Origin of the sequence: Agarivorans sp. OAG1 (genome assembly GCF_037076485.1) — a bacterium.
In the GTDB taxonomy this organism is placed as follows: Bacteria; Pseudomonadota; Gammaproteobacteria; order Enterobacterales; family Celerinatantimonadaceae; genus Agarivorans; species Agarivorans albus.
Genome location: NZ_AP028990.1, coordinates 1,865,199 through 2,326,571, shown reverse-complemented (window position 1 = coordinate 2,326,571; position 461,373 = coordinate 1,865,199). Strand labels below are relative to the sequence as shown.

The 461,373-nt window shown below is 43.2% G+C and carries 366 protein-coding genes, 4 tRNA genes, 1 other RNA gene, 1 pseudogene and 1 riboswitch (1 of these 373 cut by a window edge); of the genes and pseudogenes, 110 read left to right on the top strand and 262 right to left on the bottom strand.

Going from position 1 to position 461,373, the window contains the following annotated elements; genetic code table 11:
• The 5 genes from pheS to thrS all read right to left on the bottom strand — a co-directional run.
• A protein-coding gene (gene pheS, locus OAG1_RS10615) for a phenylalanine--tRNA ligase subunit alpha (RefSeq protein ID WP_016401505.1) crosses the window boundary here: on the bottom strand, positions 1 to 482 show its 5' portion. Its footprint begins 499 nt before the window's first position; the window shows 482 of its 981 coding nt (coding positions 1–482); its start codon is at positions 480 to 482; the stop codon falls past the left edge of the window.
• Positions 483 to 741: 259 nt separating this feature from the next.
• Positions 742 to 1,095 carry a 50S ribosomal protein L20 gene (gene rplT / locus OAG1_RS10610; protein WP_016401506.1) on the bottom strand — a complete coding sequence of 118 codons (354 nt, stop codon included), beginning with the start codon at positions 1,093 to 1,095 and terminating at the stop codon, positions 742 to 744.
• Between the two features lie 18 nt (positions 1,096 to 1,113).
• Positions 1,114 to 1,311 (bottom strand): 50S ribosomal protein L35, encoded by a 198-nt coding sequence (gene rpmI / locus OAG1_RS10605; protein ID WP_016401507.1) that lies wholly within the window; start codon positions 1,309 to 1,311, stop codon positions 1,114 to 1,116.
• 100 nt (positions 1,312 to 1,411) lie between these two features.
• Complete coding sequence (infC, locus tag OAG1_RS10600) at positions 1,412 to 1,954, bottom strand: translation initiation factor IF-3 (RefSeq protein WP_084681800.1); 543 nt, start codon at positions 1,952 to 1,954, stop codon at positions 1,412 to 1,414.
• Between the two features lie 3 nt (positions 1,955 to 1,957).
• On the bottom strand, positions 1,958 to 3,883 hold the full coding sequence (thrS, locus tag OAG1_RS10595) for a threonine--tRNA ligase (protein ID WP_152784876.1): 1,926 nt from the start codon (positions 3,881 to 3,883) through the stop codon (positions 1,958 to 1,960).
• Positions 3,884 to 4,089: 206 nt separating this feature from the next.
• Here thrS and OAG1_RS10590 point away from each other — a divergent pair, with 206 nt between their 5' ends.
• Complete coding sequence (locus OAG1_RS10590; protein WP_152784874.1) at positions 4,090 to 4,293, top strand: CPXCG motif-containing cysteine-rich protein; 204 nt, start codon at positions 4,090 to 4,092, stop codon at positions 4,291 to 4,293.
• Here the strand turns inward: OAG1_RS10590 and OAG1_RS10585 are convergent.
• The gene (locus tag OAG1_RS10585) at positions 4,290 to 4,910 is read right to left on the bottom strand and encodes a riboflavin synthase subunit alpha (protein ID WP_338626372.1); all 621 of its coding nucleotides are present in this window, start codon (positions 4,908 to 4,910) and stop codon (positions 4,290 to 4,292) included. The two genes, OAG1_RS10590 and OAG1_RS10585, sit on opposite strands and share 4 nt — an antisense overlap.
• On the opposite strand from OAG1_RS10585, the gene OAG1_RS10580 reads away from it, so the two are divergent.
• The 4 genes from OAG1_RS10580 to OAG1_RS10565 all read left to right on the top strand — a co-directional run bounded on the left by OAG1_RS10580 (position 4,909) and on the right by OAG1_RS10565 (position 7,620).
• Positions 4,909 to 6,306: an MATE family efflux transporter gene (locus OAG1_RS10580; protein WP_051147601.1), complete on the top strand. Its 1,398-nt coding sequence runs from the start codon at positions 4,909 to 4,911 to the stop codon at positions 6,304 to 6,306. The two genes, OAG1_RS10585 and OAG1_RS10580, sit on opposite strands and share 2 nt — an antisense overlap.
• The gene (locus OAG1_RS10575; protein WP_338626371.1) at positions 6,303 to 7,295 is read left to right on the top strand and encodes a DUF3080 family protein; all 993 of its coding nucleotides are present in this window, start codon (positions 6,303 to 6,305) and stop codon (positions 7,293 to 7,295) included. The genes OAG1_RS10580 and OAG1_RS10575 overlap by 4 nt, the downstream gene beginning before the upstream one ends.
• 157 nt (positions 7,296 to 7,452) lie before the next feature.
• Positions 7,453 to 7,529: transfer RNA gene (locus OAG1_RS10570), tRNA-Val, on the top strand.
• 14 nt (positions 7,530 to 7,543) lie between these two features.
• Positions 7,544 to 7,620 (top strand) — tRNA-Val (locus OAG1_RS10565).
• Between the two features lie 29 nt (positions 7,621 to 7,649).
• Here OAG1_RS10565 and modC read toward each other — a convergent pair.
• The 10 genes from modC to nifL all read right to left on the bottom strand — a co-directional run bounded on the left by modC (position 7,650) and on the right by nifL (position 16,850).
• Positions 7,650 to 8,363, bottom strand: coding sequence for a molybdenum ABC transporter ATP-binding protein (gene modC, locus OAG1_RS10560; protein ID WP_338626370.1), 714 nt, complete (start codon positions 8,361 to 8,363; stop codon positions 7,650 to 7,652).
• The gene (gene modB, locus OAG1_RS10555) at positions 8,354 to 9,034 is read right to left on the bottom strand and encodes a molybdate ABC transporter permease subunit (protein WP_338626369.1); all 681 of its coding nucleotides are present in this window, start codon (positions 9,032 to 9,034) and stop codon (positions 8,354 to 8,356) included. Before modB (OAG1_RS10555) ends, modC begins: the two co-directional genes overlap by 10 nt.
• Positions 9,035 to 9,056: 22 nt before the next feature.
• Positions 9,057 to 9,824 carry a molybdate ABC transporter substrate-binding protein gene (gene modA / locus OAG1_RS10550; protein WP_338626368.1) on the bottom strand — a complete coding sequence of 256 codons (768 nt, stop codon included), beginning with the start codon at positions 9,822 to 9,824 and terminating at the stop codon, positions 9,057 to 9,059.
• 16 nt (positions 9,825 to 9,840) lie between these two features.
• Positions 9,841 to 10,677: a TOBE domain-containing protein gene (locus tag OAG1_RS10545; RefSeq protein WP_338626367.1), complete on the bottom strand. Its 837-nt coding sequence runs from the start codon at positions 10,675 to 10,677 to the stop codon at positions 9,841 to 9,843.
• 258 nt (positions 10,678 to 10,935) lie between these two features.
• Positions 10,936 to 11,562, bottom strand: coding sequence for a nitrogen fixation protein NifQ (locus OAG1_RS10540; protein ID WP_338626366.1), 627 nt, complete (start codon positions 11,560 to 11,562; stop codon positions 10,936 to 10,938).
• Between the two features lie 8 nt (positions 11,563 to 11,570).
• Positions 11,571 to 11,834: a 4Fe-4S binding protein gene (locus OAG1_RS10535; protein ID WP_338626365.1), complete on the bottom strand. Its 264-nt coding sequence runs from the start codon at positions 11,832 to 11,834 to the stop codon at positions 11,571 to 11,573.
• A complete protein-coding gene (gene nifB / locus OAG1_RS10530; protein WP_338626364.1) occupies positions 11,834 to 13,150 on the bottom strand; it encodes a nitrogenase cofactor biosynthesis protein NifB in 1,317 nt (438 codons plus the stop codon). Before nifB ends, OAG1_RS10535 begins: the two co-directional genes overlap by 1 nt.
• A 150-nt stretch (positions 13,151 to 13,300) precedes the next feature.
• Positions 13,301 to 13,762 (bottom strand): transglutaminase-like domain-containing protein, encoded by a 462-nt coding sequence (locus tag OAG1_RS10525; RefSeq protein WP_338626363.1) that lies wholly within the window; start codon positions 13,760 to 13,762, stop codon positions 13,301 to 13,303.
• A complete protein-coding gene (nifA, locus tag OAG1_RS10520) occupies positions 13,762 to 15,309 on the bottom strand; it encodes a nif-specific transcriptional activator NifA (RefSeq protein ID WP_016401524.1) in 1,548 nt (515 codons plus the stop codon). Before nifA ends, OAG1_RS10525 begins: the two co-directional genes overlap by 1 nt.
• Entirely contained in the window at positions 15,309 to 16,850 is a 1,542-nt protein-coding gene (gene nifL / locus OAG1_RS10515; RefSeq protein WP_338626362.1) for a nitrogen fixation negative regulator NifL, read from the bottom strand. Before nifL ends, nifA begins: the two co-directional genes overlap by 1 nt.
• A gap of 308 nt (positions 16,851 to 17,158) precedes the next feature.
• Here nifL and rsxA point away from each other — a divergent pair, with 308 nt between their 5' ends.
• From rsxA to OAG1_RS10475, 8 genes are all read left to right on the top strand, one after another.
• Entirely contained in the window at positions 17,159 to 17,737 is a 579-nt protein-coding gene (gene rsxA, locus OAG1_RS10510; protein WP_152784850.1) for an electron transport complex subunit RsxA, read from the top strand.
• A gap of 12 nt (positions 17,738 to 17,749) precedes the next feature.
• A complete protein-coding gene (locus tag OAG1_RS10505) occupies positions 17,750 to 18,274 on the top strand; it encodes an RnfABCDGE type electron transport complex subunit B (RefSeq protein ID WP_338626361.1) in 525 nt (174 codons plus the stop codon).
• A 9-nt stretch (positions 18,275 to 18,283) separates the two neighbouring features.
• A complete protein-coding gene (rsxC, locus tag OAG1_RS10500; RefSeq protein WP_338626360.1) occupies positions 18,284 to 19,753 on the top strand; it encodes an electron transport complex subunit RsxC in 1,470 nt (489 codons plus the stop codon).
• Positions 19,753 to 20,757, top strand: a complete 1,005-nt coding sequence (locus OAG1_RS10495) for an RnfABCDGE type electron transport complex subunit D (protein WP_338626359.1) — start codon at positions 19,753 to 19,755, stop codon at positions 20,755 to 20,757. Before rsxC ends, OAG1_RS10495 begins: the two co-directional genes overlap by 1 nt.
• A gap of 2 nt (positions 20,758 to 20,759) precedes the next feature.
• Positions 20,760 to 21,374 (top strand): electron transport complex subunit RsxG, encoded by a 615-nt coding sequence (gene rsxG, locus OAG1_RS10490; RefSeq protein WP_338626358.1) that lies wholly within the window; start codon positions 20,760 to 20,762, stop codon positions 21,372 to 21,374.
• Positions 21,371 to 22,057 (top strand): electron transport complex subunit E, encoded by a 687-nt coding sequence (locus OAG1_RS10485; protein ID WP_016401531.1) that lies wholly within the window; start codon positions 21,371 to 21,373, stop codon positions 22,055 to 22,057. The genes rsxG and OAG1_RS10485 overlap by 4 nt, the downstream gene beginning before the upstream one ends.
• A 9-nt stretch (positions 22,058 to 22,066) precedes the next feature.
• Positions 22,067 to 22,333 (top strand): RnfH family protein, encoded by a 267-nt coding sequence (locus OAG1_RS10480; protein WP_338626357.1) that lies wholly within the window; start codon positions 22,067 to 22,069, stop codon positions 22,331 to 22,333.
• A gap of 237 nt (positions 22,334 to 22,570) precedes the next feature.
• Positions 22,571 to 23,110 carry a flavodoxin gene (locus OAG1_RS10475; protein WP_016401533.1) on the top strand — a complete coding sequence of 180 codons (540 nt, stop codon included), beginning with the start codon at positions 22,571 to 22,573 and terminating at the stop codon, positions 23,108 to 23,110.
• Between the two features lie 55 nt (positions 23,111 to 23,165).
• Here the strand turns inward: OAG1_RS10475 and OAG1_RS10470 are convergent, their stop codons facing one another.
• The 7 genes from OAG1_RS10470 to OAG1_RS10440 all read right to left on the bottom strand — a co-directional run bounded on the left by OAG1_RS10470 (position 23,166) and on the right by OAG1_RS10440 (position 29,297).
• Complete coding sequence (locus OAG1_RS10470; protein WP_338626356.1) at positions 23,166 to 23,402, bottom strand: hypothetical protein; 237 nt, start codon at positions 23,400 to 23,402, stop codon at positions 23,166 to 23,168.
• 48 nt (positions 23,403 to 23,450) lie between these two features.
• Positions 23,451 to 23,858: a DUF3465 domain-containing protein gene (locus OAG1_RS10465; protein ID WP_338626355.1), complete on the bottom strand. Its 408-nt coding sequence runs from the start codon at positions 23,856 to 23,858 to the stop codon at positions 23,451 to 23,453.
• A 131-nt stretch (positions 23,859 to 23,989) separates the two neighbouring features.
• A complete protein-coding gene (gene eutC, locus OAG1_RS10460) occupies positions 23,990 to 24,874 on the bottom strand; it encodes an ethanolamine ammonia-lyase subunit EutC (protein ID WP_338626354.1) in 885 nt (294 codons plus the stop codon).
• Positions 24,871 to 26,274, bottom strand: coding sequence for an ethanolamine ammonia-lyase subunit EutB (locus tag OAG1_RS10455; RefSeq protein ID WP_338626353.1), 1,404 nt, complete (start codon positions 26,272 to 26,274; stop codon positions 24,871 to 24,873). The genes eutC and OAG1_RS10455 overlap by 4 nt, the downstream gene beginning before the upstream one ends.
• Before the next feature lie 66 nt (positions 26,275 to 26,340).
• The gene (locus OAG1_RS10450; protein WP_152784836.1) at positions 26,341 to 27,381 is read right to left on the bottom strand and encodes a TRAP transporter substrate-binding protein; all 1,041 of its coding nucleotides are present in this window, start codon (positions 27,379 to 27,381) and stop codon (positions 26,341 to 26,343) included.
• A gap of 87 nt (positions 27,382 to 27,468) precedes the next feature.
• Entirely contained in the window at positions 27,469 to 28,791 is a 1,323-nt protein-coding gene (locus OAG1_RS10445; RefSeq protein WP_338626352.1) for a TRAP transporter large permease subunit, read from the bottom strand.
• A complete protein-coding gene (locus tag OAG1_RS10440; protein WP_220721346.1) occupies positions 28,788 to 29,297 on the bottom strand; it encodes a TRAP transporter small permease subunit in 510 nt (169 codons plus the stop codon). The genes OAG1_RS10445 and OAG1_RS10440 overlap by 4 nt, the downstream gene beginning before the upstream one ends.
• Positions 29,298 to 29,703: 406 nt before the next feature.
• Between OAG1_RS10440 and OAG1_RS10435 the strand changes: the two genes are divergently transcribed.
• Complete coding sequence (locus OAG1_RS10435) at positions 29,704 to 30,663, top strand: helix-turn-helix domain-containing protein (RefSeq protein ID WP_338626351.1); 960 nt, start codon at positions 29,704 to 29,706, stop codon at positions 30,661 to 30,663.
• 66 nt (positions 30,664 to 30,729) lie between these two features.
• Here OAG1_RS10435 and OAG1_RS10430 read toward each other — a convergent pair whose 3' ends face one another.
• The 30 genes from OAG1_RS10430 to OAG1_RS10285 form a co-directional block, all read right to left on the bottom strand.
• Entirely contained in the window at positions 30,730 to 31,647 is a 918-nt protein-coding gene (locus OAG1_RS10430; protein WP_338626350.1) for a hypothetical protein, read from the bottom strand.
• 98 nt (positions 31,648 to 31,745) lie between these two features.
• Positions 31,746 to 32,141, bottom strand: coding sequence for a hypothetical protein (locus tag OAG1_RS10425; protein ID WP_338626349.1), 396 nt, complete (start codon positions 32,139 to 32,141; stop codon positions 31,746 to 31,748).
• A 102-nt stretch (positions 32,142 to 32,243) separates the two neighbouring features.
• On the bottom strand, positions 32,244 to 32,822 hold the full coding sequence (locus OAG1_RS10420) for an ankyrin repeat domain-containing protein (protein WP_338626348.1): 579 nt from the start codon (positions 32,820 to 32,822) through the stop codon (positions 32,244 to 32,246).
• Between the two features lie 107 nt (positions 32,823 to 32,929).
• Entirely contained in the window at positions 32,930 to 33,277 is a 348-nt protein-coding gene (locus OAG1_RS10415) for a hypothetical protein (RefSeq protein ID WP_338626347.1), read from the bottom strand.
• A gap of 144 nt (positions 33,278 to 33,421) precedes the next feature.
• A complete protein-coding gene (locus OAG1_RS10410) occupies positions 33,422 to 33,727 on the bottom strand; it encodes a hypothetical protein (RefSeq protein ID WP_338626346.1) in 306 nt (101 codons plus the stop codon).
• A gap of 586 nt (positions 33,728 to 34,313) precedes the next feature.
• On the bottom strand, positions 34,314 to 34,712 hold the full coding sequence (locus OAG1_RS10405) for a hypothetical protein (RefSeq protein WP_338626345.1): 399 nt from the start codon (positions 34,710 to 34,712) through the stop codon (positions 34,314 to 34,316).
• Between the two features lie 83 nt (positions 34,713 to 34,795).
• Entirely contained in the window at positions 34,796 to 35,560 is a 765-nt protein-coding gene (locus OAG1_RS10400; protein ID WP_338626344.1) for a hypothetical protein, read from the bottom strand.
• A 158-nt stretch (positions 35,561 to 35,718) separates the two neighbouring features.
• Entirely contained in the window at positions 35,719 to 36,321 is a 603-nt protein-coding gene (locus OAG1_RS10395) for a hypothetical protein (protein WP_338626343.1), read from the bottom strand.
• A gap of 103 nt (positions 36,322 to 36,424) precedes the next feature.
• Entirely contained in the window at positions 36,425 to 36,775 is a 351-nt protein-coding gene (locus OAG1_RS10390; protein ID WP_338626342.1) for a hypothetical protein, read from the bottom strand.
• Positions 36,776 to 36,865: 90 nt separating this feature from the next.
• On the bottom strand, positions 36,866 to 37,210 hold the full coding sequence (locus tag OAG1_RS10385) for a carboxypeptidase-like regulatory domain-containing protein (protein WP_338626341.1): 345 nt from the start codon (positions 37,208 to 37,210) through the stop codon (positions 36,866 to 36,868).
• Between the two features lie 59 nt (positions 37,211 to 37,269).
• Positions 37,270 to 38,430 (bottom strand): macro domain-containing protein, encoded by a 1,161-nt coding sequence (locus OAG1_RS10380; RefSeq protein WP_338626340.1) that lies wholly within the window; start codon positions 38,428 to 38,430, stop codon positions 37,270 to 37,272.
• Positions 38,427 to 39,767, bottom strand: a complete 1,341-nt coding sequence (locus OAG1_RS10375) for a DarT ssDNA thymidine ADP-ribosyltransferase family protein (RefSeq protein ID WP_338626339.1) — start codon at positions 39,765 to 39,767, stop codon at positions 38,427 to 38,429. The genes OAG1_RS10380 and OAG1_RS10375 overlap by 4 nt, the downstream gene beginning before the upstream one ends.
• A gap of 303 nt (positions 39,768 to 40,070) precedes the next feature.
• A complete protein-coding gene (locus OAG1_RS10370; RefSeq protein ID WP_338626338.1) occupies positions 40,071 to 40,466 on the bottom strand; it encodes a GFA family protein in 396 nt (131 codons plus the stop codon).
• 55 nt (positions 40,467 to 40,521) lie between these two features.
• Positions 40,522 to 40,737, bottom strand: coding sequence for a hypothetical protein (locus OAG1_RS10365; RefSeq protein WP_152784823.1), 216 nt, complete (start codon positions 40,735 to 40,737; stop codon positions 40,522 to 40,524).
• Positions 40,738 to 40,851: 114 nt separating this feature from the next.
• A complete protein-coding gene (gene tatB / locus OAG1_RS10360; RefSeq protein WP_220721329.1) occupies positions 40,852 to 41,109 on the bottom strand; it encodes a Sec-independent protein translocase protein TatB in 258 nt (85 codons plus the stop codon).
• A 2-nt stretch (positions 41,110 to 41,111) separates the two neighbouring features.
• On the bottom strand, positions 41,112 to 41,321 hold the full coding sequence (gene tatA, locus OAG1_RS10355) for a twin-arginine translocase TatA/TatE family subunit (protein WP_016401547.1): 210 nt from the start codon (positions 41,319 to 41,321) through the stop codon (positions 41,112 to 41,114).
• A 65-nt stretch (positions 41,322 to 41,386) separates the two neighbouring features.
• Positions 41,387 to 43,432 (bottom strand): PhoX family phosphatase, encoded by a 2,046-nt coding sequence (locus OAG1_RS10350; RefSeq protein ID WP_338626337.1) that lies wholly within the window; start codon positions 43,430 to 43,432, stop codon positions 41,387 to 41,389.
• Positions 43,433 to 43,736: 304 nt separating this feature from the next.
• Complete coding sequence (nifM, locus tag OAG1_RS10345) at positions 43,737 to 44,579, bottom strand: nitrogen fixation protein NifM (protein ID WP_338626336.1); 843 nt, start codon at positions 44,577 to 44,579, stop codon at positions 43,737 to 43,739.
• The gene (locus OAG1_RS10340; protein ID WP_338626335.1) at positions 44,569 to 45,033 is read right to left on the bottom strand and encodes a nitrogen fixation protein NifZ; all 465 of its coding nucleotides are present in this window, start codon (positions 45,031 to 45,033) and stop codon (positions 44,569 to 44,571) included. The genes nifM and OAG1_RS10340 overlap by 11 nt, the downstream gene beginning before the upstream one ends.
• Before the next feature lie 16 nt (positions 45,034 to 45,049).
• Positions 45,050 to 45,334, bottom strand: a complete 285-nt coding sequence (locus OAG1_RS10335; RefSeq protein WP_338626334.1) for a nitrogenase-stabilizing/protective protein NifW — start codon at positions 45,332 to 45,334, stop codon at positions 45,050 to 45,052.
• Between the two features lie 24 nt (positions 45,335 to 45,358).
• Complete coding sequence (nifV, locus tag OAG1_RS10330; protein ID WP_338626333.1) at positions 45,359 to 46,507, bottom strand: homocitrate synthase; 1,149 nt, start codon at positions 46,505 to 46,507, stop codon at positions 45,359 to 45,361.
• 23 nt (positions 46,508 to 46,530) lie between these two features.
• The gene (nifS, locus tag OAG1_RS10325; RefSeq protein ID WP_338626332.1) at positions 46,531 to 47,766 is read right to left on the bottom strand and encodes a cysteine desulfurase NifS; all 1,236 of its coding nucleotides are present in this window, start codon (positions 47,764 to 47,766) and stop codon (positions 46,531 to 46,533) included.
• Between the two features lie 11 nt (positions 47,767 to 47,777).
• A complete protein-coding gene (gene nifU / locus OAG1_RS10320) occupies positions 47,778 to 48,638 on the bottom strand; it encodes a Fe-S cluster assembly protein NifU (RefSeq protein WP_016401554.1) in 861 nt (286 codons plus the stop codon).
• A gap of 451 nt (positions 48,639 to 49,089) precedes the next feature.
• Complete coding sequence (locus OAG1_RS10315; protein WP_338626331.1) at positions 49,090 to 51,105, bottom strand: RICIN domain-containing protein; 2,016 nt, start codon at positions 51,103 to 51,105, stop codon at positions 49,090 to 49,092.
• A gap of 350 nt (positions 51,106 to 51,455) precedes the next feature.
• Positions 51,456 to 51,893, bottom strand: coding sequence for a SoxR reducing system RseC family protein (locus OAG1_RS10310; RefSeq protein ID WP_338626330.1), 438 nt, complete (start codon positions 51,891 to 51,893; stop codon positions 51,456 to 51,458).
• 13 nt (positions 51,894 to 51,906) lie between these two features.
• Positions 51,907 to 52,212 (bottom strand): ferredoxin III, nif-specific, encoded by a 306-nt coding sequence (fdxB, locus tag OAG1_RS10305; RefSeq protein WP_152784799.1) that lies wholly within the window; start codon positions 52,210 to 52,212, stop codon positions 51,907 to 51,909.
• Between the two features lie 33 nt (positions 52,213 to 52,245).
• Positions 52,246 to 52,716, bottom strand: coding sequence for a NifB/NifX family molybdenum-iron cluster-binding protein (locus OAG1_RS10300; protein ID WP_016401558.1), 471 nt, complete (start codon positions 52,714 to 52,716; stop codon positions 52,246 to 52,248).
• A 9-nt stretch (positions 52,717 to 52,725) separates the two neighbouring features.
• Complete coding sequence (gene nifN / locus OAG1_RS10295; RefSeq protein ID WP_338626329.1) at positions 52,726 to 54,111, bottom strand: nitrogenase iron-molybdenum cofactor biosynthesis protein NifN; 1,386 nt, start codon at positions 54,109 to 54,111, stop codon at positions 52,726 to 52,728.
• A gap of 1 nt (position 54,112) precedes the next feature.
• On the bottom strand, positions 54,113 to 55,510 hold the full coding sequence (gene nifE, locus OAG1_RS10290) for a nitrogenase iron-molybdenum cofactor biosynthesis protein NifE (RefSeq protein ID WP_338626328.1): 1,398 nt from the start codon (positions 55,508 to 55,510) through the stop codon (positions 54,113 to 54,115).
• A 250-nt stretch (positions 55,511 to 55,760) separates the two neighbouring features.
• On the bottom strand, positions 55,761 to 56,849 hold the full coding sequence (locus OAG1_RS10285; RefSeq protein WP_338626327.1) for a sensor domain-containing diguanylate cyclase: 1,089 nt from the start codon (positions 56,847 to 56,849) through the stop codon (positions 55,761 to 55,763).
• A 240-nt stretch (positions 56,850 to 57,089) separates the two neighbouring features.
• On the opposite strand from OAG1_RS10285, the gene OAG1_RS10280 reads away from it, so the two are divergent.
• On the top strand, positions 57,090 to 57,626 hold the full coding sequence (locus tag OAG1_RS10280; protein ID WP_338626326.1) for an N-acetyltransferase: 537 nt from the start codon (positions 57,090 to 57,092) through the stop codon (positions 57,624 to 57,626).
• Positions 57,627 to 57,725: 99 nt separating this feature from the next.
• Here OAG1_RS10280 and OAG1_RS10275 read toward each other — a convergent pair whose 3' ends face one another.
• Positions 57,726 to 58,211 (bottom strand): MarR family transcriptional regulator, encoded by a 486-nt coding sequence (locus tag OAG1_RS10275; RefSeq protein WP_338626325.1) that lies wholly within the window; start codon positions 58,209 to 58,211, stop codon positions 57,726 to 57,728.
• A 96-nt stretch (positions 58,212 to 58,307) separates the two neighbouring features.
• On the opposite strand from OAG1_RS10275, the gene OAG1_RS10270 reads away from it, so the two are divergent.
• On the top strand, positions 58,308 to 59,507 hold the full coding sequence (locus OAG1_RS10270; RefSeq protein WP_338626324.1) for a multidrug effflux MFS transporter: 1,200 nt from the start codon (positions 58,308 to 58,310) through the stop codon (positions 59,505 to 59,507).
• Between the two features lie 21 nt (positions 59,508 to 59,528).
• Here OAG1_RS10270 and cowN read toward each other — a convergent pair whose 3' ends face one another.
• From cowN to nifH, 7 genes are all read right to left on the bottom strand, one after another.
• Positions 59,529 to 59,813: a N(2)-fixation sustaining protein CowN gene (cowN, locus tag OAG1_RS10265; RefSeq protein ID WP_338626323.1), complete on the bottom strand. Its 285-nt coding sequence runs from the start codon at positions 59,811 to 59,813 to the stop codon at positions 59,529 to 59,531.
• A gap of 71 nt (positions 59,814 to 59,884) precedes the next feature.
• A complete protein-coding gene (locus tag OAG1_RS10260; RefSeq protein WP_338626322.1) occupies positions 59,885 to 60,325 on the bottom strand; it encodes a hypothetical protein in 441 nt (146 codons plus the stop codon).
• On the bottom strand, positions 60,313 to 60,987 hold the full coding sequence (locus OAG1_RS10255; RefSeq protein ID WP_338626321.1) for a NifB/NifX family molybdenum-iron cluster-binding protein: 675 nt from the start codon (positions 60,985 to 60,987) through the stop codon (positions 60,313 to 60,315). Before OAG1_RS10255 ends, OAG1_RS10260 begins: the two co-directional genes overlap by 13 nt.
• 45 nt (positions 60,988 to 61,032) lie before the next feature.
• Positions 61,033 to 61,245, bottom strand: a complete 213-nt coding sequence (gene nifT, locus OAG1_RS10250; protein WP_016403295.1) for a putative nitrogen fixation protein NifT — start codon at positions 61,243 to 61,245, stop codon at positions 61,033 to 61,035.
• Between the two features lie 56 nt (positions 61,246 to 61,301).
• Entirely contained in the window at positions 61,302 to 62,873 is a 1,572-nt protein-coding gene (nifK, locus tag OAG1_RS10245) for a nitrogenase molybdenum-iron protein subunit beta (protein WP_338626320.1), read from the bottom strand.
• Between the two features lie 90 nt (positions 62,874 to 62,963).
• Positions 62,964 to 64,409 carry a nitrogenase molybdenum-iron protein alpha chain gene (nifD, locus tag OAG1_RS10240; protein ID WP_338626319.1) on the bottom strand — a complete coding sequence of 482 codons (1,446 nt, stop codon included), beginning with the start codon at positions 64,407 to 64,409 and terminating at the stop codon, positions 62,964 to 62,966.
• A gap of 42 nt (positions 64,410 to 64,451) precedes the next feature.
• Positions 64,452 to 65,330 (bottom strand): nitrogenase iron protein, encoded by an 879-nt coding sequence (nifH, locus tag OAG1_RS10235; protein WP_016403298.1) that lies wholly within the window; start codon positions 65,328 to 65,330, stop codon positions 64,452 to 64,454.
• A 412-nt stretch (positions 65,331 to 65,742) separates the two neighbouring features.
• Here nifH and OAG1_RS10230 point away from each other — a divergent pair, with 412 nt between their 5' ends.
• From OAG1_RS10230 to OAG1_RS10205, 6 genes are read left to right on the top strand one after another with little or no spacing between them, the layout of a single operon-like run.
• Complete coding sequence (locus OAG1_RS10230) at positions 65,743 to 75,468, top strand: hypothetical protein (RefSeq protein ID WP_338626318.1); 9,726 nt, start codon at positions 65,743 to 65,745, stop codon at positions 75,466 to 75,468.
• Positions 75,469 to 75,475: 7 nt separating this feature from the next.
• Positions 75,476 to 77,599 (top strand): type I secretion system permease/ATPase, encoded by a 2,124-nt coding sequence (locus OAG1_RS10225; RefSeq protein WP_338626317.1) that lies wholly within the window; start codon positions 75,476 to 75,478, stop codon positions 77,597 to 77,599.
• Complete coding sequence (locus tag OAG1_RS10220; protein ID WP_338626316.1) at positions 77,592 to 78,911, top strand: HlyD family type I secretion periplasmic adaptor subunit; 1,320 nt, start codon at positions 77,592 to 77,594, stop codon at positions 78,909 to 78,911. The genes OAG1_RS10225 and OAG1_RS10220 overlap by 8 nt, the downstream gene beginning before the upstream one ends.
• Before the next feature lie 16 nt (positions 78,912 to 78,927).
• A complete protein-coding gene (locus OAG1_RS10215) occupies positions 78,928 to 80,244 on the top strand; it encodes a TolC family outer membrane protein (RefSeq protein WP_338626315.1) in 1,317 nt (438 codons plus the stop codon).
• Positions 80,241 to 80,846: an OmpA family protein gene (locus tag OAG1_RS10210; RefSeq protein WP_152784767.1), complete on the top strand. Its 606-nt coding sequence runs from the start codon at positions 80,241 to 80,243 to the stop codon at positions 80,844 to 80,846. Before OAG1_RS10215 ends, OAG1_RS10210 begins: the two co-directional genes overlap by 4 nt.
• Positions 80,843 to 81,754 (top strand): substrate-binding domain-containing protein, encoded by a 912-nt coding sequence (locus OAG1_RS10205; protein WP_338626314.1) that lies wholly within the window; start codon positions 80,843 to 80,845, stop codon positions 81,752 to 81,754. The genes OAG1_RS10210 and OAG1_RS10205 overlap by 4 nt, the downstream gene beginning before the upstream one ends.
• Before the next feature lie 88 nt (positions 81,755 to 81,842).
• On the opposite strand, the gene pfkB is transcribed toward OAG1_RS10205, so the two are convergent.
• From pfkB to OAG1_RS10180, 5 genes are all read right to left on the bottom strand, one after another.
• Positions 81,843 to 82,760, bottom strand: a complete 918-nt coding sequence (gene pfkB / locus OAG1_RS10200) for a 1-phosphofructokinase (RefSeq protein ID WP_338626313.1) — start codon at positions 82,758 to 82,760, stop codon at positions 81,843 to 81,845.
• Positions 82,761 to 82,769: 9 nt separating this feature from the next.
• Complete coding sequence (locus OAG1_RS10195) at positions 82,770 to 84,500, bottom strand: alcohol dehydrogenase catalytic domain-containing protein (protein WP_016403306.1); 1,731 nt, start codon at positions 84,498 to 84,500, stop codon at positions 82,770 to 82,772.
• Positions 84,501 to 84,532: 32 nt separating this feature from the next.
• Positions 84,533 to 87,157 carry a phosphoenolpyruvate--protein phosphotransferase gene (gene ptsP / locus OAG1_RS10190; protein WP_338626312.1) on the bottom strand — a complete coding sequence of 875 codons (2,625 nt, stop codon included), beginning with the start codon at positions 87,155 to 87,157 and terminating at the stop codon, positions 84,533 to 84,535.
• Positions 87,158 to 87,289: 132 nt separating this feature from the next.
• Entirely contained in the window at positions 87,290 to 88,690 is a 1,401-nt protein-coding gene (locus OAG1_RS10185; RefSeq protein ID WP_338626311.1) for a PTS mannitol transporter subunit IICBA, read from the bottom strand.
• A 12-nt stretch (positions 88,691 to 88,702) separates the two neighbouring features.
• Positions 88,703 to 89,203, bottom strand: a complete 501-nt coding sequence (locus tag OAG1_RS10180; protein WP_016403309.1) for a PTS sugar transporter subunit IIA — start codon at positions 89,201 to 89,203, stop codon at positions 88,703 to 88,705.
• Positions 89,204 to 89,444: 241 nt separating this feature from the next.
• Between OAG1_RS10180 and OAG1_RS10175 the strand changes: the two genes are divergently transcribed.
• Positions 89,445 to 90,212: a DeoR family transcriptional regulator gene (locus OAG1_RS10175; RefSeq protein ID WP_016403310.1), complete on the top strand. Its 768-nt coding sequence runs from the start codon at positions 89,445 to 89,447 to the stop codon at positions 90,210 to 90,212.
• 44 nt (positions 90,213 to 90,256) lie between these two features.
• On the opposite strand, the gene OAG1_RS10170 is transcribed toward OAG1_RS10175, so the two are convergent.
• The 3 genes from OAG1_RS10170 to OAG1_RS10160 are packed head-to-tail and all read right to left on the bottom strand — an operon-like array spanning position 90,257 to position 95,464.
• Positions 90,257 to 93,316 (bottom strand): efflux RND transporter permease subunit, encoded by a 3,060-nt coding sequence (locus OAG1_RS10170; protein WP_338626310.1) that lies wholly within the window; start codon positions 93,314 to 93,316, stop codon positions 90,257 to 90,259.
• 2 nt (positions 93,317 to 93,318) lie between these two features.
• On the bottom strand, positions 93,319 to 94,383 hold the full coding sequence (locus tag OAG1_RS10165; protein ID WP_338626309.1) for an efflux RND transporter periplasmic adaptor subunit: 1,065 nt from the start codon (positions 94,381 to 94,383) through the stop codon (positions 93,319 to 93,321).
• A 1-nt stretch (position 94,384) separates the two neighbouring features.
• On the bottom strand, positions 94,385 to 95,464 hold the full coding sequence (locus OAG1_RS10160; protein ID WP_338626308.1) for an efflux RND transporter periplasmic adaptor subunit: 1,080 nt from the start codon (positions 95,462 to 95,464) through the stop codon (positions 94,385 to 94,387).
• 165 nt (positions 95,465 to 95,629) lie between these two features.
• Here OAG1_RS10160 and OAG1_RS10155 point away from each other — a divergent pair, with 165 nt between their 5' ends.
• On the top strand, positions 95,630 to 96,364 hold the full coding sequence (locus OAG1_RS10155) for a TetR/AcrR family transcriptional regulator (protein ID WP_221073748.1): 735 nt from the start codon (positions 95,630 to 95,632) through the stop codon (positions 96,362 to 96,364).
• An 11-nt stretch (positions 96,365 to 96,375) separates the two neighbouring features.
• Here the strand turns inward: OAG1_RS10155 and OAG1_RS10150 are convergent, their stop codons facing one another.
• The 4 genes from OAG1_RS10150 to OAG1_RS10135 form a co-directional block, all read right to left on the bottom strand.
• Positions 96,376 to 96,732 (bottom strand): hypothetical protein, encoded by a 357-nt coding sequence (locus tag OAG1_RS10150; protein WP_016403316.1) that lies wholly within the window; start codon positions 96,730 to 96,732, stop codon positions 96,376 to 96,378.
• Positions 96,733 to 98,091: a voltage-gated chloride channel family protein gene (locus tag OAG1_RS10145; protein WP_152784745.1), complete on the bottom strand. Its 1,359-nt coding sequence runs from the start codon at positions 98,089 to 98,091 to the stop codon at positions 96,733 to 96,735. It lies immediately after the preceding gene.
• Positions 98,092 to 98,280: 189 nt separating this feature from the next.
• On the bottom strand, positions 98,281 to 99,561 hold the full coding sequence (gene gabT / locus OAG1_RS10140) for a 4-aminobutyrate--2-oxoglutarate transaminase (RefSeq protein ID WP_338626305.1): 1,281 nt from the start codon (positions 99,559 to 99,561) through the stop codon (positions 98,281 to 98,283).
• A 15-nt stretch (positions 99,562 to 99,576) separates the two neighbouring features.
• Positions 99,577 to 101,034 (bottom strand): NAD-dependent succinate-semialdehyde dehydrogenase, encoded by a 1,458-nt coding sequence (locus OAG1_RS10135; RefSeq protein WP_338626303.1) that lies wholly within the window; start codon positions 101,032 to 101,034, stop codon positions 99,577 to 99,579.
• A gap of 102 nt (positions 101,035 to 101,136) precedes the next feature.
• On the opposite strand from OAG1_RS10135, the gene OAG1_RS10130 reads away from it, so the two are divergent.
• The gene (locus OAG1_RS10130; RefSeq protein WP_338626301.1) at positions 101,137 to 102,060 is read left to right on the top strand and encodes a LysR family transcriptional regulator; all 924 of its coding nucleotides are present in this window, start codon (positions 101,137 to 101,139) and stop codon (positions 102,058 to 102,060) included.
• On the opposite strand, the gene OAG1_RS10125 is transcribed toward OAG1_RS10130, so the two are convergent.
• From OAG1_RS10125 to cobO, 3 genes are all read right to left on the bottom strand, one after another.
• The gene (locus tag OAG1_RS10125; RefSeq protein ID WP_338626299.1) at positions 102,057 to 102,437 is read right to left on the bottom strand and encodes a hypothetical protein; all 381 of its coding nucleotides are present in this window, start codon (positions 102,435 to 102,437) and stop codon (positions 102,057 to 102,059) included. The genes OAG1_RS10130 and OAG1_RS10125 overlap by 4 nt on opposite strands.
• A gap of 81 nt (positions 102,438 to 102,518) precedes the next feature.
• Positions 102,519 to 103,802 carry an L-serine ammonia-lyase, iron-sulfur-dependent, subunit alpha gene (locus tag OAG1_RS10120; RefSeq protein WP_338626297.1) on the bottom strand — a complete coding sequence of 428 codons (1,284 nt, stop codon included), beginning with the start codon at positions 103,800 to 103,802 and terminating at the stop codon, positions 102,519 to 102,521.
• Positions 103,803 to 103,983: 181 nt separating this feature from the next.
• Positions 103,984 to 104,580: a cob(I)yrinic acid a,c-diamide adenosyltransferase gene (gene cobO, locus OAG1_RS10115; protein WP_338626295.1), complete on the bottom strand. Its 597-nt coding sequence runs from the start codon at positions 104,578 to 104,580 to the stop codon at positions 103,984 to 103,986.
• A gap of 131 nt (positions 104,581 to 104,711) precedes the next feature.
• Between cobO and OAG1_RS10110 the strand changes: the two genes are divergently transcribed.
• Complete coding sequence (locus OAG1_RS10110) at positions 104,712 to 106,637, top strand: exoribonuclease II (RefSeq protein ID WP_338626293.1); 1,926 nt, start codon at positions 104,712 to 104,714, stop codon at positions 106,635 to 106,637.
• Between the two features lie 67 nt (positions 106,638 to 106,704).
• Here OAG1_RS10110 and prc read toward each other — a convergent pair whose 3' ends face one another.
• The 4 genes from prc to OAG1_RS10090 all read right to left on the bottom strand — a co-directional run bounded on the left by prc (position 106,705) and on the right by OAG1_RS10090 (position 110,199).
• Positions 106,705 to 108,717 (bottom strand): carboxy terminal-processing peptidase, encoded by a 2,013-nt coding sequence (prc, locus tag OAG1_RS10105; protein ID WP_016403325.1) that lies wholly within the window; start codon positions 108,715 to 108,717, stop codon positions 106,705 to 106,707.
• 26 nt (positions 108,718 to 108,743) lie between these two features.
• Positions 108,744 to 109,373: an RNA chaperone ProQ gene (gene proQ / locus OAG1_RS10100; RefSeq protein ID WP_016403326.1), complete on the bottom strand. Its 630-nt coding sequence runs from the start codon at positions 109,371 to 109,373 to the stop codon at positions 108,744 to 108,746.
• Positions 109,374 to 109,454: 81 nt separating this feature from the next.
• Positions 109,455 to 109,934: a GAF domain-containing protein gene (locus OAG1_RS10095; RefSeq protein WP_338626289.1), complete on the bottom strand. Its 480-nt coding sequence runs from the start codon at positions 109,932 to 109,934 to the stop codon at positions 109,455 to 109,457.
• Between the two features lie 4 nt (positions 109,935 to 109,938).
• Entirely contained in the window at positions 109,939 to 110,199 is a 261-nt protein-coding gene (locus tag OAG1_RS10090) for a YebG family protein (protein WP_016403328.1), read from the bottom strand.
• Positions 110,200 to 110,492: 293 nt separating this feature from the next.
• On the opposite strand from OAG1_RS10090, the gene OAG1_RS10085 reads away from it, so the two are divergent.
• From OAG1_RS10085 to rsmF, 4 genes are read left to right on the top strand one after another with little or no spacing between them, the layout of a single operon-like run.
• Positions 110,493 to 110,933: a paraquat-inducible protein A gene (locus OAG1_RS10085; protein WP_040307540.1), complete on the top strand. Its 441-nt coding sequence runs from the start codon at positions 110,493 to 110,495 to the stop codon at positions 110,931 to 110,933.
• Positions 110,917 to 111,519, top strand: a complete 603-nt coding sequence (locus OAG1_RS10080) for a paraquat-inducible protein A (protein WP_016403330.1) — start codon at positions 110,917 to 110,919, stop codon at positions 111,517 to 111,519. Before OAG1_RS10085 ends, OAG1_RS10080 begins: the two co-directional genes overlap by 17 nt.
• Positions 111,512 to 114,115: an MlaD family protein gene (locus tag OAG1_RS10075; RefSeq protein ID WP_338626284.1), complete on the top strand. Its 2,604-nt coding sequence runs from the start codon at positions 111,512 to 111,514 to the stop codon at positions 114,113 to 114,115. Before OAG1_RS10080 ends, OAG1_RS10075 begins: the two co-directional genes overlap by 8 nt.
• Before the next feature lie 12 nt (positions 114,116 to 114,127).
• Positions 114,128 to 115,555, top strand: a complete 1,428-nt coding sequence (rsmF, locus tag OAG1_RS10070; protein WP_338626282.1) for a 16S rRNA (cytosine(1407)-C(5))-methyltransferase RsmF — start codon at positions 114,128 to 114,130, stop codon at positions 115,553 to 115,555.
• Between the two features lie 110 nt (positions 115,556 to 115,665).
• On the opposite strand, the gene OAG1_RS10065 is transcribed toward rsmF, so the two are convergent.
• The 13 genes from OAG1_RS10065 to yceD form a co-directional block, all read right to left on the bottom strand.
• Entirely contained in the window at positions 115,666 to 116,445 is a 780-nt protein-coding gene (locus OAG1_RS10065) for a TatD family hydrolase (protein WP_338626279.1), read from the bottom strand.
• A gap of 5 nt (positions 116,446 to 116,450) precedes the next feature.
• The gene (locus tag OAG1_RS10060; RefSeq protein ID WP_338626277.1) at positions 116,451 to 117,374 is read right to left on the bottom strand and encodes a hypothetical protein; all 924 of its coding nucleotides are present in this window, start codon (positions 117,372 to 117,374) and stop codon (positions 116,451 to 116,453) included.
• A gap of 11 nt (positions 117,375 to 117,385) precedes the next feature.
• The gene (tmk, locus tag OAG1_RS10055; protein WP_338626275.1) at positions 117,386 to 118,015 is read right to left on the bottom strand and encodes a dTMP kinase; all 630 of its coding nucleotides are present in this window, start codon (positions 118,013 to 118,015) and stop codon (positions 117,386 to 117,388) included.
• A 5-nt stretch (positions 118,016 to 118,020) separates the two neighbouring features.
• Positions 118,021 to 119,016 (bottom strand): endolytic transglycosylase MltG, encoded by a 996-nt coding sequence (mltG, locus tag OAG1_RS10050; protein WP_338626273.1) that lies wholly within the window; start codon positions 119,014 to 119,016, stop codon positions 118,021 to 118,023.
• A complete protein-coding gene (gene pabC / locus OAG1_RS10045; RefSeq protein WP_338626271.1) occupies positions 119,006 to 119,797 on the bottom strand; it encodes an aminodeoxychorismate lyase in 792 nt (263 codons plus the stop codon). Before pabC ends, mltG begins: the two co-directional genes overlap by 11 nt.
• 73 nt (positions 119,798 to 119,870) lie before the next feature.
• On the bottom strand, positions 119,871 to 121,115 hold the full coding sequence (fabF, locus tag OAG1_RS10040) for a beta-ketoacyl-ACP synthase II (RefSeq protein ID WP_338626269.1): 1,245 nt from the start codon (positions 121,113 to 121,115) through the stop codon (positions 119,871 to 119,873).
• Positions 121,116 to 121,190: 75 nt separating this feature from the next.
• Complete coding sequence (gene acpP, locus OAG1_RS10035) at positions 121,191 to 121,427, bottom strand: acyl carrier protein (RefSeq protein ID WP_016403339.1); 237 nt, start codon at positions 121,425 to 121,427, stop codon at positions 121,191 to 121,193.
• Positions 121,428 to 121,592: 165 nt separating this feature from the next.
• Positions 121,593 to 122,327: a 3-oxoacyl-ACP reductase FabG gene (fabG, locus tag OAG1_RS10030; protein WP_016403340.1), complete on the bottom strand. Its 735-nt coding sequence runs from the start codon at positions 122,325 to 122,327 to the stop codon at positions 121,593 to 121,595.
• 13 nt (positions 122,328 to 122,340) lie between these two features.
• Positions 122,341 to 123,276, bottom strand: coding sequence for an ACP S-malonyltransferase (gene fabD / locus OAG1_RS10025; RefSeq protein WP_281422589.1), 936 nt, complete (start codon positions 123,274 to 123,276; stop codon positions 122,341 to 122,343).
• A gap of 12 nt (positions 123,277 to 123,288) precedes the next feature.
• The gene (locus OAG1_RS10020; RefSeq protein WP_016403342.1) at positions 123,289 to 124,248 is read right to left on the bottom strand and encodes a beta-ketoacyl-ACP synthase III; all 960 of its coding nucleotides are present in this window, start codon (positions 124,246 to 124,248) and stop codon (positions 123,289 to 123,291) included.
• Positions 124,249 to 124,255: 7 nt separating this feature from the next.
• Positions 124,256 to 125,281, bottom strand: a complete 1,026-nt coding sequence (plsX, locus tag OAG1_RS10015) for a phosphate acyltransferase PlsX (RefSeq protein WP_152784706.1) — start codon at positions 125,279 to 125,281, stop codon at positions 124,256 to 124,258.
• A gap of 11 nt (positions 125,282 to 125,292) precedes the next feature.
• On the bottom strand, positions 125,293 to 125,466 hold the full coding sequence (rpmF, locus tag OAG1_RS10010) for a 50S ribosomal protein L32 (protein WP_016403344.1): 174 nt from the start codon (positions 125,464 to 125,466) through the stop codon (positions 125,293 to 125,295).
• A gap of 12 nt (positions 125,467 to 125,478) precedes the next feature.
• Positions 125,479 to 126,009, bottom strand: coding sequence for a 23S rRNA accumulation protein YceD (gene yceD / locus OAG1_RS10005; RefSeq protein ID WP_016403345.1), 531 nt, complete (start codon positions 126,007 to 126,009; stop codon positions 125,479 to 125,481).
• A 130-nt stretch (positions 126,010 to 126,139) separates the two neighbouring features.
• Between yceD and OAG1_RS10000 the strand changes: the two genes are divergently transcribed.
• A complete protein-coding gene (locus tag OAG1_RS10000; protein ID WP_338626259.1) occupies positions 126,140 to 126,724 on the top strand; it encodes a nucleoside triphosphate pyrophosphatase in 585 nt (194 codons plus the stop codon).
• A gap of 42 nt (positions 126,725 to 126,766) precedes the next feature.
• On the opposite strand, the gene rluC is transcribed toward OAG1_RS10000, so the two are convergent.
• A complete protein-coding gene (rluC, locus tag OAG1_RS09995; protein ID WP_152784702.1) occupies positions 126,767 to 127,717 on the bottom strand; it encodes a 23S rRNA pseudouridine(955/2504/2580) synthase RluC in 951 nt (316 codons plus the stop codon).
• Between the two features lie 413 nt (positions 127,718 to 128,130).
• Between rluC and rne the strand changes: the two genes are divergently transcribed.
• Complete coding sequence (rne, locus tag OAG1_RS09990; protein ID WP_338626256.1) at positions 128,131 to 131,232, top strand: ribonuclease E; 3,102 nt, start codon at positions 128,131 to 128,133, stop codon at positions 131,230 to 131,232.
• Between the two features lie 74 nt (positions 131,233 to 131,306).
• Here the strand turns inward: rne and OAG1_RS09985 are convergent, their stop codons facing one another.
• From OAG1_RS09985 to udk, 3 genes are all read right to left on the bottom strand, one after another.
• A complete protein-coding gene (locus OAG1_RS09985) occupies positions 131,307 to 131,780 on the bottom strand; it encodes a low molecular weight protein-tyrosine-phosphatase (protein ID WP_338626254.1) in 474 nt (157 codons plus the stop codon).
• Positions 131,781 to 131,823: 43 nt separating this feature from the next.
• A complete protein-coding gene (locus tag OAG1_RS09980) occupies positions 131,824 to 133,692 on the bottom strand; it encodes an AsmA family protein (protein ID WP_338626252.1) in 1,869 nt (622 codons plus the stop codon).
• A gap of 115 nt (positions 133,693 to 133,807) precedes the next feature.
• Positions 133,808 to 134,455, bottom strand: coding sequence for a uridine kinase (udk, locus tag OAG1_RS09975; protein WP_016401799.1), 648 nt, complete (start codon positions 134,453 to 134,455; stop codon positions 133,808 to 133,810).
• Between the two features lie 203 nt (positions 134,456 to 134,658).
• On the opposite strand from udk, the gene metG reads away from it, so the two are divergent.
• Entirely contained in the window at positions 134,659 to 136,707 is a 2,049-nt protein-coding gene (metG, locus tag OAG1_RS09970; protein WP_338626249.1) for a methionine--tRNA ligase, read from the top strand.
• Between the two features lie 36 nt (positions 136,708 to 136,743).
• Here the strand turns inward: metG and OAG1_RS09965 are convergent, their stop codons facing one another.
• Positions 136,744 to 137,019: an acylphosphatase gene (locus tag OAG1_RS09965; protein WP_338626247.1), complete on the bottom strand. Its 276-nt coding sequence runs from the start codon at positions 137,017 to 137,019 to the stop codon at positions 136,744 to 136,746.
• Between the two features lie 6 nt (positions 137,020 to 137,025).
• Positions 137,026 to 137,625 carry a GNAT family N-acetyltransferase gene (locus tag OAG1_RS09960; protein ID WP_152784690.1) on the bottom strand — a complete coding sequence of 200 codons (600 nt, stop codon included), beginning with the start codon at positions 137,623 to 137,625 and terminating at the stop codon, positions 137,026 to 137,028.
• A gap of 335 nt (positions 137,626 to 137,960) precedes the next feature.
• Here OAG1_RS09960 and moeA point away from each other — a divergent pair, with 335 nt between their 5' ends.
• Positions 137,961 to 139,202 (top strand): molybdopterin molybdotransferase MoeA, encoded by a 1,242-nt coding sequence (gene moeA, locus OAG1_RS09955; protein WP_338626244.1) that lies wholly within the window; start codon positions 137,961 to 137,963, stop codon positions 139,200 to 139,202.
• Here moeA and OAG1_RS09950 read toward each other — a convergent pair whose 3' ends face one another.
• From OAG1_RS09950 to moaA, 15 genes are all read right to left on the bottom strand, one after another.
• Complete coding sequence (locus OAG1_RS09950; RefSeq protein ID WP_338626242.1) at positions 139,203 to 140,240, bottom strand: ATP-binding cassette domain-containing protein; 1,038 nt, start codon at positions 140,238 to 140,240, stop codon at positions 139,203 to 139,205.
• Entirely contained in the window at positions 140,227 to 140,919 is a 693-nt protein-coding gene (modB, locus tag OAG1_RS09945) for a molybdate ABC transporter permease subunit (RefSeq protein ID WP_338626239.1), read from the bottom strand. Before modB (OAG1_RS09945) ends, OAG1_RS09950 begins: the two co-directional genes overlap by 14 nt.
• Positions 140,916 to 141,641: a molybdate ABC transporter substrate-binding protein gene (gene modA, locus OAG1_RS09940; protein ID WP_338626237.1), complete on the bottom strand. Its 726-nt coding sequence runs from the start codon at positions 141,639 to 141,641 to the stop codon at positions 140,916 to 140,918. Before modA (OAG1_RS09940) ends, modB (OAG1_RS09945) begins: the two co-directional genes overlap by 4 nt.
• Positions 141,635 to 142,075 carry a molybdopterin synthase catalytic subunit MoaE gene (gene moaE / locus OAG1_RS09935; protein WP_338626235.1) on the bottom strand — a complete coding sequence of 147 codons (441 nt, stop codon included), beginning with the start codon at positions 142,073 to 142,075 and terminating at the stop codon, positions 141,635 to 141,637. The genes modA (OAG1_RS09940) and moaE overlap by 7 nt, the downstream gene beginning before the upstream one ends.
• On the bottom strand, positions 142,076 to 142,324 hold the full coding sequence (gene moaD / locus OAG1_RS09930) for a molybdopterin converting factor subunit 1 (RefSeq protein ID WP_338626232.1): 249 nt from the start codon (positions 142,322 to 142,324) through the stop codon (positions 142,076 to 142,078).
• A gap of 13 nt (positions 142,325 to 142,337) precedes the next feature.
• Positions 142,338 to 142,817, bottom strand: a complete 480-nt coding sequence (moaC, locus tag OAG1_RS09925) for a cyclic pyranopterin monophosphate synthase MoaC (protein WP_338626423.1) — start codon at positions 142,815 to 142,817, stop codon at positions 142,338 to 142,340.
• On the bottom strand, positions 142,814 to 143,332 hold the full coding sequence (gene moaB / locus OAG1_RS09920) for a molybdenum cofactor biosynthesis protein B (protein WP_338626230.1): 519 nt from the start codon (positions 143,330 to 143,332) through the stop codon (positions 142,814 to 142,816). The genes moaC and moaB overlap by 4 nt, the downstream gene beginning before the upstream one ends.
• Positions 143,332 to 143,916, bottom strand: a complete 585-nt coding sequence (locus tag OAG1_RS09915; RefSeq protein WP_338626228.1) for a molybdenum cofactor guanylyltransferase — start codon at positions 143,914 to 143,916, stop codon at positions 143,332 to 143,334. Before OAG1_RS09915 ends, moaB begins: the two co-directional genes overlap by 1 nt.
• Before the next feature lie 77 nt (positions 143,917 to 143,993).
• Entirely contained in the window at positions 143,994 to 144,125 is a 132-nt protein-coding gene (locus tag OAG1_RS09910) for a TIGR02808 family protein (RefSeq protein ID WP_016401813.1), read from the bottom strand.
• Between the two features lie 17 nt (positions 144,126 to 144,142).
• The gene (locus OAG1_RS09905) at positions 144,143 to 144,715 is read right to left on the bottom strand and encodes a NapC/NirT family cytochrome c (protein ID WP_016401814.1); all 573 of its coding nucleotides are present in this window, start codon (positions 144,713 to 144,715) and stop codon (positions 144,143 to 144,145) included.
• Between the two features lie 26 nt (positions 144,716 to 144,741).
• Entirely contained in the window at positions 144,742 to 145,197 is a 456-nt protein-coding gene (locus OAG1_RS09900) for a nitrate reductase cytochrome c-type subunit (protein ID WP_016401815.1), read from the bottom strand.
• A gap of 77 nt (positions 145,198 to 145,274) precedes the next feature.
• The gene (gene napA / locus OAG1_RS09895) at positions 145,275 to 147,764 is read right to left on the bottom strand and encodes a periplasmic nitrate reductase subunit alpha (RefSeq protein WP_016401816.1); all 2,490 of its coding nucleotides are present in this window, start codon (positions 147,762 to 147,764) and stop codon (positions 145,275 to 145,277) included.
• On the bottom strand, positions 147,761 to 148,021 hold the full coding sequence (locus OAG1_RS09890; RefSeq protein ID WP_016401817.1) for a chaperone NapD: 261 nt from the start codon (positions 148,019 to 148,021) through the stop codon (positions 147,761 to 147,763). The genes napA and OAG1_RS09890 overlap by 4 nt, the downstream gene beginning before the upstream one ends.
• Positions 148,018 to 148,506, bottom strand: coding sequence for a ferredoxin-type protein NapF (gene napF, locus OAG1_RS09885; RefSeq protein ID WP_338626223.1), 489 nt, complete (start codon positions 148,504 to 148,506; stop codon positions 148,018 to 148,020). The genes OAG1_RS09890 and napF overlap by 4 nt, the downstream gene beginning before the upstream one ends.
• Positions 148,507 to 148,675: 169 nt before the next feature.
• Positions 148,676 to 149,650, bottom strand: coding sequence for a GTP 3',8-cyclase MoaA (gene moaA, locus OAG1_RS09880; RefSeq protein ID WP_338626221.1), 975 nt, complete (start codon positions 149,648 to 149,650; stop codon positions 148,676 to 148,678).
• A riboswitch (molybdenum cofactor riboswitch) is annotated at positions 149,640 to 149,778 on the bottom strand. It overlaps the preceding gene by 11 nt.
• A gap of 98 nt (positions 149,779 to 149,876) precedes the next feature.
• Here moaA and OAG1_RS09875 point away from each other — a divergent pair.
• Genes OAG1_RS09875 through OAG1_RS09865 form a run of 3 tightly spaced genes read left to right on the top strand, consistent with a single transcriptional unit; the run spans position 149,877 to position 152,451 of the window.
• Positions 149,877 to 151,565, top strand: coding sequence for a type IV pili methyl-accepting chemotaxis transducer N-terminal domain-containing protein (locus OAG1_RS09875; protein WP_338626219.1), 1,689 nt, complete (start codon positions 149,877 to 149,879; stop codon positions 151,563 to 151,565).
• Positions 151,566 to 151,579: 14 nt separating this feature from the next.
• Entirely contained in the window at positions 151,580 to 152,215 is a 636-nt protein-coding gene (narL, locus tag OAG1_RS09870) for a two-component system response regulator NarL (protein WP_016401821.1), read from the top strand.
• Positions 152,216 to 152,220: 5 nt separating this feature from the next.
• Positions 152,221 to 152,451, top strand: coding sequence for a hypothetical protein (locus OAG1_RS09865; RefSeq protein ID WP_338626216.1), 231 nt, complete (start codon positions 152,221 to 152,223; stop codon positions 152,449 to 152,451).
• 29 nt (positions 152,452 to 152,480) lie between these two features.
• On the opposite strand, the gene OAG1_RS09860 is transcribed toward OAG1_RS09865, so the two are convergent.
• On the bottom strand, positions 152,481 to 154,619 hold the full coding sequence (locus OAG1_RS09860) for a YgiQ family radical SAM protein (protein ID WP_338626214.1): 2,139 nt from the start codon (positions 154,617 to 154,619) through the stop codon (positions 152,481 to 152,483).
• A gap of 165 nt (positions 154,620 to 154,784) precedes the next feature.
• Here OAG1_RS09860 and OAG1_RS09855 point away from each other — a divergent pair, with 165 nt between their 5' ends.
• Complete coding sequence (locus tag OAG1_RS09855; protein ID WP_338626212.1) at positions 154,785 to 156,344, top strand: phospholipase D family protein; 1,560 nt, start codon at positions 154,785 to 154,787, stop codon at positions 156,342 to 156,344.
• Between the two features lie 5 nt (positions 156,345 to 156,349).
• On the opposite strand, the gene OAG1_RS09850 is transcribed toward OAG1_RS09855, so the two are convergent.
• Both OAG1_RS09850 and OAG1_RS09845 read right to left on the bottom strand, forming a co-directional pair.
• Positions 156,350 to 156,832, bottom strand: a complete 483-nt coding sequence (locus OAG1_RS09850) for a peptidylprolyl isomerase (protein ID WP_016401824.1) — start codon at positions 156,830 to 156,832, stop codon at positions 156,350 to 156,352.
• A 340-nt stretch (positions 156,833 to 157,172) separates the two neighbouring features.
• A complete protein-coding gene (locus OAG1_RS09845) occupies positions 157,173 to 158,447 on the bottom strand; it encodes an OFA family MFS transporter (RefSeq protein WP_338626209.1) in 1,275 nt (424 codons plus the stop codon).
• A 532-nt stretch (positions 158,448 to 158,979) separates the two neighbouring features.
• Between OAG1_RS09845 and OAG1_RS09840 the strand changes: the two genes are divergently transcribed.
• Positions 158,980 to 159,600, top strand: a complete 621-nt coding sequence (locus tag OAG1_RS09840; protein ID WP_338626207.1) for a LysE family translocator — start codon at positions 158,980 to 158,982, stop codon at positions 159,598 to 159,600.
• A gap of 3 nt (positions 159,601 to 159,603) precedes the next feature.
• Here the strand turns inward: OAG1_RS09840 and OAG1_RS09835 are convergent, their stop codons facing one another.
• On the bottom strand, positions 159,604 to 160,794 hold the full coding sequence (locus OAG1_RS09835) for a BamA/TamA family outer membrane protein (protein WP_338626204.1): 1,191 nt from the start codon (positions 160,792 to 160,794) through the stop codon (positions 159,604 to 159,606).
• Between the two features lie 325 nt (positions 160,795 to 161,119).
• On the opposite strand from OAG1_RS09835, the gene OAG1_RS09830 reads away from it, so the two are divergent.
• On the top strand, positions 161,120 to 161,593 hold the full coding sequence (locus OAG1_RS09830) for an SRPBCC family protein (RefSeq protein WP_016401828.1): 474 nt from the start codon (positions 161,120 to 161,122) through the stop codon (positions 161,591 to 161,593).
• Position 161,594: 1 nt separating this feature from the next.
• On the opposite strand, the gene OAG1_RS09825 is transcribed toward OAG1_RS09830, so the two are convergent.
• The 6 genes from OAG1_RS09825 to OAG1_RS09800 form a co-directional block, all read right to left on the bottom strand.
• Entirely contained in the window at positions 161,595 to 162,980 is a 1,386-nt protein-coding gene (locus OAG1_RS09825; RefSeq protein WP_338626200.1) for a phospholipase D family protein, read from the bottom strand.
• A gap of 146 nt (positions 162,981 to 163,126) precedes the next feature.
• The gene (locus OAG1_RS09820) at positions 163,127 to 164,755 is read right to left on the bottom strand and encodes a hypothetical protein (RefSeq protein ID WP_338626197.1); all 1,629 of its coding nucleotides are present in this window, start codon (positions 164,753 to 164,755) and stop codon (positions 163,127 to 163,129) included.
• A 486-nt stretch (positions 164,756 to 165,241) separates the two neighbouring features.
• A complete protein-coding gene (locus tag OAG1_RS09815; RefSeq protein ID WP_338626195.1) occupies positions 165,242 to 166,249 on the bottom strand; it encodes an FUSC family protein in 1,008 nt (335 codons plus the stop codon).
• A complete protein-coding gene (locus OAG1_RS09810; RefSeq protein WP_338626193.1) occupies positions 166,236 to 167,117 on the bottom strand; it encodes an HlyD family secretion protein in 882 nt (293 codons plus the stop codon). The genes OAG1_RS09815 and OAG1_RS09810 overlap by 14 nt, the downstream gene beginning before the upstream one ends.
• A gap of 17 nt (positions 167,118 to 167,134) precedes the next feature.
• The gene (locus tag OAG1_RS09805; protein WP_152784646.1) at positions 167,135 to 167,353 is read right to left on the bottom strand and encodes a DUF1656 domain-containing protein; all 219 of its coding nucleotides are present in this window, start codon (positions 167,351 to 167,353) and stop codon (positions 167,135 to 167,137) included.
• 90 nt (positions 167,354 to 167,443) lie between these two features.
• Positions 167,444 to 168,772, bottom strand: coding sequence for a serine hydrolase domain-containing protein (locus tag OAG1_RS09800; protein WP_338626188.1), 1,329 nt, complete (start codon positions 168,770 to 168,772; stop codon positions 167,444 to 167,446).
• Positions 168,773 to 168,868: 96 nt separating this feature from the next.
• On the opposite strand from OAG1_RS09800, the gene OAG1_RS09795 reads away from it, so the two are divergent.
• Positions 168,869 to 169,771, top strand: coding sequence for a LysR family transcriptional regulator (locus OAG1_RS09795; RefSeq protein ID WP_338626185.1), 903 nt, complete (start codon positions 168,869 to 168,871; stop codon positions 169,769 to 169,771).
• Positions 169,772 to 169,846: 75 nt separating this feature from the next.
• On the opposite strand, the gene OAG1_RS09790 is transcribed toward OAG1_RS09795, so the two are convergent.
• The 7 genes from OAG1_RS09790 to OAG1_RS09760 form a co-directional block, all read right to left on the bottom strand.
• The gene (locus OAG1_RS09790; RefSeq protein ID WP_338626182.1) at positions 169,847 to 171,019 is read right to left on the bottom strand and encodes a patatin-like phospholipase family protein; all 1,173 of its coding nucleotides are present in this window, start codon (positions 171,017 to 171,019) and stop codon (positions 169,847 to 169,849) included.
• Positions 171,020 to 171,029: 10 nt separating this feature from the next.
• A complete protein-coding gene (gene pdxY, locus OAG1_RS09785) occupies positions 171,030 to 171,887 on the bottom strand; it encodes a pyridoxal kinase PdxY (protein ID WP_338626179.1) in 858 nt (285 codons plus the stop codon).
• Positions 171,888 to 172,194: 307 nt separating this feature from the next.
• Positions 172,195 to 172,845 carry a hypothetical protein gene (locus tag OAG1_RS09780; protein WP_338626177.1) on the bottom strand — a complete coding sequence of 217 codons (651 nt, stop codon included), beginning with the start codon at positions 172,843 to 172,845 and terminating at the stop codon, positions 172,195 to 172,197.
• Between the two features lie 93 nt (positions 172,846 to 172,938).
• A complete protein-coding gene (locus OAG1_RS09775) occupies positions 172,939 to 174,807 on the bottom strand; it encodes a transporter (protein WP_338626175.1) in 1,869 nt (622 codons plus the stop codon).
• 84 nt (positions 174,808 to 174,891) lie between these two features.
• Positions 174,892 to 176,265, bottom strand: coding sequence for a glutamate decarboxylase (locus OAG1_RS09770; RefSeq protein ID WP_016401841.1), 1,374 nt, complete (start codon positions 176,263 to 176,265; stop codon positions 174,892 to 174,894).
• 421 nt (positions 176,266 to 176,686) lie between these two features.
• Positions 176,687 to 176,774 (bottom strand) — tRNA-Ser (locus OAG1_RS09765).
• A gap of 172 nt (positions 176,775 to 176,946) precedes the next feature.
• Positions 176,947 to 177,912 (bottom strand): glucokinase, encoded by a 966-nt coding sequence (locus tag OAG1_RS09760; protein WP_220721246.1) that lies wholly within the window; start codon positions 177,910 to 177,912, stop codon positions 176,947 to 176,949.
• A 328-nt stretch (positions 177,913 to 178,240) separates the two neighbouring features.
• Here OAG1_RS09760 and OAG1_RS09755 point away from each other — a divergent pair, with 328 nt between their 5' ends.
• The gene (locus tag OAG1_RS09755; RefSeq protein ID WP_016401844.1) at positions 178,241 to 179,089 is read left to right on the top strand and encodes a MurR/RpiR family transcriptional regulator; all 849 of its coding nucleotides are present in this window, start codon (positions 178,241 to 178,243) and stop codon (positions 179,087 to 179,089) included.
• 315 nt (positions 179,090 to 179,404) lie between these two features.
• On the opposite strand, the gene OAG1_RS09750 is transcribed toward OAG1_RS09755, so the two are convergent.
• From OAG1_RS09750 to OAG1_RS09740, 3 genes are all read right to left on the bottom strand, one after another.
• Complete coding sequence (locus OAG1_RS09750) at positions 179,405 to 181,729, bottom strand: acyl-CoA dehydrogenase (protein WP_338626170.1); 2,325 nt, start codon at positions 181,727 to 181,729, stop codon at positions 179,405 to 179,407.
• A 40-nt stretch (positions 181,730 to 181,769) separates the two neighbouring features.
• On the bottom strand, positions 181,770 to 182,396 hold the full coding sequence (locus OAG1_RS09745) for a TetR/AcrR family transcriptional regulator (protein ID WP_220721244.1): 627 nt from the start codon (positions 182,394 to 182,396) through the stop codon (positions 181,770 to 181,772).
• Positions 182,397 to 182,643: 247 nt separating this feature from the next.
• A complete protein-coding gene (locus tag OAG1_RS09740) occupies positions 182,644 to 183,246 on the bottom strand; it encodes a hypothetical protein (protein ID WP_338626167.1) in 603 nt (200 codons plus the stop codon).
• 496 nt (positions 183,247 to 183,742) lie between these two features.
• On the opposite strand from OAG1_RS09740, the gene OAG1_RS09735 reads away from it, so the two are divergent.
• The 4 genes from OAG1_RS09735 (at position 183,743) to OAG1_RS09720 (ending at position 186,121) form a co-directional block, all read left to right on the top strand.
• Positions 183,743 to 183,997 (top strand): DUF2282 domain-containing protein, encoded by a 255-nt coding sequence (locus OAG1_RS09735; protein ID WP_016401848.1) that lies wholly within the window; start codon positions 183,743 to 183,745, stop codon positions 183,995 to 183,997.
• Positions 183,998 to 184,067: 70 nt separating this feature from the next.
• Entirely contained in the window at positions 184,068 to 184,910 is an 843-nt protein-coding gene (locus OAG1_RS09730) for a DUF692 domain-containing protein (RefSeq protein ID WP_338626164.1), read from the top strand.
• A complete protein-coding gene (locus OAG1_RS09725; protein WP_338626162.1) occupies positions 184,903 to 185,682 on the top strand; it encodes a DNA-binding domain-containing protein in 780 nt (259 codons plus the stop codon). The genes OAG1_RS09730 and OAG1_RS09725 overlap by 8 nt, the downstream gene beginning before the upstream one ends.
• Positions 185,666 to 186,121 (top strand): DoxX family protein, encoded by a 456-nt coding sequence (locus OAG1_RS09720; protein ID WP_221077365.1) that lies wholly within the window; start codon positions 185,666 to 185,668, stop codon positions 186,119 to 186,121. The genes OAG1_RS09725 and OAG1_RS09720 overlap by 17 nt, the downstream gene beginning before the upstream one ends.
• A gap of 82 nt (positions 186,122 to 186,203) precedes the next feature.
• Here OAG1_RS09720 and OAG1_RS09715 read toward each other — a convergent pair whose 3' ends face one another.
• Positions 186,204 to 187,730 (bottom strand): fumarate hydratase, encoded by a 1,527-nt coding sequence (locus tag OAG1_RS09715; protein WP_152780829.1) that lies wholly within the window; start codon positions 187,728 to 187,730, stop codon positions 186,204 to 186,206.
• 206 nt (positions 187,731 to 187,936) lie between these two features.
• Here OAG1_RS09715 and pabB point away from each other — a divergent pair, with 206 nt between their 5' ends.
• The 5 genes from pabB to OAG1_RS09690 all read left to right on the top strand — a co-directional run bounded on the left by pabB (position 187,937) and on the right by OAG1_RS09690 (position 195,089).
• On the top strand, positions 187,937 to 189,307 hold the full coding sequence (pabB, locus tag OAG1_RS09710; RefSeq protein ID WP_338626159.1) for an aminodeoxychorismate synthase component I: 1,371 nt from the start codon (positions 187,937 to 187,939) through the stop codon (positions 189,305 to 189,307).
• 19 nt (positions 189,308 to 189,326) lie between these two features.
• Positions 189,327 to 189,899 carry a CoA pyrophosphatase gene (locus tag OAG1_RS09705; RefSeq protein WP_338626157.1) on the top strand — a complete coding sequence of 191 codons (573 nt, stop codon included), beginning with the start codon at positions 189,327 to 189,329 and terminating at the stop codon, positions 189,897 to 189,899.
• A 66-nt stretch (positions 189,900 to 189,965) separates the two neighbouring features.
• Entirely contained in the window at positions 189,966 to 191,324 is a 1,359-nt protein-coding gene (locus OAG1_RS09700; protein ID WP_338626155.1) for an L-serine ammonia-lyase, read from the top strand.
• 419 nt (positions 191,325 to 191,743) lie between these two features.
• The gene (locus OAG1_RS09695) at positions 191,744 to 193,855 is read left to right on the top strand and encodes a di-heme-cytochrome C peroxidase (RefSeq protein WP_338626153.1); all 2,112 of its coding nucleotides are present in this window, start codon (positions 191,744 to 191,746) and stop codon (positions 193,853 to 193,855) included.
• 1 nt (position 193,856) lies between these two features.
• On the top strand, positions 193,857 to 195,089 hold the full coding sequence (locus OAG1_RS09690; RefSeq protein ID WP_152780837.1) for a catalase family protein: 1,233 nt from the start codon (positions 193,857 to 193,859) through the stop codon (positions 195,087 to 195,089).
• A 54-nt stretch (positions 195,090 to 195,143) separates the two neighbouring features.
• Here the strand turns inward: OAG1_RS09690 and OAG1_RS09685 are convergent, their stop codons facing one another.
• The 5 genes from OAG1_RS09685 to OAG1_RS09665 all read right to left on the bottom strand — a co-directional run bounded on the left by OAG1_RS09685 (position 195,144) and on the right by OAG1_RS09665 (position 202,806).
• Positions 195,144 to 196,253: a DUF1835 domain-containing protein gene (locus tag OAG1_RS09685; RefSeq protein WP_338626150.1), complete on the bottom strand. Its 1,110-nt coding sequence runs from the start codon at positions 196,251 to 196,253 to the stop codon at positions 195,144 to 195,146.
• 61 nt (positions 196,254 to 196,314) lie between these two features.
• Positions 196,315 to 199,158, bottom strand: a complete 2,844-nt coding sequence (locus OAG1_RS09680; protein WP_338626148.1) for an ABC transporter substrate-binding protein — start codon at positions 199,156 to 199,158, stop codon at positions 196,315 to 196,317.
• Positions 199,159 to 199,178: 20 nt separating this feature from the next.
• Complete coding sequence (locus OAG1_RS09675) at positions 199,179 to 200,216, bottom strand: hypothetical protein (RefSeq protein ID WP_338626146.1); 1,038 nt, start codon at positions 200,214 to 200,216, stop codon at positions 199,179 to 199,181.
• The gene (locus OAG1_RS09670; RefSeq protein WP_338626422.1) at positions 200,216 to 202,063 is read right to left on the bottom strand and encodes an SLC13 family permease; all 1,848 of its coding nucleotides are present in this window, start codon (positions 202,061 to 202,063) and stop codon (positions 200,216 to 200,218) included. The genes OAG1_RS09675 and OAG1_RS09670 overlap by 1 nt, the downstream gene beginning before the upstream one ends.
• On the bottom strand, positions 202,060 to 202,806 hold the full coding sequence (locus OAG1_RS09665) for a hypothetical protein (protein ID WP_338626144.1): 747 nt from the start codon (positions 202,804 to 202,806) through the stop codon (positions 202,060 to 202,062). The genes OAG1_RS09670 and OAG1_RS09665 overlap by 4 nt, the downstream gene beginning before the upstream one ends.
• 341 nt (positions 202,807 to 203,147) lie before the next feature.
• On the opposite strand from OAG1_RS09665, the gene OAG1_RS09660 reads away from it, so the two are divergent.
• Positions 203,148 to 203,552 carry a GFA family protein gene (locus OAG1_RS09660; RefSeq protein WP_338626142.1) on the top strand — a complete coding sequence of 135 codons (405 nt, stop codon included), beginning with the start codon at positions 203,148 to 203,150 and terminating at the stop codon, positions 203,550 to 203,552.
• On the opposite strand, the gene OAG1_RS09655 is transcribed toward OAG1_RS09660, so the two are convergent.
• The 4 genes from OAG1_RS09655 to OAG1_RS09640 form a co-directional block, all read right to left on the bottom strand.
• The gene (locus OAG1_RS09655) at positions 203,549 to 205,381 is read right to left on the bottom strand and encodes a diguanylate cyclase (RefSeq protein ID WP_338626140.1); all 1,833 of its coding nucleotides are present in this window, start codon (positions 205,379 to 205,381) and stop codon (positions 203,549 to 203,551) included. The genes OAG1_RS09660 and OAG1_RS09655 overlap by 4 nt on opposite strands.
• Positions 205,382 to 205,708: 327 nt before the next feature.
• Entirely contained in the window at positions 205,709 to 206,695 is a 987-nt protein-coding gene (cysB, locus tag OAG1_RS09650; protein ID WP_016401866.1) for an HTH-type transcriptional regulator CysB, read from the bottom strand.
• Positions 206,696 to 206,833: 138 nt separating this feature from the next.
• Positions 206,834 to 209,332, bottom strand: a complete 2,499-nt coding sequence (locus OAG1_RS09645) for an FtsX-like permease family protein (RefSeq protein ID WP_338626137.1) — start codon at positions 209,330 to 209,332, stop codon at positions 206,834 to 206,836.
• 10 nt (positions 209,333 to 209,342) lie between these two features.
• The gene (locus OAG1_RS09640; RefSeq protein ID WP_338626135.1) at positions 209,343 to 210,041 is read right to left on the bottom strand and encodes an ABC transporter ATP-binding protein; all 699 of its coding nucleotides are present in this window, start codon (positions 210,039 to 210,041) and stop codon (positions 209,343 to 209,345) included.
• A 17-nt stretch (positions 210,042 to 210,058) separates the two neighbouring features.
• Here OAG1_RS09640 and OAG1_RS09635 point away from each other — a divergent pair, with 17 nt between their 5' ends.
• A complete protein-coding gene (locus OAG1_RS09635; RefSeq protein ID WP_040307181.1) occupies positions 210,059 to 210,703 on the top strand; it encodes an arylesterase in 645 nt (214 codons plus the stop codon).
• Here OAG1_RS09635 and OAG1_RS09630 read toward each other — a convergent pair.
• From OAG1_RS09630 to OAG1_RS09590, 9 genes are all read right to left on the bottom strand, one after another.
• A complete protein-coding gene (locus OAG1_RS09630) occupies positions 210,700 to 211,251 on the bottom strand; it encodes a cell division protein ZapC domain-containing protein (RefSeq protein WP_338626129.1) in 552 nt (183 codons plus the stop codon). The two genes, OAG1_RS09635 and OAG1_RS09630, sit on opposite strands and share 4 nt — an antisense overlap.
• A 90-nt stretch (positions 211,252 to 211,341) precedes the next feature.
• Positions 211,342 to 212,352: a quinone-dependent dihydroorotate dehydrogenase gene (pyrD, locus tag OAG1_RS09625; protein ID WP_016401872.1), complete on the bottom strand. Its 1,011-nt coding sequence runs from the start codon at positions 212,350 to 212,352 to the stop codon at positions 211,342 to 211,344.
• Positions 212,353 to 212,409: 57 nt separating this feature from the next.
• On the bottom strand, positions 212,410 to 217,242 hold the full coding sequence (locus OAG1_RS09620) for an NAD-glutamate dehydrogenase (RefSeq protein WP_338626126.1): 4,833 nt from the start codon (positions 217,240 to 217,242) through the stop codon (positions 212,410 to 212,412).
• A gap of 159 nt (positions 217,243 to 217,401) precedes the next feature.
• Positions 217,402 to 217,620, bottom strand: a complete 219-nt coding sequence (locus OAG1_RS09615; protein ID WP_016401874.1) for a DUF2835 domain-containing protein — start codon at positions 217,618 to 217,620, stop codon at positions 217,402 to 217,404.
• Positions 217,621 to 217,633: 13 nt separating this feature from the next.
• Positions 217,634 to 220,258 (bottom strand): aminopeptidase N, encoded by a 2,625-nt coding sequence (gene pepN / locus OAG1_RS09610; RefSeq protein ID WP_338626123.1) that lies wholly within the window; start codon positions 220,256 to 220,258, stop codon positions 217,634 to 217,636.
• A gap of 139 nt (positions 220,259 to 220,397) precedes the next feature.
• Entirely contained in the window at positions 220,398 to 221,777 is a 1,380-nt protein-coding gene (locus OAG1_RS09605) for a sodium-dependent transporter (RefSeq protein WP_338626121.1), read from the bottom strand.
• A gap of 198 nt (positions 221,778 to 221,975) precedes the next feature.
• A complete protein-coding gene (gene dacB / locus OAG1_RS09600) occupies positions 221,976 to 223,265 on the bottom strand; it encodes a D-alanyl-D-alanine carboxypeptidase/D-alanyl-D-alanine-endopeptidase (RefSeq protein ID WP_338626119.1) in 1,290 nt (429 codons plus the stop codon).
• 172 nt (positions 223,266 to 223,437) lie between these two features.
• The gene (locus tag OAG1_RS09595; protein ID WP_338626116.1) at positions 223,438 to 225,153 is read right to left on the bottom strand and encodes a DEAD/DEAH box helicase; all 1,716 of its coding nucleotides are present in this window, start codon (positions 225,151 to 225,153) and stop codon (positions 223,438 to 223,440) included.
• 161 nt (positions 225,154 to 225,314) lie between these two features.
• On the bottom strand, positions 225,315 to 225,653 hold the full coding sequence (locus tag OAG1_RS09590) for a Grx4 family monothiol glutaredoxin (protein ID WP_040307201.1): 339 nt from the start codon (positions 225,651 to 225,653) through the stop codon (positions 225,315 to 225,317).
• 212 nt (positions 225,654 to 225,865) lie between these two features.
• Between OAG1_RS09590 and sodB the strand changes: the two genes are divergently transcribed.
• Entirely contained in the window at positions 225,866 to 226,447 is a 582-nt protein-coding gene (gene sodB, locus OAG1_RS09585) for a superoxide dismutase [Fe] (RefSeq protein ID WP_152780872.1), read from the top strand.
• A 324-nt stretch (positions 226,448 to 226,771) separates the two neighbouring features.
• On the opposite strand, the gene OAG1_RS09580 is transcribed toward sodB, so the two are convergent.
• The 6 genes from OAG1_RS09580 to OAG1_RS09555 all read right to left on the bottom strand — a co-directional run bounded on the left by OAG1_RS09580 (position 226,772) and on the right by OAG1_RS09555 (position 239,292).
• On the bottom strand, positions 226,772 to 227,065 hold the full coding sequence (locus tag OAG1_RS09580; protein ID WP_338626112.1) for a SelT/SelW/SelH family protein: 294 nt from the start codon (positions 227,063 to 227,065) through the stop codon (positions 226,772 to 226,774).
• Positions 227,066 to 227,070: 5 nt separating this feature from the next.
• A complete protein-coding gene (gene hrpA, locus OAG1_RS09575) occupies positions 227,071 to 230,931 on the bottom strand; it encodes an ATP-dependent RNA helicase HrpA (protein WP_338626110.1) in 3,861 nt (1,286 codons plus the stop codon).
• A 64-nt stretch (positions 230,932 to 230,995) separates the two neighbouring features.
• Positions 230,996 to 231,415, bottom strand: coding sequence for a CBS domain-containing protein (locus OAG1_RS09570; RefSeq protein ID WP_152780876.1), 420 nt, complete (start codon positions 231,413 to 231,415; stop codon positions 230,996 to 230,998).
• A 680-nt stretch (positions 231,416 to 232,095) separates the two neighbouring features.
• Positions 232,096 to 233,130, bottom strand: coding sequence for a dihydroorotase (gene pyrC, locus OAG1_RS09565; RefSeq protein ID WP_338626107.1), 1,035 nt, complete (start codon positions 233,128 to 233,130; stop codon positions 232,096 to 232,098).
• Between the two features lie 78 nt (positions 233,131 to 233,208).
• A complete protein-coding gene (locus OAG1_RS09560; protein WP_338626105.1) occupies positions 233,209 to 238,287 on the bottom strand; it encodes a PAS domain S-box protein in 5,079 nt (1,692 codons plus the stop codon).
• Positions 238,288 to 238,521: 234 nt separating this feature from the next.
• Entirely contained in the window at positions 238,522 to 239,292 is a 771-nt protein-coding gene (locus tag OAG1_RS09555; RefSeq protein ID WP_338626103.1) for a dienelactone hydrolase family protein, read from the bottom strand.
• 256 nt (positions 239,293 to 239,548) lie between these two features.
• Between OAG1_RS09555 and sbcB the strand changes: the two genes are divergently transcribed.
• Both sbcB and OAG1_RS09545 read left to right on the top strand, forming a co-directional pair.
• Positions 239,549 to 240,961, top strand: a complete 1,413-nt coding sequence (gene sbcB, locus OAG1_RS09550) for an exodeoxyribonuclease I (RefSeq protein ID WP_338626101.1) — start codon at positions 239,549 to 239,551, stop codon at positions 240,959 to 240,961.
• A 76-nt stretch (positions 240,962 to 241,037) separates the two neighbouring features.
• Positions 241,038 to 241,580: a hypothetical protein gene (locus OAG1_RS09545; RefSeq protein WP_016401889.1), complete on the top strand. Its 543-nt coding sequence runs from the start codon at positions 241,038 to 241,040 to the stop codon at positions 241,578 to 241,580.
• Positions 241,581 to 241,594: 14 nt separating this feature from the next.
• Here OAG1_RS09545 and OAG1_RS09540 read toward each other — a convergent pair whose 3' ends face one another.
• A complete protein-coding gene (locus OAG1_RS09540; protein WP_338626099.1) occupies positions 241,595 to 243,325 on the bottom strand; it encodes an alpha-galactosidase in 1,731 nt (576 codons plus the stop codon).
• Between the two features lie 159 nt (positions 243,326 to 243,484).
• Here OAG1_RS09540 and cdd point away from each other — a divergent pair, with 159 nt between their 5' ends.
• Genes cdd through OAG1_RS09525 form a run of 3 tightly spaced genes read left to right on the top strand, consistent with a single transcriptional unit; the run spans position 243,485 to position 246,871 of the window.
• Positions 243,485 to 244,330, top strand: coding sequence for a cytidine deaminase (cdd, locus tag OAG1_RS09535; RefSeq protein ID WP_338626097.1), 846 nt, complete (start codon positions 243,485 to 243,487; stop codon positions 244,328 to 244,330).
• A gap of 10 nt (positions 244,331 to 244,340) precedes the next feature.
• Entirely contained in the window at positions 244,341 to 245,516 is a 1,176-nt protein-coding gene (gene purT, locus OAG1_RS09530; RefSeq protein WP_338626095.1) for a formate-dependent phosphoribosylglycinamide formyltransferase, read from the top strand.
• A 2-nt stretch (positions 245,517 to 245,518) separates the two neighbouring features.
• A complete protein-coding gene (locus OAG1_RS09525) occupies positions 245,519 to 246,871 on the top strand; it encodes a hypothetical protein (RefSeq protein ID WP_016401893.1) in 1,353 nt (450 codons plus the stop codon).
• Positions 246,872 to 246,891: 20 nt separating this feature from the next.
• Here the strand turns inward: OAG1_RS09525 and OAG1_RS09520 are convergent, their stop codons facing one another.
• The 3 genes from OAG1_RS09520 to OAG1_RS09510 form a co-directional block, all read right to left on the bottom strand.
• Positions 246,892 to 247,083 (bottom strand): bacterioferritin-associated ferredoxin, encoded by a 192-nt coding sequence (locus OAG1_RS09520; protein WP_016401894.1) that lies wholly within the window; start codon positions 247,081 to 247,083, stop codon positions 246,892 to 246,894.
• Between the two features lie 71 nt (positions 247,084 to 247,154).
• On the bottom strand, positions 247,155 to 247,907 hold the full coding sequence (locus tag OAG1_RS09515; protein ID WP_016401895.1) for a Nif3-like dinuclear metal center hexameric protein: 753 nt from the start codon (positions 247,905 to 247,907) through the stop codon (positions 247,155 to 247,157).
• A gap of 66 nt (positions 247,908 to 247,973) precedes the next feature.
• Positions 247,974 to 248,177: a DUF2517 family protein gene (locus OAG1_RS09510; protein ID WP_338626090.1), complete on the bottom strand. Its 204-nt coding sequence runs from the start codon at positions 248,175 to 248,177 to the stop codon at positions 247,974 to 247,976.
• A 136-nt stretch (positions 248,178 to 248,313) separates the two neighbouring features.
• On the opposite strand from OAG1_RS09510, the gene OAG1_RS09505 reads away from it, so the two are divergent.
• Complete coding sequence (locus OAG1_RS09505) at positions 248,314 to 249,123, top strand: DUF1853 family protein (RefSeq protein WP_338626088.1); 810 nt, start codon at positions 248,314 to 248,316, stop codon at positions 249,121 to 249,123.
• Between the two features lie 2 nt (positions 249,124 to 249,125).
• Here OAG1_RS09505 and fbp read toward each other — a convergent pair whose 3' ends face one another.
• Positions 249,126 to 250,136, bottom strand: a complete 1,011-nt coding sequence (gene fbp / locus OAG1_RS09500; RefSeq protein WP_016401898.1) for a class 1 fructose-bisphosphatase — start codon at positions 250,134 to 250,136, stop codon at positions 249,126 to 249,128.
• A 221-nt stretch (positions 250,137 to 250,357) separates the two neighbouring features.
• Here fbp and imuA point away from each other — a divergent pair, with 221 nt between their 5' ends.
• The 4 genes from imuA to OAG1_RS09480 are packed head-to-tail and all read left to right on the top strand — an operon-like array spanning position 250,358 to position 256,125.
• Positions 250,358 to 250,984, top strand: a complete 627-nt coding sequence (gene imuA, locus OAG1_RS09495; RefSeq protein WP_338626086.1) for a translesion DNA synthesis-associated protein ImuA — start codon at positions 250,358 to 250,360, stop codon at positions 250,982 to 250,984.
• Between the two features lie 27 nt (positions 250,985 to 251,011).
• Positions 251,012 to 252,394 carry a DNA polymerase Y family protein gene (locus tag OAG1_RS09490; RefSeq protein WP_338626084.1) on the top strand — a complete coding sequence of 461 codons (1,383 nt, stop codon included), beginning with the start codon at positions 251,012 to 251,014 and terminating at the stop codon, positions 252,392 to 252,394.
• The gene (locus OAG1_RS09485) at positions 252,394 to 255,453 is read left to right on the top strand and encodes an error-prone DNA polymerase (protein WP_338626082.1); all 3,060 of its coding nucleotides are present in this window, start codon (positions 252,394 to 252,396) and stop codon (positions 255,451 to 255,453) included. The genes OAG1_RS09490 and OAG1_RS09485 overlap by 1 nt, the downstream gene beginning before the upstream one ends.
• Before the next feature lie 36 nt (positions 255,454 to 255,489).
• The gene (locus tag OAG1_RS09480) at positions 255,490 to 256,125 is read left to right on the top strand and encodes a CDP-alcohol phosphatidyltransferase family protein (protein ID WP_338626080.1); all 636 of its coding nucleotides are present in this window, start codon (positions 255,490 to 255,492) and stop codon (positions 256,123 to 256,125) included.
• A gap of 149 nt (positions 256,126 to 256,274) precedes the next feature.
• Here the strand turns inward: OAG1_RS09480 and OAG1_RS09475 are convergent, their stop codons facing one another.
• Both OAG1_RS09475 and OAG1_RS09470 read right to left on the bottom strand, forming a co-directional pair.
• Complete coding sequence (locus tag OAG1_RS09475; protein ID WP_016401903.1) at positions 256,275 to 257,045, bottom strand: SDR family oxidoreductase; 771 nt, start codon at positions 257,043 to 257,045, stop codon at positions 256,275 to 256,277.
• Positions 257,046 to 257,498: 453 nt separating this feature from the next.
• Complete coding sequence (locus tag OAG1_RS09470) at positions 257,499 to 258,218, bottom strand: FadR/GntR family transcriptional regulator (RefSeq protein WP_221077367.1); 720 nt, start codon at positions 258,216 to 258,218, stop codon at positions 257,499 to 257,501.
• 476 nt (positions 258,219 to 258,694) lie between these two features.
• Between OAG1_RS09470 and OAG1_RS09465 the strand changes: the two genes are divergently transcribed.
• On the top strand, positions 258,695 to 260,470 hold the full coding sequence (locus OAG1_RS09465; protein ID WP_338626063.1) for a sodium:solute symporter family protein: 1,776 nt from the start codon (positions 258,695 to 258,697) through the stop codon (positions 260,468 to 260,470).
• Between the two features lie 524 nt (positions 260,471 to 260,994).
• Positions 260,995 to 261,543, top strand: a complete 549-nt coding sequence (locus tag OAG1_RS09460) for an RICIN domain-containing protein (protein WP_338626061.1) — start codon at positions 260,995 to 260,997, stop codon at positions 261,541 to 261,543.
• Between the two features lie 218 nt (positions 261,544 to 261,761).
• Here OAG1_RS09460 and OAG1_RS09455 read toward each other — a convergent pair whose 3' ends face one another.
• The 5 genes from OAG1_RS09455 to OAG1_RS09435 form a co-directional block, all read right to left on the bottom strand.
• Positions 261,762 to 262,463: an exonuclease domain-containing protein gene (locus OAG1_RS09455; protein ID WP_338626059.1), complete on the bottom strand. Its 702-nt coding sequence runs from the start codon at positions 262,461 to 262,463 to the stop codon at positions 261,762 to 261,764.
• Positions 262,464 to 262,471: 8 nt separating this feature from the next.
• On the bottom strand, positions 262,472 to 264,337 hold the full coding sequence (locus tag OAG1_RS09450) for a putative nucleotidyltransferase substrate binding domain-containing protein (RefSeq protein ID WP_338626057.1): 1,866 nt from the start codon (positions 264,335 to 264,337) through the stop codon (positions 262,472 to 262,474).
• A 228-nt stretch (positions 264,338 to 264,565) separates the two neighbouring features.
• A complete protein-coding gene (locus tag OAG1_RS09445; protein WP_338626421.1) occupies positions 264,566 to 264,781 on the bottom strand; it encodes a luciferase family protein in 216 nt (71 codons plus the stop codon).
• Between the two features lie 36 nt (positions 264,782 to 264,817).
• Positions 264,818 to 265,858: a methylated-DNA--[protein]-cysteine S-methyltransferase gene (locus OAG1_RS09440; protein ID WP_338626055.1), complete on the bottom strand. Its 1,041-nt coding sequence runs from the start codon at positions 265,856 to 265,858 to the stop codon at positions 264,818 to 264,820.
• Between the two features lie 144 nt (positions 265,859 to 266,002).
• On the bottom strand, positions 266,003 to 266,917 hold the full coding sequence (locus OAG1_RS09435) for a dienelactone hydrolase family protein (RefSeq protein ID WP_338626053.1): 915 nt from the start codon (positions 266,915 to 266,917) through the stop codon (positions 266,003 to 266,005).
• A gap of 554 nt (positions 266,918 to 267,471) precedes the next feature.
• On the opposite strand from OAG1_RS09435, the gene OAG1_RS09430 reads away from it, so the two are divergent.
• Positions 267,472 to 268,401: a polysaccharide lyase family 7 protein gene (locus OAG1_RS09430; RefSeq protein WP_338626051.1), complete on the top strand. Its 930-nt coding sequence runs from the start codon at positions 267,472 to 267,474 to the stop codon at positions 268,399 to 268,401.
• 83 nt (positions 268,402 to 268,484) lie between these two features.
• Here OAG1_RS09430 and OAG1_RS09425 read toward each other — a convergent pair whose 3' ends face one another.
• Both OAG1_RS09425 and OAG1_RS09420 read right to left on the bottom strand, forming a co-directional pair.
• On the bottom strand, positions 268,485 to 269,507 hold the full coding sequence (locus tag OAG1_RS09425) for a hypothetical protein (protein WP_152780927.1): 1,023 nt from the start codon (positions 269,505 to 269,507) through the stop codon (positions 268,485 to 268,487).
• 156 nt (positions 269,508 to 269,663) lie between these two features.
• Complete coding sequence (locus OAG1_RS09420; protein ID WP_338626048.1) at positions 269,664 to 270,185, bottom strand: GNAT family N-acetyltransferase; 522 nt, start codon at positions 270,183 to 270,185, stop codon at positions 269,664 to 269,666.
• 42 nt (positions 270,186 to 270,227) lie between these two features.
• Here OAG1_RS09420 and mepA point away from each other — a divergent pair, with 42 nt between their 5' ends.
• Entirely contained in the window at positions 270,228 to 271,169 is a 942-nt protein-coding gene (mepA, locus tag OAG1_RS09415; protein WP_338626046.1) for a penicillin-insensitive murein endopeptidase, read from the top strand.
• Between the two features lie 47 nt (positions 271,170 to 271,216).
• Here the strand turns inward: mepA and OAG1_RS09410 are convergent, their stop codons facing one another.
• Together OAG1_RS09410 and OAG1_RS09405 are read right to left on the bottom strand one after the other, a co-directional pair.
• On the bottom strand, positions 271,217 to 272,014 hold the full coding sequence (locus tag OAG1_RS09410; protein WP_338626044.1) for an SDR family NAD(P)-dependent oxidoreductase: 798 nt from the start codon (positions 272,012 to 272,014) through the stop codon (positions 271,217 to 271,219).
• Positions 272,015 to 272,407: 393 nt separating this feature from the next.
• Positions 272,408 to 273,565 (bottom strand): Ldh family oxidoreductase, encoded by a 1,158-nt coding sequence (locus tag OAG1_RS09405; protein ID WP_338626041.1) that lies wholly within the window; start codon positions 273,563 to 273,565, stop codon positions 272,408 to 272,410.
• 301 nt (positions 273,566 to 273,866) lie between these two features.
• Here OAG1_RS09405 and OAG1_RS09400 point away from each other — a divergent pair, with 301 nt between their 5' ends.
• On the top strand, positions 273,867 to 275,486 hold the full coding sequence (locus tag OAG1_RS09400) for a transmembrane adenylate cyclase (RefSeq protein WP_338626039.1): 1,620 nt from the start codon (positions 273,867 to 273,869) through the stop codon (positions 275,484 to 275,486).
• Between the two features lie 61 nt (positions 275,487 to 275,547).
• Positions 275,548 to 276,240, top strand: a complete 693-nt coding sequence (locus OAG1_RS09395; protein WP_338626037.1) for a 16S rRNA pseudouridine(516) synthase — start codon at positions 275,548 to 275,550, stop codon at positions 276,238 to 276,240.
• A 103-nt stretch (positions 276,241 to 276,343) separates the two neighbouring features.
• Here the strand turns inward: OAG1_RS09395 and OAG1_RS09390 are convergent, their stop codons facing one another.
• On the bottom strand, positions 276,344 to 277,591 hold the full coding sequence (locus tag OAG1_RS09390; RefSeq protein WP_338626035.1) for an MFS transporter: 1,248 nt from the start codon (positions 277,589 to 277,591) through the stop codon (positions 276,344 to 276,346).
• 53 nt (positions 277,592 to 277,644) lie between these two features.
• A complete protein-coding gene (locus OAG1_RS09385) occupies positions 277,645 to 278,805 on the bottom strand; it encodes an arginase family protein (RefSeq protein ID WP_338626033.1) in 1,161 nt (386 codons plus the stop codon).
• A 423-nt stretch (positions 278,806 to 279,228) separates the two neighbouring features.
• Here OAG1_RS09385 and OAG1_RS09380 point away from each other — a divergent pair, with 423 nt between their 5' ends.
• The 4 genes from OAG1_RS09380 (at position 279,229) to OAG1_RS09365 (ending at position 283,307) form a co-directional block, all read left to right on the top strand.
• The gene (locus tag OAG1_RS09380; protein ID WP_338626031.1) at positions 279,229 to 280,155 is read left to right on the top strand and encodes a hypothetical protein; all 927 of its coding nucleotides are present in this window, start codon (positions 279,229 to 279,231) and stop codon (positions 280,153 to 280,155) included.
• Between the two features lie 203 nt (positions 280,156 to 280,358).
• Complete coding sequence (locus OAG1_RS09375) at positions 280,359 to 281,717, top strand: hypothetical protein (RefSeq protein ID WP_338626029.1); 1,359 nt, start codon at positions 280,359 to 280,361, stop codon at positions 281,715 to 281,717.
• A 17-nt stretch (positions 281,718 to 281,734) separates the two neighbouring features.
• Complete coding sequence (locus OAG1_RS09370) at positions 281,735 to 282,070, top strand: hypothetical protein (RefSeq protein ID WP_338626027.1); 336 nt, start codon at positions 281,735 to 281,737, stop codon at positions 282,068 to 282,070.
• A gap of 145 nt (positions 282,071 to 282,215) precedes the next feature.
• Complete coding sequence (locus tag OAG1_RS09365; protein WP_338626025.1) at positions 282,216 to 283,307, top strand: hypothetical protein; 1,092 nt, start codon at positions 282,216 to 282,218, stop codon at positions 283,305 to 283,307.
• 25 nt (positions 283,308 to 283,332) lie between these two features.
• On the opposite strand, the gene OAG1_RS09360 is transcribed toward OAG1_RS09365, so the two are convergent.
• From OAG1_RS09360 to OAG1_RS09350, 3 genes are read right to left on the bottom strand one after another with little or no spacing between them, the layout of a single operon-like run.
• The gene (locus tag OAG1_RS09360) at positions 283,333 to 284,259 is read right to left on the bottom strand and encodes an NAD-dependent epimerase/dehydratase family protein (protein WP_338626022.1); all 927 of its coding nucleotides are present in this window, start codon (positions 284,257 to 284,259) and stop codon (positions 283,333 to 283,335) included.
• On the bottom strand, positions 284,256 to 285,131 hold the full coding sequence (locus OAG1_RS09355) for a glycosyltransferase (protein ID WP_338626020.1): 876 nt from the start codon (positions 285,129 to 285,131) through the stop codon (positions 284,256 to 284,258). The genes OAG1_RS09360 and OAG1_RS09355 overlap by 4 nt, the downstream gene beginning before the upstream one ends.
• A gap of 18 nt (positions 285,132 to 285,149) precedes the next feature.
• Entirely contained in the window at positions 285,150 to 323,408 is a 38,259-nt protein-coding gene (locus OAG1_RS09350) for an Ig-like domain-containing protein (protein WP_338626017.1), read from the bottom strand.
• 546 nt (positions 323,409 to 323,954) lie between these two features.
• Between OAG1_RS09350 and OAG1_RS09345 the strand changes: the two genes are divergently transcribed.
• From OAG1_RS09345 to OAG1_RS09320, 6 genes are all read left to right on the top strand, one after another.
• Positions 323,955 to 324,785: a peptidylprolyl isomerase gene (locus OAG1_RS09345; RefSeq protein WP_338626015.1), complete on the top strand. Its 831-nt coding sequence runs from the start codon at positions 323,955 to 323,957 to the stop codon at positions 324,783 to 324,785.
• A gap of 3 nt (positions 324,786 to 324,788) precedes the next feature.
• Positions 324,789 to 325,664, top strand: coding sequence for a peptidylprolyl isomerase (locus tag OAG1_RS09340; protein WP_338626013.1), 876 nt, complete (start codon positions 324,789 to 324,791; stop codon positions 325,662 to 325,664).
• A 129-nt stretch (positions 325,665 to 325,793) separates the two neighbouring features.
• A complete protein-coding gene (locus OAG1_RS09335) occupies positions 325,794 to 329,651 on the top strand; it encodes a hypothetical protein (RefSeq protein WP_338626010.1) in 3,858 nt (1,285 codons plus the stop codon).
• Between the two features lie 5 nt (positions 329,652 to 329,656).
• A complete protein-coding gene (locus tag OAG1_RS09330; RefSeq protein ID WP_338626008.1) occupies positions 329,657 to 334,417 on the top strand; it encodes a hypothetical protein in 4,761 nt (1,586 codons plus the stop codon).
• Positions 334,404 to 335,321, top strand: a complete 918-nt coding sequence (locus OAG1_RS09325; RefSeq protein WP_338626006.1) for a hypothetical protein — start codon at positions 334,404 to 334,406, stop codon at positions 335,319 to 335,321. Before OAG1_RS09330 ends, OAG1_RS09325 begins: the two co-directional genes overlap by 14 nt.
• A 95-nt stretch (positions 335,322 to 335,416) precedes the next feature.
• The gene (locus tag OAG1_RS09320) at positions 335,417 to 335,806 is read left to right on the top strand and encodes a hypothetical protein (RefSeq protein ID WP_338626003.1); all 390 of its coding nucleotides are present in this window, start codon (positions 335,417 to 335,419) and stop codon (positions 335,804 to 335,806) included.
• Positions 335,807 to 336,101: 295 nt separating this feature from the next.
• Here the strand turns inward: OAG1_RS09320 and ffs are convergent.
• An RNA gene (gene ffs, locus OAG1_RS09315) (signal recognition particle sRNA small type) lies at positions 336,102 to 336,198 on the bottom strand.
• A gap of 149 nt (positions 336,199 to 336,347) precedes the next feature.
• Between ffs and OAG1_RS09310 the strand changes: the two genes are divergently transcribed.
• On the top strand, positions 336,348 to 337,049 hold the full coding sequence (locus OAG1_RS09310; RefSeq protein WP_338626001.1) for a DUF547 domain-containing protein: 702 nt from the start codon (positions 336,348 to 336,350) through the stop codon (positions 337,047 to 337,049).
• Positions 337,050 to 337,112: 63 nt separating this feature from the next.
• Here OAG1_RS09310 and pfkA read toward each other — a convergent pair whose 3' ends face one another.
• Positions 337,113 to 338,075 (bottom strand): 6-phosphofructokinase, encoded by a 963-nt coding sequence (gene pfkA / locus OAG1_RS09305; RefSeq protein WP_338626420.1) that lies wholly within the window; start codon positions 338,073 to 338,075, stop codon positions 337,113 to 337,115.
• Positions 338,076 to 338,536: 461 nt separating this feature from the next.
• Here pfkA and OAG1_RS09300 point away from each other — a divergent pair, with 461 nt between their 5' ends.
• Complete coding sequence (locus OAG1_RS09300; RefSeq protein ID WP_194164085.1) at positions 338,537 to 338,689, top strand: hypothetical protein; 153 nt, start codon at positions 338,537 to 338,539, stop codon at positions 338,687 to 338,689.
• A 50-nt stretch (positions 338,690 to 338,739) separates the two neighbouring features.
• Here OAG1_RS09300 and OAG1_RS09295 read toward each other — a convergent pair whose 3' ends face one another.
• From OAG1_RS09295 to sdhC, 9 genes are all read right to left on the bottom strand, one after another.
• On the bottom strand, positions 338,740 to 340,827 hold the full coding sequence (locus OAG1_RS09295; RefSeq protein WP_016403615.1) for a hypothetical protein: 2,088 nt from the start codon (positions 340,825 to 340,827) through the stop codon (positions 338,740 to 338,742).
• 216 nt (positions 340,828 to 341,043) lie between these two features.
• On the bottom strand, positions 341,044 to 341,916 hold the full coding sequence (gene sucD / locus OAG1_RS09290) for a succinate--CoA ligase subunit alpha (protein WP_016403616.1): 873 nt from the start codon (positions 341,914 to 341,916) through the stop codon (positions 341,044 to 341,046).
• Entirely contained in the window at positions 341,916 to 343,082 is a 1,167-nt protein-coding gene (gene sucC / locus OAG1_RS09285) for an ADP-forming succinate--CoA ligase subunit beta (RefSeq protein ID WP_016403617.1), read from the bottom strand. The genes sucD and sucC overlap by 1 nt, the downstream gene beginning before the upstream one ends.
• Positions 343,083 to 343,174: 92 nt before the next feature.
• The gene (gene odhB, locus OAG1_RS09280) at positions 343,175 to 344,362 is read right to left on the bottom strand and encodes a 2-oxoglutarate dehydrogenase complex dihydrolipoyllysine-residue succinyltransferase (protein ID WP_338625995.1); all 1,188 of its coding nucleotides are present in this window, start codon (positions 344,360 to 344,362) and stop codon (positions 343,175 to 343,177) included.
• 21 nt (positions 344,363 to 344,383) lie between these two features.
• Positions 344,384 to 347,185 carry a 2-oxoglutarate dehydrogenase E1 component gene (gene sucA, locus OAG1_RS09275; RefSeq protein ID WP_016403619.1) on the bottom strand — a complete coding sequence of 934 codons (2,802 nt, stop codon included), beginning with the start codon at positions 347,183 to 347,185 and terminating at the stop codon, positions 344,384 to 344,386.
• Between the two features lie 124 nt (positions 347,186 to 347,309).
• Complete coding sequence (locus OAG1_RS09270) at positions 347,310 to 348,023, bottom strand: succinate dehydrogenase iron-sulfur subunit (RefSeq protein ID WP_040307614.1); 714 nt, start codon at positions 348,021 to 348,023, stop codon at positions 347,310 to 347,312.
• Positions 348,024 to 348,033: 10 nt separating this feature from the next.
• Positions 348,034 to 349,803 carry a succinate dehydrogenase flavoprotein subunit gene (sdhA, locus tag OAG1_RS09265; protein ID WP_338625990.1) on the bottom strand — a complete coding sequence of 590 codons (1,770 nt, stop codon included), beginning with the start codon at positions 349,801 to 349,803 and terminating at the stop codon, positions 348,034 to 348,036.
• Positions 349,804 to 349,808: 5 nt separating this feature from the next.
• On the bottom strand, positions 349,809 to 350,150 hold the full coding sequence (sdhD, locus tag OAG1_RS09260; RefSeq protein ID WP_016402543.1) for a succinate dehydrogenase, hydrophobic membrane anchor protein: 342 nt from the start codon (positions 350,148 to 350,150) through the stop codon (positions 349,809 to 349,811).
• Positions 350,144 to 350,524, bottom strand: coding sequence for a succinate dehydrogenase cytochrome b556 subunit (sdhC, locus tag OAG1_RS09255; RefSeq protein ID WP_040307366.1), 381 nt, complete (start codon positions 350,522 to 350,524; stop codon positions 350,144 to 350,146). The genes sdhD and sdhC overlap by 7 nt, the downstream gene beginning before the upstream one ends.
• Positions 350,525 to 350,922: 398 nt before the next feature.
• Here sdhC and gltA point away from each other — a divergent pair, with 398 nt between their 5' ends.
• Positions 350,923 to 352,194 (top strand): citrate synthase, encoded by a 1,272-nt coding sequence (gene gltA, locus OAG1_RS09250; RefSeq protein WP_016402545.1) that lies wholly within the window; start codon positions 350,923 to 350,925, stop codon positions 352,192 to 352,194.
• 70 nt (positions 352,195 to 352,264) lie between these two features.
• Here the strand turns inward: gltA and OAG1_RS09245 are convergent, their stop codons facing one another.
• The 6 genes from OAG1_RS09245 to OAG1_RS09220 are packed head-to-tail and all read right to left on the bottom strand — an operon-like array spanning position 352,265 to position 358,646.
• Complete coding sequence (locus OAG1_RS09245) at positions 352,265 to 352,741, bottom strand: DUF2947 domain-containing protein (RefSeq protein WP_220718143.1); 477 nt, start codon at positions 352,739 to 352,741, stop codon at positions 352,265 to 352,267.
• A gap of 26 nt (positions 352,742 to 352,767) precedes the next feature.
• Positions 352,768 to 353,502, bottom strand: coding sequence for a 3-deoxy-manno-octulosonate cytidylyltransferase (gene kdsB, locus OAG1_RS09240; RefSeq protein ID WP_338625984.1), 735 nt, complete (start codon positions 353,500 to 353,502; stop codon positions 352,768 to 352,770).
• Entirely contained in the window at positions 353,499 to 353,687 is a 189-nt protein-coding gene (locus tag OAG1_RS09235; protein ID WP_016402548.1) for a Trm112 family protein, read from the bottom strand. Before OAG1_RS09235 ends, kdsB begins: the two co-directional genes overlap by 4 nt.
• The gene (lpxK, locus tag OAG1_RS09230) at positions 353,677 to 354,657 is read right to left on the bottom strand and encodes a tetraacyldisaccharide 4'-kinase (RefSeq protein ID WP_338625982.1); all 981 of its coding nucleotides are present in this window, start codon (positions 354,655 to 354,657) and stop codon (positions 353,677 to 353,679) included. The genes OAG1_RS09235 and lpxK overlap by 11 nt, the downstream gene beginning before the upstream one ends.
• A gap of 3 nt (positions 354,658 to 354,660) precedes the next feature.
• Positions 354,661 to 356,409: a lipid A export permease/ATP-binding protein MsbA gene (gene msbA / locus OAG1_RS09225; RefSeq protein WP_338625980.1), complete on the bottom strand. Its 1,749-nt coding sequence runs from the start codon at positions 356,407 to 356,409 to the stop codon at positions 354,661 to 354,663.
• Positions 356,410 to 356,465: 56 nt separating this feature from the next.
• Positions 356,466 to 358,646 carry a DNA internalization-related competence protein ComEC/Rec2 gene (locus OAG1_RS09220; protein WP_338625978.1) on the bottom strand — a complete coding sequence of 727 codons (2,181 nt, stop codon included), beginning with the start codon at positions 358,644 to 358,646 and terminating at the stop codon, positions 356,466 to 356,468.
• 68 nt (positions 358,647 to 358,714) lie between these two features.
• Here OAG1_RS09220 and OAG1_RS09215 point away from each other — a divergent pair, with 68 nt between their 5' ends.
• Positions 358,715 to 359,218, top strand: a complete 504-nt coding sequence (locus OAG1_RS09215) for a DUF2062 domain-containing protein (RefSeq protein ID WP_016402552.1) — start codon at positions 358,715 to 358,717, stop codon at positions 359,216 to 359,218.
• 52 nt (positions 359,219 to 359,270) lie between these two features.
• Here the strand turns inward: OAG1_RS09215 and lolE are convergent, their stop codons facing one another.
• From lolE to OAG1_RS09200, 3 genes are read right to left on the bottom strand one after another with little or no spacing between them, the layout of a single operon-like run.
• Positions 359,271 to 360,509: a lipoprotein-releasing ABC transporter permease subunit LolE gene (gene lolE, locus OAG1_RS09210; RefSeq protein WP_338625976.1), complete on the bottom strand. Its 1,239-nt coding sequence runs from the start codon at positions 360,507 to 360,509 to the stop codon at positions 359,271 to 359,273.
• Position 360,510: 1 nt separating this feature from the next.
• Positions 360,511 to 361,209 carry a lipoprotein-releasing ABC transporter ATP-binding protein LolD gene (lolD, locus tag OAG1_RS09205; RefSeq protein WP_338625973.1) on the bottom strand — a complete coding sequence of 233 codons (699 nt, stop codon included), beginning with the start codon at positions 361,207 to 361,209 and terminating at the stop codon, positions 360,511 to 360,513.
• Entirely contained in the window at positions 361,202 to 362,386 is a 1,185-nt protein-coding gene (locus OAG1_RS09200) for a lipoprotein-releasing ABC transporter permease subunit (RefSeq protein ID WP_338625970.1), read from the bottom strand. The genes lolD and OAG1_RS09200 overlap by 8 nt, the downstream gene beginning before the upstream one ends.
• A 212-nt stretch (positions 362,387 to 362,598) precedes the next feature.
• Between OAG1_RS09200 and OAG1_RS09195 the strand changes: the two genes are divergently transcribed.
• The 3 genes from OAG1_RS09195 to OAG1_RS09185 are packed head-to-tail and all read left to right on the top strand — an operon-like array spanning position 362,599 to position 367,843.
• Positions 362,599 to 363,177, top strand: coding sequence for a hypothetical protein (locus tag OAG1_RS09195; protein WP_338625968.1), 579 nt, complete (start codon positions 362,599 to 362,601; stop codon positions 363,175 to 363,177).
• Between the two features lie 9 nt (positions 363,178 to 363,186).
• Positions 363,187 to 366,642 carry a transcription-repair coupling factor gene (mfd, locus tag OAG1_RS09190; protein ID WP_338625966.1) on the top strand — a complete coding sequence of 1,152 codons (3,456 nt, stop codon included), beginning with the start codon at positions 363,187 to 363,189 and terminating at the stop codon, positions 366,640 to 366,642.
• On the top strand, positions 366,626 to 367,843 hold the full coding sequence (locus OAG1_RS09185) for a CsiV family protein (RefSeq protein ID WP_338625963.1): 1,218 nt from the start codon (positions 366,626 to 366,628) through the stop codon (positions 367,841 to 367,843). The genes mfd and OAG1_RS09185 overlap by 17 nt, the downstream gene beginning before the upstream one ends.
• 529 nt (positions 367,844 to 368,372) lie before the next feature.
• On the opposite strand, the gene OAG1_RS09180 is transcribed toward OAG1_RS09185, so the two are convergent.
• The 6 genes from OAG1_RS09180 to OAG1_RS09155 all read right to left on the bottom strand — a co-directional run bounded on the left by OAG1_RS09180 (position 368,373) and on the right by OAG1_RS09155 (position 373,951).
• Positions 368,373 to 369,668 carry an NAD(P)/FAD-dependent oxidoreductase gene (locus OAG1_RS09180; RefSeq protein WP_016402561.1) on the bottom strand — a complete coding sequence of 432 codons (1,296 nt, stop codon included), beginning with the start codon at positions 369,666 to 369,668 and terminating at the stop codon, positions 368,373 to 368,375.
• 183 nt (positions 369,669 to 369,851) lie between these two features.
• Positions 369,852 to 370,400 (bottom strand): alpha/beta hydrolase YcfP, encoded by a 549-nt coding sequence (gene ycfP / locus OAG1_RS09175; protein WP_338625961.1) that lies wholly within the window; start codon positions 370,398 to 370,400, stop codon positions 369,852 to 369,854.
• A 44-nt stretch (positions 370,401 to 370,444) separates the two neighbouring features.
• A complete protein-coding gene (gene nagZ, locus OAG1_RS09170) occupies positions 370,445 to 371,476 on the bottom strand; it encodes a beta-N-acetylhexosaminidase (protein WP_338625959.1) in 1,032 nt (343 codons plus the stop codon).
• A 6-nt stretch (positions 371,477 to 371,482) separates the two neighbouring features.
• Entirely contained in the window at positions 371,483 to 372,073 is a 591-nt protein-coding gene (gene lpoB / locus OAG1_RS09165) for a penicillin-binding protein activator LpoB (protein WP_338625957.1), read from the bottom strand.
• 14 nt (positions 372,074 to 372,087) lie between these two features.
• The gene (locus tag OAG1_RS09160; RefSeq protein ID WP_016402566.1) at positions 372,088 to 372,477 is read right to left on the bottom strand and encodes a DUF1425 domain-containing protein; all 390 of its coding nucleotides are present in this window, start codon (positions 372,475 to 372,477) and stop codon (positions 372,088 to 372,090) included.
• Positions 372,478 to 372,490: 13 nt separating this feature from the next.
• Positions 372,491 to 373,951, bottom strand: a complete 1,461-nt coding sequence (locus OAG1_RS09155; RefSeq protein WP_338625954.1) for a hypothetical protein — start codon at positions 373,949 to 373,951, stop codon at positions 372,491 to 372,493.
• Positions 373,952 to 374,265: 314 nt separating this feature from the next.
• On the opposite strand from OAG1_RS09155, the gene OAG1_RS09150 reads away from it, so the two are divergent.
• Positions 374,266 to 376,302: a methyl-accepting chemotaxis protein gene (locus tag OAG1_RS09150; protein WP_338625952.1), complete on the top strand. Its 2,037-nt coding sequence runs from the start codon at positions 374,266 to 374,268 to the stop codon at positions 376,300 to 376,302.
• Between the two features lie 42 nt (positions 376,303 to 376,344).
• Here OAG1_RS09150 and OAG1_RS09145 read toward each other — a convergent pair whose 3' ends face one another.
• Positions 376,345 to 377,217 (bottom strand): 6-carboxytetrahydropterin synthase, encoded by an 873-nt coding sequence (locus OAG1_RS09145; RefSeq protein ID WP_338625950.1) that lies wholly within the window; start codon positions 377,215 to 377,217, stop codon positions 376,345 to 376,347.
• Between the two features lie 116 nt (positions 377,218 to 377,333).
• Here OAG1_RS09145 and OAG1_RS09140 point away from each other — a divergent pair, with 116 nt between their 5' ends.
• Positions 377,334 to 378,050, top strand: a complete 717-nt coding sequence (locus OAG1_RS09140) for a PilZ domain-containing protein (protein WP_338625948.1) — start codon at positions 377,334 to 377,336, stop codon at positions 378,048 to 378,050.
• 70 nt (positions 378,051 to 378,120) lie between these two features.
• Here OAG1_RS09140 and ugpC read toward each other — a convergent pair whose 3' ends face one another.
• From ugpC to yejK, 5 genes are all read right to left on the bottom strand, one after another.
• Positions 378,121 to 379,257, bottom strand: a complete 1,137-nt coding sequence (gene ugpC / locus OAG1_RS09135) for a sn-glycerol-3-phosphate ABC transporter ATP-binding protein UgpC (RefSeq protein ID WP_016402571.1) — start codon at positions 379,255 to 379,257, stop codon at positions 378,121 to 378,123.
• An 87-nt stretch (positions 379,258 to 379,344) separates the two neighbouring features.
• Complete coding sequence (gene malG / locus OAG1_RS09130) at positions 379,345 to 380,235, bottom strand: maltose ABC transporter permease MalG (protein ID WP_016402572.1); 891 nt, start codon at positions 380,233 to 380,235, stop codon at positions 379,345 to 379,347.
• Between the two features lie 12 nt (positions 380,236 to 380,247).
• On the bottom strand, positions 380,248 to 381,879 hold the full coding sequence (malF, locus tag OAG1_RS09125; RefSeq protein WP_338625945.1) for a maltose ABC transporter permease MalF: 1,632 nt from the start codon (positions 381,877 to 381,879) through the stop codon (positions 380,248 to 380,250).
• Positions 381,880 to 381,966: 87 nt separating this feature from the next.
• On the bottom strand, positions 381,967 to 383,148 hold the full coding sequence (gene malE, locus OAG1_RS09120) for a maltose/maltodextrin ABC transporter substrate-binding protein MalE (RefSeq protein ID WP_016402574.1): 1,182 nt from the start codon (positions 383,146 to 383,148) through the stop codon (positions 381,967 to 381,969).
• A 285-nt stretch (positions 383,149 to 383,433) separates the two neighbouring features.
• A complete protein-coding gene (gene yejK / locus OAG1_RS09115; RefSeq protein WP_338625942.1) occupies positions 383,434 to 384,438 on the bottom strand; it encodes a nucleoid-associated protein YejK in 1,005 nt (334 codons plus the stop codon).
• 75 nt (positions 384,439 to 384,513) lie between these two features.
• On the opposite strand from yejK, the gene OAG1_RS09110 reads away from it, so the two are divergent.
• From OAG1_RS09110 to OAG1_RS09100, 3 genes are all read left to right on the top strand, one after another.
• On the top strand, positions 384,514 to 384,735 hold the full coding sequence (locus OAG1_RS09110) for a DUF1414 domain-containing protein (protein ID WP_040307371.1): 222 nt from the start codon (positions 384,514 to 384,516) through the stop codon (positions 384,733 to 384,735).
• A 27-nt stretch (positions 384,736 to 384,762) separates the two neighbouring features.
• Positions 384,763 to 386,577: a DUF3413 domain-containing protein gene (locus OAG1_RS09105; RefSeq protein ID WP_338625939.1), complete on the top strand. Its 1,815-nt coding sequence runs from the start codon at positions 384,763 to 384,765 to the stop codon at positions 386,575 to 386,577.
• An 87-nt stretch (positions 386,578 to 386,664) separates the two neighbouring features.
• Positions 386,665 to 386,741, top strand: a tRNA-Pro gene (locus OAG1_RS09100).
• Between the two features lie 1,779 nt (positions 386,742 to 388,520).
• On the opposite strand, the gene OAG1_RS09095 is transcribed toward OAG1_RS09100, so the two are convergent.
• The 5 genes from OAG1_RS09095 to OAG1_RS09075 all read right to left on the bottom strand — a co-directional run bounded on the left by OAG1_RS09095 (position 388,521) and on the right by OAG1_RS09075 (position 392,665).
• The gene (locus tag OAG1_RS09095) at positions 388,521 to 389,051 is read right to left on the bottom strand and encodes a hypothetical protein (RefSeq protein WP_338625937.1); all 531 of its coding nucleotides are present in this window, start codon (positions 389,049 to 389,051) and stop codon (positions 388,521 to 388,523) included.
• Positions 389,048 to 389,572: a hypothetical protein gene (locus OAG1_RS09090; protein ID WP_338625935.1), complete on the bottom strand. Its 525-nt coding sequence runs from the start codon at positions 389,570 to 389,572 to the stop codon at positions 389,048 to 389,050. The genes OAG1_RS09095 and OAG1_RS09090 overlap by 4 nt, the downstream gene beginning before the upstream one ends.
• A 119-nt stretch (positions 389,573 to 389,691) precedes the next feature.
• Entirely contained in the window at positions 389,692 to 390,072 is a 381-nt protein-coding gene (locus OAG1_RS09085; protein ID WP_338625932.1) for a DNA/RNA non-specific endonuclease, read from the bottom strand.
• A gap of 347 nt (positions 390,073 to 390,419) precedes the next feature.
• The gene (locus tag OAG1_RS09080; protein ID WP_338625930.1) at positions 390,420 to 390,959 is read right to left on the bottom strand and encodes a DNA/RNA non-specific endonuclease; all 540 of its coding nucleotides are present in this window, start codon (positions 390,957 to 390,959) and stop codon (positions 390,420 to 390,422) included.
• 167 nt (positions 390,960 to 391,126) lie between these two features.
• A complete protein-coding gene (locus tag OAG1_RS09075; protein ID WP_338625928.1) occupies positions 391,127 to 392,665 on the bottom strand; it encodes a DUF2235 domain-containing protein in 1,539 nt (512 codons plus the stop codon).
• A gap of 403 nt (positions 392,666 to 393,068) precedes the next feature.
• Between OAG1_RS09075 and OAG1_RS09070 the strand changes: the two genes are divergently transcribed.
• The gene (locus OAG1_RS09070) at positions 393,069 to 394,196 is read left to right on the top strand and encodes a hypothetical protein (protein ID WP_338625926.1); all 1,128 of its coding nucleotides are present in this window, start codon (positions 393,069 to 393,071) and stop codon (positions 394,194 to 394,196) included.
• 409 nt (positions 394,197 to 394,605) lie between these two features.
• On the opposite strand, the gene OAG1_RS09065 is transcribed toward OAG1_RS09070, so the two are convergent.
• The gene (locus tag OAG1_RS09065; RefSeq protein ID WP_338625924.1) at positions 394,606 to 395,229 is read right to left on the bottom strand and encodes a hypothetical protein; all 624 of its coding nucleotides are present in this window, start codon (positions 395,227 to 395,229) and stop codon (positions 394,606 to 394,608) included.
• Positions 395,222 to 395,935, bottom strand: a complete 714-nt coding sequence (locus OAG1_RS09060) for a hypothetical protein (protein ID WP_338625922.1) — start codon at positions 395,933 to 395,935, stop codon at positions 395,222 to 395,224. Before OAG1_RS09060 ends, OAG1_RS09065 begins: the two co-directional genes overlap by 8 nt.
• An 864-nt stretch (positions 395,936 to 396,799) precedes the next feature.
• On the opposite strand from OAG1_RS09060, the gene ltrA reads away from it, so the two are divergent.
• Positions 396,800 to 397,585 carry a group II intron reverse transcriptase/maturase gene (gene ltrA, locus OAG1_RS09055; protein ID WP_338625920.1) on the top strand — a complete coding sequence of 262 codons (786 nt, stop codon included), beginning with the start codon at positions 396,800 to 396,802 and terminating at the stop codon, positions 397,583 to 397,585.
• A gap of 318 nt (positions 397,586 to 397,903) precedes the next feature.
• On the opposite strand, the gene OAG1_RS09050 is transcribed toward ltrA, so the two are convergent.
• The 5 genes from OAG1_RS09050 to OAG1_RS09030 all read right to left on the bottom strand — a co-directional run bounded on the left by OAG1_RS09050 (position 397,904) and on the right by OAG1_RS09030 (position 403,402).
• Entirely contained in the window at positions 397,904 to 400,147 is a 2,244-nt protein-coding gene (locus OAG1_RS09050) for a hypothetical protein (RefSeq protein ID WP_338625918.1), read from the bottom strand.
• A gap of 131 nt (positions 400,148 to 400,278) precedes the next feature.
• Positions 400,279 to 401,538, bottom strand: coding sequence for a hypothetical protein (locus OAG1_RS09045; protein ID WP_338625916.1), 1,260 nt, complete (start codon positions 401,536 to 401,538; stop codon positions 400,279 to 400,281).
• Positions 401,531 to 402,202, bottom strand: a complete 672-nt coding sequence (locus OAG1_RS09040; RefSeq protein ID WP_338625914.1) for a hypothetical protein — start codon at positions 402,200 to 402,202, stop codon at positions 401,531 to 401,533. The genes OAG1_RS09045 and OAG1_RS09040 overlap by 8 nt, the downstream gene beginning before the upstream one ends.
• A 188-nt stretch (positions 402,203 to 402,390) precedes the next feature.
• Entirely contained in the window at positions 402,391 to 402,630 is a 240-nt protein-coding gene (locus OAG1_RS09035; protein WP_338625912.1) for a hypothetical protein, read from the bottom strand.
• Between the two features lie 220 nt (positions 402,631 to 402,850).
• Positions 402,851 to 403,402: a recombinase family protein gene (locus OAG1_RS09030; protein WP_338625910.1), complete on the bottom strand. Its 552-nt coding sequence runs from the start codon at positions 403,400 to 403,402 to the stop codon at positions 402,851 to 402,853.
• A 307-nt stretch (positions 403,403 to 403,709) separates the two neighbouring features.
• On the opposite strand from OAG1_RS09030, the gene OAG1_RS09025 reads away from it, so the two are divergent.
• Positions 403,710 to 403,901, top strand: a complete 192-nt coding sequence (locus OAG1_RS09025) for an AlpA family phage regulatory protein (RefSeq protein WP_338625907.1) — start codon at positions 403,710 to 403,712, stop codon at positions 403,899 to 403,901.
• Positions 403,902 to 404,146: 245 nt separating this feature from the next.
• Here OAG1_RS09025 and OAG1_RS09020 read toward each other — a convergent pair whose 3' ends face one another.
• The 11 genes and pseudogenes from OAG1_RS09020 to OAG1_RS08970 all read right to left on the bottom strand — a co-directional run bounded on the left by OAG1_RS09020 (position 404,147) and on the right by OAG1_RS08970 (position 411,138).
• Positions 404,147 to 404,635 carry an ATP-binding protein gene (locus tag OAG1_RS09020; protein WP_338625904.1) on the bottom strand — a complete coding sequence of 163 codons (489 nt, stop codon included), beginning with the start codon at positions 404,633 to 404,635 and terminating at the stop codon, positions 404,147 to 404,149.
• A 61-nt stretch (positions 404,636 to 404,696) separates the two neighbouring features.
• Complete coding sequence (locus OAG1_RS09015; RefSeq protein WP_338625902.1) at positions 404,697 to 405,182, bottom strand: GNAT family N-acetyltransferase; 486 nt, start codon at positions 405,180 to 405,182, stop codon at positions 404,697 to 404,699.
• Between the two features lie 115 nt (positions 405,183 to 405,297).
• Complete coding sequence (locus tag OAG1_RS09010; RefSeq protein ID WP_338625899.1) at positions 405,298 to 405,681, bottom strand: hypothetical protein; 384 nt, start codon at positions 405,679 to 405,681, stop codon at positions 405,298 to 405,300.
• A gap of 448 nt (positions 405,682 to 406,129) precedes the next feature.
• Positions 406,130 to 406,664 (bottom strand): annotated as a pseudogene (locus tag OAG1_RS09005) (integrase).
• A gap of 32 nt (positions 406,665 to 406,696) precedes the next feature.
• Positions 406,697 to 407,482 (bottom strand): PhzF family phenazine biosynthesis protein, encoded by a 786-nt coding sequence (locus tag OAG1_RS09000; protein WP_338625897.1) that lies wholly within the window; start codon positions 407,480 to 407,482, stop codon positions 406,697 to 406,699.
• Between the two features lie 303 nt (positions 407,483 to 407,785).
• Positions 407,786 to 408,088, bottom strand: a complete 303-nt coding sequence (locus OAG1_RS08995; protein WP_338625894.1) for a hypothetical protein — start codon at positions 408,086 to 408,088, stop codon at positions 407,786 to 407,788.
• Between the two features lie 135 nt (positions 408,089 to 408,223).
• The gene (locus OAG1_RS08990; RefSeq protein ID WP_338625891.1) at positions 408,224 to 408,484 is read right to left on the bottom strand and encodes a hypothetical protein; all 261 of its coding nucleotides are present in this window, start codon (positions 408,482 to 408,484) and stop codon (positions 408,224 to 408,226) included.
• An 86-nt stretch (positions 408,485 to 408,570) separates the two neighbouring features.
• Positions 408,571 to 408,975 carry a hypothetical protein gene (locus OAG1_RS08985; RefSeq protein WP_338625888.1) on the bottom strand — a complete coding sequence of 135 codons (405 nt, stop codon included), beginning with the start codon at positions 408,973 to 408,975 and terminating at the stop codon, positions 408,571 to 408,573.
• Positions 408,976 to 409,091: 116 nt separating this feature from the next.
• Positions 409,092 to 409,469, bottom strand: a complete 378-nt coding sequence (locus tag OAG1_RS08980) for a hypothetical protein (protein ID WP_338625886.1) — start codon at positions 409,467 to 409,469, stop codon at positions 409,092 to 409,094.
• A gap of 58 nt (positions 409,470 to 409,527) precedes the next feature.
• The gene (locus OAG1_RS08975; RefSeq protein WP_338625883.1) at positions 409,528 to 410,040 is read right to left on the bottom strand and encodes a GNAT family N-acetyltransferase; all 513 of its coding nucleotides are present in this window, start codon (positions 410,038 to 410,040) and stop codon (positions 409,528 to 409,530) included.
• Between the two features lie 333 nt (positions 410,041 to 410,373).
• Entirely contained in the window at positions 410,374 to 411,138 is a 765-nt protein-coding gene (locus OAG1_RS08970) for an SDR family oxidoreductase (RefSeq protein ID WP_338625881.1), read from the bottom strand.
• Between the two features lie 102 nt (positions 411,139 to 411,240).
• Here OAG1_RS08970 and OAG1_RS08965 point away from each other — a divergent pair, with 102 nt between their 5' ends.
• Positions 411,241 to 412,146, top strand: a complete 906-nt coding sequence (locus OAG1_RS08965; protein ID WP_338625878.1) for an AraC family transcriptional regulator — start codon at positions 411,241 to 411,243, stop codon at positions 412,144 to 412,146.
• 48 nt (positions 412,147 to 412,194) lie between these two features.
• On the opposite strand, the gene OAG1_RS08960 is transcribed toward OAG1_RS08965, so the two are convergent.
• A complete protein-coding gene (locus OAG1_RS08960) occupies positions 412,195 to 412,812 on the bottom strand; it encodes a TetR/AcrR family transcriptional regulator (protein ID WP_338625875.1) in 618 nt (205 codons plus the stop codon).
• Between the two features lie 74 nt (positions 412,813 to 412,886).
• Here OAG1_RS08960 and OAG1_RS08955 point away from each other — a divergent pair, with 74 nt between their 5' ends.
• The 4 genes from OAG1_RS08955 to map all read left to right on the top strand — a co-directional run bounded on the left by OAG1_RS08955 (position 412,887) and on the right by map (position 415,305).
• A complete protein-coding gene (locus OAG1_RS08955) occupies positions 412,887 to 413,342 on the top strand; it encodes a nuclear transport factor 2 family protein (protein ID WP_338625872.1) in 456 nt (151 codons plus the stop codon).
• On the top strand, positions 413,339 to 414,181 hold the full coding sequence (locus OAG1_RS08950; RefSeq protein WP_338625870.1) for an ergot alkaloid biosynthesis protein: 843 nt from the start codon (positions 413,339 to 413,341) through the stop codon (positions 414,179 to 414,181). The genes OAG1_RS08955 and OAG1_RS08950 overlap by 4 nt, the downstream gene beginning before the upstream one ends.
• Before the next feature lie 124 nt (positions 414,182 to 414,305).
• Positions 414,306 to 414,524 carry a ParD-like family protein gene (locus tag OAG1_RS08945; RefSeq protein WP_137672588.1) on the top strand — a complete coding sequence of 73 codons (219 nt, stop codon included), beginning with the start codon at positions 414,306 to 414,308 and terminating at the stop codon, positions 414,522 to 414,524.
• Complete coding sequence (gene map / locus OAG1_RS08940; RefSeq protein WP_338625861.1) at positions 414,517 to 415,305, top strand: type I methionyl aminopeptidase; 789 nt, start codon at positions 414,517 to 414,519, stop codon at positions 415,303 to 415,305. Before OAG1_RS08945 ends, map begins: the two co-directional genes overlap by 8 nt.
• A gap of 313 nt (positions 415,306 to 415,618) precedes the next feature.
• On the opposite strand, the gene OAG1_RS08935 is transcribed toward map, so the two are convergent.
• The 5 genes from OAG1_RS08935 to OAG1_RS08915 are packed head-to-tail and all read right to left on the bottom strand — an operon-like array spanning position 415,619 to position 421,019.
• The gene (locus OAG1_RS08935; protein WP_338625859.1) at positions 415,619 to 416,689 is read right to left on the bottom strand and encodes a hypothetical protein; all 1,071 of its coding nucleotides are present in this window, start codon (positions 416,687 to 416,689) and stop codon (positions 415,619 to 415,621) included.
• Entirely contained in the window at positions 416,677 to 417,846 is a 1,170-nt protein-coding gene (locus OAG1_RS08930; protein WP_338625857.1) for an MFS transporter, read from the bottom strand. The genes OAG1_RS08935 and OAG1_RS08930 overlap by 13 nt, the downstream gene beginning before the upstream one ends.
• Entirely contained in the window at positions 417,833 to 418,798 is a 966-nt protein-coding gene (locus OAG1_RS08925) for a hypothetical protein (protein ID WP_338625855.1), read from the bottom strand. Before OAG1_RS08925 ends, OAG1_RS08930 begins: the two co-directional genes overlap by 14 nt.
• Positions 418,795 to 419,757: a methyltransferase gene (locus tag OAG1_RS08920; RefSeq protein WP_338625853.1), complete on the bottom strand. Its 963-nt coding sequence runs from the start codon at positions 419,755 to 419,757 to the stop codon at positions 418,795 to 418,797. Before OAG1_RS08920 ends, OAG1_RS08925 begins: the two co-directional genes overlap by 4 nt.
• Positions 419,751 to 421,019 carry an aminotransferase class I/II-fold pyridoxal phosphate-dependent enzyme gene (locus OAG1_RS08915; protein ID WP_338625851.1) on the bottom strand — a complete coding sequence of 423 codons (1,269 nt, stop codon included), beginning with the start codon at positions 421,017 to 421,019 and terminating at the stop codon, positions 419,751 to 419,753. Before OAG1_RS08915 ends, OAG1_RS08920 begins: the two co-directional genes overlap by 7 nt.
• Before the next feature lie 374 nt (positions 421,020 to 421,393).
• Here OAG1_RS08915 and OAG1_RS08910 point away from each other — a divergent pair, with 374 nt between their 5' ends.
• Both OAG1_RS08910 and OAG1_RS08905 read left to right on the top strand, forming a co-directional pair.
• Positions 421,394 to 422,488, top strand: a complete 1,095-nt coding sequence (locus tag OAG1_RS08910) for a hypothetical protein (protein WP_338625848.1) — start codon at positions 421,394 to 421,396, stop codon at positions 422,486 to 422,488.
• A gap of 20 nt (positions 422,489 to 422,508) precedes the next feature.
• Entirely contained in the window at positions 422,509 to 422,964 is a 456-nt protein-coding gene (locus OAG1_RS08905) for a hypothetical protein (RefSeq protein ID WP_338625846.1), read from the top strand.
• Positions 422,965 to 423,216: 252 nt separating this feature from the next.
• On the opposite strand, the gene OAG1_RS08900 is transcribed toward OAG1_RS08905, so the two are convergent.
• The 3 genes from OAG1_RS08900 to OAG1_RS08890 form a co-directional block, all read right to left on the bottom strand.
• On the bottom strand, positions 423,217 to 427,347 hold the full coding sequence (locus OAG1_RS08900) for a helix-turn-helix domain-containing protein (protein WP_338625844.1): 4,131 nt from the start codon (positions 427,345 to 427,347) through the stop codon (positions 423,217 to 423,219).
• A gap of 419 nt (positions 427,348 to 427,766) precedes the next feature.
• On the bottom strand, positions 427,767 to 428,309 hold the full coding sequence (locus OAG1_RS08895) for a hypothetical protein (protein ID WP_338625842.1): 543 nt from the start codon (positions 428,307 to 428,309) through the stop codon (positions 427,767 to 427,769).
• A 293-nt stretch (positions 428,310 to 428,602) separates the two neighbouring features.
• Complete coding sequence (locus OAG1_RS08890; RefSeq protein ID WP_338625840.1) at positions 428,603 to 429,784, bottom strand: site-specific integrase; 1,182 nt, start codon at positions 429,782 to 429,784, stop codon at positions 428,603 to 428,605.
• Between the two features lie 486 nt (positions 429,785 to 430,270).
• Between OAG1_RS08890 and OAG1_RS08885 the strand changes: the two genes are divergently transcribed.
• On the top strand, positions 430,271 to 430,717 hold the full coding sequence (locus OAG1_RS08885) for a copper resistance protein CopD (RefSeq protein ID WP_338625838.1): 447 nt from the start codon (positions 430,271 to 430,273) through the stop codon (positions 430,715 to 430,717).
• On the opposite strand, the gene OAG1_RS08880 is transcribed toward OAG1_RS08885, so the two are convergent.
• From OAG1_RS08880 to OAG1_RS08825, 12 genes are all read right to left on the bottom strand, one after another.
• Entirely contained in the window at positions 430,714 to 431,907 is a 1,194-nt protein-coding gene (locus OAG1_RS08880; RefSeq protein ID WP_338625836.1) for a hypothetical protein, read from the bottom strand. The two genes, OAG1_RS08885 and OAG1_RS08880, sit on opposite strands and share 4 nt — an antisense overlap.
• Positions 431,900 to 432,544 carry an energy transducer TonB gene (locus tag OAG1_RS08875; RefSeq protein WP_338625834.1) on the bottom strand — a complete coding sequence of 215 codons (645 nt, stop codon included), beginning with the start codon at positions 432,542 to 432,544 and terminating at the stop codon, positions 431,900 to 431,902. The genes OAG1_RS08880 and OAG1_RS08875 overlap by 8 nt, the downstream gene beginning before the upstream one ends.
• Positions 432,544 to 432,948, bottom strand: a complete 405-nt coding sequence (locus OAG1_RS08870) for a biopolymer transporter ExbD (protein ID WP_220721177.1) — start codon at positions 432,946 to 432,948, stop codon at positions 432,544 to 432,546. The genes OAG1_RS08875 and OAG1_RS08870 overlap by 1 nt, the downstream gene beginning before the upstream one ends.
• Entirely contained in the window at positions 432,945 to 433,484 is a 540-nt protein-coding gene (locus OAG1_RS08865) for a MotA/TolQ/ExbB proton channel family protein (protein WP_338625830.1), read from the bottom strand. The genes OAG1_RS08870 and OAG1_RS08865 overlap by 4 nt, the downstream gene beginning before the upstream one ends.
• Positions 433,474 to 434,808 (bottom strand): MotA/TolQ/ExbB proton channel family protein, encoded by a 1,335-nt coding sequence (locus OAG1_RS08860; RefSeq protein ID WP_338625828.1) that lies wholly within the window; start codon positions 434,806 to 434,808, stop codon positions 433,474 to 433,476. The genes OAG1_RS08865 and OAG1_RS08860 overlap by 11 nt, the downstream gene beginning before the upstream one ends.
• Positions 434,805 to 435,584 carry a DUF3450 domain-containing protein gene (locus OAG1_RS08855; protein WP_338625826.1) on the bottom strand — a complete coding sequence of 260 codons (780 nt, stop codon included), beginning with the start codon at positions 435,582 to 435,584 and terminating at the stop codon, positions 434,805 to 434,807. Before OAG1_RS08855 ends, OAG1_RS08860 begins: the two co-directional genes overlap by 4 nt.
• A gap of 99 nt (positions 435,585 to 435,683) precedes the next feature.
• Complete coding sequence (fhuB, locus tag OAG1_RS08850; protein WP_338625824.1) at positions 435,684 to 437,654, bottom strand: Fe(3+)-hydroxamate ABC transporter permease FhuB; 1,971 nt, start codon at positions 437,652 to 437,654, stop codon at positions 435,684 to 435,686.
• Positions 437,651 to 438,562: an iron-siderophore ABC transporter substrate-binding protein gene (locus tag OAG1_RS08845; RefSeq protein WP_338625822.1), complete on the bottom strand. Its 912-nt coding sequence runs from the start codon at positions 438,560 to 438,562 to the stop codon at positions 437,651 to 437,653. Before OAG1_RS08845 ends, fhuB begins: the two co-directional genes overlap by 4 nt.
• Positions 438,553 to 439,323 (bottom strand): ABC transporter ATP-binding protein, encoded by a 771-nt coding sequence (locus OAG1_RS08840; RefSeq protein ID WP_338625820.1) that lies wholly within the window; start codon positions 439,321 to 439,323, stop codon positions 438,553 to 438,555. Before OAG1_RS08840 ends, OAG1_RS08845 begins: the two co-directional genes overlap by 10 nt.
• Positions 439,324 to 439,340: 17 nt before the next feature.
• On the bottom strand, positions 439,341 to 440,057 hold the full coding sequence (locus OAG1_RS08835) for a siderophore ferric iron reductase (RefSeq protein ID WP_338625818.1): 717 nt from the start codon (positions 440,055 to 440,057) through the stop codon (positions 439,341 to 439,343).
• Positions 440,058 to 440,102: 45 nt separating this feature from the next.
• Positions 440,103 to 442,244 carry a TonB-dependent siderophore receptor gene (locus OAG1_RS08830; RefSeq protein WP_338625816.1) on the bottom strand — a complete coding sequence of 714 codons (2,142 nt, stop codon included), beginning with the start codon at positions 442,242 to 442,244 and terminating at the stop codon, positions 440,103 to 440,105.
• 153 nt (positions 442,245 to 442,397) lie between these two features.
• Positions 442,398 to 443,261, bottom strand: a complete 864-nt coding sequence (locus OAG1_RS08825; RefSeq protein WP_016402593.1) for an AraC family transcriptional regulator — start codon at positions 443,259 to 443,261, stop codon at positions 442,398 to 442,400.
• Between the two features lie 413 nt (positions 443,262 to 443,674).
• Here OAG1_RS08825 and OAG1_RS08820 point away from each other — a divergent pair, with 413 nt between their 5' ends.
• The 3 genes from OAG1_RS08820 to OAG1_RS08810 all read left to right on the top strand — a co-directional run bounded on the left by OAG1_RS08820 (position 443,675) and on the right by OAG1_RS08810 (position 446,777).
• Positions 443,675 to 444,751 carry a DUF3179 domain-containing (seleno)protein gene (locus OAG1_RS08820; protein WP_152781021.1) on the top strand — a complete coding sequence of 359 codons (1,077 nt, stop codon included), beginning with the start codon at positions 443,675 to 443,677 and terminating at the stop codon, positions 444,749 to 444,751.
• Between the two features lie 176 nt (positions 444,752 to 444,927).
• A complete protein-coding gene (locus OAG1_RS08815; protein WP_338625810.1) occupies positions 444,928 to 445,719 on the top strand; it encodes an SDR family oxidoreductase in 792 nt (263 codons plus the stop codon).
• Between the two features lie 53 nt (positions 445,720 to 445,772).
• Complete coding sequence (locus OAG1_RS08810; protein WP_338625808.1) at positions 445,773 to 446,777, top strand: AraC family transcriptional regulator ligand-binding domain-containing protein; 1,005 nt, start codon at positions 445,773 to 445,775, stop codon at positions 446,775 to 446,777.
• Positions 446,778 to 446,791: 14 nt separating this feature from the next.
• On the opposite strand, the gene OAG1_RS08805 is transcribed toward OAG1_RS08810, so the two are convergent.
• The 3 genes from OAG1_RS08805 to pdsO form a co-directional block, all read right to left on the bottom strand.
• Complete coding sequence (locus OAG1_RS08805) at positions 446,792 to 447,412, bottom strand: class GN sortase (RefSeq protein ID WP_338625806.1); 621 nt, start codon at positions 447,410 to 447,412, stop codon at positions 446,792 to 446,794.
• Positions 447,413 to 447,496: 84 nt separating this feature from the next.
• The gene (locus tag OAG1_RS08800) at positions 447,497 to 449,680 is read right to left on the bottom strand and encodes a marine proteobacterial sortase target protein (RefSeq protein ID WP_338625804.1); all 2,184 of its coding nucleotides are present in this window, start codon (positions 449,678 to 449,680) and stop codon (positions 447,497 to 447,499) included.
• 26 nt (positions 449,681 to 449,706) lie between these two features.
• Positions 449,707 to 450,447, bottom strand: a complete 741-nt coding sequence (pdsO, locus tag OAG1_RS08795; protein WP_338625802.1) for a sortase-associated OmpA-like protein PdsO — start codon at positions 450,445 to 450,447, stop codon at positions 449,707 to 449,709.
• A gap of 220 nt (positions 450,448 to 450,667) precedes the next feature.
• Here pdsO and pdsR point away from each other — a divergent pair, with 220 nt between their 5' ends.
• The 4 genes from pdsR (at position 450,668) to OAG1_RS08775 (ending at position 457,505) form a co-directional block, all read left to right on the top strand.
• Positions 450,668 to 451,360 carry a proteobacterial dedicated sortase system response regulator gene (pdsR, locus tag OAG1_RS08790; RefSeq protein WP_016402601.1) on the top strand — a complete coding sequence of 231 codons (693 nt, stop codon included), beginning with the start codon at positions 450,668 to 450,670 and terminating at the stop codon, positions 451,358 to 451,360.
• Positions 451,360 to 453,522, top strand: a complete 2,163-nt coding sequence (gene pdsS, locus OAG1_RS08785) for a proteobacterial dedicated sortase system histidine kinase (protein ID WP_016402602.1) — start codon at positions 451,360 to 451,362, stop codon at positions 453,520 to 453,522. Before pdsR ends, pdsS begins: the two co-directional genes overlap by 1 nt.
• A 99-nt stretch (positions 453,523 to 453,621) precedes the next feature.
• Complete coding sequence (locus OAG1_RS08780; RefSeq protein WP_338625799.1) at positions 453,622 to 454,374, top strand: transporter substrate-binding domain-containing protein; 753 nt, start codon at positions 453,622 to 453,624, stop codon at positions 454,372 to 454,374.
• Between the two features lie 353 nt (positions 454,375 to 454,727).
• Positions 454,728 to 457,505, top strand: coding sequence for an EAL domain-containing protein (locus OAG1_RS08775; protein WP_338625797.1), 2,778 nt, complete (start codon positions 454,728 to 454,730; stop codon positions 457,503 to 457,505).
• Between the two features lie 88 nt (positions 457,506 to 457,593).
• Here the strand turns inward: OAG1_RS08775 and OAG1_RS08770 are convergent, their stop codons facing one another.
• From OAG1_RS08770 to leuB, 3 genes are all read right to left on the bottom strand, one after another.
• On the bottom strand, positions 457,594 to 458,673 hold the full coding sequence (locus OAG1_RS08770; protein ID WP_338625795.1) for a DM13 domain-containing protein: 1,080 nt from the start codon (positions 458,671 to 458,673) through the stop codon (positions 457,594 to 457,596).
• A gap of 146 nt (positions 458,674 to 458,819) precedes the next feature.
• Positions 458,820 to 459,998, bottom strand: coding sequence for a cystathionine beta-lyase (locus OAG1_RS08765; RefSeq protein ID WP_152781037.1), 1,179 nt, complete (start codon positions 459,996 to 459,998; stop codon positions 458,820 to 458,822).
• 115 nt (positions 459,999 to 460,113) lie between these two features.
• Positions 460,114 to 461,220 (bottom strand): 3-isopropylmalate dehydrogenase, encoded by a 1,107-nt coding sequence (leuB, locus tag OAG1_RS08760; protein WP_016402607.1) that lies wholly within the window; start codon positions 461,218 to 461,220, stop codon positions 460,114 to 460,116.
• Positions 461,221 to 461,373 lie beyond the last annotated feature (153 nt).

Sequence of the window (461,373 nt, the reverse complement as noted above, 5' to 3'; positions counted from 1 at the left end):
TTAAAGTAGAACGTATCGTGGTCAGCACGCGCTGGGTGGTGCTCAGGAATGTTTAAGGCATCAAAGTTATGGAAACCATCTTCGATCTCCGGACCAGATTTAACCTGGAAACCCAACTCGCCAAAAAACGTTTGAATACGTTCAATTGTTCGAGTTACTGGATGTAAACCACCAATTTCATCGGTACGGCCTGGTAGGGTTACATCAACAGTTTCCGCCGCCAATTTAGCGTTTAATTCTTGCTGAACCAATAATTCGCGCTTTTGATTCAATGCTTCTTGGATAGCTTGTTTAGCTTGGTTAATAAGTTGACCAGCTTGAGGACGCTCTTCAGGCGATAATTTGCCAAGTCCCTGTAGCTGTTTAGTCATTAACCCTTTTTTACCTAGGTATTCTACGCGAACGGTATCGAGTTCGTTAATCGCAGAAGCTGCTTCTATGTGAGTCTTCGCCTGATTGATTAGCGCATCAAGATCTAGCATGATTTCCTCATATTCCACCAAGGGAACGGCTGATTTTTAGTATTTAATAAGACCGGAAATAGTACTTTAATGAGTCGCTGATGGCTAGCGCGGAAGCTTGTTTGCTAAGGATTTTTATAGGAGTTTGTTGGGTATTTGAGCAGACGCTAAAATGTAATGGAAGTTGATGCTATCACTTACAGAGATTAAGGCTAAATTTGTTGAAAAAATGGTAATAAAAAAGGGAGCCTAAGCTCCCTTTTCACAAACTTGATAAAACTTATAAAGCAGCTTTTGCTTTTTCTACCAATACTGTGAATGCTGCTTTATCAAAAACAGCAATATCAGCTAGGATCTTACGATCGATTTCGATAGATGCTTTTTTAAGTCCGTCAATGAAACGGCTGTAAGACAAACCATTTTGACGAGAAGCAGCATTGATACGTGCAATCCATAATTGACGGAATTGACGTTTACGCTGACGACGGTCACGGTAAGCGTATTGACCCGCTTTAATTACCGCTTGGAAGGCTACGCGATAAACACGTGAACGTGCTCCGTAGTAACCTTTGGCTTGTTTTAAGACTTTCTTATGACGTGCACGTGCTTGTACACCGCGTTTAACTCTGGCCATTCTTAATTTCCTCTAAACTTATGCGTACGGCAACATGCGAACAATTGATGCAACATCAGATGCAGCAATCATACCCTTCGGACGAAGGTGACGTTTTACCTTAGTACGGCGCTTAGTCAGGATGTGACGAAGACCAGCTTGTTTGTATTTAAAACCACCAGAAGCAGTTTTCTTAAAGCGCTTAGCTGCGCCTTTGTTCGATTTCATTTTTGGCATTTACATGCACTCCGCATTGCGAGTTTAACAACATATAACTAAAGGCGAACAAAAACAGCTTACTCGTTAAAGTAAGCTGCTTGTTACTTGGATGCCTTAGTTACTTCTTTTTAGGGCCTAACACCATAACAGCTTGGCGACCTTCCATTTTTGGAAAAGCTTCCACAACTGCTAGTTCTTCTAAATCACCTTTAATGCGATTTAAAAGATCAAAGCCTAAGCTTTGGTGTGCCATTTCACGACCACGGAAACGTAGCGTTACTTTAGCTTTATTACCCTCTTCTAGAAAGCGAACCAGGTTGCGTAGTTTTACCTGATAGTCGCCTTCGTCAGTTCCAGGTCGGAATTTAATTTCCTTAACCTGAATCTGTTTTTGCTTCTTCTTCTGTTCTTTTACAGATTTACTCTTTTCGTAAATGAACTTACCGTAATCCATGACCCGACAAACAGGTGGTTCAGCATTCGGACTAATTTCAACTAAATCAACGCCAGATTCTTCAGCAATGTTTAGCGCTTCATTCAAACTTACAATGCCAATGGACTCGCCATCTAAGCCATTAAGGCGTACTTCTTGAGCTTGAATTTCTTCATTTATCTTATGTGCTCTTGCAGCTTGTTGCTGACCACGTCTTCCGGTTTTTATAATTTATACCTCAATACAATTATTGTCACGATTGGTGATTTCTTGCTTAACTTGCTCAACAAACTTGTCTACTGCAAATTTGCCTAAGTCATCACCCTTACGAGTTCTAACCGCAACCTCATTACTTTCGACTTCTTTATCGCCGACAACTAACAAATAAGGAATACGCTTTAGAGTATGTTCGCGGATTTTAAAGCCTATCTTCTCATTTCTCAAGTCCGCAATGGCTCTAATGCCCTGTTTATTTAATTTTTTTACTACTTGATGGACAAAATCAGCCTGTTTATCAGTAATATTCATGACAACAACTTGTCGAGGAGCTAACCAAGTTGGGAAGAAACCAGAATATTCCTCTGTCAAAATACCAATAAAGCGTTCAAGTGAACCTAAAATGGCGCGGTGAATCATTACCGGTACATGGCGTTCATTGTCTTCTCCAACAAATGAAGCAGACAAGCGACCTGGCATTGAGAAATCTAACTGAACAGTACCACATTGCCATGCTCTATCTAGGCAGTCGTGAAGAGTGAACTCAATTTTAGGGCCGTAAAACGCACCTTCTCCCGGCAAATAAGAAAATTCGATCCCTTTTGATGTTAATGCATCAGCCAAGGCTTTTTCAGATTTATCCCAAGTTTCGTCGTCACCTACTCGCTGCTCTGGACGAGTAGAGAGTTTTACTTCAATTTCTTCAAAGCCGAAGGTTTTGTATGTTTCGTAAACCATGTCGATACACGAAGCAACTTCATCTTGAATTTGGTCTTCAGTACAGAAGATGTGTGCATCATCTTGGGTAAAGCCACGCACACGCATCAAACCATGTAAAGAACCAGATGGCTCGTTACGGTGACAAGAACCAAACTCAGCCATACGCAATGGAAGGTCACGGTAAGACTTCAAACCTTGGTTAAAGATTTGAATATGACCCGGACAGTTCATCGGCTTAACAGCGTATTCACGGCTTTCTGATTGCGTAGTAAACATTGCATCTGAATACTTATCCCAGTGTCCAGATTGCTCCCACAAACTACGATCCATAATTTGCGGTGCTTTTACTTCTTGATAATCGTACTTAGTTAACTGCTCTCGTACATAAGTTTCTAACTGACGGAAAATCGTCCAACCAGAGTCATGCCAGAACACCATACCTGGTGCTTCTTCTTGCATGTGGTAAAGATCTAACTGCTTACCAATTTTACGGTGGTCGCGCTTAGCGGCTTCTTCAAGACGTTTTAAGTATGCAGCTAGTTGTTTTTTATCTGCCCATGCGGTGCCATATACACGCTGCAACATTTTGTTTTTGCTATCGCCACGCCAATATGCACCAGCTACTTTCATCAATTTAAAATGATGACAGAACTTCATGTTAGGTACGTGTGGACCGCGACACATGTCTACGTATTCTTCGTGATGGTAAAGCCCAGGAGTGGCACTTGCCTCAATACCTTCGATAATCTCGAGCTTGTATGGTTCTTCGCGTTGTTCGAATACCGCTTTTGCTTCCGCTAGAGGCACTGTCTTTTTAACTACATCGTAGTTAGTTTTAGCCAGTGCTTTCATGCGTTTTTCTAGGTTCTCAATATCTTCTTGAGTAAGCGAATGCTCTAAATCGATATCGTAGTAAAAGCCATTATCAATAGTAGGACCAATAGCCATTTTAGTTTCAGGCCACATTTGTTTAATGGCATGCCCCAATAAGTGAGCACAAGAGTGACGAATGATTTCTAAACCATCTTCGTCTTTAGCGGTGATAATCGCTACTTGAGCATCTTCAGATATAAGTTCACAGGCATCTACACGTTCACCGTTTACACGGCCAGCAATACACGCTTTAGCTAAACCTGGGCCGATATCGGCTGCGATATCCATAGTTGAAACTGGGTTTTCGAATTGACGTTGACTACCGTCAGGAAGAGTAATAACTGGCATATTTATCCTTGCTCATACAGTGGTGATGCCTACCAAACATCACATGATTTAGTCGATAAAATTGAGTACTTAATGCACTTAAAAGATGGGCAATATTAAAGGTCTGAGCAGATAACTTCAATAGCTTATGGTTTATTGATCTTGATACTCGTTGTTCTCACCGATTTGAACCATAATTAGACAGTGGACATATTGGAGTAGTTGTTATGAAAAACTATGTCGAAAAAATGATTTCTTGCCCAACCTGCGGTCACCATACTCCCCTTATTATGGATGCGAGTAACGGTGACCAAGACTTTTATGAAGACTGTCGAGTATGTTGTAACCCAATACATTGCCGTTTACAGGTTGATGAAAGCAACGATAAATTATTGGCCTTTGTAGACGCTGACGACGAACAGTACTTTTAACTTAACCACCGTTTTAAGTCACCGCTTGCCGCTAAGTTTTTGATGGTATCAATCGCTGTCTGAGTTGCGCTGTCTATTTCAATATTCACTAAATCGTCTAGTTGCTTGTCACCTAGGGTAGTAACCCGCAGGGTTTCGGGAATAATGTGCAGCCAGAACCCCTGCTCACTCAGTTTTCCAACCGTTAAACTAGCGCCGTCAACACACACAAAGCCCTTATAGATAACATAATCGCGCCACGCCTTATCTAAGGCTAGATGAATAGCTAAGTTGTTCTCTGTTGGTAACAACTCAATTATTTTAGCGGTACTATGAATATGGCCAGAGACAAGATGACCACCAATTTCGTCCCCTACCTTCGCTGCGCGTTCAATATTTACTAAATCCCCTTCTTTTATTGTACCTAAGTTTGTTAGACTTAGCGTTTCTTGAATCAAGTCGAATTGAACACCTTGTTCGCTAATGTTTACCACCGTTAAACAGGTTCCGTTTACGGCCACACTAGCGCCTATTTTCAAGCCTTCGGTATCCGCTAAATCAACCCAGAGCTGCATGAATCCTGGTGATAACTCGACTTTGACTACTTTTCTTTTATTCTGAACAATTCCGGTGAACATGAAGCATTTTTTCCTGGGTTTTAAACAACGATTTTCCAAAGAGTGTTTTGCCATACTACGGCTAGCAGGGCCAATTGTAGTTGCTCAACTTACCATAACCGGTATGAGTTTTGTTGATACGATTATGGCAGGCTCGGTAAGCCCTACCGATTTAGCCGCTGTGGCTGTTGCCGCAAGCTTTTTTAACCCAATTATTTTGTTACTACAAGGCATATTAATGGCTGTTACGCCTCTGGTTGCCTATCAAATTGGCGCTAAACAAGCACATAAGGGCGGAAACATATTTCGCCAAGCCTTAGTTATTTCAATGTTTCTTGCCGCTGCTGCTTGGGCCATTTTATGGTTTGCGCCTAATGTATTTAACATTATGGATGTCGAAGAGCAGTTAGTTGGTCTAACAAAACAATACTTGTATTTTGTTAGTTTTGGATTACCTGCTTTTGCTTTATATCAGGTATTGCGAGGGGTTAACGAGGCCTGCTCGAACATTAAAGCCATTATGATCATTGGCATAATGGGCTTGCTAATAAACATCCCGATTAACTACATCTTTATTAATGGCTTGTTTGGCATGCCAAAACTCGGTGGCGCTGGCTGTGGTGTTGCCACGGCAATGGTTAATTGGTTTATGGCTGTTGCCATGCTGATCTACGCCACCAGAAGTAAAACCTTATTACCACTTAACTTGTTTGAACGATATCAAGGGATTGATTGGCCAATCGTATCGCGAATATTCAAATTAGGTTTGCCAATTGGCGGCGCTATATTCTTTGAAGTAACGCTGTTCTCTATGATTGCTTTGCTGTTATCGCCACTTGGCGCAGACATTGTGGCTGCTCACCAGATTGCGCTTAACTTCACCTCAATGGTATTTATGTTGCCATTAAGCATTGGCATCGCGCTTACTATTCGTGTTGGCAATTTTATGGGTGAAAAGTCGCTAGATAAAGCACAAGTGTGCGCCTATAGCGGAATTATTCTTTCCATTATCATTACCTTGTTTATAGCTACTGCAACTATCGTATTTCGTCACGACATTATCGCTTGGTACACGGAAAACACCACCGTAGCTGCCATTGCAGCCCCACTATTTTTGTTAGCGGCCACCTATCAGCTATCAGATTCAATGCAGGTATGTTGCGCCGGTGCGCTTAGGGGTTATCAAGATACTCGTTTCATTTTAATCGTTACCCTAATTAGTTTTTGGCCAATTGGCTTAGGTGTTGGATCTATACTTACATTTACCGATTATTTAACCGAAGAGCCAATGGGAGTGATCGGTTTCTGGATAGCCATAGTACTAGCACTAACTGCCTGCGCTATTGGTTTGTGCTGGCGACTAATTTGGGCAAGCAATAACCCAGACAAACTTCACTTAATAAACAAGGAAGCATGAGCAAAAAACAGCTTGTTGTTTACTCATTTTTAGCACTGGGTATAGGTGCATTTTCTTATGGGCTAATTTATTGGCAAAAGCCGCTTAGTGAGCGGCTTTTTCAAGACTATAGCTCTAGGTTAAACAGAGTGCTTTCCATTTCAATAAAGGCTCCGAAACAAACCGAATCACTTCCGCAAGTTTATTGGCGTGACTACTTAAAAAAAGAGCCAGAGTTATCACTATCACTGCTAGACAGCATTACCCTTAAACACTGCGGATTAGACCAACTGGTTTTCGAGAAGAATTCGAGCTTAGGTAAACATGCTAGTGCCGACTACACGCTGGTTTGGCATATTGATTTGATAACCGGTCTACAAACTTGCTTAGCCAACAACCACCTAGATGCTCAGCTAAAAGCCTCGCTACAGCACATACTCGATACAAAACGTGCAGCAATTAATGTTTACTGGCACAACTTTTTGGTTAACGAACTAAGCATTAGGCACTTGTGGTCTAGCCAACAAGCTATTGGCAAAAATCCGCTTCCTTCCTACCGCGCGCTTGCTACAAACTTAACAGAGTTGAGCCACATACATGGTGAGCTAGTCACCAGCCACAGCATAAACAAGAAACAACTTCTGCGGTTAAGTGAAAAGCTGCAAAAAGGAGTAACTATTTTGGCTCTCCTTCAAGAGCTTAATGCAACTAGTGCTTGGCTTAACAAGGTCACCATGGCACTAAATGCTCGTCAATTTTCCTGCCAAGAAAGCAAAGCTGATTACGATATCTTACGTAATATTCTAACTAAAGTTTATGCGGTAAAGGTGCAAGACTATCTTGCCGAGCTCGATCAAAGTGCCAATGCTGTTATAAATTCTTTGATTCCACTAATGCAGCAGTCACACGCCGAACTGTTAGCACGCGCAAGCGCTATACATATAGAATTTAAACAAGCTAACCGCAAACACGTAAAACAATGGAAGCAAATACTCGATAGCTGTACGTGAGTTTAAAGCAACATCTTTTCATGCTTTTGAATTTGTTTATGCTAATTACAGAAGCACTGTTTAATCATTGAACATTCAGTTCTCATAATCATTATCAGCAGTTGACGCATGCCTGCAGTTACAGTACCTTTCTCGCCGTAGGTTAAAACCTCACAATACAACCGTAGCTCAGTTGGTTAGAGCACCACCTTGACATGGTGGGGGTCGGTGGTTCGAATCCACTCGGTTGTACCAAAATCTAAAACGATATTCGCGTAGCTCAGTTGGTTAGAGCACTACCTTGACATGGTAGGGGTCGGTGGTTCAAATCCACTCGCGAATACCACCTCTCAATCGTCCCTACTCTTTCATTTTTTATACAGCCTTTAAGTAATGTTGCTGAGTTCGCGCTTGCGGTTCTAGGTTTAAATTGCTTAAGTAAGCTTGTTGACTTACCCGCCCTTGTTCTAAAAACACCATATAATCGGCTAAACGTTTAACCTCTTCTAAGTCGTGGCTTACATATACAACTGGAATCGAAAGCTGCTGGTGTAGTCTTTCCAAATAAGGAATGATCTCTTGTTTTAAAGTGGCGTCTAATGCTGATAGCGGTTCGTCCATTAACAATAGCTTTGGTGAACTTAGCAAAGCTCTAGCAATTGCAACACGCTGGCGTTCTCCCCCCGATAAACAGCTGGGTCTGCGTGTTAATAAATGTGAAATACTCAATAATTCACAAGTATCGCTAATACTTACTTTTCGTTTTTCTGGACGTGTTAAGTGGTGACCAAACAACAAGTTTTGTTCTACATTTAGATGCGGAAATAAACTGGCTTCTTGGAATACATAGCCAATTTCTCTTTGATGAGTAGCAAGATAGATCCCTTTCTTATCATCTTGCCAAACCTCACCATTAACCGAAAAATAGCCACCACTAAAACGATCTAAACCAGCCATTGCGCGTAAACATGAGGTTTTACCAGAACCCGAAGGTCCAAACAAAGCAGATACACCGGTTTGTGGCAAAGTAAGCTCAATGTTCAACGTAAAGTCATCACGCTGGCTGTGCAATTGCAATTCTAAGCACATAGTTTAAGCCTCTGTTTAGTAAAATCGTTCAAGCTGTAGATGATTAGCAAAGCAACAAATGAAAACACCAACATTCCGCCCGCTAACCAATGCGCTTGACCATATTCTAATGCCTCAACATGGTTATATATTTCTATCGCCATCACTCGCGTTTCACCAGGAATATTGCCGCCAATCATAAGCACTACACCAAACTCTCCAATAGTGTGGCAAAAGCCCAAAATGGCAGCGGCAAAAAATCCCGGCCTAGCAAGGGGAAAAGCGACTTTCCAAAACACTCGCCAAGGACTTGCACGTAACGTCATGGCTACTTCTAAGGGTCGTTTACCTATTGCTTCAAAAGCGTTTTGCATGGGCTGCACAACAAACGGCAAGGTATGCACTACGCAGGCAATCACAATACCGGTGAAGGTGAATGGCAATCGCCCTACTCCTAGTTGCTCAGATAAGCTGCCTAAGGGGCCGTTTGGCCCAAGCAGCAGCAGTAGATAAAAACCCAATACAGTTGGCGGTAGCACTAGCGGCAACGCGAACATTGCACCTATTAGTGACTTTAAAGACGATTGAGTTTGCGACATCCACCACGCCAATGGCGTGGCAATAATCAATAACACCAAAGTAACAACACAGGCCAACTTAAGCGTTAGATAAACCACTGTTATATCGGGCATATAGCACTCCTTTGCCATTTGGCTACTTAACGCCGTATCCAAAATCTTTAATTAGCTGCTTAGATTGTTCTGTTTGCAGATAAGCTAAAAATTGTTTTGCGGCCGCATTGTTACTGCCTTGCTTAAGTAACACTGCGTCTTGTTTAATTGGTGAGTACAGTTCATTTGGCACTAACCATAGCGAGCCGCCATTTAACTGTTTATCAACGAGTACTTGGGATAAAGCAACAAAACCCAGATCAACTGCGCCAGAACTAATTTGTTGGTAGGTTTGTCCAACAGATTGCCCCTCTACAAATTTGGGCTCAAGTTCGTTGTAAACGCCAAGGTTTTTCATTGCGCTAACCGCGGCAGCCCCATAGGGAGCTGTTTTAGGGTTACAAATAGCGATATGCTTTAATTCTTCTTTTAGTATTTCACCTTTGCCGTCCACTAACTCTGGGTTGTTCGACCACAGCACCAAGGATCCTAGAGCATAGGTAAACTGACTTTTTGGCTCAGCTAATCCCTCTTTTACTAATAAACTAGGTCGTTGTTGGTCTGCGGCTAAAAATACCTCGAATGGCGCACCATTTTTAATCTGTGCATATAACTTACCTGTTGAACCAGCAGACACTTGAACGTGATGCCCGGTTTCTTTTTGGTAGTGATCGACCAAGGTCAAAACAGGTTTATAAAAATTTGCTGCAACAGCAACTTTAATTTCTGCAGCTTGAAGGCTTGTTACCTTTAGTATTGCTACAACCAGTAAAACCCAACAAACACATAACTTGCTTAATAGTTTTTTCATTACTACTTCCTAGAGTTTAATAACTACAAATAATGACTGCGGATGCACTAAAAGAGACGGCTACTTGGCACTGCTCTTTTATATCGAGTTGTTCCTCAAGTACGCTTGGAACAATAGCGGATAAGTTTTTTTGTTCGGCTAGCTGGACACTAATATCCAAGTTGTCTGGCCCCTTGTTTATACGGCTAACCCGCCCTACAAATTGGTTAGTGTTACTCTTGGCGGTATCTGCACCTTTGCGAATGCTTACTTGAGAGGCTTTAATTAAACACAATACTTCGCTGCCTAGTGTAAGATTTAGCTCTTCTACAGATTCCATAGACAGTAAGGCGTTAACGGTTAGTTGGCGGCTTATTGCCACTTTAACTAAGCAGTTAACTGATTTTTTATCAATCAATACAACTTGGCCAAGTAGTTGATTTCTTGCGCTGCAACGCAAACTCATACGGCGCATTAGTTGTCTAAATTCAACTACGTTTAGCTGCTCATCGCAGGGTTCGTTAATTTTCGGCTTCAGTTGTTCAAAAGCTTGTTGATACTCAAGCTCTAAGGCACGGTATAAACTTAACAGGCCAATTCCGTAATCGGTCAGCCGAGTTCCACCTCCATGTTTACCGCCACTTTTTTTAATAACCAAAGGATGTTCAGATAAGTTGTTAATTGCATCTAGCGCATCCCAAGCTGCTTTATAAGACATAGGAATAGACTTAGCCGCTGCACTTAGAGAACCGTATTCAGTAATGGCCTCTAAAAGCTTTATTCGTTTATCACTAAGAAATGGACCTAGCTCACTACAAAGCTTAATTTTTCCCATCAGTGGTTGGTTGGTATGATTAAGTTCTCTTAAGGTCATATTCGCACCTATACAACGCCTTTAGGCGCTCAGTTAAATTGAACAAATGCGAACTAACCGCACCGTTAGTTACCTTAGTGCAAGCACGACGCCAACCATCAAATATCGCCAGAAAGCCCGTTAACATTGGGGTTAAGCAACAAAGTAAGGTGACTAATAGCTGTAGCGAAGTTAACAAACTACGCTGTATTGTTGGGTATATAACGAAGATCTAAAACAAGAAAAAAGGGCTAACTTAATTAGCCCTTTGAAACAGTTTTAATCTACAAAGCATTCGGAATAGGAAGAACATTCCTGACAACTAGGTGCTCTGCAAACGTAGTCCCCTCCTTGTTGGCAAAGCTGACGGTAAAAGAAACGTTTCCAGCGCATATTGTTAGTATTTTGCTGATGTAATAACGGAAAGTTGTACTTAAGTAATTCACCAAGTTCACTGCGGTTGCGCAGCCCTAAGCTATGCCAAAGATGCGATTGAGATAAACAGGCAGTGGCCACAATAATTGCCATTTGAAAGGCAAAAGGCACTTTTTCGTTGCAATGAGCAAATAGCAGCGCACTCAGTTCGTTGCGCTCTTGCATGCGTAGTTCAAATACTTCTTCTAGTACTTGAGCGCGTTTACGCAAACCCGCTTTAAAAGGCTGTTTCCACAAAAGCTCTTGTTTACTAATATCGTCACTAGCAATTGCCCGTTTTAAGTCCATATAACTGGCATTATCTAAGCCAAGACCATAAGGCAGTTCGGCTTGGCCATTTAATTGGCTATGAATGATCAACTTAAACCAGTTTCTATTGTGCATAGACATTGGTGGGCAAACCCTAGATAAAGCTTGTTGCCATTCTGTACCTATAAAACTTGTGGTTTCTTGAAGAGTTTGTATTTCCATAAACGCTCCTAACTTAAGGCAATAACGTTGGCTTCTTGGGGCAATCCGGTTAACGAACCAGGAGGATTTAACGAACAACCGTTTGCATCAACAATGGCGTTTTCAACGGGGCAAATTTGAGCACATTGAGCACCATTAACATTGTTTGCACACTCATCACAGCGGTGAGCAATAACCGCAAATTGTTTATCGCCACTGGTAATCGCTTTACTGGGGCAAACTTCTTTACAGGCATAACACGCTATACATGATTTAGTAATTGATAAGGCCATTAGCTACACTCCCCCATGCTACAGTTAGATGTGCTTGAATTTGCCTGTTGCGCAGCTAATTGCTGTTGAAGGTCTTCAAGAGCAACCCGTATATCCCGCAAGGCATAATCGGTGTTTGCTTTTACGTTCATTGCAGACAATTCCTGCTGCGGAGCGTGGCCAATTCGACTACACAAAATTGTGTCGACATGTTTTAGTTGGCTTAAATCTTTGACTGCGGAGTCATCGCACTGCTCACTGCCTTGGCAATACTGCTGCCAAGAAAAGTCATCTAACTGAGTAATCTCGTCTGCGCTTACTCGATACATAGAAAACTGCGTGGCGTGGCCAAAATGCTGATCAATCAAGCTCAAACTACTACTAGCAACAGCAACCTGTATCGACCTTGCTGCTTGTGCTGGCTCACTATTCTCGAGCGCAGCCAAATCTATGTCTTGGCCTAATTTACCAACAGCGTCAGCGCGGCATTGCTGGCAATGAGTCATTTGCTGCATACTCTGACCGGCTTGCTCTCTAGCAAGGTTTAGCTCTTGCTTGGTGGGTTCTCGCTGCCCCATCAGGCCGAAGTAAGTACCGTGTGCTGGATCAGAGATTAGCGGCATTATGTTGTGGATAAAGGCTCCATATCTACCCAATTCTTTAGCCAGCGATTCAATATGAAAATCGTTGATCCCAGGGATCAATACCGTATTAACTTTTACTAGCATCCCCGCCTTAATAGCCGCTTCTAAACCCAGTAATTGGCGATCAATTAGGGTTTGCGCTGCTTCTCTGCCCCTCAAGCGACGTTGGTTGAAATACACCCAAGGGTATATACGTTGGCCAATATCAGCATCAATACAGTTAATGGTAATGGTTAAATGCCTAACGCCTGCTTCCATCAGCGACTCAAGTTGATCAGCTAAGGCCAAACCATTAGTAGAAACACACAGATGAACATCAGAATCTACTTTGTCTATGGCCTTTAAACTCGCCAAAGTCGCCTTCGGGTTGGCCAAAGGGTCTCCTGGCCCAGCAATACCTACTACTTGGGTTTCTGGAACATGCTGTTTAACTTTTACAAAACGCTTTACTGCAGCTGCTGGAGAAAGCAACTTAGAGACGACTCCGGGTCGGGTTTCATTACTGCAATCAAATTTTCGATTGCAGTAATTACATTGAATATTACAAGCAGGCGCTACAGGTAAATGTATTCGCGCATACTGATGGCCTTCTTTTGAAAAGCACGGATGTTTTGCTACTAAAGCAGCTTGTTTGCTGGCTTGTGCGCTTAACGGATTCTCTCCATTGGCTTGCTTAAGTGGTTGTATTGTCATGAAAAGCTTCCTTGTACACTACTATATAGGTAGTTTTGCAAGTGCTGTTCCAAGTATCTTTTTCTTTAAATACAGTTACTTAAAAGGAACAAACACCTTAGAAGTAAGCTTGTATGTCGTATTTGTTGTAAATACGACAGAGTGGCGGTGTTAATCGCAGATAAATTTTGCCATCTCTTTATAACTAATGTGGTAGCTAATATCCCTCAATAACAGCCATTTATATACAATGACCTGATTACTCCGAGATGCTGATTGTAGTAGTGCCGAGAAAGTAAAAGAACCTTTAAGTCGCCCATTGTCGATGCTGTAGTAGGATTTCTGGATTTTAAAGGTACAAACAAAGTGGCCTGCATTTGATTGCTTAGCAAAGTCACCCCAAACAACCAACAGAAGCTTGGCTTGGGGTAACAAAGATAAAGGCAGATTATGCAATGCAAAAGCGGCTAGGTCATAACAAAAGCCATGACCATCGCGTAAGGTTTCAGCCGGAGTTTTCCACCAGAAGCCATTTAAAGCGGCTTGCTTACGCTGTTGTTGATTTGTATAGCTAAGCCGCTGTTGCATAAACTGGCATAGGTCGGTTACATCGCTAAATGCCAGCTGTTCCATTAAAGCTGTCTAACGTTAATATTCATTACTTGAATACGATAAGCTATTTGCCTTGGTGTCATATTGAGTAGGCGAGCTGCTTTAGCTTGCACCCATCCAGCTTGCTCTAAGGCTGCAATAACTCGCTCCCTCTCGTCCATTTCCTGGCTTTCCAAGTTAACTTTTTCGATGCTTGGCCGTGGACTAATTTTAGGACCATCTAAACCATCGATAACAATTAAATCTTGATCAATTACCCCACTTTCGCTCATCACAGATGCGCGTTCGAGCAGGTTCTCCAACTGACGAACATTACCGGGCCAGTCATAAGCCATCATCATTCGAATAGCGCCATCGGTAAGTTGTAGCTTACGCCGTTGTTGTTTAGCCAGTTTTTCAATTAAAAACTCAGCTAAGTCGGGTAAGTCTTCAATTCTGTCGCGCAGCGGTGGCGGGAACATCGGCATAACATTTAGTCGGTAATACAGATCTTCACGAAAACGATCTTGTTTAACCTCTTCTTCTAGGTTTCGATTGGTTGCCGCCAAAATACGCACATCGACGTTAATGGTTTGGGTACTGCCTACCCGTTCAAACTCGCCTTCTTGAAGAACTCGCAACAGTTTTGCTTGAAACGCAGACGAGATTTCACCAATTTCATCTAAAAACAGAGTGCCACCGTCAGCCATTTCAAAACGGCCTTTGCGCTGTTTTACCGCTCCGGTGAACGCGCCCTTTTCATGACCAAACAACTCCGACTCCAACAAGTTGTCGGGTAAGGCAGCGCAGTTAAGCTTGATAAAAGGCCCAGTAGCTCTAGGCGAATTGTAGTGAATAGCATTAGCAATAAGCTCTTTACCGGTGCCCGATTCACCGCGTATAAGTACCGTGCTATCCCATTTAGACACTAAGCGAATTTGCTCAAACACTCTGCGCATTACCCGAGAATGACCAACGATGTTGTCCATACTGTAGTTGCTTCTTACTTTGCGCCTTAATCTGTCACGTTCAGCTTCTAGTTGATCGGTTTGTACGGCGACGTCTTTGGCAAGCAATACACTTTTTGCAATTAAATTTGCGGTCATCTCCAAAAACCGGGTAAACAAAGCTAGTTTTTCTGGAGCATCTATTTGTGGCTGAGCGGCTAGTACGCCTAATACTTCATTGGATTTCTTAATCGGTACTGCAATAAATGGTAAATCTAATGCGTACAAATCAAGTTTATCTGCAAAGCGTAAATCGTTAGACACTTTGCTTAAAACAATAGGCTGTTTCTGTGTTAACACCGTACCAACGATGCCCTCGCCTGGTCGATAACGAATGTTTTTAGCAACACTATCGTTGGCATGATTCGGCGTATGCACTGTATCGACGCTAAGCATTTGCTCGTTTTCGGCAATGAGCGCTAACATTGCGTGTTGTAACATGGCTTTGTCGTGCAAAACTTGCAGCACTTTGTTTACGCTTTGTTTGTAATCCAAGCTATTAGTTAATACGCTGCTTACGTCGTACAAAGCTGCCAAGTGTTGCTCGGCGATATGTGATTCGCGTTTTGTTGAATAGTCCATTATTCACCTCGCTTACGGCTACGAAGAGGAAGAACGATGCGAGCTTTACAGCCGCCTAATGAAGTTGATAAGTACTGAACGGTACCGCTGTGTTCGCTCACTACTTGCTGCACAATGCTCAAACCAACACCACGACATCCGCTGTTATTACTTGGTTTGGTACTGTAGAAGGGTTCAAACACCTTTAGCTGTAACTCTTTTTTAATGCCTGGCCCACTGTCTTCGACAGTGACTTCTATTTCGTCATCAACTAACTGGGTGCTACAAACAATTTCACGGCGTGTTTTCTTACCGTAATCGATAGCTTCTATCGCATTATCTATAAGCTGTTTTAAGGCCACTCGAATACGAGAAGGCTGTCCAGTTAACGAAGGCAAGGTACCGTTTAAACTTAGTTGCATAGTAATGCTGCGATTTAGTAAACGGTCGCTGGATAACTCGGTCACTTCATGCACCAATTGATTAATGTTTACCGACTGGCTAGCCTCGTAGGGTTTACGCGGTAAGGCGCTTTCTAGTTGGGCAATTGCAGCGTGGCCTGCTTGTAAACCCGCTTGCATTGCAGCCGTTCTGGCACAACTATTTGATACACCACAGAACATCTGTAAGGCTGAATCAATCATGTTGATTGGCCCTTGGATCTGATGAATTGCCGCATGCAGCGCCTCTTGCATACTGTGTAAGGCTTCTGACTCTTCTGTGGAACGGCGCAACTCCGATAACTGTTGCTGGGCTTGGCGGCGTCGTTCTTTGGTCACTTCACTTAAGGTAATAACCAAGTAGCGGCTAACTTTGGGTACAAAATAATCATCAACCTCAGACCCACTGATATTCACCGTAGATACGCAACAGCTAAACCAGCGTTTACGCTTGCCCTTACCTACTTCAACATTAAAAGTCTGTCCTTCGTTAAACGAGCCATCAACTTCCTGTTTCCCTTTTAACTGTTTTAAAGCAATCGTTACAGGCTCATCGCTAAAATCGCTGCGCAAGGTTTTGTAAGAAAGGTTATCTAATACAACTTGATGACTTTGGTCGAGCAAGGCGATAGCAACCGGCGCTGTATTAAGCACTGCCTCAACCATCAACTTTTGATTAGCCGCTATAGTTTGTTGCTGATGGCGTTCACTAATATCTCGATGAACACTCATATAGTGGGTAATACTGCCTTGCTGGTTACGTAAGCCGGTTATCGATAACTCTGCAAGATAGCGTTGACCATTTTTCTTCTTGTTAACTAAACGCCCTTGCCAACTCCCTCCGCTACTAATGCAAGCCCATAGTCCTTGGTAGACTTCGTTTGGCGTTGTCTTATAACTAAGTAAAGAATGGTTTTTTCCGATCAGATCCTTTTGCTCGTATCCGGTGATTTCGGCAAACCGCTTATTCACAAACATAAAGTTTGCGTTTAAATCACTTACCGACATAGCCATTGGCATTTGCTCTAACACACTAAAGCATTGCGATAGGATTTGGTTTTCACTTAATGGAGCAAGGTCTTCAAAGGCCTGCTCTAAGGTAGATTTAAGTTCATTCATCATTCAATCAATCCTTTGCATTGCTGAGTTAATCGCTGAACATACAACTACAATGCAAGCGGCATTCCTCCCTGCGACACTACGTGCCACAAGGGTCGGCTGAATAAACATTGTTTGATTTACAACAATTTTAACTAATCTATCAGTTAAAATTGTTGTATTTGTCACCCTAAAATTGCCCTTAGAAACTCTGCCCACAAGCGACTAAAGCCCCGTATTACTCGGGTTCTTTCCCCAATATGGTTCATTTCACCAACTTGGTACATGCAATGCAGTACTGCCATTAGTAGTACAACTGTGTGGAGTATTTGATGGCCGACTACCTTCTCATTTTTATTAGCACTGCCGTGGTAAATAACGTGGTGTTAGGCAAGTTTCTTGGTTTGTGTCCGTTTATGGGGGTATCGAACAAAATCGATAGCGCCTTGGGTATGGGTTTAGCAACCACCTTTGTATTGTGCTTAGCGGCTATCGCCGCTTGGCTAATAGAAGCACTGCTACTTGCTCCCTTAGGCATTCAGGTTATGCGAATTTTAGTGCTCATTTTGGTCATAGCTGCTGTGGTTCAACTTACCGAACTGATCATTCAAAAAAATAGCCCCGAGCTTTACCAGGCCTTAGGCATATTCCTGCCCCTTATCACCACCAACTGCGCCGTGTTAGGTGTTGCCTTGCTGGTTGTTCAAAACAACATGAATTTTTTACAAACCCTTTGTTATGCCTTTGGTTCTGCAGCAGGTTTTAGCTTAGTGATCGTGTTATTTGCAGGCTTACGACAACGCTTAAAGCTGGCCAAAGTACCAGCAGCGTTTGCTGGCTTACCGATAGCATTTATTACCGCTGGATTACTGTCGATGGCCTTTTTAGGTTTTAGCGGCTTAGTGAACTAATAGGAGAAAGCCATGATTTTAATATCAATCATTTTACTAATCCTACTAGGAGCAAGCCTTGGAGCATTGCTGGGTTGGGCCTCTAAAGCACTAAAAGTAGAAGGCGATCCACGAGTCGATGAACTCGAAGCCATGCTACCCGGTGGTCAATGTGGTCAATGTGGCGAACCGGGCTGTCGTCAAGCAGCAGAGGCCATGGTTAAAGGTAATTTGGCTCCTACCAGCTGCCCGCCAGGCGGAAATGGCCTTGCAGCCAGCATAGCCAACTTACTAGGCGTAGAAGTGAGTAATGATCCCGATGCAGTGCCTGTTGTGGCTTATATAGAAGAAAGCCAATGCAGCGGCTGCACTCGCTGTTTTAAAGCCTGTCCCTTTGATGCCATTGTTGGCGCCAGTAAACAGATGCACACGGTCATTAGTCAGGTTTGTACTGGTTGTCGTTTGTGCGAGAAAGCTTGCCCGCAGGGATGTTTAAGCATGCAAGCCCAGCAAGTACAGCTTAATACTTGGCAATGGCCAAAACCTCAAACGGCTTAAGGAGTGACTATGTTTAATCTAAAACCTAAACCGTTTAGCGGTGGCGTTCACCCCAAGAGCTATAAAGAGCTTACCCAGCAACAAGACATTAGCAAAGGCTTTGTGCCAGACCGGGTGTACTTAGGTATGCAACAGCGCAACGGCTCCATGCTTAACAGCCTCGTAGCTGTTGGTGACACAGTAGTTAAAGGCCAACTTATCGCCCGTGGTAGTAACGACATGACGGTGCCTTTACACTCACCAGTAAATGGCACTGTAGTAGACATAAAGCCCTACTTAAGTAGCCACCCATCTGGAATTAAAAGCCAGACCTTGGTCATTGCCAATAGCGGTGACAAACACTGGGGTATTGATTACCCGCCAAGCGACTACCAAAAACTTAGCCACGAACAAATTATTGAGCGAGTACTCGAGGCCGGCATTGTTGGCCTAGGCGGAGCAGGTTTTCCAACCGGGATAAAGCTTCGCTTAGCCCGTAAGTCTAAAGTACATACCTTACTCATTAATGGTGGTGAATGTGAACCTTACTTAACCTGTGATGATCGCCTTATGCGCGAACAAGCCGCCGAGATCATCGCCGGCATAAAGGTAATGGCAAAAGCCATCGGGGCGACTAACTCCATTATTGCGATTGAAGATAATAAACCAGAGGCAATTAACGCTATTAAAAAAGCGAGTGATGGCTTTAGTGGGATCAGCCTTAAAATTGTGCCCAGCCTTTACCCCATGGGCTCTGAGCGTCATTTAATTAAAGCAGTCACCGGTATTGCTATTGGTCCTGGGCAGTTAAGTACTGCTCAAGGCATATTGGTGCACAACGTCGCTACAGCTAAAGCAGTTTACCAAGCAGTGCGTTATCAGCGCCCCCTGATCGAACGCGTGATCACCGTATCAGGCGATGCCATCGAGGCTCCAGCCAATATTACCGTGCCCATTGGCAGCTTAGTATCACAAGTTATTGCAGAATGTGGCGGCCTAAAAGCCGAAGCGAAAAGAATGATTGCTGGTGGCCCAATGATGGGACAAGTATTGCCATCGCCCTTTGTGCCAATAGATAAAAGTGTCGGCGGTCTTTTAGCCTTAAGCGAAGAGCAAATTAACCAGCGGCAAAGCCAAGACTGCGTGCGCTGTGGTAACTGCGTAAAAGTATGCCCAATGGGCTTAATGCCCTTTCAAATGGCAGCACACAGCAATAATGATGACTGGCAAGGCGCACAAGAATTTGGCTTAGACTCCTGCCTATTGTGTGGTGCTTGCAGTTACATTTGCCCTTCTAGTATTCCTCTCGTGCAGTATTTCCAGCACGCAAAATCTAACATCAACGCGCAACGTAGCATGATGCAAAAATCAAACTTAGCCCGCCAACTTACCGAGGCACGTCAACAACGCTTAGCCCGCGAAGCAGCGGCTAAAAAAGCAGCCAAAGCAGCTAAACGTAAACGCCCTGCTCGTTCTCGCAGTACTCAAGGAGAAAGCTAATGGCTATAAACAACCCAATAGCAGCACCACATACCCACTCGGGTTTATCCACTACTAACATTATGTATTTGGTAGTGCTCGCTCTTAGTCCAGCGGCTTTATATGGGGTATGGATTTTTGGCTTGCCTGCTGCATTAGTCATTGTTAGTTGCTGCATTAGTGCATGGCTTAGCGAGGTAATTTGCCTGCAACTACAAGGTAAAAATTGGTTAAGCAGTATAGATGGTTCATCACTGCTTACCGCGCTGCTACTGGCGATGAGCTTACCTGCCAGCACCCCTTGGTGGGTGGCCAGCTTTGGTTGCATATTTGCCATTGTGATTGGCAAACATGTTTACGGTGGTCTTGGCCACAACCCTTTTAATCCCGCCATGTTAGGTCGGGTAATGCTGTTAATCTGTTTTCCAATAGAGCTGACTAACTGGCAAGCCATTAGTATCCCAAGCGTTGGTTCTGATGGCTTAATATTTAGTCAACAATGGCTAGGCATCGACGGCGTAAGCTCGGCAACCCCTCTTGCTGATTTGAATCAAGTCGTTGAATGGAAGGGGCTACTACTTGGTGAACATGCCGGCAGCTTAGGAGAAACAAGCGCCTTGCTTATAGCCTTAGGCGGGCTGTTTTTAATTTGGCGCGGCATCATTCGCCCTTATATACCCTGCGCGTTGCTGCTTGGCTTAACTATTCCTGCGAGTATTGCGCACTGGCTGCACCCTCAAGACTTTGCCTCGGGATTAGCACATTTGCTTTCTGGTGGAGCCATGTTAGCGGCCTTTTTCATTGCTACCGATCTTGTCACCTCACCCACTAGCCCTCGAGGCCAAATACTGTTTGGTGCTGGTTGTGGCTTACTTATTTGGCTAATTCGTAGCTTTGGTAGCTACCCAGAAGGCGTAGCATTTGCGGTGCTAATCATGAATGCGGGTACACCAGTAATCGACCACTATTTAAGGCCAAAAATATTTGGCAGCCAATCATTATTTAAACGCAGCAAAGGAGCTTAATCATGACCTTACCTTGCGTTGAAAAACATATTAACAGCAGTATCTACCAATCTATTTCGTTAGCCGTTGCTGTGGGCCTCTCTAGCGCACTGTTGTTGGGTTTAAACACAATTACAGCGCCAGTAATCGCCCAACGTGTAAACGAAGACAAGCTGGCGGCTATTGATTTAGTCATGCCAAGTTCTTACTACCAAAATGCCTTGTTAGCTACCGAGCACCCTTTTGAAGTAGAGCAACGAAACTACACCGTTTACAACGCGCTAGACCAACAAGGCCAAACTAGCGGCTACGTAGTGCAAGTTACAGCTAAAGGCTACGCTGGCCCAATTAACTTATTAGTTGGTGTAGACGCATCTCTCGCTATCTTAGGCGTTCGTGTATTAAGCCATAGCGAAACACCCGGTCTTGGCGACAAAATTGAAGTAGCCAAACATCCTTGGATTTTAAGTTTTAACCAAAAGAGCCTGAGCAATACTTCAAAAAAGGCATGGGCAGTAAAAAAGGACGGTGGAGAGTTTGATCAGTTTACCGGCGCTACCATCACGCCGCGCGCAGTCGTAAACGCAGTGCATCAAGCTTTAAAGGATTTAGAGTTAAAACAGGGAGAGAAGGCATGAGCAAATACAAAAACATCATTGCCGACGGTTTATGGAATAACAATGTGGTGCTTGGCCAGTGTTTAGCTCTTTGTCCGCTATTAGCGGTAACATCTAGCGCTACTAACGGTTTAGGCCTTGGCTTAGCGAGTTTGGTAGTGATGGTAATGGCAAACTTGATCAGTGCCCTAAGTAAAAACTATGTTAGCCGTGCGGTGCGCATCCCAATAAATATTTTGATGATAGCCACCTTGGTTACCATTACCGATATGTTATTGAATGCTTGGGTTCATCCTCTTCATAAAGTATTAGGCCTTTTTATTCCGCTTATTGTCACCAACTGCGCCATTTTGGGCCGAGTAGAATCCTTCGCCAGCAAACAGGCTCCAGTACCCGCAATAATAGATGGTTTCGCAATGGGCATTGGTTTTACCTGGGTATTAGTGTTTTTAGGCGGTGTACGGGAGATTATTGGCTCAGGCACCTTGTTTGCCGACGCCCACATATTGTTGGGCCCCGCTTTCAAAGCCATAGAGTTCACCATAATCCCAGATTACCGAGGGCTGCTGTTAGTAATTTTACCGCCTGGTGGATTTTTAGTTCTTGGTGGATTGCTTAGCCTGCATAGACTCATCCAGCAAAAACTAGAAAACAGAGCGAAACCAGCAGCAGTTTGCTCAGCCAAAGTTAGCGTTCAGCAATAGGAGGTTACTATGTTAGTGAGCATTGCCTACGCCACTCCTCAGCAGCAACTTTGCATTAATGTAGAAGTGGTAGAAGAAAGCAGCGTGATTAACGCCTTGCATCAATCAGGCATCTTAGATTTATGCCCGGATATACAACTGGAGAAACAAAAAGTCGGAGTATTTGGAAAGTTTGTGACCTTAGAAAGTCAGTTGGTTGCAGGGGACCGAATAGAAGTTTATCGGCCTATCACATGGAAGCCCCCGATAGAAGAAGATGAAGACGATGATGATTAAGCAACAGACCAGAGCCTAGCTCTAAATCAATTAAGCAATAAGCTAACAACTTATTGCTTATTTGCTTCTATTCATCCGCTCGCTTCGTCTTAAAACAAACAATCTTCAACAATAGCTCTGTTGTATTTATAACAAAAACAATAAGTTCTAATCATAAGTCATTGTAATTGCATAATATATTTAGTGGATTACATCTTGCAATAAGCTATATAAGCCAGCTATTTAAGGAGTACTATCATGGCAGATGTAGGAATCTTTTTTGGGACAGACACCGGAACAACACGAAAAATTGCTAAGCAAATTCATCAGCAATTAGGCGCTGATCTTAGCGACAAACCGCTTAATATTAATCGCGTTGATATCGACACCCTAAGCAGTTACAAAATGTTAATCCTAGGCACCCCAACTTTAGGCGAAGGCCAACTACCCGGTCTAGCCGCAGATTGCCAAGCAGAAAGCTGGGACGAGTTTTTACCGCAATTAGAAGTTGCAGATTTCTCCGGCATAAAAGTCGCGTTGTTTGGTTTAGGCGACCAAGTAAACTACGCTAGCGAGTTTGTAGATGGATTAGGTGAGCTTTACGACGCCATCGCAGAAACCGGCGCAGATCTCGTTGGCGAATGGCCAGCTGAGGGCTACGAATTCGATGACTCATCAGCCTTGTTAGACAACGGTAAATTTGCCGGGCTAGTGCTAGATAACGACAACCAGAGTGAGTTACATGCAGAGCGCATGGCTGGCTGGTTAGAGCAGATAAAAGCAGAGTTTGGCGTTTAGCCACTTACTTTCTTATAAGAAATTAGAGCGCTTAAGCGCTCTTTTGTTTATTGCCTTATTGAAACTCGTCGCCTTTGTTATCTAAGGTTTTGCAGCCACATTGTTGGCATACTATGTAGCGGTCTAACAAATCTAAAGAGGCGCCAACCGCACTTGCAGTACCACCAAAAAAGCCTTCCATAAACGCTTTAAACTGTTCAGTTTTGCTAGTGTCATATTTAGACGGTTTTTGCTTCATTAACTCTTTGTGATCGGTCTCTTCACCACACTTTTTACAATACTGCTTAAACATACAACGCTTTCCTTGTTTAATAATATTCAGCTCTCTATGCCAGTGGTCTTAATCGTATTGCACACCGCGATGCTTTAACCAACCGTCGACGTGCCGACCAGCGGGATCATGATGAGTCCAATGAATCACTCCCCCCTTATTGTTCCATTCGTACTCACCGAAAAACTCTACCTTATCCCCTACTCTTAAGTTTTTGAGGCGCGGGGCTAAATCGATATTGTGAGCAACCAACAGGGTTTGGCCATTGTTTAACTTAAGAATAAATCGTTGATGGCGTGAGCCCTGTTCGTCATCCGCTAATACTCTTACAACGTAACCTGAGCTATTAACCTGCAAATCACTGACTTTGTTCTTAAAAGCTGAGGCGATTTGCTGCTCACCACTTGCTAGTGCCAATAAACTAAAACACGCTAAGCTCAGCAGCACAGCGAATTGATATAAAGGTTTAAAAGACATAGAGAATCTGTTCCTAAATAACGCAAAACACTCAATTAATAATTAATATTATCAATATAACTTATTAAGTTCATCAAATAACAATCACTAATTGCTAGAAATTGGCTGACTAAGCCGAGGAATTAACTAGATTATTTATCTTTGGCAGCCGACACTAGAAATTGGCTTTTGGGATTAGATTCGAGATTTGTACTGTCTTCAACCACCAATGAACGGTCTTTTAAACCTATGCCCGTACATTTAGTTTTCATTGACTCGGTTAATAGATAAAAAGCTTTATGGCTGGCCTCTTCATAACAAAGGCCTTCTGGTCGTATGTTGGAAATGCAGTTTCTGCTTGAATCTTTAGCGCCGCGTTTAGGGTTCCAAGTAATATAAATACCCATGCTGTCAGGCGATGTAAGACCGGGACGTTCGCCAATTAAAATTAGGGTAATTTTAGCCTTTAGGCACTCACCTACATCATCTCCTACCGCCACGCGCCCCTGTGTAACAATGGTTAAAGGCGCTAAAGACCAAGAGTATTTATCATCCTTAGTTAACTTGGTCACCAAACTTTCTATCACCGGCGCAGCATGGCGTTGAATAGCGGTTGAAGAAAGCCCATCGGCTACAACAATAGCTAAGTCATACTCTTGACTACTTTTCTCTCGATGCTTTAGCAAACTTTGCCACGAGGCTTCGCAGAGTTGCCGACCAAGATCGGGGCGCTGTAGATAGGTCATTCGATCATTAGCTTTGCTGCTTACTAACATGGGAGCATGTTTTGTATACTTTTGAATAATTGATGAAGCTTGTAGTTGCTCTATAAGACTTTCTACAGCTAAGGCCTTATGCACCGCGTCTATTGCGCGTGCGTGGTCCAGTTGAAAAGGTAGCAGCTGCTGCGTTGGAATACTGGTTCCAGCGCGTCCAAGCGCAATACGCGCTGACGTAAACTGCTTTAAAGCCTGCCACGGATTTTCGGTGACTAAACCAATAGCCTTGCCGCTTGATTTTGTAGAAGGCTTACTCATAGTTCATTTTTCTCAACTAAGGAGATAGGCGAGCTAAATGCTTGGGCAAGATTTTGATTTAGTTGTACGTTATCTACATCACTAAATATATCCATGTTACTTAACCATGTCTCAAACTCTGGGGCAGGTTTTAAGCCGAGCACTTTGCGAGCATAAAGCGCATCGTGAAAGGAGGTTGTTTGATAGTTAAGCATGATATCGTCTGAACCAGGTATGCCCATTATAAATGAACAACCTGCCACCCCGAGTAAGGTAAGCAAATTGTCCATGTCATTTTGGTCGGCATAAGCATGGTTGGTGTAGCAAATATCACAGCCCATCGGAAGGCCAAGCAACTTGCCACAAAAATGATCTTCTAAACCTGCACGAATTATTTGTTTACCATCAAACAGATATTCAGGGCCAATAAAACCTACAACCGTATTCACCAAAAACGGATCGAAGTGGCGTGCTACTGCATAAGCCCTGGCTTCGCAGGTTTGCTGATCAACCCCAAAATAAGCATCTGCCGATAACGACGTTCCCTGGCCGGTTTCAAAGTACATCACGTTATTGCCAACGGTGCCGCGTTTTAACGACAATGCGGCGTTTTGAGCTTCTTGCAGTACATTTAAGTTCACACCAAAGGTGTCATTGGTGCCTTGTGTTCCGCCTATAGATTGAAAAACCAGATCAACAGGCGCTCCTTTATCTATGGTTTCTATGGTGTTTGTCACATGGGTCAATACACAAGACTGAGTTGGAATTTGATAATGCTGAATGACTTCGTCCAAAAAGTTTAGGAGCTTGATAGTTTGCGGAACATTATCTGTGGCTGGGTTAATACCTATTACGGCGTCACCATTGCCATACATTAAGCCATCAAAGATTGTCGCGGCAATGCCATCTAAAGAGTCTGTTGGGTGATTTGGCTGTAAACGAGTAGATAGCCGATTTTCTAATCCAACGGTGTTACGAAACGCCGTGATTACACGACACTTTTTTGCCACCAAGATTAAATCTTGGTTACGCATTATCTTGCTTACTGCAGCAACCATTTCGGGGCTAAGCCCAGGCCGGAGCGCCACTAATGCTTCGGCGTCGGCTTCGTCACTTAATAACCAATTACGAAAATCCCCAACTGTCATATGCGAGATAGGCGCAAATGCCACGCTGTCGTGGCTATCAATAATTAGACGGGTAATCTCGTCAGATTCATAGGGAACCAACACTTCGTTTAGAAAGGTTTTTAAAGGTAAATTAGCTAATGTCATTTGCGCTACAACACGCTGCTCGGCAGTTTCTGCACTTACACCCGCAAGAATATCGCCAGAGCGCTCTGGGGTAGCCTTTGCCATTAGCTCGGCTAGTGAGCCAAAATTGTATACGGTGTCCCCTTGTTGCCAGCGATACGCTGCCATAGCTATCCCTTTCGTTATACTTCAAATAGCAGCAACAACGACTTACGCCGTTGCTGCTCTGGTTTGTTAGCTGTAGCGGTAAGGTCTACCTGCTTTTTCCATGTCAGCGTTGTATTTCTTAAAGATTTCTACAATCTTAGCTTTAGTTGGCGATTCTTTGGCGATTTCATCCCAGAATACATGTGCCTCAGCTTCAACCGTAGCCCATTCTTCATCAGGAATGGAAGTTAGCTTCATATCACTACCCTCAACTCGCAGTTTAGCTTCACCACCCCAGTACCACCACTGACGGTAATAATGAGACGTATCTAAACATAGCCCTAGAAGCTCTTTAAGGTGATCAGGTAATGCATTGTAGCGATCCATATTGGCAAAGAATGAACCAATCCAAGCACCAGAAATATTGTTTGTTAAGAAGTAATCGGTAACCTTAGACCAACCCACGGTGTAGTCTTCGGTAATGCCCGACCAAGCAATACCGTCTAGCTCGCCGGTTTGCAGAGCCACCTCAACATCCTCCCAAGGAATAGAAACCGGCACCACACCAAACTTAGCCAAGAAGCGACCGGCAGTTGGGAAGGTAAATACTCTTAACCCTTTAAGATCTTTTAGGCTAGTAATGGGTTTTTTAGTAGCAAAATGACAAGGGTCCCAAGCACCCGCAGAAATGTGCTTAACACCTACTTTGGCGTACTCTTCTTTCCAAATTTTGTCTAAACCATATTGATTAAACAATACAGGCACATCCAATGAATAACGGCTACCAAATGGGAAGTAACCGCCAAAGGTGGTCACTTCTGTAGGCGAAGCCATAGAGTCATCATCAGATTGAACCGCATCAATAATGCCTTTTTGCATGGCGCGAAATAGCTCGCCCGTTGGCACCAGCTGATCGGCAAAATAGAGCTCAATTTGCATTTCTTCACCGGCAATGCGGTTAAAGGCTTCAATGGCCGGCTTTATTACATGCTCAGCTAAAGCTGGACCTGCATAGGTTTGCATACGCCATTTAATCTTCGGGCTTGCGGCAAAGGTTTTGGCCGGAGCCAACATGGTACCCGCGGTAAGTGCAACAGCACTTGTTAAAAACTTACGTCTTGAGTTCATTGTTATCCCTCCAGTGGATTATTGCTAGCAGACCCTTGCCCGCCTTAAGGTAAATATTGGTTAATAAGCTTTTGAATAAATTAAGTTTTACTTGCCATATACATAATCAGGAAGCCATAAAGCTAGACTTGGAAAAACCATCACTAGGATTAATGCAAAAACCATAATGCCGACAAATGGAACTACCGACCCGTAAATGTCACGCAGACTAATTTGCGGCGGAGCCATAGCCCGCATTAAAAAGAGGTTGTAGCCAAAAGGCGGCGTCATATAGGCAATTTGCGAAGTCACGGTATAAAGAACGCCGTACCAAATAAGGTCAAAACCTAGTGCATTAACCAGAGGCACATATAGCGGCGCAACAATCACCAACATGGCGGTGTCGTCTAGAAAGGTGCCCATTATCAAAAACGACAACTGCATTAAAATAAGAATCGTCCAAGGCCCAAGCCCTAGCTGCTCGGTAAACAAATGCTCAATGGATTTTACTGCTCCCAAGCCATCAAATATGGCCCCAAAACCAAGGGCAGCAAGAATGATCCACATAAACATACAAGAGATAGCCAAGGTGCTACGCACCGAGTTCTCAAATACCTGTTTGGTCATGCGCCGTTTGAGAATAGCGGCCAAGAACGCTGCCATTGCACCAATAGCCGAGCTTTCTACTAAACTTGTCCAACCGTTAACAAAAGGAATCATCATTGAGGCAAAGATGCCAAGGGGTAACAGCCCTGCCCTAAGTAGCCTTAGTTTTTCGGCCATAGGCACCTTACGTTCTTCTTCGCTTAACACCGGGCCTAAGCTGGGGTTAATCCGACAACGAACTGCAATATAGATAATGAACAGTGTTGCCATCACCAAACCTGGAATAATACCGGCTAGCCACAGTTGCCCTACAGGTTGGCGCGCAATCATCGCGTAAAGCACTAATACCACCGACGGAGGCACCAATATGCCTAAAGACGAACCGGCCTGAATAACCCCGGTGACCATTTTTTTGTCGTAGTTACGCTTTAGCAGTTCGGGTAGCGCAATGGTGGCACCTATCGCCATCCCTGCCACCGACAATCCATTCATTGCCGATACCAGCACCATAAGCCCAATGGTACCAATGGCTAATCCACCGGGCATCGGCCCCATCCAAACATGAAACATCTTGTATAGGTCGTCGGCAATTTTTGATTCCGACAGCACATAGCCCATGAAAATAAACATTGGCAGCGTAAGCATCGGATACCAATTCATTAGCTTCATGCTGGCAGTAAACGGAATTTCAGCGCCGCCAGTACCCCAAAGTAATATGGCGGCAATTGAAGCTACCGCGCCTATTGCAGCAAATACACGTTGACCCGTTGCCATTAGCAACATCATCAACGAGAACATCATTGTTGCTATCATGCCGTAACTCATTTGATCTGAACTCCTCGAATAACTGCAATATCTTTAATAAATTGGGAAATAGCCTGCAAAATCATCATCACAAAACCGGTGCACATTAGTGCTTTAATAGGCCACAACAATGGGCGCCAAGCAGAGCGAGTTCGTTGGCTATATTCAAGGGAGTAAAGTGTGCTTTCTAAGCCACCGTATAGCAGTACGATTAAATAGAAAATCAAGAAGAAGATGGTGAATGCATCAACCCAAGCGCGTTTTTTAATTGACCAATTCCCGTAAAATAAGTCCATGCGCACATTGGCATTTAGCTGCATCGCATAAGCGCCACCAATAATGTAGTAAGCAACCATCATGAATTGCGCAGACTCTAAGGTCCAAAGAGACGGCATAAAGAAAGTTTTTGATACCGATGACCACATAAGCACGCCAACAATCAAAAATATCCCATACATCATCAAGCGACCAACTCTTCGATTGAACGCATCAACATATTTGACATAGGCAATAATAAAACTCGGCATTAACTTTCCTTTTTATACGAACACATGGGTAAAACCTTTTTCCCATTTACAGCTGTTAGTTCTTAAAGCAGTACAACTGGCTATTTTTTACTCGCACCTAGGGTCCAAATATTCCAGCTATACATCGAAGAACACTTGCAAGAATTGGTCTTGTGATTCCCTGCTAGTCAAAGATTAACTAGCCATATTGTTGTCTATATTTATTAACAAATAAGGCAATAAATTCTTAACAATTTAACTGGACCAGTTTTTGCTGCTTCTTGAGCCAACTACTATAAGTAAAGTTCAGCAATAGCTATTCCGATTAACTATCAATAATTGGCAACATTAAAAATATATATAAAACAATAAGATAGTTAGCCAATCGCCCTAAATTGGTTCAGAACTTGAATCGAGGAGGATAAATATGGTGACAAATACGCAAACAAACGGTGACTCATTGTTGTGCACAATTCACTCTAATGATGCAAATCATCAAGCGGCAAACTTAGTTAATTGGCAGCAAGAGTTTGATCAACTAAGCCAAGGTCGCTTTGTTGGTCAAATAAATGAAATTAACTTCCCGAATATTCATGTATTTCGCGAAGACACAAACCAAGAGCTAAGACAGCAATGCCGAGTTGAAGAAGGAGGATTATGGATAGGTTTTAGTAGCAATCAAAAAACTTGTCGTATTAACAACCAAACCACCCGCCATAGTCAGTTTTTATGCCGACCAGGTAGCCTAGACTTTGAATTGCTCACGCCCGAACACTTTTCTATTTATGGCTTGGTATTGCACAAAAGTTTATTCAGCCAATTAGAAGAACATCAAGATGAGCCCATTATTAGCCGAAGTTTTGATAGCCTATGGCTAGATAATATCCCCGCCAATACCTTACAAACCTTTCAGCAATACCTATCACAACTGCTACAAACAGAAGGCAGTCGCTGGAGCAGCAACACCCAAGCGCTTATTTTAGAAGACGCAGTGCTTAACATCCTTAGCCAAGCACAAAAACCAGCTTTAGTTAGCGCCCCTGCTTTACATCAACGCCAGCGCATTATGCAACGGGTTAAAAGCTACCTTACAGAATCTCGTCTTAAAAACCCTATTACCATTAGCGAGCTATGTGCTGCGGTACATGTTAGTCGCCGCACCCTGCAATATACCTTTAGCCAATGCTGCGATATGACACCAAAACAATACATTCAGATAATTCGGCTAAACCAAGTTAGGCGAGCATTACTGCATTGCCAGCATCAACAAACCATTGCTGAAGTGGCTTTTGATTATGGCTTTTTTCATTTAGGACAATTTTGCCGTGATTACAAACGACTGTTTTGCGAAACACCCAGTGAAACCAGACGCCGAGAGTTTGCCTAACCTTCTGTTGTTCGAAGTAACAAGCGCAGGCGTTATTCCAGCTTTAAATTCGAAGGAGCTTGCAAACTACCAAAGTGGCATTTGGCTTATTGCATCACTTTGAACAAAGGTCCCGACAAATTGCTCTACGGTTTCTTCACCATTGGCATAGAGTACATATAGATTGTAAGTAAGCTCGCCTTCACCGTCGCCTTGGGTGGCATCACTCACTATCGGTTGAACTTGTAGCGTAGCTGTGGAACTTGGCTCGATTAAAACCGGCGAATCAAAAACTAGCTCAGAGACTGGATTTAAGTGATTTAAATTTATCGTTTGCTGGTTGTTGGAAGTATTTAGTGGTGAGCCTCCATCACTTGCCTCGCCGCCTGTCGAATATAAATGTCTAGCTTTAACTCCGTAAACAGTTACTAAGGCCTGCCCTTGGTTTTTAAACTGAATGTTTAGTTTAGGCGGTTCAATCAATCCCGTTATATAACTAATCGCGGCGCTATGCCACAGATAATCAGGCGTGGTCTCATCAAACTCAGCGTACTTCGAGATTTTTGGATCTCGTAGCATTTTAGTTTTTATAGATTCTGGTATTTGACTAGCACGCCAAGGCGACTCAGCGTTTTGATTACTTGGATATAACCACTCAAGGTTAGCGCTATCGCGTTGCCAGAAAACTTGATGAACGGCTAAGCCTTTCGCATTCACAATATAAGGAGTGTTCGAGTAAACCGACATGGATGCATCTTCTTGGTAACCCAAGTTTCTGTTGTAGTAATCTCGTAAAGGCTCCCATAAATCGTCTACAGTTAAGCCCTTAAGCTTCCATGTCCCAAATTCTGAGCTAACTTGATCATCGGGTGAAATATAGACACTGTTTAGCACCAAATTGCTTGGTGCCTCTATTGAAGGAGTTACAGTGGAAGAACACCCCAAACTCAGCCAGAACACTGCCGCAAACATAGCAACTAGAAAACCCTTAATGGTTAGATTCATCCTATCCTCTCAAATTGTAAACCTAAGAACTAACTAGAAGTAAATGGTCTACTTAACTGGCGGTAAATGAGTAAAAACCGGCAAGCAGTGGTTCTACATTATTGAATATACTCAACTAATTGGCCATGAGATAATAAGTAAAGTTCTGGGTATGGTGCTAAACCATGATCTTTCAACAGCCGATTAACATCCCTGTAGGTGCGTACTATCTGTTTCTGATCTAGCTTCGCCACTTCAACAATGTTTTGTTTAAATACCGGGTCTGTTTTATTGGGCAAATAGTCTAGATAGAAACGATCGCATGCTTTGAGATTCTCAGAAAATAATCTCGCTGTAAGGCATTGTTCGAAATCCTCGATGGCTTGGCTATCTGCTTCTTGTTGAGCTGTTATAGGGCCAAAGCTAGCAAAATAAAATAGTAAACTCGCAGCTAACAAAGCGGTACTACTTATAGTGAGCCAAGTCTTCTTACTGCTTAAAATACTCAATGCCACTTGCATGTCTCTATAGTTTATTAAGGCCGCAATAACGGGACGGAAAACCGCGTAGCTGTTTGGAGTTCCGTGCCAGCTTGCTGGCTGAAGTTGATTGCCTTGTTAGGGCTGACCATTACGCGCGATCTCCTGGATTTCTACGAAGCCTTCTTTCTCCGCTAGGTCGGCTACAGATATTCCTTCAGAATTGACGTAACCAACGTTGCCACCATAAGACTTTAAGATTCGGACGCCCTCAATGTTGTTGTTTAGAGTAGCGATTAATAACGGGGTGTTGTAGAGATAGGTGTCGTCTTCTACGACAAAGTTTGGATCACCACCTGATGCCAATAACTTTGTAATAATATAGTTTTCCGACCATTGGGCGGCCATGAAAACAGGGGTTTCACCCTGCCAGTTTACAATATTGGGATTGGCTTCCCGCTGTAGAAGGTAGTCGACCAACTCCTTGTTCCCGACAATGGTAGCGATATGAAGAAAACTGGCACCGCATGCGTTCTGGTGGTTCACATCTAGGCCGTTTTCCAGAAGTGTGAATGCTGGGGAATCATCTTTGTCTTTTACTAGTACAGCGATAGCTTTATTAAATGGGGTGTTTGCATCGTTAGCTTCATTGCATGATCGCTCGATGCAGCCAGATAAAACCAAGAGGGTTGCGACTGAAATAATTAGCTTATGCATAGGTGAGTATCAGGGCCCTAACGCCTCAAACACCGGCATGGTGAAGTTGGCGTCTTTTTTGGAACAAAAAAGGTGACAGCTTTGCTAAGTCCGCATGCTTTGACTTGTTACATTTTGACCGTGAAGCCATTGCTGATTACCTCAAGTTGCCCATTGCCATTAAAATTAATTTTATAGTGCTTGTACTCTTCTTGAGCACCGGTTTCACCTTGCTTTATATGCTCTGCTAGCCATTCTGACTCGGTAATTATATGGCTTTTATCGTATTCTTCGCCTTCTATGAAGGTTTCGATCATTTGCCATTTAAATGCAACGGTATCTGAAAAGAATACTTCGCGCTGAATTTCCTGCCAATCCCTAAATTTAAGAATTAAGTCTCCCTCATCCATATTGATGTCTGGGAAGTCGGCATCTGCGGTTGAAAATCCTGGTTCTATTATCTCTGCTCGTTCCATGTTCGATCTATTTTTGAAATGTAACGCCGGTGGCAAGGGCGAGCGAAAGCGAGTCCCGCGGCGATAGCCGCGAATTGGCCACCCTTGTTAAGTTTTTGTCTTATACGCAACGTCTAGGCACCACTTATAGATTGTTTTTGCAATTTAAATATTCTCATGTGGATCATTTGCGGCTCGATCTTTTATGACTTTCTCTAGTTCGTTTCTTGGTATTTTTAGCACCCTGGCTATTATGATGTAACTGAAAATATTTGCCATTAACAGGGCTAAAACGAAAGTTACAACCATCGCTCCGGGCACTGCTAGATCTGCAATTGAAAAGGCATTCTCGGTTTCCTGAGCACCATCTACGCCAGCCGCATCAATCAACCCGCTAACTGCATAAAACCATAAAAGTAAAACCACAACAATTATTGAAAAGTGCGTCACTTTAATTTGTGTGCCGTACATGATTCACCTTGAAACTTAACGCCTCATTAAGAGGCAAAAAAATGTTGGCTAAAATTAGCGACGAAAGAGCAAAAGCCAACTTTTTTTTGTCCTTTTAAACGACGTGTTATATGCCGCTACTCGACGGTGCGAAAAATTTAAAGAACACCATTAAAAATACCGACAATATTAAGTAACCACAAGTTGCAATACCTATTGGAATAACAACAGCTTGCCATGATTTTAAAATTAATAATTTACGAATAATGAAAACAAAAATACCAACAGATAAAATCGTGTTTGCTATACCGTCCAGCTCTAATATAAAAACTATAAGGTTACAGACTAACTAGATAGAAGCTAAAGTTGAAGCAAGAATAAAAGATCGTTTAACTCGAAACGTGTCAACTTTAAGCCACTTGAGCACTATATAAAAAATACCAGCATAGATAGGTATCATTAGTAATGGAAAAAAATATGCTAGCACCAGACTCCCTTAGGCATATAACGCTGCAAACAGGGGCAAAGGCAAGCGGCTCGCCGCGATGTGGCCTTTGTCCACGCGAGGAGCGCAGCGACGAGTGCTTGCTGATTTGCCTTGTTAGGTTTATCCGCCAAGTGTTAAGGCCCCGCTTGAGTTCCTGATAACCATAATCCCATCATCAGGGAAATCCGCTTCACCGGTATAGCAATGGTTGTAATTCACTTCGTAGTGAGCCTCTCCAGTATCTGGATAAAACCAGAGCCCCCAAACGCATAAGGGAGATTCTTCTGCTTCGCTCGCATCATGCTCTGACCAAAGAGCCGGATAGCATTGCCTAGATGCACCTTCAGCCAGTTTCTCAACGTCCGGAATCGCAGACCAGAAACCAGAAAAACACCTGCTGGCTGCTTGAACGTTTCCTTCTGCGACAGGATTACGCTTCGATACCCAAACCAGCTTGCTCCCGACCTGAAACTCGGAGTAGTCATCAGTCTCACCGAGTGGATTCGTAAGTGAATTCATAAAAAACCTAACGGTTGGCTTGAGGGGTGCGAGCGCATGCGAGCGTCCCTCTCAAAGCCCTTGTTAGGCGATGCTTGGACTGCCTACCGTGCATGCTCGGCTTCTTCGATGTTGAGAAAACGCTCTTCGGTTACGTCGTAGTATTGTTGTTGGTCACCCTTTTGTAGAATCATAATCTTCCTATCCGGAACTATAGCTCCGGTAGGCATGCTCTGAAGTTCTCGAGTCCACTCTGAAGCGGGAATTAATTTCAGAGTATTTTCGAATTCTGAAATGACGTCGCGGGATATGCCAATAACTACGAGTGACATTTCGTAACGTTGAAGAACGTCGTCCACTATGTGAGCCGTCTCATTGGGAAGTTGCTTAATCTCTCCGCGTACCCGCTCCAGTGTGTTCTCATCTAGCGGCGGCCCCATTCCTTTGATATGATCCAGTGCGTACAACGCCTCGGCACTCGTGAATACTCCGCGAAGATAGGTCTTATCGATGGCTTCTTGTTTGGCGGCCGTGTCACGTTGTAGCCGCTCTGCCTCGTCGGCGTAGTGGGCCTTCAGCTGCAGAAGCGTGCTGACCTCAATATTCAGGCTGTCTTTCTGTTGTTGTAGTGCGTCTTTCTCCCGCCTAAGCGCATCCCGTTCTGCCAGTGCCTTATAGCCTTCGTTGTATTGCTTAAGCTCTCCAACAATCCAAATGCCGAATCCGGCTAACAGTGGCAGGAGTGCGGCCAATGCCGTCGGGGTGATCCACCTCGTCTTGGCACTAGCTCGGAGCTGCCTGATTTCTTCTAGTCGCTTGTCGCGTTCGAGTTCCTTGATCTGCCGTTCGATGTCGTCTTGTGCGTCCATGGCATCTGCCGCCTTGCTTTGTATGTTCGTCTTGACTGAGTGGCCTAACGCCTTGCTAAGGTACGCCTAAGCCACTGAACCGTAGCAAAGCTGCCATAAACACTAGAATCAACCATACCAAAAATGCCGAAGGTTAGCCGTCACTCTTGAGCAACTTGTTAGTCATCCGTTACCGCTATAGCCTTACCTGCAACGTGATTAATGTATATAACCTGCCACATTAAGACCAAGGTATAAACACCAATAATTACAATGAGCCCACTGCAAATTAGCTCAAACTTTGAAACCTCAATAGAAAATCTCACTAACTCATATGCCATGTAGAAATAGCTAGTAAATATTGGGACGGTAACAAATAGATGGAATAAATGATCAATTAGCACCCACCTACCTCTAAGCATGTTCTTTCTAACTTTATGATCATCGATGAAAATTAGATGTACAGAATTAGGAACATCACCATACATCGACCTAAATAACTTGAGATAGCGTTCGTACAACAGTACTGATTTCACATAAGTAGCTGAATAATTAAGTATCGAAACTAGTGAGAGCAAAAAAAATATATAAATCGCATATATGCTCTTCAATTCGACTCCCAGCATGGCAATTTTAATCGAAGTACTGGGATCGGTAGTCGTGTATAGAATGATAGACGAGATTAAAAAAACCACCGCTGTACTATCAGATTTTTTAAGGGTTACCCTTAACTTTTCTAGATTGTCTTCGATTAAACCTAGTTCTTTTTCTTCTATATTCAAAACACCGATACTCCTAAGCATGACTAACGCCTTTAGCAGCGGCGGCCGTTAGGCCGTCCAGCCCGCAGGGCGTTGCTGCCTAAACTTGTTAAGGGCTTTTAATTCAAAGCAGTGAAGCATAACTTTTTAATACCTTCTCTATGCCATCTTGCTCAATGTGTTCGCCGTTCACTGCGTCGTGGTATATGCGATACAGAGCGCCGTTTTCACCTTCCGTTGATCTGATGTAGTAATAATCGCCACTACCTGACAAGCACATCGCAACTGGCATGTAGCTTTCCTTTGCAGCCGCGATTCCTGGGTAACATTCAGTTGCTCCAGATATGCATTGTTCAATGCTCATTATTCTAAGATCAGCACCTAACTCAGATAAATCATCGACTTCCGATATTTCAAAGTCACAGCCAATTATCTTATTTTTAGCTAAGAATTCTTTCCAATACTCTGGAATCATGAATGGCCCTTAACGCCCACATAAAAGGCGGAGCGTCAGCGACGTCCAGCGCAACGGAGTGGAGCAATTTTTGATGTGTTTGTTAAGCATTTACTCGGCCTTTAACTGAATATCTCTTACTACCGTTTCATAGCTATCAGCCTCGAAGACTACAGATTTATACCCAGGAGCTGAAACAGAAACGGTGCTTGATAGCCGGATCGCTGAAAAAGGCACCGGAGTCCAAATTCGAAGTTTACTTAATGAGTAATACCCATCTTTGTCTGTGGTTGTGCTTTCTGATTTCTTTTCCAATTGATTGTGTTGAATCAATATCGTTGCTTCAATAGGCAAACCATTCTCATTAGTAACTCGACCTTCGACGGCAGGACTTACTGCGATGTTCACGCATCCCTGAAGGAAAATAAATGTAATTGTAAGTATCAGTGCTTTCATATGCTTAACGCCGCAATAAGCGGACTAAAATTGTTGGTTATAATGTTGAGGAACGAAACTTAACCAACTGTTTTAGTTCCGTTTAATTGCCTTGTTAGGGCTTGACTAACCGATTTCGTTTCAATCTTTATTGCTGAAATTTTTCCAATAGCCAACGCATCTTTTTCTGTTAAGACTGTGGTGTCTGTATAATAAAATTTTGAACGAGATTTATTAATATTTTTTGCCTGTTTTGACACCCATTCTAATTTAGCTGTTGTAAAAATGGCTTTGTCAGTTAGAAATAAACGGCTTAATACAGATGGTATATAAGCTTTTCTATCAAATGCCTCAAAAGGATTTCCAATAGAAAGTAAGGTCAAGCTAGGTAAGTCTTGATTTGAATTTGCTTTTTGAGCTGACTTTAAAATTCCTGATGGCATAAAAACACCGACAGTAATACCTTTTTTTATTGCTTCAAATGCCATTTTTTTATCGAACGCAGAGCTACCAAATAAAATACTAAGGCGATGTTCTTCGCAGTGGTTAACAACGTTTTTTACTAACTCGACCTCTGCCAAGCAAGGTTTAGTGCTTGATATTATTGAAATATCATAGTTTTCAATACCACTGTTATTACAGTTGAAAATATATAGATCTTTTTCTGTGAGCAACCTTAAGTCTTCTGGATAATCTACCGACTTACTAGATATAGTCTTAATTTTTTCTTGCGCTAATAAATTAAGATTCTCTGCTGAGTTATGTGCAAGCTCCCCTACCTTTTTTGAGCTGCTCGGTTCAAACACATAAATTTTGTGTTGTGAATCTGCAAGGTGAACTTCAATAAGTTGTTTAACCTTTATCCAATCTAAACCTCCGTGACCACAGCCCAAAGCAGGTAAAGTAACTATTGAGTAGCTCTTTTGTTTAAGATAGTCAGATAACCATTTAAGGCCATTTTCTACATACTCATATTCCGAAGGTTTTCTCCAATGATTTTTTGTTGGAAAGTTAATAATTTCAAGTTCTTTCGTAAACATATCAGTATTCTTCCAGACTGAAGGTAAGCCAGGCTTTATCAAGCCCAACTTACAGTCTTTAGCATACTCTTTAAACATTTCAGGGTATTTATTTTTGAAAGCAAGAGCAACACCAGCTCCCATAACGCCTACACAATTGACAGTATTTATTCTTATGTCAGCGTCAAACTCAAAAAAATCGCCTTTAACAAATTCAATCATTCAAACGTTTCCATAATCTTCTTATGTGCTTTCTTCCAATCTATAACTCTATCTGTATACCATTTAGATTGTATTGACATTACATCGGCTTTTGCTAATGCGTATAGCATATTTAGATCTGACTCAGACTTCAAAACGCTATTAAGTTCTTTCAAGTAACGTCCGGAGGTTAAATGGTCACCAAAGAAATCATGATACAGAACTAAAAGTACAATCTGTCTTATTTGTTTTTTTGAAATAGAATCAATTTCTTCGACTAATATCCTTTCTATATAAATTGCTGATTTCCTCGGATGGTCATCATCAACTTTCTGCTTACCATCAGGCCAACGACTTTTAGGTCCCTTCCCAATGTCATGCAAGTATGCTGAAAATTCTACAACTAGCTTTTCTTGATCATCTAAACTTTGATACTCTGAACTTTCAAGTAAGTTTTTAACAACTGTTCTAGTGTGATCCTCAACATTTTCGCTGTGAACCCTATTATCGGTTGACAGATCAACAATACCTTTCAGTTCTTTTATACATGAAAAGTCTTTTCTAATAGCGCATAAGCTATCTTCTATGTCATCAAACTGATAAGGAGTATCAACTGATTTTCTAGCTTCATTAATACGCTTAACAAGGCTCTTGAATGTATCTTTAGTTATTTCTGGTCCATGAACTAATGATGCGTTTCTATCATAATTAAAGTCATAATAGTAATGGTGATATCCATTTTTACCGTCAAAAAACACTGGTGGACATTTTACTCCGCTTTCTTTAAATGTTTTTTCGACATACTCTTTAACACTCTCATTCCAAGCAACTATGTAGGATATATCATTGAGATCAAACTCTTTAAAATGCAAAGCCTCTGCCATTTTTTTGTGCTTTTCATTCTCATTTGGGGAACTCCATGCTTTACTTTCTATACAATTCCAACTCAATTCATTTAGGTTTGAAGGGCAGTCATAAAAAGTGGGTGGTTCATACCTTCTATTTGCAGCTTTGTTGGTAAATACAAATTTTTCATTTTCTAATTTATCAATTGAAACAGCAAAATATATAAAGTAAGGCTGATCATAATTTCTAGATTTAATAATACTCAGAAACATAGGGGTTCTAGAATTGAAATAAAAGGGTACATAATCATGGACGTGACCTTTAGGGCCACATGTAACCTCCATTTCGTGTCTTGTGCACTGTATATCGGAAGAAGCTACGTTTACATGCTCTATACTCTTATCTTGTTTTTCATTTGTACTTAACAAGCCATTAGCCAAAATATCTTCTAGATTTTCAATGTGAGTAAAATGAAAAAAATATTTCCCTGTGTATTTGTCCGCAATAGTCATCTAAATCCTTTTTTAAGTTTACTAGGCCTCGTAAGAACCCTAACAGCTTATTAATATGAAAAATTCCTTGTTTAAACTAGGAAATTTTCCTCTTATCATACATTTTATAAAATCAAGGTTATCACCTTTCCTAAGCTACATCAGCCACCTAGCTCGAAAAATAACAAAAATATCAGCATGAAAGTATGCAATCACTTGTAGAAAGTAGGAATCGCAACAGAACTGTATATAAATACAGTTTCAGTGAGTTTTTGGGGTTTACGCACCAGACAGTTAAAAAGCTAAAACTACTGGGGATTAAGACTAAGGAACTTGTTTCTTGAACTGTGGAACACCGTCGGGTATCAGTTCCCAGCTGGCTTTTGAATCTACGTAAATATGGCGGCTTAGTTTTATATTGGGGTCTCCGTTTATGCAGCCTAAGGTTACACCATGCACTTCTTCTTGATATACACCTACTAAGGTAGAACCACATTTGCTGCAAAACTGTAAACCAAAACCCTGTTCTCCAATGTATGAAGTAAGCAAGTTTTCGCCTCTTAGCCAAGAAAACTCGCCAGGTTTAACTAATGCATAAGCTGAGGCTTGGGCACTAAATGCTTTGCGGCATCGGGAACAATGGCAGGAGCGAGCATCGTGTAACTCGCCCTCTATTTGGTATTTAATTGCACCACAAAAGCATTCTCCGGTAATGGCCATGGGCGCTCCTAGATTATCGTAAAGTCTTGGTTTTTGGCATGTGCTTACTGCGCGTTTAGGCAAACAGCTCAATTAGTTTAGCGACTTGCGTTATTGCCAACAAACCACCACACACAATAAGTGTAGTGCCAGTAGACGTGTCGTTACTAGATGCTGAATTACCTGCAGAACTTTTGCGATCTCTTAATACCTTGCCCCACACAACTAAGGCAACAGCACACAAGATAATAGTAAGATGTATGGCTAAGCTAGACAAAACCTCAGTTTCCACTCGGTATCCTTAACAGCAGTTATTGGCTAAAAATTTAAAGCCGCTTTGCTTTGATGAAAACGGCAGCGCCTTAGCTTAATGCCTTAGTGGGATATAGTAAAAGCTTAGCTGGACTTACTTGCTTGTGTCTTTGTTGACCAAAGGCGCAGAGGATATTTTGGTAGGTACTTTAACTTGTTGGTTAAGCGTGTCTTTTACCTCGCCTAACTCAAGTTCTTTCTCAATTTTGGTGGATACCTCTGCCATGGTAGTTTTAGCTTTGTTGTACCATGCAAATCCAGTGCGCAAGGCATTAGGTAGGCGTTGAGGGCCCAATATAACGAGGCCCAAAACAGCAATAAGCAAAATCTCTAAGGAGCCAACATCAAACATGTTTAGCTACCAAGTTGCTTGTTGTTGTCGCCCTGCTCTGCGCTTATTGGGTTACTCACATTTTGTTGCGTATTATCTTCGCTCATCGCTTGTTTAAAACCTTTAATGGTAGAGCCTAAATCCCCACCCAAGCCTCTCAAGCGTTTGGTTCCAAACAACAAGGCAACGATTACGGCAATAATTGCCAGTTGCCACACACTAATTCCAGCCATTTCTTCTTCCTTAAACTATTAATAAAACAGGCCCGTTTGGGCCTGTTATATGTTTCTAGAGTAAATTACACACCTAGCTCGCCACCGTCGGCTTTACGAATAGCCACAACCGATGCGCGAGGACGAAGATCCATGCCTACTGGCGTTTCTTCTGCTGCATTGTTACTGTAAGGCCAGTTACCAGGATGCTGGATAGACACAAACATGGTGGTGTAATCTGGGCTAATGGTAAAACCGGTAACTTCACAGCCATTAGGGCCAACAAAGAAACGACGTAATTCGCCTTGGTTCTCGCTGTTAATGGTGTCTGCGTTACCGTCTGCGTCCTTAATCGCTGAAGGTACAACCGCTAGCATTTGGTCGTTAGTATAGCTAGTTACTTCATCGGCGCCGTTATCGGTTTGAATCCACAAAATACCGCGATTATCAAAAGCCAAGCCATCTGGGCTAGCAAACTGGTTAAACTCGCTTAGGCCAGATAAGTTTGTGGCTTCGTCACCGTCGGCTGGAGAGCCAAATACAAAGATGTCCCAGGTAAAGTCGGTAGCGGCTTCGCCTTCATCCCAACGGATAACGTGACCAAACTTGTTATTTAAGCGTGGGTTAGCAGGGTTGGTACCAGTGGTTTCATCACGGCGCGTATTGTTGGTTAGGGTTAAGTAAACAGAACCAGTAATTGGGTCTACCGCACACCACTCTGGGCGGTCCATTTGAGTGGCACCAACCATGTCTGCTGCACCGGCAGTGTTTAAAATAATAGCTGCTAAAGAATCAAAGTGGTCACCCAGCATGCCGCCATCAGTGGTAGCGCCATCTAAGGTTAAAGGTAACCAATGACCCACACCGTCGGCATCAAATTTAGCTACGTATAAGGTGCCTTCGTCCATGTACTTATCACCCATAGCTAAACGGTCGCTAGCTTCTGCGTCTGCTGCATCCCAAACTGCAGTAGATACAAATTTGTACATGTATTCAAAACGCGAATCGTGACCAGAATAAAACACAATCGGCTTGCCAACTTCAAGGGTACCAAAGGTACAACCTTCGTGACGGAAACGACCTAAAGCTGTGCGTTTAACCGCGCGCGAATTAGCTGTGTAAGGGTCAATTTCTACAATGTAACCGTGACCGTTAGCTTCGTTACGGTAGTCGTCCATGGCGCTTGCACCACTTGGTGTTACGTTAAAACGAGAGAACTCGTCTACACGCTCATCAGCGTGACCCGCTAGGGTTTCCCAACCATAACGCGCTGTGCCAGAGGTATCTAAACCAATTCGGTCTTGCTCTGCAGTGGTGGTACCTAAGTTGATGAAGTAACCAGGCCAGTTTTCTTCACACGTTAAGTAAGTGCCCCAAGGCGTGTAACCATTGCCACAGTTGTTTAAGGTACCGCGTGCTTGGCTGCCATCTGGCGAGAACGGTGTAACCAACAAGCTTGAGTTAGCTAATGGACCTGAAATATCCATAACCGTTGCACCAGTGTAACGGCGGTTTAATGGATCACTTTCCACCATCATCCATTGACCGTCTTCCTGCAACTGAATACGAATAACACTTACACCGTGAGCGGCAATTTCTTTACGTACTTGGTCAACGCTGCTGCGAATACCCGCGTCATCTCTGTCGCTGCCATTTTGATGCAAAGCATTTTGGTCGATGTACTCATGGTTTACCGCTAGTAAGCCATCTGTACCAGCGTCATTTAATGGGAAGAAATGTAAGCCATCGTGATGCATTCCCATAGCGTTGTTTTGATCGACTGCATCGTTAGTGCCGTCATCTTTCCAGGCTTCTGCCATAGCATTGATTGGCTGGCCCCATGGCGCAAGTACTTGAGCGGTGTAACCTTCTGGAACACTTACTGCGTCAATTTTTGAACCAGCAATAGAGTTGAAGTTTAAGCTAGCACTTGGGGCGGCTGCACCACCGCCATTAGTAGAGCTAGAAGAATTACAGCCAGCTAAACCAAAAGCGCCAAAGGTAGCCATAGCGCTTAGTCCAAGACCGCCTTTAAGAATTTTACGACGAGACATGCGAACATCTAATACTTCATCAAAGGTAGGGTTGTTACTTTTATTGAAGCGAGTTGGGTTAAATATTTCCTTGCTCATTTTCTTATATCCTAGTTGAGTACTCTCTTTTGTTGTGCGGATTAAGCTAAATGGCAATTGTTACATTTGAGTTAAGTTTAGATTTCAGTTTTAGTGAATTATGTAAGCATTAGGTGACCAACAAGTAGACAAAGAATGTGTAAACGGGAGACTTATACTACCTCTTAACGAGTAGGCCAAGTTAAACAACACAATAGCCAATTACGCGACTGCACAATTAGCATGATTAACTATTGCTGAGCAAATGCCTAAATTTTAATAATATTTTGATTAATAACTACGTAAGCATCTTGTCTACACAGGATTAGTTTAAATTTTCACCTTTACACGCGCGGCTTAACCAAACTCTCTGTTGCTGTTTTTGCGCATGCTCATACAAAGATTGCTTAATTTTGGCTTTTGCATCATCAAAACTCACCCGATGCTCTGGGTAATGCTGTTTACACCATAGTAAGTGGTAGCCCATGCCAGTATAGATTGGTTGACTAAAGCTCTCGCTTGTCATGTTAAACAACACCTCATCTAGTTCCGGTAGCAATTGTTGTCTAGATACTAGCCCTAAGTAACCGCCGTTCACCGCAGTTGGGCATTCGGAGTGGCGCTCTGCCAGTTTCTCAAAGTTGGCGCTAGTAACTTTATTGGCCAAGCTTTGAATACGGGCTCTAGCCTGCTTTGGCTTATTCTCTTCAAACTGTTCATTAATGGTAAGCAAAATGTGGTGAGCAGCCCGGCGCTCTACTTGTAAAAACTTGTCGGGATGGCGCTGATAAAAGGCTAAGGCCTGCTGCTCGGTAACCTCGGGAATATCTTTGCTTACGTAGGCAAGCACCGCTTCACTGCTAAGCTCGCTGCGTAGCGCCTCGCGCAAGCCCGGTTCAGAAAGCTGGTTGGCTAGCAACGCTTGCTCAAAAGCTGCCTCAGATTCAAAATTTTGTTTAATTAAGGCAATAGCTTTATCTAGTTGAGGTTCATCAACATACACCTTTTCTGCCTCTTTTGCCGCTAGCACCTTTTGTTGAATGCCAATGGTTTTGCTCACTACCCGGTTTAACTCTACTTGCTGCTCTTCACTAAGTTGATCAGTATTTAGATCAAACAAAGCAATGCTGGTTTTCATCGTTATATAAGCGTGGCTGTTATCCAACATAGGCTGGTTCCTCTTCTGTTAAAGCTGCTAGTGCTCGCTCGGGTACTTCTACATCTAACTCACCGTATTGAATCCGGTAACAAGGGTCAGTTTTTGGTTTACGGCGTACTGCTAACACATCTACCACGCTGCCTTTTTTGGCAACAACTTCGCCCTGTTGAGACAAACTGAGTGTTAACGCTGCTTTGTCGCCATACTCAAACTGATTAGGTTGCCAAACTAACTCGGCATCTATTAGCTCATGTTCTTTACAACCAATGGTTAAGCCTCGATTAATAAACTGCACTTGATAAACAATTTGGTCTTGTAAGTAATATCCCGATTGGCGTACATAGCCAGTAGCGCCACGGCGCACTAGCAAAGCGCCTTTTTTACAGCCTGGGAAACTACCGTCGTTACGAATATTTTCAACCACTCTTACTTTGCAGCCATATCCAAATTTTGCTGAATTCATCTGCTATACCTCTTTATTAACAGCCTTCACAAGCGTCGCAACTAGGCACTTGATGTGCCAACACAACGCCTTTTTCCAATAAACAATAGGCTTTGCTCACAGCGGCTTGGTACTCGCTATAACTGCTTGAAGCCTGTTTCGCTAATACTTGCTTGAGTAGGCGCATAAACAACACCCGCTTTACCCGAACTAAACCTGCTTGATAGTTAACGCCAAAGTAATTGAGAAAGTCTTCGGCACTGGCAAGCTCGTTAATGCCCGCAAGATCGGCAACTTGACTCTGGGCTGGATTCTCTAGCATCTACGCTCTCCTTAGCCTTAACGTTTAAATACACACGGCGTCTAAGTGCTGATTAATGCTCTGCCGATAAAAGCTCAATAGCTCTTTGGCATTAGGGCTACGTTTGTTAACTTCTGCCCATGCACTTAAAACCGAACGTAATGCCTGACATTGAGCAAAATTGAGGGCAATGCCTAAATCTTGATAAACCGATTTAATGGCAGCCACACCAGAGTGTTTACCTAATACAACGCTGTGTTTACGGCCGATAATCTCAGGCGCAAAAGCTTGGTAGTTATTGGGATCTTTAAGCAAGCCATCGACATGGATGCCAGACTCATGAGTAAATACCTGTTTGCCCACTATGCTCTTACTAAGCCCAAGCTTACGGCCAGAAGCCTTGGCAACTAACTGACAAATAGGGTTTAGCGATTTTAAATCTACTGCAGGTATCGCCTTATTGCCGGCTAGTTGGGTAACATTTAGCGCCATAAGCACTTCTTCTAAAGCGGCATTACCGGCCCTTTCTCCTAAACCAATTACCGTGGTATTCACCGAATCGGCGCCGGCTTTAACTGCAGCTAAAGTATTAGCTGTTGCCATGCCTAAATCGTTATGCGCATGCATTTCAATTTGTAGGTCGCTTCGTTGCTTAAGGCTGCCAATAAACACTTCTGTAGCAAAAGGGTCTAACAAGCCCAGAGTGTCGGCAAAACGTAAGCGCTGTGCACCAAAACCTTGGGCTTTCTCGGCAATAAGATATAACTCTTCTAAACTGGCGCGTGACGCGTCTTCCATGCCAACACAAACATCCAAGCCAAGCGCTAAAGCCTGTTTAATGCCCCGCTCCAATTGGACAAAAAGCTGAGCAGTAGAAAGCTGCAGCTTAGATTCGCGTTGCTGCTTAGATGCTGGAATAGAGATGTCGATCAAATCTAAACCTAGGCCTTTTGCCAGCGAGATATCATGCTGATGTAAACGGCTCCAGCCCATGGTTTTTGCATGCGTTAGTTCATCACAAAGGGCTTTAATCACTTCCCGTTCAGAGTCGCCCATTGCTGGCACGCCAACTTCAAGCTCAGTTATCCCTGCTTGCTCCAAACTGGTGGCAATGGCGAGTTTTTCTTCGCCATTAAAAGCCACCCCAGCGGTTTGCTCGCCATCACGTAAGGTGGTGTCATTGATGATCAACATAATGAGTCCTTCTGTGTTACCACCTAGGCATAAACCGGACTAAAGCTTTCGCTCGCTGGCTGATTGGTAGTCACATCCCAATACGGCGATAACATGCGAAGCTTTTCAACAATTCCGGGCAGTACTGCTAACACTTGGTCAACCATGGCCTCGGTAGTAAAGCGAGAAAGAGAGAAACGAATCGCGCCATGCGCTGCGGTATAAGGAATGTCCATTGCCCGCATTACGTGAGATGGCTCTAACGAACCTGAAGTACACGCCGAACCGGAGGATGCGGCAATACCGTGTTGATCTAACATCAACAATATCGACTCGCCCTCGACAAATTCAAAAGCAATATTGCTGGTATTTGGTACGCGATGTTTTGGGTCGCCAGTAACAAAGCAATTAGGAACTCGTGCTAACAAGCCCATTTCTAGGCGGTCACGCATCAGTTTTATACGCGCGGAGTCTTGCTCGATAGATTGCATTGCTAGTTCGGCAGCTTTGCCTAGACCTACAATTCCGCTGCTATTCTCAGTGCCCGCTCTACGCCCTCGTTCTTGGTGGCCTCCACGCAATAGCGGTCTAAACTTGGCACCGCGGCGTAAATACAAAGCACCAATGCCCTTTGGCGCATGAAACTTGTGACCAGAAATAGACAGCAAATCAATGCCACTATCGGCAACTTGGATTGGCAGCTTGCCAGCCACTTGCACTGCATCGGTATGAAAAACGATACCGTGCTGCTTAGCTAACTCCGCCATACCGCGAATAGGAAACAAACTACCGGTTTCATTGTTTGCCCACATAAAACTTGCAACGGCTACGTTTTCACTTAGTGCGGCTTTGTAGGCTTCCATATCTAAACGGCCACGTTGATCCACGCCAATCCAATGAATGGTGTAGCCTTTGCGCTCAAGCATTTGACACAACTGTAAGGTAGCGGGATGCTCGATAACTGACGTAACAATTTCTTTGCGCTTTGGGTAAGCCTCAACCGCTGAAAGAATGGCGGTTGCGCTGGCCTCTGTTGCACAAGAGGTAAAGATCACCTCACTAGAATGGCTTGCGCCAATAAGCTTTTGAACCTGCTCCCTAGCCTGTTCAATCGCTTGACCGACTTGGCTGCCGAAGCGATGTATAGAAGAAGGATTGCCATAAAACTCGCTAAGAAAAGGTAGCATTTTTTGTAACACTGCTTGGTCCACTTGCGTGGTGGCGTTGTTATCTAAATACGCTAGCTCGGTTTCGGTGGTTAAAGAGGTTAAGTTACTCATGCTAGTGCTCCTTACGCTAAGCTAGCTGCGCCAACGGGATAAACGGTGATGGTTTCGCCAAGGGCTTGGCTGATCTTTTGCTCGATCATCGCAAGTGTTCCCGCAGACAAACCGCAGCCAGAACAGGCACCAGTTAACGATACAAACACCATGTCATCATCTACATCAGATAGCTGAACATCACCGCCATCGGCTTGCAGCTGCGGGCGAACTTGCTCAAGTGCTTGTTCAATAATTCTTATTCGCGCCACAATGCTGGTAGCAGCCACTGGGCTTGCTTTTGCTACTTCAGGCTCCGCCAAGGGCGCACCAAGGCATTCTTCTAATACCCACTCAATTTTTTCGTGGCAGGCTGCACAGGCCCCGCCTGCCTTGGTGTAGTTGATAACCTCGTCTAAGGTCTCTAGTTTGTTTTGCGCAACCACCCGCTTGATAAGCGCATCGTCGATGGCAAAACACTTACAAATCAATTCACCTTCTTCGTGTTCTTCCGCTACTTCTTCGCCGCGATATTGAGCAACTGCAGCATGCAAGGCTTCCATTCCCATTACTGAACAATGCATTTTTTCTGGCGGCAAACCATCTAGGTAATCGGCAATGTCTTGATTAGAAATGCTCATTGCTTGGTCGATGGTTCGGCCGATGATCATTTCAGTTAAAGCAGACGAAGAAGCAATAGCGCTGCCACAACCAAAGGTTTGAAAACCGGCATCTTCTATCACGTCACTATCGGGATTCACTTTAAGGCTTAAACGTAAAGCGTCACCGCAGGAGATTGAACCCACATCGCCAATAGCGTTTGCATGGTCGACAGCTTTAGCATTTTTAGGTGTGAAGAAATGCTGTTTAACTTTTTCTGAATAATTCCACATACGCTACCCCACAATGTTATATAAATTGGTAGTGGCGATAACCCGTTGCTAAAGACACATGCTGCCTAAAACTGAGTGTTGATAAGCCATTGGGAACCTAGAACACAGCGTTTCTTGCTCATTGGCAGCAAACTCATCAACAACGGGTTATCTCCCAACTAAACTGTTGCAAGTGAAGTACCGGATAAGGAGTTTGTGATAAAGCATTGTATTTATTAGCTTATTTGCTTTTTCATCACCCAAAATCACTGTGAGTTACATCACATTTAGGTAGCCTTGTAAGATTTGCGACATCACATTGTTGGGTTAAACGACAATTTGTAAACCAGCGATCCGGTTTCAGGATACAAACAACTCTGGATTCGCTTTGCTTAATGCTAATTAGAAAGAAAAAGAGCTTACCGTTGCCGATAAGCTCTTTTTATTAACGCGTAATAATTACACCTATAGTTTATTCGTCAACGAGCTTCCAAGTGCGGATCCAATCAACCTTCATGGTGTTGTTGTTATCGTTAAGCAAGTCTGTTTTTTGCGGCAAACCACCTACCCAACTTGAGTCTTGGCTCCATAAGTCCCAAATAACAAACTGCTCTAGTGTAAACGGCTGTTGTGTAGTGACTTTGTTAACCGGTTCACCGTTTAGATAAAACTGTACAGTGTGTTCATCTTTCCACCATGCACCAAATACATGGTAATCATCCGTCCACAATACACCTTGCAAGGTGTTTTCGTCTGACAAATCGGTACGGTTGTCTGAGTTGCCATGGTTTCTTTCGGTTGAACCATTCTTAGCAATAAAGTACTGAGAGTTCATCTTCCACGGGAAATCTGGCTGACAATTACAGGTAGGAACCGGGTTAATTTCGATAATATCGATTTCGTCTCGATTATTTATATCGCCATTGTTTAACCAAAAAGTACTGTAGGCAGAGATATTGGCCACCTTAATGCGGCTTTCTGTGTACATAGGAAACTTAATTTTGGCAACTGAACGTACACGAGAAGTTTCGAACCACTGATTAGGGCTATCAGCATTTAAGGTTGCTTGTATCCAAAGATTACCATCCGACACACCCGAATTTTTGTTCAACATGTTTACCGGAGTATTGCCATAGTTCCAGTTGGTTTTTATCCATTTGGCGCCATTCCAAAACTCAAACTCGTCGGACAAACTTTCTACTTTTTCCCAGCGCTTGCCTAAAGGCGTTGTATTGTTAAACGATACAAAGCTTGGGAAGTTAGCATCAGCGGTATTTACATCTATTACTCCAGGAGAGTTTGGCTCGCATCCGGTGTTATCAACGGTAACGCCAGGAGGTGTATTAGGACATTGATCAACATCATTGCTGACACCGTCATTGTCATCATCAAGTTGCGATTGCGCACAGCCATCTTGATTTACAGGCTGGTTGGCTGGAGTGTTAGGGCATAAATCATTTACGTCGAGTACCCCATCGCCATCGCTATCTAGCAAAGGTGGATCAACCGGGTCTGTAGGCTCGCCTTGCCATTCCAATTTAAACGACGCTAAGTTCCACTGCCAGTCATTGCTACCCAGCGCGTGAATACGTAACTTTTGTGTGCCGGCCGCTAAAGACACTTCGTTAGCTGCGCTAAGTTCAGTAAAATTGTCCCAGCCATAAGCAGGAACCGACGCTTGAGCGTAAGACACCCAGCTGCCATTTTCTAATACTAAAAGCTCAATTCTTACGTTTGACGTAATCGCTGTTCCCACATTAAAAGTAACCTGGTACTTTCCTGCACGGTCAATATCGACGTTATAGTCTACAAAGTCGCCGCTATTAATATAATTAATCGCCGACTGCCCCGCTACGCTGTAGATGCTTACTGGGGTTTGCTGATTATCATCAAAACTGCCACCTTGACTTACAAAGTCTGCGGCTTGAACTGTAATGGTGCCACTAGGATCGCTAGCAACATTTTCATCAAAGATAAAACGAAACTCTTGGTTAGGATGGTCGGCTAAGCAGGCCCATTGGTGGAACTCTGAGCCTTTTTCAGTATATGCACCCGCTACGTCGAGGCATTTTCCAGTGGCACGGTTTTTAAGTTTAAACCAGCCATTATTCATATCTTGCAGTGACCATTGCTGATTAACACTAGCATCTGCACAAGTAAGTTGCTGAATACGCGCGCCGTTTGCAGAGTCACTATTCGCAACCTCTAAACACTTTTGGCTTGTTTTGGTTTTAATACTGTAAAAACCCTCTCCTCGCTCAACAAACTCAAGCCGTTGGTTGCTGTTGTTTTCGCCGCAAGTCCATTGGCTAAAACCAGAAAAATTAGCAGTGTTTCCCCCGGTCAAATCGATGCACATGCCGCTATGTCGAATCTCAACATTGCGAAAATCTGCATTACTTACTGTAACGGCATGCACAGCATTGCTCGCCGAAAAAGCAAACGCCAAGGCAATGCCTAGCGAAAGGTTATTTTTACGAATCATCATATATTCCATTATGTTTTGGCTAATCACATTTAGTTCAAAAACCGAACAGTAGCCTAGAAACAAAACAAATAGAAACAAAAAATTAGTCAATAAAAACAATCAATTAAATTACAAAATCACAATAATTGGTAAGCCATAAATAGTACTTAATAAAGCCATTTATAAAGTGAGGAGTAGATCATTTAAGTAAACATTTTCAAAAATATTTAGACCTAATTTAGCGTGAATAAAGAGGAAGTTTTTAAGTATTACATTAGTAATTATCTAAAAAATAATTTCGCTTGGTTGCTGATTAACAGCAAAGACCTAGCAGCGACAAGCATGCGCAAACAATAAACGGCCTGGCAGTATTACGGTGTGGGGTTAAGCGATAGTTTGTTACGTAGCTCAGAGGCTAAAACACGCGATAAGCGTCGACTTACCTGTAAACCCAATACAAAACCCAAACAAGCAAAACCGGCACAGGCAATATCAAGTAAAGATGGTGTTAGAAAAAACAGTAATTGATTAGCGATCAGCGCAAAGCTAATTAAACCAAACAATGCAGGCATTAAGGCTGCCAAAATAGCTTTGAGTAGAAAGCTATCTTGGCAATTAAGGGTAATGTTTTGACCAAGTTCTAAACCTTGAGTAGCAGAGAACTCCGCATTTAGTAGGTTTGGTGACTCTGGATTAACGGTTAAGCAACTACTCTTACTGGCGCACGAAGTACAAGCACTGGCGCGCTGCCCTTGCAACACAACCTTGCCTTTGTCGACACTAATTACCTGCATGCTTATCTGCGCCATAGCTAATACCTCTTTACACCAACGCACTGGCAGGCGTATGGGTATGGCAATTTTTGGCACAAACGGTAGAGCAAGCTGCGCAGCCGATACAGTCTCCAGCGTTGGCTAATTCCATCACCATTACTACGTCGTCTTCATAATCGTCAAACGCTTCATCGTCTTCGTCAATTTCACGCTCAACCAGGTCAAATACGTCGCGAGGACATACTTTGTAGCAACGCCCACAACCTATACAAGCATCTTGATCTAGCGCTGTTACAAATTGTGGCTCCCAGGGCGTTCCATCGCGAGTTAAGCCCATGTATGTTTTATCACTCATTATTTTTTCCTTATTTTGAAAGTTAATCTTGCCCTACCAGGGCTCGTCTAATAATTCGTTGAGACGTTGCTCTTGTTGTTGCGGGTCGAGGTTTTGTGAGTACATCCAAGGGAGGGGTTGATGCACAAACTGCAAATGAATGTCGCCTAACAACACGCTTAGCTCGGTGTCGCTATCAACCATTAAACTGCAAATCCCTTGCTGTTTAAGCAATTCATTTGCGCTATGGCCACAAGCATTGCTAAAAACAGCAGCGCAGCCAGCTAAGGCATCAATTCGTTGTTTTAAACGACCTTTGTCGTGACCTGGTTTTGCTTGGTCAAACTGTAGAGCCTCTAACAGTTGAATGTGGTGTTCGCCAAAGCCATACACCAAGAAGGTATGAGCACTGCCAAAATGCTGATCGACACAATGTTTACTTTCGCTGGCAAACGCTACTTTAAAAACATGTTCACGCTGTTGGCCATCTTCAATCACTCTTAGCTGTCTTTGCATCGCATTCATAGTTAACCCCTAACTGCTTAAGGCTGGCTGAGTGCAGCTAGATGGCTCAAAGCGATAGCTACTTTTATGGGCTGGTACCTCATCTTGATGGTTTGCTTTAAGTAAATTAGCCATTGCAAACAAGCGCTGCCGCGCACCTTCATAGCCCACTTGCAAAATATCACTGTTACCAAACCGGTCGTGACAAGGAAATCCCGCGCGTAAAACAGGCGTAAGCGGTTCGCACATGTTGGCGCAGTGGGTATTACCTACAATCAGCTCACACTCATCAACGCACGTTTCCAAATCTGACAAATCCCCGACCACTACACTGTTAGTTTTTAGCTGCGGTAAACTTGTCACATTAAGCGTGGTAACCACTCGCTCAACACTTGCTCCTACCTCAGAAAAAACCTCGCAATAACCCGCAGCAAGGTCTGGCTCTAGAGCAATGGCCACTTTGGCGTCACTTAACAAAAAGTGACTATCAAGCAAGGCATCTTGTAGCCGTTTACGCTGCCGAGTAATCCATTGAGGAACGGGCTTGTTAGACAGCTCGGTAAGTTTCATTACCAATTGGTCGGTCTGCTGCATGCCCATTCCTGTTCCCATGAATAAACTTGGTACCTGGTAATGCTTTTCTAGCACACTTGCAGCTGGCAGCATCGACTCACCAAACACCAAACTTGCTTTACTGTGAATACAACTAGCTAGCTGACTTAAACCAGTACCGCCGGTGGAAGTGACCGAAAAGTCATCATCGGCTAAGTGCCCGTCTAACGAATCGCTAAGATTGGGTACTAACACCGGGTTAAAGCCAAAGGCTTCACAATAGCGGGCTATTAACTCCAAATCGGCACTGGTTAAAGCACAGGACACAAAAACATTTAATTGCTGAATGGTTGAATCGAGTTTTGGCACACTTAGTTGCTTTTCAACTAATAGCTGCTGCATGCAGGCTTCGATGGTGCTGGCAAACCCACTTTGCATAGAACCGGTAAAATCTGGAGTATTTACGCTTACAATCCGCTTGTTCGAAAACTGAGGATGTTGCGTTTTAAACTCTCGCACAACCCTGGTTACATCGCAGCCCTGCATCTCGGTTAAACCTGTTGTCATCACTACGATAAGTGCAGCTTGGTGCTTTTCGCACAGCAGCTTAAGTGCACTTGATAAGTTGTCGTCACCGCCCATAACAGCAGCGATATGATCAATGGCGGTGTTTTGTAGCGGAATGGGTTCTCGGTAATGTTGTATCAAATACACTTTTGCGAACGCTCCACAGCCCTGCGAACCGTGCATTAAAGGAATTGAATTATCTAAACCCATGCATGCCAATGTAGCGCCAGTGGCGGCACTGGTTTTTAAAGGTTGCTCAACCAATGCGCTGCGTTTAACTGATACTTTATTTGTCATGTTACTTCTCCCCTACAGGCGCACTGCTGGTCCACGGCGGATTACTGGTCACTAAAGGCCAAATGGCACTGTCTAAGGTACGACAAAGCTCTTTAGCAAAAGTAAGCATGCCTTGATAACCCGCGTAAGCATGTTCACGTTCTTGATTAATATCTAGAAACGGCAGACGCGCTTTTAAGGCGGTATACATGTTACGCCCGCCAGCAATCATTAAATCGGCATTATGTTGTTGAGCTACATTGAGCAGATTTCGGGCGCCGCCTTCATCTAGCATCAGCGCATCTTCACCCATAATTTGCTTAATTCTTGCTTTGTCTTCTGCTGTCGATTTCTTGGTTCCGGTAGCTACAACGCTAATTCCTAGCTCTTGTAAGGCGGAAACGATAGACCAAGATTTGACTCCACCGGTATACAGCAAAGCCTTTTTGCCTTTTAGACGTTCTATGTAAGGTTGTAGTTGTAGCCGGATCAACGCTTCTTGTTGAGCAATAAGCACTTCGGTTTCTCGGCTAACTTGAGGGTCATCCAACAACTTGGCGAAACTACGCAACGAAGCAGAGGTATCCTCAATGCCATAAAAACTGCCTTCAAACCACGGAATGTTCCAGCGTTCTTGCAACATGCGCGCGACATTAATTTGCGCTCTGGAACACACCACCATGGCGACATCTGCCTGGTGCATGGTTTGTATTTCGTGAAAGCGAGTATCCCCCGACATACAACTTAATACTCGATAACCCAAACGTTCCAATAGCGGAGATACATGCCAAAATTCACCTGCAATATTGTATTCACCAATCAACACAATATCGTTCACCCGCCTTGTTGGATCGTGACGCATAAAAGGTTTCTCTGGCGGGTCTATGGTGCCCACCACCTGCTTAACCATCACTTCACCAGCTATCCGGTTACCTAGGTTTTTGCTGCCATAAAAGCCTGCAGCATCTACCGCTACAACTGGAATATTCCAACGGCTTTGAGCTAATTTACAAATAGCCTCTACATCGTTTCCTTCAAGTGCGGGTACACAAGTGACATATACAAAAACTGCTGGAGGGGAATGTTTTTCTATGACCGTTTTTATCGCGTGTAACAAACGCTTTTCGGCCCGACCCATAATCACGTCTTGCTCGTTTAAATCGGTAGTAAAACCCAAGCGAAATAAATTGCGTCCCGATGCGCGAGTGCCTCGGTTGTTCCAGCTATTTCCCGCGCATGCTATAGGCCCATGAACAATATGGGCAACATCGGCAATCGGTAACAAGGTAATTTGCGCGCCATCAAAACTACAACCGCCTGCGGTTGCCCCAGGTACTGGTCTAGCACAGCCAGATTTTTCTCCAGTGTTATGCTCGCAAGCAGGTTCATCTAATAACTCGGCTATGTCGCTTCGCTTCATGCTTACACCTCACAACAACTATTTGGATCAATGACTAATTGTTGTATTGCAAAGCGTATTCCATAGGAGAATAGCGGTATTAGGGGCTTTGAACGGCAGACTATTTGTCGTAATTGCTACAAACCATAACGACTAGAACAATATGTGGGAAATAGTGCGACTTTGTCGAACTGAGTAAGTCGCCCTTAATATTGGGCGACTATTGTAAGAAGATGTGGCAACCAGCTAATTTGTGTTACCCAAAAGAGGATTAAACAGAAAAGTCTTCAATAGAACCACTGCGCGTTACTACTTTATTGCGTCCGGTTTCTTTTGCTTCGTATAGGGCTTGATCAGCAATCGCGATCATTTTGTCCGCTAGCATTTCAAAATCACTGGGTAAACTGCTCTCATTAAAGCCGAGATAATAAGCACCAATAGATACCGTAATTGGATCTTCTGTTAACTCAATACTACCAATAGCTTTCATCACCCGACTAAATACCTTTGCACAACCGTTTAAATTACTATTGGGCAACCAAATTAGGAATTCTTCTCCACCCAAACGAGCAACAAAGTCATAGTCTCTTAAGGAATTGCTAATTTGCTTCGCGGTTTCGACTAATGCTTTGTCACCAAGCTGATGACCGTAGGTATCATTGAGTTTTTTAAAGTGATCAATATCCACAATAGCTAAAGTGCCCTCACCGCCAGTTCGGCTTAACAAGTTCATACTTTTCTTTAGCTTTTTGTACATCCCACGGCGATTTGGTATCTCGGTTAAACTGTCGTAGTTCGCTAATCGTTTTAGCTTTTGATTAAGTTTGTTTAGCTGTTCTTCTTGTTGCCTGCGAATTAGCTCTACTTCTATCCATGAAGCCATTAATTGCACCGCATCAATATCAATTTCTTGGAAATGACGAGGGTAAGGAGCAGGACTAGAAAAGTTTAAGGTTCCGTAGAGCTCACCATTTAATCGAATAGGCATACCAATGTAAGACTCTAAACCAAATGCTTTATAGGCAGGATGCCTGGCGTACATATCATGTTCACCAATGTATTCTAGGGCTACCGGTGCTTGGGCTTCACAGGTGATTCCACAGTATGTGGTATCCAAGGTAAAACGATCGCCAGCTTTGAGCTCAACAGCCTCTGGAGTGACGCAATATTGAACAACATAGTCGTTTCCCTGAATCTTGGACAAAATTGCGATATCCAAGTTAAAACGCTCTAAGCCCATTTGAAGCAGCGCCAGGATCTGCGCTTCGAAGCCTTCGTTATGTGCATTTGTCACTTGATACAAACGACGAATAACTTGTTCGCTGCTAGTGTTAGCCTGATTAAGACAGGTTGTTGACATGCATTAAGTCCTTTAAACATTGGATTAAAACAGTATTTACTAACAATAGTATAACTAGCTTATTTTCACATGAATAGCGTTAAAACTCGTTAAAAATTAACCCACTAACAGTTCTCAATTAATGTTAGACCTACCTCACTCTATATGGCCACTTAACCAATGAGGCTTAATTTGGTTTAGAGCAAACTTTTACTATTTTGCTTGTTATAAACTACTGCAAACTTTAGAAAGGATCCGGTGATGAAACTATCGCTTTTTAACGTTAGTTTAGCGAGCCCCGTAACACAGTTATTTGAACAAGTATTTGCTGACTCTGAAGGCGCAGAAGAAGGCCAGTTAATAAAAGCTTTAGTCGCTGAAATGATAGAGACTACGCCAGAGCAAGATTTAATCGGCTTTGTAGCAAGCACAAACGAAGAACTGGCGGGTTGTATCTTTTTTAGCCGTATGTTGCTCGCATCTGACGACGTGGCGTTTATATTGTCTCCGGTGGCTATAGCTACCAAGCAGCAAGGCCAAGGTGTGGGCCAAAAGCTGATTAATTACGGTGTGGAGCAATTACGCAAGCTAGATGTAGATTTGTTAATCACTTATGGCGACCCAAACTTTTATGGCAAAGTTGGCTTTAAGCAAATTACCGAGCAACAAATCAAAGCACCATGTAAGTTAAACCACCCAGAAGGATGGTTAGCGCAAAGCCTGTCCAATCAAGAAATTCCCAATATCAACGGGGCAAGCCAATGTGTTGCCGCACTTAATAAACAAAAATACTGGTAAGCCAAAACCCAAGTTGCCAACTTGGGGTTGCATTGCTACTTAGCCAATTGACAACAAAAACTAAGCCTTTAAAGTGCTTAGTTTAGCTATTTAGCTCAACTAACTACCCACAAGCTTTTCTAGTAAATGGTTTAGCTGTTTTTGCTCATCGCTACTTAATACCGACATAAACTGTTGTTCTTGATCATGTAGCTCAAGTGTTACCCGCTCAATAAGCTGCTTACCTTTGTTGCTCAACTTAACCAGCTTACTGCGTTTGTCTTCAGGATTGTCCACCCTTTCAACCAAACCTGCCTCGGTAACTCTATTCAACACTTTAGTAAGCCCGCCAGAACTAAACAACATAGCACTGTATAACTCTGTAGGTGTTAAGCAGTAAGGTGCTGGGTGTCGCCTTAAAGTGACCAAAATACCAAAATCAGCAGCTTGTAGCTGATATTGACCTATCAGCTGTTCCATTGCTTGGCTAAGCGTATGCTGGGTGCGAACCATTCGTAATATCGCAGGAGTGATAGTGCTGTAGGCTTCTGGCCAATTTTTTTGGGTGGAGCTTAAAATGCTAGCGATGCTTTCTTGATGCTTCAATATCGGTTCTCGGTTAGTAAGCTACACTTTCAATATATCTTGCCAGAAAGATAAACTCCAGATAATATCTTTCCAGAAAGATAAATAGGTAAGCTTATGCAACAGAGAATATCCAAGAAGCTCATTATTTTATTGGCATCAGTGTTTGCTATGACGCCGTACGCCATTGATAGTTATCTACCAGCTATCCCGATTATTGCTACAGACTTTGGGGTTAGTACCTCATTAGTGGCGATAACCGTAAGCATTTACGTATTTGGAATGGCTTTAGGGCAACTTATCGGCGGCCCTTTATCTGATAAATATGGTCGCAAACCAATAATGGTGATCGGTCTGCTTATCTTCGCTGTGTGTAGTGTATTTCTGGCCTTAGCAAACAATTTAGCCTTGTTTTGGTTATGGCGAATATTGCAATCAATAGGCGGTGGTATTGCTGTTGTAGGAGTGCCAGCAGTAATTAGAGACAATGCCGAGGGCAAAGAGGCTGCCAAACTGTTTTCGTTAGTTATGCTAATTATGATGATTGCCCCATCAATCGCCCCGTCTGTTGGAACTTTTATTCTGCAAGTCTCTAATTGGCATTGGATATTTATTGGTTCGGGGATATTTGCTTGTGTGGTTGCCTTATGGGCAATTGCTGTTATGCCCAAACAAGCCAACACACAACATGGCCCAAGCAATAAGGTAAGTTTTGTTGATGTATTGAAGCACAAACATGCTCTTGGATATTTGATTTCCCAAGCGTTTGCCTACGGTGTATTGATGACCTTTATTACAAATGCGCCGTTTGCATATATCGTAAAGTTTGGGATCTCAGAAGAGCTGTTTTCAATGTTGTTTATTGCAAACGTGGTAGGCGTTGTGATTGTTAACCGTTATAACTCTTATCGTTTAAATCACTCTGAGCCCGAACACATGTTAGTGAGCTTTTTGGCCTTGCAATTTGTCGGAGCGACAGTATTAGTTGCCTCTATCGTGTTCGCGCCCAACAACCTCTGGTTTGCGGCAAGTGGTTTTATTATTTGCATGGCTGCAACTGGCGGCACGATGTCTAATGCTAACGTGTGTTTTTTGAAACACTTTGGTAAAGGCGCCGGCACCGCCCAGGCAGTATTAGGCGCTATTCAGTTCTTTGCTGGCGCAGCGATTAGCGCTATAGCTGCTATGCTTTCGCACACTAGTCTGTGGCCAATGGTACTTACTATGCTTGTATCAACTACCATAGCCTTGCTTAGCGCCCATAAAGCTAACATTTTGAATCAAAAAGAAAAGGCTGAGCTTTGTTGTGCTAAATAGGTGAGACTGCAGCGATTTTGCTTAACAGCACTCTTGTTCAATTTTGTAAAGTAACTCTAAAGCCTGGGTGTCTTCACAAACTTCGAAGTACTCATACAAAGGATTAGTTTGATTACCGATAAAATTAAGGTTATCTCGCTGCATTTTTGCTTGTTCTGCGCGTTTATCATGAAAGTAAGTCAGCCATAGAGCGCCTCCCCTTTTTGCGTTTAAATGCTGTTCAAGCATGCTGATTAGGCGGTCTGCATTTTCATCACAATTGATGTTGCAAAAAGAGATATAGCGATCGGTAATATTACTGCTCATGATTAACTAACCTGTTTAAAGAAGCTGCCTAATGCTGGCACTAGGCAGGACATAAGAATCTATTAAATAACTCACTCTTCGTGTAAAGCAATTACGACTCCAATAGCTAGATCAACGCTATTGGTTAATCTGGCGCAGCTAGTGCCTTTAGCCATTAAGAATAAATCAAAATAACTGGCACTCATAAACGCTTCTCGTTCAGCCATATCATCTTCACTGCACTCGATAATACGGATGCTTGGATGATGTTTTTTAAAACAGCTAAGCTTTGCTTGGTAATCGTTTTTATCAGCCAAACTTGCCACTAACTTATCAATTAGGCTTTGGCTTAGCTCTTCGGTGACAGCGTGATCTTCATGCTTACACCCGCAGCTATGCTTAGGTTTTGTGTCTTCTGACTGGTGGCTGTTACACTGACAACTAGATGAGTGATTTGGGCTATGTAGCTGCTCCTCACCTTTGCAAGAACATTGCTTCGGCTCTGCTGTAACACCCGGCTCTATAGTAGACATGCTTCTGCCTCCTGTTTTTCTAGCAACTTAGCTAACCAACGTGGCGGACAATCCATAACTGTTTGCAAGCGTTCTAAGATGGATCTTGCGGCCTGAGGCGTAAGCTGTTTCAAAGGCAAAATATCAGCGCGGCTCACCCGAGCAGCAGCAGGCCCGCCTATCGACAAGGTGGCGAGTAATTGGCAGTCACCGATTAAGTCAATTAAGTAGCTAGTACGCGCATCGCCACTAAAGTTTTCAATTACCGGCCGAACATCTACTAACTGAAAACCCTGAGCACTCACTTGATAAATAAGAAAACGCAAACAAGAGCCAAAGTGTCCGTCGATGCGCTCCAAGTTATTAGAACTTACCGCAAGTTGCACAATCGGTCCTTTTAGCAAGGTCTGCTCCGGTACTACCGGCGCTTCCATAGGACTGATTTGCTCTGAACTTAATATTGCGTGTAATTGATTTACTTGGCTGCGCTCTGCACTGTAGCGAGAGCTTTGAAATACTTCGCGTAATACTTTAGGGCTTAAGGCTCTTAACTTTTTCTCGGTTAATGGTTCGCCGCAGTGACCCACCAGCAATGATACAAACTGCTTTAGTTCAATATCTGGAATCGCTTTAGACGCCACAGCCAATCGCAGCGCTAAGTTATCGTTAATGTTTGATTTCATCGGTACTCCTTAGCGTATCAATCTCATCACCAGGACTCGCGCATATTAAGCGCGTCTTGCACGAAAGGTTTTAGGTAAACTTGGCGCAGGATTTACTGGCTCAATATAAAATTTACTACCGTCACTAAGCTCTATTTCCCCACCCCATTGATCTTGTTGATCAAACTGCAATGAGTTAATCGGCAACTCCAAATCTTTTTTGGCAATATAGGCTTGAAGCGCGCCAGAGCTTTCTCGGCTAATAATTAGGTTTGGCATATCTCTTCCTTAAGTGGCCGGGGCTAAAGCCCCGGCCTGTCTTGTGGTGTCAGTGATTAACGTACTAGGTCGAAGCCATAGTCTGTTTTACCCATTTCACTGGTATCTTGATCAAGTTTTGCCAGCACTTCGTTCACTAAGGTGGTAAGCATGTACATGCTGCCTTCGTAGCCTAGTGTGGTGTTGCGGTGTAAATGGTGGCGATCAAAGATCGGGAAGCCTAAGCGAATTAGTGGTACTTCAAACTCTTCACCTTTTGCTTTGGTATCACGCTGAATAAACTTGGCGTAAGAGTTACCAATCATAAAGTCAGGTTTATTGGTAAATACCAACGAACGGAAGTGCCACAAGTCTTTACCTACATGGATCTCGGCATTAGCAGTGCTTGGTGACTCAGCAATAAGCGCTTCCATTTTCTTACGCCAACGTTTAGCACCGTTGTTACATAAGATGTGTTTAACTTCACAACCCAATTCTTGTAAGAATTTAGTTAAACCCATTAGGTAATCTGGATCACCATAGATAGAGAAACTCACGCCGTGTAACCAAGTGTGTGAATCGGTCATCATGTCGACTAAACGACCACGCTCTGTGGCTAAGCTTTCTGGAATTTCTTTGCCAGTTAACTCGGCAATTTTAATAAGAAATTCGTCGGTCCAATCTAAGCCCATTGGAATTTGCAATGCAGGAACTTCATGTTTCCAAGTACCTTCTACAAACTTTTTGGTTTTAGTTAGCTGATCAGGCTGCAATAACACTGTTGTAATTGCGTTAGGTGCGTCTTCAAGCTCACTTAGCGGCGTACCACCTGCATACATGCGGTACTCGCCGTCAGCAGGTGTATCCAACACTTCTGATGGGTCACTAAGTAGGCTGTAATCCACACCCATTTGTTGCATCATTTTGTGAATAACACGGTAGTTACCTAAGTAGGTTTCAAAACCTGGTATTAGGTTAATTTTGCCATTACTGCCTACCGTTTTATCGTCCATTTTGTTTAGGGTGAAATAGCGAGCAAAACCCTCAAACATCCCGTCCCAACCGGTTACATGGCTGCCTACAAAGCTCGGTGTATGAGCAAAAGGTGTAGGCAGTTCTTTAGGAATGTAGCCTTCTTCTTTGGCATTGCCGATAAAGGCGTTTAAGTCATCACCAATTACTTCTGCCATACAGGTTGTAGACACGGCAATAACTTCAGGCTTATACAATGCTAAAGAGTTTTGCAGACCATCAAACATGTTTTTCTGGCCGCCAAATACCGCTGCGTCTTCAGTCATTGAGTCTGATACACAGGCAACAGGCTCTTTGAAGTGGCGGTTAAAATAGGTTCGGAAATAGGCTACACAACCCTGAGAACCATGCACATATGGCAGGGTTTTCTCGAAACCTAGCGCACACAATACCGAACCTAATGGTTGGCAGGCTTTGGCTGGGTCTACGGTTAGGGTTTTACGAGAAAAGTTAAGATCTTGGTATTCTTGAGTGGTGGTCCACTCAAATACTTCCTTGATCTTCTCGTCGCTGACACCTTCTTCATGATCGCTACGCTTACGCGCCATCATGTCTTTGTACTCTGGCTGTTCAAACAAGGGGTAGCCAGGTTTTATATCATCTACTTGTTGACTCATTGTATCTCTCCTTTCGCGCCACTCATCTGTGAACTACGAATTGAGTTAATTTTTTAAGCGCTAATGCACTCTTCCTGATCTTGCTAGTACTTAAGCGGCTGCTTTGGCACTCTTCCATGGTGGCGTTAACTTGTCCCAACAAGGGTTGTTTAAGGTCATGTCCATGTCGCGGGCAAAAATAGCGAAGCCATCAAAACCGTGGTACGGACCTGAGTAATCCCAGCTGTGCATTTGACGGAAAGGAATACCCATTTTTTGGAATATGTATTTCTCTTTAACACCCGCACCTATCAAATCAGGCTTGAGTTTGTCGGCAAAAGCTTCTAGCTCGTAACCCGTTACGTCATCGTAGATTAGCGTGGCGTCTTTCACTTCAGGTACGGTTTTGCTGTAGTCATCGTTATGGCCAAACTCATAACCAGCACCAACAATTTCCATACCTAAGTCTTCATAAGCACCGATTACATGGCGAGGACGCAAACCACCTACATAAAGCATCACTTTCTTGCCTTCTAAACGAGGGCGATACTTATCCACCACTGCTTGCCACTGCTCTTTATATTTGGCGATAACTTCTTCAGCTTTAGCTTGAATTTTCTCGTCAAATTTAGCGGCGATAGCGCGCAATGACTCTTCACACTTGGTAGGACCGAACAAGTTGTACTCCATCCAAGGAATGCCATATTTCTCTTCCATATGACGACAGATGTAGTTCATTGAACGGTAACAGTGCACTAGGTTCATTTTCACTTTTGGCGTGTTCTCTAGCTCTGGTAAAGTACCGTCACCAGACCACTGCGCCACCACTCGAAGACCAATTTCTTCTAACAAAATACGCGAAGACCAAGCATCACCACCGATGTTGTAATCACCAATAATGGCCACATCGTAATCGCTGGTAGCAACTTCTTTGTCTTCCGATTTATCCAATACGTAATCACGTAGAGTATCGTTAGCAATGTGGTGACCAAGCGATTGACTCACGCCGCGGAAACCTTCACAACGAACTGGAACGATGGTTTTACCAATCTCGGCGCCTTTGGTTTTAGCCACGGCTTCGATGTCATCACCAATTAAACCAACCGGACATTCAGATTGAATCGAGATCCCTTTAGCTAAGGGGAATAACATCTCAATTTCGTCTACCATGGTTGCTAGCTTTTTATCGCCACCAAACACAATGTCACGCTCTTGGAAATCAGAGGTGAAGTTCATGGTGCCAAAGCTATTTACCCCGGTATAACCGGTGTAATAGTTACGACGACCAGCGCGCGAGTATTGACCACAACCCACTGGACCATGAGAGATATGCACCATATCTTTAATTGGCCCCCACACTACCCCTTTTGAACCTGCGTAGGCACAACCACGGGCAGTCATAACACCAGGAAGTGACTTACGGTTAGCAGTAATACAATTACCACCTTCGCTGTCGTTTGCACCTAGGTGTTTTTGGCGATCTTTTTTGGCTTTTTCTGGATAGACTTCTAACACTTCATCAATCAGTGCTTGAGTCTCTGCTTTTTTATCTGACATTGCTGCCTCCTATAGCATCAATTTACTCACTGAGATAAGTGATTAAGCCGTTGCTTCTTCAGCTACTTGACCAATGATTGATTCGTCTTCTTCATCCATGATGCCGAATTCCATCAACAACTCTTCTAGCTCATCCATAGTTACCGGTGTAGGCACTACAAACATTTTGTTGTCGATGATTTTCTTGGCTAAGGTGCGGTATTCGTCAGCTTGATTACATTTAGGGTTGTATTCAATTACTGTCATACGACGAATTTCAGCTTGCTGTACAACGTTGTCACGCGGCACAAAGTGAATCATTTGAGTGCCAATTTTGGCTGCTAGCGCTTCAATTAACTCATCTTCACGGTCACATTTACGTGAGTTACAAATAAGACCCGCTAAACGAACACCACCAGTAGCAGCATACTTACAGATACCTTTAGAAATGTTATTCGCTGCGTACATCGCCATCATTTCACCAGATACAACGATGTAGATTTCTTGGGCTTTGTTTTCACGAATAGGCATGGCGAAACCACCACACACCACGTCACCCAGTACGTCGTAAAATACAAAATCTAGTTCTTCTTCATAAGCGCCTTCTTCTTCTAAGAAGTTAATCGCTGTGATTACACCACGACCAGCACAACCAACACCTGGCTCCGGACCACCAGACTCAACACAACGTACACCGCCGTAGCCCACTTTAAGTACATCTTCTAATTCGATGTCTTCAACCGAACCCGCTTCCGCTGCCATTTCCATAATGGTGTTTTGCGCTTTTGCATGTAAAATTAGACGTGTTGAATCGGCTTTTGGGTCACAACCAATAATCATCACCTTTTTGCCCGCTTCCGCTAAAGCACCAACTAAATTTTGAGTAGTGGTAGATTTACCAATACCGCCTTTTCCGTAAATTGCACATTGACGAATAGCCATAACATTTCTTCCTATTAGCTTGATAAACGGTTCCCACTGTAGCTATTGCCAGAACCGTTCCAAACTCCTGCAAACATGATAAGCCGTTGTATTTTCAGTATTTACTACTATTCGACGGCAAATTATTGAGTACACAAGACAAACAATTTAGGCTGCAAATGTAGGCTTTGTCGTAAACGGTACGCACAACCTCACTGCGTTTGTTAGTTGCTTAGACACTAATTAGAGGTATAGGAGGGTCAAGAATCTGTGCTAGCAAACAGTAGATTTTTGAAATAAACATCAATCAACAGACAACAAGATGAAGCCTTCAAAGGCTTTCTTAAGTAATTAGTTTACAAATTGCTCAATGTTGAAAAATATGTGCTAAACATAATGTTAGACATATTTTGTTTACTGTAAGGGCTAAAGGATGAAGCCAGTTGTCTACGTTGACATCGAAGGTCAAATTTGGAAAGTCATGGGTGATGGACGTTGGCTCAAGGTAGAGCCAACTGAAATAATCGATAGCAGCATCCCCCTAGTCAAAAATCTAGTGAGTGATGCTGAACAAACCATAGCAGATAGCGAACTCGACTCCACTGAAACTAATAACAGCCAACAAGATAGCCCACCCTTGTACTCTGGGAATACTTCCCCCCTCAGCGGCGAGCAAGGTAGCCAAGGCGCGTCCTTTATCGTTCGTGTACAGCCCACATTAGATGAAACCCTCCCAGAAGCAGGCTTTAATACACAAGCGACAGAGAAAGCTGTAACAAATACCAATCAACAGGGTGCTCAAGCTGACCAAATTCCCCCTTTAAGTAACCAAGCGCAATTAACAGTGAATATTGTTGATGGCGGCGATGGCTACGAAAACCAGTTTGAAGTACCAGCTGTACTAATCACCGGCGAGGCACCAGATGTAGAAGATGGTCGCATCGTAGTGATTACGCTTACCGATTCTGCTGGGCAAACGCTAACTGTAGAGGCTGTAGTAAGTAACAATAGCTACAGCTACCAAGATCTCGATATTCAATCGCTAAATGAAGGACCGATTGATGTTTACGCTAGCGTGACTGATTACTTTGGGCAGTTTGTCGATGCCAACGATTCAAGCATTAAAGATGTAACGGCTGTTATTGAAGCGGAAATAGATGGCCAAGGCGACAGTTACGTAAACCAGTATGAACAAGCAATTACTCCCTTATATGGAAACATAATCGGGATAGAAGACAATCAAGTGGTACTGGTGCAAGTTGTTGATGAGTCAGGTCAACAACTCAATTTTACCAGCCAAGTGCTTAACAACAGCTGGAACATCGCCAGCGCCGATTTGACGGCCTTACAAGATGGCGTGTTAACCATTAACGTTAGCGCGGTAGACATAGCTGGAAACCCTGCATCAGCTAGCTCTACAATCATTAAAGATACTCTCGCAAGCTTAACTGCCGATATCGATGGAGTTAACGACAACTATATAAATGCTATAGAGTCCCCTTCTACTTTACTATACGGCCAAGTTGCAGCCGTTGAAGATGGCCAAATAGTTAGTGTTACGGTTACAGACAATAAAGGTGAGCAGCTAAGCTTTCAAACCACGGTTAGTAATAATAGCTGGCAAATCAGTAATGTTGATTTAACACCTTTGGCGGAAGGTAGCTTAACCATTACCGCCAACACCTCTGATATTGCGGGCAATCTAGCGAGTGCTAGCTCATCCATTGTTAAGGACACCTTTGCTAACATCAGCGCAAACTTCGATGGCCAAGGCGACAACTACGTAAATGCCGTAGAAGTACCAGCGACACGGTTGTTTGGTGAAATAACTGATGTTGAAGATGGCCAGTTAGTTAATATTCAAATTACCGATATAAATGGTGCAAGCCTTAACCTACAAACTACCATCGCCAACGGACAGTGGTTAATACCTAGCAGCAATCTGAGTAACCTAGCCGATGGGGAGCTTAACTTAACTGCATCTACAAGTGATATTGCTGGAAACTCTGTTTTCGCGACCACCAGCATCATCAAAGACACCCAAGCTTCAATTAGCGCTCGTTTTGAAGGAAATGGTGATAACGCGCTCAACCAAGCCGAAGTGGGACAAAGCCTTTTAGAAGGAGAATTGGTTGATGTTGAAGATGGCCAGCCAGTAAACATTACCGTTACCGATAGCTTAGGCACAAGTTTACAATTTACCACCACCTCTCTAAATAACCATTGGCAAGTTGTAGAAAACTTAAGTGGCTTGGCCGACGGTGAATTGCAGTTAACAGTTACAAGTAACGACATTGCCGGCAACCCGGCATCGGTTACTAACGTAATCACCCTAGACAGCAGTATCCCCACCATCGATATAGATACTCTAGATGGATTTAGTATCTCTCAATTTAAAGCTGGCGTCCTCACCAGCCTTCAAGGAACTACAAGCGGCGTTGAACCAGGCCAACAAGTAAGCATTACTATTACAGATGGCCCCCGTACTGTTATTGCCTTAGCCACCGTTGATCAAAACGGTGATTGGCTAACTAACAATATAGATACCAGTGAACTAAATAAGTTGGCTAATTGGATACTGACAACCGAGGTGAGTGATGTAGCTGGAAACAGTACGCAAGATGCCCTACCGCTGCTTGCTGAGCCCGACCCTCATAACCTATTAGAAACCGACTTATATCAAGCTGGTGTATTAGTCACAAACTCCAACGTTAATATTTTCGATGCTCAAGAGATCACTTTTTCCGAACTACAACCTGAGCTGGTAAGTATTCAATCTGGCGGAAGTAACTTAACCATCTTTAATTCAGCCGACAATAAAGTACTCGAAGGCAGAACCACAGATACTAATGAGTTGGTGTTTAGATTTAGTGTATTGGCTGACAATTCCATTCAAACTCTAATTTACAAAGCCTTAGACAATACCCTTGATACCGATGAAACGTTCTTAACACCAGTAATCTCGGCCACTCAATATGATGCAGACGGCACAAGCGAAACCGTACTTACCCCGCTAGTAATTTTGGTTAAAGACTCGGTGCCGCAGCTTTTTAACGACTATGCGCAAGTTACCGAGGGTGATAGCGTTTTTGGTAATGTTATTGCCAACGATTATAGCTTGGATGGCGAGCTCAAGGTTAACCAAGTCACAGTTGATGGTGTGACTAAAGATGTTGGAATTGTGCCTGCGGTATTCATTACTGAGCAAGGGTATCTGTTGGTTGATGACTCAGGTTATTGGTTATTTGTTGCTAACCGAAATTTAGATCATCAACAAGCACAAGAATTGCGCTTTGATTATCAAGCTATCGACAGCTCCGGTGACACAGCCTCCGCGCACAATAACATTGTGATAAGCGATGGTTCACAAGGCAGCTTTGTTAATGATTTTAAATACAATACCGAAGGTAGTCTTAGTGACTCGCCCAACGTGTTCACAGAAAGCTTTACCATTAAACCCGGTAGCGATAACCCAGATCCTGATAGCGTTAAGTTTAGTGAGACGACACTGGTTGATTTAGAATCATTAGCGCTAACTAGTGGTAATAGTTTAATAGACCTTAGCTACAGCCTGAGTGATGATGGCAAAACCATAAGCGCAGAAGTACCGTATATTGGCTTGGTTTTTACCCTTAGTTTAAGCGCAAACGCGAATGGCAATGAGGTAAATGGCACTACAACGCTAACCATGTTTGATAGCATTAATCAGTTTAGTAGCAGTGATTTAAGCTTTATTAAGCTCACTATTTTGTCTAGCGACTTAGACGGCACCGCAAACGAACCTGGCTTAATTGACTGGGTACTAGCCGACGGGAATGACCCGCAATTAACCAATAATGAAAGCCTAAACTTAAATGAAGCGGAATTAAACTTAGGCACAGTTACAGCCAGTGGCAGTATAGATTTAACTATTGGCAGTGATGCGATTGACGAGTTTTTTTTCGATAATCAGCAAACAGCAATGACCAGTGGTGGTGAAAGCCTATCATTTGCAGTAAGCCCTAGTGGCAATACCCTAACAGCCTATACAGATAACGTTAATGATCCAGTATTCACTATAGTCATTGACGATTTAACCGATGCTCATCAAAGTCAAACACTAAGCTATGAATTTTCTCTATATAAAGGGCTAGACCAAAACAACGGTAGCCATTTCCCTATTAAGATAAATGTACGGGATAGCGATAATGACACCCAATCACTAGCGCTTGATATAACTGTAACTGACAGTGATGACATTGCGGTCACTGTAGGAGACTTACAAGTAAGCGAAACACCACGTGATCCAGACACAGCGCTCACTATCAATTCAACCGCCACAACCACTGTTTCGATAACCGCTAACCAAGACCCAATAGAAAAGCTGTTCCTTGATATCACCAACGGTAGCCCAGTTTTAGATAGCTTAGGCAATACCATCAGTCAAAATGGCCAAGCCTTAAGCTGGCAAGATAATGCTAATGGCACTTACGATGCTGTTTATGGCAATACAGTAGTATTCAGCCTTAGCTTACCCGACGACTTTGAGTTAGCCGCCAATAGTTCTATTGACGTAGAGTTAACATTTAACCTGTACAGCGCTATTGATCATTTAGATTCATCGCAAGATCATGCTCTGTCGCTTAGCCTACCAATAACTGCCACCGATACTGATGGCACTAGCATTGCTGCTAGTTCAATAGTCACAATTTATGATGGTAGAGATCCCAAGATTGAAACCGCGGGGCAAATTGATGTAAATGAATCCGATTTAGCCAATGGCAACATTGCAAGTGGCATTTCTACAGTTAGCCCAACCATTAAAGTAAGCGCTGGTAGCGATGAGATCACAGACATTCTTTTAGATACAGCAGCATTTAATGCCTTAGGTATTCAATCTGGAGGAAGCCCTGTCAATCTAGCGGCTGCAAATAACGACGGTTGGTACATAGCAACAAACGATCTAGCAGAGCCAATATTTCAAATAAAAATAAATACTGATGGCAGCACCGAATTTGAGCTTTACGCAGCCTTAGATCATCCCGATGGTAACGGCGAAAACTTACTAGCGCTAGATTTTGTCGCTACTGCTATAGACGCAGATAATGATGTTAGCGCAAGTACAAACTTTAGTGTCTCTGTTACCGACGATACGCCCCAAAGTGAAAACCGCAGCTTAGATTTGGTTGAAGGCGAAAGTTTTAGCACCCAGTTACTTAATGAAACAGTTAGCGGCAGCGACGGGGCTAGTATTGTTAGCTTCAATTATATGGGCACTAACTACGCTATAGCAGCGAACAGCTCTGTGACCATAGACTTACTAAATCCAAATTTGTTGAGCGAAGTTTACGGTGAACTAACCCTACACGCCAATGGCGAACTGGTTCTAACAACAGAATCCAATGTCACTGAATCTCCAGCATTGCTTGATTCCATTTCCTACATAGTAGAAGACAATGACGGCGACCAAGTAACTAGCACAGCCACCTTAAACCTAGGCGATTCTCCAGGGGTAATTAGAACCGAAAACGCAGAAACAACAGAAGATAACAGCGTTACTTTATCTATTGAAGTTCGTCCTGGCGATACCGACCAAAATGAAGCCGTTTCCAATATTATTATCGACGAAACGTCGTTAAATGGCGGTAGCCTATTTCTTGGAAATACCCTATTGGTTGCTAGTGGTGGCTTGATTACCATCACCGATTTGCAGTTTAACGGCAATGTCGCTAAACCCAATGGAGTATTAAGCTATCAACCAGCCGAAAACGAGTCCAACACCACCAGCTCAGTATCCTTAGCGATTAGTTCTACCATTTCTACCCTTTCCGGTGACCGCGTGATCAGCAGCAATCTGGAGGTATCTGTTTTACCTGTAGCAGACACGCCAACTTGGAGTGGGTCATCACAATATACATACAACATGGTTGAAGACGACGATAGCAACCAAACCCTCGACATTACAGCTAACTTAGTCGATTCGATAGATGGTTCAGAAACACTTAGCTATCAGTTTGCAGATTTACCCGACGGGCTTCAACTTAGTTTAAATGGCAACCCGGTAACAGAAGGCAAAAGCTATAACCAAAACCAACTAGACCAAATAACAGTAAAAGCCGATAACAACTTGGCAGGCCAATTCACCTTCACTTTAATTGCCATAGCAACCGAAGCTGGCAATGCATTTGCCGCTGCAAGCGACCAAACAGCTCAAACAAGCCAAACAGTAACGATTAATGTTCAACCAGAAGCTGATTTACCTAGCCTTTCGGTGAGAAATATTAAAGGTTTAGAAGATCAAGCCATTAACCTAAGTGACGTGATAGCAGGCCAACTAAATGATACTGATGGTTCTGAGACCTTAAGCTACAAAATTGTAGTGCAAGACGGTTGGCAAGTATCTGGTGGTTCTACAGTATTGAGCAGCCCAAACACCTACCTTGTGCAAGCTAATGAACTTGATGCTGGCATAGTGAGTTTAATACCCAAGCCAGATATAAGCTCCTTTACAGAGAGTTTAACGCTGAGTGTAACCGCAATTGCTAGCGAATCTACCATCGACGGCCTCGTTCCCTCTCCTGTCACTGCAGAAAGCTCTGCTCAAATCATCACAGTATCTCTGACAGGTGTCGTTGATACCCCAACAGTAGCCGACGCAGGTGCCGGTAACTGGGCTATCGACCAAGCAAATAATGTAATAAGCAATCAAGCTAGCTTTAATGAAGATCAATTATTCGCCTTAGACTTTGAGTTCTCAACTTCAGACGATGACGCCTCAGAGAGCATCAACTTACTCATAACTAATCTGCCCGACAACATACGCTTAGTTGATAGCCTAGGTAATCCCTACTCATTAGAAGTGGTGGGGAAAGACCCAGTAACAGGGGCTATATATCAAGTAAACAATAGCATTCTGTCACAGCTATTTGTAAAAACCGATGATGACTTTAGTGGTGAATTAAGCTTCGATATTAAAGCTATTTCTACTGAGCCCGATGGCGACAGCGGTGAATTTGAATACACCGTAAACATAGAAGTATCTCCGGTGGTAGATGAAAACGATGGTGCTAGTTTATTCACCCAAGCAGTAGAAGACCGAAATGTTTCACTAAATCTAATGCCTCCTTTAAGCGCAGATAGTGATGGTAGTGAAACTATCACTGCATACACCATCACTAGTTTACCCAGTGACTTACATTTATTTATCAATGGAGTCCCAGCATTGATTCCGCCAGGCGGATTAGACTTAAGCACCTTGTTTGATCCTAACACCACTAACTTAGCCAACTTTTTGTCTAGCGGACAATTAACTATTCGAGCTAACGCTGATCTTAGTGGCGACTTTACTATTCCAATTAGTTACCAAATAGTTGATACCTCACCAACTGGCGCTACCGATACAAAAAATCTCACTGCAAATCTGCAGATAGACGTGGCAGGCAGAGTTGAACTGGATACGCGTTTAGAGGCAATCACAAGCCCCTTAGAAAGCAACGACGGAAGCGCTATCTCACTAGATGGTAGCGTGCTTTTTGTTGATTCAGATTTAGATGGTTCTGAATACTTAGACTACATAGAAATCGTAATCCCAGAAGGTGAATTTTTTCAGGTAGAACACCCTAACGGGGCAATAATGGGAGCCAACAACAATTGGATTATTCCGGCAAACGGATTAACCAGTGATTCTGTGGCAGAAACCGCGGCAGACATTTTGGCTGGCGCAAGCTTATACAGCGCGCTGAATACTGATCAAGTCACTATTACAATTAGAGCAAGGGTGATTGACGATGAAGATGCGCGCTACATTTCAGCCCCACTGCAAGTTCAAGTAAGCGGTCATTCTGGTGGAGACACAGTACCTTGTACTCCCTCAGCTCCCGGAGATTTATCCAATTCAATCGTTGATGCCAACGAAGGGCAAGACATAGACGTAAGCGGCCATTTAAATGGCGATATCGCCAATGACCCTAGCGACGTGATTTCATTTTACATATCTGTAGACGATTTACCCGAAGGCGTGGAGCTAGAAGGTGCTGAAATCTATCCCGAATACAACGCATTAGGAAACGTTACCGGCTATACAATTTCCGCTAGTGCCATCGAAACGATGACAATAACTGGCTTAGATGAAGATTACGCTGGCCAATTAGACATTCCTGTTACGGTGATCGTAACTGATACTTGTACTGGGGATAGCATCTCCGAGCAGCAAACAATCAGTATTTTAGTACAGCCCATCGTCGACGACATATCCCTCACCATTAGTAACAACGTCATCCAAGAAGATACTAGTACAAATCTCAATATGGCTTTTGTTTTGGGCGACTCGAATATACCAGGTGAAGGTATAGAAACCGTGAATAGCCTAATCTTTACTGTTCCTGCTAATAGCAGTTTTATTGGTGACTCAGCAATCATAACTAATAACGGAGACGACACGTGGACAGTAATAGATCCATCTAGGCTAAATGAAATTGAGTTTAGACCACCCAACAATTTTAGTGGCCAACTTACCATAGACGTAGCAGCCAACATCACTGATTCAGCCGATGGCCTGCTTGATACCCAAACCAAAAACACCAGCTTAACGATAGAAGTTCAACCAGTTGCCGATCTAGTTCTGCTAGCAGCCATTAACAGCAGCGGAGATGAAGACAACTATATTCAATTAGATGGTTTAGCCGCCCACCAAATAGACTTAGACGGCTCAGAAACTACGTCGTTAAGTATTCACGGCGTGCCAGAAGGAGCTGTACTCAGCTATTTTGATGGCAGTAACTATCAACTACTACAAAACAATGGTGCTGATGGTGGAAGCTTCAATGGCGCTCCAACCCATGCCTGGGGTTTAGACATTAGCCAATTATCTGAAATCTACATACTGCCACCTCTCGATTTTAGCGGCGACATTCCGCTGATATTCGAAGCCATAAGCCTAGAAACTGCAAACAATGATTTTAAAGTAAGTACTCAAGACTTTGTGGTGGGTGTTAATCCGGTCGGTGATGATAGCCAATTCTTCGAAGTGCCAGAAAGCTTAAGCTCTGACGAGGGCATAGCCATCGACATCCCACTTAATATAAGCAGTTTTGAAACTGATAGTAATGAACAGATATTGGTTGGCCTAGAGGTTAATAACAGTTCTGATGCTTCAGCTCTAACGGGGTTAGACCGCATTGTTATTAATGGCCAACAAGCGCATTTTGTTTATAACGGCTCAGGCTACATTGCTTCATTGCTTATTAATGCGGCTTCAGTGACAAGTTTACAACTGTATGCCGGAGACGCATTTGGCCAACTAGATGTAACACTTTTCTCCCAAACCAAAGATAGTGCATTTGTACTAGGTAGCGAAGTGAGTGATTTAGGCGATGTAACCACAGAAAACCTAACGATTAACATCAGCCCCCTGCCCGATCCTCCCATAGTAGAACTGCAGTATTCCCATATTTATGCTGAGCAAAGTGGCGATATTCCTCTGGGAATAAGTATGGATTTAATTAACCCAGCCGCTGGAGAGGAAGGCAAAATAACTATTTCTGGGATCCCCGACGGTATAGAAATAGCTGGCCAAGCGGGCAATAACGGCCAGCTAGAATTTATGATGAATGAAGTTGCAGATTTAGCCATTACAGGCGGCCAAAACTCAGCAACCAATTTCACATTACTAATCGACAGTTCGGCAACACTAGATGACAACAAAGCTGAGGGTATTAGCCAAGAACTCGAAATATCACTAAGCCCTGTTGGCGATAATACTTTAGATGGCGGAATTCAACAGGATCTAATTATTGGCGGTGCCGGTAACGACCTACTATCAGGCGGACTAAATAACGATGTTTTTGCTTTTAGAACAGAAGATCTTGGCAGCACCGGCAATCCAAATCTCGATACCATTAGCGATTTTAACGCAGCAGAAAAAGCAGATGCCATAGACCTGAGCAGTATTTTGCATGGCTTAGGCGTTAACAACGGAAGTAGCGCCGAAACATACATTCAGCTTAGCGAGCAATCAGGCTCTACCCTGTTAGAAATAAAACCTGACACCACAAACGTCACCCAAAGTATCCAGTTATCGGGCGTGAGTTTGGATGAACTTTACAAAGGCGACGCTAGCCTTGCAGACCAATCGGATTTACTTCAAAAAATGATTGATGACCAAAACCTAATAGTGAGTTAAAAACTACATGGATAAGCAGGATGCTTGGCTAGAGAGCATAGAGTGGCTATGCAAATATTTCGGTCTCCATTTTAATAAGTCGGTGACTGTTAGAGGCTTACCGCTTGCAAACGGCAAGCTAGAAGCTGACTACTATGCACGAGCTTGTGTACAGGCGGGGCTTTCAGCCACACCGATTAAACTTATTCAACCTAAGCAATTTACCGGACTATTGTTGGTGGTTGATAAACAGCAACAGTTACGCATTGTCTCTTCGATCACCAAAGATGTAGTTATCTATCAAAACACCAACCAGCCTAATAGCCAGCAACAAGCTGTCGCAGACTTTATGGCAGAAACAACCGAACAAGCTTGGTTGATCACCCCACTGCAAAACACCGATCAAAGGGTTGAACAATTACACCAAGGTAAAACAACGCATTGGATCTATAAGGCTCTTGAACAAGCAAAACCATGGTTTAGAGATTTACTGGTCGCGTCTATCTTCATCAATCTATTAGCCATGGTAGTTCCGTTGTTTACCATGAATGTTTACGACCGCGTGGTGCCAAACCAAGCCTTTAATACCCTATGGACACTTGCTATAGGCGTAACTATTGCACTGATATTTGATTGGTTGCTACGTAAAGCGCGTAGCAACATCACCGACATGGCAGGCAAGCAAATAGATAACACCATCTCAGCGAGCATTATGGAGAAGGTATTAGGCATGCGTTTAGAAAACAAACCACAATCAGTGGGTGCGTTTTCTAGGCAAATACAAGACTTTGATAGTGTTCGAGATTTTTTTACCTCGGTAACTTTAGTCACCTTGGTTGACCTTCCTTTTACGCTTTTTTTCTTAGCCTTGATTGCATGGCTCGGTGGTCCTATGGTGTTTGTTCCATTAGCTGTATTAAGCGGTTTAATTGTCTTTAGTTTGATAATGAAAGCTAGAATCGCTGCCAGTATGGAACAAAGTGCAAAGCTCTCTACCCAACGACAGGCAGAGCTTTTTGAAAGCCTCACTACCCTTACCGAGCTCAAGCAATTTAACGCTGAAGGCGTCAATCAGCGAAAATGGGAGCAAACAACAAGCCAAATGGGCGACTGGCAAATTCGTTCTCGCCATCTAAGCAATCTAATCAGCCACTCAATAGTTACTAGCCAACAAGTTGTCACCATTGGGCTGGTGGTTATTGGTGTTTACCGTATCTCAGAGGGATTACTGAGTATGGGCGGATTAATCGCAATTGTAATGTTAAGCGGACGAGCAGCTGGTTCAATTAATCAGTTATCTATGCTTATTTTACGTTACCAACAATGCCGAGCAGCAATACAAGGGCTCGAGCAAGTGATGGCATTACCGCAAGAACATCAAGCAGAGCATAAAGTCCAAGCAAACAACTTTGAAGGTAAAATCAGTTTTGAAAACGTGAGCTTTTGCTATCCAGAGCACAATTTCAATGCCTTAAGTGACATTAACCTACAATTAATGCCTGGTGAGCGCTTGGGGCTAATTGGCAACGCAGGCTCTGGCAAGTCTAGCCTTATTTCATTAATGGCTAATCAATATGCACCTAGCTCTGGTCAAATCAGTTACCAAGACATCGATACCACATTGTGGGCACCAACAGTATTACGCCAACACATAGGCTGGTTAGGACAAGACCCGGTATTGGTGTTTGGCACGGTAGTACAAAACATTTTGCTAGGTACCACATCGCTAGATGAAGAAAAACTAACCTGGGCGATTCAACATTCTGGCTTACAGGCCCATTTAAGCAGAATGAGTAACGGACTCGAAAGCCAAGTGGGCGAACGCGGTATGTTGCTATCAGGAGGCCAGAGGCAAGCAGTTGCTCTAGCGAGAGCTTTATACCATAAACCCAAACTACTTCTACTAGACGAGCCCGTAAGCGCCTTAGATAACAACAGCCAAAGTTTAGTGAAACACAGCTTAGCTAAACTCCCCCGCGACATGAGCATCGTCATAAGTTCGCACCAACAAAGTTTACTTAGTATTTGTGATCGGATCATCGTATTGGAAAGGGGCCATATCGTCGCCAATGATAAGGCCGATGTGATCCTAGGGCTTCAAAGTAAAAAACGTCACTCTGTTAGTGTGGTAAGGGAGGCCAAACATGACTAATCAACTTGCTTGGCAACAACAACGCTTAGCGCAACAATCTAGGCACATAATATGGCTTTGCGGATGCCTTATCATCTGCTTAGTTGTATGGGCTGCATTGGCTACTTTAGATGAAGTTATTGTGGGTAATGGCAAAGTAGTACCCTCATCTGCCATTAGCAAAATTCAAAGTTTAGAAGGCGGCATTGTTAAACAGCTATATGTAGAAGTGGGTGATCAAGTTAGCCAAGGCCAACATCTATTGTCTTTAGAAGACACACGTTTTAGAGCGGCTTTTCAAGAGAGCGAACAACAACGTAGCACCCTGCTCGCTCAAGAAACTCGCCTTATAGCCGAATTAGCCAGCGTTAGTATCAACAATGCTAGCGCCAATTGGACAAATCAAGTGTTAGTTAAACCTCTTGAGTTAAGCTTTATTAACCAAAACCAACGGGCTCAAACCAATGCTACCGCTAACTACCAACAACGGATCCGCCAACTTAACGCCCAACTAGAAGAAGCAACTTTAGCAATAGAACAACAAACCCAAGCGCTTAACGAGGCGCTTGGCAATCAGCAAACTCTGCAACACAGCTTAGCCGTAGTCGCGCAAGAAATATCAATGTTAGAAGACGTAGTTGCTAGCGGTGCTGTTGCAAAAGTCGAATTACTAAAACTACAACGCGACAAAATTCAGCTAGATGGAGATATCGCAAGCGCACAACTGATGGCCAGCAAACTAAAGGCTGCTATTAACGAAGCAATCTTAGAGCGTCGTAACATAGCCGTTGAATTTAGAACCAAAGCACAAGCACAGCTTAACGAAGTATCAGCAAAACTCGCTCAGTTAGATGAAAGCCAGCACGCAGTTGCTGATCAACTAAATAGAACCAAGCTGGTTGCTCCCATAGACGGGACCGTTAAGGATATTCTTGTTAGGTCTATCGGTGGCGTGATTCGCCCAGGTGAAGCAATAATGGAAATTGTCCCGAAAGATAGTCAATTGATAATTGAAACTAAAATTGCCCCTAAAGATATTGGCTTCATCCGGACAGGCTTGCCCGCCATGGTGAAGTTTACCGCCTTTGACTTTGTAGTGTACGGCGGCCAACAAGGAGTTGTGAGCTACGTTAGCCCAGATGCCCTTCAAGACGAAGATGGCAGCACCTATTACCAAGCCCATATTCAATTAGACCAAACAAACAACACTAACTTGCAAGTAATCCCCGGTATGCAAGCTATGGTGGACATACTAACCGGGGAGAAATCTGTATTGAGCTACTGGCTGAAACCTTTATTGCGGGCTAAAGCTAACGCTCTTCGTGAACCCTAACGGATGAGGAAAAGGAATGCGATCATCTGTAATAACCGCTGTTGCTTGCCTATTTAGCGCAAATGCCGCAGCGTTGTCACTAGAACAGTCGGTAGCTTACGCTATTGATTACAGCCCAGACATTGCTGGGCAATACGCACGCTTTCAATCTGTGTTGCGCGATGTAGACGGCGCTCAAGCAGACTATTTGCCACAACTTAATGTTTACGCCGCAGCTGGTTACGAAGACACCTACTATAACAGTGGTGTACAAATACCCAGCGACGAGCGAAACATGAACCGAACTGAGGTAGGCATTAAAGCGTCTCAATTACTATTTGACGGCTTAAAAACCAACGCCAATATATCTCGATTAAGTTTTGAGGCTGAATCAGAACGTTTATTGCTGTTATCAGACGCCGAAAACGTTGCATTAGATGTAATACGCGTTTATCTAAATACTTTAAAAGCTCAAACAGTATTAGAGTTAAGCCAGCGAAATGTTGTAGAGCATGAAGAAATTTATGACGACATTTTGGAGCGCACTCAAAAAGGCTTAAGTAGTAATTCAGACCTTGCACAAATATCCGCTCGTGTGGCCACTTCAAAAAGCTCGATGATTGCGGCAACCAATAACCTCTACGATTTGCGCACTCAATACACCCGCTTAGTCGGTAAAACTCCCGATAATCTGGTTAAACCACAATTCGATTATCAGCTTATTCCACCCAATAAAGAAATTGCCATTCAGCAAGGTATTGACGCGCACCCAGAAATCCAATCAGCAATGGCTGACATAGAAGCCGCTCACCAAGAAACTCGCCGAGAAAAAGGCAATTATTACCCAGAGTTTAATATCGAAGCAGTGGCCAATCGCAATGAAAACGTAGGTGGATTAAGAGGCCCTGATCGTGATGCTCGAATCATGCTTACAATGAGTTACGACATTTTTAGCGGTGGCAGAACCATAGCCAATACCGAAGCAGCTGCATGGCGTAGCGAACAAGCCAGAAATACCAGAATTCGCGCCCAACGCGAGGTTGTAGAAGGCACTACATTAGCTTGGCACGCCTACGAGCTTCTGGCTCAACAAAAACAGCTATTACAGGTAAATGTAGACGCAGCAAAAGCCGCAGAGCTGGGGTACATCGAGCAGTTTAATGTTGGAAGGCGCAGCTTGTTAGACGTATTAGATGCCAAGGTAGAAGTGTTTCTAGCCCGTAAAAATTATATAGAAACCGATTACGAACACACCCTAGCAGCTTATAGGATCTTAAATGCAATGGGACGATTAACATACGCGTTACGTGTTGAGTATCCCGAACAATGGCAAACAGGAGCGAACAATAAATGATTAAACTTATCGCAACTGTGTTTAGTGCCAGCTTACTAATAGCTTGCTCCCACCAACCAGATACTCGGCTAAGTCGCCACCAAATCGATGATCTACGAGATCACGACAACGACGGAGTCATCAACCAACGAGACAAGTGCCGAAACACTCAAGCTGGAACGATTGTCGACAACAATGGCTGTGCTGTTTGGCTTAGTCACCAAAACTACCTGGTTCAAAGTATTCTATTTGATCTGGATAGTGCGACTCTCAGGAGTGATCAAACAGAGACATTACAAAAAATTGCTCTTCAGCTTAAACAAAAACCCACACTACAAGTTACCTTAATTGGCGATACCAGTAGTGAAGGTAGCGAAAATTACAATCACCAACTAGCCGTAAAGCGCACCAATGCCATTAGCCAAGCGCTGTTTAATAAAGGCATAAGCCCAGACCAAATACTGGTGCAAGAGTACTACCAAGAAACTGAATACACCGCAAAACTAGAACAGCGAAAGCGACGAGTAATAGCGGTGTTTAAAGAGCAACAATTGCAAGCCCAACAACAGTGGACCATATACAGCTCAGAACAAGGTACGAACCAACAAGGAGTTAAACAATGATTCTATCTCGTAGCGTACTTGTATCTGTTTGTTTTCTGTTTAGCTTTATTGCTCAGGCTAATAATCATCATCGCGTAATTGTAGAAAATGAGCTGGTAGAGCCAGTAAAAGAGCTAGTTAAACATGCCCAACTAAGCAAGCAACTTGGCATCATCAAAACTAATAATGTTGCGCACAGTTTTATTGAAGGTAAAGGCTACGTTGGCATTAGCTCTGAACGTTGGCTAGACAGCGACATGGCCGAGTTTGTTAGGCGTTATGGTTACCAACCCACCGAACTGTTTTTCAGTTCTGATGCAGCAGCAATATTAGTTCACCCAAAGAATCCGGTTAACGCCATAGATATGCGCTCTCTAGCAAGACTATTTGCTTGTAACGACACAAACATCTCATCAAGCTGGAATGCACTAAAACTGAGCTCCAGCGAGGATCAGATACAAACTTACGCAGGCTTAAACGAACTCAAGCAACACAAGAAGTTTACCGATCTCGTTGCCTGCAAAGGCGAACAACAAAGCTCTGTAAAGCAGCTTGAAGCAGCTCAACTTTTAGCTACCCTTAACCAACAGCCCAATGCTATCGCCTATACCCTATATCAAAGCAACTTCGACCAAGCAAAAGCCCTGCAGCTAATTGATGCCAGCGGCGACTATTTTGACCTAAACCACGAAACTATTTTGTCGGGTCGTTACCCCCTCGCCAACGTCTACTATATGTACGTAAATTTGGCACCTAGCGGCAGTTACCCTGCCCCCGCATTTAAACAGTTTGTTCAATATGTTCAGACTCAAGAAGCGCAACAAAGAATGCGCAAGTACGGTTTTATTCCGCTGCCAGAAGAAGCCATACAACGCAATTTAGTTACCCTAAATCAAGTAGAACCAGAAATAGCCGGAGGATACAAATAGATGCAGCGTTTAGCTTGAAGTAAGTTTCAATTAACCCAATAAAAAAGGCTTATCTTTCGATAAGCCTTTTTGCTGTAGCTTCTAAAACTTAGTTTATTTCTTTTCTAAGTTGCTCTACTTGATCAAGTGAACCTAAATCAGTGCCCTGCCTGCTAGCGGATGCAGCGCCACAAGCCAAGCCATAAGGTAAAGCCTGAGCTAATGATTCGCCTAAACTTAGGCGCCAAACCAACCCGGCCACCATAGAATCTCCGGCCCCAATAGGGTTAGCTTCAACAATGCTCGGGCTGGTAAACTCAGCGCATTGCTGTTCATTTGCCATTAACGCACCTTTTTTACCAAGAGACACTACTAAGTTCTTAGGTCCCATGGCGAGTAAAGCTTGGGTCCAGCCTTGAGTTTGTTTTAACTCCTCGCTACTTAAACCCAATAGCTCTTGAGCTTCGTCAAGGTTAGGCTTAACTAAGCTTGGCTGAGCCAATATCCCTTCTCGCAGAGCCTCTCCACTGGTATCTAATACCGCATGTGCGCCAGCATTTTCAATCAGTGTAATAAGCTCTGCATAAAAGTTAGCTCTTACGCCCTTAGGTAAACTGCCACCTAATACCCACCAGTCACCTGCGTGCAGGTTTTGTTTAACTTGGTCGACTAAGCTTTTTAGCTCTTCTGGGCTAACTTCTGGGCCCGCTTCATTCACCTTAATATGTCGCTTATTCCCCGCTTCCACAACGGTAACGTTAGTGCGGGTTTCGCCTGCTATTTGAGTAAACTGGCTTTTAATGTCCATTTTACTCAATTCGCTTGCTAGGCGTTGACCAGTAAAGCCACCAATAAAACCCATTGCGGTGCTTGTTACACCAAGGTTTTTAAGCATCCGAGATACATTAAAGCCCTTTCCACCGCAATCTAGGCGTGAGTGATTGGCACGACTTACACTATCAAAAGCAAACTCATCTATTTGCAGCTCTAAATCAGCAGCTGGATTTAGTGTTAATGTGTAAATCATCGTCATTCCTTATAAGTAAGCTTCAAACAAGGCTTTTTCGGCTGCAATGTTCCAGGTGTTACCTTTACCTAAGGCATTTGCCACAGTAGGTAACTGTTCAGCTAGTTCATCTAACCCTAATAGCGGTAAATCTTCTAGTTGTGGAAAGATCAGGATCTTGCCTGGGTACTTAGCATCAATCATCGCTTCAATACCATCTTTAGCCACATTCATACCGCCAATAGCTGCAACACAAATGGCTGGAGCAATGTTACCTGCTACGGTGTTATCCATCACTACAGTTTGGTCTTCAATTGTTAAGCCTGATGTACCAGTATATTGGGCATTACTAAGGTAAACAGAACTAAAGTCTACCGGTGCCAAGGTGCCATTAGGAACACCAGCAAACAATACCAACATGCCGTCATCTTTCATAAAGGTAGCTGACTCGGCCATGATATCGGCATTTGGTACACACACCACTACGTCGTCAGCTAACTTGCCTTTACTATGAGACTCTACAAATTCTGGCAGGCTCACTGGGTTGTTAATTGGGTTGTAAGTCACCAATTCACAGTTGTTGCTTTCGGTTAAGCTAGCAAAACGCGCTTCAATTTCAGCTAAACGCTGGTCGTTAATGTCGGTCACAATCACTTGACGTGGACCGTCTTTAAGCTCAATTGCGCGCTGAACATGCATTTGACCCATTGGGCCACCGGCACCAACAAAAACAGCAAAGCCATCTTTTCTTAAATCACAGCGGTTGCGCTGCTCACCGTAGGAGTCGGCTACATCTACACCACTATTACCAATAAAGGCTACGTAGTCGTAATGTAAACGGCCAACATCGGCATTTACTAAACCATCTACTGGTTTCTTACCGACCATATTCATGGTGCCGCGACGGGCAACATGTTTAGCAATACTCGTTAGTTCGTCGGCTGATTGTGGTGCTAGTACCACAATGTCATCAAAGCCTACGCCATCGGTAAACTCAGCAACTGCTTGCTCTAAGTTGCCAGCGTTAATGTCGTTGCGAATCAAAACATTTTTAGCTTTGCTTTCTACCAAAAGACGAAAAGCTTCCGGTACGTTGCTAAGAATTACAGTGGCAGGTGCTTCTAGGCCTTTAGAAAAGCCATAAGCTATTTGGTCATCAGCTTGGCCAGTGATCCACATTACACCGCCTTGCTTTGGCTCTAAGCGACGACGCTGGGTATAAGACGCCCAAACACATCCCCAAGGCTCAAGTAAGGCTGCTTCAGCAAAACCTAATTCGTCAGACACTTTAAGCAAACATGAACCTGTATCAGTTTCTAATACTTCTGGGCCAATTAAGTGATACTGAGTTAACCCGCCAGGAACCGTGTAGCCGTAGGCGGTACTCTTACCATTTTGGTAAATATCTGGCTGCATCGCATAACGCTCACCCACTTTGTATTCACCACTAAGGCCTTCGCCCACTTTAACTACCGTGAGAGTGGCTTCATGGCCCAAACGCGTTGGTTCTTTGCGTAAATCTCGGTTGTACAGTTTAGGGTGCGAGCTACCTTGGTTAATTAACTTAACATCAGAAAAGCACAGGCCTACTGCGTCAACTCGCACTAGCAGTTGGTTATCTGCTGGTTCAGGTACATTGAATAGTTCTGGCTGATTATCTTTACCAATGTTTTCCACACCGGCGCCGTACATGTTCCAAGTGCTGGTGGTATTTGGTGTTGCTTGGTCTAGTTGTTGATATTTTTCGTATTGACTAGTCATCTTGATACCTACTCTTTATATTCTGTTTTCTGCTAAATAAGATCATCATGGTTTTTGTACATTGCCATGACGGCTTCGGAGCTACACATTTGCAGGGCTTTTTCTGCTTTAGCCTGCAACTTGCTGTAAGACACCGAACGAATGATGTTTTTTACTGCTGGAACATTAGCTGGACTTACCGACAGCTCTTGAACCCCCATCCCCACTAACAAACAAGCAATGTTGGGGTCGGCTGCCATGTTGCCGCACACCCCTACCCACTTACCGTTGGCAGTGGCTGCTTTAACGGTCATAGAAATTAACCTCAACAAACCTGGATGGTAACTGTCAGCTTCACAGCACAACTCTGGGTTTAGTCTATCCATCGCTAAGGTGTATTGGGTTAAATCGTTAGAACCGATAGAGAAGAAATCGACATGTTTAGCTAAGGTGTCGGCCACTAAAGCAGCAGATGGCACTTCAACCATAATGCCTAAGGGCAGTTCAGGTGCATTAAGCGACACTCGAATCTTATCGGCCATTTCTTTGGCTTTGGTCCATTCAGACATTTTGGCGATCATTGGGAACATAATGTGGATCCCTGATTTACCAAATTGCTCTACTTGCCAAATAGCTGTGCGATAGATGGCTTCTAGTTGACGTTCAAACATGTCTTGGTGTTTAAACGATAAACGTACGCCACGAACCCCTAAAAACGGGTTATCTTCGTGCGGCATATCCATCCACGACACCGGTTTGTCACCACCAATATCCGCCGTTCTCACAACAAGTTGGCGATCGCCAAGCTCTTTTGCGATGCTTTTAAGTGCGTCTATCTGTTGCTCAATGGAAGGTTCTTCGCTTGAAGCTTCAAACAAAAACTCTGTTCTAAGTAAGCCTGCGCCTTCTCCGCCATTTTCCAAGATACTTGGTGCATCTTTAGGTTTAGCGATGTTACAAACTACTTCAATATGGCGACCATCTTTAGTTACAGCAGGTTCATGTTGATGCTCTGCTTCGGCTAAACGCATTTGTAACCAAGTGTCGATGTTTCGGCTTGCTTGCTCTAGTGTTTCACTACTAGGGTTAATCACTACACTAGCACTTTGTGGGTCGACCACTGCCATTTGTTGGTCTGCCACTTCGCACAACTTGCCAGCGCCAACGCCAACCACTGCAGGAATACCCAAGCCGCGCGCTAAAATCGCCATATGACTGTTAGGTCCACCTAACTCGGTAGCAATGGCTTTTACCGCTTTGCCTTCTAAGCCAGCAGTTTGCGAAGGTGAAAGATCTTTTGCCAACAAAATGAACTCTTCATCAGGGAAACTTAGTGTTTCAGCTGAGGTAAGAATGGCGATAACACGCTGGCTTACATCATTTAGGTCGGCTATACGTGCCTTTAGTCGCTCGTCTTCAACTTTAGATAAAGCATCAATTTGTGACGTTAAGGCTTGTTGCCAAGACCAAGCAGCACTGTTGCCTTGCTCTATATATTGCAAACATTCTTGATTTATCGCTTCATCGCTTAGTAGCTGCTTTTGCGCTTTTAGAATAGCGGCTTCTTGTGGTGCTTTTTCTAATAGCTTGTTATGTAACTCGTCGCTTTGTTCAGCGGCTTTGCTTAGCGCTTCTTGCAGTGCTTGCTTTTCATTACTTTCGCCACTGCCCTGCTGCTTAATATTAATGTTTGAAGCACGCAGTACGAATATAGGTGCAGCGGCAATACCCGGTGAGGCTGCCATCCCCTGCAACACTGCATCACCAGTGGCATTAGCTAAAGCCGGCAAGCCCGCTAAAGGATTAAACTCCGCGTTAGCGTTATCTTCTTCACTGTCTAAGCCAGCTTTAATCATGTCTGATAAAAGCTGAACCGCTTGTTCGGCTTGCTCACCTTCGGCAGAAACAACGACTGAATCTCCCAATTTTGCGCCCATGGCCAATAATGCAGCCATAGATTTTGCATTGGCAGATTGCTCACCGTTTCGAATGCGGATTTGAGTATTGGCAAAACTGGCCGCTTGTTCACTAAGCAAACTTGCAGGACGAGCATGCATACCCGCTTCATCCACAATGAGAGCACTTTGGCTAATAGCAAAATCATCTTCAACCACTGCCTCTGCCGAAACTCCTGCTCCTAATGCGTTAATAATGTCGAACTTATCTTCTGTAGATGCTAGTTGAGCTGACAAAGTCTCATCCATTACAACCGTAGTTAAGGTTTGTAAAAGACTAAGATGGTCTTCGCCCTTAGCTGCAATGCCGACAACCAGCTTCACGCTATCGCCGTTGTCATTCCAACTAATGCCCTCGGGAATTTGCACAATCACCACACCACTTTGCGCAACTAGGGGCTTTGCTTCGTTAACGCCATGGGGAATAGCCACGCCGTTAATTAAATAGGTACTTACTTTGTTTTCTCTTGCTTGCAAAGCGTCAAAGTAATCGGCGTTTACTAAACCTAGTGCCAACATTTGTTCAGACACAAAACGCAATACTTGTTCTTTGCTATTAAAATTTTGATTTAGAAAGATTTGCTTAGTTTCCACCTGTAGCGAATCTGGCTCTTTTTTAGCAGCAACTGGCTGCTCAATAGTGGCTGACTGCACCAATTCTGGTTGAGAGGCAACCTCTGTCTCTTTCTCACTGGAAGCGAATAAACTTTTAAAAAAGGACATGCTTATCTCGTTTTGTTGATTTAGCAAAACACCTTGCCGCGTAGGCTGGGCAATTTGACGTAAATGGTTAATAAAGATGCGGCCTACAGCGGTACTGCTGTGCTGTAGGCGCTACCTAATGAATGACTAAGCTCAGGCTTTAAGGCTTGCGACTAATTTGTCGTAGAAGCTTGCATCCATGAAGTTTCCGATGCTCACGTGACGGGCACTAGGTAACTTCTCTTTGGCTCTGGCAGACAACTCTTGTTGAGTAATTACAATGTCGGCATCATGCAAATCGTTGATGGCTGAATTGGTGACATTGATATCTAAGCCTGCATCTTTAATCTTGCCTCTTAGCACTGTGGCGCCCATGGCTGAAGAGCCCATACCTGCATCACAAGCAACAACAATAGATTTCACTTCACCGCCGGCAGCGATTGAAGCGCTAGCACCTGCAGGGATTTGACCTTTTGATTCCGCTTTGTTGGCATCAACCGCTGCTTGCGCTGCTTCTAAGTCATCAGTCTCTGATGCGTCTCGACGAATAATCACCGATGCAACTAGGAATGAAGTTGTTGCTGCAACAGCAATAGAACCTAGGGTTAGCATGATACCCATACCACCAGTAGACATAAGCACTAAGGCAAATACCGAACCTGGAGATGGTGGACCTACTAAGGCATTACCAGTAATCATATTGAAAGCAACGCCCGCCATACCACCAGCAATTACCGCGATGATTAAGCGTGGTTTCATTAAGATGTATGGGAAGTAAATTTCGTGGATACCACCAAAGAAGTGGATAATAGATGCACCATACGCTGATTTTTGAGCAGTACCTTTACCTACAACCATGTAGGCAAGCAAAATGCCTAAACCAGGACCAGGGTTAGTTTCGATAAGATAGAAAATAGAAGCGCCAACTTCAGCAGATTGCTCAGCACCAAGTGGAGTAAATACGCCGTGGTTAATTGCATTATTCAAGAACAAGATCTTAGCTGGCTCAACAATAATCGATACTAGCGGCAATAAAGAACGGTCTACAATCCAGCCCACACCATCGCCTAACGCGGTAGTTAGCACCGAAACCACAGGGCCAATAATCACATAAGCAACCATTGCCATGATCATGCCGATGATCCCAAGCGAGAAGTTGTTTACCAACATCTCAAAACCCGGTTTAATTTTACCATGCACCCAAGTATCAAACTTAGAGATAGCAAGACCACCCAGCGGACCTACTATCATCGCGCCCATAAACATGGGGATGTCGGTTCCCACAATAACACCCATGGTGGTCACGGCACCAGCAACGGCTCCGCGATCTCCGCCGACAATTTTACCGCCGGTGTAACCAATCAGTAGAGGTAGTAAATACAAGATCATTGGTCCAACTAAGGCGGCCAAACTCTCGTTAGGTAGCCACCCTGTTGGGATGAATAAAGCTGTAATTAAACCCCACGCGATAAATGCCCCGATATTTGGCATAACCATCGCACTCAAAAAACGTCCGATTGACTGAACGCCAACCTTTAAATTGTTAGCAGACATTAGTCTAACTCCTTATTCCTTTATGCTCGTAGTTGCTTTGAAATTTGACTCAAAGGCCAAGTTCAAGCTGTCGAGTATCACTCGCTCTTCATTTGTTGTTAGCCATAGTTCTATCATCGAAGGATCTGTCATTAATTGAGCAATCGACGAAAATACATATGACTGAGACTCTCTAAGCTTTTTTAAATTTTCTTTTAGAGGTACAGCAAGCAAGAAGATGATGCGAACATCCTCATCCTCTTCATTCCAGTAAAACTCATCACTCTTTACTCGAACGAAACACAACACCGGTTCATTGATGTGTTGAGTAATTACGTGGGGAATAGCAGTATGTTGCCCAGCAAATGTACTAACAATGTTCTCGCGTTTAATAATGTCGTTATATAAGCCGGTTGGGTCTGTGGTTTTGCGTAACAAAAACAATTGAGCACATATGCTGTATAAAGCTTCATCTTTAGACTCAGCTTCAAAGTCGAGCAAAATGCTTTGTTTTGTTATCAGATCCTGATTCATTGTTATCCCTCGCATCACGTTAAACCGAGTATAGAAAGTGAAATTTATGTGTCAAAGAAGGTGATTAGATTTGACGTCATATAACGATTGGCTTTAACAAAACAGCAACACTCGCATTTTTATAGTCATAACTAATCATAGGCAATCATTTATAATCAAAAACTCTGTGATCGGGGTAAAAGTTTTCAAATCGTAATCAACTACAATCTTTTTTAATCAAGAAGATTTCAAGAGTTTTCAAATGCCAGCCAAGCTTCGTCATAATAGAATTTTAGACCACCTCCAAGAGAATACTGTGGCCAGTGTTCAACAATTAGTAGAGCTTCTAGATTGCTCTCCTGCGACAGTTCGCCGCGACATTATCGACCTAGATACTCAAGGAAAATTAAAAAAAATACGTAACGGCGCCGAGAAGATACTCTCGCCCAATGTTGTTAGTTCACCCGGTATGGTGGGGTTTTACCCAAACATATCTGACTATGAAAACTATGAAGAGTCAGACCGCATTGCGCGTAAAGCAGTCGACTTATGTGAAGTAAGAGACAACATTTTTGTTGGTGAAGGGCAGATCCCATTCTTAATGGGGAAATATTTAACTGATACTCATGTGCATGTTTACTCTAACTACCTGCCTTTGCTTACTTATTTGATTTCTCAGAGCTACCCTCACTTAGTTGTTTTGGGTGGGCAGTACATTAAAAGCCAAAGCTTATTAGTGTCTCCAGATAACCATACTTCGTATCAGGGGCGCTATTTAATAGTAAGCGGCGACGGCCTTACCGAAGCGGGTTTAACTAAGTCTGCCTTACTTACCTTTATGGAAGAAAAGAAGATGCTGCAATACGCCGACAAAGTTGTCGCGATGGTATCGGCAGATAAAGTGGGCGTATTTGGAGGGTTATCGCTGTTTAGTTTAGATGAGATAGACATTGTGATTACCGGAGAAAATGCCGATAAGGCTATGATTGAACTGCTTCAAGAGAATAATATTCAGGTGTATTTGGTCTAAATATTACTGATAGTAAAAAGGGCGCTAATTGCGCCCTTTTTCTTTTATGCTTGGCTAGGTTTTATTCGATAAAACAAGGCATACAATACCGGAACAATCACTAGAGTTAACACTGTAGCGAAACCAAGACCGAACATAATGGTTACCGCCATTGAGCCAAAGAAGGCATCAAATACTAAAGGCATCATACCCAATATCGTGGTTAATGCTGCCATACTCACCGGCCTTACCCGGCTAATTGCGCTATCAACTACTGCTTGGTAAGGGTCTTTGCCTGAGTGAGTCTCAATGTTAATTTGATCCATCAGTACAATGCCGTTTTTTAACACCATACCACTTAAACTCAACACGCCTAATAAAGCGGTAAAGCTAAATGCCGAGTTGGTTGCAAGTAGGCCAATAGCCACACCAATTACCGCCAACGGCACCGTGAGCCAAATAACAATAGGCTGGCGAATAGAGTTAAACAAAAACACCGTAATGATGAACATAAACAGATAACCCATTGGCAATGAGCTAAATAGTGCTTCCTGTGCATCGTTTGATGACTCGTACTCACCACCCCACTCTATTGAATAACCAACAGGTAAAGCAATAGCTTCAACTTGAGGACGTAAGCGACCAAACAAACTAGCCGCAGTTTCATCCCCAAGGATGTCATGGTCTGCTAATACCGTTAACGTACGCTTGCGGTCCTGGCGTTGAATAAGCGGTTCAACCCAATCTAAGCTAATGTCATCCACTACTTGCTGAATAGGCACATAAGTTTGCAGCGCCGGGCTCCAAAGCTTTAGGTTTTGCACCGTTGAAAAATCAACCCGCTCTTCTTCTGGTAAACGAACAACAATTGGCAGCATTTCGGTGCCGTCTCTAAACAAGCCGATAGCACTACCACCAAAGGCCATTTGTAAGGTGTCAGCTAAATCTTGTTTAGAAATACCTAAGCGGCGAGCTTGAGACTCATTAAACTGAGGCAGCAAGTCTTTAGTCCGTTCGCGCCAATCATGACGAATGTTTCGCGCTCCAGAGTCGGCATTAAAAATGTCCTCAACCTGAGTGGCTATATCTCTAAGTACTTGCGGATCAGAACCAATAATTCTCGCTTCAATCTTAGAGGCAGGTGATGGACCAATTTCCATTAATCGGAACTGGAAGCTGACTTGCCTAAAAGAGTCACGCAAACTGGTATCAAGCTCACGCATCAGATCTAGCATTTGTTCACGGTCAACCACTCGAACTTGCAGCTGAGCAAACGCTTCGTAGCTTTTCTCTGGGCTGTAAGTAAGGCTAAAACGTTGCAAGCCTTGGCCAGTTGTAGAAGTAACAAACTCTACTTGCTCTTTGTCTAACAAAAAGTCTTCTACTTTTTGAACTTGCTTATAGGTGTCACGAATATCGGTGCCTTCTGGCATCCACATATCAACGTAGAACATTGGCGTATTTGATGGCGGAAAGAATGAGTTCTTTACTAGGCTAAAGCCGTAAAATGCTCCAGCTAACATCATTATCATCACTGCTACTGTAAGCATTCTAAAGCGCAAACAGAACTTCAATAAACGGCCAAACACAACAAATAGAACACCTTTGTAGGGATCATCATTGTTTTGTTGTTTTTCGCTGGTTTTAGACGACAACAATAAGTCAGCAAGAAAAGGCGTTAAGGTAATTGCAGTAATCCAACTCAAAAAGAGTGAAAAACAAAGTACCCAAAACAGTGAGCCCATAAACTCACCCGTAGCATCAGGCGATAAGCCAATTGGTGCAAAGGCTACAATGGCAATCACCGTTGCGCCTAATAGCGGCCACTTAGTTTGCTCTACGATGTCTTTAGCGGCTTGGACTTTAGTTCTGCCTCGTTGCATGCCTACCAAAATACCTTCAACAACTACAATGGCATTGTCGACCAACATACCTAGCGCAATTATTAATGCGCCAAGCGAGATCCGCTGCAATTCAATGTCGTAGATACTCATCAATATGAAAGTACCCATCACTGTTAATAGCAACACGGCGCCAATGATCACTCCGCTGCGCAAACCCATGGTAAACAACAGCACCACAATCACGATACCAACTGCTTCAGCCAAACTAAGCACAAAACCGTTAACCGACTGCTCAACTTCTTTGGCTTGATTGTAAAGCGTGTGAATCTTAATCCCGGCTGGTTTGATGTTTTCAAGCTCGGCTAAACGCGCGTCAACAGCCTCTCCCACCTTAACAACGTTAACCCCAGAGGAAAACGAAATACCTAGGTTTAGAGCAGGTTCGCCATTGTAATTAAGCAAGTTACTGGGTACTTCCTGCACATCACGGGTAACGGTAGCTACGTCTTTTAAGCGAATAAGATTACCAGTATCGCGCCCATGAATAATTAGGTTTTCAAAGGTTTCGATAGAATTTAGTTCACCGGTTGGGCGTAATGTGAGCGTTTGAGAGTTAACAGTAACCTCACCTGCACTAATCACAGCATTTTGCTGGGCTAATAATCCAGCTACAGTGTTCATATCTAGGTTTAGCGCTGCCACACGTTTAAGCGACATTTCTACAAATAATTGCTCTTGTTGGTCACCCGCTAAACTAATTTTCCCCACGCCATCAACTACTTCTAGCTCACGTGTTAAGTAATCAACATAGCGCTTTAACTCAACGTAAGAATAGTTCTCACCGGTAACCATTAACATTACGCCATAAACATCACCAAAGTCGTCCATAACCTGAACAGGATTTACACCTGGCGGTAACGAGGGCTCCAGATCATTTACTTTACGTCTTAACTCGTCCCATATTTGCGGCAGTTCATCAGGACCATAGTCCATCTTCATGCTCACCATAATTTGCGACAAACCAGCTGATGAGGTGGAGGTAACCTTATCTAAATAAGGTAACTGACGAATCGCCTTTTCTAGAGGATAGGTCAGCTCTTCTTCTACTTCTGTAGATGTAGCGCCAGGGTAAGAGGTAATAACCATGGCGTCTTTAACCGTAAAGGCGGGATCTTCCAAACGCCCAAGGTCTGCAAAAGACACTACGCCACCAACCGCCAGAATGACCAAAAACATCCAGCTTATAACTTTATTTTTTATCGAGTATTCAGCAATAGTCACGCTTATTGCTCCTGAGATTTAGTGGTTACAGAAAGTCCATTTCTAAGCTTGGCTAAGCTTGAAACAATGATTTGGTCGCCTTGGCTTAAGCCTTCACTTACTAACACGCCTTTGGTATGTATTTGTGCTACTTGAACTTCAACCTTTTGGGCACGCCCTTCGGTCACTTTCCATACATAAAATTGTTGATCGTTATTGCCAGGATCTAATGCTGTCATAGGTAACAAGTATCCACTGCGCCCGACCAGGCCAGCCGCATCTAAATCAACATACATAGTGACAGAGGTTCCCGGCAAAATAGCTGGCTCAACTTGTGGCATGCTCATCCATACCTCAAACGCTTGGGTCTCGGGATTAGGCTCCGAGGTATGCTCTAAAAAGGTAATTGGATAAAGCGTATCGTTACCTGCGTATTTAGCTTTAGGTTGGTAATTATAGTTACGTTCCGTTGGGTCTATTTGAGCAAGCAAGTTATCGGGCAACTGCAAGCGAACATAAACTAAATCATCTTGGTAAATAGATACTGCGGTCTCGCCAGGCGTTACTGTTTCAAAAGACTGTTTTGGCACTTCTGCAACTAGGCCTTCAAATGGCGCGCGTAACTGGCTGTATTTAAGCTGCGCTTTAGCCAACTGATAGTCAACACCTGCCAACTCATAGTTAGCTTTAAGCACATCGTATTCTTCTTGAGACAATAAGCTTTTACCTACCAAGCCTTGGGCGCGGTTTAACTGGCGCTCGGCTAGACTAAACGTAGCTTGGGCATCGTCTACTTGTTGTTTTAGCTTTCTATCATCAAGCTGAGCTAATAGTTGACCCTTTTTAACGTGTTGACCAGGCTTGATCGACATTTGTGTCAATTCGCCGGCAATACGAAATGATAAAGGCGTCAATTCTGCTGGCTCAACGCGGGCATTAAACTCTCGTTCCGGCTGAGCTGCAGATTCATTAATACTAATTGTTAATACCGATAAGGCATTATCAGTGACGGGTTCCACTGGCTCACTGCAAGCAGTAAGCAATGTAGTAACGGTTAACGCAGCCAAGGTATGGATTCTTAACAACATTTTAAATACCTCCTTCACGTTGCCAAGGCCGTATTATCTGGCCAGCATTTAACGATTTAGCGCCTGCAACTACAATGCTATCTCCGGCATCCAAACCTTTAATAACCAAACCTTGTTGATTTAGTTGTACGTCCACTGCTTCTATTCGCATTGTTTCAGGCACCACTCGCCATACTTGTGCTTGCTGCTCATCAATTTGGATGAAAGCACCTTTAGGTAAGGCTAAACCGTTATCGGTTTCAGACTCATTACGCACATAAACCGCGCCAGACATGCCAGGTAAGATGTTTAGGTGCTCTGGCCTTATGATGGTTAAGGTAACCGTATAACTATTGGTATCGGGATCTGGTTGGGTAGAGATCTCTTTAAAACGAGCGGGTAACTCGACACCTTTAAAGTTTCCTAAGGTCACCCATAGTTTTGCTTCGCGCAGTTCGGCTAAATTCAGGCGCTCGGTAATGGTAACCGGTAAGTTAAAGACTAAGTCTAATTGCTCATCACCCAACAAACTCAACACTGGCTGTTTTGCACCGGCAAACTGGAATTGCTTTGCGTAAGTCAGTGATACAACCCCGGAGAACGGCGCATGAAGCTTGGTGTAGGCTAAATCAGTGGCCGCTTGGTCCAAATTAGCTTGTGCTTCTGTGTAGGCAGTAAGAACTTGATCGTAGTTATCCTCAGAAATCAACTTCTTAGCAAATAGCTGCTCCGATCTTGTACGGCGGGCTTTCTCTAAATCAAATTGAGCTTTACGCGCATCAACAGCCAATTGAAAATCATGAGGATCAAGAGCGGCAAGTAAATCCCCTTTATTTACAAACTGCCCCATTCTCACATTCAATTGCTGTATTTCACCTGATACTTGAAAGGCCAACTGAGCTCGGCTTGTTGCTTGAACTTGCGCCACAAAGTTGTAGTCAACAGCGTTAAACGTTTCTGGCACTTCCAATAACTTCACGGGTTTTACAATTTCAGTAACTGGCTCTGAGTGAGCGGGATCGCAAGCTTGCAAAACCAGCATCATCAGGCCTACAAAACTAAGCCGCTGCCAAACGGCCTTGTTTGTTAAATTTGTTCTCATTAGTTGCTCCAGTTGAACAAACAGTCATATATACTTTCCAGGCGGAAAGTATATTGATCACTCGCTTGCCGATCAAGCTTTACTTTCCACATGGAAAGTAAAATTTGTGATAGACTACGCTTAGTTTAAAAAGCACTGTGAATTCGAGTTAAGTAATTATAGAAGATGACTGAAAAACGCACCGGACGACAAAGCGCCAAAGTAGCAGAAGAAACCCGCACTAAGATTTTAATCGCAGCCGCAGATCTTTTTGCCAGTAAAGGCTATGCCGTTGTATCACTGCGCGCGATTAGTGAACAAGCTGGTGTGTCTCATACCCTCATCCGCCATCATTTCGGCTCTAAGCTACAGATTTGGCAACATATATGTGACTGCATGCACCAGCAATTTTTAGCCTATGTAAATTTATTGGTTGCTGAGCAAGAGCATGGCCTGTCTTGTCGTCATCAGTTGTTTGATTTGCTAATTAAGATCTTAGCTGCACTGCAGGTAGACCCTCAGCCGGTTAGGCTGCTTAATGATGCAGTAAATAACGAACAAGAATTGTTTGAGTATTTCTTAGAAGAAGATGATCAAGTACGAAAGATTCTTGAAGACCTTGTGATTGAATGCCACAAGCAAGGATATGTAAAACACTTCAACATTGGCGAACTAAAATGGTTACTAACCATTTTTGCCACCTCCTCTTCAACCTTAGCGCCATTACTAGCTAAACCCTATCCTGGCGAAACCGAAGAGTTTTGCCAATTAAAAAGCTGGCAAATGTTTAGCCGCTTGCTGGCTAGCCAACTCGATATTGATGAAAAAGATATACCAAAACCGGAGAGACTAAGTGATTTAGTCATTGATGGTTCGCCCTGCCCATTTAAAGCTCAGCGACAAGCCATGGAAATGGCTTAAGATTGCCAAGGCTAATCTGGAAAGATGACCTTATTCCACTCAGGAATGGGTGTGTTATAAGGGTTTAATCGCCAAGGCCTGGCTTTGGTTTTCTGCTCGATAATCTTGCAATACAAGCTAAGGTGATGAGTTTTATAGCCTTTGGCAAATTTAAAATTCTCTTGTTTGTCTTGAATCTCCATCCACACAATATCTGGGCCTGCAGAAAGCTGACAACGGATTGGCCGATCAGTGTTTGAGGTGACGGTTGCTTTTAACTCTTCACCTTCAAAATGGGTGGTCAAGTTGCCAGGGTAAGCAAACGCTATACTTGGCCATAACAATATGGCCAATACTAATAAAGATGAGTGACGCGTTTTAGCTTGCATTTATTTGCTTCGTTTTTTTAACCAAGACACCAAACGGTTATTGGCCGCCCTAATTTCACCCAAGGTTTTTTCGTGCGCCGCAAAGTTTGTAGACTTTGGTACTGCCACCCGTTGCGCCGAATAAATACCAGTGTGACCACTAAAGTAATAGGCAACAAAACAAGCTACAGCAAAATACAGTAAATGATCGGAGCCAAACAACTCAACACCCATAATGGTACAGGCTAAAGGCGTGTTAGTAGCTGCGGCAAACACTGCAATAAAACCAATTGCTGCAAACAAATCTACTGGTGCGCCCATTATCCACGCCAAAGTGTTACCTAAGGTAGCCCCGATGAAAAATAATGGTGTTACTTCACCGCCTTTGAACCCAGCAGCAAGCGTGATTGCCGTTAGTAATAACTTAAGCATCCAGCTGTACCACTCTGCTCCTCCTTCGTTAAAGGCACTTATTATACTTACCCCGCCTTCACGATAACTGTTAACTCCCAGGCCTATGTAATCTTGATTGCCAATTAAGCTCACAATGCCAATGACTATCAGTCCACCAATTACTGCTATCAAATAAGGGTTCTTAAATACGTGTTTAAAGATATCTTTAAGTACAAACACCGTTTCGCCAAACAGGTAACCAGTTATACCAAACGCTACAGCGGCGATAAGCACCTTACCTAACATGATCAAATCAACATGAACCACATGCTCAAACAGCATCACGTGTTCCAAAAAATCAATTTTGTATTGGGTATGAGGCGTGCCCCAAGCGGAACACACTAAGTCAGCTAATATCGCTGCAAATAAAGCAGGGATAACTGAATCGAAGCGGATCCTACCTACCGCCAAGACTTCAATCGCGAAAATAGTGGCAGCAAGAGGCGTGCTAAATAAGGCGGAGAATCCCGCTGCTACCCCTGCGCTAAGCAAAATCTGATAGTCTCGACCACTAAGTTTGAATAGTTTCCCGTATGCGGCACTACATGCTCCACCGATTTGAACGGCGGTTCCTTCGCGACCAGCAGAGCCACCAAACAGATGCGTAACTACTGTGGAAATAAGTACCAAAGGCGCCATACGAGCAGGAATACCTGCACCAGGTTGATGGATCTCATCGATGATGAGATTGTTGCCTGACTCGGAGTTTTTTCCAAAGCGGCGATAGATAAAAACCACCACTACGCCAGCTAAAGGCAAGAAGTACAACAAGTAAGGGTTATCGGCTCGGGTATGGCTAGCATAATCGAGCAAATACAAAAACAAGGCGTTTAACGAACCAACCACAAAGGCCAAGGGGATTAGCAATAACAGCCACCTCAGTAAAACAAGTAAAGTGCTCGGGCTATTGGGCAACGGGTGCGGCATTTTATTTCCTATAAAACGTTAATTACTTAAGCAATTTGGAAAGCGAGGCTATCACAAAACATTGCTTTTAATCATGACCTTAGATAACAACATAGCTAAGCAGCAAGCGCTTGTATAGCTTTAAAACAACAAAAAAAGCAGCGCTTAATGAGCGCTGCTTTAAGTTAACTTGTTTGAATTTGCTTTGAATTAACCGGCTAAAGATTTAAATAAGCGACAAAACTGCTGCATACCTTCATCAACTATCTCATCCTCAATAGTTAGTGCTGGTAGAAAGCGAATCACATTCCCATAAAAACCACAGGCTAATAGTACAAGGCCATAATTTGCGGCATTGGCAATAAGCGCTTGAGTTAATCCAGTATTGGCACGAGTTACATCGCCATCTTCGATGAGCTCCATGGCAATCATCGCCCCTGAAATTCGAATGTCGCCAATCAGGTCGGGAAATTGCTGCTGCAAGGAATGCAAGTATTCGCCAAACTGTTGGCCAATTTGATTAGCACGCACCACCAAATCTTGCTCTTCAATCACATCAAGAACCGCTAAAGCCGCGCTACACGCTACCGGTGAACCACCGTAGGTACCACCCAATCCGCCAGGTAAAGGAGCATCCATGATTGATGATTTCCCAACCACCGCCGACAATGGAAAGCCGCCAGCAATGCCTTTTGCCATGGTAATCAAATCAGGCTCAACATCAGCATACTCGCAATTAAACATTTTACCGGTTCTTCCAAAGCCAGTTTGGATTTCATCCATGATTAAAACGATACCGTGTTGGTCACAAAGCGCTCTAAGTGCCTGTAAGAATTCTTTAGGAGCAGGATAAAAACCACCCTCACCTTGGATTGGCTCAACGATTAATGCCGCTACATCTTCTGCAGCGATATCGACCTTAAAGATGTTGTTGAGAGCTTGCAGGCTTTGCTCACTGCTTATACCGTGCATTTGCATAGGGTACGGGGCGTGATAAATGTCTCCGGCAAAGGGGCCAAATTGATGTTTGTAAGGCGTAATTTTTCCGGTTAACGCCATAGTAAGATTTGTTCTACCATGAAAACCACCATTAAACGCAATAACCCCGCGACGCCCAGTAGCAGCGCGTGCGATTTTAACCGCATTTTCGACCGCTTCTGCCCCGGTGGTTACAAACATGGCCTTTTTATCGCTATCACCTGGCGCAATAGCTACAAGCTTTTCTGCTAACTCTACAGCGCTCTCGTAAGGATTAATCATTACACAAGTATGGCTAAACTTATCCAGTTGCTGTTTTGCTGCAGCCACAACTTTTGGGTGGCTATGGCCGGTATTACATACAGCAATACCAGTGGCAAAATCGATATAACGCTTACCTTCTACGTCCCACAGCTCTGCATTTAATGCTCGCTCAGCATAAACTGGATAAACATTGCCTTGGCCGCGTGCAATAACGCTTTGTTTTCTTTCTTGTAGTTGTTGGTTATTCATCCCTGTCTCCTATTGTTAGCTGTTTACGCCGCCCATACACAAATACTTAATCTCTGTGTAGTCATCTAAACCATAATGCGAGCCTTCTCGCCCATTACCCGATTGTTTAACGCCGCCAAAGGGTGCAGCCGCGTTTGAGATAATCCCTTCGTTTATGCCAACCATGCCATATTCCAACGCTTCACCAACACGCCATACTCGACCAATATCGCGAGTGTAAAAATAGGCTGCTAAGCCATACTCAGTATCATTGGCCAAGGCTATGGCTTGCTCTTCTGTATCAAACATAATTAGTGGTGCTACAGGGCCAAATATTTCATTTTTAGCAATCGGCATATCGTTGCTTACCTGAGTCATAATAGTGGGTTGATAAAACTGTTTACCCGCCTGATGAGCTTGCCCACCATAAATAACCTTTGCGCCGGCTTTCTGCGAATCAACCACCAATTCATGCACAGCTTCTTTTGCTTGCTCGCTTATCATTGGGCCTATATCAACATTTACTTGCATCCCGTCACCCACTTTGAGTTTTGCTAATGCTTCTGCCAGCTTTTCGCTAAATTGCTGATAAACGCTCTTTTGAACCAGAAAACGGTTTGCACACACACAAGTTTGCCCAGCATTTCGGTATTTTGAAGCTATCGCTCCTTGCACCGCTGCATCAATATCGGCGTCATCAAATACAATAAATGGCGCGTTTCCTCCTAACTCCATAGATACTTTTTTAACCGTACTCGCACACTGAGCTATCAGCTGTTTGCCCACCGCCGTGGAGCCAGTAAACGTAAATTTGGCCACATCAGGGCTCTCGGTTAGTAACTTGCCCATGCCCCTCGCATCTTCACCTACAACAACATTAAACACACCTGGTGGAATGCCGGCTTCTTCGGCCAATTGCGCCAATGCTAGCGCTGAGATTGGAGTGAGCTGAGCTGGGCGAACCACAAAAGTACAACCTGCCGCTAAGGCAGCTGCAGCTTTTCGTGCAATCATGGCGTTAGGAAAATTCCAAGGCGTTACTGCAGCCACTACACCCACAGCTTGCTTAAGCACAACAATACGTTTGTCACCAGCTGGCGCTGGTATTACATCGCCGTAACAGCGCTTACCTTCTTCAGCAAACCAGTCTAAGAAAGCGGCACCATAAGCTATTTCCCCCTTTGCTTCGGCTAAGGGCTTACCTTGCTCTTGGGTGAGAATGCTCGCTAAATCGTCTTGATGCTGCATAATCAGTTGATACCATTTTCTCAGCAAATTGCCCCGCTCATTGGCTGATTTAGCAGCCCAAGCCTTTTGAGCAGCCTTAGCGGCTTGAATTGCCAATTCAACACCTTGCAAGCCACAGTCGTCTACCTCAAGCAAGCATTGCTGATTAGCCGGATTGTTTACTGGAAAACGCTGCTGAGAAGCATGCCAACAGCCATTGATGTAAGACTGTGTTTTTATCAAACTTGAGTATTGAATCGCTTCCATTTGTGCTCACTTCCCTTGTAACTTGTTTTAGTCCATTGAATACCAATCTAAAACGATGTTAAATATCAAACAATAAAACTTTAGTTTGGTAATTATAAAACTATGTTAGATCCGTTATCCGGCAAACAGCTTAGTGAATATGATTTGCGCTTGTTAAGAGTATTTAAGGCAGTAGTTGAGCATGGCGGCTTCGCAGCTGCTGAACATAGTTTGGGGATCACTCGTTCAACCATTAGTGTTCATATGTCTAGCCTTGAAAGCAGAATGAACATTAAGTTATGTGTTAGAGGCAGAGCCGGTTTTGCCCTTACCGAGCGAGGCCAAACTGTTTATCAGGCATGCCTACAGCTGTTTTCATCTATTCAAGAATTTGCATCGCTGGTAGATAACTTGGGTAAACCTCTTACCGGCGAGCTTGTTATCCTTTATTCCGATCTACTTGATCGCAGGAGTATTGAAAACATAGCCAAGGCAGTGACTGCAATTAAACAGCAAGCACCAAGACTTTGTATATCACTTAACATGGAATCGGTAGCAAACATTGAGTCAGCATTGATAAACAACCAAGCTCATGTTGGGTTTTACCCCGCTTACCGAAGCATTGACGGGCTTTTGAGTGAAGTAGTGTTTAGTGAATCTATCTATTTGTGTGCCAGCAAACAATCACCGTTATTTGGCACTCTAGATGCAGATATCGATCGCGAGCGATTAGCTAAACATGCCGCGATTCACCCTAGTATTGAACTAAACCCTAAAGGACGAGCTCAACTTCAGCAACTTAACTTTGGCGCCAAGGGATACCAATTCGACAGCCGGTTAGCCCTAATACTATCTGGTGCCTACATTGGCTATTTACCCATAAGTGAAGCGCAGCCCTATATTGACCAGCAAACCATTCGCTTAATAAAACCCAATGAATACAGTTATCCCTTTGAGCTTAGTTTGGTACATAAAATTAACCCCAACGAAAAGCAGAAAGTTCAACTAGCCATGGATGCCCTGCAAACTCAATTTGTCACTCATTAAGAGTTGGCCATAGCGACAAACCAAAGTGCCCAACTAAGGCTATGCACCAGCCCGGCTATAATAGCGATAAACCAAAGCCATTTGGCGCTAACATCGGGCTGCGGAAGTGACCGAGTGAACCGATAAACAGGAAACAATACCACCACTATTAGCATTAAAGGCGGTACAATTTTGCCCATATTCGGACCAAAGCTGAAGACCATCAAGGCACTAGTCAATCCTGAGAGCAACAGAAAAACGATTAAAGGCCTACGAAGGTTTACCTTGGCAACTGCCACGAAAACTAAATAACCATAGGCAGGAATAAGCAAATACGGCATTAGCAGTATTTGCTCAATTGCTAATAATTGTTTTGGGAATAAGTGCCATAAATTCATTGTTTAAGACTAGCAAATCTTATTAGCAAAAGCGCCATCTCAAAGCAAAGCTTGGTTTCCAATTGCTTTTAACTTACAAGCTTAGCTAGCCTGCTTGTTCTGCATGGTGGCGATAATGGCTTCATCCGTAGAAAGCATGGCAGTTTTAGACATAATTCCGAGCTGAGCAATACTATCATCGGCTGATTCAAACACAATTCCTTGCTGAGCCGATACGCTACTACCCGCAACAGCAAGAATGGCAGACTTAACAGCACTACTGGCTCCAGTTGATACCTTCATTGCACAACCAGCTTTAGCGCCATCGCAAAACACCCCGGAAACATCTCCAACCATAGAGTTAATTGCACGATGAATTGCACCCAACTTACCTCCCATCAACCAAGTGAGTGCTGCACTACCCCCCATAGCTGCGGTGGTGGCAGCACACAACGCTGACAATTTGTTTTGCTTCGACTTAACGTAAATAGCAACCAAGTGGCTTAGCATTAAAGCACGAACAAAAGCATCATCATCTAGCTGCTTTATTTCTGCATAAGCCACAACCGGCATGGTGGCAGCTATGCCTTGATTCCCGCTACCTGAGTTACTCATTGCCGCTTGTTGAGCTCCGCCCATTCGAGCATCCGATGCTGCCGCACCCAAACGCATTGCACGATTTATCAAATCATCGGCAAGTAGCCCCTGCTCCACTTGCGCTTGTAAACTAGCGCCTAGCGCCAAGCCGTAGTTCCCCGACAACCCAGTCTCAGCTAACGCTCGGTTTAAGCTAGCGGCACGTTTAATAAAGGCAATCTGTGTAAGCGGCACGTTTTCAACAAAGTCTACGATCTGCTCTATTGAAAGTTTAAGGTGATTCGTTTCAGTGGTTTGAACACATTGTACAGCTTTGGCTTGCTGCACTACTGCTCCGTTCTTTACGATATATTCAAAGCGGGTATGTGACTTTGCTATGCAAACCTCAACCTTATCTTGATTGCGGCTGGCATTTACCACCGTATACAACACGTCATCATTGCTTACCATTGATACACTAACTTGGCGTTTACTCAGCATTTGATTTGCCTTGCGAAGCGCTTCTTCCGAGATTGTCGCCAGTACTTCCAAACCTTTACTCGCATCTCCAGCAGTCGCACCTACAGCAGCAGCTATAGGTAAACCAGCCTTACCAGTGCCTGGTACAAATACTCCCATGCCATTTTTGTAAAGATTTGGAGTTACCTTAACTTGAATAGAGTCTGGTAAACCACCAAGTAGTTCTGCAGCTTTAGCGCTAGCAAGCGCAACAGTAACGGGTTCGGTGCAACCTAATGCAGGTACCACTTCAGATTGAACTAAGTCTATGTATTGTTGCCACTGTTTCATGGATTATCTCAGCTAAGTGCGTTTGATACAGTGTACAAATATGTTTGTAGAAAAAGTTGGCGCAGTTTTAATAGTTAAGTCGAATATTAAATTAATTTTCTAATAAAAAGAAAAATATCAGAAAATAATTTCGTATATTTAAATATAGATGAGAAAGTGGCCCTAAAGCCACTTTAGAAATTTACCAATCAATGCCCTGGCGAGCTTTAATTCCTGATTCAAAAGCATGCTTAACATTTTTTACTTCAGAAATGGTGTCTGCAATATCAAGCACTTTGCGATGACATGCACGGCCAGTTACCACTACCGTTTGCTCTGCAGGTCGCTGCTTAATTGCTTCAACAACCTCTTCAACATCTAGGTAGTCATAACTTAACATGTAAGTAATTTCGTCCAATAACACCAAGTAGATTGATGGATCAGCTAGCCACTGCTTACAGCGTTGCCATACTTCTTGCGCAGCTTGGGTATCAAGTTCTCGGTTTTGAGTCTCCCAGGTAAACCCTGTTGCCATAGTGGCAAACTCTACCCCGTTGTTTTGCAGAAGATTGCGTTCTCCGCATTCCCAGCCGCCTTTAATAAATTGCGCCACCACTGCTTTGTAACCATGTCCAGTAGCACGCGCAACATTACCAAAACCAGCTGTCGATTTACCCTTCCCATTACCGGTAATAACCAGCACTAAGCCCTTTTCAATTTGTGCATCTTCAACTTTAGCATCCACACTTGCTTTCAACTTTTCCTGTCGTTGCTGATGCTTTTCTTGATCTTTACTCATCCCTGCTCTTTGTTCGTTACTGATTTGTTTTTAGTTTAGCTCGAGCCAAACCCAATAAACCAGTACTGTTTCTCTAGAATAGCGATAAACCTTTGGGTATAGTGCTTTCACGATAAAAAATGGAAGCCTTTATGCTTAAAGATAACCCTCTATTGGCTCAACTAAAGCAGCAAATTAGAGAGACCATTCCCACTGTTGAAGGTGTAGTAAAAGCTACTGAGAAGAACTTCGGTTTCCTTCAAACAGACAACAAAAAAAGCTATTTCATCTCACCCCCAATGATGAAAAAGCTAATTCACGGCGACCGAATTAGCGCAGCTATTCGCGAAAATAACGGTAAAGAAGCAGCAGAGCCAGAAACACTGGTGGAAGCCGCTTTAGATACCTTTGTGGCCCGTGTAAAGTTTGTTGATAAACGCACTAAGCTGCAGGTTGACCATCCATTGATCAACCAGTTGTTAAGTGCAAAAGTGATAAAAGATAGTGGATTCTCAATCAAACAAGGTGATTGGGTGTTAGCTAGACTGGTTAAACACGCACTTAAAGAACAACACTTCCAAGCCGAGATCTTCGAGTTTATCGCAGAAAGTGACGATAACTTTGCCCGATGGAAAGCTACTACTAAAAAGCACCAATTAGCTTGGGACCAGCCTGAACTCACTGAAGACCTGGCGATTATTGATCAAGAAGTTGAGCGTCGTGATCTAACCAACGAGTTGTTTTTCACTATCGACGGTGAAAATACCAAAGATATGGATGATGCAGTCTCAATCACGCGCGAAGCAGAACATTGGAAGTTAAAGGTCGCTATAGCGGATCCTAGTGCTTACATTAACAGTGAAAGCGAACTTGAAAAAGCTGCCAAACAACGAGCATTCACTTTGTACTTACCAGCACGCACTGTGCCGATGATGCCAAGTAAGTTGGCTAACGAACATTGCTCGCTAGTAGCAGATCAAGTTCGTCCAGCCTTAGTATGTGAAATGCTGATTGGACTTGATGGTGAGTTACAAGAAAATGCTGAGTTTTACTTAGCCACTGTTCAGTCCAAACATCGCCTAAACTACAATCAGGTGTCTGACTTTATAGAACAAAAGACCACTGAACTCGCAACAAACGCTGAGCTAGCTGAAGCTTTACAACAACTTAACTTGTTTAGTGAGCAACGTAATCAATGGCGCGCAGAGAACACCTCGGTGTTTGGCGATCAAGCAGACTACGAGTTTGTCTTAGATAATAAAGGTCAGGTTATCGATATTCTTCGTCAATCTCGTCGTAGTGCAAACCGTATGATTGAAGAAGCAATGGTGGCAGCCAACATTTGTGGCGGACGCTTCCTAGATGAAAAACTCGGCTTTGGAGTGTTTGCATGTCATTCTGGTTTTAAAGAAGAGAAGCTAGACGGACTAGTAGAGCTACTGGCCAAGTTTGAGTTACCGGTTGAGCGAGAAAAGCTCAATGACCTCGACTACTTCTGCCAACTAAGAAGAACCATCGCAGCGACTGGCGATAAATGCTTAGATCAGTTGGTAAAACGCCACTTTAATTTTGGTGTTTACAATGAAAAGTGCTTGCCTCACTTTGGTTTAGGTGAAGCTAAGTATGCAACTTGGACCTCTCCAATACGAAAATACAGCGATCTGTTAAATCATCGCCTTATTAAATCGGTGATTAATGGCGAAACACCTAATTCGCCATTATCTGAAGAGCTTTCTGAGCATCTAAGTGATAATCGCAAGAAGCAAAAGTTTGCTGAACGAGAAATGGCCAACTACTTGTATTGCGAGTATTTTGCAGAACAAGATCCAAATACATGTTTGTTGGCAGAAGTTAGCAATATAAACCGTGGTGGCCTTAATATTCGTCTAGTTAACAGTGGTGCCTCGGCTTTTGTACCAAAAACCAAGCTAGCTGGTAAAGATGAAGAGCTCACCATCGAAAGTGAGTTGGGCCGTTTATCCACTAAAAACAAACAATATAGCGTGGGTGATACCATCTCTGTAAAGATTGTAGAAGTGAAAAAGCTACAACAATCGATCGTTGCAGCCCCCTGTTAGTAAAGCTTCAAACCAATACAAAAAAGCCAGCGATTAGCTGGCTTTTTTTATCGATAACTAGATTTGTTTAGCTTGGATTACGAAGTTCTAAGTAATCGACTGCAATCTCTGCAGCTTCGGTTAAAAAAGCATCATCCAAATCAATATCTTTTGGCGCGTCTTCTAAGTCTTTAACAGGCTCCAGTTCAAGGCGAACTAAACGCTCATTTAAGCGAGCAAGTTGTTTCTGCTCTTTTTCATCGCGCTGAGATATCCTCGCTTTTTCATTAAGACTTACCGACTTCATATCTTTGTCTTTACGATAATCAGCTATATCACTAATGATGTATTGAAACTCTGGATCATTTGCAATGCGAGCCTGATGCTTTTTATCTAAAGCTTCAATATAAGGGCTAACATCGCCAAGCAACTTATAGTTAGCCGCTTTAATTTTATCCCAAGGCAAAGCATTATCTTCAACGCTCTCTCCCGTTTCTTCCGGCAACAAGGCAGAAGGATAAGAGATATCAGGAATTACGCCGCGATGTTGAGTACTACCACCGTTTATACGGTAAAACTTAGCAATGGTGTACTGCACATGGCCAAGTTCATTTTCGTACAAGTCGTAAATTCGACCTAAACCGCGGTGCTGCTGCACAGTGCCTTTACCGTAACTTTGCTCACCAATAACGATGGCTCTGCCATAATCTTGCAAGGCAGCGGCAAAAATTTCGGACGCTGAAGCGCTGTAACGGTCGATTAAAATAACCATTGGGCCACTGTAAGTGACTGAATTACTGGTATCGTTGTTTACCGTAATTCGACCAAGCTGATCGCGTACTTGTACAACCGGACCTTGTGGAATGAATAAACCGGTTAATGCGGTTGCTTCAGTTAATGCTCCACCGCCGTTGCCACGTAAATCAACAATCAAAGAACTGATATTCTCTTCATCTAATTTACGCAACTCTTTGCTGGCATCTTCACTCAAATTAACATAGAAACTAGGAACATTAAGCACCCCTACTTTCTTGCCTTCAATTTCAATTACTTCGCTTTTAGCAGCGCGGTCTTCTAGGCGAACCTTGTCGCGAACGATGTCTACGATTTTGGTTTTACCATCTACTTTGCCACCAGATGCAAGTATCTCAAGACGAACAGTAGTGCCTTTAGGACCTTTAATCAGATCAACTACGTCATCTAATCGCCAACCAATAATATCAACGATTTCATCTTCACCTTGAGCAACACCAACAATTTTATCTTCTGGACCTAGTTGGTTGCTCAGCGCTGCTGGTCCACCAGGAACCAAACTTCGAATCACGGTGTACTCATCTTCACCTTGCAGCACTGCACCAATGCCTTCTAATGAAAGATTCATTTCCATTTTGAAGCGTTCTGCAGTACGTGGAGATAAGTAACTAGTATGTGGTTCGATGGCGCGAGAATAAGCGTTCATTGCAGTTTGGAAAACATCTTCACTGCCGGTTTGCACTAAACGTTTAATCGCACTGTTATAGCGCTTGGCTAATACTTCGACAATTTTGTCGTGTTCGCGGCCTGCTAACTTTAAGTTTAGCGCATCGTATTTTACTTTTAAGCGCCACAGTTCTTTTATCTCAGCTTGGGTTTTAGGCCAATCAGCTTCGCTGCGATTAAACTGAAACTGTTCGTCTTTAGTAAAATCCATTGGCTCGTCGAGAACTTGTAAAGAGTAAACCAATTGTTGGTAGCGACGCTTAAGCGACAGGTCGAACATGGAATAAAGCGGTTCCAATCTACCTGCTGGTATGTCTTGATCTAGGCTGTAGCGATAACGTTCAAAGCGTAAAAAATCTTCTTCCAAAAACAAGCTACGGTTGTAGTCGAGTTGCTGAATAAACTTATCGAAGATTTCGCTAGATAATTCATCGTCGAAAGGAACACTGCGGTAGTGAGAGCGGGTATATAAAGCGCTAATTCTTTTTGCCGCTGTAGCATGTTGGCTTTGCTGGCTTAAAGTGGGTAGCGCATCTTGTCCTAATGTAGGCGTTTGAGCCAACAACAGAGTTGAGTAACTAAGCGTTAAAAAAAATAGCCACAGACGGCTCAAATATTTCATAGGCACCTATCTCACTACTAAATCAATTATGCAACGATATGTTCTGCTTTAACTTTAACTAACATACCGCTTTTAAGTGTAACAGCAATGCCATCTTTTGTTACTTCTGAGATCTGACCCGGCATTGGCGTTTTTCCAACCAATACACGAACTTCCTTCCCTGCAACTAAATCTTTACTGTCGATTTTTTCAATCGGCTTCTTCTCTGCTGCTGGTTTGCTGTCGCTAGTTTTAGGTTTACTAGTACGCTTGAAATCAGCTTTTGGTTTACGTGCAGCAGCTTTGTTTTTGTCTGCTTTTTCAGCTTGAGCCTTTTTGTTAGCAAAGGCTTTATCTTTGCTTTCTTTTAAGGTCTTTTGTGCATGTTCTACATGCTCTTGTTCAATTTCTGCGCCCTCTACACCGTCTAAGTCAACGCGTTTAGAGCCAACTTTTACGCCATGTAGGTAACGCCAGCTAGACGTATATTGACGCAGAGCAGAACGTAGTACGGTATTACTTACTTTCTCGTCTTCTTTTAGACGTTCAGCTAAGTCCTGAAAAATACCAATTTTAAGCGGCTTGGCTTCACCTTCTGTAGAAAAACAGTTTGGGAATTGTGTCGCCAAATATTGAATGACTTCTTTGCTATTTTTCAGTTTGTTAGTTTGTTCCATGATGACCTTTCTTATACATCTTTACTGGTACAGCGACAGGGCTGATTTCGGCTATTATAGTGAGCGTATATTGAAAAGCCATTAAAAATGCACATCACTTAGTTTATTTTCCAACACCTTAACTAAATACTCGATGCCAATTTGGTCACTTAGCTCGAATCGATTAAGACGTGGACTATCAATATCTACTACGCCAAACAGTTCACCATTAAGATATAAAGGCACTACGATTTCTGATTCGCTAGCACTATCACAAGCGATATGCCCCGGAAACTCATGCACATTTTCAACACGGAAGGTTTGCTGCTGCGCAAAGGCCGAACCACATACGCCTTTACCAACTTGTATTGAAGTACAGGCAGGTTTACCTTGAAACGGCCCCAAGAACAGCTGTTTTTTAGCTTTATCGGCTAAATAACACCCTACCCAGTTAATCTCTTCTAACTCGAGCCATAATAAGGCAGAAAAATTAGCTAGATTAGAAATATAAGGTAAGTCTTTATCTAACAAAGCGTCTAGTTGTTTACCTAGTGTTAAATAACGTGAAGATATATCAGTCACTGCATTATTCCTCGTCTTCAATCATCGATGCATCAAACTCCTGGCCTTTGAGCACTTGTTGCAGCGCATTTCGCTGGGAAGAAAGGTAAAAGCCTAAATTCTCGGCTTGTTGCTCGTTCATCTTAGGTTCTGCATGCTTTATCATTAATGTAAGCTGATCAGCTACGTCTAACATTTTGTCGTAATTGTCGGCTTCTTTTTTTGAACTAAAAGTCATTTTCTCTACACCGTTACGTTCGACGACATATTTAATAATTACAGCCACCGCTGCCTCCATTTACTGTTTTTATATACAGGGTAGTATGCACCATTCACTTTTAAACTACTAGTGACAAATTTTTACAGCATAGTTAGCCTGACTTAGCTAATATGTACTGTATGAAATCTTCTGAGTTATCAAAGCTATCCATCTGCCCAAGTTGTGATTTGTTGGTCGACACCCAAGCACATTGTAGGGCTGGAAACGTATTAATATGCCCACGCTGCAAACACACACTTGCGCGGGGGCGTAGAGCTCGTTTCTCTAGCCAATTTGCTTTAGCGTTAACGTGCTTGATTATGGTTACGCTTGCTAACACTTATCCGCTGTTAAGCTTTACATTTCTTGGGATCCCTAGTTCAGCCAATATTCTGCGCGGCACCGTGTTGTTACTCGAAAACGGCTATTATTTGGTGGGGTTCAGCGTGGTGCTAGCTAGTTTCATTGCGCCAATTCTGCTATTCAGCTTAATCTGTTATACCTCTTTGTCTTTAAGCAAAGGCTGGAAAGCTCCCTTTTTGGCAACAGCGCTGCATTTTCAAGACGATCTTATTCACTGGAGTATGATTGAAGTCTATATCGTTAGTTTTTTGGTAGCCTTGGTGAAACTAGTAGAATACGCAGATATCGATTTGGGCTATGGGCTTTGGTGTATCTGCATAACCTTGCTACTTTCTACCCGCCTAATTCAGCGTATAGAGCCAGCGGAATACTGGGAGCGTTATGTACACATCCGCTAAACAGTTAGGCTTAAAACAATGCAGGCACTGCAAACTGTCAATGCCCGAAGAACAAAGCCACTGTCAGCGTTGCCATATGCGAGTGCATTCACGAACCCCTCAAAGCATGCAAAAATGTTGGGCTTTTATCATTGCCGCTACTGTAGGACTGTTCCCAGCGAACTTAATGCCAATAACCGTTTTAAGTACTCGCGGTGCCCCCCAATACGAAACCATTATGTCTGGCGTGATCAGCTTAATTAAGGACGATATGGTAGGTATTGCGATAGTGGTATTTGTCGCCAGCATTGTGGTGCCTGTAATGAAACTTGTCGGCTTGGTTGTTATCTTATTGAGCCTGCAATTTAATTTGAATCTGAACAATCGACAACGAATTGTTATCTATAGAATAATTGACATTATTGGTAAGTGGTCAATGCTCGATCTTTTTGTTCTGTCTATCATGATTGCAGTATTTGAACGAAATAATTTAGTGGGCGTGGAAGCAGGACCCGGCGCCACCGCATTTGGCGCAGTAGTATTGTTAACTCTGTTCGCAGCAAAATCTTTTGATACAAGACTAATTTGGGATAAACAACTTGAATAACGCTAGTAAACCGGAACTTAAAAAAGAGAAGGTAATCTCCCCTATTTGGCTGTTGCCCATTTTGGCCGTGCTTTTAGGTGCTTGGCTACTATTCAAAGCTTGGTCTGAAGCAGGTGTGAAAATCAACATTGTGTTTGATAGCGCAAAAGGTATCACGGCCGGACAAACTCAGTTGTTTTACCAAGGTCTAGATATTGGCGTAGTGAAAACGGTAGAACTTGCACCTAATTTAGAAGGAGTAATTGTAGTTGCAGAAGTTAAACGAGAAGCAGAGCAGTTACTAAAAGAAGATAGCCAATTCTGGCTAGTTACGCCCAAAGCGTCGATTACAGAGATTAGCGGTTTAGACGCGCTAGTATCTGGTAACTACATTGAACTAAACCCCGGCAAAGGTAAATTTAGCGACGACTTTGTTGCACTTAATGAACCTCCTAATATTATTAGGGGTAACGGTTTGAATGTACGCCTTACATCAAACGATTTAGGCTCTCTAAATATTGGCTCCCCTGTTTACTTCAAAAAAATAAAAGTAGGCGAAGTACAACGTTATCAATTAAATGATCAACACCATGTAGAATTTGATATTCAAATCAAACCGCAATTCTCCCATTTAGTGAAAATTGATACTCGGTTTTGGAATGTAAGCGGCTTTGAGGCTGATATCTCTCTCGATGGGATGCAAATCTCTAGTGAAAGCCTAGCCAGCGTGATTTCCGGTGGCGTCAGTTTTGATAGCCCCGTTCAATCTGCTATTGCAGATAAAGGACAAAACTTTACCCTCTATGACAACCTTAAAGACTCACAACGTGGTAAAGCGATTCAAATCACCATGCAGCAACAACATGGTCTTGCAGCAAACCGCAGCAAGCTAGTTTATCGCGGCGCGGTAATAGGGTTTATCAATGATATTCAGAATACCGGAAGCCACGACCATTTTTTAGCGAAAGCCTTGGTCGAGCCTAAGTATGAAGATCTGTTTAACGATACAACCCAATTAGTTCTGATAAAGCCTGAAATAGGATTAAACGGAGTTAAAAATCTTGGTGCGCTAGTTGGTGCAAAACAAATCGAAGTGATTGCAGAGCAAGGTGAGCTTCAAACTGAGTTTATCCTTACTACATCACCAAAACCTCCCGTTGGAAGCAAGTCCATTAGCTTTACCACTAACAATGTTAAAGGTTTAGCAGTTAACAGTCCGATCGTTTACAACGGGCTAACCATTGGTAAAGTGACTGAAATCGACTTAATAGATCGCAGCTTTGAGCTAAAAGCTTTTATTCAGCCTCAATATACCAAACTACTTACGCAAGGCAGCCGATTTTATAACCAAAGTCCGCTAGCTGTGGAAGCAGATCTAAATGGAATAAGTGTTGAAAGCAGCGGTTTGAGTGGTTTTATAAACTCCCCAATCATATTGATGCCCGGACATAACAATACTCTCAGTAAGCAAAGTCAATATGCGCTGCATCACAACAAACAAGCAGCTCAGTTGTCTAAAGCAAAAATAGAGAGACCTTTATCGCTGCGCCTAAATACTGATTATTTAGGGTCATTAGGAGAAGGGGCGCCAGTTCTTTTCAGACGAGTACCGGTAGGAGAAGTTGAGCACTACAGCTTGTTAAAAGATGGCAGCATTGACCTAAAAATTAAAATTTTTGGCAACTATCGACACTTAGTAACGGATAACAGTCGATTCTGGCACGCATCAGGACTGGAAATTAAAGCCAGTTTAGAGGGTTTGTCGGTAAACAGTGAATCACTTAAATCATTGGTTATGGGTGGTATCAGTTTTGATCACTTCGAAGAACTGGCTAAGGAAAGTATCCGAACTGTTCATAAAACTAAACAGGATGCAACTAAGCGTCATTTAGCGATTAGCCTAACAACTAACGATAGCCACGGCCTCTACAACAACATGCCGATTAAATACCAGGGGCAGCAAATTGGTAAAGTCACCAACTTGCAATTCAATGATAGCCTTTCCGAACTACAAGCAGATGCTGAGTTGGACTTCCCCTTTTACAGAAACTTCGCCCGCAATGGCGCCTTATACTGGCAAGAAACTGCCTCTATCAGTCTATCTGAAGTAAAAAACTTAGATACCTTGGTAAAAGGCGACTTTATTAATGCCCTTCCAGGAAAAGGCAAACCCTCACAACAGTTTGTTTTACAAAAACAAGCACCAAATACTGATACAAATGCCTTACATATTTGGCTTAGCAGTAGCCACTTTGGCTCGTTAAAAGTTGGCAGCCCGGTACTTTACAAGCAGTATCAAGTAGGTTTTGTTGATGATGCAAAACTGGCTATGGATGGCTCAAAAATCTTAGCTCGCCTCAACATATACTCAGCCTATCGCCACTTGGTGCGCGAAAATAGTGTCTTTTGGAATGCCTCGGGCGTAGATGTAAAACTTGGCCTAGGTGGCGCGAACATTCGTCTTGATTCAATGGAAACACTGTTAACTGGCGGCATTGCATTTGCGACGCCCGATGAAGAACCTACAGCTAAACCAGCAAAGGATCAGGATAAGTACGAACTACAGCCCATTTATGATGAAAAATGGTTACAATGGAGCCCTTCCATTAAGCCATAGAAAATCTGCATTTTGACCAAACCAATAAATTTTCCAGCTAAATTCATAAAGCGCATTGAGAAAGATCTTCCAAGCGATTTGAGTTTAGCTGGCTTCAAAGCTATTTGTCAGCAGCCGATGCGCAAAAGCATCAGAGTAAATACGCTTAAAATAAGCCTCGAGGCATTTTTAAGCTTAGCCAAAACCAATCAATGGCAGCTTGAGCCCATACCTTGGTGCGAGACTGGCTTTTGGATTACCCGCGAAGATGAGAGCTTATCGCTTGGTAACACCGCTGAACACCAAGCAGGTTTGTTCTACATTCAAGAAGCAAGTTCTATGCTGCCGGTAAGCGCCCTATTTCACGGCTTTCAAGCCGAAGAAGACTGTTTGTTACTAGACGCAGCTTCTGCCCCGGGGTCTAAAACAACACAAATGGCAGCAATGCTTCAAGGTAAAGGTGCAATAGTTGCCAATGAGTTCTCTGCTAGCCGAGTTAAAGTACTTAGTGCCAATTTGTTACGTTGTGGTGTAACTAATGCGGCTGTAACACACTTCAGTGCTGAAATTTTTGGTACTTGGATGAGCGAGCAGTTTGACGCTATTTTGCTAGATGCCCCCTGCTCTGGTGAAGGTACCTTACGCAAAGATCCTCAAGCTCTAGATAATTGGAGTGAACAGCATGTCGATGAAATTTCTCAGCTGCAAAGTACGTTACTAGAAAGCGCGCTACAAGCCCTAAAGCCTAATGGAGTATTGATATACTCAACCTGTACCTTAAATCAGCAAGAAAACCAGCAAGTGATTAGTCGTATTGCTACCAAATACCCCGATAGCTTTTCTACCATTAATCTCGAGCAACTTTTTGAGCACAGCCACAAAGCCATAACTAAAGAAGGCTATTTACACGTTTGGCCACAATACTATGATAGCGAGGGTTTCTTCGTTGCTGCACTGCGCAAAAACACTGCAACAATCGAAACGCCAGCAATTAACAAACGAATAAAGCCGTTTGCTTATCAAACTGCGACTAAAAAGCAGCAAGCATCAATTGCGCAGCATTTTAAATCTCAATTTGGAATGACGCTCCCTAGCGACTACAGCATATTTACCAAAGCTAATGATTACTGGTTACTTCCAAACAGCTTTTTGCGTGTAAAAGATGAAATGCGATTTGAACGAGTTGGCCTCAAGTTAGCCGAAGAGTTTAAACATGGCTTTAGAACAAGCCACGATGCAATTACTGCTCTTGGACACTTAGTTGCAAAAAACTGTATTGAACTAGAGCCTGAACAAGCTCATCACTTTTATCAAGGCAAAGATATTGTCTATCCGAATAACAACAAAGGCGAAGTGGCTCTAAGCTACCAAGGTTATGTTATTGGTTTAGGCAAATGGGTAAGAAACAAGATTAAAAACTCCTACCCTAGAGAGTTAGTTAAAGACAAGGGGCTTGGCTAAGCTTGCAAAGCACGCAACTCGGTCTACACTTAACAGACTATTAGCGCAAGGCTCTAACACAGAGCCATTCCCCTACGCTCCGCTCAGGGACTAGAGTGGAGCCGTTTTTTTCAAGGCTTTGCCAAACTAAACAAATCAAAAAAGTTCTGGGTAGTTTGTTCTGCAACTTCTTCTAAACTAATGCCTTTTATTTTTGCTAAACACTCAGCTACTTGCCTTGTATAAGCAGGTTGGTTTTCTTCTCCCCTAAACGGGATCGGCGCTAGGTATGGGCTATCTGTTTCAACCAAGATCCTATCTAAAGGAATTTGTTTGAAGGTTTGCTGCAACTCTTTAGCCGAGTTAAAACTAATGATCCCTGAAGCAGATATATAAAAGCCCATTTCAATGGCTGCCTCTGCCATTTCTAAACTTTCAGTAAAGCAATGAAGTACCCCTTTACATTGCTCCGCCTTATGCTCCGACAGTAAACGCAAAGTATCTTCTCGTGCATCTCGGGTATGAATAATCAATGGTTTGTTATGCTTAACAGCTAACTTTATCTGCTCAATAAAGACTCTCTGCTGTAACTCTTTATGTTCTTTCGCATAAAAATAATCCAAACCTGTTTCACCAACGGCAACAACTTTTGGGTGAGCCAGATAAGATTCCATTTTTTCAAGGTCAAACTCTTGGTCTTGAACATAAAGTGGATGCATACCACAAGAGGCGAACACTTGATCAAAGTGTTGCACTTTCTCCATCATGCTCGGAAACTTCTCAGGAGATATAGCCACAGCAAGGCAATAATCTACGCCAGCATCTTTAGCTTTAGCTAAAGCATCCGCTACGTTTACATGCTTACCTTGATAATCAAGTCTGTCTAAATGGCAATGTGAATCTACTAACACGCGCGTTAATCCTTAAATCGTGTAAACAGCGGGTAAAGCTGTTGGCCAACATTTAGGCCCGGATATTCTTCTATCTGTTTGAGCAAATCGAGCCAGTCTTGATAGGCCAATTCAATAGTTTTGTCTTTAGTACTAACAACAGCAAACTGGGGAAAGTCATCTCTATTAGCCAGCCCTTTAGCTAAACTAAAGGATAAGGTTAAGCAATGACCTAGCCATTGTAAGTACAATGGCTGCTTGTGAACTAAATCAGCCAGTTTATTAGTTTTAGCTTGCACCATTAATTGATATTGATGAATAAACTGTTCTAGCTGAGTAAACTGCTGTTCGCGATAAAACTCTTTGATTTGTAAAGGAGAGCCGTTACAGAAACGATAAATTAGAGCAAAGTTTTCGTCTACCCTAAGCTTTTGTTTTACCAACCATTGCTTCACCCAGCTTTGCTCTGGTGTGGCGATATTTAAAACTTGGCATCGACTCATTATTGTTGGCATCGCTTTAAACGGCAAATGGTTAACCAAGATAAAGTGTGTATCTGCCACGGGTTCTTCTAAGGTTTTCAATAAAGCATTGTTTGATGCCGTATTTAGCGCGCCGATATCGCTTATAATCGCCACTTTTGAAGAACCAAAACTACTAGTCTGGTTTGCCCACAAACTTAAAGCACGAATATCATCTACTTTAGGCTTTTCTTGTTCTAGCAAAAACAAACTGCCATTAGCGCCAGAGTCTACTAGCTGGCAACTATGGCACTGATTACAAGCTTGATGTTTTTGTTCGCTACATAAAATAGTTTTAGCAACAAACTTTGCTAGCTGCAGCTTACCTAAACCTTTTTCTCCACGAAGCAGCAGGCTTTGCGGAAAGCTATCTTCACTTAATTGATGTGATAATTGTTTCCAAGCCTTACTTAACCAAGGAGAGCTCATAGTAAATACCGTTACAGTGTATTTAGGTAATTATTTAATGCAGCCTGAATATCACTAGCTACTTTGTCTATGCTTTGGCTTGCATCGATTTTCACGATATTTTCATTAGCCTCTGCTTGCGCAAGATAAACCGCTCTACTTCTTTCAAAAAAGCTTAAAGCTTGCTGCTCTATTCTGTCTAACTCGCCGCGATCAAGTGCTCGGCTTAGCCCTAATCCAGGTTCAATATCCAAGTATAAGGTTAAGTCAGGTTCAAAACTTCCAATAGCAATCTGTTTAATCGCTTGTAGTTTATCTACGCCTAACTCTCTGCCACCACCTTGATAAGCTTGTGAACTTAAATCGTGTCGGTCACCTACCACCCATTTACCTTCACTTAAAGCGGGTTTAATACGTGTTTCCACCAATTGAGCGCGAGCTGCATACATGAGTAACAACTCAGTGTTATCGCAAACCTGCTCGCCATCAACACCTTGTTTTACTATCGTTCGTAAAGATTCGGCAATTGGCGTACCGCCTGGCTCACGAGTATTTATGTACTCTATACCTTGTTGCTCTAACAAAGTTTGGATCGCGGCAACTGCGGTACTTTTTCCTGCACCCTCTAAGCCTTCAATAACTACAAATTTTCCACGCGTCATAATAACTATTTCTTAAGTATGTATTTTCTAACTGCGCGATTATGCTCAGCTAAGTTTTTAGAAAAATAATGTTCACCACCACCCTTAGCGACAAAATAATAATAATTAGATTGCTCGGGGTTTAGCGCAGCGATAATGGCATCTTCACTAGCCATAGCAATGGGTGTTGGTGGAAGAGCTCGAATAACATAGGTATTGTAAGGCGTAGCCTCGCGTAAATCTTTACGGCGAATATTTCCATCATACCGCTCTCCCATACCGTAAATTACAGTAGGGTCAGTTTGCAGGCGCATCCCCTTATTAAGGCGATTTACAAATACCGAAGCGATCCGAGGCCGTTCAAACTTAGCACCGGTTTCTTTTTCGATAATTGATGCGAGAATTAGCGCTTCATAAGGTGTTTTGAGTGGAACAGCTTGATTACGTTTATCCCATTGCTCGGCAACTACTTTATCTAATGCAAGCTTGGCGCGCTTGATGATGCTTTCAGCTGGCGTATTGTGAACAAAAAAGTAAGTTTCGGGTAACAACAACCCTTCTAACTTACTTTGCTCAACTTCAAGCCACTCAATTAACTCTTGCTCATTCTTAGTGCTAGGTTTAATCCCGTCAGTTTGGTTAAGCTTTTGCCAAAACTGGGCAAAGGTCTCACCTTCAATTAGGCTAATTTTAAACTGAACGACTTTTCCGCTCGCTAATATTTGGCTTAGCTGGGCATAACTAAGCTGATCATCTAACTGATATAAGCCCTTTTTAATTTGACTGTGGTGAGGATGAAGTTTGAACCAAACTCGCAACCACCATGCATCTTGGTCTGCGTTAGCAAATACCTCGTTGGCGACACGATAAATGTTAGTTCCCGAGCCTACCGACACTTGTTGAACTTCGGTTGCACGCGGCAATTGCCATTGTTCAACTAAGTAATTATCAAACCACTTATATGAAAGGAAACCAGCAATTAAACAAAAACCAATAAAACCAAGTATTACTTTACGAAGCATTTTTCACCAAATTTTGGAACCAACGACAAACAGGAAAGCGCTCGTAATTGCGCTCATTAAAAGTATTAACTGGGGCAAACTGCAATACCGAGTTACTGACAAATATTTCATCAGCAGCGACTACATCTTCAATTTTAAACTTACCTAAATGGATCTGATAAGGAGAATGCTTCACGTTGTCTAGCAAAAACTGGCGTTGCACACCGGCAACCCCAGCACCATCTAGATCACTTGTATATATCACTTTATTCTTAACCCAGAACAAGTTAGACGCAACCCCCTCAACCACCTGATCAAAAATATCACAACAAACCAAGTCAGCAACCCCGCTTGAGTCTGCTTCTCTTTTTAGTAGCACTTGCTCTAAGCGATTTAAGGTTTTAATTGATGAAAATGCACTACCACTTGCCAAACGTTGCTTGGCAATTCCAAGTGATATTCCACTATCTCTAAAGTTTACGTAGCTTTGCGGAAACTCGGAAATAGACATAAATACACTTGGTTTAACACATTCTGGCAAGCCGTAACCTCGACCACCTTCTCCGCGAGTAATAGTGACTTTTAGTACGGCATTGTTCGCTTTAGAAGCGTGCTTATCGGCATCTCTTTTGATAGTAACGAAATCAAGGGAAGGAAAGCCAAGCTGTTGTTGAGCGCGTTGTAAACGTTTTAGGTGGTAATCCCAAAGCGTCAACTTTCCAGACCGCACCAGCATTGTTGTGAAAAAACCATCGCCGTAGTTTAAGCCTCGATCAAGCGTTGATAAATTAGCGTCTAGCAAACTCAACAATCCTAGATATAAAAAAGCCTGATGATAACATCAGGCTTCAATTAGCTATAGCGCAATACGCAGATTAGGCATCAATTTTCTTGAATACCAGAGATCCGTTAGTACCACCAAAACCAAATGAATTCGACAATGCGTAATCAATTTTAGTTTCACGTGCTTTGCCAACTACATAATCCAAATCACAACCTTCACTTGGGTTTTCCAAGTTAATGGTTGGAGGAGCAATTTGGTCGCGAATAGCCAAAATAGACACAATCGCTTCAACGGCGCCAGCTGCACCTAAAAGGTGACCAGTCATAGATTTTGTTGAGCTAACCAATACTTCTTTAGCATGTTCGCCAAATACAGACTTAACCGCTTGCGTCTCGGCAACGTCACCTGCTGGTGTTGAAGTGCCGTGAGCATTAATGTAGTCAATTTCTGAGGCATCGATACCTGCATCTTTAATAGCAGCAGCCATAGAACGAGCAGCACCATCACCATCGGCTGGAGGCGACGTCATGTGGTAAGCATCACCACTCATACCAAATCCAACCAGCTCAGCGTAAATTTTGGCACCACGCGCTTTAGCGGCTTCGTACTCTTCTAGTACAACAACACCTGCGCCATCACCTAATACAAAACCATCTCGATCTTGATCCCAAGGTCGGCTAGCTTTTGTTGGCTCATCGTTACGAGTAGATAGTGCTTTTGCTGCGCCAAAACCACCCATACCTAAATGCGTAGAGGCTTTCTCAGCACCGCCAGCTAACATTACACTTGCGTCGCCATAGGCAATCATACGTGCTGCAAGGCCAATAGCATGAGCACCAGTAGTACAAGCAGTAGTAACGGCGATGTTAGGGCCTTTTAAACCTTTCATTATTGAAAGGTGGCCAGCAACCATGTTGATAATGGTTGATGGCACAAAAAACGGACTGATTTTACGTGGTCCATTTTTTAAATAATTTTCGTGATTCTGTTCAATTAAGCCAAGACCACCAATGCCTGAGCCAATTGACACCCCAATGCTATCTGCATTTTCCTCGGTAACTTCAATACCAGCATCATCAAAAGCCATTAGGCCAGCTGCAATTCCGTATTGAATAAACGCATCCATTTTGCGCGCGTCTTTTTTACTCATGAACTCTTCTACATTGAAGTCTTTAACCAAACCGGCAAAACGGGTTGGGAAAGCTTCGGTATCAAAGTGTTCGATAGGGCCAATGCCACTTTGACCAGCTTTAAGGGCTTGCCAAGTTAATTCAGCGGTATTACCTACTGGTGATAGTGCACCAATACCAGTAACAACGACTCTACGCTTAGTCACTGAAATGCCTCCAAGGGGGGATTTACTTATCTTAGGGGGATGCAAAATGGGCGACTGATGCCGCCCACTTTTTTATTAATCTTGATTATTTAGAACGTAATCAATTGCAGCTTGAACAGTAGTGATTTTCTCAGCTTCTTCATCAGGGATTTCAGTATCGAATTCTTCTTCTAAAGCCATAACCAATTCAACTGTATCCAAAGAGTCAGCACCTAAATCGTCAACGAATGAAGCTTCGTTTTTAACTTCGTCTTCGCTTACACCTAGTTGCTCGATGATGATTTTTTTAACACGTTCTTCAATTGCACTCATGACAATATTTTTCCTTAGTAAATACGCTTCTGCGTTGTTGCGATAGTGTATTCAAACCGAATTACTTTGCAAGTCTAACCGTAGTGGTCTAACCACGTTTTTCGTAGTTATTTTTATAAAAAACTTGCGATCTATCAATTTTTTGCACATTTTTTAAGCCGCTGCTTAAACCATGTACATCCCGCCATTAACGTGAATAGTTTCACCAGTAATATAGGCAGCATCGTCGCTTGCTAAAAAAGCAACCGTTTTGGCGATTTCTTCAGCATCACCTAAACGCGCCATAGGCACCTGCGACAAGATAGCACCACGCTGATTATCGTCAAGTGCTCGCGTCATATCTGTTTCAATAAAACCAGGAGCAATCGCATTAACTGTGATCCCACGAGAAGCAACTTCGCGCGCCAATGAACGAGTAAAACCTAATACGCCTGCTTTGGCAGCAGAATAGTTAGCTTGTCCTGCGTTGCCCATGGTGCCAACAACCGAACCAATACTAATAATACGACCATTGCGCTTTTTCATCATTGCACGCAATACCGCTTTGCTTAAACGGAAAATAGACGTTAAGTTGGTATTGATAATATCTTCCCACTCGTCGTCTTTCATACGCATTAATAAGTTGTCGCGGGTAATACCGGCATTGTTCACAAGAATATCGATATCGCCATATTTAGCTTTGATATCAGCAAACAACTGAGCAATAGAATCGCTAGACGTTACGTCTAACGCCAAACCAGTACCATTTTCGCCTAAATAAGCAGCAATGGCTTCGGCGCCCTTCTCTGAAGTAGCAGTTCCAATAACAGTGGCGCCGCGAGCAACTAAAGTTTCAGCCGTTGCTCGACCAATACCACGGCTTGCGCCAGTTACTAAGGCAACCTTACCTTGTAGAGACATTGAAAATTCCTCGTTACTTATTATCTAAAGCAGTTTTTATAGAAGTTGTATCATTAATTGCTGCTGCAACTAATGGCTTGTGGATCCGCTTAACTAAGCCACTAAGTACTTTACCTGGGCCGCACTCATAAACGGTTTCGATACCGCGAGTGGCCATTGCTTCAACGGTTTCAGTCCAACGTACTGGACTATATAGCTGCTTAATTAGTGCAAGCTTAATTGCTTTAGCATCTCGTTCTATTGCTACGTCTACGTTATTAATAACATCGAATTTTGGCTCAGAAAAAGAGATACCTTCAATGTAACCCGCTAATTCGTCAGCCGCAGGCTGCATCAAAGCACAGTGAGAAGGCACACTTACCGGCAATGGTAATGCTCGCTTAGCACCTGCTTCTTTACATAATACGTTAGCTCGGTCTACGGCTTCTTTATGGCCCGCGATAACCACTTGACCAGGTGAGTTAAAGTTAACCGCTGTTACTACTTGGTCTTGGGCAGCTTTCTCACAAGCGTCAATAATCTCTTGATTGCCTAAGCCAATAATTGCAGACATTGCACCCACTCCGGCTGGTACGGCTTTTTGCATTAACTGACCGCGATATTCCACTAACTTAAGAGCATCAGCAAACTCTAACACTCCAGCACAAGTTAATGCCGAGTATTCGCCTAAACTGTGTCCCGCTAATACTGCGGGCGCGCTGCCCCCTAGCTCGTTCCATAAACGCCATAAAGCCACAGAGGCGGTTAATAATGCGGGTTGAGTACGGCTGGTTTCGTTTAACTCTTCAGCTGGTCCGTTGGCAACTAAACCTGCCAAATCATAGCCGAGCACCTCAGAGGCTTGTTTAAAGGTATCAGCAACTACCGGATACTCACTAATAAGCTCGGCTAACATGCCAACGCTTTGTGAGCCTTGTCCTGGAAAAACAAATGCTAATTTACTCATCATCTATCCTAATAATTAAAATCTAACTAGGGCACTGCCCCACGCAAAGCCACCACCAAATGCTTCTAGTAATACTAGCTGGCCTCGTTGAATACGCCCATCTGTTACTGCTTCGTCTAAAGCAATGGGTACGGAGGCAGCCGAAGTATTGCCATGCCTGTCTAAAGTAAGCACTACTTTATCAAGTGGCATAGCGAGTTTTTTGGCTGTAGCTTTAATAATTCTGAAATTAGCTTGGTGTGGCACTAACCAATCTAATTCTGTTTTTTCAATACCGTTTGCGGCTAAGGTTTCTGTGACAATTTCACTTAAACGGGTTACCGCAACTTTAAATACCTCATTTCCACTCATCGTCATGTAAGACTCCATTTCGGTGCCCGACATTCCACGTTGTGGATGAGGTAGTTTTAACAAATCGCCATAACGGCCATCTGCATGAATATGGGTAGACAATATGCCTGGTTCTTCGCTAGCACCTAAAAGCACTGCACCGGCACCATCACCAAATAAAATAATGGTTGAGCGGTCATCTGGATCGCACATATGTGAAAGCTTATCAGCGCCAATGACTAGTGCTTTTTTAACCAAGCCACTCTTTATGTACTGGTCGGCAACACTTAAAGCATAAGTAAAGCCAGCACAGGCCGCTGCAATATCAAAAGCAGGCACACCCGGGAGCTCTAGCTTTGCTTGAACCTCACACGCAGCGGCAGGAAATGCATTCTCGCTTGAGGTGGTTGCTAGAATAATTAGGCCAATATCGTTTTTGTCGATATCTGCTCTTTTAATCGCTAACTCAGCCGCAAATGCGCCCATATCAGCAACAGACTCGTTATTACCTGCAATACGGCGTTCTTTGATACCGGTACGATCAGTAATCCATTGATCACTGGTTTCTACCATTTGCTCAAGATCTGAGTTAGTTCTTACATTTGTTGGCAGATAACTACCTGTAGATAATATTTTTGAGTACATAAAAGACTTAATGCTTATCAATTAATAAAGATTCAAGTTTGTCGGTAATACGACCTGGCACTTGCTGTTGTATCTCTGCGACGGCTTGGTGAATAGCTTGCAAAAATGCCTTTTCATCGGCATGTCCATGACTCTTAATTACAATGCCGCGCAATCCTAACAGACTCGCGCCATTATACTGGTCGGGGTTCAGTTGTTTTAGTTGAGATTTAAGACTCGGCAAAAACAGTTTGAGAATAAATCTAGCGAACCAGTTTACATCAAACTGTTTCTTTAGTTTTGCGAGTATAAGCTGGGAAACCCCTTCAGCAGTTTTGAGTGCAATATTGCCTACAAAACCATCACATACTATTACGTCAGCTTTACCACTAAATATCTGATTCCCCTCAACAAAGCCAATGTAATTAATCGCGCTTGAGTTTTCAAGAAGTTGCGCAGTTTGTTTTACAACGTCATTGCCCTTTATTTGTTCTTCACCAATATTCAACAATGCAACACGTGGTTTAGATAAGCCCCACACGCTTTCGGCTAAAGACGCTCCCATTACCGCAAACTGCATTAATACCTCTGAATCACAACTAGAGTTAGCGCCCAAATCTAGCAGCAAACTACCCTGGCCGTTTTCTTCAGGTAAATGAGTCACTAACGCTGGTCGTTCTATACCAGGCAAAAGTTTTAGTACAACTTTGGCCATAGCCATTAAGGCACCGGTATTTCCTGCACTAACACAGGCATCAGCTTGCTGTTGGTGAACAAGATCTAGGGCTAAACGCATTGATGATTGTTTACGAGAACGTAAAGCGGTAATCGGTTTGTCGTTGGCAGAGACAACTTGGCTGGAATGAACAAACTCTAAGCGCGGATGCTGAGAAATTTGATGCTCTATTAACAGGGAGTTAATAAAGTGCTTGTCGCCAATTAAGGTAACATGCAAATGAGGGTAATAGTTAAGTGCCTGCGCAACGGCAGGCACTGTAACATGGGGGCCAACATCGCCCCCCATTGCATCAACTGCAATAGTAAGTTTTTGCAAAATGCAAAAATTTACTTGTTGATTACCTTGTTACCGCGGTAGTAACCGTCAGCAGTAACATGGTGACGACGGTGAAGCTCACCTGAAGTAGCGTCAGTTGTTAATGCAACATTGTTTTCGATAGCATCGTGTGAACGACGCATGCCACGTCTTGAACGTGTAACTTTACTTTTCTGAACAGCCATTGACCCAGTCTCCTAGTCTTTCTTTTTTAAACTTTGTAACACTGCAAACGGATTTGGTTTAGATTCTTCCTCTACAACGTCGATTTCACCAAATACTTGTTCGTTTTGCTGAACCTTACAATCCTCTAAAGAATGTTTAGGTATGATTGGCAACGCTAATAACAATTCGTCTTCAATCAATTCAGCTACTAAAAAGTAGTTGTCTTCATTTAGTTGCAGTGGTTCGTAATCTTCTGGTAACTCTTCCACTTGCGATTCATCGCAGACTGGCGAGTAAGTAAACTCAACATTAATAGCATAACTAAAAGTTTCACTACAACGTTGGCACTCTAACTCCACCTCAGTTAACGCTTTGCCTTGAACGACAACTAAACCTTGCGGATCAGTTCCAAAGCGCAACCAGACGTCTACATCACTATTCACTTTCAAGGTTGCATCGCTAAAACGAGGCAATCGTTTGATCTCGAGGAAGCCCTCATAATCTAACTTTCGCTTAGCCGTCTTAAACGGGTCAATCTCTACTGGTAATTTCACTTTTTGCATAAGGCGCGCATAATATAGTTACACTCAGTGATAGTCAAAACAATTTGTGCTTTTTTCCTGCCTTTAAAGCATCGCTATCGCTAAAGATTGCGTTTAAAATCAGCAGACTGTTAATTTTGGTTAAAAAACGATGAAAAATCGACTAATTCTTGCCTCTAGCTCTGTCTACAGAAAACAACTATTAGAAAAAGTTTGCCCAACATTTGATTGCTTCAATCCAGATATCGATGAATCACCAAAACCTAAAGAAACGCCAGAGTTGTTGGTATTACGTTTAGCCGAGCAAAAAGCACTTGCAGGAAAAACTCAGTTTCCTAAAAATCTGATTATAGGTTCTGATCAAGTTTGCTGCATAAACGGAGAAATAGTTGGAAAACCCGGCAACCATCAAAATGCTGTTAAACAACTTAAAGCAGCAAGCGGACAAGCCATTACCTTTTATACAGGGCTCGCGCTATATAATAGTGAAACGAAACAGATGCAGAGTTTGGTAGACACCTTCGAAGTTGGCTTTAGAGAGCTCTCCGACAGCCTCATTGAGCGTTACCTGCAAATCGAACAACCCTACAACTGTGCTGGAAGCTTTAAAAGTGAAGGTTCTGGCATTGTGTTATTCAAGCACTTAAAAGGTGACGACCCGAACAGTTTGATTGGCCTTCCATTAATAAGACTATGCGGCTTATTAGAAAGCCAAGATTTTGAGTTATTAAGTTAGCAAACATATAAAGGAGCTAAGCTCCTTTTATCTAAAACCCTACTACAAAGGATCAAGCTGATCACAAAAGCGTTGAAGACTTTCTTCTAACGGCGCGGTTAAATGCATCTCTTTTTGCGTAGCCGGGTGTTCAAAACGAATTTGCCATGCATGTAAAAACAAACGATTCAAACCTTTCGCTTCGGTAGCGGCCAATAGTTCTTTATCTGTGTATTTGTCGTCACCAGCAATGCTATGACCTTCGTAAAGGCTGTGCACACGAATCTGATGCGTTCTACCAGTCACCGGACTGGCTTTCATCAGAGTCATGTCAGCGTATCTTCGCTCTATTCGATAACGAGTAAGCGAAGGTTTACCTTCTGCTTGATCAACAATCACCATTCTTTCACCTGACGACACAGCATTTTTACGTAATGGCGCGTCAACCGACCTAACCGATTTTGGCCATTGGCCATGCACTAAAGTTAGATAGTCTTTTTGAACAACCTTCTCTCGCAGCTGTCGATGCATGTCACGCAATGCACTGCGCTTTTTAGCAACAACCAATAATCCGGAGGTATCTCGGTCTATTCGGTGAACCAATTCTAGATAACGACAATCTTGACGTAACGAGCGCAGGGCTTCAATCACTCCAAAACTTAAACCACTGCCACCATGCACTGCCATCCCAGAAGGTTTATTCAGAACTAACAAGCAGTCGTCTTCATAAACTATTTGCTGTTCCAGTTGAACAACCTGATTGAGCTTGTTAGACGGCAAACCGGTTTCTTCGGAAACTCTAATTGGCGGAATTCTTACTACATCATCAGCCTGAACTTTGTATTCAGGTTTAACTCGCTTTTTGTTAACCCTAACCTCCCCTTTGCGCAAAATGCGATAAATACGACTTTTAGGTACCCCTTTTAGCCGTTTTAGTAGGAAGTTATCTATTCTTTGTCCAGCCTCGTCGTCACTAACCGTGACCATCTGAACTGCTTTATTTTCGGTATTCATAGCAAAAATTGTAACATGCTCATAAATAATTTGATGGAAAAATATAGCTTTGCTATATTTGTAAGGCTTAAAGTGCCCGTTTTTAAAGGTTTTCCTTATTTGGCACCGTATTCGAAGCCCATTAATTTGTAAATTTTGGTGCTATCGAAACTAAGAATTTTCATAGCAACCTGATAGGCAATCACAATTATTTGCCTTAAATCAAAGCTATATAGAATAGATTGTAAAGTTCGGCAAGCACAGTTTGCGGGACTCATATTTATACAAGCGCCAAAATGCGCCCTAAGGACTAGAGAAGCTAACCGCGAGGTTACCTAGACGCTCTGACAATAAACACAGGGTCTGGCCATTTAAGGCAGGTTAATTGCTGCCCATGAGGTTGTTTAAATCAAACAAACCCCAAGGCAACATAAATGAAAAGAATGTTAATTAATGCAATGCAGCTAGAAGAAATGCGCGTTGCATTGGTCGATGGCCAAAGGCTATACGATCTAGACATAGAAAGTCCTGGTCACGAACAGAAAAAAGCAAATATATACAAAGGCAAAATTACTCGCGTAGAGCCTAGTTTAGAAGCTGCATTTGTTGACTACGGCGCAGAGCGTCATGGCTTCCTTCCAATGAAGGAAATCGCTCGCGAATACTTCCCAGAAGGCTACGTCTATCAAGGACGTCCAAGCATCAAAGAAGTCGTTAAAGAAGGCCAAGAAGTCATCGTTCAGATCGATAAAGAAGAACGTGGCAACAAAGGCGCTGCACTAACGACTTTCATCAGCTTAGCCGGTAGTTATTTAGTATTAATGCCAAACAACCCTCGTGCAGGCGGTATTTCTCGTCGTATCGAAGGCGATGAACGCACACAGCTTAAAGAAGCGATGAATGGTCTAGAATTGCCTAACGGCATGGGCCTAATCGTTCGTACAGCTGGCGTGGGTAAATCGGCAGAAGAGCTTCAGTGGGACTTAAAAGTACTACTTAATCACTGGGGTGCAATTACCGATGCCGCAGAGTCTAAGCCAGCACCTTTCCTTATCCACCAAGAAAGCAACGTAATTGTTCGTGCAATTCGTGATTATTTACGTCGCGATGTTGGCGAGATCCTCATCGATAATAAAACTATCTATGAGCAAGCTAAAAAGCACATCGAACTGGTTCGTCCTGACTTCGTAAACCGTGTAAAACGTTACGAAGGCGAAGTGCCGATGTTCAACCACTACCAAATTGAATCGCAAATTGAATCTGCTTTCCAACGCGAAGTTCGTCTTCCATCGGGTGGTTCAATTGTTATCGATCCAACCGAAGCCTTAACTTCAATTGATATTAACTCGGCTCGCGCAACTAAGGGCGGAGACATTGAAGAAACAGCGCTTCAAACCAACCTAGAAGCATCAGACGAGATTGCTCGTCAACTTCGCTTGCGTGACTTAGGTGGTCTAGTAGTTATCGACTTCATCGATATGACGCCAGTTAAAAACCAGCGCGAAGTAGAAAACCGCTTCCGTGAAGCCGTTCGTCAAGATCGCGCTCGCGTTCAAGTTGGTCGCATTTCTCGCTTCGGGCTACTAGAAATGTCTCGTCAACGTTTACGTCCGTCATTAGGTGAGTCTAGCACTCATATTTGTCCACGTTGTAACGGACAAGGTACTATTCGTGATAACGAGTCTCTAGCATTGTCTATTCTTCGTTTATTCGAAGAAGAAGCGCTAAAAGAAAATACCTCTGAAGTTCATGCTCAAGTTCCTGTGCCGGTAGCAGCTTACTTGCTTAACGAAAAGCGTGTAGCAATCAACAAGCTTGAGAAACGCCATAACGTTCGATTAGTGATCATTCCTAACCAACATATGGAAACACCTCACTACGACGTTACTCGTATTCGAAATGGTGAAGAGACTCAAGAGACTAGCTATCAGCTTACTGCTGAAAACCCATCTCCGGTTTATCAACCTAACCAAGTGGCTAAAGAAAAAATTGAAGCTGAGCAGCCAGTGTTGCAGGGCTTTAGTGCTCCTGCTGCACCTAGCGCCCCAGCCAAAGCAGCCAAGCCTGTTAAGAGTGCTGCAGAGCCTTCTTTAATCGCACGTATTGTTGCATTCTTTAGTGCCATGTTTGCTAGCGAAGAAAAGCCAGCACCAAAGAAACAAACACGCAGCAAGAACAATCAGCGTGATAAGCGTAATAATCGTCGCAATAATCAACGTAATGACAAACGCAACGACAAGCGCCAAGAACGCCCAGAGCGAAAAGAACGCAGCGATCGCAACGAAGGTTCTAACAGCAACCGCCGCCGCAAGGATCAGCGTAACAAACCTGCTAGAGATAAAGTTGAAAATGAGACTACTCAAGAAACTAAGTCTCAAACCAAGCAACATGCTCCAAAAGAACAGCAAGTTAAAGAGCGTAGAGAACGTCGTAACTTGCGTAAAAAAGTAAGAGTAAAAGCCGAGAAAACCAACGAAGCAGTTGCAGAGCAAACTGCTGAACAGCCAGTTGCTGAAAAACCAGTATCTAAAAAAGCAGAAGTAGCTTCTCCAAAAACTGAAGCTCCAGTGGCTAAAACGAGCGATAACTCGGAAGCACCAAAGCCTAAACGTCGTCGTCGCTCATCGAGCAGCGCAGGTCGTAAACGCTTTAATGACTTGCCAAAAGCAGAGACTAACGCTCAAGAAGCAGCTATCGATTCTCGCTATCCAGAAGCAGAAGTGAAAGCTGAATCTCCTGTAGTTGAAACTAAAGCTGAAACTCCTGTTGCTGAAACTAAAGCTGAAGCTCCTGTTGCTGAAACTAAAGCTGAAGCTCCTGTTGCTGAAACTAAAGCTGAAGCTCCTGTTGCTGAAACTAAAGCAGAAGCACCTATTGCTGAAACTAAAGTAGAAGTGCCTGCAGTTGAAACTAAAGCTGAAGCACCTGCAGTTGAAACAAAAGCAGAAGCACCTGTGGTTGAAACTAAAGCTGAAGCACCTGTAGTTGAAACTAAAGCTGAAGCTCCTGTAGTTGAAACTAAAGCTGAAGCTCCTGTAGTTGAAACTAAAGCTGAAGCTCCTGTAGTTGAAACTAAATCAGAAACACCAGCAGTTGAAACTAAAGCTGAAGCACCAGCAGTTGAAACTAAAGCTGAAGCACCAGCAGTTGAAACTAAAGCTGAAGCACCAGCAGTTGAAACTAAAGCTGAAGCACCAGCAGTTGAAACTAAAGCTGAAGCACCAGCAGTTGAAACTAAAGCTGAAGCACCAGCAGTTGAAGCTAAAGCCGAAGACATTAAGCTTGATGCGGTTAAAGCCGAAGTGAAACCTAAACGCAGTAATCGCGGTAAGCTAAAACCTAGCAAAGTTGAAGGTAAAGGTAACGCTTCAGCTGCTATGGCAAAACCAGCACCTGTTGCTGCAACGCCTAGCCAGCCAGAAGAAGTAGTTAAAAAACCTTACGTACGTAAGCCCGTAACAGTTGGGTCACGACGTGTTCAATCTACTAGTTCTAGTACATCTGCGCAGAGCCCTATGAGCAAGCCAGAATTGTAGGCTGCAAATAAGTTGTACAAAAAAGGCCAGCAAATTGCTGGCCTTTTTATTTACTTAGGAATGACTAAACAAACCTAAGCTTTCACCCTTTCCACAATGCCATCACTTGCTTGCTCTATCATTGCTAAAACTTGCTTAAAGCCCTGCACACTGCCGTAATAGGGATCAGGCACTTCTTCCAGCTCTACCCCGCCAAAAGGTAAAATCAACGCCAATTTATGCGCATATTGCTCAGGACAATGCTTATGTAAATAGCTTAGGTTTTTCTTATCGGATGCCAAAATCAAATCAAACTTAGCAAAGTCTTTATCTAATACTTTGCGTGAGCGAATACCTTTAAAACTGTAGCCCTTTTCTTCAGCAATTCTTACTGCACGAGGGTCAGGTTTATCACCTTTGTGATAATCCGTTGTGCCTGCTGAATCAACTTTGATTTTCAGTTTGTGTTGTTTAAATTTAGCTCGCAGTACAGCTTCTGCAGTGGTTGAACGACAAATATTCCCCATACAAATAACCAGCACCGATTTAACACCGACAAGTTTTTTCACATATATCCCTTATAAAAAAGGCACCTAAAGTGCCTTTTACCATCTAGTTGAAGAAGCCGCCTAGGCTATCCAGTAACTTCTTACTATCTTCATTGTCGCCCAAGGCTTTTTTAAGTTCCTTGTTAACCGCTTCTTTAGCTTGACCTTCAAACAATTTTTTCATGTCTAAATTAACTTTTGGCTCAGTCCAGCTGCCTTTTACGTTAATCGGAATATCCAAGCCAGCTAAGTCATTTTTAGAACCTTGCCCTTCTAGGCTAGCAACCACTTTGGTAATAAAAGTGAAATCCAAGCTTTCATTAATCAAGTGAGTTTGACCAGTACCGTCAATGCGTAACAAAGGCGAAGACATTTGCATCTTATTTACCTTAGCTAAGGATTTACCTAAGGTGGAGTTTATCACCAACTCACTAAAATCTGTTTTTTGCTCTTGCTGCGCTTGCTGCTTATCACCGCCTTTAATAGTAGCCTTAGCAGAGCGGATCATTTGCGGAATGTTAACCCCATAGATAGCGCCATCGGTAAACGTAGCGTTTATTGGACCAGATATCTTCTTTTTAATGGCGGTAGGCGTTAAACCAGTGCCTTTAACATCAAGATCTACGTTTAGCCCGCCTGCAACAAAATCAAAGTCAGCAGCATCACTTAACAAGGGCCTTGCTTGAACCCCATTTAATTTAGCAGTCATTGAGTAACTAGCCACTGGCTTTTGGCCGTTAATCACCGCGTTACTCTCTAAGCGTCCATCGTACAAGTTTGCGCTTAACTCTTTTAAACGTAGAATTCCGTCTTTAATCTGAACTTGTTGTTTGATGTCCTCTATGTGGAGCTTCTGATGTTGTAATTTATCTATTGTAAGAGTGCCGTCTAAATTGAGCGTTTTCAAAACGGTTAAATCAGGCTCTTGTTCTTGGCCAGGCGCTTCACTTGACGAATTTGCATCATCAGTTGTATTGCTACTTGCAGACGACTCACTAATAAAGTTGGAGGTATCGAGTAATGGAATATTTAAATCAAATTTGATACTAGGTATGTTATTTAGTACTACGCTGCTGGTACCTACTAATTGCGTTTTGCCATCAATATCTACTGCCAGTTTAGAAAGCTCTGCTGTTTTGCTTGCTACTGTGTAAGACAGCGCTAAATCAGTTTGAACATTCATTGCACCATTTGGAATAGCGCTGCCTTGTAAGTTCAAGCCATTACTAACATCGCTTAAGGCAATTCGGCTAAAGTCTTCGGCTATGAAAAGCAATCCTGTTGCCTGTTGCTCTACCAACATTTCGCCATCATCAAACTTTAATGAAAGGCTAAAACCGTTATCTTCACCTAGTTCTAAACCGTCTAAAGTAAAGTTAACAGGGCCTAACTTTTGAGTTTTGTTTTGCGCTAAATCGATGAGTTCAACATTAGCATCAACAATTTCGATACCAGCTAATCGAACGTTCCACCCGGCAGCCGATGCGCCAGACGCCTCTTCAGTACTTTTAGGTTCGCTTGAAGCAGGTTCGGCTTCTTTAGACTGGGTTAAGTCGTCAAGACTGGTTGTTCCATCTGCTTTAGTTTGGTGGCGTAAGGTCAAACCTCGAACTGAGATATCCCCCACTTCAATGCTTCTACTAAACAAAGGCATCAAAGCCACTGACATTTCAGCTCCTGCAATACTAACAGTATCCCCTTCACCAAAATCAGGGTTGTCACGCAGGCGCAAGCTACCAAGTTCAAAGCCAATACTAGGGAAAAAGCGCCAAGCTAAATCCCCATCAATCACTAATTCTCTTCCGGTTGATTCTTTGGTTTTCTCTACCAAAAGCGCTTTAATATCGTCGGTATTTACCATTGATACCGCGACGACAACACCGACAACCAATAAAACAATCAGGGCTGCGACAACATAGAGCAACTTTTTCATAATCTTCCCTATTTACAAAGCTGTTGAGTAAGTATGTGCTTAATTATTAATGATAATTTAAAACTTATATTTCTATTATTTATCTAGTCTGTTTTGGCAGTGTTTAGTTAACCCGCTAATTAGAGGCCAACAAGTCACGAATTTTAGCGTTAATAATATCGATAGCGATTCGATTTTTACCGCCTCTTGGAACAATTACATCAGCATATTGCTTAGAGGGTTCTACAAATTGGAGAAACATAGGCCGAACGGTATTGTGATATTGAGACAACACCGAATCCAAAGTTCTGCCTCGTTCTTTTACGTCCCTTTGGATTCTTCTTGCTAAACAAATATCTAAAGGTGTATCTACAAAAATGCTGATATCTAACTGCTCACGAATTGCAGGATCGGTGAACAACAAAATACCCTCTAATACGATGATTTTTGTAGGTGCTACCGTCTTGGTTTCTGCCATACGGTTATTAACTTTATAACTGTATTGGGGCTGTTCGATGGACTCACCGCTTTTAAGCTGTTTTAAATGTGCTACCAATAAATCATGATCCATAGACTTAGGATGGTCATAGTTAGTTTGCTTGCGCTGCTCAGGCGTTATGTGGCTTTGATCCTTGTAGTAACTATCTTCATTAATTACTGCAATGCAGCTATCACCTAGTTCGGTGCGAATATCGTTAACAATGGTTTGAGAAAATAAACTTTTACCAGAAGCTGACGCCCCAGAGATCCCAATTACTACGATATTATGATCTTGATTTTGCATAGAAATAACCTAGTTCTTTTGCCGCAATTATAGGTGCAATATACCCATTAGTCATTATGCGAATGGCGCCTAACATTATTTTTCAACTTAATTACCTATAAGTTATTCAGGCAAGCGTTAGGATACTAGGCATCACCTGTCGCTTAAGGTAATATTGGCACCCTTGAATTACCCGTTAATTGACTGAGCTAACAGTAGATCACATGACAAACGAACAACGTAAAATTCTGGTTACCAGTGCCTTACCTTATGCAAATGGTCCTATTCATTTAGGCCACTTACTCGAATACATACAAACAGATATTTGGGTTCGTTTCCAAAAGCTACGTGGTAACACGTGTACCTATGTATGTGCAGACGACGCGCACGGTACACCGATCATGCTGAAAGCTCAGCAGATGGGCATTACCCCTGAAGAAATGATTAACCAGGTTCACGTTGAACACAGTGCAGACTTTAACGAGTTCCACATCGAGTTTGATAACTATCATTCTACCCATAGCCCAGAAAACCAAGCGCTATCGGAAGAGATTTACAACAAGCTTAATCAAGCGGGTCACATAAAAACTCGAACAATTTCTCAATTGTTTGATCCTGAGAAAAACATGTTTTTGCCAGACCGCTTCGTAAAAGGCACTTGCCCTAAATGTAAAAGCGAAGATCAAAACGGTGATAACTGTGATAACTGTGGCGCTACTTACAGCCCAACAGATTTGCTGTCGCCTAAGTCGGTAATCTCTGGTGCCGAACCTGTTCTTAAAGATTCAGAGCATTACTTCTTTGATCTACCAGCATTTCAAAACATGCTAAAAGACTGGACAATCTCTGGTTCGCTACAAGATGAAATGTCAAACAAGCTTAACGAGTGGTTTGAGCAAGGCCTACAACAGTGGGATATTAGCCGAGACGCGCCTTACTTTGGTTTTAAAATTCCAAATACAGAAGACAAATACTTTTACGTATGGCTAGATGCTCCAATTGGTTACATGGGCAGCTTTAAAAACCTATGTGACAAGCGCGACGATTTAAACTTTGACGATTACTGGAACAAAAACTCTGATGCAGAGGTTTATCACTTCATCGGCAAAGACATTATCTATTTCCACAGTCTATTTTGGCCAGCCATGCTAGAAGGCGCCGGATTCCGCAAACCAAGCAGCGTGTATGCCCACGGTTATGTAACCGTAAATGGCGCAAAAATGTCTAAGTCACGCGGCACATTTATCAAAGCCCGTACTTATCTTGACCATTTAGACCCAGAGTACTTGCGTTACTACTATGCTGCTAAGTTAAATAACAGAATTGACGACTTAGATCTAAATTTAGAAGATTTTGCACAACGCGTTAATTCAGACTTGGTAGGCAAAGTGATTAACATTGCTAGCCGTACCGCTGGGTTTATAAGTAAACGCTTTAACGCCACTTTGTCTCCAGTGGTAAGCAACCAGGCTTTGTTAGACGAATTTGTAGCAGCTGAAGCAAACATCGCTGCCTTATACGAAGGTCGAGAGTTTGGTAAAGCAATGCGAGAAATTATGGCTTTGGCCGATAAAGCAAACCAATACATTGCTGAAGAAGCACCATGGCAGTTAGCCAAAAATGAAGATACCTTAGAACGTGCCCACCAGGTATGTTCAATGGGGATTCATTTATTCCGAGTGTTAATCACTTACTTGAAGCCTGTACTGCCAAAACTAGCAGACAAAGTTGAGCAGTTCTTAAATGTAGAACTCAAGTGGGCTGATATAAATAACACTCTAGTTAATCATGAAATCCAAAGCTTTAAGGCATTAATGCAGCGCATTGATATGAAGCACGTAGAGGCAATGGTTGATGCATCTAAAGATAACTTGGTTAGCGCTACCGCGGCTCCTAAAAAAGAGAAGCCAGCCAGTAAAACTAGCAGCGAGATTGAGCCCATAGCTGATACCATCAGTTTTGATGAGTTCGCCAAAATTGATCTACGTATCGCTCGCATTGTTAAAGCAGAGCATGTGGAAAAAGCGGAGAAGCTACTTCGTCTTGAATTGGATATTGGTAGCGAAACTCGCCAAGTATTTGCAGGCATTAAGTCAGCTTACGCACCAGAAGATCTCGAAGGTAAGCTAACCGTTATGGTAGCCAACCTAGCACCTCGTAAGATGCGCTTTGGAGAATCTCAGGGAATGGTCCTTGCTGCAGGACCAGGTGGAAAAGACCTCTGGATTTTGAGCCCCGGAGAAGGTGCTCAACCGGGTATGCGAGTAATGTAAAACATAAAAAGGCGCTAACCAGCGCCTTTTTTAATTCTAGTAAGTATTAAAACTTGAATAGCTAAGCTGTTCTATTGGTAACATCTTCAGCGTTTTAACTTCTTTCACCGCCGCATAAGGAGATGCTTGATGAAGATGAGACAACAGCTCAAGAAGCTTGGCTTCGTCTCCCTCTGCGACGACTTCAACATCTCCAGAGTCTAAATTTTTTGCATAACCTACAAGATCTAATTTAAGGGCTTTAAGCTGGGTGTGATAACGGTAACCTACGCCCTGCACCTTCCCCTTAGCTAAAGCCTTTAAACAAAACACCAGCTGCTAGCCCAGCACTGGTTTTACTTCGTTTAGACCTGTAAATTCGAAGCCGATGCTCTCTACTGGCATGTTCTCTAAGGGAACGCTACAGCGATCAAGGTCTAAACAAAAATAGCGCTGCAATTGATATTGCGCGTTAAGTTGCTCAACTTCATCAAAACCAAATTGACTAAGCGTCCAGCGTAGGCGTTCATCTCTACAATTACATATAAGACTAAGTAGCGTGAATCCTTGATTTAACGCATAACAGCGGGCCCAATCAACCATTAGTTTAGCCAGCCCTTTTCCTGCAAAATCCCGGTTAACCGTAAGTTTGTGCATAAACAAGCTTTCACGCCTTACCTCGGCTTCTACCTCAATTGCACCACTACGATTATTTAGAATCATGGCTGCTACAGGTTTGCCTGCAATATATCCCATGTACATTTCATCTAAACGATGATTAGCAAGTAAAGAATGTGGAGTAATTTGATGAAATTTCCAAAGCGGTTCGCCTCTTGATTCGAACCAACTTGCTGCTTCCATCAGTAATTCGCAAAACTGATAAAGCTCAATACTTGATATAGAACGAACCACCAAATTAGGTGTCGCTTCGCTTGACATATCAACTCCCTTGATAAGTGTCTAAACTGTGACCGATGACCAGTTGTGAACAACATGTTACACAGATTACCTTTAAGTTAAAAGCATTGTTGGTAAAAACAAGCTCCTTATTTCAGCCTTACAAAGCAAGGCTTGCAGCACAAAAACTAAAATTAATCCTGTGATACAAACTTAATCACCAATATTGTGCCAACTTGCTGACAAAACTATACAAACTTCAACGAGATTAAAGAAAGTTTCGCTGCTTTATAAATTGCCAAGAATCACTGATAAACAACCATATAAATGCGATAATCTTTAACTATATTCAAACTCATTACCCTATAGGAAGATACATGGATTGCTGTAGCCAATCAGGTCTAATGCCCATTGAACAAGCAAGGTCTTTATTACGCGATAGCGCTAGCCTAAAAACCCAAATACAGACCGTGAGTTTAGAAGATGCACTAGGTAGAGTATTAGCTGAAGACATCGTGTCGCCTATTAATATTCCTCCCTTCGATAATAGCGCGATGGATGGTTACGCTATTTGTGCAGAACAACTACCTAACAATAAAACTCTTCCACTTAGTCACAAAGTGTTTGCTGGAGATACCCAGCAACTAGCCTTAGAACCTGGTCATTGCGTAAGAATTATGACCGGCGCACCACTACCTCCCGGCTGTGATGCTGTAGAAATGCAAGAAAACACTGAAATTAATGCAGACGATGAACAACAGATCACATTTAAGCAGCCAATCAACAAAGGCAAAAATGTTCGCTTAAAAGGTGAAGATGTTAAACAAGGACAAGTTGTTATCCCAGCGAAGACCCGCTTAAATTCAAGCCACATAGGTTTACTCGCCACGCTGGGCATTAACGAAATATCAGTTCAAAGCTTACTAAAAGTGGCATTGTTTTCTAGCGGTGACGAACTAATTCAACCTGGCAACCCACTAAAGCATGGTCAAATATACGATAGTAATCGTTTTGCTATTCGCGCCCTACTCGCAAAGTTACCTGTTGAAGTAATAGATTTAGGCGTTATTGCTGACGATAAACAGCTGGTTACTGAAGCTTTTATTAAAGCAGACCAAGTTGCTGACATAGTCATTTGCAGTGGCGGTGTATCGGTAGGCGAAGCCGATTACACTAAAATGGTTTTAGATGAAATTGGCGACATAAACTTTTGGAAACTAGCGATTAAGCCTGGTAAACCTTTTGCTTACGGTAATCTGCCAAATTCATGCTTTATTGGCCTGCCTGGCAACCCGGTTTCGGCTTATGTAACGTTCTACAAACTGGCAATGCTAGTAATAGCAAAAGCGTGTGGATGGGACTATAAAGAGCCACTCACAATACCGGCAAAGTCTTTACAAGATTTCAAAAAGTCACCGGGTAGAACAGACTATCAACGTGGTTTTGCAAGTATCAGTAGCAGCGGCCAACTAGAAGTAAAATCGACTGGTGCTCAAGGTAGTGCCATCTTCACCAGCTTAACTGAGGCTAACTGTTTCGTAGTACTTGAACAAGATAGAGGCCGTGTAAGCGCCGGTGAAATGGTGACTATAGAAATGTTTGCCGAGCCAATTCTTTAGTTAGAATTGATTATGTAACTTAACCGCTTTGTGCATTAAAAATATCTGCTCTCCCATTTTTAATGCCAAAGCCTGTTGCGCTTGAGGAGAGATAGGCACTTTAAAAGCCACGCCTTCTAAACTCACTTCAACATAATAGGTACCTTCCAAAGAATTAACCGATAATACTTCAGCTTGCCACTGATTTTGAGCACTACAGCTTTCTATAAATTGTTTAGACAACACAATGTTACTTGGTGAAATACTCACTAAATGAACACCTTCGTCCAGTACCTCTGGGCTCTCAGCTAATATGTATTGCTCGCCCAGCTTAAACCAACGCCATCCCTCATCAGCCAAACGCTCACTGCGCTCTACACTTAACACTATGGCTAGTTTAGCCTTACCGTTGTATTGATTAATCAACTCAAGACTATTTCCAAGCGTAAGTGTTTTACTGTCTTCCATTAACAGCACCTTATCGCTAAAAAACACTAAGTCTTCTGGATTATGAGAAATAAGCAAGCTGCAGATGCCATGTTGCTTTAGCCACTTCTTTAATATTTTCAGTAAATTGGTAGCAGCTTTTCGATCTAAAGCTGAGAACGCTTCATCTAACAGTAATACTTTTGGTTTGGTTGCTAGCGCCCTTACCAGCGCGACTCGCTGGGCTTGTCCACCAGAAAGCTGCTGGGCATTTTTATTAAGAAGGTTGTTAACACCAAAGCTCTGAACTAGATATGCTAAATCACTGGCACTCACCCTTTGTGACAATTTGATGTTTTTTGCCACCGTTAAGTGAGGAAAAAGAAAACTTCCTTGAGTGACAAAAGCTATGGGTCGTTGATATGAGGCTAAACTGCTATTGCTATCAAACCATACTTGCTCTAAGTATTTAATATCACCAGTTTGAGGGTGATCTAATCCAGAGAGTAAGCGCATTAAGCTGGTTTTACCAATTCCGGACGGTCCAAACACACCGGTAAGCAATGGTAAAGAGAGGGCTTTTACACTTAACTCAAAATCTTCTCTTTGATAATGTAGATTAAAACTTAACACCCACACTCCCTACCCGTTTCTTAGCTCCGGTCACGCCATAAGTAAGCAATAAAGCGAAAAATGAAATACCCAATAACACCAACGCTAAACGGTGGGCAGCGGCAAAATTAAGGCTCTCTACGTGATCGAATAACGCAATCGCAATCACTTGGGTTTCTCCAGGGATATTCCCCCCGATCATTAATACCACCCCAAACTCTCCTAAAGTGTGCGCAAACCCCAATACCATCGCGACAATAAAGCCACTTTTTGCCAAAGGTAACTCCACATACAGCAACTGTTTCCACCTAGGCATTCTGAGCACTTTTGCGGCATCTAATACGCCAGGTTCAATTTGTTTAAAACCACTTTGAATGGGTTGAACGACAAAAGGTAAAGAATATAAACATGAGGCGAATACCAGCCCCGAAAAGCTAAAGGCCAATTGGCTACCGGTTATAGCCTGCCACCATTGCCCCAAAAAGCTATTAGGCGCAAAACCAATCAGCAAATAGAAACCCAACACAGTAGGAGGTAGAACAATAGGTAATGCGACGACCGCTTCAACAATATGCTTTAACTTAGACTGACTGCGCGCTAACCACCAAGCTAAAGGAGTGCCTAGTAGCAATAAGATTAAGCAACTAATCGTTGCCAGTTTTACAGATAGAATAATGGCTTGGTATTCAGCATCGCTCATATTTTGGGTAACAAATATCCATTTTCAGTGATAATAGTTTGTGCGTTCTCGCTTAACAAGTAGTTATAAAAATCAATAGCTTGAGATTCATCACTAAGCAAGGCAACATGCTGAGCAACGCTCTTATGCAACCCATGCGGAACCAACCAATAAGACCCATTAAAATCAGTTTGAATTGAGCGAGCGACAAAGCCTGCAGCGACATTACCAGTAGAGATAAACTGAAACACTTGAGATACATTATTCGCTAACACTATTTTAGCATCATTATCTTTCTGTTTAGCTAACTGCTCGGCAGCCAAACCATATGGTGCTAGTTTTGGGTTAGCGTAAGCGTACATCTGTTCCCAGTTATCCCATAAACTGCTATCTGTTACCTTATCGCCATTTTTATTTAAAAAGCTTGGAGCCCAAAATACCAACTGGCCATACGCATAGGCCATTTGTTGGCGTGCTTTTCCTTCTTCAACCAGCTGTTTTGGCCGAATGTCATCAGCCGAGAAGAACAAATCGAAGGGGGCTCCGTGACTTATTTGGTTATACAAAATCCCGGTAGAAGCGCTAGATATTCTGTAGTTGAATTCAGTATGTTGGCTTTTAAAGTCTTCCGCCAATAGTTCTAAAGTTTGTTTAAAATTGGCAGCCACAGCGATGGTAACCGGCTTGGCGAGAACTATTGAGCTAACAAAAACAGCAATTAAACAAGCTAAACGGGCTACCATTTATCTTTCGCTTTAAGATCTGACTCGCGAGCATCAAGCCAAACATCACCGCCTAAAGTGCGCTCCTTTTTCCAAAAGGTAGCCTTAGTTTTAAGGTAATCCATTATGAAATGGCAGGCTTCAAAGGATGCTTCCCTATGAGCACTATTTACCCCAACAAAAACGATTTGGTCACTGACATCTAAATCCCCAACCCTATGCACAATACTTGCGTCTTGGATTGGCCAGCGCGTTTTTGCTTCAGCGACAATGTTCTCCAGCTGCACCTCGGTCATACCCGGGTAATGCTCCAGTTGAAGCCCCTTCACCTGTTGATCTAAATTCATATCTCTAACTAGACCAACAAAAAATACGATAGCGCCAGCACTGGCTCGCTCTCGCAAACGTTGGTACTCCTCTCCAACGTCAAAATCTTCTAGCTGTACTTTAATCATCTAACCACCTGTAACAGGGGGGAAAAATGCAACTTCGTCACCGTTGTTTAGAGTAGCAACTTGGCTAAGATGGTTTTGGTTAACTGCCATCAAAATCGCCTCATCATCTAAGGCCAACCATTGCTCACCTCTAGCAAGCAGCGTTTCCTTTAAGGTATTAGTATCGCTACCTTCTACTAACTCAACATTTATCGAGCTTTCGCCTAACTGCTCTTTTAAACGAGCGAAAAATAGTACTTTAATTATCATCTAAACATCCTGATTATTCGGCGCTAAACGAACCCGATTTTCCGCCATGCTTTTCTAGTAGCTTTACATCTTTAATAATGATGTCTTTTTGAATCGCTTTACACATATCATAAATGGTTAGCGCAGCTACGCTAGCAGCGGTTAACGCTTCCATCTCTACGCCGGTTTGGCCTTTTAGTTTAGCGGTGCTTACTACCGTAATAATGCCTGTTTTTTCATCTAAGCTTAAATCAACGGTGACCTTACTTAACATCAAGGGATGGCATAGAGGAATCAACTCGGATGTTTTTTTAGCAGCTTGAATTCCAGCTATACGAGCACAGGCAAACACATCACCCTTGTGCTGTTCTCCATTTAACAAGCTATCTACGGTTAGCTGATTAACTTGTACCAAAGCATGCGCTTTAGCGATACGGCTTGTCTCGGTCTTTTCTGAGACATCCACCATAATTGCTTCACCAGAAGCATTAATATGAGTAAATTCACTCATTATTTTTGACCTATGTGAGGCACAAAATTACAGGGTTTATGAGTGCTATTTAGTTGCTCTAACAAGATTTTCTGCCATGCAGTTTTACAAGCGTTGGTTGAGCCAGGAACACAAAAGATCACTGTTTTATTGGCAAACCCGCCTAATGCGCGACTTTGCACCGTAGACGTTCCAATCTCGGTATAAGAAATATGGCGGAACAATTCTCCAAAACCTTCAATGTCTTTATCAAATAATACACTTACTGCTTCTGGAGTATTATCTCGTGCAGTAAAACCAGTGCCTCCGGTAGAAATAACACAATCTATTGACGGGTCAGCAATCCAGTTACTTAATATGGCTCTAATTTGATAAACATCGTCAATAACAATTTGTTTATCAGCAAGTTTGTGGCCGGCTTCTGTTAGTGCTTCAGCCAAATAACGCCCTGAAGTATCAGTATCTTCATTACGTGTATCGGAAACGGTTAATACCGCGATGTTTAAGAAGGTTTGCGTATCGTTGGCCAGATGGCTCATTATGATTCTCCAACTTTATCTTGTATATGTTGCCACTGCTCAGGAGTATTGGTATTTACCATTGCAGATGCTAATTCTTTTGGTATTTCAATTTCAGTGGCTTGAATAAGGTTTAAAAAAGCTTTTATTGACCTTTGCTTTGCCACTGGCAAAGACAAAACATCAGCTAAACAGGACAAGTTCTTGGCATTAGCTTCAACAATTATAGGGAAAATACTATTTGAGAAATAGTAATTGCCAGGTTCAGTTTGGTGTTGATTTATAATCACATCAAGAACTTGCATATTAAGTAGGGGCATATCAACAGGGATGAACAGGCAAAACCGTTGATTAAGGGTTTGAAGGCATGAAAGTATACCGGACAATGGTCCTTTCGATTCACTAGAATCTTCAATATGACGAAACTCAGGATAGTTGCCGCTCACATAACATTCGTTATTTAATGTCTCTTCAAGCAAGCTAAGCCTAGATTTAAGTAAACTACTCCCCCGCCACTGTAGCGCTGCTTTATCGCTTCCCATTCTCTGAGATTTGCCGCCTGCGAGAACAACTCCTGTTAACTTTACGAGGGAATTTGATTGCATTTGATTACAAGCTTGAACGACTTAGTAGGCTAATAATGCCTACTAAGCGTTTAGATGAAAAGATTTATCGTGCTAACTTATTGGTCTTTATCCCATTTGGACAAAACCGCTAAAGAAACCACTGCTACACCAATGAATCCCATTACAAAAATGGTTGGCATGGCTGCATAGCCCAAAACATGCCAAAAAACTGATTCCAAAGTACTCATGTGTTTTCCTTATTTTACTACCAGCCTTCAACACCACTCATATCCGGTAACCGGTGAGCAATGCCTTTGTGACAATCAACACAGGTCTTTTCCCCGCTAGCTAACGCATCTGAGTGTTGCGCAACACTGCGAGGACGCTGCTCTGAGAAATCCATAAATTCAAACTCGTGACAGTTTCTACACTCTTGAGAATCATTTTGGCTCATACGATGCCATTCGCGCTCTGCTAAATATTTACGGCGCTCTTCAAATTTTTCTTGAGTGTTAATGGTCCCCATAGCAAAGGCTACCAGCTCTTTACTTGCCTGAACCTTGCGTACAATTTTGTCAGTCCAGTTATGTGGAACGTGGCAATCTGAACAAATAGCGCGCACACCTGAACGGTTTGAATAGTGAATAGTTTCTTGTATTTCAGCTACGATTGGCGCGTGACAACCAGAACAGAACGCTTCGGTATTAGTTGCTTCCATGCCGGTGTTAAACGCACCCCAGAATAGAATACCGCCTGTAAAACCAAGCGCTAGCACAACACCCACAGCAGCTTTGCTGGGAGTACTGAGTTTGCGCCAAAATGCCTTCAATAACTTCATAATATAGCCTCTGGTTAAACTAATGCTTAGCGTAAAGACTCTACGCGTTCGTATTCGTTTTCAATCAACGGGGCCGCTTCATTTTGAGGCACGTGGCATTGCAAACAGAAGTAACGGCGAGGAGACACATCCGCCAATACTTGCCCGTCGCGCGCTTCATAGTGAGTTACACTAATTTTAGTAGCACCACTTTCTCGGGCATTTTTCCAGCTATGACAAGATAAACACTTATTAGCGTTAAGGCTCATCTCGTAATGACGAATCTGGTGTGGGATCAACGGTGGTTGAAACACATAATCGGCATCATAGGGTTTGTCTTGTTCAACCACCGACTTTAAGCCAGCTGCTGAGTTTTGGGTATTTAGCTCGGTGTCGCCCCGCAGTGAAGCTACACCACCATTACTTACGTAGTCATTTGCGACTACTACTCCGCAAAGCAGTAAACTGCTTAATAGACCAGATAATAAAACTCGCATTTTCATAATACTCTCTCCGCCACCTTGGCAAATATTTTTAGCGAAGCATTAAAAGCGAGGGGCTTTCAATGCTTTTAATAGCGTTAAACCTTAGCTAACTTAACAGCACACTTCTTAAAGTCGGTTTCTTTAGAAAGCGGATCTGTTGCATCTAGGGTCAATTTGTTGGTGAGCTGCTTGGCATCAAACCAAGGCATGTACACTAAACCCTTAGGTGGACGGTTACGGCCACGAGTTTCAATTCGTGATTTAACTTCACCGCGGCGTGATTGAATCATCACTTCATCACCACGTTTAAAACCACGTTGTTTTGCATCTTCTGGGTGGATAAACAATACCGCATCAGGGAATGCTCGATATAGCTCTGGAACTCGACGCGTCATAGAACCAGAGTGCCAATGTTCTAATACGCGACCAGTGCTTAACCACAGATCGTATTCTTCATCCGGAGACTCAGCCGCAGGCTCGTAAGGCGTAGCAATAATTAGTGCCTTGCCATCGGGTTTACCGTAAAAGTTAACCTCTTCGCCAGCTTTTACATAAGGGTCAGAGCCTTCGCGGAAACGCCAACGCGTTTCTTCGCCATTAACCACAGGCCAGCGTAAACCACGTACTTCATGATAAGTATCAAATGGCGCTAGATCGTGTCCGTGATCGCGACCAAACTCAGCGTATTCTTCAAATAAGCCTTTTTGAACGTAGAAACCAAAATCTTTTGCTTCGTCATTAAGCTCTGCGTTTACTTGTTCAACAGGGAATTGATCAACTACGCCGTTACGGAACAAAATGTCGTATAAGGTTTTGCCTTTATATTCAGGTTTCTTAGCTAGTAACTCTGCAGGCCATACTTCTTCAACCTTAAAGCGCTTAGAAAATTCAACCAATTGCCATAAGTCTGATCTCGCTTCACCCGGCGCAGATACTTGCTGATGCCAGAACTGCGTGCGGCGTTCAGCGTTACCATAGGCACCTTCTTTCTCAACCCACATTGCTGTTGGTAAAATAAGATCGGCTGCTTGGGCAGTAACTGTTGGGTATGGGTCAGATACAACAATAAAGTTTTCAGGATTGCGGTAACCAGGCAAACCCTCTTCATTTATATTTGGCGCGGCTTGCATGTTGTTATTACACATAACCCAGTAAGCGTTCAGCTTGCCGTCTTTAAGCATACGGTTCTGCAATACCGCGTGGTAACCAGGCTTAGGCGGAATGGTTCCTTCTGGTAGCTTCCAAATGTCTTCTGCAATTTTGCGGTGTTTAGGATTAGCTACAACCATATCTGCTGGCAAGCGATGCGAGAAAGTTCCCACTTCACGGGCGGTACCACATGCAGATGGCTGTCCAGTTAGTGAGAATGGGCTGTTGCCAGGCTCTGAGATTTTGCCGGTTAACAAGTGAATGTTGTACACCGAGTTATTTGCCCATACCCCACGGGTATGTTGATTAAAGCCCATGGTCCAGTAAGAAGTTACTTTAACATTTGGATCGGCGTAATCTTTCGCTAGCGCTTCTAACTTCTCGGCAGGTACGCCAGAAAGCTTCGCCACCGCTTCTACGTTGTAGTCTTTCAAAAATTCGCGATATTCGTCGAAACTCATATCGGTCATTTTGCCTGAATCAGGGTTAGCCGCCGCTTTTTGTAATGGATGCTCTGGACGTAGTCCATAACCAATATCTGTTTCACCGCGTTTGAAGTGAGTATGTTTGTTTACAAAGTCCCAATTAACTTTGTCATTCTCGATTATGTAATGTGCGATGTAGTTAAGAATTGCCAAATCGGTTTGTGGCGTAAACACCATGCCGTTATCGGCTAATTCAAAACTGCGATGTTCAAAGGTAGACAGTACGTGAACTTTAACGTGTGGCGCAGACAAGCGGCGATCAGTTAAGCGAGACCACAAAATTGGGTGCATTTCTGCCATGTTAGAGCCCCAAAGCACAAACGAATCTGCAGCTTCAAGATCATCGTAACAGCCCATAGGCTCATCAATACCAAAGGTGCGCATAAAACCACCAACAGCCGAAGCCATACAGTGACGCGCATTAGGGTCGATATTGTTAGTTAAAAAGCCGGCTTTATGTAGTTTAGCTGCAGCGTAACCTTCCCAAACGGTCCATTGGCCAGAGCCAAACATACCTACTGAAGTTGGGCCTTTATCGGCAAGTGCTTTTTTCCACTTCTCCGCCATAATGTCAAAGGCTTGATCCCAAGAAACCGGAGCAAACTCGCCATTTTTATCAAACTTGCCATCTTTCATACGCAATAAAGGCGTGGTTAAACGATCTTTACCGTACATGATTTTTGAAAGGAAGTAGCCTTTAATACAATTAAGGCCTTTGTTTACTGGAGACTCGGGGTCGCCTTGAGTGGCAACAACTTTGCCGTTCTGAGAGCCAACTAAAACACTACAGCCAGTACCACAAAAACGACAAGGAGCTTTATCCCATTTCACTTTTGTTTCTTCTGACGAAGTAATTAAGTTGGTGGCACTTGCAGGTAAACTAATACCAGCAACGGTGGCTGCGGCACTTACCGCATTCGCTTTAACAAACTGTCGGCGAGTCCATTTCATGATACTTCCTCATTAGCTGATTCAAATTGGTGAAATACTAGGTTGCTGCTTAGTACCGCTTCCAATTTTCCGATGTCTTCTAGGGTGGTTACTATGTTATTGCGCGTCTGGCTTTCTATAGAAACAACGATTTTCCCCTCGGGGTTAAAACCGTGTACTTCTAGTCCTTCCAGATCGCTAATTTGGTCGATGACTTCTTTAATACGGTCTGGTTGGCACAACACCACCGCACTACTAATATGGTACTCTTCGTTCATCCAACTTCCTTTATTTCAATGGCTTGGCTTGGACATACTGAAATACAAGCGCCGCAACTGTTGCAGTGCTCAGAATTAATTTGTACCTCTGCTTTTCCCGCTAGTAATGGCTTAATGCTAATGGCCCTTTGCTCACAGGTGTCGCTACACGTTCGGCAATAAACACCGTTTTGTGCCAGACACTTAGAGGCATTAACGTCAACAGAATTAGACCAAGCAGGTTGCTGCTTCGGGTGAAACAAAGACTCGGGGCAAGACGTTGCACAGTCGTAACAAAATGTGCACTCACCTTTGGTGAAATCAACTGCTGGAAAACCGCCATTACCCTTAACAATAATCTGTTCAGGGCATGCTTTGACGCATTCTCCACATTGAGTACAGCCAGATTCAATAGACTGTTGTAACCAAGGTAGAGAGTGATGTTGTTTACTGCGAAGCGCTTTGGTAGTACTAAACATACGACGTTTAGACAGGTCTACAGACATCAATTTTCCTTACGAAATCAGGCTTTAACATTACTGGTAAAACCACCCTAAATTTCTTGGGTTAAGCGTAAATTTTATTAACAATCAAAAACATACCCCTTAAGGGGTGTTTGCTCAAATGATTGATTTAGATCAAGTATAGTGCGTGATTTCTATCACGCACTAAAACTTATCCGCCTATTGATGCGAGATGTGGAGTAGCGCCGGTATTACCGTCGTGGAGGAAATGACTAACTTTTTTGGTTTGTAATGCGTCTTCAATACGCTTACTTAATACGTCTATTTGAGAAGGGTTTTGCAGCAAATCGCGCAGCTCTACCCCCTCTTCACCAAACAAACATAAATGTAATTTGCCTTGTGAAGAAACCCGTAGGCGATTACAGGTAGCACAAAAATCTTTAGAGTACGGCATGATAAGGCCAATTTTGCCGGCGTAATCAGGGTGCTGAAAGACTTGAGCAGGCCCAGCGTTATGCGCTCGAATTTGCTGCTCCCAACCTTCGTTGAGTAGCAGTTGTTTAAATCCAGAGCCAGCAACATGATGTTTGTGGAAATAATCGGGCTGATCACCCATTTGCATTAACTCAATGAAACGGACTTCAACCGGGCGGTCTTTAATCCACTCCAAATACTTTCGAAAGTTTTGCTGGGCCATCTGTTTTATAAGCACAGCATTAAGTTTTACCGCAGTAAAGTCTTGCTCTAATGCCGCATCAATTCCGGCCATCACTTTAGTGAAAGTTTTGGTACCGGTGATCAACTCAAACTGACGTGGATCTAAGCTATCAACACTCACATTTACATGAGTAAGCCCCGCATCACGCCAGCGCTTAGCGTTATTCGCCAGCTTAAAGCCGTTGGTCGTCATCGCAAGTTGCTGAATGCCCTTAGTATTTGCGCATACTTCCATAATCTCGACTAAATCTTTTCTTAGGCTTGGTTCTCCGCCGGTAAGACGAATTTTGTTTGTGCCTAATTTTGCGAAGCATTCAGCAAGCTGAGCTATCTCAGATAAATTGAGATTACTATGGGGCGTTTCGCAATGATAACCATCAGGTAAGCAATAGTTACATTTGAAGTTACATTCGTCGGTAAGCGACAAACGCAAATAGAAAAATTTTCGGGAAAATGAATCCGATAACATAAATCAACCTTTCCAAATGCGGGAGGCAAAGTCATTTCTGCACTCTACCCTGCTTAGTCGATGCTAAGGGTCTAAACGCCATATCATTGTGACTTAGGTCGATTTAGACTTCGGTGATACTTTAATGCTAAGCAATAAATCTTAATTTGTTAAGTGCTTTCTTAAACGGTTACACTGGCTTTGTGATATTTGTCGGTTAACTTTATTGAATTAAAAGGACTTATTTTTGAAACGTTTTTTTGGCAAACGCTCCATAGGCACAGCGGTAATCCGCTTGTTAAGTGTGATGATGTTCCTTTTTGCCTTGGTAGCAATTGGTTCGTTGACCACCTTGGTAAACAGCCTAAATGATGCTGAAGCAATCAATATAGCTGGCTCTTTGCGTATGCAAAGTTACCGAATGGCACATGCTTTAAACGTATACGACAAAGAAGTAGAACGTAAGATTCAACAATTTGAAACCTCGTTAAACAGTGATGCTTTAACTAAAGCCGCCGAGCAAGATGATGCAATTAACCAGCGCTACCAAAAAGTTAAACAACGCTGGGTACAACTAAAACCCTTTGTGATAGAAAAGAACATTGACGAATTTGACCGCCAAATTGTGGGATTTGTCGACCTAATCGACGAATTTGTAGCAGAAACCCAATATAACTCCGAAGCCAAAGTATTCTCACTAACCCTGCTTCAATTAATTGCCTTTGCCATCATCACTTTTATTGCCGTTTACACGCTTTGGTACATTCAAAAGAATATTTCCAAGCCCATTTATCGATTAGTAGAAGCAGCCAAGCAAGTGCAACAAGGTGACTTTAAAATCTCTGTGCCAACCCGTTATGCCAGCATCGAAATGGAAACCTTGGCAAAAGGCATTATGTCTATGTCACAAGACTTGGAGCACTCTTACCAAACACTTGAAAATCAAGTTAAAGCCAAAACTAAAGAGCTTCGCCGCGCTAACCGCGATTTAAACTTCTTGTACAACCTAGAGCAAACGCTATTTAACAGCACCTTAAATGAGGAACACCTAGAGCAATCACTAAAGCTACTCTGTGAAACCTTAGGTATTAAGGGTGCCAAGCTGTACATCGATAAATTGGACATTGAGGTTGAATTACACCAACAAAATGTTCAGTTTGAAGAGCCAATATCCTTGCAGCTAAATCAAGAGCAATATGGCTCTCTGCAGCTACCTATGGTGCCCGAAGATAGAGCTGCAATTGTTACCAGTTACTGCCGCACTATCACTAAAGTGCTGCGTTTCGAACAGAGCTTATTGCAAAAGCAAAAACTGTTGTTGATGGAAGAGCGCGCTACAATTGCTCGCGAGTTACACGACTCTCTAGCACAGTCTTTATCTTACTTAAAAATTCAAACTAGCCTGTTGCAAAGGCAACTTAAACAAAGCCCTTGTGATTGCCAACAAAGCTTTGAAATTAGCGAAGAAATACAATCAGTATTAAGCGCCGCCTACATCCAGTTACGAGAGTTGCTATCCACCTTCAGATTAACCATTAAAAACGCCCTACTGGTTGAATCACTACAAGTACTGGTAGACGAATTAAATACCCAGCACTCTCAAGTCATAGAGCTTGAGACCAATATATCCAACGATATGGTGGAAGCAGATAAGCAAATTCACATAATACAAATTGTTCGAGAAGCGATCATAAACGCTCTAAAACATGCTGACTGTGATAAAATTTGGGTTAAATGTATTGGTGACTCTGAGCTTATTTCTGTTGAAATAGCGGATAATGGCTTACAGGGTGGCAAACTAAAACAAGTTAATGACCATTACGGACTGCAGATAATGCAAGAACGAGCTCAGCGACTAGATGGAGATATTCGCTTTGAGCAATCGTTGTCCGGTGGTGTTTCGGTAAAACTAACCTTTCCTAGAAAGAGTAATTAAGGATCCTGCAAGCTATGAGCGACCCAATCAACATTCTTGTTGTAGATGACCACCCTTTAATGCGTAAAGGCATTGTGCAGTTTTTAAGCATTGAACCTGAGTTTAACGTAGTTGCTGAAGCTGGCAGTGGTGCTCAAGCTGTGGAGCTTTGTAGTGAGCTAGAACCCGATGTAGTGCTATTAGATTTAAACATGAAAGGATTATCAGGTTTAGATACATTAAAACTACTTCGTGAGAAACAAGTAAGCTCTACCATCATTATCCTCACCGTATCAGATTCGAAACAAGACGTTATTAAACTTATTAACGCTGGTGCAGACGGTTACTTGCTTAAAGATATGGAACCAGAGCAACTACACGAACAATTAAAACAGGCAGCCGCAGGCAAACAGGTATTAAGTGAAGAGCTTGTCCCCTTCCTTAGCTGCTTGCACGAAACCGACGAATTTGCTGAAAAACTAGGAACAGTCACCAAGCGTGAATTACAAACGCTTAACGAAATAGCCAAAGGTGCCAGCAACCGCGAAGTAGCGTCTACTTTAAAAATTACCGAAGGTACGGTTAAAGTTCACGTGAAAAGTCTACTTCGTAAGTTGAATGCTAAATCGCGAGTTGAATTAACCGTGATGTATCTTGAACATATAGCGTAAAACGTATGAATAACACGCTACTGATGGGTGAAGCCAGTTGCCTTATTCTGGCGATGAGCTTCGCGATAAGAGCGATGTTTTTGCATGCTAAACGCCATCAAGATTGGTTCAATCCTCTGCGGATCTTCTTCAAGCCCGTCAACAATCTAAATGCCGATGAGTACTCATTAATTAGATGGGCAGTTTACGCACTAGTAGTGTGTGTAAGCTTAGATGTTGTTAGACACTTGATATAAAAAAGCGGCTTTACGCCGCTTTTCTTTGATTAACGCTTTTGCTTAAATTGCTTGTTAGTGAAGCGAGTGGCTGCAAAATTGCTGTTTTTCGCCCCTTTATAACCACGGTTTCCTGCCCCACGACTTCCTCGCTTACTGTCTGCCGGTACCAAATGGTGTAAGCCACTGCCAATTAACTTGGTAAGGCCCATATTGGTTAAGCCTTCGCGGATGATTGGCCAATTCTTCTCATCATGGTAACGAAGCAAGGCCTTATGTAAGCGACGTTGACGGCCCTTCTTGGCTACCGATACACGTTCACTAGTATGGCTAACCTTATGTAGCGGATTTCGCTCGGTGTGATACATAGTCGTTGCGTTAGCTAAAGGCGATGGATAGAAGTTCTGCACTTGGTCCAATCGAAACTTGTTCTTCTTCAACCACAATGCCAGCGTCACCATGTCTTCATCTTTAGTGCCTGGATGCGCCGAAATAAAATAAGGGATCAAGTACTGCTTTTTACCGGCCTCTTTCGAGTATTTATCAAACAGCTCTTTAAACTTATGATAAGTGCCCATACCGGGTTTCATCATCTTAGATAACGGGCCTTCCTCAGTATGCTCTGGCGCAATTTTTAGGTAACCACCAACGTGGTGTAAGGCGAGTTCCTTAACGTAACGAGGGTCTTCAATGGCAAGGTCGTAACGCACACCAGAAGCAATTAGAATCTTTTTGATCCCTTCCACCTTTCGCGCCCTACGATACAGGTCGATAGTTGGTGTATGGTCGGTATCCATGTGGTGACAAATAGTCGGATAAACACAAGACAAGCGGCGACAAGTTTCTTCGGCTTTTGGGCTTTTACAATTTAGCCGATACATATTGGCAGTTGGGCCACCTAAATCAGAAATAACGCCTGTAAATCCAGGAACTTGATCTCTGATCTGCTCGATCTCGTTGATGATGGAATCTTCTGAGCGGCTTTGAATAATTCGCCCTTCGTGCTCGGTAATTGAACAGAAAGTACAACCACCATAACAACCACGCATGATGTTAATTGAAAACTTAATCATGTCGTAGGCAGGGATCTTAGCTTTGCCGTAACTTGGGTGTGGCACACGCTGATAAGGCAAACCAAACACGCCATCCATATCTTCAGTGCTTAACGGCAATGCAGGAGGGTTAAGCCAAACAATTCTATCACCATGGCGCTGAGCTAATGCTCGGGCACAGCCTGGGTTAGTTTCTAAGTGGAAAATCCGAGATGCATGGGCGTAAAGCACTTGGTTAACTTTAACTTGCTCAAACGCTGGCAAATTAATATATACGTTTTCCCAAGGGCGTTTCTTTTCCAATTGCACAACAATCGGTTTAGCTTGCTCAGCTTCTTTGGGGTCAACTGTCTCAGTCTCTTTACTCGAACAGCTTTCCTCTATTTCGGCATACGGGCTAGGAATAGGGTCAATTTTTCCAGGCTTATCTAGATGGCTTGAATCCAAGCCACTCCAGCCGGGCAACGCTTCTTTACGAATAATCGCCGTTCCGCGAACATCATTTAGTTCGCTAATTGCCTCACCTTGGCTAAGGCGGTGTGCAACTTCTACCAAAGGACGCTCGGCATTTCCGTAGATAAGCAGCTCTGCTTTTGCATCAAACAGTACCGAACGACGCACTTTATCAGACCAGTAATCATAGTGAGCAATACGGCGTAAGCTTGCTTCTATTCCGCCAAGTACCACTGGCACATCTTTGTAGGCTTCTTTACAACGTTGTGAGTATACAATTACGGCGCGGTCGGGGCGTTTACCCCCTTCATTATTTGGCGTATAAGCATCGTCATGCCGTAGCTTTCTGTCTGCCGTGTAGCGGTTGATCATCGAATCCATGTTGCCAGCAGTTACCCCAAAAAATAAATTGGGCTTGCCTAGTTTCATAAAGGCATCTTTGCTGGTCCACTCTGGCTGAGCAATAATCCCAACTCTGAAGCCTTTGGCCTCTAACATACGGCCAATAACTGCCATGCCAAAGCTGGGGTGATCAACGTAAGCGTCACCGGTTACCAAAATAATGTCACAGCTATCCCAACCTAAGGTTTTCATTTCCTTACGTGACATAGGTAAGAATGGCGCAGCAGCACGCTGACGATTCACGCAAGTTTCAGGTTTAAATAGAGTTGGCGCAGTTTGCATAAAAATTGGTCTCGTAAAATCAAGCGCGACATTATATACGTTATTTTAGTTGCTAGGAAACGGATTAACAGCAAGTTAACAATTACAGGCTCTAGCTCTGTAAACTCGCTAGCTAAATGACCACAAATAACCTAAAATTTCTTTTAATATTTAGCGAGTTACTTATTGAAGAAGCATATGGAATTGCAGCGGCCTAGCGCTCACCTACTTTTAATATTTTTTGTAAGCCAACTGCTTTTTGCCTGTGCCCAGCGCCCATCTGACGAGCTAATTCAACAATATAAGCAGCCAAGTTACACCGTTAAGCCCGGTGTCGAGTCCGAAAATCAATTCAAAGTAAATCAAATTACCCAGTATCAACCAGGTAAAAATGGCATTGCGGTTCTGTCTGATGGCATAAGTGCCTTTGCCGCTAGAATTGCGTTAATTGAAGAAGCGCAATTAAGCATTGATGCGCAGTACTACATGATTAAAGAAGACATGACGGGGGCTATTTTTCTCGGTAACTTAATTGGGGCTGCTGACCGAGGGGTACGGGTTCGCCTGCTAATTGACGACATTAATACCTCCAATTACGACGATGTTCTCAAAGCCATGGCCTTGCATGACAATATCGAAGTAAGGGTCTTCAACCCATTTTACGACCGCACCTTTAGAGCAACAAACATGGTGGGCGACTTTGAGCGTTTAAATAGCCGCATGCACAATAAATCGCTAACTATTGATGGCCTAATTACTGTAGTAGGCGGACGCAATATCGGCGATGAATACTTTAGCGCTAAAGATGATCTAGAGTTCTCTGACATCGATGCCATTGCCTTAGGGCCGATAGTCGATGAAGTAAATCAAGCCTTTGATCTCTATTGGAATAACATTCGAAGCTACCCCATTGAATCCTTAAATACCAAGCAAATAGACATACAAGCGCAATATCGCCGTTTAGAACAACAGATTTTTAAAAATAGTGTTAAGTCTTTTGTTGTTGCCCATTTACGTTACGCAAAATTAATCGAAGATAAAACCTTTCGCGATTATCTATATTGGTGTGACGGCAGGCTACTAGTTGATCATCCCAATAAAGATGGGGACTTTGCTAGCGATGTATCTACAAATTTAGCCAGTGTACTTGAGCAGTCAGAGCAAAGTATTTTACTTAGCTCTCCGTATTTTGTGCCCGGCGAAGAAGGTACCTCAGGTTTAATAGAACTTGCCCACAAAGGCATAGACGTAAGTGTGATTACCAATTCGCTTGCAGCAACCGATGTCGCAGCCGTTCACTCTGGTTACAAAAAGTATCGCAAACGCTTGGTAGAAGGGAATGTATTTCTTTATGAAGTAAAACCGGATGCAAAGCAAAAACAACGCTTAGCCTTTTTTGGTAAAGGTGCATCTAGGGCAAGTTTACATAGCAAAGTCTTTGTAATTGATGAAGAAAAGCTCTTTATTGGCTCTTTTAATTGGGATCCTCGCTCTATCAATCTAAATACAGAAATGGGCTTGTTACTCACCTGCCCCAATTTGGCATACCTTGTGTTTAACGCAGTGCATGACGAACTGCCATTTAAAAGCTATTTGCTAGAGCTAGATGACAAGCAACAATTAGAGTGGGTAGAAACATTTAGAGAGCAAGCTGAAGTACGCTACGATAGTGAGCCTAAAGCCAGCGGATGGCGAAAGTTTCAAGCTTGGATAGTTGGTCTTCTACCAATAGAAGACCAACTTTAGCAGGCTTAGTGGTGGTGACCACAGCCACCAGCAGCGTGAACATGGCCGTGAGCTAACTCTTCTTCAGTCGCTTTACGAACTTCGGTCACTTCAATTGAGAAAGCCAAATCGATTCCGGCTAATGGGTGGTTGCCGTCAACAATTACTTCGTCTTCTTCCATACCGATAATAATTACTGATTGCTCACCTTCGTCGGTAGTAGCGCGAAACTGCATGCCTACTTCCACTTCGACATCACCAAACATACTCTTTGGCACAGCTTGAACAAGGTTATCGTTACGCTCGCCATAAGCATCTTCGGCAGCAATATCTGCATCAAACTTGTCGCCAACCTGCTTGCCAACTAGCGCTTGCTCTAAGCCAGGTACTAACTGACCATGGCCAACAATAATTGCCAAAGGCTCTTTGCCTTCGGAAGTATCAAGTTGTTCGCCATTAGCGGTTACAGTGTATTCAAAAACGGCAACGTCGTCTTTTGCAATGATCATTCAAGATTCCTTGGTTAAAAATAATGCAGAACTCTGCTAACAGGGCAATTCTAAAGCTTCAGAAACAAAATTACTATCTAGGATTCATTTAACAAAATAGTGCTAACTGGCAATTTGCGGCTCTTTGAAACCTTGTAAAAGTGTTCGGTTTGATAAGAAACAAGCTATAGGAAATTCCCACTAAAGATATAAATCCATGCCGCTTACCAAACACAGCCATGAAGTTATAGATTCAAGATCACCCAATCTGAATAAGCTCTTTTGTCTAATGGCGACCACACTCTTTAGTGACTAAAAAAGGGGCTCACAGCCCCTTTTTTATAGTTACCACAACATTTGCTTATGCGTGAGCCGTTTGCGCTGCCACATCCATTTCAGCACGCGCGCGGGTCATGTAAGACTTCATCAGCAAAGACGCGATTAAGGCAATAACAAATACACCAGCAAAAATGTAGAGCGTCATCTCGTAACTGCCAGTTGTTGTTTTAACGTAAGCTGCGATCTGTGGGCCAGCCAAACCAGCCAGTGCCCAGGCGGTAAGCACATAGCCGTGAATGGCACTCAGCTCCTTAGTACCGAATAGATCTCCAATAAAGGCTGGCAGGGTTGCAAAGCCGCCACCGTAACAAGTTAGAATGGTATATAGAACAACCTGGAACAAAATGATGCTAGTAATGTTTGGCAGCAAACAGAAAGCAACTATTTGAATTAAGAAGAAAATCATATAGGTATTTGGGCGACCAAGTACATCGGATAGTGAAGCCCAAGCAATTCGACCTAGTCCGTTAAACAGCGACATTAAGCCAACCACACCAGCGGCCTCCGCCGGGCTTAATCCAATGCTCTCTTGAGCCAAGGGTGAGGCTGCGTAAATCACCGCAATGCCACAGGAGATGTTAATAAACATCATCACCCACAAGCCATAAAAGGGACCAGTTTTAACCGCTTCGTTGGCCGTTAGTTGGGTTAAATCCTCTACAACTTTCTTTTCACCTGACTCAACCGCAGCCTTCATTGCATCTGGCATCCAACCCTGTGGTGGCCGCTCTAAATAAGACGCAGAAGCAAACATGATAACTAGATATACAACTCCGGTGATCCACCAAGTGAAAGCAATACCATTGCCCTCAACGGTAAAGGTTTCAATAATAAAGTTAAACACCGGGCCTGCTACCATAGCGCCAAAGCCAAAGCCCATAATCGCTAAGCCAGTGGCAAGACCACGACGATCTGGAAACCACTTAACTAACGTAGATACGGGAGTAATATATCCAATCCCTAATCCTATACCGCCTAACACACCATAGCCGAGCCAGATCAGATAAAGGTTTTGAATATAGGCGCCAAAACCCGCAATTAACAGGCCACCACCGAAAAACGTAGCTGCGAGCATACCCGCTTTGCGCGGACCATTCTTCTCAACGAAGTGCCCCATAATCGCTGCAGATAAGCCTAGGAAGAAAATCGCAAAACTGAAGGTCCAAGCAATTTCATTGTTGGTCGCTGACTCCAACAGCTGACCTAGGGGTTTCTTAAATACGCTGAACGCGTATACCGACCCGATAGAGGCATGTAGCCCAACGGCAGATGCAGCAATAAGCCAACGGTTTTTCATTACCTACTCCTTGTAAGAACATTAAATCCATTTATTGTCCTTATACTGTAGAACGCTAGATCTGAAGCATTTTTGACCTAAATCAGTTCAATTTACAGTCAAGTGCTTATTAAAGTCAGCTTAGTGACACAGTTCAAAAAACAGACTGCAGCAAATGATAATATCACCAACAAGATCAACCAAACCCCACATCAAGAATAAAAACCTTTATTCCACCAAACCCACGAAATAAACACGCACCACAGTTAGTGAATAATCATGCGCATAAATGACGTAGTTTTCTCTCCTTAATCTTGGCTAACTGTTTGTTCTTTTGTTAATTCTATCTAGTCTTCCACTGGGGAGAAAAAGCAGAGTTAGAACTATTTTTGTGGTCTCTAGACCAAAGCAAACCGCGTTTAACAGGCATTTATCAGCGCCGCCAAATTTTGTAGCCTTACAACTAACCAAAGACAACGAATAGTTCTGGTAACTTTTATCTAAAAATAAAAAGAGTACACTGTAGCCTTTGAAAAATGCTGTTGGTTACTCCATGGATCTGTCTACCCTACTCATCTTTATCCCTACCTTCTTCTTCGTTTCTATTACACCTGGCATGTGTATGACGCTAGCGATGACCTTAGGCATGACCATTGGGCTGCGCCGCACCTTTTGGATGATGCTAGGTGAAATGATAGGAGTAGGCATAGTTGCAGTGCTTGCTGTACTTGGTGTTGCTGCAATTATGCTACGTTACCCAGATGTGTTTACCTTGTTAAAATGGCTTGGCGGCAGCTATCTTGGTTACCTAGGGATCCAAATGTGGCGCTCTCGCGGAAAGATGGCTATACCCGAAAAAATTGAACAGCAAGCGCAAGTTAGCCCTTGGCAATTAGCCACTCAGGGGCTGGTAACAGCAATAGCAAACCCTAAAGGTTGGGCCTTTATGATTTCACTGTTACCGCCTTTTATCCAAGCGGACAAAGCCCTTCCCCTGCAACTAAGTGTATTGGTAGGCATAATTCTAATTTCTGAGTTTGTTTGTATGACTCTTTATGCAACCGGTGGAAAAACCTTACGGTTATTCTTAAACAAAAGCGGCAATGTACGCTTGTTAAATCGCATCTCCGGAACGCTCATGATTGGAGTGGGAATTTGGCTAATATCCACCTAGGGTTTAAAAACCACTCCCTACTTGGAAATACACAGCGCTTTCCTCGCCGCTGTAGGCAAAATCCATCCCTAGGCGAAGACCATATCTTCGGGCGATTTGATAACGAAAGCCTGCGCCCACAGACTGTACGCTTTCATCTGTAGCTAACTCACTTTCCTGTAGTGCTTGTCCAGCACCATAGAAAGCCGAGATAGTCCAACGGTGATCAATCGAGTAAGTAAGTTGTGATTGTAGAGTATGAATCTCGTCACCTTGATACCGATAGGCGGATACCCCTCGCAAGCCTACATAGGGTCGCGCTGTGGGTGATAAAAACAATTCATCAGAGCTAAAGAGTTGATAATTGCCAGCAAAAGCTAGGTTCCATTTTCTACCTAATGGAATATACACCTCTCCATCCACATTCAAATTTTGGTAGTCCCAATCGCTGCCCAATTTTTTATCGTAAATCATGTAATCTGCGTTTAGTTTATACCCCCTAGTTGGGTAAAAAATATTGTCTCTGGTGTCGTATTCGGCAATAAAACCTAGACCAGAAGTGATCGACTCATCCCCCCACACCTTGCCTAACAAGCCATTTAGCAGCTTATCCGCATTAGAGTTACCAGTATCAAACGTTACTTTGCTTACACCTACAATTTGCTTAGCACCCAACATCAGAGGAGTATCAGCGATACGAAACTGAAGCTTTTGCAGGGCTAGAGCGCCCTCGGTTTTAGTACCAATCTGCATGCTTTTAGTAAAATCACCTAAAGACAGATCTTTATAAATATTCAGATTAGCTTTCCCCAAGCCCATTCCACCGGTATAGCGGATTGAATCCTTCATCCATGAATGTCGATGTCCGGCAAAAGCAAACCAAGTACCATTCTCGGTGCCTGCTGCTCCCACTAAAGTAATTGCCGAGGGTATCAACTGTGCACCACCATCTAGTGATGACATCGCTAGCTTCTTACGGGCTATTTTCTCTTCTTCAGTTTCATGAAGAAATAGCCCCATAGCACCGCCACCAGCGCCAACAGCAGGTTCAGTTATTAGAATAGGAATAGGCAAAAAGCCATAGGCATTCTCTGCAAGGTGATGCCCCAAATCAAACTGTCCATCAACTTCGTCAAAATATGAGGCAGTGCTATCGGTTGAATAAACGCTAATAGACAAAACCGACAACGCCATCGCCGCCCATGTAGTTTTCATTAATAACCTTTGTTTAATTACTTAGTTGTTTGTTTAACTCTAAAACTGGCAATTTCAGCTTTTGAAGGAATTACGCTACTTTAAGCTTACTTTGGCGTAGTGCTAAATCTTGTTTGTAGGACTAAATCCGTCAAAGTAGTATCGTTATAACTTATTGGATAGACGTATTTTTTATGCTTAGTTGGAGAAAGTTGCTTCACTCGTTAACATAGGTAAAACGCAATATATCCGAACCAAACAAAAGCGAGTTACACCCTGCGCTACAATATATAAATGTAAGCTCTTTTATGTCGATATTGCTTGTTTACTCATTATGGTGAAGCGAATGTTCAAGGAAACAAAGATTAACTGGCCAGATTACTATCATCCTCGAAACGCGCAAATTCATGTTAAAAATGCGGTGCCCAGCAAAGTCCCTGCAGAGCGAGTTTGGGCATGTTTGATTAAGGCGCCGTGTTGGCCAACCTGGAAGAATAAAGCGACCTCTGTGCAGCTGTTAAACGGTAACGGCTTAGAGTTAGAAAAAGGCACGGTCTTTCTTTGGAAAACTAAAAAGCTTCAATTCGAATGCACAGTGGTCGAATTTGTGCCTAACAAAAAAATCGCTTGGAAAGGCAAATCTGGCAGTATAGATATGTATCACGCTTGGAAGTTAGACTGCCAAGCAGACGGCTGTTCAATTATTACTGAGACAACCCAACGTAATGGAATAAGCTGGCTCACTAAGTTTTTTCTTCCCAAGCAAATTAATAGCTATCATCAACATTGGCTTGAAGAACTGCAACAACAAGCCCGTTAACTTAGAGATCGTAAACTAAACCCAGCGAGCGATATATCGCATCGCTTATTTTGCTCCCTGACGCCTTAATACGCTGTTGTTTTCCTTGCTGCCAAATAGTCTCTCCTTTCTCGGTCAATCCAAGTTGCCACAAATGGGTATCGCGATCTTGGAACAAATAGTCTTCTAACTGTTCAGCAAAGCCTTCTCCGCATAGGTACAAACCAAACTCGAGATTAAGATGATCGGAGCGCGGATCAAAATTAGAGGACCCAACATAACTGCACTGCTTATTCACAACCAACGCTTTTACGTGGTAATAATGCTTAGCGTGTCCTTTCTCTTTATCTGGAGCAAACTCATAGAGTTTAACGTCTTGTTGTAATAACTGTTTTCGATAGGGTGAATAATACGCTCCTACAAATGCTGAATCACTGCCCGTTTTACCAGCAGTAATAGCCGTTACCTCTGCACCAGCTTGCTTGAATCTTTGTATATCACTTTCTCCAACGGCTTTAGGTAATAAATACGGTGTAGATATAACTAGCTGGCCAATCTGCTTATGCTTCTGCTGAATAGTTTTAGACAAACGCTCTCGATGATAAGGTTGTTTGTCTTCAAGTTTATTAAGTGAATCAAACAAAGCGGTCGCTTCAACAGAAGTGTATTCTGGTTCAGCGATAGTCAACACACTGCCCGCAATCGCAGCTAGCTGCAAGGGGTATTTGTTGGCAAGCTTGGTAAAACCCGCTAAAAAATAGTCGCGCTCTTCTGCCCTTGGTTTTCCCACTAAGGTCTGAACATCAACCGCACTCCCACTCTGAAACAACTGATTAAAGTTTATCTCAAAGGCCGCTAACACAGCTCCTTTTACCAACAAGTCCAAATCGAAAAAGTTTGCTTTTTTACTGTATTCAAAATAACTATCACCGATATTGCGCCCACCAGTAATCATTAAATCACCATCCACTAGCAGTAGCTTTTCATGTAAGCGATGATTACGTTTGTTTTTATGGATCTGAAAATCAAACATGCGGCTAAACCAGCCCAGCTGACGAGCTTCAAAAGGATTAAAAATGCGTATTTCAATGTTTTGGTGAGCGGCCAATGTTCTTAACCACATATCATTAAATTCAAGTAGGTCATCAAGAACTAACTTTACTTTTACACCTCTGTCGGCAGCCATTCTCAGCTCTCGGTATAAGTAGGCCCCACTTAGGTCGTGGTCCCAAGTAAAATACTCCAGCAATACGTAAGACTTAGCGTTTCGAACTGCCGCTATGCGATGAGCTAACGCCTCTTTCCCATTTGGTATTAAATAGACTTGAGCAGGCACAGTCTCGGGCTGCCAGTTACTGGTTAAGTCTTCAGCTATTGGCGGTGGTGCACTTGAGCACCCCGCTAACATACAAAATAATCCTAGTACCACCAACGACCTAATTTGCCAAAAGTTAGAAACTAGATTGGCTACACATTGATTAATAGAGTGCATAAGGAACCTAAATTTAAACGTGAAGATAGAGAACTTAAACGAGCATCCTTGCTCAACAATACTTAGAAACGGTAACCAACATTTAAGGTGGCAGCTGTGCGGTCTTTACCCACATTAATAATGCCAGTGACATTGAAGTTTTTGTCTAGCTCTTTATTAAAGCCAATGAGGCCAGCCCAACGTTGACTGCGAATACCTACGTTATAGTCCATTTCAATACCTTGGAAACGTACAGTACCTGTCATGTAGTCATCGTATCCTTGATATTCAGCACCAATAAACACTTGAGCTCGTTGTTGCTGAAACTGGTAACCAAGCATCGGTTGCGCGGTGAAAATACTGCCACCCCAATCATCTGCACCATTCATTTTGGTTTTCGTTACAGTGCCAGTTAACGAGGCAAACAAGTTCTTATAACCGATAGACAAGGTGGTGCCTGCGCCAAGTAAGTCATACTCAAGATGAATTGGAACATTAAAATCACCAGATGGAACGTAAATGTATTCACCTAAACACTTTTCTCCAACCACCAAACCAAAACATTGGTCGATCCCTTTAAAATGGGCTTGTACATCGGCATCTACGTTTAGCTTTCCTACCAAGCCAAATACATTCCAAAATGGCAAGATGTAGGCGTCTCCACGAAGGGTAAAGCTCTCGGTATTTACTACCGCATGAGTTTTTTCTGGGTCAAAGAAAGTTTCTAAAAGTGCTGGGCTTAAACCAAAAACACTAAAGCTGGTAAAATCGAAGTTAGTCTCTTGGCCACGGTAAGCCATAGAAAAACCATAGGGTTTTGGCAAGTCGATGCCCTTTCTACGTAACGTATCGCCAAAAAATGGAAGAACATTTTCTAATTTTACGTTTTCTTCGCGAACACGGGGATCAGACATCTCTGAAAGCAACTGCTGATCCTTAATAATGGCTCCCGCAGCATTGTCATAAAACGCGACCGGTTTGATTTCCATGTCTAATTCGCAGGCATGGCCTTTACATGTACCTGTTGCGTTTACCTCTTTGTGTTTAATAACGTACTCACCAGTATCTAGCACTTCAAGTTTAAGTACCTGGCGATACTTATTTACTCTTCCTAGATCGTGTTTGAACGGTTGATTATTGGTAATAACCATTTCTTTCACTAAACCGTTTCTTACCGTCATTTTCACTTGCATAAATCGGAAGAATGCTAAGTCTTGGGGCAACGCAAACTTTGAATAGTTAAAACTCACCGTCGCACTACCATCGTTATTCTGGTCAACCTGCAAAGAGCTTTTGTCGTAGGTACTCGCGTATTGGCGCAACTTGTATTCTGTCATCGCCAGCTTCTCGATTTCTTTTAATAAGCCCTTTCTGTGTTTTAGGTTTTCTTCTTTGTAACGAATGTTCAGATTCATGCGGCCTTTAAGGTCAGTACTATGGACCAAAAAGTACTCTGTTGTTTCGGTACCATGCTTTCCTGTAAAGCTTTTAGTTACGTGCTCAACAAAGTGCTCAGTTTGTCCTAAATCACTTAAGGCCAGGCCAGGAAGATGTTCAGGAATATTTAAATCTCGCAACTCGCTAAATTCATTTGCATTCTCTAAGTTAGAGGTGTCTTCGTGTTCCGCAAATGCGGTTGCAGAAAACATGAAACTAGATAGTAATGCTGCTTTAATCCAAGAGCGTGGTGTTGTGTTGTAAAGTGTTGTCATTACAGTTCCAAATTGAAAAACTCAAAAGGTTTATCAACGAAACGTATAAGCAAACGTCCCTATCTAACTATTACGTTAGGTCAACGAATTAATAGAGCTGGCAACGACTCCCCGCTCTGCTGATGGGCGTAGAATAAAAGAGGCAAGATTAAGGCGTTAATCAGTGATGATGGATCGAATCCTCAGTTTAATTATTAGCCTTATCCAATACCTGGCTAACTGAAAAACTTGTAGGTTTTAACAAAAGAGATAACGCCGGATAAGTAACTAGATAAAGACAAGCTCACCCAACATCCTTGTTCGGATTAGATACTCAGAAGAGCTTCGAAGAAGGCTGCAAAGACAGCACCACAAAAACGCAACCTAATAAGATTAATGCTAGCTAAGGGCCCTTTGTGGAATAGTGGTAATGAATAGAAGGTTATTGTAATGCAGTCCGTTTACCAAGTGCAGAAAAGTGCATGCCAATTAACAATTGTTGTCGGCTCATTTGGCTTCAGCCAACATGTTTGTGCTAAAAAATGTATCTACAAAGTGAATAACAAAACGAACGATAATTAAAATTAGGCTCAGGAATAACAGCATCTGCAATGAGGCATTTATATCAAATACCGGCCTTAAGTGCTGAGCGTTCATCGTTAGCAATACCAAAAACTGGCCGCCAAGGATCCTCATGGGTACTTGATTATCCTTTGGAAACAAACGCCAAACGGCAAATGTATTCACAAAGTAAAATGCCCCAAGCTGCCATGCATTGTCTAAAAGTGGTAACACAAACACATACTGAGTAAGCACAACGCAAGCCCAAACATAGACTAATCCTAATATCTTGTTGAGGTAGTGGTAAGGAAATTCGATAATGCTAAGGCCCATAGTTGCAGCAATGAGTGGAAACATAAATCCTCCAGGCATAGGCAGATATATCCATAACATCCAACTGACTAGGGTAACGACAACAAACTTAAGTGCACGTAAACGCCCCTCTGCTTGGCTAAGAAGAACTTGCTTCGGCAGTGTTTTAGGATCTTTTACCTCTGGCCACAACAAGCTAAAAACTAGCGAATAAACAACTACCCCTAATATCGTTTCTTGCACCCTAAGCACCGCAAGGCTGAAACTTAGCGATTGGCTTAAACCGCTCGCTAACGAGACGATCACTGCCACTATAAACGCCATCTTATAAACATAAGCGTATTTAGAGCGGGCAGACATGTAAGCGGCAGTGCCCCCCAATAAAAGCTCGCTTAGCAAAAACAGTTCCCGCTGCTGGCCGAATAACGCCAATAATGCAAACCCCAGCACTACACCACTAGCAGTGCCAATCACTCGCTGTCTTGCTTTATGTAATGCGTGGCTAAAGCTTTCGGTGGTTGCCATTACTACCACCGCAATAGCTGCCCAATAGGGTTTCTCCCAGCCAAAGCTTAGCGCTAGTACAATGGTTAAACTTAGGCTAATGGCAACTTTAATCGCTTTTATGCTAGCTACGCTCATTAGCGGATACCTGCTTGTTAATCATAACTGAAGCTGTAGTCCCTACTCTTAACTGAACATTAGCTGGGAGCTCGGTCACGGTAATTTTAACCGGGAGCCGCTGTGCCAAGCGTATCCATTCAAAGTTAGGGTTAACACTTGGCAGCATATGAGTACTCGTGCTGCCGTCTACTTGCGCTATGCCATAACCAATACTGCTTACTTGGCCTTTTAGTGGCGTATCGGGGTAACTCATCAAAGTGATTTTAGCCATGTTACCTTGCTGCATCGCTTCTATATCCGTTTCTTTAAAGAAGCCTTCGATCCAAAAGCTAGATTCATCAATTAACGCAACAACCGGTTGATTAGCGACTACATGTGCACCTTCAGCTAAATTGAAGTTGGTAATGTAACCATCCTTGCTGGCATACACTTTTGTAAAACTTAAATTAAGCTCAGCCCCCTTTAGCGCAGCAGACGCAGCTTTAACATTTGCCTGCGCGGATAGAACATCATTTTGCAAATTGTTTAATGTAATTACTGGTACTGAGCCTGGAGTGCGCTTTTCTAGGGCGCTCATTCTCTGTTGTTCGTTATTAGCCCTGGCTAAAACTGCTTTTGCTTGGGCTAAATTTGCATTTGCTTGCTGGCTAGCCGTTTGATAGACGCTATCATCAATTTCAAACAACAACTCACCACTTTTTACTCGTTGATTATCTGCTACATAAATTGCAACAACCGGCCCAGTAACACGGGGAGTAATCTCTACAATATTAGCTCTTACCAACGCATCACGAGTCCAAGGGTTAGCAAGATAATGCTGGTACTTTAATCCTGCCAACGTAGCGGCAACAACCACTAGCAATACAGTTAATATTTTGGTTTTCATTTAAATTCCCTAGTGTTTTATGCAGGAAAAACGTAACGGCTTAGCGCAACCGCGTATATCACCAACAGTGACAATTCAACTAACACAGGCGCATATAAATATTTCATCGCGCCTAAACGACCAATTAGCACCATGGTCAAATTTGCCGCTACATAAGCAGCACCAAACGCAATAAGTAGCGGCGGAAAATAAATTTCCCCAGCTGCAATTTCTTTAGGTAAGTATTCTTGGAACATGGTTTTGCCTTGGTGTTAGTCGATATACGCTGAGATTAAAATGTAAAAACGAAAAGAGTTAATCGCGAATGAAGGATCACATCCTCAAAACTAATAAAACTGGTTTGCAGCCGCACGTAAATACTCCATCATCTTTGAAGGGCAGCTCAAAGGTTCAAAAGCTTGTGACGAAAAATACACCGCAACATAGTCGCGCTTAGTATCTATATACATGCCTTGCCCAAAATAGCCTTGTAAGCAACGCGCCCCATCGTCATAAACCTTGTCAAAATTAAATGCATGCGACGCGCTGTTTCGCGCTAAGCCAGTTCGTTTTCTCATGTCCAGCATAAGCTTGGCAGGCAATACCGGGGTATCGGTAATAGTTGGCCAACTAGGACAAAGTAACATTGCTACGCGAGCTGCATCTTCTATCGAAGACAATATAAAGTCGTGGCTTAGAGCGGTGCCATCTGGCGCTAAGGTCACCACCATTGGCGCCTCTGCTTTAATATTTCCCCAAATTCTGTTTTCAAAAATTTGTGTCCAAGGCAGCTGTTCAATTTCTTCCGCAATATAAGCTAAAACGGCTCGTGTTATTGGGCCAACCCCTTGTTCAGTGGCAGCTGCCTCCCCTCTTTCTCTTTTAATTTGTTTTACAATGTCGAGCCAGTTTTCTTGGTAACCGGTGTATGCATTTGGCCGGCCAAATTGAGCCGCTAAGAAGCGAGACATATAGGAATTGGGGTCAAACATTGTCTGTTGAGTAGGAGTAATGTTTAAACCACTAGTACCATTAATCGCTTGACGAATGCTCACCCTGTCCCACTCGGTATTGCGAAACTCTGGTAGGTATACGCTTATAGATCTATCTATATCAATCTTCCCTTCATCAATAAACTGAGCAAACACCATACTAATTGCTAAACTCGACAGCCCCATCCATACATGGTTTTGCTCGGCTTTCATTCCAGGATAGAGCTCGAATACCACCTTACCAGCCTGAACAATAATTAAGCCTTGCACTCGGCTTTCCGGTAAAGAAACATAGTCGTTTAAACTACAAGTTTGGTTTTTACCTATTACCTCGCCTATTAATGGGTTAATTGACCGAGCAAGTCGATGATTAGATTCCGCTGGATTCACTAACGAGGACGGCAAAAAACGATTTAAATACGAGTTATAAATAAGTGCGTCGTTGCCCCCCATAACAAATTGATTAGGGCTAAAGTTTTTGTGGGCGTGACGAATTTGCTCAAGTGAAAATCCCTGCAAGCTAGCTGATACAGGCAACAAAGGTTCTGCACCTTGATTAAGTATTTGCGCATACTTCTGTTCAATGTACCGAGCATCCGGTTGTTCAGCGATACGGATCGCCGTTGCCACTGCGCCAACGTTTGCCATTATGGTGCCACGGGCAAGGCTCTGTTTAGTTTTCATGGGATAGCTCTTTTAAAACGGTAAGTGTTTATATTGCTACTTAGAATAGTGCTATGCTTTGCTCAGTGATAATCGGACTTGAAGGATCAAATCCACATGCATTTTAGTCTGGAACAACTTGCAGCATTTGTAGCGGTTTATGAAAAGGGCTCATTTAGTGAGGCAGCCGTCAAATTAAACAAACACAGAACCACCATTGGCCAAGTGATAACCAACCTAGAAGACCAACTGGCCGTTGAGCTATTTGAGCGAATTGGCAGAAGCGCTAAACCCACCAGCGAAGGGCAACTTTTATATAGCTACGCCAAGGTAACAATAGAGCAAGCTAAATCCTTTAACAAAATGGCACTTAGCCTATCTTACGGGCAATTGGAGTGCCTAAATATTGCCTATACAAGTCTAATTCCCAGTGATGTATTAGTGAGTATTCGTCAGCTTTTATTAGAAAAATACCCGGCAATGAAAGTTAACTTTCTAATTAAAACCAAAGAAGAGGTTAAAGCAGGGATCGAAGATGATTCAATACAACTGGGCTTTGTAAATGTAGATCAACGCACCCCTATCACGAGTTTCGATATTACTTTCCTTTGTTACCTTACTTTTGGTCTATACACAGCTAAAAATAGTCCTTTGGCAGAGTTACCAGACGATCAAATATTTGGTGCTTTAAAGACCAGTAAACAGCTGATACTAAAAGCTTATTTAGATGATGAGATCTCTCAAAAAATTCTATTGTCATCTAATTATGAAGTTATTGAAGACTTCTCACTATTACTTAGCTTAGTTCAGCAAGGTGTGGGATGGTCATTATTGCCAAGGGTCACAATTGAAGACCTGGGCGATTTGTTACAACTACAAAAGCTTAACTTGAACGAAGTGAGAGATGATTTTCAGTTTCCTATTGCGCTTTGGGCACCGCGCTCTAAAGCGATAATGGAAATAAAGAAAGATGTAGAGTCACTGGTTGTTGCGTACATTAACGAACGAAGAGCTAGATAACGAGAACAAGCTATCTGGTGGCAAGGGCGAAGCAAGATGAACTTGTCTTCGCCTCATATTAAGCAAGGAGCACTATTAGGGTAACTCTGTGTGCCACTGTAGCTGGTTAATTGCTTTCGTAAAACCGTAATGATAAAGCGCCAACATATAGTCTTCATCAAACATTTTTTTACTCTTTTTCTTCTCAGTAAAGTTTGCAGTAACGTAGGTGAATTTGGTGTCAAAGTTATGCTTTTCACTAAAATATAAAATTCGATACAAATCACCACGATTTTGATTAAGGGTTAAGCTTTGAACGCTGCGCCCAAGTAACTCTACACCTCTGTCCTTCAAATGTTGATAGGGTAGATCTAGTCGACCATTACGCACCACATATATATTTGGTGAGCTATCAATGCCTAAAGCCTGGGCTATGTTGTTGTAATCAAAACCTGCAGGGTCGGCAAACATTTGCGCACTAAGGCCGCCATCTACATGCATCTCTTCTAAGCTTTCGCCCTCTAGCTCAACCCCAATAAATTGAGGAGGAAATATTCCTGGAATAGATGAACTGGCACTTAGCACTTGATGAATTAGCAGCTCCTTATTGGGATGATCACTTGCCGCAATTTGCCCAAGATTCCACACCACTTGCTTACCAGAATCAAAATGAGTTGTGCCTATGAACAAGCGCTTACCACTGTTATGTGTAGCAGCAATCTTTGCGATCATTTGCTCATCAAACGTTGCAGCAATAAATTCGTTTAAGCCCTGCCCACTACTAACCCCATCTTTAAATACCGCATTTAAATAATTGCGCTTTGCCAAAATGCGCTTATCGCTAATACCTAACATGATGTTTTTCATAGTGACAATGTCGTCGCCACCTACAAATGCAAATGGCGCAATAAGAGCACCAGCACTTACCCCAGTGACCACGGAAAAATCAGGTAAGTTGCCGCTTTCATACATCCCATTAATAATGCCAGCACCATAGGCACCGTTTGCTCCTCCGCCAGATAAGGCAAGAATATTTAGCGAATTGGATGAGGTACGTAATACTGTTGTATTTGCGTCTTTGTCATATAGGAAATTTGGTGCCTCATTGCCCCAAAAGCGCAAGGGTTCACTCAATGATTGCTCGGCTATTAACGCTACTTGTTGATAGTTCCTTTCGGTTACACGCTTATCTAGCTCATGATGCGAACTACATGCACTTAACACTAAAGTAGCCAAAACAATCTGTGTTAAAGTTTTTGTATTAAACATCGTCTCTACCTCAAGCCACTTTAGAAGCAGCAAAGCTGTGATGAGGCTCGCTTAGCTGATCTTGAGCAAAAACAGTTTGCAGCTCCCACTCACCGCATTGCCGAGTAGCCTCTAACACACCGAAACTCGCGTTGTTAGCATGTTCTAAAGCCATAATGGGTGGCCAACCTTTCAATAAACCTCCGGTAAATAGCGCCGAAATCAGATCGCCCACGCCCACAGGGGCTTTATCAAACTCTAGATTAGGGCGTTTAACCAAATAGCAGCCACTTGAATCAGCCATCATCATGCAAAACTGCTGCTTTGATAAATTATGTAGATGTTTAACCAACACCACTTTGGGTCCTTTTGTTAAAGCCTTCTGACATGCTTCGATAGCTTCATTTAAGTTAGTTATTTCCATTCCTACAAAGCGGCTTAATTCAAATTGATTAGGCACTATCACATCTGCTTTTGGCATCACACGTTCAACCAAATACTCGCTAATACCTTCTGCTAAAATACAGCCTTTATCAGGATCACCCATGACAGGGTCGCAAACGTATATCGCCTTTGGATTAACCTGTTTAACCATGTCTACGGCGGCAATTAATGAGCTTGCCTGAGCGGCATCGCCCAAATAACCAGATACAATAGCTTGGCATTGTTGTAACTGCCCTATTGCATCAATTCCCTTCACTAAATCAGAGATGGCATCTGCCGGAAAGCATTGGCCAGTCCACCCTTGAGCATATTGCGTATGATTAGAAAACTGTACGGTATGAACGGGCCAAACTTCAAAACCCATACGTTGCAGTGGAAACACCGCCGAGCTGTTTCCAGCATGGCCATAAACAACATGTGATTGAACAGAAATAATGCCTTTCATGATGCGACTTCTCTAATTAGTTAAAATGGGAAGGCTATGACAACGCCTTAAACTGAACTGGAATACCCAGCCCTATTTAGATACAGGCATATTATTAGAAGTGTTCGAGCAACGTTAATCAGCATTGATGGATCAAGTCCTACCTATTCAATATAAGCCAGCAACTGGATGCCTTGTTTTAGCCAACACAAGTTACCGCACTAACGAAGGTGGCTTGTAGCGCATTTACGCGCTCACAAGACTTTAACCCTACGGCATAAGAGTTGTAGAGTGATGAAGTGATGGATTCTGTGAAAAAGACTTAAAGTCACCAAGTTAGTGGCTGTAGTAATTCATACCAATAGTTAACTTGGTCAGGTAGAGGCTTAGGTAAGTAACTAGCTTCAAATAACAGTACTTGGTGGTTAAACCAAAACAAGCCAACCAATAAAGCAAAATACCCAAATCTTAAACTTACATTAGTTTTTTTGGAAAATGGTGAGCGTAGCAACGAGACTATTGGACCAAGATATACAGCAGCAAACCACGCAATAGAACCTAGTGTAACAATGGCTAAGCGAAACATAGCCAGTTGGCTTTTCTGCATGGGCGCTTGCATTGCGATAAGCGAAAGTTGTTCAGTTAAAGGCATAAAAAAGCCGGTAATCGCGCTTGCTAGAGCTAGATACATCAGTAAATCGCCCACTACGAATAACCAATGGTCACAGGCCCCTAACTCGTCCATCGTTGATGAACCAATAAAACAAGTCAACGAAATAACCGATAAAGCGAGTGCTACAAACAAAGCCATATCAGCTCTGATATGAACACCATGATTTACGCCTGGCAGCGCTATTCCACCATCAATGTTGAATAAGGTCGAAATTTGAAAAGATACAATAGCGATGATAAAGCCCACAATCGTTAGGCGGGCTCGCATCACATTAATTGCAATACGTATACCTGTAGGTTGTGTCATTAAAGGTACCTGTAGTCTTATGAATAAAAAGCCTTAATAGCAAGCTGCTATTAAGGCTTTACAAATGATAAGTGCATGCTTAATCGGTAAGGGTTATGAGAACACCATAGCCATGTAACCTAAGATCAAGACTATTGCAGAGGTAAGCGCATAAGGTACTGGGTAAGCTACGGCAGCAATACCACTTTGCGAAATGTCCTGAATACCATTTAGCGCAGGCGTACTATTTCGTCCTCCAGCACAAGCTCCAGCTAATATGACCGGGTTCATCTTTCTAATGTAGTAACCATAGAGCCAAGCTAAGAATGGTGGCACTAAAGCGCCTAACAAACCTAGTACTGCTATCCAAAGCACGATAGTACCTTGGAATGAAGACATTATTTTAGGTCCAACTCCAGCTGCTAGAACCGCCACAAATAAGCTTAAACCAATGTCATTTAGGAAGGCTCTTGCCCCTTCACTAGTTGGGCCACCAAAATCTGGATTACGCGTACGCAACCAAGACACTAAAATCCCCATCAACATACAGCCAGCAGAAGTACCTAATGCAAATGGAATTCCGCCAATTTCAACACTAGCATGGCCAATCACAAAGCCAATAAATAAGGCCAATGACATAAATGATACTTCGGTATAAGCACTTTCAACTATTGGTGTAGCTTTAAGCGATTTAGCTGCTTGTTCTACACTCCATGCAGGACCAGCAAGACGTAATACATCGCCTTTTTCTACAATGGTTTTAGGAAGATGTGGTATTGCCACACCAGCTCTAAACAACGACTTTAGATGTAAACCAAATCCAATCTTTCGGCCCACTTCTGCCAGAGTTTTTCCTGCAAACTCTGTTTTACCTACATGAATATCCGCAACTTCAATATCTACCATTCTGGCGCGAGGTTCCGAGACTTCTTTACCAACTTTATCTTTGCCATTGAGTAATAGATTGTAATCGCCCAACACTCCAACAATATCGCCTAACTGTATAGAAGGATCTTTTTCGGCATCAATCACTTCGTCACCGCGCACTACTTTTAAAATTGCTGCATGAGGATTCATTTTGAACAATTGGCTAACGGATTTGCCAACCAACTCTGCGTGTTCAACTTTATACGAGCGGATCTGCTTATCGGTGAACCCTAAGATAGATGTACCTGCTGTACCAGGTAGAGCACCACCATCTTCACCGCCACTAAATTCTTGTTCTGCTTTTTGGGCTTCAAGCACAGCATCTTTGCCAAACATCTTAGGTAAGTATTTAATCAACAAGATAATGAATATTGAAGATAATACGTAGCTAATGGCATAGCCTGCAGCCATATTGGCACCTACCGTATCAGCTGTTACACCTTCGGGTAATTGGAAAGCTCCGCTAGTTACTGCTGATTGAGCCACACCCATTACAGCGGTCACTGTGTAACTTCCCGAAATAATACCTGCTGCATAACCTGGCCCTAGGTCTAACACTTTCACGCCAAAGAAAACGATTAAGAAGTTGGAGAAAACAACAATTAAACCAATAACTAAGAAGTCAACACCACCTCTTGCCAAGCCAGAAAAGAACTGAGGACCAACTCGCATACCTAAGGCATACATAAACAGCATCAGAAAAATATCTTCTACTAAGCCTGGGATATCATAGGTAATCCCATAAAGTGCACTAGAGGCCAGAGCAATTAATATACCTGTGACCAAAGTGCCCGCTGTAGCACCTAAATTGATTCCTCCAACGGTAATTCGGCCAATGGGGTATCCAATCGCTAAGGTTAAAAACAGATAAGCAAAAGGGTTACTCGCTAAATAACTTAAAGCCCAAGCAATACCGCTGGAAGCCTCTGATTCAATTGTTGACGCATAAGCGTTACCAACAAACAGAGTTAATAAAAAACATAAGCCCAGTATAAGGCTTAAAATGTATTTTGGAGGCGCAGCCAATACGCCCGCCAGTTTCGTTCGAACATTCATAATTAGAAACCACCTTCATTTAAGACAAAATAGAAGAAGTAAGCACTACTTCTTCTATTCCACTACTTCATAATGTGCCGATACTTAGCACTTGCCTGGCGACACTTTATGTAAGTCATGAAGTTTTGGAGGTGTAGCATTACCACCATGCTCTTCTAAATACTCGCAGGCCATTTCAATATCTTTGGCTAATATTTCCGCGGCATCGCGGTTTAAGTGAGGACGAACAACGATACGTAAACTGTTCACTTCCTGAGCATTGGCAGGCATAGAGTAAGCCGATAATATCCAGCCACGCTCACGTACTTTGTTTGAGATATCAAACTCGTTGTAGTTAGTCACTGATTCATCGAGTGTTAGCGCAACTACTGGTATACGCTGGGTTTCATTCATCACTTTAAATTTACCGGTGGCTAACAAACGGTCACGCAAATACTCTGCATTTTCAACAGTTTGCTTCATGATGCGGGTGTAGCCATCTTTGCCTAAACGAATGAAGTTGTAGTATTGAGCCATAACCGTAGCAGAGCTCTTACTAAAGTTAAGCGTTGCTGTTGCGGCCTCGCCACCAAGGTAATTTACGTAGAAAACTAAATCTTCATTGAAAACGGCGCGCTCACGAAAGATTACCCATCCTAGTCCTGGAGGCACTAAACCAAATTTATGGCCAGAGGCATTAATAGATTGCACTCGTGGCAAACGGAAATCCCATTCATATTCTGGATATAAGAAAGGATTAACAAAGCCACCAGAAGCCGCATCAATGTGCATTGGGATAGAAATACCTGTTTTTTCTTCGTAGGCATCTAACCAATCGTGAATAGCTTGAAAATCATCATCTTCACCGGTGAAAGTTTGACCAGCAATACCCACTACACAGATAGTGTTTTCATCAACGTACTCGTCAAGTTGCTCTGCAGTTAGTCGGTATTGACCAGGCTTTAAAGGAACAATACGAGGCTCTACATCGAAGTACTTAAGAAACTTTTTCCAAACAATCTGAACGTTACCGCCAGTTACCATATTTGGTCTTGAGGCATCTTTCCCCGCTTTTTCCCGAGCTTGGCGCCAGTTCCACTTGTGTGCTAATCCAGCCAACATGCATGCTTCTGATGAACCAATTGTTGCCGCTCCATAAGGTTCAACATCTTTAGGTCCATTCCATAAATCATGTAACCAATTAACACACTTTTCTTCAGTTGCTTTAGTGTGAGGATACATATCTGGATCTGCAAAGTTACGGAATGAACCGTCCTTAAAAATCTCAGCGGCTTCAGGCTCTACAAATGTAGTAACGAATGATGACAAATTAAGCATTGGGTTAGCATCGGTCCAACATTCACTTTTAACTAAAGCTGCCGCAGCACGGGCCGCCATGCCTTGTTCAGGGAACTGCTGGGGAAGCTCAACATTAAACTGTTCATAAGGGCTTAAGTCTGCGTGTTTATCGTGTGTCATGGAATATCCTAAATATGATAACAATTAAAATATGTAGAACTCAGTTGTGTTGCTTAGCGCCAATTCAAAGTTATACGACGCCAAATAATCCGTGTGAGTAATACGCTTTGCGTGTAACTGGAGCCAATCATAAAGAGGATTTAAAAAACCTATTAATCAGGTTTGAAGGATTGAATCATTCAAAAGAAGGAGGGAGGAAAGCAGCATTACAAAGTCGCACCAAATAATGGAACGATAGAGGCGTCGATTCAAAAAGCGGTGTTCGCAATTAAAGAACAATGCTTCCAAATGGTAGTGTTACAAACTTGTTTTACAGCGATATCAATCAATGCCAATGAACGATGTTGGATCGTTATCTTATTGTTTGCATTGGATATTAGAAAAGAACAAAGACGCCCTTGGACGTCTTTAAACTTGAAGATGGCGGTGACGGAGAGATTCGAACTCTCGAAGGGTTGCCCCTTACACACTTTCCAGGCGTGCTCCTTCAGCCACTCGGACACGTCACCTTATTTGATTTATTGCGCTTAGCAATAATGAGGCGCTAGATTACGGATCACTTATGTTTGGGTCAATAACTTTTTAGCCAAATACTGGCAACTGCCGAGTTCTTAAACAATTTTTGCTGACTCAAACAAAAAAAGAAGCCGAAGCTTCTTTTTCATTAAACAGCTATTAGACCTAGATACGGTAGCCGTTACTTTGACGTAAGTAAGCAGCTGCACCCTGCAAGCCTGGTTGTTCTTCAGTAATGATGTAAACAGGCACTTTTGCCACAAAATCTACAAAACGGCCTTTATCTTCAAAACGCTTGCGGAATTCGCTGTTATTAAAGAAATCCATAAAGCGTGTAATGATACCGCCAGCAATGTATACACCGCCAAAGGTAGACATGTTAAGCGCCAAGTTACCGCCAAACGAGCCTAAAGCACGACAGAATACTTCCATTGCTTCTACACACACTGGACAGCTGCCGTCTAAGCCACGAGTAGTAACGTCAGAAGGCTGGAAATCTTCTGCTGTTTTACCATGCATATCCATTAAGCCTTGGTAAATGTTTACTAGGCCGGGACCGGAAAGTAGGCGCTCTGCCGAAACATGCCCCAGACGTTTTTGCAAAAAGGCTAAAACGTGCGCTTCTTTTTCATCATTTGCGGCAAACTCTACGTGGCCGCCCTCACCCGGAATACATACATATTCACTGTCGTGGTGAATTAAGTGAGCTACTCCTAAACCAGTACCAGGACCGTATACTGCGATTGGCGCGCCTGTTTTAGCTTCGCCACCGCCCACTTGGATTTTTTGCTCATCTGTCAATGTTGGGATCGACATAGCAATACCAGTGTAATCATTAATTACGTGGAAACCTTCAAAGCCTAATTGTTCTTGTACTTCTTTCTTAGAGAAGGCCCAGCTGTGATTGGTCATCGCGATCCAATCTTTGTCGGTAGGACAAGCAATAGCAACACAAGCCTGAGTTACAGTTTCTTGCTGCTCTTTAAGGTACAGGGAAATCACATCAGCGATGCTTGGGTAGTCAGCACATAAATACTTTTTTAAACGCCCTATTTCACCTGTTTTAAGTTCAACAAGTGCTAAACGAATATTTGTACCACCTACGTCGGCAATTAAACCAAAACCGGCCATTTTGTTTTCCTTCATACCAAGTTCAAAAAATAGAAAAATATTATTACGCATCCTAACAAACTCAGATTAAGATGGCTGTACTATATTTATGTTGTCGAATTTTACCGCTTTTGTTCTGAAATTTCGTTAGTAAATTACTAATTGCATACTCATTTTCAAAGATATTAGACCTAGCTCAAACTATAAAATCCCTCTCTAGTCTATGATTGCTCATAATTCAGCTTGTTTTACTAAAGTGTCTGTGTAATTGTATGACATATAGTTTTGTTGAAAAATTATTACATTTGACAACGTCGACATAACAAATGCGCTAAAAATAACGGATATTATGAATACGCTTGAAAAAATAACTAAAAATTTAGAAAACTTCAGCAAATCAGAACGTAAGGTTGCTGAAGTGATTATCGCCTCCCCTCAAACGGCGATCCATTCAAGTATTGCTGCATTAGCAAAACTCGCTGACGTAAGTGAACCGACAGTAAACCGCTTTTGCCGGCGCTTAGACACTAAAGGTTTCCCAGACTTTAAATTGCACCTAGCTCAAAGCTTAGCTAACGGCACGCCTTACGTTAACCGCCATGTTGACGAAGAAGATGGCCCAGAAGCGTATACCTCTAAGATTTTCGAATCGTCTATGGCGAGCCTCGAAGCAGCAAAAAACAGTTTAGACCCTAATGCGGTAAATCGCGCTGTAGATTTATTGACCCAAGCCAAGAAAATCTCTTTCTTTGGTCTAGGCGCTTCTGCATCGGTTGCTCAAGACGCACTAAACAAGTTCTTCCGCTTTAATGTACCCGTTAGTTACTTTGATGATGTAGTGATGATGCGCATGAGCTGCATTGTGGCTACCGAAGAAGATGTGATTATTTTGATTTCGCATACTGGCCGCACTAAAGCGATGATTGATATCGCGGTACTTGCTCAACAAAACGACTCAACAGTGATTGGCATTACCAGTAAAGACTCTCCGCTGGCTAAAGAATGTAACCTTGTATTGTCTATGGATGTACCAGAGGACACAGACGTTTACATGCCAATGGCATCACGCATTGCGCAAATGGCGTTGATTGACGTATTGGCTACCGGCTTTACCCTACGCCGAGGCGAAAAATTCCGAGAGAATCTACGTAAAGTAAAACAAAGCCTTAAAGACTCGCGCACTGATAAATCATTGTAAAATATCTACTAAGAGCCAGCGAACGCTGGCTTTTTTGTGCCTATTTATGGGCATTTTCGTTTAACGCTCTCCAGCGCCATTAGCGTTAAACAGCTTCGTACTAAGTATTCTATTACCCTCTCGATACGTTAACTGCAGCTTCCCTTATTAGTTGTGTTCAAACCACTAGACCTAGCGCTTAAAATACACAAGATAACTCTGATAACCACCTAAGTCTTACATCTAGGCTATTGAACTTTTTCAAAGATTAACTGTTAGATATCAGGCAATAAAAAAGGATGCTTTCACATCCTTTTTCTACAAACTGCTGTAACGCTAAGCTACGTTAACTTCAGAATCTATAGGTGCATTTTTCGCTTCTAATACACCAGGTTCAAAGTGATCAACTTGAATAGCTTGGTAACGCAACTTATCTGCTTCTAGCAAGTTACTTGCTTCTTCTTTAGAAAGAATGTCTTGTGCTAGAGCTTTTTCAACAATCTCAGCTAGGGCAACTTTACGCGGTAACTGACCAGCTTTTTGCGCCTTAGCAATTTTGCGCTCTAAAGGACGAACCTTATACATAGCTAAGAATGCTTGCTCAATAATCGCTACTGCGTCACCTTCACCGCCAGTGGTTACACACAAGTGGCTTAAGCGTTCGCGTGCTGCTCCTGGCGTCATCATGGTTTCACAAATTTGATGACTTATTTGATCGTCGGCTAACTTAAAGCGATTGCCATAAGGGAATACAACTGTTTTAAGCACACGAGCCACAACACGGTTTGAGAAGTTTTGGAAGAAGCCTTCAAAAGCAACACCAATCTCATGCAAGTTACGCTCAACTGCCCACTTAACAAAAGGTAGATCTTCTGCTGGACGGCCTTGATCTTCATAATGCTTTAAGGTGGCAGAAGCTAGATAAAGATTACTTAACACATCACCTAAACGAGCAGAGATACGCTCTTTACGTTTAAGATCGCCACCTAAAATTAGCATAGACATATCGGCACATAGCGCTAAACCTCGGCTCATTCTGGTTAACTGGCGATAATAAACCGCAGTGTCGCCCGATACTGGGCTTGAGTTAAACGCAGCACCAGTTAAACCTTGGAATAAACTACCCACAAAGTTGCCAACACCAAAACCAATGTGTTTTAGAAGCAAACTATCAAATTCTGCCAAACCTGCTTCTTCATCAGGATTTGCCGCAGCCTGTAGCTCTTTAAGTACATAAGGATGACAGCGAGTTGCACCTTGACCAAAGATCATCAAGTTACGGGTTAGAATATTTGCGCCTTCTACAGTAATTGCTACAGGTACACCATTATAAGCGTGGCCAAGATAGTTCATGGCACCTAACTGAATCGCACGGCCAGAGTGAATATCCATGGCATCGTCTAATACCGTACGCGCCATTTCGGTCATGTGATATTTAGCAATAGCAGTAACAATGGCTGGGCTTTGATCTAAATCTAAAGCGCCTGCAGTTAAACGACGAGCCGCTTCTAGTTGGTAAGTCATGCCACCTATTCGAGCAAGCGCTTCTTCTACCCCTTCAAAACGACCAATTGATAAGCCAAATTGCTTACGAACGTAAGCGTATGCACTGGTTGTACGCGAGCTCATATGGCCCACAGCAGTGCCAAGGGCTGGCAAAGAAATACCGCGACCAGCAGATAAACATTCAACCAACATACGCCAGCCTTTACCCGCGTAATCAGCGCCGCCGATAATCCAATCTAGCGGGATAAATACATCTTCACCAAAAGTTGGGCCATTCATAAACGCTAAGCCCAGTGGGAAGTGACGATCACCAGTGCGAACACCAGGGTGGTCGGCAGGAATAAGCGCACAAGTAATGCCTAACTCTTCTTGATCACCTAACAGGCCTTCTGGGTCATAAAGTTTAAACGCCAAACCCACTACAGTAGCTACCGGAGCCAAGGTTATGTAACGCTTGTTCCAGTTTAAACGAATACCAACCACTTCTTCGCCGTTAAATTCACCTTTACAAATTATGCCTTTATCGGGAATAGCACCTGCATCAGAGCCAGCTTCAGGACCAGTTAACGCGAAACAAGGAACATGAGTACCGTCAGCTAATCCTGGCAACCAATGATCTTTTTGCTCTTGAGTACCATAGTGAAGCAACAACTCACCAGGGCCCAAGGAGTTAGGAACCATTACGGTTACAGCCGCAGACAAACTGCGAGTAGCGATAGTGCTTACAATGGTTGAGTTGGCGATGGCCGAGAACTCTCTGCCACCGTAAGATTTAGGAATAATAAGTGCGAAGAAGCCTTCGGCTTTTAAGTAGTCCCATACTTGCTGTGGTAGATCACGTTGATTTTGCACAATATCAAAGTCATCCAGCATGTCTAAAAGTGTGGCCACTTGAACATCCATAAAAGCTTGTTCGTCTTCACTTAAAGTAGCTTTTGGATAATTGTGCAGTTTGTTCCAATCTGGCTTGCCGCCAAACAATTCGCCATCCCACCATACAGAACCGGCTTCCATCGCCTCTTTCTCGGTTTGAGATAAGGGAGGAAGAATTTTCTTAAACACTTTAAAAGCAGGTCGAGTTACCAGCTTTTTACGCGTATCGGGTATGCACAACAGCACCACCGCTGCGGTTATTAACATTAACAAAATAGTCATGGTCAAATCCTTATTTCACGTACTTTATAGTTTTTATTGTTTAGGTTGGCGCACCCACACCGGCTGCCAAATAGGGGATTACTTTTCTGATTAATCCTTCGGTATTTAAATCTTCATTAAAGTCGGCGCTGGCAATATCTTTTAGGGCAGTGCTCGACGCCATGGTGAACACCACTGTTCCTAGGGTGAAATGCAAACGCCAAAATATATCGCTGTCAGATAACTCTGGATAAGCTAACCTCACCGCTTCTTGAAAACGGCTGAGCACTTCTCCAAAGTGATGAGTAATAAATTTACGTAGGTGCCCTTGGCTGTCGGTATACCCTCGTCCTAATAATAGTAGGAACATTGCGGTACCGTGTTTCTTCACTTGGTTCATTTCAAGCAAGGGGTCAATAAACGAAGAGAACACTTGGTCCAGATTAGGCGGTGTATCACCTTCTATATGTTCTAACATCGCTTTGTCTACCAAGGGCATAAATTGCTCTAGGTAGCGCATAAGAACGGCTTGGATAAGTTCTTTTTTAGAACCAAAATGGTAGTTTACCGAGGCAAGATTAACCTCAGCATGAGAAGTAATTAACCTCAACGAGGTATCGGCAAATCCTCGTTCAGCGAATAAACGTTCAGCTGCATCGAGGATCTTACTTTTAGTTCCTTGTCTCACTATGACACCTTAAAAATAAAACACCTGTTTAAAATCTACGTTTAAGGCCTTCAGATGTCAATCATTCGCTAGGCATAATTTGCGGGTGAAACTAAAAACGAGAACTGAGCTCGGATTTTTTTAAGAAAAAAATGAAGATTTTTGAAACTTTATCGAAAACGCTGGGTCTTAATCTATGCCACTGCAATTAAATACTTAAATTGAACGCCCAGCGCCCCCTGTAGCTGGGCTTTTTTTTGCCTGCTATTTACAACGCGTCTTTAACACTTAAATAAGCAAATACACGATTTACTGCGTAATTCACACCTTCTGGTTTAATGGCTATTTGGCGGCGTCCCATTTCGTCGGTCTCGACTTGAGCGAAGGCTTGCAGACTTACTTGCCACATTTTGTAATTAGACTGGGCGGTATACAAACTCATCATTAAGGTAGCACGTTGAAAGTCTTGGTTGCCGTCATCCGCCAATCCTGGCGATACCCCAAACAAAGTCATCAATTGTTCATCACTTAATTTTTGACTAGTAGGCAATGCAAACGCCATCCAGTAATCGCAGCTATCATCAGCTTGAGATAAATAGTGAATACCTAAGTCTTCAAATTTTTGAGCAAAGGCTTCATGAAACGCATCATAAGCATGCACATCAGAGCGTTGGGGATTTCGCAAGGCTTCTTCTAGCAATGGATGACCGCATACTGTTTGTTGCTTAAACACAGTAAAACCGGGCTCTGCACTAACAATAATGGTATCGCGATATTGTTGTTCTTTGCGCTGAGTTTGATCTTCTTCAACTACCGTTGTGCAGGCGCTAGCCAATAGTGTCAAGGCGCTAGCCAAGATAAGCTGTTTCATAAATTCAACCTGTTAAAACAATGTATTGATATAATTAACTAATTTGTAGAAAAAAGCACGTAACTGTTACAAGCGCTGTTGTAGACAAGCCACATACCAAGAAGTTTCCTTGAGCTGATAACAATATGCTGCGTAGAGTTCGTTTAAAACGTAGCAGCATAATTTTCGACCGTTACTTAAGGACAAATCTTAGTTAGTTTTGGTAAGTTGCTCGCTAGTGACTAGCGAGCTAATTTTACATAGCTGCAACCTAATCTTTCACTAAAAAAATCAAAAAAATAAGTAGCTTTTTTAAAGCTAACAAAATCAATGCCTAAGCCGCGCCATGCCTAGCACTAACAAAAAGCCACTTAATATAAAATTGTAAAAACCTTTGCTCTATTGTTGATATTTTTTCACAACTCACGAAATTTTTTCTTTAGTAATGCGGTTTCCTTAGCTACAACTAAGTGAACAAGTTGTACTTAACACGACACAATTTGATAAAGGAAATATTATGAAAGGTTCAAACATTGCAATCGCTACAGCAGTAACTGGTTTAATCGCATTGGGTACTCTTACCGCCACTCCAGCTGTTGCTGCAGGTAAAGAGAAATGTTACGGCGTAGCCAAAGCGGGCAAAAATGACTGTGCTACCAAAAATAGCTCATGTGCCGGCACAGCGACAGCTGACAACCAATCAGACGCTTTTGTTGTATTACCAAAAGGCTTATGTGACAAACTAGCTGGTGGTAGCAAACAATCTAGCTAATTTGTAACTGCCGAACCAGCTAAACTTGGTTCGGCAGCCTCCCTACTCCCTCGCTTAAACGAACACCACTATGACAAAAAAACAATACGGACTTGGTTTGCGCTCAGCTTATGCAGAACAGTTGCTAAACAAACACCAGCAATTGGATTGGCTAGAGATACACGCTGAGAACTACTTCAACCCTCACTCATACGATTATCATCTACTTAAGCAAATCGCTGAGCACAGTCCTATTAGTGTGCACGGGGTTGGTTTGTCGTTAGGGTCCTTCGATGCATTAAGCAAAACACATTTAGAGAAACTAAAAGCATTAATTGATGATGTTAATCCTTTTATCGTCTCTGAGCATTTAAGCTGGAGCAGCATCAACGGGCGCTTTTATAACGATTTACTGCCCTTACCTTACACAGAAGAGTGCTTACAGGTTTTTATAGAACACGTTAACCAAGCACAAGACTTTTTGGGGCGACAACTGCTTATCGAAAATCCTTCGGCGTATTTAGCCTATCATGAAAGCCACATTCATGAGCCGGAGTTTTTGAACCGGTTGGTTGAAGCTACTGGCTGCGGTTTGCTGTTAGACATTAACAATGTTTATGTCAGCGGACATAACCTAGGTTGGGATAACCAAGAATACTTAGAGACACTAAATCTAGCTGCAGTTAAAGAGATCCACTTAGCAGGTTATACCAAAAAACAACTCGACAACAAAACAGTGCTTATTGACAGCCACAACCAAAAAGTTAGTGAGCCAGTATGGCAACTGTATCGCCAATTTCAGCAATACTATGCCAATAGCATCCCCACCCTTATTGAATGGGACAGCGATTTTCCATCCTTAGAGGTGCTCATTGAAGAAGTGGCACAAGCTAAACATATTGATCTTGCAATATGCGAGGTGAACTGTGCTTAAGCAACTACAGCAAGAGTTTTCTCGCTCACTAAATCAAACAGATACCAGCCTTGAATCTCGCTTAGCCAATATCGCATTAAGCGCTGAAGAGTCGATACAAATCTACCAAAATAACTATGTGCTAAGCCTTAGCGAAGCTTTGAGTGCCAGTTACCCAACAGTGCAAAAGCTAGTGGGTGAAGAATACTTTAAGTTTGTCGCTAAAAACTTCATTTTACAGCATGGTCATAATCAAGGTGACCTCAACCTCTTTGGCTTAGGTTTTAATCAGTTCTTACAACAACAAGACGCACTATCTACACTACCCTATTTAGCAGATATCGCGCTGCTAGATTGGCAAATTGAACAGACGGCTGGCCAACCATTAACAAACCAGTTTTTTACTGTAGAAGTTATCCAATCGATACCAGCAGAGCAATTAGGTAATGCTGTGCTGCATTTAGCGCCTCATCAGTCTTTACTAGCCAGCCAATACCCTGTTTTTTCTATCTACCAAATGGTTCAAGCAAACCAAGTTGAAGCCATCGGGTTAGATGAACAAGATTTTGTACTATTTACTAAGCAAGCTGATTTTGAAGTTCAGCTAGAACAAATATCCCCGCTTAGTTATGCGTTTCTTAACCATTGCCAGCAACTACGTCCATTAGGTGAGTTGCCTCAACACTGTTTGGCAGAACTAGAAACCCTCCTTGGCGAATCTATTCAATTACAACGTTTATCCCATTTTAGTTTTGCATCAGAGATAGGAGAGTCAAATGATGCCACTTTATAACATCTACCTAAAAGCCGTAGAGATGATGCAGTTTCTGCTTATCCCTCTATTACTCACGTTTACTCGAATATGGGTAGCCATTGTATTTTTCCGCTCTGGTTATTTAAAACTTACCAGCTGGGATTCAACGCTTTATCTATTTGAACTTGAGTACCAAGTGCCAATTTTACCGTGGGAGCTAGCAGCCTATCTAGGAACTGCAGCCGAGCTAATTTTGCCGGTATTTCTGGTACTTGGCTTGTTTACCCGTATTTTTGCTTTGAAGCTGTTCTTCTTTAATATCATCGCTGTCGTGTCTTACCCAGTGCTTTGGCCCGGTGGTTTTTACGACCACCAGCTATGGGGCTTAATGATATTAATTAATGTTATTTGGGGAGCAGGTCCATTTTCTGCCGATTACCTGTTAAACAAAAAAATGGCACAAAAAAAAGCGGCTTAAGCCGCTTTCATTAGGGTTTGTTGATCTTCCGAGCTGATTATTGCAGCGATAAATCAACAGACCCTAAGCAAAACTAAATATATTACTTGCTTAGTTTTGCATCTAGTTCTTCAATTTTAGCCTTCCAAATTGCTGGTCCCTGCTGGTGAGCAGAGTTACCGTCGGCATCAACTGCTACAGTAACTGGCATATCTTCTACTTCAAACTCATAGATAGCTTCCATACCTAAATCTTCGAAAGCCACTACTTTGGCATTCTTAATCGCTTTAGATACTAAGTAAGCAGCACCGCCTACCGCCATTAAATAAACCGACTGATGTTTAGCAATAGAATCCACCGTTGCTGGGCCACGTTCCGCTTTACCAATCATGCCCATTAAACCCGTTTCTTCGAGCATCATGTCTGTGAACTTGTCCATACGGGTAGAGGTTGTGGGCCCCGCTGGACCAACTGCTTCGTCTCGTACCGCGTCTACCGGACCTACGTAGTAAATAAATCGACCATTAAAATCTACGCCATTAGGGAATGGTTTACCCTGCTCTAGGTATTCTTTAATGCGCTTATGGGCAGCATCGCGACCAGTAAGAATTTTGCCGTTAAGCAATACTGTTTCACCCATTTTCCAGGTGGCTACTTCTTCTTTAGTCACTTTATTTACATCTACTCGGCGAACATTATCACCAACATCCCAAGTGATCTCTGGCCAGTCTTCAAGCTTAGGTGGCGTTAATACCGCTGGGCCGCTACCGTCTAAATGAAAATGCGCATGACGTGTTGCTGCACAATTGGGGATCATTACAACCGGTTTAGAAGCCGCGTGAGTTGGGCAAGATTTAACTTTTACATCAAGCACCGTGGTTAAACCGCCAAGGCCCTGAGCACCTATACCCAGTTTGTTAATGCCGTCCATCAACTCTAAGCGTAGTTCTTCGTCGGCATTATCTGCGCCTTTAGCGATGAGGTCTTGAATATCAACCGGATCCATTAGCGATTCTTTAGCCATTACTGCAGCTTTTTCTGCAGTGCCGCCAATACCAATGCCTACCATGCCCGGTGGACACCAACCAGCACCCATTGTTGGTAAGGTTTTTAGTACCCACTCTGCAACAGAATCAGATGGATTTAGCATTACCATCTTAGATTTGTTTTCACTGCCGCCACCTTTGGCTGCAACCATAATCTCGACTTTGTCACCTGCTACTAAGTCTATGTGGACTACCGCGGGAGTATTGTCTTTGGTGTTTTTACGTGCCCCGTTAGGGTCAGCAACAATAGAAGCACGTAAAGGGTTATCTGGGTTGGTATAAGCTCTACGAACCCCTTCATCAACCATTTCTTGAACTGTGAGATCACTGTCCCATTGAACATTCATCCCTACTTTTACAAACGCAGTGATAATGCCGGTATCCTGACAGATAGGACGCAAACCTTGAGCACACATGCGTGAGTTAATTAAGATTTGGGCGATGGCATCTTTGGCAGCAATACTCTGTTCTTTTTCGTACGCTTCCGCCATTGCGGTGACAAAATCGAGGGGATGGTAGTAAGAAATGAATTGCAGCGATTCTGCGACACTGTCAATAAAGTCCTGTTTACGGATGATGGTCATAAAGTCTCCACGTTTCCTTATTATTGCCTTTTATTATCAACAGCTTTTATCGGGGCTGTTGCTACGGCTGTTAGGGTTGTTGTCGTTATCCTTCAGCGCCTATGATACCCTTGCGTCACAAAGCCTGCTATAACCTAAAGCTAAGTTTTTACAATTTATCTACATCTTCAATTCTGAATAGTGAATGGTCACGCAAAACTACCTATATGATTGTTAGTAAAACTTTTTCTATTTCTCCAGTACAACTCTTCGAGCAACTAGCACAGCAAGACTGGTGTTGTTTTTTACAATCGGCTGCCGACTCTCACGAGAATAACCAGTTTGATATTTTAGTCGCCGATCCTATCGCCACTATTTCCTATAGCGATGGCACATCCAAAGTTAGGGTTGGCGAGCAGCACTACCAAAGCGAACAAGCACCCTTTGGGTTACTTGAGTCTTTGCGCAAGCAACTGTTCCCCGAAGAGCAAGCCAGCACTCCAGTATTTCCCTTTGAAGGTGGTGCCTTAGGCTTGTGGTCCTATGATTTAGGAAGAAGCTTAGAAGTTTTACCAGAGCGCTTAGCCAAAGATTTAAGCACTCCAGATATGGCAGTAGGCTTTTATGATTGGGCGCTTATTTTTGATCATCACACAAAAAGCACAACACTAATTCAATGGCATGAGATTGGCGACGAAGAAACTGCCCTTGAACGTTTAAAGCAGCGTGAGCTCTGGCTAGGCATTCAAACAAGCCAAGAGTTACCTAAATTTGAACTAACTAGCGCCTGGCAAAGTAATATGGACCAAGCGGCCTACCATGACAAATTTGAACAGGTACAAGAGTATTTGTTGAGTGGTGATTGCTACCAAATTAACCTGGCGCAGCGTTTTAGTGCAAGCTACCTAGGAACAGAAGCCGAAGCTTACCAGCGCCTTATTGCAGCTAACCAAGCGCCTTTCTCCGCGTTTATGCGTTTACCCAGCAGCTGTATTCTTAGCGTTTCTCCAGAGCGCTTTATTAGCTTAAAGAATGGTGAAATAGAAACTAAACCAATTAAAGGTACTCGCCCAAGAAGTACGGATAAGCAGCGTGATCAACAGCTGGCCGACGAGTTACTCACTGCCGAAAAAGACCAAGCCGAAAACCTCATGATTGTTGATTTGCTGCGTAACGATATTGGCCGAGTAGCGTGCCCTGGCTCAGTAGAAGTTCCCAAACTATTTGCCATAGAATCTTTCCCCGCGGTGCATCACTTGGTGAGCACAATCCGCGCAACACTTGCTCCGAACTACTCTGCAGAACAGTTATTAGCAGCTTGTTTTCCTGGAGGTTCGATAACCGGAGCCCCAAAAATTCGGGCGATGCAAATTATTGAGGAGCTTGAAGAGAGCCGCCGCAGCGCTTATTGTGGTGCTATTGGTTATATATCAAGTAGTGGTGATATGGATACCAATATCACCATTCGCACCTTAGTATGCGAAAATCAAAAAATATACAGTTGGGCTGGTGGCGGTGTTGTCACAGATTCCAAAGTTGACGCCGAATATCAAGAAACCTTCGATAAATTAAGTCGAATTCTTCCTGTGCTCGAATAACCTAAGTTGGAGAAAACCGTTGTCCCAAAAAGAAACCACACATTTTTTACAACGCTTTCTCCTGCAACTCGCTAAACAAGATACGCCTCGCAGCGCTAAACATGCCGCGGCGGTACTGTTACCAATTATTGCTCAACCAGGGCAAGCAGAACAAATAGTGCTCACTCAACGCAGCGCCCATCTGCGCCACCACCCGTCACAAATTAGTTTACCTGGTGGCAAACACGATCCCGAAGACATTAACCTTAGCCACACTGCGCTTAGGGAAACCTACGAAGAAATTGGCATTCATCCCACTGCGTTTACTATTCATGGTCAATTGCCAAAACAAACCACAGTAAGTAATTTTTCGGTACGCCCTTTTATAGCCACCACCAACCAAGCGTTGTCGTTTAAACTTAACTACGACGAAGTGGCTCAGGTAATGGTATTGCCACTACAGCCCTTTTTGCGACTAGATAATTACCACGGCTATGCCTTCAAACGCAGAGGAAAGCTCGAGGAAGTGTACTTTATAGAAGTAGAAAAACATGTGATATGGGGAGCCACCGCTAAAATATTGCGTGATTTCGCTTCTCATTGTTGCAGATAACTAAATATACTTATAATCTCAGAATTAACAACTTAGTGGCTTAAGCAGCTTTAGCTAGGATTAAACATGGTAAGTATATTTGACCTATTCTCAATAGGTATTGGGCCTTCCAGCTCTCACACAGTTGGGCCAATGAAAGCAGCTAAGCTGTTTGCAGAGCGTTTAGACAGCAACGCTGAGCTAAATCGAGTTGATCACATTAAAGTAGAACTGTTTGGTTCATTAGGTGCAACAGGCAAAGGCCATGGCACAGGCAAGGCCGTTATTTTGGGCTTGTTGGGTGAGTCGCCCGAGTTAGTGGATGTTGATACCGTTGATCAGGTGCTGCTAAAGGTTGAGCAAACCGAAGAGTTGTCGCTGTTAGCTAAGAAGACCATTAACTTCGCTAAAACAGGTGCCATTGTATTTCATCGTCGTAAGCAGCTACCAGCCCACAGCAATGCCTTAAGTTTTCATGCCTACCTAGACAATGGCAAAAGCATCTCGGCCACCTATTACTCTATAGGCGGCGGTTACATTGTCGAAGAAGGCCAAGAAAACGATACGTCGAGTCACAATTACCCCTATCCCTTCGAGAACGCCGAGAGCTTATTACAACGCTGCAAAGAGAGCGGCAAAAGCATTGCGGCCGTGGTCTCGGCTAATGAGCAAGTTCACTGTTCCACCCGAACCATTAGCCAATACACCCAACAAATTTGGCTTACAATGCAAGCATGTGTAAAACGCGGCATTAGTGAAGAAGGCATATTACCGGGCGGCTTAAAACTGGCTAGACGGGCACCAACTTTAAATCGGCAGTTGGCTTCGCAGCGAAACTTGAGCTCTGATCCATTAAATGTGATGGATTGGGTTAACCTATATGCATTAGCGGTTAGTGAAGAAAATGCTGGCGGTGGCCGAGTAGTTACCGCACCAACCAACGGCGCCGCAGGTATTATCCCAGCGGTATTGCACTACTACCACAATCACGTTCAAGAGCTTGATCAAGATTCAATCAATCAGTTTTTTCTAACCGCTACTGCCATTGGCTCTTTATACAAAACCAACGCGTCTATATCTGGTGCAGAGGTTGGCTGCCAAGGCGAAGTGGGCGTAGCCTGCTCGATGGCTGCAGCAGGCTTGGTGGCGATATTTGGTGGTAACCCAGAACAAATTGAAAACGCCGCCGAAATTGGTATTGAACACAACCTTGGCTTAACCTGCGACCCCATCGGCGGTTTGGTTCAAGTTCCTTGCATTGAGCGTAATGCCATGGGCGCACTTAAAGCCATAAATGCCGCTCGATTAGCATTAAGAGGCAGTGGCGAGCACAAAGTTTCTTTAGATAAAGCCATCAAAACCATGTGGGAAACTGGCTGTGATATGAAGAGCAAATATAAAGAAACTGCTCGTGGTGGCTTAGCGGTAAACATTATCGAATGTTAATTCGCAGCTAAGTGTAAATATGCTGTTATTAGGGGCTGTTTATCTTTCGCGGTTAAATTTTGTTCGCGATAAAATCGCTTTAGGCTCGGCAAAGAGTGTGTAGCCTAGCATTCTAGGTAAACACACCTTAACAAAGCATAAAGCGATTTTAGCCGAACCCTTTGGGCAGCCTCTGTGGCTTATTTCTACTGCGTTATCAGCTTCTCATGTAGGCTCGCTACACATCAAAGCTTCTGCCTTGTATAAATCAGCCACAAACTGCTGCAAAAATCAGCTCGAAAGATATACAGCCCCTAGATCTATCTCTTTGTTTTAGTAATAGTTAAGTGCAATCCACTTAAAATACCTATAACATTTAACCAACATTTACGGCCTGCACGACGCAGGCCGCTTGCATTCTTACAAATGGATTTGAAACTATGCTAAAACAGCTCCTGTCTGGGCTACTTTTGCTCGTCTTAAAAATCGTCTTACTGCCTTTTAAGCTAATTATTAAGGCCACCACCCGCTTGTTAAACTGGGTTTGGGGTTTAGTGAAAGCAATTTGGCAGGTTTGGCTAGCATTAGGACCACGTTGGTTACGCTATTCTTTTCTTGGCATTGCCTTGATCACAGCTGGATATTTAGGGCTAAAAGCTTTCCTCAAACCTAACCTAACCATAGAGACAGTGAATCAAGTTCACTACCTCAACAAAGGTTGGACCGACGAACAACGCGAGCGCTTTTACTTCACCCCACAAGGTACCGAGTTACTAGGGCTAGAATATGATTGGTTCATCAACCTAGAGCTGCCGCTTTCCAAAGATTTATTAACCAGCCCCGACAACATGCGCGGCTGGGGCTTTATTGTAACCCCTGGCCAGCAGCCTACCACCTTAAACCCTGGCAACCTTCCAGTAGGTTTAGGTCGGCACATTGACCCTAAATCCGGTAAGGAGCGCTTAGATCTCACCTGTGCCATGTGTCATACCGGTGAGCTTCACTACCAAGGGAACGCGCTACGCATCGATGGTGGTCAGGCAGTGCAAAGCATTTCTAACGCCAAACGTGGCGAGTTTATTACTACCCTCGCCGCCTCTGTAGTCGCAACCCTCATTAATCCAAGTAAATGGAGCCGTTTTGCTGACCGCGTTGCAGGACAAGATCCTGCACAGCGTAAGCAACTACGCAAACAAATTTGGGGCTTCTTGGGTAATATTAAGCAATTTGTATCCGGCGCTGGAGCTCCTAAGCTCTACCCTGTTGAAGAAGGCCGGGGCCGAACAGACGCAGTAGGCCGAATTGCCAATGTGGTATTTGGCTACGATCTCGACGAACCTGCAAACTACCGTGTCGCTAATGCACCGGTTAGCTATCCCTTCCTTTGGGATATATGGCGTTTCGATTGGGTGCAATACACTGGTTTTACCAACCAAGCAATGGCACGGAATGTCGGTGAAAGCCTAGGCGTATTAGCACCAATCAAACTAGTGAATGATGAAGGTGAATTATTAACTAGTGAAGAGTTTGGTGAATCAGTCATCGATTTAGCCGGCATGCACTGCGTTGAAGGCACCTTACGCTCACTCGAGCCGCCGCGTTGGCCAGAAGCTATTCTAGGAAACATCGATACCCAGCTTGCCACCCAAGGTAAAGACTTATTCCTAGACCAATGTCAGGCTTGTCATGGACCGCATCAAGTCCAACCATACCAGTGGAAAGTAGCCAGCAAACCTGGCGAAAATCCAGACAAGCAAATAGATGTAAACTGGCAATGGGATATGGACGGAGACATTACTTTTGTTGGCCAACAAGCGGTACGCGAAGATTGGCGCGAAGTAATTTGGGCAATGCCTTGGGTTAAAACTTCGGTGATTGGCACTGATTCAACTGCTGCAGATAACTACATGGATCACCGCTACGATGGTAGCAAAATTATTCCGGGCTCGGCCCCAGTGAATGCTGGCGATGGCTTACAAATACTGCTTAATCGTTTAGTGCCAAAGCTTTACCAAGACAACAACATCGATAAAGCCTTGATTGCTGACTACGATGGTTTAAATGTACCTTTTAGAATCGCCAATATGCGTGCTTATAAACCGCGCCCATTACATGGAGTGTGGGCTACCCCACCATTTTTGCATAATGGTTCGGTGCCTACTTTGTATCACCTGTTATCGCCACTTCGCGAGCGGCCAAAGCAATTTTATATTGGTAATCGTGAATACAACCCAGACCATCTAGGATTTGTTACCGAACAACGCCCAGGTAGTTTTAAACACGATACCAGTATTAAGGGCAACGGTAACCAAGGGCATCTATTCACTGATGTTGATATGCCGGGCCGAATCGGTCGTTTGCTTAGCATGCAGGAGCGTGCTGCTTTATTAGAATACTTGAAAGTAATGGGCAACCCAGAATTTAGCGACAAGCTTGGTGGAGACCCACTTGATTGGTCTAAATACACTCAAGCGCCACAGTTTGGCTCTGAACAGCAAGCTTGTTTAGACAGCTTTAACGCCGCGAAAAACAATCCAGCAAAGGTGCACTAAGATGAAAAAACTATTTACTAAATCACCTTTAGCCCTTTGTTTGCTTGGTTTAAGTTTTAATGCTGCTAATGCTAACGACTTATATAAAGAAATGGGCATTACCAAGCCAGAGCAAGAAGCCATTATGTCGGCGATTAACTCGGCGCGCGAAATATCTAAACGTGCAGAGCAATATAACGGTCTGCCTTACCGAAGGGACGCGCATGCCAAAGCAACCGGTTGTGCCCGTGCTACTTTCTCGGTAAATCCGGACATTCCAGAGCGTTTTAAAGCTGGGCTGTTTGCACAAGAAAATCAGCAATATAAAGCTTGGATCCGTTTCTCCAATGGCGACATGCTAGTACAAGCTGATAGTAAAGGCGACGCGCGGGGAATGGCGGTAAAAGTAATGAACGTACCAGGTAAAGCCATTGCCCCCGAACTCGGCGAGAGTCATAACCAAGATTTTATTATGACCAATACGCCGGCATTTTTTAACCGCAACATTTTTGATTACGCAGACGACATGACTTACTTGGCGAAGTTTCAACGCACCAAGTGGTTTATTAGCTTGTTTCCACCACGTTTGCACCCCAAACAGTTTTATCGGGCAATTCAAACCGTGTCATCGGTTATCAATACGCCACTTGAAGCACAGTATTTTTCTATGCTGCCCTACCGTTTAGGCAACAGCACCATTAAGTTTTCTACTAAACCTTGTGCCGGAATGACCTTCCCTAGCAAGGTAGATAAATCAGATCCTGATTATTTAAGCAATCAATTAGAAACTCAATTAGCAAACGGCGGAGCATGTTTTGAGTTTATGGTACAAGAAAAACTGCCGGGCTATTACATGCCGGTAGACGATGCTACCGCTATTTGGTCAGAGCAAGCCTCGCCATTCATTAGCATTGCAACGATTAACATTCCTCCGCAGCATTTATATAGCGAGCAGCAACAGCAGTTTTGTGAAAATATATCGATGAATCCGTGGCGAGCAGTAGAAGGCTGGGAACCCTTAAGCAGCTTAAACAAAGCCCGACGTGTTGTTTATCAAGCGGTATCTAAATATCGTCATCAGCAAAACAAAGCAGCAACGCCAGAACCCAACTCATGGTGCTTAGCCAGCGAAGGAGAAGTTTGCGATCCTAACCAGGGTTTAGTGGTGAGCAAACCCACTTGGCCATTGCCGCGCTGTTTTGACGGTTACGCTAAGCCCATTGATGGAGAAAGCTTAAACAGCAACTGTAAATAAAACTTAAAACCACGCTAAGCGTGGTTTTTTTTATTGTCGCTCTTTACTTCGCTATTACCGCATCACTATCTGGCCTTGCTTGTGATCCCAGCACCAGTAATTATCTTGGCTAATGTTAACTCCACCTCGCCAAAAACTTAGCTGAGAAGAAAGCTCTGTTACTATTGCGCCCTCAAGCGCCTTAAGCCCTGTATCGGTGATAGTATAACTAGCATCCATACTCCAGTGTTTGTCATCCTTGTTGTCAATTTTTACACAAGGAGGAGTTAACTGAGACAAACAGTAAAGCTCTTTGCTTAACCACGCATCCCCAAGAAAAGGCGCATCTTCTAAGGTTTGCAAGTTTACAAACAGTCGCCCAAGTTTTATCTCAGAGTCTTCCATAATTTGTTGGTAACGCTGATCCGCAACGAACTCTTCTTCACCCTGATATTGAGCTTGCTGACGAAGATTACTCTGCAAAATAGGCAACTCTTGCATTGGTTTAGCCAAAGACTCAAGAATGTGCAATTGCGTAAGACTTAACCCCTTATCTAGCCAAGGATACTCTTGGGCAAAACGCAGCAAAGCATTCGCCATAAATGGTAGTGGTGATAATGGTTCTAGGAGTAGATGATTGAGTTGCTCAGGCGTGTTGGCTACAAGTGCCTGCCATACCCTTTTGCCTAATTCTAATTGCTCAACACTAAGCGTTTGTCTGTTTGGATAAAGCGCTTCGAGCTGGCTAATCGAAAGGTTTCCTAGGCCATGGAAATAATCAAGCTCGGGATGCTCACCAATACAAATAATTCGAAATTGCTCGGTAAGTTCGGGATGTTTGGCTAAATGAAATAAACATTCAGCCAACTGCAATTGATCATAGAGATCGTGTTCAAACCACAACACAACCTCCTTATATTGACTTAGCTTATCTAAAACCGCTTGGCGCTGAACAAAATCATCCAAGATCTGCTGTTCACTAATATCCATTGCAGGCAAAGGGCTGGGCAAACTTATTGTTTCGTGAATGAAACTAGCTCGAGCTTTTAGATAAGCTTGCCCTTCTGCAGCAACAATTGGCCCGTCATGCAATACGTCTCGCCAACACAGTATCTCACCCTGGACAATACTTGATTGCTTAAGCATTTCTCCCACGCTATCGCCGTTGGTAATGTGTAATTGCATCGGCTGTTCCCTCGTTGAGTTTGCCCCAGCTTAACAAACTTCTATAAAGGAACAAACGCCACTAAGCATCATTAAGTAACGGGGTTTCCAATTGTGGTTCTATTACCTCAAGTTCCTGCTTAATTTCAGCATCCAAGCGCCAAATAGCCTGCCAAACTAAATCAGTAGTTGTGGCGGTATCATCTACCCCATGCACCAGCTTAATTTGATAATCTACATTGTCAGAACCTATGCTAGCTACATCAATATAAACCCGATTAACGGCGTCAATAGCCATAAGGGCGGCTTCTATCCGCGGGATCACCTGCAAGGGTTCTAACTGTTTATTTACTGAGGCAGAAAAACCACCTGTCACAATCTGCCCACTGCTACTCACATTGTTTAAATTGGCATTTGCCAAAGTATTGTTAGGGATAGAATAGAGTGTATTGTCAGCCGTTTTTACCTTAGTTGTACGCCAGTTCATGTCGATCACTTCGCCTACAATTGGCCCGCCATAGCCACCTAGGCTAATCCAATCTCCAAGCTTAAACGGCTTCTCCAAGCTAATAGCAATGCCCGAGAAAATATTCACAAGGTTTGATTGCAAAGCTAAACCCAGGATCATTGCCACTAAGCCAGACGTTGCTAATAGGCTGGTTAGCTCTCGTTGGTATACAAAAGAGAGAATCGCAAATATCGCTCCAATGTAGGCCAAGCCACGTGTTAAGTGGCGCATAATTCGTGGAACTTGGCGGCCACTGCGCTTTTCTATGGGATCCCAAAGCAGTACATCAATTAACAAAGCTAAGGTCGAAGCAAACAGTAGCCACCACAATACGTCGAAACAATTGCTAGCAAACAGCTGATTAGTATTAGGATAAGCTTGCGCTAACCAATCTAAAAACAAGGGCTCAGCGGAAGCTATAAACAAGGCGTATAAAAGCTTGTTCCCTAAGCCATAAGCTCTAGATAGCTGACCCAGTATCTTAAAGTCTAAAACCAATGCGTAAAGTAACCACGCCAATACACTGCTATAAAAGATTATCTGCTGCCACTGTGCAGGAATACGCCCCCTTAGGCTTAATACATTTTCTTGTACCGGCGTTAGAGAATTAAACCGAGAGAACTCCACGGCTTGTCTGTCTGAATGTAAATACTTGGGATCACCTAAACTGCGTTTACGTAAGGTATCTTGAAAAGACAAAGTGCTGCCTTGGCGCCACTGGCTGGTGTCAAATTGAACCTTGTGCTGGTTGGCTTGGTTTTTATGTAGGCTGGTTTGGCCGAGCCCAACAATATCTGATACATAAATGAGCTCACTTCTTGGCAGCGTAGTATGCCTAAAATTTACGCCCAGTTGGTATTCTCCAAAGGCTGCTCTACCGGGTTTTGCATCTGCTAGAAAAGTGCCTTCAACCTGATAAAGCTGGTAAGTACTTTGGCTTGTAAAATTAGACTCTATTGGTTCTTGCAAGCTCAAATCACCCACCGAATTTAAAAACACGATGTCTTCTGCTTTTACCCCTGGCGTGCTTCTAAACCAAAGCTTAAATTTGGCTTTGAAGGTCATATCTATGGTGGAAAACTCACTAATGTTTTGCATTTCAATGCCGGTATACACCACATCAGTTCGGCGCACCGCAAGGTTTTCGTCATTAACATCTTGCAGCTGGATCGGCGCAGAAACAAAAGCCCCGCCACTAAACAAGCCCACTTGCATAGGGCGTAATACGTTGCCTTGTGAATCAAAATACAAAGAGTGGGTTAAACCCTGAACAGCATTATTGGGTGAATCAAAACCAGTTAAGTGGTTTTTTATCGCCGCTCTTTGGCTAGCTATATTAAGCAGGCTAAAGTCATCGGCCCCGCCAGCTTCACCGCTTGCTGCATCTATAGCGGCCGATACGATAGTTGCCGCATCATAGTATGCAGCCGAAACACCACTAGGCTCATAACCAAAACCTTTATGAAAGCTTTGATAAAACAGTTGAGTTGATTCACTAGCTACATCAAACAAGATAGGACTAACGGCGAACACCCCATTAGTATAATAACCAGATACTTCTCTCTCTTGGCTTCGATGTTTAAAACGCTCGGGGAAACTTTGCTTACCAATAGAAGAACTGCCAATAAACAGCCAATTTGGATGTTGCTGCTTTAAATGGCTAACTAGCGTTTCACCTTCTACATCATGCACCGCTAAGAACACTGCTCCGGTGTGGCCAAACTCACTGATTTTTTGGCTTATTAGCTCGGCTTGTTTAGCGATGTCTCTTTTTAGATCCACCCCTAAACTCAGCGTTTGAATCGCTAGCAGTTCAGCTCTATTAAGAAAAGAATCTGCTAACGACTCGCCAAATTTATCTTGGCTATAGATTAATACCGCTTTGCCTTTAGCTAGGCTTGCAACGTAGTCGGCAACAAACTTACCTTGTAAATGATTATCTGGAATAACCCTAAAAGCCCAATCATTATTCTGGGTGATCTCTGTTGCGGTGGCTGAGCCCCCAACCATGGGCAAACCAGCACGTTGGTAAATACTGGCGGCCTTGATCGAGGTAGCCGATGCCCGATGCCCTAATACGGCAACTACATTGTTAGTTGCAGCTAACTGCTTCGCAATTAGCTGTGCTTTGCTTTTGTCATTAGCATCATCGTATTGCTGAACAACAATGGCTACTTGGTTATCTTGCCGCTGGCTATTATGGAGATCAGCATAAAGTTGAGCACCGTGAACCATTGATAGGCCTTTGTCGGCTTCATTACCCGACATTGGCCCAACCACCGCCAGTATTACACTATTTGTTCCACTGTCGCTTATCCACCGCTGCAGGTGCTCATAACTAGTAACTAAGGCGCTTGCGACAACACATAAACAAGCAAGCGCAAGTATGCGTCTACGTAAATTCCATCTAATAGCCAAAACAGTCTTCCTTAACGGTTTTATTCAAAGTAGTTATTGGTGGCGCGGGCAAAAGCTTCTAGTACTTTTGGCACTTTGATATCGCGAGCTTCAAGTGCTTGATGACGCAGAGCTACCACGTATTGTTTCGATATTGCCACTGGCATCTGTGACAAACTAGCGGGATCTTCCACTAAGCGAATAGCCCGCTCGAAAGCTATCTCTCCCTGCTCAAAGGGTGAAGCTCCAATCGAGAGCATGACCCCGTCTTCAGAGTTAAATGCATTGATACCAACAATCGGTAGCGTTGAATTTGCTTCGGTCCATTGCGCCACTTCTTCAGCAGAGACAAAGCTTTCGCTACCGTCACTAAACAGTTTACGGTAGCCGCCAACTAGCAAAAATTGGTACTTGCCGTTAAGTGATAGAACAGCTTGCTTCCACTGCTCGAAGGTTTTAACCCCAACATGTCCTTGGTATTCAAGTGGCGCCCACTCTTGTCTTGCTAGGTAACCCGCATCAAGCTTGGCCGAAGTTGAACTATCTGAGAGGTAAACAACACTCCCTTTAAAGCTGCCAAGTCTAGGCTGGCTTTCTACCAATAACCTTAATACTTCTTTAATTGCCGACACCGATTTACGTTCGAGTATGCCGGTCACATTGTCAGCATCCTGATAACCATAGGCTTCAAGCTCGGCGTTTACGCCGGCAAACACAATCTGAATCGCTTCATTTCCAATATAATCGGTAGCAACTAAGCGCTGAGCATCGTCATCAATAACCAGTAATACATTGGGTTGGTAGTTATCGACTACCCGTTTAGCAACCGTTGCAGCGCGTTTTTTAGCGGCTTCGCTAGACTGATTTTTGGTATTCATGTAGTGATAGCGAATATCGACATTCATGTGTGCGCGTTTGGCTCTGTCGATGCCCTGGTTAACTGTACGGGTCCAGGCATAGTCGGTTTCGTAGCTATGAAGAATGAGGATTCTTGGCCTTGAAGCCCCCTCCACGACTATCACGCCGATAGTGGCAACGAGAAAGCTCAGCATAATGACGCTTAACAATAACTTTTTCATTATATAAGCCCCATGCTCTGCCAATAAGGAATGCTGAGATAAACCGCTACAAGTTTAAACAGGTATATCAGTACATTCATTTTCATCAACTTGGCTTCATCATTACTCACAATGCCGGTGGTTAAACTTAAAAACTGCATGTAATAAGAAGCCTGGAATGGCCAAAAGAAACTTTCTGAAAGGAACAATATTAGGAAACCAATCACCCAAGGATTCACCCCCACTTCTATGGAAGCAGGAATAAGTAAGGTGGCTAGAATAATCACCGTTGCATTGATTGGCAGTATTAAACGAATAAGACTCACGATAACAGCCAACAACACCACAAACAGTGCCAGGCTTTCTTGCATGTAAGCTGCTAACCAATAGATTTTTCCAGTAAGCCAAGTATCTAGCTCTACTTGATGAATGATGTCGACCACACCAATTAGCGAGCCTAAGAACACAAGAAAACTCCAATCAATTTTGGTTCTAAACTGGTTGGGATCTAAAAAGCCAAACATCATCAAATAGAACAGTATGGCTAAGGCAACCCAAGCAACTTCGATACGGTGAATATTGGCAAATAGCAGAGCTGATATAAGCACGATTAGACCAAGAATTGACGACCACTCGGCAGGGTTTAGCGAACCAAGGGTTTTAAGCTGCTGCAGGCTTGTGGTTTTTGGCAGCTTTAGACTTTGTTTATTGCGATAAACCCAGCACAAAGAAACAGCGTAAAGCGCTAACAGCACCATGCCACAAACCAAGGCCGCAAGTAGCCAATCTAGCCATTGGAAATACTGCTGAACTTGCTGTGGCAACATGCCTAGTACGATGAAGTTTACCGACTTACTACTAACAAAAATTGGCGACAGTAAGCTTGCGCCAAATAGCAGGCTGGCCTTTAACCTAGGTCCCTCTTGCTCACGCGCTTCTTTACTCGCACCACTCAACAAATCTTTTAAGAACGGCGCAACAATGGTTACCCTACCATTAACGGTAGGCACAACCGGTGTAAGCAATGCACCAACACTAAAAAAGCTGATGTTGTACCAAATTTTGGAAGCAGGACCGATTAACAGTAGATGCAACAACATGCGATAACTTAAACCCGATGAGCGGATTACCGCGCTCAAGCCAAGTATGCTCAAAGCCATAAAAAAGCTGTTGCTCGAGAAGCCGGAAAACGCCGACTCACTAGTGGTAATTCCCAGCAATACGGCACTTAAAACTGCAAATAACCCGGGCACATAATCTGGCAGCAAACGAAAGATCCACATTACCGAACAAATGCCAAGGATTGACGCAAAGTAGATTGCATCTTGGTGCAATGGTTGCTGGCTAAGTATTAAACCCCAATAAATCATTAAAGGCGTGATTATCGCAAACAGCCAACCAATGATCTGGCGATAGCCTACTTCAATGTCATGTTTAGGGCTTAAGTCGACTTCGATATGCGTTTGTCCGGCAAGGCGAGAGTGGAAGCTGTCGAGCAATGACTGCTTAAAACTACTGTAGGCCTCTAGGGTAAGTATCGCCGCCAAGGGTAAAACTACCAGCTCGGCACTCTCTACTACCTCAATATCGTAGATGTAACTGCGCATACCTAGTGCCGACTCTTCGCCGAAGAAGCCACTAATAGGTCCTTTAACCTGATCTTTATTGGTGGTTTGTAGCTCACCTTCCAATAAGTAATATAGGTTGTTCGCGTCTTCTCCCGAGCGGCAAATAACCTCACCAGGCGCTAACTTCACAACGGTAATATTTGCTAACAGTCGAGCGAGGTCTTCTTTCTGGCAGCCAGAAAAAGCAGGGTTACTTTTTAAAAACTGACTTAAAACTCGTAGCTTTTCCGGCATAATCATCGGCAATACTGCTCCGTTGAGATTACAGCATGTACCTGGTACTCTGCCCCCGGCGCAATAATGTATTCACTAGCACCTTGTTTAGATTGAAGGTTTCCCCAATCGTAGGTGTAACCTAAGCCTGTCCATGGAACACCTGTAGACTCTCGAAAACTCTTGAAGTATAAAGCTTGATAGAAGCCCGGATAATCGTTAATCCCCTTCACCTCCTCGGCTATGTGGCTGGCATCTAGCTTACAACTCTGGTCGTCAGTTTCAGGGTCGACACAAGGTCTAAATAGATCTTCTGGCGCAACATACAACTCTACAAAAGCATCGTAATCCCAGCTTGGGTCTAAACCTAAGTATTGCTTTAAACGCAGCTCAAGATCGCTTTGCGAAACAGTTGTATTATCAGACAGGTACTGACTGCAAAACTGCTGAAGTTGCGGAGCAAGGCTCACCCATATTGGATAATTTGGATTGGTAGAACTGTGGGTATTTGGCAAAATAAATTTGTCGATGGCACCCTGGCTTTTCCAAGTGAGTACCAGCAATTTGTCGCCTTGTTCATTCCATTGCAGTAGTTCGTTGTTAGCATTTACGGCAAACAAATTAGTGCTAACATCTTCAGGTTGAGGAAATGCAGCCTGCTTAACTGCTAAATCGTAGGCGGAGTTAGGTTGCTCGAGTGATTGGCTACAACCTGCCATAAGGCATACAGATAAGGTGCAAGCTAGTGCAGGAAAAGTGAATTGATTCAAAATATGTCCTTGTTTGAAAGCGGCAAATCCTTTGCCTTATAACCAAAAGCGAGATAACGCTTAAGGCTTAGCTCTTAACCAGCATTAGTTGCTAATTACTTGTTAATGACAATAAATTAGCTTTGGTAAGATTATATTGCTAATAGGAATATCACAAACATCAATAAAATACTGCTTTAAGGCTATTTTTTGTAAAGGCAAGCTGTATCGCCACATGAACACCCAGATAGACAGTTTAGCATTTTCATAACAAGGCCTTGTTTAAAGATTAAACTGGTTATACCAATATGATATAAAAGTATGGATATTTGATAGAAATACAACCTAGGAGGACTTGAAGAATGACTAACATCAACGGAAGTTGCCTATGTGAAGCTGTGCAGTTTGAAGCCCAAGACAAGTTTCAGCAATTTCATCTCTGTCATTGCGATCAGTGTAAGAAAATGTCCGGTAGCGCACATGTGTCAAACCTATTTATTAGGCCGGAATTTTTCAAGTGGCTGGCTGGTGAAAACCTGGTCGCTAGATACGATGTTCCTAAGCGCAGTATAACTAACGCTTTTTGTAAGCAATGTGGTAGTGCAGTGCCCTATTTATCGAGTACTAAGCAGTGGGTAATTGTGCCGGCTGGCGGCCTAAACAATTGCCCTAGTTTAAAACCGCAAGACCATATTTTTACCAACGAGAAAGCTGAATGGTACAAAGATATTGATGAAATAGCTCAGTATCCTCATTTTCCAGATTAAGCTACGTTTGCCACGACGGCTTTATTACGTCCACTGTCTTTAGCTTCGTATAAAGCGTGGTCGGCTAAACTCATCAATTGCTCTATATTTTCTTCTGATTGCATCAACGCAATACCAATGCTGGTGGTAAAGCGTATTTGTACGACACCGGTATTCACATAAATCCGCTCAACTGCCGAGCGTAAACGCTCTGCGGTATGTTTTGCAGTATCTAAATCGGCATATAAGGCTAAGCCAAATTCTTCACCGCCCAAACGCCCTAATACATCACCATCACGGATTTCGCTTTCTAAGGTACTGGCAAACTTCTTCAAAGCCTTATCACCAGCAGCATGGCCATGGTTATCGTTAATTCTCTTAAAGTGGTCAATATCGAACATCAACATGGTCATGGGATGCGAACGGTTACGGCAACTATCAAACATCGCCTCGGCCTTGGCCATAAAACTACGTCGATTATTTATGCCTGTTAGTGGATCGGTGCGAGCTTCACGCTCTGCCTCAGACTTAGCAACTTCAAGTGCATGAGTACGCTCAGACACCAATATTTCTAACTCTTGTTTAGCGCGTTCGAGTTGGCTGCGGTAGCGCAGTTCGGCCTGCTCTTTTAGACGGCGCAATCTAAACAGGTGAATCCCCATAGCAACCATGATCACCATCATTTCACTGTATGAGGCTACAACCGGCCAGTAGTAAGTGACAAAAGTATGTTCAACAAGGCCTAAATCACGCAAGGCTTGGCTAAATAGCCCGACTATTAATACTGTCCAACCTAAGGTGTAAACAGCGGATTCTCTAGAACCTTGGTACCAACGAATCAAACTGGCTATCGCTAACATCGGGTATAGCAATAAAGCAATGGTAATAAGCACCACCGAGAATACGGTTTCTCTGGTCAGTGCCGCCACGGCAAGTAAAGCCGCATTTAAGATCATAAAGCGTAAAACATAATCTAAACGAGGCGTATTCACTTTTGTTTGCAGGAATATGCGGGCAAAAATAACACCAGTCATTATCGACATTGCCCCAGTTAAGGACATGTAACTCCAATGGAAGTCTTCGCGAATGAAGAACATATGCGTAAAACCCAATATAGTTGGCCATGTCGCCAATTTGGTCGCCGCATAGACAAAGTATGCGTAATAGGTTTTATCATTGGTGGCAATTCCGGTCACCAAGGAAATAATCGACATTAAGGCAAGACCGCCTACCAGAAAGGCGATACTGCCTAGCTCGATACTCTGCACATAGTGCATTTTGTCTGGCTGCCAAACCCTTAAATCTGGGAATACAAAACCCTTTTCGTCAGAGCCAAAGCGAAAGTAAAACTGATGGGTTTCACCTGCTGCTAACTCTACCGGTACTACAAATCGTTGGTGACTGACTAAGCGCTCTGAAAAAGAATTATTTAAAGCGAGATCGGCAATTTCTAAAAAACTAGGATCGTTAGTATTACGTTGATAAGCATTTAAGTAGATGAGTTGGTGGTCAACGTATTCTAAATTTAGAGTAATCGGTTTATCGCTATCATTGTGCAGATAGAAAACGCTCCAAAACGCTCCTGGCTGTAAACCCGTGGAACCTTTACTCGGCAATCTAGAGAACTTATCTAAACGATAAGCAGCGATAGCATCAGCCAGATCAGCCTTGCCTTCTAAATCGTGCCATACCTGAAAATGCTCACCCAGCCTTACACCATCTTCTAAACCATTTACGTGCAACGCACTTAAGCTCTCAGCTTGAGCAACAGAGAGAGTACAAACAGAAAACAAAACCAAGGCCAAAGCGAGTTGAGTTTTGCCTAAACAGCGCAAAAAATAATTAATCATGATGGTTTTACGTAGGCCGCCTTTCCTTGCGATATCGGAGTAGTTGTTAAATCTAATGTTCGTACAGCCCTGTAACAAAACATTAACCACTTATTAGAAGCTTAAAGATAAACACTAAGGAAGTCTACGAATCTACCTCTAATTAGTGAATTATCATCAAGTTGGGTACCAAATGTTACAATTTATCTGGCATTGCTAACCAAGAGCACTACTAACTGCACTCGCGCCAGAAGGGCTTATGAATCACAATTATAGTTAATTTTATTAACAATGGTTGGGGATGCGGCAAACAAAAAAGCAGCCATCTGGCTGCTTTAGGAGGAACAACTACATAACCGGTAAATCAATATTTTTGAACAGCTCTTCCACTTCATCGAGAGACTTGGCTTGCACGGCTCTATCAACAATATCTCGGGTTAAGTGAGGCGCAAATCGTTCAATAAAATCGTACATGTAAGTACGTAAGAAAGTACCTTTTCTAAAACAAATCTTAGTGGTACTTGCTCTGAATAAATGGCTAGCATCAATTGCTACCAAGTCCTGGTCTTGTTGCTTATCGATAGCCATACTCGCCAACACACCAACGCCAATTCCCATTCGAACATAGGTTTTAATCACATCGGCATCGGTCGCAGTGAAGACAATCTTTGGCACTTTACCAGCACGGCCAAAGGCATCATCTAAATCGGAGCGACCAGTAAAACCAAAAATGTAAGTAACAATGGAATGTTTAGCCAAATCGTTAATGGTAACGACTTCACCGTTTAAATGTTTTTTCGCCAACTCATGTTCTTTGGGCACCAATATGCTGCGATTCCAATGATAACAAGGCAACATCACTAAATCGGAGAAAATATGCAGTGCCTCAGTGGCAATGGCAAAGTCTGCACTGCCCTTAGCCACTGCTTCATTTATCTGGTTAGGCGTGCCCTGATGCATGTTTAAAGAAACATTTGGGTAGCGATGGATAAAACCTTGAATAACTTCGGGCAACGCATAACGCGCTTGAGTATGCGTAGTTGAGATATTAAGCGAGCCTTGGTCTGGGTGAGTATGCTGATTAGCTACCGCTTTAATACTTTCAACTTTGGCCATAATCTCATTGCTGATGCGAATGATTTCTTTGCCAGCAGGAGTTACTTGGCTAAGGTGCTTGCCGCTACGCTTGAATATCTGAACCCCTAGCTCATCCTCCAATAAACGAATTTGTTTACTAATACCGGGCTGCGAAGTATATAAACTCTCCGCAGTAGCCGACACATTGAGGTTGTTGTTTACTACTTCGACGATATAACGTAACTGCTGCAATTTCATGTAGTTGAGTTCTCTGGCGCGAAAAAACTATAACGCTAACTATCCGGTTAACGAGTTCTTATTACATTTTTTCATAAGTATATAATCAATTACAGAGATATTGAAACGTCTTTATAACAGATATTTACTAAGCGCTAATCAGTTCAAATTTCTCACCAATTGTGCAGAGTTTTGTTTTAACAAACGCAAGGTTGCCCCAGCGCCCATTAAGGCGACTAACAGGGTGCCTAACAACGGTCCAAGTACCCATAACCCTAGGTTAATGGAAGCGCCGATATCAAACACAAACACTTGCAATAGTACCAAAATAGTTTGGGCAGCACTGGCTGCAATAAATCCGGCTAAAAAGCCGAGTATTACGAACTCATAGATCACCGCATTACGCAGTAGTTTTGCGCTAGCGCCTAAGGTTCTCAGTATCACCGTTTGCCGTCTACGTTCTTCCAAAGAGCTTTGTACTTGTGCATATAACACTAAGCTGCTGGCAAGTAGCACTACTACTAGCACAAGTCTGAGTGCTAACGCGACCTGTTCAACCACCTGAGACAGTTGTTCAATCAAGGCTTTAACATTAATTAATACCAAGGTGGGAAAACGCGCCATAGTTTGCGCCATCCAAGCCGCTTTATCTTCGGGCAGATTAAACGACGTTAAATAGCCAGTCGGGAAGTCTTGCAAAATATCGGGGCTTAGCAATACGTAAAAATTAGGCTGCATTGTGTTCCAATCGATACTGCGCAAACTTGTTACGGTAACCGTAAACCGACTAGCACCAATCATAAATTCAAGAGTGTCGTTAAGCTTAATATCTAAGCGTTCGGCAAACTCTTCATCTACCGAAGCCTCACCAGTACTGCCAGCTGTAAGCCATTCACCTGCTACCAGCTCATTACGATAAGGCAGCTCCAATACACTGCTTAAATTTAGTTCGCGACCAGCTCCTCGGCGTCGTGAAGAAGTCTTCTCTGAGTACTCCCCTTCTCGTTCTTGACTAACTGCTTCTTGGTTGATGGCAACCAGCCGACCTCGTAACATTGGGAACATAGTGGTGAGTTCGACACTTTCATCGGCAAAACGAGAAGCTAGCTGAGGCTTCTGCTGCTCGGAAATGTTATACATGAAGTGATTAGGCGCGCCTTCTGGAAGCTGTTGCTGCCACTCACTAATCAAATCTTGTTGGATAACCCACACTACCAACGCTAACTTGATGGCTACAGTAAAGCCAATAAGCTGAACCCTATTTTGCTTAGCTCTTTTATAAAGAGACGAAATCGCAATCTTCAAACTTAGGCTTTTCAGTTTCTCTGCTTGCTTCTTACTGCCCCAGAGCAGTAATTGACTCACAACCAACAACAGTGCCACCGCAATCAAGCCTACACCGAGCAAAATTGCACTCAAGGTAAATGAACCGCTATAAAGTAACAGTAAGGCAAATACACTCACTAGCATCCACAAGGCAATCCATATTGGTTTCACCACTGCATCATCACTGTTGCGGCGAATTACTCGCATAGGTGCAATGTTAAATAGCTGAGATAGTGTTGGCAGCGTAAACGCTACGCCACAAATCAAGCCACTGCCTGCAGCCATTAAGTAAGGCGCAGCGCCAGCACTCGGTAGATCAATACTAAGTAACTTTTCAACATAATGGGTCACCGGCCATTGCACCAACGTCGCCAAAGCAATACCTAATACGATAGACACCAATACCACGGTAAACAGGTGTCCTAAATAAATGGTTCTGATCTGCGGCTTACTTGCACCAAGCACTTTAAACATTGCTACAGTGTCGTAGTGACGCTGGCAATATAAGCGACTAGCTACCGCAATGGCTGCACTGGCAAGCAAAATTCCGATAAGACCAGCTAATAGCAAAAATTGCTGGGCCCTTTGCAAGGCTCCCGCTAAAGGAGAGTTGCCACTACGTACCGTTACCATGCGTTGATTATCGGCAAGCTGCGGTGTTACCCAATTTTCGAATGCATCTAGCTGGCTTTTATCTCCAGCAAACATATAGCGATAACCTAAACGACTGCCAGGCTGTACAACCTCTGTTTGTGCAACATCGCTAATATTAATGATCACTCGTGGGGCGGTCATAAATACACTGAAGGGCGCATCAGGTTCGGTAACAATACGGCCAGTCACCCGAAATTCTGCTTCACCAATTTCAATTAAATCGCCGATGTCTATATCAAGTTGATAAAACAAACGTTCTGCAATCCAAGCCTCACCCTGAGGAATGCCCTTGGCGGACTCATTTGTTAAGCCATTTTTTTCTCGGCTTATTCTTAAACGCCCTTTAAGGGGATAGTCTTGGGATACAGATTTAACACTGGCGAGTACTAAGTTTTCGTTGCCATAAACCATGGAGGGAAACAACAACTGTTCAGCATAATCAAGCTGTAAAGACTCTGCTTGAACAGCCAAAGGTAAGTCAACGGGATGAGCACTGCGAACCACTCGGTCAGCCGCAATAAAGTCACCACTTTTGTTAAAGATGGCCTGCTCCATTCGGTCTGTTATGCTGGTAAACAACCACACCGAACTCACCGCCAGCACAATGGCGGCAGAAATAATGGTTAACTCACCGCGCTTTAGCTCAGCCTTAAATAAACGCCAAATTAAACTCTTCATCCTTGGCTCCTTAAGACTGAATAATACGACCAGCTTGTAATGTGATTTGTCTTAAGCAACGTGCCGCCAGTTTTTGCTCGTGAGTTACCAGTACCAAAGTGGTGCCTGCCTGTTGGTTTAGCTCAAACAGCAGATCTTCAATGATTTGACCGTTGTTATTGTCTAAGTTTGCCGAAGGCTCATCGGCAAACAGCACCTTAGGCTGACAAATAAACGCCCGTGCAATAGCTACTCTTTGCTGTTCGCCACCGGATAGCTGATTTGGATAATGATCGTGACGTTCAGCTAAACCCACTTTAGCCAGCCACTGCTCTGCGAGTTCTTTAGCATTAGGTAAACCCTTAAGCTCCGCAGGTAACATCACGTTTTCTAGCGCAGTTAGTGCCGGCACCAACAAAAATTGCTGAAAAATAAAGCCTACATTGTCGCGACGTAAGCTGGCGCGTTGTTCTTCATCAAGCGCAGCTAAGTTCTTTGAACAAAGCTCCACACTGCCCTGACTAGCACTGTCTAAGCCAGCCAAAATACTCAACAAAGTGGTTTTACCTGAGCCAGAGGCTCCAACAATCGCTAGGGATTCGCCCTGTTGCACAGTTAACTCAATATCATTCAGCAGATTTAAATTTCCACCCGGAGTTGCAACATGATGATTGAGTCCGCTGGCGTTTATGATTATGTTAGACGCTGAATCTGAATTAGCTGTTGGCATATAGTAGGTGCTCAAAAATGATGGTTAGACACAAAAATAAAGTTTTAACGCTAGTTACACTATCTGTTTTACTCTTTTTTACATTGAGTTCAAAGGCTTTTGCCAATACCAAGTCAATTCTTATCCTAGGTGACAGTTTAAGTGCTGGATATGGCATGCCAATAGAACAGGCTTGGGTTTCATTAACCCAGCAATACTACAACGAAACAGACCAAGCTATCGATCTCATTAATGCCAGTATAAGTGGCGAAACTACAGCAGGTGGTTTAAGACGATTACCTTCGTTGATTCAACAGCATAAGATCGACTGGTTATTGATTGAACTAGGCGGTAACGATGGTTTACAAGGCCACCCTACTTCCAACATTGAAAACAATCTAAACGCAATTATTGCTTTAGCTAAACAAAACGACATCAAGATTGCGTTGATGCAAATTCGCATCCCGCCTAATTACGGCAAACGCTATCGCCAAGCCTTTGAGGGTTTGTACCCCAAAATTGCTAAACAGCAACAGATTAACTATCTACCGTTTTTTATTGAAGAAATAGCCACAAACTCGTCACTGATGCAAAACGATGGAATACATCCAAACCAACAAGCTCAACCGCTTATCAGTCAGAAAATGAGGGAACAGCTAAAAGAATTAGTGAACGCCGGCTAGCCGGTTTGGGCAAAGCCGTTAGCGTTTTGTAATAGCTGAGAAAGCGGAACAACCCGATCTTGCATCACTTTAATGGCTTCGAACTGGCTTAGCGATTTTCGCTCATCCAGTACTAAACCACCTTCAATCGTCATCAAGGTGTAAGTTTGCTCACTCACCTCTACCACCACGCAACGCGCTTGAGCGTTTTCGGTTTGCAATACTGCTAGCTCGCCGATTTGTAAGAGGTTTTGATGAGTGCTCGCAGTACTAGTAAAAAACCAGCTTTGCGGCATTAACGGTTTTAAGAATTGAGCTGACGCGACAGCATTTAGACAAATCTGCACTTTAATAGGATCAGACCAATTAAAGGGCTCTAACTGCTCGAGAAATTGATAATAGAGCTGAGTGTGCTCGGTAGTAAACGGACCATCTTCTTGAGCATGTTGAACACAACGCTTTTTACACAACTTAGACACAAACAGCATATTTTCACCTAACTCAAGAGTCATTACTCCCTTGTTAGTATCAAATACCCAGTGCCATTGTTTATTAGGTTGAATTAACATTGCTAAAAAGAAAAACTGTCCATGTTGAGTTCACTTAATAAACAAATGTACTACGAGAACTCAACAAAGACAAATTAAATTAATTAAAATTTATACAGCCTTGGCTATTTGTTTAATTAATTCTGGGCCTTTATAAATAAAGCCACTATATATTTGAACTAATTTTGCGCCGGCATCCATTTTTTCTTTAGCAGCCATCGCTGAATCAATTCCGCCAACACCGATAATTGGTATCTCAGATTTTAAGTAATGATCTAATTTTCTAATAACTTCAGTGGACTTTAATTGCAAAGGACGTCCACTTAAACCACCAGCTTCACTAGCGTGGTTCATCCCTTCTACCATTGAACGCTCTAGCGTTGTATTAGTAGCAATTACACCATCGAGCTTATATTTTAATAAAGAGTCACTAATTTGTTCTATTTCAGCTTCTGATAAATCTGGCGCTATTTTGATCAATAAAGGAACATGTTTATTATATTGCTGAGAAAGTTGATCTTTACGCTCAGTTAGATCCTTTAATAGATCTTCTAACGCTTCACCATATTGAAGTGTACGTAAACCAGGAGTATTTGGGCTAGAAATATTAACAGCAATATAAGAAGCATGTGGAAACGCTTTATTCATGCCTATTAAATAATCATCTTTACCCTTCTCTACCGGAGTATCAAAGTTTTTACCAATGTTGATCCCAAGGATCCCTTTATATTGGCTTTGCTCAACATTATTAATTAAATTGTCGATCCCTAAGTTATTAAAACCCATTCGGTTAATAATACCTTCGGCATCTAATACTCGGAAAATTCTTGGTTTATCGTTACCAGATTGCGGACGCGGTGTAACAGTACCCACCTCTACAAAACCAAAACCCATAGCATCAAAGGCTTGAATACACTCACCATTTTTATCCAAGCCTGCCGCTAAACCAACTGGATTAGGGAAAGTTAAGCCCATCAACTCTACCGGATTAGGCGCGATATTCTGGCGGTAAACACGATCTAATAAGGTTCCACCAGTGCGTTTGAACATCTCAATAGTAAGATCGTGTGCGCGTTCTGGATCAAGTTGAAAGATAAGTTTTCGAGCAAGTGGGTAATACATTTGAACTCCTAGTATAAGACCCCCGAAGATGCAGGGCTTCGGGGGCAGTATTTTATACTAATTTACGGAGCAGTTTAAATTTAATAGGTTCAATTCCCTCAATAAAACCGAAAATTTTGCAAACTCGTGGGTATTTCCGGTCTTAAAGTCAGCTAACATGTGATTCCAGCGGTCTAACAAAGGCTCGTGGGCTGCTAACCAATCATCTAAGGGATCATTGCTTTCCATTTTACTGGCCCATTTCAAGGCACTTACCGTTAACTGACGCTGTTGCCAATCAAGATCTTCTCTAAAGGAAGATCGAGCTAGTGCCTGCCAATGATTATCAACACTTTGTAGGTTGATTTGATCCAAGAACCAATGCAAACCAATGTTAGTCCCTAAGTTAAAGTACAACTTAGCTACCGCTACTATGTCTTGTTCGGCTTGCTCTGCTACTTCAGTTAAGTCTAACACTGAGTAAAGCGAGTTCATTTTAGCCATTGCACAAGCAATTTCTGCCGGTACTTGCTGGTCTTGCAGCTGTTTAGACTCATTGTTAACCAGCTTAACTTCTTCAGCGGCTAATACATCCATAAGGTTCTTTTGCAGCTGTAAATAGCTAGGCTGATAGCGTTCTATTTGTTGAGCAATGCCCAGTGAGCGGTCACGCAAGGTTAAGAAACGACGAGTCGCACGGCGAATAATTCGGCGCAAGTTATCCATCATTTTCAGCTGTAGATGAGCACTTATTTTGTTATCTAAACCTTCAATTTTTTCGTACAGTTCCCACACACCAAACACTTCGCAGGCTGTGACATAGCAGTTACAAATCTCAGCTGGAGTCGCTCCTGTTTCTTCAACTAAACGGGTAACAAAGTTAAAGCCTACATCGTCAACCACTTTGTTCGCTAAACGAGTGGCCACAATTTCTTGTTTTAGAGGGTGTTGATGCATCTCGGTTACGTAACGTTGCTGCAACAGCAATGGGAATGACGTAATGAGTGTTTGACTCAAATAGGGATCTTCAGTCACCTCTTCAACATTAAACCACTCTTTAAGTACCATCTTACCGTAGGCCACTAATACCGCTAACTCGGGACGCGTTAAGCCTTGGCCATTAGATTGGCGCTCTATTAGCTCTTCGTCGCTAGGCAAAAACTCTAGGTTTCTATCAAGCAGATTGTCGCGCTCTAGAGCATGCATAAAGCGGATAACTTCTTTAACGGTAGCGGCGCCTAATTGCTCAGAAATACTAATAGACTGGCCCTGACGATAAGCGTTATCTAAAACAATCTCGCTAACGTTCTCGGTCATGTCCACCAGTAGTTTGTTACGTTGCTTCCCGGTTAAATCACCATTGCTGACTAAGCCATTTAGCAAGATTTTGATGTTAACTTCGTTATCTGAACAATCTACGCCACCCACATTGTCAGTAAAGTCAGTATTTATTCGACCACCGTTAGATGCGATTTCAATTCGCCCTAATTGGGTGATACCCAAATTACCACCCTCACCAACAATTTTGGCTCCAAGCTGTTTACCGTTAACTCGCACCGCGTCGTTAGCTCTATCGCCAACTTCTGAGTCAGACTCTGAACTTGCTTTAACGTATGTGCCAATCCCGCCGTTCCAAAACAAGTCTACAGACGAGCACAAGATGAGTTTAATAAGCGCGTTAGGTGTAACACTCTTCTCTTTTGTATTTAGCAGTTTTTGGATTTGAGGTGTCAGTGAAATTGACTTAGCACTACGAAGGAAAATACCACCACCTTCACTAATTAAGCTCTTATCGTAATCTGCCCACGAAGATCGAGGTAACTCAAACAAACGCTTACGTTCTTTGTAAGAGGAGGCTGAATCGGGAGTTGGGTCAATAATAATGTGCATGTGGTTAAATGCTGCCACTAGGCAGGTATGTTCGGATAACAACATACCATTACCAAATACATCGCCAGCCATATCGCCCACAGCCACACAGTTAAAGTCTGTAGTTTGACAATCGATACCTATTTCACGGAAATGACGCTTAACCGACTCCCAGGCACCACGAGCGGTAATGCCCATGCCTTTATGGTCGTATCCATTGCTACCGCCGGAAGCAAAAGCATCACCCATCCAAAATTGATATTCTTCACTCAGCTTATTGGCAATATCTGAAAAAGTAGCAGTACCCTTATCTGCCGCTACAACCAAATATGGGTCGTCTTCATCACGACGAACCACTTGCTTAGGCGGAACAATCTCACCTTTTACGTTGTTGTCGGTAATATCGAGTAAACCGCGAATAAAGGTGCGGTAACACTCTTTACCCTCTTCCAACCACGCATCTCGATCACTTGGGCTTGGCAGACGTTTACATACAAACCCACCTTTTGCTCCAACGGGCACGATTACCGTATTTTTAACTTGCTGAGCTTTTACTAAGCCAAGTACCTCGGTTCTAAAATCTTCTCGTCGATCTGACCAACGCAAACCTCCGCGCGCCACTTTACCGCCCCGTAAATGCACCCCTTCTACCCGTGGAGAGTAAACAAAAATCTCAAACATAGGCACCGGTTGTGGCATGTCTGATATTGCACTCGGGTTCATTTTAAAAGAGATATAATCTTTTACCTGCTTATCTTGATTTAGCTGGTAGAAGTTAGTTCTTAAGGTGGCCTTTATCATCTCTAAGTAGCGACGAATGATTCGATCGTCATCAAGGTTTTCTACTGCGTCTAACAGCGAAATCAACTTAGCCTCAATTTTCTCTTCAGTTTTATCTGAGCGTTTAAGACTAGGATTGAAACGACGACGGAATAGCTCAAGCAGCAGAACCGATATATCTGGGTAGCTAGCAAAAGTTTCTTCAATGTAACTTTGGCTAAAGTTGCTACCAATTTGCCGCATATATTTTGCGTAAGCACGTAACAGCGCCACATCTCTACCAGACGCCTGAGCAGCCAAGACTAAACGGTTAAAGCCATCATCTTCCAAGCTACCAGACCAAATTTGTGCTAAAGCTTGCTGGAAGTTATCGCGATTTTTTTCAATATCCAGCTCTTTAGAGGCTACAAAGGTCATGGCAAAATCGAGCAGCCAATATACTTTTCCGTCGCTAGTGGTTAGTCGATAAGGTGTTTCACCTATTACTCGCAACCCCATGTTCTCTAACATGGGTAAAATATCAGACAGGTGCAAAGGCTCATTTAGGTGAAACAGCTTTAAACGAACGTGGTTGCTATCGATGTTTTCTTCCTGAGGTCGATAGAACAGCATGCCTAACTGATTTTCATCATCAAGATCTTCAAACTGAATAATATCGGCTACCGCAGAGCCCGGTAATACATTCTCTTTATAAGAACGAGGAAAAGCAGTTTGATATTTATTACTAAGCTGAATGGCTCGCTCTTCGCCAAAATTAGAAATAAGTGAATCTACTAAGCGATCTTCCCAGGTTCTTGCGGCTTCAATAAGATTGGTTTGTAGGTCGCTCAAGTCAAACTCCTGATCGTTATTTTCTACACGCACCAAGTAATGGGTTCGCGCCATTGAACCTTCGGTGAAATAAGTTGAGAACTCCACGTCTTCCTTAGACTTAAAATGCTCCTTAAGAATTTGCTGGCTATGGATCCGCAAAGCAGTGTTGTAGCGCTCTTTTGTGGTATACACCAAACAAGAATAAAAGCGTCCGTATATATCCTTACGAACAAACAACTTCACCAAATCACGTTCTTGGATTTGTTCTACGCCTAAGCCAATGTTGAGTAATTCTTCTTCAGTGGCCTGAATAAGCTCATCACGGGGATAAGTTTCCATGATGTTTAGCAAAGATTTATAAGCGTGAGAGCCGGCAGGAAGATCTGAATTAACCATTATCTTCGCTAGCTTTTGGTTAATCAGTGGAATTTCTAGAGCACTACGGTTGTAGATAGAAGAGGCATACAAACCAATGAAACGGTGCTCGCCAACCACTTTGCCATTTTTATCAAAAACTTTAACCCCAACATGGTCAATATAGGCTGGTCTATGTACCCGTGACTTGTGGTTGCTCTTATTTAACACCAAAGGGACTTGGTTGGTGGCTAAATCTCGCCCTGCGGTGGTGTAAGAAGACAATGAGACAACTTGGCTGGTTACGTATTCTCGATACAAACCTAAACTGCCAGTTTCATCAGGTATTAGCTGCAAATCGCCTTTTACTTGCTTAAGTGAATAGTGTCGATAGCCCATTAAGGTAAAGTTGTTATCCGACATCCAAGACAAAAAAGCGGTACTTTGGGCCAAAGACTGATCGTCTTTTGCGCCACTGCTATTAGCCAATTCATCCGCCACCGACTTTAACTTTTTGAGCATCGGTTGCCAGTCATTCACCACTACATTAACTTCATCCAATACCGTGTTAAGTTCTTTATTTAGGCGTCGTAAGGCTTTTTCATCACTCTGGCGGTCGATCTCAATCATGAATACTGTTTGATTGCCAAGCTGGGCATGCTCTACATCATGAACGGCCGTCACTTTGTTATTATCATCTCGATCTAAGCGCATCGGTTGATGCATTAACAAGTGAGTATTAATGCCACTACGCCCTAAAGCCATGCGGATGGAGTCAACCAGAAACGGCGAATCTGGCACCACTATCTCGATAATAGTATGGCTAGATTGCCAACCATGGCGGCTTAGTTCGGGGTTATAAACCTTAATGTGGCGTTCGCAGGTTGAAGTATGATTAAGGGCATTCCAAAGCCCTACTCCCACTCCATATAAATCACTGTCGCTGCGATTGGCTAAATCGTCACTGCCCATGCCTGAAAACAGTCGTGAGAGAAATTCTTCGGCCAAGGGAGCAGCCGTTTTATCCAGTTTTTGATTTACGATTTGATAGACTTTTTTAAGCAGTACGGAGGCATGTTGCTGCGCTCTTGTCATAACGCATTCCTTATCCTAGTAGAGTAATATTATTATTGTGTAAAACAATGGCTTATTGTTTATTTCAGTGTAGTTGGCTTTAGAAAATAATCGACAAAACAACCACTTTCACCTTACAAACAATTAAACCACGTTTTTACATATTTACAACATAGATGACTAGACTTTTTGAAGTGACAGAAATTTATTGTTGCTGTCAGTAGACAGGACAAAACGACCATTTATTCCGCTTCGGTCTAAAAAAGGCAAAAAGCGCAAAGCAGGGATCTGAATGCGCATGCCATTACTGTCGGTAGCAATAATAGAGCGGGCTGTTCCTCGGTATACCCGCTCAAACTCCTGATAAGAAATGTGAATATTAAAAAAGTACTGCTTCATTGCTCGATTGCACTTAGGCCTTAAGTTGTTGCAAGCCGTTTGTTACCTTTTCAAATAGATCTTTACTGAGGTCTTCCAGCTCAGCTAAGCGCTGCAACTGCTCGATAATGAGCGCTTTACGCTCATCATCCAGTTTAACTGTTTGGATCAGCGGGGTAATCAAACGCGATGCAACTTGCGGGTTTTGAGTATTTAGTACACACAAGATATCGGTTAAGTAGCGATAACCAGAACCATCTTTTGCGTGAAAGTGACGCGCATTGTTGTTAGCGAAGCTACCAATTAAAGAGCGTACTCGGTTAGGGTTTTCCATACTAAAACTTGGGTGTTCCGCCAAAGCTTTAACCCTGGCTAAACTGCCCTCTTTGGCATAACTGGCTTCTAAAGCAAACCACTTATCCATCACTAAGCCATCATGTTGCCAGTTTTGCTCGTAGTCTTTAAACATTGCATCACGCTTCTGGATACCGGCATTGTTAGCAGCCGACATAGCAGCCAATTTATTAGTCATAGTTGGGCTATCAAAATAGGCTGCAGAAACTAACTCTGGCTGAGTATGCGCCACATACTGTAAACATGCGGCACGTAACGAGCGCAAATTGATATCATCATGGGCCAAGCTCTGTTTATCGGCTTTTGCACAAGCTTGCTCTAAGGCTGCAAATTGCTCAGGCAATGCGACAGCTAAACTATAAATGAAAAAGTCTCGAGCTTGAGCAATTGCATCAATATCTACTTGGGCAAAACCATCAGCAATTTCATTCTCACCACTAATGGTAAGCAGCTCTGCTAATAAACCTTTATCAATTGAGGTATCTTCTAATAGCAGCTTAAAGGTATTTACAATCGCCTCTTCTAGCTGCAGATTGTTACCTGCTTGAACTTGCGCTACGGCTTGTTTCATCCACGCGCTAACTAGCTTTTGCATGCCGTCCCAGCGCGCAAAAGTATTGCTGGCATGGTTGATAATTAGCAACAATTGGTCTGTGCTGTATTCCATATCTAGTTTTACAGGGGCTGAGAACTCTTGCAGCATTACCAATGTAGGTTGCTCACTAATGCCTTCAAAGTGCCAGGTTTGTTGCTGCTGAGTAAGCTCTAATACTGTAGAAACAGCTTGCCCATTCATGCTAAGCGCTAAGGCTTCGCCATTGCTGCTTAACAACTCTACAGACACTGGAATATGTAATGCGTGTTTCTCGCTTTGTTCAGCGGTGGCTGGTGTATGCTGGTGAATGTTTAAGCTGTACTGTTGTTTTGCTTCATTGTATTCACTTTGAACTTTAAGCACCGGTGTGCCTGACTGACTGTACCAGCGTTTGAACAGGCTTAAATCTTTGCCGCTAGCATCTTGCATCGCATTCACAAAATCATCGCAAGTTACCGCTTGGCCGTCGTGGCGATCCACGTAGGTTTTCATACCCGCTTGAAAACCCTCTTCGCCTAGCAAGGTATGCAGCATACGAATAACTTCCGAGCCTTTCTCATACACTGTTAAGGTGTAAAAGTTATTCATCTCAATCACCTTATCTGGGCGAATGGGATGCGCCATAGGCCCAGCATCTTCAGCAAATTGGTGACTGCGTAATATCCGAACATTCTTAATTCGATTTACTGCTCGCGAGCCTAAATCAGAACTAAACTCTTGGTCGCGAAAAACCGTTAAACCTTCTTTTAAGGATAACTGAAACCAATCTCGACAAGTAATACGGTTGCCGGTCCAGTTATGGAAGTACTCATGACCAATTACCGCTTCAATGCCTAAAAAGTCATTGTCTGTGGCGCTCTGTTTATTAGCTAGTACGTATTTAGAGTTAAATACGTTTAGGCCTTTGTTTTCCATTGCGCCCATGTTGAAGAAATCGACGGCGACTATCATATAGATATCAAGGTCGTACTCTAAGCCAAAGCGCTCTTCATCCCAACGCATTGCCGCTTTTAGCGATGCCATAGCGTGTTCGGTACGATCTAAATTGCCTTTATCAACAAATAGCTCTAACGCAATAGTTCTGCCCGATTGGGTAACAAAACTATCTTCTAACAAGTCAAAATCACCAGCAACCAAAGCAAATAAGTAGCTTGGTTTAGGGAATGGGTCTTGCCAGCTTACCCAGTGTTTCCCATCGGCTAACTCGCCTTGATCAACCTTGTTACCGTTCGATAGTAAAAACGGATATTGGGCTTTATCGGCAATAATTTTAGTGCTGTAAGTAGCCAACACGTCCGGTCGGTCTAAAAAGTAAGTGATTCGGCGAAAGCCCTCTGCTTCACACTGAGTACAAAAAGCATCACCCGATTGATACAAACCTTCAAAGGCTTTATTTTCTTTAGGATTAACTTGAGTCACTACTTCTAACTCAAAACGCGCTGGCAATTCACTAATAACCAACTGCCCTTCACTCACTTGATAAGCGTCATGAGTTTGCTGATTAACTTTAATACTCAGCAGCTCCAGTTTTTCACCATCAAGCACTAGGTCGGTAATGTCATTTGTCTGCCTAACCACCGTTGATACAGCGATAACTTTGGTAGCGCTAGGATCTAAATCGAACTCTAAGGCAACATTTTCAATAGTGTAACCAGGCGCTTGATAATCTGAACGGTACTTGGCTGTAGGTTGAGCTGATGAGTCGGCCATGACACTTCCTTATTTGAGAAAAGAGAAATACTTGTAAGCTGTTTTTATTGTAAAAGATAATAGTATGCGCAGCTAACGCTTTGTTGCTGCTTTAAAAACAAAAAAGCCGGCCTAAGCCGGCTTTTTAGATACGTTCAGCTTAAAAAGATAATAAGCCAATCGCATTTAAGAAAACTACCGCAATGGCAATTGGTGAGATAAAGCGAACGCTCTTCGAGAACATTTGGAAGGCTTGGCTCTCTAAGCCCATGCCTTGCTTCACTTTGTCAGCTTGAACAATCCAACCAACAAATACAGCAATAAACAAACCGCCTAAAGGCAGAAGAATATTAGCAGTAATGTAATCTAAAACTTCGAAGAAGTTTTTACCCATTGGGCTCTCTTCAAACTGGAAGATTTCCCAACCAGCAAATGAGCCAATAGTACCTAAGCTTAATAGCCAAACCGCACTACCTGAAATAACCGCAGCAACGTTACGGCGGAAACCTTTACGTTCTACTAAGTAAGCAGAAGTAGATTCAAGCAACGCCAAGGCTGAAGTAAAGGCAGCAACGGTTACCATTACGAAGAATACTGTAGAGATCACGCCACCTAGTGGCATAGTACCAAAGGCAATTGGCAATGATACAAACAGTAAACCAGGACCTGCGCTTGGCTCAATACCGTTGGCAAATACAATTGGGTAAATAGCTAAACCAGCCATTAGCGCCACAACGGTATCGGCAATTGCGATGTAAATAGAGGTTTTAGCAATTGAAGCACCTTCCGGAAGGTAAGCGCCGTAAACCATCATAATGCCTGATGACAAACTCAAGGTGAAGAATGCATGACCCAGTGCCATAAGCACGCCATTAATCGTCAGCTTCGAGAAGTCAGGGCTGAACATAAAGCTAACTGCAGCGCCAAAATCACCAGTTACTGCTGCATAAATCATAATGATGGTTAGCAATACAAACAGCGCAGGCATTAGTAAAGTAACAATGCGCTCTAAACCTTTGGTTACGCCTTTAGCTAAAACAACTACAGTGCCTACAATTACCAAAGTAGCCCATAAAACAAGCTGCTTAGGATCAGAAGTTAATGCGTCGAATAAAGCGCCAATTTGTTTTGCGTCACCCGCTGCAGCGCTAATATCGCCACCCGCAGATTTGAATACATACGCAACTGCCCAACCAGCAATAACGATATAAAAGCTTAATACCAAAAAGCCCGCTAATACGCCCATGCCACCAATAAATGCCCAGTTCTTAGAACGACCATTTTCTATAGCAACTTTAGCGACCGCGTTGGCAGGAGTAGAACGACCTTGTTTACCTAAGTAAACCTCGGCCATCATCACTGGGATACCAATGAATAAAATACAAAGAAGATAGACAAGAACAAAGGCACCACCGCCGTTCTCACCCATAATATAAGGGAATTTCCAAATGTTACCGAGGCCTACAGCTGCGCCGGTGGCAGCCAAAATGTAAGCAAAGTTACTTGACCAGCGATTACTCACCGAAGTGTTATTACTCATGATTTTCTCTTTTATATTGTGTTTGCTAATTGCGTCCATGATTTTAGGGCGCCAATATAAGCATAAACAAAGGGAAAATTACAGCCAAAATGAATCTTTATGCTGAAATTATGCGGTCTGTCGGCACAAGCAATCTACAAATAGCTCAACAACAAGTTAATCCACCTGAATAGTCATTCTGAACTATTGCATTAAACATCAATTAAACGCTTGCCACTGTTGCTCTAACCATTCCTTTTCATAGCGTAGTATGGGATGTAAGGTTTGTCTTTTCTTTACTGCAGTTGCTTCTTGTTCATTTAAAGAAACCCCATTTGCCATCAATACAAATGGCCTTAACTGATCACCTTTTTCGATAAAGCCAACTAAGTTGACTACCCCATTTACATAACCACTTTTAGCCAGCACCTGCGCTTTTAAAGGCGCACGAGTAAGGCTACGGCGATACATTAAGGTGCCGGTTTGTCCAGCAATAGGCAGGCGCTTAATTAAAGCTTGTAACTGTGGATCTGATTGCCATAACTGCATAATCTGATACAGCAGGTTTGCACTAATCAAATTCTCTCTAGATAAACCTGAACCATCGCGAATTTGTGCGCGGCTTAAATCAAGCCCCAAAGCGCTTAATTGTTCAACTACAACTTTACTGGCTTGCTGATAGGTACCAGCGCGCTGCTGCTCTCTGGCTAAAGTTTTAAATACGCTATCTGCCGTTAAGTTGTCAGATTCAACCAGCATATACTCTAATAACTCAAGTAACGGCGCAGAAAGGTGATGAACGCTCTCAGAATAAGGACTAAGTTGCTGCTGGTACGAAATGTTGCCTTTAAAGCTTAAGCCTGCTCTCACCATGCTTCGCTTTAACTTCTTTGAAAAATAGCGCTGTTCATCGTTAATCGAAAAACGTAATGGCATCATGCCGCTATCCGCCTTTATACAACCTTGCAGCGAATACTGGTTATGATCACCCACACGCAGATTTTGTTCACAATCGGGATGATTTTTGCTCACAGTAATAATTTGATTGTCGATGTTGAGTAAACTTGAATCACTAATATGTAGGCGGCTTAACTGCCCTACCTTGCCCGGCTTTAAATTACCGTTAATACAGTTGTTATCAATATTTAGAGAGCTAGCTGGCGCAGCAAAACAAATACCGATGTCATTCCATACTTGCCCTTGGCTTCGGTTATGGCCTGTAAACTCGCTGTCATCAACTTGAATAGACGCGACTTTAGAACCAAAACGTGTTTTAGCTTTATTAAGCAGTGCTACTAAATCTTGGCTGGTAAAACTCGGATCGCCGCGCATGTGTAAGCGAAGATGCATGCCTTTATCACTAGGCTTAATGCTTAACTTAGTGGTATAGCGGTAATCTTTACCTAGTTGCTTAAGGGCAACGGTTGCGGTTACTACTTTAAGTGTGCTGGCAGGAGTTAACAGTAAATCTGCATGTTGTGAGCTATCAGGGCTAACAAAACTGATCAAGGCACCAGGTGGCTCAACGATCGCATGGACAAAAAATGGTGTAAGAACAATAGAAAGGAAAGCTGAAAATCTAACAATAGCCCGCATAGTTGCCAAACTCTAATAAACAATATGCCGAGTATATAAAAAAAGGTGAACCTAAGTTCACCTTTTCTTTTGCTAAGTTAATCGCTTATTGAGCAATTAACTCTAAGCGCATCGCGCGTTGGCGAACAAAGCTGCGCTTTAAGTGATTAAATGTCTTTTCAGGCATTCCACTTGGTAGCTCTACCGTTGAGTAGCTATCAAACAACTTAACACTACCAATATAATCACTGCTAATGTTTGCTTCGTTAGCAATAGCACCAACAATATGCTTGGTTTGCACACCGTGTTCTTTACCGGCATCAACACGGTAAGTATTCATTTCCACGTCTGCAGTACGGCGTTTGCGTTTAGCACCGCCTTCACCACGTTCGTTGCGCTCGCCACGTTGACCGCGATGGTTGCGCTCGCCACGCTCACCGCGTTGGCCTCGGTGACCACGCTCTTTATCTTTGCTAAAGCGCGCAGATCGAGGCTCTGGATCAGCAGGCAATTTGAACGGACGCGCAGTTTGCGCTTGGAACAACAACGCAGTAGCGAGTTCAAGTTCGCTCATGCCTAGGTTGGTCGCTAGTTCAGATGCAATGCTTTGGTAATCTTCAAGCTTGGCATTTTCTACCGCTGCAGCTAGCTTGTCTTGGAAGCTAGAAACACGCTTCTTCTCGATTTCTTCACGAGTAGGTAGCTGCATTTGCTCAATTTTATGACGAGTTACACGTTCAATATTGCGTAACAAACGTTGCTCGCGGTAACCAACAAACATGACTGCTTTGCCACTACGTCCAGCACGACCAGTACGGCCAATACGGTGAACATAGGCTTCTGCATCGTAAGGAATGTCAAAGTTAACCACTAAGCCAATGCGTTCAACATCTAAGCCACGTGCAGCTACATCAGTGGCAACAACAATGTCTAACTTGCCAGATTTCAAGCGTGTAATGGTGCGCTCACGCATGCTTTGGTTCATATCACCGTTTAATGCGGCAACACTAAAGCCTTTTGCTTCTAGGCGTTCTGCAATATCGGTGGTAGACGTTTTAGTTCGAGCAAAAATAATTGAAGCGCTATCGCAGTTAACTTCTAGAATGCGGGCCAACGCTTCTATTTTGTTTAAACCTGCAACATGCCAGTAGAACTGGTCGATATTTGAAACCGTTTGAGTCTTCGCAGCAATTTTTACTTCTTTTGGCTCAGACATGTAGTTTTTGGTGATGTTTTTAATTGCTGGCGGCATAGTTGCCGAGAACAAAGCCGTTTGGCGTTCTTTTGGCATATCACGCATAATGCGCTCAACATCATCAATAAAGCCCATACGCAGCATTTCGTCTGCTTCATCTAGTACTAAGGCTTTAAGTTGATCTAGTTTCAACTTACCGCGATCTAGGTGGTCGATAGTACGACCAGGAGTACCAACAACAATTTGCGGGCCGCGACGTAGCTCTTTAATTTGCTGACCGTAATCTGCACCGCCATAAATAGCTAATACACGTAAGCCAGGAATATTGCGGCTAAAATCTTTAATTGCATCAGCAACTTGGTTAGCTAGCTCACGCGTTGGTGCAAGAACCAACATTTGCGGAGCATTAAGCTTAGGATCAAGTTTGGCAATTAAAGGAAGAGAAAACGCGGCCGTTTTACCGGTACCAGTTTGTGCCAAGCCAAGTACATCATGTCCTTCCAGCAGTAACGGAATGGTCTTTTCCTGAATCGGAGACGGCGTCTCAAATCCAATCTCGGAAATAGCGTTTAAAATCGTTTCAGGTAGAGCGAATTGCTCAAAACTTGAACTGCTGGATTCTGTCATATTTGGCCCACAATTATTTAAAGGATGCGCACTATACGCTTTTGATCACAAAAAGTCTCATTGATTTTAGCTTTTTATAGAAAAACATTGACCATCTTGATATGGACCAATAAAAAACCGCTCTAGTGAGCGGTTTGTTTTCTTTAGTATAGAAGAAATTTCTATTCTGCTTCGGGTGCTGGGTGCTTAGCTGCAGTTTCTTTTATTAAAGGTTGTAGCTCACCGCTACGGAACATTTCCATTACGATGTCACAGCCACCGATTAACTCACCTTCAACCCATAGTTGTGGGAAGGTTGGCCAATCTGCGTAGTTTGGTAGCTCAGCGCGAATGTCTGGATTTTGTAAAATATCTACATAAGCAAAGCGCTCACCACACTGCATTACAGCTTCTACTGTTTGGGCAGAGAAACCACAGCTTGGGAATTTAGGCGAACCTTTCATGTAAAGTAGAATTGGGTTTTCAGCGATTTGCTGTTTGATTTTTTCAATCGTTTCCATTTTAAACTTCTCTAATTTTTGCACTAAGTCTATTCTAGGTGTTGGGCGTATCCTAGCAACAATAGTTGCCAATTTCACCACTTTGCTCTAGATCAATTTTTTTTAGTATTTTTGCTTTGCGTGATAAAGCACTAGTGCTAAACTCTTTTGTAAAGTTTTTACTATATAAAAGATTGCGCTAATAAAGCCAATTATTACAAGGAGAGAAACACATGGCATTTACATTACCTGAATTACCATACGCACAAGACGCACTTGAGCCACACATCTCAGCTGAGACTTTGTCTTTCCACTACAGTAAGCACCACAATACCTACGTAGTAAAACTAAACGGTTTAATTGAAGGCACTGACCTAGCAGAAAAAAGCTTAGAAGAGATCGTTAAGTCTTCTACTGGTGGCGTATTTAACAACGCAGCCCAAGTTTGGAACCACACCTTCTACTGGAACTGTTTAGCGCCAAATGCTGGTGGCCAACCAACTGGTGCTCTAGCTGCTGCTATCGAAGCAAGCTTCGGTTCTTTTGAAGAGTTCAAAGCTAAATTCACCGACAGCGCGATTAACAACTTTGGTTCTAGCTGGACTTGGTTAGTTAAAAACGCTGACGGTAGCCTAGCCATTGTTAACACCAGCAACGCTGCTACCCCACTTACAGATGAAGGCGTAACTCCGCTTCTTACCTGTGACCTATGGGAACACGCTTACTACATTGATTACCGCAATGTTCGCCCTGATTACCTAAATGCTTTCTGGGCATTAGTAAACTGGGAATTTGCGTCAGCTAACTTTGCGTAAAAGCTAGCGATGTAAAAAGGGCGCTTAATGCGCCCTTTTTTATGCTTTATGTTTAGGGCCTGTTGATCTTTGCTGATGGTTTTTACAGCAATTTATTAGCCATTTAGGCAAGGCAGTGAGAGTGAAGTTAAGTGGGCTTAATAATCACTCGCTAACGCTGAATAAATGGCTAAGAAATGCTGCCCGAAGGGTTCAGATAAGCGAACTTTACTCTTCGTTGAACACTTTTCACTTAGCCCACTAGGTTTCAAAGTGCTCGCCGCGATTAAAGCCCGCTTATCTTGAATAAAATTTCAACACCAAAGATCAACAGGCCCTAGCAACTTACTTGCTATCGCTATGACCTAAGTCCATCTCGGGTGCAATTTTGTCCCTTACCCGCTGCTTAAGAATTTTCGCCTCTGGAAATCCATTGTCGGCCTTTCGACACCAAATTAATTCACCATCCAGATAAATCTGAAAACGCCCACTTGAAGCAGGTTTAAGTGCGACTTCCGATAACTCCTGCGAGAAGGTTGTTAACAGCTCTTGACTAAGCCAGGAAGCCCTTAATAACCAACCACATAAACTGCAGTAATATATTTCAACTTTGGGTAACACTGGGTCTTGCTGTTCCACTGCTGTTACTTCCTTTTTTGCAATTCACTAATATGGTTAAGTACCCGCTTCAATGATACTGGATATTTAGTACCTAATTGCTGGGCAAACAAAGACACCCTTAGCTCTTCAATCATCCAGCGCAGTTCTTGCCCTTCTTGGCTATAAACTGGCAACGCCAACTCTAGGTAACGCTCGGTAGCGGTTTCGATTTGTTGTAGCGCCAATCTATCTTTATGAGAATCGATGGCTAGTTTTTCTAAGCGTCGCTCAATGGCTTTTAGGTACCGCTGTAAATCACTTAAACGCTGCAGGCCCACTTCACGAACAAAACCTTTATGCACCAACGCATTTAGCTGTGCTTTAATATCGGCATGTGCCAATACTCTGTCGAAACCTACTTTACCTTTTAGCTGTTTGTTTATTTGGTAGTGCAAGCTCAATATTTGCTCCACTAACACTACCGCTTCTAAGGTTTCTGTAGCCAGTTCTGCGCGAACTTTATCGCACAAGGCTTGAAATGCTTCAGCAGTGTTAACACTTTCAAGTTGAGAGTACTTGTCGATCACCGCTAAACAGCAGTCATCGAGCAATACATCCACGCGGCCAAAGGGATTAAAGTACAAGCCCAATTTGGCTTTATTGGGTAAATGTTGCTGCAAGTAACTTAAAGGTGAAGGAATATTTAGCTGTAACAATTTGCTTAAGCCGCGAGTTTGACTCCAACCCGCTTCTTCTTGTTTATCAAACAGCTTAAGTGCGACTGTTTTACCTTCATCCACCAAGGCTGGATAAGCGGTAATTTGATACCCCTGGCGCTGCTCTTCAATAAGCTCAGGCAACTCACCAAAACTCCACTCGGTTACTTTCGCCTGCTCAGCAAAAGAGCTTGGGGCAATTTCAGCAATGCTCTGCTCTACCTGATCTTGTAGTTTTTCTTGCAAGCTTTGATAAGAGCGGCCTTGCGCAACCACTTTGCCTTGGTCATTAATCACTTTAAAATTAACTTTAAGGTGATCGGCCACCGAATCTAGATTCCAAGCATCTTCAGGTATTTTTACTCCGGTCATTCTTAGCAGTTGTTTAGTCAGTACCTCTAACAAATTGCCCTCTGCATGCGGCACTGCTTGAACAAAGGCCTGCACATAGTTTGGAACCGGCACAAAATTGCGGCGAATAGGTTTAGGCAAGGATTTAATCAAGGCACTAATGAGTTCTTCGCGAAACGCTGGAATTTGCCATTCAAACCGAGTGAAGTCTAATTGATTCAGCAGCGCTAAAGGAATATGTGCACTTACGCCGTCGTCACTTTGGCCCGGTTCAAACACATAGCTTAAGGCTACAGAAACCTGTTCAAACTGCCACTGATCAGGATACTGCTTTTCAGTGATATGGCTTGCGTCATGCTGATAAAGCATTTGCTTAGTAAAGCTAAGTAAATCGGCCTGCTTGTTACTGGCCTCTTTCCACCAGCGATTAAAATGACTTGCCGAAACAATACCTTCTGGCAAACGCTCTGCATAAAAGTCATAGAGTACTTGGTCATCAACTCGCACATCTCGGCGACGTTGCTTTTGCTCTAAGGCTTCAGCATCATCAAGCAATAGCTGGTTTTGTTTGAAAAAAGCATGTTTTGATGGCCACAGCCCCTCTACTAAAGCTGAGCGGATAAATACCTCGCGGGCAACCACAGGATCAATTTTCCCATAGTTAACCAAGCGTTTGTTTACTAGCGCTACGCCGTATAAACGAACACTCTCGTAAGCCATTACAGCTTGCTGTTTAGTAGACCAATGAGGTTCGCTGTAAGACTTTTTAGTTAGATGCCCTGCTTGGTTTTCTAACCAAGCAGGCTGAATTTTAGCTACGCCTCTAGCAAATAGGCGGGACGTTTCAACGAGTTCGGCTGCAACCACCCATTTAGGTGGCTTTTTAGCCTGACTTGAGCCAGGGAACACCACAAAGCGTGCATTCCGCGCGCCTAAAAACTCTCGTTCTTTATCTTTGAAACCCAAGTGGCTGAGCAAGCCAGCCGTTATTGCTTGGTGAATAGCATCGTAGTTAGCTTCGTTTTGATTAACCGTGTAATCCAACTCTTTAACTACCGTAGATAACTGAAAAACCAAATCCTGCCATTCGCGAATGCGCATATAAGCCAGAAACTCTTGCTTACATTGTTTTCTAAACTGATTACCTGATAAGGCTTTTTGTTGCTCTTGCAAATAACGCCAAAGTAACAAATAGCTGGAGAAGTCAGAGTCTTTATCGACAAAGCGAGCATGCTTTTGGTCAGCCGCTTGCTTACGATCATTGGGCCGCTCACGCGGATCTTGAATAGATAGCGCGGCACATATCACCATCATTTCTTGCACACAATCAAACTGCTTAGCGGCGACCATCATTCTGGCTAAACGCGGGTCGATAGGAAACTTAATCACCTCGCGGCCTAAATTGCTTAGGCTTGGTTTGCCATGTTGCTGCTTTAGCGCTCCAATTTCTTCTAGCAGATTTAAGCCGTCTTTAATATTGCGCTGATCGGGCATATCAATAAACGGGAAGTCTTCTAACTTACCTAGCCTTAATCCCAACATCTGCAAAATAACTGAGGCCAAGTTAGTACGCAAAATTTCAGGATCGGTAAACTCTGCGCGCCCTGCAAAGTCTTCTTCACTATACAAGCGAATACAAATACCTTCGGCAACACGCCCACAACGGCCTTTACGTTGATTAGCACTGGCTTGAGAAATCGCCTCAATCGGTAAACGCTGTACCTTAGAGCGATAGCTGTAACGGCTAATCCGTGCTGTACCAGGGTCGATAACATAGCGAATACCAGGTACGGTTAAACTGGTTTCAGCGACGTTAGTAGCTAGTACGATTCGGCGACCGCGATGAGATGAAAAAATCTTGTTTTGCTCGGCATTAGATAAACGCGAGTAGAGTGGCAACACCTCGGTATCGCGCAGTTGGCGCTTTTGCAGATAGTCGGTAGCGTCACGAATCTCTCGCTCACCGTTCATAAAAATAAGAATGTCGCCAGGCTTTTCTCGATACAACTCATCTACTGCATCGGCTAAACCTTCCAGTATGTCTTTGGTTTGTTCGCCTTCATTTAGCGGCCTGTAACGTGTTTCTACCGGATAAGTACGTCCAGAAACTTCGATAACGGGGGCATCATTAAAGTGTTTAGAAAAACGTTGAGGATCGATGGTAGCGGAAGTAATGATGACCTTTAAATCGGGTCGCTTTGGCAATAGCTGCTTAAGTACACCTAAAATAAAATCAATGTTTAAGCTGCGCTCGTGGGCTTCATCGATAATCAATACTTCATACTGAGATAAAAACCGATCTTGCTGCATCTCTGCCAACAACATACCATCAGTCATCAGTTTGATTAGGCTGTCATTCTTGATTTGATCGTTAAAGCGGATTTTGTAACCCACTAATTCACCAACCGGAGTGTTGAGTTCTTCAGCAATTCTCGCTGCCACACTACGCGCAGCCAAGCGTCGAGGCTGGGTATGGCCAATGAAACCGCGACTTCCTAACCCTAGTTCTAAACAGATTTTGGGTATTTGGGTGGTTTTACCCGAGCCAGTTTCGCCCGCAATGATAACCACTTGATTATCGCGAACAGCTTCGTAAATAGTTTGCTTTTGCTCCGCAACCGGTAGGTGTTGAGGATATTCGATACTTGGGATTGAGGCTCGTCGGCGGCCGCTAAGCTCACTTGAGCGCTCAAGCGCTTGAGTGAACTTGAGTAACTGTGAGCTGTTGTTTTTTACATCATCTGCATTTAGCTTGCTAAGCTGGCGCTGAAGCCTAAAACGGTCTTTAGCCAATGCCTGTGATATTTGTTGTTTGTAATTTGAGAGAGCCGACTGCAAGAAAAAAGCCTCGTAGGTTGCGTACGAGGCGCAAATGCTATCAACAATCCTTAAGAAAACAAGTCTAACTCACCTGCTTATAGCAACTATGTAGATGTTTATCGATGCCAGCTAAGACCTCTTCACGAGTAATTAGGCCCAGTAGCTTGCCCTGCTCGATGACCGGATACATTTTGGGTTTTTGCATTAACATGCTTTGGGCAAGTTCTAAAATACTGGTTTCGGGGCCAACGCTTAGCACATCACTGCGCATTAAATCTTCCACCAACGAGACAGTTTCACAATGATATGTAGCTTCAAGCAAACTCTTTAAGCAGTCTTGCTCGGAGATCCAACCGATAACGTGCTTTTGTTCATCAATCACTGGAGCACCTAGCTGTTTATGCTCTAGCAAGCTATGTACAACTTCTGCGATGGGTTGTTTTGCGGTAAAGCAAACCGGGCGCATTAACATGTAATCGCGTACTTTGAGGTTCTCGGGCATAACCTTTACTCCTGCTAGTTGCCTTACTGTTAGCTTAGTTGGCGTAGTCGAATTACTCCAGCTAGCACATACAAGCTGGCATTTAAGCTATCAATGGCAAATTTCACCCATTTGGGTAATGGTGAGAATAATGGCCGAGGAGTAGTATTTATATCGACTGAGCTGCTAACTCAGTCATCGCGTTTAGTTACCTATTGCTGTGTACATCTTTACACAAATTTATGCAGGCCCTTTGTTATCCAATGCAAAGGGTCTTTTTTTGTCTTCAATTTCATAAGCTTGAGTGAAATAAGCAGCTAATTTCACCCATTTGGGGAATGGAGAGAGAGCGAGTTCAAAGATAGTATTTAACACGACTGAGTTGCTAACTTAGTCACGCGTTTAGTTACCTATTGCTGTGTACAACCTTTACACAAATTTTACGCAGGCCCTTTTACTTATGTAAAAGGGCTTTTTTTGCTTTGTTAAACAGTGAGGAGTATGCAAGGCATTAAAATATATGGGAAATTTATTAACTTTTAAATTTCACCCATTTGGGTAATAGCCTGATTGGTCCTGCGTGGTTATTATTTATCTCGACTGAGTCGCTAACTTAGTCACGCGTTTAGTTACCTATTGCTGTGTAAACATTACACGATTATGCAAGCCCTTTGCTCTAGAGCAAAGGGCTCTTTTTTTGCCTATTTAACTTGCCAGTTTAAAGTTTCGTTAGCAAAGAATGGCACTAAGTTTTCGCCGTCAACTTTTACCGAACCAGGCACCTGCCAAGCTTCTTTGGTCAAGGTAATGGTATCTGTATTTCTTGGTAGACCATAAAAATCTGGGCCATTAAAGCTAGCAAAGGCTTCAAGTTTATCCAATATACCTAGCTGCTCAAAAATTTCGGCATACAATTCAATGGCAGCAGGTGCGCTGTAACAACCCGCACATCCACAGGCACTTTCTTTAGCCCCTTGAACATGAGGAGCCGAATCCGTTCCTAAAAATATCTTTTTGGTACCGCTAGCCACTGCTTGCTGTAAAGCTTTTTGGTGAGTTTGACGCTTAAGCACCGGCAGACAGTAGTTATGAGGACGTAAACCACCCGCTAGCAGATGATTACGGTTATACATCAAATGCTGTGGCGTAATGGTTGCAGCTACATTGTCTGGTGCATTCATTACAAATTCAGCCGCTTCGGCGGTAGTGATGTGTTCAAAGACAATTTTGAGATTAGGCAGTGAATCCACCAAACCACGCATGTGAGCGTCGATAAATGCTGCTTCTCTATCAAAGATATCGATATCAGCGTGAGTCACCTCGCCATGAACTAACAGTAACAAACCATGTTCTGCCATTGCTTCAAATACTGGGCGAAGAGCAGCAACGTCAGTTACGCCATGGGCAGAGTTAGTTGTGGCATTGGCCGGATACAATTTACATGCTTTAACAATTCCGCTTGCCGCAGCTTCTGCGATTATTTCAGGGGTCGTGGCATCGGTTAAGTAAAGCGTCATCAATGGTTCAAACTGGCTTTGCTCAGGAAGCGCCTGTTTAATGCGCTGATAATAAGCTTGAGCATCAGCAACTTGAGTAACTGGTGGGGTTAGGTTAGGCATGATGATGGCACGAGAAAAATGCTTAGCGGTAGCATTTGCTGCTACCTCTAACATAGCGCCATCGCGCAAGTGAAGGTGCCAATCATCCGGTCTGGTAATGGTAAGTGTTTGAGTCACAACTATCCCCTAGGTATAAATAATTGGCGCAAAGTCTACCCGAACTTGGCGAGCAAGTCTTGCCACCCCAGATAATTACTAGGCTTTTTTAGTCACTTGTTGCTGCATCTCTTGGACAATTTCTCCAGCGGCTTCGTAATCGTATTCCTCAATAAGCATTTGTAGTTTTTTCGCCTGTGCCGGGAAGGTTTGCAAAATACAGTCGTGGCTATCGAGATAATCGTTACTCTCGCCGTCAAAGTCATCAAGTAGTTGAGCCAACTGCTGCAAGTAACTCAGTAACTCTTCTTCACTTACACTTTGTGAAGCGCCCTCTTCTGCAACTTCAGCTGTTTCAACCTGGGAGACAAACTCTTGTAAGCTTTGTTGAAGAGGTATTAGTTGCTTACCTAGCGCTTCAATACTGCTTGGCTGAACTGTATTTTCTTCGGCTTGTTGCTCTACAACCGCAGCTAAATCGGACACCGCTTGCCCACCCAGCGTAGCCGTAACACCTTTTATGGTATGAGCAATTCGCTGCAATTCATCAATACGCTCTTCAGTATAAGCAGTATTTAGATCGTCCATAGGGGTGTTTTCTTCGTTGGCAAACTTACCAATTAACTTCAAATATAAAGCTTTATTGTCAGCAGCATTCGCCAAGCCTGCTTCAGTATCTAAGCCATCAATCTCTGGTAACATTAGGTCTTGCTCATTGGCTACCTTAGCTGATTGTCCACTTTGATTAATCGCAGTTGGAGAAGCGGGCGTAATCCATTTCGCCATCGTGCTAAACAAGCTGTTCACATTAATTGGCTTAGGAATGTGGTCATTCATTCCAGCTTCAATCGCTTTCTCCCTATCCCCCGCCAGGGCATTTGCAGTAAGCGCAATAACCGGCAGCTCTTTTAGGCCTAGCTGATAACGAATTACTTTGGTTGCGGTATACCCGTCCATCACTGGCATTTGGCAGTCCATTAGAACACCATCAACCTTGTTTTCTTTTAGGTATTCAACTGCCTGTGAGCCATCATCACACACTGTGCAATTTAATCCGTTGGATCCGAGTAACTCGGTAATTAGTTCTTGGTTAACATCGTTATCTTCTGCGACCAAAATATTTGCTCCCTGTAACTGAGCAATATCTAAGTTGGCCCCCTGCTGCTGAGCTTCTCTACGTGTTTGTTCAAGCACCTCTATCTTACGAACTTGCACAATTGTATCGAACAAATGAGACGGCGTGACAGGCTTAGTTAACACCGCATCAATGTTAACTGCTTCAGCTTCTTTAGTGAGTTCGTCACGACCAAACGCAGTCACCATTATTACGTCTAGGTCAAAGCCCTGCTCCTGAATATGCTGGACAGTTTGTACGCCATCCATATCTGGCATTTTCCAATCCATGAATACCATATCAAAGGCCGACGTTTCTGCATGTTCCTTAATCAGCGCTATGGCTTCGCTACCGCTTGAGGCCGATTCAACTTGTAAGCCAAAGCTCTCTAGTACTTGTTGATTAATATCTCGAGCATTAGCATTGTCATCCACAACCAAAGCTTTGAGGCTACTAAGTTGTGCTGAATTAGTATCGCGAAGTGTTTGCGCGTTTTCTTGAATCTGCATCGGTAGTTCAAAGTAGAAGCAACTGCCTTGTCCTAACTCGCTGCTTAAGGCTATTTTCCCGCCCATTAATTCAGTCAGTTTTAAACAAATCGCTAACCCTAAACCGGTACCACCGTGTTTACGCGTGGTTGAACTATCTGCTTGTGAAAAAGGTTTAAACAACTTAGCTTGCTGCTCTGGTGTCATACCAATACCGGTATCGCTAACCGAGAAGTACAACTGAACTTGTTTGTTGTCTTGCTGTTTTGCTTCTATTTTTACTACTACTACGCCTTGTTCTGTAAACTTAACCGCGTTATTACACAAGTTAACCAGTATCTGGGTTAGACGTAAGGGGTCACCAATTAATGCTGTTGGGATGCTAGGGTCAATATCAAACAACAACTCCAAACTTTTTTGCTCTGCACGTAATCCCACTAAATTAGCTAGGTTGTCGAGAATATCCTCTAAACGAAAGTCGATCTTTTCTATGTCCAGCTTACCCGCTTCAATCTTAGAAAAATCGAGAATGTCGTTGATGATGCCTAGCAAGGCTTCTGCTGAACGGTGGACTTTGTCTATGTAATTACGTTGCTTATTGTCTAACTCTGTTTCTAGAGCCAAATAAGACATGCCAATAATGGCGTTCATTGGAGTGCGGATCTCATGCGACATATTCGCTAAGAAATCACTTTTAGCTTGGTTGGCGCTATCGGCTAAGGCTCGCGCTTCGTTAAGAGCTGCTTCTAGCTTTTTGGTTTCTTCAATATCAACATGGATACCGTTAATCCGCAGCGGCTTACCGTGCTCGTCCAACTCAGACACTCGACCAATGGTTAAAATCCAACGATACTGGCCGTTTTTACAACGCAGACGAATTTCATTTCGCAACACATCATTCTCACCCGCCAAGTGCTGCTCAAGTTTCTCATTGTTAGTAATAACATCGCTAGGATGAATCAACTTCATCCAAGTTGCGGTATCACCTTTTAGACGAGCCCAAAGGCCATCGCCATCTCGCAACTCACCTTTCGCGTAACCTAACATGCTTTCGTAAATGGCATTAACTTCAATGCGGTCTTCTTGTGGATAGTAATCCCACATGCCTAAACCCGCACCAGATGCTGCAGAATCTAGGCGTTCCTCACTTTCCCTTAGCTGCGCTTCAACCTGCTTTATTTCACTGATGTCAAAAATTGCACCATCTGAATAAGCAGGTCGCCCTTCCTCATCCATTGATACAAAGGCTTTTTGCAGCATATGTTTAACTTTTCCAGAAGCATCAATAATGCGGAACTCTTGGGAAATAGCCCCACCCTTTTGATTGAGCTCTCTAGAGCGCGCGAGGCTCTCTTCTGCGTCATCAGGATGCACCAGTTCCTTATAACGACGAACTGGATTTAAACCAACAAAATCGCTAATCGGGTAGCCCGTTTGCTCTTCAATTTGCTCGCTAATGTACAGCCATTCTGGATACTCACCTTCTTTAAGGCGAATACGGTAAACCACACACTGCAAGTTGTTGGTAAGGGTCCTAAATTGACGTTCACTATCGGCAATTTTTTGTTGAGCTTTTCGTCGGGCGGTAATGTCTCGCACAACGCCGGTAAAGTGGCGTTGCCCTTTTAAGAATACTTCTTTAACAGCCAGCTCCATGGGGAACTGCTCACCATTTTTACGTAGACCAAATACCTCTCGCTCATTACCAATGACCGAAGATTCTTTCTTGGGTTTATAGTCGGCCAGTATCCGGTCGTGCTGGTCACCAATGTCGCTTGGCATTAACATTTTTACGTTTTTGCCAATGACTTCTGCTTCGCTATAGCCAAAAATTTGCTCTGCTGCGGGACTAAAGCTGCGAACAATGCCAGATTGTTCAATCAAAATAATGCCATCGGCGATAGTATCTACAATGGTGCGGATCCGCTCTTCGTTGTCAGCCAAGGCTAAGCGCGCTTGATAACGTTCGGTCATGTCGATTAAAGAAACTTTAACCACATGAATATGCCCTTCTTCATCAAGACTAGGCACGATGTTTATACTCACCGTTTTTTTCTGGCCACTGGACGTAAAAATACTGAGCACTTCATCGTTAAAGCTGTGGCCAACAAAGGCGGCTGCTAGTAGCTCTTTAGATTTCTGACGTTGCTCTTGGTTCTCTGCAAAGTCATGGAAAGACAGTGCTTCAAACCCATCACGTTCTACTTCAATGAGTTCAGAAAAGCTTAAATTGTGTTGCAGAAAACGCCCCTCTTTATCCACCGAGGCGTAAGCAATTGGGGCAAACTCATAAAGATCCCAAAGGGTTTTTTCACGCTCTTGCAGTTCATAGGTGCGTTGCTCAACTTGCCGCTCTAACTCTTGCTTAGATTCACTAAGTCGCAAGTTAATTTTGCGCACTAAGGCAAATACCAACACAAACAAAATAATGCAGAAAGCTAGCGCTGAACCCAAAACTAACAACACCACATCACGAAACTGCAAATAACCTTGCATCACTTCTTCATGATCGATCTCAGACACCAAACCAACTTCCAGATCCTTATCCCAGTGCCACGCTCCTACTACCGATACACCTCGATAATCTAGATATCCTTGAAAGTTTGAGCCGCTAGATTTGGCAATAATCGCGTAGCCGCTTTCTGTCCAATCGGGTCGTTCACGGGTGTAACTAGGGACTTGCAATCGAATATTCAACACCGATGATTGGTCGGGCTCTAGCAAGCCCAAACGAACTAAATCATCTTCAAATTTACTCGGTGAGATCATGTAACCCGAGCGGCTAACAAGGTAGGTTTCACCCGTCTTACCAATTCGAGCTCCCTTGAGTAATTGAGCAAATTCGCGCTCTGGATCCATACGCAAAGTAAGAATGGCAACAACTAGTCCATCCCCATTTTTAATTGGAGCTGCAATAAACATGGTTGAATGGGCACTTTTAACGCTGTTTTGCAACATGCCATCTAAGACAATTTCTGGACGAATCGGCGGAATAACCACTGTTTCGCCTTCAAATACCCGGTTAAGTAAATGTGGATAGTGACGTGTAATTACATTGATTTCGCCCAGGTTTTCGTCGCGCATAGAGGCAATATTAATGCGATCGCGTGAGATGATAAAAAAGCCTAGGTCATCAAACACAGTTCGATAGTTATCTACCGATTGACGCAAACTCTCTAAAGCAGGGTTAGCAAGAAGCCCTTCTTTGCTATGTTCAGATTCAATAAGTACATAAGAAAAATGCTGGAATGCTGGGTCTAAGGCAATAGCATCAACTTTTGATTGCCAGCCTTGCTTCCACTCATCAAGCCCGGCATCTGCAGTATCAAGCACTGAGCCAATAACTTCTTCTAATTGATTGAACTGATGATGCTTAAGTTGTTTTAATCCAATACTAGTGATTGCTGCAACAACGGCAACCGCAGCGCTACAGATGGCTAATATGACAAGAATGCTTTTCCTAGAACTGAGCAGTAAACTCACGCTCTCGAGATTGGTTTTGCGGAGTCGATTTAACAGCAGCAAAATTAAGCCTAACAAGGCAAATAGTACCCACAATAACTGCTCAACCGACATAATCCATCCTTGATAAGCCCATTAGCACGAGGCTGTTTAACTGAATAAATTAACTATAATGCTCAATGCAAACTAAATACAGAACTTCACTGTAAAAGCCAAAATTCGATTAGATTCAACCCAATAACAAATATTCTCTAAACAAAAACGTCTCCACTAATGTGAAGACGTATTTAGATTAATGCTAGTTACTTTGTTTAAGAAAGCAGATTTGCCTTACTCAAATAGCGAGTGTTAATTAAATGTCTCGCTAAAAAAGCTATCCATTGCTACAAAAGAACGGGCCGCCACTTTAGGGTGGTACTCTGCTTGTCCGGCTCTTTTTGCTGCTGGATTTGTAAACGAATGTACCGCACCGCCGTAAGCAATCAGTTGCCAATCAACATTTGCGGCGTTCATTTCTTTTTCAAAATTACTTACTTGCTCGGCTGGAACAAAGGGGTCAACGGCGCCATGCAATACTAAGATGGGTGCTTGGATATTTTTAGCATCCTCAGTATTTGGGGTATCTAAATTGCCATGAAATGACACTACTCCACCAAGCTCTTCACCAGCTCGCGCAAGTTCTAACACTGCACCACCGCCAAAACAAAATCCAATGGCCGCTACCTTTGAAGCATCTGCCGATTTAGGCAGGCTACTTTTCATTGCTTCTAAAGCAGCTTTGGTTCTCTCACGCAGCAATTGGCGATCACTACGTAGAGCTGTGGCAGCTACCTTTGCTTCCTCGCCATTGGTTGGCCTAACATCGCTTCCATACACATCAGCCATCATTACCGCATAGCCCATCTCGGCAATTTTTTTCGCTTTAGTCAATGAACCTTCGGTAGGGCCCATCCAGTTAGGGACCATTAATACTGCTGGTAATCCTTGCTTGGCATCATCAAAGACCAAGGTGGACTCAAAGCTTTTGTCACCAATCGTATGAGTAACAGTTTGACTTACCATTGCCGCATGAATATTAAAAGAAAGCGCCAGGCCAGCCAGTAAAGTAAAAGTTTTCATTGTATGTCCTTATAGTCGTGGTTACCTCAAGCATTACGCTCAGTGTAGTAGAAAAGTTTTCGAACACTGAAAATATGTATCTATAGAGAAGCGCTGCTAATTTATTTGCTGCTTCAAAATTAAACTAGCAACTTACTCTGGTAATAACAACTGGCTGTAAACTAAACGTTTAAGCCTTCAACTACCAAGAAGTTCACGCATTATGTGGTATGGTTATACGGGATAACGAACAAGCTATAAAAGACTAACTATTGCGATGAGTGACAACACTTTTTTATTTCATGACTACGAAACATTTGGCGTACACCCTGGGCGAGACCGCCCTTGTCAGTTTGCTGCAATACGTACCGATTGGGACTTAAACCCAATAGGAAAGCCTATTGAGCTGTTTTGTCAGCCGCCTAATGATTACGTACCTCACCCGCAAGCTTGTTTGGTTACAGGTATTACCCCGCAATTAGCCATGAAAAAAGGCCTGATTGAAAGTGACTTCATAGAACGAATCAATAATGAGTTTAGTCAACCCGGTACCTGTGGTGTTGGCTATAACAGCATACGTTTTGATGATGAAGTTACCCGCTATACCCTGTACCGTAACTTTCTCGACCCTTATGAACGTGAATGGAAGAATGGTAATTCTCGTTGGGATTTAATCGACATGGTACGCGCGTGTTATGCGCTAAGACCAGAGGGTATTGAATGGCCAACTAATGACGATGGCTTAGTCAGCTTTAGGCTTGAATTGCTCACCGCCGCCAACGGTTTAAGCCATGCTAATGCCCACGACGCGGTATCGGATGTATATGCCACCATCGCTATGGCTAAGTTGATTAAAGATAAGCAGCCTAAGCTATTTAATTACTTGCTTAATCTTCGAAACAAAAAGTCCGTTGCTCAACAATTTGATCTACTCAACAACAAACCTTTGGTACACATATCGGGAATGTTTGGCGCAGCTCAAGGCTGTGCCTCTTGGGTGTTGCCTATTGCTTGGCATCCAATCAACAAAAACGCCATGATAGTGATCGACTTAAACAAAGACGCCAGCGTTTTACTGTCACTAAGTGCAGAGGAAATCCACCAACGGCTGTATACCGCACGTATTGAGCTGGCTGCCGATGAACTGCCGATTCCGGTAAAACTTATTCACACCAATAAATGCCCAGTTCTCGCCCCAGCTAGCACCCTAACACCGGAACGAGCGGAAGAATTAGGCTTAAACCGAGCACAATGTCGTCAAAGCTTAGATTTAGTAGCAAAAAACAAAGCTGAGGTTGAACAGAAGCTGTCGCAAGTATTTGCCATAGAGCGTGAGTTTGACCAAGACAGTAACCCCGATACTGCCTTATACAACGGATTTATTGGCAATGCCGATAAAAACCTCATGCAAGTTTTACGCTCTAGCGATCCTAACTTGATTAGCAAACAGCAGTTTCAATTTGCTGATCCAAGGCTTAACCAACTAATTCTGCGTTACAAGGCACGCAATTACCCCGAGTGTTTAAATGAAAGCGAATTGCAGCAATGGCAAGCGCATCGACAAGCCTCAATTACCGAGCAAGTTGCGCTGGTGTTTCCAGAGTTAGAAATGCTGATGAGTGAGTATCAAAATGATACTAATAAAATAAATATACTAAAAAGCCTCTATAACTACATAGAAAACCTTTAAAACGTGAGCAAAAGACTATTTTATTTGGCTGCCTAAGTTATAATCAACACTGTTCAGGGAAGGTAAAGTAATACAAATGAAAATGCGTCAACACATCAAATGGTCGATAGCTACTACAGCAAGTCTTGCTGTTGCTGCGACATTGTGTTTTTCGCCAAAGTGTTACGCCACCTATGAGTTGCAAAACCTCCGCCCTTCTTCGCTGCTGCGACTTAGTGCCGAGCAATTCGCCGTGTTAGGCGAAATCTTCGAAAAAACCTATCAAGATACCGACTTCTCGCCCACCCTAACAAATAGTTACTTTTCCGATTCAGAGCTTTACGACATGGTAGCTGTGCCAGTGGTGCAAACACCATTTAACAGCTTTAGACTAGAGTTGTTTAGCCACATCTACGATCCAAAATATTCGGTGTACAACCAGCTACATGAAGACTCTGTCTACCATAACCTTGGTCAACGCCAAATGTCCTACTTGGTTGATAAAACTGATATTGCAGTTGGCTTAGGATTTGTGGCACCACTAAACGAACAAATGTCGATGCGAACTATTATTTCTAGCCACGATATCCCTGGCTATGGCGACAGTAATTTTTCAGTGGGTTTAGAGTTTAAATACTAAACCCACCACTTCATTTACCCTTTCTTTTCGAAAACCACCGCGCTATTTGGTGCTAAGCAAATGGTTAAACCCTTGTCAGTTTGTTTACTAACAAAGCGTTTGTCTGCCCATAAAACCTGCCACTGCTGATCTAAACTTAGCTCTATATTCAAGCTATTGTGTTCGTCCCAATTAAACCAATATTGGCGAACTAGCTGCTGGTTTAGATATTGCTTAGCATGCTGCAAGCTAAAGTCAGCAAAACGGGCTGCGTCTGCTTGGTTTTTCTCTAGCACACTTAATACGCTAGCCTGCGCATCGTCTAGCTCTGTTAGGCGATCGCCAGAGAACACTAAACCGCTGCTCGCCAATAAGCTCACTCGGTGCCAGTTGTAAGCGTCGTTATCTGTCTGTTGGCTAGGAATATTATTTAAGGTCACACAGTCGGGGTCGTTATGCCATAAGCGCATATCTTGCCAATTGCGGAAGAAGGTCTCTTTAGCGATTTGCTTAAATCGCCCAATATTTCGCTCAACATCATCGGCAATACGCATCCCGTGCACAAGACCTAATGACGGCCACATTGGGGCATTACAGCCAAGAATGTAGGCCTGCCCATCACAGGCTTTATTGATGGTTTCCATACCCATTCGGTAAGCTTCAATCCGAGTTTTATTGGGATCAGCACGATAGCCTTTAGCCAATGTTCCCCAATAAATAGCGTCTAACTTAAAGTACTTCACTCCCCAGTGGTGGTACATATGGCTAAACACCTGGTGCAGATACTGATTTACTTGCACTTGGGTAGTATCCAATACATACCAAGGCGTACAGCGCCACCCGCCATAAGTTACTTCTTCTGCAGCCAAAGGCTGACCATTTTGGCCTTTCACAAACCACTCAGGATGTTGCTTAAACAAACGAGACTCTGCTTGCGCAATAAAAGGCGCAACCCAAATAGCGGGCTCTTTCCCCTGCTCTCTAATTCGTTTGCATAAGCCTTCTACGCCACCACTAAAACGATCAGACGGATACAGCCAATCCCCCATAAACTCTTGGTAGCCATCATCAATTAACAAGTAATCTAAGTGGTCATGTGGGCTGATAAGCTGTTGAAGATTTTCCTCAATATCCTCTGCAGATACATCAGCATAATAGTGATACCACGAGCACCAGCCGTTGGGCTTACTCGGCCAGCTAAGCCGAGGATGATGCTGCTGTATTGCATCGGCAAATTGTTCTAACACGGCTTCGCGGCTCTCTCCGCTAGCCACAAATAAGCTTTCACTATTGATGTAATGGTGGGCGGGAATCGCAAGAGTATCGCTATCAATACCAATGACTAAACGGCCACTAGGGTATACCTTAAAATAGCCACTGAAACGGTGGCATGAACTAAAACCCAGTAAGGTGTAACATCCGTTACTTTCAATAAGTAGCTGATTATACGCAGTAAAATGATCAGCATCTTCACTAAGCCGATACTCTCCTGCATCAGGGCAGCGACCAATCGCAGTAATGTTATTCGCAGTACCGTAGTTCTGCGCCAACATTTGAAAACCCTCACCATGAAACTTGGCGTTGTCGGGTAATTGGCCGTCGAACAAATCAATTTGCCCTAAGCTCATGCCATGAGCAGACAAATTATCTACTCTTATCACACATTCCGCCCCACTCCATTGTGGCGTGTATAAAACTTGCTCATGTGGCGAGCTTAACTGCCACTGACGAACCAACCGAAGAACAGAATCAAGCTTTGAAAACACTTATCAACACCTTTAGTTACAATAAATTACGCGCTACACAGAAACAGCTAAAACAAAGATATATTTTAACTAAACACGAATTAGGCGGATTATAATCGAAGTCTTAGCAAAGTAATCAACATTTGTTGCTAGGTTCGACAAATTAAAGGGAACGATGAAATGTCAGAAAATACCCAAGCAGACCTATCGCTAACTAACGCCCTCCAAACCGTATTGGCCAGCAAGCAACTGCCAAATATGCTCAATAGCCAACAAACCAAAACACTATGCAACATCCTAAGCTGTAACGTTATTGAGCTTGCAGAACGCATGCTACCTTTAGCAGCCAGTTTTTCATTTGCTCCCAAGTCTAATTTCCATGTAGGGGCGATTGCGGTTGATAAGCAACAACAGCTATTTTTGGGTGCTAACTATGAGTTGGAGTATGGGCCACTAACCGGCAGTTTGCATGCAGAACAAAGTGCCATATTTAACGCACTTAGCCACCAAGCAGACGAACTCACCGATTTAGTGATTAATGCAGCGCCTTGTGGCTATTGTCGCCAGTTTATTAACGAGTTAGCTAACGCTGCGCAGTTAAAGGTGCGGTTTAATCAACAAAGCTATGACTTCCCTCAATTGCTTCCTCAATCTTTTGGACCAAACGATCTAGGCGTGCAAGCTCCACTGGCTAAACTTAAGCTTAATAAGGCCAGCCAAGCTCCCGATTTTGCTAAAGCCAGTTATGCCCCTTATACCCAAGTACAAAGCGCCATGTTTGCTTATCAGGGCGACAAAGTAATCGCTTGGAGCTGTTATCTAGAAAACGTAGCGTTTAATCCTTCTCTCTCACCGCTTCTCACTTTATTATCTCAATTAACCCTTAATCACCTGAGCTTAAACAATGTTGAACGCTTCGAATTATGGGAACATAAAGACAATCGATTCAGCTTTAAGCAAGAATTACAAAATTTCGCGGAACATTCTCAAAAACCAATGGTCCATCATTACTATCCTTCAACTTAGGAGTATTTAAATGTTAGGAACTGCGCTAAGCGTTTCTGGAACTAAAGTGTTATTGCTCGGAGCAGGCGAACTTGGCAAAGAGGTTGCCATTGAATTACAACGTTATGGCGTTGAAATTATTGCGGTAGACCGTTACCCCAACGCTCCAGCGATGCACGTTGCGCATCGCAGTTATGTTATAGATATGCTAGATGGTGAGGCGCTAAAAGCCCTAATTCTTAAAGAACAACCACAGCATATTGTTCCCGAGATAGAAGCCATTGCCACCGACGCTTTGGTTGAATTAGAGCAACAAGGGTATGCGGTAACTCCAACTGCGCGCGCTACCCAACTCACCATGAATCGCGAAGGCATTCGTCGCTTAGCTGCCGAAACACTAGGTTTGCCTACTTCTGCATATCAATTTGCCGATAGCTTAGAAGAGTGCCAACAAGCCGTAGCAAACGTAGGTTTACCATGTGTACTCAAACCAGTGATGAGCTCTTCTGGTAAAGGACAATCAACCTTACGTAATAGCAACCAAGTTACCGCGGCGTGGGATTACTCGCAAGAAGGTGGCCGTGCTGGTGCGGGTCGCATTATTGTAGAAGGCTTTGTGGATTTTGATTACGAGATCACCTTGCTTACTTTAAGTGCCGTAGACGGTATTCATTTTTGTGCGCCAATTGGTCACCGCCAACAAGATGGCGATTACCGCGAATCTTGGCAGCCACAAGCGATGTCAGAGCTTGCATTAGCGAAATCACAAGAGGTTGCTCGTAAGATTGTTAGCGAGCTGGGTGGTTATGGTTTGTTCGGCGTTGAGCTATTTATTAAAGGCGACGAAGTGTTCTTTAGCGAAGTGTCGCCACGCCCGCATGATACCGGTATGGTAACCCTAATTTCTCAAGACTTATCTGAGTTCGCTTTACATGCTAAAGCCATTCTTGGTTTGCCTATCAAACAAATCCACCAATTTGGTGCTAGCGCTTCGGCAGTGATCATGGGCGATGGCAAATCTCAAGACATTCGTTTTAGTGGCTTAGCCGAAGCTTTAGATACCACCGATAGCCAACTGCGTTTGTTCTCTAAACCAGACATTAATGGTCAGCGCCGTTTAGGGGTAGCCTTAAACCGTAGCGACAGCATTGAGCAAGCCGTAAATAACGCCAAGCAAGTAGCGGCAAATGTTAAGGTGACTTACTAGTAATGACGGCAGGGTCATTTGCTTTAAATGACGAAGAATTGGCGCTTTTATTAGCGCCAAGCTCAGCCCCTGCCTCTTCAAAATTACTTCGAGTATTATGGTTTCAACAAACGCCTATTTGTAACACCTCCCCCATTGAACACATTTCTGTCCAACAAGTTGATGAATTACAGCTGCAGCTTCAGCAATCCAATGAATTTGACGCGATTGTTTTAAACTGTGCCAAATTGAACAGTGAGCAGCTAGCTTTACTCGCTGATTTACTTGAAGAGCAATCGCAGATCTCGGTATTTTTGATCGGTGAAATGCCTGCAATGTCATTTGACTTACCCGATTTTATCTACTGCTATAGCCAGCAGGAGTTAGATGAACAGTTTGCTCATTGGGGCGACAGCATTAACCAACAGTACCAACAATGGGCTAACAATAAGTTTGTTTACTTATATAACCCTCGACCTACCGAACCATTGCGGCAACAAGTGCAAGAGTTAGGTTTTAGCTTTTGTGAGTATTGGCAGCCGCAGCAGCAAGGTATTGCTCAGCAACTCCAACAGGCTAACTTAGTGATGCTGGCAGTCTACGATGATGATCCACATATCATTGATACCATAGAGCGTCTTGCGGCTATCTTGCACCGCCCTGGCTTAATACTGGTTTTTCAAGAGCAATCTAAACTGAAAAACAGCATCATTTTGCTGGCAAAGCATTATGGTTTAAACCTATATACGTCGATCACAGTTGGGCAATTCAAAACCCAAATAGGCTACTTGAGCCGTCAGTTTTTCCGCTTATATCGCCACAAATTAAATCAACTTAGTCATGCCACTAAACATAGCCAGTATCTGATTCATGCAACGACAGACAACAGCTTAGTTGGCTACTGGGATTGGCCAACAAGCATTGAACAAGATGAACAGTTTAATGCCCCTGTTAATGCAGTATATTGGCACCACTTTAAGCAAGAGCTGAATCACCGTAATTTGACGCTAACGCAAATAGCCGATCATTACTCAGAAATGATGTTGGTGTTTAGCCCTGAGCTGCCCATGGAAAACCTAACCAGCTTAGTGCGTATTAAACAACAAAACGTTCAACTAGCTTGGCAACCCAATTTAGTGGCTCAACTAATAAACAATCCCACAGTGTTGGACTTAATTGATGTGCTAGTGATTTCTTTGGATATGTGGATTTTGCTCAACGTAAATAATGACAATCGTGGATATTGGCAAACCATAAAACAGCGCTGCTTAGAGAAACAGGTGTCATTAGCGATATTAGGCGTGCAGCCTGAGCTTATTCAATATTGGCGGGATAAAGGATTTGATTTGTTAATTCACCGCGATGAAGCAGATTAAGTAGCCTAAGAAAATGCTTACTAGGCTACTTCGTAGTACTTAGGTGTAATAGATAATTCTTTATCAATGATGGTTTTTGCCATTCTGGCACATTTTCCACACTCAGAAGCAACGCCATTCTTTTTGCGTACATCAGCTAAGTTTTCACAGCCCTGTTGTACTGCTTCTTTAATTTGCTTATCAGTAATGCCGTGGCATAAACATACAAACATTGCTTCACCTCATCAATCACAATAAAGCAATTATATTGCGAACTATTATCATTCGCAATATCTTTTTAGGCTTATACCGGATTATCTACATCAATAAAGGTAACATCTAGGTCGTGGGTTTCTGCCAACCACTCCCCTAGTGCCTGCGCGCCATAACGTTCGGTAGCGTGGTGGCCAGCGGCAAAGTAATCAATGCCCATCTCACGCGCAGTATGTACGGTGTTTTCAGAAATTTCGCCACTAATAAATGCATCTAAGCCCTGCTCAGCTGCCAAACCAAGGTAGGATTGACCACCACCAGTGCAAATACCTACTTTTTGAATGCTATGGCCATTAGCAATGTGCAAAGGTTTACGCTGCAGCACCTGCTCGATACGTTTGGCAAACTCTTCACCGGAAAGCGGCTCTTCTAACTTACCCACCATGGCCACGCTACGCGGATCCCACGCTTCCAGGCCGCGCTTCAAAGTAATGCCAAGGCGCTTAGCGAGCTGTGCGTTATTACCAAGCTCAGGATGTACATCTAAGGGTAAGTGGTAGCCATAAAGGTTAATATCGTGGTTTAACAAGGCTTGCAAGCGACGACGCTTCATACCGGTAACCACTGCAGCTTCGTTCTTCCAAAAGAAGCCGTGATGAACCAAGATAGCGTCGGCTTTATGCTCAATGGCTTGGTCAATTAAAGCTTGGCAAGCTGTAACACCAGTAACAACTCGCTTAACCTCTGCACGACCTTCTACTTGTAAGCCATTGGGACAGTAGTCTTTAAACTTAAAGCTTTCTAAGTGCTGGTTTAATATGTTTTCTAATCGGGTATTTTTCATTACATTAACTCACAATGGTTTGGCACATTGTAAGTAGCAGACCCAGCTTTAAACAAGCCTTATAGATTAGAACAAAACAAACTGGTTAATTTTGTCAGCTTGCTGCATCCAACTTGGACGGTTATTGCGCTTAATCCACTGGCGGTGCAATGCGCTATAGAAAGGCGCTCTTAGGCCGGCAAGGGCAACAAAAGGGAAAGAAACCAAACCCACTAAAAATAGTGCGATACGACGAACGATGATAATGCTGGTAGAAAATTGCTTACTCATTTCGAACACCTCAACTGGTTAGACCACTAAATAGTAGCTGACATTTGGTAATAAAACTACAAAAACCGGTAAAACAGTCGAAATAAAAAGCAAAATCTTTAAATAAGTGTAAATTAATAACAAAAGGGCAACATTTGTGAGTAAAAAAGCATGGGGAAATGATCTGCACTGGTGTTTAAACGCGCCTGCTTTGCTGCCTCATGCCCTGCCTTTTATGGTTGACTCTACCTGGCAACAACAGTGGCAATGGACGCTTAAGGAGCATTTACCCCATATAGCTGAGCCACAGGCTAACTCTCGCTTAGGTTTATATTTTGAGCAATTGTGGCGGAGCTTAATTGAAGCACACCCAGAATGGCAGCTACTCGCCGATAATGTCGCTGTGCAACAACATGGGCGAACCCAAGGCGCTATCGACTTTTTGCTGGTAAACCATCAGCAGCAACAAATAGAGCACTGGGAGCTAGCGGTGAAGTTTTACCTAGCACGCAATGCTTCACCTTGCGCTTCTGATTACTTGGGGCCCAATCAACAAGACAGACTAAGCAATAAGCTCAGTAAATTACTGCTCAAGCAAATCCCTTTAGGTAAACACCCACAGATCCAAGCATTAGCCCAAAACTATGCCAACTACTCTTTTAAACAGCGCATTGTGTTGCCTGGGTATTTGTTTAAATTGGGCAATGATAGCCACCCCACTCCACAAAATTTGCATTGGTATAGCCTAACTCAATGGCAGGCAATGCAAGCTCAGGGGTGGTATATATTAGCTAAGCAGCAATGGCTTAGCCCTAACGCTTATTCACTAAGCAAAGCTGGTAATGTAGTAGATGTTTCACGAGGCCCTGTACAACTCTACTTACCAGAGCAAGCTAAGCAGCAGGAAAAGCGTATCTTTGTTTGCCCTGATGATTGGCTCATCAGGGCAAACAATATTAAGAGCTAGTTTTACTGTTCTTCAGATGAATACTCTCGCATCATCTCTTCAACGGTTTCAACCATATGTTTACTGCCACAGAAGAAGGGAACCCGCTGATGCAGCTCTTCTGGTTCAATATCCATAATACGAGTAAAGCCATCACTGGCCTTGCCCCCTGCTTGCTCAATCAAAAAGGCCATCGGATTACATTCATACAATAAACGTAACTTCCCTTTAGGTGCAGAGGCCGTTGAGGGGTAGATGTAAATTCCGCCTTTTAGCAAGTTGCGGTGAAAATCAGACACCAAAGATCCAATGTAACGCGAGGTATAAGGTCGATTGGTTTCTGGTTCAATTTCTTGGCAGTACTTTAAGTACTTCTTAACCCCAGTTGGGAACTTAAGGTAATTACCTTCATTGATTGAGTAAATTACCCCGTCATCAGGAATGGTCATATTCTCATGAGAAAGGTAAAACACGCCTAACGATGGATCACAAGTAAAACCATGTACCCCATGACCTGTGGTATACACCAACATCGTCGACGAACCATATACCACATATCCTGCAGCAACTTGGCGATGACCCGGTTGTAAAAAGTCCTCTAATACTGCTGGCGCACCACAAGGGCTGATACGCTTATAAATTGAGAAAATGGTCCCAACCGACACATTTACGTCAATATTTGAGGAACCATCTAAAGGATCCATTAGTACAACGTATTTACTGTCGATAGAACGAGCACTGTCAAAACTAACAAACTCATCTTCTTCTTCGGAGGCTACGCCACATACCTCACCACGCGCTTCAAGCGCAGCTTTAAATTTCTCGTTCGCATATAAATCTAATTTTTGTTGCACTTCTCCTTGCACATTTTCTACGCCAGTAGCGCCGATAATATCAACTAACCCTGCTTTGTTGATCTCACGGTTAACTACTTTAGCGGCTAAACGAATAGCCCCTAATAGCTGAGTAAGCTCCCCTGTGGCATCGGGAAACTGGTGTTGTTTTTCTATTATGTATTCACCAAGAGTTATCATTTTAATCCCTATTTATTAGCACGCTTCCTATGAAAACCTTTTCAGCCTTCAATGTTATTTTGCAAGTATTTACGAAAAATTACTAGCACATCAGTTTAATTGTCATACATATAAAGCAAAAAAAACATTTGCAAAATCTCCAAACAAAGAATACTGTATATGCATACACTGTATAAAAACACAGTTAAACTTCGACATTGACTTAGAGCATGGAGCGAACAATGGCACAACAAATTGAACAACTGCTACAAAGCAACAAGGTATGGCAAGGCAGCCAATGGCAACACAGTCATCTTGACGTTCATTCAAGTGGCTTTGCACAACTCGACCAACAACTACCTAACCATGGTTGGCCACAGGGCGGCATCACCGAGGTGCTGTACGAAAAACATGGCATTGGCGAGTTACAATTATTGCTTCCTGCTCTAACTAAGCTTAGTCAACAATCACGCTGGATTATTTGGGTTGCACCACCATTTATGCCTAATGCCCCTGCACTACAACAACACGGCGTAGATATTAGTAAAGTCATTGTTATTCGACCTGAGCAGTGTAGCGATGCCCTGTGGACCATTGAGCAAGCATTAAAAAGTGGCTCTTGTAGCGCAGTATTAGGCTGGTTAGACGGCTTAGATTTAAAAGCCAGCCGCCGCTTGCAGTTAGCAGCAGAACAAGGAGATTGCTTAAGTTATTTATTTAGACCGCTACAGCAACAACAGCAAAGCTCTAGCGCCAGCGTAAGAATGGCCTTGCACCCTAGCAAGTCACCAGAACACATTAACTACCATCTGCTAAAACGTCGTGGCGGCGCCCCGCTCTATGAGCAACACATTCCACGACTTAATTAATGCCGATGCCTTTTATGCAAGTGCAACATGTATTGGATTTACCTTGATTTTCCCCAGCTCGCGTTGGACCTACTACAACGCGAGCACCCCAGCCAACAAGCCTTGGCAATACATCACAACAAGCAAATTATTCAGTTAAACCAAGTTGCACATAATTTGGGGGTGTATTTAGGCTGCTCACTCAATACGGCTTATCAGCTAGCACCTCAGCTTTGCTTATACCAACAAAGCGATTTATCTTGCGATGCTTACTTTATGGGTTTAGCTCAACAGGCTTTGCACTATTGCGCTCAAGTCGCCACTCATCCCGACAATGGCTTATATATAAGTGGTGCCGGTATGCATACCATTTACCCTAAACCAGAACAGCATGTGTCTAAGTTGGTACAACACTACCAGCAACAACAGCTTAGCTTTCGTATTGCCCATGCCCATAGCGCGATAGCTGCCCGCTGGTTAGCTCGTTCGCAAGATATCAAGCAAGCAGGGTCGGGAATTACTCAGCTAGCCGATTTACCACTGAACTTTAGCGACTTACCCTCTCACCAAATCACGGCTTTACAAGCGATGGGCTTATATACCATTAAACAGCTTAATGGTTTACCTCGGCCAGAGCTGCGTAAACGTTTAGGCGAAGATAGCCTAGCGTTACTCGATCAAGCTAATGGACGATTAACGACTCCACTGCGCTTCATCACTGCACAAGCCCATTACCAACAACGTTTTCCTTTGTTAGCCGAAACCCACACAATTCAAGGCCTAATGTTTTCACTAAAACAGGCTTGCCAACATTTTCAGCAGTGGTTAAGACAACACCAGCTTTGCAGCAATATATTGGTACTGCATTTAAATTTTAGAGATAAACCCAGCGAACAGATCATCTTAAAAAGTGCTCGTTTATTACAAACCAGCCAAGATTGGCTAGCACTATTTCGTTTAAAGTTGGAATCTACTCGCCTAGCAGCTGCGGTGATTGAATTTAGCTTAGATTCCCAAGCTCTTTATCCCCTTGGTCACCAAATCACCGGTTTGTTTGAACAACAGCAACCCATTGGTGATAGCTTACTGTTTGACCAATTAAGTGTGCGCTTGGGCGAGCAAGCGATTAGCCGCTTAAGCTGCCAAGCAGATTTTCGCCCCGAATTTGCCAGCCAATATCAGCCTTTGTCTCAGCATGAGACGCTTAATTACCCTAAACAGTTTGCTCGCCCCTGCTGGTTACTGCCACAGCTAAAACCCATCAATATTGAACATTACACCCTACTCTCTGAGCCCGAACGCATCGCTAGCGGGTGGTGGGATGAACAAAGCATTAACCGAGATTACTACATGGCGCAAAGTCCCAATCAAGGCCTGGCTTGGGTATGCCAAGAAAAACAACAGTGGTATCTACATGGCTGGTTTGCCTAATGAATAACACTCTTTTCGCCGAGCTTAATGCCCAGAGTAACTTTAGTTTTTTATACGGCGCTTCACACCCAGAAGAAATGGTAGAACAAGCCCAGCGCTACGGCTATCAAGCCATTGCCATTACTGATGAATGCTCATTAAGTGGAGTTGTTCGAGCTCATCAAGCCGCTGAACCATTAGCCATTAAGCTTATTGTGGGTAGCCAATTTACCACCGATGAACAATGCCAATTGGTGGTTTTAGCTAAAAATCTTAAAGGTTATCAGCAACTTTGTCGCTTTATTACCCAAGCAAGAAAGCACAGTAAAAAAGGCAGTTATCAAGTCACACTACAACAATTTGATCAACGACTTAACCAATGCTTACTCTTGGTTAAAGCCACTCCTGCGCTACAAGCAACACACCTTAAGCTGCTGCAGCAACAATTATCTCAAAGCCTCTATTTACTGTTACATAACGACTTATCTCAACCCACTAAAGTGCTAAACAGCTATCGGCAATTAGCCAAGCAACACGCAATTCCCTGCCTTGCATCCATTAACCCACGCATGCACTTGGCTAATAGAAAGCGCTTAGCCGACATTCTTGATGCCATTCGCCAACACAGCACAGTGCAGCAAGCCGGTTTTTTATTAAGCAGTAATGCCGAACGCCGCCTATTACAGTGGCCTCATTTGCAACAGCGCTACTCTAGTGACGAGTTAGCCCTTAGCACTCAACTTGCTGCGCAATGTTGTTTTAGTCTTAATGAGATCCGCTACCAATATCCTAAAGACAATGTACCCGCAGGTTACAGCGCCCAGCAATACCTGCGAGAACTTGTTGAAACAGGCATACAACAGCGTTTTGGTGAGCAGCTTTCTGCTGAACTACGAGCGCAAATCGAACATGAGTTGAGCTTAATTAGCGAGCTCAATTACGAACACTACTTTCTCACTATTTACGATATTGTGGCCTACGCACGGCAGCAAAACATTCTCTGCCAAGGGCGAGGCTCTGCCGCCAACTCAGTAGTGTGTTATTGCTTGCATATTACCGAAGTTAACCCCAGCCAAGTGGGCTTACTGTTTGAGCGCTTTATTTCTAAAGAACGTAATGAGCCACCAGATATCGATGTCGATTTTGAACACCAGCGCCGCGAAGAAGTCATTCAATACATTTATCAAAAATACGGCCGTGAGCGCGCTGCTTTAGCTGCCAGTATTGTCACCTACCGCACCCGCAGTGCAATTAACGAAATAGGTAAAGCCTTAGCTATTCCTGCGCATATACTACATGGCCTTAACCACAATATTGACTGGCGTGATGGCAGTAACTCAACCAGCCAAAAAATTGTTCAGGCTGGCCTATTACCAGAAGCTAATGCACGTAATTTTGCTGAACTAGTGGAACAACTACGCGGCTTTCCTCGTCACTTGTCACAACATGTGGGCGGTTTTGTCATTGCCCAAGACAAGCTGTGTGACTTAGTCCCCATAGAAAATGCCGCCATGGCCGATCGCACTATCATCCAGTGGGATAAAGATGATTTAGAAGCACTACATTTAATGAAAGTAGATGTACTGGCTTTGGGAATGTTAAGCGCCATTCGCCGCTGCCTTGCCAGCTTAAGCCAACGGGAACAACGCACCATTAGCCTTAGCGATATTCCACAAGATGATAGCGCCACTTACGACATGTTATGCAAAGGCGACAGTGTGGGCATTTTCCAGGTTGAGTCACGCGCACAAATGAGCATGTTGCCACGGCTAAAACCTCGCAACTATTATGATCTAGTGATAGAAGTAGCGATTGTTCGCCCCGGCCCAATTCAAGGCGACATGGTGCACCCTTACTTGCGCCGACGTAATGGCGAAGAGCCGGTAGATTACCCTAGCCCAGAAGTAGAAGCCGTATTAGCGCGCACCCTTGGCGTGCCAATTTTTCAAGAACAAGTAATTAAGTTAGCCATGGTAGCAGCAGGATTTAGTGGCGGCGAAGCAGACCAACTGCGTCGCGCTATGGCCACTTGGAAGCGCAACGGCAAACTAGCCTACTTTCGCGATAAACTCATCAACGGCATGCAACAGCGCGGCTACCCTGTCGCATTTGCTGAGCGTTTATTTTCGCAAATTCAAGGTTTTGGTGAATACGGCTTTCCCGAGTCTCACTCAGCCAGTTTCGCCTTACTGGTTTACATTTCGTCTTGGCTAAAATGCCATGAGCCAGCGGCATTTTGCTGCGCACTGCTTAATAGCCAACCCATGGGCTTTTATAGCCCTAGCCAATTAATTCAAGATATACAACGCCACGGAGTGAGTATTCTGCCCATCGACATTAACCAAAGCGATTGGGAACATAGCCTCGACTACAGTCAAGATCCTAAGGGCGCAATTAGATTAGGATTAAAACAAGTAAAAGGACTAAACAAACAAAAGTTTGCTCGCTTATTAGCAAATCGACCGAGCCAAGGTTTTAGCCAACTCGGTGAATTAACCCAGCAACTCGACAAAACCAGCTTAGAGTCTTTAGCCACTGCCGACGCTTTTGCCTGTTTAGCTGGGCATCGCCACCAAACCCGCTGGCAAATGAGCGGTACCGAGGCCCCCTTACCACTATTTGCTATGCCCAAAGAAGCACCGGTAAACTTAACTGCACCTAGTGAAATAGAAGATATTCGCCAAGACTACCGCGCAACGCGGGTTAGTTTACGGCGACATCCACTGCATTTATTACGTGAACACCAAGCATTAAAAAATTGTTACTCACAAGCGCAATTGCATCACTGTAAACACGGTCAGTTAGTTAAGGTGGCAGGTTTAGTGGTGGGTCGGCAACGGCCAGGATCTTCAGCCGATGTCACCTTCGTCACCTTAGAAGATGAAACGGGCAACAGCAATGTGATAGTCTGGTCAGCAACGGCTAAAGCGCAGCGCCAAGCTCTTATTTCTTCTCGTCTTCTAAAAGTACACGGACGATTAGAACGCTGCGATGAAGTGATACATATTATTGCAGGGAAGCTTGAAGACTGTTCGTGGTTACTCGCCGATTTATCGGTACGCTCGCGAGACTTTCGCTAAGCATGCGATAGATAAACAACAGCAAATAGGACAACAATGTTAGACCGTTACGCCATAAAAATTATAAAAGCACCATTAGATTACAGCGCTAAACAACTCGATAATGCCGGTTTAAGCGCCAATCAAATTACCCTTATTGGTTTTTTTATTGGTTTAAGCGCCATCCCTTTTCTCGCTTTTCAGCAATACCATGTTGCCTTGGCGCTTATTTTACTCAACCGGACTTTTGATGGCTTAGATGGCGCATTAGCGCGCCGACAAGGTTGCAGTGATTTTGGCGGCTACCTCGACATTGTTTGCGACTTTATTTTTTACTCCGGCATTGTGTTAGGTTTTGCGCTAGCAGCTCCCGAGCAAAATGCCGTTGCGGCCAATGTACTTATTTGGACCTTTATGGGCACCGGTTCAAGCTTCTTAACCTTTGCGATTATGGCCGCTAAGCGCAACATTGATAACACAGTGTATCCGCATAAATCCTTGTATTATTTAGGTGGTTTAACGGAAGGAACAGAAACTATCGCCACCTTTGTACTATTTTGTTTGTTCCCACAGCACTTCGCTAAGTTGGCATTTATATTTGCCGCTTTATGCACCATTACAACGGTAACTCGAATACTGGCAGCTAAAGCCACATTTACCGACAATGGCGACACGAGTGATACCGCAGCGTAAACAAAAAACCGGTAATACTCTGTATTACCGGTGGCAACTTGCCAAACTAAGCGTCAAAACAATAACAGGCAGAAATTATTGTTCACCAAACACTTAGCGGTTTATGTAACTTAACAGCGCGAATCACTGCGCTAAGCCTTAGCGCAGCACTACTCTGCAGCTAGGCTGTTATAGGCATTAATACTCATACCCGCGGTAAAGCCACCATCTACCCCTATCGTTTGTCCGTTAACAAAGGCACAGTCGGGAGCGGCCAAAAAGTGAATAATGGCAGCAACCTCTTCCGGCTCGGCGATACGACCCAACGGCACTGCTTTATGCTCCATGCGTAGTTGAGGTTCACCACCTTCAGCTCGCGCCATTGGTGTATCCACCGAAGTTGGGCAAATGGCATTCACCCGAATATTTTGCTCACCTAATTCCAAGGCTGCGGTTTTAGTTATCCCCAATACCGCCCACTTAGAACTTACATAAGGGGCTAAGTAAGGCACACCTTGCACACCCGCAGCAGACGCAACATTTACAATGCTGCCGCCTTGGCTCATGTACTGTGTGGCGTGTTTAATGCCATATACCACACCCATGGTGTTCACATTAAAATTGAAATCAAAGTCTTCTTTTTCAGACTCAAGCAATGTGTTGTAGCCGCGATTAACCCCAGCGCAATTAACAACGATGTCGATTTTCCCGCATAAATCATTGGCGACAGCCATTAAGTTGCGAACGGAGTTCTCATCTGACACATCGGTTTTTACAAAAATGCCGCCAATACGTTCCGCAAATTCGATAGCATTTTTTCGCCCGGCAATCACTACAGTTGCACCCGCTTTTGCCATACGCTCGGCTGCTGCTGCACCAATACCAGAAGTGCCACCGGTAATTACCGCTACTTTACCGTCTAAATTAAATAGTTGATTCATCTTTTCACCTCTTATCGTTTGTGCAGCTCTATGCCGCCTTGAATAACGACAAGTTACCGAAGTTGACCGCTCTAACAGAGTTACACACTGGAACCTTAGGTAAGTTACCTAAGCAAAAAGGCTTGAATGCAAACACCGGTAAAAGTACTACAAAACCCCACGTCGCAAAGTGGATCAAACTTACCCAATCGAACAAATAACCAACTTATTCAGTAGTTTATATAAAACCTCAAATTTAAACGGAAAATTGTAGATAAATGGCCAGCAAAAACTGTGAAACATAAGCGTCAAAAAATAGCGAAATAGCTAGGATGGATTAAGCGAAAAATAAATGGCTGATTAGGCATTCAACTCTAACTCCACCTAAAAAACCTTTTCTTTTGTAATACATGAAATTTATAGATAGGCACAAAAAAGCCTCGCACTGCGAGGCTTTTTTTAGATTATTTGACCTTAAGCTACATTTTCTTCTGGCAATCGGTGGTTGCTGTTATTGAGCAATGCCAAGTTTGCTTCGCGGGCCTTTTCCGGGTCGCCAGCCATAATTGCTTGGTAAATAGCAGTATGCTCTGACATACAAGTTCCGCCTTCTTTAGAAGAATGCTGGAAAAACCCAATGAACATTACCTGCAATACATTAGCAAAAGGAATATAAAAGCTATTGCCAGTGGCTAAGTATACTGTGCGGTGAAACTGCAGATCTGTTTCTACCCATTCACTTTGGTCTTCACTCTTGGCGATTTCAACCATACGCTGATAATACTCAGACAATTTCATCCGCTGTTCAGCACTGGCATTAATAGCAGCTAACGCAGCAGCTTCTGGCTCTATAGCACGACGCAAGGCTAAAAACTCGGTGAGTGTATCGCTTGTTTCGCCCACACCAGACATCCAACTCAACAGTTGAGAATCTAACATATTCCAATGTTCACGACTTTTAACTCGTGTACCAATTTTGGGGCGAGATTCCAGCAAGCCTTTAGAGCTTAAGTGCTTAATTGCTTCACGCAAAGCAGTTCTGCTTACGCCGAATTGTTCACACAATTCCATCTCCGATGGAATAATACTGTCTTGAGGAAGCGCGCCAGACAAAATACTTTTGGCAATCTCCCTTGCTACTTGTAAGTGTAAACTGCGCGAAGCGCCTTCAATCATTGCAAATTCGTTAGCCATAGGTGTCCTTTTTACTATCCTATGAATTCATCCATTCATATTAATTTAGTGCAGCAATTTCGATGCTGCCCGACTAATGTATGCCTACGTTAACAGATTTAAAAATTTACACTACCCGAATAACGATAGTGTTTTGATATTACTGTACTTTTTTCAATACACCCTAGGCTAAAAACAGCCAAAAACTGTCGCTAATTACCGACACTTGACTATTTATCGAACAATAAATGTATTACAAATTGTGAGGTTGATTGCAGCCACCAAATTGGTATTTTGTTACATTTCGTTTATTCGAAATCCCCTCCCCTAATATTCGAACTATCATTTGAGAGTAATTTGATGGGATCCAGATAACGTTTTCAACTGGATTACATATAAAAGTGAGATCGAAATCGCAGTTAGACCTATATGTCATACAATAATGCCATAGTGCTTGTTAAGGTAAGTGCATCTACTATGGAAGAGGAATAACAGAAATGGATTTAAACGTCCTGATTGTACTCATTTACTTTTGCTTTTTGATCGCCATTGGCTGGATGTTCAGAACATTTACCAATAATACCAGCGACTACTTTCGTGGGGGCGGTAAAATGCTCTGGTGGATGGTAGGTGCAACCGCCTTTATGACCCAATTTAGCGCTTGGACTTTTACCGGCGCAGCAGGTAAAGCCTATAACGACGGTCTTGCCGTTGCCATTATCTTCGTAGCCAACGCCTTTGGTTACTTCATGAACTACGCCTACTTCGCGCCTAAGTTCCGCCAACTACGCGTAGTAACGGTTATTCAAGCAATTCGCATGCGTTTTGGTAAGTATAACGAGCAAGTATTTACTTGGTCGGGTATGCCTAACAGCGTGGTATCTGCGGGTATCTGGCTAAACGGCTTAGCCATTATTGCTTCTGGTATTTTTGGTTTTGATATGACCTGGACCATTATATTAACCGGTCTTGTCGTTCTAATTATGTCTGTTACTGGTGGTTCTTGGGCTGTAATCGCATCCGACTTTATGCAAATGGTTGTGATTATGGCAGTAACCGTAACCTGTTGTATTGTTGCTATTATTCACTCTGGTGGCGTTGGTAATATTCTAGATGAATTCCCTCGTGACTTTGTTATCGGTGACAACCTTAACTACGTAAGCATCTTAACTATTTGGGCATTCTTCATCTTTGTTAAGCAGTTTAGCATTACCAATAACATGCTTAACTCTTACCGCTACCTTGCGGCTAAAGATTCAAAGAACGCCAAAAAAGCTGCATTGCTAGCTTGTTGTTTAATGACCTTAGGTCCTGTTATTTGGTTTATTCCACCATGGTTCTTAGCAGGTCAAGGCGTTGACTTAGCCGCTATGCACCCAGAAATGGGCAGTAAAGCCGCTGATGCCGCTTACCTAGCCTTTGTTGAACTATACATGCCAGCCGGTATGGTGGGTCTGCTTATTGCCGCAATGTTTGCTGCCACCATGAGCTCTATGGACTCTGGCCTAAACCGTAACTCTGGTATCTTTGTTAAAAACTTCTACGAACCAGTACTGCGCCCACATGCTTCAGAAAAAGAACTAGTAGCAGTATCTAAAATCACCTCTACGGTATTTGGTATTCTTATTATTCTCTTCGCCCTATTCATTAACTCATTAAAAGGTTTGAGTTTATTTGATGCGATGATGTTTGCTGGTGCAATGCTAGGTTTCCCAATGACGATTCCTGCTTTCCTAGGCTTCTTTATCAAGAAAACGCCTGATTGGGCTGGCTGGGGCACCCTACTTGTTGGTGCTGGTGTGTCTTACATCGTAGGTTTTGTAATCGGACCTCAACATATTCAAGACTTGTTTGGCTTAGAACAAGAGCTTACTAACCGCGAATGGAAAGATCTTAAAGTAGCAATTGCCCTAATCGGTCACATTACTTTAACTGGCGGCTTCTTTGTAATGTCTCAACTGTTCTACAAAGGTTTGAGTGAAGAGCGTTCAAAAGACGTAGATAAATTCTTCAACAACTTGCACACGCCATTAGTTAACGAATCTGCCGAACAAGAAGTGTTAGATAACAAACAACGTAGCATGTTAGGCAAATTAATCGCAGCAGCGGGTGCCTTTGTAATGTTGTTAGTTGTTCTTCCAAACAGCCTTGGTGACCGTTTAGTGTTCATCCTTTGTGGTGCCATTATTCTTGCGGTGGGTGTACTGCTTATTAAAGCAAACACCAGCAATAAGAAGCCACCTCTTAGCCAAGCTGTAGAAACCGAGTCTTAGTAAGACCTGTAGCAACAAGGAACTGACCATTCCTTCTTTTGCAGTGTTTAGGGTGTTGGCCTAAACACTGCCTTTTTGCTTTTAGCCTCCAACAAAAACAACCGGCTTTAAGCCCTCCTCTTTTAGGTAGATAAACAAAAAAGCTAAGCAAAAAGTGCTTAGCTTTTTATTTGTAACAATTACCTTTACTCGAAGCTAAATTGCCAACTGCACACCAACAGAAAGGGATACAAAACTTAGTAATGGCGTGATTTAAAGCAGCTCTACAAGCCATTTTCTGCTGGCAATAGTCAGGTATCTAGAGTTATTTGAAGAGTTCATTTCCACAACGATCCCATCCACTGAGTCAACAAATTTACATACAAGCGTTAACAGTACTTCTAAACACTTACCGGTTTCACTTCCAGTATCATGCTACAGCGTTATTCGCATTTCGTCGCGCCACCAGCGACCAAAGAATCAGTATCATTTTCAAAACGTTTACTATAATAAATTTTGATTTCAATCATTTGTAGAGGAAAGCTATGAAAGCAAGCTTGTTAACCATAAGTGCGGCTTTACTAACAGTTACTCCATTTTTAGCTCAATCTTCTGCTGATGAGAATGTCGCTGAAATTATGTTGGTGTCAAACTTAGAAGAGGCTCGCGGCTATTGCTTGGACATTGCTGGTGGTAAAGGGGCAAATGCGCCCTTAGACAAAGGGTTACAAGCACATACTTGTTATAACTACACGGGCGAGATTTCAGAAGACCAAGGCTTTGATGTATCACTCATTTCGAAAGGCGTGTTTCGAATTCCTTACTATGATGTTTGTATGTCGGCTTCCTCACTTGAGCTGAATGCATCGATTGAATTGAAGGAATGTAACTCTTCTGAAAACCAAAAATTCTCACTGAATGATGATGGTCAGATCGTTCTCAACACAGATTCTCGCTTATGTGTAACAGTTGATGGAGATAACATTAAAGAAGGGCGTGGAGGTTCTCCTGTGCATATTATGCGACCACTCTCTCTCGAGCTATGTGATGAAAGCAAAAATGAATATCAGGTTTGGACAATTGAGCCTTTATAATCGATTTAAAACAACAACATATTCAACAGTAATTCCCATCACCTAGCGATCTTAGTTTAGCCTGAGCTTTTTAAAGTCAAAAGCTTAGCCTGAGTGGTGGCCTTGCTCACCACTTAACGCGGAGTTGCCACAAGAATTATCAAGCTTTAGCTTTGTAATGCCGATGAGATGACCAATGGGGCAGCCATTAACGCTCAAACTGTATTCCGGCAACTAACTTAGTTCTTAACTAAAGCACTTATCACTTGTGGGGTTTGCGCATAAACACGTTTGCTTTGAGCAAGTAATAATTCAGCGGTGGCTACTGCATCTGCCAGTGCATTGTGCCCTGGGTATTCTGGCAGCCCATAGCGTTTACGTACTGCGGCTAAACGATAGTCTCCGGTTTTTTGACGATTTACATTCGCTAGTAAAGACTTTTCGATGCTTAAGGTATCAATCCATAACACTGGGAAGTGGCTATCTTGATAACGCTGCTGCAAATACGCTTCTATAAACTGTTGCTCCACGCAGCGACCGTGAACCAATAAAACTTTGTTGTGCATAGCTTTGAATAGCTTATCCATTGCAGCATCTAGGCTAATGCCCTGCTCTAACATCTCTGGCACTATTTGATTAATTACAGCGGTTTCGGCTTTTACCTGGGTGCCGCTATTTACGAAATAATGCTCTGCATCCTGCATATTGATCCGCAAGTTTTTCATTGGCACAAAACCAATGCTTAAGATTTGATCTGTGCTGGGGTCTAAACCGGTGGTTTCTATATCAAAGGCTAAAAACTCTAGGTCTTTTATTAGCTCATTTTCTTTAGGTAGTTCAGACTTTAAAAGCTCAACGAGCTGCTTTGGTAACTGTGTAGAAGCTAAAGCCTTACTGCGCTGTTTAGTCAGTTTTGCTATGGGTTTAAAACGCTTAAACATAGCTAAAATTACTTCTCACTAAAACGCAGCTTGGCTGCATCTTGCAGATTACCAATAATTCTAAAGGCATCTTTTAAGTGTTCACGCTCAAAGTTACCAAAACTTTTAGGTGCGATGTAGTTGTCGGGCTGTTGCCCTTCTTTTAAGGCTTTTAGTTGATGGCGAAAGCGTAACTGGGTAATAAAGCGGTAAGCACCTAACACATCTTTAAGGGCATCATCACTTAAAATATGCTGCTTGGCCGCTTGGTTAAAGCGTTGCTCGGTGCCAGTATCATCACAGTTTACCGCCAAACCATAAATTCGGCCTAAATCGACAATCAGTAACAAAGCGTACTTTTTAATATCGAGCATTTCGCTGTGTTCGCCGCCTTTTTCTAGCACCAAATTATTGAAGATCCCCAACGGTGGGTTAACCGAAACGGAGTCTGTCACTAAGGAGTTTAAAAAGGTTTTATTGTCATTTAACAAACTGTACAAATACTGCTGCAATTGCTCAGACAAACTGCCATCACCATGAATACAACGCACTTCCATAAATACCGTGGCGTTAAGCAACATACTGTATTCTGGGTTAGAAACCCACTTACGGTAATACTCTTTCCACACATTAATGGGCTGACACCACTTAGGCGTAGCTGCCATAAATTTGCCGCTACACAATGGGTAACCACAGCTATCCATCGCATTGCACACGTACATGGCTAAGTGGGTAAAGTAGATTTTGTCTGATTTACTCACGCCTTCTGGCAAAATAATTGCGCTGTCTTGATCAGAGAGCATGTGCACTTCGTTACGGGCATGCGAGCCAGCAACCACCCAGGTATACGTACAGGGCGGCTTGCCAAGCTTTTGCTCAGCCATTTGAATAAGCCGGCGATTGTAAGCATCCATAATCATCGCCATTACGCGGCCGATTACTTCCACCCTTACTTTGCCTTCCACTAAGGCTTCAAAAATAGCTTGTCGCTCGGGAGTGAGCTTAGCTAGACCTTCTATGCTTTCGGTATATTTGATCTTTTCAATAAGGAAAATGGCTTGTACCCGATGCTTTTGCACTAGGTGCGAGGTAGTAAGCAAACCAAGCACCTGATTGTTTTCAACTACCGGTAAACTGCGAATATTGTGCTCCATCATTAACGAAGCAGCAGTAAGAATAAGGTCGTTAGGTTTGGTGGTAATGGCAGGTGTTGTCATTACCTCGCTGATAGGGCAGCTTATGTCGTAGCCCTCTGCAATTACTCGCTTGGTCATATCTCGGTCGGTAATTAAGCCACTAATCACCCCATTTTGTTTGATTACAGCAGTTGATGAACGGCATTGCTCGCGCATTTCTTTAGCCACCGCTTGAATAGACATGTCACCAGTAACAACTGCCACGGTACCGCTAGCAACTTCAGAGACTTTTTTGAAAAACAAACCTTTTTCATTGTCTGACCACACCACATTAAGCGCCGACTGCAAGCGCACTCGGGCTTTTGAAGCAAAGCTATCCGCATATTCTGGATGCTCTTCTAGTAACTGAGTGAGTTGGCTGTGTGGCACCATGTATAACAAGGTGTTTTCTATCGCCGTAGCACTGTAACCGTCTAATGCATCTTTAAGTGGCGCTAAAAAAGTAAAACCAAATAAATCTTCCTCACCTAACTTTGAGCGTAAAACTCCATTGGGTTTACGCTGCTCCATTGCGCCAGTGCGAATAATGTACAGAAAACACTCTTGTTTCTCGCTGCCAAAGTTGATTTTTTCGCCACGCGCCAAATAGGTAATTTGCACCGACTCCCCTATTTGACGCTGCAATTTAGGTGGCAACAAGTTAAAGGGATAAATTTGCGAGAGGAACTCAATAATATTTGGCAGTAGGGTTTGCGGCATGGTAATAACCTATAATCAGCAATAGTAGTATTATATTGCTATTTTGCGGAAATACTATGAGCTAACTTCAATATGTCGAGATATTAACCGCTTATAACTCACGGCCTAGAGCAACTATAGCTAAGATATTGCCAGCTTCACCAAGTCCTTTATCTTTTCTAGATCTTGCGAATCACTAAATGCTAGCTCTATCCATGCAGACCCTGCACTGCGTTTAGGATGGACAAGCTAGCGAACCGGCCTTACCAAACCCAACTTAGCAATGGTGTTTTTGCCTAGCTTTAGATCAAGTTCATCAGATTGATGAAAATGAGCAAACTCACATTCTTTATAGCGAAAACCATAAAAGCCGCCTTTGTCATTTGGCCAAAACACGCTATTCACACCTTGTTGAGCTTCTAACCAATGGTGTAACTGTTGTTTTAAGCTTGATTGCTGCGTGATAAAGCGCCCCTCCTTCTACCAGTAAAACAACAAGATTTAGCGATTTGCCTGCTCATGTTTTAACAGCCAATCTTTGCGGTGAATCCCCCCACCATAACCGGTTAATTGACCATTAGCGCCAACTACCCGATGACAGGGAATAATGATACTAATGCGATTCTGCCCATTCGCCGATGCCACAGCTCGCACGGCATTAGGAATTTGAAGATATTCGGCTTGTTGGCCGTAACTGCGCGTTTCGGCGTAAGGAATGTCCATTAAGCCTCGCCAAACTTTTTGTCTAAACTCGGTGCTTGGGGTGTCTAGCGCCACGTCAAACTGTTTGCGGCTTCCCGCAAAGTACTCTGCAATTTCCTGTTGAACTTGGTCTAAGTGCGGATTATCTCCTGGCAAAATCACCGCTTTTAATCGCTTGGTAAGATCGGCAAACTCAGTTTCTAGCATGCGTCTATCGGTAAACTCCAATAAACAAAGCCCTTTATCAGTGGCGCAGGCATACATTGGCCCAATGGGCGTGGTGAAACGAACAATGTTGATAACTGCTTTGTTTTGTTCACTAGGCGCTCCGCCAAATACTTTTTTATAGCTGTCGTTAAAGCCACTCAAAGATTCATAACCGCTATCAAAGGCGCTATTGCTTACACTATCCCCTTGTTGAATTTGGCTAAAAGCTGAGTTAATCCGCAACATCCGCTGGTAAGCGTGAAAGGTAATGCCATGATGTTTCTTAAACCAACGGCGAACTTGCGCGGGATCTAAGCCTCGCTCACGCAAGTCACCATCTTGAATTCGCGTGAAATTGTCTTGTTGAAGGTTGTCCAATAACTGCTTAATACCTAAAGGTGCAGCATCCAGCGGCTGCATCGGTTTACACACCTTGCATGCGCGATAACCGTGCTGTAATGCTTCTTGCACAGTGTCGTAGAAAACCACATTTTCAATTTTAGGTTTACGGGCCCTGCAGCTAGGGCGACAAAAAATGCCGGTGGTTTTAACCGCGGTGTAAAAGACGCCTTCATACTGAGCATCTTTGCGACTCATAGCTTGATACTTTTGCTGAAAACTTAGTGCTTTCATAAACTTTTCACTACATAGAACAGACTTGGAACTACATTAGCAAGTTTGCTGAGCAGCGCTACCGAAAACTGAACAAGTATTTTTAGCTAACGAGTAGGGCTAGCTTCGCGTGGTGAAAACTAACCCTAAACACTGTCAAGATAACTAGGCTAGATGCTGCTCAAAAAATGCAATCGTTCTGTTCCACGCCAGTTCTGCATTCTCTTCATCATAGCGGCCAGTAGAGTCATTATGGAAACCATGGTTAGCTTTTGAGTACATGTGCATTTCAAAATCAACCTTATTGGCCAATAGGTCTTGCTCATACTCTGGCCACGTTGCGTTAACCCGCTTATCAAGTTCTGCTAATTGAATTTGTAATGGTGCTTTGATGTTGGCTCTAAGCTCCTTGGCCGCCGGCGTCCCATAAAATGGCACTCCAGCGTCAAGCTCGCTACCCATTCGTGCTGCGAGCATATTTACTACATAACCTCCAAAGCAAAAGCCCACCGCGCCAAGTTTACCGTTGCTTGCATCATGTTTTTTTAGAAACTGAGCAGCAGCTAAAAAGTCCTGTTCAATTTTACTGCGGTCTAATGACTTCTGCATGCTGCGCCCTTCATCATCATTCCCTGGGTATCCGCCTAAGCTGTATAAGGCGTCCGGGGCAAAGGCTATAAAACCTTGTTTAGCTAAACGTCTTGCCACGTCTTTCACATAAGGATTAAGCCCTCGGTTTTCGTGAATAACCAATACTACGGGTGCTTTGCCCTCTAAATTTGCGGGCATAACAAGATACCCTCTACCCTCTCCGTAACCCTGGGGGGAAGCAAAAGTTGCGAAGCTTGCTTTAATATCAGGATCGTTAAACGACACTTGTTCAGCCAGCGCGTAATTAGGAAGTAAAGCCGACGATAACACCGCCATTGAAAACCCAACTGCCGCCAACTTAGACAAACGAGCTAAAAACGTTCGGCGGTCAATAAGTCCGTGTGCATATTCGTCATACCAATCAAATGCTTCTTGAGGAATAGAATAGGTTTGTTGAGTTGGTAGCGCTTCCGTTTTCGATGAATCCATATCTAGCTCCTTACCTTTACCTTAATGAATGACTTTAGACCAAATAAATTGTCTTGAACTCACTTGACTGAGTTTTTCAACCCTTGAATAACTAAACTAACTAAGCATAACAAACAGATTAGCCGCATGAGCATCATCAGTAAATTTCATGGTCTAAACCCATGACAATACTGAAAATATCTTACTTACTATATATTTAGTAACCCACCTAGCCGCTCCACACAAGTGTTATTCCTCACTTGCATAGCGCTCTTAGTTCACCTCTGTTCGTTCACACTTGGCTCTCTCATTGCGGTGTACAACAGCGAACTTCAAGGGGGACTTACAGGCTCAGCTTATAAAAACGGCATAGAGCCAATTTAAGATCAGCGCTATTTTTGTCGCCTGTCTACAAGCTTATTACTTTGTAGCCGCCCACATTTAAGAGCTTAAAATCGGGTCTAATCCAGTTTGATGTCTCAAATAATTAACGCGCTAATTGACCTTCTTTTTTTGAGAAGCATCATGAATGTATTGTAGTACAATAACTCAAAAAGCAAGCTATAGGTAAGCGAATGAAAATAAAAACTCTTGTTGTTATGATGCTAGGCGCGCTAAGCACCAGCCTATCTGCGGCCACGACTACGCCAGCAGAAGTATTAGATCTATCTTGTTGGAAAGTAACCTTACCAGTGTCTCTGGACAATGGTGACCGCCCTACAGAGTTTAGCGAGAAAGAGATTGCTAAAGGCGCAATGCATGAAGATTACTTTTACGTAAACGAAGCCAAAGATGGCGTGGTTTTTCGCTCACCGATTCAAGGTATTAAAACCTCTAAAAATACCAAGTATGTTCGCTCAGAACTTCGTGAAATGATGCGCTGTGGTGATACTAGCCATAAAACAAAAGGCGTTAATGGCAACAACTGGGTATTTAGTCATAACGAATCGGCTGAGTCATTAAAAAATGCGGCGGGTGTAGACGGTAACTTAAAAGCCACCTTATCTGTCGATCACGTCACCTCTACCGGTGAAATTTGGCAACAAGGTCGAGTAATTATTGGCCAAATTCATGCCCCAGATGATGAGCCAGTTAAAATCTACTACCGCAAACTGCCTAACCATGAAACGGGTTCGGTATGGATTAGTCATGAGCCAAATGGTGGAGACGACATAATTTTTCCGATGATTGGTCCAACTAAGCCAAATTACTGGAAGCAAAAAGATAAAGATATTCCAAAGTCATACAATGATGGTATCGCTTTAGGTGAAAAATTCTCCTACGAGATTGATATTAATGGCTCTGACATGACGGTAACGATTAGCCGCGAAGGAAAAGCTGACGTTGTACAAAAGGTTGATATGCAGAACTCAGGCTACGGCTTGAAAGATCAGTGGATGTATTTTAAAGCTGGTGTTTATAACCAAAACCGTTCTGGCAACCCAGAAGACTATGTTCAAGCAACCTTCTACAGCTTAGATGTAAGCCACGGCTCTGCTAAGTAGTAACGAACTAACCAAAACTAAAAACGCGTTGAAACAAGCTTCATCGCGTTTTTTGTACCACCTAAACAGCCCACCTTTTATCACTAAAAGCGTTTACCAACGCTAAAGCGGAATAGATCAGCATCATCTTGGTGACCCTTACGATCAATCACTCGGCTAATGCTTACACCTAAGTAGCCATCTTCAAAAAATGACCAGCTAGGATAATAGTTAGCCCCAAAGCTAATAATTCCTTTTAAGTCGTAGGCACTAGTATGCTCAACTTTATCAAGCACAAAATAACCTCCACCGCCCATTCGTCCTTCGAAACGCTTGCCTAAAGGAATCACCTTCCATAGCTGCGTTGAAATACCGCTGCGGTCGGTGGCGCCGTTGTAGCCCCCTTCGTCGATGTATCCTAGCGATAAAGCTAAATTATTATGAAAGCGTTTTGCCAAATCAAAGCTGTATCCAACCTTTGTTTCTGGGCCACCATGATTAATTTTAGTATTGATAATCGACACCCAAGCATCATCAAACCATGAGTATCGCGTTTCCTTACGCTGATAATCGGAGTTATCAATATCCCAGCCCACTCCAATCAACAGCGAGTTGCCATTGGGTCGTGCAGCCATAAGGTAGCTATTTAATTGCAAACGTAAGTGAGCGCTTTCGCTAAAGCGTTTTAAAGGATAGATAAACGCTAGAGTGCTCATCGCACCTAGCCGTTTTTCGTTTAACTCCAATCCCGTTTCATCAATAGTGGTGTCAAATGACATATACGGCCCAGCGCCAAGCTCTAAACGAAACCAGTCCGTTGGAACGTATACATAAGTGGCATGTGCGGAAAAACCATCTCGGTGGTGATTATAAGGATGCCCTTCGTTGGCATGAATTAAGTCTACCCGCCAGTTTTTATGAAAGTGCTGAGCGAAACGAATATCAAAGGAGCGAAACTGTTGCTTCTTTTGCTCGTCACTTGCGCCATCATCTAAGTGCGTAATACCACTACCGCCAGTAATCGAGAAGTAGCTGTCAGCCTCTGGTTTAAGCAAAGTTTTAGCATGCAGTGTTGGAGAGACAAACACCGCAAGAGCGAATAGAACAGCAATAGAGAATTTAAACATGGAGGCGACCAATAGCAGCTAAAGATATAAAATACAGCATCTTAGCCTACACCAAAGCTCATTATCATTGTCGCTAGAATACTGCATATATTAAACTTTGAAGCTTTTTGCTGATTTCGGTAGGTATAAGGGCAAACCACCAGATCTTAGGCTAAATCAAGAAGGAAAATTGTAATGATATATTTGTGTATTGGCATCGCTAGTTGCCTGCAAGCTAAAACCTAATTTAAGCAATAAGCGCTTTGAAGCTTGATTGTCGCCATCCAAACCTGCGACTAAACAGTGGTAAGGAGTCTGTTGTTTTGCCCAATCGATAAAACCACTTAACAATTCACTGGCAATGCCTTGTCGCCAGTAAGCCTCTCCCAATAAGTAGCCAATATGAACAGTGCTTTTGCTTTGTTCATGTACAAACAAAAAACCTATGGGTAGCGCTTGGTCTTTAAACGAAACGGCAAACAGCTGGCTTTCTGAACACACCGTGTTTAACCAGCGCAAAGCGTCCTGTTCATTGTTTATGTTCTGAAAATATGGCGGCAATGCCTCTACAACTGCTGGCCTTAGCAGTTCAACAATATGCGATAGCAAGCCAGCTTCTTGCTTGATAGCATGCTTATTGCAAACCTTGCTTACCTTCAATCGTTCAGTAGAAAAGCTCGATTCAGAACACACTTTCACCGCCCTCAATTTCCTACCTATAAATGGTGCCAAGCGTTTGTTATGCAAAACGCATTCAGCGGCATACTGCGATTAAATGTAACTGAAACCACTGGCAAAGGCGACTACACTAGCAGGTGGACGCTAAAGGGAGAGCCGGAAGGAATGAAGAGTTTATCTGCCACACTGGTGTTACTTGCATCTTGCTGCACCGCACAAGCCCAATACAATCCGTGGGAACAGGCCACCAGCACCTATCAGGCCCCAGCTGCTGCAATTGGTAGCTACGCCAACGGCTGCCTAGCCGGAGCAAAAGCGCTTCCCTTAGCTGGCGAAGGCTATCAAGTTATTCGCGCCCAACGTCATCGCTTTTATGGCCACCCAAGCCTTATCACATTCATTAGTGATTACGCCAAACAACTGCGCAGCCAAGGCATTAACAATATTTTGATAGCAGATATGTCGATGCCAAGAGGAGGCCAATTCAACTATGGGCATAGTAGCCACCAAATTGGCTTAGACGTGGACATTTGGTTACGACTAGAAGACGACTTACTGGTAACCAAACAACTAGCCAGCCCTTATGCGGTAAGTGTGGTAGACAAGAAAAATTTGGTCATCAATAAAAATACTTGGAAAGACGAGCATAAAACCATGCTAAAAGTCGCTGCTCAAGACGAGCGAGTTGCGCGTATTTTTATTAACCCAATCATTAAACAGCAACTGTGTGATGAACGTGAAACTGGTGATGACTGGCTACAAAAAATACGTCCTTGGTGGGGGCATAGCTCTCATATGCACGTGCGTCTAGTTTGCCCAACGGGCGATACACAATGTAACAATCAAAAGCCAATAGCAAAGGGCCACGGTTGCGATGAACTAAGCTGGTGGAAAGAGCAGCTCGCCAAAACACCTACTTTTAGTAAACCTCAGAAACCTAAACCGTTAAAAACAAAACCACTACCTTGCGAGCCCTTAATTAAGAGCTTGCAAGCAAAGCAATAAAACTAGCAAGCCTACTATTTGGCTTGCTGTCTTAACTTAAATGTCGTTTACAAACCAGGCAGCATTCCGCCACCTACAGGCATCGCAACACCAGTCACATAGCTGGCTGCTGGGCTGGCAAGATAACAAACGGTATCGGCAATTTCACTGGGCTCGGCTGGGCGCCCCATGGCAATAGTCGAATTTTCTAACTTTGCTGCTTCTTCGATGCTAATGCCTTCCGCTTCAGCAATGCCTTGATAAGCTTGCTGCAACATATCGGTTGCAATAGCGCCCGGGCACACCACGTTAACTCGCACACCTTTAGTGGCATATTCTAAAGCCAACTCTTTAGTCACTCCGACTAAAGCAAACTTGGTGGCGGTATAAGGATAAGGCATGCCCTGCAAGGCGCCTAAGCCCGCTAAAGAAGCAATGTTTACAACGGCACCCGAACCTTGACGTTCCATTTGTGGTAATACCGCTGCGCACATAGCCATAGTGCCTTTTACGTTTACCGCGTAGTTGGCATCCCAATCGCGGTTACTATTTTCTAGAAATACTGGCGAGCCAGCACCTATGCCGGCATTATTTACTAATATGTCTACGCTGCCGTAATGGTCAATGACCCGCTGTACTGCAGTATTAACTTCGGCTTGGTTGGCTACGTCTACTATTACCCCCATAGCCTCGGCGCCTTGCGCCTTAAGGTCGTCCACTACCTGCTGTAAACCTTCTGCTGAACTTGTTCGTCCAGTTAAGGCAATTTTAGCGCCTTGTTTAGCTAGTTTAAGTGCAATAGCACGGCCTAAACCTTTCATCTTTGTCGCGCCAGTAATAATGGCGACTTTACCCTTAAGTGTCATAGTAATCCTCTGATATCAATGTTGGTTTTGAGATAATCAATATTAGGGTCTGTTGATCTTTGCTGATGGTTTTTGCAGCAATTTATTAGCCATTTAGGCAAGGCAGTGAGTGAGCAGTTAAGTGGGCTTAATAATCACTCGCTAACGCTGAGTAAATGGCTAAGAAATGCTGCCCTAAGGGTTCGGGTAAGCGAACTTTACTCTTTGTTGAGCACTTCTTGCTTAGCCCACTAAGCTTCCAAGTGCTCGCCGCGATTAAAGCCCGCTTATCTCGAACAAAAATTCAACACCAAAGATCAACAGCCCCTAAGGACTTAAAACGAAGCGCTCCCTGCGCTCCTCAATCTATCCCTCGACTGTGCTTAAGTACTCGTACGAGATCTTGTGATTTGCTTATGCGGTCACTTCTTGCTGAGTTAACTGCGCATACTCTTCACGTAATTTCGCTTCATTTAGCCCATATTTAGCCGCGGTTTTCTCGAAGAATGGAGCCCAGTGACTAGCCAACACTTCCACTTCTTCTGTTTGAGCCTTTAAGCTGTAATAACCTTTTTGCCCAGGCATACGCGGCGCGCCCTTGCCTGGCAACGGCTTAGCCTGTTGTACTGCTTGAGTAAAGCGGTCTGCTTTAGCTAATACCTCGCCTATTGGCCCGAAATGGCTAGGGTCGATAGCAATGTAGTAAGAGCCACCTACCGATGGTTTATCGGCATCACCGCTTAGGTAATCGGTTAGCGTTGGCATCTCTGGCGCTATAACCCCCAACGGATTAATAATGGCGCTAAGAGCTTCGTTCCAAAGGTTTAATGAATACAAACGCGGGTCTGTAAGATTCTGGTAACAAGATTGATCAAACACTCGACCATAGCCTTCTACAGGGCGAGCAAATGGAGCAAGGTCATTGCCTAATTCACCCGTTTGCGGATCAATCACTGAGTCTTTCTTAACCTTAGTGCTCTGTAGTACCGACTGTGCAGTGTCTGCGTCATACCATTCACATAGTTTTACACTGGTCCAGACCGGAGCTTCGTTACCAGATGGCGCAATAGCATCGAAAGGGGGTACTGATAATACGTTAGCCATGCCACCATATGGCGAAGCCATCGGTACCGAGTTATTTGAGGTTTGAGCAAACATATTTTGCTCGTGCGCCATCCACGCATAAGAGCCGTAGCTACCTGCATCGTTATGGTTACCGCCAAATACGATAGCGATACCGTGTTTTTTAGCCTTAGCAATAGCAAGCTCGGCCATTTTAGTCACTGTCCAATAACCGCTAGAGCGCTTACCATCAACCACCGCCCAAGCATCCCCCTCACCAACCACTTCTGGCTCAGCCTTAATGTCTAACTCACCAGCTTGAAAGGTAAGGTCGATGGCCTCATAAACACCTAAACCTTGGTTTAGTTTGCCTTGGCGAATGCCGGTCATTAGTGCGCGAGATACTGCGTTTGCATGTTCTTCGCTGGCGCCGGTGGCTTGCCAAACTCGCTTCAAAGAAAACTCAATGAAGCCTGCATCTACTTTTTTGGTTTGAACTTGTGTGCTCATAATCTGTCTCTCTTATTGGCAATTAACAATGTGTATCTAGTTGACGAGAGCCAGTTTACTTAAAGCCCAAAAATCTCGAAGTTACACACCGGATCATCGGCAAAAAAGATAAATACCCAAATAAAAACAGAAACTTATGGACGAGTAGCAATGAGAGTAAATGAGTAACAATAGGTAACAAGCCGCAATATGTTAAGCAGAAACGACTAAACTACTGTTAGTGAAAGACTTTGCCAAATTAGGCGCTACTTTTGAGGCAGCATTAATGGCAGAATAAACCCAGCGTAAATAGAAATAGGTGATGAAAGTGGCCAACGGTAAAAACTTAGACCTAGATAATCAGCAGCACCAAATACTGATCCGCGAACAACTGGAGCGCATAATCGAGAGCAGTGTTTTCGAACAAAGCCCAAAAATGAAAGAACTGCTGAGCTACTTGGTCGACCAAACCTTGCAAGGCAACGGCGACCGCTTAAAGCAGTTCACTATTGCGATTGAGATTTTTGACCGTGACGCAGACTTTGACCACCAATCCGATCCCATTGTTCGCATTCAAGCAGGCCGAGTGCGTCGCTCCCTCGACACCTATTATTTTACCGAAGGTGCCAACGACGCGCTTTATATCTCGGTACCCAAAGGGCGTTATGTTCCTAGTTTTAAGTTACGCAGTGAACAAGATCTTAATCCTCAAGCCATTGCTCCTGTTACAGAATCCGCAGAGATTGAAAGCCTAAGCCCAAGCATTACCGTATTGCCATTTTTATCTTTAGCCGACGACAACCAACAGCAATTTTTTGCCGATGGTTTTGGCGAAGAGCTTGCCACCGAATTATCACGCTTTGATACGCTTAATGTGGTGTCGATGTATGCCATGGGTGATACCAGTTTTGATATAAACACTGCCGCCGACATCAACCAAATAGGCAAGCAGCTCAAGGTTTCCTTTATCACTAGCGGCACCATGCGTGCTTTAAACAATCAAATGCGGATTCATGCTCGCCTATATCGCGCCGATACAGGTCAACAAGTGTGGGCCGAGAAATACACCTGTGATATGTCAACCGATGACTTATTCGAAGCACAAGATCAGATCATTGCCGAGATAGTGGCAGAATTGGCGTCAAGTTTTGGCATTATTCACCGCGAAATTTACCAAAGCTGCAACCATAAAAAAGTTGAGCAATTATCCACCTACGAAGCCACCCTACGCTACCGCCACTATTTAATGACCTTAGGCAAAGAGCAATACCAACCGGCTTTGCAAGCCCTGCAAAAAGCAACCCAACAAGAGCCAGAATATGCACTTGCTTGGGCAATGTTAGCCATTCTTTATTTTGATGCCGATAAGCTAACCATGGCAGATATTGCTAATGCCAGTGAGCTAGGCTTTGAATGTGCCCGTAAAGCGGTAGAGCTAGATACAAATAATCAAGAATGCCAAATGGCCTTGGCCATGGGCTACTTAAGCCGCGGCGATCAAGCAGGCCTTATTGAAGCAGTAAATAAAGTTATTGCCCTTAACCCTAATGCCGCCTACCAAGTGGGCTTAGCCGGTTGGGCACTGTGTTTAGCTGGTGAGTTTAAACAAGGTAGAGAGTTGTTAGCTAATTCTAAGGCCTTAAATCCCTTTCGCCCACCTTGGTTTGCTTTGGCAGATATTCTTTACTTTTATGCAGAGCAAGACTTTGATCAGGCCTTTAAAGCCTTAGATCAATTCTCATTAAGTACCCTCTATTGGCAACCTCTACTGCGCTGTGTATTACACCTAGAAAAAGGTGAATTTGCCCAGGCTAAAGCCGCCTACCTAAAAGTACTTGAACTGTGCCCTGATTTTAAGCAACGACGCGAGCATTACTTAAGTGCTTATTTAGTTTGTCCAAATTTAAAGCAACAAGTTATTTCAGCATTAGATAAACTTTAAGAATACTCGAGCGGGGATTTCGTTATACTCCGCTCAATTTCTCCCAACACTGTAAGCATCAATGCGACTAGACAAGTTTATTTGCAAAAGCACTACGCTTGAACTTGCTCAGGCAAAATTGGCAATTAGCCAACATCAGGTACAAGTTAATCAGCAAACTGCAACAGATGCAGCAATGCAAGTACACGAGAACAACCACATAGAACTATTGGGTGAGCGCTTATTTGCTCGCCCCTCTCAGTATTTTATGATCCACAAACCTGCTGGGTGTATTTGCTCCAATAAAGACGAAGCCTATCCGTCAGTATTTAATGCAGTTGGGTTAAACCCAAATGAGCAGCTGCATATTGCCGGACGTTTAGATGCCGATACTACCGGTTTGGTATTAGCTACTGACGATGGTAGGTGGTCATTCGATATCACTCGGCCAGAGCAACGCTGCCCTAAGATTTATAAAGTTACGTTAGCTAAGCCCATTACTCACAATGCCATTGAGCAGCTCGAGCGAGGCTTAGTTCTTCAAGGAGAAGCTAAAGCCACCCTACCTGCTATGGTTAATACTTTAAGCGCCACTGAAGTTGAATTAAGTATTTATGAAGGCAAATTTCATCAAGTAAAGCGAATGTTTGCAGCCACCGGCAACCGTATTAAAGCCCTGCACCGACAACAAATTGCCGAGATTGTATTGGACATTGCACCGGGAGAATGGCGTGCACTAAACCAATCAGAAATAGATTGTTTTTCTTCAACTTAACCAAACTAGTTTCAGCTATTCAAATTAGCATAGTAATTTTGCCAATAAAAAAGGCACTTAAGCTAATAAGTGCCTTTACGTATTTAAGGTGAAGCGCTAAACCTTAAAGCTTGCTGGTTGACTCCGAGTCATTAAAAGTAGTCCGTTGAATGGCCACTTTGGGTTTGCTTACTAAGCAAGTTAAACCAACCACTAAGGCAATAGCACTAACCGCTGCCACTATGCTTGCGAGCGAGCTCCAACCAAAGCTATCGGCACTAATGCCACTGAGTACATTGCCGCCAGCATAAGCACCGGCAATGGCAAACATTAATAGGCCTTGAGTCATCCCCGCACCGGCTCGAGAAGCTTTGGCTGCAATGGCTGGCTGCACCATATCTACCGCTGTCACTCCTTGTAGATAAACCAGATACAAACCTAAAGGTAGGTATGCCACAAGTTGGCCAGCATATAAGGCAAGCCCAGCGAGACCTAGCATCACCACGACTTTAGCCACTACCGCCAGCAACCATACTTTTTCGCCACCTACTTTAGCCATGGCTTTACCCACTAAAGATAACAGCACCAAGCTAACTACCGCCGATACCGACAAGGCCATAGATGAAAGCGCGGCATCAACCTTAAATACCTCAGCCATATAGTTAGGAAACTGCCCAGTGATAACACCTTGGCCAATCGATACAAAAAAGATAGCCAGAAAAATCAAACCAAAGCGAGAAAACACCACCTGCATGATTCCCCCGGCTTCGCTTCCCTCACTTACTTGTTCTACTTTAATCCGCGCAGCGGCTTGCTTGTTGGTAGAGGCAGTCACAAACAGCGCCAACAAAGGGATGAAGAACATGACTGCAAAGCGTAGCTCAAACGACACGCCTGCTTCGGTTAATGCAGCCAAACCAATGCCACCAAGCAACGAACCCCCAATAGCAACCTGATTAAGCAAAGTAAGCTTGGAGGCTTCCTCTTCTGCTTCATAACCCCCGGAGACGATAAACGCCGGGTTAATCATAAGAAGGGAAGCGGAACCCAAACCTAAAAACACAGCCGCCAACAAATGCAGCATGAAATTGGCACCTGACAGTGCGAAAACTAGCGCAGCAATAGCAGTCGCTGCTAAACCAATTAACTGTGCAGCTCGGTGCGCGCGATATCTATCGGCAAGCCCGCCTAGCACGGGTGCCAACAAACCCGACAAGCCCAAAATACCCATAGCAATACCCACTTGAGTTGGGCTGCCGGTTTTATCAAGAATAAAAGTAGGAATTAGAATAGGGATAAATACCAACTGGATAATGCCGTAGCATAAGTGCGCGGTATACCAAGCCTCTAAACCCCAACGTGGCTTATTCATAACGTACTCCTAAAACACAAAAGCAAAAGGCGACATTGCTGTCGCCCCATTTATTACAGGCTGGCTTTGCCAAAAGCTTGTGGCCATTGTGTTTTACGTTTTTCACCATTACGTTTAGCGGTGCAATCTGCTAACCAACAAAGCAGTTTCCAGCTAATGCCTGCAGCAATGTAACCATCACGTTTTGACATATCGTGTTGCGGCGTGTATTCCACCACATCGGCACCGACTAAGTTAATGTCGCCATGTTTACGCAAGTAACGAATGATGTCCCACACCTGGCGCGACTTAAGCCCGAAGGGTTCAATGGCTGAGTTAGACGCATTGTCGGTTGCATCTAGTGCATCTAAATCAAAGCTAAAGTAACAAGGGCCATCACCTACTCGCTTCAAAATACGTTCGGCTATCTCGGTAGTGCCTAAATCAAACACATCGTCAGAGCTGTAAGTTTCTACGCCAAAGTTTTTAGCATGTCCCCCCACCAAGGCTGTCATTCGGCCACGAATACCCATGGTAATCATGCGCTCTGGATCTAAGTTCCCCTCGGCAAAGTTGCGAGTAAACTGGTTGCCCGAGTGATAGGGGTACTCAAAATCTGCGAAGGTAACTAAGTCATAATGCGCATCAAAGTGAATCAAACTTAATGGACCAAACTTTTTGCCCAAGGCCGCGATAGGTGCATAGCTAGTGGTATGGTCGCCACCCCATGTAAAGGTAACGCAATCGTCTTCTAGTACAATTTTCTCGTACTCATCAACAATTTTTTGCACTTCGTCTTTCATATCGAACTGGCCGTAGGTATCAATATTGCCATAATCGATAATACGAGCATTATCGAAAGGAATATCCCAGCCGCCGGTTGGGCTTGGCTCAATAGTTCCCATGGCATTTTTTGACAATTCACGTAAGGCTTTTGGCCCATATTTATGTGAGCTATTCATTGGAGCGGCTTTTTCTAAAGGTTGCCCAACCACTGCAATATCGGCATTTTTGGTGTCTCTAGAGAACGGGGCCATAAATGCACCCAAGTATTCTTTGTTTAGGTTACCTACCACCTCAAGACCTACACCGCCCATTTCACTAATGCGCACCAAGTGCTCCATTACTTCTTGATCAATGCCATCAATGCTTTGCGAGTTAAGCCACAAGTCTTGGTACTTTGCTAAACGCTCTGCAGGAATTGGCGGATGTTTTTTAAAAGTAGATGTAGTCATTGTTTTAGTCTCCGGTTTAAATCAGCGGCTAAGCCTTTAGCTTGGTGCTGTTTGTTTTGACGGAGCCATTGTGGATTTTTAAGCAAACCCAAAGAAGTAAGTTACTGGAGTAACTCGGTGACAAGAGGTAACACGCGGCGCTCAAACAATAGAAATGGTAAAACACGACCACCAAGCATCGCTCTTTAAATCGGGGATTTAATCGCTAACAAGATCTAGCCCTTAAAATGAACCGTTGACAGCTTAAGGCATTGTTATTATTCACATTTAACAAAGATTCATTTTGACAAATTAGATTATTAAACAGATGATGGGCACAATCACACAGAAGAAACAGCCAACGTTAAGTAAAGCGCCTACTCACTCTTTCATCCAATAATTGCTAAAAGCGACTTAAAGAACTTACCAGCAAGGAAGCTGCTAATGAGATTGACTAAACGCCTAACATTAATCCTGCTGTTGGTTAACCTCAGCGCGTGCATTGGAGACTTAACCCAAATAAAGCTTAAAGTTATCGACCAAGATGGCCAGCCAGTTAAAGGGGCAGAAGTAAGCATGAGTTTTATGCTCAGTAAAGGTAGTAATAAATTTAAAGGGACAACTGATGAAAAAGGAGAGGTAACAGCATTACGTTTTAGTCAATTTGGTGCAATTGTACGAGTAAACAAAAAAGGCTATTACCAGTCAAAAATAAAAAGAACCAGTAAAGGCCATCAAAAACTCACGATAGAACTGCGTAAAAAGAAAAACCCCACCGCCATGTATGCCAAAAAGCTAACTCTTCCTGTCCCCAAGAAACGAGAAGCAATCGGCTTTGACTTTGAGCAAAGTGATTGGGTTGCACCTTATGGAAAGGGAAACACTGCTCATATTTTCTTTTATTTAGATGGTGAGTATACTGATATACACAACAACAACAACGAGCTGCAAGTCTCTTTTGCAAATGCTGATGATGGCTTGTTTAAACTAAATAAAGCCCCAACTAATTCTGAATATCCATTTCCTTACCAAGCCCCACTGATTGGCTACACTAATAAACTTATACTTAAAAAGACACGTTCTTCGAACACTAAAACGATGACCACCTACGACAGTTCTACTTTAGGTTACACATTTCGGATCAATACTAAGCTAAACAGCGAAGGGGAAATAATAAGTGCCAATTATGGAAAGATAGCAGGTGAATTCCTCGGCTCAGCTTACACCGGCACCACCAAACGCAAAAATGTAGGTTATGTTAAATTCACCTACTACTACAACCCTACCCCCAACGACCGCAGCTTAGAATTTGATTGGCGACAAAACCTTTTTCGCGACTTAGAACATGAAGAAAAAGTCTATGAGCCATAAAAACGCCTAAGCATTACTCGCAGAGATAGCAGCTGGGCATTCGCTTCGCTGCGATAACAAACCCAAACCGCCAGCCAAAACTAAACAGCCATAATTAAACAGCAATAAGGTTTTGTTATTATTCGCAATTATCAACTTAACATTTTGACAAAAACAATAATTAGATAGATGATTGGCGCGGAATAAAGCTGAAGGAACAGCACATGCCCGCACCTAGTTTTACCCCATTGCCAGAGCCGCTCGCCAGCGAGCTGGCGCAAACCATTATTAACCCGCAATGGCAGGCTGAGCGCCAGCGCCTATGGGATATTCACTTAGAGAGCTACTTCGCAGATTTTAAACGTAGCGCCGCCAAAGCGATTAAACACTATTACTTTACTGGTGAGTTTGCCCCTAAGCATTTTGGCGAAGTATCTTTAGACATGCTGCTCGCTCTTTACCCAATCATTAGCCCGCAAAGCATCAGTTATTTATTAACGGTACTGCCTACCTTGGGCATAAAAGATTTAGTTAAACGACCTTTAGAAATTCGCAGTGATGATGTTCTGCGCTTTGCTCGTAGCTTAATGCGCTCATATTCTCCCTTTGCGCCAAAACCCCACCAAAGCCAAAGTATAGAACAGCGTTTAGCGGTGGTGGATTGGCTATTAGGCGATGAATTTGCCCCCCAACGCTGCGTAGAAAATGTTCTCGACCCTAAGCACCCCGGCTGGCAGTTAAGCATAAAGCCCTTAAACATGTGCCGTGATATATTAGGCAGTATTGTTTCATGGATGCACAGTGCAGAGTTCAACCCTTGCCCGCCCTTATGGTTAAAACGCCTCGATTATTTAGTGTCGGCCTTTAAACTGCTGCCCTTAGAAGCGCATAGCCGTAACATCCCTCACCGTAGGCAAGCAGAACACCAGTTTAAACGTTATTTATGGAGCCTAATCGACGCAGGGCTGTTTAGTGATGCGGTAACGCTTAGCCCGCGCTTGCAGGACTATAACCAAGCACGGGAGCAAGTATTAGCTTGTTTACTGCCACTGGCCAAGCACATCCCTGCTTTTAAGCAGGTTTGCCTAGACATTGAGCACCGAGACAGTTTTTTTGTTGATAGGCTACGTAGCTACCAAGCCCAAAAAATTCACTTTAAAATAAGCCCTGAATTATTTAAACAATGGCAGCAGCACTTTGTACATGAACCTATAGACAGTGAAGAAGAGGCTCCTCGTTGGTGGTCACTTACCCATAGTGATAAAAAAGACAACCAGCCAGACTTAATGCTAGCGTGGTTAGAGCAGCATGCACCTGAGCAAGCCAGGCTGTGGCCTCAATTGTGGCCTTTTAGCGTTAATGTTTCTTTAATCAACCTAGCCGCTCCTTATCATGAAGGGCTGCACTTTGAGATTAGGTACTCAATAGACTCTTACAAGGCCGGCGACCAAAGCCAAGCTGATAAGGCAGTGCAATTGATTTATCAAATTTTTAGCCAACTCCCCATCTGCGAATTAGAAAGCTGGCAATATTACGATGCGGACTTGGAAGACAGAGACGACGACGTAATCATAATAGATTAAATAGTAAGGATTATTTAATGAGCGAAACCGTACAATTACAGTTAATCAGCCCCGACTCTGCAAGCAAACTTTGGCAGCAAGTGGCGCTATTGCTGCAAGACAATAGCACTGGTGCCAAACTACAAGACTTGTTTGATGAGGTCCTCGCTGGTGCAGGTGATACCTTTGAAGAAATACTCGAACAATTTCCCGACTTATGGGTAGAACAAGCCGAATTTGAGCATGGCAAGCTAAGTGTAGAATTTTTAGCGGGTCCAGAAGCTCAAGAGCTGGCCGAAGCCCTAGGGAGCTTTTTTAAACCACTGCCAATTAAAGACTTAGATATAGCGCTTGGTTGTGATGGCGCTGATTAAACCTTTAGCCTAAAGTGAGATAATTTAGGTTATTTGGTGATTACGCCCTAATACATTCATAATTCCTTATACCTTCTGTTGTCAATTTTAACTATAACGTGATGTAATTAAAGAATTAAACGAATTAATATCTACAAGGAAATAAATGTTCACAAAAGGATTAGTACGGATCTCATTTATTACATTACTCTTTGCAATAAGTAATGGGCATGCCGCTAAGTATGAACCCCAAAAAAACTCTGTTTTAGTCTTTGTAGGACAAGACAATGATACCGTTGGCGGGCATGCTGATTACCGCAATGGCTACATAGATCATTTCGGTAAACCCGCAGGCTTAACCCACTATGTTTATTTTGGTGAGGGCGGAACCCTAAATTTTGAACTAGACAAGCATTCCTACACCTTTGCTACTGGACGTATTGACGGTCTAAATAATAAAGATGATTGGGGTGCGGGTCCTATGTGCTTAAAATGCTATCTAGAGAGTCCTGAGCTTAAAGATATGATGGTGCACGTTGCCATCTCGATGCAGTCAGATGCTGAGAAAAAAATCGCCGCCGGAGAATTAGATCATCTACTAAATGAATTCAGCACCTTTCTAGTGACCCATTCTGAACGGCAATTTTTTATACGGATAGGTTATGAATTTGATGCCCCTTGGAATAATTATGATCCCCAAGCCTTTCAGCAGGCTTTTCGTCGCATTATCGATCACCTACGTAGCCGAAACATTAGCAACTTTGCTACTGTGATGCAGTCCAGCACCATGCATATTCCAGCCCAAAAATGGAAACAGTTCTGGCCGGGCGATGACTATGTCGACTGGATAGGTTATGCACTATTTAGACCCTTGAGTGAAGAATCTAGCGCCAACCCCGTTGCACATCGCTTAGCGAGAAGCAAGCAGCTTCCGGTGTTTGTGGCCGAATGGGCTGCTCACGACTATGATACATCCGGCCCATACCCTGATAGGGTATGGCGCTTCTTTGAGTGGAGCCATGACTTCTTTGAACGCAATCAAGACATTATTAAAGCAGTCTCTTATATCAACACAAACTGGCCATCTCAGCCTATGTGGAATCCAGAGTTGTGGAAAGATCATCCATTTGGCCCTTGGCATAACTCACAAATGCAGGCAAACCCAAACTTAACGCAACGCTGGAAAGAGTTAATGGCAATGGACCGCTACTTACATAACCCAAAACAAGCTCGGGAACAAAGCTTGCGCTCAGAATAACTATAAATCTGATAAGTGCTTGGCGTTACCCAAAGAGCTTGGAGAAATACGCAATTGTATTTTGTAAGCCTTGTTGCCATGAGGTTGTTTGGTATTTTCCTAGTAAGGCGTTGGACTTTTTGAGGCAAGGTCTACGCCTTTTAGGATCAGCTTCTGGCAGTGCGAGATAGGTAAGGGGCAATTGCGAGTTGATAGTACTTTTAATATCTAAAGCTAGTTGCAAAACTGTTTTTTCTTGAGCATTACCTACGTTAACTAGGCAAAGTGACGGCGTGTTCAAGGCCATTAAACGCCGTAGAGCCGTTATCGTATCATCCACATAGATTAAAGAACGAGTTTGCTTTCCATCACCATAAATCGTTAAGGGTTGTCCTTGTAGGGCCTGATTAATAAAGTTAGCAACAACCCTTCCATCATTGGCTGACATATAAGGGCCAAAAGTATTAAAAACTCGAGCTATTTTCACCTCTAAACCCAGTGAGTAGTACTCAAAACAAAGCGTTTCAGCTACTCGTTTTCCCTCATCGTAACATGCCCTTTTGCTTAGTGGGTTGACATTGCCGTAGTATGATTCTGCTTGCGGGGACTCTAACGGATCGCCGTAAACTTCAGAGGTAGAAGTAAATACCACTTTACTGTTATGTTGCAACGCAAAGTCTAAAACTCTTTGAGTGCCTAAAAAGCAGGAGGCTAAGGTTGCTAAGGGCTGAGCCTGGTATTGCGGAGGAGAAGCGACGCATGCGAGATGATAAATTTCATCCTGCTGAGCTAAAGTGGAAAAATCAAACGAGCATACATCAGCCTCAATCAGCTTTATATCTAAACCATCTAAATTTTGCTTCGCTCCGCTCTGTAGGTTATCAATAACTGTCACCTCAAAGTCAGAACCTAGAGACCTAATAAGATTGGCCCCAATAAATCCGGCCCCCCCCGTTACCAATACCCGCTTCACTTAAGACCACCCTTGGCATAACCGGTGGCATAGGCTACATACTCAATAAAAGCTAATCCTAAATTAGGTAAAGTAAGCTTAGTGGGCAAAAAGGGGCGCGGTTTAAAATCAAGCTGATATTTATCAGCTAACTGTCGTACCCCTCGCCCATAGCGCTGAAAGCGTTTAACAAAACCATTAAAACCATCATCAAATTCATGCACAGTAACGCTATTGAACTGGTAGGCTAAGTCGCCGATTTCTAGAAGTCTAAAAGCCAAGTCAATATCTTCTCCTCCAGCTTGTTTAAACCGACTGTCGAAGCCTCCGATATGCTCAATCGCCGTTTTCTGCACCAAACAATTAGCCGTAACTAAGTAATCGGGCGCTAACCTCTCACTGTATTTAGCTTCGCGAGGAATTAAGGTTTCCTGCCCCCGATAGTAACGTGAGAGTAGATCATTGGATATGATGTCGATTCCTCCTGCGTAAGCAACAAAACGATTCTGATCAGTAGAGTAACCCGACACCATGTTGGCTGTGGGGATGCAATCAGAATCGGTAAAAAGCACCCACTCCCCTTTTGCCAAATCAACGCCCACATTTCGAGCAGCCGCAGGGCCGATAGGCATACATTGCGCCAACTTTAAGGGGAGTGGATATTCTTGTGGGAGACTGAGCGGCTGGTCGGAATTATTGTCTACAACAATCACCTCTAAAGGGCGCTGTTCAAGGGGCATTACTTTTGGCAGCAGTGACAAAAAACGAGTAATCCCCGCTTGATTATTCTTTACAGGTATAACCACACTCACCCTCTGGGGACTAATGTGGCTTGCCACTTTTATTGGTTTCTTTTTGTTCGGACGATAGCCGAAAGCACTAAGTAGGGTCATATTTACTTGATCCTGTCACTAAGTCGGTTGTGGTATAAAATAATAACGTTCTTCTCTGATGCGTATCTGTCCAACTTTTTCATAAATCACATTGCCGGTGGAATCAATCACTAAAGCTTTCAGAGAATAGATGCCCGGTGGTGCCGATGTTTGCACTGGTAATTGCACAACTAACTCCTCGTCTTGGCTATAAATGTATTGCCAGCACTCACCTCCTTTAAAGCCTCTACGCATGCACAAGCTATTTTGAACTTGATCGGCCCCAGCACTTATGTATCGAATACCACTTACTTCCCCCATCAATTCAACGCCGTCATCGACCGGAATCCCATCTATATACAAACCGACATAAATAATATTTTTACCAGCATCCTGCAGGTTTAGCTCGAAACTGCGCTGCGAGTTAGTTGTCATATCACGATAGCCAAGAGAATCAACTCGAGGAGCAGGATCATCGGCTAAGGATAAGGCTAAGTCTTCCTCAAAGTCACCACAATCACCACTGCCTTTAATGGTGAGTTGCTCACCTTCAAGGTATTGTCTAAGCCCAGCAATGCTACCATCAAATTTAAAGCGTTTAGATGATACCTGCGATAAGTTTTCACCAGAATAACTTTCTTCTTGTGGTGAGTAGAGTGCTAACTCATTAACACCAGGAGCTGTAACAAACTGCATCGGAGGTTGATTCACCTGCACCAACGTTTCCTGCTGCAAGGCCAACTGCTGCCAAATGAACGGCAAATAACGGCTCAGAGCTGTATTTCGTTGATTGTCGACGTGATAGTTGCTTCCCCAACTTAAATCCTTACTAGGTCTAGTCTCATCCAGCCAAGCAATATTTCGCTCGTCACAACTGCTGGGTTCAACAGATAACGGACCAAGGTTAAGGGTATGAGTGTCTCCTACCTTGCTGTGAATGCTTAAGCTGAGCTCTTTACCATGGTCTTCTAAGTTAAGCTCTGCGCCCATCGACGAAGTATGTCGCTCTGAGCTAGGCGTCGCATAGAAGATATCTCCAATAGCTAACCATCCCCACGACATTTGCTTAAATGAGTCGATATTTCGGGTATAGAAGTGCTCATAGACTTGCTGGTAGTTATTACACTCCATACACTCGGCTAGCCCCTTCAATAAATAGATATTGCTATCGATAGCGAGTAGGAAATCCCCATTGCCTATGTATGCAAAGTCCTCAACATCTGCGGAACTACTACCCACAGGTACATTGAAATAAGGGTAATATGTTAAATCTTCCCACGTTAGACCATCATCAAGGCTTTGATAAGAGCTGCCATTTTCAGCAATTGCATACAAGGTTTGTTCATCGTAGCGAGCAATAGAGAGGCTATATATATGAGGATTCATTGTGCTTGATAAAGGCTTCCACGTTAAACCACCATCACTAGACATCAGACCCTCATACCCTACACAGCTACTATAATAGGCAGCTAACCAAGTTTGACCTTCAAGATAGCGTATGAATCTAGGGCTAAGACTGCAACTGGCATTTAGCCCTAAGTTTTCCGGCAAGGCACTCCAAGTCATGGCTCGATCGCTGGAACGAATCACCGAACCATCGGAATACATTGCAAGAACAACGCCATTACGATCACTAGCAATACTTGCTAAGCCAACAGAGTGGCCCCACTCCATACTAAAGTCATGAGGAAGACGAGCCCAACTAGTGCCATTATCTCTAGAGATCAAGTGTGAGTCGCCAATCCAGTCGCCGCTTATTAGCCAAGTTTGTTCGCCAAGGTCAATAGGTTCGCCATAGTCTTCGCTAGGTAATGCAATTTCCTCCCAGGTCATCGCATCATCTATAGAGCGGTACACTTGTTCACCACGGCCGAGGATTAGCCAAGTACTTTTCCCATCATTAACTATCTTTTCAGAATAATAATGCCCCACTAAGGAGTAACGCTGTGAACTGCCGCTTTCAGACCAATATTTACCTGCATAAATACACGATTCAGAGCCTACACAACCTGATGAGCGAATATCCACCGTTGTTCCCGAAGCAGGGTTAATAAATTCAGTTCCATTTCCGTATCGGTCATATTGTTTAAAATACTGCCAATCCGATTCCAGCTCTTGCTTATCGAAGAACTGCTCTAGCTTATGTCCAGTATGAATGATTCCCGTATCCCACCCTTGGAAAGGATCTATGTAGAAATCATTCTCTAATAGTACTCCTTGGTACTCACCGTTTAAGGCATAGCTCACCTGGGCTACATCACTCATCGAACCAAACTCAGCAACTAAATCATTAAGCATGTCTCCTTCCGATAAGCTTGTTAAGCTATCAATGCTATATGTCTGAGTGTCCGACAACAATTTGGGTAGAGTTTTGCAGACACTACGCTCACCAGAAGCCACATAGAAATCGAAACAGACCTGATAGTCCAGTTCATCAGCTTTTTCTAAAGTAAGCCTTAACAAGTAACGGCTACCGGACTCTTCTGCATTAGCAGAGCCCCCGCGGACATAACCACCACCATAGTCAGCGGAGGTAAAGGCTTGATTGTCGATGAACACAACCCCGCTCTGATTAGAACAATAATCAGTACCAACTGCGTCTTTTTCACAGCCAGTGTAAAGGTCAAAATCGGATTCTAAACCCGAACCGTAGCTTAAATTCAGTTGGTACTTACTATTAGTTAATACATCAAAGGCTACATAATAATAACCATCGGCACTAGGTTGCACCGAATCCTGTAGCCATTTAATTGCGGCATTAAAATAATGGTTGTTATTAACAGGACTGCGACCACCACTGGCCCGCCAGCAGTGACTTGTCGGATCCATCGCAGCACCAGGCAAGCATTCCTCTACCGTTAGACTTAGTTCTCCACCTAGGAAATTAGGATCGTAACCCAGCAAAGCATCAGCAAAAGAGAGTCCCTCGGTAGCAATATAGATGGTGTATTCGCCAGGTTCAAACCACGCGTAGATGCCCGGAATGTCCCCTTCAAAGTCATCGCTGCTATAAATCAAATTACCATCGCTATCAACCACATAGAACAAAGCGTTAGCGCCTAAGTCTCCCATAGCAATCGTTAACAGACTTCGCTGAGTAACTATAAAGCTATGCTGGCCGACTTCTCCAGCCGCAAGTGTTTGGCTAAGATTGACCAATACATTGGCTTCCGCCTTAAGGATTTGGCGAGCCTGATTGTCAACAATACTCAGCTCACCAAGGCTTTGTAACTCAACACGGCCATCTGCATTTATCAATAATAGGCTAACCGTATGCTCTCCCACCGTTAGGTCGGTGAACATTGGGATAGATAGTTGCAGATCCCGACTAAAGCTAAATTGGTATTCAGACCATTGCTTCGCCAAGTCTAAGTCAAGCAAACAGCGTTCGGCTAAACCACAATTGGCTTGCCGCTCAAAATTGCTAAGCTCACCCAATAGCTGATACGGTTGATCCCCCCCTTCAATATGAGCCAACAAACCAACATAAACGGGTTGTGAACCTTGTCCTTCAAAATCAACGGTAATGCTATTGGTTGTACCTTGCTCAAGCCGCAAGTTTAGAGGGCTTGCGATGAAGTCATTAGCTCGATCCTGCAGCCTCAAATCCATTTGATAGTTAAGGCTAACCCCACACGGGCTAACACCCGCAAGCTGAATACTATTATCGACAATGGCATCCGCCAATATGCTTTTATCTTCTAGGTAGAACCGACCCAAGGCTGATTTAACTAAAGGAATTGTAGAGCTGACCCCGTCATTTTCCACCAGCAGTTGCAAAGAATCTAAACCCGTAGAGTTGATGTAGAAGCCACTGTCTTTAAAAATGCGCTCTGAACTATCACCGGAATCGACGGCCAAGCTTGCTAAGTAGTGGCTAGTCTCTAGCAGCGAGCTTCCATAGCTGTCAGTAAACGATGCCGGTAACTTAATAGCACTGGCATCACCTAGGTAAACACCATTGCTGTATTGTTCAGGGAGGCTAATACTGGCAGCCTGGCAACTTTCTTCTCCGATTCTTAGCTGACCTAAAGCAAAGTATTGTTGCTGAGCTTGATTGGCCGTTTGGGCGGTAACTCTAAGGCTAAGTTGCGCGCCCTCTAGCTCGCTATCTAACAATACCGACTGTTGTATACCTGCCGTACCAGCACAACTTGGGGTTCTTAAATCTAAACCGGTCATCACCTTCGATTTAGCCCCGTCAAGGTGAAGCCCAACTTTGTCGGAGTTAATGTAATAATCGGAATAATAGCCGCCGCTATAAAACTCGGGGAAATACAGTCTAGTGTGTTCCCAAGTGCGGCCGAGATCTGAAGACAAGTATAAACGATCATTATATAAGACAGCCCAATCTCCGGCTCCCTCTGCTAACTTGACCGCCCCACTACTACCCCAATAATCTCCATCTGAATAAAATGATACATCAACCCTTTCAAATGAAGCGCCGTTATCATATGAAGCATAAAGGCTATTATAGCGGAGGTACATCCAGTTGCCTTGTGCATCCGAAGTCAGAAATTCAAGTTGAGCCCCTACATTGGTAGCTTCCCAAGTTAGACCATTATCAGTAGAACGCAGCATGGTTGCCCCATAATAAGCCAGCCAAACATTATCAGCCCCTGCCTCAAGCGATATCGACCACTGGTCAGATAGGTCAGGCACTGCTTGCCAAGTTTGTCCATTGTCATGAGACATGGCCGCTTCTCTTGAATCAGAAAGCACCATCCATGTACCTTGACCATTGGTTTTAACCGTTTTAATTTTTCCGGTTATAACGCTGCGAATATTTGACGGTAATAACTGCCAAGTCTGACCATAATCAATAGAAATGTATCCGGTTCCGCCTACGATAAAGCGCCCTTTACCATCACTGGCAATGTCACCGTAATAATCGTCTGGACCAGGCGATACGCCAAACCAGTTTTCACCTTCATCGATAGAACGTAATAATTGCTCACCAAAGCCATCGAATTCGTGAATAGCTAGCCAGGTGTTACCCGATATCGCATAGCGGTTTAGGATGAGTCCATTATTACTTTGATTAGTCCAAGTTTGAGTTAAGTCGCAAGCACCGCCCAAATCACTCCACTGATAAGACTTTTCTCGAGTTAAGAGATCAATACTGAGCTCGGCCTTAGCAATCGTGGCTAGGGGCTCATCATCGGCTAACAATTCCACCTCAAGCGGTGCAAAGCTTGGATTAAGCACATCAAAGTCTAAGCTAAAGCTCTGCCCTTCTTGTACATCAAAGCTTCCCGTTAGCGGAGTGTGTATGATCACTTCCGGCTCAGAATTCTCTAGTACTGGGATTTGCCTAACTAATGGTAGCTCGATCAACTCGTCGGAGACACTATCTCTGACTTTAATCACCGCCATTAACAAGCCCAATGTATCCTCTGTAACACCCTGTGGCATGCTTAAGACAAAGCGGTGAGAACGTAGGTCACTATCATCTAACTGTGGGTAAGCCGAATGTTCATCACGATAAACATAGTTGGTTGTTCCATTACAGTTGTAATCTGACTCATCCATGGTGGCACAGTAAAATTCACTACGTGCAAAGTCGATGGCAACACCGTCTAACATAAAGCGTTCTATCGTAAATGGGCGATCCGAGATAATATCAAAGGCCACTTCTCCCTGCTCATTGCCTAGGTACAGACTATGTGACGGTTCTGAGCCTAATAACTGTATTCTAGGAACTTGGTTGTCTTCACTAATAGGCGGCAAGACTTTCAATTGTATAGTTTTGCTAATACTGGTGTTTTCTAACAATGCAATTTCTAACTCTACTTCACCCTCGCTATATACCTTCAACAAGGCACCTGGCTGAGTTTGATCAAATTCAGCAATGGTGGGCTCGCTACTATGTAAATACAGAAGGTCATAGGCATTGCTCAAGTTAACCCCTGAATAGGTCTTCTCATCCATCACTAAAGTGGCAGATACGCTGAACCTATATTGATTGTCTTTACCTGCTTGCATTGGGAATTCCAATACCATTGGAGAGACTTGCAGAGCCGTAATAAAGAACGGATCTACCCAAGCATCTAAGTCACTGGTGGGGTCGGTGCCAAACTGGGCTTCTAAGTAATCAGAAACCCCATCTCCATCGGTATCACCCAACAACGGATTAGTGCCATACACATAAATCTCATCATAATCAGATAAACCATCGCCATCAGAATCTGGATTAGTAAGACTGGTTCCATGCTCAACTTCATCTCGGTTACTTACACCGTCAGCATCTAAGTCATCATCGCCATCTAAAATGCCGTTGTTGTTAGAATCAGGATTAGCTGGATCTAAGCCATCTATTGCAAACTCCAATTCGTTAGATAAACCATCTAAGTCAAAATCACCACCAACTTGTAACACTCGTACTGTTACACGGTTATGCGAGTGGGCGACTACAGTGGTTTCCTGTAATGCCTGCAGGGAAACATTTAGCGCAGTACCGTCAATATAACCTGCTTTATCACTGTGAACGGGAGCGCTAAGCGTTAAATTATCTAGCGAAGCACTTTGGTAAATAGGATCATCGCCTTCAGCTTCAACAACTAAACGTAGATTTAAATCATTTTCGCTAAACGAAGTAGCATGTTCTGCAGATAACGAGAATTCTTGCCCTTCTAATACATAAGGATAACTTGGCAAGGCCATTCTCAATGCAGGAACACAGCTGCTCAATCGTTGAGGTAACAGTGCATCATTTTCAGCAGTTCCTCTCAATACAGAGCTGCTACTATTCACTTCATAACACTCCGATAGAATCAATGGTTCGTTTGGCGTAAATACCACCTGCTGTTGATTAACAGTAAATTCACCTTCAACCAACTCACCAGTAGACACTGATCTAACACCCAAAAGTTCACCATAAGATGACTGACTTACCGCTTCATTAAAACGCATAGTTAGCGGTGAAAAAACACTATTATCTACGCGGCTAACTTCTAAGTGTTCTATAGCAGGAAGCGGTTTGAGGAAATCTAGATCTAAAGCGCCTAAACCTTGTAACTTAATATCTTGGTCTAACAGCTCGACACCAGCCAGTGTTACTTTTTCTATGACTTGTGTCGTCACTTCAGCGGTAGCTATACCCGAAGACATTGTGATGGTGTAAGAATTAGCCTGATTGTTAATTAGCGCTGAACCATTTACTTCTAACAATAAATCGTAATTCGCTAAGTCTTGTTCAAAAGGCAATGCAGTTGTGACATGGTTATAGTACTGGTCACGCAAGGTAGCTTGCACCGTTACTACTTCCCCAGCTTCCAAGCGATGCGGGTGCCCCAGCGGCAAATTGGTTTGCGCAATAGCTTCTAAGGTAACCAACGCAGCGTTCGCACCTACAACGTCAATATCTATCTGGTCTCTAGCAACAAAGTGGTTATCGCCGTCTAGTTCATAGCTAGCAAATACCGCAGCGTTGTCTTGTATAGCTAACGACAAGTTATACGTACCGGCAGTTTGCGCAACCGACATGGGTACAGCCGCATAACCGTCTTTTAGGCTAATAATGGCTTGCTCGCCACCATTTACTTGTGGAGAAACCAGCACATTGTCGGCATAGCCAAAGTAGAAACCGGGTTGTTCGAATGCCACTAACACTTTTGTTTGGTTGTCCAACTCAACCATATTGTTACCGGCATCTCTAGCTATAAATCGAAGTTGAGTAGGCTCACCTGCCACTTGTGTAGGCAAATAATCGAGCTGAACTTCTACCGTTTCACCGGCTAATATTCGTACCCCCATAGCAACGTCAATATTGTTAATTCCTGGGTCGGTATCTAACCAAGCGGCATTACTTAACCGCGCACTTAGTTGGTATAAGCCAGTGCTGAGCGCTGTATCTAGGTTTAACTCTACTTCACCATTTACGTTTGACGTTTGACTACCTAACTCAATTAATTCGCCTACCGCTAAACCGTTCTCATATGGCTGTAATAGCCAATTAATAGTTTGTAAAGGTACGCGTCGTCCGGTTCTATCTAGCACCGCCACTCGATAGCTTGCAGGCTCACCAGCAGAGAGGTAGGTCTTATTCACACTCGGTTCAGCTAAAGCGTTAACAAATGCCAAGCTATTTGGGCGGAACCACAAAGGAATAGAAAATTCTTCTGACTCTCCTTGTTGACCCAGAGCATCGGTTAAACGAATCTTAAAGCGATAAACGTTCCCTGCCACCTCTTCTGTTGGCATGGCCAGTGATAGCTTCAATCTGCCCTGATTATTATCGGTAGGGTTAAAGCTTGCTCTAGTCAATGCCATAGTAGCTGGGAATGTGGGTACAATTTCTACACTCACAGGGTCATCGCCTTCGTTAGCCATATGAAATTGACTAAGAGTAAGACGAGCATGCCCACCATAAAAGCTGGCTGGATCTACTTCTACAGCCAGTTGACTCAGATCTGGAGCGTTATCTTGAAGTAGATCAACACTGATCTGCTGCTCGGTTAGCTGGCCTAAATTGTCAATAACTCGCAGAGTAAGTAATTCAGTACTATTGGCAGACAAACGTTCGGTACGCTGGTCTCGGTAATAGCCTTTATGATTTACCGCTTTTCCGCTTACCGATAACGGGTAAACAAAATCATTCCATTCCATTTCTGCAGTACGTAACTCAACGTCATCAACAAACCTAGCATTTAGAGCAAAGCGGCCTTGTTCAAATATAGCCGCGGGTATGATTTCAACGTTACTAATAACAGGGGCTGAATCTTCAACCATGGTGAATTCTTGCTGGTAAACATTGCGGTTACCTGCATTATCAACCACTTCCATCTGATAGTTATATTGTGTTCCTGCTACTGCCCCCTTCTCATTAATGACCAAATCACCATCAGAGAAACGTGCCGCAACCATTAAACCATTACGTTTCATAATCGCTGATGCTACACCACTTTCGTTATCACTAACTGCTAGCTTAATTTGGTAGGGGTGCTGCTCAATAATATCGCCATCATTACTTAAGGCACCAGTTAATTGGTAATCGCCAATGGTTGGCAAAATTGCATCTTCAGCTCGCAAAAATGATATAGGCGAAGATTCAGTAAGGTTACCAAATACATCCACCGCTCTTACTTTTAAGAATGTACCGCTTGACTCTAAACCGTAGTCTCGATAGATGACATATTCAGGACCAAAATGCTTACCTATAACTTGATATGGGCCTTCGGCCGTAGCCGCTTCCAAATATTCAACCTGATAAACCGGCACACTAGCGTCATTTACTACCGCTCGAATCTCTAAGGGCTTAGGTACATAGGTCGCGACTCCGTTGCTTGGTTTAATCAATGACACACTGAAGGCATTACCTGGCAATTCTTCACCTTGTAATAACGCTTTTACTGCTTGGCTTTGATAACGTTGACCATCTTGTAACTCAACTAAAGCCTTAACATAAAAGGGTTGGCCATTGCGTAAGCTTGGTGGCACTAAGGCATCTACAACAAATGGACTTACATCACTTCCTCCTACTTCAGCATCATTGATGAAGTAACGCACCGAAGCAACTTGCTCTTGATCATCTAAACGCAGCGCTAACCAATCGCCTTGTACAAAGCTTTGGCCTTGTACTGGTGACACTAAACCAGGCCTTGGTAAATGGTATTGATGATTAAGCTCGTAAACACTAAGGCCTTGATTAGCTAAACCTATAGCCAATATGCCTTGATCTATTGCTAACGCCGTTATCTCGTCGTTAAAACTGTCTGGCAAATGTTCGGCTACTTGCATACTAGTAGTATCAATAACCGCAACACGGCTACCTAAGTCACTTTGATAGGCTAAATAAACAAAGCCATTGGCATAGCTAAGAGCCGTAGCTTTTTGTAAGTCAACAATAGAGGTACTCGTTGTTGAATAATCTAATAACGACAATTTAAAAAGAGAGTCTCCCTGCATAAAGTAAAGCGCTTCACTAGAGTGACTTAATAGACTGATCGGTGCTTCAGCACCGTCTACGATACTTTCAATAACCGTAACAAATGGGTCGAAGGGCATATCACCTAAGCGAATGCGGTATAAACGACGGTTACTGGTGGCTACAAATAAGGTTTCGCCTACATGTTTCATGGCAATAACTGCTTCGCCCACTGGCAAGCTAACCGAATCAACTAAACGTAAATTATCTTTGTTTGCAATCGTTAGTTGGTTACCTTGCGCCGCAATAATCCGTGTAGGCGTTGCTTGCAGAACATCAGCTACCAGATTAGAAAACACCGTTTCAACTACAGGAGAAGATTTAGCAAAATCTTCTATAGCAACACGCTCTACTTTGGCGAAAGCATGGCTAGCTAAGTACGCATATTGCTCATCTATAGCCACTTTATCTGCGGCTTGAGAATAGCCTTTTTGCGGATAGCTAAATTCTTGCCATTGTTCAGTTTGGCGCTGATACAACAAGCTTCCATAGTATCCCGCCGCCACTGCGATATGACCATTTTGAAAAACCACGTCATTAGCAAGCCCTTTATTCCCTGGGGCAGAATACACCAAACTTGGTAACATAGAGTTTTCGTGCATCTGTATAATTGTGCCGTACTCTCCACCTAACCATAACTTTCCATCAAACCAAACACTGCGCGTTGAGCCAATATTTGACGGAATAGAATACGAACCCAATAATGCCAGGTGCGCTGGATTAACCGCATCAATCAAAGTTATTTGCCCCAATGAGGCATTAATGGCTAATAGATAACGGCCATATGCCCTTAGCTGCTCGGCAGGCTCAGTTAAATTAACTTCGCCAATAACGTCTTGCCCCAGCAAAGCAATAAGCTGTTGCTGGTCATTTAATACAAATTCAATTCCATTTTTAACAAGACTACCAATGGGAGCATCTACTGTAAGTTGTTGCTCTGCTAACTCATGCAACACTACCAATTGATTGACACCTAGTGGCTCAAGGTACCCATTAAATCTATGTACGCTGTTCCCCTGTAATACCGTAAATCCAGAGGAGGTAGCATTAATAGCCTTAATTTCACCTTCACCACTATAAGGCTGAGAAGTAGATTCCTTCCAACTGTTAATCGCTATTTGCTCAAGTGTATTTCCTTTCACCTGATAAGCGACTAAAGACAACTCTTGTTGAGTAAGCAAAATGTCAGCATATACAGCCATATTGGAAATTTTAGAAGAGGTACCTGTGGTACTTAACAACTGGAAGTTTTCTAGAGGGTCAACTATTTGTAAACCATGCTCGGCAACAGACAGTAATAAGCGATCGCCTAAGCGTAAAATAGCGGTAATATCACCGGCCATCTCTGTTTGCACTTCGCCTGTATGATCGAATAACTGGCGACCTATCGCATACCAAGCTTGACCTGCGTCACCCAACATCGCATCAAATGGTAATACTTGATCATCAACTTGAACCGTTAAACCACTAATTACAGCAACCTGCTGCTCACTGGTAGATTGATTCCCCTCTGAATCTCGAAGTATGGCTTGAACGCTAAGCTGTTGCGTATTAGGCACAACAAAACTAACTTGTTTAGCTCCTGCTGCAATTAGAGAACCATCGTTATCAAATACCTGTAACTCACCAACAAGCTCCAACGAGGCATTTGTAAGCTCATAGCTTACTCTCGCTCCCACCATGGCTGTTGCATATACGCCTTCCACTATTGGGCTTGGTAATTGATTTCGTGCTACCACTTTAAAAGAGACTTCTCTCTGACTATAGAAGTAGCTATCGCCGTGATAAACCCTTACCTGAACATGATAAGTGTCACCACTCAACTGTCGCGGTAACGGAATGTCTATTTCGCCATTCGTATCAGCCGTTAACCAACGCCCTAGCTGATTGCGATTAAAGTCATACAAACGAATTTCTGCAAAGCGGAAACTGTCTAATTCGTCCCCTGAAGTTTGGTACTTAACCGGAACCATTGAACCACTAGCAAAAGAACTCGCAGCAATAGGCGATAGAATGCTAACAGTTAAACCTTGCCCTTGATTGGCAATAACGTCGTAGTGAGAATCAATATTTAGCTCACCATCAATTGTAAATTGCAATTTGGCTTCATCTACGCTACCAACTTCGGCCCAAGCAATAAACTCAGCCTCACTAATTGGCGCGAATACTAATGCACGATTTTCAAATGAACCAGTAGCTAGTGCTGCACGCGAAGAGTGGCTTATAGTGCTTACCATTGGCACCGTTGCACCTTGTGCAAGACTTTGTAGCTCAGGAGGAGATTGGCTTTCCACATCGCTATAACGTTCACTCACTAAGTACACTACTTGCTCGGTAAAGCCTAAATGTGACTGAGTGATTAAGGTGACTGAGTTTCCATTTATAGCATTGCGTGGAATGCGCCAGCGATAAGCTCCCTGAGATTGTAAATTAACCGCAGCATCGGCAACAAATCGTTGGCCACTGAATACCGCAGCACTCACTTGGCCAAATGGCTTTTGCGCTAGCTCTAGTTGTAATTCAACCGTATGAGCGTGTTCGGTCACTGAGATAACTGAATTGAGCTCGGCGTTGGCAACATGAATTTGACGAGCGAACACCGTAGGCAGCTCCCCCACTTTGCCAAGCATATACATTTTTTGAGGAACAACCGTTAAACGGTCCGCCGACTTAGCTAAATAACCCAAGTGTTCTTGTTTATTTAACGCTAACCAACGCGACTGCCCATCATTAAGCTTAAGCCAGCGGATTTCTCCATCTAACACAACATCTTCAATGTTACTGGCAACAGCCAGCGAGTCTATTGCTATTAGCTGGCCATCAGGTAACAGTTGATAGTTATTAAGCTGATTTTTATGCCAAGTGGTAATGGCTCCTTGATTAACTACAAAATTAGATGCTTCATTGGCAAGAGCAATTGAATGTTCTACTGCAACAGCTGGAATTGGGGCGGTATTAACCACTAAACGTCGTAAACCAGTAGTCGATAATACTAACAAACTTCGGCCATCAGCTTTGGCAGAAAGAATGCTTTCACCCGATACTGTATGAGCAGCGACTCCCACCAAAGCGTCACCAGCATCGATGTATGCCACAATTGCTTTGCCTTGCTTGAACCACAAGAGGTCTTCTGCTACATCCAGTAACTCACCATCTACAGAAGCTGTAATTGATGGTTGGCTAACAACGCCTGTCCGCTCAATCGAGTATCTAGAAACACTTCGTTGAGCGTCTAAACGAGACACTACGTACACGCCATGCACACCCACTTTAATTGATTCTAATAGCCCTAACTCAGATTCAACTACCGTGTTTGAGCCATTACTTATGCGGTAGCCTCCGGCGCGATTAGCAAAACCTACCAATAGATCGTTATCTCCACTCATCCCCGGTAGCGCTACCATGTCAATTACCGATTCGGCGGTAGACTTGGCGGTGACTTTAGCGGCCCAATCTTCAGCCACGAAATAAGGGATCTTCTCTACGGTTTGTAAATAGCGTTTCTCGTGACCGGAACGATCTCGAAGTACAGAGCTAATACCCACAAGCTCACCAATATTGGATACGTTCACATACTGCGGATAACCTACTTCCAGTGTTTGAGCAAGCTGGCTATCACTTGGATCTTGAATTTCGATTGCGGATAGCGGAGAGTAATCCACCATGTCTAAAGGCTTACTCGCTTCAACTTTAATTTGTGTGCCGGTTAGCACTCGTTGTGGCGGCATAACATCCACAGGCATATCTTCATCAATACCATCATCATTGGCCACATTAAGGAAGGTGAAGCCTTTTAAGTTAGATTTCTGAATGCGTACTAATACCACTACATTTTCGTCTATATCCGGCATGTTTAAGGTAACAAATTGTCGTTCACTTTCGGTTTCTGAACGACTTACCTGAGTAATTGCAGCATTCGACTCTACGCCACCTATATCAAAGAAGATTTCAGCATCAAGTACATTTCGTAGCACCACTTCAAATGCCACAGGTTCACCTTCTCGGAACGTTGAACCATTTTCTGGAGACAAAAATTCAACTTTAGGTGCTCCTGCTTCTGCGTCATAGGGATAAAGCAGCACGGTAGCAATGTCGCTAACATTACCATTAGGGTCATAGGCTCTAGCCTCTAGTAAAATACCCTGGTCTAAATCATCTAAAGAAGGTGAGATACTGTATTTATTAGGATTAGCTAACTGCTGCCAAGCCCCTCCATTTTCTCTAACTTCTACTTTTTCAATACCATATTTATCAAACGACTTAATGATTACATCGGTACGCTCATCTATAGCCACAAACTCGCCATCTACTGGTGATACGAATTCAATGGTTGGTGCAGTGCGATCTAAATATAGGGTATAAGGTTGATCAAAAAGCTTGCTCGCTCCAAACCCATAAATAACGTTTAATCGAGCTCGCAATTCAACCGGAGTAACAGGAGAGGTATCAGGTAACAAATCCTTAACTTTAGGATTTAAAAACGAGCCTTTTACTAAGCCAGTCAATTTTGAGTATGAACCATACACATTAACTTCCGCGCCATTTCGTATTTTGTCGACGCTCATTGTAGTTTCGTTGACCATGTCAACATCACCAAATAAATCAAAGTACAACTCAGAACGAACTGACTCTTCTGGCTCTGCAGGATTAGTGTAGAACGACTGTAACTCGATTAGAGGATCCCTCAACGATGCTCTAAAGCTCTGTTGACTGGCATTTCCAGCTGAATCTTTGGCTGATAAACGTAACTCTAAATACTCAAACTCTTCTTTTATCTCAGCGCTTATTTCTTTAGACGCAGATATCCAGTGACTAGACGGAGCACCAAAAGCGGTCGATAAACGATAAGCGTAACTAATTGTGTCGCCATAGTTGTCGATTGCGCTTACCTCAAAGGCTTCAGCTCGACCTCTGGTTAAGAGCATATCTAAATCAACTACACGGCCATCTGAAACACGTTGAATACGTAAGTCCCTAGGTGGAAGCGTATCTTTGGCAAGAAAACTAGCACTGTAATCACCTCCAGCTACAGCGTTACCAGCGAAATCTTTAAGGCCATAAACCTCAACTTGGTATTCTGCATTATGCTCTAAGGATCCTGATTTTATCCGCAATTGAATAATGTTGTGACTAAGCGAGGTCAACTCAAAACGCTCAGAAATATCGATACTTTCAAGACCACTATAATCTTTGAAACTTTTTGTAACAGAGAAGCCACTTGCACTAACCGCCTCATTAAATAGCAAAGTAAGAGGCTGGTTATAATTTAGTGGTTCTACCTTTTCAATCCGTGGCGAAGTATCATCAATTACGCTCAACCACATCGACTCATCGGCATATACCACTTCGTTGGTGCTGCTGCGCTTTACCACTACTTGATATTGCGTGCCAGCTTGAGCTACTGGAGAACTGGCAATAATAAGTTTGTTACCCGTTAACTGATAGCCTACCGACTGTAAGTCACCAATATCCCAGCCATCGCCAACAGGTAGCAGAAATACCTCTAGTTTTCCAGCTAGACCTAGGCCTGTCAGTGTTATTTGGTCACCTCCAGAGTCACTAAGTACATTTGGCAAACCCGTTTTATTATTGGCGGTGATACTGGTTAACTCAACAGCTTGGTTAGTTAACACTGCGGCGGGCAACGTTAGTTGATTGTTACCATTTGCATAACTAGCCGTAACAGAATAAACGCCTGGGTGAGCAAGGGTTAACGAAAAGCTAATCTCTGTTGCTGACTGGTTAATGCTAAACTGCTCCCGACCCAAGCGGTAATTAGCAATGTTTAGTTGATCAACCTCATCTAAGCGCTCACCATACAATGTATACAGTGTATCTCTGCCAGTAATAGACCCACTAGGTACAACATGAGTTAAACGAGGCTCAGTATTCGTAAACGCAGGTTTTGTTATTAGGTTCCAGGGTAAATCAATATTTACTGACGCACCACGAACCGATTGATAAGGTTGATTAAACAACCCAACATCATAAGTTTTTCCTAAAATATATTGCTCACCGAACGGTTGGAAACGTAATTCTTTGCCGACAAGTACAGTGCCGCCATCAACCAGTTGATTGCTGTCTTGAGAGGCTACATCAAGGAGCACCGATAACCAGTCGTTACCTTCACCGGCAATTAATCCTGACACTAACTGGTTAGCTTGACTCAACTGGTAAGGACGAACGCCCCAAAAATTATTAAGTGGTAAGATTAAACTCCAGTAGCGATTATCGCCTACCCACTCCAACAAATTACCTTGAATTCCCCAATGGTCCGAGTTTATCGCATTATCTATTTCAACAATTTTATTTAGCCTTAGCCCGGCCAAATCATTATCTAGATCGTATACAACTACGCGTTCTGGCGAGGCTAATTTTGCAAGCAATAGCTCTCCTGATAAGCGAACCTCTTGCTGGTTCAGCAAAACCTTGCCTAATGATGATATCGAACCATTTACATCGACGAGTTCCAACTCACTATCAGAGCGAATAAGAAGGCGCTGTTGATCTACCATTAACTGTTTTGGTGCGATAACTGAATGGTCGAACACCTCAGCTTTATCGATATCTTCTATGCTACGGAAAGCCATATGGCCTGGATAAAGCAGGTAAATGCCATTTTCGTTAGCCTGGACATCAATAGCTTGCTCCCAAGACGTATCGCTAACTGCATCACCTTGTATAGGCGACACAACTGCACCAGATTCACCAAAGCCAAACCATACATCACGCCATAAACCAATCTTATCGAACGCTTGGTTATTATTGTTCACATAGCGTGATATTAATTGCGGAGAGTAAGGGTTAGACAACTCTAAAACATCAACTTGTGGCGAGCTATCACCATAAGCAATTGCTAGGTAGCCATTCGCTATTGCAACATGCTTAATAGTGTTAGGCACTCCCCCTTTAGCGAGCAATTGAGGAATATCTGACTCAAGGGTACTCCAAAGCATCCACTCGCTATCTTGGTAGCTAAGTAGCAACTGTTGATAACGAACAAATCCCTCTACATCAGCTATCTTCGATTCACCTTGCAATACAATATTCAAGTCCTTATTGCTTACGCCATCAAGCTCAAAACCTTGGTTGCTTAATTCAAGCGTTAACTCACCAAGGGTAAATTCAGGCTGCAAGAACAAAAGGGTGTTAGGGTCAAACCGCTGTACTTGTTCCGCCAACTGCCCATTAACTTTTAACACAGTGTTGTCGCTAAAGCCTTTACCTGTGATAGCCAACCATTGTTGAGCTCCAAATTGCAGGCGATGTTGATTTACATTAACTGTAGCGTTTTCCCAAGTACCTACTGCATCAATTGAAGGGTCAGCAATATACGTAAACGCACCGTTTAACGAGCCAGTAAATGCCTCGTTAATAACTGCGATACCAACACTAATATTATTACTTGGTGACTCAGACAAGCTTGGAACCAACACTTTTAATTCATTATTGTTAACCCAAGTGATATTAGCGTCATTAATAAACTCACCAGCAATCTTTATGCGAGACTGTTCATTAAAACCTTGGCCGATAAGAGTAACAACATCCCCACCTCTCCAAGAGCCAAACGCAGGACTCACTTCAGCCAATATGGGTTGCTCACCGTTAGCAGCAATAAATCGAAAACGATAGTCATTTGCCAACTGCTGCCCATGAATATCGCGAATAGCGGATGACACAACCACTTGATAGCGTTTACTGGCTAATAAAACTTGTTGAGGAGTAAAGCGTAAACGAGAACCATCAGCAAATACTTCGTGCGATAGATCTCCTGCGACTTTAGCTCCATCAACATATAGCTCAATCAAACTGTCACCAAATTGATTCAATAAGTCTCGATCTAAGATTCGATTAAAATGAAGGTCAATAGGGGCGGTATTTGGCCATACCATTTCCGCCTCTGGAGCATGCTGGGTAATTTGCAGTAAGTCATTCTCTATAGTACTGAGTCTTCCCCCCAAGTGATTAACTTGAGTGGGCTCAGCAATAGGATTTTCTGCTGGCTCGCCATTTAAATATGGGAAAGCAGAACCCGCATAAACAGCCCGAGGTTGAACACTCATAGCAGTGGTATCACCTAAAACCGAGAAGTAATGGAGTAACGGTAAGGCTTCAGAATACTGACCACTTAACCATGGAGATATATCGTATAATTGAATATCGCCCTGTCCCGCAGCCACATATAAAGTTTGTCCTTGCAAGGAAATCTGCCCTGCATTTACAGTACCGTTTCTAACTAGATAGGCAAGATTTACACTATCGACGGCGGTCGCCCCCTCTACTCGATTACGATCAAACGCAACAACCGACGCGCCTTTACCAGAACTCACCAATATTAGATTACCGTGAACCACTATATCTTCGGGTCTAAATCTGGTTTCGCTTAAATCTGTAGTATTAAATTGAGAAACCAGTTGGTATTGTCCGCTGGCCAATTCAAGTTCAATAACTTTTCTAGAATCGGTCATCGCGACCCACAAGCTGTTATCATATTTTGCCAACTGGTAAGGGGTGCCACTTAGTACTGTTCTATCAATAAGTGCTATCGACCATAATGTTCTATTACTCTCGCGCCTAAATACCTCAACACCGCCGCTATGCGAAACATATATAAGCTTTTCATCGGCAAGAATATCGCGCACGTTGCCGCTCATTTCATAGCGATTTAGCAAGATAGGGTCCGTCGCTAAAGTTACATCAAAGTGATACAACTCACGGCCACCTGCAATAAACAGATCATTTTTACTCAATGCGATAGTTTCAAAGCCTTTTGACCCTAAACCACCATCGACGTCAAACACATAAGGCTTGACTAAATCGCTAAAGCTTTTTTCAACGATCACGGGTTTAACCGGATCAGACACATCTGCAACAACTAGTCTAGCTACATTAGTTCGCAATTTTTTACTTAATCGGCCAGCAAAATCATACACATCGTACTCACCGCCGGTTATGGCGTAAACCACTTGGTTAGCCATGACAATACCAGATACCGGGCTTGGTTTGTCGCTAGACAAATCCACAACTCCTGTCGATATTCCTGTATAGAAATATGGTTGTGAGGCCTGAGCTACATCATCTGGGAACTGGATGTTAGCGGCGGTAACTTCGCTATATCCAAAATCACCAGCAGGTACCTGCACCGACAAACGATGACTATTAGCAACCATGATATTAGCGGCTGGTACACCAGAGAACCAAATCTGAGTAGACGAACCAAAACCGGAGCCGTAAAGGTCAACATAATTGCCACCTTGTGGTCGGCCTTGCAAAGGATTGATATCTTGTATATCAATCTTTGGCATTACTACCACAGCACCATTCAAGGTCGTGGCAACGTCATTACGGATAATAGTTACCGGCAAGGCTACTGTGCTGCTACCCAAGAATAAATTAGGTAACTCAAGCTCCAAGCGGGTTTGGTCAATAAGAGAAATAGCATTGTTTGCTACCACTACATCACCAATCACTACTGATATCTCATTGGAATCCTCACCAAAATAGTTACCCTCTAAACGTAATGTCTCTCCCACTTCACCGTGTATATAGTGACCGAATTCCTTACCATCCTTAACCCTAACCACCCTTTCCAAGACTGGCTTTAGCGGTACCAATTGGTACTGTAAACTTACCGGATGATAAAGCGTTGAACCGTATAAGTTTAGTAACTGATCATTGAGCATAATTTCAAGTAAGCCACTACTTTGCTCAGTAGTATCAATGTCTGATATTTGAACCAAGCCACCACTTACTCGATTAACGGCTACGATTTGATACTGGTCTTTACCAAGAATTTTACCATCAAGGCTAATGCTAAAAGCTTGCTCTAGGTTTGAAGCGTCAGTATTAATCAATTGATTGAAATAGACACTTACCGATTCTTGACTCCCCAAAGTTGCACCTTCTATAGGTGTCACTTCGCTCACTACAAAGTAAGGGTTTGGCAATTCACCTACCCCTGGTTTACTGCCTACCAAAGTCTGCCCATCATTAACAGCAATAGCCCCGCCCTTAGAGCCACTTGGATACCAGGCATTGGCTTCCCAGAGATTGTTTGAATTAACTGCATAAACGCCCACTAGCGAGTCGGTAGCTGCGATCAATTGACCATATTGCAGGCTAAAACTTGCGTTAAGATTATTAAGAGGCAGTCCTTCTAAGCCTTGTGATTTGTACAAGCCTCTTTGGATATCAGTAAACACCACCAAGAATAGCTGACCATCTCGCTTCAGTAATACATGTAGCAAGCCCTTATGCCACTTAACATCTACAGGCTGCCCCTGTAACTCGCCTTCAGCAAACACGAGGTTAGAAAGGCCTAATGGGGGATCTAATCGAGGATGATTTAAATCGAAAAATCGAACAAAGCCCTTACCAAAGGGATCGGCGACTGTCAGAGCCACTACCTGACTGTTTCTATTGTAATCAACTCCAGTAGCAGTAAAGCCCGGTACAGGATAACTATCAATCAACAGCGGATTAGTTGGTTCAGTCACATCTACAACTTGTAAACCATCACTATCACTAGCAAGAAATACTAGATTATCTACAACAACTAAGCTATTCACCGCCTGTTCAGTACGTAGTTGAGATAAACGTAAGGGACGTGATGGCAGAGTAATGTCATAAATCTCTAAGCCATGTTCCATCAGTGTTGAATTACTCTGGCTAGGCTTGGCACCAGCAGAAATACCCACAAACAATAAATTGTTATGCTCCTGTAATGAGCTAATTTGATGTGGAGGAACATTAGGTAAATCAAACAAGTCGGAAGAGCGCTCTACGTAAGCCAAAGTACCAATAAAGCTCAACTCGTCATTTAGCGATAAATATACCTTATAGACGCCACCATTTAACACTCCAGGAGAGCGGAACTGAAAGACACTCAAAGACACCACATCATCTTCTAAGTCGTTGATTAAACCACCCTCAACGGTATATTCCGTGTGGTATAACTTCCCATCAGGTCCTTCCAATACTATCCGCGTTCCTGGCAATATCGCATCAGCCGAAGCTGTCACCTTGATAAGATCTCCACCAACAAGATCTATTGCTTGGGGCGAAATATCGTATTGGAGGTCTTCGCTAGGTTCCGCAGTAACAATGGCCCCTAAATACTGGGCTGATTGGCTACCATTAACTACTTTCACATGGTGTTGACCAATACTTAAAGGCAACATACTTAGCGCATTTTCTGGAATATCTAAACGGTTTTCACTAAGCCAAACATAAGGAACTTCATACATATCAACAAAGACTTTAAGTTTGTCGCTAGCAGAAAAGTCCTGACCGTTAATACTGATAGTAGACTGGGAATATTGACGGTAAGCACCATTGTCAACCGAGTGAATAACAGGTGTTAACTCGTCTTCAGCAGCGGTTGAAAAATCAACGTTATACTCTAGCCATTGGCCAGAGCCTCGCAATGAGCGGACATTGTTAACTACCAACTGGTATTGAGTTAGCGGTTTACGGCTAAACTGAATATTAAACGCAAAACTTGCGTCTCCTTGTAAATCCAAAGGCTCTACAGTAACAGCAATAGGTAAACCAGTTTCAGTTTCACTAAGCTCCACACCAGCTATCACAGACGCTAAGGTTACAGCTTCGCTAAAGCGCAGCGTAATAGTCTGATTGCTTGCAAGAATAGTTGCAGGTTCCAAAGTAGACTCGGCTACAAAAACCTGATGAAGATCAAAGCTCTTTAATCCACCATCACCGGAAGCAGTAATTAAACGACCATTGTAGTAATCAATATTCAACACTGGTTCGTTATTACCCGCCGACACAATTGTAGGTAACATAGGTTCGGTAACGTCAATCAGTACTAAACCTGTATTGGTCGCTACTGCCAATAAGTTAGCCAAACGAGTTAAACCAACTGCGTTACTGCCTTGAGCTTGCAGTGAGCTATCAAGCGGCAGACGCAAGCGCTGCTCTGGGCGCTCTTGGTGGAAGATTTCAATCCCTAAATTGCCTAAGGCTACAAAGACATAATCACCATAAAATTCAAGATCAAATACCGTATTGTCAAATAGCCAACTACGGCTTAAATAGGGGTCAAATAAGTTTGCTGCCCTCACTTCATCTGGTTGGCCGTTACGACGCTCGGAAGCAGTATCCAAAGCTTGAATACCACATGGAGTCCAAACAGCTGAAGCTCCGGAACTCTGGCCATACAACCAATCATTTTGGTAATAAAGTGAACCTGCTTTCCCCAAATTAATGCCAGAAGGCACATCAATAGGATCATTTATAGCGGTAAAATTAGCCGCCAAAACAGCCCCCGCACTAACCTGACCACTTAGGTAATTACAAGGTTCCGGGGCTATTTCAGGAATAAACTCATTATAAGTAGCTGAAAATAATGCGTTAGCTGACTGGAACAAACCACTGACTACTTTGCCTTCATTTGCATATAAGTTACCTTGGCTTTGTAAGCTGTTCTGATCATCAAGGTTTAGCCAGTTTACACCAGCTGCACCGTTAGCTGTAAACACTAGGTCCTGTCCAGCTACGTGAACTTTTTGTACCGAGATGGAATCTGCTGATAAAGGCAACTTATGTCCTTTATTTCGTTCCAAAGTACGTAACTCTGTTTCACTAAGACGAGAAAGGTCATAACTTGCATCATTGATATTGTAAGCTTTTGTTTGTAGCTTAGTAGATGTGATAGCCCTATCAAGGTGTCGCTGTTGGATAGCTCCATTACCTACAGAAAATGCACCTCCAGCTAGCTCCGGTTGATTAGCGTTTTGAATATCAAAACTATTCGCCAACCAAGATGAAGAAAGCAGATGCCCTTCAATCTCAGTCATGGATTTATGGCCTGTATAATAACCAGAAGCTGTAATTGCCATCCCTGTAGCGTGGTCAATCAAGAGATCTACAGGTTTAACCTTCTCTGAGAATGTTTCTCCTAGTAACACTAAACCATAGCCGAAACCTTGTTCTGCATTTAGGACGGCTTGATTTCCATATCGGTCTTGAATAATAACTTCAGATTTACCGCTCACTCCACGCGGGGTTGTAAGCGTTAAAGTATCGCTAGATAGTACCTCCACATCACGCGCTGGAGCACCACCGATACTAACAATCATACTGTCGCTAACCGAGGTGCCAGGTTCAAAACCACGACCTTTTAAGGTGACTCTGCTACCACCGCTTACCGGCCCCCAAGCCGGGGTCATTTCATCAAGAGACAGTGGTTTATCAACAATTAGAGCCCCAGCTTGAATCGCTTTACGCGTTATTCCATCTTTTTCTAATGAAATAAATAAATCGTAAATCCCCGCTTGCTCAAAGCCGTCGCAGGTAGCATGAATAATGCTCACTAATGAATTTTCGTCACTGCGTTGTACGTCGGTAATGGTTAATGCCTTGCCACCAATATAAACGCTTAAACCGTCGGTAGATAAAGGTATACCTTTAACAGAAATGGTTAACGCAGCAGGCGTGCCTGCAGATAAGTGATTGGGAACAACAGCATATAGCTCGATAGGGTCAACTGTAGAGTGAGAAACAAGCAACTGACGACTAATTGACTGTTTTAACTCATAAAGCGTAATACTACTTGCTACGCCTCCCACAATAATCGGTTTTGCTGCAGTTAAGCCTTTAAGCACCGACAATGTTAATACATCTCCAGTATTCAACTGTTCAGGAGAAGTTAATTGAATAAGTGCATCATTGTTCACAATATCAATATCAAAAGGAACAGGCACATCATGGCTATTGAGTAAGTTAAAGTACTGCTGATTATTGTCCGTTAAATCAATTGCCTTATTGAAACGTAATCTGATGTTTGCTTCTGCAACAGAGCTTAACTCAACAATTCCGGAAGACGGATCGATGCTGTTAAGTTTTAAAACCACGTCTGGAGCGGCTTGAATCCAGCCTCTACCTGCGCTAATCACCGAATAAGGCGTGGTCACTAAGGTTCTAACATCACCAGTATTGGCAAAGCTATTAATCACAATAGGATTAGCTGGTATCGTTACATCAACAACCACTACCCCGTAGTCTTCAGTTACCGCATAAACAAAATCACCAGACATCGAAATATCGTATACATGCCCTACATTACTGACGCGACTTACTACCTGGGGATTAGCCAAATCGCTAATATCAATAGCTATCATGCCAGAGTCACCAGCAGCCAAATAGGCGTGATTATTTTGGATAAACACTCTAGAGGCCGGGATGTCTAAGCTAGATAAAATTTTTGTCGCTTGCTGGCTATTTTTTTGTAATAAGTAAAAACCACCTTGTTGGCTGCGCTCAGCACTGATTAAGCGCTGTTGGTCAAAATCGTAATTACCAGCAACTACGCTATAAACCGTACCATTTTGGTCAACGCCAACGGTTGCGATATCTAAAGCAGGTAACTGGTGCGGTAACCCCTGAGTATTTACCAAATATGCTTTAGTATCTAAGCTAACATCTAGCTCACCTGCACCGCGTTCAGCCAAGGCTAACATCAATGCTTTATCCTGAAGCTTAATGCCTTTCGCGAACACCGCATTTAGTGGTAACGAGCGAATAATGACAGAATCAGATAAGTTTTCGTTATCCACACCAATAATAAATAGTCTGGCATTATTAGGCTCAGAGCCACTAAATTGTGCGGCACTCACGTAAATTCGTTTACTATTTCGGCTAAACGATGCAGCAACCCCCAATGCGCGGTATCCTGCCGGTAAAGCTATTCGCCCTACTACCCGATCATCATGCTTATCATCATTTTTATCAATGCGCTGTAATAGCTCGTCTGGGTTGGTAATATCTTCTACATCAGAGATGTAAGTTGACGCATCAATATTAGTAATCAATACCCCGTCGCGGCCGGCAGCTGCAATAACATAACTATTACTTGGATCCATCACCATTTGATAAATCCGACCGTTTCCTAGCCCTTCTTTGCCAGTCTCAATACGCATATTATTGGCTTGTTGATACTCAAAAGCTTCAGCCAATGTAACCGTTTGTTGGTCGGTGTTAACGACTACTACATCACTGCTGCCTAACTGGCCAGGCGGAGTAACTAGTTCAATAAGTTCTGGGCTCAGCACCTTAAGGTTGTCTACTTCAACCCCGCCAACCCAAACCCGAGTTTCTCCTTCGCTAACAAAACCAGTACCACTTAGTACCACCGAGGTGCCACCATTTACACTGCCTATGGTTGGAGAAAGAGTATTTAAGTTTAACGGTTCAACGTAGCGTACAGCTCCCAGCCATTTGTCTGTTCTGCCATCAGCCACTTCAATTTCTAAAGCGGCTACTCCCGCAGCATGCGGAGGTGCAGTGATGGTATAAGATGATACGAGATCATCGGTGTTAAGCAGTTCAACACCCGCTATTTCTTCACCAATACGAACAATAGGATCATTGGCAAACATAGCCTTAAGCACAAATTGACCACCAGCTGTTCCAATAACGGCCTGATCTACATCAACTATTTTCGGTGCTTCGCCATAAACTTTGGCTGTAGCAAACCGCAGTTCATAGTTAACCAAGCCTGCACTTCTGCGGCTTCCAAGTTCAGACTTGATCACCACTTTATAAGTAGAATCAGCGTCAAACTCTTCTATAGGTTTAATTAGTAGACGCGTACTTAACAATGGGTCTACTTGAGCATTAAAGGTCAACTCTAAACCATTAGCACTGCCATCATCTTTACTTAAGTGAAGGTAGCGAGCTAAGTAAACCCCTGCGTCTTGGTTAGCGGGGATACTTAAGCCATGGTTGAAGTCAATAACAATAGTGCTATCAACAGCAACATGAGTAGCGTTTTGCTCGGGGGAATGCTTAACGATATCACTAACATAAGTATCGATTAACTGTAAGCGAGAAATATAACCACCTAGACAACTACCCTCCCCAGTTTTTGTTTCTTCTACATAAGCGGTTAAGGCTACTCCATCATCAGTAAGATGTTCTACAGCATTGGGAAGCCCATTCACCCCACTATAGTTGCCTTCTACCCGGCAAGTATTTAAATCAGAGGCTAAATGCAGAGCATCCAATACAGAAACATTATCAACGCGACTCGTATCTAAAAGATCAAATTCATAACTTCTTAGGGTTTTGCCATTACTTCTCAACTGGCTAACCGAGGTATAAGTGCTACTCATACCATCAAGATGAGTTTTTAAAGGAAAACCGTTGTCTTGATAATGCCCTAAATGGTTTAACGAGCTATTACTTTGAAGCCCAACAATGCCAGCACCAGAGCCAGCCACTGCCAGTCGATTGTTATCGCCCTGAGAAGATACTTTTAGAGAGTTTTCTCCATCTAGTAACCGTACAGCTACTTGTGGAGCGGAAGGTCGAGACAGGTCATAGTCAACGAGATACGATTTTCCACGATACGAAGAATTAACCAGCAGTTTTTCACCAACAATAGCAAAATCTTGAATGTTTAATGGTCGAACAACCCCACCAATGCTAGCAGTCGTTATACGCTGTAATAAACTTGGTCTTACTGGGTCAGCTAAACTAAATAGCGTAATCTCGCTATTGTCTACCTGCCCTATTAACAATTTATCGACTACCTGCATCTTTGTAGGTGCATTGGCACTTGGAATAGGTAGAGCAAACAGTATGTCTCGGTTCTTACTGCCTTGACCTAACTCTTCCGGTAATCGATTTTCTCGATCATAAACCAATATCCAACTTCGACTTTGATAAGCTGTATTTATTAGTGGTATATCGAAACCATTGGCAGACACATAAAGCTGGGTATCAGACAACACCATCGTTCTAGGCCATACATCTTTTGGCAAGTCGTAATAACCTAAACCATGCATTGGCGCAGCATTTTCTAGTTCACCAAAATCATAATGAACCAGCGATAACCAAGCAGGTGAAACTAATTGATTAAACTCATTAGTATTAACTAAATTGTTATGGTGTGGGCCATCTAAAAAGGGAATAGGTAATCCCAACACATAAAGCAAGCCCAATTCACTATCCGACTCCAAACCGATAATTCGACCTGCAGGCAACTTTGTAACATCGGGCGCGATCAATGGAGGTAAGCCCTCAGAAGCACGATTTATATCTTTTAAGATATCTGCTGTACTTACAGGTTTACGAGTTTGAATAGTTCGATTAACTGACAAACCGCCAAAAAATAGCGCCTTAGACTTTTGAGCCACTTGATTAGTAATAGCGTCCACAAGAACCAAATCCACATAAGTTCTTGCTGGTAGATCGATATTGGGAACCACCCATTCTAGGCGTTCACCACTATGTAAAATGAGAGAATCATTGTTTACAACCGATTGGTATAGCAGCTCTGAACTACCATGTTGATAAACCTTTAAACCTAATGACTCATTAAAACCATAACCAGTCAAAGTTACACGTTCGCCTGCGCCAACTTGTTTGACATTTACAACACCGGGAGTGACAGCATTAATCTGTAATACATCTAAATACGTAAAACCGCCAATAATCGAAGCGGATAAACCAACAGAATTAGAAACATGAACGGCGGCTGGGCCGGCATAATTAGGTGGAGTAACAATGTGTAAACGGCTCACTCCATCAACTGAGTCAATTGAAGATATTTGAGCGGCTTGATGACCGAAAGTAACACTTGGCTCCTCACCAAGATGAGTAACCTCAATAATCACATCTTCGCCACCTTTCACTGTACCCGATGATGGCTTAATCGACTTAACAATAGGGGACGGCAAATCACCGGCCACTGAGGTATGAAATTCCCAAACATAATCATTCGCAAGAACATAGCCCGTGAGAGGAGTTAAACCTGATTTAACAACTACCGTATAAGTAACTCCAGCCTGTAGTTCTTGGAGTGGGCTTACCTGTAATGCAGTATGGCTATCCACTACCCTATCTACAAATGTGACAGAAAACTGCTCACTAATATCTTCACCTAGTTGATAATTACCTTGACTATCTTTCAGTACAGAACCTTCAAAAACATTTACAAAATCAACAACATTCTGTTCTCCCGCTAAAGGCGCTGAAAAATCGATAAGAAATGAAGGGATGGCCGTGCTAACGTGGTGCTCGTTTCGCCCTGGTAGCGTGTCCACAACAGTTAGTTCTGCTAGCTCAATTCTTGCAATACCTTGTTTACCACTGGCAACTTGAATAGCTCCGCCCGCTAAACTTAGGTCTCTCGCTACATAACCCAATTCAGTAGCTTTATGATTTAGCATTGCAGGGATAGAGGCATCTACACCCGTTTGGTTCAAGCTCTCTAAATCAAAAACTTGCAACACGGTTTGGCTGGGTTTGTCTTCTTGATCAAGGTACTGGGTTGTTAAGTAAGCTTGGTTACCCACTACCGCTATATCGTAACCACCAGTTGCTCTTAAGTCTTGTCGCTCTGCCTTTATCGATACTGATTGAACAAACTTAGGGTGGTAGGGGTCACTCACGTTAATAACTGTAAATTGAGATACTTGGCCATCGCCAGCCATTTCAGCTACAAATACACGGTCACCAACCACTTCAATGCGATTCGCAACACCCAACGTATCAATTGATGCAACAATCGGCATGGCAGGATCAGCAATATCGGCAATAACCACGCCTTGGTGAGATGCAGCAATAAAGGCAAAGTTACCTGCAATTTTAACGTCTCGAGTGAAGCCATCGGGCTTGATAAAGCCAACTCGTCTTGGTGCGCTAAGTTGGCTGAGATCAATAATTTGAACACCGCCATAACCATTAGCAACAAAAGCTAAACCATCCTTTCTATCAAGACCAAATACCTGTGAGTATGGCAGGGTATAACGCCCTTCTAGTAAATACGGCAAGCCAAACTGTCCATCACCATTACGTATAGAGAAAACCAATAGCTCTCCATCTTGGCCACCATAGTACTTAGCACCAGTCTCTGGGTTAAGATCAATTTCTTCTTGTAAAATAGAACTAAAGGAAGCACTAGGTAGACTCTTTTTACTGCTAGTAACTCCATGTTTAGATGCTAAAACAAAATTAGCATCAGAATGAATCTCACTAATAATCCCTTCAAAATATTCAGACGCCCCATTTAGCAACTCTGAATAAACAAAACGCTCACCAAGCTCATTATCTTCTGCGACAAACTCTGTCAAAAACAAGCCTGAACAAGCGCCACACGGATCATTTGCTAGTTCATTCGGTACAAATGCAATTCCTTGTTCAGCAACTAAAGGATCTACTGTACTCCAACTTCCTAACACCGCGCCTCTACGTTCACTAGAGCTAAATTGCTGAATCGCATTGTAGTAAACACTTTTGGCTGCTTGTTCGTTACCTAGGCTTGGCATAAAATAAGTCTGACTAGTCAAACCTAAACCCACTTCATGAGTGGTCTCAGCAACGGTTTCATGGTTTGGAGTGACCACCTTGGCAACAATCCTCACCCTTTCATTACGATTGCGCTGTCTAGCTAGTACCTTACCGTCAGCTAACTGGGTCCAATAAACATAACGATGTGAATTTGGCTCACTAAGCTCTATATCGGGGCGCACACCATGATCAATGCGATATAGCTGAGTATTCTGACTAGCCAATTCAACCCAACTTCCATCTTCAGCTTGGTACTCTCGAATAAGTGTTGCTAACACAGTGCGATTCTCAGCTACGCCAATATCCGTAACAGCCACGGCAATGGTTAGAGTCTCGGCCTGAGTTAATATGTCTTTATCAACTGGGTCCAGCACTTCCAAAAGCGGTTTAACTGTATCTTCTAAAATACCAACGTGTACTACTTGCGAACGACCGGGTTGGTTTAATCTATCATATGCTACTGCTTGTAGTGCAAAGCCTTGGACACCTTCTGGTGGCAGTATGTCTAACTGATACTGGCCAAATTGCCCAATACCTCCAGAGAGAGTAGAGATACTTTCAAATACACTATCAACCAATGAACCGTTTATATAAAAGTCCACACGGTCAATACCTTCAACGCCCAAGTCATCATCCACTTCGGCAACTACAGACATAACTTGCCCCTGAATAACCGAAGCTAAGTCGTTGCTTGGCTGGATAATTGTTGCTGTAGGTGGCTGATCAGCTTGAATGTTGAGTTGCGCTGCTAGAGAAGGCTCTGAACTATTCCCATCTAAATCTTCTGCTATCGCCCTAAAAGCGATCTTTTTACCCGCCATTCCCTGAGGGATTGTTATATCAAATTGATAAGGAGCTAAACCATCAGAAGCAATTTTTTGAAAATTAGCATTTGCTAGGGTGTCAAATTCTACTGCCTGATAGAGACTAACCCGATTAATTCCAGACTCTAAATCAGTCGCAGTAACCCTTACAACCAGATCTCTACCCTCAGTAACCGTTGCACCATCTATCGCAACAACATGACCAAGAGTGTTTAAAAATGAAATATCATTAACAACTGGAGCTTGATTTTTAACTAGCTGCACGCTGCGAGAGACAACTGTTTTATTCCCCGCACCGTCACTAGCAGTCACCTTAACTAACAAAGGTAAACTCGTTAGAGAAGCAGATTGCTCAGCAACATAATCTGATATTTTCGCGACTGCTAATTGCCCACTCCATGGAGCAGCTAATAACACTTGGGATGAGACTAACTCTGAGTTGGAATCAAACATGCCATTGAGGTCACCATCGGCTAATAACTCAACTTTAACATTTGCGACTTTAACGTTATCTTTTACCACAAAACTAAACGGTAACTGCTTCCCTTCCGCCACCGTAGCACCAATCACTGGATAACTAATACTAAGCTCTGGTGCTAGTATGTCTTTTTCTACAATAACCATAGTCGTGTTGGCTGTGAGCACAGTGCGAGGGTCACCGAGAGTCCTCAATTCAGTCACACTTGCCGTTAACTGAAGATCACGTCCCGCTTGCCCAAATGGAATATTCAGATAAAAATCATAAGGGGCGGCTGTTGAGATAAAGGTTTTATCGCCAGACATTAATCCAGCTACAGTAAGCGAAACTCTATCTACTGCCACGTCATCAACTGCATTAACTTGGATAAGTAGGTTCTCACCTTCGGTCATAGTGCTATTATTTGAGGGTGAAGCAATAGCAACCGTGGGCGGCATATCCTCTACCAATTGAATAGCTATCTGTTCTTTGGCAATATGCTTATCCAAATCGCCATACTTTGCACCGTAGGTATCTAGCGCTTCTATTTCAATTACAAGTGTATTGTTTTCTGGGTTCGAATGATCGAACTCAGGTAGGGTTAGGCCAAAGTTGTAAGGTGGTTTTCTGTTTCTAAAGTCTAACAATACCTCTGACCCGCGGCGAACCAGAGCAACGACAGAGTCAATGCCAACATCATCATAAGCATTGACTTGAATATCTAGAAAACTTCCAGCGACTTGATTAGTACCATCGATAGGACGCTGAATATCTACAACGGGTCGCTCATCAATTTTAATGGGTAAACTAAATTCTGTACTATTAGTGTTGCCTGAAGCATCAACAGCGTTAACTTTTACCCAATAATCAAATCGAGCAGTACTAATATCAGAAACATTGTCAAAGCGATTTACAATTTCAGACAACCTTTCTACATGCAATAGCTGTGAATATATAGGGGTATCGAAGCTACTTGTTGTACTTGGATCACTATCAACACTTGGAATAGAGCTTACTCGCCTAACTGTTTCGAAAGCGTCTTGTTTTCTATAAGCTAAGCCCTCCTCCCACAATCCGTACCCCACCTCCACAGACATACTGGACACTTTAACGTTGTCGAAAGCTCTCCACCTAAAACTAAAATCACTATGTTCGGTAGCGGCAAAACCCAACTCAGGAGATATTACGGCAATCTCTGGATTAATTTCGTCAACAGCAGCAATAACACTTATGCTATGTTTACCAAGAGCGTTGTCGCTATCGGTAACTGTTGCAGTTAGCTCAATCTGATCATTTCTTTGATAAACAGTAGCCGGAACCTTCAGTAAAAACCTTTTGGTCGTTAAATTAGGGCTGTTTTTCTTAGCAAATTGTTCCGCTATAGAAACCGAGTACTTTCGTTCATATTCATCATACATCTCTTCAATAGCTTGATTGATTTGAGCATCACTAGCATTTGCACCATTTTCAGATTCAATGGTTTGTAGTAGTTCTCCGTTGGCAAACACTTGTATTTGCGACTTACCTAATAAACGGTCATCGGTGGCAACAATTCCTACACTTATTTGCACTGTTCCATTTACGATGTATTGATCAGCAGCAGGACTAACAATTCTAATTTCAGGAGCAATATTAGCCAAAGGGTGGACAATAAAGCGGCGTTCAGAAACATGTTGAGAACCATCTATCGCTCTTAGTACGTACTCGGTAGGTTCTGTCTGTAAAAATGCTATTTCAACATGCTTGTTCAATACACTACGTGTAGGATATGCAGGGCATGTGAATTCAAACTCCTCGAGATACTCTTCAACTAGCGAACCATCTCTTGTTACACGGTATAAACCTAAATGATGAAGTTCAGTATCATCAGATGCATCAAATTCTAAGGCAAAGTCTTCACCGGTGCGCAGCCAAAATTCCGCATACTCCAACACCGCTGGATCGATGATATTCTTTTGAAACTTGCCATCAACCTTGTATGAAGACAGTTTTTTCAATTTTAAAAGCGGTGCATTATTCTCGATAATCGGCAAATTTATTTCTTGAGAACTCAACTTTCCAGAATGATCTTCAACTATAGCGGTAAGATTTAGCGCGCTACCAGGAAGAATATCTTGAACTTTGTATTGAAACTCGAAAGATTTTGTTTGTGGCCAACTAGCAACTTTGGAATATAAACCTTTGTTGTCTAGCAACGACAAAGACTTAATTCCTGCATTGTCACTAGCATTCAATCTAACTGATAAAAATTCTCCATCAATAACCTCAGATTCAACACTAGGTGCTTGTATGTTTACTTCTGGAGCTTGTTGGTCAACATTCAGATTTGTAGAGATAATAGCATTTGGTGTTACCGCCTCTCTTAAATGTGAACGCCAATCTGTTGCAAAAGCAAAGAGAGATAAACGACGGGCAGAACTGATAAAAGGAATCAGCCATGTACGATCAACAGACTGGTTTAACTGAGTTAGCTTCTCAGCACTGTTAAACAACAACAAAGCCGTTCCATTGGCAGATGAGTTATCTTTAACAACTAATTGCAACTGAGTAGAGCCACTTGCGCTATGCGCTTGCTCACCAACAACATAAGGCCCCGATTTGCCGAGAAAATCAATGCGAATTTGTCTCACATAGAAGCTATCTTCAACGCCATCTATAATCGGCTTAATTTCAACATATGGAGTATTTTTGGGGATCCATTTGGTAAATATAAATTTGCCGTTGTCATCAATTAATTGATCAGCTTCAACAACAAATGAACTAGGTTCAACTTGACAAATGGAAGCCTCGGAGTAGCTAAGCTTGTACGACACAGTCGCATTTTCTACGATCAATCTCAGTGATGAGCTTGCTCGGAACTGTGCTGGTGATACAAGTATTTTTTGGTCTTTGAACGCAACAAAACGTTTATCGTCTAACTCCAGCGTTGCAGGGCTCAAGGCTTGCTCTGGATAACTGGTAGTAACTGCCCAATTTGGGTCTTGATCAACTAACTCAACTTCGCTGCTAAATAAGCGAGGATCAATCATATTATCCGCGCTTAAATTACTCCAAAAACTGCTAAAGTATGAGGGTATCTCTTCATCTAGATAGTCATCATCGATAGAAAACCGAGTACGAACCAAGTCACCATCTTGCCAATTCCTACTTGGTAATTGCTCAATCAAAGTTACCACAGGAGCTAAATCAGGTTTTATAGCAACATTATGAGTAACTTTCTCCACATTCCCAGAAGTATCTGTAACCTCAATTTTTAGATCAACGCTCATACCTTCATCAGGAACAACCCCCAAAGCAGATAAATCATACACCGAACTTGCAGACAAAGTTATGCTAGCTTGATTTAGCTGGTCAGCAGCCATTAATTCAACAATTTTGTCGGCGACTAAGGTAACTTTGTAGCTGCTAATCGCTACGTTGTCTTGCAACTCTGCGCGAAAGTCTAATTCTTGCCCCTCAACAATGCTGGTCAAAGGAGTTAAGATTCTAATTGTTGGCGCTACTTCATCATCTTTAATTACGAGGTCAATCAACCTAGAAACAATTTGATTACCACCTTGATCAAATGCTTGCACAGCAAACTTAAAGTGCTTACCGTCACCAAATTCACTAATATTTATTGGTAATCGAACTCGTGCCGTAAAATCTGAATAGAAATGTTCAGCTATTACAGCAGAGCCAAAAGAATTGTCATTATCGACAGTGACTTGTTCTACTCTGTCTTTTCTCGCTAAACTCTCCCAGCCGACACCAGTATCAACACCATCGCTATCTAGTAAAACAGCTTCTATAGCAGCAATATAGCGATCATCCGCTGCTGTTCCTACAACATTAAATGCTTGTTCGGGCAGTAAACTTAAATCGGATACCGGTTCAACCAAGGAAATGCTTGGGTCTACAACATCTTGGTTATAGCGTAACTCTAATACCAGAGTAGAACTAGCTTCATGAACATCGATTGCCCTTATCGAAATTTGAGTGTCTTGATCAAGCTTAGGTATGCGCGTAAACGCAGTAAAGTACCCTCCCGAAGCAACAACTTCCTTGAGTTTTTCACCATAAAACTGCTCAAATATTGATTCCTTACCATTCTGAGTAACAATAAAATCAACTTGAGATAATCCCAAATCATCACTTACTAAAGCAGCAATATTTAAGGCCTCACCTTCAGTGACACTAAGCCCAGAAGCTGGCTGACGTAACGAAATAATGGGAGCTTCATTTTCTAATGTATCAAATACCCAATCAACAACGCTTTGGTTACCGAAGTTATCAACAGCCTCAACCCTCAATTCAACCGATTGCTGATCTAAAACGCTCAGTGTTTGAGTCAACGTATAATCTGGATCGCTGTTTTCTATTGTGTACTTATTAACCTCGCTATTTATGCTAACCGTAATACTAGCTAGCCCAGCAGAGTCTTTAACATTTAGTGTTAAGGTATGATCTTGGTGATTTACCAATGCAACGCCTACTCTGGGAGAGATTAAGGCTATATTTGGACCAGTTTCATCAGCATGAACTGAAAGCTCTAATGAAGTTGTAGTTGATACTTGGCCTAGTGAATCCCACGCTATTGCTTTTACTAGAATAGGTTTAGCTTTATTATCCAAATCGAAATCTGCCAAATTAAGTTGGTCAGAAATCAATAATTCTGGGCCAGGCGTCAAACCCGATACTTGGTCAAAGCGACGAACTGCAATACGCTTATTATCCTGCCAGTACTCTAATTCAGCTCCCACAACAGCGCGATCATCTTTTGCCAATACACTCAAACTAATTAAGTCTGTCGGACGGTAAAACTCTTTATCACTAACAATCTCTACTATAGTAGGGGCTTGGTCTTCCAGTACAGCTAACCAAGCATGTACAACAGAGCTATTACCCGCTTTATCCCATGCTGTTATTGAAATGGGATAACTATCAAAATCATTAGCAGAACTACCAATAAACTCTGGCGCTCTTGCCATTTTCAAGGCTGAAAAAGCGGTTAACGCTCCAGGAATATCTTGAGAAGAAAACTCGTCGCTACCTATTTTCGTATCTAAACTTCCCGAGAGAAAAAAATCGTTGCCTTCTTTGTAAACTCCAGCTAACTCAAGCCTATCTACACCTACATTGTCGTAACCGGTAACTTTTATAACGAATTCTGAATTTTCAATGAGCTCTGCGTAATCCTGACCTAACTTCAAGGTATTTATCTGTGGAGATGCCAAGTTAATAACTGGCGCTTCTTCGTCAAAACCTAAAGTAATATTAACCGCAGCACTGCTACTTTTTTGCTCTTTAGTATCATAGGCTACAGCCGACAATCTCAAGGGTTGAGCTGAAGAAATGTTCTCTGGAGTATCATAAACTGTTGAATAAGGTTTAGTTTTATCGCTACCAATTAACCTTCCGTCAATATAAAACTCAACCTTCTCAACTCCAATATCATCAACAGCATCAGCACGTATCTGAACAGGCAGTCCTGCAGTGGCCACATACCCTTCTGTCGGACTAGTAATTGCTACTGATGGAGCAAAATCCTGTTTGACTGGGACACTAACAACAGTGCTTTGCACTTGCTCTTGGTGGTAGTCCGTTACCTTTGCTTGTAAGTCTAAATTTGTGTAGATCAGTTCAGGATCTATAAAGTAGTCAAATTGGACTTGCTCGGTAAGGGTCTTTTTGCCGATATGCTGATTGTTATCAACCAATACTTTCGATTCAAATTCAACACCGTTTACTAACAATGTGACTTCTGTGCCAGCCAATAGAGTATCGTCTTCAACCGACAGCAAAATTGGAATTGTTTGCCCAGCAGTAACAGAACTGCCTGCCGTTGGTGAACTAATAGCAATACTAGGCCTGTCATTCTTAACCACTCGAATTAAACGAGAATTAGTTCTAAATACAGCGTTGTTACTGCCATAAACATTCATATAGAGGCTGATATTGCGTTCGTTAGTGGAGATAGTTGGTAATTGGTAGTTTACCGACCAAGTTTCGAATATCTCCTTAACCCCAAAGAGATTCTCTCTTTGTTCTACAGATGGAAAGTTAGCCTCTCCAACGAGTTCACCATCAAAATAAAGCTCCGCTTTAGTAATACCACTATTTTGTTTACTTAAATCAGGTAAAGTACCTAAAAGGCTACTAACTGTTGCTTTAATTTGGGTATTTTCTACCCAAACGGTGCCATCGAAGGGATTTTCAAATTCAAATTGTGGTGCCACGGCTTCTGGGGCACTGACCAACTCAACCACAGAAATATTTGTACTAGATCTTTGACCTGCTGAATCAGTAGCGATAGCAGTTACATCAATAGAACGACCGGCAAAGTTAGCATCTAGTGGGAAAGACATCTTATAAGGTGGTTCAAATAACTCCCCCATCACCACTCCATCGACCAAAAACTCAACTTTTTGGATAGCGACATCATCACTCGCTATAGCACTTAACTCCAAAGTCGATGGGACTATCAGCTGGTTTGGCGAGATTATACTCACTTCAGGAAATGCATCAGCTGAAGCAACATAAAGCAATCCCTTGGCGTTAGGTAAAGCTTCCAAATAAAAAGGCACCATTGCCGGATAATCTTCAACAATAGGCGAATTAGCTTGCAACGAATTAGCTGATTTAAGCTTAAGTAAGGCTTTATATGCCTCAGGAATCTCTAGAGCAATCTTCCAGCTTTTTGGAATCGTAACAACTGATCCATCGGAGTAATGCCCCATTATATTGGGTAGAGTATACGGCTGATTTAAAGAAGGAAGTACCCAAGGCTGTTTACTTTCTCCCCCTTGGTACGAAAGACGCTCCAAGGTCTTATCATAATCAACATCAACAGTAACTTGCTCTGGCGGTAAACCAGGGTAAGTTACCGTAATAGTCGCTGGCTGATCAGAGGTTTCAGCTAATGGATACACAACCCCAGCAGGTGTTACAGCTACCAACTCGGGTGAACTAGATTCGTATTTAATGGCTCTACCTAAACCAGCCATACTAATAGGGCCACGGAACTCGAAAGTTACAATTGGATTTAATGCTACTGTTTGCAGAGGGTCGGTAATCTGAACCAAAGCCGATTCAAGTGATAGCGACAACACATCTTCTTGAATGTTGTCACCCGTTGTAACCAGCTCAGACAAAGCAGTTTGATTACCAGAAGCATCAATGGCGACAACATCAACCAAAACAACTACATCACTGGCAATAGCTGCATTACTTAGTGAACCACTAACTGGTATCGTCCAAGTAAATACACTCTGGTTATTACTCACGGGAATAATGGAAATAGTTCCTTCGGTCTTAGCAAAAGAACGCTTTCTTGCCTCGTTTATTACGCCACCTGCTTGGCGAATATCAGAAGCTCTTAAGCCTATTGCATTCACTTCAAGGCGTGAAAGATCAGTATCATCGGAGGCATTAAAGGTAACGGTTAGGTATTGATCTTTATCGACTGAAATTGATGCTCCAACAACATCAATTTGGGGCGCATTAGATTCATAGCGAAACTGCTCGTTATGGACAGTCTCAGTTTCATCAAGTCTTACTATCTTTACAGATGGAGAGTATTTTTCAGCGCCACTCAAAGTAAAACTTATCTGGCAGCGACCACTTGAATCACTCCAAGCACTAACTTCATTACTAGAAAAAGCATGGCGTAGATTAACACTTCCTGCCTCTATATAAGCAATAGAAGAACAATCACTAAACACGGCACTATAACTACTTTGTTCATTACTATTAGAGAGGGAAGATGTGGCTCTAATATCAATTTGTGCGCCACACATTCCTGACACAAAAACTAATAAAAATAAAACACAACGCAAATGCCTGCGGTTATACATCCATGTTCTCCAAAAGCGATCATTCGCAAATAAATTTAGTGGTACTAACGATGAAAACTACTTAGAGAAGGCAACAAGTAAATGATAACTCCCCTGCATCCATACAAAGAAATATCTACCATTTCATCTCATACTGTTAATAACCAGCGGATATTAACTTACTCAACCAACCTACTCAATATCAATATGAACATTTTAATCAATAAAATCATAATATCTAATATCCTGCCACAAATGATTAACATTCAGCCAATATCACAAGGTAACAGTCAAAAAATCATCAACAAAACCAAAACATTATGCTTGCATCCAAATTTTTATACACATCAGTGAAAAGAACTAGAGCGGTATAACACCTTAACAAAAACTAAAATCTACCCATATCAGACATTAATTAATAATATTGTTTGTAAATTAATAGAAAGGAGATGATAATTGCCAACTTGTATTATTTAGTCTTTTTGTACATAAGGATGTAACAAGTTTGCCATGCAAGGAAATAAAGTAGCAGGTCTAGCACTGATATTGTTAACTTCAACGTTGCTTAATGGGTGCGAAGATAGCAATGTATTAGCGAAAGTTGGTGATAAAGAAATAACTAGAAGTGATTTCGAAGCCTACCTTACGTACAAAAGAATTCCACAAAATGATATAGCAATACAAGAAAAAGTATTAAACGACTTAGTTTATAAAGAGTCTTTAGCTCAAGAGATTGCCAAAGAAAACACTATTAACGAGCAAGTTATCGCTGCAGAAGTAGCTGATTTAAAGCGCCAGCTCTATATAAATCGCTACTTCGAAAAATTTTTAGCTGAGCGCGTTAGCGGTGACATGGTTCGAGCATATTACGCAAACAACATCTCACTTTACGAAACTAAGCAAGCACGTGTTGCACACATTCTAGTTAGAACAAACAACAGGATGAGTGAACAAGAGCGGCAATCCAAACTCACTTTGGCCCGTCAAATACATAGCCAATTAACATCTGGAGAAAACTTCCAAGCAATTGCTAAATCTGTATCGGAAGATACTGTTTCAGCCAATAAAGGTGGCGATCTTGGTTGGTTATCTGAAGGAGCAGTGAGTCCAGAGTTCTCTTCAATAGCTTTCAAATTGAAACAAGGTGAAATTTCAGAACCTTTTAGCACTGTTTTTGGTTTTCATATCGTTACTCTACTCGAAGAACCGCAAACTGCGCGAAAACCTTTAGAAGCAGTTGAAGGTTCAATTCGTTATCAGCTTCGCAGTGAAGCAAAATCTGCAGAGATTGAGCGACTTAAGCAAGACGTAAAGGTAACTAAACAAGCTATAAAAGAGTAAAACATGAAATCACTTTTCTCTTTAACACTAGCTCAGCTAATGAGCGCTGCAGGCTTAATGTTGATTGTGGGTTGTGAGCAAGATACAGCCCCCCTATCGCAGCCAACTTTAACATCACCAGTAATCGTTAGTGTGAACGGTCAAAACATCACTGAAGAAATGGTAAATTTTACAATTACCCAAATGTTTGGTGAAGAAGAGCGCAACCATGCCAACCCCGAACTGCGTAGTTCAATTATAAACAGCCTAATCGCCAGCAAAGCAATGAGTCAGGCGATTGCTCAACAGTTAGACAGCGAGGCCTCTAAACAAATTGAGTTGAAAGTAGCTGCGTTCAAAGAAGAATTACTGGTTAAACAGTTTTTGCAACAAAACGTAACTCCTACTCCCGTAAGTTCGGCTATGGTGACTAATTACTACCAACAGCACCCCGAAGAGTTTGGTGCAGTTGAACAGTTAAATTTGGAGCTAGCGATTCAAGCAGCCAATACCGTAGAGCAACAACGTAAGGTGCTTTTTGAAAAAATAGATAGTTTGCGAAGTCAACAAGACTGGTCGGCCTCATCAGCTCTTTTTACCCAGCTCAACCTAAATTTAAAAACAGAGTTAGTAGAAACAAGCTCTTTACCGATAGAGCTTCAAGCCATAACCAATAATTTGCCTATAGGCTCAACGTCTAAACCTACACTCGTCAATGGCGACGTTTACATATTACGTTTGCTATCTAAACGACAGCTACCGCCAAAGCCGCTTTCAGAAGTCAGCGTTGATATACGTAAAAGATTAGCCCCTATTCAGCTTAAAAAAGCGGTCAAAGAAGCTTCGGATATAGCCACTAACGCCGCAATTATTGAATGGAACAACGCCCCTCAACAATAACAACCTAGTGAGAATGGCAGGATGCTAGCTCTACCTTTATGGATAAAGAAAAATAGATCTAAATTAATATCTCCATTTAGTTCTGCTTCAAATTTTAGCCGTAGTCTAATACTAACGGCTGCTTGTTTGATGCTGGCAGGGTGTCCGTTCTGGGAAGGAGGCAGCGAGCCTGCAACTCTAGTTATTACCCCCTTACCAGAAACAACACCCTTTACCGAAATTCGCCTGCAAGGTGAAATAGCCCACACCTCAAGCAATGAACTTAGGGTTGAAATAAGTCTAAATTCTCAGTTACCTATAGAAGCCGAAGTAGAAAATCAACAATTTTACTCTTGGTTAAAGCTTGAACCAGGCCTCAACTCTATAGTTGTCACAGCCACTGTTAATGAACGCTATACACTAACGAAGACATTAGAAATTAATTTTCAAGATGACCAAGAAGCTATCCCTACTTACCCTCCAAATGATACAGAGGTCATTGGAGACTCAACAACCTTAAGTGGGACATTTTCTAGCACCTGGCCAGCAGAAGACATAACGGTATATATAGACGACCAGCCGATACAATTTGAGTTAATTTCACAAGTTGCAGCGGCAAGAACAGACAGCGCTTCTAGCCGGGCATCTAAGCCATTTATCTACCAGTACCGTTTTACTCACTGGGTAAGCTTAGTTGATGGAGAGAATCGATTTCAGCTAAAAATTACCAGCCCTGACTCTATCTTTTATAGATTATTCAAATTCTTAGCTAGCATTATTAAGGCAAATCCGAGTTATTCGATAGATTTAGATCCTGCAAACTCGCCAACCACACAAAGCCACTATTTCTTGCAAGGCAAAATACAGCCAAAATCTGGTGAAAAATCCGATTTAGAGGGTGTAGAATTACATATAAGCAATACTCAAACGAGCGATTCAATTACGCTCTCAGAGTTAAGCAAGACACAATTTAGTGCAAATATTCCTCTTGTTATAGGTACCAATACCTTAAATGTAGTCGCCAGAAGAAATGGTCGCTCTGTGGCAAATGCTTCGATAGCCATACAACGTGAGGTCGGCGATGTGATAAACAACATATCTCCTCCAAGTCAAGCAACCGTAAAAACTTCGCCAATAGCAGTTTCCGGCGAAGTATCAAGTACTTGGCCATTGAGTGATATTCAACTTAAGGTTAATAACAAGGCCTACCCTCTTTCAGAACTTGATACACCAGAACTCTTTACATTTTCAATTAACGATCTTCCACTCTCTATCGGCAAAAATGTAATTTATTTCCAGCTATCAACACCAAGCGGAGTTACTGCGCTTGAACACCATATTATTTATCAGCCAGATCCCGATGTAACACCTCCTATTGTTACTATAAATAGTGTACCGCCCACCACCACTGCCTCCACGATAAAAATTAGTGGCAAAGTTAACGACCCAGAGGGTGTACTTTCAGGGATATCTCGAGTAATTGTAAGCAACAACCTGTTTTCGACGACGTTTGACGCGACACTTTCAAGTGACAGTTTCTCTGCCGAGGTTCCCCTATCTTACGGAGAGAATACCCTTAGTGTTTTAGCAGAAGACTTAAGCGGCAATATAAGCACAGCACGCACCAGTATAAAGCGATTATCGTTGGTATCGTGGAAAAACCTAAGCCCCAGCAATCAAAGTATAATCACTGAGCCTTTAGTAACAATATCAGGAGAGTTGCACGTTCCTAAAGAGGCAGTGGTAGATGGTATACGAATAAATCAAACCTTGGTGATACCAACACTCAACAGTAGCGAGAATGTCTATTATTTTGCAGCCAAAAACCTCACTCTAGACTTAGGCTACAACGTATTTACCCTAGTTGCTCAAGGGCACAATGTTGCTACAGCTACCCAACAACTACAACTGGTTTACCAACCACAAGGCCACACTGAGGTATTACCACCAAGCATACAGATAAACGCGCCCTTAGAAGGAGCGGTGATCAATCAAGACGAGTTAACTATAGTTGCCCGTGTAGTTAGCTACGGCGGTGCAGTAAACGTGCTAATAAACGGTCAAACGCTCTCTAATAGTGACCTTATCTCTTATTCAGAAAACCAACAGCTTATAACTCGTATAAACAAAAAACTGCCCTTCCCCGCAAACCAAAACAACTTGGCTATTACTATCGAAGTTGTCGACAGTTTGGGGAACAGCGCTTCTACTACAGTAAATGTAACTAGAGACAAGCAACTGCCAACGATTGCAGTAAACAACTACCTTGCTATACCAGCAGTAAACCAAGTAAATCAAAGCACTATTACGATTGATGGTAGTATCACCGACAACAACATATCTAGCGCATCTATCAACAACCAAGCACTAAGCTTAATACCCAGTAATACACCTGATCAGTATTTATTTAGCAGCCAACAAGATATGCCAGCAAATGGCAACTTAGCTGTAGTCATAAGTGCCTTTGATTTTGCCGGTAATCAAGTCACTAAAGAGCTCCATTTCCAATCTAGTAGCAGTGTTAACTTAAAACCTCTGCTGCCGCCTAACAATGCTACATTTATGTTGGCCGAATCAGCCAATCAAGTTCAAGTAGCGGTGAGTTACGACCAACTGCCACAAAACAGCAAAGTGGCAGCATGGATAACGCAACAAGACCCTATAGTTCTTAATACCTCGGCCACTGTTGCCAGCGGCGAGCTAACCTTGCCAATACAAGAGGGTGACGTAACCATTCACTTTGCCGTGCTAGACGAGGACAACGCAGCATTAGCTAGGGCATCCGCAACAGTAAGCCAAGTCGCCCTAGCGTCTGTGCCACTGGTTTTACAAAAAGTTAAGCCCGAAAACGGAGCCAAATACGCCGAGCCCAACGAAGCAATAGAGCTGTATTTCAATCAAAAAATTGATTTAAGCCAATTGCAAGTAAGTGTACTAGAAACCCTTAATGGCTATACCTACATTAATAATGACGCTCCTGGTACCGATTTTTTACAAGCCAAAGGCTATACCCTGCAGCAAGTTTTTAGAAACCGAGAACCCGTTAGCTTTAGCCTCGCACAACTGCCTAATGCAACTACCGTTGCGGTATACCCTAAAACCCCATTGGGCTACGGAGCTAGCGTAGAGGTAGAAGTAAATTACAAAGGCAGCTCCTTAAGCAGACATCAATTTACTACACGCTCCCTGCCTACCTTAATCACCGGGGCAGTAAGTGACCAATTTAATCAAACCTTAGCGGGTATTAAAGTCGAAATTCCGGCTTTGCAATTATCTACAACAACCAATGCCGACGGCGGATTTGCATTTGGTTACCAACGTACAGCTGATCAACCCCTCGCTACAGGCTCATACACTTTAATTATTAACAGGGCTATGCATACACCGGGTATGAGCGAAGAACGCCGAACCATAAACATAAAAGCGCAACGACGAAACGACCAAGGCATGTTAAGAGTAAGTCAAATTAATACCGCACTACCTGCCGAGTTTATAAACAGTGGTAACCAACAAGCGGCGCTTGCTGGTGGAGATGTAAAATTAGACTTAAGTGACGCCATAGTGTTATTCCCTGACGGGTTCGATAAAGGTACGGTTTACGTTCAGTTAGCGTCACCATCTACCATCAATGCGCCACTTATTAGTGAATTTGCTCCGCTTTGGGCGTTTGCAACTCAGCCTAAAGGCATAACTTTCGATGGCAGCGTAGCCGTTGACATCAAACTCCCCAAATACCAAGAAAGCTACGATTATTTGCAGTATGTAGGCGAGTACATGATGTTAGTTGCATACCAACCAGATAAGAGTGTGATAGCACCTATTGGGGTGGCCAAAATAAACGATAACCGTCACCTTATTAGCCAACACCCTGTCACGCCAGGCTCTTTAGATTATATAGGAGCTAGTTGGATTCCCCACGAGCTACAAAGCTTGGCCGCAGAAGTTGCTGACGGAGAGAAAAGCTTGCTTGAACTCACCGCCGCCATTACCAAAAACCTGAGCGAGTAACAAAGATGTACATTATGTTTTTAGGTTTTGTAGACCAATTCCGCATACCCAGCAAAACTTTACTATCACTAATCTTTCTGCTGTTTATTAGCCAAGGACATGCTTCTCAATCGAGTATTGTTCAATCTAGAGTCAAGTATGGTTATGTAATGGCAAATACCGTAATCACCGATGAAAACGGCGAAGAAATTTGGGTAGAATATAACGAAGATGGAAGTGAAGCCGGCCCCGTCAATTTACCCCATGCCAGCTCACAACTTAAAGTGATACCCTCAGCTTATTACTTAAGCCAGCAACTAAAGCTACAAAGCTACTTGGCTACACATGCTAACGATTTAGGCCGAAGCGCGCAATTGCTAACGCGGTCTCAATACAACTCTACAAATTTTCTTGATGCCTCAAGCAAAGCAATAAACAAACCTGCATTGTCTCCAAACACTAAAAGTGTGTTGGTAAGAGGTCAAACAGACAGATTAACCGCATCTACCGATCTAATACTTCTTAACTTCGACATAGATCTAAGCCAAAATTACACCATACCTCAAGAGCACAAATCTCTCATCATCGATAGGCGAGGAGCTGTCTTAGCTTCCTACAAAGGCGCTGTAGGCCCCAAAGTAGGCTTCTTTGGAGACAGCAATAATGTAAACACTGACCTATATTACGACCCCAGCATTCACCAAATATATGGACCAATCGAAGGGGTAAGAGTATCTGTTACGGGCCGAGAAAACGAAGCAGCAATAACCAATGGGAATGGCTTGTTTACCTTAACAACCTATCTGCCTTATTGCAGTCCATGGGGTAATCATTATACGGTTCAGTTAGCTGCGCCTATTCACTATCAAGCCTTTAATCCACAAGGTTTAGCGCAACTCCCCTATTGGATATTCGCAGACACCTATGACTTCTGCATGAGCACCCCTCAGTTAGGCCCTGGGCTACTACAAAGTGGCGTAGAATCCCATATTACTCAACAACTTAATTTGCAGAGTATCCCAAAAACACAAGTACCACTACTCATCGATATAATGTCTTTATCTGGGCAAATATCAATACAAAATGCAAACGGAAATAACGTAGCAATTAGTAACCAAACGCGCTACCAACAAAAAGCTGCCGCTAACACGCCTGTGGCACAGCAGTACTTTGATTTTGATAAAGATGGTATAGCCGATATAACAAAGCTAGGGCGCTTAGAAACCATTAGCCAAAATCAACAACAAGTACAAAGATTTACCACAGAATTAAATGGAGAAGAAGCTTCGATACAGGGAGTATGGTTTAGCTCAAACCTTACTCAAAATAGAGAACCAGACTTAATTAGGCAGGCTGATGGCCAAAGTATCTTAAGTGATACTGGCTTATTAACCTCTATAAGTACTAGTGATTTAGCCAATACCGACATTTTGGTATTTCGAGAGTCCACTGGCGAAATAATTGTAAATAGGCAGGGCCTTAAAGCAACAGAATCGAACAGTAGCACACCTTTTTATCGAATAACCCTAAGGGGTCTAAACGCCAGTACCCTTAGCATGGGCGCCGACATCGTGCAGGGGCAAACCTTTGCCGACTGGAGCAGCTCCGCAGGTTATACCGCTAGCTACCAGCAAAGAGCGTCAAATCACTTAAAACCCGGTGAATGGGTGAATATTGTGGCCATCAACCGTTCAACGGGTTACTTGGGCACTATACGCACCCAGCTCACAAGCATTGCCAATTCAACCCCCCTTGACCCCATAATACTAAGGCCACCCAATATAAAAGTATGGGCTGAGCGAAAATACAATACTGAACATGGCATAACCAGCGGACAAAACCATCATTACCTAATCGGAAGCGAAGGCGCAAGTCTGCTGTCCGACAACGAATTAGTGGTTTACACCGAGTGGTTAAACACCGATGGAAGCCCCCTCCCTAGTGGTTTAGCCAACAACAATGGTAAAGATTATGGCTTTACAGGTCGGCTGGCTAAAATTGTGGCCCCAAACTTACTAGATGACGCATCTGGCTCTCAACTATCTCATTTCTCTATTCGCCCCAATCGCCAAACTCAAGTGATAAAATTTGCCAATGACGACACCGTGCCCAATCACTTCTATATTCATGTATCGGCAGAGCCAGCCAACAATGCCCCAAGTTTTGCAGGAAGCAACCAAGACTTCGCTGGCAGGCCAAGTAATTTTGTACCGCTACTCACACCGCTGCACGATGAGGCCGAGCAATTGCAGCAATGGATGGCTTACAATGCATTAAGTAAGCAATACCAAGCAGCCAACCTCGCTCAAAACAAACCCAATCAACCACTACCAAGCTACCAATGGTTGTACAGGCCAGAGTACCAATTTAGTCGTTATCAATTTACTACCGGATTAGCATCTAGCAATAACAAGCTACATATTGACCAAGACTCTCTTGCTAACGAAACTCTTAGCCAAGATGAGTTACTCGCAGCATTCTATAGCCTATTAGGCGGTGAGTACGACCGCTTATCTTCAGAATCTGCGCAAACTTTTATCCTCGCATTAGGAGAAAACGAGTTAAAGTTGCAAATATCTGCTGATGGAACAATCACCTTTTCTCAGTCTGCACTTGATTATTTATCGCAGTTAGAACCAGAAGATTACATCTCACTGCGTTTGTACTTAAATCAAGACTCAGAGAATATTCTTTGGGATTATGCCTTTCAGTCTTTTGGCTTAATTGCCGACATGAATCACGACGGTCAAATCCGTAAAACTAACGATAACAATCAAATTAAAGATACGAATAACACTGCCAACACACCTTTATTAATTTGGTCAAATGATAACCACAACGGAAATTTAAAGAGTCGCCCTCCAACGGGTCAGTCTGCTACTTCTGTTCCCGATTATAGTGACGACGAAGTCAATGGACTGCACGACCTTGTCGATTTTTTCCCTGTTTACCTTGATTTAACAGCAGCCTTAGAACGCTTCCCTACCTCGCAGCACCAATATAGTTTGCAGCAAAAAGAATCCGCTATTGCCTTCTTTGGTGATGTTCCAAACAGTAATATCGATCCAGAAAATACCCAATTAGAACTAAGGCCAGAAGCCTTATTAAAACACCCCCCCACTGCAGAAAAATATAAAAATGCTAAGGTAACCCTTATTAATGATGAGGGCATCGCCTTAAATGAAGAGTTTGTGAACCGCATAGCTCAGGGTATCGGCGGGGTAATATTCATAGAAGCAAAAACCGAAACCAGCTACCAGTCCCCCTTTGAGTTAGTGTTAAATATAACTCAAAAGTCAGACGACAAAAGCGTGGCGAAAGCCTCTTTATGGGTGGTACCGAGTAAAGTACAACATATGTTTAGGCATGCTAACCTTCGTAATGTACCCAATCCGGTGATGGATGGCGACCAACATGGTCTACCAGATACAGGGGCATCTATTCCATTAGGCTACCCAGACAGCCGTTCACAAAACAACTACTTTGTATTTTTACATGGTTTTAGGGTTGGCCCCGAAGCTGCTGAGACTTGGCATTCAACCATATTTAAACGCCTATATAGGTTAGGTTTTAAAGGCAGATTCATGGGAGTAACATGGTATGGAGACACAGGAAAGGACTATCACGCTGCGGTTTACAATGCATTCAATACCAGCCAATACCTACCCGCAGCAATACAGCAGAAAACTGCAAATGCAAATAAGACTTATATTGCAGCTCACAGCTTAGGCAACGTGGTGGTATCTAATGCTATCTCCCATCAAAGCTTAGAGGTAGACAAATACTTTATGTTTAATGCTGCAGTACCTCTAGAGGCTTACGATGGCAACCAGATAGAAGGTGATTGTGCACCTACAGGGCTAATGAAAGACTGTATGCGTGAAAAGGACATGCATGGCTACCCAGAAAAACTTTTCGCCTCAGAGTGGCATAAACTATTTCCAGATACAGACCCTAGAAAAGACCTAACCTGGAACAATATTTTCGCGCCCGCACTAAGTGTCGTACATAACTTCTACTCGCCCGGCGATGATGTATTAGAAAACGCCAAAAATGACGAGAGCTTTGGAGGCTATATTGCGGGTTCCCTCACTGGTATTCCAATACTTGACTGGGACTTTAATCGGCATGCTTGGCTGGCCCAAGAAATGGCCAAAGGTTCAGCGAATACTTTAGCAGCCGCATTTTCTCGGCGACAAGGCGGTTGGACAGCAAATAACAATGCCGATGATTTAGAATACATTGGCCGAGTTCAAATCGCGCAAGGCCCAGGCGGGGATACATACCATCAATATAAAGAGTCTCAAGTTATGGAACAAATGAAACCAGATGGACGCCTTAGTGACCAACACTTAGCCCAATTTGGCTTTTTTCGCCGTTTTGAGTTTAGTAAGCTTTACGCCCCCATAGGAGACGTTGAACACATGCGCAGCAGCGGCCCAAGCCAGCAAGATATGCTAGAACTGTTTTCTCCAGAAAACAAAAACCATACCCTATGGAGCTTGCTAGCCCATGCGATTCCCGCCCGTTCTTTTGCAGTGGCTACAAACGCGATTAGACAGTTGGATGATCCGGATAATAATAGAAACTTCAACATGCAAGCGCTAAGACCAAAAGCACCCGGCGGCAACGCCCCCTACTGGCCAAGCGAAAGAATTGATGATGAGTACCCCTATGATTGGCTTCATAGTGATTTTAAAGACCTACCGCTACCCTTTGTACACCATACTTTTGATAAGTTACTTGAACTGCTTAATGCTGAGGACGCCTCCAATGATAATAATTAAAAGCCTAATGCTATGCCTACTACTGTTTAACATGAGCGCTTGCGCGGGAAACTTTACCACGGTAAAAGTCAAAGTAGTCGACCAAGACGGGCTAGCAGTTGAAGGTGCTGAAGTATTTGCTGGCGGTCGATTAGGCATTGATGGCGAAAACATTAAGGATTTAACAGATAAAGAGGGAGTTTTCCAAACTATCGGCCGAAAAAATCTAGCTGTAGTTTTTAGGGTAAATAAAGAAGGCTACTACCAAACTAAACTAAGAACTAACAAGAACCTCCAAAACCTCATCATCGAGCTACGTAAAAAGAAAAAACCCACCGCCATGTATGCCAAAACACATATTCTTCGTTTTCCCAAGAAGCAAGCGTCGATTGGTTTTGACTTTGAGCAAGCAGATTGGGTTGCACCTTATGGTAAGGGAAGCACAGCCCATATCTACTTTAACCTTGATGGGGAGTATGTAGATATGTGGAATCACCACAGCGAACTAAATATAACCTTCCCAAATTCACTAGATGGAATAATTGAAGTAAGCAAAAACACTAGTACTTCTGAATTTAAATTCCCTTATTTGGCTTATAGTCAATCATATAAAAACAGCCTAGTACTTAAGAAGTCAAGAGAAGGTTTGGAAAGCAAACGACTTTTAAACTATGATGAATCAGCTTTAGGTTATATTTTTCGCGTAAATACCGAGATCAATAGTGACGGTGAAATAATAAACGCAAATTATGGAAAAATACTAGGCTATATTAATACTTCATCACAAGTAAAGAAAAAAAGCGCAGGCGCTATTAGATTCACCTACTACTACAACCCCACCCCCAACGACCGCAGCCTCGAGTTTGATTGGCGACAAAACCTTTTTCAAAACCTAGAACACGAAGAAAAAGTCTATGAGCCTTAAAAACGCATCCCCCTCACTAGCAGAGATAGCAGCTGGGTATTCGCTTCGCTGCTTTAGTGTGCAACTCAAAATAGATATCAAGGAATGATTAAATAATGACTAATAACAAACCGCTACTTGTTTGGCTAATCGCCACTTATTTTATTTACCAAGGCGCAATACAGCTGTTTTATGTTGTAACAGGCTTAGGTAATGCACCTATATCCTTATTATTACCCCATATAGGCTTTACTGCTCTTTACCTAGGGACGGCCTTCACTTTAATACTTAGAATAGGTATTAGCCGCTTGCTTATTTTTGCCATTTTCGGCTACAGCGTTGTTATGAACCTACATAGCATCATTAACATGCGCTCAGCACTTGCACACCTTGGCATACAGCAATGGGCAATGGTATTAATAGAGTTTTTATTCCTTGCTTTTGCTGCCTTTTACACTGTTAAACTAAACAAACAAGGCTACTACCAGCCTACTAAACTGGCCTAGTCAACAGCTTGCTTGTTTTACTCACTAACAAAAACCAACAACAATTAGTGAGTAAAGCCTTAAACACCCAAACTGCCTTACTCTTCTGCTTCAACATTTACGTAAATAAATCAATCGTAAACAGCTAAAAGCGCGTTCTCGGCATGCGCTGAAAGAAATAATGACAATAGCCTGTCTTATATTCAGTAAGTGATTATAAACTAAGCGTATTTGATAATTAGCTTGGATTTAGCATAAAAGAGGAAGAAACGTGAGAAATCTTATTAAATTAGTTACTTATAAGATTGGGTGGCAACCCTACCAGCCACATCCCGGCACTCGAGTCGTCTGCTGCGGTTGCTCCCTTCCGGGCCTGGCCGAGTTCACAGAGTATCAATGCGGGAGGACCAATAGGGCCACCATAGATGAGCTTCCGAAGAAGCGAGGCTATTCTCGCTTAAGCCTTACGGTTTTGCAAACGCTAAAAACGCTTTTTAACCCTGCAAAGCATCTGTTTGCTCAAGTTTTAATCCTTATTAGTTTAATTGCATCACCATTGGCCTTGGCGGAATCTTTTGATCATTCGCAATGGGATGGTTTGCTTAAAGAATATGTTCATTGGCCGGTGGCTAATCAAGAAAGTCGCGTAGACTATGCCAACTTTGATCGACAAGAATTACAGGCTTATTTAGACAAATTGGCAAGCATTACGCAAAGTAAATTTGATGCTTGGTCTGATAACGAGCAACTGGCATTTCTAATTAATGCCTACAATGCTTATACCGTGCAGTACATTCTTAGCGCCTACCCTAACATTACTTCTATTCGCGATTTGGGTAACCTGTTTCAATCGCCCTGGAAGAAAAAACGCTTTATGCTGTTTGGTGAAAAAGTCAGTCTTGATCATATCGAACACGATTTAATTCGCCCCGGTTACAATAATCCACACATTCATGCCGCGGTAGTGTGTGCTGCTATTAGCTGCCCTCCTCTGCAAAGCGTGGCATTTACTGGCGAAGCCGTTGAGCAACAACTCACCCAAGCGTTTAGAGAGTTTTTACATAGCAACAAAAACTATTATGACGACGAAAAAGATCGGCTTTACCTCTCTTCAATCTTCAAATGGTACAAAGGTGACTTTGAAGGTGGCCTTAATAACTACTTAAGCCAGTATGCTGCAGATTTACGCGTAAGCCCTGAGCAAGTTAAAAAAGCTAAAATATCTTACCTAGATTACGATTGGTCGTTAAACGACTATCGCTAATGACAGTGAATTGAAGATACAAAAAAGCCCGCTATTGCGGGCTTTTTTAATAGTGCTAAGCGCTTAGAACAAGCACTTAGATAGGTCGTACAAGTCTTCGTTGAATGGGCGTTTCATGTTTTCAATACAATCGATGATGTCGTGATGAACCATCTTGTTGTTTTGAATACCGATACAACGTCCACCTTCGCCTTCTAGTAGAAGGTCTACCGCGTATGCACCCATACGGCTAGCCATTACGCGGTCACGACCGGTTGGTGTACCACCACGTTGAATGTGGCCAAGGATGGTTGCACGAGTTTCGCGACCAGTGGCCATCTCGATACCAGCAGCTAGCTCATTCACGTTAGTAATGTGCTCGGTAATCGCAACAATAGCGTGTTTCTTACCTTTTTTCTGACCATCTTTAAGGCTGTTTAATAGCTCTTCACGATCAAAACCCTTTTCAGGAATAATCACGTATTCTGCACCACCGGCGATGCTAGCTTGCATGGCTAAGTCGCCACAGTAGCGACCCATGATTTCGATAACAGAAATACGGTTGTGTGAAGAAGAGGTATCACGAATACGGTCAATCGCGTCAATCACTACGTTTAGCGCAGTATCGAAACCGATGGTGTAATCAGTACCTGCAATATCGTTGTCGATAGTGCCTGGCAAACCAATACATGGGAAACCCATTTCAGTTAGCTTTTTAGCGCCCATGTAAGAACCGTCGCCGCCCACAACTACAAGCGCTTCGATGCCGTGTTTCTTCATGTTCTCTACTGCTACTTCACGGGTAGCAAGTTCTTTAAATTCTGGGAATCGAGCTGAGCCCAAGAACGTACCACCACGGTTGATAACATCAGAAACGCTGTAACGATCCAACTTCTTAATGTTGTCTTCGTATAAGCCCATGTAACCGTCGTATACGCCGTATACTTCAATATCTTTAGATAACGCACTACGCACAACTGCACGTACCGCAGCATTCATACCAGGAGCGTCGCCGCCACTTGTTAAAACACCAATTTTCTTAACCATCATTCCCTCACAAAGCTGAACTGACCAAAACTTACGTAATAATTCAACAATTCCTTCGTGCCTGCCTATTAATGCTTTTTTGCTTTTATTGGCTTAACTTAGCTGCACGAAACAACAAATATTCTTTTAACAGCACTAGAATCGGCGACTTCACAATTCCAACCCACTGTTTTTATGAGCGCGCATTTTGCCACGCAAAGGGTAAAAGTTTTATGACCCTAATCAGATAACGCCCACATTTTGAAACAAATTTTCATCCTTGTCCAAGTATAATCACAAGGCTTGCCCCCGATTATAGAAGGAATTTGGCTTTCTGCTTATTTTGAACAATTTAGCGGCAAACGGGCTCAAAACACAAAGTAAACACTTCACCTTTCTTTCACATTTGTGTAACATTGCGCCTTCAAACTTGTGCCGACTATAAGGTCATAAGTTTGATCATCGTATATATAGGGAATCCCATGAAGACTGATCTTCAATATGCTATCGAACGAAACGTAGCGACCAATCGCCGCGCTGTAGAGAACTACAACTTACTACGCCAACAAGAGCAAAACCTTGCAGCCGAAGCACTAGAGTTAGTATTAGACAGCGAAAGCTTAGGCAATAACTAATTTGCTTGCTGCACACATAAAAAAAGGGGCTAAAGCCCCTTTTTTAGTGTCTATTTAGATTCGGCCACAGGCTCTATTGAGTGTAGCCCAGGCGATAAGTGAATAACTCCGCCGGCATCATTATCCAAAGATAGAATGTTGGTTTTACTGATGCGGTGTCGATAGATTTCACGCAGATATTTAATCGCATTTTCCACGTTCTTAAAGTCCAAACGAATATCGTTAATCGATACAAACTTATCAGCTTCGCCAATCAACTCTCGATATTTCTTCTCATACATTGGCTTAATAGCATACCAATTGGTATCCAAGATCTTGGCTGGGTTTTCAAACTCCCATAAGAACTCTTGTAACTCTTCTGGCTTAAACTCATCTTGGGTAATAAAGCGCAGTATTGCTTGGTCAATATCATCGTTATAACGATACTCTTCTTTAGCAAAACAACGTTTAATATAAGCAACCACCAAGGTCAAAAAGTCATCACTCAAACATGGGCTTTTGGCTACCAAAGTCGTTAAAGACAAGTTTGCTGAAGCGCCAATTACCAAGGCATAACGCTTTAAGGTCGTGTTTGGGAAAAGCTTATTAATATGCACTTTAAGCTTGTTTAAATCCATAAACGACAGTTTGTAATCTTTTGGCAAAGAGATAATAGATATTACCGACGAACAATGCTTAAAGAAGTGTAAGTCATTTAGCTCTTCTGCATTGTATTGGCTGTCTTGATACTTCTTCAATGACTGCTTATAGCGCTGCGATTCGATAGGTAAAATACTAATACCTTCAATAGCTTGAGTATCACGATTGAAGTGAGGTAAATCGATAGAGCGGAAAAACAACTCATCAATATCAACATCATCATTTACAGATTTGTTTACCACACTCTCTGCGTAAGCGACCGCTACAGGGCCAGCCATACTCATGAACAAATCGTTTGCATCTAAGCGTACGGTTTCTGAAATATCAATGCCTGCTCGACGGAAGTAATTTTCGTCGTAATCAGTGGTTACCGCTTGCGCGGTTAAGATATTGAATATTTGTTGAGAGATATACTGATTGGCATATTTCTCCATGGTGTTTACGTCAATATCTTTGCCATTATCGCTTTCTTCTTGCTCCACATAACGCATGATATCGTTAGAAATCAACATCATAGAGTTCCAAGGGCGAATTCGCTTCATCACATCTTCTGGCGTATCGTTGCTTTCACGCTCTACGTTATACGAGAAATCCCACTCTTCAGAAAGATACTTACACAACAAACGACCGGCGTTGATATGCAAAGCTTCAGACACCTCGATACTGCTACCCGAGATATTAGGCAGGATACAAATGCCTGAAGTGAAGATAGGTTCAAAAACAAACGAATCACGTTTATCGGGTTGATTAGATGGCGAAACTTGATAATCAAAGGTTTTACTTAGGTAAGAAAACTGCTGAGCAAGGCCAAACTCGGATGCCATGCCAGAACCAGTACCACCACCGGCACTAAATATATAGAAGTAAAGGCGTGATTGGTTAGCTTTAATGCCGCAAGAGTCAACCAAGTAAGAGTGAATGTGACGCCAATCTTCATTTCTAAAGCTGGCAGTTTCCTTATTTAAAATAATTTTAGCTAAGTACTGGCCTAAAATTGGCGCGTTACCTGCGCCTCCGGCGTGTACTTCAGATAAATCCATCAACTGGAGCTTCTTATATTCATCGAGAAACTTTTGGCGACCGGCTTGTGAGGAGTACTTAATACGCCCGGCAATGTCTTTATCTAAATCGCCTACCAGAACCACGGGTTCAATCAAAAATACTGGGTTGTCACCGTTACCGCTATCCAGTGGCAAATGATTTTTAATCCAACGCATCGGTTTAAATTCACGTTCCTGAGCGAGTTGGTCTTGATACTCTAACTCGTTAAGGTAGTGATTTCGGGAGTTGTATACCAAAGTGGCTACATCAAGTGCTATGTTTGATCCGCAGCGACCTAGGCCAATTAAGCAAACAGAGGGGAAGCTTTGTTCTAATAAGTCTTTTTCTTCAGACAAATTAGGAAAGATATTCTGTCTAACTTTGTCGAGGTTACCTAGAATTTTCTCTAGGCTACTCTCTGTGTAATACAAATGTTCTATAGGAAGAGAATCCTTCATAGTTCATCCTTGTCGTTAGTCTAGTAATTATTTTATTTTTATCCCTTCATCCTTGTTCATTCCCCGCTTAAAAGCAAGTTATTCAGCCCCTTAACAATGGTTATTGTGATAATAGTAAGTCGCTTACAATTCTCCGCGTTCATACCACCAAAGAGCTAACAAAATTTAGCCAATAAAAAAGGCGCCCTAAGGCGCCTTATTGCATTAAGTTGAAGATTACCAACCGGTAACTTCACGCAATGCTTTACCAATATCGGCAAGACTACGTACTGTTTTAACACCTGCATCTTCAAGAGCAGCAAACTTGTCTGCGGCAGTACCTTTACCGCCAGCGATAATGGCACCAGCGTGGCCCATACGCTTACCCGGAGGAGCAGTAACACCAGCAATGTAAGAAACTACAGGCTTAGTTACATTTTCTTTAATGTAAGCTGCTGCTTCTTCTTCTGCACTGCCACCAATTTCGCCAATCATTACGATTGCTTCAGTTTTTGGATCGTTTTGGAACATTTCCAAAATGTCGATGAAGTTAGAGCCTGGAATAGGGTCGCCGCCAATACCTACACAGCTAGACTGACCAAAACCTTCGTCGGTCGTTTGCTTAACAGCTTCGTAAGTAAGTGTTCCAGAACGAGACACAATACCAACTTTACCGGCTTTATGAATGTGGCCTGGCATAATACCAATTTTACATTCGTCAGGCGTAATAACACCCGGGCAGTTAGGACCAATCATACGTGCGCCGGCTTCATCCAATTTCACTTTAACTTCTAGCATATCCAAAGTTGGAATGCCTTCGGTAATAGTGATGATGATTTTGATGCCCGCTGAGATAGCTTCTAAAATAGCGTCTTTACAGAAAGGAGCTGGTACGTAAATTACTGTAGCGTCTGCGCCAGTAGCTTGTACCGCTTCACTTACTGTATTGAAAACAGGAAGACCTAAGTGAGTTTGACCGCCTTTACCAGGTGATACGCCACCTACCATTTGCGTACCGTACTCAATAGCTTGCTCAGAGTGGAAAGTACCTTGACCACCAGTGAAGCCTTGACAGATCACTTTAGTGTTTTTGTCGATTAGAATGCTCATTACTTGGCCTCCGCTGCTTTAACTACTTGCTCTGCAGCATCAGTTAAGCTGGTAGCTGCAATAATGTTAAGGCCTGACTCAGCCAAACGTTGGGTACCTAACTCAGCATTGTTACCTTCAAGGCGAACAACAACTGGTACACTCACACCTACTTCTTCTACAGCGCCAATAATACCGTCGGCAATTAAGTCACAACGTACAATACCGCCAAAAATGTTTACCAATACGGCTTTTACTTTGTCGTCTGACAAAATAATCTTAAATGCTTCGGTAACACGTTCTTTGGTTGCGCCGCCACCAACATCTAAGAAGTTGGCTGGAGAACCGCCGTGTAGTTGAACGATATCCATAGTACCCATCGCTAGACCAGCACCGTTAACCATACAACCAATGCTACCATCCAGTGCTACGTAGTTTAGCTCCCATTGTGCGGCATGTGCTTCACGCTCGTCTTCTTGCGAAGGATCGTGCATTTCACGTAGCTTAGGCTGACGGTACATCGCATTTGAATCGATGTTAATTTTACCGTCTAGGCAAACTAAATCACCACTACCGGTAACCACTAGTGGGTTAATTTCTAAAAGCGCCAAATCGTGGTCAGTAAACATTTCTGCAAGACCTACAAAGATCTTAGTGAATTGACGAATTTGAGCGCCTTCAAGGCCTAATTTAAACGCTAACTCACGCGCTTGATAAGCTTGAGGACCTACTAAGGGATCGATAGCCATTTGGTGAATCAACTCTGGCGTTTCTTCGGCAACCTTTTCGATTTCCATGCCGCCTTCAGTTGATGCCATAAATACAACGCGACGCGTTGCACGGTCTACAACCGCGCCTAAGTAAAGCTCGTTAGCGATGTCAGAAGCTTCTTCTACCAAGATTTTTGATACAGGTTGGCCGTTAGCATCGGTTTGATAAGTGACTAAGTTTTTGCCTAACCATTGTTGAGCAAATGCCTTAATTTCTTCTTTATCAGACGTTACTTTTACGCCGCCAGCTTTACCGCGTCCACCTGCGTGAACTTGAGTTTTTACTACCCATGTAGAGCCAGGGATTTTGCCCGCAGCTTCAGCTGCTTCTTGTGGGGTATCACAGGCGTAACCTTCTGGCACTGGCAAGCCATAGTCGGCAAATAATTGCTTGGCCTGATATTCATGCAAATTCATGATGTTCTATCCATAGTGTTAGGGGATACATTAGAGGTGCTGAACACCTTTCCGAATAAGGGCCTGAAAACCAGGCCCAATACAAACTTTTATTACACGTCGAGCAATAAGCGTGTTGGGTCTTCGAGTAACTCTTTAATGGTTACTAAGAAACCAACCGACTCTTTTCCATCTACCAAGCGGTGGTCGTAAGACAACGCTAAGTACATCATTGGTAAAATTTCTACCTGGCCGTTCACTGCCATTGGGCGGTCTTGAATCTTGTGCATGCCCAAAATAGCGCTTTGTGGTGGGTTAATAATTGGCGTAGACATTAACGAGCCAAATACACCACCGTTAGTAATTGTAAAGTTACCACCGGTTAATTCTTCAACGGTTAACTTACCATCACGACCTTTAATAGCCAGCTCACGGATGCCTTTTTCGATATCAGCAACGCTTAGCAAATCACAGTCACGCAGTACCGGCGTTACCAAGCCACGAGGTGTTGATACAGCGATGCTTACGTCGAAGTAATTGTGGTAAACAATTTCATCACCGTCGATAGACGCATTAACTTCTGGGAAGCGTTTTAACGCTTCAACAACTGCTTTTACGTAAAAAGACATAAAGCCTAAACGAATATCATGACGCTTTTCGAATACGTCTTGATATTGCTTACGCAAAGTCATAATTGGCTTCATGTTAACTTCATTGAAGGTTGTTAACATTGCAGTGGTATTTTTAGCTTCCAACAAACGTTCAGCAACACGCTTGCGTAAACGTGTCATAGCTACACGCTTTTCGCTACGCGAAGATAGCGGCGCTTGTGGAGCAGCCACTTCGGCTTTAGCTTCTTTGGCAACTGCTGCAGGTTTAGCAATATGTGCTTCTACATCTTCTTTGGTTATACGACCATTTGGGCCAGAGCCTTTAATTGCAGAGGCATCAATACCCTTCTCTGCCACTAAACGACGTACAGAAGGCGATAACTCTTCGCCGCTATCAGCTTTATCGTTGCCAGCATCCGCAGCTTTAGTGCTAACTTCTTCGCCAGCAACTGCGCCTGCTTTCATCTTACCGATAACTTGCTGAGCAAGTACCGTTTCACCTTCTGCTTCAACAATCTCTTCAAGCACGCCAGCTTCCAATGCGGGTACTTCAAGTACAACTTTATCTGTCTCAATATCAACAATTACTTCATCACGCTCTACTGCGTCACCAGGCTGCTTGTGCCAAGTGGCAATTGTTGCATCAGCTACTGATTCAGGTAGGTCTGGCACTTTAATTTCAATGCTCATTAAGGCTTCCTTTATTCTTTTTTATTCAACTGTCAACGCATCAGTAACTAGAGCGCGTTGTTGTTTTAAGTGAAGGGACATATACCCAACCGCAGGTGACGCAGATGCTGGTCGACCAGCATAACGCAATTCTGCTCCGGCAGGGATTACAGATTTAAAGTGATGCTGGCTACTATACCAGGCACCTTGGTTAAGCGGTTCTTCCTGACACCAAACAAATCTTTCTACATGTTGATATTGTTCAAAAATTTGTTTCACGTCTTGGTCGGGGAACGGATACAACTGCTCAATACGTACCAAAGCAACATCAGTTTGTTCATTTTTACGGCGTTGCTCAAGCAAGTCGTAATAAACTTTGCCTGAACACATTACTACTTGGCGAACCTGAGCTGGGTCGATATCGTCTAATTCACCGATAGCATTTTGGAACTGACCTTCTGCTAACTCTTCTAAACTAGACACCGCTAGAGGATGACGAAGTAACGACTTGGGCGACATTACCACTAACGGGCGACGCATAGGGCGAACCTGTTGGCGACGCAACATATGGTAAACCTGGGCAGGTGTAGATGGCACACATACTTGCATGTTGTGTTCTGCACACAATTGCAAGTAACGCTCTAAACGCGCCGATGAGTGCTCTGGGCCTTGACCTTCATAACCATGTGGAAGCAGCATCACAAGGCCACACATACGGCCCCATTTTTGTTCGCCAGATGATAAGAATTGGTCGATTACCACTTGGGCACCGTTAGCAAAATCACCAAACTGCGCTTCCCAAATAACCAAAGTAGAAGGCTCTGCAGTTGTGTAACCATATTCAAAAGCAAGCACAGCTTCTTCAGATAATACTGAATCAAACAAGGCTAAGTGCCCTTGTTCCTCAGCAAGGTTTTTCAATGGAACATAGGTTGATGCATCTGTTTGGTTATGCAACACCGCATGACGATGGAAAAAAGTTCCACGGCCAGAATCTTGCCCGGTAATACGGATATTCTGCTTCTCGTCAAGCAAGCTCGCGTAAGCTAAATTTTCTGCAAAACCCCAATCAAGTGGTTTTTCACCTAAGGCCATTAAGCGGCGATCATCGTTAATTTTCTTAACACGAGGGTGCAGCTTATGTTCTTCTGGTAGCTTGGTTAGCCTTTCACCAAGATCTTGAATAGCTTCAACGGGTAACGAAGAATCGTATTCCATATCCCATTCATGACCAAGGTATGGACGCCAATCAACACTGTGCTCGGTCATTGGGCGCCATTCTTCAACAACGCAATCCCCATTATCTAGTTGATCACGGTAGCCATTAACCAACGCAGTTGCTTCGGCGCTATCTAATTGACCGCGCTCAACTAACACATCCGCGTAAAATTTACGTGGCGTTGGGTGCTTCTTAATTTTTTGGTACATCAAAGGCTGAGTTGCATTTGGCTCATCGGCTTCGTTGTGACCATGACGGCGGTAACATACCAAATCAATAACTACATCACGCTTAAAGGTATTGCGGTAGTCCAGCGCCATTCGACTAACAAAAGCAACCGCTTCTGGGTCGTCGCCATTTACGTGGAATATTGGCGCCTGCACCATTTTTGCAATATCGGTACAATATTGGGTTGAGCGAGTATCACGCGGATTAGAGGTAGTGAAGCCTACTTGGTTATTCACCACAATTCGCACTGTGCCGCCAACTTTAAAGCCACGCGCTTGTGACATATTAAAGGTTTCTTGCACAACACCTTGACCAGCAATAGCTGAGTCACCGTGGATGGTAATTGGTAAACAGTTCTCACCCGCACGACGATCTTGTCGAGCACGAACTGAGCCCATCACTACCGGATTTACAATTTCTAAATGCGATGGGTTAAAGGCTAACGACATATGTACATTGCCACCAGGAGTAGCAAAGTCTGAACTAAAGCCTTGGTGGTACTTAACGTCACCAGTGCCCCAAGTGTCGTCGTGTTTGCCGGCAAACTCATCAAACAATTCTGATGGGTTTTTACCCAATACATTTACCAGTACGTTTAAGCGACCGCGGTGAGCCATGCCCACAACAACCTCTTTAGTGCCTTGAATACCGGCAGAACGAACAATCTCTTTAAGCATTACCAGCAAGCTATCGCCACCTTCCAACGAGAAGCGTTTTGCCCCTGGGAATTTAGCGCCTAGGTATTTTTCTAAACCCTCTGCTGCTGTTAAGCTTTTAAGAAAGCGAATTCGGTCTTCTTGTGTAAAGTCGCCCTGCCCTTCAACTGATTCTAAGCGGCTTTGAATCCAACGCTTTTCGTCAGTATCGGTAATGTGCATGTATTCAGCACCGATAGAGCCACAGTAGGTTTTTAATAAAGACTTATGTAAATCTTTAAGTGCCATGGTTTCTTTACCAATGGCATACGAACCTACGTTAAACGTTTCTTCAAAGTCTGCACTATCTAAGGCATGAAACTCTGGAGATAGGTCGGCTACACGTTCTTGTTGCCATAAACCTAAAGGATCCAGTTGAGCATGCTGATGGCCGCGAAAGCGGTAAGCATTAATTAACTGCAATACTTTAACTTGTTTGGCACCGTGTTGAGGGTCTTCAACCGGAGAACTAAAACGAGAGGTATCTTTCGCTAAACGGCGAAAGTAGTCACGAATAGGAGCGTGAGGGGTATCTTCAGATGTACCTTCCACAGCTGGAAGCTCAGCGAACACTTCCTGCCATTGTTCAGATACAGAAGAAGGATCTTCTAAATAAGCCTCATAGAGGTCTTCCACATAGGTCGAATTAGCACCAGCTAAATGCGAGGACTCTAGCCAGGCCTTCATTACGCCATTTTGCATTTAAACGCTATCCCTTTATTTTCTACGTCACTGTATGACTTTATAGGGTTTTATAAAAAAATAGCCATCCTACCGAAGTAAAATGGCTATTTAGAACCAGCTAATTATAAAAATTAACTTTTTGCTAAACAGCCCGTTTTATCAGCATCGACTTAATATGGCCGATAGCTTTTGTCGGGTTTAATCCTTTAGGACAAACACTTACACAGTTCATAATGCCATGGCAGCGAAATACGCTAAAGGCATCGTCTAATTCTGCAAGACGTTCATCAGTAGCCGTATCTCGGCTATCTGCCAACCAACGATATGCTGCCAATAGGCCAGCAGGGCCAACAAATTTCTCTGGGTTCCACCAGAAAGAAGGACATGACGTTGAACAACATGCACATAGGATACACTCGTACATTCCGTCTAACTTTTCGCGTTCTTCTGGGCTCTGCAAGTTTTCACGAGCAGGCGGAATTTGTTCATCATTGATTAAGAATGGTTTAATACGCGCATAGTTATCGTAAAACTGCCCCATATCAACCACGAGGTCACGTACTACAGGCAAGCCTGGCAGCGGGCGAATAACTATATCGCCTTTACCTAACAGGTCTGACAAAGGAGTCACACAGGCTAGGCCGTTTTTACCATTCATATTAATGCCGTCGGAACCACAAACGCCTTCACGACATGAGCGTCGAAAAGCAATGCTAGGGTCTTGTTCTTTAAGCAAAATCAATGCATCTAGTACCATCATATCAGAGCCCTCTGGGACCTCAAGCTGATATGACTTCATATTTGGTTTTGTGTCCGTATCCGGGTTGTAGCGGTACAGAGAAAAATTAACGTTCATTACCGCCTCCTTAATATGTGCGAACTTTAGGTTCGAAAGCTTCACGTAGGTTTGGTGACATATTCACCTCACGACGCCCCATGGTCTCGCTAGCTGGATCAAACAGTGAATGGCACAGCCATTGTGCGTCATCACGATCTGGGTAATCGAAGCGACTATGCGCGCCACGACTTTCAGTGCGAAAGTTTGCAGCATGGGCTGTAGCAATTGCTGTTGCCATTAAGTTGTCTAATTCTAAGCACTCTACACGCTGAGTATTAAAGTCTTTCGACTTATCATCCAAACGGGCGTTAGCTAAACGTTTGCGAATAACTTGTAACTCTTCCAAGCCTTTAGCCATAGACTCGCCTTCGCGGAACACCGAGAAGTTAAGCTGCATACATTGTTGGAGGTCTTTACGAATTTGAACTGGGTCTTCACCGTCTGAAGTTGAATTTTCCCAACGATTATAACGAGCCATGGCAGCATCTAATTCAGCTTCTGTAGCATCTGCCATATCGATATCATCATTCAGGTATTCACCTAAGAATTTACCTGCTGCTCGACCAAACACAACCAAATCAAGTAATGAGTTACCACCTAAGCGGTTGGCGCCGTGTACCGATACACAAGCAATTTCACCCACAGCAAATAAGCCGTTAATGATTTCGTCTTCACCTTTCTCATTTTGAGTAATAGCTTGGCCGTTTACATTACAAGGCACACCACCCATTTGGTAATGACAAGTTGGAATAACAGGGATTGGTTCTTTAACAGGATCAACATGCGCAAACGTACGAGACAGTTCACAAATGCCCGGTAAGCGGCTCTCTAGAACTTCTTCGCCTAGATGGTCCATCTTAAGTTTGATGTGTGGGCCCCAAGGTCCGTCACATCCACGGCCTTCGCGAATTTCAGTCATCATTGAACGCGCAACAACATCACGGCCAGCCAAGTCTTTAGCATTTGGAGCATAGCGCTCCATAAAGCGCTCGCCGTCCTTATTTAATAAGTAACCACCTTCGCCACGACAGCCTTCGGTCACTAGCACACCGGCACCAGCAATACCGGTTGGGTGGAATTGCCACATTTCCATATCTTGGATTGGTACGCCAGCACGCAACGCCATACCCACGCCATCACCTGTATTAATATGAGCATTAGTAGTTGAGGCAAAAATACGCCCTGCTCCACCAGTAGCTAATACGGTTGCTTTAGCTTTAAAGTAAACCACTTCGCCACTGTCGATATCCATTGCAGTACAACCTACAACATCACCTTCAGCATTTTTTACTAAATCTAAGGCATACCACTCAGAAAATATAGTGGTCTTCTTTTTAACGTTTTGCTGATACAGCGTATGTAACAAAGCATGGCCGGTACGGTCTGCAGCTGCTGCAGTACGAGCAGCCTGCTCACCACCAAACTCTTTAGATTGACCACCAAATGGGCGTTGGTAGATTGAGCCATTATCAAAACGAGAAAACGGTAAACCCATCTTTTCAAGTTCAATAATAACTTCAGGACCTACATTACACATGTATTCAATGGCATCTTGGTCACCAATGTAGTCCGACCCTTTAACGGTATCGTACATGTGCCACTGCCAGTTATCTTTATGTGAATTACCTAACGCAACCGTAATACCACCCTGAGCAGATACAGTGTGAGAACGGGTTGGAAATACTTTTGAAATTAGAGCGCAAGACTTGCCCTCTTCAGAAATCTGTAAAGCAGCACGCATTCCCGCTCCACCAGCACCGATTACAACGGCGTCAAACTCTCGAATAGAAATTGCCACTCGACTTACCCCCAAATAACAAACAGGCCGGTCGCTACGTAAATTAGCGCCAGAACTGTTAAAGAAAACTGTAAACCAACACGCAATGCTGTGCATTTCACGTAGTCAGTTAACACTTGCCATAAACCAATCCAGGCATGGATCAGCATCGATAAAAGTGCAAGTAAGGTGAATACTTTGGTTGGAAGCCAAGCAAAAAATCCACTCCAAGACTGATATGTCACATCGTTAAATGCGAAGAAGCCAAGTAAGTAGATTGTATATAGGGTTAAAATAATGGCGGTTGCGCGGATGAGCAAAAAGTCATGTACACCGCTACGGCCAAAAGTTGCAGCATTAGTTACCATACGATTACTCCCATTAGTACTGCCAGTACAGCAGTGATAATGAATGAGATTTTAGCGCTAGATGATGCACTATCTAGCTCTTCCCAATAGCCCATGTCCATGATCAAGTGACGTATTCCGCCAACAATGTGATACATCAACGCGGTAAGGCTTGCCCATATGATTAACTTCACCAAGAAGTTATCCATAATAGATTGCACATTCGCAAAACCTTCTGCTGATTGAAGGGATTCAGCAAGTAGGCCTAACAAAATAGCCAAAGCGAAAAAGGTAATCACACCGGAAACACGATGCAAGATGGACGCAATTGCGGTAATGGGAAATCTGATGGTTTGTAGGTCGAGGTTTACTGGTCTTTGTTTTGTTTTCACGATTCTCTGCCCACTCAGGTCCTTGAGTATTATTATGGTTATAAAGTGAGGCTCTGGACAGAGCAGCGAGTTGCGATAATGTTAATTTTGTGAACTTAAGGCCTAAATTAAGACTAAAGTATAAAAACTCACATTTATATTGCGCAAAAAATGCTCGGACTAGCGCCATACTTCGAAGAAAGTATAACGCCCACATTATACAAATACAATTAACATTTCCTTCATTTAGCTAATTTAGCGCAACGAAACAGCCAACTTAATTCGAAAATTTAACATAAACGCTATAAGTCACCATATTTCACAACCAGAGCCAATTGACATTTGACCTTGTTCTAGGTGAGAATGTGCTGCGCTTTGTATCCAAAAAACAATACAATTAGAACAAGCAAGGGAGACGTGCTATGGCTGACAATAAAGCCACCCTAACGCTGCCAGGCCAAGAGGCATACGAGATGCCGATTATGTCTGGTACAGCAGGACATGACGTAATTGATGTTCGTACACTAGGAAAAAAAGGATATTTCACTTTTGATCCAGGTTTCTTAGCGACAGCTTCATGTGAATCAAAAATCACTTACATCGATGGTGAGCAAGGTATTTTGTTACACCGAGGTTACTCAATCGAGGACCTAGCAAAACACGCTGATTACCTTGAAGTTTGTTACATTCTTTTGTTCGGCGAACGACCAAACGTTGAACAATACGAAAACTTCAAAACCACTGTTACACGCCATACAATGGTGCACGAACAGCTAATCCACTTTTTCCAAGGTTTCCGTCGTGACTCGCACCCTATGGCGATCATGGTAGGTGTAGTGGGTGCATTATCTGCCTTCTACCATGACTCGATGGATATCTCTAATGAGCGCCATCGCGAAATTGCAGCTTATCGCTTAATTTCTAAGATGCCTACTTTAGCCGCAATGAGCTACAAGTATTCAGCAGGCCAACCGTTTGTATACCCTCGCAACGATTTGAGCTACGCAGCAAACTTCTTAAATATGATGTTCTCAGTGCCAACCGAAGAATATAAGGTTAGCCCTGTAGTTGAACGCGCAATGGACCGTATCTTTACGTTGCATGCTGATCACGAACAAAACGCTTCTACGTCAACAGTGCGTTTGGCAGGCTCTTCTGGTGCTAACCCGTTTGCATGTATTGCTGCTGGTATTGCTTGTTTGTGGGGCCCTGCTCATGGTGGTGCCAACGAAGCATGTCTAACAATGTTAGAAGAAATTGGCTCAGTAGACCGTATTCCAGAGTTTATTGAACGTGCTAAAGACAAAAATGACCCATTCCGTTTAATGGGATTTGGTCACCGCGTTTACAAAAACTACGATCCACGCGCAACAGTAATGCGCGAGAGCTGTCATGAAGTGCTCAACGAATTAAACATCGATGATCCACTACTAGACGTAGCAATGGAATTAGAACGCATCGCGCTTTCTGACCCTTATTTCAAAGAGAAAAAACTATTCCCGAATGTAGATTTCTACTCAGGTATTGTTCTTAAGGCAATTGGTATTCCAGTAAGCATGTTTACTGTAATCTTTGCGCTATCTCGTACAGTTGGCTGGATAGCTCACTGGAAAGAAATGATGGAAGAAGAGACCCAACGCATCGGTCGTCCACGTCAGTTATACACCGGCGAACCGCACCGTCCGTTCAAGTAAAACTCCTTACTTAGCGCCATAAAAAAACCGAAGCACTTGCTTCGGTTTTTTATTAACTCTTCAGCTACCACTAAGCAGGCTTATTGCCAAATTGATAACTACCGTTGGCAAGGAATTGGGCAACTTCGGTGCGCTTTTTAGCGACTAACAACGCTCCGTCATCCATGAACAAAAAGTTTTTCCAGCAACGCTTAAATACAGACCAAGTGGTTTCAATAACGTTTCGTTGATCATTGCAATAATAAACCACTGTATTATCTTGCCAGTTTAAATGGGTCAATAACTCCTCAGGTAACGCAAGTTGCTCGCTATCCCATACAGCTTCCCAGTTACCCTGCCCAGTCCAAGTTTCTAGATTGAAGGCCCAATCACCCTTACGAAAAAAATCTGGGTGATCAACTTGTTTACTCACAAGGTCTTTCCATAACAAATTCGCTCGAGGCTCTGTCATAGGTTTAATTGCAGCGCTGTCTTCACTGCTAATGGGTAGATCAGCCCGTCTAAAGATCCAAGCTTTTTTGTGCTCACTTAAGGGAATGTAATTCATATCTTCTCTATAACGATTTGGCGTACTCACGCAAATAAAGCGCGAACTTTTTCTAAGTCTTCTGGAGTATCAACACCATGAGCGGGTGTTTCAATTGCTCTTGCCATCTTGATTTTATAACCATGCCAGAGAACCCGTAACTGCTCTAGTTTTTCCATTTTCTCAATGGGAGACGGACTAAGTTGCAAATACTCACCGACAAAATGCGCGCGATAGGCGTATATACCTATATGCCTTGAATACAGCTCACATTGCCAATCTCCATCTCGCTCGTGCGGAACAGCTGAGCGGCTGAAATACAAGGCGTGGTCGTCTTTATCACACACAACCTTAACAACGTTAGGATCATGAATATCTGTATCCTCATATATAGGTACAGACAAACTTGCCATTTTTACTTCGGGTGCATCTTCAAGTAAGCCAGCTACCTGAGAAATTACCGCAGGTGGGATCAACGGCTCATCGCCTTGAACATTAACCACAATGGTATCGTTCGAGAATGCCAACTTTTCACACACTTCAGCTAAGCGTTCGGTGCCCGACTCATGACTGGCAGCAGTGAGCACAACTTCAGCACCAAAACCATCTGCAACATCCACAATACGTTGATCATCAGTTGCAATAACCACACGTTCCGCGCCTGACTTACAGGCCTGCTGATAGACTCTTTCAATCATCGTTTTACCTGCAATATCTTGCAGTGGCTTAGCCGGTAAACGGGTAGACTGATAACGTGCTGGAATAACCACTACAAATTTCATTGCGGTAACTCGTTGGCTGACATTTCTCTGGCTTCATTAACTAAAAGAACCGGAATGGCATCTTTAATGGGATAGGCTAAACGGTCAAATTTACACACTAATTCGTTATTAGGTTTGTCGTAATGCAGCTTGCCTTTACATAAGGGGCAAGCAACAATTTCTAATAAATTATGTTCAACTGACATGAATTTTTTCCTGTAACAATGAGAAAAATTGCTGATAAAACGCATCAGGCAGCACACTATCCACGGGTAAATAATACCACTCATTACCGGCTGTATGACGATATTTAATCGCATCCTTTTCTGTCATGATTATACGTTTCTCAAACAACTCTTTATGCTGTTCTTCACTAAGGTGCTTGTGATCATCTAAGCTGACTTGCTTCTTACAAGCAAAGCCTAAAACAGTAAGTGAATCAAAAAAGCGCGCTGGATTGCCAATTCCAGCAATAGCAGCGTCAAACTGTGTAACATCCGTCACTTGTTGCTGATCACTTACGCGGCGCAAACCACTGGCTCGTAACTGCAACAAATGACTATTGGCATTAAACAGCGGCTCCCCATTACTCACAATCAAATCGACCACTAATAACCTAGAGGCTGTTTCTCGTAAGGGACCCGCGGGTAAACACAATCCATTACCTAAACCTCGCTGAGCATCAACGACCGCAATTTCTATATCGCGTTGTAAGGCATAGTGCTGCATTCCGTCATCGCAAATAATCAGATCACTCCCCTGCTCAACAGCAGCTTTGCACGCCGCACTGCGATTTGGGTCTACGATCACTAGGCACTTGGTTCGCTGATAAATAAGCAGAGGTTCATCACCACACTCTGCAGACTGGCTAGTCGAGCTAACAACAAAAGGATAATAAGGCGCTTTACCGCCATAACCACGGCTAACAACCGCGGGCTTGAAACCGCGCTGCTTTGCCGCTTCAACCAGCGCTAATACAACTGGAGTCTTGCCATTTCCACCCACACTAATGTTACCCACAATGGCAACTGGGATCGGTGGGCGATAACTACTAAACCAAGACAGCTTAAAAGCTAAACGGCGAGCACTAGCAACTAAGTAAAATAAGCCGCTAAGCGGCAGCAACAAACCAATTTTTATCCAATGTTGCTGCTTAGCTTGATACCAAAACTTCACTGCTTACTTTTCACCAAATTGAATTTGATGTAGCTGGTAGTAGTCACCCTGATTAGCCATTAACTCAGCATGACTACCCTGCTCAACCACAACACCTTCATCAAGAACAACAATCATGTCTGCGTTTTCAATGGTTGATAAGCGGTGAGCAATCACAATGGCAGTTCTATCAGAACAAACTCTGTCAATTGCTTGCTGAATTTTACGCTCTGACTCAGTATCAAGCGCCGAGGTAGCCTCATCTAAAATCAGAACTGGTGCATCTTTTAGTAAGGCACGAGCAATTGCAATGCGCTGACGTTGGCCGCCAGAAAGCATCACACCTTTCTCACCAATAACAGTATCAAAGCCATCTTCAAACTTTTCTACGAAGCTGGTTACATTTGCCATTTCAGCCACTCGCTCAATCTCTTCTCGACTGGCGTTTTCATTGGCATAACCAATATTTTCGGCAATGGTACCGCTAAACAGGTGAACAGTTTGCGATACTTGAGCAAACTGCTCACGTAAGTTCTTGAGTTGGTAATCTTGAACAGGAATATCATCTAGCAATACTTGCCCAGATTGCACTTCATAAAACTTGGGCAACAAGCCTGCGATAGTTGACTTACCACTACCAGAGCGCCCTACTAAAGCAACGGTTTGCCCTGCTTCGATATTTAGATTAATACCCTTAAGTACAATCTCATTTTTGGTGGGATACTTGAATTCAACATTCGCTAAGTTGATTTTACCTTTAGCACGTTTAGTAACGTGGCTACCAGTATCAGTTTCGGTATCCATATCCATTACGGTAAATAAGCTAGTACAAGCAGCCATCGCTCTTTGCACATCATTATTTAACTGGGTAATTACTCTTAATGGTTTTAGCAACATCATCATAGAGGTAACAATAATGGTAAAGGTACCTGGACTAAGTTCTGCCACCAGCTCAGGTGATGATGCGGCAAACAATACAATAGACAAGCCAATAGAAGCGATAAACTGTACCGCAGGGTTGGCAATAGCACTTACAGTAGCCATTTTCATTTGCTGGCGACGAATCATGTTACTTGCATCATTAAATCTTGCTTCTTCTTTAGGCTGCCCACCGAATGAAAGAATTTCTTTATGGCCATTGAGCATTTGTTCACTAGTAGTGGTAACGTTACCTACAGCGTGTTGCAAGTTAGTACTAATCTTACGAAATCGACGACTAACCAAATTGATTGCGTAACCCACTGGCGGACCAATTACAAAAAAGATTAGCGATAATTGCCAGCTGTTGTAAAACATAAGAATCAACAAACCAATAATGGTGGCACTTTCTCTCACTAAATTCACCAAACTTGCAGTAGCAGCTGTGCTCACTTGGTTAGAGTCATAGGTGATTTTTGAAATAAGCGTGCCCGTTGGGTTTTTATCAAAAAACGATACTGGCATTAACATCAAATGATTGAATATCTGACGTTGAATTTTCATCACTAGGTGACCACCAACCCAAGACATACCGTAGCTACTGGCGAAACCACAAATACCACGCAACAATACAATGCCTAATACAAAGATTGGCATGTAAGTTAACACTGCCGGGTTTTTACCGGACAAACCTTCATCGATCAGCGGCTTGATTGAGTAAACAAAAAGCGTATCTACGGCGCCGTAACCTATCATGCCAATAATGGCGACAATCAAACCAATCTTACGGTCTTTCACATAGCTTAATAAACGGAGAAAATTAGCTTTTGTATTCGTAGCTGTATCTGGAATCATAAGAACAGAGTTATTCCATCGGAAAAATTGCCTTAGTTTAGCGGTTTATAGCCAAATCACCAACTGATGATTTGCTGGTACCACGGACTCGTTTTTAATTGTCTATACGGATAAACTTGGTATGAACGGTCATCAATTTCAAGTTTTATTGCTCCATCCCGACCCGTTATATACTGCTTGCTCTCGGTGTAACGCTCTTGCACCGATTGATGCGGGAAACCAAATCGATTAAACGCCCCGCTACTATGAATTACCACTTCTGGGTTTAGCGCATGAATAAAGCTAGTTGAAGATGAGCTATTGCTACCATGATGGGGACTTAACATGATATTCACCTGTTTTAAGCCAGCATTTAGTAATTGTTGTTCAGCCAATTGCTCAATATCACCAGTCAGCAACACGCTTGTGTGGCCGTCGCTGAGCTTTATTACACAAGACCCATTGTTTCCATAACCAAGGTCGGCTAAGTAGAAATCTAATTGTAGCTTTCCCCACATCCGCTTACCTTGGCAAAATGTTTCTGGTAAGCGTTTGTCTCGGCCATAATATTGCTTGGCTTGTGGGTAAGTCAGCTCTAAGACTTCTCTCCCACCAGCGTGGTCATTATCTCCATGACTAATTATTATGCTATCAACATGTTGAACTCTTAGCTCCGCAATAAGAGGAACGATCACACTTTCTGCGTAACTAAAACCGCTGCGAAACCTCGCCCCTGTATCATAGATTATCGCTTCACCTCGATGGGTAACCACCACGGCAAGCCCCTGCCCTACATCTAGTACATATACTTGCCAGCTATCTTTAGACTGGCTTAAGCGATGGCTACTAGGTAACAATAAAAGTAACAACAACACCCAATACAAACGCTTACGGTAAAACCTCAGTAATAGTGCACATAGTGGGAGAATTAGTAGTAAACCAATAACAATCGACGACGAGCTTAAACTCACCGACAAATTGCTACTCAGCCACTCAAGCGAGCTATAAAGGTATGAAAATAGCCAATCAACAAACTGCGCCAAATAAGGTGCTAAATCACTGTCAGCTGCAAAAAACAAATTGAGTAATAACAAGGCTGGCACGATCACCATACTAAACAACGGCACGGCAACAAGGTTAAGCAACAACGCTGAACTAGGCACTAATCCAAACAACAACACCTGCAGTGGCATCATTAATAAACCAATAGCCAACTGAATAAATACAAGCATTGCCAGCTTATTTCTTGGGCCTAACCACAAGCAGAGTAATACAATAGCGACAGCAAAATAGGACAGCCAAAAACCACTGTTATAAACACTAAACGGCCATATAAGCAGGATGAGTAATGCACTAAACATTAAGCCAAAAACAACTGTTCTGCGGCTACCTAATAATATAAATAGCATCGAACTGCTATACATTAGCAATGCTCGCATCATTGATAACTGCCAATTGGCCAGCCAACAAAATGCGATACAACATGCCAAGCTAATCAAAATTGGCATCGCTTGTTGATTAACCCTAAACGCGATACTCACAAGCCTTGCTAACAACCACGACCAAAAAGCCACAATGCCTAAATGCAATCCGGACAATACAAACAAATGACCTAAGCCAGATTGCTGATATAGCTGCTTATGCTGCTGCGAGAGAAGCCGTTTATCACCCGTCATTAGCGCCAACATCTCACCAGAATACTGATAGTTTTGCAGTAATTTGGCTAACTTTGTTAACCAAACTTCTCGATATGAAGGTTCGCTTTCTAGTAGCTCATAACTAATCAGTTTGCCGCGCCCAATAATTGATTTAGCAACTAACCACCTTGCATAATTAAATCCTGCCGGATTAATACTGGCAAAGGCAGGTTTTAGCTTAACCTCGCCAACAATTTCCTGACCGGCCAGAAGTGGCACAAAATCCTTTGTTGAACGAGAATGATAAAGGGTAAGTTTTGGCTGCCACCACGCTATACTGGTATGGCTATCTAATTGATGTAGTTCTACAGTAATTTTTTGCCAGTATTGATTATTATCAACTGCCAAGATCTCGCCATTTATGCTAAAGTTGGCCGTTTTTTGTTGGATGCTAACAATCCATGACTGATAATACAGCGCATGGCTCGTCATCCAACACACGCCAAATATGAAGCCAGCAGCCCAGAGCTTTCTTTTCCAAAGCGAAGCCACAAGTGCAACGAAGCTAACATATAGGAGTGGTAAGCTAAGTAGGTTCGGCCAGAATAGCGATGAAGTCATTGCTAGCAAACTTGCTAGTAAAAAGGCATTCATATGTCATAAGAAGTTTATTATCAATAACAAACTATATGCCAAAAAAAACGATACAACGATTTATTCCTAAAACTGAAGATCTAAAAGCAAGCAAACATCTAAAATTTTTTGGTGATTGGCTACACAACCCTAATTTGTGGCACCTTAACCGGCGCTCAGCTGCGGGCGCATTTGCCATAGGTTTGTTTGTGGCTTTTATTCCGCTGCCGTCGCAAATGATTATTGCAGCAGCTTTAGCCATTATGTTTAAGGTAAACCTGCCTTTATCGGTTGCCTTAGTTTGGATATCCAACCCGTTTACTATCCCGGCTATCTTTTATTTTTGTTATTTAGTAGGAACGGGGATCTTAGGTCAACCGGTAGCCGACTACCATTTAGAGCTAACTTGGCATGGCCTAGAACATCTCATCGCCACCATTGGCCCAGCCTTTTTACTAGGCAGCCTTGTTAATGGTATTGTTTTTTCTGTGTGTGGTTATTTTGCGATTAACGCATTGTGGCGTTATTCAGTTAGGCGTCGCTACCGCAAACGCAGATAGATGTCCAAAACAAAAAAAGGAGCCTTACAGCTCCTTTTTTGTTGATGTGGCATTAACCTAATTCTTGAGCAGGCTTAACTCGAGTCGCCTGCCAAGCTGGCCATATAGTGGCTAACATACTTAATACTAGCGCCGCCACAACGACTGCTATAACGTCTGTCCAAATAAGCTCAACGGGAAGAAAATCGATAAAATAAATATCGGCAGAGAGCAAACTATGCCCTATTAGGGCTTCAATCAAAGCAACCAATTTAGGCAAACCAAAACTACCTAACACGCCTAACAATGCCCCCCACGCACAACCTAAAACCCCGTTATATGAGCCGTATACGATAAAGCTCTTCAATAAGGTTTGGTCGCTCGCGCCCATGGTTTTTAAAATAGCAATGTCACCACGTTTTTCGCTTACCGCTAAAATCAAGGTGGATACGATATTGAAGCTAGCCACAGCCACTATCAATAACATTATCGCGTACATAATGGTGCGAACTAACTGAATGTCTTGGTAGAGATAACCATGTTGGCGGATCCAACTCTTAATATAAACCAGTTGGGGAAAGTTCTTTGCCACAGAACGCACCACTTGGTCTGCTTGTAAGGGATCTGCAACCTTCAAGCTAATCCCAGAAACGCCGTCTTGCCAATTCATCAATTGTTGGGCAAATGCCAAATTAATAAAGGCCAGCTGATTATCCAATTGTCCCCCAGCCTTCATCAAGCCGACAACCTTAACCCGAACCCGCTGTGGTGAACTTAAACGGTTTTGTTGATTAGCTTTAGGCAACAACAAAGTAACCTGCTCGCCTTCGGTTACATCAAGCAGTTTAGCGATACCCGAACCCAAAACAATTTGCGGCTGGTTACTTGCCAGGGCTTGCCAAGCGCTGTCCCCAACATACTGATGAAGGTTAGTAACATTCTTATCTAAGTTTGGATCGATGCCCTTTAGCGACAAGGCTTTCATCTGTTTGCCTTTTTGCACCAGTGCACTAAAGCTAACATAAGGAGCAGCGCCCAGTACCTTAGTATGGTCCATAGCAGTAGTTAACAGCTGCTGATGATCGCTCAAAGGAGGGTTTACCGCCTCTAGCTCGCCATGGCTTACAATCGCTAAAAAGCGCTCGCGCAACTCTCGCTCAAAACCATTCATGACCGAAAGGCCAATGATTAAAACCGCTACACCCAACACAATGCCTAAAGTAGATGAGGCCGAGATAAACGAGATAAATCCATTACTATTGTTGGCTCGGTGATAACGCAAGCCAATAAAAAATGACAAAGGCAAACGCATGCTATTCGCCCTTGCTCACAAAGTTTCCGTCTTGCATATATGCTTGGCGGGTAAACTTAGCAGCTAAAGTTAAATCATGGGTAACCACAACAAACGCTGTATTTAAATCTCGGTTCAGTTCCAAAATAAGTTGATAAATAGATTCTGTGCTTTGGCTATCTAAATTTCCGGTGGGCTCATCGGCTAGCACCAAGCTTGGCTCATTAACCAAGGCGCGAGCGATAGCCGTGCGCTGGCGTTCGCCTCCCGATAACTCAGATGGTCGGTGCTTTAAGCGATGGCCTAAACCAACTCTCTCCAATAAAGCTTGCGCTTTTTGCATAGCGGCCTTTTTTGCCATTCCCGCAATTAACAGGGGCATTGCAACATTCTCTATGGCCGAGAACTCACCTAATAAGTGGTGAAATTGGTAGATAAAACCAAGCTTTTGGTTGCGTAACCCAGCTAATTGCTTGCTACTTAAACCGTCGATAGCTTGTCCATCGATACTTACCGTGCCCTTGTTGGCTTCATCTAATCCACCAAGAATATGCAACAAGGTACTTTTACCAGAGCCCGAGCTACCTACAATGGCCACTGCTTCACCAGCATTCACTTCAAAATCAACGCCATGAAGCACTTCTGTAGATTGATTGCCGTCTTGGTAAGTTTTATATATTTCTTTCGCCACTAAAACGGGCTGAGCATTAATCTCATTCATAACGAAGTGCCTCTGCAGGGTGGATTTTGCTGGCGCGCCAAGCAGGATAAATCGTCGCGACAATGCTTAACAACATGGCAGCAACGGTGATGAAGATAATTTGCTCACTGCGTTGCAATACAGGTAAACCTGCACCACCAAAGTTGGCCGCAAAGTTAAGGCCAATTGCAGACATAACACTATTAATGTTGGAACTAAGCCACCAGCCACTTAAGGCTCCAACGGCTGCGCCAATGCAACCGCTCCAGGCTCCTTGCACAACAAACACCATTACTACCTTATCGCGCGATAAACCTAGGGTTTGCAAAATGGCCACATCGCTGCGCTTTTCCCCTACCATCATCACCAAACTCGACAGTATGTTAAACGCGGCTACCGCGATAATTAGGCAAAACAGCATGCCCATCATGTTTTTTTCCATTTTAACTGCGGCAAATAATTCGCCATAAAAGCGCCGCCAATCTTGAAACTCTACATTGTGCTGATTAAGGCTAGCGGCGATGTTTTCTATTTGGAACGGATCATCAAGGAATACTCGCTGTTGGCTCACAGCGGAAAGTGGAGAACGCAATAGGCGCGCGCTATCTTCTATATTGAGTAAAATAAATTGCTTGTCGACTTCAGCGGCAAACTCAAATATTCCTGAAACAACAAAATTACGTTGTGAAGGCATTTCTCCTAATGGGGTATATACCAGTCTGTCGGTAGCCAGCAGCCTTATGGTGTCACCTAAGCGCACACCCAGAGCATTAGCCGTACCAATACCTATCACTACGTTGTAACTGCCTGCTTGCAGGCTATCTAGATCACCAATCAGCATCTTTTCACGCAGCAGCGCTGCATCTTTTTGTTGCTCGATATCGATGCCCTGCATCATCGCTGCATGCAAGTTACTGCTACTTTGCAGTACAACTTCACTCAGTACTAATGGTGCGGTAGCTAACGAGGACAAGTTATTAGGCAAGGTTTGCTGATTAGCAACAGTAAGATGAGGAACTAAATTGAGGATGCGCTGCTTTAACTGGTTTTCAAAACCATTCATTACCGAAATAACCGTAATAAGCGCAGCTACCCCTAATGTAATGCCTAAAGTAGAAAACCAACTCACAAACGACGCAAAACGTTGCTGTTTGGCTCCTCGCGAGAACCGCCATGCTATAAAGCCAATTAATTTCATTGAAGCAACGAACATCCCTAGGCACAAAAAAACGCGCTAATCATACCGCGCGGCACTAAGGCCAACAAGTCACAACTCTTGCTTAATCACATAAAAAACAAAGATATTCAGATTATTTGCAATCCGCTACGCAACTTGTTGTAATTTCGCCTTCTACTACGCTTTAAGCATGGTCTATTTGACAACTCGCCGCACGGCGCTTCTGGGAATGTATGCAGGAACAACAATATTTTAGCGTTACTCATCAACTTAATGTAAACCTTGAGTTAATTGAGCCAAATGACTTACCTCAGACAAAAGCAGCATTTGAAGCCAGCATTCCTGAGCCCTTTACCCTGGCTAACCCAGGACAGCATCATTCTCTGCTCGGTTTGCGCGCAATTAAACAACTGGGCGAAGCAGGCGAACAGCTTTTATCTTATTTGCACGCTCAAGAACAAAAGCTAAACCGAGTGTTAAGTTACGTGCTAGTACAACAAGATAGCCCTGAACACCGTACGCTCAGTCATCAATTTGGCGGCTCAGAAATCCATTGTTTCTGGCCACAAGCCTTGCAGCAAGGGCAAGCAGTAAAGCTGAAGATTTTTCTGCCAGAAGAGTCCACTGCCGTTTATTGCTATGGTGAAGTACAGCAAAGCAAAGCCATTGCTCATCGCAGTGAGCACTTGGTAGAAATAAACTACACCTTGATCCGAGATGAAGATGTTGAAGCACTGGTTAGAGCCAGCTTACACATTCAAAGCCAGCAGCTAAAAGCCCGAGCAGATGCTCGCCAACAAGCCGAAAAATAAGAGTTATCAGTGTTACTAAATTTACCCTGCCCAGTTGATGCTGGCGACCAAAAGCAAGTAAGCAACTTACCCGGTAGCGCGCTTGCTTTTGTTATTCAAGAATACATCGCGCAACTTGATGCGCCCATCGTGATTTTAACTGAAGATACTCGTAGCGCGCTGCAAATAGAGCGAGAAGTAAACGGCTTAAAACCTCAGCGTGCCTTGCATTTGCTACCCGACTGGGAAACCTTGCCTTACGACACTTTTTCACCGCACCAAGATATTGTATCGCAACGTATTTTAAGCCTTAATCAACTAAGTCACGATAAAAATAGTGTGCTTATTGCGCCCATAGCTACCTGGCTGCAACGTTGTGCGCCGGCTGAATTTTTAGCCAAGCACAGCTTGCAGCTTAAAGTAGGTCAAAGCTTAAACCTCAATGCTTTTAAAGAGCGTTTAGTTAGCGCCGGCTATCAGCACGTTGATCAAGTAATGGAGCACGGAGAGTTTGCTCTTCGCGGAAGCTTGCTAGATCTCTTTCCCATGGGCAGCAACCTGCCTTTTCGCTTGGACTTTTTTGATGATGAGCTAGACAGCATTCGCGAGTTTGATCCCGATACCCAGCGTAGTGCTGAGCAGCGCAAAAGCATTACCTTATTACCAGCGCACGAGTTCCCGACCGATGCAGGCGGTATAGAAACCTTCCGCCAACAGTGGCGCGACCGTTTTGAACCAAGCCGAGATGCGGGCTCCATCTATCAACAAGTCACCAAAGGAATAATGCCAGCGGGCATCGAGTATTATCTACCTTTATTTCATGCTCATACCGAAAGCTTAACCGACCAATTAGCCACCAACACGGTGATTCTTAAAGTCGGTGATTTGGATCATGCCGGTAAGCAATTTTGGAGTGAGTTGACGGACCGTTATGAAAATCGACGCTACGACAAAGCGCGGCCGATCTTACCGCCAGACGAGTTATATCAAAGCATCGAGCAATGCTTTAAAGAACTAAAACAGTTTGCAGGCGTAAAACTGCATAAAGGCCCGGCCCGTAATAGCCAAGGTAAGCTGAATCTAGATGCCCACGCGCTGCCAGACTTAAGTGTAAATCACCGTTTGAACTTGCCTTTGCAAGCGCTAAGTCATTACCTAGAACATCACCCAAAACCTAAAACCTGTTTTATCGCCGAGACAGAAGGCCGTCGAGAAGCCCTAAAAAACTTGCTTAGCCCGCTTAAACTGCGCATCAAAGATGTTGCCAGTATCAGTGAGTTTTTGGCAAGTAAAGACAGCTTGGCCATGGTGGTGGCACCTTTAGATAAGGGCTTTGAGCTAAAAGATCCCAATGTTCAGCTAATTAGTGAAGTTGATTTACTCGGCGATAAAGTACGAGCTAAGCAACGTAAAGCATCAAGTAAAACACTTAATCCTGATGTACTTATTCGCAATTTAGCTGAGCTAAGTATTGGCCAGCCAGTGGTACACATAGAACACGGGGTTGGCCGCTATCATGGTTTAAGCAGCTTTGAAAACGGTGGTATTAAAACCGAGTTTTTAACCCTAGAGTATGCCAACGAAGCCAAGCTTTACGTGCCGGTAAATGCCCTGCATTTAATTAGTCGCTACTCTGGTGCTAACGACGAAACAGCGCCTCTGCACAAACTAGGTAATGATCAGTGGCAAAAAGCCAAAGCCAAAGCTGCTGAGAAAATTCGCGACGTAGCCGCCGAGTTACTAGAAGTTTACGCAAAACGCGCCGCCAAACCCGGCTTTGGTTATGAGCTAGATGACGCCGCCTACCAACAGTTTGCAGCCGATTTCCCGTTTGAAGAAACCGATGACCAACAACAGGCTATTGGCGCAACCTTGCAAGATATGCAAACACCTAACGCCATGGACCGCTTAGTGTGTGGTGATGTAGGTTTTGGCAAAACAGAAGTTGCCATGCGCGCAGCATTTGTTGCCGTAAATGCTGGCAAACAAGTCGCCGTACTAGTGCCAACCACCCTATTGGCCCAGCAACACTTCGACAACTTTAGCGATCGTTTTGCCAATTGGCCGATAGAAGTCGCTTCGTTATCTCGCTTTAAAACCACTAAAGAACAAAATGTAGTCTTAAAGGATCTCGCTGCAGGCAAAGTGGATGTAATTATTGGTACCCATAAACTGCTTAGCAAGGATGTAAAATTTGCTGATTTAGGTTTGTTGGTCATCGACGAAGAACACCGCTTTGGGGTGCGCCAAAAAGAACAGATTAAAGCGATGCGTGCTAATGTCGATATTCTTACTCTTACCGCGACGCCAATTCCTCGAACCTTAAACATGGCAATGAGTGGCATGCGTGATTTATCGATTATCGCGACTCCACCGGCGAAGCGCTTGGCTGTAAAAACCTTTGTTCGCCAGCACGACGCCGCGCTAATTAAAGAAGCAATTAGTCGTGAAGTGATGCGCGGCGGTCAAGTTTACTTCTTGCATAACAAAGTCGAAACCATCGAACGTATAGCTCAAGAGCTTAAAGAATGGTTGCCTCAAGCGCGAATTACCGTGGCTCATGGCCAAATGCGTGAGCGCGAACTTGAACGAATCATGGGTGACTTCCACCACCAACGGTTCAATGTACTGGTGTGTACCACTATCATTGAAACTGGCATCGACATCCCTAGTGCCAACACCATCATTATTAACCGCGCCGACAATTTTGGTTTAGCTCAATTGCACCAATTACGTGGTCGTGTTGGCCGCTCGCACCACCAAGCCTATGCGTATTTGCTAACGCCACCACCTAAGTTGATCACCAAAGATGCAAAAAAACGTTTAGATGCCATATCGCAGCTAGAAGATTTAGGTGCCGGCTTTACCCTTGCTACTCACGATTTAGAAATTCGAGGTGCAGGTGAATTATTAGGTGATGACCAAAGCGGACAAATTGAAGCAGTAGGCTTCACGCTTTACATGGAAATGTTAGATAGAGCTGTCACGGCACTAAAAAATGGTCAAGACCTAAATTGGGACTTAAGCCAGAACGACCAATGTGAAGTAGAACTGCGCTTACCCGCTCTGCTGCCCGATGATTACATTTTTGACGTAACCACACGCTTAACCATGTACAAACGCATCGCCAACTGTGCCAATCAAGCAGAAATGCGAGAGCTACAAGTGGAGTTAATTGACCGCTTTGGCTTATTACCTGAGCAGGCAAAAAACCTATTTGAAGTTCAAAATCTCAAAATTGAAGCCGAACAGCTAGGCATTAAACGTATTGAAGCTGGGCCTAAAGGTGGCCAAGTTGAGTTTGCCGAAACCACAAAAGTTAATGCCGCTTTTCTAGTAAGCCTGTTACAATCACAGCCAGCTATTTATCGCCTAGAAGGTGCCAACAAACTTAAGTTTGCGGTACCTAGCGATAGCCCAGAACAGCGATTAAGCTTAATCGAATCATTATTGGAGCAATTTACTGCCAATGCGACTAACTCTTAAACATGCCCTGCAGCTAGGTAGCTTAGCTGCAGTAAGCTTTACCAGCCTATCTAGTTTTGCTCAAGAGCCTCGCTGGTTTGACATTGAAGTTATTTTTTTCAAACGTAACGTAAGTGTTGAAAGTAGCCAAGAGTATTGGCCGCAACCACAAAGCCTTAATGCCAACACGAGTGAACCTTTACTGGCACCACTATTTGGTTGCAGCGAAGAACAAGAGCCTTGCATTGCGCCACGTTTTGATAAGCTACCAGTAAGCATTGATGGTAGAGGCTGGCCGATAAGCGGCGCTACTAAACGCCAAATGCTAAGTAAAGAGCAGCTTGAGCTAAACGATGAGTTTGCTAAACTCACCCAGCACGCAGCGTTCACGCCCTTATTACACCTAGGCTGGCGAGAAATTGTTGCTCCTCGCAATCGCGCTAAGCATTACCAAGTACAAGCCGGTGAAGACTTCTCTACCCGTTTCAATGATGAAGGACGTTTAGTTGGCTCTTTAACTTTCTCTGATGAGCAATATGCGCAAGAAAGCCAAAGTTTCGACTTAGCCGCTGAAAATATTTCGTTGTTTGATGAACCCGACTCAGCAGTTGGCGCTTTTGATATTGAACCAGAGCCGGCGCCAGCTATTTGGGAACTGGAAGGCGGAATTCGTGTATACCTGCAGCACTACCTGTATATCGAAAGCGAGTTACTGCTAAAACGCCCTGTTGAAGTAGAGCTGTTGCTGAACGAACCAGAACCTCTGCTTGAGCAACCTGCAGAATTACCACAGCAAGAAACTGTTATCGCTGAAGAAAGTACTGTAGAAGTTCCTGCCAATGTTGCCGTAGCTGAAGTTGTTGTACCTAGTGAAGAGCAACAAGTGGTTGTGCTGAGTGCTGACGCAGAGACAACAGAGCAAGGTAGCTTAATTAGTGAATACCACACAGAAGAGCAGCTACACAGCTTTAAGTTCGATCAAAAACGTCGTGTACGTTCAGGTGAGATTCACTACTTTGACCACCCGTTAATGGGCATGCTGATTCAAATTCGTCGCAGCCCGGAAGCGCAAACTAACGCTTCTGACGATACTGAGCAAGCACCTTTAATCGACGCTCAAGCGGAATCAGATCCTATCGTTGAGGCTGAGCAAGCAAATGTAAATGAAGCATCAGAGCTTAGTAGCGACCAGCAAAACAGCTCTGTTACACCCGCTTCTTAAGTACATTTGTGTTACTTGCTAATCAACCCAGCGTGCTATTTGCTTGCGCGCTGTTAAGCAGAACCTGGTTATTGCTGGCCATTGCCGCCAGCTCTCGACAAACTGGGGACAAAATACTGGGTCTACTCTACCCTGACCATTTTTGGTTTTACGTTGGCTTGGCTATGGGCGCTTTGCCGCTCACTCGATTGATCTTTCCGAAACTTTGGCAAAAGCTCTCCATTAGGAGTCAACTTTGGGGCATTTTAGTTCTATTATTCAGCGACATAGCCATTCAGATTCACTCTATTAATTTAAACTATTGGCGCTTTGAAACCCTTAATGCCGTTACGTTGTGGATAAGCTTAATGATGAGCTTTATTGTGTTCAAATCCGCTTTAGAAAAACATCCTTCACATTAAAACTTGTTGAAAAAGCAGTTAATAAAACCCAGAGCCTAACTCGTTACCTATAGATTAAAGTTGCTAATAAACAAATAAAAAAAGCAGCCCTGAGGCTGCTTTTTTATTTAATCATCAATCTTACACGCTTAGTGCAACTTAAGCTTAGGCCTTAATACTTGGTTTATGCGCCCTACTAGCATCATCAAGCCGGTTTTCATGTAACCATGTAAGGCGATTTGGTGCATACGATATAAGGAAATATACATTATCCGAGCGATGCGCCCTTCAATCATCATAGAGCCCTGCATCAAGTTCCCCATTAACGAGCCAACGGTTGAATAGCGGCTAAGTGATACTAATGAGCCATGATCTTTATATTCAAACTCTAGCAGTGGCTTTTCTTCTATTTGACGCACAATGTTTTTAAACACCAATGTTGCCATTTGATGAGCCGATTGAGCACGTGGCGGTACAAAGCCATCTTCGCCCATGGCGCAACTAGCACAATCGCCAATTGCATAAACATTACTATCGCGTGAGGTTTGCAGAGTTGGCCTAACCACTAATTGATTAATGCGGTTAGTTTCTAATCCACCTAAGTCCTTCATAAACTCTGGGCATTTAATGCCAGCCGCCCAGACCATAATATCGGCTTTAATTAGCTCACCATCTTTGGTGGTTAAACCCTCAGGTGTTGCTTCTGTCACCATGGTTTTGGTGCGAACATCCACACCCATTTTTTGCAGCTCTGAATGGGCTGAACTAGAAATACGCACTGGTAAAGCAGGTAGAATTTTTTCCCCGGCCTCTACCAAGGTAACCGCCAAACTAGAATGACTTAAATTAGGTACACCGTAAGCTCGAAGCTGATCTAAGGCGTTATGAAGCTCAGCAGAAAGTTCTACACCGGTTGCCCCTGCACCTACAATGGCAACTCGTACTTTTTCGCCACTTTGCGCTTCGTCATTTTGCGAGTACTGTAAGAAACGATTAAGCATGCGGCGGTGGAATAAATCGGCGCGACTTGGGTTATCGAGGAAAATACAGTTGTCTTTAACACCTTTAGTATTAAAGTCATTGGAAACCGAGCCAATCGCCATTATCAAGTAGTCGTAGTTAAGTTGGCGAGCAGGCAATACTTCTTTACCTTCCTCAACCATTGGTTTTAGGGTCACTAATTGATCTTCACGATTTACGTCGTCAACTTCACCGAGTTGAAACTCAAAACCATGATTAGCAGCATGAGAGCGATAACTAAGCGCATCAATGCCGGCATCTAATGAACCAGTGGCTACTTCGTGTAACAGGGGTTTCCAAAGGTGAGTACGGTTTTTATCTACCAGCACTACACTCGCTTGGCCTTTTTTCCCTAGTTTACGCCCTAAACGTGTCGCTAGCTCTAAGCCACCGGCACCACCACCAACTACAACGATTCTAGTCATGCTTGCTTGTTTCCTTGTAACAACTTGAAGTGTTTTTGCTTTACCCAAAAGGCATTTAGTTGATTTTTTGTGCCTTGAACTGCTGGTGAAGCAGCGCTCATTATACGTAACTTGATAGAGATCACAAAAAGAGCGCAATAAAAAAGAGGGATTAAATCCCTCTTTTGACAAAAATATAAGCTTCTACAGGCTTGGTAAACGTTTTAAAGACTTAATCAACTGTAAGTGATGACTAATATCTTTAAACTTGTGACTTTGCTCTTTATCCCATACTACCTGGTAGTAATCTTTAAGCTCTTGTTCCGATACCTTGTTATCCAGTACTTCGTCGTTTTCCGACAGCACTACCGTACAATTGCCTTTATTCTTGGTTCTAAACTCGGTTACACATTTAGAAGCAATATCAATGTACTCTTCTGGTCGCTCAATTCGGCCCTGCATGTTCACTTCTGGGTGTAAGTTCGGGTTAAAAATCACCGAAGGAATACCACATAAAAAGCCAATGCGTTCGCTCCAATAGCCGCCTAGTCCCACACCACAAATCACCACTTCTTCATCAGCACTTAACATGAGCTGTTTGTGCACTTCTTTTAGAAGATGGCTCATGTCATGCCTTGGGTGAATGGTACTGTAGCTAATTGGTCGCACGTCTGGATCGACAAATTGCAGCTGCAGCACTTTTTCGTGGTTACCCGGACTTGTTGAGTCAAAGCCGTGTAGATAAATAATCATCTCGCTTTACCTTCCTTAGAATCACACACTAAAAACAAGTGTATTTATAAACTGTTTGTTTCACTACTCATTTGCGCTATTTTCGCAGCGCGAGCGGCAATTTCTTTATACTGAGCTTGCGCTTCTAACTCAGACCAACTAAGTGAATATGCTTTGCCTACTAATCGCTCACCGGCGGGCACTTGAGTATGCTCTAGGCCATCTAGCAAACTAATGCTTGCTTCTCGATCATTACAGGCGAGCAACAAATCACAGCCAGCAGTTAATGCTTGTTTAGCGCGAGCAACATGATCGCCCACCACTGCTGCCCCCTTCATGCTTAAATCATCACTAAATATTAGACCTTTAAAGGCCAAACTTTTGCGGAGAATTTGCTGCAACCAAATCTTAGAAAAACCAGCTGGTTTTTCATCAACTTGCGAGTAAATAACATGCGCAGGCATCACCGCATCCAATTTATTTTGGGCTATTAGTGAGGCAAACACTTGCATATCTTGCTGTTGAATGTCGGCAAAAGAGCGGTTATCACGCGCCTCTAAATGATGAGTATCGGCTTTTACATTGCCATGACCAGGAAAGTGCTTACCGGTAGCTTTCATTCCTGCTACCGACATACCATCGATAAATGCGCTGGCAAGCTGAGTAATCTGTTCAGGCTTGTCACTAAATGCCCGCTGGCCAATCACGTCACTCACGCCATTAATATCTAACACGGGAGCAAAACTGATATCAATGTCGCAAGCTCGCAGCTCAACCGCCATTAACCAACCTAATTGCTTTGACCATTCAATGCTAGACAAACCTAGCTGATTGGCGGTGTTGGCAATTTGCCCCATTGCAGGTATGGCAGAAAACTGCTCTCTAAATCTTTGGACACGCCCACCTTCATGGTCAACAGCAATCAGTAAACGCTGGTTGCTGGCCACTCTTATGGTTCGTACTAGTTCTATTAGTTGAGCTCGGTCTTGATAATTACGGCTAAATAAAATAACCCCAGCCACCAAAGGATGCTGGAGCATTTCAGCTTCTTCAGCACTCAGCTCTGTGCCAAGTAAATCGATAAAAAGTGGGCCCATTAATCACTACCAACCAAAAGTAGATTTAGTTTCGGCCTTACGGATCTCAGTCTCATCAGCCCATTCTACTAGGCCGGTTTTTAAATCCATTAATCGCATGGTCATTTTGTAATAAACGTCTTTAGTCTTTTTGTTGGTTTTTACGATACTCGCTAGGTTACCGTAGAGCATGTATTCGGCGCCGACCTGCTGACCAAATGCAATCGCTTTTGAGGGGTCAACTAAACCACCATCATTCTGAAAGTCGAGCTGCTCTCGCACTTCATTCACGCGGCTCATATCAACAAAGCGGAATTTGCCAGATTGCAATAATTTGGTGCTGATGGAATCAGTTACCGATTCGGTATCGATGTGTTCAGTAGTTTTATTTTTGATCCGTTCAACAAACACAATCGGACGATTATTGGCGGTGATTTCTGCTAACAAAGGAGATGAGATCATGGAGTCAGTCATTTCGCCAGCAATCTTTTGCAAATCAGTCGAACCAAAAGCAACATCTACAGTTTCAACTTCTTGAGGGTCGCCATAGCTCACCTGAGTTGAACACCCAGTCAAGGTAAATGCCAGTATGGATGCTGCTAATACAAGTTTTTTCATGGGATATCTCTCTGTTATTCAACTTCTCTAACATAAATTTTGAAATGGTTAGCGTTGTGAACTAACGCCACCGATTGGACCTGAATTTGTTGCTTGCCGTGCAAGCTTAGCGGCGTCCATGCTGTTGTTGCGTTGTTCAATTGTACATTGTTACTGTCGTACCAATAAAAACGATACTGTAAATCTAAGTCACCTTTGTATAAAGATTGTATTGTGGCGACACCACGCAGGCGATCCATACCTTGGTGGGTTGCTGCATCAATAATGGTTAGCTTACGACCTAGATTAAGGTTATCTACTATTAACCATTGTTTACCATCAGGTTTGTCTGAGTCGGCTGCTATTCCGGAGGTATCAGTGGTGCACCCAACCAACAATGCACTTAGTAACAGCAAATATTTCATAGCTTTACCCTCTTCATAAATTAAATACTTGAGCAGGAGCACCCAAATCATTGGTTAACACCAAGGTAACCCTTCTGGGCCTTAAAGTAATGCTTGTAGATGGTTCAATTAACCCCTCAAATTCTAGAGTATGTTCACCAACAGGCAAAGCTTTAACGGCAATCTGTGCTAAAGCCGGTAAGGTTTGCCAACTACGAGTATCGGCTCTCTCTGAAGCAACATTGTAAATATTGACTAAGGCGTTCGCCCAATTTTCTTCATCATCAGCTTTGTCTTTGTTCACTTCTCGCCTAAATTGGTCTTTGGTAATAACCCGCAAGATTTGCCGCAGTAATATGCCTGGTAAGTCTTGTTGCAACTGCTTAGCCGCTAAGTCATCAAACTGCACTAAACGCTCGGTAGCAAACCGCTCACCATTAACGGCTAGCTTTTGCGGAATGCTTACTTGGGCATTTCCCCTCATAATGGGCAGCGCTACCGTGTAGGTTTCCCAGCGATTATGGTTATAAAGTGGCAGTGTAAAACGGGCTTCTTGGCGAGCGGCAACAATTGATTGTTCATGAAGAACAATCAGCAAACCTTGTTGTTTACTTAAGGGAACTGGCTCTGCTGGGGTATACTTTTTATAGTCACTCATCGAGAGTTTCTTGCCAAGGCGGGCAACTTCTGCTTGTAAGTAGCTATTGTTAGGCGCCAGTGCCAAGGCCTTTCGGTAATCGATGTAAGCATCATCCTCTTGCCCCGCCGCCAAGTACAATGCAGCTGATAGAGCAAACGTTAAACCATTTTGAAAAGCATTATCCAGGGCTTTATTCTTGGAGTTTAGTTGCGGGTATTCTTGCATTAAATCGTCGTATTGTGCTGTGTAATCCCGTAATTGTTCTTCTAGGCTAATTGGTGCTTCTTGCATAGCTTGCTGTTGAATCATTGCCGCACGGCGTACTTCAATCAAAGCCGACTCTAGGCCATTGCTATGCAAGTAATTTATCGCCTGATAATGATGCAACATAACCTGTTCATAAACAGGAATATGGTACTCAATAAAGTTATCGTTGGTCGCCAAGGCTGAAACATTCTGTAAACCCGTTGATAAACGGTACTCCGCCTGCCGAGATAACCACTGAAGTTGTTCGTCAACGGTAGTGAAATGTGCTTGGCTTTGTTCAAAGTCGCCCGCTAAGTAACTCATCCGCCCCTTTTCTAGTTGCTTAAGGTAGTAGCTATTATCGCCTTGTTTACCTTCGGCCAATAAGTCCGAGGCTAGCTCAAATTTTCCTGAACCTAGTTGGTAACGGCTCGCGCGCAATTGCTCGTCATAACTCACAAAAAGATCACTGAAAACTGCACTGCTGCAACCTAGTAATACTATGCTAGAAAAAAATGCAGCCAAAAACACTCGCGGTTTATACGAAAGAAAGTGATGAAACTGACGGTTTACTAACATGCACTTAAACATGCGAGGTACAAAGGCCATTTGTCTAAGCTAAAACCCATGTGGATGAAGAATCTTCTTTATAAACTATTTTGCTATACAGGCCCAACCTAGCGGTAGATTATTTAGCAAAAAAGCGCCCTAGTTGTGTTTTATTTGAACGATTAGCTTTAGATAAAAGTTTAAAAGGTAAAGTCTTAGTTAAATCAGCCGCTAATATCAGTATAAAAGCGGCCTGCGCGAGTAGAGTTGTGATCTCTTACATAGTAAGAACAGCCAACACAGGGCATACTTTTAACAAAATAAAACAATATAAAAACTATAAATAGCTAACAAGATCGGTTGGTCGAGGAATTATGAAAAAAAAGTCACTGAACGTAGCCTCATCGCTCCAATTTTTTAAAAATATTTCTATTGTTCATCGAGTAAACATTGGTTTTGGCTTTCTGGTTTTAATGATGGTACTCACCAATGTATTGTCGTTACAAACTGGCAGTCGCTTTAACCAACAGCTTGATACCGTAACAGAAGAAGCCACTCCATTAGTGTTACAAAGTAGTCAATTTGCGGTAGATTTGCTCACTGCAGATAAATACTTTAAAGATGCTCTAACCTCTAGCGAAGCAGATGTTATTAAAGCTAGTAGCGAAGCTTTTGAACAAAGTGAACTCGTTTTTATTTCTTCACTTGGCACTTTACGTTCAATGTCGGAAGGCAATAACGAGTTAAAATCTCGCCTAGACGCGCTTAATGCTCTGGACCAAAATTACTTCCAAGTAGCTAAACAGGTAATGAATGACAACATTAATTACTTGGAAGACTTACAATCGGTTAAGCGCAGTACCAACCAATTGTCGGTAATGCTACCGCAACTTAAGAAAAACCTATCAGATAAAGTAGCTGCATTGAACGATGACTACATCCGTTGGGCGGCTGAGAGCTTCTTAAACGCGATGGCCGTTATTGAGCTAAATACCTTAGAAGGCTTAAATACTAGCCAGTCTAAAAAAGTATCTGTAATCCTTAAGCGCAACAACAAGCTAATCAAAAACTTCTTGAGTGCCACCTCAGACCTAGAAGAAGAAATTCCTGAACTACGTAACGATATGGGCCATCAGATTGACCAGTTCGTTAAGGACTCGACCAAGTCTGATGGTGTGTTAGCTGCCCACCTAAAGGTGACACAAGACAACGAAGCCATTGCTCAACGTGTTAGTGAGACCTCTGTTCAAATTACTGAAGCCATTAGCCAGCTTTCTAGTATTAACGACATTGCAAACGCTCAGGTAGACAATGCCTCCGAAAACGCCAACAAGATGTTGGAGTCTAGCCGGATTCAGTTAATTACCGCCATGGTAATCGTTATTCCATTAGCCTTATTGGTTGCTTGGAACGTTGCGAGTTCTATTAAACAACCACTTAACTTATTACTTAAGACCCTTAAAGCGGCAGCCGCCGGTGATATGACCGAAACAGTTAAGTACCAAAGTACCAACGAATTTGGTCAATTAGCTGATTCTGCCAACAGCATGATGGAGCAAATGCGCTCGGTTCTTAATGATATTAGCCAGGCCGCTGAAAGTCTCTCTAATGTATCTAACGGTAATTCTACTACCCTTAATACCGCCAAAGTTGAGTTGGATAATCAACGCCAAGAAACAGCGTCGGTAGCAGCAGCGATGACGGAAATGGAGCAATCGGTTAGAGAAGTAGCCAAGAGCGCTAACATTACTTTAGAAAAAGTAATGGAAGTTGAAGAAGCCGCAAACTCTGGTCGACAAGTAATGAGCAACAACATTACGACTACTCACCAATTGTCAGAAAAACTAGAACACAGTAGTTCAGTTATTGGTGAAGTTGACAGCATGAGTAACAGTATTGGTTCAATCTTAGATGTAATTAGAGGCATTGCCGATCAAACCAACTTGTTAGCCTTAAACGCCGCTATTGAAGCCGCTCGAGCCGGTGAGCAAGGTCGTGGATTTGCAGTAGTTGCTGACGAAGTGCGGGTATTGGCACAGAAAACCACCAACTCAACAACTGAAATTCAATCTATGATTGAAAACCTACAGAAAAGTGCTCAACGCGCTGTATCGGTTATGTCGGAGTGTTCTTCAGAAATGCAAGCCAGTATTTCTCAAAGCTCTGACGCTAACGGTGCAATGGAAGAAATCCAAGGTATTATTACTCAAATCTCTGATATGAGTAGCCAAATTGCTGCGGCGGCAGAACAACAGCAAGCCACCGGCGCTGAGATATCCAACAACCTTAACCGTATCTCAGATATTAGTGATGAGAACTACCAAAGCATTGAAATAGTGACCAGCACAAGTGAAGAGCTTGGTGAATTAGCAGGACAACAAGATTCGCTAGTTAAACGCTTTACCCTGTAAATTTCGCTGCAATAAAAAAGGCTCCTAAAGGAGCCTTTTTTATTAGCGATAAACCTCGGATATGGCACCCTTTCCTACCCCTTCGTAAGCAATAACCTTCAAGCTATGTCCTTCCATCACCTTAGCGAGGGTAGACGCAATATATGCAGCTAAATTCTCGACAGTTGTCTCACAGGGCAAAATGTCTGTTTCTTGTTTAGGGAGCACCAGTTCAAAGAAACCTTGCGGCGATTGGTAGGCAAACGCGTAATGATCTTGCCAGGCTTGCTGCTGGTAAAAACTAATATCTTGCTGGCTAATTTCATCACTTTCGCTACCAAGGTAAATATTACGCCACTTCATCGCCCAACTGGTGGCTAAGTCAATGTTATACTCCCCATCTACTTGAATTTCGATAGTGGAACGATGCCCATGAGCAATACGCTGACAGTTGCCATCGTGCTTTTTCAAGCCGTGGCTATAGTGATAATAAGGGCCATCGATAGATTCGTGTCTTAAGGTAATAGCCAGATCTTGAATATTCGCCGGCAGCTGCTCTAAAACTACATTTTTTACGTACGCAGTTAAGGCTTCGTTACTCACCTCTACCGAGTCAATAAAGGTATACGCTTCATCAGGGCAACGTAAATGAATGCTCTTTCCGTGCGGTCGCATGAAGTCCAATTGGGTATAACCTTCGCCGGTTTTTACCTTACATAGAGGCGAGCGAATAGGCACCAACAGTTTGTGATCGACCTTTTCATCAATTAAACGTTTAATCAGCTTTTTTACTTGGCCAAAATCTAACAGCATATCCATATCATTAAGTGAACCACCTAACTCTATGTCTACTAACCAACTCTCTCCCACTAAGCCACGATCAGGGCAGAGGTAGGTAGAGTCGATTACGGTTAAATCTTTTACAAATAATTTCATAATGCTGCTCATAAAGGCGAATGCGGCTCATTATAACGGCAAGCGCATAGAATAGTCATCGCCTCAATGCTCTCTAATCCAAACAGCGTAGATCTATGATATGGTTAAACTATGTCATGGAAACGATAGATATCGATGTGGACCCTATAGCTCCGGAACTTCTCAAGCAGTTTAATGCCCTTCCTTGTCAAACCGAAGTGCATTTACAAATACCCACTCCTACAAAGCCGTTGCGCTTAAGAAGTCGCTTAATTGGTATTGAGCCAGGAATGTGTGTGATTTTATCTCGAGGAATAGACCAAAATTGGGAAGCAGCTAGAGATTTAATTCGAGAAGGTCAGTCAATTGTTGTACGTATTGTAAACGAAGGTGACCCAAACGCGACGATATTTGCCTATCGCGGCTCAATTTCTAAGCTAATGAGCAGTGTTGGCCGCTGGGTAGTACTGGATTATCCGCGCAACGTGCAAAAAATCAGTTTACGCCAACACAGTCGCTTACCTATTTCCTTGTCTTGCTATATGCGCAGTAGCGCTGATAGCCAAGAATCCTTTAGTGGTTTGCTTAAAGACTTGTCCTTAAATGGCGGTGGCTTTGTGTCTAGCCCTATTCCGCTGCCGTTAACCAAACAAGCATTTACGCTAGAATTACCAATAGAAGGCCAAGATCCTTTGGCGATAACCGCGAGTATCTGCAATCAGCATTTAGAACAACGCTCACCAGAAAAAGTGCATTACGGTTTAAGTTTTGATGCTGACGACAAACTTAAGCAAAAATTTATTGAGAGTGCGCTTTTAGAAATTGTGCAACGAGAAAACAAAACCCCCGGTTAAGCCAGAGTAAGCACTATTCAAGGCACAAAAAAAGCGACCCGAGGGTCGCTTTTGAATTAACGGTCAACTTCTAGTCTTTGTTGTACTTGGCAGTACGCGGGAACGCAATGCCATTGCTATCAAACAAGTAACAAGCTTTAGTTGGCAGACCTACACGTAGTTCATCGCCATTTTTACTTGGGAATTCGCTGCGTGCTTTAAAGGTGAAATCAAAGCCTTTAACGTCCATATAAACGTAAGACTCTGAACCTAGGTGTTCAGCAACTACTACTGTACCTGTAATGAAGTTCTCTGCATGAGCATGGGTATCTTCTACCAAGTGCTCAGGACGGCAACCAAGCTCAATTAAATCACCTACGCTTGCACGGCTAGTATCTACCGCAGCAGTGATAACATCACCAGTCACTAACTTAACTTTACTTTCGTGCTCACCAGTTTCTACGATTTCGCCTTCGATGAAGTTCATTTTTGGCGAACCAATAAAGCCAGCAACAAACTTGTTAGCTGGGTTATGGTAAAGCTCTAACGGAGAACCGTATTGCTCCAAGTTAGTTGCAGCATTAGGGTCTAGTGGGCTAAGTACCACAATCTTATCAGCTAAGGTCATCGCTTCCACTTGGTCGTGGGTAACGTAGATGATAGTTGATTGCAGTTCTTTGTGCAGTTTAGCAATCTCGATACGCATCTTCACACGAAGTGCTGCATCAAGGTTAGATAGTGGCTCATCAAATAGGAATACGCCTGGTTGCTGTACAATACAACGACCAATAGCAACACGTTGACGCTGACCACCACTTAACTCTTTTGGCTTACGGTCTAGAAGAGGATCTAGGCCTAGAATGTCAGAAGCATTATCTACTCGAGTTTTAATTGTATCTTTATCAACCTTTTTCAATTTAAGGCCGAAAGACATGTTTTCGCGTAAATCCATGTGTGGGTATAGTGCGTAAGACTGGAACACCATACCTACGTTACGTTCTACTGGTGGTACGTCATTCATGAACTTACTACCGATGTTAAGCTCACCACTAGTAATATCTTCTAAGCCAGCAATCATACGTAGCAACGTTGACTTACCACAACCTGATGGACCAACAAATACAACAAACTCGCCATCTTTAATATCTAGGTTAATATCACGCAAGGTATCTTGGTGAATTGCCGGATCGTAGTTTTTACGTACATTTTTTAGAATTACATCAGCCATTATTAGCTCCAAACTGAATAAAGCCTTCGCTTTACTCGCAATCAATCTTGTTTTGCGTAGCTACACCAGTAGCTACGCCCAAATAATTTAACCTTTAACACCACCAGCTGTTAACCCGCCGACCAACCAACGTTGAGCCATTAGGAACACTAGCGTGATAGGGAATCCTGACAATACAGCTGCAGCGGCGAAATCGCCCCACAAGTAGTTTTGCGGATAGAGATATTGTTGAGCACCTACGGCGAGCGTGAGCTTATCAACATCTTGCATCAATACAGACGCCATTGGTACTTCGGTAATTACACCAATGAATGCAAGAATGAACACTACTGCCAAAATAGGAACAGAAAGCGGTAACAATACCAATCTAAACGCTTGCCAAGGAGTTGCGCCATCGATAGCAGCAGACTCTTCTAAGGCCGGGTCAATAGTTTCGAAGTACCCTTTAATGGTCCACACGTGAAGTGCAATACCACCTAGGTAAGCGAAAATTAACCCGCCGTGAGTGTTTAGACCCAACCAAGGAATGTATTCACCAATCTTGTTGAACAAGGCGTAAATTGCTACCAAGGCCAATACAGATGGGAACATTTGGAAAATCAACATACCGTTAAGAATGGTTGCTTTACCTCTAAAGCGCATACGAGCAAATGCGTAAGCACTAGTAGTAGATAAAGCCACGATTAGTAAGGCTGAGATACCCGCTACTTTAATCGAGTTCCATAACCAAGTTAGTACTGGGAATGGAGGCGGTGTTAATGAACCATCTGGGTTTACAACTGTAATCCCTAAGGCCAAGCGCCAGTGATCTAAAGTAGGGTTAGATGGAATCAATTCACCTACCGCAAAGTTACCAGTACGGAATGAAATTGTGATTACCATTAATAATGGGAAAATAATTAAACATAGAAACAAACATAGCACTACGTGAGTAGCTAGTTTTCTATATTTCAATGATTTAGGTTGAACCATTGCCATAGTAGCTTCTCCTTATGCCGTTTTATCAGCTTTAGTTAGTTTCAAGTTAATCAATGCTAGTGCACCAACCACTAAGAAAATTAGGGTTGCAATGGCACTTGCAAGACCATAATCCTGACCACCGTCACCTTGGAAGGCAATTCGGTAGGTGTAACTTACGAGTAAGTCGGTTGTACCAGCTGGTGTCGAAGCACCAATGATATCAGGACCACCGTTGGTCAATAACTGAATCAAAACAAAGTTGTTAAAGTTAAAGGCAAAAGAAGCCACCAATAATGGTGTTAGAGGTTTCATTAACAACGGAACAGTAATGTTGAAGAAGTTGTTAATTGGACCCGCACCGTCCATCGCAGAAGCTTCGTATAAGTCTTCTGGAATAGACTTAAGCATACCCAAACATAAAATCATCATGTAGGGGTAACCCAACCAAGTGTTAACAATCAAAATCATCGACTTGGCCATTACCGGATCAGTAAACCAGTCTGGCTTGATGCCAAATAGGCCATTTAAGATTTCGTTAATCTCACCAAAGTTTTGGTTGAATAAACCTTTAAATACTAGGATTGAGATAAAGGCTGGAATTGCATAGGGGAGGATGAGTACTACGCGATAAATAGCGCGACCTTTTAGCTCTTCCCACTGAATTAGACAGGCTAAAACCATACCAATTGCTAAGGTAAATGCTACAGATGCAGCAGCAAAAATAACTGTCCAAATGAAGATTTCGATGAACGGTTCTTTAATACCTTTATCGGTAGCAACACGTTCAAAGTTTTTCCAACCTACGCCAACAGTAAAGCCAGGCGCTAAACGGTTACCAACAAACTCGCCATCACCATCAATGTACTGGTAGTAACCTGTTTCCATGTTTGGCAGCATAAGCTCGCCAGTCTGGTTGTTACGCAGAATAGAAGGGCCTGGTAAAATAGCGCCACTCTCTTTTAGCACTACTCCATCTTCTAGGCGTGTATATAAAGGCTTCATCGCAGAGAATTTGCGAAGGCCATTCATAACCAGTTCATCTTGATTAGGCGTAACTAATACGATGCTATTGAAGAACTGACGATGAGAGATAATTTCTTTAATTGGCGCTTTTTCACTAGAAGGTAAAGCGTCAACTTCTTGTAATTTAATTCGCTTAGTTGCCAGCGTTAATTTGCGTGCGCGAACATCGGCGTTAGACACTACTTCAACAGGACGAGTAACAAAATATTTGTCGTCTTGTGACAGTGCTAGAACATACTTACCTTCAGATTCTTGATGTAGCTGAAAGTCAAATGAACCGCCTTTCGCCATATAAGTCTTCTGGATATGTAACTGCTCTACCCGCTCAAGCGACAATAAGTTGGTGCCACTATAGTTGGTGAAAGCAATTCCAATGGTGTATGCCAGAGGGAAGATGATAAATACGACCATCCCCGCAATGCCGGGGAAGATATATCTGTGCGCATACATTTTTTTGCTTAAAAAAACGTAAACACCGGTAGAAACAACAACAAGGGTGAGCAATGCAAATGCATATTCACCACCTGCATACATCAAAACAATTGCATAGCCGTTAAGCAATACAATCGCCGTGATCAGCAGAAGTTTTAGCCAAGCATACTTGCCCTGCATAAAACCTGGAGACGCAGAAAGACCCATCTTATGTACAACCTTTGTATTTGACCGAAATTAATAAAGAGGAGGATAGACCAATATCCTCCTCCTGACCGAAATAATATGACCGTATTATTTCGCTATGCGACGCGCAGCGGCGTCTAGTGCTTTCTCTAGAGGTTGACGACCACTAGTGATGTTGGTTAGAGATGTTGCCATCGCAGACCAGAATTTACCCATTGCAGCTACGTTAGGCATTGGCTCACCATCTTGAGCGTTTGCGAAAGTTGCAGCGATGCGAGGGTCGCTTGAAAGCTCTTCCATGTACGACTTAAGTGCTACAGCACCTAGTGGTACATCGTCATTCACAGATTTCAAGCCTTCATTAGTAACAAGGTAGTTTTCTAGGAATTCTACCGCTAAATCAGCGTTAGGTGACGCAGAGTTAACTGCACCTGCTAATACACCAACCATTGGCTTAGCTTTGTTACCGTTGATAGTTGGAATGTAAGTTACACCGTAGTTGATGCCACTTTTTTCCATGTTATCCCAAGCCCAAGGACCGTTGATAACCATTGCTACTTCACCTTTGTTAAAGGCAGAGTCCATTACACCGTAGTCAGCGCCTTTTGGCATGTGACCATTTTCGATAAGATCTTTAATTACTTTAGCGCCCATTTTAGCGCCGTCAGTTGCTACACCAGTGTCTTTAACGTCGTAAGTACCGTTTTCGTATTTGAAGATGTAACCACCGTTCGCAGCCAGTAGAGGCCATGAGAAGTAAGTATTGTTGTAATCCCATAGGATAGCGTGCTTACCTGACTTCTGAAGCTCTGTATCTAGAGCAGGGATTTCTTCCCAAGTCTTAGGAGGGTTTGGCACTAAGTCTTTGTTGTAGATAAGACCTACCGCTTCAATAGCGATTGGGTAGCCGTATACTTTGCCGTCGATAGTAACCGCGTTCCAAGCAAAGTCTTCTACTGCTGCTTTTTTCTCAGCACTTGGCTTAAGTTCAGTTAATAGACCTGCATCAACCCAGTCACCGAAACGGTCGTGAGCCCATAAGAAAATATCAGGACCTGAACCAGTTGAAGCCGCTTGTTGGAATTTACCAGGGGCATCGTCTGGGTGTGCAACACTTACTTTAACACCAGTATCAGCTTCAAAGCGTTTACCTACTTCAGCCAAGCCGTTGTAGCCTTTATCACCATTTACCCAAATGGTTAATTGGCCTTCTTCAATTGCAGCAAAAGCATTAGATGCCATGCCTAAAGAAGCAACCGCAATAGCAGATGCAAGAATTGTCTTTTTCATTAGCCTTTCCTTAACTGTCGTTATGATTATTTTTGGGTCGCAAGAGTAACTTGCTGCGCTAGATTCTAGCTCATAAGGCTGGCTTAACACATGACTTAGCTCGCACTTTTGAAATTATACTACAAACCCCTAAACCGAGGTGCAGCCTGCCTCAAGAGGTGATTTAATCACCTAACAGTGGTAATAAAACAACATAATTACCAACAGATACACTTGAAAACCTTTCCATGTAGTAATTAAACTACAAAATTGAAACTGATAACCTTTTCAAGCAATCCAATTAACTTATTTGTTATTTTTCAACTGTTCTCTTAAGTTAGGTGGGATTCCAACGATCGTCAATGTATCTGTTGCTTCGTCGTAAAAAACGCGATCTCCTAACAATTTTTGTTCGAAACTTACCGACACCCCTTTCCCTTGACCAAAACATTTAGCCAGTTTTTTCAGTGCTGTTCGATCTGCTGGAAATTGTTCTTCAAGGGGGTAATTCTCAGCAGCAAACTGGTAGAAATCAACATTCTCTTCGGCAGTAGGTAAAGCCTTAGCCAACTCCCCTACTACAATTTCTTCGCCATCTTTTAGCTGTTGTTCACAGTAAGACTTAACTTCATCTTTATAGGCAAGCTTTTCTTCTTTATCTAACTGAGTCGCTTGGCAGTAATCGTCAACAGCTTGCATAAGTACGGCATTTTGCATTTTTACATCCAAGCCATCGTCACAACCCAAGAACTCCACAAAGAAATCTGAAATTTTGCGCCCAGCTCTTCCTTTTACATAAGAAACATAACGCTGTGATTCAGGATTACGTTGCATATCAGTAATATCGATGCGTGCAGCAAGTTGCACAGAACTGGTTTCTAAATAGCGGCTAGCAGTAAGTTCTAAGCTATCGTCTACTGCAGGCGAGGTTTTATTTTCTAGCAGCATGATAAGCAGATACTCGCCAGCAACATGCTCGTAGTTAGCCAGAAGCAATACACCTTGCTCTACAAAATCATATTTCTTTAGTTCTTCAATCAATACCGTGCCAGCATCAACACTGTATTTATGAAAATCAACGTCTTGGCTTAATAAGGCATCCAATTGTTGTTTGAAGGGGCTGTCATTTTCTTGGTTATAAAAGCCAAAGCCTTTAGCTGCTCTTCCACTATAGTTAAGATGTAAGCTCTCTATTAAGCTAAGCGCCTCTTCGCTATGAGCCATTTCTTCGGCTCGTGCTTGCAGCCCAATGGTGCCATCTTCAACTAGCTCTAGTGAATGTAAAATAAGGTGTTTTAAGGAAATGCTCATAGTCTCTTACTGTTAGTGTTTGCTGACAAGGTGGGGTATTATACGCGTCTTTATCAGCAAATTTGCAGAGAAGTAATGGCAATAGTTTCAAAATATTCCACAGAGCAGGTGGAACAATTACTTAATGATGTACTCAAAGTAGTCGACAATCACAATGTAACCACTGATTTGGCGCTAATGGTACTAGGCAATGCAGCTACCTGTATGATCAATCAGCGTGTTGCGCCAGAGCAAAGAAAAAAGCTCACCGAGGGCTTTGCCAAAGCATTAAAAAATTCGATTAACGACGAAAAATAAGCACACAAAAGGATTTCCTGTCTCGCAATGGTAAATAGCTCAAAACAGTACCGCGACAAAGTGTCTCAGCTTATAAGCTGGGGCCACTGGTTTTGTTTATCAAATATAATTTTGGCCTTAATTGTTGGCCTACGTTATCTGGTTCTGGCTACCCCACCGGAAACATTTTTAGGTCAAAGCTATTTAATTGTGAGTTGGTTAGGGCAATTTTCCTTTATTGCCTTTGTTATTTTCTTGCTTACCCTATTTCCACTCAGTTTTGTTATTCCTAGTAATCGCTCATTGCGCTTTGTTGGGGCGTTGTTCGCCACCATCGGAATAAGCTTACTGATTGTTGATACAGAGGTCTTTGCCACTTTTAATTTGCACCTAAATCCAGCGTTGTTGGAACTACTTGTAGATGAAGAGCAAAACAGCCAAGCCAATACACTTAACTTATTGTTTGTATCTGTACCCTTTATCTTTTTGTTAGAGCTTTGGCTTGCAAAACTGTGTTGGAAGTATTTACGCCGTTTAGAGCACAAACGCCTTGGTGGTCCAATTGCTGGTGTCTTATTCATCTGCTTTTTGTTAACCCACTTTGTGCACGCTTGGGCCGATGCAACAAACTACACCACCATTACTCGACAAAAGAATAACTACCCCTTGTTCTACCCGCTTACCGCGCGAAGCTTCTTACAAGAGCAAGGCATTTTTGATGTAGATGCCTACTACAAACAAATCAAAGCACAAGAACAAGAGCAGCAAGGGCAACTTCGCTACCCTATCTCACCACTAAAATATGACCAAGTTGAACAACGCTACAATTTGATGCTGGTGGTAGTAGAAGGCTTGCGCTGGGATATGCTTAACCAACAAGCAATGCCAAATAGCTGGAAGCAAGCTAAACGCTCTAGCCAGTTTTTTAGTCACCACAGTGGCAGCAATAAACCGCAAGAAGGTTTATTTAGTTTGTTTTACGGAATCCCAACCAGTTATTGGCCGAGCTTTAAAACGGAAAGCCAAGGCTCTGTATTGGTGTCTGCACTTCAAGACAGCAACTATCAGATTGAACTGTTTAGTAGCCGTGGCTTAAACCTGCCGGAATTAGCAGGAACCAGCTTTAGCGCGCTTTCAAACCTCGATATGACTAAATGGCCTGGCGGAGCTGCGGGTGACGAGAAAGCCATACAGGAATGGCTAATCTGGCAGCAAAGCCAATATGCGCAACTTCCTTGGTTTAACTTTTTATACCTAAATGGCGTTGCTGCTTATGACAATGGCAGCGGTGAAACCATGAGCGAAGTGACACCTGAGTCCTTAAGCCAACATTACTCAGATGCCGCCACAGTTGTGGACTCGCAACTGAACAAGGTGTACCAACAACTAGCGCAAAGCGGCCAATTAGAACGCACCATTTTAGTGGTAACATCCGATTACGGAAACGAACTAAACGATGGTAATAGCAACTATTGGGGTAACAATAGCAACTTTAGCCGCTATCAAACTCAAGTGCCGTTATTTATATCTTGGCCAGATAAAAACCCATCACTATTACACAGTGATACTAGCCATAACGATATAGTGCCAACCTTGCTTGAAGAAATGCTCTCAGTAGCATCTAACAGCGCAAACTATAGTACCGGACAAAACTTATTTAAGAAGCGTAAGCGCGATTGGATATTAATAGGTAACCAAGAACAACAAGCTGTTGTTCAACGCAACCAGATTACTCTCTTTAATCAATCAGGTAGCTATCGGGTGTTAGATCGCGATCTAAAATCCAGCAACGCTCGTGTATCTGTGCCTATGTTGGTACAAGTATTAAACGACTTAAAGCGTTTTTATCAACCACAACAATAATTTGTACATTGAATGAACACTTAAGCACAAAAACCAAAGTGGTGTATTGACAGCACTCTGATAGCTAAGTAAATTCATTGCTCAATTCGGAACGTAGCGCAGCCTGGTAGCGCACCGTCATGGGGTGTCGGGGGTCGGAGGTTCAAATCCTCTCGTTCCGACCATATTTTACAAAGGGTTAGCTTCTGCTAACCCTTCTGTATTTTTAAGCATGACTAATTCAATGACTAATCAACTACTTTCCGATACTGTGTTCTGTTTCCCAATCACTCTCAGCTATGTTCAGCTTTAATCCAACAGGACACTTCAATAATGCAAAGCAGGTAGTGTAACTTAAGAATATCTCATCGAGAGCGTGGTACTAATCTCGGGTGGGGAAAAAAGACTGTTATTTAGCTGCCGGTAACATCTATCGACTATGCCAAAAAGGTAAATTCCCAAAACCTGTTCGTTAACAGTTTTAATTCAAAACTTGATCGATTCACTATTATCTAGAACCTTATAACGCAAGGGTCAATCAATCATGCCCTCTTATTGAAGAACCAAAAACCTCGTTTACCTCTTCCAAAGACCTACCGAAATTTCGTTAGTCTATTGTTCAAATAAGTGCTAGCGCCGATTACGCTGAGACGTTTCTGGACAAAAGCGTGTTTGGGCGATGATTTATTCAATAGTGTTTCGGATTAGCGAAAGTATGGAACAGTTGGTGTTAACGCCCGCAACACCGGACGGATTTGAGGTGGCTGCGCTTTTTGCGGCCCTTTTGCAAAAACGAAGACAGCTTAAATACGGTCCGAGTGATTGCGATTGTTATAAATTCCTACTGAAGTAGCAGAAGTGTTATTAAAGCTACTATACCAACAATAAATACGGATGATATATAGGTTATTACTCTTGGATAATAATACGACACAGCAAGAACAACCAGCGAGATTGTAGCTATACCTGTAGCGCCAACAAACCTATTGCCAAACGAATCATCCATGGCATACCTGATAGCAGATTGCCCCCACAAAATTAATGCGACAAAGTATAAAATCTGCTGAATTCTTACTAGATATATCATGATTTATAACGTCCCAATAAGGGGCTAAAATTTGTTTGCTAAAATGTGAAGCGAAGCGAAACTAAGAAAACTGTTTTTAGTCCCGCTTAATTGCCTTGTTATATGGCGCTTTAACCAATACTTTTATTAATGTATTAGCGCCAAAAGCTAAGCCTACAATTAACAAAAAACTTAAAGCACCTGAAATCAAACCGTAAGGCAACCACGCTAACCAATTTATTTGGTTGTTACAATGAAACTCGCATTGAGGGTTGTGTTGCCAAGTAATATACAAAATACCAGAACAGACTAACAATGAGATTAATGTGCTAATTAAGAAAGTTGCTTTAAATGATTTAGCCATAACCTTTTAGCCTTATAACGCTAAGTAGGAAGCACGTGCTTCCTATCCCATTCAATGAGCATGCTTCCTATCACAGAAAATGTGACCTAGCGCAAAGTCGCTAGTCTATTTATGCTCCCTATTTAACTTATTGTCTACTCTGAGGTTTTCTTTTAGTTTTATCAATAGGCAGTGTTTAAATTTAATATATCGTTTTGAGAAAAGCAGCATGCGAAATGTAGCAACTGTATATAATCACAGTGAAAAACTGCGCAGCTCTAAATGCTCAGTTTTCGACAAATTCACCTCGAGCAAGCATTGCAAAAGCGCTTCATAAAACGATAAGTTTTGCTAGGGATGAAGGCGTGCTTTTAAGATATTATTGAACTATCCGCCTAACAAACAATGGGGCAATTTCGAGTTACGGTTAACCGTTTCTTAGAATCCGGAAAGTGTCGAGAGTTCTCAGGCCTTACCACTTGCTAGGTTAGTCTACTTTACAAGTGAGGAGGTGGTTATGTATCGCAAACTAGCAAATGTTTCTCTTAAACACCTCTATGGTTGAGTAGTCTTTATTAAAGGCCTCTCAAGGATACCCGGTCCCTGACTAATTTTATCTATTTCAAGTAAAAGTTGCTCTTTAGTCATTTTAAAGGCCTTGTTTTGTTGTAGGTAAAGATATTTGCTTACATCAGGACTGGTCGAGTTTGTAAATGAGCCAAAATTACTCTGCACCCAATCATTAAATGTTTGACTAGGGTAATTGTAGAACCCACCAGTATTCGTCGGACTCTCTTTAGTCAATACAACCTGACCTTTAAAATCTAAGCAAGAAAAAACACCTTCCTCCTGAAGTGAGTGTTCTACTAATTTACTGTAATTATCGAGCTCTTTGAATCCACGCCCATTGCACATAATTGAATATGCAGTATTTAGAATATTTACTTCGAAATTTGTTTTAACTTTACTAATTTCAATCACTAACGCTTCACAAGTAGCCTTATATGAATATTGGTCAGGAGTTGGAAGTTCAATAGCTTGTGTACCAAACACTAAGATAGATGCTACGTAAGCAATTCGTTTCATGATCCGTCTCCTTTAGCTCTAAGAGTTACCGGGGGGGTAAAAACTCTTTCCCCCTGTGTCTGACTATTTTTCGACTTCGGCGATAAACCTTGAGGAGTGTACCCTGGAAAACTATCCTTACTTCCAATAGAGTACGCGATAAGTGCAGCACCTATTATCATAGTAACGATTCCCGGAGAACTGGTGGCTAAAGCCATTGATATATTTGCTGATTCAACCGATAAGTTTGTTTGACGTTTTATTGAATAAAAGCAAACCGCAATTCCAATAAACAACGCAGAAAAACCAGAAAATAGCCCAACAGAACGCTTAACCATTGCTACGTGGATATGATGAATATGAATCTGGTAGAGGTCGTAACTCCAAGCTTCTGTGTTGGTAGCTTTCAACTTAAACCAATTTAAATTCTCTATTAAGAACCATGCCAAAGCGATGAGCACCAGAGTAGAAATTATTGTCATAAACCATGGGATAGAGTGCTCCCATGCAGAGGATTTGTTTTGCGTCTTCTTACTCTCCATCTGGTTCCCTTCTTTGTCTACTTATGTTCAGAAAGCTATTTATTGAACACAATTTCAAAAAGTAGAAAGCGCTTTAAAAGCGTAAGCCTTTAAAAAATAGGCGCATAAACCTAAATTACTCACCACTGAGTTGACCTTTTCATTGATTCGATACTTTGTTCTAAAGAATTTGGTAAGCTGCTGAGTAGATCAAGACCAGATACTTCTTCTATCTCATCGACTGATACCAGATAGTCATCAAGCTGTGAGGTTTTAAGATCTTCGTGATCAATCAAAAATGCTATCGCATCACCTGTTTGAGTATCGTAAATAACTTTCCAATAGTGAGTAGGAACCGGGACATCGCTTTTTCCAATTGTCTCTAAATTCTGTGAGAGATATAACGGACCAGCCATAACCAGTACAGAGCCTTTTGCTAACGCCCACTTGCGTTCCCGATTTTCTAAACCTTTCCAAATTGACCGGTTGTGCCCAGGTAGCTGAGGAGTCATGTTGCTCATATAGAACGTTTCTATTTCTAAGTATCGATAAATGATCGAAGCTATTTAGTAAGCCTACGGATGAAATCGTAAACATAATTAGCGCTAAACAAAGCAGAACCAAACAAATCCAAACAATATAAGGGATTACGCTGTCCGGTATGACATCAAAACTTCTCCACTTAGTATCTATAGCCATTCCAGTTGCTAATAGCGAAGCGCATAAGCCAAGATAAAAAAACGGTGATCTCCATGATTCTTTCAAAACAATCCTCCGTAACAAGCAACAATCTAAAAAAAAGCTATGTCCAAACCCAACCCACTAAGATTTCACTTAACTCTATTAGTGAACTTCCCTAGCCCTAGAACTACAATTTTTCCCATACTAAGGAGCGACCAGTCGATTCAACCATGGTCTCAATATCATCCGGTAGGTTTGGCATAAAATCGAGATGAGTTTTATCTTCTAACCAATCGACTGTTACTAATTGAAAATTAACAACTTCCGGTGTTCGAACATGAGGAAAGTAAACTGATATAGCTTGGACAGAACTTTCCTTGTAACTAGTTTGTCGTACAATTATTTTAAAAAAGCCGCTTGGTATAACTGTTCCATTAGGTAATTTCCTTTCTGAATTGTCGAAAACCGGTTCAGAGATTATCCAGAGGTCTTTGATTTTGTCTTCGTCGTACTCAACAGCGTAAGAGAGGTTTACCAGAACCTGTTTGGGTCTTGTAATAAGGGTGCTATTTGGCATGCCAAAGTAAGTGAAAAGCTCTGTTCGCTGAACGTTCGTTATCTTTTCGTCGAGATAGAATTCATTAGAGTTCTCGGCTAAACAGAAGAGACTTTGCACGCTAATCGCTGTCCCTAAAAGACAAACCTTTAAGAGTCTGAAGTGAACCATACAAACCGTCCTTGGCTAGGGTTCTGTTCATTTATTAACCTATAATAACTAAACACCTTATACTTTAAATTGTCAATTTTAATTCCGACTTTATTTCCTGGTCTAAAATAAATTGATCAGTAAAACAGTTGCTACTCAATCACTAAGCATTCGTGGATGGAAACCTTTTATTTTATTCGTTTGATAGTTAGCTTAATGCTTCCATGGTTATTGCTATATAAAGCCCAAACATCATTTGCAAAAGTATAAAAGTAACCAGGGGCGGTAACTTTAAGTGGTGATACAACTTCTGAATGGTTAGGTAAACAAAAGAATTGATGAGGGTTAGGACTGCCGTCATTAAGTACAGCGTCTTTAACACCACTGTCATTTGCTATGCATCCTACAGCAATGAACCAAGGCATATTTTCTATACGCTTCGTAAAGAGAAAATCCGTGGATTTGTTTTGTGCCAGTTTCTTAAATTTTTTCTCTGCTAAACCCCATATCGAAGAGCCAAATCTGATGATATCACCGATAGTAAGATTACCATCTTCAGTTCCATTCCAATCACATGAGTCTTTGCTGTCTTGCCATCTTCCACTGCTTGAGAAAATATACTCCTCCTCCAACTCCATATATAAGCATGAAGGATTCCAACGTTCTTTAGCGAATACGTCAACAGTTAATGAACTGCCAACATCTAGCTTTTGGGTAGGCCAGTATTGCGGGTGTTCTATGGGTGAAATATCTTGCCTTGTAAATACGCTCTCATGAAAATCTCCTTGTGAGGTATTTGTTACTTCACAAACGTTACGTGGCCTAGAACGTAATTTAGAGAACACACCTTTATAAGAGTTATGTAGCGGTCCTGCTGGGTTTGGCTTTAACTGTTTGAATACTCTGCTTCTTAGACCTAAGCCTGCGTAATGCGCCTCTTCTAGCATCCATCTTAAAGCAATGTCAGATAAAGCCGAATCTGCATAACCTCCACCGACATCAGAATGTACACCTGGAAACCATTTCTCTTGAACATTTCGAGTCGTTAAGTTTCCAGACCAGCGCGTAACACTAAAGCTGCTTCGGACCTCATCCATTGCCATAGCGTGTCGAGCAATTTCAATGTGGTCTCCTAACTCTGTATCATGAAATGACCAAGATGCCGGATTATCGAGTAAGTTGAGAACTTCAAAATCATTAGGGATCCCTAGTGCACCTACCGTGTCCCATACTCCAATAAATTTAATGGGTAATGGGTTACGGTTAGCAAAATAGTCTTGGGATGGTAAAGGGTTAGAGCCGGTTCTGTAATAGTCATAATGAGAATGGGTTTTACGCCAGCGTATGTCGTCATCTAAAGTATCTTTAAAGTCCAATAAACCTAGCCCTAAAAGACCGCCTAAACTTCTAGCAGTGAATGCTCCTCGGCTAAAACCGAAAATATAGACTTTATCTCCATCACTATAATTTTCAGCCAACCAATAATACGCACTACATATGTGGCGCTTTATACTCTTTCCTAAAGCTCCATCAATAATGGCATCTTTTACCCCAGTATTTTCTCCGCCTAAACCTGGGTGATAATACTTTAACTGTTCTGTATCCGATGAATCTGTTTTCGACAATGAGTTGTATAGCTTTACCACATTAGTCGGTGCTGGTACTCCATTGTCTTCCTGTTCCATATTGTTCCAAGTGCCGTCACAACAAACAATTAAATTCACCATAGTTTATCCCTTTTTAGATTCGTTGAGGCCAACACTCGCTGCTGTATTCATCAGAAATAGGTCAAACTTCTTGACCTTTAAACCCAGTTGTTCGCCAGACTCGTTCTAATGAGGATTGTGAGCAAACTGTTTCTCAATTTTTAAAAATAAACAAAAACCGAATGTTGACTAAATCGTCATAAAAACTTGATGCAAGCAGTATGGTGTCTAATATTTAAACAGGCAAGATAACAATGAATAAATTGCGGTTATTTTCTGGAGGCAATAAGAAGAACTTCAACCAATACATTTAGCGCGTTATCGAAAACGAATTGATTAATTGGAAAGGACATCCTGAGGTGCGGTTGTAGGACATGTCTTCTTATCTGTGTTTTTACTTAAACCCGATAATAGGATTCACATCATGACAAGAAATAATCACTCATGGAGAAACAACCAAAATCGCCGCGGACCATCACTCGAAAATGAGAATATCGCAGGAAAACGGTCTGTTTGTTTGTTAAGTGTCAATGGAAAGCTTAAAAGCCCATATAAGTCTGTGCCTGTTTCAGAAGGCGGTGAGACTGAGCGGGCGTCGGATTACAAAAATATCGAAATTGGTAAACCTCTCGTTGTTAGGTATTTACGCCACTTTCTGTACTACCCCGATGGCAAGAACAAAAATAATGAGCAGATAATGATTTCGTCCTTTGTGAAAACGATTGAAGAGAAAAAGCCTGCTGCTGAAGCTATCACTTACTATAATCCTGCCACTTCATTCAATGATGACCGCCTTGTAATCGAGAGTTTCGGTGCAGATACATTTGGCCATGAGTTAATCTACTACACCAAAAGCTATACTGGGCAACCTGTAAGGCTAACGACCAAGGTGATGGAATTGGATAATTACGATGATGTCTTCGACGCGATTAAAAGCGGAACGGACAGTCTTGGTGGACTGCCCTTTTTCATGGAATATGTGCCTTACATGGCAGCAGCTAAATCAACTGCAAATTTCATTTCGAAACTCTGGAAACTGTTCGATAAAGATGACCCAATTATCCCCCGCTTAGCACTGAACCTGTTTTACAACCGACCTAACCACCCGCGATTACAAAGTGGCCGTATTATCTGTATAGATTCCTCGTCCAAAAAAGCACAGGCTTTTATCGATGAGGGTTATAATCTATCAATTGACAATATACTGAAGGATAAAGACGGAAACGCCTACGAGAGTTCATCGTATTTCGTGGTGCAAGTTAACTCTGAAAAACACGATGAGTACGAGAATTTTGAATACTATCAAAATGCAGCAGAGCTGCTTGCTATGACCAATCGTAGCAAAGATATGAGTGACTTCATTAACACCGCAGTTGCAGGCTTTGAGTCTTACGCTGACCTTGCCACCATCGAACAAATGGAATCAATGCAAGATGACTTAGAAGATGAAGAAGTGTTGGCAAAGTTCAAAGCACTATTTAAAGGAATGTCTTCTGATGTCAAATCACTGTACCGCAATAAATACAAAGACATATTAGAAAAGAATACTTAGCACGATTTGCTCTTTGCCTGGTTCGATTTTTACAACTGAACCTTACTCAGTAGAGGAGCAGAGTAAATACAAAAATTGCTCTCTTCTGGCGTGCGTATTAATGCGAACAGACACCGAACTGCGGATGGGCACTTTAGAACCTTAACCAAGAGCGTCAACAGGCTTAAAGTGCTACTAAAACGATTTGATGCAAATTTAGAGCGCTCCCAAAAAGGAGAGCGTATAATCTGGTTTAGTCACAACTTCATCTGACACTCTTCGATAATTGAACGAGACAAAATCTGACAGGCAGGTTCGAGCGATTTGTGGACATTCATCGCAACTCGCTTTTGGACAAAAGCGTATTTGGGTGATGACTTATTCAATGCTTTTTGACATCCTGTGCATGGCTTTGTTAGCACTATAAAAATCAATCAGCACCACCAACATTTGGAAATATGAAATTAACGATAGTTCCAACAATAGAAGCCACCACTACGAAAAATGCAGAAGAAGTAACGTCTTCATACAAAAAATATTCTGTATTTATAAAGCATATATTAACCAAATAAAGAACAACCCCAAGCTGAAACAAAGTTGAGATAATGAGTGAAAGCTTCGCGCGGGAGTTTTCAACCATTGCATTGTCATGGTCATGGTTTGTATTGATCGAGTAAAAAGTTGTGATCATAACGATAAGCCAAGGAGTAAAAACCTCTATAACAAAGGAGAAAAGTTGGTTAAATGGCTTTTTGTGATACATTAGCTCTAGTATTTTGTTTTTACATTCAATCTTCGAGAAACATTCTGGAAACTTCGCTTGCATCTGGTTTATGCTCGTAAATCTTGTAACCCCTGACAACCTCAATTCATGAATATTTTTCTGCGTCTGCTTATCTATTACTGCATATTTTTTAACAATTTGTTCAGTTTCATCAGTGATTATGTAGCCACCGCCTTTATTGAAATCAAATCCAAATGGGACAAAAACGCAAATTAGAAACCCCACCAACCAGATTATGATTGTAAATTCTTGGAGGTCTTTTCTAGTCATTTTCCGCCTCCTCCACCAATTTTTCAGGCCTAACTAGAATTGCACCACCTGTTCCCTCGACTCCATTACGGCCGGGGTTGCCTTTACTACCAATTGCTCCAGGCTTTCCTGGTCTATGACCGCCACTACAACCTGCTGCCCCCCTACCGGACTCGCCTCCATGCCCCCCAATGCCATGCTCACCTCCAGAGCCTGCATTACCTTTTGCCCCCCCACGCGACTCAGCAATCAAATCCAAACGTTCAGCGGTTCCTCCAACAAAAAACTCAATTCGTCCACCATCCCCGCCATTTCCTGCATCACCTCCATTTCCACCATTGCCGCCAGCGCCACCAACACCACCCCAGCCGGGACCAGATTCACAGCCCGCCGCAACACCTAGCACCCAATTAGGTTTTGCTCGATGACCTTGCCCTCCTTTTCCACCGTTTCCGCCGTCGCCACCTTCTCCACCGTTACCTCCATTGCCGCCATTATTGGTGATCCGTAATGAACCTTGAGCATCCCCGACAACAAAAATACTAACTCCCCCTGGCGTTGCTCCGTTCTCACCCGCCGCCCCGCTAATACCATTTCCTCCTCTTTTTCCAGGCTGGCCTTGCCCAGAGGCAGCGCCACCGTTAGAGCCTTTTTGAGCCTTACTAGGTGCAATAGGATTATTAGCATTTTGATACGATGTGATTGAAGCATTACCTTGAATGATCAAATTATCTTTTACGAATATTGTTAGTGCATGACCATTTGTTACTATTTCAACTCCATCCTTAATTATTAGATCGCTATCAGACGTGATAGTCGTATCTTCGGAGAGAGAAACATTCAGAGAGATAATCTCTGCGAAAGAAAATACGGGCCAAGTGCAGAGTAAGAAAATCAATTTTCTTGTAATTAATTTCATACAATTTCCTTATTTGTCGATGACATGAAACTAGGTGCGTGGTGCTAACGCCTCGTTAAGAGGCAAAAAATTGTTGGCTACAATTAGCGACGAAGGAGCAAAAGCCAACTGTTTTTTGTCCTTTTAAACGACTTGTGTACGCCCAGCATGGGCATGAACTAATGAGGTGAAAGTCCTCTGTAGGAAGGTCACCGTTTAATAACACTTTGATGATTAAACGCTAACTACTAGCGAATGGCAAGGGCAAGGGCATAACTGCGAGGGAATGTCTGAAGGAAGCCGGACGCCTTTTTATTTAAAGAGAGGGCGAGCTGATGAACAAGAACATCATATGAGGCGTAGGCTGGAGGCGAGTTGGCACAAGACAACGAAGCTATGTGATCTAACGGCCACCGTAAATGATGCAGCAGTGCAGACACAGTGCATGTTCTTATCTGGGGAGATCTGCTTAACTTGCGATCGTTTAACTCACTAGCTTGGCCGCTAGTTCAACAGGCCCGGCGCTTAAGCCTCATCAACTTAAGTGAGCAAACTCGATGAACAACGATAGCGCGAGTTGGGGCAACTCAATTGGTGATTAAGCAGAAGTCAGCAGACGGCATAGTAGCCCAACGCCCATCGTAATGGTTGGGACACGGTGAAGGCCTGAACACTTAGAATAAAGGAGGAGCCTTGTTAATCTTGAACACCCATTCGCCGGCCGGCGTAGATGAGATTCAACGTATTAACCCGCAGCCAGCCTTTAGCCAACATCTATTTGAACACATGCTACAACGTGAAAATATTCTGCGTGCGTGGCAGCGTGTTCGAGCCAATAAAGGGGCGGCTGGCGTAGATAACATGTCCATTGACGCCTTCCCTGCTTGGGCAAAAGTACACTGGAAACAGGTGGCGGCGGATCTGCGCTGCGGCCAGTATCAACCTAAACCGGTGCGCCGTGTTGAGATAGATAAACCCGATGGCGGGAAGCGCCTACTGGGGATCCCAACCGTGCTCGACCGTGTCATCAAGCAAGCCATTGCCCAAGTGCTAACGCCTATCTTTGACCCTAGCTTCTCAGCGAACAGCTTTGGATTTAGGCCAAATAAGAATGGGCAACAAGCGGTGAAACAAGTGCAAAGCATCATCAAGCAAGGCCGACGCTTTGCCGTTGATGTCGATTTATCTAAATTCTTTGACCGAGTTAACCATGATCTATTAATGAGTCAACTGGGACAAAGCGTGCAAGATAAACGGCTACTAACACTGGTTGGAAAATACCTGAGAGCGGGTTTTATCCATAACCAGTGCTATCAGCAAAGTCGAGAAGGTGTACCGCAAGGGGGACCATTATCGCCCTTGCTGGCCAATATCATGCTCGACCCATTAGACAAAGAGCTGGAAGAGCGAGGGCACAAGTTTGCTCGTTACGCCGATGATTTTACCATTTTGGTGAGAAGTCAGCGTGCGGGTGAATAAGGCTCTTTTATCATTTTTCAAAAATAGATAAATAATAAGTCACTGATTTTATTAGCTTAAAAGTATGATAGTTTACAAGATCCATTAAATAGACCACTGTAAGGGTAGCCCTAAAAAATTAATGCTCTCCGAGCAGTTACAACTTGAGCACCACTTGGCGCTTAAATGACAGCCGTAATGCATACGATTAACGATACTTTTGGCGCATTATTGTTTTTTAGTTGTTGGGAAAGAGCACAACTAACGAGCGCGAGCTAAGTCTTTAACTGAGCACTATTTGATATTGCTAACAAATGCCATCTAGCCCCCCCTTGGTGCTCAGTGTGCCAGGTACTGCAGTAACAACATAAAAACAGCAGCTCGCATTTGTGCGTCTTTTGGTTTTGTAAACGCAAGGCAATATTGCGTTTTTCGGCTCGGTGAGTGGTTATCAATATACTCAAGAAATGCAGTTAAGGTTTTACATTTTTTTTGGCGTCGGCCGTCTTGAATAACGACGCGTACACCATCTTTTTTGAGCCATAGGTCTAACGCATTAGCAATTTGAATAGCTTGATGCTTTTGTGGTGTTACCCAGCTGTATTTAGCCTCAATGGAATAGCAACGTAAAAGAAGCGCTCCTAACGAGCACAGGCTCGTAATCATTGATGGTCTGCATTGAGCTAATTGCAAAACCAACTCACCCAGCCAGCGCTTATCTTTTTTAGTGAGAGCCTGCTGAGAAATGCTACTAAATATTTTAGCGTTTTTCTTCTTCAAGCTATCTATTATCTCTAGTGCTGTTGAAGTTTCTGAAGACAAGATATTCAAAGACCTTCTATCAACCATTAAGGCCTGGCAAAAGCTTATTAACTTCATGCCGTGCTTGGGAAATACACTAAGCTGATGAGTGACTGGTCGCCCCGACTTCTTCGTTAATACTTTAATATGAGACTTTAATATCGCCACTGCATAAGGCCTCAAGGCATTTGGGCTGTTCCAGGAATGGCTTGGAACCTCTTGGCGGCTTTGGATATAAAAACCATCTAATGGCTTTAGCCTTGCTTTGTTGAGTAGCCTTTTTGCCACAGCTTTGGGAATAACCTTCTGCTGTTTTTCTATTGCATCCCAATGGACAAATTCGAAAATATTGATGTAGTGCTTGATAGTGGTAGCAACATGCTTGTGCCCCAACGCAACGGAGCAGCTTTTTAGAAGCGCATCGGGAGACACACTTTGCGTATCGGGCAACTCAGGGATATCCATGCCCAATACTGCCGCTAGTTCTGGGCAATAAATTGCCATTGTTTGCTCGCTGGGTAGTGTATGCCGGTAGCTATATGCCCCATAGTTATGGCCATTAGTCAGATGTTGAATGAGCGATGAAAACTCAGCTGATAATCTTGATGGCGAGCCTTTATCGGCATTATACCCCTGCCCCCATAAACTGCTTTTTTGGTTATCTCCCGCAATCAGCTGATTGCATACATGTAACAGCGCCAACCAGGGGTTATTAGTGATAAACGTCCGCAAACCGGCTTTAGATTTGGGCGAGTGCCGCACATCTACTGTCTGCGTATAGTCGCTATTCACTTGCACATCAGCGAGCTGCATCTTGGCGACCTCCCCAACCCTTAGGCCATGGTTCTGTATGAGCCACAGCATAACAGCCTTAACCATGTCACCATCAACCGCTCTCGCCATAACCTGCTTGGTCTTGCGTTGGACCAGGCTGGCTCTCACATGCATAACAACGCTAGCTTTCACCCCATCGCTGCCAAAACTGTCCAAAATAAAGGCCTCTGTGTTTTGCTTAGCTTTTGGGCTGCCTTTTATTTTGCTGAGTGCTTTTAGTAGCTCAACCGAAGATAAGCTCGCTATTTCCTCATCAGATTTAATGTCGAGCACTTCAAACACCAATGCGATAAATCGCGTTGCATCGTTAATATATCGACTCGCTGTTTCTACATTTATTTTTTTTCGATTGAGTTTACTTACACACCAACTGCAAATCATCTGAACGATTAACGGCATCCCTTGCTCTATACTATTTAACAGTACGATAGCCGCCTTACGTCTCTCTCCTTTTTCCAGGAATTTAAGCGAGTCGCTAACCATCGATACCGGTGATACATTATCAACAGCCTCCTTCATCGGCACCTTGGGCGGCGTAGAAAAATCTCCTGTGATATAAGCATCAAACTGCTCGTGACTCAGCCCCACACTCATTAGGTTTCGGGTTAGCGTGTTAATAATATTGTGTGTGAAATGCGTATTAGATGATCCCAGCCAAGAGCCCAAGACCTCCTCAGCTAGCACGGTGAAATTATCGTATTTAAGCTCTAGCGTTAAACAACAATCCTGCCAACAACACTGTGATGGCTCATCAAATGCGTCGTAGTAGTGGGCTAAGAGCAGCGCACTCGTCGAGTCAATATGCCAGCGACATTGTAACTCTTGCGTTGTATTATCCGGGTTTCGGCTATTTGCAACTCCGCCGTTAAGCCTAGGGTCTAGAGTGTATTCAACCCACAGCAACGGCGAACAATACCTAACACCTTGCCGGTTTAGCAGCGCGTCCATAATCGCCTGCCAATGGCGCTGACAAAATACCCCACCATTAATCACCAAACTGAATCCGAGCAGAGCCGCCAACTCCCTCTCGGTGAGAGGCGACTCTGTTAACTCTCGATGAAATACCTCATGCGGCGTCGTCATTTAATCAGTGTATTCAGTAACGTATTAATAGACTGGGCAATAGCGTGGAGCACTACTGGACAAGGGGGCTCTTTCTCATGCTCAACATACGCAGCAACATCAGGTTCACTAAACCGCCTAAACAGCCAATTGACAACGGTCTTACGCGGCCAGTTTGGATTGACACTTTTACAATTAAATAAGTAAGTATTGAGCTCTTTCATCGTCAACAGCACAGGCGTGTTGCTCTGCTCATAAGTGAAGAACAGGCCTCTATCGCCATTTAACACTGAAGCAATAAAACCATCGCTAGGATAGCGATATAAATGACCGAGGTAGTCTTCAAGAACCCTTTCTAATAATGTGATGACTGGTAAATATCGATATGGAATTGCAGAGGATTTATTGTGTATAGCGACACGCGCATTCTGAGTATCAAAATCATTAACCGTTGGCGCTTTTCGCCGTAAATGACGAGTACACGTAGACAGGCAAAACACTAACATAGCACGACGCGCTAGCGCATTTTGCAATCGATAGCGGTTTTGCAAACTTGCGCAGTGCGAAAATGCGTCCGATGCATCAATCACTTCCCAGCACAAACGCTTTAAGGCACTAGACACCTCTGTAAGTTGCATGATTCCACTACTGCCCGCAAAAGAGTCTAATTGAGATACAAACTTTAACTCTAAAGGTTTATTAAATTTAATTTGATACTCGTTTAGTAAATGACTTAATGCCAAATAATGTTGTTTGAAAAATGAGGTATTGGATTCGTGACAATAATGCGCCTGAGTCAGTGAAACTTTAACTAAAACCCCTTCACCTTGCTTGTAAATCAACTCCCTGACTTTTTTAGCCAAACGAGCCGGAGTTGCTGAGCGATGAACGCCTACGGATTTGAGCAGCTTATTCGCCTTTTTAACAACATCATTTGCTCTCCATTGCGTCTCTAAATCAGCGGTTAGTTGAGGTACAACCACGCTCGGCAAATAAAATCGAAGTGCTGACCCAGCACCGACGAATTCCACCAACTCTGGTGCAACTTTAACTTTCGGTAACGGGAGCGTAACGAGCAGCTCAAAAGCATTACAATCCTTCCCTCCCTCTAGCGAAAGTGAAGATTTCCTTAATTGATGAAGCGTAAGGCCAGTACACAGTGATGCTACAAAAATGCCAAGCAACTCGGTATCCAGGGCACTTTCTAGCAGTAAGAAAGTGCCCTTAAGAGCAGAAGCAATTGAATCAGGATGAATATGATGTTGCGCGTTACTCATGCTCCCCTCCTTCTTCGGCGCTTGTTTTACTCAATGTATCGGATGCCCTTTCATCCGCAATTGAAGAATTTTTCTCCTCAGTAGTACCGAGCTGACAAGCTTGCTCAAGTAATTCCGAAAATGGCTCTAACGCTTTTAGTAGAGCTGGGTTGCCACTGCTTTCTTCTTTCAACTGCCGGCGTAGCGTTGAACCAGGAGCAGCTGATATTCTCTCAATTAGAGCAATGGAAAATGCTTCTTCAAAAATGATTTTCAACTGGTCTTCACCAATCGCAGCGAGAAGAAATTTGTAGAGAGTAATAATAGTTTTGTTACGCTGTTTCACCAGCGGTAATGAGAACAGTGACTTTAACAAGCTTTTTGTTAGCAAAGGCTTCGAAATAAAGTCTGCTTTCTGGTGAGTTTCGCGAGCGATGATGGGAAGATCATTGTACCTAGCAAAACAAATACCAATCGGGGACTCCAACGGCCAAATAGTGCGCCCCTGATTATTCGAACTTATAACGTCAACAACTACAAATTCCGAGGTATTTGCGATAGCCTCTAGGGGCAAAAGCAGCCCAATGTTATAAATTAGTTCACTTAGTTCTCCTTCTCCATTAAGTTTTATTGTTCCATTTTTTATTAATGCTGCGTCGCTGCTTATCTTGTGGATAGTTGTCATACTGTTACCTATAAATATTTTTGAGTGGCAACAGAGTTAGTTTAACTTTCGATACTGAATCGCTTATTTTTTTGAATTTTTCTGGAATTACTCAAACACACCTTCTCTAGATAGAGAGTTCTCCTGAATAATTCGGCTGAGAAAACATAAGGGCTGCACAGCAGCCCTTATTGTTACTCTCAATTTTTCTAAGGTAGGTTTCGATTCAATTTAGGATGGCGAGCCAGCTCTAACTTTACCTTTTCACTAATAATTTCAACGATATAATTGAACACATCTATATCTGGAAAAGGGTCAAGCGACTGTAAATATCGCGTAGGTAATTTATAGATAACGTAAGGATCCAGCATTGCGGCTATATCTCGCGCTGCGAGATCGTTACCCTCAAGCCATGCAACGAGTAAAGCAACTTCTAGGTTTGTAAACATCATATATCCTCGGTTGAGTTAGTGCCAGGCCATTAAATCAAGAGCTGAATGTCTGACAAATTTGCTGCCGAGGAAAAAAAGACCAACCTTATGTAGTTTAACTTTTTGGTTCAATTGTCACGTTTACTCAAAAATATTTTTCGTTGTTAGGATATTTAGTATTTACAGCCATTTACACTGAGGAACTCAAACTTCAGAGAGGGTTAGAGGAACCATAATGCTATGACCTTTTCAAGGCTCGCTGCACACTAGATAAGCTGATATCCAACTCTTTAGCTATATTGCGATAGCTTAACCCCATATCGCGGCACTGCTTAATCTTGTCCTTGTCGATCGTGCTCTTTCTACCTTTATACACACCACGTTTTTTGGCTAATGCGATCCCCTCGGCCTGACGCTCTCGAATCATCGCGCGTTCAAACTGATAAATAGCGCCTAATAGGGTGAGTAGAAGTTGGTTCATAGGGCTGGAACTATCAGCGGTAAAGACTAAATTTTCCTGGTGAAAATGTAGTGATACTCCCTTAGATAGGAACAGCTCGACGAGGGAAAGTAAGTGTCCTGTGTTTCTGGCTAAACGCGAAATGTCATGAACGTGAACAATGTCTCCAGCTCGGATGTGCGCCAGCAAACTATCTAAACCAGGCCGCTGTTTAACAGAGCCAGAAATATTGTCCTCAAAAACAATATCCAGATCTAACCCATTTAACTGCCTTAAGGTTGACTGCTCAGAAGTGCTTACTCGCGTATATCCAATATTTTGCCCTTTCATATCCCCACCTGTATTCAATTGCGTCTAGAGTGAATGAAACGCTTGTGTTCAAAGCGCTAAATTCACCCTATTGAATACGAAAGTCGACATCTGACAAATGTGGTCACATGGGTATACCCTAAATAAAGATTGCCAAACTAGTGGGTTTACAAAAGGAAGATATTAAGTGTCATAAGTGTGCACACACCTTGTATAACCAAAAGGAATAAATGAACCATTGCATGCTTCCTTTTGTTCTAAAAATAGCCGCTAAACCACTCCTAGAAGTTAAGCTAGGACTAGGGAGACTCTAAATATGGAAAACGATATGAACAATTCTCCCAGCGGAACACTACTAAATAAATCACAAGTTGCGGCAAAAACAGGATTAAGCGCCTCCACAATCTATCGACTATGCCAAGCAGGTAAATTCCCAAAACCTGTTCGTTTGTCAGAGCGCAGAGTAGCTTGGAAAAAAGAAGATGTTGAAAAATGGCTAGAGAACCTAAATTACGCATAATGCACGACCCAATGGCTGTTTCGTTCCATTCAAAAAAATAGTTAACAACTGGCACTGGTGTCAGTTGTTAACACGTTTTTGGACAAAAGTTTGTTAGGGCTTTCAGTTATTCAAGGGTGTTTCGTATTAGCGAAAGTATGGAACAATCAGAGTTAACGCCTTGTTAAGCGGATAAAAATGTTTGGTTAAAACTGCGCAGCGAATACGACTGTTTTTATCCGTTTAAGCAACTTGCTAGATTTATTTTACGCACATACTACGGTGTATTCGTCATCGGCGTTTGGCTGCTCAAAAAAACTATCAAATAGCGCCAAGTCTTTTTCTTCAATTTTGAACGAATGAAGATCACTGCCACTGTTTCTAGCCTGATTTCGCTGAAGCCTAACACTAAATGGAACATCAAAGTAAATCTGAGAGACCTCATACCCTTGATCAGAAAAATATTTCTGAGTTTCAATTCGAGAGTTCCTGCTCCAAAAGCCCCAATCCAAAAAAACATTCACGTTATTACTCAAAAAAGACAAAGCCATTCTTTTCAAGTAACTTTCACACCCATCGTATGAGCTATCGAGTTGCTCCCTAGTTGGATTTTGACCAAATACACCCAGTTGAAGTTCATCTAACGACAAAAAAACATTACCACCTTTTTTTTGTTGCTCTCGCGCATACGTAGTCTTACCGCAAGCAACTTTCCCGACAAGTAGAGTAACTTTTGGTTTATTTCTATTTTTCAAATATAAACCTCTATATAAAATTTTAAATTTAACACCGTGTTAAGCATCGGATTCAAGGGTACTATACTTGAGCGAAGCGACCGTTAGCAGACTTCTCCATTACAAAGTTACGTAGCCGTTGACCACGAATTAAGACTTGCTGCTCTTTAATCACCACGAACCCCATACGCTCATAAAATGGTCTTGCTGTTATACTGACTTCAGAGTATAAGCGATTGATGTTCCGGATTTCAGCTTGCTCAAAAACATGATTCATTAAAGCTCGACCAACACCACAACCTTGATATTTATGATGACAGAAAAAATGATCTACTAATCCGTTCTCTTGGAGATCGGTATATCCTACGATTACTCCGTCGCTTTCAGCGATAAAGGGATGTCGAGCTTGAACCCTTTTAGCCCACAGATCAGCATCTACGTTATCCGGTGCCCATGCTTCAACTTGGGCTGGTGAATAGTCACGAATGTTAATGTATCTGATAGTGTTAAAGTAGATACTCCATAGAGCACGGATATCTTGTTCTTGAAAATCTCGAATTGTGACCAACTGCTGACTCCTTGCTAAGTTGCGACTGACAAACGCGACTCTCAATCAAAATCACCGGATTCACTAACCTCAGCCAAATCAAAAGTTCTAAACGTTAGCTGTCGACTTAAGTAATTTAATATATGTTTCCCCACCAGTAGGGCATTAGATCTCTTAACTTGATAGTTTCGCCATCGATGCTTGTAAGAACCTCAATTTCAGAGTTCTCTGGATGCAGTTGCAGCAATAGCTCTTGGCACGCTCCACAAGGAAGTATTACATCATTTCCTTTAATGCAGATTAATCTGATGATTTTGAACTCACCTTCTGTGATCATTGAACCAATAGCATTTCTTTCCGCACAAGTGCCTAATGAGCATGGCGCATCAATACACACTCCGCTGAACTGTTTCCCAGAGGATGTTTCAATAGCTGCTGAAACTTGACCGCAGCTAATCTTGCCGCTGAATTCTTGAGCTCTTAATTTTGATTGCGCCAATGAAACTAATTCTCGGAACATTTGGAATCCTCAATAATCTCATAACATTTATATATAGCGACTGTGCAAGGTTAGTCTACCTTATAAGGTAGGAGGTGGCTATGTGTCGTTACGCTGGAAAAGTCAAAAAAACACATAAAAATCATATAGTAAGCAAACTCAAAATAAGGCAGTTATAGATGAAGCTTACGACAGTTCTAAACCTCTCACTACGTTGCGTAATCGAGCTTACTAACTTTGATTCTGGTGATCCCATAACTCACCGAATTGAGTTATACAAATGCGACCATATTGATTGCTATGATGTAGTTGTTGATGGCGGTTTACAGCAGAAACGGATTGAATGGAGACGTATTCTAGCGTTAATAAGAAAAGCGCTGCCTAGACAATCACGAGAGTTAAACGAATTTACTTTGAGGCAGGGGTGAATTAACTGAAGAAGTGGGAAGCTAATTGACTTTCCATGCTGTTAGCAATCTGTTTGCTCTGACAACCCCAAGGCATCTTCTATCTCAATGCGAAGATCCCTTATAGTATTGTCTAGTTTTGTATGCCACAGCAGCAACTGAACCACTGTAAGCTCTTAGTTCTGGCATAGTGCTGCGTCGTTTTAGTCCGCCTCATTAAGTGTGCCCCATAAGAGTCGGGCTCCAAGTCGAGCGTGCATGCCCATATCCGAATTATGTTTCTGTAGTACGAGTAACTAATGTGCAGCCCGTCTTTACGCTTGCTAGGAAACAAGTAACGCTTAGGTGAAAGCCTCTCCAAAAAATCCAATGGCTAATAGTGTGCTGATTTCTTGGTGTTACTTCGAACTGCGCATCGATATCAGTCTTTTGCTGGCGACATACCACGCGGTCAAACATAGAGCCATTTGATGAGACTTCACACACGCGTAACTTTAGTAAATCGCCAGCCCTCAATTTGCTGTCGATAGCTTGGTTAAGAAGAGCCAATTGCATAATGTTACCTTCAATTTTCAGCCGAGTGCGGATACGCCAAATCTCTTCAAGTTTAAATGGCTATTAGGTTCCAGTTAAATGGCTTCAAGCTGCACGCAATACTGTGAGCGTAGCTGTGCCGATGCAGTAATGTTAATGCTGTCGGCGGTAAGCTCAACCTTGAACTCGCCGCCTTGTTTTGAAAGCTGGTAAACAACCATTTCACTCTTTTCAAGTTTTCGCGCCCAAAAAGGAGCCAACGAACATTGAGCTGAACCTGTAGCAGCATCTTCATCTATACCAACTTTAGGGACAAAATATCTAAGTACGTAATCACTATTATTACCTGGTGCCGTTGCGATGACAGCATGCCATTCTAATGAAGCTATAAAGTCTAGGTCGGGCTGAAACTCGACGACCTGCTGTTCAGACTCAAACACAAGAATTAGATCTCGACTCGCATATACCTCACTTGGCGTGAGTCTGTTCATTGAACATTGAATAAAGCTGTGATTTTGCTTTTGGATAGCCCATTGAGGAAAAAGTAATGACAGTTTTCCATGTGACTTCTTCACTACAGGACAACCATACTTGCTGGTGAAGTGCACAACCCCCTTAGAATAGGCATGTAAGAGTACACCGGCAGCAGCAATGGTTCCGTGACCACACAGGTTGATTTCTGTTTCCTGAGTAAACCAGCGAATTTCAAAGTGGCTTTCAATTGCTACTACAAAGACCGATACAGGTGCAGGCTGTGTACTTGCCAACTTCTGCAGTGATATATCAGAAAGCCACGAATCAAGTTCAATAACTGCTGCTGGATTGCCGCCATCAGTCTTTTTCGTGAATGCGTGAACGACTGAAACTGTTACTTCTATCATACTCTCTAGCATTATTATCTATATACTCCTACCGTACATGATTAGTCTACCTTACAAGGTGAGAAGTGAATATGCTCCAGAAAATATCAAGCTTACTCAAGGCCTAAGTTACATACCGAATCAAGCTATACGAATGCGCCTGAATCGTCAGTGATATTTAGTTGTTGACGGAAAATCATGAAAGAAGCGGGTCAGGTGGACTCGCGTTCTGCCGTAAATGAGAAAAGTGATATCTCAGTGTTCTGGAGACCGAAGTTAACAAACTTTGGGACATAAATGAGTAAGCTGAGCGAATTGTTATGTTTATTCGGCTGAATCGCATGTGTATTCGCAATAACACTCATCAACCCAGCATTCTATTTTTATTATTCCGAACTCTTTGCCTGAATTGACTTCTTTTGAAATAGTGGCACTTTCAGCTTGAAGCAGGCTACTCACAGCTTCCGCTAAACCTTCAAATCCAGTCAGTTCAATCGATTCTTCTGAATAATTTCTCGCAACCTGAAACCAGACCTTCAAAAGACCTTGGTCATTGGCACGGCTAATACTCAAGTCTTTAACAAACTCAGGCCTTGAGAACTCTAGTAGTGTTTTATACTCGGACACAACCTCTCCTAAAATATAACGCCAGCTTTAGACGAGCAGAACACAGAAGTTGCCTTGTGTTATGTTGGATCGAAGCGAAAACAAAAGACAGCAGAAATGCTTAGCGTAGTTATTTAATGCATTTGCTATGCAACTCTAGAATGTTCTACCAAGCGCTATTAATAGGCCCGTAGCCACCATTTCTGAATTTGTTACCTGATTAATCTTATGACCAAGCATGTACGGATCAAATTCTGTATCATTTGGACTAAGCTTTCTACGGCCATGTTCTGTCTTTTTCCAAGGCCCTAACAATGAAATAATGTGTTCTAACTGTTCTAGTTGCTCTTCTGAACCTTTGAAATAAAAATATCGACCTTCAGATTCAAGGCCAAAGCTAACTGATATTTCATTCATCAATAATTAACCCTTCGATATATCCATAATTTTCACATAACGCCTTTACCCCGAGGAGCGTATCGACGTGTTAGTGACTTGCATTGTTATAAACCAGAGGCCAATTTAAAACTAACGGGAGTGCCGCCATGAATACTTTCTGGATGTTCGGGCATACCACCGACCCAGAATTCAAAACCAAACAGGCTTGCATATTTGCCACCGCCAAAGCCACTTAAAGCGAAGCGAACCCTCTCCCATTCATCATTAAGACACCGGAAGTGGAAGATCCCGTCGATGATACGAAAGTGCTCCTTGGGGCATGTGAGCTCTAAGTCATCAATTCGGTAGAAGATTTTGTTCGTAGAGAACAACAGGCGAGACTCAGTTCTGCCTTTAAGCTTCCCGTACGTATTAATGGAAACCCACTCGCCTTCCAGTTTATTTTCGTTCAAAGGAACCGCGAAGGATTTGCAGCTAAACAACACAAGAAATATCAGTAAGCTTTTCATAGTTTCCTTGGCTTATAACGTCGCGTTAAGGCGCGGAACACCGAGCACTACACTTGAGCGGAGCGAAACCAGCGCACGGTATAGAGTCGCTCTTAAACTCTTTGTTATGCTGTGGGTTAGAAGGGTAACTCGTCAGCTCCAACACCAATATAGTCTGGTGCTAAGTATGCTGGAAACTGAACAGCTCTAATTGTTTCATGCCCCTTCATTGCAGCTTTGCAAACTCGGTGCATACCGTCCATCACCCGCCCTTTATGGCAGAGAATAATGGGATATGATAAGTCTGCTTTCTGTATGAGCGATGCATGCTCCAAAACATTCCTGCACGTTGGTCGAGCATCGCCTAGGTCGTACCAAAACTCTTCTTCGAGCTCTTTGATATCAGATAGCTGAATTTCAAGCACCGGAAGTTCACGGGAAAGCTCAATAAGCCGAAATACATCCCAAGAAAGTAAACCCTTGCTTGAAGCTCGAAAGTGATATTGTTGTCTCATGTGTCTCCATACAGCGTAACGCCTCTCTTAAACGCTTTGTTAGGTGAATTTTCTACAACTAGTAAACACTACCTTTGAATTCGACAATCTCACCAGTTGCTAGCTTATGATTAGAATGTGGCTTCACCATGCCGCCGCGATACACAAAGGTATTCCATTGGTTTTTTTCACTGTCAAAGTAGTTGATTGGTGACCGAAGATCATCGTAGCCACAACCTCTGTAGACATTTGGCTCATAGGCAAATAGAAACGAGTACATAATACCTAAAGAAAGCAAATGGCCTTCGAGAGCTGCTACTATCGATTTACTCATACCCTGCCCTCGATAACTTTCTTTGATAGCAATACCACCAATAATTCCAGCCAAAAAGGTGTGGGTCCCTTGGGACATTTCACGCGCATAAGCTAATCCACAACCGACAATCTCATCATCGACCTGAACAATAGCTGCACACTGAAAATCTGAATTCAGCTTTATGCTAGCACCACTACCAAAAACAGAAATGAGAAAACTGTTTATCGAGTCTTTGTAAGGTTCAATTTTAACTCTATCAACAACTGATATACGCAAAGAAACCTCCATTCACCTAACAGATTATTAAGAGGATAGATTCCTTGTTTAAACAAGGAATCTATCCTCTTATCATACATTTGATGAAACCCAGATTATCACTTTTTCTAAGCTACATCAGCCATCTAACTCGAAAAAAATAATAACAACATCAGCACGAAAGAATGCAAACCTTTGCGGAAAGAAGGCTAAAAAGATAGGGAGATAAAATCCGACTTAGGTTGGGCTGACTCTTTTATATACTTCATCGGATAAACGTCATTACTTTTCCTAGGTTTTCTTTAGAGCGCATTAGTTTACCCTGATACAATTGTATCAGGGTAAACAGCCAGTTTATCCGGCGCAGACTTCTTGTTGAGCGCGTATTGCGTCTTTTCCGGCAACCAACTTGAATGGGCTTTCGATGTCAGTTGCGGCTCGCCAAACGGCCTCCACCACATCCTGGTTCTGTGTAAGATCCTCTGGTGAAGTAGAAGTGAACTTACTCATTACTTCTTCAATGAAAGGTTCATACTCAGTAGGAGCTTGACTGCTCTGATCCATTGCAGCGATAGCATTTTTGCTAAAATTAGTGCCCGGAGATTGACCCGGCAAAACAAGATGCACGTTTATCCCCAAGGGTTTTAGCTCCAAAGCCAAACACTCAGAAAATGCATTTAAGGCAGCTTTACTCGCGGTATAAGCAGCCAACAAAGGCAGTGGCTTTATAGTGACACTGGAAGATACGTTGATTATAGTCCCCACCCCGTTGGCCCGCATTCCGGGTAGCACCGCTCTTATCATCTCAAAACAACCAAATGTATTGGTATTAAAGATATTTCTGATAACCTTGTCAGGTGCGCCTTCTAATACTGATAACCACCCTACACCAGCGTTGTTAACCAGCACATCAACATCACCTGCCAGCTCGGCAGCTTGATTGATGCTTTCTGTTTGAGTTACATCCAATTCTATCAGCTTTAAGTTCTCAGATTGGGGCAGTAAGCTGAGATTGACTCTTCTCATGGTTGCAATAACCTTCCAACCATTGGCTAAAAAATGATGAGCAATAGCTAAACCAAATCCTGATGAGCACCCTGTGATTAATACTGTTTTCATAAGCTCTCCTAGTTGTGTCTACCTTTTCGGCAAGCCAATATTGACAGCTTGATACACGCTGTGAATACTCGACAGTGCAGATTTGTTTATCAATGGTATTTTATGCAGGATCCTCTTTCTGAAGTTGTCTCCCTTTTAGCCCCTTATGCTCCAGAAATTAAACTCGCTGAAGCAAGCGGGCCTTTTCAAGTTCAAAGAGCTAGGCTAGACAGGTTATTCTATTGTCTAGCAGTTACAGGTGAGGTGTTAGTATCGGTAAACGATGCCCCTCCAATTCAGCTAAATGAATCCGACTTTATACTTATTCCTGAAGCGCAAAAAGCCGCGATCTCCTCCGTTCAACCAACAACTTCTAGCTTTTTCAACAAGCCACAACAAATAGGCCCCGGCAGAGTGTGGATTGGCGAGCATGGAGCGGATATAAGCACCCGCATGATAATTGGTCACTGTAGCTTTAAATGTCAGGATAAGGACATGTTGCTATCATTGCTTCCTTCAAGCATGGTCCTACGGGGAAAGGAGCAAATTACTGCTATAACATCTTTGATCAAAGAAGAAGTTTTAGCACCTAAACCTGCTGGAGAGGTCATCACCGACTATTTGTTACGAATACTGTTGATAAACGCATTTCGCTCAGCTCACCTTTCCAATGAACTTCCTAGCCTAATACGTGGATTGGCTGATAAATGCGTTGCTAAAGCTTTAAGAGCTATCCATGATCAACCTGCATATCCTTGGTCTGGTGAGTGTTTAGCTGCGGAAGCTGGAATGTCACGCTCTGCTTTTTTTTCACGATTTAAAGATACTGTAGGTATGACGCCCTTAAGTTATCTTCTGCAATGGAGAATGGCCAAGGCCAAATCCCTTCTTAAAGAAGGGAGAGAACCAGTCATCTCTATTGCATTAGAAGTCGGGTATAATTCAAGCAGTTCGTTCAGCAGCGCTTTCCTGCGGCATGAAGGGGTATCTCCCTCAGCTTTCAGAGGACAGCTTGTGGAAAACAACTAGCTTGAGTTCGGCCATTAACTTAGTGCTGCTTGCAGATGCTTTAACAAGCTAGTCAATAAGGTATCGGACAATCAAGCTAGTTAATTTATCTAGGTACTTTTTATCTGCCCTATTTTTGGTAATCACCATACGCCAGTAAATCATGCTACCCAGCATATCCAAAGTCATCTCGATATCTTTATCAGGACCAATTTGCCTTCGTTCAATTGCCCCCTGTATTACTTTTTCTGCGCTAGACCTACGTTGAACCTGCACTGTTGCGCGTATTTCCGAAGCTAACGCTTGATTACGTCCCATTTCTGCATGTAAATCGGGAAGAATCCTTGCTATCAAAGGATGGCGAAGCAACCTTCTAAGCTGGAGCAGTATCTGATGAACATCCTGATAAAGGTCACCTGTATCAGGAGTCACAAACAAGTTAACTCCCACTTTGTTTACTAGATCTGTAACCATGACTAGTTTAGAAGGCCAGCGACGGTAAATTGCCGCTTTACCTACTCCAGCTCTTTTAGCAACTGCCTCAATTGAAATAGCTGAGTATCCTGTAACAGCCCACTCCTCAAAGAGAGCTTTTTCAATTGCTCTGGTTACTGATTCTTTTTTAACTGCTGCTCCACTAGGTTTACGACGCGTAGATTTATTTTCGTCGATACACTTGCGTTCCATTCAAAATCCCCTATAGTTACATTATCAATGATACGATACCGTTCCGTTGCAAAGCAAGGCCAGAGGAGTAAATCATGAATGATATTCAGACAGCTTTTACAGATTTTTCGGGAATGCTTAAAAATGCCCTTGGGGAAAAGCTTAACCCATCTGCAGAAAGCTTTATCGATATGGTCGCCCAAGACGGTGTTATGGAATTCCCCTATGCACCAGAGGGCGCTGTAACAAAAATCGAAGGTTCGGAAGCCCTCGCAAAATACCTATCGAGCGTAAGTGAAGTGATTAGCATTGGGGAAATCAGCAAACCTATAGTGCATCACACTCTGGATCCGAATGTGGTCATCATTGAGTTCGAATGTGCTGGGCTTGGGCTAAAAACTGGACGAACCTACAACCAACGATACATTTCAGTGATTACCTTAAAAAATGGAAAAATACAGAAGTATGTGGATTACTGGAACCCAATCATTGCATTGAATGCGATTGGCGATCTTAGTTCACTGGCTCAACGTGCAGGAGACAAAAAATGAACACTGTATTAATTACGGGTGGAACCGGGAAAACTGGCAAACGCATAGCTGAAAAACTTACCCGGCAGGGAGTAAGTGTTCGTGTTGCTTCTCGATCAGCCTTACCAATAAACGATTATGAGAGTATACGGTTTATCTGGGGTGACGAGACGACCTATGACGCAGCACTCAAAGGTGTAAAAGCCATCTATTTGCTCGCACCAGCTAATGTCGCCGAACCGCTAGATGTGATGAAGCCTTTTATCGATTACGCGGTGAAAAAAGGAGTGAAGAGATTTGTATTACTTAGCGCCTCCTCCTTACCAAAAGGCGGGCCAATGATGGGGGCGGTGCATGCCTACTTGGAAGAAACGGTTCCAGAATGGGCCGTGCTAAGGCCGACTTGGTTTATGCAAAATTTTTCTGAGCAGCAGCATCTGGAAACAATTTTATCAGAAGGGGCTATTTATTCTGCCACTGACAAAGGCCGAGTCCCTTTTATCGATGCCGACGACATTGCTTCAGTAGCAGCAGTTGCTTTAACTCAAAAAGAGCCTCTTAATCGAGATGTTATTATGACGGGTCCATCTGCCATTACTTATGATGATGTTGCTAGTATGATAAGCAGAGTGATCAACAAACCAGTTGAACATATTAAGTTGACAGAGGGGCAACTTCGACAGCGTTTTATAATTTCAGGAATGGAGCTAGTCTATGCCAACGTGCTGTCTGCCATGGATACGTCTATCTCCCTCGGTTCAGAAGAAAACTGCTCTAATGAAGTAAAAAAACTGACCGGTAAAGATCCAATTTCTTTTCTAGATTTTGCTGAGCAAGCTAGCATGAACTGGACACGCTGATAAACGCTCTAAGCTTTTGCAGTCATCGTCCGATGTCTGCAAAAGCAGCTCGCTTAATATCGGTTTGAACAAGTTACTCCCTAGTATACAATGTATATACGAATCATATATAAAACATATATCAATGGGTATAGTAAAAATTTCTGATGAGCTCCATGAAGAGCTTCGCAAAGCAAGTTCCGTCATGCATCGTTCTATCAACTCTCAGGCAGAGTTCTGGATTAAAGTAGGCATGCTAGCAGAGCTACATCCTGAGCTTTCATTTAACCAATTGATATCAGAACTAATGGCATCGGTTTCGGTTCCAAACAGAATACCCCCTCAAGAGCGAGATTATGAGTAGTCACATCACGATTAAAAATAATGACGAAATCGCACTAATGCGGCAATCAGGAAGACTGCTTGCTATGGTTTTCAAAATGCTGGATTCCTATGTTAAACCCGGCGTTTCAACGATGGATATCAATGATACTGTAGAGAGATTCATTACTGATGAACTTGAAGCTCGCCCGGCAAGCAAAGGACAATACGGGTATCAGTATGTATTGAATTCTTCGGTCAATGAAGTGGTATGCCATGGAGTGCCAAAAGCAAGCCAGTTTCTAAAAGCCAGAGACATCATCAATCTAGACATTACTTTGGAAAAAAACGGTTTTATTGCTGACTCTAGCAAGATGTATCTTATGCCTGAAGCACCACCTTTAGCTAAGAAACTTGCAATAGTTACCTACGAAGCAATGTGGAAAGGGATAAGACAGGTGAGACCGGGGGCTACGCTGGGAGACGTTGGTCATGCTATCCAGAGTTACGCAGAGTCGCATGGTTACAACATTGTAAGAGAGTACTGTGGCCACGGTATAGGTCGGGAAATGCATGAAGCACCTCAGGTCCTACATTATGGCATTCCAAACAACGGCGTGACACTAGAAGAAGGAATGGTGTTTACCATTGAACCAATGGTAAACCAAGGCTCAGCAAAGACCAAAACCAAGAGAGATGGATGGACGGTAATCACACGTGATAAAAAGTTGTCTGCTCAGTCAGAACACACCATTCTGGTAACAAAGTCTGGATATGAAGTCCTGACTCTTCGCGATGAAGAGTCAGCTGATTTGCGCATTTAACCTGAGTTAAAAAAGTCATGAAGACCTTAGACGAAATCTATCAGCAAAAACTCGCTAAAACACAATGGGGCAGAAGTGTGATAACTGCCCCAACCCACTTTTGGACAAAAGCGTGTTAGTGATTTTGCTAATTTAGTTTTTAAAGAATAATCAGGAGTATGGCAAAACCCTCTGTTCGTATGACCAGTTTTCTCATCCACTACACAGACTTTATTGTTCGCTGACAAATAATATGAAGTTTGAAACCTCAATACCAATCCATCTGTACCTTTACTTTTTACGGGTGCTCTTTTAAACACCGAGTTCAGGTTAATTACTTTATTACAAGGCATACTGCGTTTTCTTCAGCAGGTTGGTACCTTGTCCTTATAAAGGGCTTGACTTTATGAGTGGACTCCGATTTCAGAAACGTTCGTTTCTCTGCAATGAGAACATGAAAATATAAGGCATCGTTGATCAATTCTCTTATCAACGGAGACAATTTAAGTCGCTCACTAATTGTTTCTGCTGATACCTGACTTCTTTGACACACCATTAGAACGAGCCCTAGGCCTTGTTCTTCATAATCAACCTCAACAAGTTGCACATCAGTATCTGATATAGAGTGGTCAGAGCCTTCTGACAGTACCCGGGTGAACTCATAGATTGAAATCGAAGTGCCAAGAATGTTTCTCGATGTTGGGATCCGCCCCTGAAGGTGCAGGATATCGCCCATATGGCCACACGGGCACTGGGCATTGCGTTCGAGAACACCCACGTCTCCCATTGAATGAATCAACAGGGGGCTCTGTCCGGGATATCTCACAGTTACACTGAGCTCACCGCTGACCGGAGAACAAACGAGGTCTATATGATCATAAATATGGTAGTGTGTACCACTCAAGTGTGAGCACTGAAAACCCACTGGACCAGTTTCTTGCGCCGTGTACGCTAGGGGTTTGATACACACGTCTGGAAGTAGTTTTTGTATCTTTTCGACAAGTGAATCGGGAAACATTTCCCCGAGATAAAAAATATTCCTGATAGAGGCCAGTTGCTCTTTACGCTTCTCGCTAAATAAGCGTTCAGCAAAGCTTGGCAGGCACATTATTGTGTCAATATTTCCTGTACATATGGCTTCACAAAGTGTGTCATGTTCAACAACTGAGGCAAAAGGATAATATTTCACCCCAAGGTGACGGCAAATTTCATGGGCAAAAAGAAAACCGCCCCATAGATTGCCTGCCGTCAGACAGTTCGCGACCGTGCGGGCCTGTAAGTCCATGAATAGAGGACGTAATACCTGAGCTGCAGAGGATGTTACAAACTGATAATTATCCCAAGGATGCTCAACAATTCTGGCATTTCCGGTTGTTCCACCGGTAGCGAAAACTATGGCTGACATGGTGACTCCTTTCTGTCATCTTTTGTCAGGCAGATGAACGAAATCATCACGGAGCTCAGCACAACAATAAAGGTAAACAGCGGAACATGGTCAGCTAAGTGCGTGATCGCAAATCCGGTAATCCATGAGCCAAATGCTTCACCAGCGTTAGACACAATCAGAATGTAGCTGAACAACACGCTGGTAGATACACCAGACTCAATATGTGTCGCCTGATAGTAAAGTTCTGGAATGATCACGGACTCATAAATGCTGTACGCAATCAACGCCGTAAGCGCGATATACACAGAGCCCAGCAAATAAGCTGATGACAATAACCCACATACAAGGATGATTTGTGTACGACGCCGATCACTGAAGGAGATCAGTTTTGCCACGCCCCCCTGCCACAGACAGATTGTCACACCAACGACAGAAAAGAATACCCCGGAATATGTACCGAGGTGAGGATTGATTTTGTCTAACAGAGTTGTAGTGGTGATGAATATTCCCATAATGAGAAAACAGAAGAATGAAGACAGCAGGATACGCTGTATGTGGCTACTTGCCATGATGCTCTGAACCCCTGCCTTCATACTCGCCAGTGGTGAGCTAGTTGAATGCTTATGACTGGCCGGAAGGTTGTAAATGAGTCGCAACGCCACCAAGGCCATAACGATACTGGATACTGTCAGAACCAGCATTACAGCTTCGATAAATCCAAAATTCATCGCTGCAACTGCCAGCATCGGTGCCACGAAAACGGCCGAGTTCTGGCACAGCGAGAACGTATTGAGTGCTTTTTTCAACTGCGGTCCGCTCAAAACTTCGGCCAGTACCTCCCGTAAAAATGGCTTGGAAACCGACTTGGATACCGCAATAATCAAGAAGAACAGCAGCCAGCCGACTAATGACATTGTCAGATAAATCGTCAAGAAGGCCGCGCCTCTCAGTAGTAGGGATATACTGATCAGTTTTCTCCTAGAAAAGCGTTCAAGATAACCGGTGATAGTCAGCATAAGCAGACTTTCCAGCAGTACAGCTCCGGCAAGACAGGTTGCCACATTGGAGGCACTGAGATTTGGGGATTTTCCTAATAGTGGTAGAGCAAAGAAGAATGAAAATTCCGCAAGAAATACCGTCAGATAAATGAAACAGGTCGTTTTATTTGCTTTCATGATTATCGTGGATTATCCCTACCAGTTGATCGAATACAAATGCCCTGATCCCCTCCGGCAGCTTCGTTAGGCCCGTTTCGACAGTGGTCATCTCATTAAAATAAAAACCGTCGTTATTCATCAGCCAGTCTACTGATAATACCGCACAGTCTGCCTGAACCATGATTTCCCAAGACAACCGCAGCATTTCTGTGAAAAATGGCGCATGGCCATAGTCTGCTAGAAACATATTTTCTGTCAAAATAACCTGCTCCCCGCCTAGGGCAACATTACCGATATAGCCTTCTCCCCGGGGTTTGCGGAACTTAATGAATGCCAGTTTCTGAGCAATAAAGAAAAACCGTACATCGCAAGCATCAGGCAGAAAAGGCATCATGAAATATTCGAGAGATGAGGCTGAAATCAGGTTTCCGATGCTGAGCGCATGCTGCTCACTCCCTGACTTGATTACGCCAAAACCCATGCCGGTGCCGGCGGGTTTAAAAATATACTCTCCAGGGTGACTGGTAATAAATTGCTCAATGCTTGGAATAACCTGCCGATGATACCCTAACATACTAAAGGGGAGCACGGGCGCTCCGATTTTCTCTGCCAAAGACATCTGCCCTATTTTGTCCCACTCCAACGTTTCAATCCCGGCAATACCATCGTTCAGTAGGCATGTGCTTCGGACACGAAGGAAATGGCGCAGGGTTGAGGAGATGGAGCGAGCCTGAGCGTTTAGGTTGGCCGGGGAGATGATAAATGTAGCAGAAGAGTAATCCAACGGCTGGTTCTTGTGCAGTAGTATCGGCCCCCTATCCAAATGAGTAGCAACGACACAATCTTCCAGAGCGATAAAACTGAAGGTGATATCCCGTTTCTTTAGTTCACGGGCGTACTCCGCATACGCATTCTCAATTTCCGTAACATTGCTGTATTCTTCTTTTGCGACAATCCAGTATAGATTCATACTATATCTTTTCTCCACACCATGACGGACTGTGACAGCGAGGTGTGGAGTACTCTGTCGATGACGAAGCCCGCTACTTGGGCCAACACCTGATATTCTGCATAAAACCGCTCTTTTCCCAGAAAGAGCGCATCCATGAGCAAGTCTAGCGTCTTGCCTTTATTACTTTCAGGTTGCTTGATAATTTCGATGACAAACAGCGTTGATTCCGGCGTCATGGCCCGATGACAGTTTCGCAGGATAGTTAAGGCGCTGGCATCATCCCAGTCGTGTAGAATATTTTTCAGGATATAGATGTCTTTGCCTCCGACGACTCTAGTAAAGAAATCCCCGTCCACAAAGTCGATACCAGTTTCGTTCCTGCTGTTCCCTGGGTACACGTCTAGAACAGTGGCGGATTTCAGGTTGTAGTGCTGATGCAGCTTTTTCATCAGAACACCTTGACCTCCTCCAACATCTACAACTTCCGTCTGAGCATCACATGCTATGTGGCTAACAAGCTCGGTGGCAAGTTCCTCGGTAATTTTAGCCATCAACCTATCAAAGGTGCCTTTCAGTTCTGGCCTAGTGAGGATATATGAAAAGAAGGACTTGCCATGTCGGGTTTCAAATGCGGACACTGGGGCTGTAGAACGCAGGGACGAGGGGTAATCCGACCACATGTTCCAATATTCCTCACCCAGTTCGCACAGAATCCACAGAGTTTCAAGACTATTTTCGTCTGCTAAGGCGCCGACCTCCTCTGTCAGGACATAGTGCGCCCTCTCAACACGCACTACACTGCACTCTACCATTACATCCAACAGGCGTGACAGGCGGTCGGCCTCTACCTGGCTGGCAGCAGACAGCTCATCCAAACTTATGGGACCCATGCGCCCCAGCCAAACAGGTATGCCGAGCTTCACAAACGCATGCAGAGCAGCCGAATAGCGGTAGGCGGTAATCAACTCTGTCAGCATGTCAATCCCTCTGTCAATGCATTTACGGACGAAGCAAATTGTTCAAGATCGTCAATGGAATGCGCGGCAGAAAGGGCAACACGGATAATACTTTCTGATTTAGGTACTGTCGGGTACATGGCTGCGGTTGCCAAAAAACCTTGCTGGCGGAGCTGTCTAGAGGTTTTGATAACTTCAGTCTCACAGCCGATTTGAAGCGTACGGATGGGACTTGTTTTATCTTTGACTTCGACATTACGCACTGCATTGTCAAAGAAGTGAATATTATCCTGAAGCTTCTTTTGCAGTGCAATTATTTCACCAGAAAGATGAATGTCCGCTGAAGCTAAACATGCAGCAATGCCGGGTAAGGAGGGAGGACCACTAAAAATATAATTCAATGCATATTTTTTGATGAATGAGGCTGACTGTGGATGACTAAAAGAGGCAGAACCACCATGAGAACCGAAAGCTTTTGAGAGTGAGGAGAGCAGGATAAGATTGTCACTAAATTCCCCTATCTGGTGCAATGTATATCCGCAGCCATTTTTTCCAATGATTGAGGTACCATGCGCATCGTCTACATAGTAATACCCCTGATACTCAGCAGCTAAATTCGTTAGAAAACTGACATCATGGCTACCTCCCATTGAGCCTAGGGAGTCCGATATAAGGACGGGTGTTTTGCCATTCTGACGGCACAGCTCTAAGGCAGTATACAATTTATCCTGATCAGAGAAGTTTATCCTGTCGCAGTGGCCAAACTGTTCCAGTATCCCCCTTAAGATTTGCACCGAAGCGTGTGTCGTTTTGTCCATGATCCACTGCACACCTTTTGGGCTCATACCGTAACCCGGTAACTCTCCTGAGCCAAGAATCGGAAGGACTGCCAGATGTGCGGCTCCTACGGAATTAAATGTCACCGTATAGGAGTCGAGAAAAATAGTATTCAGTTTATCTTCGAGGTAGTCAAAAGTATCGCATTTTGCCCGGGTTCTTGCAGCGGAATATTGCACACCAAACTTGTCAACCGACATTTTAACAGCTTGGCGTAAAGCGGGGTGCTGCTCAAGCCCGAGATAAGAGCAGGACATAAAGTCAATATATTCCTGACCTGCGCTGCAGACTATTCCTCTGCCATGAGTCCGGGACACAATAGTTAAATCATTAATTCCTTGTTCCCATATTTGTTCCTGATAGGGACTGCTTGTTTTGATGCGATCAGATAACCAGTTTTTTGAAGCTATTTCGGTTTTCTCAAGCAAGGCAAGTGTTTCTGCCATAAAAAACTCCTTTTAACAGCATATCAATTTTGAGCTTCAGATAATAAAGCGATAACACTATAAAGCAACAGCACTATAGATAAAAGACACTATAAACAAATAAATCAACAACAATGGAAAAGATATAATCGCCCTCCGTCGCTTACATGGAAATGGTCATAGCGGTGCGGATAAACATTGGTTTGCGGCACTTTCTAACTCATTTCGGGGCAAAGGCGAGTTGCACACTAGCTGAGAAGTCTCTGGACATTTCCGTGTCAGACACGAACAATCAACTCATCTCCGGACACAATGATTTTGGAGCGAAGGGTTGCTTTGTGCCACTGGACATTCCGGACACTAATTTAGTGGAATGACTTACTGCATAGCAGGCGTTGGTTGAACTGATAGTTTTTAAAGCTTGTGGATGGCGATTATCACCTTTCTACGAAGAGCTTGCTTCACTGCGCACTGTCACAGAGTTGGCGACCTTCAGGGGCGGGATTGAAACAAGCTTGGGATATGCGTATATTACCACTTGCAACAAGGAGTTGCTGTATACCAAAGGACAATCGATGATCGCCCTCATAATGACTGGCTCCGTTGGCGAGCGTGGACAAAATGCGCCCAAAGACGTTTACCTTATTAAAGCCCTATTGAATGCTTGGGCGCGTAGCACTGCGAAACCCGACTTACCCTTCAACGACCAGGTCGATCCTGCCATGTTAGCGTTACTCGAAACCTTCCAACGCACTGTTGTAAAGATGGGTAAGCCAGACCGATTGGTGTCCGCGAACCGGGGCACCTTTAAGACCTTGGTGAACACCTTAAAGAACGGCTTTACTCGTACGTCATTGACTCCCCCAATGCAAGGCAGGGTTACATGGGACGCGGAGGGTACGGAGGGTGGACGTTTTCACAGCCGGATTCTACATGTACCGTCGATCAGCTCAGGGCTAACCTTGGGACGTGGCTACGACATGAAGCACAAAACCGCAGCTGGGATCCTCGCGGATTTGACCAAAGCCGGTATAGATGCGGTGTTGGCGACCAGACTCAGCAATGCAGCAGGTTTGTCTGGCAAAGCAGCTGAGCAGTTTGCCATTGAGCAGGATCTGCTTGATGTGGAGATATCAGCGCGAGTGCAGCTGGCACTCTTTAAAGATGTCTACCAGTTTCACCTAGCGGATGTAAAACGAATCTCTAGCAAGACCAGCACAGTTGCAGCGTATGGAAGTGTTGACTGGTCGAAGCTGCCAAAAGAGATGATCGATGTTGTGGTAGATCTGCGTTACCGCGGCGATTACACGCCCAGATCCCGTCTCTTAATTCAGACACACCTTGCGACGGCGAACTTTGCAGACTTCAAACGTGAAATCCAGAACCAGGCAAACTGGTCGCAAGTACCTTATACCAGATTTCAGCTGCGATCCAAGCACCTTAACACCCTGACTGCGAGTCAGCCCATGCTAACAGGAGTTACCCCATGATGAGGCGGAAGTCGTCCTTGATGTCTTTGCTTGCGTTTGTTGCCAGCGGAGGCTTAACCGCCGGCTGCGTGGCAGATGAAAATAAAACGTCGACAGTTCAGGCCTATGCCATGGAAGTTGTGCACACTTTTACGCACCATTATTCCGACACGCACGTTGCGTTTTTCTTGTACAACCCAGAGACTGATCTGCCCTGCCCCCGCGTAGCGTTACACAACCAGCAAGCGGGCAGCGCGATCACCAGCAAGACCCTATGCGTCTTCCCTGATCGTCAGGGCCGCCTGTTCGATGCAAGAACAGATGTGAGTTTCATTGATTACGATATGGTAGTTTTAAACGACCAAGGTGTCTCGTTTACAGCTGATGTCAGCTTGCGCGAGTCAGACGCTTTTTTACTCGATTGCACTCTGCCCATTGAACCGTTCAAGCTAGGTTTGCTTGAGTGCCATTTGCGGGAGATATCGCTAGCCAACTAGACGCTAGTACAGCTCCAATTGAATCGCTACTATTTTAGTAGGCGTGTAGTGACCTCAGTTTGAGCGTCAGCTTTCAAGTGAATTGACTGTGATGAGCCCTATGTAAATGGCAGAAAATCGCTCAAAGCAGCCCCATAAACTATTGGTTTTCTAACTCACCTTTGGACAAAAGCAAGTTAGAGCAATAGTTCTAACTTGCTTCATTCAGATTAGAAAAAGTAAACTTAGTTACAAAAGTGCATATGATTTATCTTACCTACCTAGTCTCAACCTTGCACTAGCATCAGCATCATACCGTTTCGCATCACGCTCATAAGACTCTGCGATAGCAAACAAAAGCTTCGCAGCAACATAAGGGTACGATAACAACATTTTCTGTCCAAATTCCCTATATTTTTCTGCGAGGTTTCTTTCTTGATTGCCGCCATCACCAGGCATACGGGTTGTTACTCCTCGAGAATTATAAACGCCTGTGCACATTCCTCTCATAATGTCTTCAGACTGAATATCCTCAAGGATTTCTCTTACTTCTGCACACGGCCAAATATCATCTTTTCCGATAGCAGATGCTGATAGCAGCTTTCCGATACATAAATCCCCAACTTCTGAACGGCTAAGTTCTTCACATGAATCACGGACAATTGTCACCCACTTTCTAAGCCTTTCGGTTTCCAATTCACCTAAGTCATTATGACCAGGAATAATTTTGACAGCTTCAAGTAAGTGGTAACCACGTTTAGCCATATTTTCAATTTGGTTTTTAGACACTTGTACCTCACTCGGATCAGGTCTTCCATCATTTCGTTTGTACGTCCAAATGATCGCTTGTACATACAATTCTGGGTGAAGCTCAATATACCGTTCCAAATTAGGAATCGAGTTGTCCTGTTCACCTCCAAATCTAGAAGACAGCAACTCTATATACGCATATTCTAGGCCTGCTTTCTCTTCTAAAGATAACTCATGACTAGCATTGATGTGTTTGAATGCTTCCGTTATATGGTAGCTATCAGGCATATACTGACCTGATTTCTCATTGACCCCTGTTGCGATATTTGAGAGCAGGCGATATAAGGTTTTCACCCCTAGCTTTTCTGGGTGATGCTGGATGCAAGAAAAGGCAGCGCGCGGCCTGTTAGCTCCCATCAATCTTTCTGTACCTTCGTTGTTTTCTTCATCACATTCGTGGATCCGCGAAGGCTCTACTTTTTCCCAATATATTTGCTGGGCATCTAGACTTAAAGCGTCGACCATTATCCAAGTGGATTTCCTAAAAGGGGTGAGTAAAAGTAGCTCTACAAATTCTACATCTGATGAGTCAGCCGCAACCTCTTTCAGAATAGGCTTACTTTTTGTCTCCTTTGAAATGGCAAATATAGCTCCAGAGATTAGGCTACGAAGAGGGCGGATTTCTCCACACTCAACCAAAACTTGCTGAAAAGTAAGCTTCAGTAAGCCTATAAGCTCCTTTCTATTCATTAAATACTTAGCGCATAACCATCCAATATCCCATGCAGTGTTTCCCGTTTTTGAAAGGGCTAAGAGACCATCATTCCCCATTTCCTCTACGATTTCACTCAGTGCACTAATCCGTAAGCATTTTATCTTTTCATCACGAGCGTTGAAGTCAAAACTATCTATGTCATCAACTTCATCGGCGGATGGTTCTACCCAACGTTCTTTAAAAAGCCAACTATGTTTAAACAACAAGTCTGATGGTTCTAAAGAATCATAGGCTGATTTTGCTAATTTCTGTTGACCAGCAGAAATAGAAGAATGCTTTAAGGCACGCCTAGAAAACACAGTGACTCTGATTTTTTCACGTAGCTGTGCTTTTTCCGCATCTGTAGCCTTCGCTCCAGCCCATTTCTCAATATTCGACCAAATCACTTGTTGGTCATGTTCATTGAGAGATTCAAACCTGTCGAGCAAGTCAGTAAGCATATTTACAGAGTAATATTCTCGACCTAAAGCCAAAATGACCATTTCATCAATAAATACCTTTACTTGAATTCTATCTTGAAGTGGTTCGCCATACCCATATCCATCTGTACGCCATTTGGGTTTATGACTGTAATCACCTATTCGACCTCGTGTGTCAAATTGCTCTATGCACAGCTTCCAACCAATATCAGGATATTTAATAAGAATACGTTTAACCAACGCAATTCTAGTCTCAAGGTTTGCCGATGTTTGCGGCATACAAGATCTGAACACTGCCAATAATGATTTAATTGGCTTGTTAGCCCAGTTATCATCTATCTCTACCTGTGCTAATCGAGCTAGGATCATCACTGCGCGTGATACGGTAATTGGACTCCAACAAAGTCCTTCTAGTGCCCATAATAATCCCGTACGGCTAGGGTGGCTGAAAGGCCCCATACTGGCGGGTTTGAGTAAGCCAAAAACTCCTGGATTCTCACTTTTTAAGTCAGCTTCGAGTATCGATAAGAATACTTCTGGTGTGGCTTCAGCGTAGGTAGGAAGATCACGATCATTAGCTTCAAGTGTTCGAGTTGTTAGAGGAGATGATAATAAACTGCTTACTAACTTACTAACTTCAACTTCAACTTCAGCATTTAGAGAGAAACGGCCTTTAAACAGAGCATCTCCATGCAAAGATAATAAAACTAGCGTTTCAGAAAGCCCTTCACGGAACACCTCTGAAAATTCCCTCGTCTTTCCATACATTGAAGCAGCCCAGCGTTGATTCTCCTCGAGATCTAATGCTGGATTGTCTTCTGCTAAAACCATTCGAGTAACATCAAAAAAGCGAGTTAAGTCATCTTCTGTTAGAGCATCACCAACAGCAAATAACAAGTCAGTTTTAGATACAACACCCTGATATCCATCGGTCATCCAAACGGGAGAGTCATTAAGCTGCGCTAATCTTTGAAACTCCCTTTCTAACTGAGAATAACTCCGCTCGCCTGCCAGTAATTCTATCCCACATCGATCTGCTTCATTTTTACAATGCCATGCGCCGACTAGTAGGAAAGGTATCAAGCTAACTTTTATTTCATGCTCACTTACCCACTCAGGAGTGCGCACAGAGGGTACTTGAGCTAATCTACGGCGTAAAACGGTCAAAGACCTACCTGACTCATGTGCAAGACGCTGTATATCATCGCGACTCTTACCCATGTCCTCCATAGACTTTTTGAAAGTCTCATAACTTGCAGGCTCCAGAACAACATGTGGTTCTATACCAAAAGCGTTGCGCGGGTAAATGACAATTGAATTTAACTTTTTAGTATATGGTGCCAACTCATTTTCTACTTCACGGCTATGTACTACGGGAATAAATGCTTGAGTACTTTCAGCAAGCTTTGCTAACGTGCCTGGTTCATCAAAGACTAATACTCTATCTCGAAAATAAGCTAATTCTGTCCCACCTTCTTGGCTTAGTAGTTGAGACACGAATGCTAGAGCTTCCTCTTTTGAGTCGGCAGCTACAATGGTAGGGCCTTCACTACATTTGGATAATCTTGATAAAACCTTCCGCTTAGCTGCTTGAATTGCTGAGGTGAATAGTTTTCCTGTTAATGGTGGCTCTGAAACATCAGCCCAATCACTCCAGCATTTATCTAAGGAGCGAACCCCTTTATTTACACCGTGAGTTTCATTTGCGAACCAAGCTTGTCCCGCAAGGGATTGCTCTAGCCACTGTTCTAAGTCGCTAGCATCATATGCGCGTACATCTTTCCAAAGTTGCTCGTTTTTTTTTGCATCAGTCCACTTGGCCTTGCTTGACCATCGACGCGGTGTTACAAATACGAAAGTCATATCGGCTCTATCACTAGAGCTGATAGCTTTTACACTTTTATCAAAGTCCCCATCCGCCTTACCTTTTACATTACTATTAACCCCAAACTCCCAACCTGATTTCCCTTTCGGAATCCATGGAGTACCTTCACTTGAGATAATGAAGCCATCCCAGCCAGGGCGCTCTCCATCATCATTCCCTGGGAAATCAACTTGAGTTAGGTTTAATCCTGTAGAATTGACAAGCGTCCTTAAGAAAACAGGAAACCTCGTGCGAGCAGAAATATTGTGTGATGCCCAATGTTCAATATCGTTAGCTTTCAGAGCTAAGAACGTTGGTACATATGCTTTAATATTTGAAGGTGCTTCTTTATCTGCGTCTTGAGTCTCACTGTAATTTGTCTGCATGGCGAGTAAATCTTTACTTGAGTAACTAAATGCCTTTTCCAATCGTTTTGCCATCTCAACGGATAACGATGCTTTCCCATTTAGTAGATTTGAAAGAGCTGGTCGCCCAACCCCTAAAAGTTCAGCCGCTTTGGTTACCGACATCCCTTGTGGGATTACACTGTGTCTAATGTGAGTTCCTAAATGAGGAACAGTTTCGTTACTTTTCATAATAACCTCTACAAGGGATTGTACATATTACGCACCAACTGTAGTGTGCAACGCTACACTGTACAAGCATGGTAAGGTGTTCGTATGATTATTCAGCGCATTAGTCGATTGCAAAATACGATCAATTCAGAGTCTTAAATTTAGAAATTTGCCTCACTAGAGTTACCAAATAGACAGACGTTTAGTGATCAGATAATTCGCATTAGTAGGTAAATTAGGGCAAACGTCGATACTTAGGAACGTCGTGAGTGAAGGGTCTGAATTGAAACGGGGCAAAGGTTTATTTTCTAAGATCGATGCTGTTGCAGTTCTAGCCTAAAATCATATAAATGCTTTGTTAGCATAGTAAATGGCAAATCAATCTTATATAACTAACCTCTGTTGCCAAGTTTATCTAGAACTACACAATGTATAACCTGTTATTGCAAGGTAACTACCCATACTAAGTGTTTATCCTTCAGTGAAGCTGTACCATTGTTAATCATTGCTCTAAGTAGTGCAAAGCGACGATTACCTTCTAGCAAGTGCAAGGGTTCAAGCATAGGTCCTTCGCGTTCAGGATATCGATACTCTATGATGGGATGGTTATGATTGGAGGCATTTTGAGCAACTAAAAGCGGAACAGGGGTTGTACCATGCTCAAGCATATAATCACAAAATGCTGGTGCATTATGGCGACCTGTTTTTAACCACCATTCCCCTTTATCTAATAGCCGCTTTTCATCGTAAGGATAAAGCTTGATGCTTTTAATATCAGCATTAGGCATTTCTACCAACTGAAAAACCCATTTTGACAAGTTTGGAATGAGATTAAGCGCGTCAACTACATCGCCATCTCCTTTGCCATGTTCGTAAACCCATTGCCTTAAGACATCTTCTGGGAAATTACTTAACTCTTCAGGCATCGCATTGCAGAAATCACCAAAGCACACTTCATGTCCAACCTTTGGAAACTGAGTCATTTTACTTCCTTTTTACGGTGCGCTATTGGCATCACAGACTAAATTTTGCACGTATCTACTCTCATGATTATCAGTTCCGTGCAGCCCATCAATGTAAGCATACTAGTATGAGTTACTGTGCGCTGAGCGTTGCTTCACGGATTAGATTAGGTATGGGAAAAGACAGGCTATCAATGTTTGTAAAGTTGCTGCCCTAACTGATTTTGGGGCATAAATGTGTCAGAACGCCCTAGCCCACTTCTGGACACTTTCGACTAGTAGTGTTTTGAAAACCTAGAAAGTGTTTAAGACTCTCAGGCCTTACCACTTGCATGACAAACCTCCTGTATATGGTTAGACCACTGCTCAAGCGCATCCCTCTGCATTTCAAACAATTCACTGTCTTGTTTCCCTTGAACATACACCCTCAACATTTCAGGCAAGCTATGGTTAACCAGTAATTCAACGATGTGAGGCATCACCCCTATCCCATTCATCCCAGAAATAGCTGTACGCCTTAAATCATGCGGAGTCCAATGTTCAATTCCAAAATGACTTTGCTTCCTCGCAATCGCTCTAGTGATTACTTTTTCACTCATTGGCCCGTCACCTTTCGGTGACGGCATAACATATTGACTATTGTTTGAATATTCTTTTAGTTCTTCGAATAGTGAAATCACCTGCTTGGATAACGGTATTTTATGAGGTTTGCCGTTCTTAGTTTCTGGAATAAACCAAGAGCCACTTTCAAGATCTAAGTGTTGCCACTTTGATAAGGTAATCTCGCTTCTTCGCTGACCTGTTAGAAGTAGAATTTTAGTCGCCAATACCACCTGAACAGATAACCCTAGCTCTGGCAACTTCTTCCATACAAGCGCAATTTCTTCTCTGTTTAGATAACGTTCTCTGGGCTTCGGTGTATAGCATTCAGACTTTCTCAGACTAGCAGTCGGATCATTTTTCAAGTAGCCTCTACGCACGCCCCAAGCGCAGATTTGACGTAATAACCCAAGAATTTTTCGTGCATGAGCCTTACTACCTCGAGCCATTATCTGGTCTATACATTGGTTTATATGACGAACCTTAAGAATAGATAGCTTAATGTGACCGATAGAAGGATTTATATCAGCTTTAATTTCTCTTTCAGGGATGGCCAATCGCTTTCTATGATGAGCCGCGTATTTTGCCATCCATTCTCGGCACAAGTCTTTAACTGTAATGACCACTTCTTGCTGGCGCTCAAGCTTTGGGTCGATACCTTCTGCGACTAAATGCCTCGTTTCTGCATGTGCGTCCTCAGCTTTTCTAAGCGACATTTGCGGGTAGTGTCCATAATCTACACGGTACTGCTTGCCCTCAAAACTATATTTTCCCTGCCAAGTTAAAACCCCTTTAGCAGACTCGCGTAATGATAAACCTAGCTCATGGTTATGCATCACTTGCTTACCCGCAGGATTTATTAATACCTTGTCTAACTCTCTCTTACCTATTGCCATGACTAACCCAATGACTAAACCAATGACTAAACCATACGATTCTTCATGAGTCGAAATGAATCATCAAGATTCAATATAAACCGACAACACATTACTAACCAACAACTTAGTGATTCTAACTGAATACTTATGATTACTATAGAAGTCATTGAGAATAATCATGGGGTGTCGGGGGTCGGAGGTTCAAATCCTCTCGTTCCGACCAAATAGCAGCCCGTAGCTCAATGAGCTACGGGCTTTTTGTTACCTGCAAAACATCTGCTTTTGCTTGAGCCAATAAACGCTTTCCAAGTTCAAGCTAGCCTAAGCAAAGCCCTTTAGTTACCACCTTTCAAAGCCAACCTACCCTCAAAAACCGTACAACCTGATGTCCTCCAAAACTCAGTAACAAAAACAATTAACATTCGTATTTGAATGATAATTATCAAGGTTACAAGCTAGCCATTCGCTTATAGTGCAAACAACTACCCAAGGTAAGGAAACCTAATGACATACAGCCTTTTGCTACTCGCCCACCTCATCGCAGCAACTATTTGGACCGGCGGACATATCGTGCTTTGCTTGGTGATATTACCCAAAGTATTAAGAGCTAAATCACCAGAAATGCTGCTAGATTTTGAGCAAGCTTTTGAGAAGGTAGGAATGCCAGCGTTAATTATTCAAGTGATTACAGGGCTTTTACTGGCTTATCATTGGCTCCCCGATGTGAGCCTTTGGTTTAGCATGAGTAACCCTATAAGCCACGGCATTGCCGGTAAACTACTATTATTGGCTTTAACCTTTGGTTTAGCCTTAGATGCCAAATTGCGCGTTTTACCTAAACTATCGAGCAATAACTTGTGGGATATGGCTTTGCATATCATCGCTGTTACTTTGCTCAGTGTTGGCTTTGTTGCCCTTGGCCTTTCTTTCCGGTTAGCTTGGTTTGCTTAAGCTTTTGTATCGGCAACTAAGGCTTCTAAATAGTTTAACCAGCGCTCGCTTTGCGAGCTTTGTTCAAGGTTATGCGCACGTTGAGCAGCAGCATAAGCCAGTGAGTAATCTTTTGTCTCTAAGTAAATCTCAGCCAATAATAGCTGCGATTTAGCTTGTTGTTCTTGCGGATCAGCCAATTTTAAAGCCTCAATAGCTTGAGTATATTGACTGCTCAATAACAACACCTGAGCATACTGCAGATTGTACTCAGGCTTATGCTCAGCAAGCAGTTGCCAATACTTCGCTGACTTTTGCCATTCTCTTGCTTGCTGCCAAAGTTGTGCTTGGCGAAGCAGCAATGCCACATCAGAATCCGCATCAGCCAATTGGGCATAACTCAAAGCTGCTTTTTCTGGCACTCTCAGGTACGCATATAACTGGGCTTTATGGCGTAACAAGCTCTCCCCCAAGGCTAATCCCGAACGCTCTGCAGAAACCAAGGTAGCTAAGGCTTTTTGATGTTGCTGGGTTTGGCTGTACAAAGCACTTAGTTGTTGCCACCAACGCAGCGTTTCTGGCTCTAACACCAGTAAAGCTTGATTGGTGATGATCGCCGCTTTTAACTGCTTTAGCTGCACTTGAGCGATAAAACGCATACTTAGATTGTTTTTATCTAACACTTGCAGCTGTTCTAGCGCGGCTAAATGATCTAACACCGCTTGCCAGTTTTGTTGTTGATAATTAGCGTAAGCTAAATTAGCGCGTAAATTAAGCGTTTGTGAGGGACTAATATTAAGCTCTAACTCCGGCTGCTGAACTTGAGTCAACAATATCTCAAAATGGCTTAATGCCTCATCAATCAGTTGCTCACTAAGTAGTATTTCGGCCAGCATGTTTCGCGTTTCCCAAGCCTGTTGTGGGGGAAACGCTTGCAATTTCACAGCCTCTGCCAGTTTTGCTTTAGATAACGCTACCTGCTCGTCTTGCCAATAATAAATTCCCAACATTCGAGCTATGTAAGCTTGGTCATATTTAGCGCTGGGCTTGAGTTGTTCTAACTGAGAAATGGCTTTAGCGAGTTCGCCATCTTGTTGTAACTGAAATACTCGTTGCACCCGTTCTGCTGTATTCCGACTTAATTCTTGAGCAAATAGCGGCCCAGAACTTAGCCCGCAAAACATTAAAGTAGCCAATAAGATCCTAATCATCTGCAGCTGGGACCTCAAAATCAATAATAACAGTATGATCTGTAATTTTTGTGGCTTTACCATTTACCATTTGTGGTTGGTACTTCCATCGCGACAACGCTTTGTATGCTTCGCGTTCAAACACGCCTTTGGGTTTGGCATCTAAGACCTTAATATCTGTTACACGCCCAGCCTCATTGATAGTGATACTGAACTTCACATAGCCTTCAATATTGCGTCGTTTAGCCCGCTCTGGATATTTAGGCTCTATCCGATGCAGTGGCAAAATGTCTTGCTGTTGAACGTTGGCAACCATAGGTAAATTGGGTGCCGATAAGCTTAGCGCACTAACATTACTTTCAAAGTTAATACTTGGCATCGCCAAAGTATTAAGTTGTTGATCGTTGCTAGACGCTTGCTCAGGTGCACTGGTAGCGCTTGAACTTGGCGCTTCCGGCATCGGTTCTGGCGGCTCAGGTAAGCGGCGCTGTCTACGCTGGGCGATGCTTTCAGGCTGTTGCAGCTGAATAAACAAATTCGGCTTCGTTGAATTATCTTCCGGCAAACTACGTTGAAAATGCACCATAGAGTTCATCGCTACAAACAGACTAATAGCTAACAACACCGCTAAGGGGCTGATTAACAACAAACGCAGCATTATGGCGCCTCGGTGGCCAAAGCGATGTCTTGAATACCGGCAGCTTTAGCGCCATCCATCACTTTTACTACTGTGCCATTATAGGCATGTTTATCGGCCTGAATAACCAGCTTAGCGCTAGGTTGTTCTAACAGTAAATGCTCCAAATTAGCTTGAACTCGCTCTACGTCAATCATGCGTTGATCGATAAAGATCCGGTTTTGCGCATCCACTGCCACAAAAATTCCAGCGTTAGCTTGAGCAACCGCATTACTCGCCTGCGGCCTTTGCACTTCCATGCCCGACTCTCTAACAAATGAGCTAGTCACAATGAAGAAAATCAACATAATGAATACAATATCCAGCATCGACGTAAGGTCGACTTGCGCTTCTTCGTGCTGTTGCCTGCGATGACCTAACCTCATCGACGACTCCTTAAAAGCTTTTCTAAATGTAGCTGTTTACGCTGGCTTAACCGCGATAAACGTGAATAGATAAACATACTGGTAAGGGCTGCGACCATGCCAGCCATGGTAGGTAGTGTTGCTCTAGCAATGCCTGCTGCCATTAATCGCGGATCGGCATTTCCTTGGCTAGCCATGGTATCAAATACCACGATCATCCCAGTTACCGTGCCCAGTAAACCTAACATAGGGCAAAGTGCCACCAACAATTTCAAAAGATTAAAATTTCTTTTCAAAGCGTTTTCTGCTTCGCTCAACCAAGCGTTGCGCTGCCACAAAGCCAGCCAAGAATGCTGCTCTTCACGGGCTTCCCAGCGAGACTTCCAGACGTTTTGCAAGCGCGGAAAATCCCACACTATAAACAGCAAACGCTCTAAACTAAGTAACCAAAAACCAGCTACCACGGCAACTAAAGCCCAAAGTACCGGCCCGCCCCGCAGCATAAACTCGTTAATATTGGCCCAGTCAGGTAGCTGGTTGATTAGCTCAAGCAGCATTGTTACTTACAGCCTTTAAGCTATGGTTTGCCTCTGCCCGCTGTGCAACCAATCCCAAGCTTTGCTTCTCGAGTATGTTACGAATAGCCTCGGCTTGTGCATGCAATACATTGTGCGAGAACAACAAAGGCATAGCAGAAATAAGCCCAAGAACAGTCGTCACCAAGGCCATCGAGATGCCACTTGCCATTACTTTAGGATCAGCATTGCCAAACTGAGTAATCACCTGGAACGTTTCAATCATTCCAGTTACTGTACCCAATAACCCCAACATTGGTGCTAGCGCTGCAAGCAGTTTAATCATGCTTAAGCCACGCTCTAGTTGCTGCTGTTCATCTACAATTTGCTCAAGTAAACGCAACTCTATTGCTTCTACAGCTTGGTCTTGGTCGGCTTTATAAGCCTGTAATATTCGGCCTAAAGGATTATCTTTTGGATTAGCAGGTTGCTTTAGCTGAGCCTGAATTTGACTGCGAATGATGAGTAAACGAATACCTCGATATAAAGCAATCAGCATTCCTAATGCAAACAATAGTGCGATAACTTTACCTACTACCCCACCATGGGCAAAACGCTGAGCTAAAGTAGGTTGCTCGGCCAATTGTTGCAACAAACCTCCATGGCTTGGATCCAAGCTCACAAACTTGCCCGGTGCTTGCTGTAACTCTGTAACCGTAGGCGCAAGTTCAGGCTGCACAATAAAAGACTTAGCTTGCTTACCATCCCAGCGAGCATATCCTTGCTCGTTAACCAAACCAAAGCCGCCTAAACGCCAAAACTTCTGCTGCTGTAACTGCCCTTGGTTATCAAAATAAGGCAACTGCAGGTGTTCGATACGGCCACTAGCTTGAATGGTGCTATCAAATGCTTGCCACAAACCTTCTAGTTCAACCATGGAAGGCAGCGCGCGCGCCTGCTCTATTTGATCTAAGGTGGATAACACCTCTGGCTGATTCGCCACCAATGCGCTAGTTTGTAACTCTAGTTTGAGCTCTTTAGCGGCTTGCCTCACTACACCAAATAGCTCGCCTAAACTACCCGAAGCTAAATGTAGCTCGGTTTCTAATTCTGCTAAGGTTTTTTCATTGTCAGTGAAACTATCACTTAAACTATCTGTATCCTTTTGTAAGGCATCACGCTCGGCCAATAAAGCTTGCTGGCGCGCTTTAAGCTGCGCTAAATCTTGCTCAAAACCTTGCTCTCTTGCTTGGTTATGCTGTAACTCTTGCTGCTGAGCTTGTTGCGTGGTGCTTAGTAAGGTTTGTTCTGCCAAAGCAGCGTTGTTACTTAAAGCCAGCAGTGTTATCAATACAAAGGGTTTCATTGATTAGCCTCCGTATTTAGCGCCAGTGGCAGCACTAATAAACTCGGTGCCGCGACTTTATTCGCTACATCAAAGGCTAAGCCTACATTGCTATGTTGCTTACTTTCGATAACTTGCCATTGCTGGCTATTTTGATGCCATGCCCAATACTGTTGATGATCTAAACTACGCGCCACCAAACTCACTCTGCCTAGATTTAACAGCTCTACTTGGCGTGGGCCATCAAGATCAATTTGCGCTTCGTAGCTGCCTAATTTCAAGCCGTAATCCAATTCAATTTGATAGGCTTCTAATATCCGACGATACTTTTCTGAGTCGCTAACATCCGCTTGGCTCATTAGCGTATTTAACTTTGCTAGGCGCTGCTGGCGAGCCTCACTGCGGATCGGCAAATCTTGCTCATGTAATTGGGCTAGCCCCTCGAGCATTTGATACATAAGTGGCACTACTCCCAAGCGAGTTGAGCCAATTTCATTGAGTTGTTCTTGTAAACTATGCTGCTCACTTTGCTGGCTTTCAACTAAACGACTAAGGTGATTTTTGTATACCTTTAGTTGGCTCACTTCTCGCTCAAGCGCTTGAATCTCTGACGCTAAGGCCAAAGCCTGATCACTTGATTGGTCGATACGTTGTTGACTGTGTTTTGCTTGGTCAACAATCTCGCCTTCAATCTTGCGTGCTTGATCTAACTGCTCGGCTTGCGAGCCAAAGGAAATGCTTGTCATCAAACTGGCTGTTAATAACAACCATTTGACTCGAAGTAGATAACTAAACATGAATACTTCCAATCGTTTAATAGAACCAGCACTGATTAAGCGCTGGCAGCAATAGTAATACGCGCCGAGTGTAGCGTAATTAATTCTCATTTTCATTGATTAAGCTCTGGCCTGTCGCTGACCACGCACCAATAAGGCGATAAAATAAATACCACCAATAATTGATACCAAGGTTCCAGCAGCCACTTGGCTAGGATAAAAAATCCATTGGCTTATCAAATCTGCAAAAGACAACAATAAAGCCCCTACCAAGGCAGACACAATAATCTGTTGTTTAGCTAAACGCGCCCCTAGCATTACCGCAACATGTGGCGCTAGCAAACCCACAAATGCTACCGGCCCCATGGTAGCAGTTACCATGGCACACAGTAAGGCTACTCCCAGTAACATCAACACATAAGCTTTGGGCACAGCTAGGCCTCTTGCTTGTGCAAACGATCGACCAGCCGAAATCAAACTTAGCCAAGGATGTAACACATACAAACCTAAAATTACCACAAAACTTACTGCAGCTAAGCGTAATGCGGCTTCTGGGCTAACCCGATAGGTAGAACCTGCCAACCAAGCCAAAATCTCGTATATCTCTTGCTGGCCGCTGGCTAACGCAAAGTGCACTAAGCCTTCAATCAATGCCGCTAACGCAATACCACACAGAACCAGTTTGGCCGGAGAAAACTGCCGATAAGTACTAAACAAAAACAATAGGGCTAATACAATGGTACTGCCTAATATAGCCACCCAGGGAGATGCGCTAAAAATACTGGCACCAGTGATAACGGTTAAACCTACCAAGCTCATAGTAGCCCCAGCAGAAACCCCTAATATGTCCGGGCTAGCTAGAGGGTTAAAAATTAAACGTTGTAATACACACCCCGCCACAGCTAGCGCTGCACCAGCCGATACTGCAGTTAACCAGCGAGGCCAGCGTAATAACCAGTTGAATGCATCTGGGATCGCTAAGCTCCAACTTCCTGCATTATGCTGTCCCAGTAAAGACAGCAAAGCAATTAAAGCAATAATAAAAGCAGCTAAGCCATAATAACGATTACGCCAACGCAATCTTGATTGAGGTAAGCTTAAAGAAAGCTGATCTTGCGCGCGCAACTGCCGCTGGCATAACACTATAAGTATTGGCGCACCAACCAGTGCAGCTGCAATACCACTATGCACAACATCACCAATTTGCTCACTTAAGGCATTGGCTAATAAATCGGTGAATACTAATAGCAATGCACCAATAATGCAGCTCAACCATAGTTCATTGCTGGTTGTTCTTGCGCCTACGCGCCGCGCGATATTAGGGCTAATTAACCCAACAAAACTAATCACTCCTACTGCAGTAATACTGGCCGCCACTAACCACACGCCCACTACCGATAACAGCAAAAACATTGGCACTACATTTAAACCACGTGCCGCTGCGCCTTGCTGGCCAAGTTTAAGTAAACTCAGTACCCGCGGGGCTAATAGAAAAATCAAAATGGCGGGCAACAAACGAGGGGCTAACCAAAGCGGCCAAAACCAATCATTTTGCTCTAAATCGCCAGCGCCCCAAATAAATAAATTGCTAGCAAATTGCTCATTCAGCAAAATGATTGCGGTGGCCACCGCTCCTAAAACAATGTTTACCGCCATACCGGCCAGCACGACTGGCAAGCCACTAAGGTTGCGTATACCTACAATGGCGATGACCAAAAACATGGCGAACATTGCACCAATCATCGCGGCCGCCGCACTTAAATCGGCTATATCAAGCGGCACCCATAAGTTAAGCATCACCAAGGCTAGCCAAGCCCCTGAAGAGGTTCCCATAGTTAACGGAGACAACAAAGGGTTTTGAGTGAGCTGCTGCATTAAGCTTCCCACTAAGCCTAAACTTGCCCCAACCATTAAGGCCATGGTCATACGTGGCAACAGTGAGTATAGGTAAGCAAAATCTATAAATTGTTCAGGCTCAACACCGCCAATCAATTGCCATTGCCGCTGAAAAGCTAAATCGCTACCAAACACTAGGCTTAATACCAAACCAAGCAGCAGCGCGCCAAGCGAGATGGAGTAAGCTTTAATCATTGAGGTGATAGTTCCAGTAAGCTTTTAGTTAAAGCTCGTGCGTTATACAACACCGACATAGCGCCGCCATAACTCCAAGTTGCAGCAACACTGCTTACTCGTTGATTTTTAACAAAAGGCATTGCTTGCCACAGCCTAGAATTATCTAAGGCTTGATGATGAGCAAAAGGTTCAAAATACAACACCATGCCCTGCTCTACTTGGGCAAGTTCGGTAATGCGTTTTTTGGCCACGCCCCATTGGCTGCCTCGCTCTGGCATGGCAGAACGAATACCTAAACGATTGAGAGCATGCACCGGAATAGAGTTTTCATCATATAGATAAACAGAGCTGGTGCTGGCAAAACGAATAGCAGCAACTTCTGGCAGCTCTCCACCATAAGCCTCAAGCAGCTGCTGGGAGAGTGTATCTAATTCTTGTTGGGTATCAGCCAAGCGTTGCTGGGCAAACTCTGTTTTATTCAATAACTGAGCAATTCGAAGGTAGTTCTCTACCACCGCGTCAGCGTTTTTGTGTTTAGCGCTGTAGTTTTGATAGAACAGCACTGGTGCAATGGCCGATAAACGCGCCATAAGGTCTTTTTGTGGAGAAGCAATAAGAATAACGTCGGGCTTTAGTTCAGCCAGTAACGACAAATTTGGCTCAGTACGTGTACCAATATCCACCACACCTTGCGGTACCTTGGGTTGTACTACCCATTCTTGATAGCCACCAATGTCAGACATGGCAATAGGTGTAACGCCCAACTCCAGCACTTGCTCGGCAACATCCCAGTTAAGCGCGGCAACTCTTTGCGGATGCGCGCTCAGTTTATGGGTTCCGAGGCTATCTTCAACCATGATGTCTGCCTTAGCAGCAGCCGAAAATATGCAAAAAATTAAACTAATACGAGTGAGTGCTACAAACATACTGTTGCCACCTTGGTGTGATCTTGAGGGTGCTCAAGCAACTTAATATTGCTGGCAAATAAATCGGATAGCGTCGCTTCATTCTCCAACAAACTTTTAGGGCCAGAAAACACCACTTTGCCGTGTTTTAAGGCAATAACATTGGTGGCGTAGCGCAAAGCCAAATTAAGTTCGTGAATAATTACCACCATGCCCTTTTGAGTTTGTTTGTTGAGCGATTGAAGCAGCTCCATAAGCTGATATTGATGGCTAATGTCTAAGGCTGAAGTCGGCTCATCAAGTACCAATAAGGGCGACTGCTGCGCCAATAACATCGCAATAAATGCGCGCTGGCGCTCGCCGCCACTTAGCTCATCGACAAAACTGTTCCGATATTCAACTAAATCGGTTTGTTCAATGGCCTGCTCAATTGCCTGATAATCTTGAGGCTGCCAGCGGCCAAAACTTCCACGCCACGGGAAACGCCCCAGCTTGCAAAGCTCATGTACTGTCATACCTGCAACTTGCGGTAGTTGCTGAGGAAGATAAGCCACCAATTGCGCTAACTCGCGCGCTTTATAGCTGGCTAAGGTTTTGTTGTTAAGGCTTATCTCACCGCTATCTGGCGAAAACTGCTGGGTTAACAGATTGACCAAGGTAGATTTACCAGAGCCATTATGTCCAAGCACTACGGTAAAGGCGGTGGGATCTATGCTTAGTTCATCAATAGACAATATGCTTCTATTATCACGCTCAACGTTTATCTTGCTTAATTGATACATCTTTATTGTTCTGCCTTTTATTTCGGCTCGCATGGGCAGCCAACACAATAACTCCCCTGCTGTTTTTTATAATCCATACAACAACTCACCCTCGCAACTTGCAGGCTACCTTGTGGGTCTTCAAATAATGTTGCTCGGGGTTCAAGAGGCAGTTCTAAATCTTGCAACCAATGTTGAAATTCATGCTCGACAAGTTCGGGCTTAATCACTTGCTGGCCAGCTTTTGCTCCACGCAACATCATATCCAATACCCCATCGGCGATATTTCGATAAGCGGTACTAGGGCTGATCCGAGCTACTTGGCTAAAATCTTTTAGCAGCTGATCCAGCAAAACTCGAAGAGATTGTGCAATTGATTTACGTAGTAAAGCAGCAGACTCAAATTGCTGCCAAAGCGCTAACTCGTTAGCTTCAAAACGATAACCAAATACATTGCCTAAATGATAACGCTGACTCAAACGAGATAAATCGGGGCTGGCTTGCACTTGGTAACAAGCAATCAAGGCAAGGCTGATAGGTTGCCAAGCCAACATGCTCCAACTGCGACTTTGCCAGTAGATTTTGCCCGCTTCTGGATGCTGTAACTGCCAAAACTGATACAGTTCACCCATGCTATCTACAGAGCCTTCGCGCACCCATTGTTCGGCCGAATCTACAGGACTCAGAAACTCAAAAGCTGCAACAGCAAATTGTTGCAGCATTTGGTTATAGTGTTTATCGCTATTTACCGTCATTACTACTCGGAGCTAGCAATAATTTGCTAGCTCCGTAACCCTTATTTAGAAGCCCATTTTTAGTCGAGCAACCACACGGCGCTCGTCATTTGCCCAACAATTTAAGGTGTCGTAACAACTGTAAGACTCTTTATCAAACAAGTTGGTTACTGCTAACGATACCGCAGAGCTCTCTAACCCGCTGCCTAAGCGGCCAAGGCCATAGTTAACTGAAACGTCTGCCACTGTGTAGCCGTCTACGGTGCTACTATTGGCTGCATCAATTTGAGTTTCGCCAATGTAGCGCACACCACCACCTAAGGTTAAGCCATCTAAGCTGCCACCAAAGAAGTGATAGTTTGCCCATAAGTTGGCTAGTTGATCAGGAACCCATACCGGCGTTTTACCTTCTAAGCCTGAGTTATCTTTAGTGATCTCAACATTTTGATAGGTATAACTTGCGGTAAGATCCAGATTAGAAGTTGCCCACCAGCGACCTTCCGCTTCAAAACCTTTCGATACCGATTCACCAACCTGAATCTGGTGATGCGGAGCACCATCTGGATCTTGAGTTAAGGCACCTTCTTTAGTGATATGGAATGCTGCTAAGTTAAGCATTTGGCTCATATCTGCCGAGCTATACTTAATACCACCTTCCCATTGGCTGCCAGTTGAAGGCTCAAAAGCATTACCGTCTTTGTCTGTTCCCGGCGTTGGCTCAAAGCTGTCGGCGTAGTTAATGTATGGCGAAATACCATTATCAAACTCGTACAAGCCACCTAAACGGTAAGAGGTGTTGTTTTGATCCACACTGTCGGTGTAGTCACCAGCTAGGTGGTAAACACTGTCACTTTTGTATTGATCAAAGCGGGCACCAGCCATAACAATTAGGCGGTCGATACGCATTTGGTCTTGAATATACACACCAGTTTGAGTGGTTTTGTAACTGTTAACTTGGTTATAACCATCTGGATTACCTTTGATGTAATCGTAAACCTCATTAGGGTTTAGTTGGTTATTGTCTGGTGCATAAATATCAATGGATGTTGTTGCTCCATCGTAGTAAGTCACCTCAGACTTTAGCTGCTGCCAATCAAAACCAATCAGTAAGCTATGCTCCACCATACCCGTGGTGAAGTTACCATTTAATTGCGTATCGGTAGTCCAGCCCTTCGACGTTTCATCAGTTAAATAAGCTCTGCGATATACGGTACGGCCATCGGTAGGCTCTAAACCTACATTGTAGGTGTTGTGCTGTAAGGCTTTTGCATCTAGGTAACGAGTAGCGTGCAACAGGGTCCAATTACTGTTGAACTCATGGTTAATTTTAAAGCCATACAAGCCAAACTCGCGTTCAAACTTGTTCCAGTTTTCGTCACCGGTGAATAAGTTTTTCGACAGCTTACCGTTCGGATTGTCTAACACCGTGCCATAAGCTGGCATGGTGGTGTAAATACCCGCATGAGGATCGTTCTGATAATAAGCATTTAGGTTAACCAGCGTTTTATCACTCACATGCCAATCAATCGACGGAGCGATAAGGTAACGCTCTTGCTGAGAAGTATCGGCCATTCCATCTTGTTTAGTCGCTTTACCCAAGAAACGGTAAGCAACATTGCTGTCACCTATTTGACCGCGCGAATCAACTGTCGCTTCTAGTAGGTTATGACTACCTGATGCTACGCTTACATCGGTAGCACGCTCCATAGTTGGGCGCTTGGCAATAAGGTTAACCATACCACCTGGCGGCATTGCGCCGTAAAGTACCGAGGTTGGTCCTTTAAAGACTTCTACCTGCTCTACCGCAAAGGCGTCAATTTGTGGTTGTAGATTCCAAGCATTGTATTGCAGCTGTAAACCATCGTAGTAGTTTTGATAGTTAGTAAAGCCACGAATATTAAATAAATCTAGGCGATTAACTGCCCCACCGCGCAATTGAGTGTGCACGCCAGGGGTGTAGCGTAGTGCCTCTGAAACCGAGTTTACTCCGCGTAAATCTAAGGTTTCGCGATCAATGGTTGAAATTGACTGCGGTGTTTCTTCTGGCAACAGTGCTGTTTTAGTTGCCGTATTACGGTAAGTTTTTCCTAGTACCGTTAGCTTTTCGTCGGCTTGTTTTTCGCTAATGGCGGCTTCTTCAGCCAAAGCTGGTGCACTCATTACAGAGGCCACCAGCATCGCAATGGTAGTGATTTTAGTATTAAACATGATCCGTTTGTTATCTCTTGTTAACGCAAAGTTAAATGCTACTGATAATGATTCTCATTTATAATTCTATACAGATCACATTTTAAAAACTTAACAATTTGGTGCAAATAACAAGATTTTTTGCATTATTTACAGCGAGATTGACTTAAATCATCATTTTTGAATAGGTAGGAAGTATTCCATAGTCGCGCTTGGCGACTGCGGTTGGTAGTTCTCGGGATAACATTCTAGCTCGTAGCCATCTACCCCTTGGTATTCAGATTCTGGCAACCATTGATGAATAAACCAATCGATAGTGGCAGCCAAATCTTGAATAAGCCCGGTATGGCTAACAATGGCATACAACTGCTGTGGTACATTCCAGCACTGTAGCTGTTCAGAGGCTTCGCTTAATTGCTGGCTACCCGCCAAGTAATTAAGTTTACCGCTAGCGTGAATATTTAGGGTGTCTACTACACCGGTTAACCCTTCACTTTGCATCGGATAAAGCTGATGGAAACTGCGCCATAAAGAAGGAACTTTTAGCTTAAAATCTGCTTGGGGGGTATACAAATTATCTATTTGCCCCGCCACACCGTAGACCTTAAATGCGGGGCGACTCTCAATGCGAACCTCTATCATTCGTTGAGTTTGGCTGCGCGGGTTGTCCATTAGCACCATTGGAGCACTAATGCCTTGGCGGTCACCGCGGCGTTTATACGCGCCGGGAGCGAGCCCAAAATGCTGTTTAAAGGCGCGGCTAAAGCTTACTTCAGAATTAAAACCATATTGCAGTGCGATGTCGGTTACTCGCATTTTGCCATCAAGTAATTGCTCTGCCGCTCGGCTCAACTTTTGTTCACGCACATACTTGGCTAAGTTTTTATTGGTGAGTTCCTGAAAAATACGTTGCAGCTGCCAGCGCGACCAACAGCTTTGCGCGGCTAAATCATGCACACTCATGCTTTGCTCAATATTCTGATGAATAAAAGCAAGCAAGCTGTTTATGCGATTAAGCTGCGGGGACAGACGCGACAATATAGTTCCTTATACATTACCGAATAATTGACTGTTGGTTGCCTAAAGGTAATACGATTTGCCTAAGCGTTTCAACAGCTGCCTACTTTTAACTTATTTAATTATAATGGCACAAGATTTTTATCTACCCTTCTATGGACGAGGCATCATTCAATAATGACCAACAACCAACACTTAGCCACAGCCTCTATGAATGACTAGCTTAAGCTTCTATTCGTTCACTATTTGCAACAATGCTTCCCACAAACGGGCATTACTCCCAGCTCATCGCTATGTAAAACTTTAACCAAGTTTTGAATTGAAACGGCAGTTAACTGCCACTCATTAAGTGAAGTGAGCGAGAGCAAAAGGTGCAGCGTTATTGGTGAAGCAGACGTAAGCGCTAACAGCAATTTGCTCACAGGGGAGGAATAATGAAAATACTCTTTAATTTGTATGCATTAACATTGGCACTAATTGCTATTTTTTGTGCAGTGTTAATGACCGAGCCAGGCCAAACCATAGGTGTACCCCGAGATTGGGTTTTACACTATTTCCGCTATATGCCTTACTTTTGGGCTGCGCAAGCCATTGCACTAGGCATTTTATGGTGGGCAAATAGCAAGGGGAAATATTGGAAGCCGATGTGGATGGCGCTATCTACTGCTGGAGTCGCCGTTACCTTTTGGGCGCAATCTTATGCCATGCCAACGGCGTTTCCAACAGAGCAGTTTTCCGCGCAATACTACTCGGTAGAGCAAGCTGACAAACTGATTCCTGAAGAAGACTCACGGGTATACGTTGTTGAGTTGGGTGAGCAAAGCTATATCTTCCCACGCTATCACTTACAAGTACCGCACGTGGCTGGCTTTGAACAAGATGGCACCGAATACGCCGTTACCTACTGCGGTTTATCAAACCTGCCAATGGTGGTGGAAACTGACTATGGCTTGGGTGAGTCAAACCTACAGGTATTAGGCCAAGTACATAACAACCTTGTATTTAAAGACATCAATAATGGTACTGCCATTCAGCAAATCACTATGCAGTCTGAGTTTACCGAGCACCAAACATCTGTGCTCCCTAATACCCAAATGGAGTGGGAAACTGCCAAAGCCTTGTACCCAGATGCTCAAGTCTACATTTATGGAATGGAACGCTTAATCGACGAAGTATTGTTGGGTTTATTCGAACAACCACTTAAGAACCAACGTAACATTGAAAACCCAGATTTCATCTTTGATACCTTGAATTTGGACGATACTCGCTTAAATCCAAAACTAGAAGTATTTGGTTATGACAATGGCAGCGAGCAAATTGCTATCGACCCAGGCTTTGCTAGAAATAACAATGGCTTTACTTTTGAGTTTGGCGGAGAAACCTTACAAATAGAAACCGATGGCGAAATTGTAAAGCTGCTTAATAGTGAAGGTAAACAAGTGGCAACTCATAATGGTGTTCACTATGGCATTTGGACGCAGTTCTTCCCCAACACCCTAGTACTTAGCTAAAAGCTTATCGCTGATAAACAACTAAAGGCCGCAATAGCGGCCTTTTTCGCATTAAGCATTTTGCTTTTTGTGTTTTGGCACGAATGGCTAGTAAAGTGTCGTTATCGGAAAAGATTTTGTCCTTTTCGGCTAATAAACTGGCTACATAAAATAACTACAGCAGCTAGGAACACAACATGACTTTGCAAACAAATAACGTCGCCTTAATCACTGGTGCTTCAGGTGGCATAGGCAAACAATTTGCGTACTTACATGCCGCAAAAGGCGGTGATTTAGTTCTTGTAGCAAGAAGTAAACAAAGCCTAGAAACACTAAAAGTAGAGCTGGAGAATCAATATAAAGTATCAGTGACAGTTATTGCCCAGGATCTAGCCAAGACCGATGCAGCCAAAACATTGCTCGAGCACACCGAAAGTTTAGCTATTCAGGTCGATGTGTTAATCAATAACGCAGGTTTTGGTGGTCATGGTAAGTTTCACGAGCGCGACCTCGCAGCCGAACAAGCGATGATGCAACTAAACATGGTGACCTTAACCGAGCTTAGCCATTTTTACTTACAAGGCATGGTAGCCAGAAACAAAGGTAAAATTCTTAACGTTTCTTCAACAGCATCAATGTTACCGGGGCCTTTACAAGCGGTGTATTACGCCAGTAAAGCGTATGTCACCTCATTTTCTCAAGCACTTGCAGAAGAAGTTTCAGATACAAACGTTACCGTTACCGTGCTGTGTCCAGGAACAGTAAACACTGGTTTTGTCGAAGCCGGCAACCTACAAGGCGTAGATGCTTGGAAAAATGCAGCGAGTGCTGAATCAGTAGCAAAATGTGGCTATCAAGCCATGGAAAAGGGTCAACTATTAGTAATTAACGAGGCTAGCTTACATTTTATGCTCAACTGGATTATTCCATTATTGCCACGTAAATTAGTATTAAAGCTATCTCGCCAAGCAATGGAAAAGACCGCATAAGATAAATGCTTAGGCTTAGTAAATTTAGCTAAGCCTTCCATTTTGGAGAAACAATGAAACCTGCTTCAAAATTTCCGCTTCATCAAGGTTGGCAAGTAATGCTCGCCGACTTTGGTATTTCCTCCAGTGAACTACTTCGAATTGCTAAACTGCCTGCAGATTTATTCACTCGAGAAGGCGCAATGCTTACCAGTAGCGAATACTTTCGGTTTTGGAATAGTTTGGACCAACTAGTTGGCGACAGGGACATAGCGCTATGTTTTGCTGATAGTTTTTGTGTTGAAGCCTTTGACCCACCTATCTTTGCCAGCTTATGCAGCCCCAACTTTAAAGTAGCCTTAATGCGCCTGCAGCAGTTTAAACCGCTAATCGCGCCGTTAAAGCTTGAGATAGAAACCGACCAAGAGCTTACTCGCTTAAGCTTACAGCCCTTAGATAAACAACAAAGTCTGTGTCGAAGTTTAGTATTAATGGAAGCGGTGTTTTTTACTCAACTACTCCGTACAGCAACAAGAAAACATATTCAGCCTCTAACCGTTACTTGCCCTAAAGGCATTACCGCCGGCCAACAATACCAAACATATTTTGGTGTTGCTGTGAGCTCTGGAGAAACGCTCAGTTTAGCTTTTCGCACCAGTGATACAGAGCAAGCATTTCTCACCGAAAACAATGGTATGTGGAACATCTTTGAGCCTGAACTAAAAAAACGCTTATCTCAGATAGAAAGCAATGTAGCTACCGAACAAAGGGTTAAAAGTGCCCTGCTGGAGCTCATTCCCAGTGGTCAGGTATCAATAGAAAACGTTGCCAGCGAGTTAGCAATGAGCAAACGCACCCTCCAACGAAAACTCAGTGCCGAGCAGGTTAATTACCAAGGGGTGTTAAATCAAACAAGGCAAGAGTTAGCCAAGTTTTACTTAAGTCGAACGGTTATTTCAAGTTCTGAAGTATCCTTCTTGCTCGGGTTTCATGAAGCAACGTCTTTTTATCGCGCCTTTGCCGCATGGACAGGCAGAACCCCCGAGCAATACCGCGAACAACACAGTCGGCGGCATTAGTCGTCACCGTTGGCTTATATAGCCGCAGGTTTATTCACATGCAGCGCTTCTACAATATAGCGCTGCTCTGCTCCGCCACTCAGTTGGTTGAAGGGATAACAGGTGATTAGGGTTAAGCGGTTATCGTCACTGGGCGCCATAAACTGGGTATCACTTTGATGAGCAATTTGTGTATTCACTACTTGATAAAGCAGTATGTCACCGTTCTTGGCTTCTACTTGTAATAAATCACCTTTATTAACTGCGGCTAAGTTAGCAAAATGTGTATCACGGTGCCCGGCAATAACAGTATTACCTACTTCCCCAATAGGAGCACCGCTTAACACTAAGCCAGGACCAAAAGCCAAGGTTCTGCCCGATGCGCCAGCTAATACATAAACCGATTCAACCTGATGCTTAAAACCAATACTTTCTTGTTTGGTTACAAAGCTAAGTTTTGCAACTGGATAGGTATCGGCCCAGTGCCAAGGTTTATGTATTTGTTGGTCATCTAAGGTTTGCTGCCAAGCTTGTGCAATTAAAAACTGCGCCAAATATGCCTTCGCTTGAATATAAGCGCCGTGACCTAGTACCAAAATGCCTAGCAAAAATAGACTACATGGCACTGGATGTTTAGCTAAAAAACTAATGCTCATAATGTTCCCCAAAAGCAGTAAATTGTGAAAAGTAGAGATTTGAGTAGCCACCAGCTTTTTTAGCTGGCGACTCTCTAGCTGCGTTTATGGTTTAAACTTAGCGAGCACTGCTAAAGGCTTTTCTCTAAGCATTAACATGGCAGCAATTAGCAGAGCTAAACCGAACAAAATGTGTAAACGGCTTGCGGTTGAGGTTTGAGGCAAAGCGGCAGGAGGCTGCCAACCATGCGGCATTCCACCATCTATTTGTTTATTTACAACAGGTAGGTTTGCCGGCCTAGCAGGCGTTACATCTACTGCAACCAAACTGGTTTGCGAGCTCACTAGGTGATACTTAAGTGCCAAGGCCAATACTTGCTGTTCTACACGCTGTTGATTTATGTGGCTTTTACTTAGCTCCAAGGCTGCAATATATTGGCGAGCCCACAGCAAATCTAAGCCAGCTGCCGGCTGCTTGGTTTGCAAATTAAGACTACGTTGCCAAAATTGCCCATCAATATTGCCACTCACCACCAGTTGCGGATGCGCGCCGCTAGGCAGTTTTATGCTCAGCATTAGCGGTTGCCCTAAATAGAGATCTGGAATGTTAGCCGGCCAGTATTCAGGGACCGTACCATCACTAAATGCCAACTTAACATCACTCACCACAGGGTGAGCAATTTGCTTAAACAGACGTGTAACTTGATGCTTTACTTCACTTTGCTTACCAATGTAAGTAAAGGTGCCCTTCCCCAACTCGGCAGCCCGCTGCATAAAATGAGAGTTAGGTGCAGAGCCAATGCCTATGGTAAATAAACGATTATCTGCCAGGCGATTATCGATTAGCTCAAACAATGACTGTTCATTGCTCACTGCTCCATCAGTAATAAAAATCACTTGGCGTAAGGCGTTTGAGGCTGCTTGTTTGGGATCACTGAGCGCAGCGTTAAGTGCACCAAACATTTCGGTTCCGCCATTAGCGCTTAAGCCATTAATAAAGCGGCGCGCTTTGGCTTTATTGCTAGCATTGGCGCTAACTGCATTGGGCTTAAAACGACGATAGTTTGAATTAAACTCAATGATATTAAAGAAATCCCTTTCTGCTAATCCAGACATGGCTTCATGCAAGGCCTCACGCGCTTGAATCATCGACTCTCCCGACATTGAGCCAGAGGTATCAATCACTAAAATCAATTCTCTGGGAATATCGATAATATCGGTAGGCTTGCCTTGTGGTGGCATCAGCATTAACAAGGCATAGTCGTCTTTGGCAGGCAATTGAGTGCTTGAGTGAGTTAAACCGGTTTGACTATACAAGGCCGCCTCTGGTCGACTGCCCACTATGGGTCGCCACTTTAAAACAAAGTCACGATTGGCTTTGCTATCGAGCAAGCTTATGTCGATGGTACCGTCACTACGAATGCTCTTATCTATTGGGTGATAAAGGCTATCTAAGGTTTCGAGCTCAAAGCCACTATTTAGCGCTATATGCAAATCTGCCTTGAGTGAGGGTTGGCTTCCAGCCTGCGCATATTGGCGAGCGCTATGGCGCAATAGCTGATAAGCCTGGTTAAACTCACTACTGTTGTTTTCTTGTTGATAAGGCTCCTGCAGCAAACTGGCTAAAGACAAGGGCATTTCGCTTTCATCGGCCAGCGTTCTTCGGGTTTGGTCTTTGAAAATTTGTGGGCTGTAACGTGGATTCACCACCATAGGAAAACGCAAGCTAAATTCGCCATCTTCATAGCTGAGTTGCTGCTGATACGATATCTTCACCACCAAGCTTTGGTTTGGCCCTAAATTAGCTACTGCAGTGGTAAAAATATTTGGCCGCAGCTGCTCAATCAAACTAGCGCGTTTGCCCTGCTTTTTGGCTGTTTCGAAAGTGCGTTTGGCTTGTTTCTTTTCTTGAATCTGCCCTTCAATAACGCGCTCTCCTACCACCAGCTGCATCTGATCGACCGCGGCATTATTGGGTAAAGGAAACATATAAGTGCCGTTTACCCACTGCTCACTGTCATTGATAAAAGTTTGGCTCAAAGTAACTCTATTGGTCATGCCAGAGACTTGCATGTTTACCTTTGTAGACAAAGGCAAGCTGTACTGGCGCTGCCCATTACTATCGAAATACACCAAGCTGGCTTGCTCAGATTGTTCAACAACATCTCGCTCAGTGTGCAGTGCCGCTTGGCTGGGCGACACAAAGGCCGCCCATAATATGATGAATGCGCCGCCAAAAGAGACGCTATAGCAAAAGCGGGTACTGATTTTCAGTAGATCTATTTTCATAACGCTATCTCCTTTAGCTGCCATTATTACTGTGCGGCCAACATGCCTCGGTCAGACATCAGCTTTAAGGTGACTCGGCGGTCAAAGAAGTTGTTTTCTAAGTTAGCTTCGGCTTTTAAAGGAGCGGTGTCGCCAAAGGCTTTCGAATGCAGGCGCGACTCAGCAATACCGTTATTAATTAAGTAGCGGCGAACTTCAGCTAAACGTTGCTCCGATAAGGCTTGGTTATAACTTGAGTCACCTTGGCGATCGGCATAACCAGTAAGGTCGAGTTTTAAATCGGGCGCTAAACTCATGGCGTATACCACATCGTCAAGCTGTTGTTTAAAGTGAGGCTCAATTACCGACGAACCAGTTTTGAACTGCACATTCAAACCAATGGCTAGCTCTTCAAGTTTTTGCTGTTGTGCCATTTTTAGCTGAGAAAGCTGAGCATTCACGCGGGCATGTTGCTGAGTAAGTGACTCTAACTGCTCGCTGCGTTTTGCCAGTACTTCAATTTCTTGTTGCTGCTCGCCCAGTTGTTGTTGTTGGGCGGCTAACTCTTCTTCATCGGCAACCGATTTGCCTATCCAAACTCCAGTAAAACCGCCAATAAATGCGCCAATAGGTCCACCAACTAAAGCGCCGACTGCCGCGCCAGAGCCAAAACCAATCATTTCGGTTTTGCCATTTCGCTCGCTTGCTTGAATCTCGTTGTTGGCCATTGTTTGAGTAGATAGACTTAAAGTGCTGATTATGGTTAATGCAATTAGGTGCTTTTTCATGAGTATGTCCTTCTCAGTGTGTTTAATTTAATAGGCTTGCTTGTGCTTGCCCTTTCGATGAATCAATTAAACACCGCTGAAATGGCATTAACAGGCGGTAAAAATGGCAGTTCGCTTATCAATTGTGGCAACAAAATGGCAATTACCCCGAAGCCCCCAAAGGCGCTTAAAAATAATGTATAGTCTATGCAAGTCAGCAGCTTAGAACTTAAGTATCAATATGAAACGAATTGCCATCGTAGAAGATGAAGCGGCGATCCGCGAAAACTACAAAGACGTATTGCAACAACAAGGCTACAGTGTGCAAGCCTATGCCAACCGGCCTACGGCATTGGCCGCTTTTAACACCCGCTTGCCCGATTTGGCGATTATTGATATTGGTCTAGAAGATGAAATAGACGGTGGTTTTTCCTTGTGCCAATCACTGCGTGCTATGTCTAGCACCTTGCCAATTATTTTCTTAACCGCTCGCGATAGCGACTTTGACACCGTTTGTGGCTTGCGTTTAGGTGCCGACGATTACCTCACCAAAGATATTAGCTTCCCACACCTAGTTGCCCGCATAGCTGCGTTATTTCGCCGCTCAGAATTAGTCGGCGCAGCCCCAGAAGAGAACAACTTGTTAGAACGAGGCCCCTTAGCCATTGATGGCAATCGCATGCAAGTAACCTGGGATCAACGAACCATCGAGCTCACTGTGACCGAATTTTGGATGGTGCATGCTTTAGCCAAACGTCCAGGACATGTGCGCAGCCGGCAAGAGCTAATGACCGAAGCAAAAATCTTTGTAGATGACAGCACCATTACCTCGCATGTAAAACGGATCCGTAAAAAGTTTTTAGCCGCAGACCCAAATTTTGAGTGCATCGACACGGTGTATGGCATGGGTTACCGCTGGGATAGCCTTGCCTAATGCTACCTGTATTACCTATTGGCCTACGCGCCAAAGTCACCATCTTGTCACTGTTTTTGTTGTGCCTGCCTTGGTTGGGCTATCAATATGTCTGGGAGATGGAAAAATACCTACGTTTAGGTCAGGAAAAGACTTTAGAGGGTACCACTCAAGCACTTGCTACTGCTTTGCATGAGCGGCCAAAACTGTTTAACAGCCAAGCCAGCTTTTTAAGCCAAGTGCAAAAAGGCCGTGATTTATATGCTTATCCTTTGTCTGGCCCAATTCAGCTCGATGGCAAGCTCAACGATTGGCAGGAATATCAGCATCGCATGCTACGCTATGGTGAAGAACATGTTATTTATCAAGCAGATCCCAATACAGCTTTAACTAGCGAATTTACTCACATGGTGGGTAAATTTGGCCGTTACCTATACGCCTATTTTGAAGTGACCGATAGCGATGTGGTTTACCGAGGTAAAAACACCTTACGAGTAGATAATAACGACCATTTAGCGATTGCAACTTTAGCTCCCGACGGTCAATTCCGCCGCTATATTGTTGCCACAACCGAAGATGGTTGGATCAACGCTTTTGAGCTACCGCTCGACCCAAGCCAAACTACTCCCGTAACACCAGAGGTTAAAATTCAGGGGCAATGGCTAAAAACGGATAAAGGCTACAATATTGAGCTACGGATCCCTCTTAGCATGGTGGGCAGCAAGTTAGGCTTTTCTATCTATGATGTAAACCGCACGCCCAAGCGAGAATTGGTTTCAATCGTTGGTACTTCGGCCATTGATACAGTGGATAAACTTGGCACAGTACTGGTCCCTTCTCCTGAAATAGAAAGCATTATTAAAGGCATGAGCCACAACAGCTCACGCATTTGGGTAGTTGATAAACATGGCCGCGTATTAGCAAAATCTGGCGACATTCGAAGCACCCAAAGCATTTGGGCTCGTAGCTTAAGCCCAATAAACAAAGAAAGCTGGTGGAACAAATTCACCAGCGAATACCTTCACCCTCTTTACTACAAGGTATTAACCAAACCGCCTCAAGATTTTGTTGACTCATTACAAGACTCCACCCAATTAGATGGCAGCCACATTAAGCAAGCATTGAGCGGAAAACCAGGCTCTACTTGGCGTTTAACCCCCGATGGTAGAGCCGTGGTATTGGCCGCTGCCAGCCCAATTTGGATAGACGATCAAGTGATGGGGGTAGTAATAGCAGAGGAAACCACCAACGGCATTCGTACCTTGCGTAATCGTGCTTTAGAGCGCTTGTTTAACATTATTCTGCTAGTGATGGGAGTGGGCACACTATCGCTATTTTTGTTTGCTTCCAGCATTTCTAGCCGCATTCGCAAACTACGCGACCAAGCAGAAAAAGCCATTGATAGCCAAGGAAGGGTTAAAGCCTCGTTGCAAGGCTCTAAAGACCGTGACGAAATTGGTGACCTTTCTCGTAGCTTCGCCAATATTGTTGGCCGTTTAGCGCAATATACCCATTATTTAGAAAATATGTCTTCGCGCCTATCTCACGAACTACGAACACCGGTTGCAGTAGTGCGTTCATCGCTAGAGCACTTAAGTTTAAAAACGCATGATCAGGATACGCAAAAATACTTAGACCGGGCCCAAGAAGGGGTAAATCGCCTAAACATGATCCTCAACAACATGAGCGAAGCCACCCGTTTAGAGCAAAGTCTATCTCAAGCAGAAACCAGCGAATTTCCACTAAACAAGGTAGTCTCTGGTTGCATGCAAGGCTACCAGTACACTTACCCTGAACAGGCCTTCGACTGCGATATTAGCCCAAATACCATGCTGATAACCGGTGTGCCGGAATACATTGCTCAGTTAATGGATAAATTAGTGGCCAATGCGATGGAATTTAGTCTTCCCGATAAGGCCATTAAAGTCAGTTTTCAGCAAGACAACAAAGATGCCGTATTGCTAATAAGCAACCATGGGCCCACCCTCCCCGACAACATGGTGGAGCAGATTTTTGAATCAATGGTATCGATTCGCAGCCAACAAGCTCAACAAAAACCACATTTAGGTTTGGGCTTGTATATTGCTAGGTTAATAACAGAATTTCATGGTGGCACCATTAGTGCTCGCAATTTTACCGACAACAGCGGCGTGGAGTTTTGTGTGCGATTGCCTATTGAGTAATTACTTAAAGCTCTACTTAGCGCACATTTAGCAGAAATCTAGCAAGCTTAGTAACTCACTTTCTATACTTAAACGAATTGTTATTCGTAGAGTAGAACTATGCAGCGCTTGTTTACCCTTCTCTGTCTATATTGCTTTAGTTTATCTTGCTATGCCGCGCTAGATAAACTGAGCTATTTAACAGAAGATGCCTACCCTATTAACTATCTGGACCAGCAAGGACAAGCTCAGGGCTTCGCGGTTGAGCTATTAAAACTGATGTGGCAACAGATGGAGCATCCCGAGCAAGCAATTAAAGTGATGCCTTGGGAGCGTGCTTATTATTTATTAGAGCAGAAGCCAAACACAGTATTGTTTGCAACGGTTCTCACTGCCAAGCGTAAACAATATTTTAAGTGGGTTTGCCCAATTGATACCGTTAGTGTTGTGCTGCTAGGCAAAGCAGATAGCACGCCAAACATTCAGTCACTTGAGCAACTCAATGAGTTAAAGGTTGGCGTTTTACGAGCCGATGTTGGCGAGCAACTGTTGCTGAACAATGAAGTAGACGATGCTAGTTTAATGCTCACCGACAGCTACCATCACCTAATAAAACTGCTAGTAGCCAACCGAGTTGATTTTATTGCAGGAACCGAGCAAACCATTAGGCACGCCGCCAAACAAAATAGCTATTCGCTAAGCAACTACGAAGTAAAATGGCTGCTTAACCAAGAACAGCTTTGTTATGCCTTTAATCAAGCCGTAGACGATACAGTGATTGAGCAATTTAAGCAGGCTTTAAAACAAGTAAAAGAAACCGATGCTTATCAAGAATTACTCGCCAACTATCAACAACAAAAGCTAAAGCCCTGAGAGCCTCATAACTACAAAAGTATATTGCAGAGCTTTAGCATGATGACACTGTGCAGCTTAAAGAAATTAGCGCAATTTAAATCTAAGTAACTTGCTCAAAAACCACTAAATTTCACGGCGATAATTACAGTAATCATTGTGATTAGTAGGCCTGTTGTTTAAGCCGCTAAGCAAAGCTGTAATTAAGTTCACGCTTTATTAATAAGCACTTACGCAAATAACGATATATCATAAACATTGTGCGATTATTTAAATCAGTGAGCAAGTATCAAACAATGGCTTAGGCTTAATAGACGTTCATGTTGATACTGTATCTAGGGATAGCTAATACAATGCTAAGGCAGGGAGCCAATTTGCAAAACTCGAGTATCCTAAAATATCTGATTAAATGTATATTGCCTTTATTTGCACTACTTGCAGCCTTAAGTTTTGCCGCTCAGGCTAGCAACAATGTGTTAATTATCCACTCTTACCATGCAGAGCATTTTTGGACGGGGTATCTCAAAAAGGGCTTAGACAGCTCGTTCAAAGAAGATCAAGATACTCGATTATTCCACGAATACTTAGATGCTAAACGCTATCCACAAGGTGAGTTCAATCTAAGCTTTTTGAAGTATCTCAAGACCAAATATGCCAGCACTGAACTAGATGTTATTGTTATTTCCGATGACCCTGCTTTCAACTTAATCCGCCATCATCGAAACGAATTTTTTACTAGCACCCCCATCGTTTATTTAGGCATTAATCGAGTAACAGAAGACGTTCTCGATGCTCCAAATATGACCGGAGTATTTGAAAACCGCGATATTGCCAGCACCATCACCAGCATCAAAAGCCAAAGCGGAGTTGATGAGCTGGTGCTAATTGTTGACAAAAGTGCCACAGGCTTAGCGAACTTAGCCAAAGCGCGCACGGTGTTTGGTAAACCTGGTGCACCAAGTAATATTCATGTCATTGAAGAGTTATCTTTAGATGATATCAGCGAAGTATTCAGCCAGTTCTCCAGTAATGTGCCTGTTCTGTTACTAGGGCAACTCATCAACCCAAACCAAAACAATGCGCTACTAAGTTGGAACCAAGGCACCGAGCAGTTGGTGACTTGGACTAATAACCCGATTTACACCATTGCCATAACCACACTCAAGTATGGCGCGGTGGGAGCAGATGAGCTTGATGGCCGACAACATGCGATGCGCGCAGCCGAGCTAGTAAAACGCATTCTAAGCAACGAACCAATAGAAAGCATTGAGCCCATCACCTTAGCGCGTAGCCAGTGGGTATTTAACTGGGAGCAACTAAACGAACACAGTTTTAAACTCAATTCCCTGCCCGAAGACGCTTTAATCATCAACAAAGAAGAAACCTTTTACGAGAAATACAAGTTGATGGTTCGCCTAGTAGTGTCGGCATTTATTGTGAGCATTCTAATCATCATCTTACTCGCCGAGGTTATTAGGCGCGGCAGTATCACCCGTCATATCCTCGCCGAAAACGAAACCCGCTACCGAGATTTAGCCAATGCTGGTGCTAATGTATTCTGGGAAACAGATACCGAGCAACGCCTTAGTTATATATCTGGCGAAACCCAAGCTCTGTATGGACAAGAGCCCAATCAACTTATTGGTAAAACTTTGGCAGAGCTGTGCAAACACGATCCCAACATAAGCTTTCCGTGGCTTGAATATGAAGCAGCCCTCGCCTACCAGCAGCCCATCAACAACTTAACTTTTAAGCTAAAGCTAACCAGTAAAGACATAAAAATATTCCTGCTTAATGGTAAGCCAGTATTTGATAAACACGGCTTATACATTGGTTATCGTGGCATTAGCAAAGAAATTACAGAAGAACACCTGTTAAGTAAAAAGCTCGCTTATCAAGCCGCTTATGATGAATTAACAGGTTTAATCAATCGTTCTAGTTTTAATGAAAAGCTTAAAACTTATGTGCAGCAATCTCAGCAGCAATCTGTTAGTGGCTTTTTATGCTTTTTAGATTTAGACCGCTTTAAACTGGTTAACGATACTGCAGGCCATCTTATCGGTGACGCAATGTTGGCCGAAGTTGCCACCGTAATTAAACGCTGCACCACACACCAAGATATTGTAGGCCGCTTAGGCGGTGATGAGTTTGGCCTAATATTGCCAAACAAAAGCCTCAGCGATGCCCAGCAATTGTGCGAATCAGTTATTGCACAAGTTGATAGCTACCGCTTTCATTGGAATCAACGGCTATTTAATGTAGGTGTGAGCATTGGCATGGTGCCGATTAATGGCGCATTAAACGACACCGAGTTACTTAGTAAAGCCGATCTATCTTGCTACAAAGCCAAAGAAGCCGGCCGTGGTCGAGTTTATGTTGCCAATCTAAACGATGATGAGCTATTTAATGAAGAACAACAAATGGGCTACATCGCCAATGTTGCCCAAGCGATAGAGCAAAACCAATTCTACTTAGCCAAGCAAGTTATTGCGCCAATAGGCCAACAAGATAGCCACAAACATTATGAGATTTTAATCCGCTACCGCGATGAACAAGGTAAAACCATTCCTCCTAATTTGTTTATCCCTGCTGCAGAAAAACACAGCGTGATAACCATTATTGACCAGTGGGTTTTAAAAACGGTATTCGAGCGCTATCAGCAGTACTTTCCCGAAGGTGATACAGTGGTATCGATAAATCTGTCGGGTCTTAGCTTAAGTAATGACGAATTTGTAAATCGGGTTAAAGAGCTATTACTAAGCTCGCAAGTTAACCCTAGAAACATCTGCTTTGAGATAACCGAAACCGCAGCAATATCACAGCTCTCACGTGCACTTGAGTTCATTCGAGAAATGAAAGCAATTGGGGTTCGCTTTGCCTTAGACGATTTTGGCAGCGGTGCTTCGTCATTTGGTTATTTGAAGAACCTACCAGTTGATTATCTAAAAATTGACGGCAGTTTGGTGGTCAATATTGTTAAACAACCTACCGACCGCGCCATTGTTGAGTCGATTAATGCCATTGCACATTTAATGAATATGAAAACCGTGGCTGAGTTTGTAGAAGATGCGGAAATTCACGCAGTGTTAGAAGAAATAGGCGTAGATTTTGTGCAAGGTTATGGCATTGGGAAACCTCAGCCTTGTGAGTAACTGGCAGATTTAAAAGGCGCTGTTTATCTTTCGCGGTTAAATTTTGTTCGCGAAAAAATCATCTCGAAAGATAAACAGCCCCTAGTGTTTAATTAAATAAACCGTCGCCAAAACTTACGCTGAAATCTCGACACCATACACTAATGCCGGCTAGCTGATCTAACTGTTGGGCGTTGGCTATGCTTAACCTTAGAGTATCGTTGTTATACATCGGGCCATTAATAATATCGCCGATAGCAAAACCACCTTGAGTATAATCGCTGCTTGGAGCACCATAAAATAGTACGTCTGGACCACCACCATCGTAATTGAATTCGGTGACTTCAATTGTACAATTGTCGATGATCTCTACCCGCCCGCTCACATTGTGAGAAAGTGTGCTTAACATGGCAACTTGGCCAACTTTAGGGTGGTCGCTAGCATTACAACTAAAGCTTTGCGGCCCATTAATGCTTTCAACATAACTTGCAATGTCTACTAGCTCTTGGTCGCTGAGTCGTTGCTCACTCCAAAACGGCATGTTACCACCTGAGAGGTTGGTGAAATAACTGCTGGTAGTTGGCCCAGAGTTACGTACCTTATTAGCCACTTGTTGAGCACTTAAGACGCTGCCGACAAGCGTTCTTGCTAGCCCGGTCCCTGCGGCATTTTGTCCGTGGCAAGTAGCACAAGTTTGATTAAATAGATCATGCCCAGCGCTTATATCCGCTGCACTAAAATCACTAACGGCAGCGACCTGATTAAAGGCAATTTCTGTTGCATCACCACTATCGCTCAAGCCTGCTAAGTATTCTTCTAATGCCAACCAATCATTACTGTCGCTAACATAAGGGCTTGCATCCATCCAATCAACTCGACAATTGTTTACCGCATCAATCACTTCACTAAACGTACCATTATAAAAGGCATTTCGGCGGGTTGCGTTTAACAAAGAATGCGCCGGCCGATGAAGTTGCTGCGCATCTAAGCCTTGCGCATCTTCACTGGTAGCATGACAAGTGCTACAAGAAAATTGATTACCGGCAGGATCCGCTTGGCTAAATAGCTGCGCGCCGGTTAAGGGCTGTGAAGACGTTCCACCATCACTTCCTCCTCCACCCCCACAGGCAGCAAGTAAACACGCTAATAACAGCGTGGTGGACCATTTTAAAGTTGCTTGAAGTAGCATGTGCATTCCTTTGCTTTAATTATGCATTAACGCTAACAAAGCAAATTTCAAGCAACAAGCCGATTGGGCAAATGTTATCAAATTGTGATAATTAGCCACAAAAAAGTCGCCCTAGGGCGACTTATAAACAGCGATAAAATAAACCACTACAAGGCAGCGTTAAATCGCGCAAGGCCAGCGTCTAAATCGGCGATTAAATCGCTGGTGTCTTCAAGGCCAATATGAACACGAATCAAGGTACCTTCAGCCTTCCATTGAGTAGCAGTGCGTAGCTTCTCTACCCCATTCACTCCCATGATCAAGCTTTCGTAACCGCCCCAAGAGTAGCCCATTTTAAAATGTTCCATTCCATCTAATAGCGCGGTTAATGCCGCTTGATTGCCGCCTTTCATGACAAAGGAGAACAAGCCACAAGAACCTTGAAAGTCACGTTCAAAAAACTCATTGCCAGGGCAGCTTGCCAAAGCGGGATGGCGAACATGGTCAACATCATCACGCTGTGCTAACCAATTAGCCACTTCTAAGGCATTTTTTTGATGCTGTGCCAAACGCACACCCAAGGTACGCATTCCGCGCATTGCTAAATAAATATCGTCTGGTGAAGTGCACTGACCCAGTAAATAAGAGTTTTCGCGCAGTTGATCCCAACAACGTTGATTAGCCACCGCGGTGCCTAACATTACGTCTGAATGCCCCACAATGTACTTAGTGGCCGCTTGAATAGAAATATCGATGTCGAAATCAAAAGGACTAAAGTTAACTGGCGATGCCCAAGTATTATCTAACATCACCACGATATCTTGGTTTGCCGCTCGCGCTGCAGCCACAATCGCTGGAGAGTCTTGCACTTCCATGGTTAAAGAGCCTGGAGACTCCAAGAAAATCACCTTGGTATTGGCTTGAATTAACTCGCTGATAGCACCGCCAATCATTGGATCATAATAGGTGGTTTCTATGCCATAGCGGCTAAGCAATTTGTCGCAAAGGTCGCGAGTTGGTTCGTAGGCAGTATCCACCATTAGCAAGTGGTCACCATGCTTCAAGAAAGACAACAGCGCACCACTAATTGCAGCCGTACCACAAGGATACAACGCACAGCCTGCACCGCCTTCTATTTCCACCATAGCCTCTTGAAAGGCAAAGTGGGTTTGGGTGCCCCTACGTCCATAAAACAAGGTTTTATCATGACGTTTAGCCGTAGCTTGTTTCATCTCTTTAACGCTATTAAATACAACGGTAGAACCACGAGATACCGGAGGGTTTACTAAGCCTTGGGTCCACTTTTTATCGCGACCAGCACTCACTATTTTGGTTGATTTTTTCATGGTAGTTAAATCCAGCTTGGTTTTTACAATACACTTAACCATGCATTGCGCACTGACTGATTGAAGCGCTATAACAAAAAACCAGCCCGTAGGCTGGTTTTTGGCATTCTACGAATTAGACACGAGGTGCTTTGTTTAGCTCATCAACTACCATGTCGCCAAAGGCGTCGGTATCGATAAGTTTTGCATCTTCACCTTTGGCTAGGTCTGGCGTACCGTAACCATTAGCAAACACCGACTTCATTGCGTGCCATAGGTTCTTCGCTTCTTGCTCCATACCAAAGCTCATTTCTAGCATTAATGCTACAGAGCCAATCATTGAATATGGGTTAGCAATGTTTTTGCCCGCGATATCTGGAGCACTGCCGTGAGATGGTTCGTAGTAAGACTTCTCTGGACCAACACACGCTGAAGGCATAAGGCCTAATGAACCTAAAATACCACCGCCCTGGTCACTTAAAATATCACCAAACATGTTTTCCATAACCATTACGTCAAATTGGCCTGGGTTTAAACATAAGTAAGTAGCCGCCGCATCAACCAAAATGTGCTTAACTTCTACATCTGGGTAGTCTACTGCTACTTCTTCTAGGATTTCATTCCACAACACGCTTGATTTAAGTACGTTACTTTTGTGGATGTTATGCAGCACTTTTTTACGACGCTGAGCTGTTTCAAAACCTACTTTTAGAATGTCGCGAATTTGGTCTTCGTCGTACTCAAGTACTTCACGAACATAACGCTTACCGTTGTCGTCTTTGCCTACTTCTTTCTCACCAAAGTACAAACCACCCACTAGCTCGCGGATAATCATAAGATCAATACCTTCGCCGATAACTTCAGGCTTAAGTGGCGAGAAGTGAGCTAATTCTTGAGGTAGGTACACTGGACGAAAATTAGCATAGGTATTGTAACGACGACGTAAAGGCAGTAGCGCGCCGCGTTCTGGCTGCTCGTCTACTGGAATTTTTTTAGAATCTTCGTGGTTAAGGCCAATGGTGCCTTTTAAGATTGCGTCTGCTTCATCACAAATAGCGATGGTTTCAGCAGGAAAAGATTTACCCGTTTCGAAGTAGGCTACTGCACCAAATAGTGCTTCGTTTAACTCAAATGCTACTTCAGGGTTACGCGCTTCAACTGCTTTTAATACTTTGACCGCTTGTTTCATTACTTCTGGGCCGATGCCGTCGCCGGCCAATAAGGCGATCTTATAAGTGTTCATTGTGTTTGCGTCTCCGTTGCATTAGTTTATTTTTTTGCTTGCCGCATCATAGCAAAACCAGCGCACGGGTAAACCACCGATCGCGTATTCAAGGGCTATTTCGGGGCTGTTTTTACTAAAAGCTTTAATTTTGCAAAGGGATTGCTTAACACT

Coding starts and splice junctions, on each gene's coding strand:
- rplT (WP_016401506.1), bottom strand. CDS start 1,095: ATGGCCAGAGTTAAACGCGGTGTACAAGCACGTGCACGTCATAAGAAA.
- rpmI (WP_016401507.1), bottom strand. CDS start 1,311: ATGCCAAAAATGAAATCGAACAAAGGCGCAGCTAAGCGCTTTAAGAAA.
- thrS (WP_152784876.1), bottom strand. CDS start 3,883: ATGCCAGTTATTACTCTTCCTGACGGTAGTCAACGTCAATTCGAAAAC.
- OAG1_RS10590 (WP_152784874.1), top strand. CDS start 4,090: ATGAAAAACTATGTCGAAAAAATGATTTCTTGCCCAACCTGCGGTCAC.
- OAG1_RS10580 (WP_051147601.1), top strand. CDS start 4,909: ATGAAGCATTTTTTCCTGGGTTTTAAACAACGATTTTCCAAAGAGTGT.
- OAG1_RS10585 (WP_338626372.1), bottom strand. CDS start 4,910: ATGTTCACCGGAATTGTTCAGAATAAAAGAAAAGTAGTCAAAGTCGAG.
- OAG1_RS10575 (WP_338626371.1), top strand. CDS start 6,303: ATGAGCAAAAAACAGCTTGTTGTTTACTCATTTTTAGCACTGGGTATA.
- modC (WP_338626370.1), bottom strand. CDS start 8,363: ATGTGCTTAGAATTGCAATTGCACAGCCAGCGTGATGACTTTACGTTG.
- modB (WP_338626369.1), bottom strand. CDS start 9,034: ATGCCCGATATAACAGTGGTTTATCTAACGCTTAAGTTGGCCTGTGTT.
- modA (WP_338626368.1), bottom strand. CDS start 9,824: ATGAAAAAACTATTAAGCAAGTTATGTGTTTGTTGGGTTTTACTGGTT.
- OAG1_RS10545 (WP_338626367.1), bottom strand. CDS start 10,677: ATGACCTTAAGAGAACTTAATCATACCAACCAACCACTGATGGGAAAA.
- OAG1_RS10540 (WP_338626366.1), bottom strand. CDS start 11,562: ATGGAAATACAAACTCTTCAAGAAACCACAAGTTTTATAGGTACAGAA.
- OAG1_RS10535 (WP_338626365.1), bottom strand. CDS start 11,834: ATGGCCTTATCAATTACTAAATCATGTATAGCGTGTTATGCCTGTAAA.
- nifB (WP_338626364.1), bottom strand. CDS start 13,150: ATGACAATACAACCACTTAAGCAAGCCAATGGAGAGAATCCGTTAAGC.
- OAG1_RS10525 (WP_338626363.1), bottom strand. CDS start 13,762: ATGGAACAGCTGGCATTTAGCGATGTAACCGACCTATGCCAGTTTATG.
- nifA (WP_016401524.1), bottom strand. CDS start 15,309: ATGGACTATTCAACAAAACGCGAATCACATATCGCCGAGCAACACTTG.
- nifL (WP_338626362.1), bottom strand. CDS start 16,850: ATGATGAATGAACTTAAATCTACCTTAGAGCAGGCCTTTGAAGACCTT.
- rsxA (WP_152784850.1), top strand. CDS start 17,159: ATGGCCGACTACCTTCTCATTTTTATTAGCACTGCCGTGGTAAATAAC.
- OAG1_RS10505 (WP_338626361.1), top strand. CDS start 17,750: ATGATTTTAATATCAATCATTTTACTAATCCTACTAGGAGCAAGCCTT.
- rsxC (WP_338626360.1), top strand. CDS start 18,284: ATGTTTAATCTAAAACCTAAACCGTTTAGCGGTGGCGTTCACCCCAAG.
- OAG1_RS10495 (WP_338626359.1), top strand. CDS start 19,753: ATGGCTATAAACAACCCAATAGCAGCACCACATACCCACTCGGGTTTA.
- rsxG (WP_338626358.1), top strand. CDS start 20,760: ATGACCTTACCTTGCGTTGAAAAACATATTAACAGCAGTATCTACCAA.
- OAG1_RS10485 (WP_016401531.1), top strand. CDS start 21,371: ATGAGCAAATACAAAAACATCATTGCCGACGGTTTATGGAATAACAAT.
- OAG1_RS10480 (WP_338626357.1), top strand. CDS start 22,067: ATGTTAGTGAGCATTGCCTACGCCACTCCTCAGCAGCAACTTTGCATT.
- OAG1_RS10475 (WP_016401533.1), top strand. CDS start 22,571: ATGGCAGATGTAGGAATCTTTTTTGGGACAGACACCGGAACAACACGA.
- OAG1_RS10470 (WP_338626356.1), bottom strand. CDS start 23,402: ATGTTTAAGCAGTATTGTAAAAAGTGTGGTGAAGAGACCGATCACAAA.
- OAG1_RS10465 (WP_338626355.1), bottom strand. CDS start 23,858: ATGTCTTTTAAACCTTTATATCAATTCGCTGTGCTGCTGAGCTTAGCG.
- eutC (WP_338626354.1), bottom strand. CDS start 24,874: ATGAGTAAGCCTTCTACAAAATCAAGCGGCAAGGCTATTGGTTTAGTC.
- OAG1_RS10455 (WP_338626353.1), bottom strand. CDS start 26,274: ATGGCAGCGTATCGCTGGCAACAAGGGGACACCGTATACAATTTTGGC.
- OAG1_RS10450 (WP_152784836.1), bottom strand. CDS start 27,381: ATGAACTCAAGACGTAAGTTTTTAACAAGTGCTGTTGCACTTACCGCG.
- OAG1_RS10445 (WP_338626352.1), bottom strand. CDS start 28,791: ATGAGTTACGGCATGATAGCAACAATGATGTTCTCGTTGATGATGTTG.
- OAG1_RS10440 (WP_220721346.1), bottom strand. CDS start 29,297: ATGCCGAGTTTTATTATTGCCTATGTCAAATATGTTGATGCGTTCAAT.
- OAG1_RS10435 (WP_338626351.1), top strand. CDS start 29,704: ATGGTGACAAATACGCAAACAAACGGTGACTCATTGTTGTGCACAATT.
- OAG1_RS10430 (WP_338626350.1), bottom strand. CDS start 31,647: ATGAATCTAACCATTAAGGGTTTTCTAGTTGCTATGTTTGCGGCAGTG.
- OAG1_RS10420 (WP_338626348.1), bottom strand. CDS start 32,822: ATGCATAAGCTAATTATTTCAGTCGCAACCCTCTTGGTTTTATCTGGC.
- OAG1_RS10415 (WP_338626347.1), bottom strand. CDS start 33,277: ATGGAACGAGCAGAGATAATAGAACCAGGATTTTCAACCGCAGATGCC.
- OAG1_RS10410 (WP_338626346.1), bottom strand. CDS start 33,727: ATGTACGGCACACAAATTAAAGTGACGCACTTTTCAATAATTGTTGTG.
- OAG1_RS10405 (WP_338626345.1), bottom strand. CDS start 34,712: ATGAATTCACTTACGAATCCACTCGGTGAGACTGATGACTACTCCGAG.
- OAG1_RS10400 (WP_338626344.1), bottom strand. CDS start 35,560: ATGGACGCACAAGACGACATCGAACGGCAGATCAAGGAACTCGAACGC.
- OAG1_RS10390 (WP_338626342.1), bottom strand. CDS start 36,775: ATGATTCCAGAGTATTGGAAAGAATTCTTAGCTAAAAATAAGATAATT.
- OAG1_RS10385 (WP_338626341.1), bottom strand. CDS start 37,210: ATGAAAGCACTGATACTTACAATTACATTTATTTTCCTTCAGGGATGC.
- OAG1_RS10380 (WP_338626340.1), bottom strand. CDS start 38,430: ATGATTGAATTTGTTAAAGGCGATTTTTTTGAGTTTGACGCTGACATA.
- OAG1_RS10375 (WP_338626339.1), bottom strand. CDS start 39,767: ATGACTATTGCGGACAAATACACAGGGAAATATTTTTTTCATTTTACT.
- OAG1_RS10370 (WP_338626338.1), bottom strand. CDS start 40,466: ATGGCCATTACCGGAGAATGCTTTTGTGGTGCAATTAAATACCAAATA.
- tatB (WP_220721329.1), bottom strand. CDS start 41,109: ATGTTTGATGTTGGCTCCTTAGAGATTTTGCTTATTGCTGTTTTGGGC.
- tatA (WP_016401547.1), bottom strand. CDS start 41,321: ATGGCTGGAATTAGTGTGTGGCAACTGGCAATTATTGCCGTAATCGTT.
- OAG1_RS10350 (WP_338626337.1), bottom strand. CDS start 43,432: ATGAGCAAGGAAATATTTAACCCAACTCGCTTCAATAAAAGTAACAAC.
- nifM (WP_338626336.1), bottom strand. CDS start 44,579: ATGTTGGATAACAGCCACGCTTATATAACGATGAAAACCAGCATTGCT.
- OAG1_RS10340 (WP_338626335.1), bottom strand. CDS start 45,033: ATGAATTCAGCAAAATTTGGATATGGCTGCAAAGTAAGAGTGGTTGAA.
- OAG1_RS10335 (WP_338626334.1), bottom strand. CDS start 45,334: ATGCTAGAGAATCCAGCCCAGAGTCAAGTTGCCGATCTTGCGGGCATT.
- nifV (WP_338626333.1), bottom strand. CDS start 46,507: ATGTTGATCATCAATGACACCACCTTACGTGATGGCGAGCAAACCGCT.
- nifS (WP_338626332.1), bottom strand. CDS start 47,766: ATGAGTAACTTAACCTCTTTAACCACCGAAACCGAGCTAGCGTATTTA.
- nifU (WP_016401554.1), bottom strand. CDS start 48,638: ATGTGGAATTATTCAGAAAAAGTTAAACAGCATTTCTTCACACCTAAA.
- OAG1_RS10315 (WP_338626331.1), bottom strand. CDS start 51,105: ATGATGATTCGTAAAAATAACCTTTCGCTAGGCATTGCCTTGGCGTTT.
- OAG1_RS10310 (WP_338626330.1), bottom strand. CDS start 51,893: ATGGCGCAGATAAGCATGCAGGTAATTAGTGTCGACAAAGGCAAGGTT.
- fdxB (WP_152784799.1), bottom strand. CDS start 52,212: ATGAGTGATAAAACATACATGGGCTTAACTCGCGATGGAACGCCCTGG.
- OAG1_RS10300 (WP_016401558.1), bottom strand. CDS start 52,716: ATGAATGCGATGCAAAGACAGCTAAGAGTGATTGAAGATGGCCAACAG.
- nifN (WP_338626329.1), bottom strand. CDS start 54,111: ATGACAAATAAAGTATCAGTTAAACGCAGCGCATTGGTTGAGCAACCT.
- nifE (WP_338626328.1), bottom strand. CDS start 55,510: ATGAAGCGAAGCGACATAGCCGAGTTATTAGATGAACCTGCTTGCGAG.
- OAG1_RS10285 (WP_338626327.1), bottom strand. CDS start 56,849: ATGTCAACAACCTGTCTTAATCAGGCTAACACTAGCAGCGAACAAGTT.
- OAG1_RS10280 (WP_338626326.1), top strand. CDS start 57,090: ATGAAACTATCGCTTTTTAACGTTAGTTTAGCGAGCCCCGTAACACAG.
- OAG1_RS10270 (WP_338626324.1), top strand. CDS start 58,308: ATGCAACAGAGAATATCCAAGAAGCTCATTATTTTATTGGCATCAGTG.
- cowN (WP_338626323.1), bottom strand. CDS start 59,813: ATGAGCAGTAATATTACCGATCGCTATATCTCTTTTTGCAACATCAAT.
- OAG1_RS10260 (WP_338626322.1), bottom strand. CDS start 60,325: ATGTCTACTATAGAGCCGGGTGTTACAGCAGAGCCGAAGCAATGTTCT.
- OAG1_RS10255 (WP_338626321.1), bottom strand. CDS start 60,987: ATGAAATCAAACATTAACGATAACTTAGCGCTGCGATTGGCTGTGGCG.
- nifT (WP_016403295.1), bottom strand. CDS start 61,245: ATGCCAAACCTAATTATTAGCCGAGAAAGCTCTGGCGCGCTTCAAGCC.
- nifK (WP_338626320.1), bottom strand. CDS start 62,873: ATGAGTCAACAAGTAGATGATATAAAACCTGGCTACCCCTTGTTTGAA.
- nifD (WP_338626319.1), bottom strand. CDS start 64,409: ATGTCAGATAAAAAAGCAGAGACTCAAGCACTGATTGATGAAGTGTTA.
- nifH (WP_016403298.1), bottom strand. CDS start 65,330: ATGGCTATTCGTCAATGTGCAATTTACGGAAAAGGCGGTATTGGTAAA.
- OAG1_RS10230 (WP_338626318.1), top strand. CDS start 65,743: ATGAAGCCAGTTGTCTACGTTGACATCGAAGGTCAAATTTGGAAAGTC.
- OAG1_RS10225 (WP_338626317.1), top strand. CDS start 75,476: ATGGATAAGCAGGATGCTTGGCTAGAGAGCATAGAGTGGCTATGCAAA.
- OAG1_RS10220 (WP_338626316.1), top strand. CDS start 77,592: ATGACTAATCAACTTGCTTGGCAACAACAACGCTTAGCGCAACAATCT.
- OAG1_RS10215 (WP_338626315.1), top strand. CDS start 78,928: ATGCGATCATCTGTAATAACCGCTGTTGCTTGCCTATTTAGCGCAAAT.
- OAG1_RS10210 (WP_152784767.1), top strand. CDS start 80,241: ATGATTAAACTTATCGCAACTGTGTTTAGTGCCAGCTTACTAATAGCT.
- OAG1_RS10205 (WP_338626314.1), top strand. CDS start 80,843: ATGATTCTATCTCGTAGCGTACTTGTATCTGTTTGTTTTCTGTTTAGC.
- pfkB (WP_338626313.1), bottom strand. CDS start 82,760: ATGATTTACACATTAACACTAAATCCAGCTGCTGATTTAGAGCTGCAA.
- OAG1_RS10195 (WP_016403306.1), bottom strand. CDS start 84,500: ATGACTAGTCAATACGAAAAATATCAACAACTAGACCAAGCAACACCA.
- ptsP (WP_338626312.1), bottom strand. CDS start 87,157: ATGTCCTTTTTTAAAAGTTTATTCGCTTCCAGTGAGAAAGAGACAGAG.
- OAG1_RS10185 (WP_338626311.1), bottom strand. CDS start 88,690: ATGTCTGCTAACAATTTAAAGGTTGGCGTTCAGTCAATCGGACGTTTT.
- OAG1_RS10180 (WP_016403309.1), bottom strand. CDS start 89,203: ATGAATCAGGATCTGATAACAAAACAAAGCATTTTGCTCGACTTTGAA.
- OAG1_RS10175 (WP_016403310.1), top strand. CDS start 89,445: ATGCCAGCCAAGCTTCGTCATAATAGAATTTTAGACCACCTCCAAGAG.
- OAG1_RS10165 (WP_338626309.1), bottom strand. CDS start 94,383: ATGTTGTTAAGAATCCATACCTTGGCTGCGTTAACCGTTACTACATTG.
- OAG1_RS10160 (WP_338626308.1), bottom strand. CDS start 95,464: ATGAGAACAAATTTAACAAACAAGGCCGTTTGGCAGCGGCTTAGTTTT.
- OAG1_RS10155 (WP_221073748.1), top strand. CDS start 95,630: ATGACTGAAAAACGCACCGGACGACAAAGCGCCAAAGTAGCAGAAGAA.
- OAG1_RS10150 (WP_016403316.1), bottom strand. CDS start 96,732: ATGCAAGCTAAAACGCGTCACTCATCTTTATTAGTATTGGCCATATTG.
- OAG1_RS10145 (WP_152784745.1), bottom strand. CDS start 98,091: ATGCCGCACCCGTTGCCCAATAGCCCGAGCACTTTACTTGTTTTACTG.
- gabT (WP_338626305.1), bottom strand. CDS start 99,561: ATGAATAACCAACAACTACAAGAAAGAAAACAAAGCGTTATTGCACGC.
- OAG1_RS10135 (WP_338626303.1), bottom strand. CDS start 101,034: ATGGAAGCGATTCAATACTCAAGTTTGATAAAAACACAGTCTTACATC.
- OAG1_RS10130 (WP_338626301.1), top strand. CDS start 101,137: ATGTTAGATCCGTTATCCGGCAAACAGCTTAGTGAATATGATTTGCGC.
- OAG1_RS10125 (WP_338626299.1), bottom strand. CDS start 102,437: ATGAATTTATGGCACTTATTCCCAAAACAATTATTAGCAATTGAGCAA.
- OAG1_RS10120 (WP_338626297.1), bottom strand. CDS start 103,802: ATGAAACAGTGGCAACAATACATAGACTTAGTTCAATCTGAAGTGGTA.
- cobO (WP_338626295.1), bottom strand. CDS start 104,580: ATGAGTAAAGATCAAGAAAAGCATCAGCAACGACAGGAAAAGTTGAAA.
- OAG1_RS10110 (WP_338626293.1), top strand. CDS start 104,712: ATGCTTAAAGATAACCCTCTATTGGCTCAACTAAAGCAGCAAATTAGA.
- prc (WP_016403325.1), bottom strand. CDS start 108,717: ATGAAATATTTGAGCCGTCTGTGGCTATTTTTTTTAACGCTTAGTTAC.
- proQ (WP_016403326.1), bottom strand. CDS start 109,373: ATGGAACAAACTAACAAACTGAAAAATAGCAAAGAAGTCATTCAATAT.
- OAG1_RS10085 (WP_040307540.1), top strand. CDS start 110,493: ATGGTTACGCTTGCTAACACTTATCCGCTGTTAAGCTTTACATTTCTT.
- OAG1_RS10080 (WP_016403330.1), top strand. CDS start 110,917: ATGTACACATCCGCTAAACAGTTAGGCTTAAAACAATGCAGGCACTGC.
- OAG1_RS10060 (WP_338626277.1), bottom strand. CDS start 117,374: ATGAGCTCTCCTTGGTTAAGTAAGGCTTGGAAACAATTATCACATCAA.
- tmk (WP_338626275.1), bottom strand. CDS start 118,015: ATGACGCGTGGAAAATTTGTAGTTATTGAAGGCTTAGAGGGTGCAGGA.
- mltG (WP_338626273.1), bottom strand. CDS start 119,016: ATGCTTCGTAAAGTAATACTTGGTTTTATTGGTTTTTGTTTAATTGCT.
- acpP (WP_016403339.1), bottom strand. CDS start 121,427: ATGAGTGCAATTGAAGAACGTGTTAAAAAAATCATCATCGAGCAACTA.
- fabG (WP_016403340.1), bottom strand. CDS start 122,327: ATGTCTCTACAAGGTAAGGTTGCCTTAGTAACTGGCGCAAGCCGTGGT.
- fabD (WP_281422589.1), bottom strand. CDS start 123,276: ATGATGAGTAAATTAGCATTTGTTTTTCCAGGACAAGGCTCACAAAGC.
- OAG1_RS10020 (WP_016403342.1), bottom strand. CDS start 124,248: ATGTACTCAAAAATATTATCTACAGGTAGTTATCTGCCAACAAATGTA.
- rpmF (WP_016403344.1), bottom strand. CDS start 125,466: ATGGCTGTTCAGAAAAGTAAAGTTACACGTTCAAGACGTGGCATGCGT.
- yceD (WP_016403345.1), bottom strand. CDS start 126,009: ATGCAAAAAGTGAAATTACCAGTAGAGATTGACCCGTTTAAGACGGCT.
- OAG1_RS10000 (WP_338626259.1), top strand. CDS start 126,140: ATGAAAAATCGACTAATTCTTGCCTCTAGCTCTGTCTACAGAAAACAA.
- rluC (WP_152784702.1), bottom strand. CDS start 127,717: ATGAATACCGAAAATAAAGCAGTTCAGATGGTCACGGTTAGTGACGAC.
- rne (WP_338626256.1), top strand. CDS start 128,131: ATGAAAAGAATGTTAATTAATGCAATGCAGCTAGAAGAAATGCGCGTT.
- OAG1_RS09980 (WP_338626252.1), bottom strand. CDS start 133,692: ATGAAAAAGTTGCTCTATGTTGTCGCAGCCCTGATTGTTTTATTGGTT.
- udk (WP_016401799.1), bottom strand. CDS start 134,455: ATGCAAAATCAAGATCATAATATCGTAGTAATTGGGATCTCTGGGGCG.
- metG (WP_338626249.1), top strand. CDS start 134,659: ATGACAAACGAACAACGTAAAATTCTGGTTACCAGTGCCTTACCTTAT.
- OAG1_RS09960 (WP_152784690.1), bottom strand. CDS start 137,625: ATGTCAAGCGAAGCGACACCTAATTTGGTGGTTCGTTCTATATCAAGT.
- moeA (WP_338626244.1), top strand. CDS start 137,961: ATGGATTGCTGTAGCCAATCAGGTCTAATGCCCATTGAACAAGCAAGG.
- modB (WP_338626239.1), bottom strand. CDS start 140,919: ATGAGCGATGCTGAATACCAAGCCATTATTCTATCTGTAAAACTGGCA.
- modA (WP_338626237.1), bottom strand. CDS start 141,641: ATGGTAGCCCGTTTAGCTTGTTTAATTGCTGTTTTTGTTAGCTCAATA.
- moaE (WP_338626235.1), bottom strand. CDS start 142,075: ATGATTAAAGTACAGCTAGAAGATTTTGACGTTGGAGAGGAGTACCAA.
- moaD (WP_338626232.1), bottom strand. CDS start 142,324: ATGATAATTAAAGTACTATTTTTCGCTCGTTTAAAAGAGCAGTTAGGC.
- moaB (WP_338626230.1), bottom strand. CDS start 143,332: ATGAGCCATCTGGCCAACGATACGCAAACCTTCTTAAACATCGCGGTA.
- OAG1_RS09915 (WP_338626228.1), bottom strand. CDS start 143,916: ATGCAATCAAATTCCCTCGTAAAGTTAACAGGAGTTGTTCTCGCAGGC.
- OAG1_RS09910 (WP_016401813.1), bottom strand. CDS start 144,125: ATGAGTACTTTGGAATCAGTTTTTTGGCATGTTTTGGGCTATGCAGCC.
- OAG1_RS09905 (WP_016401814.1), bottom strand. CDS start 144,715: ATGAAGTTATTGAAGGCATTTTGGCGCAAACTCAGTACTCCCAGCAAA.
- OAG1_RS09900 (WP_016401815.1), bottom strand. CDS start 145,197: ATGAAAATGCGAGTTTTATTATCTGGTCTATTAAGCAGTTTACTGCTT.
- napA (WP_016401816.1), bottom strand. CDS start 147,764: ATGAAATGGACTCGCCGACAGTTTGTTAAAGCGAATGCGGTAAGTGCC.
- OAG1_RS09890 (WP_016401817.1), bottom strand. CDS start 148,021: ATGAACGAAGAGTACCATATTAGTAGTGCGGTGGTGTTGTGCCAACCA.
- napF (WP_338626223.1), bottom strand. CDS start 148,506: ATGTCTGTAGACCTGTCTAAACGTCGTATGTTTAGTACTACCAAAGCG.
- moaA (WP_338626221.1), bottom strand. CDS start 149,650: ATGTTATCGGATTCATTTTCCCGAAAATTTTTCTATTTGCGTTTGTCG.
- narL (WP_016401821.1), top strand. CDS start 151,580: ATGAGCGACCCAATCAACATTCTTGTTGTAGATGACCACCCTTTAATG.
- OAG1_RS09865 (WP_338626216.1), top strand. CDS start 152,221: ATGAATAACACGCTACTGATGGGTGAAGCCAGTTGCCTTATTCTGGCG.
- OAG1_RS09860 (WP_338626214.1), bottom strand. CDS start 154,619: ATGCAAACTGCGCCAACTCTATTTAAACCTGAAACTTGCGTGAATCGT.
- OAG1_RS09850 (WP_016401824.1), bottom strand. CDS start 156,832: ATGATCATTGCAAAAGACGACGTTGCCGTTTTTGAATACACTGTAACC.
- OAG1_RS09845 (WP_338626209.1), bottom strand. CDS start 158,447: ATGAAAAACCGTTGGCTTATTGCTGCATCTGCCGTTGGGCTACATGCC.
- OAG1_RS09840 (WP_338626207.1), top strand. CDS start 158,980: ATGGATCTGTCTACCCTACTCATCTTTATCCCTACCTTCTTCTTCGTT.
- OAG1_RS09835 (WP_338626204.1), bottom strand. CDS start 160,794: ATGAAAACTACATGGGCGGCGATGGCGTTGTCGGTTTTGTCTATTAGC.
- OAG1_RS09830 (WP_016401828.1), top strand. CDS start 161,120: ATGTTCAAGGAAACAAAGATTAACTGGCCAGATTACTATCATCCTCGA.
- OAG1_RS09825 (WP_338626200.1), bottom strand. CDS start 162,980: ATGTTAGCGGGGTGCTCAAGTGCACCACCGCCAATAGCTGAAGACTTA.
- OAG1_RS09820 (WP_338626197.1), bottom strand. CDS start 164,755: ATGACAACACTTTACAACACAACACCACGCTCTTGGATTAAAGCAGCA.
- OAG1_RS09815 (WP_338626195.1), bottom strand. CDS start 166,249: ATGAGCGTAGCTAGCATAAAAGCGATTAAAGTTGCCATTAGCCTAAGT.
- OAG1_RS09810 (WP_338626193.1), bottom strand. CDS start 167,117: ATGAAAACCAAAATATTAACTGTATTGCTAGTGGTTGTTGCCGCTACG.
- OAG1_RS09805 (WP_152784646.1), bottom strand. CDS start 167,353: ATGTTCCAAGAATACTTACCTAAAGAAATTGCAGCTGGGGAAATTTAT.
- OAG1_RS09800 (WP_338626188.1), bottom strand. CDS start 168,772: ATGAAAACTAAACAGAGCCTTGCCCGTGGCACCATAATGGCAAACGTT.
- OAG1_RS09795 (WP_338626185.1), top strand. CDS start 168,869: ATGCATTTTAGTCTGGAACAACTTGCAGCATTTGTAGCGGTTTATGAA.
- OAG1_RS09790 (WP_338626182.1), bottom strand. CDS start 171,019: ATGTTTAATACAAAAACTTTAACACAGATTGTTTTGGCTACTTTAGTG.
- pdxY (WP_338626179.1), bottom strand. CDS start 171,887: ATGAAAGGCATTATTTCTGTTCAATCACATGTTGTTTATGGCCATGCT.
- OAG1_RS09780 (WP_338626177.1), bottom strand. CDS start 172,845: ATGACACAACCTACAGGTATACGTATTGCAATTAATGTGATGCGAGCC.
- OAG1_RS09775 (WP_338626175.1), bottom strand. CDS start 174,807: ATGAATGTTCGAACGAAACTGGCGGGCGTATTGGCTGCGCCTCCAAAA.
- OAG1_RS09770 (WP_016401841.1), bottom strand. CDS start 176,265: ATGACACACGATAAACACGCAGACTTAAGCCCTTATGAACAGTTTAAT.
- OAG1_RS09760 (WP_220721246.1), bottom strand. CDS start 177,912: ATGGCCGGTTTTGGTTTAATTGCCGACGTAGGTGGTACAAATATTCGT.
- OAG1_RS09755 (WP_016401844.1), top strand. CDS start 178,241: ATGAATACGCTTGAAAAAATAACTAAAAATTTAGAAAACTTCAGCAAA.
- OAG1_RS09750 (WP_338626170.1), bottom strand. CDS start 181,729: ATGACTATTTTGTTAATGTTAATAACCGCAGCGGTGGTGCTGTTGTGC.
- OAG1_RS09740 (WP_338626167.1), bottom strand. CDS start 183,246: ATGAAACAGCTTATCTTGGCTAGCGCCTTGACACTATTGGCTAGCGCC.
- OAG1_RS09735 (WP_016401848.1), top strand. CDS start 183,743: ATGAAAGGTTCAAACATTGCAATCGCTACAGCAGTAACTGGTTTAATC.
- OAG1_RS09730 (WP_338626164.1), top strand. CDS start 184,068: ATGACAAAAAAACAATACGGACTTGGTTTGCGCTCAGCTTATGCAGAA.
- OAG1_RS09720 (WP_221077365.1), top strand. CDS start 185,666: ATGATGCCACTTTATAACATCTACCTAAAAGCCGTAGAGATGATGCAG.
- OAG1_RS09715 (WP_152780829.1), bottom strand. CDS start 187,730: ATGACCATCATCCGTAAACAGGACTTTATTGACAGTGTCGCAGAATCG.
- pabB (WP_338626159.1), top strand. CDS start 187,937: ATGATTGTTAGTAAAACTTTTTCTATTTCTCCAGTACAACTCTTCGAG.
- OAG1_RS09700 (WP_338626155.1), top strand. CDS start 189,966: ATGGTAAGTATATTTGACCTATTCTCAATAGGTATTGGGCCTTCCAGC.
- OAG1_RS09695 (WP_338626153.1), top strand. CDS start 191,744: ATGCTAAAACAGCTCCTGTCTGGGCTACTTTTGCTCGTCTTAAAAATC.
- OAG1_RS09690 (WP_152780837.1), top strand. CDS start 193,857: ATGAAAAAACTATTTACTAAATCACCTTTAGCCCTTTGTTTGCTTGGT.
- OAG1_RS09685 (WP_338626150.1), bottom strand. CDS start 196,253: ATGCAATTACACATTACCAACGGCGATAGCGTGGGAGAAATGCTTAAG.
- OAG1_RS09675 (WP_338626146.1), bottom strand. CDS start 200,216: ATGAAAAAGTTATTGTTAAGCGTCATTATGCTGAGCTTTCTCGTTGCC.
- OAG1_RS09670 (WP_338626422.1), bottom strand. CDS start 202,063: ATGATTATGCCGGAAAAGCTACGAGTTTTAAGTCAGTTTTTAAAAAGT.
- OAG1_RS09660 (WP_338626142.1), top strand. CDS start 203,148: ATGACTAACATCAACGGAAGTTGCCTATGTGAAGCTGTGCAGTTTGAA.
- OAG1_RS09655 (WP_338626140.1), bottom strand. CDS start 205,381: ATGATTAATTATTTTTTGCGCTGTTTAGGCAAAACTCAACTCGCTTTG.
- cysB (WP_016401866.1), bottom strand. CDS start 206,695: ATGAAATTGCAGCAGTTACGTTATATCGTCGAAGTAGTAAACAACAAC.
- OAG1_RS09645 (WP_338626137.1), bottom strand. CDS start 209,332: ATGAAGAGTTTAATTTGGCGTTTATTTAAGGCTGAGCTAAAGCGCGGT.
- OAG1_RS09640 (WP_338626135.1), bottom strand. CDS start 210,041: ATGCCAACAGCTAATTCAGATTCAGCGTCTAACATAATCATAAACGCC.
- OAG1_RS09635 (WP_040307181.1), top strand. CDS start 210,059: ATGATGGTTAGACACAAAAATAAAGTTTTAACGCTAGTTACACTATCT.
- OAG1_RS09630 (WP_338626129.1), bottom strand. CDS start 211,251: ATGTTAATTCAACCTAATAAACAATGGCACTGGGTATTTGATACTAAC.
- pyrD (WP_016401872.1), bottom strand. CDS start 212,352: ATGTATTACCCACTTGCTCGAAAACTTATCTTTCAACTTGATCCAGAA.
- OAG1_RS09620 (WP_338626126.1), bottom strand. CDS start 217,242: ATGACAAGAGCGCAGCAACATGCCTCCGTACTGCTTAAAAAAGTCTAT.
- OAG1_RS09615 (WP_016401874.1), bottom strand. CDS start 217,620: ATGAAGCAGTACTTTTTTAATATTCACATTTCTTATCAGGAGTTTGAG.
- pepN (WP_338626123.1), bottom strand. CDS start 220,258: ATGGCCGACTCATCAGCTCAACCTACAGCCAAGTACCGTTCAGATTAT.
- OAG1_RS09605 (WP_338626121.1), bottom strand. CDS start 221,777: ATGAGTAATAACACTTCGGTGAGTAATCGCTGGTCAAGTAACTTTGCT.
- OAG1_RS09595 (WP_338626116.1), bottom strand. CDS start 225,153: ATGACAGAATCCAGCAGTTCAAGTTTTGAGCAATTCGCTCTACCTGAA.
- OAG1_RS09590 (WP_040307201.1), bottom strand. CDS start 225,653: ATGGAAACGATTGAAAAAATCAAACAGCAAATCGCTGAAAACCCAATT.
- sodB (WP_152780872.1), top strand. CDS start 225,866: ATGGCATTTACATTACCTGAATTACCATACGCACAAGACGCACTTGAG.
- OAG1_RS09570 (WP_152780876.1), bottom strand. CDS start 231,415: ATGCCCGAGAACCTCAAAGTACGCGATTACATGTTAATGCGCCCGGTT.
- OAG1_RS09560 (WP_338626105.1), bottom strand. CDS start 238,287: ATGTCGGTTGAGCAGTTATTGTGGGTACTATTTGCCTTGTTAGGCTTA.
- OAG1_RS09555 (WP_338626103.1), bottom strand. CDS start 239,292: ATGAAAACTTTTACTTTACTGGCTGGCCTGGCGCTTTCTTTTAATATT.
- sbcB (WP_338626101.1), top strand. CDS start 239,549: ATGAGTGACAACACTTTTTTATTTCATGACTACGAAACATTTGGCGTA.
- OAG1_RS09545 (WP_016401889.1), top strand. CDS start 241,038: ATGAAAATGCGTCAACACATCAAATGGTCGATAGCTACTACAGCAAGT.
- cdd (WP_338626097.1), top strand. CDS start 243,485: ATGTCAGAAAATACCCAAGCAGACCTATCGCTAACTAACGCCCTCCAA.
- purT (WP_338626095.1), top strand. CDS start 244,341: ATGTTAGGAACTGCGCTAAGCGTTTCTGGAACTAAAGTGTTATTGCTC.
- OAG1_RS09525 (WP_016401893.1), top strand. CDS start 245,519: ATGACGGCAGGGTCATTTGCTTTAAATGACGAAGAATTGGCGCTTTTA.
- OAG1_RS09520 (WP_016401894.1), bottom strand. CDS start 247,083: ATGTTTGTATGTTTATGCCACGGCATTACTGATAAGCAAATTAAAGAA.
- OAG1_RS09515 (WP_016401895.1), bottom strand. CDS start 247,907: ATGAAAAATACCCGATTAGAAAACATATTAAACCAGCACTTAGAAAGC.
- OAG1_RS09510 (WP_338626090.1), bottom strand. CDS start 248,177: ATGAGTAAGCAATTTTCTACCAGCATTATCATCGTTCGTCGTATCGCA.
- fbp (WP_016401898.1), bottom strand. CDS start 250,136: ATGATAACTCTTGGTGAATACATAATAGAAAAACAACACCAGTTTCCC.
- imuA (WP_338626086.1), top strand. CDS start 250,358: ATGGCACAACAAATTGAACAACTGCTACAAAGCAACAAGGTATGGCAA.
- OAG1_RS09490 (WP_338626084.1), top strand. CDS start 251,012: ATGTATTGGATTTACCTTGATTTTCCCCAGCTCGCGTTGGACCTACTA.
- OAG1_RS09485 (WP_338626082.1), top strand. CDS start 252,394: ATGAATAACACTCTTTTCGCCGAGCTTAATGCCCAGAGTAACTTTAGT.
- OAG1_RS09480 (WP_338626080.1), top strand. CDS start 255,490: ATGTTAGACCGTTACGCCATAAAAATTATAAAAGCACCATTAGATTAC.
- OAG1_RS09475 (WP_016401903.1), bottom strand. CDS start 257,045: ATGAATCAACTATTTAATTTAGACGGTAAAGTAGCGGTAATTACCGGT.
- OAG1_RS09470 (WP_221077367.1), bottom strand. CDS start 258,218: ATGGCTAACGAATTTGCAATGATTGAAGGCGCTTCGCGCAGTTTACAC.
- OAG1_RS09465 (WP_338626063.1), top strand. CDS start 258,695: ATGGATTTAAACGTCCTGATTGTACTCATTTACTTTTGCTTTTTGATC.
- OAG1_RS09460 (WP_338626061.1), top strand. CDS start 260,995: ATGAAAGCAAGCTTGTTAACCATAAGTGCGGCTTTACTAACAGTTACT.
- OAG1_RS09455 (WP_338626059.1), bottom strand. CDS start 262,463: ATGTTTAAGCGTTTTAAACCCATAGCAAAACTGACTAAACAGCGCAGT.
- OAG1_RS09450 (WP_338626057.1), bottom strand. CDS start 264,337: ATGCCGCAAACCCTACTGCCAAATATTATTGAGTTCCTCTCGCAAATT.
- OAG1_RS09440 (WP_338626055.1), bottom strand. CDS start 265,858: ATGAAAGCACTAAGTTTTCAGCAAAAGTATCAAGCTATGAGTCGCAAA.
- OAG1_RS09435 (WP_338626053.1), bottom strand. CDS start 266,917: ATGGATTCATCGAAAACGGAAGCGCTACCAACTCAACAAACCTATTCT.
- OAG1_RS09430 (WP_338626051.1), top strand. CDS start 267,472: ATGAAAATAAAAACTCTTGTTGTTATGATGCTAGGCGCGCTAAGCACC.
- OAG1_RS09425 (WP_152780927.1), bottom strand. CDS start 269,507: ATGTTTAAATTCTCTATTGCTGTTCTATTCGCTCTTGCGGTGTTTGTC.
- mepA (WP_338626046.1), top strand. CDS start 270,228: ATGCAAAACGCATTCAGCGGCATACTGCGATTAAATGTAACTGAAACC.
- OAG1_RS09410 (WP_338626044.1), bottom strand. CDS start 272,014: ATGACACTTAAGGGTAAAGTCGCCATTATTACTGGCGCGACAAAGATG.
- OAG1_RS09405 (WP_338626041.1), bottom strand. CDS start 273,565: ATGAGCACACAAGTTCAAACCAAAAAAGTAGATGCAGGCTTCATTGAG.
- OAG1_RS09400 (WP_338626039.1), top strand. CDS start 273,867: ATGAAAGTGGCCAACGGTAAAAACTTAGACCTAGATAATCAGCAGCAC.
- OAG1_RS09395 (WP_338626037.1), top strand. CDS start 275,548: ATGCGACTAGACAAGTTTATTTGCAAAAGCACTACGCTTGAACTTGCT.
- OAG1_RS09390 (WP_338626035.1), bottom strand. CDS start 277,591: ATGAATAAGCCACGTTGGGGTTTAGAGGCTTGGTATACCGCGCACTTA.
- OAG1_RS09385 (WP_338626033.1), bottom strand. CDS start 278,805: ATGACTACATCTACTTTTAAAAAACATCCGCCAATTCCTGCAGAGCGT.
- OAG1_RS09380 (WP_338626031.1), top strand. CDS start 279,229: ATGAGATTGACTAAACGCCTAACATTAATCCTGCTGTTGGTTAACCTC.
- OAG1_RS09375 (WP_338626029.1), top strand. CDS start 280,359: ATGCCCGCACCTAGTTTTACCCCATTGCCAGAGCCGCTCGCCAGCGAG.
- OAG1_RS09370 (WP_338626027.1), top strand. CDS start 281,735: ATGAGCGAAACCGTACAATTACAGTTAATCAGCCCCGACTCTGCAAGC.
- OAG1_RS09365 (WP_338626025.1), top strand. CDS start 282,216: ATGTTCACAAAAGGATTAGTACGGATCTCATTTATTACATTACTCTTT.
- OAG1_RS09355 (WP_338626020.1), bottom strand. CDS start 285,131: ATGACCCTACTTAGTGCTTTCGGCTATCGTCCGAACAAAAAGAAACCA.
- OAG1_RS09350 (WP_338626017.1), bottom strand. CDS start 323,408: ATGTGTGGCGCACAAATTGATATTAGAGCCACATCTTCCCTCTCTAAT.
- OAG1_RS09345 (WP_338626015.1), top strand. CDS start 323,955: ATGCAAGGAAATAAAGTAGCAGGTCTAGCACTGATATTGTTAACTTCA.
- OAG1_RS09340 (WP_338626013.1), top strand. CDS start 324,789: ATGAAATCACTTTTCTCTTTAACACTAGCTCAGCTAATGAGCGCTGCA.
- OAG1_RS09335 (WP_338626010.1), top strand. CDS start 325,794: ATGCTGGCAGGGTGTCCGTTCTGGGAAGGAGGCAGCGAGCCTGCAACT.
- OAG1_RS09330 (WP_338626008.1), top strand. CDS start 329,657: ATGTACATTATGTTTTTAGGTTTTGTAGACCAATTCCGCATACCCAGC.
- OAG1_RS09325 (WP_338626006.1), top strand. CDS start 334,404: ATGATAATAATTAAAAGCCTAATGCTATGCCTACTACTGTTTAACATG.
- OAG1_RS09320 (WP_338626003.1), top strand. CDS start 335,417: ATGACTAATAACAAACCGCTACTTGTTTGGCTAATCGCCACTTATTTT.
- pfkA (WP_338626420.1), bottom strand. CDS start 338,075: ATGGTTAAGAAAATTGGTGTTTTAACAAGTGGCGGCGACGCTCCTGGT.
- OAG1_RS09300 (WP_194164085.1), top strand. CDS start 338,537: ATGAAGACTGATCTTCAATATGCTATCGAACGAAACGTAGCGACCAAT.
- OAG1_RS09295 (WP_016403615.1), bottom strand. CDS start 340,827: ATGAAGGATTCTCTTCCTATAGAACATTTGTATTACACAGAGAGTAGC.
- sucD (WP_016403616.1), bottom strand. CDS start 341,916: ATGAGCATTCTAATCGACAAAAACACTAAAGTGATCTGTCAAGGCTTC.
- sucC (WP_016403617.1), bottom strand. CDS start 343,082: ATGAATTTGCATGAATATCAGGCCAAGCAATTATTTGCCGACTATGGC.
- odhB (WP_338625995.1), bottom strand. CDS start 344,362: ATGAGCATTGAAATTAAAGTGCCAGACCTACCTGAATCAGTAGCTGAT.
- sucA (WP_016403619.1), bottom strand. CDS start 347,185: ATGCAAAATGGCGTAATGAAGGCCTGGCTAGAGTCCTCGCATTTAGCT.
- OAG1_RS09270 (WP_040307614.1), bottom strand. CDS start 348,023: ATGAACGTTAATTTTTCTCTGTACCGCTACAACCCGGATACGGACACA.
- sdhD (WP_016402543.1), bottom strand. CDS start 350,150: ATGGTAACTAATGCTGCAACTTTTGGCCGTAGCGGTGTACATGACTTT.
- gltA (WP_016402545.1), top strand. CDS start 350,923: ATGGCTGACAATAAAGCCACCCTAACGCTGCCAGGCCAAGAGGCATAC.
- OAG1_RS09245 (WP_220718143.1), bottom strand. CDS start 352,741: ATGAATTACATTCCCTTAAGTGAGCACAAAAAAGCTTGGATCTTTAGA.
- kdsB (WP_338625984.1), bottom strand. CDS start 353,502: ATGAAATTTGTAGTGGTTATTCCAGCACGTTATCAGTCTACCCGTTTA.
- OAG1_RS09235 (WP_016402548.1), bottom strand. CDS start 353,687: ATGTCAGTTGAACATAATTTATTAGAAATTGTTGCTTGCCCCTTATGT.
- msbA (WP_338625980.1), bottom strand. CDS start 356,409: ATGATTCCAGATACAGCTACGAATACAAAAGCTAATTTTCTCCGTTTA.
- OAG1_RS09220 (WP_338625978.1), bottom strand. CDS start 358,646: ATGACTTCATCGCTATTCTGGCCGAACCTACTTAGCTTACCACTCCTA.
- OAG1_RS09215 (WP_016402552.1), top strand. CDS start 358,715: ATGCCAAAAAAAACGATACAACGATTTATTCCTAAAACTGAAGATCTA.
- lolE (WP_338625976.1), bottom strand. CDS start 360,509: ATGCGTTTGCCTTTGTCATTTTTTATTGGCTTGCGTTATCACCGAGCC.
- lolD (WP_338625973.1), bottom strand. CDS start 361,209: ATGAATGAGATTAATGCTCAGCCCGTTTTAGTGGCGAAAGAAATATAT.
- OAG1_RS09200 (WP_338625970.1), bottom strand. CDS start 362,386: ATGAAATTAATTGGCTTTATAGCATGGCGGTTCTCGCGAGGAGCCAAA.
- OAG1_RS09195 (WP_338625968.1), top strand. CDS start 362,599: ATGCAGGAACAACAATATTTTAGCGTTACTCATCAACTTAATGTAAAC.
- OAG1_RS09185 (WP_338625963.1), top strand. CDS start 366,626: ATGCGACTAACTCTTAAACATGCCCTGCAGCTAGGTAGCTTAGCTGCA.
- OAG1_RS09180 (WP_016402561.1), bottom strand. CDS start 369,668: ATGACTAGAATCGTTGTAGTTGGTGGTGGTGCCGGTGGCTTAGAGCTA.
- ycfP (WP_338625961.1), bottom strand. CDS start 370,400: ATGATTATTTATCTACACGGCTTTGACTCAACAAGTCCGGGTAACCAC.
- nagZ (WP_338625959.1), bottom strand. CDS start 371,476: ATGGGCCCACTTTTTATCGATTTACTTGGCACAGAGCTGAGTGCTGAA.
- lpoB (WP_338625957.1), bottom strand. CDS start 372,073: ATGAAAAAACTTGTATTAGCAGCATCCATACTGGCATTTACCTTGACT.
- OAG1_RS09160 (WP_016402566.1), bottom strand. CDS start 372,477: ATGAAATATTTGCTGTTACTAAGTGCATTGTTGGTTGGGTGCACCACT.
- OAG1_RS09155 (WP_338625954.1), bottom strand. CDS start 373,951: ATGGCCTTTGTACCTCGCATGTTTAAGTGCATGTTAGTAAACCGTCAG.
- OAG1_RS09150 (WP_338625952.1), top strand. CDS start 374,266: ATGAAAAAAAAGTCACTGAACGTAGCCTCATCGCTCCAATTTTTTAAA.
- OAG1_RS09145 (WP_338625950.1), bottom strand. CDS start 377,217: ATGAAATTATTTGTAAAAGATTTAACCGTAATCGACTCTACCTACCTC.
- OAG1_RS09140 (WP_338625948.1), top strand. CDS start 377,334: ATGGAAACGATAGATATCGATGTGGACCCTATAGCTCCGGAACTTCTC.
- ugpC (WP_016402571.1), bottom strand. CDS start 379,257: ATGGCTGATGTAATTCTAAAAAATGTACGTAAAAACTACGATCCGGCA.
- malG (WP_016402572.1), bottom strand. CDS start 380,235: ATGGCAATGGTTCAACCTAAATCATTGAAATATAGAAAACTAGCTACT.
- malF (WP_338625945.1), bottom strand. CDS start 381,879: ATGGGTCTTTCTGCGTCTCCAGGTTTTATGCAGGGCAAGTATGCTTGG.
- malE (WP_016402574.1), bottom strand. CDS start 383,148: ATGAAAAAGACAATTCTTGCATCTGCTATTGCGGTTGCTTCTTTAGGC.
- yejK (WP_338625942.1), bottom strand. CDS start 384,438: ATGAGCATTTCCTTAAAACACCTTATTTTACATTCACTAGAGCTAGTT.
- OAG1_RS09110 (WP_040307371.1), top strand. CDS start 384,514: ATGGCAATAGTTTCAAAATATTCCACAGAGCAGGTGGAACAATTACTT.
- OAG1_RS09105 (WP_338625939.1), top strand. CDS start 384,763: ATGGTAAATAGCTCAAAACAGTACCGCGACAAAGTGTCTCAGCTTATA.
- OAG1_RS09095 (WP_338625937.1), bottom strand. CDS start 389,051: ATGAAACGAATTGCTTACGTAGCATCTATCTTAGTGTTTGGTACACAA.
- OAG1_RS09090 (WP_338625935.1), bottom strand. CDS start 389,572: ATGGAGAGTAAGAAGACGCAAAACAAATCCTCTGCATGGGAGCACTCT.
- OAG1_RS09085 (WP_338625932.1), bottom strand. CDS start 390,072: ATGAGCAACATGACTCCTCAGCTACCTGGGCACAACCGGTCAATTTGG.
- OAG1_RS09080 (WP_338625930.1), bottom strand. CDS start 390,959: ATGGTTCACTTCAGACTCTTAAAGGTTTGTCTTTTAGGGACAGCGATT.
- OAG1_RS09075 (WP_338625928.1), bottom strand. CDS start 392,665: ATGGTGAATTTAATTGTTTGTTGTGACGGCACTTGGAACAATATGGAA.
- OAG1_RS09070 (WP_338625926.1), top strand. CDS start 393,069: ATGACAAGAAATAATCACTCATGGAGAAACAACCAAAATCGCCGCGGA.
- OAG1_RS09065 (WP_338625924.1), bottom strand. CDS start 395,229: ATGACTAGAAAAGACCTCCAAGAATTTACAATCATAATCTGGTTGGTG.
- OAG1_RS09050 (WP_338625918.1), bottom strand. CDS start 400,147: ATGGACGCGCTGCTAAACCGGCAAGGTGTTAGGTATTGTTCGCCGTTG.
- OAG1_RS09045 (WP_338625916.1), bottom strand. CDS start 401,538: ATGAGTAACGCGCAACATCATATTCATCCTGATTCAATTGCTTCTGCT.
- OAG1_RS09040 (WP_338625914.1), bottom strand. CDS start 402,202: ATGACAACTATCCACAAGATAAGCAGCGACGCAGCATTAATAAAAAAT.
- OAG1_RS09035 (WP_338625912.1), bottom strand. CDS start 402,630: ATGTTTACAAACCTAGAAGTTGCTTTACTCGTTGCATGGCTTGAGGGT.
- OAG1_RS09030 (WP_338625910.1), bottom strand. CDS start 403,402: ATGAAAGGGCAAAATATTGGATATACGCGAGTAAGCACTTCTGAGCAG.
- OAG1_RS09025 (WP_338625907.1), top strand. CDS start 403,710: ATGAACAATTCTCCCAGCGGAACACTACTAAATAAATCACAAGTTGCG.
- OAG1_RS09010 (WP_338625899.1), bottom strand. CDS start 405,681: ATGTTCCGAGAATTAGTTTCATTGGCGCAATCAAAATTAAGAGCTCAA.
- OAG1_RS09000 (WP_338625897.1), bottom strand. CDS start 407,482: ATGATAGAAGTAACAGTTTCAGTCGTTCACGCATTCACGAAAAAGACT.
- OAG1_RS08990 (WP_338625891.1), bottom strand. CDS start 408,484: ATGAATGAAATATCAGTTAGCTTTGGCCTTGAATCTGAAGGTCGATAT.
- OAG1_RS08985 (WP_338625888.1), bottom strand. CDS start 408,975: ATGAAAAGCTTACTGATATTTCTTGTGTTGTTTAGCTGCAAATCCTTC.
- OAG1_RS08980 (WP_338625886.1), bottom strand. CDS start 409,469: ATGAGACAACAATATCACTTTCGAGCTTCAAGCAAGGGTTTACTTTCT.
- OAG1_RS08970 (WP_338625881.1), bottom strand. CDS start 411,138: ATGAAAACAGTATTAATCACAGGGTGCTCATCAGGATTTGGTTTAGCT.
- OAG1_RS08965 (WP_338625878.1), top strand. CDS start 411,241: ATGCAGGATCCTCTTTCTGAAGTTGTCTCCCTTTTAGCCCCTTATGCT.
- OAG1_RS08960 (WP_338625875.1), bottom strand. CDS start 412,812: ATGGAACGCAAGTGTATCGACGAAAATAAATCTACGCGTCGTAAACCT.
- OAG1_RS08955 (WP_338625872.1), top strand. CDS start 412,887: ATGAATGATATTCAGACAGCTTTTACAGATTTTTCGGGAATGCTTAAA.
- OAG1_RS08950 (WP_338625870.1), top strand. CDS start 413,339: ATGAACACTGTATTAATTACGGGTGGAACCGGGAAAACTGGCAAACGC.
- OAG1_RS08945 (WP_137672588.1), top strand. CDS start 414,306: ATGGGTATAGTAAAAATTTCTGATGAGCTCCATGAAGAGCTTCGCAAA.
- map (WP_338625861.1), top strand. CDS start 414,517: ATGAGTAGTCACATCACGATTAAAAATAATGACGAAATCGCACTAATG.
- OAG1_RS08935 (WP_338625859.1), bottom strand. CDS start 416,689: ATGTCAGCCATAGTTTTCGCTACCGGTGGAACAACCGGAAATGCCAGA.
- OAG1_RS08930 (WP_338625857.1), bottom strand. CDS start 417,846: ATGAAAGCAAATAAAACGACCTGTTTCATTTATCTGACGGTATTTCTT.
- OAG1_RS08925 (WP_338625855.1), bottom strand. CDS start 418,798: ATGAATCTATACTGGATTGTCGCAAAAGAAGAATACAGCAATGTTACG.
- OAG1_RS08920 (WP_338625853.1), bottom strand. CDS start 419,757: ATGCTGACAGAGTTGATTACCGCCTACCGCTATTCGGCTGCTCTGCAT.
- OAG1_RS08915 (WP_338625851.1), bottom strand. CDS start 421,019: ATGGCAGAAACACTTGCCTTGCTTGAGAAAACCGAAATAGCTTCAAAA.
- OAG1_RS08905 (WP_338625846.1), top strand. CDS start 422,509: ATGTCTTTGCTTGCGTTTGTTGCCAGCGGAGGCTTAACCGCCGGCTGC.
- OAG1_RS08900 (WP_338625844.1), bottom strand. CDS start 427,347: ATGAAAAGTAACGAAACTGTTCCTCATTTAGGAACTCACATTAGACAC.
- OAG1_RS08895 (WP_338625842.1), bottom strand. CDS start 428,309: ATGACTCAGTTTCCAAAGGTTGGACATGAAGTGTGCTTTGGTGATTTC.
- OAG1_RS08890 (WP_338625840.1), bottom strand. CDS start 429,784: ATGGCAATAGGTAAGAGAGAGTTAGACAAGGTATTAATAAATCCTGCG.
- OAG1_RS08885 (WP_338625838.1), top strand. CDS start 430,271: ATGACATACAGCCTTTTGCTACTCGCCCACCTCATCGCAGCAACTATT.
- OAG1_RS08880 (WP_338625836.1), bottom strand. CDS start 431,907: ATGATTAGGATCTTATTGGCTACTTTAATGTTTTGCGGGCTAAGTTCT.
- OAG1_RS08875 (WP_338625834.1), bottom strand. CDS start 432,544: ATGCTGCGTTTGTTGTTAATCAGCCCCTTAGCGGTGTTGTTAGCTATT.
- OAG1_RS08870 (WP_220721177.1), bottom strand. CDS start 432,948: ATGAGGTTAGGTCATCGCAGGCAACAGCACGAAGAAGCGCAAGTCGAC.
- OAG1_RS08865 (WP_338625830.1), bottom strand. CDS start 433,484: ATGCTGCTTGAGCTAATCAACCAGCTACCTGACTGGGCCAATATTAAC.
- OAG1_RS08860 (WP_338625828.1), bottom strand. CDS start 434,808: ATGAAACCCTTTGTATTGATAACACTGCTGGCTTTAAGTAACAACGCT.
- OAG1_RS08855 (WP_338625826.1), bottom strand. CDS start 435,584: ATGTTTAGTTATCTACTTCGAGTCAAATGGTTGTTATTAACAGCCAGT.
- fhuB (WP_338625824.1), bottom strand. CDS start 437,654: ATGATTAAAGCTTACTCCATCTCGCTTGGCGCGCTGCTGCTTGGTTTG.
- OAG1_RS08845 (WP_338625822.1), bottom strand. CDS start 438,562: ATGTTTGTAGCACTCACTCGTATTAGTTTAATTTTTTGCATATTTTCG.
- OAG1_RS08840 (WP_338625820.1), bottom strand. CDS start 439,323: ATGTATCAATTAAGCAAGATAAACGTTGAGCGTGATAATAGAAGCATA.
- OAG1_RS08835 (WP_338625818.1), bottom strand. CDS start 440,057: ATGACGGTAAATAGCGATAAACACTATAACCAAATGCTGCAACAATTT.
- OAG1_RS08830 (WP_338625816.1), bottom strand. CDS start 442,244: ATGTTTAATACTAAAATCACTACCATTGCGATGCTGGTGGCCTCTGTA.
- OAG1_RS08820 (WP_152781021.1), top strand. CDS start 443,675: ATGAAAATACTCTTTAATTTGTATGCATTAACATTGGCACTAATTGCT.
- OAG1_RS08815 (WP_338625810.1), top strand. CDS start 444,928: ATGACTTTGCAAACAAATAACGTCGCCTTAATCACTGGTGCTTCAGGT.
- OAG1_RS08810 (WP_338625808.1), top strand. CDS start 445,773: ATGAAACCTGCTTCAAAATTTCCGCTTCATCAAGGTTGGCAAGTAATG.
- OAG1_RS08805 (WP_338625806.1), bottom strand. CDS start 447,412: ATGAGCATTAGTTTTTTAGCTAAACATCCAGTGCCATGTAGTCTATTT.
- OAG1_RS08800 (WP_338625804.1), bottom strand. CDS start 449,680: ATGAAAATAGATCTACTGAAAATCAGTACCCGCTTTTGCTATAGCGTC.
- pdsO (WP_338625802.1), bottom strand. CDS start 450,447: ATGAAAAAGCACCTAATTGCATTAACCATAATCAGCACTTTAAGTCTA.
- pdsR (WP_016402601.1), top strand. CDS start 450,668: ATGAAACGAATTGCCATCGTAGAAGATGAAGCGGCGATCCGCGAAAAC.
- pdsS (WP_016402602.1), top strand. CDS start 451,360: ATGCTACCTGTATTACCTATTGGCCTACGCGCCAAAGTCACCATCTTG.
- OAG1_RS08780 (WP_338625799.1), top strand. CDS start 453,622: ATGCAGCGCTTGTTTACCCTTCTCTGTCTATATTGCTTTAGTTTATCT.
- OAG1_RS08770 (WP_338625795.1), bottom strand. CDS start 458,673: ATGCTACTTCAAGCAACTTTAAAATGGTCCACCACGCTGTTATTAGCG.
- OAG1_RS08765 (WP_152781037.1), bottom strand. CDS start 459,998: ATGAAAAAATCAACCAAAATAGTGAGTGCTGGTCGCGATAAAAAGTGG.
- leuB (WP_016402607.1), bottom strand. CDS start 461,220: ATGAACACTTATAAGATCGCCTTATTGGCCGGCGACGGCATCGGCCCA.